Annotated in this window: 399 protein-coding genes, 7 tRNA genes, 3 rRNA genes, 8 pseudogenes and 3 riboswitches (2 of these 420 running past the window's edge); of the genes and pseudogenes, 173 read left to right on the top strand and 244 right to left on the bottom strand. The window is 70.3% G+C overall.

The genetic code is table 11. The features are described from left to right. Positions 1-641 carry the 3' portion of an HAD family hydrolase gene (locus ACQEVG_RS14215; RefSeq protein WP_432982353.1) on the top strand. Its footprint begins 55 nt before the window's first position, so the window shows 641 of its 696 coding nt (coding positions 56-696); its start codon lies beyond the left edge, outside the window; its stop codon occupies positions 639-641. Positions 642-691: 50 nt separating this feature from the next. Continuing rightward, positions 692-3,898 (top strand): carboxyl transferase domain-containing protein, encoded by a 3,207-nt coding sequence (locus tag ACQEVG_RS14210; RefSeq protein ID WP_432982350.1) that lies wholly within the window; start codon positions 692-694, stop codon positions 3,896-3,898. Positions 3,899-3,936: 38 nt separating this feature from the next. Here ACQEVG_RS14210 and ACQEVG_RS14205 read toward each other — a convergent pair whose 3' ends face one another. Then, positions 3,937-4,776 carry an SDR family NAD(P)-dependent oxidoreductase gene (locus ACQEVG_RS14205; protein ID WP_432982347.1) on the bottom strand — a complete coding sequence of 280 codons (840 nt, stop codon included), beginning with the start codon at positions 4,774-4,776 and terminating at the stop codon, positions 3,937-3,939. 95 nt (positions 4,777-4,871) lie between these two features. Between ACQEVG_RS14205 and ACQEVG_RS14200 the strand changes: the two genes are divergently transcribed. Next, positions 4,872-5,336, top strand: a complete 465-nt coding sequence (locus tag ACQEVG_RS14200) for a MarR family winged helix-turn-helix transcriptional regulator (RefSeq protein ID WP_432982344.1) — start codon at positions 4,872-4,874, stop codon at positions 5,334-5,336. Positions 5,337-5,538: 202 nt separating this feature from the next. Beyond that, complete coding sequence (gene pknB, locus ACQEVG_RS14195; RefSeq protein ID WP_432982341.1) at positions 5,539-7,440, top strand: Stk1 family PASTA domain-containing Ser/Thr kinase; 1,902 nt, start codon at positions 5,539-5,541, stop codon at positions 7,438-7,440. Positions 7,441-7,538: 98 nt separating this feature from the next. Here pknB and ACQEVG_RS14190 read toward each other — a convergent pair whose 3' ends face one another. The 9 genes from ACQEVG_RS14190 to ACQEVG_RS14150 form a co-directional block, all read right to left on the bottom strand. Beyond that, a complete protein-coding gene (locus ACQEVG_RS14190) occupies positions 7,539-8,330 on the bottom strand; it encodes a DUF429 domain-containing protein (RefSeq protein WP_432982338.1) in 792 nt (263 codons plus the stop codon). 90 nt (positions 8,331-8,420) lie between these two features. Next, positions 8,421-9,458 (bottom strand): phosphotransferase family protein, encoded by a 1,038-nt coding sequence (locus ACQEVG_RS14185; RefSeq protein ID WP_432982335.1) that lies wholly within the window; start codon positions 9,456-9,458, stop codon positions 8,421-8,423. After that, positions 9,451-10,233 carry an SDR family oxidoreductase gene (locus ACQEVG_RS14180; protein ID WP_432982332.1) on the bottom strand — a complete coding sequence of 261 codons (783 nt, stop codon included), beginning with the start codon at positions 10,231-10,233 and terminating at the stop codon, positions 9,451-9,453. Before ACQEVG_RS14180 ends, ACQEVG_RS14185 begins: the two co-directional genes overlap by 8 nt. 1 nt (position 10,234) lies before the next feature. Next, entirely contained in the window at positions 10,235-11,464 is a 1,230-nt protein-coding gene (locus ACQEVG_RS14175) for an acyl-CoA dehydrogenase family protein (protein WP_432982329.1), read from the bottom strand. After that, a complete protein-coding gene (locus tag ACQEVG_RS14170; protein ID WP_432982326.1) occupies positions 11,451-12,263 on the bottom strand; it encodes an enoyl-CoA hydratase-related protein in 813 nt (270 codons plus the stop codon). The genes ACQEVG_RS14175 and ACQEVG_RS14170 overlap by 14 nt, the downstream gene beginning before the upstream one ends. Then, entirely contained in the window at positions 12,260-13,078 is an 819-nt protein-coding gene (locus ACQEVG_RS14165; RefSeq protein ID WP_432982323.1) for an SDR family oxidoreductase, read from the bottom strand. Before ACQEVG_RS14165 ends, ACQEVG_RS14170 begins: the two co-directional genes overlap by 4 nt. Before the next feature lie 533 nt (positions 13,079-13,611). Beyond that, the gene (locus ACQEVG_RS14160; protein WP_432982320.1) at positions 13,612-14,304 is read right to left on the bottom strand and encodes a TetR/AcrR family transcriptional regulator; all 693 of its coding nucleotides are present in this window, start codon (positions 14,302-14,304) and stop codon (positions 13,612-13,614) included. Positions 14,305-14,410: 106 nt separating this feature from the next. Continuing rightward, positions 14,411-15,937: an AMP-binding protein gene (locus ACQEVG_RS14155; protein ID WP_432982317.1), complete on the bottom strand. Its 1,527-nt coding sequence runs from the start codon at positions 15,935-15,937 to the stop codon at positions 14,411-14,413. 349 nt (positions 15,938-16,286) lie between these two features. Beyond that, positions 16,287-16,916 carry an HAD family hydrolase gene (locus ACQEVG_RS14150; protein WP_432982314.1) on the bottom strand — a complete coding sequence of 210 codons (630 nt, stop codon included), beginning with the start codon at positions 16,914-16,916 and terminating at the stop codon, positions 16,287-16,289. A 268-nt stretch (positions 16,917-17,184) separates the two neighbouring features. Between ACQEVG_RS14150 and ACQEVG_RS14145 the strand changes: the two genes are divergently transcribed. The 3 genes from ACQEVG_RS14145 to ACQEVG_RS14135 all read left to right on the top strand — a co-directional run bounded on the left by ACQEVG_RS14145 (position 17,185) and on the right by ACQEVG_RS14135 (position 19,784). Continuing rightward, complete coding sequence (locus ACQEVG_RS14145) at positions 17,185-18,066, top strand: alpha/beta fold hydrolase (RefSeq protein ID WP_432982311.1); 882 nt, start codon at positions 17,185-17,187, stop codon at positions 18,064-18,066. A gap of 3 nt (positions 18,067-18,069) precedes the next feature. Further along, on the top strand, positions 18,070-18,888 hold the full coding sequence (locus ACQEVG_RS14140) for an SCO6745 family protein (RefSeq protein WP_432982308.1): 819 nt from the start codon (positions 18,070-18,072) through the stop codon (positions 18,886-18,888). 473 nt (positions 18,889-19,361) lie between these two features. Beyond that, positions 19,362-19,784: an RpiB/LacA/LacB family sugar-phosphate isomerase gene (locus ACQEVG_RS14135; protein WP_432982305.1), complete on the top strand. Its 423-nt coding sequence runs from the start codon at positions 19,362-19,364 to the stop codon at positions 19,782-19,784. Between the two features lie 14 nt (positions 19,785-19,798). On the opposite strand, the gene ACQEVG_RS14130 is transcribed toward ACQEVG_RS14135, so the two are convergent. The 6 genes from ACQEVG_RS14130 to ACQEVG_RS14105 form a co-directional block, all read right to left on the bottom strand. Beyond that, positions 19,799-20,668: an inositol monophosphatase family protein gene (locus tag ACQEVG_RS14130; protein WP_432982302.1), complete on the bottom strand. Its 870-nt coding sequence runs from the start codon at positions 20,666-20,668 to the stop codon at positions 19,799-19,801. A gap of 1 nt (position 20,669) precedes the next feature. Further along, the gene (locus tag ACQEVG_RS14125) at positions 20,670-21,785 is read right to left on the bottom strand and encodes an SIR2 family NAD-dependent protein deacylase (RefSeq protein WP_432982299.1); all 1,116 of its coding nucleotides are present in this window, start codon (positions 21,783-21,785) and stop codon (positions 20,670-20,672) included. Continuing rightward, on the bottom strand, positions 21,769-22,821 hold the full coding sequence (locus ACQEVG_RS14120) for a Gfo/Idh/MocA family protein (protein WP_432982296.1): 1,053 nt from the start codon (positions 22,819-22,821) through the stop codon (positions 21,769-21,771). The genes ACQEVG_RS14125 and ACQEVG_RS14120 overlap by 17 nt, the downstream gene beginning before the upstream one ends. Before the next feature lie 79 nt (positions 22,822-22,900). Beyond that, entirely contained in the window at positions 22,901-24,388 is a 1,488-nt protein-coding gene (locus ACQEVG_RS14115) for a trehalose-6-phosphate synthase (protein ID WP_432982293.1), read from the bottom strand. 269 nt (positions 24,389-24,657) lie between these two features. Next, positions 24,658-25,710 carry a macro domain-containing protein gene (locus tag ACQEVG_RS14110; protein ID WP_432982290.1) on the bottom strand — a complete coding sequence of 351 codons (1,053 nt, stop codon included), beginning with the start codon at positions 25,708-25,710 and terminating at the stop codon, positions 24,658-24,660. Between the two features lie 332 nt (positions 25,711-26,042). Then, entirely contained in the window at positions 26,043-26,465 is a 423-nt protein-coding gene (locus tag ACQEVG_RS14105; protein WP_432982287.1) for a secondary thiamine-phosphate synthase enzyme YjbQ, read from the bottom strand. Positions 26,466-26,557: 92 nt separating this feature from the next. On the opposite strand from ACQEVG_RS14105, the gene ACQEVG_RS14100 reads away from it, so the two are divergent. From ACQEVG_RS14100 to ACQEVG_RS14085, 4 genes and pseudogenes are all read left to right on the top strand, one after another. After that, positions 26,558-26,641, top strand: coding sequence for a putative leader peptide (locus tag ACQEVG_RS14100; RefSeq protein WP_356832488.1), 84 nt, complete (start codon positions 26,558-26,560; stop codon positions 26,639-26,641). Between the two features lie 125 nt (positions 26,642-26,766). Continuing rightward, positions 26,767-27,099: pseudogene (locus ACQEVG_RS14095) on the top strand (ABC transporter permease); the annotation flags it as partial. Between the two features lie 20 nt (positions 27,100-27,119). After that, positions 27,120-27,383: pseudogene (locus ACQEVG_RS14090) on the top strand (ATP-binding cassette domain-containing protein); the annotation flags it as partial. An 8-nt stretch (positions 27,384-27,391) separates the two neighbouring features. Continuing rightward, positions 27,392-27,697: pseudogene (locus ACQEVG_RS14085) on the top strand (ABC transporter substrate-binding protein); the annotation flags it as partial. 6 nt (positions 27,698-27,703) lie between these two features. Here ACQEVG_RS14085 and ACQEVG_RS14080 read toward each other — a convergent pair. Then, entirely contained in the window at positions 27,704-28,609 is a 906-nt protein-coding gene (locus tag ACQEVG_RS14080; protein ID WP_432982284.1) for a LysR family transcriptional regulator, read from the bottom strand. Positions 28,610-28,682: 73 nt separating this feature from the next. On the opposite strand from ACQEVG_RS14080, the gene ACQEVG_RS14075 reads away from it, so the two are divergent. The 4 genes from ACQEVG_RS14075 to ACQEVG_RS14060 all read left to right on the top strand — a co-directional run bounded on the left by ACQEVG_RS14075 (position 28,683) and on the right by ACQEVG_RS14060 (position 34,057). After that, on the top strand, positions 28,683-29,846 hold the full coding sequence (locus ACQEVG_RS14075) for an NAD(P)/FAD-dependent oxidoreductase (RefSeq protein ID WP_432982281.1): 1,164 nt from the start codon (positions 28,683-28,685) through the stop codon (positions 29,844-29,846). Positions 29,847-29,878: 32 nt separating this feature from the next. Next, the gene (hglS, locus tag ACQEVG_RS14070; RefSeq protein ID WP_432982278.1) at positions 29,879-31,219 is read left to right on the top strand and encodes a 2-oxoadipate dioxygenase/decarboxylase; all 1,341 of its coding nucleotides are present in this window, start codon (positions 29,879-29,881) and stop codon (positions 31,217-31,219) included. After that, positions 31,216-32,754, top strand: coding sequence for an L-piperidine-6-carboxylate dehydrogenase (gene amaB / locus ACQEVG_RS14065; RefSeq protein WP_432982275.1), 1,539 nt, complete (start codon positions 31,216-31,218; stop codon positions 32,752-32,754). Before hglS ends, amaB begins: the two co-directional genes overlap by 4 nt. A 130-nt stretch (positions 32,755-32,884) precedes the next feature. Next, positions 32,885-34,057: an NAD(P)-binding domain-containing protein gene (locus tag ACQEVG_RS14060; RefSeq protein WP_432982272.1), complete on the top strand. Its 1,173-nt coding sequence runs from the start codon at positions 32,885-32,887 to the stop codon at positions 34,055-34,057. A 6-nt stretch (positions 34,058-34,063) separates the two neighbouring features. Here the strand turns inward: ACQEVG_RS14060 and mltG (ACQEVG_RS14055) are convergent, their stop codons facing one another. The 3 genes from mltG (ACQEVG_RS14055) to ACQEVG_RS14045 form a co-directional block, all read right to left on the bottom strand. Continuing rightward, the gene (gene mltG / locus ACQEVG_RS14055; protein ID WP_432982269.1) at positions 34,064-34,900 is read right to left on the bottom strand and encodes an endolytic transglycosylase MltG; all 837 of its coding nucleotides are present in this window, start codon (positions 34,898-34,900) and stop codon (positions 34,064-34,066) included. A gap of 88 nt (positions 34,901-34,988) precedes the next feature. Continuing rightward, positions 34,989-35,582, bottom strand: a complete 594-nt coding sequence (locus tag ACQEVG_RS14050; protein WP_432982266.1) for a hypothetical protein — start codon at positions 35,580-35,582, stop codon at positions 34,989-34,991. Positions 35,583-35,621: 39 nt separating this feature from the next. Continuing rightward, entirely contained in the window at positions 35,622-37,433 is a 1,812-nt protein-coding gene (locus ACQEVG_RS14045) for an ABC transporter ATP-binding protein (protein WP_432982263.1), read from the bottom strand. Between the two features lie 111 nt (positions 37,434-37,544). On the opposite strand from ACQEVG_RS14045, the gene ACQEVG_RS14040 reads away from it, so the two are divergent. Beyond that, positions 37,545-38,006 (top strand): MarR family winged helix-turn-helix transcriptional regulator, encoded by a 462-nt coding sequence (locus tag ACQEVG_RS14040; protein ID WP_360870827.1) that lies wholly within the window; start codon positions 37,545-37,547, stop codon positions 38,004-38,006. A 22-nt stretch (positions 38,007-38,028) separates the two neighbouring features. Then, entirely contained in the window at positions 38,029-40,965 is a 2,937-nt protein-coding gene (locus tag ACQEVG_RS14035; protein WP_432982259.1) for an FAD-binding and (Fe-S)-binding domain-containing protein, read from the top strand. On the opposite strand, the gene ACQEVG_RS14030 is transcribed toward ACQEVG_RS14035, so the two are convergent. From ACQEVG_RS14030 to ACQEVG_RS14020, 3 genes are all read right to left on the bottom strand, one after another. Then, positions 40,962-41,231, bottom strand: coding sequence for a hypothetical protein (locus ACQEVG_RS14030; protein ID WP_432982256.1), 270 nt, complete (start codon positions 41,229-41,231; stop codon positions 40,962-40,964). The two genes, ACQEVG_RS14035 and ACQEVG_RS14030, sit on opposite strands and share 4 nt — an antisense overlap. Before the next feature lie 159 nt (positions 41,232-41,390). Beyond that, positions 41,391-42,446, bottom strand: coding sequence for an asparaginase (locus ACQEVG_RS14025; RefSeq protein WP_432982253.1), 1,056 nt, complete (start codon positions 42,444-42,446; stop codon positions 41,391-41,393). Positions 42,447-42,449: 3 nt separating this feature from the next. After that, positions 42,450-42,701, bottom strand: a complete 252-nt coding sequence (locus ACQEVG_RS14020; RefSeq protein ID WP_432982250.1) for a hypothetical protein — start codon at positions 42,699-42,701, stop codon at positions 42,450-42,452. A gap of 162 nt (positions 42,702-42,863) precedes the next feature. On the opposite strand from ACQEVG_RS14020, the gene ACQEVG_RS14015 reads away from it, so the two are divergent. Then, complete coding sequence (locus ACQEVG_RS14015) at positions 42,864-43,805, top strand: LysR substrate-binding domain-containing protein (RefSeq protein WP_432982247.1); 942 nt, start codon at positions 42,864-42,866, stop codon at positions 43,803-43,805. A 133-nt stretch (positions 43,806-43,938) separates the two neighbouring features. Here ACQEVG_RS14015 and ACQEVG_RS14010 read toward each other — a convergent pair whose 3' ends face one another. Together ACQEVG_RS14010 and ACQEVG_RS14005 are read right to left on the bottom strand one after the other, a co-directional pair. Next, positions 43,939-44,862 carry a glutamate ABC transporter substrate-binding protein gene (locus ACQEVG_RS14010; protein ID WP_432982244.1) on the bottom strand — a complete coding sequence of 308 codons (924 nt, stop codon included), beginning with the start codon at positions 44,860-44,862 and terminating at the stop codon, positions 43,939-43,941. Between the two features lie 384 nt (positions 44,863-45,246). Beyond that, entirely contained in the window at positions 45,247-46,044 is a 798-nt protein-coding gene (locus ACQEVG_RS14005) for a hypothetical protein (protein ID WP_432982241.1), read from the bottom strand. Positions 46,045-46,479: 435 nt separating this feature from the next. Between ACQEVG_RS14005 and ACQEVG_RS14000 the strand changes: the two genes are divergently transcribed. Beyond that, the gene (locus ACQEVG_RS14000) at positions 46,480-47,412 is read left to right on the top strand and encodes a LysR family transcriptional regulator (RefSeq protein WP_432985348.1); all 933 of its coding nucleotides are present in this window, start codon (positions 46,480-46,482) and stop codon (positions 47,410-47,412) included. Here ACQEVG_RS14000 and ACQEVG_RS13995 read toward each other — a convergent pair. After that, a pseudogene (locus ACQEVG_RS13995) lies at positions 47,366-47,536 on the bottom strand (Rid family hydrolase); the annotation flags it as partial. The gene ACQEVG_RS14000 and the pseudogene ACQEVG_RS13995 overlap by 47 nt on opposite strands. Positions 47,537-48,110: 574 nt before the next feature. Between ACQEVG_RS13995 and ACQEVG_RS13990 the strand changes: the two are divergent. Further along, positions 48,111-49,589: a Gfo/Idh/MocA family protein gene (locus tag ACQEVG_RS13990; RefSeq protein ID WP_432982238.1), complete on the top strand. Its 1,479-nt coding sequence runs from the start codon at positions 48,111-48,113 to the stop codon at positions 49,587-49,589. 98 nt (positions 49,590-49,687) lie between these two features. Here ACQEVG_RS13990 and ACQEVG_RS13985 read toward each other — a convergent pair whose 3' ends face one another. Continuing rightward, entirely contained in the window at positions 49,688-51,280 is a 1,593-nt protein-coding gene (locus ACQEVG_RS13985) for a peptide-N4-asparagine amidase (RefSeq protein WP_432982235.1), read from the bottom strand. Between the two features lie 158 nt (positions 51,281-51,438). On the opposite strand from ACQEVG_RS13985, the gene ACQEVG_RS13980 reads away from it, so the two are divergent. From ACQEVG_RS13980 to ACQEVG_RS13965, 4 genes are all read left to right on the top strand, one after another. Beyond that, positions 51,439-53,247 (top strand): ABC transporter transmembrane domain-containing protein, encoded by a 1,809-nt coding sequence (locus tag ACQEVG_RS13980; protein WP_432982232.1) that lies wholly within the window; start codon positions 51,439-51,441, stop codon positions 53,245-53,247. Beyond that, the gene (locus tag ACQEVG_RS13975; protein WP_432982229.1) at positions 53,244-55,025 is read left to right on the top strand and encodes an ABC transporter ATP-binding protein; all 1,782 of its coding nucleotides are present in this window, start codon (positions 53,244-53,246) and stop codon (positions 55,023-55,025) included. Before ACQEVG_RS13980 ends, ACQEVG_RS13975 begins: the two co-directional genes overlap by 4 nt. 154 nt (positions 55,026-55,179) lie before the next feature. Then, entirely contained in the window at positions 55,180-55,800 is a 621-nt protein-coding gene (locus ACQEVG_RS13970) for an RNA polymerase sigma factor (protein WP_432982226.1), read from the top strand. Continuing rightward, positions 55,790-56,437 (top strand): hypothetical protein, encoded by a 648-nt coding sequence (locus ACQEVG_RS13965; RefSeq protein WP_432982223.1) that lies wholly within the window; start codon positions 55,790-55,792, stop codon positions 56,435-56,437. Before ACQEVG_RS13970 ends, ACQEVG_RS13965 begins: the two co-directional genes overlap by 11 nt. Positions 56,438-56,465: 28 nt before the next feature. Here ACQEVG_RS13965 and ACQEVG_RS13960 read toward each other — a convergent pair whose 3' ends face one another. After that, complete coding sequence (locus tag ACQEVG_RS13960; RefSeq protein WP_432982220.1) at positions 56,466-57,257, bottom strand: metal-dependent hydrolase; 792 nt, start codon at positions 57,255-57,257, stop codon at positions 56,466-56,468. Positions 57,258-57,377: 120 nt separating this feature from the next. Between ACQEVG_RS13960 and ACQEVG_RS13955 the strand changes: the two genes are divergently transcribed. The 4 genes from ACQEVG_RS13955 to ACQEVG_RS13940 all read left to right on the top strand — a co-directional run bounded on the left by ACQEVG_RS13955 (position 57,378) and on the right by ACQEVG_RS13940 (position 62,998). Then, positions 57,378-59,891: a DEAD/DEAH box helicase gene (locus ACQEVG_RS13955; RefSeq protein WP_432982217.1), complete on the top strand. Its 2,514-nt coding sequence runs from the start codon at positions 57,378-57,380 to the stop codon at positions 59,889-59,891. A 25-nt stretch (positions 59,892-59,916) separates the two neighbouring features. After that, positions 59,917-60,789, top strand: coding sequence for an acyl-CoA thioesterase (locus ACQEVG_RS13950; RefSeq protein ID WP_432982214.1), 873 nt, complete (start codon positions 59,917-59,919; stop codon positions 60,787-60,789). A gap of 123 nt (positions 60,790-60,912) precedes the next feature. Then, the gene (locus ACQEVG_RS13945; RefSeq protein ID WP_432982211.1) at positions 60,913-62,433 is read left to right on the top strand and encodes a glycosyltransferase family 39 protein; all 1,521 of its coding nucleotides are present in this window, start codon (positions 60,913-60,915) and stop codon (positions 62,431-62,433) included. A 76-nt stretch (positions 62,434-62,509) separates the two neighbouring features. Beyond that, positions 62,510-62,998 carry a glutathione peroxidase gene (locus tag ACQEVG_RS13940; RefSeq protein ID WP_432982208.1) on the top strand — a complete coding sequence of 163 codons (489 nt, stop codon included), beginning with the start codon at positions 62,510-62,512 and terminating at the stop codon, positions 62,996-62,998. A gap of 70 nt (positions 62,999-63,068) precedes the next feature. On the opposite strand, the gene ACQEVG_RS13935 is transcribed toward ACQEVG_RS13940, so the two are convergent. Then, positions 63,069-64,295: an acyl-CoA dehydrogenase family protein gene (locus tag ACQEVG_RS13935; RefSeq protein ID WP_432982205.1), complete on the bottom strand. Its 1,227-nt coding sequence runs from the start codon at positions 64,293-64,295 to the stop codon at positions 63,069-63,071. A gap of 168 nt (positions 64,296-64,463) precedes the next feature. On the opposite strand from ACQEVG_RS13935, the gene ACQEVG_RS13930 reads away from it, so the two are divergent. Then, a complete protein-coding gene (locus tag ACQEVG_RS13930) occupies positions 64,464-65,111 on the top strand; it encodes a TetR family transcriptional regulator (RefSeq protein ID WP_432982202.1) in 648 nt (215 codons plus the stop codon). 202 nt (positions 65,112-65,313) lie between these two features. Here the strand turns inward: ACQEVG_RS13930 and def are convergent, their stop codons facing one another. After that, positions 65,314-65,883, bottom strand: coding sequence for a peptide deformylase (gene def / locus ACQEVG_RS13925; RefSeq protein WP_432982199.1), 570 nt, complete (start codon positions 65,881-65,883; stop codon positions 65,314-65,316). Positions 65,884-65,998: 115 nt separating this feature from the next. Here def and ACQEVG_RS13920 point away from each other — a divergent pair, with 115 nt between their 5' ends. The 5 genes from ACQEVG_RS13920 (at position 65,999) to ACQEVG_RS13900 (ending at position 70,534) form a co-directional block, all read left to right on the top strand. Continuing rightward, positions 65,999-67,237 carry a Mur ligase family protein gene (locus tag ACQEVG_RS13920; RefSeq protein WP_360870779.1) on the top strand — a complete coding sequence of 413 codons (1,239 nt, stop codon included), beginning with the start codon at positions 65,999-66,001 and terminating at the stop codon, positions 67,235-67,237. Positions 67,238-67,257: 20 nt separating this feature from the next. Next, complete coding sequence (locus tag ACQEVG_RS13915; protein ID WP_432982195.1) at positions 67,258-67,986, top strand: type 1 glutamine amidotransferase; 729 nt, start codon at positions 67,258-67,260, stop codon at positions 67,984-67,986. Positions 67,987-68,171: 185 nt separating this feature from the next. Next, on the top strand, positions 68,172-69,197 hold the full coding sequence (locus ACQEVG_RS13910) for a 6-phosphofructokinase (RefSeq protein WP_432982192.1): 1,026 nt from the start codon (positions 68,172-68,174) through the stop codon (positions 69,195-69,197). 164 nt (positions 69,198-69,361) lie between these two features. Further along, entirely contained in the window at positions 69,362-70,312 is a 951-nt protein-coding gene (locus ACQEVG_RS13905; protein ID WP_432982189.1) for a cytochrome c oxidase assembly protein, read from the top strand. Between the two features lie 63 nt (positions 70,313-70,375). Next, positions 70,376-70,534 carry a hypothetical protein gene (locus ACQEVG_RS13900; protein ID WP_432982186.1) on the top strand — a complete coding sequence of 53 codons (159 nt, stop codon included), beginning with the start codon at positions 70,376-70,378 and terminating at the stop codon, positions 70,532-70,534. Between the two features lie 187 nt (positions 70,535-70,721). Here ACQEVG_RS13900 and ACQEVG_RS13895 read toward each other — a convergent pair whose 3' ends face one another. Continuing rightward, positions 70,722-71,114 carry an SSI family serine proteinase inhibitor gene (locus tag ACQEVG_RS13895; RefSeq protein ID WP_432982183.1) on the bottom strand — a complete coding sequence of 131 codons (393 nt, stop codon included), beginning with the start codon at positions 71,112-71,114 and terminating at the stop codon, positions 70,722-70,724. Positions 71,115-71,267: 153 nt separating this feature from the next. Next, positions 71,268-71,810, bottom strand: coding sequence for an ATP-binding protein (locus tag ACQEVG_RS13890; protein ID WP_432982180.1), 543 nt, complete (start codon positions 71,808-71,810; stop codon positions 71,268-71,270). A 272-nt stretch (positions 71,811-72,082) separates the two neighbouring features. Here ACQEVG_RS13890 and ACQEVG_RS13885 point away from each other — a divergent pair, with 272 nt between their 5' ends. Further along, positions 72,083-72,790, top strand: coding sequence for a lysophospholipid acyltransferase family protein (locus ACQEVG_RS13885; RefSeq protein WP_432982177.1), 708 nt, complete (start codon positions 72,083-72,085; stop codon positions 72,788-72,790). Positions 72,791-72,925: 135 nt separating this feature from the next. Here ACQEVG_RS13885 and ACQEVG_RS13880 read toward each other — a convergent pair whose 3' ends face one another. The 8 genes from ACQEVG_RS13880 to ACQEVG_RS13845 form a co-directional block, all read right to left on the bottom strand. Then, positions 72,926-74,488 carry an alpha/beta hydrolase gene (locus ACQEVG_RS13880; protein WP_432985345.1) on the bottom strand — a complete coding sequence of 521 codons (1,563 nt, stop codon included), beginning with the start codon at positions 74,486-74,488 and terminating at the stop codon, positions 72,926-72,928. A gap of 172 nt (positions 74,489-74,660) precedes the next feature. After that, entirely contained in the window at positions 74,661-75,401 is a 741-nt protein-coding gene (locus tag ACQEVG_RS13875; RefSeq protein WP_432982174.1) for an urease accessory protein UreD, read from the bottom strand. Next, positions 75,398-76,075 carry an urease accessory protein UreG gene (gene ureG, locus ACQEVG_RS13870; protein ID WP_432982171.1) on the bottom strand — a complete coding sequence of 226 codons (678 nt, stop codon included), beginning with the start codon at positions 76,073-76,075 and terminating at the stop codon, positions 75,398-75,400. Before ureG ends, ACQEVG_RS13875 begins: the two co-directional genes overlap by 4 nt. 19 nt (positions 76,076-76,094) lie before the next feature. Beyond that, the gene (locus ACQEVG_RS13865; protein WP_432982168.1) at positions 76,095-76,850 is read right to left on the bottom strand and encodes an urease accessory protein UreF; all 756 of its coding nucleotides are present in this window, start codon (positions 76,848-76,850) and stop codon (positions 76,095-76,097) included. 3 nt (positions 76,851-76,853) lie between these two features. Further along, a complete protein-coding gene (locus ACQEVG_RS13860; protein WP_432982165.1) occupies positions 76,854-78,575 on the bottom strand; it encodes an urease subunit alpha in 1,722 nt (573 codons plus the stop codon). Next, positions 78,568-78,897 carry an urease subunit beta gene (locus ACQEVG_RS13855; RefSeq protein ID WP_432982162.1) on the bottom strand — a complete coding sequence of 110 codons (330 nt, stop codon included), beginning with the start codon at positions 78,895-78,897 and terminating at the stop codon, positions 78,568-78,570. The genes ACQEVG_RS13860 and ACQEVG_RS13855 overlap by 8 nt, the downstream gene beginning before the upstream one ends. A 13-nt stretch (positions 78,898-78,910) precedes the next feature. Further along, positions 78,911-79,213, bottom strand: coding sequence for an urease subunit gamma (locus ACQEVG_RS13850; RefSeq protein WP_399662332.1), 303 nt, complete (start codon positions 79,211-79,213; stop codon positions 78,911-78,913). A gap of 226 nt (positions 79,214-79,439) precedes the next feature. Continuing rightward, positions 79,440-79,721, bottom strand: coding sequence for a type II toxin-antitoxin system Phd/YefM family antitoxin (locus ACQEVG_RS13845; RefSeq protein WP_432982158.1), 282 nt, complete (start codon positions 79,719-79,721; stop codon positions 79,440-79,442). Between the two features lie 132 nt (positions 79,722-79,853). Here ACQEVG_RS13845 and ACQEVG_RS13840 point away from each other — a divergent pair, with 132 nt between their 5' ends. From ACQEVG_RS13840 to ACQEVG_RS13825, 4 genes are all read left to right on the top strand, one after another. After that, complete coding sequence (locus ACQEVG_RS13840) at positions 79,854-80,309, top strand: lamin tail domain-containing protein (RefSeq protein WP_432982155.1); 456 nt, start codon at positions 79,854-79,856, stop codon at positions 80,307-80,309. A gap of 180 nt (positions 80,310-80,489) precedes the next feature. Further along, positions 80,490-81,125, top strand: a complete 636-nt coding sequence (locus ACQEVG_RS13835; protein WP_432982152.1) for an ATP-dependent Clp protease proteolytic subunit — start codon at positions 80,490-80,492, stop codon at positions 81,123-81,125. Positions 81,126-81,132: 7 nt separating this feature from the next. Next, complete coding sequence (locus ACQEVG_RS13830; protein ID WP_432982149.1) at positions 81,133-81,453, top strand: hypothetical protein; 321 nt, start codon at positions 81,133-81,135, stop codon at positions 81,451-81,453. 337 nt (positions 81,454-81,790) lie between these two features. After that, a riboswitch (cyclic di-AMP (ydaO/yuaA leader) is annotated at positions 81,791-81,953 on the top strand. Between the two features lie 3 nt (positions 81,954-81,956). Next, a complete protein-coding gene (locus ACQEVG_RS13825; RefSeq protein ID WP_432982146.1) occupies positions 81,957-82,433 on the top strand; it encodes a C40 family peptidase in 477 nt (158 codons plus the stop codon). Positions 82,434-82,548: 115 nt separating this feature from the next. On the opposite strand, the gene ACQEVG_RS13820 is transcribed toward ACQEVG_RS13825, so the two are convergent. Next, complete coding sequence (locus ACQEVG_RS13820) at positions 82,549-83,178, bottom strand: LysE family translocator (RefSeq protein ID WP_432982143.1); 630 nt, start codon at positions 83,176-83,178, stop codon at positions 82,549-82,551. A 104-nt stretch (positions 83,179-83,282) separates the two neighbouring features. On the opposite strand from ACQEVG_RS13820, the gene ACQEVG_RS13815 reads away from it, so the two are divergent. After that, positions 83,283-84,194, top strand: coding sequence for a LysR family transcriptional regulator (locus tag ACQEVG_RS13815; protein ID WP_432982140.1), 912 nt, complete (start codon positions 83,283-83,285; stop codon positions 84,192-84,194). 133 nt (positions 84,195-84,327) lie between these two features. On the opposite strand, the gene ACQEVG_RS13810 is transcribed toward ACQEVG_RS13815, so the two are convergent. Continuing rightward, positions 84,328-84,759, bottom strand: a complete 432-nt coding sequence (locus tag ACQEVG_RS13810; RefSeq protein ID WP_432982137.1) for an ATP-binding protein — start codon at positions 84,757-84,759, stop codon at positions 84,328-84,330. Positions 84,760-84,982: 223 nt separating this feature from the next. On the opposite strand from ACQEVG_RS13810, the gene ACQEVG_RS13805 reads away from it, so the two are divergent. Together ACQEVG_RS13805 and ACQEVG_RS13800 are read left to right on the top strand one after the other, a co-directional pair. Next, positions 84,983-85,840, top strand: a complete 858-nt coding sequence (locus ACQEVG_RS13805; protein WP_432982134.1) for a helix-turn-helix domain-containing protein — start codon at positions 84,983-84,985, stop codon at positions 85,838-85,840. Between the two features lie 12 nt (positions 85,841-85,852). Beyond that, a complete protein-coding gene (locus tag ACQEVG_RS13800; RefSeq protein WP_432982131.1) occupies positions 85,853-86,059 on the top strand; it encodes a DUF397 domain-containing protein in 207 nt (68 codons plus the stop codon). 25 nt (positions 86,060-86,084) lie between these two features. On the opposite strand, the gene ACQEVG_RS13795 is transcribed toward ACQEVG_RS13800, so the two are convergent. Then, entirely contained in the window at positions 86,085-87,230 is a 1,146-nt protein-coding gene (locus ACQEVG_RS13795; RefSeq protein WP_432982128.1) for an 8-amino-7-oxononanoate synthase, read from the bottom strand. A 145-nt stretch (positions 87,231-87,375) separates the two neighbouring features. Between ACQEVG_RS13795 and bioB the strand changes: the two genes are divergently transcribed. The 5 genes from bioB to ACQEVG_RS13770 all read left to right on the top strand — a co-directional run bounded on the left by bioB (position 87,376) and on the right by ACQEVG_RS13770 (position 91,775). Beyond that, complete coding sequence (gene bioB, locus ACQEVG_RS13790; RefSeq protein ID WP_432982125.1) at positions 87,376-88,548, top strand: biotin synthase BioB; 1,173 nt, start codon at positions 87,376-87,378, stop codon at positions 88,546-88,548. Further along, positions 88,541-89,848, top strand: a complete 1,308-nt coding sequence (locus ACQEVG_RS13785) for an adenosylmethionine--8-amino-7-oxononanoate transaminase (protein ID WP_432982122.1) — start codon at positions 88,541-88,543, stop codon at positions 89,846-89,848. Before bioB ends, ACQEVG_RS13785 begins: the two co-directional genes overlap by 8 nt. Before the next feature lie 137 nt (positions 89,849-89,985). Continuing rightward, positions 89,986-90,699, top strand: a complete 714-nt coding sequence (gene bioD / locus ACQEVG_RS13780) for a dethiobiotin synthase (protein WP_432982119.1) — start codon at positions 89,986-89,988, stop codon at positions 90,697-90,699. A 4-nt stretch (positions 90,700-90,703) separates the two neighbouring features. Then, a complete protein-coding gene (locus ACQEVG_RS13775; protein WP_432982116.1) occupies positions 90,704-91,042 on the top strand; it encodes a VOC family protein in 339 nt (112 codons plus the stop codon). A 49-nt stretch (positions 91,043-91,091) separates the two neighbouring features. Then, on the top strand, positions 91,092-91,775 hold the full coding sequence (locus tag ACQEVG_RS13770) for a class I SAM-dependent methyltransferase (protein ID WP_432982113.1): 684 nt from the start codon (positions 91,092-91,094) through the stop codon (positions 91,773-91,775). A 131-nt stretch (positions 91,776-91,906) separates the two neighbouring features. On the opposite strand, the gene ACQEVG_RS13765 is transcribed toward ACQEVG_RS13770, so the two are convergent. Next, positions 91,907-92,278 (bottom strand): fic family toxin-antitoxin system, toxin component, encoded by a 372-nt coding sequence (locus tag ACQEVG_RS13765; RefSeq protein ID WP_432982110.1) that lies wholly within the window; start codon positions 92,276-92,278, stop codon positions 91,907-91,909. Further along, positions 92,275-92,550 (bottom strand): antitoxin, encoded by a 276-nt coding sequence (locus tag ACQEVG_RS13760; RefSeq protein WP_432982107.1) that lies wholly within the window; start codon positions 92,548-92,550, stop codon positions 92,275-92,277. Before ACQEVG_RS13760 ends, ACQEVG_RS13765 begins: the two co-directional genes overlap by 4 nt. Positions 92,551-92,732: 182 nt before the next feature. Here ACQEVG_RS13760 and ACQEVG_RS13755 point away from each other — a divergent pair, with 182 nt between their 5' ends. From ACQEVG_RS13755 to ACQEVG_RS13735, 5 genes are all read left to right on the top strand, one after another. Continuing rightward, the gene (locus tag ACQEVG_RS13755) at positions 92,733-93,515 is read left to right on the top strand and encodes an ABC transporter ATP-binding protein (RefSeq protein ID WP_432982104.1); all 783 of its coding nucleotides are present in this window, start codon (positions 92,733-92,735) and stop codon (positions 93,513-93,515) included. Positions 93,516-93,522: 7 nt separating this feature from the next. After that, positions 93,523-96,087 carry an FtsX-like permease family protein gene (locus ACQEVG_RS13750; protein ID WP_432982101.1) on the top strand — a complete coding sequence of 855 codons (2,565 nt, stop codon included), beginning with the start codon at positions 93,523-93,525 and terminating at the stop codon, positions 96,085-96,087. A 26-nt stretch (positions 96,088-96,113) separates the two neighbouring features. Further along, entirely contained in the window at positions 96,114-96,536 is a 423-nt protein-coding gene (locus ACQEVG_RS13745) for a GNAT family N-acetyltransferase (RefSeq protein WP_432982098.1), read from the top strand. Positions 96,537-96,734: 198 nt separating this feature from the next. Then, positions 96,735-98,081 (top strand): hemolysin family protein, encoded by a 1,347-nt coding sequence (locus ACQEVG_RS13740; RefSeq protein WP_432982095.1) that lies wholly within the window; start codon positions 96,735-96,737, stop codon positions 98,079-98,081. Continuing rightward, positions 98,078-99,103, top strand: coding sequence for a hemolysin family protein (locus tag ACQEVG_RS13735; RefSeq protein ID WP_432982092.1), 1,026 nt, complete (start codon positions 98,078-98,080; stop codon positions 99,101-99,103). The genes ACQEVG_RS13740 and ACQEVG_RS13735 overlap by 4 nt, the downstream gene beginning before the upstream one ends. Positions 99,104-99,120: 17 nt before the next feature. On the opposite strand, the gene ACQEVG_RS13730 is transcribed toward ACQEVG_RS13735, so the two are convergent. Continuing rightward, complete coding sequence (locus ACQEVG_RS13730; protein ID WP_432982089.1) at positions 99,121-99,393, bottom strand: holin; 273 nt, start codon at positions 99,391-99,393, stop codon at positions 99,121-99,123. A 50-nt stretch (positions 99,394-99,443) separates the two neighbouring features. Then, entirely contained in the window at positions 99,444-100,448 is a 1,005-nt protein-coding gene (locus ACQEVG_RS13725; protein WP_432982086.1) for a maleylpyruvate isomerase family mycothiol-dependent enzyme, read from the bottom strand. Between the two features lie 59 nt (positions 100,449-100,507). Between ACQEVG_RS13725 and ACQEVG_RS13720 the strand changes: the two genes are divergently transcribed. The 3 genes from ACQEVG_RS13720 (at position 100,508) to mug (ending at position 103,381) form a co-directional block, all read left to right on the top strand. After that, positions 100,508-101,287, top strand: coding sequence for an SGNH/GDSL hydrolase family protein (locus ACQEVG_RS13720; protein WP_432982083.1), 780 nt, complete (start codon positions 100,508-100,510; stop codon positions 101,285-101,287). A 109-nt stretch (positions 101,288-101,396) separates the two neighbouring features. Continuing rightward, positions 101,397-102,839, top strand: coding sequence for an adenylosuccinate lyase (gene purB / locus ACQEVG_RS13715; protein ID WP_432982080.1), 1,443 nt, complete (start codon positions 101,397-101,399; stop codon positions 102,837-102,839). Beyond that, entirely contained in the window at positions 102,836-103,381 is a 546-nt protein-coding gene (gene mug, locus ACQEVG_RS13710; protein WP_432985342.1) for a G/U mismatch-specific DNA glycosylase, read from the top strand. Before purB ends, mug begins: the two co-directional genes overlap by 4 nt. Before the next feature lie 20 nt (positions 103,382-103,401). Here the strand turns inward: mug and ACQEVG_RS13705 are convergent, their stop codons facing one another. Further along, entirely contained in the window at positions 103,402-104,583 is a 1,182-nt protein-coding gene (locus ACQEVG_RS13705) for an FAD-dependent oxidoreductase (RefSeq protein WP_432982077.1), read from the bottom strand. A 74-nt stretch (positions 104,584-104,657) separates the two neighbouring features. On the opposite strand from ACQEVG_RS13705, the gene ACQEVG_RS13700 reads away from it, so the two are divergent. Next, positions 104,658-105,230, top strand: coding sequence for a TetR/AcrR family transcriptional regulator (locus tag ACQEVG_RS13700; RefSeq protein ID WP_432982074.1), 573 nt, complete (start codon positions 104,658-104,660; stop codon positions 105,228-105,230). A 209-nt stretch (positions 105,231-105,439) separates the two neighbouring features. Here ACQEVG_RS13700 and ACQEVG_RS13695 read toward each other — a convergent pair whose 3' ends face one another. Genes ACQEVG_RS13695 through ACQEVG_RS13685 form a run of 3 tightly spaced genes read right to left on the bottom strand, consistent with a single transcriptional unit; the run spans position 105,440 to position 107,583 of the window. Then, positions 105,440-105,862 carry a hypothetical protein gene (locus ACQEVG_RS13695; RefSeq protein ID WP_432982071.1) on the bottom strand — a complete coding sequence of 141 codons (423 nt, stop codon included), beginning with the start codon at positions 105,860-105,862 and terminating at the stop codon, positions 105,440-105,442. Positions 105,863-105,903: 41 nt separating this feature from the next. Further along, entirely contained in the window at positions 105,904-106,647 is a 744-nt protein-coding gene (locus tag ACQEVG_RS13690; RefSeq protein WP_432982068.1) for an ABC transporter permease, read from the bottom strand. Between the two features lie 3 nt (positions 106,648-106,650). Continuing rightward, entirely contained in the window at positions 106,651-107,583 is a 933-nt protein-coding gene (locus ACQEVG_RS13685; RefSeq protein WP_432982065.1) for an ABC transporter ATP-binding protein, read from the bottom strand. A 108-nt stretch (positions 107,584-107,691) separates the two neighbouring features. On the opposite strand from ACQEVG_RS13685, the pseudogene ACQEVG_RS13680 reads away from it, so the two are divergent. The 3 genes and pseudogenes from ACQEVG_RS13680 (at position 107,692) to ACQEVG_RS13670 (ending at position 110,774) form a co-directional block, all read left to right on the top strand. Next, positions 107,692-108,863: pseudogene (locus ACQEVG_RS13680) on the top strand (sensor histidine kinase). Positions 108,864-108,867: 4 nt separating this feature from the next. Beyond that, complete coding sequence (locus ACQEVG_RS13675) at positions 108,868-109,518, top strand: response regulator transcription factor (protein WP_432982062.1); 651 nt, start codon at positions 108,868-108,870, stop codon at positions 109,516-109,518. 101 nt (positions 109,519-109,619) lie between these two features. Beyond that, entirely contained in the window at positions 109,620-110,774 is a 1,155-nt protein-coding gene (locus ACQEVG_RS13670) for an ROK family transcriptional regulator (RefSeq protein WP_432982059.1), read from the top strand. Positions 110,775-110,815: 41 nt separating this feature from the next. On the opposite strand, the gene ACQEVG_RS13665 is transcribed toward ACQEVG_RS13670, so the two are convergent. Then, positions 110,816-111,586: a GntR family transcriptional regulator gene (locus ACQEVG_RS13665; protein WP_432982056.1), complete on the bottom strand. Its 771-nt coding sequence runs from the start codon at positions 111,584-111,586 to the stop codon at positions 110,816-110,818. 452 nt (positions 111,587-112,038) lie between these two features. Between ACQEVG_RS13665 and ACQEVG_RS13660 the strand changes: the two genes are divergently transcribed. Further along, entirely contained in the window at positions 112,039-112,869 is an 831-nt protein-coding gene (locus ACQEVG_RS13660) for an alpha/beta fold hydrolase (RefSeq protein WP_432982053.1), read from the top strand. An 84-nt stretch (positions 112,870-112,953) separates the two neighbouring features. Here ACQEVG_RS13660 and ACQEVG_RS13655 read toward each other — a convergent pair. Beyond that, positions 112,954-113,757 (bottom strand): annotated as a pseudogene (locus tag ACQEVG_RS13655) (DMT family transporter); the annotation flags it as partial. Positions 113,758-113,804: 47 nt separating this feature from the next. On the opposite strand from ACQEVG_RS13655, the gene ACQEVG_RS13650 reads away from it, so the two are divergent. From ACQEVG_RS13650 to ACQEVG_RS13630, 5 genes are all read left to right on the top strand, one after another. Then, positions 113,805-115,241, top strand: coding sequence for a PLP-dependent aminotransferase family protein (locus ACQEVG_RS13650; RefSeq protein WP_432982050.1), 1,437 nt, complete (start codon positions 113,805-113,807; stop codon positions 115,239-115,241). Positions 115,242-115,340: 99 nt separating this feature from the next. Then, positions 115,341-116,918 (top strand): alkaline phosphatase D family protein, encoded by a 1,578-nt coding sequence (locus tag ACQEVG_RS13645; protein WP_432982047.1) that lies wholly within the window; start codon positions 115,341-115,343, stop codon positions 116,916-116,918. A gap of 72 nt (positions 116,919-116,990) precedes the next feature. After that, complete coding sequence (locus tag ACQEVG_RS13640) at positions 116,991-118,457, top strand: SWIM zinc finger domain-containing protein (protein ID WP_432982044.1); 1,467 nt, start codon at positions 116,991-116,993, stop codon at positions 118,455-118,457. Beyond that, positions 118,454-121,156 (top strand): DUF6493 family protein, encoded by a 2,703-nt coding sequence (locus ACQEVG_RS13635; protein ID WP_432982041.1) that lies wholly within the window; start codon positions 118,454-118,456, stop codon positions 121,154-121,156. Before ACQEVG_RS13640 ends, ACQEVG_RS13635 begins: the two co-directional genes overlap by 4 nt. Before the next feature lie 118 nt (positions 121,157-121,274). Beyond that, positions 121,275-122,666, top strand: a complete 1,392-nt coding sequence (locus ACQEVG_RS13630) for a GNAT family N-acetyltransferase (protein ID WP_432982038.1) — start codon at positions 121,275-121,277, stop codon at positions 122,664-122,666. Here the strand turns inward: ACQEVG_RS13630 and ACQEVG_RS13625 are convergent. After that, complete coding sequence (locus ACQEVG_RS13625) at positions 122,602-123,801, bottom strand: trans-sulfuration enzyme family protein (RefSeq protein ID WP_432982035.1); 1,200 nt, start codon at positions 123,799-123,801, stop codon at positions 122,602-122,604. The two genes, ACQEVG_RS13630 and ACQEVG_RS13625, sit on opposite strands and share 65 nt — an antisense overlap. A gap of 59 nt (positions 123,802-123,860) precedes the next feature. Between ACQEVG_RS13625 and ACQEVG_RS13620 the strand changes: the two genes are divergently transcribed. Both ACQEVG_RS13620 and ACQEVG_RS13615 read left to right on the top strand, forming a co-directional pair. Continuing rightward, complete coding sequence (locus ACQEVG_RS13620; RefSeq protein ID WP_432982032.1) at positions 123,861-124,343, top strand: Lrp/AsnC family transcriptional regulator; 483 nt, start codon at positions 123,861-123,863, stop codon at positions 124,341-124,343. A gap of 63 nt (positions 124,344-124,406) precedes the next feature. Further along, positions 124,407-126,089 (top strand): DUF885 domain-containing protein, encoded by a 1,683-nt coding sequence (locus tag ACQEVG_RS13615; RefSeq protein WP_432982029.1) that lies wholly within the window; start codon positions 124,407-124,409, stop codon positions 126,087-126,089. 123 nt (positions 126,090-126,212) lie between these two features. On the opposite strand, the gene ACQEVG_RS13610 is transcribed toward ACQEVG_RS13615, so the two are convergent. Continuing rightward, positions 126,213-126,695, bottom strand: coding sequence for a rhodanese-like domain-containing protein (locus tag ACQEVG_RS13610; RefSeq protein ID WP_432982026.1), 483 nt, complete (start codon positions 126,693-126,695; stop codon positions 126,213-126,215). 94 nt (positions 126,696-126,789) lie between these two features. Between ACQEVG_RS13610 and ACQEVG_RS13605 the strand changes: the two genes are divergently transcribed. Continuing rightward, the gene (locus tag ACQEVG_RS13605) at positions 126,790-127,236 is read left to right on the top strand and encodes an Lrp/AsnC family transcriptional regulator (protein WP_432982023.1); all 447 of its coding nucleotides are present in this window, start codon (positions 126,790-126,792) and stop codon (positions 127,234-127,236) included. Here the strand turns inward: ACQEVG_RS13605 and ACQEVG_RS13600 are convergent. The 3 genes from ACQEVG_RS13600 to ACQEVG_RS13590 all read right to left on the bottom strand — a co-directional run bounded on the left by ACQEVG_RS13600 (position 127,226) and on the right by ACQEVG_RS13590 (position 132,189). Then, complete coding sequence (locus ACQEVG_RS13600) at positions 127,226-130,291, bottom strand: AAA family ATPase (protein WP_432982020.1); 3,066 nt, start codon at positions 130,289-130,291, stop codon at positions 127,226-127,228. The genes ACQEVG_RS13605 and ACQEVG_RS13600 overlap by 11 nt on opposite strands. After that, positions 130,288-131,484, bottom strand: coding sequence for an exonuclease SbcCD subunit D (locus ACQEVG_RS13595; protein ID WP_432982017.1), 1,197 nt, complete (start codon positions 131,482-131,484; stop codon positions 130,288-130,290). The genes ACQEVG_RS13600 and ACQEVG_RS13595 overlap by 4 nt, the downstream gene beginning before the upstream one ends. 78 nt (positions 131,485-131,562) lie before the next feature. Further along, positions 131,563-132,189 (bottom strand): YigZ family protein, encoded by a 627-nt coding sequence (locus ACQEVG_RS13590; RefSeq protein WP_432982014.1) that lies wholly within the window; start codon positions 132,187-132,189, stop codon positions 131,563-131,565. Positions 132,190-132,450: 261 nt separating this feature from the next. Between ACQEVG_RS13590 and ACQEVG_RS13585 the strand changes: the two genes are divergently transcribed. Both ACQEVG_RS13585 and ACQEVG_RS13580 read left to right on the top strand, forming a co-directional pair. Then, positions 132,451-135,141 carry an FG-GAP-like repeat-containing protein gene (locus ACQEVG_RS13585; RefSeq protein ID WP_432982011.1) on the top strand — a complete coding sequence of 897 codons (2,691 nt, stop codon included), beginning with the start codon at positions 132,451-132,453 and terminating at the stop codon, positions 135,139-135,141. Positions 135,142-135,617: 476 nt separating this feature from the next. Beyond that, on the top strand, positions 135,618-137,612 hold the full coding sequence (locus ACQEVG_RS13580; protein ID WP_432982008.1) for an ATP-binding cassette domain-containing protein: 1,995 nt from the start codon (positions 135,618-135,620) through the stop codon (positions 137,610-137,612). A 72-nt stretch (positions 137,613-137,684) separates the two neighbouring features. On the opposite strand, the gene ACQEVG_RS13575 is transcribed toward ACQEVG_RS13580, so the two are convergent. Beyond that, positions 137,685-138,458 (bottom strand): LysR substrate-binding domain-containing protein, encoded by a 774-nt coding sequence (locus tag ACQEVG_RS13575; RefSeq protein WP_432982004.1) that lies wholly within the window; start codon positions 138,456-138,458, stop codon positions 137,685-137,687. 58 nt (positions 138,459-138,516) lie between these two features. Between ACQEVG_RS13575 and ACQEVG_RS13570 the strand changes: the two genes are divergently transcribed. The 3 genes from ACQEVG_RS13570 to ACQEVG_RS13560 all read left to right on the top strand — a co-directional run bounded on the left by ACQEVG_RS13570 (position 138,517) and on the right by ACQEVG_RS13560 (position 140,494). Continuing rightward, on the top strand, positions 138,517-138,921 hold the full coding sequence (locus ACQEVG_RS13570; protein ID WP_432982001.1) for a DUF5997 family protein: 405 nt from the start codon (positions 138,517-138,519) through the stop codon (positions 138,919-138,921). 189 nt (positions 138,922-139,110) lie between these two features. Then, positions 139,111-139,518, top strand: coding sequence for a CoA-binding protein (locus tag ACQEVG_RS13565; protein WP_432981998.1), 408 nt, complete (start codon positions 139,111-139,113; stop codon positions 139,516-139,518). A 112-nt stretch (positions 139,519-139,630) separates the two neighbouring features. Then, a complete protein-coding gene (locus tag ACQEVG_RS13560) occupies positions 139,631-140,494 on the top strand; it encodes an alpha/beta fold hydrolase (RefSeq protein ID WP_432981995.1) in 864 nt (287 codons plus the stop codon). Between the two features lie 27 nt (positions 140,495-140,521). Here ACQEVG_RS13560 and fxsT read toward each other — a convergent pair whose 3' ends face one another. From fxsT to ACQEVG_RS13535, 5 genes are all read right to left on the bottom strand, one after another. Next, positions 140,522-144,496: an FxSxx-COOH system tetratricopeptide repeat protein gene (gene fxsT / locus ACQEVG_RS13555; RefSeq protein WP_432981992.1), complete on the bottom strand. Its 3,975-nt coding sequence runs from the start codon at positions 144,494-144,496 to the stop codon at positions 140,522-140,524. After that, positions 144,493-145,875 carry a TIR-like protein FxsC gene (locus ACQEVG_RS13550; RefSeq protein WP_432985339.1) on the bottom strand — a complete coding sequence of 461 codons (1,383 nt, stop codon included), beginning with the start codon at positions 145,873-145,875 and terminating at the stop codon, positions 144,493-144,495. The genes fxsT and ACQEVG_RS13550 overlap by 4 nt, the downstream gene beginning before the upstream one ends. Positions 145,876-145,977: 102 nt before the next feature. Beyond that, positions 145,978-148,404, bottom strand: coding sequence for an FxsB family cyclophane-forming radical SAM/SPASM peptide maturase (locus ACQEVG_RS13545; RefSeq protein ID WP_432981989.1), 2,427 nt, complete (start codon positions 148,402-148,404; stop codon positions 145,978-145,980). 455 nt (positions 148,405-148,859) lie between these two features. Further along, on the bottom strand, positions 148,860-149,423 hold the full coding sequence (locus ACQEVG_RS13540; protein WP_432981986.1) for a YbaK/EbsC family protein: 564 nt from the start codon (positions 149,421-149,423) through the stop codon (positions 148,860-148,862). 88 nt (positions 149,424-149,511) lie between these two features. Beyond that, positions 149,512-150,084: a helix-turn-helix domain-containing protein gene (locus tag ACQEVG_RS13535; RefSeq protein ID WP_432981983.1), complete on the bottom strand. Its 573-nt coding sequence runs from the start codon at positions 150,082-150,084 to the stop codon at positions 149,512-149,514. Positions 150,085-150,177: 93 nt separating this feature from the next. Between ACQEVG_RS13535 and ACQEVG_RS13530 the strand changes: the two genes are divergently transcribed. Next, a complete protein-coding gene (locus tag ACQEVG_RS13530; protein ID WP_432981980.1) occupies positions 150,178-151,044 on the top strand; it encodes an EamA family transporter in 867 nt (288 codons plus the stop codon). 5 nt (positions 151,045-151,049) lie between these two features. Here the strand turns inward: ACQEVG_RS13530 and ACQEVG_RS13525 are convergent, their stop codons facing one another. Both ACQEVG_RS13525 and ACQEVG_RS13520 read right to left on the bottom strand, forming a co-directional pair. After that, entirely contained in the window at positions 151,050-151,796 is a 747-nt protein-coding gene (locus ACQEVG_RS13525; protein WP_432981977.1) for an acyltransferase, read from the bottom strand. 355 nt (positions 151,797-152,151) lie between these two features. After that, positions 152,152-154,986 (bottom strand): LuxR C-terminal-related transcriptional regulator, encoded by a 2,835-nt coding sequence (locus ACQEVG_RS13520; RefSeq protein ID WP_432981974.1) that lies wholly within the window; start codon positions 154,984-154,986, stop codon positions 152,152-152,154. A gap of 138 nt (positions 154,987-155,124) precedes the next feature. On the opposite strand from ACQEVG_RS13520, the gene ACQEVG_RS13515 reads away from it, so the two are divergent. Next, entirely contained in the window at positions 155,125-155,622 is a 498-nt protein-coding gene (locus tag ACQEVG_RS13515; protein WP_432981971.1) for an ATP-binding protein, read from the top strand. Between the two features lie 80 nt (positions 155,623-155,702). On the opposite strand, the gene ACQEVG_RS13510 is transcribed toward ACQEVG_RS13515, so the two are convergent. The 3 genes from ACQEVG_RS13510 to ACQEVG_RS13500 all read right to left on the bottom strand — a co-directional run bounded on the left by ACQEVG_RS13510 (position 155,703) and on the right by ACQEVG_RS13500 (position 157,510). Further along, positions 155,703-156,236, bottom strand: a complete 534-nt coding sequence (locus ACQEVG_RS13510; protein ID WP_432981968.1) for a gamma carbonic anhydrase family protein — start codon at positions 156,234-156,236, stop codon at positions 155,703-155,705. 50 nt (positions 156,237-156,286) lie between these two features. After that, positions 156,287-156,946 carry a DedA family protein gene (locus ACQEVG_RS13505; RefSeq protein ID WP_432981965.1) on the bottom strand — a complete coding sequence of 220 codons (660 nt, stop codon included), beginning with the start codon at positions 156,944-156,946 and terminating at the stop codon, positions 156,287-156,289. Positions 156,947-157,072: 126 nt separating this feature from the next. After that, positions 157,073-157,510 carry a DUF4442 domain-containing protein gene (locus ACQEVG_RS13500; RefSeq protein ID WP_432985336.1) on the bottom strand — a complete coding sequence of 146 codons (438 nt, stop codon included), beginning with the start codon at positions 157,508-157,510 and terminating at the stop codon, positions 157,073-157,075. 108 nt (positions 157,511-157,618) lie between these two features. Here ACQEVG_RS13500 and ACQEVG_RS13495 point away from each other — a divergent pair, with 108 nt between their 5' ends. After that, positions 157,619-158,629, top strand: coding sequence for a hypothetical protein (locus ACQEVG_RS13495; RefSeq protein WP_432981962.1), 1,011 nt, complete (start codon positions 157,619-157,621; stop codon positions 158,627-158,629). 41 nt (positions 158,630-158,670) lie between these two features. Next, entirely contained in the window at positions 158,671-159,969 is a 1,299-nt protein-coding gene (locus tag ACQEVG_RS13490; RefSeq protein WP_432981959.1) for an MFS transporter, read from the top strand. Here ACQEVG_RS13490 and ACQEVG_RS13485 read toward each other — a convergent pair. Both ACQEVG_RS13485 and tuf read right to left on the bottom strand, forming a co-directional pair. Continuing rightward, entirely contained in the window at positions 159,931-160,776 is an 846-nt protein-coding gene (locus tag ACQEVG_RS13485) for a spermidine synthase (RefSeq protein WP_432981956.1), read from the bottom strand. The genes ACQEVG_RS13490 and ACQEVG_RS13485 overlap by 39 nt on opposite strands. A gap of 135 nt (positions 160,777-160,911) precedes the next feature. Beyond that, on the bottom strand, positions 160,912-162,093 hold the full coding sequence (gene tuf / locus ACQEVG_RS13480; RefSeq protein WP_432981953.1) for an elongation factor Tu: 1,182 nt from the start codon (positions 162,091-162,093) through the stop codon (positions 160,912-160,914). 358 nt (positions 162,094-162,451) lie between these two features. Between tuf and ACQEVG_RS13475 the strand changes: the two genes are divergently transcribed. From ACQEVG_RS13475 to ACQEVG_RS13460, 4 genes are all read left to right on the top strand, one after another. Further along, positions 162,452-163,153, top strand: a complete 702-nt coding sequence (locus tag ACQEVG_RS13475; protein WP_432981950.1) for a TVP38/TMEM64 family protein — start codon at positions 162,452-162,454, stop codon at positions 163,151-163,153. Positions 163,154-163,334: 181 nt separating this feature from the next. Next, positions 163,335-164,210, top strand: a complete 876-nt coding sequence (locus ACQEVG_RS13470; RefSeq protein WP_432981947.1) for an undecaprenyl-diphosphate phosphatase — start codon at positions 163,335-163,337, stop codon at positions 164,208-164,210. Positions 164,211-164,264: 54 nt separating this feature from the next. Then, positions 164,265-164,438, top strand: coding sequence for a hypothetical protein (locus tag ACQEVG_RS13465; protein WP_432981944.1), 174 nt, complete (start codon positions 164,265-164,267; stop codon positions 164,436-164,438). Positions 164,439-164,518: 80 nt separating this feature from the next. After that, on the top strand, positions 164,519-165,676 hold the full coding sequence (locus ACQEVG_RS13460; protein WP_432981941.1) for a methyltransferase: 1,158 nt from the start codon (positions 164,519-164,521) through the stop codon (positions 165,674-165,676). 13 nt (positions 165,677-165,689) lie between these two features. Here ACQEVG_RS13460 and ACQEVG_RS13455 read toward each other — a convergent pair whose 3' ends face one another. After that, positions 165,690-166,310 (bottom strand): flavin reductase family protein, encoded by a 621-nt coding sequence (locus ACQEVG_RS13455; protein WP_432981938.1) that lies wholly within the window; start codon positions 166,308-166,310, stop codon positions 165,690-165,692. Positions 166,311-166,545: 235 nt separating this feature from the next. Here ACQEVG_RS13455 and ACQEVG_RS13450 point away from each other — a divergent pair, with 235 nt between their 5' ends. Beyond that, entirely contained in the window at positions 166,546-168,363 is a 1,818-nt protein-coding gene (locus ACQEVG_RS13450) for a glycoside hydrolase family 15 protein (protein ID WP_432981935.1), read from the top strand. On the opposite strand, the gene ACQEVG_RS13445 is transcribed toward ACQEVG_RS13450, so the two are convergent. The 4 genes from ACQEVG_RS13445 to galE all read right to left on the bottom strand — a co-directional run bounded on the left by ACQEVG_RS13445 (position 168,341) and on the right by galE (position 176,084). Then, positions 168,341-169,102: a class I SAM-dependent methyltransferase gene (locus tag ACQEVG_RS13445; protein WP_432981932.1), complete on the bottom strand. Its 762-nt coding sequence runs from the start codon at positions 169,100-169,102 to the stop codon at positions 168,341-168,343. The genes ACQEVG_RS13450 and ACQEVG_RS13445 overlap by 23 nt on opposite strands. Further along, the gene (locus ACQEVG_RS13440) at positions 169,099-170,379 is read right to left on the bottom strand and encodes an MFS transporter (RefSeq protein ID WP_432981929.1); all 1,281 of its coding nucleotides are present in this window, start codon (positions 170,377-170,379) and stop codon (positions 169,099-169,101) included. The genes ACQEVG_RS13445 and ACQEVG_RS13440 overlap by 4 nt, the downstream gene beginning before the upstream one ends. Next, positions 170,380-174,876: an aminotransferase class I/II-fold pyridoxal phosphate-dependent enzyme gene (locus ACQEVG_RS13435; RefSeq protein WP_432985333.1), complete on the bottom strand. Its 4,497-nt coding sequence runs from the start codon at positions 174,874-174,876 to the stop codon at positions 170,380-170,382. A gap of 179 nt (positions 174,877-175,055) precedes the next feature. Continuing rightward, positions 175,056-176,084: a UDP-glucose 4-epimerase GalE gene (gene galE / locus ACQEVG_RS13430; RefSeq protein ID WP_432981926.1), complete on the bottom strand. Its 1,029-nt coding sequence runs from the start codon at positions 176,082-176,084 to the stop codon at positions 175,056-175,058. A gap of 406 nt (positions 176,085-176,490) precedes the next feature. On the opposite strand from galE, the gene ACQEVG_RS13425 reads away from it, so the two are divergent. The 4 genes from ACQEVG_RS13425 to lnt all read left to right on the top strand — a co-directional run bounded on the left by ACQEVG_RS13425 (position 176,491) and on the right by lnt (position 179,667). Further along, positions 176,491-177,225, top strand: coding sequence for a TetR/AcrR family transcriptional regulator (locus ACQEVG_RS13425; protein WP_432981923.1), 735 nt, complete (start codon positions 176,491-176,493; stop codon positions 177,223-177,225). A 21-nt stretch (positions 177,226-177,246) separates the two neighbouring features. Beyond that, entirely contained in the window at positions 177,247-177,369 is a 123-nt protein-coding gene (locus ACQEVG_RS13420; RefSeq protein ID WP_432981920.1) for a hypothetical protein, read from the top strand. A gap of 51 nt (positions 177,370-177,420) precedes the next feature. Continuing rightward, positions 177,421-177,879, top strand: a complete 459-nt coding sequence (locus ACQEVG_RS13415) for a nuclear transport factor 2 family protein (RefSeq protein ID WP_432981917.1) — start codon at positions 177,421-177,423, stop codon at positions 177,877-177,879. Positions 177,880-178,026: 147 nt separating this feature from the next. Beyond that, a complete protein-coding gene (lnt, locus tag ACQEVG_RS13410; RefSeq protein WP_432981914.1) occupies positions 178,027-179,667 on the top strand; it encodes an apolipoprotein N-acyltransferase in 1,641 nt (546 codons plus the stop codon). Here lnt and ACQEVG_RS13405 read toward each other — a convergent pair. Next, complete coding sequence (locus ACQEVG_RS13405) at positions 179,591-180,496, bottom strand: Gfo/Idh/MocA family protein (protein ID WP_432981911.1); 906 nt, start codon at positions 180,494-180,496, stop codon at positions 179,591-179,593. The two genes, lnt and ACQEVG_RS13405, sit on opposite strands and share 77 nt — an antisense overlap. Before the next feature lie 131 nt (positions 180,497-180,627). On the opposite strand from ACQEVG_RS13405, the gene ACQEVG_RS13400 reads away from it, so the two are divergent. Then, complete coding sequence (locus ACQEVG_RS13400) at positions 180,628-181,146, top strand: DinB family protein (protein ID WP_432981908.1); 519 nt, start codon at positions 180,628-180,630, stop codon at positions 181,144-181,146. A 118-nt stretch (positions 181,147-181,264) separates the two neighbouring features. Further along, positions 181,265-181,681, top strand: coding sequence for a hypothetical protein (locus ACQEVG_RS13395; RefSeq protein ID WP_432981905.1), 417 nt, complete (start codon positions 181,265-181,267; stop codon positions 181,679-181,681). 2 nt (positions 181,682-181,683) lie between these two features. On the opposite strand, the gene ACQEVG_RS13390 is transcribed toward ACQEVG_RS13395, so the two are convergent. The 8 genes from ACQEVG_RS13390 to ACQEVG_RS13355 form a co-directional block, all read right to left on the bottom strand. Next, the gene (locus ACQEVG_RS13390) at positions 181,684-182,154 is read right to left on the bottom strand and encodes a hypothetical protein (RefSeq protein WP_432981902.1); all 471 of its coding nucleotides are present in this window, start codon (positions 182,152-182,154) and stop codon (positions 181,684-181,686) included. Between the two features lie 179 nt (positions 182,155-182,333). Next, entirely contained in the window at positions 182,334-183,017 is a 684-nt protein-coding gene (locus tag ACQEVG_RS13385; RefSeq protein ID WP_432981899.1) for a uracil-DNA glycosylase, read from the bottom strand. A gap of 67 nt (positions 183,018-183,084) precedes the next feature. Further along, positions 183,085-184,665, bottom strand: coding sequence for an ABC transporter substrate-binding protein (locus tag ACQEVG_RS13380; protein ID WP_432981896.1), 1,581 nt, complete (start codon positions 184,663-184,665; stop codon positions 183,085-183,087). Positions 184,666-184,780: 115 nt separating this feature from the next. Continuing rightward, positions 184,781-185,542, bottom strand: coding sequence for an SDR family oxidoreductase (locus ACQEVG_RS13375; RefSeq protein ID WP_432981893.1), 762 nt, complete (start codon positions 185,540-185,542; stop codon positions 184,781-184,783). Positions 185,543-185,559: 17 nt separating this feature from the next. After that, positions 185,560-186,321: a 3-oxoacyl-ACP reductase FabG gene (gene fabG, locus ACQEVG_RS13370; protein ID WP_432981890.1), complete on the bottom strand. Its 762-nt coding sequence runs from the start codon at positions 186,319-186,321 to the stop codon at positions 185,560-185,562. A gap of 141 nt (positions 186,322-186,462) precedes the next feature. Continuing rightward, the gene (locus ACQEVG_RS13365; protein WP_432981887.1) at positions 186,463-186,846 is read right to left on the bottom strand and encodes a DUF3037 domain-containing protein; all 384 of its coding nucleotides are present in this window, start codon (positions 186,844-186,846) and stop codon (positions 186,463-186,465) included. Continuing rightward, positions 186,843-187,658, bottom strand: a complete 816-nt coding sequence (locus ACQEVG_RS13360; protein WP_432981884.1) for a HipA family kinase — start codon at positions 187,656-187,658, stop codon at positions 186,843-186,845. The genes ACQEVG_RS13365 and ACQEVG_RS13360 overlap by 4 nt, the downstream gene beginning before the upstream one ends. A gap of 227 nt (positions 187,659-187,885) precedes the next feature. After that, on the bottom strand, positions 187,886-188,305 hold the full coding sequence (locus ACQEVG_RS13355; RefSeq protein WP_432981881.1) for a TOBE domain-containing protein: 420 nt from the start codon (positions 188,303-188,305) through the stop codon (positions 187,886-187,888). A gap of 279 nt (positions 188,306-188,584) precedes the next feature. Here ACQEVG_RS13355 and ACQEVG_RS13350 point away from each other — a divergent pair, with 279 nt between their 5' ends. From ACQEVG_RS13350 to ACQEVG_RS13340, 3 genes are all read left to right on the top strand, one after another. Further along, a complete protein-coding gene (locus ACQEVG_RS13350; RefSeq protein WP_432981878.1) occupies positions 188,585-188,980 on the top strand; it encodes a TOBE domain-containing protein in 396 nt (131 codons plus the stop codon). Positions 188,981-189,064: 84 nt separating this feature from the next. After that, complete coding sequence (gene modA, locus ACQEVG_RS13345; RefSeq protein WP_432981875.1) at positions 189,065-189,871, top strand: molybdate ABC transporter substrate-binding protein; 807 nt, start codon at positions 189,065-189,067, stop codon at positions 189,869-189,871. A gap of 90 nt (positions 189,872-189,961) precedes the next feature. Further along, positions 189,962-191,902, top strand: coding sequence for an ABC transporter permease (locus tag ACQEVG_RS13340; RefSeq protein WP_432981872.1), 1,941 nt, complete (start codon positions 189,962-189,964; stop codon positions 191,900-191,902). Between the two features lie 77 nt (positions 191,903-191,979). On the opposite strand, the gene ACQEVG_RS13335 is transcribed toward ACQEVG_RS13340, so the two are convergent. Continuing rightward, positions 191,980-195,990 (bottom strand): molybdopterin-dependent oxidoreductase, encoded by a 4,011-nt coding sequence (locus ACQEVG_RS13335; RefSeq protein WP_432985330.1) that lies wholly within the window; start codon positions 195,988-195,990, stop codon positions 191,980-191,982. Between the two features lie 682 nt (positions 195,991-196,672). Between ACQEVG_RS13335 and ACQEVG_RS13330 the strand changes: the two genes are divergently transcribed. Then, the gene (locus ACQEVG_RS13330; protein ID WP_432981869.1) at positions 196,673-197,149 is read left to right on the top strand and encodes a Rieske (2Fe-2S) protein; all 477 of its coding nucleotides are present in this window, start codon (positions 196,673-196,675) and stop codon (positions 197,147-197,149) included. Here the strand turns inward: ACQEVG_RS13330 and ACQEVG_RS13325 are convergent. Next, on the bottom strand, positions 197,136-197,786 hold the full coding sequence (locus ACQEVG_RS13325; protein WP_432981866.1) for an isochorismatase family protein: 651 nt from the start codon (positions 197,784-197,786) through the stop codon (positions 197,136-197,138). The two genes, ACQEVG_RS13330 and ACQEVG_RS13325, sit on opposite strands and share 14 nt — an antisense overlap. Before the next feature lie 125 nt (positions 197,787-197,911). On the opposite strand from ACQEVG_RS13325, the gene ACQEVG_RS13320 reads away from it, so the two are divergent. After that, on the top strand, positions 197,912-198,379 hold the full coding sequence (locus ACQEVG_RS13320; protein ID WP_432981863.1) for a pyridoxamine 5'-phosphate oxidase family protein: 468 nt from the start codon (positions 197,912-197,914) through the stop codon (positions 198,377-198,379). A 57-nt stretch (positions 198,380-198,436) separates the two neighbouring features. Here the strand turns inward: ACQEVG_RS13320 and ACQEVG_RS13315 are convergent, their stop codons facing one another. Beyond that, positions 198,437-199,366 carry a LysR family transcriptional regulator gene (locus tag ACQEVG_RS13315; RefSeq protein WP_432981860.1) on the bottom strand — a complete coding sequence of 310 codons (930 nt, stop codon included), beginning with the start codon at positions 199,364-199,366 and terminating at the stop codon, positions 198,437-198,439. 38 nt (positions 199,367-199,404) lie between these two features. Here ACQEVG_RS13315 and ACQEVG_RS13310 point away from each other — a divergent pair, with 38 nt between their 5' ends. Next, positions 199,405-200,418, top strand: a complete 1,014-nt coding sequence (locus ACQEVG_RS13310) for a DMT family transporter (protein WP_432981857.1) — start codon at positions 199,405-199,407, stop codon at positions 200,416-200,418. On the opposite strand, the gene ACQEVG_RS13305 is transcribed toward ACQEVG_RS13310, so the two are convergent. Continuing rightward, positions 200,409-201,740: an aminotransferase class I/II-fold pyridoxal phosphate-dependent enzyme gene (locus ACQEVG_RS13305; RefSeq protein ID WP_432981854.1), complete on the bottom strand. Its 1,332-nt coding sequence runs from the start codon at positions 201,738-201,740 to the stop codon at positions 200,409-200,411. The two genes, ACQEVG_RS13310 and ACQEVG_RS13305, sit on opposite strands and share 10 nt — an antisense overlap. A gap of 35 nt (positions 201,741-201,775) precedes the next feature. Here ACQEVG_RS13305 and ACQEVG_RS13300 point away from each other — a divergent pair, with 35 nt between their 5' ends. Then, positions 201,776-202,432, top strand: a complete 657-nt coding sequence (locus tag ACQEVG_RS13300; protein ID WP_432981851.1) for a pyridoxamine 5'-phosphate oxidase family protein — start codon at positions 201,776-201,778, stop codon at positions 202,430-202,432. Positions 202,433-202,507: 75 nt separating this feature from the next. Here ACQEVG_RS13300 and ACQEVG_RS13295 read toward each other — a convergent pair whose 3' ends face one another. The 3 genes from ACQEVG_RS13295 to ACQEVG_RS13285 all read right to left on the bottom strand — a co-directional run bounded on the left by ACQEVG_RS13295 (position 202,508) and on the right by ACQEVG_RS13285 (position 205,232). Continuing rightward, a complete protein-coding gene (locus tag ACQEVG_RS13295; RefSeq protein WP_432981848.1) occupies positions 202,508-203,443 on the bottom strand; it encodes a DMT family transporter in 936 nt (311 codons plus the stop codon). Positions 203,444-203,605: 162 nt separating this feature from the next. Continuing rightward, the gene (locus ACQEVG_RS13290) at positions 203,606-204,643 is read right to left on the bottom strand and encodes an EamA family transporter (RefSeq protein ID WP_432981845.1); all 1,038 of its coding nucleotides are present in this window, start codon (positions 204,641-204,643) and stop codon (positions 203,606-203,608) included. A 31-nt stretch (positions 204,644-204,674) separates the two neighbouring features. After that, positions 204,675-205,232, bottom strand: coding sequence for a Clp protease N-terminal domain-containing protein (locus tag ACQEVG_RS13285; RefSeq protein ID WP_432981842.1), 558 nt, complete (start codon positions 205,230-205,232; stop codon positions 204,675-204,677). A gap of 243 nt (positions 205,233-205,475) precedes the next feature. Between ACQEVG_RS13285 and ACQEVG_RS13280 the strand changes: the two genes are divergently transcribed. Then, the gene (locus tag ACQEVG_RS13280) at positions 205,476-205,904 is read left to right on the top strand and encodes a type II toxin-antitoxin system Rv0910 family toxin (RefSeq protein WP_432981839.1); all 429 of its coding nucleotides are present in this window, start codon (positions 205,476-205,478) and stop codon (positions 205,902-205,904) included. 101 nt (positions 205,905-206,005) lie between these two features. Here ACQEVG_RS13280 and ACQEVG_RS13275 read toward each other — a convergent pair whose 3' ends face one another. Beyond that, a complete protein-coding gene (locus tag ACQEVG_RS13275; RefSeq protein ID WP_432981836.1) occupies positions 206,006-206,596 on the bottom strand; it encodes a PadR family transcriptional regulator in 591 nt (196 codons plus the stop codon). A 138-nt stretch (positions 206,597-206,734) separates the two neighbouring features. On the opposite strand from ACQEVG_RS13275, the gene ACQEVG_RS13270 reads away from it, so the two are divergent. Next, on the top strand, positions 206,735-207,556 hold the full coding sequence (locus ACQEVG_RS13270) for a PhzF family phenazine biosynthesis protein (protein WP_432981832.1): 822 nt from the start codon (positions 206,735-206,737) through the stop codon (positions 207,554-207,556). Between the two features lie 89 nt (positions 207,557-207,645). Here the strand turns inward: ACQEVG_RS13270 and ACQEVG_RS13265 are convergent, their stop codons facing one another. Next, entirely contained in the window at positions 207,646-208,398 is a 753-nt protein-coding gene (locus ACQEVG_RS13265) for a CPBP family intramembrane glutamic endopeptidase (RefSeq protein WP_432981829.1), read from the bottom strand. Positions 208,399-208,609: 211 nt separating this feature from the next. On the opposite strand from ACQEVG_RS13265, the gene ACQEVG_RS13260 reads away from it, so the two are divergent. Beyond that, positions 208,610-210,397: a substrate-binding domain-containing protein gene (locus ACQEVG_RS13260; protein WP_432981826.1), complete on the top strand. Its 1,788-nt coding sequence runs from the start codon at positions 208,610-208,612 to the stop codon at positions 210,395-210,397. A gap of 3 nt (positions 210,398-210,400) precedes the next feature. On the opposite strand, the gene ACQEVG_RS13255 is transcribed toward ACQEVG_RS13260, so the two are convergent. Continuing rightward, on the bottom strand, positions 210,401-211,945 hold the full coding sequence (locus ACQEVG_RS13255; RefSeq protein WP_432981823.1) for a glutamate-cysteine ligase family protein: 1,545 nt from the start codon (positions 211,943-211,945) through the stop codon (positions 210,401-210,403). A 485-nt stretch (positions 211,946-212,430) separates the two neighbouring features. On the opposite strand from ACQEVG_RS13255, the gene ACQEVG_RS13250 reads away from it, so the two are divergent. Together ACQEVG_RS13250 and ACQEVG_RS13245 are read left to right on the top strand one after the other, a co-directional pair. Beyond that, complete coding sequence (locus ACQEVG_RS13250) at positions 212,431-213,018, top strand: hypothetical protein (RefSeq protein ID WP_432981820.1); 588 nt, start codon at positions 212,431-212,433, stop codon at positions 213,016-213,018. A 321-nt stretch (positions 213,019-213,339) separates the two neighbouring features. After that, on the top strand, positions 213,340-213,537 hold the full coding sequence (locus ACQEVG_RS13245; protein WP_360883233.1) for a DUF5999 family protein: 198 nt from the start codon (positions 213,340-213,342) through the stop codon (positions 213,535-213,537). 86 nt (positions 213,538-213,623) lie between these two features. Here the strand turns inward: ACQEVG_RS13245 and gcvP are convergent, their stop codons facing one another. Next, positions 213,624-216,509 (bottom strand): aminomethyl-transferring glycine dehydrogenase, encoded by a 2,886-nt coding sequence (gene gcvP, locus ACQEVG_RS13240; RefSeq protein WP_432981817.1) that lies wholly within the window; start codon positions 216,507-216,509, stop codon positions 213,624-213,626. 176 nt (positions 216,510-216,685) lie between these two features. Continuing rightward, positions 216,686-216,783: riboswitch (glycine riboswitch) on the bottom strand. A gap of 102 nt (positions 216,784-216,885) precedes the next feature. Between gcvP and ACQEVG_RS13235 the strand changes: the two genes are divergently transcribed. Beyond that, complete coding sequence (locus ACQEVG_RS13235) at positions 216,886-217,317, top strand: PRC-barrel domain-containing protein (protein WP_432985327.1); 432 nt, start codon at positions 216,886-216,888, stop codon at positions 217,315-217,317. A 29-nt stretch (positions 217,318-217,346) separates the two neighbouring features. Here the strand turns inward: ACQEVG_RS13235 and ACQEVG_RS13230 are convergent. The 13 genes and pseudogenes from ACQEVG_RS13230 to ACQEVG_RS13170 all read right to left on the bottom strand — a co-directional run. Further along, positions 217,347-218,708 (bottom strand): annotated as a pseudogene (locus ACQEVG_RS13230) (DNA polymerase IV); the annotation flags it as partial. 61 nt (positions 218,709-218,769) lie between these two features. Further along, positions 218,770-219,366, bottom strand: coding sequence for a MerR family transcriptional regulator (locus ACQEVG_RS13225; RefSeq protein ID WP_432981814.1), 597 nt, complete (start codon positions 219,364-219,366; stop codon positions 218,770-218,772). 167 nt (positions 219,367-219,533) lie between these two features. Continuing rightward, on the bottom strand, positions 219,534-220,007 hold the full coding sequence (locus tag ACQEVG_RS13220; protein WP_006123076.1) for a bifunctional nuclease family protein: 474 nt from the start codon (positions 220,005-220,007) through the stop codon (positions 219,534-219,536). 53 nt (positions 220,008-220,060) lie between these two features. Next, positions 220,061-220,804 (bottom strand): transcriptional regulator FtsR, encoded by a 744-nt coding sequence (gene ftsR, locus ACQEVG_RS13215; RefSeq protein ID WP_432981809.1) that lies wholly within the window; start codon positions 220,802-220,804, stop codon positions 220,061-220,063. A gap of 43 nt (positions 220,805-220,847) precedes the next feature. Beyond that, positions 220,848-221,729, bottom strand: a complete 882-nt coding sequence (locus ACQEVG_RS13210; RefSeq protein ID WP_432985324.1) for an FHA domain-containing protein — start codon at positions 221,727-221,729, stop codon at positions 220,848-220,850. Between the two features lie 148 nt (positions 221,730-221,877). After that, positions 221,878-222,711 carry a DUF881 domain-containing protein gene (locus ACQEVG_RS13205; RefSeq protein ID WP_432981806.1) on the bottom strand — a complete coding sequence of 278 codons (834 nt, stop codon included), beginning with the start codon at positions 222,709-222,711 and terminating at the stop codon, positions 221,878-221,880. 20 nt (positions 222,712-222,731) lie between these two features. Then, positions 222,732-223,064, bottom strand: a complete 333-nt coding sequence (locus ACQEVG_RS13200) for a small basic family protein (RefSeq protein WP_003970459.1) — start codon at positions 223,062-223,064, stop codon at positions 222,732-222,734. Beyond that, a complete protein-coding gene (locus tag ACQEVG_RS13195) occupies positions 223,061-223,990 on the bottom strand; it encodes a DUF881 domain-containing protein (protein ID WP_432981802.1) in 930 nt (309 codons plus the stop codon). The genes ACQEVG_RS13200 and ACQEVG_RS13195 overlap by 4 nt, the downstream gene beginning before the upstream one ends. 97 nt (positions 223,991-224,087) lie before the next feature. Beyond that, positions 224,088-226,583 carry a sugar phosphate nucleotidyltransferase gene (locus tag ACQEVG_RS13190; RefSeq protein ID WP_432981799.1) on the bottom strand — a complete coding sequence of 832 codons (2,496 nt, stop codon included), beginning with the start codon at positions 226,581-226,583 and terminating at the stop codon, positions 224,088-224,090. A gap of 111 nt (positions 226,584-226,694) precedes the next feature. Then, positions 226,695-227,303, bottom strand: coding sequence for a CDP-alcohol phosphatidyltransferase family protein (locus ACQEVG_RS13185; RefSeq protein ID WP_432981796.1), 609 nt, complete (start codon positions 227,301-227,303; stop codon positions 226,695-226,697). A 142-nt stretch (positions 227,304-227,445) separates the two neighbouring features. Then, positions 227,446-227,562 (bottom strand): 5S ribosomal RNA (gene rrf / locus ACQEVG_RS13180). An 81-nt stretch (positions 227,563-227,643) separates the two neighbouring features. Beyond that, positions 227,644-230,767: ribosomal RNA gene (locus tag ACQEVG_RS13175) — 23S ribosomal RNA — on the bottom strand. Between the two features lie 304 nt (positions 230,768-231,071). Beyond that, positions 231,072-232,597, bottom strand: a 16S ribosomal RNA gene (locus ACQEVG_RS13170). Together the 16S, 23S and 5S rRNA genes form the textbook arrangement of a ribosomal RNA operon. A 574-nt stretch (positions 232,598-233,171) precedes the next feature. Here ACQEVG_RS13170 and ACQEVG_RS13165 point away from each other — a divergent pair. Continuing rightward, positions 233,172-233,627, top strand: a complete 456-nt coding sequence (locus ACQEVG_RS13165) for a PTS sugar transporter subunit IIA (RefSeq protein WP_432981793.1) — start codon at positions 233,172-233,174, stop codon at positions 233,625-233,627. A gap of 76 nt (positions 233,628-233,703) precedes the next feature. After that, on the top strand, positions 233,704-235,374 hold the full coding sequence (gene ptsP / locus ACQEVG_RS13160) for a phosphoenolpyruvate--protein phosphotransferase (protein ID WP_432981790.1): 1,671 nt from the start codon (positions 233,704-233,706) through the stop codon (positions 235,372-235,374). Positions 235,375-235,445: 71 nt separating this feature from the next. Here ptsP and ACQEVG_RS13155 read toward each other — a convergent pair whose 3' ends face one another. Beyond that, positions 235,446-236,414 (bottom strand): hypothetical protein, encoded by a 969-nt coding sequence (locus ACQEVG_RS13155; protein WP_432981787.1) that lies wholly within the window; start codon positions 236,412-236,414, stop codon positions 235,446-235,448. Positions 236,415-236,655: 241 nt separating this feature from the next. Further along, entirely contained in the window at positions 236,656-238,644 is a 1,989-nt protein-coding gene (locus tag ACQEVG_RS13150) for an acetoacetate--CoA ligase (RefSeq protein ID WP_432981784.1), read from the bottom strand. Between the two features lie 217 nt (positions 238,645-238,861). On the opposite strand from ACQEVG_RS13150, the gene ACQEVG_RS13145 reads away from it, so the two are divergent. Next, a complete protein-coding gene (locus ACQEVG_RS13145) occupies positions 238,862-241,222 on the top strand; it encodes a glycoside hydrolase family 31 protein (protein ID WP_432981781.1) in 2,361 nt (786 codons plus the stop codon). Between the two features lie 99 nt (positions 241,223-241,321). Continuing rightward, complete coding sequence (locus ACQEVG_RS13140; RefSeq protein WP_432985321.1) at positions 241,322-242,416, top strand: M20 family metallopeptidase; 1,095 nt, start codon at positions 241,322-241,324, stop codon at positions 242,414-242,416. A 156-nt stretch (positions 242,417-242,572) separates the two neighbouring features. Here ACQEVG_RS13140 and ACQEVG_RS13135 read toward each other — a convergent pair whose 3' ends face one another. Next, positions 242,573-243,076: an NUDIX domain-containing protein gene (locus tag ACQEVG_RS13135; protein WP_432981778.1), complete on the bottom strand. Its 504-nt coding sequence runs from the start codon at positions 243,074-243,076 to the stop codon at positions 242,573-242,575. A 60-nt stretch (positions 243,077-243,136) separates the two neighbouring features. Between ACQEVG_RS13135 and ACQEVG_RS13130 the strand changes: the two genes are divergently transcribed. The 5 genes from ACQEVG_RS13130 (at position 243,137) to glpK (ending at position 248,242) form a co-directional block, all read left to right on the top strand. Beyond that, positions 243,137-243,973, top strand: coding sequence for a M15 family metallopeptidase (locus ACQEVG_RS13130; RefSeq protein WP_432981775.1), 837 nt, complete (start codon positions 243,137-243,139; stop codon positions 243,971-243,973). 57 nt (positions 243,974-244,030) lie between these two features. Then, complete coding sequence (locus ACQEVG_RS13125) at positions 244,031-244,462, top strand: Zn-ribbon domain-containing OB-fold protein (protein WP_432985318.1); 432 nt, start codon at positions 244,031-244,033, stop codon at positions 244,460-244,462. After that, complete coding sequence (locus ACQEVG_RS13120; RefSeq protein WP_432981772.1) at positions 244,459-245,649, top strand: lipid-transfer protein; 1,191 nt, start codon at positions 244,459-244,461, stop codon at positions 245,647-245,649. Before ACQEVG_RS13125 ends, ACQEVG_RS13120 begins: the two co-directional genes overlap by 4 nt. Positions 245,650-245,938: 289 nt before the next feature. Beyond that, a complete protein-coding gene (locus tag ACQEVG_RS13115) occupies positions 245,939-246,700 on the top strand; it encodes an MIP/aquaporin family protein (RefSeq protein ID WP_432981769.1) in 762 nt (253 codons plus the stop codon). Positions 246,701-246,730: 30 nt separating this feature from the next. After that, the gene (gene glpK / locus ACQEVG_RS13110) at positions 246,731-248,242 is read left to right on the top strand and encodes a glycerol kinase GlpK (protein ID WP_432981766.1); all 1,512 of its coding nucleotides are present in this window, start codon (positions 246,731-246,733) and stop codon (positions 248,240-248,242) included. Positions 248,243-248,343: 101 nt separating this feature from the next. On the opposite strand, the gene ACQEVG_RS13105 is transcribed toward glpK, so the two are convergent. From ACQEVG_RS13105 to ACQEVG_RS13090, 4 genes are read right to left on the bottom strand one after another with little or no spacing between them, the layout of a single operon-like run. Further along, positions 248,344-248,949 carry a GTP-binding protein gene (locus tag ACQEVG_RS13105; protein ID WP_432981763.1) on the bottom strand — a complete coding sequence of 202 codons (606 nt, stop codon included), beginning with the start codon at positions 248,947-248,949 and terminating at the stop codon, positions 248,344-248,346. After that, positions 248,930-249,334 carry a DUF742 domain-containing protein gene (locus ACQEVG_RS13100; protein WP_432981760.1) on the bottom strand — a complete coding sequence of 135 codons (405 nt, stop codon included), beginning with the start codon at positions 249,332-249,334 and terminating at the stop codon, positions 248,930-248,932. The genes ACQEVG_RS13105 and ACQEVG_RS13100 overlap by 20 nt, the downstream gene beginning before the upstream one ends. Before the next feature lie 9 nt (positions 249,335-249,343). Next, positions 249,344-249,799, bottom strand: coding sequence for a roadblock/LC7 domain-containing protein (locus ACQEVG_RS13095; protein ID WP_432981757.1), 456 nt, complete (start codon positions 249,797-249,799; stop codon positions 249,344-249,346). Then, positions 249,796-252,603, bottom strand: a complete 2,808-nt coding sequence (locus tag ACQEVG_RS13090; RefSeq protein ID WP_432981754.1) for a sensor histidine kinase — start codon at positions 252,601-252,603, stop codon at positions 249,796-249,798. The genes ACQEVG_RS13095 and ACQEVG_RS13090 overlap by 4 nt, the downstream gene beginning before the upstream one ends. 409 nt (positions 252,604-253,012) lie before the next feature. On the opposite strand from ACQEVG_RS13090, the gene ACQEVG_RS13085 reads away from it, so the two are divergent. After that, on the top strand, positions 253,013-253,459 hold the full coding sequence (locus ACQEVG_RS13085; protein ID WP_432981751.1) for a hypothetical protein: 447 nt from the start codon (positions 253,013-253,015) through the stop codon (positions 253,457-253,459). Positions 253,460-253,608: 149 nt separating this feature from the next. On the opposite strand, the gene ACQEVG_RS13080 is transcribed toward ACQEVG_RS13085, so the two are convergent. The 9 genes from ACQEVG_RS13080 to ACQEVG_RS13040 all read right to left on the bottom strand — a co-directional run bounded on the left by ACQEVG_RS13080 (position 253,609) and on the right by ACQEVG_RS13040 (position 270,430). Next, the gene (locus tag ACQEVG_RS13080; RefSeq protein WP_432981748.1) at positions 253,609-258,432 is read right to left on the bottom strand and encodes a hypothetical protein; all 4,824 of its coding nucleotides are present in this window, start codon (positions 258,430-258,432) and stop codon (positions 253,609-253,611) included. A gap of 48 nt (positions 258,433-258,480) precedes the next feature. Continuing rightward, the gene (locus ACQEVG_RS13075; protein WP_432981745.1) at positions 258,481-259,380 is read right to left on the bottom strand and encodes a hypothetical protein; all 900 of its coding nucleotides are present in this window, start codon (positions 259,378-259,380) and stop codon (positions 258,481-258,483) included. 259 nt (positions 259,381-259,639) lie between these two features. Next, the gene (locus tag ACQEVG_RS13070) at positions 259,640-261,175 is read right to left on the bottom strand and encodes a hypothetical protein (RefSeq protein ID WP_432981742.1); all 1,536 of its coding nucleotides are present in this window, start codon (positions 261,173-261,175) and stop codon (positions 259,640-259,642) included. A 141-nt stretch (positions 261,176-261,316) separates the two neighbouring features. Next, positions 261,317-264,925 (bottom strand): hydantoinase B/oxoprolinase family protein, encoded by a 3,609-nt coding sequence (locus ACQEVG_RS13065; protein WP_432981739.1) that lies wholly within the window; start codon positions 264,923-264,925, stop codon positions 261,317-261,319. Next, positions 264,922-265,830 carry an SGNH/GDSL hydrolase family protein gene (locus ACQEVG_RS13060; protein ID WP_432985315.1) on the bottom strand — a complete coding sequence of 303 codons (909 nt, stop codon included), beginning with the start codon at positions 265,828-265,830 and terminating at the stop codon, positions 264,922-264,924. The genes ACQEVG_RS13065 and ACQEVG_RS13060 overlap by 4 nt, the downstream gene beginning before the upstream one ends. 137 nt (positions 265,831-265,967) lie before the next feature. Continuing rightward, a complete protein-coding gene (locus ACQEVG_RS13055) occupies positions 265,968-267,128 on the bottom strand; it encodes a glycosyltransferase (RefSeq protein WP_432981736.1) in 1,161 nt (386 codons plus the stop codon). Beyond that, entirely contained in the window at positions 267,125-268,255 is a 1,131-nt protein-coding gene (locus ACQEVG_RS13050) for a glycosyltransferase family 4 protein (RefSeq protein ID WP_432981733.1), read from the bottom strand. Before ACQEVG_RS13050 ends, ACQEVG_RS13055 begins: the two co-directional genes overlap by 4 nt. A 118-nt stretch (positions 268,256-268,373) precedes the next feature. After that, positions 268,374-269,792, bottom strand: coding sequence for a HEAT repeat domain-containing protein (locus ACQEVG_RS13045; protein ID WP_432981730.1), 1,419 nt, complete (start codon positions 269,790-269,792; stop codon positions 268,374-268,376). Between the two features lie 245 nt (positions 269,793-270,037). Beyond that, positions 270,038-270,430: an ankyrin repeat domain-containing protein gene (locus ACQEVG_RS13040; protein WP_432981727.1), complete on the bottom strand. Its 393-nt coding sequence runs from the start codon at positions 270,428-270,430 to the stop codon at positions 270,038-270,040. A gap of 308 nt (positions 270,431-270,738) precedes the next feature. Here ACQEVG_RS13040 and ACQEVG_RS13035 point away from each other — a divergent pair, with 308 nt between their 5' ends. After that, entirely contained in the window at positions 270,739-270,933 is a 195-nt protein-coding gene (locus ACQEVG_RS13035) for a hypothetical protein (protein WP_432981724.1), read from the top strand. A gap of 73 nt (positions 270,934-271,006) precedes the next feature. After that, on the top strand, positions 271,007-272,587 hold the full coding sequence (locus ACQEVG_RS13030; RefSeq protein ID WP_432981721.1) for a hypothetical protein: 1,581 nt from the start codon (positions 271,007-271,009) through the stop codon (positions 272,585-272,587). Positions 272,588-272,660: 73 nt separating this feature from the next. Here ACQEVG_RS13030 and ACQEVG_RS13025 read toward each other — a convergent pair whose 3' ends face one another. Continuing rightward, positions 272,661-274,160: a PLP-dependent aminotransferase family protein gene (locus ACQEVG_RS13025; RefSeq protein ID WP_432981718.1), complete on the bottom strand. Its 1,500-nt coding sequence runs from the start codon at positions 274,158-274,160 to the stop codon at positions 272,661-272,663. Between the two features lie 98 nt (positions 274,161-274,258). Between ACQEVG_RS13025 and ACQEVG_RS13020 the strand changes: the two genes are divergently transcribed. The 4 genes from ACQEVG_RS13020 to ACQEVG_RS13005 all read left to right on the top strand — a co-directional run bounded on the left by ACQEVG_RS13020 (position 274,259) and on the right by ACQEVG_RS13005 (position 277,709). Beyond that, positions 274,259-274,918, top strand: a complete 660-nt coding sequence (locus ACQEVG_RS13020; RefSeq protein ID WP_432981715.1) for a YczE/YyaS/YitT family protein — start codon at positions 274,259-274,261, stop codon at positions 274,916-274,918. Next, positions 274,915-275,679: a glycerophosphodiester phosphodiesterase gene (locus ACQEVG_RS13015; RefSeq protein ID WP_432981712.1), complete on the top strand. Its 765-nt coding sequence runs from the start codon at positions 274,915-274,917 to the stop codon at positions 275,677-275,679. Before ACQEVG_RS13020 ends, ACQEVG_RS13015 begins: the two co-directional genes overlap by 4 nt. A gap of 43 nt (positions 275,680-275,722) precedes the next feature. Next, positions 275,723-277,069 carry an MFS transporter gene (locus ACQEVG_RS13010; protein WP_432981709.1) on the top strand — a complete coding sequence of 449 codons (1,347 nt, stop codon included), beginning with the start codon at positions 275,723-275,725 and terminating at the stop codon, positions 277,067-277,069. Positions 277,070-277,334: 265 nt separating this feature from the next. Further along, on the top strand, positions 277,335-277,709 hold the full coding sequence (locus ACQEVG_RS13005; protein WP_003959706.1) for an RNA polymerase-binding protein RbpA: 375 nt from the start codon (positions 277,335-277,337) through the stop codon (positions 277,707-277,709). A gap of 121 nt (positions 277,710-277,830) precedes the next feature. On the opposite strand, the gene fxsA is transcribed toward ACQEVG_RS13005, so the two are convergent. The 4 genes from fxsA to ACQEVG_RS12985 form a co-directional block, all read right to left on the bottom strand. After that, positions 277,831-278,436 carry an FxsA family membrane protein gene (fxsA, locus tag ACQEVG_RS13000; RefSeq protein ID WP_432981705.1) on the bottom strand — a complete coding sequence of 202 codons (606 nt, stop codon included), beginning with the start codon at positions 278,434-278,436 and terminating at the stop codon, positions 277,831-277,833. 98 nt (positions 278,437-278,534) lie between these two features. Next, on the bottom strand, positions 278,535-279,305 hold the full coding sequence (locus tag ACQEVG_RS12995) for a polyprenol monophosphomannose synthase (protein WP_432981702.1): 771 nt from the start codon (positions 279,303-279,305) through the stop codon (positions 278,535-278,537). Between the two features lie 528 nt (positions 279,306-279,833). Beyond that, entirely contained in the window at positions 279,834-281,474 is a 1,641-nt protein-coding gene (locus ACQEVG_RS12990) for an amidohydrolase (protein ID WP_432981699.1), read from the bottom strand. A gap of 10 nt (positions 281,475-281,484) precedes the next feature. Then, entirely contained in the window at positions 281,485-281,925 is a 441-nt protein-coding gene (locus ACQEVG_RS12985) for an Lrp/AsnC family transcriptional regulator (protein WP_360883610.1), read from the bottom strand. Between the two features lie 203 nt (positions 281,926-282,128). Between ACQEVG_RS12985 and ACQEVG_RS12980 the strand changes: the two genes are divergently transcribed. Then, on the top strand, positions 282,129-282,536 hold the full coding sequence (locus tag ACQEVG_RS12980; RefSeq protein ID WP_432981696.1) for a hypothetical protein: 408 nt from the start codon (positions 282,129-282,131) through the stop codon (positions 282,534-282,536). A gap of 327 nt (positions 282,537-282,863) precedes the next feature. On the opposite strand, the gene ACQEVG_RS12975 is transcribed toward ACQEVG_RS12980, so the two are convergent. Beyond that, positions 282,864-284,036: an acyl-CoA dehydrogenase family protein gene (locus tag ACQEVG_RS12975; RefSeq protein WP_432981693.1), complete on the bottom strand. Its 1,173-nt coding sequence runs from the start codon at positions 284,034-284,036 to the stop codon at positions 282,864-282,866. A gap of 344 nt (positions 284,037-284,380) precedes the next feature. Here ACQEVG_RS12975 and ACQEVG_RS12970 point away from each other — a divergent pair, with 344 nt between their 5' ends. Next, positions 284,381-285,649, top strand: a complete 1,269-nt coding sequence (locus ACQEVG_RS12970) for a glycoside hydrolase family 18 protein (protein WP_432981690.1) — start codon at positions 284,381-284,383, stop codon at positions 285,647-285,649. Between the two features lie 74 nt (positions 285,650-285,723). Here the strand turns inward: ACQEVG_RS12970 and ACQEVG_RS12965 are convergent, their stop codons facing one another. From ACQEVG_RS12965 to ACQEVG_RS12955, 3 genes are all read right to left on the bottom strand, one after another. Continuing rightward, the gene (locus ACQEVG_RS12965; protein WP_432981687.1) at positions 285,724-286,398 is read right to left on the bottom strand and encodes a TetR/AcrR family transcriptional regulator; all 675 of its coding nucleotides are present in this window, start codon (positions 286,396-286,398) and stop codon (positions 285,724-285,726) included. 116 nt (positions 286,399-286,514) lie between these two features. Next, positions 286,515-286,664 carry an SCO1431 family membrane protein gene (locus tag ACQEVG_RS12960; RefSeq protein WP_432981684.1) on the bottom strand — a complete coding sequence of 50 codons (150 nt, stop codon included), beginning with the start codon at positions 286,662-286,664 and terminating at the stop codon, positions 286,515-286,517. A gap of 119 nt (positions 286,665-286,783) precedes the next feature. Then, entirely contained in the window at positions 286,784-288,166 is a 1,383-nt protein-coding gene (locus tag ACQEVG_RS12955) for a peptidase C39 family protein (RefSeq protein WP_432981681.1), read from the bottom strand. A gap of 170 nt (positions 288,167-288,336) precedes the next feature. On the opposite strand from ACQEVG_RS12955, the gene ACQEVG_RS12950 reads away from it, so the two are divergent. Further along, on the top strand, positions 288,337-288,969 hold the full coding sequence (locus ACQEVG_RS12950) for a uridine kinase family protein (RefSeq protein ID WP_432981678.1): 633 nt from the start codon (positions 288,337-288,339) through the stop codon (positions 288,967-288,969). 366 nt (positions 288,970-289,335) lie between these two features. After that, positions 289,336-291,228, top strand: coding sequence for an AAA family ATPase (locus tag ACQEVG_RS12945; RefSeq protein ID WP_432981675.1), 1,893 nt, complete (start codon positions 289,336-289,338; stop codon positions 291,226-291,228). Between the two features lies 1 nt (position 291,229). Here ACQEVG_RS12945 and ACQEVG_RS12940 read toward each other — a convergent pair whose 3' ends face one another. The 10 genes from ACQEVG_RS12940 to ribD all read right to left on the bottom strand — a co-directional run bounded on the left by ACQEVG_RS12940 (position 291,230) and on the right by ribD (position 299,648). Continuing rightward, positions 291,230-292,312 (bottom strand): hemolysin family protein, encoded by a 1,083-nt coding sequence (locus tag ACQEVG_RS12940; protein ID WP_432981672.1) that lies wholly within the window; start codon positions 292,310-292,312, stop codon positions 291,230-291,232. Further along, a complete protein-coding gene (locus ACQEVG_RS12935; RefSeq protein ID WP_432981669.1) occupies positions 292,309-293,649 on the bottom strand; it encodes a hemolysin family protein in 1,341 nt (446 codons plus the stop codon). The genes ACQEVG_RS12940 and ACQEVG_RS12935 overlap by 4 nt, the downstream gene beginning before the upstream one ends. A 157-nt stretch (positions 293,650-293,806) precedes the next feature. Continuing rightward, the gene (locus tag ACQEVG_RS12930; protein WP_432981666.1) at positions 293,807-294,277 is read right to left on the bottom strand and encodes a PH domain-containing protein; all 471 of its coding nucleotides are present in this window, start codon (positions 294,275-294,277) and stop codon (positions 293,807-293,809) included. A gap of 3 nt (positions 294,278-294,280) precedes the next feature. Further along, on the bottom strand, positions 294,281-295,129 hold the full coding sequence (gene hisG / locus ACQEVG_RS12925; RefSeq protein ID WP_432981663.1) for an ATP phosphoribosyltransferase: 849 nt from the start codon (positions 295,127-295,129) through the stop codon (positions 294,281-294,283). 61 nt (positions 295,130-295,190) lie between these two features. Continuing rightward, complete coding sequence (locus ACQEVG_RS12920) at positions 295,191-295,463, bottom strand: phosphoribosyl-ATP diphosphatase (RefSeq protein ID WP_142215995.1); 273 nt, start codon at positions 295,461-295,463, stop codon at positions 295,191-295,193. A gap of 35 nt (positions 295,464-295,498) precedes the next feature. Continuing rightward, positions 295,499-295,984: a 6,7-dimethyl-8-ribityllumazine synthase gene (gene ribH, locus ACQEVG_RS12915; protein WP_404726534.1), complete on the bottom strand. Its 486-nt coding sequence runs from the start codon at positions 295,982-295,984 to the stop codon at positions 295,499-295,501. A gap of 24 nt (positions 295,985-296,008) precedes the next feature. Next, positions 296,009-297,298, bottom strand: coding sequence for a bifunctional 3,4-dihydroxy-2-butanone-4-phosphate synthase/GTP cyclohydrolase II (locus ACQEVG_RS12910; RefSeq protein WP_432981658.1), 1,290 nt, complete (start codon positions 297,296-297,298; stop codon positions 296,009-296,011). Then, on the bottom strand, positions 297,295-297,948 hold the full coding sequence (locus ACQEVG_RS12905; RefSeq protein WP_432981655.1) for a nicotinamide mononucleotide transporter family protein: 654 nt from the start codon (positions 297,946-297,948) through the stop codon (positions 297,295-297,297). Before ACQEVG_RS12905 ends, ACQEVG_RS12910 begins: the two co-directional genes overlap by 4 nt. Beyond that, entirely contained in the window at positions 297,945-298,553 is a 609-nt protein-coding gene (locus ACQEVG_RS12900; RefSeq protein WP_432981652.1) for a riboflavin synthase, read from the bottom strand. Before ACQEVG_RS12900 ends, ACQEVG_RS12905 begins: the two co-directional genes overlap by 4 nt. After that, positions 298,554-299,648, bottom strand: a complete 1,095-nt coding sequence (ribD, locus tag ACQEVG_RS12895) for a bifunctional diaminohydroxyphosphoribosylaminopyrimidine deaminase/5-amino-6-(5-phosphoribosylamino)uracil reductase RibD (protein WP_432981649.1) — start codon at positions 299,646-299,648, stop codon at positions 298,554-298,556. A 139-nt stretch (positions 299,649-299,787) separates the two neighbouring features. Then, positions 299,788-299,918: riboswitch (FMN riboswitch) on the bottom strand. Positions 299,919-300,010: 92 nt separating this feature from the next. Between ribD and ACQEVG_RS12890 the strand changes: the two genes are divergently transcribed. Further along, a complete protein-coding gene (locus ACQEVG_RS12890) occupies positions 300,011-300,769 on the top strand; it encodes an SDR family oxidoreductase (protein ID WP_432985312.1) in 759 nt (252 codons plus the stop codon). Between the two features lie 89 nt (positions 300,770-300,858). Here ACQEVG_RS12890 and ACQEVG_RS12885 read toward each other — a convergent pair whose 3' ends face one another. Continuing rightward, on the bottom strand, positions 300,859-302,037 hold the full coding sequence (locus ACQEVG_RS12885; RefSeq protein ID WP_432981646.1) for an ROK family transcriptional regulator: 1,179 nt from the start codon (positions 302,035-302,037) through the stop codon (positions 300,859-300,861). An 88-nt stretch (positions 302,038-302,125) separates the two neighbouring features. Between ACQEVG_RS12885 and ACQEVG_RS12880 the strand changes: the two genes are divergently transcribed. Both ACQEVG_RS12880 and ACQEVG_RS12875 read left to right on the top strand, forming a co-directional pair. Beyond that, on the top strand, positions 302,126-303,337 hold the full coding sequence (locus ACQEVG_RS12880; protein WP_432981643.1) for an MFS transporter: 1,212 nt from the start codon (positions 302,126-302,128) through the stop codon (positions 303,335-303,337). A 324-nt stretch (positions 303,338-303,661) separates the two neighbouring features. After that, positions 303,662-304,366 carry a DUF5995 family protein gene (locus ACQEVG_RS12875; RefSeq protein WP_432981640.1) on the top strand — a complete coding sequence of 235 codons (705 nt, stop codon included), beginning with the start codon at positions 303,662-303,664 and terminating at the stop codon, positions 304,364-304,366. Between the two features lie 85 nt (positions 304,367-304,451). Here ACQEVG_RS12875 and ACQEVG_RS12870 read toward each other — a convergent pair whose 3' ends face one another. Further along, the gene (locus ACQEVG_RS12870; protein ID WP_432981637.1) at positions 304,452-306,146 is read right to left on the bottom strand and encodes a flavin monoamine oxidase family protein; all 1,695 of its coding nucleotides are present in this window, start codon (positions 306,144-306,146) and stop codon (positions 304,452-304,454) included. 48 nt (positions 306,147-306,194) lie between these two features. After that, on the bottom strand, positions 306,195-306,992 hold the full coding sequence (locus tag ACQEVG_RS12865; protein ID WP_432981634.1) for a carbon-nitrogen hydrolase family protein: 798 nt from the start codon (positions 306,990-306,992) through the stop codon (positions 306,195-306,197). 288 nt (positions 306,993-307,280) lie between these two features. Here ACQEVG_RS12865 and ACQEVG_RS12860 point away from each other — a divergent pair, with 288 nt between their 5' ends. Then, a complete protein-coding gene (locus tag ACQEVG_RS12860) occupies positions 307,281-307,835 on the top strand; it encodes a Repetin (RefSeq protein WP_432981631.1) in 555 nt (184 codons plus the stop codon). A 19-nt stretch (positions 307,836-307,854) separates the two neighbouring features. On the opposite strand, the gene ACQEVG_RS12855 is transcribed toward ACQEVG_RS12860, so the two are convergent. The 5 genes from ACQEVG_RS12855 to ACQEVG_RS12835 all read right to left on the bottom strand — a co-directional run bounded on the left by ACQEVG_RS12855 (position 307,855) and on the right by ACQEVG_RS12835 (position 313,159). Then, entirely contained in the window at positions 307,855-308,310 is a 456-nt protein-coding gene (locus tag ACQEVG_RS12855) for an Lrp/AsnC family transcriptional regulator (RefSeq protein WP_432981628.1), read from the bottom strand. Positions 308,311-308,320: 10 nt separating this feature from the next. Beyond that, positions 308,321-309,787 (bottom strand): amino acid permease, encoded by a 1,467-nt coding sequence (locus ACQEVG_RS12850; RefSeq protein WP_432981625.1) that lies wholly within the window; start codon positions 309,785-309,787, stop codon positions 308,321-308,323. Positions 309,788-310,030: 243 nt separating this feature from the next. After that, positions 310,031-310,399, bottom strand: coding sequence for a DUF742 domain-containing protein (locus ACQEVG_RS12845; protein WP_432981622.1), 369 nt, complete (start codon positions 310,397-310,399; stop codon positions 310,031-310,033). Then, on the bottom strand, positions 310,396-310,824 hold the full coding sequence (locus ACQEVG_RS12840; RefSeq protein WP_432981619.1) for a roadblock/LC7 domain-containing protein: 429 nt from the start codon (positions 310,822-310,824) through the stop codon (positions 310,396-310,398). Before ACQEVG_RS12840 ends, ACQEVG_RS12845 begins: the two co-directional genes overlap by 4 nt. After that, entirely contained in the window at positions 310,817-313,159 is a 2,343-nt protein-coding gene (locus ACQEVG_RS12835) for a sensor histidine kinase (RefSeq protein WP_432981616.1), read from the bottom strand. Before ACQEVG_RS12835 ends, ACQEVG_RS12840 begins: the two co-directional genes overlap by 8 nt. 260 nt (positions 313,160-313,419) lie before the next feature. Between ACQEVG_RS12835 and ACQEVG_RS12830 the strand changes: the two genes are divergently transcribed. Both ACQEVG_RS12830 and ACQEVG_RS12825 read left to right on the top strand, forming a co-directional pair. Beyond that, positions 313,420-314,481, top strand: coding sequence for a GDSL-type esterase/lipase family protein (locus ACQEVG_RS12830; protein ID WP_432981613.1), 1,062 nt, complete (start codon positions 313,420-313,422; stop codon positions 314,479-314,481). Between the two features lie 33 nt (positions 314,482-314,514). Further along, a complete protein-coding gene (locus tag ACQEVG_RS12825; protein WP_432981610.1) occupies positions 314,515-314,916 on the top strand; it encodes an ATP-binding protein in 402 nt (133 codons plus the stop codon). Between the two features lie 147 nt (positions 314,917-315,063). Here the strand turns inward: ACQEVG_RS12825 and ACQEVG_RS12820 are convergent, their stop codons facing one another. The 4 genes from ACQEVG_RS12820 to rpe form a co-directional block, all read right to left on the bottom strand. Then, on the bottom strand, positions 315,064-315,939 hold the full coding sequence (locus ACQEVG_RS12820; protein WP_432981607.1) for an RNA polymerase sigma factor SigF: 876 nt from the start codon (positions 315,937-315,939) through the stop codon (positions 315,064-315,066). A gap of 181 nt (positions 315,940-316,120) precedes the next feature. After that, complete coding sequence (locus ACQEVG_RS12815; protein ID WP_432981604.1) at positions 316,121-317,563, bottom strand: GuaB1 family IMP dehydrogenase-related protein; 1,443 nt, start codon at positions 317,561-317,563, stop codon at positions 316,121-316,123. Positions 317,564-317,789: 226 nt separating this feature from the next. Continuing rightward, a complete protein-coding gene (locus ACQEVG_RS12810) occupies positions 317,790-318,824 on the bottom strand; it encodes a sugar-binding transcriptional regulator (RefSeq protein ID WP_432981601.1) in 1,035 nt (344 codons plus the stop codon). Positions 318,825-318,899: 75 nt separating this feature from the next. Beyond that, a complete protein-coding gene (gene rpe, locus ACQEVG_RS12805) occupies positions 318,900-319,586 on the bottom strand; it encodes a ribulose-phosphate 3-epimerase (protein WP_432981598.1) in 687 nt (228 codons plus the stop codon). A 394-nt stretch (positions 319,587-319,980) separates the two neighbouring features. On the opposite strand from rpe, the gene ACQEVG_RS12800 reads away from it, so the two are divergent. Beyond that, positions 319,981-321,207, top strand: a complete 1,227-nt coding sequence (locus ACQEVG_RS12800) for a branched-chain amino acid ABC transporter substrate-binding protein (RefSeq protein ID WP_432981595.1) — start codon at positions 319,981-319,983, stop codon at positions 321,205-321,207. Positions 321,208-321,355: 148 nt separating this feature from the next. Here the strand turns inward: ACQEVG_RS12800 and ACQEVG_RS12795 are convergent, their stop codons facing one another. Then, the gene (locus tag ACQEVG_RS12795; protein ID WP_432981592.1) at positions 321,356-322,054 is read right to left on the bottom strand and encodes an alpha/beta fold hydrolase; all 699 of its coding nucleotides are present in this window, start codon (positions 322,052-322,054) and stop codon (positions 321,356-321,358) included. A gap of 281 nt (positions 322,055-322,335) precedes the next feature. On the opposite strand from ACQEVG_RS12795, the gene ACQEVG_RS12790 reads away from it, so the two are divergent. The 21 genes from ACQEVG_RS12790 to ACQEVG_RS12690 all read left to right on the top strand — a co-directional run bounded on the left by ACQEVG_RS12790 (position 322,336) and on the right by ACQEVG_RS12690 (position 348,545). Further along, positions 322,336-323,118 carry a LuxR C-terminal-related transcriptional regulator gene (locus ACQEVG_RS12790; RefSeq protein ID WP_432981589.1) on the top strand — a complete coding sequence of 261 codons (783 nt, stop codon included), beginning with the start codon at positions 322,336-322,338 and terminating at the stop codon, positions 323,116-323,118. A gap of 33 nt (positions 323,119-323,151) precedes the next feature. Next, positions 323,152-325,095, top strand: a complete 1,944-nt coding sequence (locus ACQEVG_RS12785) for an ATP-binding protein (RefSeq protein ID WP_432981586.1) — start codon at positions 323,152-323,154, stop codon at positions 325,093-325,095. Further along, entirely contained in the window at positions 325,092-327,827 is a 2,736-nt protein-coding gene (locus tag ACQEVG_RS12780) for an eCIS core domain-containing protein (RefSeq protein ID WP_432981583.1), read from the top strand. The genes ACQEVG_RS12785 and ACQEVG_RS12780 overlap by 4 nt, the downstream gene beginning before the upstream one ends. Then, on the top strand, positions 327,824-328,738 hold the full coding sequence (locus tag ACQEVG_RS12775; RefSeq protein ID WP_432981580.1) for a Pvc16 family protein: 915 nt from the start codon (positions 327,824-327,826) through the stop codon (positions 328,736-328,738). The genes ACQEVG_RS12780 and ACQEVG_RS12775 overlap by 4 nt, the downstream gene beginning before the upstream one ends. Positions 328,739-328,781: 43 nt before the next feature. Then, a complete protein-coding gene (locus ACQEVG_RS12770) occupies positions 328,782-330,731 on the top strand; it encodes a phage tail sheath family protein (protein WP_432981577.1) in 1,950 nt (649 codons plus the stop codon). A gap of 54 nt (positions 330,732-330,785) precedes the next feature. Continuing rightward, a complete protein-coding gene (locus ACQEVG_RS12765) occupies positions 330,786-331,223 on the top strand; it encodes a phage tail protein (RefSeq protein ID WP_432981574.1) in 438 nt (145 codons plus the stop codon). Between the two features lies 1 nt (position 331,224). Beyond that, the gene (locus tag ACQEVG_RS12760) at positions 331,225-331,629 is read left to right on the top strand and encodes a hypothetical protein (RefSeq protein WP_432981571.1); all 405 of its coding nucleotides are present in this window, start codon (positions 331,225-331,227) and stop codon (positions 331,627-331,629) included. Then, on the top strand, positions 331,626-331,769 hold the full coding sequence (locus tag ACQEVG_RS12755; RefSeq protein ID WP_432981568.1) for a DUF6760 family protein: 144 nt from the start codon (positions 331,626-331,628) through the stop codon (positions 331,767-331,769). The genes ACQEVG_RS12760 and ACQEVG_RS12755 overlap by 4 nt, the downstream gene beginning before the upstream one ends. A 15-nt stretch (positions 331,770-331,784) precedes the next feature. After that, positions 331,785-332,561, top strand: coding sequence for a hypothetical protein (locus ACQEVG_RS12750; protein ID WP_432981565.1), 777 nt, complete (start codon positions 331,785-331,787; stop codon positions 332,559-332,561). Beyond that, complete coding sequence (locus ACQEVG_RS12745) at positions 332,558-333,256, top strand: peptigoglycan-binding protein LysM (RefSeq protein WP_432981562.1); 699 nt, start codon at positions 332,558-332,560, stop codon at positions 333,254-333,256. Before ACQEVG_RS12750 ends, ACQEVG_RS12745 begins: the two co-directional genes overlap by 4 nt. Next, the gene (locus tag ACQEVG_RS12740) at positions 333,253-334,479 is read left to right on the top strand and encodes a phage late control D family protein (protein ID WP_432981559.1); all 1,227 of its coding nucleotides are present in this window, start codon (positions 333,253-333,255) and stop codon (positions 334,477-334,479) included. Before ACQEVG_RS12745 ends, ACQEVG_RS12740 begins: the two co-directional genes overlap by 4 nt. A 12-nt stretch (positions 334,480-334,491) precedes the next feature. After that, entirely contained in the window at positions 334,492-335,148 is a 657-nt protein-coding gene (locus tag ACQEVG_RS12735; protein WP_432981556.1) for a phage baseplate assembly protein V, read from the top strand. 93 nt (positions 335,149-335,241) lie between these two features. Continuing rightward, entirely contained in the window at positions 335,242-335,520 is a 279-nt protein-coding gene (locus ACQEVG_RS12730) for a PAAR domain-containing protein (RefSeq protein ID WP_432981553.1), read from the top strand. A gap of 1 nt (position 335,521) precedes the next feature. Further along, positions 335,522-335,965, top strand: coding sequence for a GPW/gp25 family protein (locus ACQEVG_RS12725; protein ID WP_432981550.1), 444 nt, complete (start codon positions 335,522-335,524; stop codon positions 335,963-335,965). Further along, positions 335,962-340,302, top strand: coding sequence for a baseplate J/gp47 family protein (locus ACQEVG_RS12720; RefSeq protein WP_432981547.1), 4,341 nt, complete (start codon positions 335,962-335,964; stop codon positions 340,300-340,302). Before ACQEVG_RS12725 ends, ACQEVG_RS12720 begins: the two co-directional genes overlap by 4 nt. Position 340,303: 1 nt before the next feature. Then, positions 340,304-342,349: a baseplate J/gp47 family protein gene (locus tag ACQEVG_RS12715; protein ID WP_432981544.1), complete on the top strand. Its 2,046-nt coding sequence runs from the start codon at positions 340,304-340,306 to the stop codon at positions 342,347-342,349. Then, positions 342,346-343,101 (top strand): hypothetical protein, encoded by a 756-nt coding sequence (locus ACQEVG_RS12710; protein WP_432981541.1) that lies wholly within the window; start codon positions 342,346-342,348, stop codon positions 343,099-343,101. Before ACQEVG_RS12715 ends, ACQEVG_RS12710 begins: the two co-directional genes overlap by 4 nt. 2 nt (positions 343,102-343,103) lie before the next feature. After that, positions 343,104-344,048 (top strand): hypothetical protein, encoded by a 945-nt coding sequence (locus ACQEVG_RS12705; protein ID WP_432981538.1) that lies wholly within the window; start codon positions 343,104-343,106, stop codon positions 344,046-344,048. Then, the gene (locus ACQEVG_RS12700; RefSeq protein ID WP_432981535.1) at positions 344,045-345,376 is read left to right on the top strand and encodes a phage tail protein; all 1,332 of its coding nucleotides are present in this window, start codon (positions 344,045-344,047) and stop codon (positions 345,374-345,376) included. Before ACQEVG_RS12705 ends, ACQEVG_RS12700 begins: the two co-directional genes overlap by 4 nt. Further along, the gene (locus ACQEVG_RS12695; protein ID WP_432981532.1) at positions 345,373-347,310 is read left to right on the top strand and encodes a hypothetical protein; all 1,938 of its coding nucleotides are present in this window, start codon (positions 345,373-345,375) and stop codon (positions 347,308-347,310) included. Before ACQEVG_RS12700 ends, ACQEVG_RS12695 begins: the two co-directional genes overlap by 4 nt. A 32-nt stretch (positions 347,311-347,342) precedes the next feature. Then, complete coding sequence (locus tag ACQEVG_RS12690) at positions 347,343-348,545, top strand: hypothetical protein (RefSeq protein WP_432981529.1); 1,203 nt, start codon at positions 347,343-347,345, stop codon at positions 348,543-348,545. A gap of 154 nt (positions 348,546-348,699) precedes the next feature. Here ACQEVG_RS12690 and katG read toward each other — a convergent pair whose 3' ends face one another. Then, the gene (gene katG, locus ACQEVG_RS12685) at positions 348,700-350,931 is read right to left on the bottom strand and encodes a catalase/peroxidase HPI (protein ID WP_432981526.1); all 2,232 of its coding nucleotides are present in this window, start codon (positions 350,929-350,931) and stop codon (positions 348,700-348,702) included. Between the two features lie 434 nt (positions 350,932-351,365). Between katG and ACQEVG_RS12680 the strand changes: the two genes are divergently transcribed. Beyond that, positions 351,366-351,776, top strand: a complete 411-nt coding sequence (locus ACQEVG_RS12680) for a Fur family transcriptional regulator (RefSeq protein ID WP_432981523.1) — start codon at positions 351,366-351,368, stop codon at positions 351,774-351,776. A gap of 59 nt (positions 351,777-351,835) precedes the next feature. Here the strand turns inward: ACQEVG_RS12680 and ACQEVG_RS12675 are convergent, their stop codons facing one another. Together ACQEVG_RS12675 and fmt are read right to left on the bottom strand one after the other, a co-directional pair. Continuing rightward, on the bottom strand, positions 351,836-353,269 hold the full coding sequence (locus ACQEVG_RS12675; RefSeq protein WP_432981520.1) for an RsmB/NOP family class I SAM-dependent RNA methyltransferase: 1,434 nt from the start codon (positions 353,267-353,269) through the stop codon (positions 351,836-351,838). Positions 353,270-353,303: 34 nt separating this feature from the next. After that, positions 353,304-354,248: a methionyl-tRNA formyltransferase gene (gene fmt / locus ACQEVG_RS12670; RefSeq protein WP_432981517.1), complete on the bottom strand. Its 945-nt coding sequence runs from the start codon at positions 354,246-354,248 to the stop codon at positions 353,304-353,306. A 249-nt stretch (positions 354,249-354,497) separates the two neighbouring features. On the opposite strand from fmt, the gene ACQEVG_RS12665 reads away from it, so the two are divergent. Continuing rightward, positions 354,498-355,034, top strand: coding sequence for a hypothetical protein (locus ACQEVG_RS12665; protein WP_432981514.1), 537 nt, complete (start codon positions 354,498-354,500; stop codon positions 355,032-355,034). A 236-nt stretch (positions 355,035-355,270) separates the two neighbouring features. Here the strand turns inward: ACQEVG_RS12665 and ACQEVG_RS12660 are convergent, their stop codons facing one another. From ACQEVG_RS12660 to pyrR, 14 genes are all read right to left on the bottom strand, one after another. Then, a complete protein-coding gene (locus ACQEVG_RS12660; RefSeq protein WP_432981511.1) occupies positions 355,271-357,415 on the bottom strand; it encodes a primosomal protein N' in 2,145 nt (714 codons plus the stop codon). 126 nt (positions 357,416-357,541) lie between these two features. Beyond that, positions 357,542-358,750, bottom strand: coding sequence for a methionine adenosyltransferase (metK, locus tag ACQEVG_RS12655; RefSeq protein WP_432981508.1), 1,209 nt, complete (start codon positions 358,748-358,750; stop codon positions 357,542-357,544). Between the two features lie 253 nt (positions 358,751-359,003). Beyond that, positions 359,004-360,206, bottom strand: coding sequence for a bifunctional phosphopantothenoylcysteine decarboxylase/phosphopantothenate--cysteine ligase CoaBC (coaBC, locus tag ACQEVG_RS12650; protein WP_432981505.1), 1,203 nt, complete (start codon positions 360,204-360,206; stop codon positions 359,004-359,006). A 91-nt stretch (positions 360,207-360,297) separates the two neighbouring features. Then, entirely contained in the window at positions 360,298-360,570 is a 273-nt protein-coding gene (gene rpoZ / locus ACQEVG_RS12645) for a DNA-directed RNA polymerase subunit omega (protein ID WP_005319902.1), read from the bottom strand. Positions 360,571-360,623: 53 nt separating this feature from the next. Further along, positions 360,624-361,196: a guanylate kinase gene (gene gmk, locus ACQEVG_RS12640; RefSeq protein ID WP_432981502.1), complete on the bottom strand. Its 573-nt coding sequence runs from the start codon at positions 361,194-361,196 to the stop codon at positions 360,624-360,626. Positions 361,197-361,234: 38 nt separating this feature from the next. Then, positions 361,235-361,558: an integration host factor gene (locus ACQEVG_RS12635; protein WP_005319887.1), complete on the bottom strand. Its 324-nt coding sequence runs from the start codon at positions 361,556-361,558 to the stop codon at positions 361,235-361,237. A gap of 290 nt (positions 361,559-361,848) precedes the next feature. Continuing rightward, positions 361,849-362,697, bottom strand: a complete 849-nt coding sequence (pyrF, locus tag ACQEVG_RS12630) for an orotidine-5'-phosphate decarboxylase (protein WP_432981499.1) — start codon at positions 362,695-362,697, stop codon at positions 361,849-361,851. Between the two features lie 92 nt (positions 362,698-362,789). Next, entirely contained in the window at positions 362,790-363,899 is a 1,110-nt protein-coding gene (locus tag ACQEVG_RS12625; RefSeq protein WP_432981496.1) for a quinone-dependent dihydroorotate dehydrogenase, read from the bottom strand. A 55-nt stretch (positions 363,900-363,954) separates the two neighbouring features. Continuing rightward, positions 363,955-367,263, bottom strand: coding sequence for a carbamoyl-phosphate synthase large subunit (carB, locus tag ACQEVG_RS12620; protein ID WP_432981493.1), 3,309 nt, complete (start codon positions 367,261-367,263; stop codon positions 363,955-363,957). After that, a complete protein-coding gene (gene carA, locus ACQEVG_RS12615; protein WP_432981489.1) occupies positions 367,256-368,392 on the bottom strand; it encodes a glutamine-hydrolyzing carbamoyl-phosphate synthase small subunit in 1,137 nt (378 codons plus the stop codon). The genes carB and carA overlap by 8 nt, the downstream gene beginning before the upstream one ends. Beyond that, a complete protein-coding gene (locus ACQEVG_RS12610; RefSeq protein ID WP_432981486.1) occupies positions 368,389-368,952 on the bottom strand; it encodes a hypothetical protein in 564 nt (187 codons plus the stop codon). Before ACQEVG_RS12610 ends, carA begins: the two co-directional genes overlap by 4 nt. Beyond that, a complete protein-coding gene (locus ACQEVG_RS12605; protein WP_432981483.1) occupies positions 368,949-370,235 on the bottom strand; it encodes a dihydroorotase in 1,287 nt (428 codons plus the stop codon). Before ACQEVG_RS12605 ends, ACQEVG_RS12610 begins: the two co-directional genes overlap by 4 nt. A 2-nt stretch (positions 370,236-370,237) precedes the next feature. Continuing rightward, positions 370,238-371,218, bottom strand: coding sequence for an aspartate carbamoyltransferase catalytic subunit (locus ACQEVG_RS12600; protein WP_432981480.1), 981 nt, complete (start codon positions 371,216-371,218; stop codon positions 370,238-370,240). 144 nt (positions 371,219-371,362) lie between these two features. Beyond that, a complete protein-coding gene (pyrR, locus tag ACQEVG_RS12595; protein ID WP_432981477.1) occupies positions 371,363-371,941 on the bottom strand; it encodes a bifunctional pyr operon transcriptional regulator/uracil phosphoribosyltransferase PyrR in 579 nt (192 codons plus the stop codon). A gap of 221 nt (positions 371,942-372,162) precedes the next feature. On the opposite strand from pyrR, the gene bldD reads away from it, so the two are divergent. Then, positions 372,163-372,663 carry a transcriptional regulator BldD gene (gene bldD, locus ACQEVG_RS12590; RefSeq protein ID WP_266489365.1) on the top strand — a complete coding sequence of 167 codons (501 nt, stop codon included), beginning with the start codon at positions 372,163-372,165 and terminating at the stop codon, positions 372,661-372,663. A gap of 190 nt (positions 372,664-372,853) precedes the next feature. Here bldD and nusB read toward each other — a convergent pair whose 3' ends face one another. The 16 genes and pseudogenes from nusB to rpsD all read right to left on the bottom strand — a co-directional run bounded on the left by nusB (position 372,854) and on the right by rpsD (position 387,509). Continuing rightward, a complete protein-coding gene (gene nusB / locus ACQEVG_RS12585; protein WP_355836572.1) occupies positions 372,854-373,282 on the bottom strand; it encodes a transcription antitermination factor NusB in 429 nt (142 codons plus the stop codon). A 2-nt stretch (positions 373,283-373,284) separates the two neighbouring features. Further along, positions 373,285-373,851 carry an elongation factor P gene (gene efp, locus ACQEVG_RS12580; RefSeq protein WP_360882253.1) on the bottom strand — a complete coding sequence of 189 codons (567 nt, stop codon included), beginning with the start codon at positions 373,849-373,851 and terminating at the stop codon, positions 373,285-373,287. 60 nt (positions 373,852-373,911) lie between these two features. After that, the gene (locus ACQEVG_RS12575; RefSeq protein ID WP_432981472.1) at positions 373,912-375,018 is read right to left on the bottom strand and encodes an aminopeptidase P family protein; all 1,107 of its coding nucleotides are present in this window, start codon (positions 375,016-375,018) and stop codon (positions 373,912-373,914) included. A 69-nt stretch (positions 375,019-375,087) separates the two neighbouring features. Further along, positions 375,088-375,963: pseudogene (locus ACQEVG_RS12570) on the bottom strand (AAA family ATPase); the annotation flags it as partial. Between the two features lie 429 nt (positions 375,964-376,392). Further along, positions 376,393-376,833, bottom strand: a complete 441-nt coding sequence (gene aroQ / locus ACQEVG_RS12565) for a type II 3-dehydroquinate dehydratase (RefSeq protein ID WP_432981469.1) — start codon at positions 376,831-376,833, stop codon at positions 376,393-376,395. Beyond that, complete coding sequence (gene aroB / locus ACQEVG_RS12560; protein WP_432981466.1) at positions 376,830-377,945, bottom strand: 3-dehydroquinate synthase; 1,116 nt, start codon at positions 377,943-377,945, stop codon at positions 376,830-376,832. The genes aroQ and aroB overlap by 4 nt, the downstream gene beginning before the upstream one ends. After that, on the bottom strand, positions 377,942-378,460 hold the full coding sequence (locus tag ACQEVG_RS12555) for a shikimate kinase (protein ID WP_432981463.1): 519 nt from the start codon (positions 378,458-378,460) through the stop codon (positions 377,942-377,944). Before ACQEVG_RS12555 ends, aroB begins: the two co-directional genes overlap by 4 nt. Beyond that, a complete protein-coding gene (aroC, locus tag ACQEVG_RS12550) occupies positions 378,457-379,641 on the bottom strand; it encodes a chorismate synthase (RefSeq protein ID WP_432981460.1) in 1,185 nt (394 codons plus the stop codon). The genes ACQEVG_RS12555 and aroC overlap by 4 nt, the downstream gene beginning before the upstream one ends. Positions 379,642-379,773: 132 nt before the next feature. Beyond that, positions 379,774-380,049 carry a hypothetical protein gene (locus ACQEVG_RS12545; RefSeq protein ID WP_432981457.1) on the bottom strand — a complete coding sequence of 92 codons (276 nt, stop codon included), beginning with the start codon at positions 380,047-380,049 and terminating at the stop codon, positions 379,774-379,776. Positions 380,050-380,086: 37 nt separating this feature from the next. Beyond that, entirely contained in the window at positions 380,087-380,917 is an 831-nt protein-coding gene (locus ACQEVG_RS12540; protein WP_432981454.1) for a shikimate dehydrogenase, read from the bottom strand. Continuing rightward, positions 380,914-382,575: an endolytic transglycosylase MltG gene (gene mltG, locus ACQEVG_RS12535; RefSeq protein WP_432981451.1), complete on the bottom strand. Its 1,662-nt coding sequence runs from the start codon at positions 382,573-382,575 to the stop codon at positions 380,914-380,916. The genes ACQEVG_RS12540 and mltG (ACQEVG_RS12535) overlap by 4 nt, the downstream gene beginning before the upstream one ends. Positions 382,576-382,692: 117 nt before the next feature. Further along, positions 382,693-383,145, bottom strand: coding sequence for a Holliday junction resolvase RuvX (gene ruvX / locus ACQEVG_RS12530; protein ID WP_432981448.1), 453 nt, complete (start codon positions 383,143-383,145; stop codon positions 382,693-382,695). A 94-nt stretch (positions 383,146-383,239) separates the two neighbouring features. Then, positions 383,240-385,909 carry an alanine--tRNA ligase gene (gene alaS / locus ACQEVG_RS12525; protein WP_432981445.1) on the bottom strand — a complete coding sequence of 890 codons (2,670 nt, stop codon included), beginning with the start codon at positions 385,907-385,909 and terminating at the stop codon, positions 383,240-383,242. After that, a complete protein-coding gene (locus tag ACQEVG_RS12520; protein WP_432981442.1) occupies positions 385,909-386,259 on the bottom strand; it encodes a DUF6167 family protein in 351 nt (116 codons plus the stop codon). Before ACQEVG_RS12520 ends, alaS begins: the two co-directional genes overlap by 1 nt. Positions 386,260-386,264: 5 nt before the next feature. Further along, positions 386,265-386,696, bottom strand: coding sequence for a DUF948 domain-containing protein (locus tag ACQEVG_RS12515; protein WP_432981439.1), 432 nt, complete (start codon positions 386,694-386,696; stop codon positions 386,265-386,267). A 198-nt stretch (positions 386,697-386,894) separates the two neighbouring features. Next, entirely contained in the window at positions 386,895-387,509 is a 615-nt protein-coding gene (rpsD, locus tag ACQEVG_RS12510; protein ID WP_360882279.1) for a 30S ribosomal protein S4, read from the bottom strand. 188 nt (positions 387,510-387,697) lie between these two features. On the opposite strand from rpsD, the gene ACQEVG_RS12505 reads away from it, so the two are divergent. After that, a complete protein-coding gene (locus ACQEVG_RS12505; RefSeq protein WP_432985309.1) occupies positions 387,698-388,411 on the top strand; it encodes a DUF2470 domain-containing protein in 714 nt (237 codons plus the stop codon). 24 nt (positions 388,412-388,435) lie between these two features. Here the strand turns inward: ACQEVG_RS12505 and ACQEVG_RS12500 are convergent, their stop codons facing one another. From ACQEVG_RS12500 to ACQEVG_RS12485, 4 genes are all read right to left on the bottom strand, one after another. Continuing rightward, complete coding sequence (locus ACQEVG_RS12500) at positions 388,436-389,785, bottom strand: replication-associated recombination protein A (RefSeq protein ID WP_432981435.1); 1,350 nt, start codon at positions 389,783-389,785, stop codon at positions 388,436-388,438. A 45-nt stretch (positions 389,786-389,830) separates the two neighbouring features. Further along, the gene (locus ACQEVG_RS12495) at positions 389,831-390,463 is read right to left on the bottom strand and encodes a vitamin K epoxide reductase family protein (RefSeq protein ID WP_432981432.1); all 633 of its coding nucleotides are present in this window, start codon (positions 390,461-390,463) and stop codon (positions 389,831-389,833) included. A gap of 218 nt (positions 390,464-390,681) precedes the next feature. After that, positions 390,682-391,944 carry a histidine--tRNA ligase gene (hisS, locus tag ACQEVG_RS12490; protein WP_432981429.1) on the bottom strand — a complete coding sequence of 421 codons (1,263 nt, stop codon included), beginning with the start codon at positions 391,942-391,944 and terminating at the stop codon, positions 390,682-390,684. An 11-nt stretch (positions 391,945-391,955) separates the two neighbouring features. Then, positions 391,956-392,663 carry an MBL fold metallo-hydrolase gene (locus ACQEVG_RS12485; RefSeq protein WP_432981426.1) on the bottom strand — a complete coding sequence of 236 codons (708 nt, stop codon included), beginning with the start codon at positions 392,661-392,663 and terminating at the stop codon, positions 391,956-391,958. 165 nt (positions 392,664-392,828) lie between these two features. On the opposite strand from ACQEVG_RS12485, the gene ACQEVG_RS12480 reads away from it, so the two are divergent. Continuing rightward, positions 392,829-393,614: a peptidylprolyl isomerase gene (locus ACQEVG_RS12480; protein WP_432981423.1), complete on the top strand. Its 786-nt coding sequence runs from the start codon at positions 392,829-392,831 to the stop codon at positions 393,612-393,614. A gap of 174 nt (positions 393,615-393,788) precedes the next feature. Beyond that, complete coding sequence (locus ACQEVG_RS12475) at positions 393,789-395,018, top strand: DUF349 domain-containing protein (protein WP_432981420.1); 1,230 nt, start codon at positions 393,789-393,791, stop codon at positions 395,016-395,018. Between the two features lie 153 nt (positions 395,019-395,171). Here ACQEVG_RS12475 and ACQEVG_RS12470 read toward each other — a convergent pair whose 3' ends face one another. The 15 genes from ACQEVG_RS12470 to pgsA form a co-directional block, all read right to left on the bottom strand. After that, positions 395,172-397,724, bottom strand: a complete 2,553-nt coding sequence (locus ACQEVG_RS12470; RefSeq protein ID WP_432981417.1) for a RelA/SpoT family protein — start codon at positions 397,722-397,724, stop codon at positions 395,172-395,174. Between the two features lie 402 nt (positions 397,725-398,126). Further along, complete coding sequence (locus ACQEVG_RS12465; RefSeq protein WP_432981414.1) at positions 398,127-398,669, bottom strand: adenine phosphoribosyltransferase; 543 nt, start codon at positions 398,667-398,669, stop codon at positions 398,127-398,129. Further along, positions 398,666-399,763: a protein translocase subunit SecF gene (secF, locus tag ACQEVG_RS12460; RefSeq protein WP_432981411.1), complete on the bottom strand. Its 1,098-nt coding sequence runs from the start codon at positions 399,761-399,763 to the stop codon at positions 398,666-398,668. The genes ACQEVG_RS12465 and secF overlap by 4 nt, the downstream gene beginning before the upstream one ends. A 1-nt stretch (position 399,764) precedes the next feature. Next, on the bottom strand, positions 399,765-401,516 hold the full coding sequence (secD, locus tag ACQEVG_RS12455) for a protein translocase subunit SecD (RefSeq protein ID WP_432981408.1): 1,752 nt from the start codon (positions 401,514-401,516) through the stop codon (positions 399,765-399,767). Between the two features lie 146 nt (positions 401,517-401,662). Next, a complete protein-coding gene (yajC, locus tag ACQEVG_RS12450) occupies positions 401,663-402,172 on the bottom strand; it encodes a preprotein translocase subunit YajC (protein ID WP_432981405.1) in 510 nt (169 codons plus the stop codon). 165 nt (positions 402,173-402,337) lie between these two features. Continuing rightward, positions 402,338-403,420 (bottom strand): Holliday junction branch migration DNA helicase RuvB, encoded by a 1,083-nt coding sequence (ruvB, locus tag ACQEVG_RS12445; RefSeq protein ID WP_432981402.1) that lies wholly within the window; start codon positions 403,418-403,420, stop codon positions 402,338-402,340. Between the two features lie 52 nt (positions 403,421-403,472). Beyond that, entirely contained in the window at positions 403,473-404,090 is a 618-nt protein-coding gene (gene ruvA, locus ACQEVG_RS12440) for a Holliday junction branch migration protein RuvA (RefSeq protein WP_432981399.1), read from the bottom strand. Then, positions 404,087-404,617, bottom strand: coding sequence for a crossover junction endodeoxyribonuclease RuvC (gene ruvC, locus ACQEVG_RS12435; protein ID WP_432981396.1), 531 nt, complete (start codon positions 404,615-404,617; stop codon positions 404,087-404,089). Before ruvC ends, ruvA begins: the two co-directional genes overlap by 4 nt. A 158-nt stretch (positions 404,618-404,775) precedes the next feature. Further along, a complete protein-coding gene (locus ACQEVG_RS12430; RefSeq protein ID WP_313947447.1) occupies positions 404,776-405,528 on the bottom strand; it encodes a YebC/PmpR family DNA-binding transcriptional regulator in 753 nt (250 codons plus the stop codon). Positions 405,529-405,591: 63 nt separating this feature from the next. Next, positions 405,592-406,191 carry a pyridoxal 5'-phosphate synthase glutaminase subunit PdxT gene (pdxT, locus tag ACQEVG_RS12425; RefSeq protein ID WP_432981392.1) on the bottom strand — a complete coding sequence of 200 codons (600 nt, stop codon included), beginning with the start codon at positions 406,189-406,191 and terminating at the stop codon, positions 405,592-405,594. Next, complete coding sequence (gene pdxS / locus ACQEVG_RS12420) at positions 406,191-407,105, bottom strand: pyridoxal 5'-phosphate synthase lyase subunit PdxS (protein WP_360884024.1); 915 nt, start codon at positions 407,103-407,105, stop codon at positions 406,191-406,193. The genes pdxT and pdxS overlap by 1 nt, the downstream gene beginning before the upstream one ends. A 113-nt stretch (positions 407,106-407,218) precedes the next feature. After that, positions 407,219-407,764, bottom strand: coding sequence for a hypothetical protein (locus tag ACQEVG_RS12415; RefSeq protein ID WP_432981389.1), 546 nt, complete (start codon positions 407,762-407,764; stop codon positions 407,219-407,221). Between the two features lie 293 nt (positions 407,765-408,057). After that, entirely contained in the window at positions 408,058-409,218 is a 1,161-nt protein-coding gene (locus tag ACQEVG_RS12410) for a glycosyltransferase family 4 protein (protein ID WP_432981386.1), read from the bottom strand. Next, a complete protein-coding gene (locus ACQEVG_RS12405; RefSeq protein WP_432981383.1) occupies positions 409,215-410,126 on the bottom strand; it encodes a phosphatidylinositol mannoside acyltransferase in 912 nt (303 codons plus the stop codon). The genes ACQEVG_RS12410 and ACQEVG_RS12405 overlap by 4 nt, the downstream gene beginning before the upstream one ends. Further along, positions 410,126-410,845 (bottom strand): phosphatidylinositol phosphate synthase, encoded by a 720-nt coding sequence (gene pgsA, locus ACQEVG_RS12400; protein WP_432981380.1) that lies wholly within the window; start codon positions 410,843-410,845, stop codon positions 410,126-410,128. Before pgsA ends, ACQEVG_RS12405 begins: the two co-directional genes overlap by 1 nt. A 209-nt stretch (positions 410,846-411,054) precedes the next feature. Here pgsA and ACQEVG_RS12395 point away from each other — a divergent pair, with 209 nt between their 5' ends. Together ACQEVG_RS12395 and ACQEVG_RS12390 are read left to right on the top strand one after the other, a co-directional pair. Next, positions 411,055-413,262 carry an elongation factor G-like protein EF-G2 gene (locus ACQEVG_RS12395; protein ID WP_432981377.1) on the top strand — a complete coding sequence of 736 codons (2,208 nt, stop codon included), beginning with the start codon at positions 411,055-411,057 and terminating at the stop codon, positions 413,260-413,262. Between the two features lie 211 nt (positions 413,263-413,473). Beyond that, entirely contained in the window at positions 413,474-415,129 is a 1,656-nt protein-coding gene (locus tag ACQEVG_RS12390; RefSeq protein ID WP_432985306.1) for a hypothetical protein, read from the top strand. Between the two features lie 45 nt (positions 415,130-415,174). Here ACQEVG_RS12390 and ACQEVG_RS12385 read toward each other — a convergent pair whose 3' ends face one another. The 4 genes from ACQEVG_RS12385 to ACQEVG_RS12370 form a co-directional block, all read right to left on the bottom strand. Next, positions 415,175-415,732, bottom strand: coding sequence for an HIT family protein (locus ACQEVG_RS12385; RefSeq protein ID WP_432981374.1), 558 nt, complete (start codon positions 415,730-415,732; stop codon positions 415,175-415,177). Positions 415,733-415,822: 90 nt separating this feature from the next. After that, entirely contained in the window at positions 415,823-417,799 is a 1,977-nt protein-coding gene (thrS, locus tag ACQEVG_RS12380) for a threonine--tRNA ligase (RefSeq protein WP_432981371.1), read from the bottom strand. A gap of 186 nt (positions 417,800-417,985) precedes the next feature. Next, positions 417,986-419,206 carry a hypothetical protein gene (locus ACQEVG_RS12375; RefSeq protein WP_432981368.1) on the bottom strand — a complete coding sequence of 407 codons (1,221 nt, stop codon included), beginning with the start codon at positions 419,204-419,206 and terminating at the stop codon, positions 417,986-417,988. After that, positions 419,206-419,772 carry a DUF4365 domain-containing protein gene (locus ACQEVG_RS12370; RefSeq protein WP_432981365.1) on the bottom strand — a complete coding sequence of 189 codons (567 nt, stop codon included), beginning with the start codon at positions 419,770-419,772 and terminating at the stop codon, positions 419,206-419,208. The genes ACQEVG_RS12375 and ACQEVG_RS12370 overlap by 1 nt, the downstream gene beginning before the upstream one ends. 172 nt (positions 419,773-419,944) lie before the next feature. On the opposite strand from ACQEVG_RS12370, the gene ACQEVG_RS12365 reads away from it, so the two are divergent. Then, positions 419,945-420,670 carry an exonuclease domain-containing protein gene (locus tag ACQEVG_RS12365; RefSeq protein WP_432981362.1) on the top strand — a complete coding sequence of 242 codons (726 nt, stop codon included), beginning with the start codon at positions 419,945-419,947 and terminating at the stop codon, positions 420,668-420,670. A gap of 69 nt (positions 420,671-420,739) precedes the next feature. Here the strand turns inward: ACQEVG_RS12365 and ACQEVG_RS12360 are convergent, their stop codons facing one another. After that, a complete protein-coding gene (locus ACQEVG_RS12360; protein WP_432981359.1) occupies positions 420,740-422,410 on the bottom strand; it encodes a fibronectin type III domain-containing protein in 1,671 nt (556 codons plus the stop codon). A 347-nt stretch (positions 422,411-422,757) separates the two neighbouring features. Here ACQEVG_RS12360 and ACQEVG_RS12355 point away from each other — a divergent pair, with 347 nt between their 5' ends. Next, positions 422,758-425,067 (top strand): glycosyl hydrolase family 18 protein, encoded by a 2,310-nt coding sequence (locus ACQEVG_RS12355; RefSeq protein ID WP_432981356.1) that lies wholly within the window; start codon positions 422,758-422,760, stop codon positions 425,065-425,067. Between the two features lie 68 nt (positions 425,068-425,135). On the opposite strand, the gene ACQEVG_RS12350 is transcribed toward ACQEVG_RS12355, so the two are convergent. Continuing rightward, positions 425,136-425,207: transfer RNA gene (locus ACQEVG_RS12350), tRNA-Val, on the bottom strand. A gap of 39 nt (positions 425,208-425,246) precedes the next feature. Further along, entirely contained in the window at positions 425,247-425,693 is a 447-nt protein-coding gene (locus ACQEVG_RS12345) for an SRPBCC family protein (protein WP_432985303.1), read from the bottom strand. Between the two features lie 93 nt (positions 425,694-425,786). On the opposite strand from ACQEVG_RS12345, the gene ACQEVG_RS12340 reads away from it, so the two are divergent. Further along, a complete protein-coding gene (locus tag ACQEVG_RS12340) occupies positions 425,787-428,279 on the top strand; it encodes an SCO7613 C-terminal domain-containing membrane protein (RefSeq protein WP_432981353.1) in 2,493 nt (830 codons plus the stop codon). Between the two features lie 59 nt (positions 428,280-428,338). On the opposite strand, the gene ACQEVG_RS12335 is transcribed toward ACQEVG_RS12340, so the two are convergent. Together ACQEVG_RS12335 and ACQEVG_RS12330 are read right to left on the bottom strand one after the other, a co-directional pair. Then, positions 428,339-428,410: transfer RNA gene (locus ACQEVG_RS12335), tRNA-Val, on the bottom strand. A 54-nt stretch (positions 428,411-428,464) separates the two neighbouring features. Continuing rightward, positions 428,465-428,923 carry a TIGR02611 family protein gene (locus ACQEVG_RS12330; RefSeq protein WP_432981350.1) on the bottom strand — a complete coding sequence of 153 codons (459 nt, stop codon included), beginning with the start codon at positions 428,921-428,923 and terminating at the stop codon, positions 428,465-428,467. 190 nt (positions 428,924-429,113) lie between these two features. Here ACQEVG_RS12330 and ACQEVG_RS12325 point away from each other — a divergent pair, with 190 nt between their 5' ends. Both ACQEVG_RS12325 and ACQEVG_RS12320 read left to right on the top strand, forming a co-directional pair. After that, positions 429,114-429,527 carry an SsgA family sporulation/cell division regulator gene (locus tag ACQEVG_RS12325; protein WP_003959770.1) on the top strand — a complete coding sequence of 138 codons (414 nt, stop codon included), beginning with the start codon at positions 429,114-429,116 and terminating at the stop codon, positions 429,525-429,527. 223 nt (positions 429,528-429,750) lie between these two features. After that, a complete protein-coding gene (locus ACQEVG_RS12320) occupies positions 429,751-430,308 on the top strand; it encodes a CGNR zinc finger domain-containing protein (protein WP_432981347.1) in 558 nt (185 codons plus the stop codon). 3 nt (positions 430,309-430,311) lie between these two features. Here ACQEVG_RS12320 and ACQEVG_RS12315 read toward each other — a convergent pair whose 3' ends face one another. After that, the gene (locus ACQEVG_RS12315) at positions 430,312-430,464 is read right to left on the bottom strand and encodes a hypothetical protein (protein ID WP_186357054.1); all 153 of its coding nucleotides are present in this window, start codon (positions 430,462-430,464) and stop codon (positions 430,312-430,314) included. A gap of 70 nt (positions 430,465-430,534) precedes the next feature. Next, positions 430,535-430,978, bottom strand: a complete 444-nt coding sequence (locus tag ACQEVG_RS12310; protein ID WP_432981343.1) for a hypothetical protein — start codon at positions 430,976-430,978, stop codon at positions 430,535-430,537. Positions 430,979-431,139: 161 nt separating this feature from the next. Here ACQEVG_RS12310 and ACQEVG_RS12305 point away from each other — a divergent pair, with 161 nt between their 5' ends. Next, on the top strand, positions 431,140-431,652 hold the full coding sequence (locus tag ACQEVG_RS12305; protein ID WP_432981340.1) for a DsbA family protein: 513 nt from the start codon (positions 431,140-431,142) through the stop codon (positions 431,650-431,652). A gap of 24 nt (positions 431,653-431,676) precedes the next feature. Here the strand turns inward: ACQEVG_RS12305 and ACQEVG_RS12300 are convergent, their stop codons facing one another. From ACQEVG_RS12300 to ACQEVG_RS12290, 3 genes are all read right to left on the bottom strand, one after another. Further along, the gene (locus tag ACQEVG_RS12300) at positions 431,677-432,516 is read right to left on the bottom strand and encodes a GNAT family N-acetyltransferase (protein ID WP_432981337.1); all 840 of its coding nucleotides are present in this window, start codon (positions 432,514-432,516) and stop codon (positions 431,677-431,679) included. 63 nt (positions 432,517-432,579) lie between these two features. Then, on the bottom strand, positions 432,580-433,413 hold the full coding sequence (locus ACQEVG_RS12295; RefSeq protein ID WP_432981334.1) for an aminotransferase class IV: 834 nt from the start codon (positions 433,411-433,413) through the stop codon (positions 432,580-432,582). Then, a complete protein-coding gene (locus ACQEVG_RS12290; protein ID WP_432981331.1) occupies positions 433,414-434,469 on the bottom strand; it encodes a chorismate-binding protein in 1,056 nt (351 codons plus the stop codon). A gap of 156 nt (positions 434,470-434,625) precedes the next feature. On the opposite strand from ACQEVG_RS12290, the gene ACQEVG_RS12285 reads away from it, so the two are divergent. The 5 genes from ACQEVG_RS12285 to ACQEVG_RS12265 all read left to right on the top strand — a co-directional run bounded on the left by ACQEVG_RS12285 (position 434,626) and on the right by ACQEVG_RS12265 (position 435,070). Continuing rightward, a tRNA-Gly gene (locus tag ACQEVG_RS12285) sits at positions 434,626-434,698 on the top strand. 35 nt (positions 434,699-434,733) lie between these two features. Next, a tRNA-Cys gene (locus ACQEVG_RS12280) sits at positions 434,734-434,807 on the top strand. A gap of 1 nt (position 434,808) precedes the next feature. Continuing rightward, a tRNA-Val gene (locus tag ACQEVG_RS12275) sits at positions 434,809-434,880 on the top strand. A 19-nt stretch (positions 434,881-434,899) separates the two neighbouring features. Next, positions 434,900-434,971: transfer RNA gene (locus tag ACQEVG_RS12270), tRNA-Val, on the top strand. 24 nt (positions 434,972-434,995) lie between these two features. Further along, positions 434,996-435,070, top strand: a tRNA-Val gene (locus tag ACQEVG_RS12265). Between the two features lie 56 nt (positions 435,071-435,126). Here the strand turns inward: ACQEVG_RS12265 and ACQEVG_RS12260 are convergent. From ACQEVG_RS12260 to ACQEVG_RS12245, 4 genes are all read right to left on the bottom strand, one after another. Then, on the bottom strand, positions 435,127-435,408 hold the full coding sequence (locus tag ACQEVG_RS12260) for a zf-TFIIB domain-containing protein (protein ID WP_432981328.1): 282 nt from the start codon (positions 435,406-435,408) through the stop codon (positions 435,127-435,129). Positions 435,409-435,476: 68 nt separating this feature from the next. Next, a complete protein-coding gene (locus tag ACQEVG_RS12255) occupies positions 435,477-436,442 on the bottom strand; it encodes a phosphotransferase family protein (RefSeq protein WP_432981325.1) in 966 nt (321 codons plus the stop codon). A gap of 225 nt (positions 436,443-436,667) precedes the next feature. Further along, on the bottom strand, positions 436,668-436,874 hold the full coding sequence (locus tag ACQEVG_RS12250; protein ID WP_432981322.1) for a hypothetical protein: 207 nt from the start codon (positions 436,872-436,874) through the stop codon (positions 436,668-436,670). A gap of 190 nt (positions 436,875-437,064) precedes the next feature. Then, the gene (locus ACQEVG_RS12245; protein ID WP_432981319.1) at positions 437,065-437,346 is read right to left on the bottom strand and encodes a hypothetical protein; all 282 of its coding nucleotides are present in this window, start codon (positions 437,344-437,346) and stop codon (positions 437,065-437,067) included. Between the two features lie 230 nt (positions 437,347-437,576). Here ACQEVG_RS12245 and ACQEVG_RS12240 point away from each other — a divergent pair, with 230 nt between their 5' ends. Next, complete coding sequence (locus ACQEVG_RS12240; protein ID WP_432981316.1) at positions 437,577-438,758, top strand: serine/threonine-protein kinase; 1,182 nt, start codon at positions 437,577-437,579, stop codon at positions 438,756-438,758. 40 nt (positions 438,759-438,798) lie between these two features. On the opposite strand, the gene ACQEVG_RS12235 is transcribed toward ACQEVG_RS12240, so the two are convergent. The 9 genes from ACQEVG_RS12235 to ACQEVG_RS12195 all read right to left on the bottom strand — a co-directional run bounded on the left by ACQEVG_RS12235 (position 438,799) and on the right by ACQEVG_RS12195 (position 450,801). Beyond that, positions 438,799-439,617, bottom strand: coding sequence for a TrmH family RNA methyltransferase (locus ACQEVG_RS12235; protein WP_432981313.1), 819 nt, complete (start codon positions 439,615-439,617; stop codon positions 438,799-438,801). Positions 439,618-439,742: 125 nt separating this feature from the next. Further along, positions 439,743-440,996 carry a uroporphyrinogen-III C-methyltransferase gene (gene cobA, locus ACQEVG_RS12230; RefSeq protein ID WP_432981310.1) on the bottom strand — a complete coding sequence of 418 codons (1,254 nt, stop codon included), beginning with the start codon at positions 440,994-440,996 and terminating at the stop codon, positions 439,743-439,745. A gap of 135 nt (positions 440,997-441,131) precedes the next feature. Further along, positions 441,132-444,434 carry a nicotinate-nucleotide--dimethylbenzimidazole phosphoribosyltransferase gene (gene cobT / locus ACQEVG_RS12225; RefSeq protein WP_432981307.1) on the bottom strand — a complete coding sequence of 1,101 codons (3,303 nt, stop codon included), beginning with the start codon at positions 444,432-444,434 and terminating at the stop codon, positions 441,132-441,134. A gap of 333 nt (positions 444,435-444,767) precedes the next feature. Next, positions 444,768-446,006: a precorrin-6y C5,15-methyltransferase (decarboxylating) subunit CbiE gene (cbiE, locus tag ACQEVG_RS12220; RefSeq protein WP_432981304.1), complete on the bottom strand. Its 1,239-nt coding sequence runs from the start codon at positions 446,004-446,006 to the stop codon at positions 444,768-444,770. Positions 446,007-446,301: 295 nt separating this feature from the next. Beyond that, positions 446,302-446,949, bottom strand: a complete 648-nt coding sequence (locus ACQEVG_RS12215) for a GNAT family N-acetyltransferase (protein WP_432981301.1) — start codon at positions 446,947-446,949, stop codon at positions 446,302-446,304. A 159-nt stretch (positions 446,950-447,108) separates the two neighbouring features. Beyond that, entirely contained in the window at positions 447,109-447,966 is an 858-nt protein-coding gene (locus tag ACQEVG_RS12210; protein WP_432981298.1) for a MetQ/NlpA family ABC transporter substrate-binding protein, read from the bottom strand. Positions 447,967-448,042: 76 nt separating this feature from the next. Then, on the bottom strand, positions 448,043-448,714 hold the full coding sequence (locus ACQEVG_RS12205; protein WP_432981295.1) for a methionine ABC transporter permease: 672 nt from the start codon (positions 448,712-448,714) through the stop codon (positions 448,043-448,045). Beyond that, positions 448,711-449,781, bottom strand: coding sequence for a methionine ABC transporter ATP-binding protein (locus ACQEVG_RS12200; protein ID WP_432981292.1), 1,071 nt, complete (start codon positions 449,779-449,781; stop codon positions 448,711-448,713). Before ACQEVG_RS12200 ends, ACQEVG_RS12205 begins: the two co-directional genes overlap by 4 nt. 372 nt (positions 449,782-450,153) lie before the next feature. Next, positions 450,154-450,801 (bottom strand): HAD family hydrolase, encoded by a 648-nt coding sequence (locus ACQEVG_RS12195; RefSeq protein ID WP_432981289.1) that lies wholly within the window; start codon positions 450,799-450,801, stop codon positions 450,154-450,156. 71 nt (positions 450,802-450,872) lie between these two features. Here ACQEVG_RS12195 and ACQEVG_RS12190 point away from each other — a divergent pair, with 71 nt between their 5' ends. Together ACQEVG_RS12190 and ACQEVG_RS12185 are read left to right on the top strand one after the other, a co-directional pair. Further along, a complete protein-coding gene (locus ACQEVG_RS12190) occupies positions 450,873-451,232 on the top strand; it encodes a hypothetical protein (RefSeq protein WP_432981286.1) in 360 nt (119 codons plus the stop codon). Positions 451,233-451,234: 2 nt separating this feature from the next. After that, positions 451,235-451,699 carry a hypothetical protein gene (locus ACQEVG_RS12185; protein ID WP_432981283.1) on the top strand — a complete coding sequence of 155 codons (465 nt, stop codon included), beginning with the start codon at positions 451,235-451,237 and terminating at the stop codon, positions 451,697-451,699. Here ACQEVG_RS12185 and ACQEVG_RS12180 read toward each other — a convergent pair. From ACQEVG_RS12180 to ACQEVG_RS12170, 3 genes are all read right to left on the bottom strand, one after another. Beyond that, positions 451,696-452,199, bottom strand: coding sequence for a GNAT family N-acetyltransferase (locus ACQEVG_RS12180; protein ID WP_432981280.1), 504 nt, complete (start codon positions 452,197-452,199; stop codon positions 451,696-451,698). The genes ACQEVG_RS12185 and ACQEVG_RS12180 overlap by 4 nt on opposite strands. A 36-nt stretch (positions 452,200-452,235) precedes the next feature. Continuing rightward, on the bottom strand, positions 452,236-452,787 hold the full coding sequence (locus ACQEVG_RS12175; RefSeq protein ID WP_432981277.1) for an RNA polymerase sigma factor: 552 nt from the start codon (positions 452,785-452,787) through the stop codon (positions 452,236-452,238). Between the two features lie 84 nt (positions 452,788-452,871). Further along, on the bottom strand, positions 452,872-454,026 hold the full coding sequence (locus ACQEVG_RS12170; RefSeq protein WP_432981274.1) for a glycerophosphodiester phosphodiesterase: 1,155 nt from the start codon (positions 454,024-454,026) through the stop codon (positions 452,872-452,874). Between the two features lie 289 nt (positions 454,027-454,315). On the opposite strand from ACQEVG_RS12170, the gene ACQEVG_RS12165 reads away from it, so the two are divergent. Then, positions 454,316-454,936 carry a lysophospholipid acyltransferase family protein gene (locus ACQEVG_RS12165; protein ID WP_432981271.1) on the top strand — a complete coding sequence of 207 codons (621 nt, stop codon included), beginning with the start codon at positions 454,316-454,318 and terminating at the stop codon, positions 454,934-454,936. A gap of 155 nt (positions 454,937-455,091) precedes the next feature. Here the strand turns inward: ACQEVG_RS12165 and ACQEVG_RS12160 are convergent, their stop codons facing one another. From ACQEVG_RS12160 to ACQEVG_RS12140, 5 genes are all read right to left on the bottom strand, one after another. Next, positions 455,092-456,639: an MFS transporter gene (locus tag ACQEVG_RS12160; RefSeq protein WP_432981268.1), complete on the bottom strand. Its 1,548-nt coding sequence runs from the start codon at positions 456,637-456,639 to the stop codon at positions 455,092-455,094. After that, complete coding sequence (locus ACQEVG_RS12155; protein ID WP_432981265.1) at positions 456,636-457,187, bottom strand: TetR/AcrR family transcriptional regulator; 552 nt, start codon at positions 457,185-457,187, stop codon at positions 456,636-456,638. The genes ACQEVG_RS12160 and ACQEVG_RS12155 overlap by 4 nt, the downstream gene beginning before the upstream one ends. A 137-nt stretch (positions 457,188-457,324) precedes the next feature. Continuing rightward, entirely contained in the window at positions 457,325-458,158 is an 834-nt protein-coding gene (locus tag ACQEVG_RS12150) for an alpha/beta fold hydrolase (RefSeq protein WP_432981262.1), read from the bottom strand. Positions 458,159-458,330: 172 nt separating this feature from the next. Then, a complete protein-coding gene (argH, locus tag ACQEVG_RS12145; protein WP_432981259.1) occupies positions 458,331-459,758 on the bottom strand; it encodes an argininosuccinate lyase in 1,428 nt (475 codons plus the stop codon). Positions 459,759-459,872: 114 nt separating this feature from the next. Continuing rightward, positions 459,873-461,066, bottom strand: a complete 1,194-nt coding sequence (locus ACQEVG_RS12140; protein ID WP_432981256.1) for an argininosuccinate synthase — start codon at positions 461,064-461,066, stop codon at positions 459,873-459,875. A gap of 126 nt (positions 461,067-461,192) precedes the next feature. Here ACQEVG_RS12140 and ACQEVG_RS12135 point away from each other — a divergent pair, with 126 nt between their 5' ends. Further along, a protein-coding gene (locus tag ACQEVG_RS12135) for a pyridoxamine 5'-phosphate oxidase family protein (protein WP_432981253.1) crosses the window boundary here: on the top strand, positions 461,193-461,373 show its 5' portion. Its footprint extends 407 nt past the window's final position; only the first 181 of its 588 coding nucleotides appear in the window; it begins with the start codon at positions 461,193-461,195; its stop codon lies beyond the right edge, outside the window.

Here is a 461,373-nt window from a genome sequence, read left to right as displayed (position 1 = left end):
ACAGCGAGCCGAACTACTACGAGGCAGGGCGCAGGCTGCTGGCCCAGCACGGCGTGACCGACTTCAGCTGGGAGAACCACACCCGGTTCATCGGCATCGGGACGCGGGAGACCCTGGAGGTGCTGCGCGAGGAGTACGGGATCGGGGCTCCGGTCGACGAACTGCTGGCCGGGAAGAACCGGCACTATCTGGAGCTGGCGCGCGCAGCGACGGACGTCTTCCCCGAGATGAGGAAGTTCGTGGAGCTGCTGCACTCGCACGACGTGCCGATGGCGGTGGCCTCCGGCTCCTCCCGCGCCGCCATCGAGGCGGTGCTGGCAGGCACCGGCCTGGACGCGTTCATCTCCACGGCCGTCTCCGCCGAGGAGGTCGCGCACGGGAAGCCGGAGCCCGATGTCTTCCTGGAGGCCGCGCGTCGGCTTGGCGCCCCTCCCGCCGACTGCGTGGTACTGGAGGACGCGCCGCCCGGGGCGGCGGCAGCGCGCGCCGCCGGTATGCGCTGCATCGCCGTCCCGTATGTCCCCGCGACGGCCGGCGATCCCGCGTTCCAGGCGGCGGGGCTGCTCTTCGCCGGCGGGCAGCAGGAATTCACGGCGCGGGCCGCCTTCGACTGGCTCACCCCGTCCACTCCGTCTTCCTGATGCGGCCGTAGCCTGTTCGGCCACCGGTCCGGTTTTCTCAGGAGGGGCACATGGGTTCTGCCGCCGTACTCGTCGCCAATCGCGGGGAGGTCGCCGTACGCGTGCTGCGGGCCGCCGCCGAGGCCGGAATGCGCACCGCTGCCGTGTACGCCGAGGACGACGCCACGTCACCTCATGTCCAACTGGCTGACGAGGCACTGCCGTTGCCCGGATCGGGGCCCGCCGCCTATCTGGACGGCGACGCGGTGCTGGCCGCGGCGCGGCGGGCGCAGTGCGCGCTGCTGCATCCCGGCTACGGGTTCCTCAGCGAGGACGCCGGCTTCGCGGCGCGCTGCGCCGAGGCCGGAATCGGCTTCGTGGGTCCTTCCCCCGAGGTGCTGGGGCTGTTCGGCGACAAGGCGCGGGCCCGGGAGCTGGCCGAGCGGGTCGGTGTGCCGGTACTCGCCGGGACGCGGGGGGCGACCGACCTGGACGAGGCGCGGGCGTTCCTGGCGGGGCTCGGTCCTGGCGGGGCGGTGATGGTGAAGGCCGTCGGCGGGGGCGGCGGGCGCGGCATGCGCGCGGTGCGTACGGCCGACGAGCTGGCACCGGCGTGGGAACGCTGCCGGTCGGAGGCCCAGCAGTCGTTCGGGCGGGGCGAGTTGTATGTCGAGCGGTTGCTGGAGGGCGCGCGCCATGTCGAGGTGCAGATCCTCGGTGACGCCACCGGAGCGGTGACCCACCTGTGGGAGCGGGACTGCAGCGCCCAGCGACGCCATCAGAAGCTGATCGAGATCGCCCCGGCGCCCGCGCTGCCCGAACGGTTGCGGACCCGGCTGCTCGACGCGGCCTTGCGGATGGCGCGCACGGCCGGGGTCACCGGGCTCACCACCTTCGAATTCCTTCTCGCGGGTGAGGAGTTCCACTTCATCGAGGCCAACCCGCGGCTCCAGGTGGAGCACACCGTCACCGAGGAGGTGACGGGCGTCGACCTGGTCCGGATACAACTGCGCCTGGCGCAGGGCGAGACGCTCGAGTCGCTGGGGCTCGCCGAGCCACCGCCGCCGCGCGGATTCGCGGTGCAGGCACGGGTGTACGCCGAGGAGCCCGGGACGCTGACCCGCTTCGAGGTGCCGACGGGCCCCGGCATACGGGTGGACACGGCGGCGCGCACGGGGCTGACGACGGGCACCCGGTACGACCCGCTGCTTGCGAAGGTGATCGCGCGGGTTTCGGCGGGTGCCGGTTTCACGGCGGCGTGCGAGCGGACGGCACGGGCACTCGGCGAGTTCGCCGTGGAGGGCGTACGGACCGGGATTCCGCTGCTCCGGACGGTGCTTGGCCATCCGGACTTCGCGGCGGGCGGCACGGACACCGGCTTCGTCGAGCGGCGGCTCGCCGACGTCCAGGACGTCGCGAACGCCGACGTCCTCGGCACGGTGGACGCCGACGTCCAGGGCCTCGCGGAAGCCGGCACGTCGACGGTGACCGCGCCGATGAGCGGGACCGTCGTGAGCGTCGCCGTCGCCGCCGGGGAAGAGGTGCGCGCCGGGCAGCAACTGCTGGTCCTCGAAGCGATGAAGATGGAGCACGTCATCGCGGCGGGCGTCGCCGGGACCGTACGGGCCGTGCCGGCGGCGGTCGGCGACACGGCGGCAGAGGGACAGCCCCTGGTGCTGCTCGACCCCGCCGGGAGCGAGCCCGCCGGGGACGGGCCGGCCGAGGAAGTCGTCGACCTCGACGCCGTACGGCCGGATCTCGCCGAGGCGCTGCGCCGCCATGCGATCGGACTCGACGAGAACCGGCCCGACGCGGTCACCAAGCGCCGTCGCATTGGCCGCCGCACGGCCCGCGAGAACATCGACGCACTGTGCGACCCGGGCAGCTTCACGGAGTTCGGGGCGCTCGCCATCGCCGCCCAGCGCCGCCGCCGCTCGCTGGAGGACCTGATCGTGATGACGCCGGCAGACGGCATGGTCACCGGAACCGGGACGATCGACGGGACGCCGTGCGTGGCGATGTCGTACGACTACACGGTGCTCGCGGGCACCCAGGGGCACCAGAACCACCGCAAGACCGACCGGATGCTGCAGCTCGCCGAGCGGCGACGGCTGCCGGTGGTGCTGTTCGCGGAGGGCGGCGGCGGGCGGCCCGGCGACACCGACACCACGGCGGTCGCGGGCCTGGATCTCATGACGTTTCACCAGATGGGACGGCTCAGCGGTCTGGTGCCGCTGGTGGGCATCGCCTCCGGTCGCTGTTTCGCGGGCAATGCCGCGCTGCTGGGCTGCTGCGATGTGGTGATCGCGACGCCGGAGGCGACGATCGGCATGGGCGGTCCGGCGATGATCGAGGGCGGCGGCCTCGGGGTGCACCGGCCCGAGGAGGTCGGCCCGCTCTCGGTCCAGGTCCCGAACGGCGTGGTGGACATCGCGGTCGCCGACGAGCCGGAGGCGGTACGGGTGGCGCGCCAGTACCTCTCGTACTTCCAGGGCCCGCAGGAGAGTTGGGACTCCCCCGACCCGCGCGCGCTGCGCCACGCCGTCCCCGAGAACCGACGTCGTGCCTACGACATCCGGGCCGCCGTCGACGCGCTCGCGGACACCGGTTCGGTGCTGGAGCTGCGCCGCGGTTTCGGGACGGGCATCGTCACCGCGCTCGTCCGCATCGAGGGCCGGCCGATGGGCCTGATCGCCAACAACCCCGGCCATCTGGGCGGCGCGATCGACAGCGACGCTGCCGACAAGGCCGCCCGCTTCCTGCAGCTGTGCGACGCCCATGGCCTTCCGGTCGTCTCACTCTGTGACACACCCGGTTTCATGGTCGGCCCGGATGCCGAAAGGACCGCGACCGTACGGCACTTCTCCCGGCTCTTCGTGACGGGCGCCCATCTCGCCGTACCGCTGGTCTGTCTCATCCTGCGGAAGGCGTACGGACTCGGTGCGATGGCCATGATGGGCGGTTCGACCCGGGCGCCGCTGGCCACCGCGGCCTGGCCGAGCGGCGAGCTCGGCGGCATGGGCCTGGAGGGCGCGGTCCGGCTCGGCTACCGCGGCGAACTCGCCGCGATCGAGGACCCCGAAGAGCGGCAGCGGGCCTTCGAGGCGCGCGTCGCCGAGCTGTACGAACACGGCAAGGCGGTCAACGCGGCGGCGGCGCTGGAGATCGACGCGGTGATCGACCCGGCGGACTCGCGGCGCTGGATCCTTGCGGTGCTGGACGGCTGGTCGCCACGGGAGGACGGGGCGACGCGGCGCCGGTATGTCGACACCTGGTAGCCACCGACACCTGGTGGGAGGCGCCCCGCCGGGGAACGTCAGCCGACCCAGCCGTTGGTGAGGCCGAGCACCGCCGATCCGTCCAGGTCGGTGAGCTTGGTGCCGGTGAAGCCGCGGGCCCAGTCGGACGTCTGGATACGGAACGCGGGCCGGTCCGCCGTAAGCGCCTCCAGTACGGACTCGGCGGCCTCGGCCGGGCTCTGCGCGCCGCTGAGGAACTGCGAGACGGTGCGGTCCAGGTAGGCTTGCAGCGCATCCGCGTACGGTCCCGCGGCTGCGACCTCGGCCTCCAGGTCGACACCGATATTGCTGACGAACTCGGTGGCCACGGCGCCGGGTTCGACGACGGAGACGGTCACGCCCAGCTTGGCCGCCACCGGCGCCAGGCTCTCCATGTAGCCCTCGACGGCGAACTTCGCGGCGCAGTAGGCCTCGTTGAACGGCTGCCCGACGACCCCACCGACACTGGTGACGGTGATCAGCCGGCCACCGGAGGCGCGCAGATGCGGCAGCGCGGCCTTGGAGACATGAAGCACCCCGAAGAAATTGACCTCCATGACCTGGCGCACATCGGCCACGGTCTCGTTCTCGAGCGTGCCGAGGTGTCCGGCGCCCGCGTTGTTGATCACGGCGTCGAGGCGGCCGTGGTCGTTGATGACACCGTCGATCGCGGCGGCGACAGAGGCCGGATCGGTGACGTCCAGCTGCCGGATGTCGAGCTCGACCCCCGCGTCCGCGGCCGCCTTGCGCAGCGCGTCGGCGCGGCTGGTGTCGCGCAGGGTCGCCACGCTCCGCCAGCCGGCCTTCGCCGCGCCGACAGCGGCGGCCAGGCCGATGCCCGAGGAAGTGCCGGTGATCAGAACAACCTTGGAAGACATGATGTGCCCTTCGTCGATCACACCGAGAATTTCGGTGCGTGTACACACACGATAACCATTCTGTGCGTGCACACGCAATGGGTAGGATCGGATCCATGACAAAAAGGAAGCTCACCCAGGCCGAGATGCCCGTGGCCGACCACGCCTTCTACGGGCTGGTCTGGGCCGGAACCGTCCTCACGGAACGCGTGGACCGCGCCCTGAGCAAGGCCCACGATCTGCCCGTCTCCTGGTTCGAGGTGATGCTCTGGCTCGCCTCCAGCCCCGACCCGGTGCCCGCATCCGTACTCGGCAACAGCACGATGCTCAGCCGCAGCCAGGTCTCCCGTGTCGTCGACGCCCTCCAGAGCCGCGGGCTTGTCACCCGCACCCCGTCCCCGCGCGATGCGCGCTCCGTAGAGGTGGCGCTCACGCCGGAGGGCCACCGGTTGTTCGAGGAGGCCGACGCCACGCGCCGCGCCTGCCTGGCGCCGGTCTTCACCGACCTGCTCGATGCGGAGGATCTCGAAGCGCTCAGCAAGGTGTGGCACAAGCTCAAGGCCAACAAGGAGGAGATGTGACCCCGGCTACGAGGAGCAGCCGCCCTTCGCCTCCTGGGAACCGAAGTCGCCTGACCGGCGGCCGGTCAGTATGATCACCTCTTCGACACACGGACGCGTGTGCGGATCGTCGATGACTCACGGACTCGCCTGTTGACGGCCGGTCCTCGGCGGGTCCGGTGTCGCTGCGCCGGGGGGCGCGGCTGGGGGAGGGACGAAGGCGATGGGCGTCGGGGACGGCGGGCAGGCGTACGCGGGGGTGCCGATCAGTGCGGTGGGACAGGGACGGTATGTCCTGAAGGCTCCGCTCGGCGAGGGTGGCATGGCATCCGTGCACCGCGCCCACGACTCGGTGCTGGGCCGCACCGTCGCGGTGAAGACCCTGCATTCCGAACTGGCCCGTGATCCGTCCTTCCGCGAGCGTTTCCGCCGCGAGGCCCAGGCCGTCGCCGGGCTCAGTCACGCCAATATCGTGGCGGTCCACGACAGTGGCGAGGACGCGGGTGAAGCGGGCATCGTGCAGTACATCGTCATGGAGTACGTCCCGGGCCGCTCGCTGCGCGAGCTGATCCGGGAGAGTGCCGCCGCGGACGGTGCGATGCCGCTGAGCACGGCACTGGCGATGACCGCCGCCGTCCTGGACGCGCTGGCCTGCAGCCACGAACGCGGGCTGATTCACCGGGACATCAAGCCCGCCAACGTGATGGTGACCGACGACGGCACCGTCAAGGTGATGGACTTCGGCATTGCCCGCGCGCTGCAGTCCGACGCCACCGCGATGACCCGGACGGGCACCGTACTGGGCACACCGCAGTACCTCTCCCCCGAGCAGGCGCTGGGCAATCCCGCCGACGCCCGGTCGGACCTCTACTCGGTCGGCTGCATGCTCTACGAACTGGCCACCGGCACACTGCCGTTCGACGGCGAGTCCACGATGAGCGTGCTCTACCAGCATGTGCAGCAAGCCCCGCCGATCCCGTCCTCGGTCAATCCGTCACTGCCCCCGGCCGTGGACGCGGTTGTCGCCCGCGCCCTGAGCAAGGACCCCGAGCAGCGGTACCCGAGCGCCCAGGCCATGGCGGACGACATACGCAACATCGCGGCCGGCGAGACACCCACCCGGCAGCTGCCGCCGCATGTGCCCCCCACGCGGCGGCTGCCCCCGCATGTGCCCCCCACCCTCACGGCCGACAGCATCTCCGTCACCTTCGGCCGGCCCGGCCCCGCCGCAGTTCGCCTGTCACCGTTGGCGCATGGCCTGCGGGCGTCCCACATCTGGGCAGTGGTAGCCGTGGTCGTGGGCATGGGGCTCGCGGCCGCGTTCGGCACGAAGTATCTGATTTCGAGTACCTCGTACACCCCGGATCCCCGGGCCACCGGAGCCTTCATTCTCTGCGACCCGATCCCTTCCTGGGACGACGAGTTCACACCCCCGAGCTTCACCGGTATGTCACCGGCGGAGGCGAAGACGTGTGCCGAGATCGCCGGGCTGAAGCTTGCGCAGAAAACCACCACGGGAAAGAAGTACGACAAGGACACCGTGGTGAAGCAGGAGCCGAGATCCGGGTCGGTCGAGTCCGGCAGCACCGTCACCGTCTGGGTGTCGACGGGCGGTGACCCCCGGGCCAAGGGCGACCTCGCCGACTGCGAGGTGGAGGAGACCCACGGCAAGGTCTCCAACCCGACGTTCACAGGCAGGAGCGCGGCCAAGGCACGCGTCTGCGCGGACATCGCCCATCTGAAGCTGAAGGAAGCCGGGACCATCCAGGACAAGCGCACGCCTGCCGGACAGGTCGCGAAGCAGGAGCCCGGATGGGAACAGATACCGACGGGCAGCACGGTCAAGATCTGGATCTCGACCGGCGGAGATCCCCGCGCCACGGGCAAGCTGGCCAACTGCGATACGTACGCGACCAGCGACGAGCCCTACGCACCGTCCCTGGAGCACATGACCCTCGCCGACGCACGCGCGTGCGCGAACATCGCGCATGTGAAACTGGAAGAGCACAGCCGCCCGGACGACCTTTGGCCGACGGGAGAAGTCGTGGAGCAGGAACCGCAGAGCGGTACCCGCGTCGATCCGGGCAGCACCGTCAAGGTCTGGATCTCATCGGGCAAGTCCTGAACCGCAACGTCATCGACGGAAGCCGAGACGCACCTGACGGTCCGGGTTGTCGCGGTCGGTGTCCGCCAAACCCCGTTGGGGCAACCCCAATTCAGCCGTCAGTGGCGGAGGGCCGCCAGATCCGTACCGGGCAGGTGGATCCAGCCCTCCTGCCCAGCGGCCGCGCGCTCGTCCGCAGAACGCGGCCACAGAGTGTCCCCGACCAGGACGGCGCGAGCAACCAGGGCACAGACCAACGCGTCGAGATGGTCGTGGCTGTCGACACACTGCCCGCGCACCGCCTCGGGGAGGGCCAACCCCAAGCCCGCCTCGACCGAGCCGACGATGTGCTCTCGGACGGCACGCGCTTCGGGCGTGGCGCTCTTGTAGCTACCAGGAAGGCGGATCCCCCACCGCCGCAGTGCGGCAGCAGGGTAGACCTCGGCAATTGGTCCCGACCCGTCCCGGGGCACAGGGGCACCGATCGCCGCGAGGGCGTCCAGCAGATAAGCCGCTCGCAGCGCCACGACACCCAGAAGATCGGTGGACACCGACAGCGGAGGCCGCATCGAAGTCGCCTTCCATGTGAGGTCGTCGGTGAACCTGAATCGCAGCGCATCCAGACCGGGCCTCCCGTCCGCACGCTCCTCGAACCTGACGGGAGGCGGCAGCCGCAGGCCCCGGTGGTGGGCCAGGACCGTTGCCACGAAGTTCGACGGCCAGCCAAGAGGGCAGTCGAGGCCGGTCTTGTCGGCCGCCCGGACAACGGCCAGCAAATCCTCATCTCCCTCGGGCACGACGAACTCCGCCGCCAAGCCGTCCACGCCGCCCCAAACCACCCGGCACACAGCCGTACGCCGTGCACTCGCAGCAAGGTCGACCCCGACCGTCACCGCCTGTCGTTGCCTCATGCCGCGATCCTTCCGCAGGACGCCCGTTGGCCACCGCGCCCCCGCGCCACAAACAGGTGCCATGCCCAGAACCCTCGGGCGGCCCCCTCCTCAGATCCCGGCTTCGTCAGCGATTCGACACGCGCTGTCCACGAGCGCATCAATGCGTTCCACGGTGGGTGTGCCCGTCGCGCTCTTGTTCTTCGGTTCATCGATCGCTCGCCTCATCACGCCCTCACCAATCACAGCCACCTTCCACAGGCCCAGCACATGCCAGAATTTCAGTGCCGCCGGGTCCCGGCCTGTTTCGGTCAGGTACACCTGAGCGAGCTCGGCACGGTCCGGGAAGCCGTCGAGGACGGAGGCGGCGAAATCGCCCCCGGTCTTCTCCTCTCCCGGTTCCGGCCAGTACGCCAGCAGGCTGCCCATGTCCGCCAACGGATCCCCCAGCGTCGACAACTCCCAGTCGAGCGCCGCGGTCACCTCCCCGCTGTCGTAAGAGGTGATGACGTTGCGCAGATGGAAATCGCCGTGTACGAGCGTCAGTTCGCTTTGCTCCGGGACCGCGGCGACAAGGCGTCGGGTGAGGTCCTCGAGGGCGGGCAGCTCGCGGGTCCTGGACTTCTCCCACTGGCCCGTCCACCGCTTGAGCTGACGCTGCGCATACGGCTTGTGGCTGGCCAGTGCGGTCAGCCCGGTCGCCTCGAGATCGACCGCGTGGATCTTCGCCAGCGTCCGCGGCAAGGACATGCCGATCGCCCGGCGGCGCTCCGGCGTCAACGACTGCGCGATCGGCATCGTGTCGACGACCTGGCCGTCCACGAACTCCATGAGCAGCAGCGGGACGTCGGTCACGGCGGGATCAGCGGTCAGTCCGAGCACCCGCGGGGTCGGGACGGCGGTGCCCTCCAGCGCGGTCAGAATCCGCGCCTCGCGAGCCACGTCGTGCGCCGACGCCAACAGGCGACCCAGCGGTGGCCGCCGCAGCACCCACCTGCGGCCGTCCTGGTCCCGTACCAAGTAAGTCAGATTCGACTGACCGAGCCCGATCCGGTCGAAGGTCAGTGGCCCGGCGAAGTCGACGCCGAGGGTCTCGAGCCAGCGGCTCACCGCCCCGGCGTCGACTCCGCCGATGTCCGCGCTAGACACCGATGCCGGCTCCTTGCCTGAACGGGAGCGCGTCACCGAGGAGTTGCCCGCCGTCGATCACCATGGTCTCGCCGGTGATCCAACTCGCGGCGTCCGAGACGAGAAAGGCGACCGCGGAGGCGATGTCGGCAGGCTCCCCTATGCGCCCGAGCGCCATCGAGGCAGACAGGGCCTGCTCGTGCTCCTTCCACAGCGCCTCGGCCAGCTTCGTGCGCACCACACCCGGTGCCACCGCGTTGACGCGAACCTTCGGCGAGAGTTCCAGGGCCAGCTGCTTGGTGAGATGGATGAGTGCGGCCTTCGAGGCGTTGTACAACCCGATGTTCGCCTCGATGGCCATGCCGCCGACCGACGCGGTGTTGACGACCGCCCCGCCGTGCTCGCCCATCCAGGCCCGCGTGGCCAGCCCCGTCCACAGGACGGGAGCCCACAGGTTCACGTCGAAGGTCTTGGCGAACCGACCGTGGTCCTGGTCGATGACCGGCCCGAAGGCCGGGTTGGTCCCCGCATTGTTGACGAGGATGTCCAGGCTTCCGAAGCGCTCAAGCGTCAGATCCACACAGCGCTGAGCCGCCTCTTCGTCGACGGCGTGCGCACCGACGCCGACCGCCGTGCCCTTGACCTGGGCCGCGGCGGCGTCCGCCGCCTCCTGGGACCGGGCGGTGAGGACGACGTTTGCGCCGGCCGCGGCGATCGCCTGGGCGATCGCCAGCCCGATACCGCGCGAGGCGCCGGTGACGACGGCGGTGCGACCGCTGAGATCGAGTCCTGCCATCTCAACTCACCGCTGCCGTGGCCGCGTCGCGGTACTGCCGCAGTTCCTGCTTGGCGATGGCCCTCTTGTGGACCTCGTCGGGACCGTCCGCCAGCCGCAACGTCCGCAGACCCGCATACATCATCGCCAACGGGAAGTCGTCGGTCACTCCTGCTCCCCCGTGCACCTGGATCGCGCGGTCGACGATCTTCAACGCGATGTTCGGGGCGGCCACCTTGATGGCCGCGATCTCGGTGCGCGCTTCCTTGTTCCCGACCGTGTCCATCAGATACGCGGCCTTGAGCGTGAGGAGGCGGATCATCTCGATGTCAATCCGTGCTTCCGCTATCCAGTCCTGGACATTGGACCGTTCGGCAACCGGACTGCCGAATGTCACCCGTGACTGCGCGCGCCGGCACATCAGCTCAAGCGCCCGCTCGGCCGCGCCGATCGCCCGCATGCAGTGGTGGATACGACCGGGCCCGAGCCGGGCCTGGCTGATCGCGAAACCCTCACCCTCGCCCTTGAGTACGTCCTTGGCCGGCACCCGTACGTCGGTGAAATCGATTTCGGCATGCCCCTCACGGTCCTGGTAGCCGAACACCGGCAGCCCGCGCATCACCGTGATCCCGGGGGCGTCGATCGGGACGACCATCATCGACTGCTGCCGGTGCGGGGCAGCGGTGGGATCCGTCTTCCCCATGACGATGAGCACCTTGCAGTTGCGGTGCAGGGCATTGGACGCGAACCACTTACGGCCGTTGAGCACGTACTCGTCACCGTCGCGCTCCATCCGCAGCTCGATGTTGGTGGCGTCCGAACTGGCGACACGCGGCTCGGTCATCGCGAAGGCCGAGGCCATCGTCCCGTCGAGCAGGGGCTCCAGATACTTCTCCTTGTGCTCGTCGCTGCCGAACAGCGTGAATACCTCCATGTTGCCGGTGTCGGGAGCGTTGCAGTTGCACGCCTCGGAGGCGATGTGACTGCGCCCCATGATCTCCGCCAGCGGCGCGTACTCGAAATTCGTCAGCCCGGGGCCCCACTCGGGGTGCGGGTGGAAGAGGTTCCACAGTCCGCGCCGCCGCGCCTCCGCCTTGAGTTCCTCGATGATCGGCGGATGGAAGTGCGGGTCACCCGATGCGACCATCTGCTCGTGGTACACCGCCTCCGCGGGGTAGATGTGTGAATCCATGAACTCGAGCAGATCCGCCTGGTACTTCTTGGCGCGGTCCGACGTCTCAAACAGGGACATCTGAACTCCTGACAGGTAGGGAGGGAAAACTCGGTGAGCGCTTGTCGAGGTGACTGGCCACGCCTTCGACGAAATCGGCCCCGTGGAAGGCCTGGAGCATGACGCCTTCCGCGCGGGTCACGGAATCGGCGTAGGTGCCGTCCGCATCGTTGCGCAGTTGGCTCTTGATGGTGGCCATGGAGGCCGGGGAGCAGCGGGTCGCCAGATCGGCGGCGTACGCGACAGCGGCGTCGACGACACTGCCGGTGGGGACCAGGTGGTCGAGGAGTCCGATACGGAGTGCCTCCTCGGCGTCCACCATGCGACTCGACAGCAGCAGGTCCGTTGCCCGGCTGTGCCCCACCAGCCGGGGCAGCAGCCAGGAGATCCCGTACTCGGCGATCAGCCCGCGCTGCGCGAATGCCGTGATGAACCGGGCCGAGGGCGAGCCGAAGCGGATGTCGCAGTAGAGCGCCTCCACCATGCCCAGGCCCGCGGCCACCCCGTTGACCGCACCAATCAGCGGTTTGCGCAAGGAAAGCGGCACATCACGCGGCCGGCGCCGCGCCCTGTCCGCCTCGGAGACCTCGGCGGCCGCCTGCAGCCGCTGGAGGTCGGCGCCGGCGCAGAATCCGCGTCCCGCGCCGGTGACCACGACGGCGCGTACGTCCGGGTCGTCCTCGGCGGCGTCGAGCAGTGTGAAGTAGCGGTTTTCGAGCTCGTCGGTCCAGGCGTTCAGCTTGGCGGGCCGGTTGAACGTGAGCACCAGCACGGGCCCGCGGTGTTCGGCGAGGACGAGTTCGTCGGGCGCGCCGGTCATGACTGCGCCAGCAGGGAGTTCTGGTAGCGGCGCATCCCGCGCAGCCACCGGTCGTAGTCCGAGCCCTTGTGCCGGTACATGTCCAGAACCTCTTCGTGCGGCAGGATCAGGAAGCGCTCGTCCTCGATCGCGGCCAGGACGGCGTTGGCGACCTCGGCCGGCTCGAGGACGTCACCCGCGGACGTGACGGCCTGCGTGGCGGCACTCCCCAGGGCGTCCCCGGAGTCCTTCCCCAGGGACAGCATGTTGGTGTTCACCCCCATCGGGCACAGACAGCTGACACGGACCCCGCGATCGCCATAAGTGACACTCAGCCATTCGGCGAAGCCGACGGCCGCGTGCTTGGTGACGGCGTACGTGGCGGAGCCGATCTGGGTGAGCAGCCCGGCCGCCGAGGCGGTGCTGACGAAGTAGCCCTCGCCGCGCTCGAGCCACCGCGGCACCAGCAGCGTCGCCGCACGGATGTGGGCGCGCAGATTCACGTCGATCGAGAGGTCCCAGTCCTGCTCATTCGCATCCAGACCGGGTGCCCCGGCGATGCCCGCGTTCGCGAAGTAGAGGTCGACCGGACCGAACGCGCTTTCCGCCAGAGCGATCAACTGCTCGATCTGCGGAGTGTCCGACACGTCCGCGCCGGCGCTCACGGTGCTTCCCGGATGGTCGGCGTTGACTGAAGCCGATACCGCCCGCGCGGTGTCCGCGTCGAGGTCGGCGACGACGACCCGGGCACCCTCGCGAGCGAGCCGTGCGACCAGCGCGCCACCGATGCCGCCTCCGCCACCGGTGACGATGGCAACTCTTTGTGCAACGTTCACAGCGAACCTCTCCGTGACGGGCCGTGCGGGCCGGGCCACCCCCGAGATGAGGTGACCGTGGTCTCCCCCTGTATAATTGAATCCGACGTCAAGTTCAACTGTCTGGGTGCATCACCGCCCGGAGCAGGCCGGCTCGCCCCGCTGGACTGCGGACAAAGAATCAAGGCGGGCATCGCTGCCCTTTCGCCTGTCCCAGGCGTACGAGCAGCTCACCGAACACGGCTCGACCCGGGCCCGGCGGCCGTGTCGTCGCACCTGCTGACGTTCGACGGCTGCGCAGCCTCGACGACCGCTGCGGCCAGGTGCCGTTCCCGCCCCTGACCTGTCGGCTTACCCATCCGCCTGCGCGCGACGTCACATCCGTGCAGGAGAGGAGAAGGTGAGTGGATCCCGGCGACACCAGGGTGTCGTGAGTGAGGTGGCCGAGCATGAAGGCTCACGCAACCTGATCCGTCGCCGCTGCGGGCACCGGAGTCCAGGTCGTCGAACGGTCGTAGACAGCGGGCTGCGCCCCGGCCGGCGCTACTGCCGGATCAGCGGTGGTCGGGGAACCGCAGGGCGTTCGCCCAGAGCCGGGTGACCGTGGAGACGAGCTCCTCGAAGTCCACCGGCGTACCTTCCTCTTGCCCTTCGCCGCGCACGAAGGCGCTGTAGGCCATGACGCTGACCATGCCCGACAGCGCACGGGAGGCCATCATCGGATCGACGTCACGGTCTGCGACACCCCGCGCCTGAAGGTCGGCGATGCCGCGGGCGTTGCGGTGGATGAACGCGTCCGTGCGCCGGCTTCGGAACCCACGGAACTCCGGCTCCACTTGTGCGACCTGCTCAAGCAGTGCCATCAGCTTCGCGTTCCGTTTATATGCCTCGAGATACGCGCGATTGCTCGCCTCGAGTACCGCATACGGATCGTCGGTACCCTGCACCCGGCCCATGCCGGGGTGCAGCATGTCCTCCTGCGCCTCCAGCAGGACGGCGGCAAGCACCTCTTCCTTGTTGGCGAAGTAGGTGTAGAAGGACCCCGCCGCGCATTGGGCCTCTTTGGCGATGTCGACCAGGCGGGTGTCGAGGTAACCGTCCCGCTCGAACACCTTCCGCGCGGCCTTCACCAAAGCGGCGCGTGTCCGCGCTCCGCGCTTTGTCGTCGGCAGCTCACGAAGCGACGAGAGGGGCGCCATCGGCGGTGCCTTCTCGCTGTAATTCTCCTCGGGCGCAGTGGTATCCATCGCCGAAAGAGTACTTGAATCCGACGCCAGAGTCATGAATTGGCCAGGTCGCCGGTACTCGCTGACAGCAGCACTCGGTTGTGTGGTCTCGTCCGTCAACGGATCTTCAGTTCCGGCGGGCGGGTACGTCGCCGAGCGCGGGGTCGCGGATCAGCTCCGTACGGTCGATGGAGCGCTTGAGGATCTTCCCGCTCGGGCCCTTGGGCAGCGCGTCGACGAACCGGATGATGCGGGGGACCTTGTAGGCGGACAGTCGCTCTCGTGTCCAGTTCGATACCTCGGCGGCACCGAGCTCCGAACCGGGCCGGGCGGCGACGAGCGCGGCGACCTCCTCGCCGTAGTGGTCGTCGGGAACGCCGATCACTGCTGCCTCGACGATGTCCGGGTGCTCGTAGAGAACTTCCTCGACCTCACTCGGGTAGACGTTGTAGCCGCCACGGATGATCAAGTCCTTGATCCGGTCGACGATGCGCAGGTCGCCGTCCGTGTCGATCTCGCCCAGGTCGCCGGTCCGGAACCAGCCGTCGGGCGAGATCACCGCGGCGGTGTCAGCGGGGCGGTTGAAGTAGCCGCGCATCACCGTCGGTCCCTTGATGTGGACCTCGCCGACGGTACCCGGCGGGCACTCGTTGCCGTCGATGTCACGGACCTGGACCTGCAGCCGCGGTACCGCCCGGCCGGTGTACCCGGTCTTGCCGCCGCGGTCGACGTCGTTGAAGGTGCCGAACGCGGTGGTCTCGGTGAGCCCATAGCCTTCGAGGATGGTGCAGCCGAACCGGGCCTCGAAGGCCCGCGCGATCTCCCCGGGGAGCGACGCGCCGCCGGAGACGGCGATACGGAGTTGGGCGAAGTCCGCCGGGTTCGCATCGCCCGCCGCGTGCAGCATCGCGTTCCACATGGTCGGCACGCCGGCCATGATGGTGAGCCGGTCGCGGCGCAGCATCTCCAGCATCGACGCCGGGTCGAATCGGGCCAGCAACGACATCGAGCCGCCCGCTGTCAAGGTCGCCATCATGACCGACGCCTGGCCGAACACATGGAACAGCGGGAGTCCGGTGCCGGTACGGTCGGCGCTCGATCCGCGGCTGCACTCGGCGCCGATCTCCCCGGCGGACAACAGGTTCCCTACCGTGAGCTGGGCACCCTTCGGCCGCCCTGTCGTACCCGAGGTGTACAGGATGGCCGCGGTCTCGTCGCGGTCCCGGTCGACGACGGGGGCGGGGGCGGCATCGGTGACCGTCGCGCCGGGGGACAGCGTCCAGCAGGGCACCTTGAGCGTCGTACCCGCCTCCGCGACGGCGGGGCCGAGGGCGTGCCATGCGATCGCCAACGCACACCCGGCGTCGTCGAGGACGTACTCGGCTTCGGCCCGGGTGGACATCGTGTTGACCGGCACCACGACACAGCCCGCGGCCTGGATCCCGAGGTAGGCCACCACGAACTCGGGCACCGACGGCGCCGCCAGCAGCACCCGGTCCCCCGGGGACAGGCCCGCGGCGGCCAGGGCGTCCGCGTACCGAACGCTTGTGTCGCGCAGTCGCCGGTAGGTCCATTGTTCCGCGCCGCCGCGCAGCGCGATGTTGTCGGGAGTTGCAGCCGCGTGGCGGCAGACCGGGTCGAGAACACTGGCCATGGGCGGTGCCTTCCGAGGATGTGAGCAGGTGATGCAGTGCGGGTCTCCCCCTCGGCCCCTCAGTAGAAATGAATCCGACCTCGACTTCAAGTCATTCGACGTCGGAAATGCCGGCAGGTGCGTATCAGCCAGGCGTCTCGCCGTGGACGACGGCGACGCCACGTCCGGCCGGCGGCGGGACGTGAAGGAGGGTGCAGGCGTCCGGCCGCCTGGTCGGGCAGAGCTGATACCGAAGTGCATGAGCACCGCACTGGGCGGGCGGGAGCACCGCCGCTCGGCCCGCGGGCGGTGTCGATCCCGGGTATGGCCGGTCCCCCGTCGATCGACCTCCCGTCGTTCGGTCGATCGGTCAGGGGGTGATCTTGAAGCGTTCGACGAGTTGGCGGCGGGTGTCGGCGGCACTGGTGTGAAGCACACCCCCGATTCCGATCCGCGCCGCTCCGTCGAGGTTCTGCCGCAGATCGTCGATCATGACTGCCTCCTCGGGTGAGACGCCGAGTCGTTCACATGCGATCGCGTAAATCCGCCGGGAAGGCTTGCGGATCCCGACCTCGGCGGAGATGACGACCGCGTCGGCCACAGCGGCGAGGTCGACGCCATCGTAGGTTCCGGTCCCGAAAGAATTGGACACCAGCGCAACGGGATACCCGGCGGCGCGAAGATCACCGAGCAGGGCGAGCATGTCCTGGTCGATCGACATTCCGGCTTGCATCCGTGCCGTGAGCCCCTCGGCGGGTACGTCGGCGCCGTGGGCACGGAGACGTTCGGCGAATCCCCGCTCGAAGGCTCCGGCGTCGATACGGCCGCACTCATGGTCTGCCAGGAGGGTGCGCGATTGCTGGTCCCGGCTGAGGAGGTCCAGCGGCAGGCGCGGGTCGCCGCCGAGTGAGGCGCCGAAGTCGGTGAACGCTTGCAACACACTGGAGGTGATGACCCCGCCGAAGTCCACGAGAACCGCGGTTCGGGCCTCTTCCACCACGCTCGACACAGTATCCACACCCTCTCTCGCGGCCGGCTTCCCACCGGGCTCGAATCCCGAGCTCCGTGAGCCGGAGTCGACGTGCGCCACGGCCGCAGGGTGACGGGAGCCGGCCTCGCGATCGTTTATAGTTGAATTCGACGTCAAGTTCAACAGCGCGGGAGGCGGCTCGCGGCTGCCGTTGCGGGAAACTGCGCGCGTTCTCGACCTTGACAATCCCCTTCCACAGCTTGAAGCTGACCGACCAGTCGGTATGAAGGGGCGGATCGTGACCGAGCTGAGCATCTCCACCGCTGCGGGCGTGTTCGACGCCACCGTGGCGGGTCCGCCCGAGGGCCGCCCGGTGCTGCTGCTCCACGGCTTCCCGCAGACGCGGCTGGTGTGGCAACGGCAGATCGCGGACTTGGCCGCGCACGGCTACCGGGTGGTGGCACCCGACCAGCGTGGGTACTCCCCCGGGGCCCGCCCCGAGCGGCCCGCGGACTACCGCATGAACGTCCTGGTCGACGATGTGGTCGCGATCACTGAGGAACTGGGCTGGGGGTCGTGCGACCTGGTCGGCCATGACTGGGGAGGCGCGGTGGCGTGGTGGACCGCCGATGCCCACCCCGACCGCGTACGTACTCTGACAGTGGTCTCGACCCCGCACCCCGGCGCTCTGGCCACCACTCTGCGTACCGACAAGGACCAGCGCGAACGATCGCAGTACATGATCGCCTGGCGTGAAACGCCAGCGACCGAGGAGCGCATGCTGGCAGACGATGCAGAGGCGCTTCGCGCCACTTACGCCGGAAAGGTCCCGCAGGCCAGTGCTGAGGCCTACGTGCGTCACTTCTCCCGGCCGGGTGCTCTCGCCGCGGCGCTGAACTGGTACCGGGCCGGTCGCCCCGACGGCGCGATCGGCGTCATCGAGATGCCCACGCTGTACGTCTGGAGCACGCAGGACAGCGCGTTCGGCCCGGCGGCCGCGCGGGAGACCGGGCAGTGGGTCAACGGGCCGTACCGGTTCGAGACCCTCCAGGGCGTCAGCCACTGGGTCCCCGAGGAGGCGCCCGAAACGCTGAGCCGCCTGCTGCTCGAACATCTGCGGGCGCACGGCGAGTCCGGAACCACAGCGAATACCCCCTCTGCCGACTCTCAGAAGAGGTGACCCATGAAGACAGCGCGAACAGCCTGGCGCCGACTCGAGCCCGTACATAGCATGATCTACTTCGCCCCCGCGGGAAGGCGACGGTACGCGGACCTCGGACTGAGCGGGCGCGCCGGGTACTTCGCCTCCCGGAGCGCCGCCTTCGGCCGGGCATCCGCCGAGCTGGTCATCTCCACCTTCTACAACTTCAACCCCGGTCTCGTACGGAGAGCGGTCGACGGGGTCTGGGACGCGGTGACGCCGCAGCAGGTGCTGGACGCGCGGCACGCCGCCGCGAGCGAGGCCCTTCGACGGGCCGGCATCCACGAACTCCCCGCCTTCGACGAGGTCCTGGCGCTGACCCGCAGGGCCGCCGACGCGGCCTGCGAACACGCGCAGGGCCGCCCGCTGTTCGCCGCGCATGCCGCGCTGCCCTGGCCCGAGGAACCGGTACTGCAGCTGTGGCACGCTCAGACGCTGCTCCGGGAGTTCCGTGGAGACGGCCATGTCGCGTGCTTGCTGAGCGAGGGCGTGGGGGGCTTGGAGGCCCTGGTTCTGCACGCTGCCACCGGTGAGGTTCCCGTCGACTTCCTCAAGGGAAGCCGCGCATGGCCCGAGGAGGAGTGGGCCGACACCGAGGAGCGCCTGCGCACGCGAGGTCTCCTCGACGGCGACTCCCTGAGCCCGGAAGGCGTACGCCTGCGCCGGCACATCGAGGACCGCACCGACCGCCTGGCCCTTCCCGCCTACGCCGCCCTGGGTGACGCCGACTGTGAACGTCTCGCCGAACTAGCGAGCCCCTTCGGCCGCGCCGTCGTCGAAGCCGGCCTCCTCAAAGGCTGATCTCCGTCAAGGCCCGCCCGCTCCCTGTCCTGGCGGCTCCCACGCAGGGGCACGAGCTCTCCACGGTGCATGCGTCAATCACCAGACCCCTGTTCAGCCGGGCGGGGCACCACAGAAATCGCTCAACAGGGTGCTCGCATACGATCACTTTCATGATCCCGGATCTCCGGTTGCACGGCACCTTTATCGACAAATGATCAGATGTACCGTCCTCAGGACATCTACCGCCCTCAGCGCGACAAAGGCAGGCCGGCCAGGAGCAGGAGGGGTACCGGCCTGGGTTTCGACTCCGCCTTTGGTGGGCTGATCAATATGCCCCGAACTGCCCTGGCATCGGAACTCAACACACACCACCCCGGTATTTTCTGTCAATTTTTTCATCCTGCATTCCAACACTCGACGCCGCTCACGGATGACGGTATCCTCTGTGCACACAAAAGGAATGAATCGAAACGGTGGGGAGGGTTCTGCGAATGCTCTACATGGCTGGCGATCACTATGCCGCAGATTTCCTGAGGGACATCGAGCAGTATTTGACGTTACGCGGAATCGAGTATCAGCGACTTCCTTTCGATGGAACGGCGCCACTCCAGGAGATCATCCCCGCACTCGTCCAGCGGGTGCGCAGCACTTCATCGGGAAGCGGGATCCTGGCATGCGGGACCGGCATCGGTGTGACCATCGGCGCGAACAGATTCCCCAAAATCAGGGCAGCGCTGTGTGTACAGCCGCAACAGGCGAAGTTCGCCAGGGTGTACGACGACGCGAATGTCCTGTGCCTGGGATCGTGGACCACGACAAATCCCGAGGAAGTACTCGACGCGTGGTTCGGGAATGAGTTCGACGGAGACGCGGACCGTCGGCTGATGATTGAAGAATTTGACGCCTGGTCCTGAGGGGTTTACAGAAATCACCCATCAGTCGGAAGTGGGACTGCTTCCAGCAGGCGCAGATCGCCGATGACGGCGGCCGGAAGCTCGGGGGCTTCTGTCATCAGAAGCTCAATAGGAAACGGTACCAAAGGGTGCCCGCTGAGGTCGGCCACCGAAATCCCTGATGCCAGCGCGATACACATACCCGGTGCACCGTCCCAGATCTTCTGGTGTTCCCTCAAAAAAAGCTGGAACGGTGCGATGCCGGGGATGGCTACACAGGTACGCAAGATATCCAACGTCTGTGACCGTGTATGCGTCTCCACGGTGCACCCCAACGTGCGCAGCGCGTTTTCCCATGGGCGTCCGACGGTTCCGCTCGAGCGAGTGGCTGAGACAATACCCATGGTGTTCTTCTCGGGGGAACGAGCCGGAACTCCGTTCACCGTGACCGCGGCACCCGGCTCGTCCACGCGCACAACCACAGGCGTTCGGTCCGGTCCGAGCTCTGGTGCCACAATGAGTGCGGCCGTCGGCCGGAGGTCCTCCAGCACGCAGACGGCGGCGCAGAACTCGGTCGCGTCCGGCTTCAAGAACTCCCGCGTGCCATCGATCGGATCCACGACCCATACCCGGCCCCGCAGATCCGGCCACGAGGACGGATCCACCTCGCATGCGGTCTTTTCCTCCGCGATGATGGCATCCCGGCGCCGATTTCCGCCGCCGGCCGTCACACGGCCGACGATGAAATCCTGGACGGCTAGGTCGGCTTCAGTCAGTAGGGTCCCGTCCTCCTTGTAGTCCCACGCCACTGATTGCAGACGACGCCGATATCGGCCCAGGAGCGACAACAGCCCTGTCTCAAGATCGTCGAAAACCGCGGAAACGTTGGCGTCGGGCCCAGTCATGTCAACCGTCCCCTTCTTCCTTGCCGGCGCGAGCCGCCTCCTCCGCCTGATTGATGATGCGAAGCAGTCCCCGCAAGGTCATTCCGTCGGCCGCCAGAGGTTCCACAGGGATGTCGATCGAACGCTTCGCCTTGATTCTCACGGCCAACCGGACGGCCGCACTCACGTCGAAATCTGGAAACAGAGAGACAACGGACGCGTCAAGTGCCCCGCGTTCCTCCACGCGACCACCGAGTCCCACAATGATGTCACGCAGCCAGACGGGGATCCGGAACCGCTCGATCACATCGTCCAGGAACTGTAGGAGCGCAGCGGTCTTGTCCACGTGTCCGGCGCGGTGGGGGCCTTCCAGGTCGAACACCCTCAGCCGATAGCGCTGCTCAAGAAACCGTTTTTCAGGGAGTTCCATGCCGAACCCCACGAAGTACCGGTTCGGAACATCTTCATTGAGACTCAGTCGGGAGTGATGCAGGACATTGAGCACATCCCAGTCGCCCAACGAATAGCCAAGGAAAAGCACCGGATGGCGAGCGAACAACTCATGCAGCCCTTTGGCAACATGACTGTACGTCGTTGCGAACGAGAGGTAGTCCTCTTCGGATATGACCAGCAGATCACGACACCTGTCCACGCATCCGTGAACTTTCAGCACCCAGGGCTCGACAGGCTGCTCCGGGATGTAGAGCCACTGCGACTGTTCGCTCAGCGAGAGAATTCGTGGATCGGTACCGGTACCGTCCCGAATGGCGCGTTCCAAGAGCGTGTCGTAGTTACTGGTGGCGAACAGCTTCACGGGCAGTTCAGCAATCTTTCGGTGCAACGCACCGGGACGCCCGGCTCTCCCCACTGATTCCGCCAGCATCTCGTTGAATGTACGATTTCCCAGCACTTGACGGCAGCAGTCCGCCACGCGCAGCGCACTGTAGTCGTTCCGGAGCTGAGCTCTGGACTTCATCGTGCGCTGTAACTCCGGCCAGGAGGGGAGACCGGAGGGGATGGAGACGCCTGCGCCTGCGAAGACTATGCACTTGCCATGCTCCAGTTCGGCAGCAAGCACGGAGAGATCGGGGTCGTCCCTGTAGAGCAGATCAACGCTCGAACTACTGGTCGGCGCCACTGATACGCACCTCCTCCAAGACCCTAGCCGTCCAAGCGGCAACCGACATGCTGTCGTGGAACGCCGCCTTCCGATCTTTGAGGATCGCGTTGAGCCAGAGTTGCTGGGCGGCGATGGGCGAGGGTGGCAATATCGAGTAGCCGGGTTGCAGTTGGGTGTCGGAGTTGAGCGAAGAGTCGGGCCGTACGGTAACGGCCCCGGCCGGGCTCAGCGTGGCGGTGCCTCGACGTCCTGCCACGACGCACAGTTCCTCGGACGGGAACTGGTTCCAACCGAGCTCAACACTGCACAGGAAAGGCGGATCAGCCTGATCACCGTGCGGGTCTCGTGCTTCCAGCAACAGGAGACAGGACTTCTCGAAGGCGGCACTCGACTTGTGCACGGCCTTCAACCTGCACGAGCCGAACAGGTCATGGATCACGGCCAGAGCGTAGGGTCCGAGGTCGCCGGCACATCCCGATCCTCCCGCGTACTCGGGGCGCAGCACCGAGTCGGTCTTGCCGTCGTCCTCCCCGAAGAAGTTGCGTATGTCCTGGTGGTAGTCCTCGGGACCGGGCACGCTCACCCTGATCCGGAAGAACGCCAACCGCCCCAGTGCGCGCTTCGTAATAATCTTCTTCAGCTGTCCCACGCCGGGCAGATGCCCGATCAGCGGAAGTGCCAGGATGTTGCGTCGGGACTCTTCGGTCGCTTTCACCAGCTCTTCCGCCTCGGCGGCGCTCAGCGCCACGGGTTTCTGCAGGAGGACATGCTTTCCGGCACGTATGGCGGCAAGGGCCGACTCGGTGTGGGCGGAAGGCCAACTGGCAACGATGATGGCGTCCACAGTCGGGTCGGCGAGGATTTCCCTCGATGAGGCGATCCTGGCACTGGTCAGACGGTACCGCTCGCGCAGCAGATTCGATCGATTCTCATCGAGGTCACACAAAGAGACAACTTCGGCCGGCGCTCCCGATGGATCGGATGCCTGAATTCCGGGCAGGTGCGCGAAGGCGGATATCCCGCCACACCCGATGATCCCGATGCGAACTGTCATTTCACCTCCTCGAGCCCCCTCGATGCGAATATTTGCCAAACTTACAGCATGCGAGGGGTGTGCATTACTGGTTGCTGGATTACTCGATGCCCGACCACGCGCCGTTGGGGATCGCCTGCAACTGCTCCTCTATCCATATGCGCGGGTCCCGGCCAAGTGTTCGACGTTTGATCTCGGCGCTGCGGATGCTCCGGCTCTGGGCAGGCATGCGATAAGCCTGCGCAATGGACTCGGCAGTCTGCCGTATGTCGAACGGGTTTACGGTGAGGGTCAGGTCGCCGATCTCCTCATGGATGCCCGCATTCTCCGAGAGGATCACCACCGGATCATTCCGGGAGATGATCGCGCCTTCCTTGGCGACGATGTTCAGCCCATCGAAGATCGGATTTATCAGAAACGCGTCCGCCACGCTGAGAAGGGCTAAGGCAAGTGCCCGGTCGGGCGCCATGGGGTCGTCTGCGATGAACAGACGCACGGGGCCGTCGTTCGCATTGCCACACTGCGCCTCATTGATCCGGTCCGCAATCCGACGGCAATCACGAAGGTAGTCCAGGTAATCGTCGCGCCATGCCCGAGTCGGAGTGAGTACTGCGGGGAACCAGACTTTCCGTGCGTCCTCGGGATTGGCTCGCAGGAACTCTTCGATGGCCAGCAGTCCGCGCAACGGGTTCTTCCACAAGTCCGCCCTGTCCACGCGGCCCAGCGTCCATCGTCCGGCTGCCATCCGGCGCAGTTCGTCCTGCCAGGTTCGAAAGGCCCGAGTCCGGGTGCCCAGCAGAACGTCTTCCGCATCGACCGCGGCCGGCGAGGTGATGACCCGCGTCTCGCGGCCTTGCCCGGGGGAGCGCACGCCGTCCGGCTGTACATCGACGCCTGGGAGGAATCGCTCACAGCAGGCGAGGAAGGCGTCTGCCCACCGCTTGCTGTGGAATCCCACGACGTCGTACTCAAGCATCGCCTGCAGCATTTCGGTGCGTACCGCGACAGGGAGCGCGCCGAAGACGTCCGGTTGACACCAGCACACGTGATGAAAGTAGAGCAGCGGAGGCAGACCTCCGGGCTTGGTCCTGCGCAGCTCCTGCGCGAGGAGCAGGAGGTGGTAGTCCTGTACGAGTACCGGACTCTGTTCCGAAAATGCGGCTACCGTCTGAGCGAATCTGGCATTGACGTCCCGAAACGAGTTCCAGGAGGTCAGCAGCCCCGCAGTCCAGTTCGGCTCACAGCTCAGCCGGAACAGATAGTGGAACAGCATGGCGAGCTGGCCGACGGACACAGTCTCGTAGTGCTGTTTGTGCTGATCGGCAGGAAGGTTGATCGGCAGCATTCTGACATTGTCTGCAACCCCTGAGCATAATTTCCCTGAAGGGTGTTCGAATGCTATTCGCCTGTCGCCTTCCGTGCGTGCCGCGAAAATCCACCGTCCGCCGATTTCCTTGAGTCCGGGAAAGACCACGGGGACAAGTCCGTTCGGTCCGGTCGCCGTGAAGTCGCTGTCACCGTTACCGGCGGCCTTCTCGAAAGCGATCGGTCCACGATTCGAGCACACGGTTACCCCTGGCCGCTCCATTTCAGTCCCCCCGATTGACTGAGGTACGTCCACCGAGTCCAATCGTCCCCCGCGTCGCCAGTGTTGTCCAGAGCGCAGTACGCCCAGGTTCACGGTGTCTCAATAGCTCATTTGCACTCCCTTGCGGGTCGAAGCGCCCGGACGTCGTTGCGAAATCTTCCGTGGTGCTGCCGTGCGCCTCGACTGATCATTCAGCCGTACATGTGTCCAATGATCTTTCAGGGAGGTGCTTCCTGTGGAGCCGCAGTTCGGCTTGGAGCCGTCGCCAGTTATCCGGTGGCTGGATTCCTCGAATTCACGTGCGGATCCAAGGCTGCTCGGCAGGCTGCGACCTGCACGTCCGTGTACGCGAGCAGATAGACGGCCCGCACCCCGGAGTCGGGATGGGCTCGGAAATAGTCCACGACCGCCTCCGCCAGCGCTTCGGCCGTCTTCTTCGGATCACTGTTGCCGTCCCCCGTTCCGAGCAGAGGAAGTACGACGGACCGAAGATCCTCACCCGCGTTGTTCAACCGCTCGATTGCGATGAGCACGTTGCGTACGCATCGTCCGAGGTCCATGACCTGCCGGAAGCCCGAGGCCGGTTCACCTTCCACCGCAGCGACATGCGCGATCCGCCGCACCTGATGGCTGTCTGTCAGTTCCCCTGCTCCGGTTACCAGCACCTGACCTGCCGCTACCTGGTGCTGACCGTTCATGCACTCGGCCAGTTCCAGAGCGATGGTGTCGTGGACCAGGTGGCCCAGGGCGTTCCGTCGGCCACCGTGATAGCGGATGGTTGCCGAGATCGTGTGCTCGGTCACCCGGGACATTTCCATGCGGGTGTTCTCCGGGTTCACCCACAGATCCGTCCCGAGCACATTGGCCAGGTCTCCGGTGATCATTCCCAGGCGGTGCCTGCGGTCGGCCGGCAAGGAGAACTCGTACCGGGTGGTCCGGGTCAGCGGTACGGCGGTTTGTGCCGGCATTGCTCCGGCCGTCAACTGCCTGCGGAGCCGGGCGTTCTCCCGGACCGCGGCTTTGAGTTCCCCCGCGAGCTGGTCACGCGAACGTGTTCTCGCCAGCCATGTGAAGGACGCGGCCATGAAGAAGGCGGCGAACCCCGCCGCCCCTCCGAGCCCGAACCCCATCGACCGCCCCTCCGAGAACGAATCCGGAAAGGTGGAGAAGAGAAACAACGCGCCTGCCAGGGAGTACAACAGTATGGAGGGCAGTTGCAGCGCGTGCTGTCGGTCGGCTCGCTCCGGGCCGGAGGCCCAGATCTGCAGCGCAACACCGGCCCCGATCAGCACTGCGGTCACACCAAGCAAGAGCGAACTCACGGCCTGCCCCTCCCCTGGCACCCTCCGAAGCCTCAGCGTAGGCGCTGCCTCGTTTGCGTGGGGACAAACCGGCATGTTCTTCGGGCGCCCGCATTGACGACCCCTGGCCCCCTCTCCTCGCAGAGCCAAGTGCCCAACTTCGGCAGGTCATCGGATCGGTGGCGCCCAACACCTCCCAGTCGTCGGCCCAGCCGATGATGTGGCCCCGGACGGCGGCGGCAAGCATGTCCTCCCACTGACGCGCCGGGGACGACGTAGCGGGCTTCATCCGCGACAGCCGCCGCACGCCGAGCAGGCACAGGCCGGAGCCGTCGAAGGGCGTTGGATCACGGTCAGCCCAGAAAGCTCAGTCGAACTTGGCGGTTGACGTTATCGATATTTGTGTCCACCAGGCAGACCGACTGCCAGGTGCCGAGCTCAAGACGGCCGCCGATGACCGGCAGGGTGGCGTGCGGCGGGACGAGGGCGGGTAGGACGTGGTCCCTGCCGTGGCCCGGGCTGCCGTGGCGGTGCTGCCAGCGGTCGTCGGCCGGGAGCATTGTGTGCAGGGTGGCGAGCAGATCGTCGTCGCTGCCCGCGCCGGTCTCGATCACGGCGATGCCGGCAGTCGCGTGCGGGACGAAGATGTTGAGCAGGCCGTCCCTGCCGCCCGCGGTGTCCCTGAGGAACTGTTCGCAGGCCTGTGTCAGATCGGTCACCGTCTCGGTGGCGCCGGTGGTGACGGTCAGGGTCATGGTGGTGAATGGTCCGGGCATGGGTCCATCTTCTCGTTCATTCCGCAAGATCGCGCGTCCGAGGTACGAGACGCCATTGACCCGATCCGGAACGGGTCGCTACGTTCTGCCGCATGTTGCGTACAGCTCTGCTCACCACGCGCGGTCATATCGACCTGCTGCGGGTGGCCTCCGCCGCGTGTTGTCGCGGCTGCTGACGCCCTTTCACGCGCTTTCCACGCGCCCGCTGCCTCCTTCTGCCTCACCTCGCTGAACCCGTTCCGCGGACGTCGTCACGCCGTGCACGGGCGCTGAGGCACATCCCCCCGCCTGTGGAGCCTCCATGACCGTCGGCCATGCCCCGCCGGATATATCGCCAATTTCCCAGTACCTTCCCTCGCCCGAGCTGGAGCCGGTCACCCCGCTCTCCGCCCCCGGCCGCCGCCGTCTCGCCGTACCGCGCTGGCTGCGCCGCACCGTGGGCCCGCTGCTGCTGCTCGCCCTGTGGCACGTGCTGAGCGCGACCGGCGTGCTGCACCGGGACACGCTTGCTTCCCCCGGCACCATCGCCCGCGCCGCCGGGGATCTCATCGCCGACGGCACCCTTCCCGCGGCCATGGGCATCTCGCTCCAACGCGTCGCCGTCGGGCTGCTGCTGGGCGGAGTCATCGGCAGTCTCGAAAGGCTGTTGCTGCAATGGCGACCGACGTTCACCGGAAAGTAAGTCGCGAGGCGGCCGTACGGGTCGAGGGGCTGACCCGCGCCTTCGACGGCCGGCCCGTCATCGGCGACCTCGAACTGACCCTTCGCCCGGGCGAGTTCACTGCGCTGCTGGGCCGCAGCGGCTGCGGCAAGTCGACACTCCTTCGCGTACTGGCCGGGCTCGACCGGGAGATCCAGGGCACCGTTCTCGTACCCAGACGGCGTGCCGTCGCGTTCCAGGCGCCGAGGATGATGCCTACGTGCAACGGCTGCGGCGGGCGCAGGACTGGGTGTTCAAGCACCCCAAGAAGTGGGCGAAGGTCTGGGCGAAGGCCACCGGACTGCCGTACGAGGTCGCCCTGGACGCGGTGAAGCGTACGTACGGCAAGCGGGTGCCGGTGGCGTTGGACAAGCCCGCGATCGCCTCCGAGCAGACGATCGCCGACACCTTCGCCGCCCTGAAGCTCATTCCGCGCCCCTTCGTCTTCGCCGACTACGTGGACACACGCTTCAACAAGGCGCTGCCGCCCTCCACTTCCGCGCCGCGCAGCTATGGAAAGGGGTCTTCCTGACGTCGTTCAGGAACTCGCCGTCGGCGCCTGCCGCAGCGCCTCGATCAGCACCTCCACCGACGGGCGCCCGCGCGAGGCCGCGCGTACCGCCACCACCACATGGCGTTCGACCACGTCGTCGAGCGGCACGGCCACGATCCCCTCGGAACGCAGCCGCAGCATCAGCCCGGTCAGCGGTGCCACTCCGAGTCCCGCTCCGACCATGGCCAGCGAGGTCGCGGTGTCGGTCACCTCGTGGGCGACCCGCGGTTCGAATCCGGCCCGGCGGCAGGCCGTGCGTACGGCACGGCCGTAGTACGTGTGCGGCGCCGGCAGGATCCAGTCCCGCTCGGCCAGTCCGGTCAGCCGCCAGGACGTCCCGGCGGGCGGTGCCCCGGCCGTCGGCACGGCCACCGCGAAGCGCTCGGAGTGGAGCCGTACCAGATCGGCGGCGGCGTCCCGGGCGAGCGGGGCGTCGGGGTAGTCGAGACCGAGCGCCAGGTCGACCCGCCCGGCGGATACCTCGGCATGGGCCTGGTCGACATCCACCTCCTGGCTCACCACGCGCACACCCGGGTGGTGCTCGCCGAGCCATCGCAGCGCGGGCGGCAGGAACGCCGCGGCCGCCGTACCGAACACCCCGAGCCGCAGCCGTGCCGCGATCTCCGTGCGGGTGCGCTCGATCGCGGCCGCCGCCTCGGCCTGGGCCCGCAGGATGCGCCCCGCGTGCACGACGAGGGTGTGCCCGGCGTCGGTGAGCTCGACCCGGCGTCCCACCCGCCTGATCAGCTGGGCGCCCGCCGTGCGCTCCAGCTGGGCGAGCTGCTGGGAGATCGCGCCGGGGGTGTAGCCGAGCGCCGCGGCGGCGGCCGTCATGGTGCCGCAGCGGGCGAGTTCGACCAGCGCGCGCAGATGCGCTCCACCCAGTTCCATAGAGAGGATCTAAAAGATCGACTGCTGAAACTGTCAATGGACGCGAAGAGTCGGACGCGTCCACCATGCAGTCATGGGTCACAGCGCTGAGGACGCCGCAGAGGTCGTCATCATCGGCGGTGGCGTCGTGGGAGCCAGCATCGCCTTCCATCTCGCCGAAGCCGGGGTACGCGACGTCCTGGTCCTGGAGCGCGACGAACCCGCCTCCGGATCGTCGGGCAAGCCGATCGGCGGGATCCGCGCCCAGTTCTCGGACCCGCTCAACATCGAACTGGGACAGCGCAGTCTGCAGGCCTGGCGGGCGTTCACCACCCGCCCCGGGGCCGATATCGGCATCGCGAGCGTCGGCTATCTGTTCCTCCTCGGCACCGAGGCGGAGGTGGCGACGTTCCAGCAGGCCGTCGGCGTGCAGAACGAGCTCGGCGTCCGCAGCAGGATCCTCACCCCCCGCGAGGCGCACAAGCTGTGCCCCTATGTGGATCCGCACTCCATCGCCGCCGCTGCCCACTCCCCCGACGACGGCTATGCGCTGCCGAAGGCGGCCGTGCACGGCTATCTGCGCGGGGCCGGGCGTCTCGGCGCGAGAATCCGTACGCACTGCACCGTCACCGGCATCGATGTCGACGGCACCCGGGTGCGGGCGGTGCGTACGACATCGGGCTCGGTGCGCACCTCTACGGTGGTCTGCGCCGCCGGTCCCTGGTCCGCGGCGGTCGGTGCGATGGCCGGCGTGGAGCTGCCCGTCACCCCGCTGCGCCGCCAGATCGCGCTGACCGGCCCACTGACCCCCGCGCCGCCGCGGATCCCCTTCACCCTCGACTTCGACTCGACGCTCTATTTCCACAACGACAGCGCGGGCGGTCTGGTCCTCGGCCTGTCCGACCCGCGCCAGGAGCCGGGGTTCGGGCGGGAGTTCAGCCGGGAGTGGCTGGAGCCGTTCCGCGAGGCGGCGCGCAGGAGGGCCCCGGCGCTCGCCGGTCTGGAGGCGAGGAGCGGCTGGGCGGGGCTGTACGAGATGACTCCGGACCGCAATGCGCTGATCGGCCGCTCGGGCGACGTCGACGGCTTCCTGTATGCCACCGGATTCTCCGGGCACGGATTTCTGCAGGCGCCCGCGGTCGGCGAGATCGTCCGCGATCTGTACCTCGACACGACGCCCGTCATCGATGTCGGACCCCTGTCGGCGGCCCGTTTCCAGGGCCGAGCGACCGTCCGCCCCGAGGCGCACATCATCTGAGCCCCGCACGATCGAACCGGAAGGAGGACGGAATGCTCCCCACCTGGCGACTGCGGGCCGCGTTCGCCCGTCGGCTCTCGGACATGTACGGGGCGGAAGTCCCCGCGTACACCACGCTTCTGGAGGTGTCGGCGCAGGTCAACGACGTGGTGGTCGGCAAGGACGGCGACGCGGGACGGCTCGGCGGCATCGAGCGGGTCACCGCGGAGCGGCACGGCGCCATCCGCCTCGGCACACCGCGCGAGATGCGCCAGGCCGCCCAGATCTTCGCGGCGCTCGGCATGCAGCCGGTGGGCTTCTACGATCTGCGCGAGGCCGCGGCGAGCTCCGTGCCGGTCGTGTCCACCGCGTTCCGGCCCATCGACGCCGAGGAGCTGGAGCGCAACCCCTTCCGGGTCTTCACCTCCATGCTCACCACCGCCGACCGTCGGTTCTTCGACGCCGGCCTGGAGGCCCGCCTCGAGTCGTTCCTGGGCCGGCGCGAGCTCTTCCCGCCCGAGCTGCTGGAGCTGGCCGCGCGCGCCGAGCGGGAGCAGGGGCTCGACGAGCCGTCCGCGGAGCGCTTCCTCGCCCTGGCGGTGGCCGCCTTCGAGCTGTCCCCCGAGCCGGTCGACCGCGCCTGGTACGCCGAGCTGGAGCGGATCTCGGCCGTCGCCGCCGATATCGGTGGGGTGCGCAGCACTCATATCAACCACCTCACACCGCGGGTGCTCGACATCGACGAGCTCTACCGGCGCATGGGCGAGCGCGGCATCACGATGATCGACCGGATCCAAGGGCCACCGCGCTGGGACGGGCCCGATGTGCTGCTGCGCCAGACCTCGTTCCGCGCACTGGCCGAACCACGCCGCTTCCGCGAGCCGGACGGCAGCGTCGTCGAAGGCTCTCTGCGGGTGCGCTTCGGCGAGGTCGAGGCACGCGGCATCGCGCTCACCCGCGCGGGCCGTGCCCGCTACGACGAACTGATCGGCGAACCCGCCGAGGTGTGGGCCGAGCGCTTCCCGCGCACCGAACGCGAACTCGCCGTCCAGGAGCAGGCGTTCTTCCGCTATGAACCGGCCGACGACGGTCCACGGGACGGCCGCACCCCGCCACAGGATCTCGCAGGCCTCATCGACGGGCGCTGGCTGAACGCCAACCCCATCGTCTACGAGGACTTTCTGCCCCGGTCGGCCGCGGGGATCTTCCAGTCGAACCTCACCGACGAAGGCACCAGGGACACCACCGCCCGGGGCGCCCACTACGACCAGCAGTGGCTCTCCGGCGTACTGGAGCGCCCCGTACACGACCCCTTCGATCTCTATGCCGCTCAGCAGGACAGCTCACTTCAGCAGGCCCGCCGGGCCATCGGACTCCCCAAGGACACGCCGTGACCAGCAACAGCACCACGCTCCCCGACACTGATTCGCTGCGCGCCCGGGCCAGGGAGAGCCTGCTCGGCTGCGGCGCGGGGCTGCCCGCACAGGGCGGCGATGTCATCGCCCGTACGCCGTTGACCGGCGACACTCTCTTCACCCTGCCCGCCACGTCCGACGAACAGGCGGACGCGGCGATCGCGGCGGCGGACGCGGCGTTCCGGCAGTGGCGCCCGGTCCCGGCGCCGCAGCGCGGGGCGCTGGTCAAGCGTCTTGGCGAGCTGCTGACCGAGCACAAGGAGCAGCTCGCCGACCTGGTCACCATCGAGGTGGGCAAGATCCGCTCCGAGGCACTGGGCGAAGTACAGGAAATGATCGACATCTGCGAGTTCGCGGTCGGGCTCTCGCGGCAGCTGTACGGACGGACCATGGCCTCCGAGCGCCCCGGCCACCGGCTCTCGGAGAACTGGCACCCGCTGGGCGTGGTCGGCGTGATCTCCGCCTTCAACTTCCCGGTCGCCGTCTGGTCGTGGAACACCGCGATCGCGCTGGTCTGCGGTGACACGGTCGTCTGGAAGCCCTCGGAGCTCACCCCGTTGACCGCTCTGGCCTGTGCCGCGCTGCTCGCCCGCGCGGCCGCCGACACCGGTGCACCCGACGGAGTGCACCGGCTGCTGCTGGGCGCCCGCGAAACGGGCGAGCGACTGGTCGACGACGAGCGCGTGGCGCTGGTGAGCGCGACGGGATCGGTACGGATGGGGCGCGAGGTCGCCCCGCGGGTGGCCGCCCGCTTCGGCCGCTGTCTGCTCGAACTGGGAGGAAACAACGCGGCGATCGTCACCCGCTCCGCCGATCTCGACCTCGCCGTGCGCGGGATCGTCTTCTCCGCGGCGGGCACCGCCGGCCAGCGCTGCACCAGTCTGCGCCGGTTGATCGTGCACGAGGACGTGGCGGACCAGCTGGTGGAGAAGATCGTCCACGCATACGGCCAGCTGCCGCTCGGCGACCCGTTCGACGGGGCCACCCTGGTGGGCCCGCTGATCTCGGCGAGCGCGCACCGGGGCATGACCGAGGCGCTGACGGCGGCCGAGGCCGACGGCGGAAAGATCCTCACCGGCGGCGAGCGGAAGCTGGCGGAGCAGGCGCCCGAGGCTGTGTACGTACGGCCCGCGGTGGTGCGGATGCCGGCGCAGACGGACATCGTCCGCCGGGAGACCTTCGCCCCGATCCTCTATGTGCTGACCTACCGGACCCTGGAGGAGGCTGTCGCGCTGCAGAACGGGGTTCCGCAGGGCCTGTCCTCCAGCATCTTCACGCAGGACCAGCGGGAGGCGGAGCGCTTCCTGGCCGCCGACGGCTCGGACTGCGGCATCGCGAACGTCAACATCGGCACCTCGGGTGCCGAGATCGGCGGGGCGTTCGGTGGCGAGAAGGAGACCGGTGGCGGTCGCGAGTCGGGCTCGGACGCCTGGAAGGCGTATATGCGCCGGGCGACGAACACTGTGAACTACTCGGACAGTCTGCCGTTGGCGCAGGGAGTGAACTTCCTCTGAGGCCCCCTTCCTCCGAACCCTCCGAACCCTCCGGATGGGCGCGACCCCTCGGGTGGGCGCGATCCCTCCGCGTGGGCGCGGTCCCTCCGGGGGCGGGAAGATCCACGAACCCCTCACGGTTGGTAGAAACGTGAACAACTTCGGGGTCCGAGACGTGGACGTGGTCGTCATCGGCGCCGGACAGGCTGGGCTGTCCGGCGCCTACCATCTGCGGCGTGCCGGACTGGTGCCGGACCGCGACTTCGTGGTCCTCGACCACGCCCCGCGGCCGGGCGGCGCCTGGCAGTTCCGCTGGCCCTCACTCACGTACGGCAAGGTGCACGGCATGCACGCGCTGCCGGGCATGGAACTCACCGGCGCGGACGGCACCCGGGCCTCGTCCGAGGTGATCCGCGAGTACTTCACGGCGTACGAGGAGCGCTTCGATCTGCGCGTCCACCGGCCCGTCGACGTCCGCGCGGTGCGCGAGGGCGAGGGCGGGCAGCTGCTCGTCGAGACCTCGGCCGGGAACTGGTCGGCGTGGGCCCTGATCAACGCGACCGGCACCTGGGACCGCCCGTTCTGGCCGCGCTATCCCGGTCAGGAGGCCTTCGGCGGGCGCCAGCTGCACACCGTGAACTACCCGGGGCCCGAGGAGTTCGCCGGACAACGGGTGATCGTGGTGGGCGGCGGGGCCTCCGGGACCCAGCATCTGATGGAGATCGCCGAGGTGGCGGCGGACACCACCTGGGTGACGCGACGGCCGCCCGTCTTCCGCGAGGGGCAGTTCGACGAGGACGCGGGGCGGGAGGCGGTGGCCATGGTCGAGGATCGGGTACGCCGTGGACTGCCGCCGCTGAGCGTGGTCTCGGTGACCGGGCTGCCCCTCAACGACGCCGTGCGGCGCGCCCGCGCGTCGGGCGTTCTGGACCGGCTGCCGATGTTCGACCGGATCACGCCGACGGGCGTGGCCTGGGACGGCGGGCGGACCGTGGAGGCGGATGTGATCCTCTGGGCGACCGGCTTCCGCGCGGCGATCGACCATCTCACGCCGCTGAGGCTGCGTGAGCCGGGCGGCGGCATCCAGATCGACGGGACCCGCGCCGTACGGGACGCCCGTGTCCATCTCGTGGGTTACGGGCCTTCGGCCTCGACGATCGGCGCCAACCGGGCCGGGCGGGCGGCCGCCCGCGAGATCACACGGCTGCTGGGGGCACCGGGGCGGCCGGAAGTGCCGAAGCCGTCCGAACTGCCGGAGCACTCCGAGCCGCCGGAGCCGCCGGAACTGCCGGAGCTCCCGGAGCCCGCGCCGGCTCTGGCCTGAGGCCGGTCAGCCGCTGCTGCCCTTGCGCTCGGCGTTGAACTCGTCCACGTTGCGCTGATGCTCCCGATAGCTGGCGGTGAAGCGGGTGTCCCCCGGCGCCACGGTGACGAAGTAGAGCCAGTTCCCCGGTGTCGGGCTGACGGCCGCGTGCAGCGCCTGCTCCCCCGGGTTGTCGATGGGGGTCGGCGGCAGGCCCAGGCGCTGATAACTGTTGTACGGGCTGTCGATCTTGGTGTCGGCGGCCGTGGTGTCCAGCGTGCTGCGGTTCAGCGCGTAGTTCAGCGTCGAGTCCATCTGCAGCGGCATCCCCTTCGCGATCCGGTTGTGGATGACCCGGGCGACCTTCCCCATGTCCTGGGGCGTGTCGGCCTCGGCCTGCACGATGCTCGCGATGTTCACCGTCTGATAGGCCGTCATCCTGCTGCGCTGCGCGCCACCTGTGAGGCGATCGGACCCCAACCGCGTGTTGGCGGTGTTGACCATATAGCTGAGCAGGCTCGTCGGCGTGGTCTTGGCGTCGATGGGATACGTGGCCGGGAAGAGGTACCCCTCGGGGTTGCCCTTGGCTTCGGCGGGCAGCCCCAGCTTCGCTGTGCCGGCGGCCTTCGCGGTGGTGCCGGGCGGCTGGTCGAGGGCCTTGTCGACGGCAGCGTATACCTGTGAGGCGCGCCAGCCCTCGGGGACGAGCAGCGTCCGCTTCCCCTGGGCGGCCTGCTTCAGCAGCAGCGGCACCAGCACCGCGGCGCCCAGCGCAACGATCGCGCCCAGGGTCAGGACCAGCCGGCCGCGGCGGCTCAGCCGGAGCCTGCGGCCGGGCGCCGCCGACGGTGGTTCGTTCCTCATACGGGCACGCTAACCCGTGGCGCGCACCGTTCCCGACACCCGGCCCGGCGCGACCCGGCCCCGCAGCCCCCGGCCGTACGACCGTCCCCTACGGCGCGAAAGGCGCTAGCGCGGCGAACTCCGGCACGACCTGGACCGCTCCGGCGAGCGCGTCGAGGGTGCGCCGCACCCGGCTCAGCGGATGGTCGGGGAACTGCGCGTCCCACTGGACGTGGTCGGCGGCATGGAAGGGCAGACCGCCCTGAACATCGGGTGCGTAAGGGTGGGGCCGGAAGTACTTGTCATGGCCGACCTGGGTCATCACCATGGCCTCCCGCATCCCCGTCATGCCGCGCTCGGGCGCCTGGATCTTGACCACGGTGCTGCAGTTCGCACGCGGCACGGTGAAACTGCCGATGAACGCCTGGCCGCTGGGCTGTCCCGGCAGCGGCAGTTTCAGTATCTGCTTCAGCGCCGGCAGCTGTCCCAGCGACTTGACCGAGGCCTCGATCAGGCCGCCGCCCGCGTCGGCGGTCAGCCGGGTGAGCGCGGCACGCAGCGCGGGACCGTCGTCGAGCGAGGCGGGCAGGTCCGGCGGCAGCCCGAAGAAGTGGAGCGACAGCACATCGCCCTCGTCATTGGCCCATACGTCGTGGTCGACGGGCCGGTACCCGGGCAGTTCAACGCCAAGAAGAGCTCTCATGCGCGGTGATCATGCCGTACCCGTAAGGACGCCGGTCCGTCAGGGGGCAACAGCAGGAGCCAACTGCGCGTCCCTGCGGACCAGTTCGGCATAGCGGCCGTCCCGGTCGAGCAGTTCCTCGTGACTGCCGCGCTCGGCTATGCGCCCCGCGTCCAGGACCACGATCTGGTCGGCGTCCCGGACCGTGGAGAGCCGGTGGGCGATGGTCATGGTGGTCCGGCCCGCCGAGAGCGCGTCGATGGCCTGCTGCACCGCGTACTCGGTGCGGGTGTCCAGCGCGCTGGTCGCCTCGTCGAGGATGAGGACGGGCGGGTCGCGCAGAATCGTCCTGGCGATGGCGAGGCGCTGCTTCTCACCGCCGGAGAACCGGTAGCCACGCTCGCCGACCAGGGTGTCGTAGCCGTCGGGCAGGGACGCGATGTGGTCGTGGATCTGGGCGGCGCGCGCCGCCGCCTCAATTTCCGCGTCGGTCGCGTCCGGTTTCGCGAAGCGCAGATTCTCCGCGACCGAGGCATGGAAGAGATATGTCTCCTGGGAGACGACGCCCACGGCGCGGGCGAGGGTCTCGAAGTCGAGCTCGCGTACGTCGACTCCGTCGAGTGTGACTCTGCCGCCCGTGACGTCGTACAGCCTGGGCACCAGATAGCTGAGCGTGGACTTGCCGGAGCCGGTGGGCCCGACGACGGCGAGGCTGCCGCCCGCCGGCACGGTCACCTCGATTCTGTCGAGGGTCGGCCGCGTCTGTTTGTCCTCGTAGCTGAAATCGACGTCCTCGAACCGGACCTCGCCGCGGATCTTCTCCAGCCGGACCGGCTTCTCGGGTTCGGTGATGTCCACCGGCAGGTCGAGATACTCGAAGATCCGCTGGAAGAGCGCGAGCGAGGTCTGCATCTGCACTCCGGTGGAGAGCAGGCTCACGGCCGGGCGGAACAGGCCCTGCTGGAGCGAGACGAAGGCGACGAGCGTGCCGATCGATATCGCGGGTCCGCCGGACTGGAGCGCGAGGCCCGCGGCCCAGTAGATCAGGGCGGGCATGGCGGCCATGACGATGCCGATGGTCGACATCCGCCACCGCCCGGCCATGCTGGAGCGCACTTCGAGGTCGACGAGCCGCTCGGACTCCTCGGCGAAGGACTTGGTGAGCGAGTCCGCCCGGCCCATGGTGCGGCCGAGCAGGATGCCGCTGACGGAGAGCGACTCGGTGACCGTGGCGGCCATGGCAGCCATCTGCTTCTGGCGGTGCGTGGTGATCTTCTTGCGCTCGCGGCCGACCCGCCGGCTGATCCAGACGAATACCGGCAGCAGGAGCAGCGAGACGGCGGTGAGCCGCCAGTCCAGCGCGAGCATCGCGACGACGGTGGCGACCACGGCCGTGAGGTTGGAGACCAGGGAGGTCGCCGTGGAGGTGACGGTCGCCTGCATGCCGCCGATGTCGTTGGCGATGCGCGACTGGACCTCTCCGGTGCGGGTCCTGGTGAAGAAGGCGAGCGGCATGCGCTGCAACTGGGCGTAGACCGCGGTGCGCAGGTCGTGCATGACGCGCTGGCCGACGGTGGTCGAGATCAGCGTCTGGAGCACGCCGAAGACGCTGGTCATCACCGCCGTGAGGATCATGCCGAGGGCGAGCAGGCTGAGGAGCCCGGTGCGGCCCTGCGGGATCGCGGTGTCGAGGATCTCGCGCAGCAGGAACGGCGAGGCGACCGAGACGAGCGACGCGGCGCCGACGAGCAGGCCGACGACGGCGAGGCGGCCGCGGTAGGGACGGAAGAGCCGGAGGATGCGCCGCACCTGGGCGGGCGGCTGCTCCGGGTCCTTGGCCGGGGGTGTCCAGGTGATCGGTTCGGGGTGCATGGGCTCCTTCGGTGGGTCGCGGGCGACGATGGGTCGCGCAGCAAAGATTTTAAGAGCATAGCTCACTGTTACCTATACTCACAATGAATCCGGTCCTGATATTGTTCCGGTATGGAGCCAGGATCCCTCACCGCACCCGACGCCGACGGCCTGCTGGCCGAGCAGCTGCTGCGGCTGACCCGACGGCTCCACCGCAGCCAGAAGCGGCAGCTGGAGTCGGCCGACATCGCGATCACCCCCGCGCAGTCCCGTCTGCTGCGCACCCTCGCGCACTACGACCAGCCGCCGCGCATGGCCGATCTCGCGGCCCGCCTGGAGGTGGTCCCCCGCGCCGTGACCAGCCTCGTCGACGGCCTGGAGGCGAGTGGCTGCGTCCGCCGCGCGCCCGACCCGACCAACCGCAGGGTCATCCGGATCGAGCTGACCGACACCGGCCGCGCCACGCTCAGAGCACTGCGCAGCGCGCGCCGCGCAGCCGCAGAGGACATCCTGGCTCCATTGACCGCCGACCAGCGCGAGGTGCTCGGCGGGCTGCTGTCCACCCTGGTCGATGGGCCGGGACCACGCTGCTGACGCCGCCGAGGGGGCTCGCGAGATGCCGCTGTTTGAGCCGAAGCCGGAAGCCCTCCGCCCGGACCGTCCGCGGACGGCGTCGCCCGACCGGGTCCCCGAGCGTCGGGCCCCGGGCACGCCTCAGCCGCTGCGCGGCGAGCTGATCGCCCTCCTCGGCGCGGACAAGGTGTACTGGAAGATCTCCGACCTCGTGCGGTACGCGTCGGACGCCAGCCCCTACCGCTTCGTCCCCCAGGTCGTGGTGGTCCCCGAAGACATCGACGACGTCTCGGCCGTCCTCTCCTACGCACACGGCAAGGGCCGTGACGTCGTCTTTCGGGCGGCGGGGACCTCACTCAACGGCCAGGCGCAGGGCGAGGACATCCTGGTCGACGTCCGCCGCCACTGGGCCGGCATCGAGGTTCTCGACGACGGAGCGCGGGCGCGTGTCCGCCCTGGGACGACCGTCATGCGGGCGAATGCCACGCTCGCCCGCCACGGCCGGGTGCTGGGCCCCGACCCGGCCAGCGCCATCGCCTGCACCATCGGCGGGGTCGTCGCGAACAACGCCTCCGGGATGACGGCCGGGACCAGCCGTAATTCGTATCGCACCGTCTCCTCCCTCACCTTCGTGCTGCCGTCGGGCACCGTCGTCGACACCGGCGAGCCGGACGCCGACGAACAGCTCGCGCACGCCGAACCACGGCTGTGCGAGGGCCTGTTGGCCATCAAGTCGGAGATCGAGTCGGACCCGGAACTGACCGCCCGCATCCGCGCCAAGTACGAGATCAAGAACACCAATGGCTACCGGCTCGACGCCTTCCTCGACGGCGCGACGCCCGTCCAGATCCTGCGCGGTCTGATGGTGGGGTCAGAGGGCAGCTTCGGCTTCATCTCCGAGGTCGTCTTCGACACCGTTCCGCTGGACCGACTGGTCTCCACCGCGCTGCTGTTCTTCCCCAGCCTCCCCGCCGCCGCTGCCGCCGTCCCGCTCTTCAACGACGCGGGTGCCACCGCCGTCGAGCTCATGGACGGCAACACCCTGCGCGCCTCGGTCAGCGTCGAGGGTGTGCCCGCGGACTGGGCGGGGCTGCCGAAGGAGACCGCGGCGCTCCTGGTGGAGTTCCGCGCACCCGACGAGCAGAGTCGGCAGGCGTACGAAAGAGCGGCGGCCGAGGCGCTGGCCACGCTGGAACTGGTCGCTCCGGTCGCCTCGGTGACCAACGAGTTCACCAGGGACGCCGGGACCATCTCCGGCTACTGGAAGGCCCGCAAGGCGTTCGTCACGGCTGTCGGCGGTGCCCGCCCCTCCGGGACGACGCTGATCACAGAGGACTTCGCGGTACCGCCCGCCCGCCTTGCGGACGCCTGCGAGGCCCTTCTGGAGCTGCAGACCCGGCACGGCTTCGACGCCGCCGTCGCCGGGCACGCGGCGCACGGCAATCTGCACTTCCTGCTCGCCTTCGACGCCGCCCGGCAGGACGACGTCGACCGCTATGCCGCCTTCATGGACGCCTTCTGCAGGCTGACGGTGGAGCGTTTCGACGGCTCACTGAAGGCCGAGCACGCCACCGGCCGCAATATCGCGCCCTTCCTGGAACTGGAGTGGGGCCCGAAGGCGACCGAGCTGATGTGGCGTACGAAGCGGGTCATCGACCCCGACGGCGTGCTGGCTCCCCGGATCGTCCTCGACCGCGACCCCAAGGCCCATCTGCGCGGGCTGAAGACCATCCCCGAGGTCGAGCCGATCGCCGACCCCTGTATCGAGTGCGGCTTCTGCGAACCGACCTGCCCCAGCAAGGACGTGACGACGACGCCCCGTCAACGGATCGTGCTGCGCCGGGAGATGATGCGCCAGAGCGACGGATCAGCGGTACAGGACGCCCTCCTCGCGTCGTACGGCTATGACGCCGTCGACACCTGTGCGGGCGACTCGACCTGCAAGCTCGCCTGTCCCGTGGGGATCGACACCGGAGCCGTGATGAAGGACTTCCGGCACCGGCGCCACTCGCCGCGCGAGGAGCGCATCGCCGAACTCACCGCGAAGAACTTCCGCGCGGTCGAGACGTCGGCGCGGCTGGCACTCGCCGCGGCGGACCGGATCGGCGACCGGTTCCTCCAGTCCGTGACGGGCCTGGTCCGCAGGGCCGTACGGCCCGATCTGGTACCGGAGTGGCTGCCACAGATCCCCGGGGCGGCCGCCGGTGCCCTGCCCCGTACGAACCGCGTCGACGCGGCCGCCGTCTACTACCCGGCCTGTGTGAACCGCATCTTCGGCGGTCCCGACGACCGGACGGGCCCCTCCCTCCCGCAGGCCGTCGTGGTGCTGTCCGGCCGCGCGGGAAAGCCCGTATGGGTCCCGCAGGACGTGGCGGGCACCTGTTGCGCCACCATCTGGCACTCCAAGGGGTACGAAGCGGGCAACCGCCTCATGGCCAACCGCATCGTCGAGGCGGCCTGGGGCTGGACGGCGGGCGGGCGGCTGCCGCTGGTCGTGGACGCGTCGTCCTGCACGCTCGGCATCGCCCGTGAGGTGGTGCCGTATCTCACCGACGACAACAGGGAGTTGCACGCGGAGCTGACCGTCGTCGACTCCCTCGTCTGGGCAGCCGACGAACTCCTCCCCCGCCTCAACGTGCGGCGCAGAACGGGATCCGCGGTGGTCCATCCCACCTGCTCGATGCGGCACCTCGGCGACGAGGACAGGCTGACCGCGCTCGCCAGGGCGTGCGCGGACGAGGTCGTGGTCCCCGACGACGCGGGCTGCTGTGCCTTCGCGGGCGACCGCGGAATGCTCCACAAGGAGCTCACGGACTCGGCGACGGCCCGCGAGGCGGCCGAGGTAACCGCGCGCCATTTCGACGCGCATCTCAGCGCCAACCGGATGTGCGAGATCGCCATGGACCGGGCGACGGGCCGCAGCTACCACTCCGTACTGCTTGAGCTGGAGCGGGCGACCCACCGCGCCCCACGCAGCTAGCGGTGGTTTGTCGATGCCGGTCGCCCCGCCCGCTGCGGCGGCGTAGTCGACGATCTGGAGTCGACTCCCTCGCCGCCTAGGGCGTGTGGGGTGTTCTCGCGCATGAGGGCCACCTCGTCGACCGAGATGCCGACGTCCTCTCCGGTGACGAAGTGGCCGGCGAGCCGGTTGACCGCGGCTGCCCACCGCCGACCGGACGGCGGCTGTACTACGAGGAACTGATGGGAGAGGAGAGCTTCGCGTCCGATCTCCTCCCAAACTGCCACCGCGCCGGGACTCCACCATGCCCGAGCACCGAAATCGCGTCGCCCACCCGACCAGGTGACGATCAGCGACGCCTCATCACACCAACGGAAACGGCGAGGCTGGTTAGCGGTATACGCCTGTACCTTGCGCTGTGTTCTCATGGCGTCGGCCATCTGCTCCTATGCTTCAGAAGCTGGCGGTACGGCGGGAAGGTCGAGGGTCAGTGCACCGGCGGCTCTTAGACTGCCGATCATGGTCATGCCGCTCAGTAAGGGCCTGTTGGCGAATTCGGCGAGGGCGCCCCGGTCGACTCCGCACAGCGCCAGAGCCGCTGCGGCCACCGGCATCCTCGCACGGTCTGCTCCGTCGGCGATTTTCACCCCGACCGCGCGGCCATCCGGCAGGGCGGCCACTTGGACCCCTTCGAACCCGTCCTTGGCCAGCAGGCCCGGGACGGCTCGCATCAGCCGTGCGACATCCCGCCAACTCCCGGAAGCCATCTCCGGGTACTCGCGTATGGCGTCGGCGACACTGGCCTCCATGGTGCCCGGCGCCGCAGAGGCGATCCGAGCCACAGCTCGGGTGAGGCCGCGCAAGGAGACGGAGAAGAGTGGTGCTCCACACCTATCGACCGTCACCTGCGCGATAACCTCACCCGTCAGATCCTCCACCGCATCGGCGATCGACTGCTGCAGCAGATGCCCGGAGTCGAGGTAATTGTCGAGCGGCCAGCCCCGTACCTGAGCCGTCATCAGCATGGCGGCATGCATGCCGGAACCGTTCTGCGCGAGCCGGGACAAGCCGTGCCCACCACGGACCCACGCTTCACGCACCGCGGGATCGCACGGCCAGTCGGGCGTATTGCCGAGGTCGGCTTCGATCAGCCCGGCAATCGCCAAGAGGCGCAGGACGCCGACCAGATGGCGCTCCTCGCCTGAGTGACTGGCCGCAGCCAGCGCCAGCAATTCGCCATCCAGGGGCAGCCCGGCGCGCAGCAAGCCCACGACCTGGACCGGCCGGAGTGCGGAGCATGGGCAGAACGCCGCCTCGATGTCGCCGGCTTGGAACTGCACGCCGCCGTCGGCGGACAGGACGACAACCGAGCCGTAATGGACCCCCTCGATGAGGTGTCCGCGCACCACATGGGCGAGCGGGGCATGGCGGGGCTCACGAATAGCTGCCGCCTTTGCCGGCGCACGCTCCGGGTAGCCAACTTCCCCGTCGGTCTGCGCCACCCGTCAGGCCCCGAACTCGCTGTCCGCGGCTACCGCGGCGCTGGGTATGGTGTCCACCCGGCGGCGGGCCAAGAAGCAGCCGCCGACCGGGGCCGCCACGGCCGGCGGCAGGCACAGCACCGTGGTGCTGTATGCCCCCTTGTCGGCGTACATCAACAGCTGGTTTTGGGCGTCGGTGGCCCAGGGCAGTTGGTAGCGGGCTCGGGTGACCCGGCAGTCCTCGCAGTGGGTCCACAAGAGTAACGAGCAGACCATGATCAGGCTCCAGGCGCCGAGGGGTCTGGAGCCGCTGGTCGCCCGACAAGCGCGTAGGTTTCCGTAGCCACACCGCCACTGTGCCGATGCTCCTGCCATTGTTCCAGTGGATGTTTTTGAGTGTTAATCGTTAGAGAATCCGACGATCGTTTGGCGGGATGCGTGTTCGATCTCCACCGGCTCCGCCTTCTGCGGGAGCTCAAGCACCGTGGCACGCTCGCCGCGGTCGCCTCCGCGTTGTCGTACAGCCCTTCCTCGGTCTCCCAGCAGCTCTCGCTGCTGGAGTCGGAGGTTGGGGTCCCGCTCCTTGAGCCCGTGGGCCGACGCGTGCGTCTGACCCCTCAGGCTGAGATCCTGGTCGCTCACACCGAAGCCGTGCTGGAGCGGCTGGAACAAGCCGAAGCCGACATTGCCGGCTCACTGGGCGAGCTGACCGGCACCCTGCGCATCGCGTCTTTTCAAACTGCTGCGCTGGCTCTCGTCCCGCCGGCACTGATGCTGCTCCGCGGTGCCCACCCTCGCCTGCGTATCCAGGTCACCCAGATGGAGCGCGAAGGCGCGCTATCGGCTCTGCTCGCCCACGATGTCGACCTGGTCATCGATGTGGAATACCCGGGCGATCCCAGCCCCCGACCCGTCGAACTCGAGCGGGAGGTCCTCGGCCAAGACACCCTGCACCTGGTCCACCCGGACGTTACACACGCGACTAGGCCACAGGAGATGCTGCGTGTGCTGGCCAGTCACCCATGGGTCATGGAACCCGATGGCACGGCCGCCCGCCGCTGGGCGATGACCGTGTGCCGTGGCGCCGGATTCGAACCCGACGTGCGCTACGAGTCGGCCGACCTCCTTCTCCACCTGCGGCTCGTGGAACAAGGACATGCCGCCGCCCTGCTCCCAGACCTCGTATGGCTTGGCCGTCGGCCAACTATCCCCTTGCGGCCGGTGCCCTTCGGTCAGAAAACGCGCACACTGGTCACCGCTGTGCGCCGCGGCAGCAGTCGGCACCCCGCCATCCAGACCGTTCGGCAAGCTCTCGTAACGGCGGTTGACAGAGAGTCAGAGACCACACTCCGCCGCCCTCCTGGCGACCTGAGTCAGTGATCCGTCGCCGGATGGTTGAGTCCTCCTGGAAGTGATAACCAGGCGCGGCTCTCTTTCCCGGCTGCGTACGCTTGTTCATCCGTACGCAGCCGGGGTCACGCGTAGGGGGCGAGTGGGTCGGCGCCTCGCCGTGTCAGTAGTGCTCGACCACTGGCGCCCCGCCGTACTTCGAGCCGGAGAGGCCCAGCGTCGCCGCGTACGCCCTCTTGTGGTCGCCGTTCTCGTCGTGCGCCTCGAGCGCGTCCGTCACGGCTTCACGCAGCGCCTCGTCGTCCTTGTTCATGCCGATGCCGTAGGGCTCCTCGGTGAACGGGATGCCGACGACCTTCAGCTTGTCCGGGCGCTGGGCGGCGTAGCCCATGAGGATGGCGTCGTCCGTGGTGACGGCGTCGATCTTCTTGTCGAGCAGTTGCTGGACGCACTCCGTGTCCTTGTTCGTCTCCACCGTCGTGGTGTTGTAGTCGGGCTTCTGGATCTCCCGGAGGGCGGTCGAGCCCTTGACCGCGCAGACCGTCTTGCCCTCCAAGGAGTACGGTCCCCCGATCGTGCTGTCGTTCTTGCGGACCAGGAGGTCGGCGCCTGCCCTGTAGTACGGGCCGGCGAAGCCCACCTTCTTCTTGCGTTCGTCGTTGATCGTGTACGTGCCGACGTACAGGTCCACCTGGCCGCTGGAGATGGCGGCCTCACGGTTCTTCGTGTCGACCGTCTTGAACTCGATCTTGCCGGGCGAGAACCCGAGATCCGCCGCGACCATCTTGGCGATCTCGATGTCGAAGCCGGACCGCCTGCCGTCCTTCTCCTCGAAGCCGAGAAACGGCTGGTCGCTATGGGCGCCGATGACGAGCTTGCCGGCCTTACGGGCCTTGCGCAGGGTTGGGGAGTCGATCTTGACGTCCTTGGCGACCGTGTACGTGGGCAGCCGCGGGTGGGTTCCGTTCGAGCTGCTGGTGGGCTCGTCACTGGAGGCATTGCCGGACTCGCCGCTGCAGGCGGTGGCGGTGAGGGCGACCGCGAGCGCAGCGATCGCCGCGAAGGCGGCGGACTTGGAGGGCTTCATATGCAGCGTCCTTTATTTTCTCAACAGGTTGAGCAGCCTGCGCCCCGATGCCGATCCCGCCGAGCAGGGCCCGCGCCGCAGTCATGTCGATCGGTGCCTGACAGTCAGGCCCGGTCAAGCTCCTTGCCGGCGGGCCGTCGTGGAGACCGTCGCCGATGCCGGCTACCAGGGACTGGGCGCCGAGCTGTATGGCTCAGCGCAGCATGTGTTCGCTTGGGGGGTTCGATCAGTTGCCAGGCGGCGGCTGTGCCATTTCGCCGGCCTTCTGCATGGGCGGCGTTGACGACATCCCGGAGCCCTGCAACCTCGCGGATCAGACGGCTGACTTCCAGCTGGCGGCAGAGCTCCGCCTGTGAGGGCAGGGTGGGTTTCCGCCGAACCCTGTCAGGCTGTCTGACAGGGTTCGCGCGAGGAATCCTCCTTGGCATGCGGACGTGCTGTCAAAGGGGGATTCGCCGCGTGTAGCGGGAAGTTGGGGAGCGCTCCACGCCCTCGCCGCACTGGGGCAGGGGAGCCTGGATCTCCTGCACTCCAGGTGCGGAAGGTGGCCAGCCCCCACTGCTGATCGACGACCAGTTCCAAGGCGTGATCAGCAAAGGTGGGCAGCAGCCGCCGTATCCGCGCTCTCAGCGCCCGCAGTGTCATGGGAAGGCATAGCGTTCCCAGGAGCAGTCTCAGATGGTGGCAGCAGACGGGAGCCTGCGCTCTGGCGAGCACGTCGAACAGGAGGCGCTGGCTTGCGGTGCCCCTCGCATACGCGGGACGCGGCGGCGTGGGCGGGCAGCGTCTCAGGTCGGCATGGATGCGCCAGGCCAGCTCAGCGGCCGGGGCTCGCCGATCGATGACATCGAACGCCCCGGCGGCGAATGCGACGACGGCATCAAGTCCCTCGTGCCGCAACACGGCAACGGGGGCGATCAATGACGCGGCCCGGACGAGCCTGGCCATGCCGTCAACCTCTGTCGTGGGCAGATCGAGCAGCATCATCGCTGGTCTTCGTTCCAGCAGGGAGGCACAAGCCGACTCACTTCCCCACCGCACAGCTCCGCTGAGGGCAAGGCCGGCACGATCCAACCGCGGAGCCAGCGTCGAACCCCAGGGCTCATCCACCGACAGCAGGATCGGCTGCTTTTCCTGAACCGGAAGATCAGGATAAGTCCGCCGTACTGACTGCTTTTGCATCGCTTGTTCCTTTGTCGTGCTGCTTTGGGCTCGTCGCCGCTGCGGAGGCGCAGTGGGGTGTGTCTTGGAGGACCGAGAACAGTGAAGAGCAGGTTTCAAGCAGCTCCCGCAAGAGCCGGGAGGAGAGCAACCAGCGCGCGGCTGGGCAGGCCGGGCGCAGCGAGCAGGACATGGTGATCGCGCTGAGGATTCAGGGACGGACGAACTGCAGGGTCACAGCCGGATGTTCGTCCCTGGCACCGCCAGGATCTGTCAGTGCGCCCGATCAGGAAACACGGCACGGAGCAGCCTTGTGAGCGTGATCCGCGGCAGGTAGTGCACGGAGCGGTGGTCGGCTCTGCAGCACGCGACCACTGTGCCGACAGATAGCCCCTTGTTCTAGTGCATGTTTTCGAGCAATATTCATTGAGAAAAACGACTGTTCTCGAGGTCTTGATGTTTGATCTACACCGGCTCCGCCTTCTGCGAGAGCTCAAACACCGCGGCACGCTTGCCGCGGTCGCCTCCGCTCTGTCGTACAGCCCTTCCACGATCTCCCAGCAGCTCGCGCTCTTGGAATCGGAAGCTGGGGTCCCTCTCCTGGAGCCCGTCGGCCGACGCGTCCGCCTGACTCCGCAGGCCGAGATCCTCGTCGCCCACACCGAAGCCCTGCTCGAGCGGCTCGAACAGGCGGAAGCCGACATCGCCACCTCCTTGACCGACCTCGTCGGCACCATGCGCATCGCCTCCTTCCAAACTGCTGCGCTGGCTCTCGTCCCGACGGCGCTGACGCTTCTCCGCAACGCCCATCCGTTCCTGCGCGTCCATGTCACCCAGATGGAGCGGGAAAGCGCTGTACCGGCGTTGCTCGCGCGCGATTTCGACCTGGTCATTGACGTGGAATACCCGGGCGATCCCAGCCCTCGTCCCGCTGAACTCGAGCAAGAGGACCTGTGCGAAGACTCCCTGCACCTGGCTCGACCGGGCAACGCCGACTCGAGTGCGCCTCAGCAGGCGCTGCGCGCGCTGGCTGACCACCCGTGGATCATGGAACCGGAGGGGACGGTCGCCCGCCGCTGGTCGATGGCCCTGTGCCGTGATGCGGGATTTGAACCCGATGTGCGCTACGAGTCGACCGACCACTACCTTCACCTGCGGCTCGTTGAGCAGGGGCATGCCGCCGCCCTCCTGCCCGCCCTCGTGTGGCTGGGCTGTCCGCCAGCCGTGGCCTTGCACCCGCTGCCAGCAGGCCAGCAGGCGCGCAGACTGTTCACCGCCGTACGCCGCGGCAGCCGCCAGCACCCCGCCATCCAGGCCGTTCGGCAAGCGCTCCGGCAAGCGGTCAGACAGACGTCCCGTGTGGCAGACGACAGCCCGCCATCCTCATAGGGGTCGCGAACACGTGGGGATCGGCGAGACCGCACATCAGCATCGTGGCGGCCGGCCGGACCTCGCCGAAATACCGGCGCAGGACCGGCCAGCAGGGCTCGAGGTCGGCCCGGTCGGGCAGCAGAAGAGCAGTGGGTTCTCGTTCCAGGTGTCGATCCACGCGGTGATGTCACGCAGGACCGAGCCCACGGCGATCATTCGTACTCGTCGTCCGGGTCCAGGTCCGGCTCAATGCCTGAGAGTTGTTCGGCCAGAGCCTTCAGATCGGTGGCACCATCGTTGTCGTCGGGATGTTCGGGCGGCGTTGTCGTCACGGTGCATCCTGTTCTCCTCCGGACTGCCAGTCCAATGCACTGTGCCAGGCTGCGGCCCAGGCGTAGAAGGTTCCACCAGCCGGTCATCGAGCAGCCGGCCCAGGCAACCGGGCCGGGCCCACTCGGCCATTGTGGCACTGCTCAGCCTGGCCGGATGCGTCTAGTCGTCCTACGGCCCCCGTACGGCGTGGCCCCCTGCCATGGCCCTCGCCGCTTCACGGCCGTGCCTCGGGCCGGACACGGCCGTGAAGAAGAGTCCATGGGTTCGGACCAAGAGTCCAAACGCCGCCCTTGCGCATCAGTAGCACCAACTACCAAGGTCCCTACCGAAGTTCATGAACATGCCGCGCAACGTCAGCTCAACGACGGCTTCCTGGAGGCTCGATGAACGACGCAGCACAGCAGAACCCCGGTACGGCCGACGGCGACGACGGCTCGGTGAGCCGTCGTTCGGTCCTGCGGACCACGGCCGGAGTGGCGGGCGCGGGGCTGGGCCTCGGCGCGCTGGGCACGGGCGCCGCCTCGGCCACGGAGAGCGGCGCGGCGGGCGGCGCGGCGGGCGGCGCGGCGGGCGGCGCACCGGGCGAGGACTTAGCCGCAGCCACCCCGCCCCGCCTGGGGCCCACCATGGCCGGCGTCCCCTTCGAGCGGCGCAGCACCGTACGCGTCGGCATCATCGGCCTCGGCAATCGCGGCGACAGCATGATCGACCTCTTTCTCGCCCTCCCCGGGGTCCAGGTCGTCGCCCTCTGCGACTCGGTCAAGGCGAAGTCGGAGAGCGCCGCCGCCAAGGTGGTCAAGGCCGGTCAAGCCGCGCCCGCCGTCTACACCAACGGCGAGGACGACTACGCGAATCTGTGCAAGCGGGGCGACGTCGACTTCGTCTATGTGGCCACGCCATGGGACTTCCACTTCGAGATGGCCAAGGCCGCCATGGTGAATGGCAAGCACGTCGGCGTGGAGTGTCCGATCGCCATGCGCCTGGACGAGTTGTGGGCGCTCGTCGACCTCTCCGAGCGCACCAGACGCCACTGCATGCAGCTGGAGAACTGTTGCTACGGCAAGAACGAGATGCGCGTGCTGCGCATGGCGCACGCCGGCAAGTTCGGCGATCTGCTGCACGGCGCGGGCGCGTACAACCACGATCTGCGCGGCCTGATGTTCGACCCGGAATACTACGAGGGCCCCTGGCGCCGGCTGTGGCACACCCGGCTGCGCGGCGACCTCTACCCGAACCACGGCTTCGGTCCCGTCTCCAATTACATGGACATCAACCGCGGTGACCGGGTCGTGAGAATCTCCAGCTTCGGCACCCCGGCCCTCGGTCTGTCCGAGTACCGCAAGGCACACATGCCGCCGGGCGACCCGAGCTGGAAGGAGACGTACATCGAGAGCGACCGCACCATCAGCCTGGTCCAGACGGCGAAGGGTCGGGTCATCCGCCTGGAACACGATGTGTCGACTCCACACCCCTACAGCCGGATCAACAGCCTGGGCGGCACCAAGGGTGTCTTCGAGGACTACCCGGAGCGGATCTACCTGGAGCCCGACCACACGAATGACCAGTGGGGCGATTTCGCCGCCTACGCGGAGTGGGACCACTGGCTGTGGAAGGAGCACTCCAACCCGCCCGGCGGGCACGGCGGCATGGACTACATCATGGTCTTCCGGCTGATGCAGTGCATGCAGCTGGGGCTGGTGCCCGACTTCGATGTGTACGACGCGGCGGCCTGGACGGCTCCGGTGCCACTCAGCCATGCGTCGATCAGGGCGAAGGGCGCCCCGCAGCAGATACCGGACTTCACCCGCGGCGAGTGGAGGAAGTCCCGCAGCGGCGTGGACTCGGCCAAGCCCGCCGTCTGACAGGGCAGTCGGGGCCCGGCTCGCGCCTGCCGGGCCCCGCGCCTCCACCTGCACATCTCGACCCGGGCACCCCTCAACCGGGCCCCGCACACCTCGGTTCAGCAGCGCCGCCGGTCCTCGGTCACCACTCCCTGGACCGTTTGCAGACTGCGGTCGTAGCAGCCCTCGGAGCCCCGCAGCCGGTAGCGCTCCGCCGTCGTGCCGACCGCGTGCCGCTGATCGCGCGGCACATTCGCCGTGTAGGTCGCATCGCCGCTGTATGTATCGTCCAGCCGTGCCCACGTCGGCCGCTTCCTGCCGTGGGCGACGACGGTGTCGGCCCTGTCCCCCAGGGTGAGGACGGTACGCAGCCGGGCCCCCGCACCCAGTGTGGTGACGCCGTCCATCGTGTAGGTCCGGTGGGTGGCCGTGAGCCGCCGCCCGCTGCTCACCCTCTCGTCGTCGCGCCAGCTCCCCTTCAGCGCGTCGAGGTTCTCGCCCTCGGTCCAGCGGTGGACCGAGGTGTTCGCGAGGGTGCGGCTCACGGTCGTCGTGACCCGGCCGTGCGAGGTGTTGAGATAGCCGGTGACGGTGAGCCGATGGGCGCCTTTTGTGTCGAGCCGGTGCTCGGAACCGGGCGTATACGTCACCGAGTTGACGGGTGTGCTCTCCTCGTGGCGGGTCAGCGCCCCCGTGACCACCGTGCTGGCTTCGTCCTGCCACACCAGCACATTGGTGGGCGTGCTCCAGCCGGTCTGGCCGGTCGGCACTCCGGCGACGGAGACCTCGACCCGGTGCGGGCGGCCGTCGTTGAGCCGGCCGGCGAAGGGGGTCAGGTCGTACTCGATAGGCTTGATGTCGAAGGCCCGCGGCCCCGGAATCACGTACCAGAGGAAGGGGTTGGACCAGCCGCCCGTCCATACCGTCGGGAACGGCGCGGCGATTCCGGCGAGCTCTCCGTCGACCTTGATCTGCGCTTCGCGGTAGGGGCCGCCGGTGGCCCTGCAGGAGTACGGGGCGGCGTCCGGGACGGTCAGGTACCAGTACTCCTCGCAGCCGCCGCCCGATCCGGTCGCGTACACCTCGGCGAGAATCCGTTCCGAGTTGCGCGGTGTGGTCAGCGAAGTGCCCGCCGGCGCAAGCACCTTGTCGGGCGTCCCGGCAGGTCTGGCCGTGCCGTTCGCCGCGTAGAAGGTCAGCGTCACCTTGACGTCGAAGATGCCGGTGTACGTCTCATTGACGACATTGCCGATGAGCATCTCGACCGGCTGGGCGCTGCGCAGCGTGTCGCTGTAGCGCGTGACGTCCTTCTCCACCGACCAGGCGATGCCGTCCGGTGAGGGCTGCGGGGTCGAGGTGAGCAGGATCTCGACGCCGCCGACGGTGAGATGGCCGAGCCGGTCGTACTGCCGCCCCTTGACGCTCCCATCGAGCCGGAGCACCACCTTGCTCCAGCTCTCACCGCACTCCTTCGGCGGCGTATAACTCCCCTTGTACGGGGTGAAGTCGCGGAACTCCGCCTCGGCGAGCGTCACTTGACAGGACTCCGCATCCGGGCGCGAGACGGGCGGCGCCGCGGTGACGGGATCGTGCCAGTCGTTGCCGAACTCCGCCGGAGGTGTGTCGGCGGCTGAGGCGGGCCCGGCGCCGAGCAGCGAACCGGCGGCCAGCCCCAACCCGACGAGCATGGACATGATCTGTCGTCGTCTCATGGGTCAGGAGTGAAGCGTGCGACGGGTCCGCAGCGCCAGGGCGAGTTGTTCGATCTTGGCGTGTTGTGTGTGCTGCCGCACAAAAATCGATTGCGGAGCGCGGCTGCAAAAGGCGAACCTTGCACGGTTTGCGCCGTCCTTTCGAGCCTTGGAACGTCATGCAGATTCGCGATCTTCCGTATCCCGACCCCGGTGTGCCCGACGCCAGGTCCGGACCGCGGTTCCTGCTCTGGCTCGGGCGCAACCAGCTCGGCGGACAGCTCACGTCACTGGCCTGGGGCCTGCTGCACTTCTGCGGTGTGTCCGGGCTGCCGCTGGGCGTGGGCCAAGCCGTGCAGGCAGTCGTGGACCGTTCCGGCTCCCGCCTCGCACTCGCCGGCGCGCTGATCGTCGGGTGCGGCGTGGCGATCACCGTGGGCGACACGATGCTGCACCGCACCGCCGTCACCAATTGGATCACCGCCGCGGCGCGTGTCCAGCAGCTGCTGGCGGGCAAGGCGGCGGAGCTCGGCTCGGCGCTGACCCGACGGGTCGCGGCCGGCGAGGTGGTCGCGGTCTCCACGGGCGATGTGGAGAAGATCGGCTGGTTCGTCGAAGCGGTCTCGCGCTTCGCCGCGGCCGCCGTCACGGTGGTCCTGGTCTGCGTCGGCCTGGTTCTGTACGAGCCGGAGCTGGGCGTGGTGGTCGCCATCGGCGTCCCCGCGCTGGCCCTGGCCGTACTGCCGCTGCTCCCGCGCGCCACCCGGCGGGCCGACATCCAGCGCGAGAAGGCCGGCAAGGCCACCGAACTGGCCGCGGACACCGTCGCGGGCCTGCGGGTCCTGCGCGGCATCGGCGGCGAGGAACTGTTCCTCGGCCGCTACCGGCAGGCTTCCCAGGAGGTGCGCAGGGCGGCGGTCCGCAGCGCCCGCATGTGGTCGCTGATCTCGGCGATCCAGGTGCTGATGCCGGGCCTGCTGCTGATCACGGTGGTCTGGCACGGAGCCGGGCTCGCCCGGGCCGGCCGGATCGGGATCGGCGAACTGGTCACCGCCTTCAGCGCGGTGACGCTGCTCATGTATCCCTTGCGGCACTTCGAGGAGATCGCCATGGCGTACTCCTTCTCGCGGCCCTCCGCCAAGCGTGCCGCGCGGGTACTGGCACTGCGCCGCACGACGGAGCCCTCCGACGTGGAGTACGGGCGTCCGAGCGGCGATCTGTACGACCCCGCCACCGGCGTCGTCGCCTCCGCGGGCCGGTTCACCGCCGTGGTGTGCGGCGACCCGGACGCGGCGGGACTGCTGGCCGAACGGCTCGGCGGACACCCGGCCGCCGACGTGGAAGGCGCCGCGTCCGTGCTGCTCGGCGGGGTGCCGCTGGACGAGCTGGCGCTGGACGAGGCGCGTGCCGCCGTCCTCGTACAGGACAAGGACCCGGTGCTGCTCTCCGGCACCCTGCGGGCGCTGCTCGACGTGCCCTCCTCCGGGAAGGTGTCCGCCGAGGACGCGCTGGCGGCCGCGCAGTGCGCCGATGTGCTGGACGCCCTCGCGCAGGCGTCCACGGACGCCGACGGCGACCCGATGCGGACACGGATCACCGAGCGCGGCCGTTCGCTGTCCGGCGGGCAGCGACAGCGGCTCGCACTGGCCCGTTCGCTGGTCACCGACCCCGAGGTGCTCGTGCTGGACGAGCCCACGTCCGCCGTGGACTCGCACACGGAGGCGCGGATCTCCGAGGGTGTGAAGGGTCTGCGGGCCGGTCGCACCACGGTCGTGTTCACCTCCTCACCGCTGCTGCTCGACCACGCGGACAGGGTGGTTTTCGTGCACGACGGCAAGGTCGCGGCGGTCGGCGTCCACCGCGAACTGCTGGACGGCACCGCCGGTTACCGCGCGGTCGTCACCCGCGAGACCGAGGAAGAGCAGCTGGGTGGCATCACGGTTATCGACGAACTGGACGCCCTGGAAGAGATCGAGGAGTCGGCATGATCGGCGTGGCGCCACCGGCGTACGACCCGGCGGCCCCGGAGACGGCGGCAACCCTGCCCGTCGGCACTCCGGCAACCGTGCGGGCGTACGTCAGCGAACTGCTGCGGCGGCACCGCAGGGCCTTTGTGCTGCTGGTCTTCGTCAACGCCGTCGCGGTGATCTCCTCGATGGCCGGCCCCTATCTGCTGGGCGGGCTCGTCGAGGACCTGGCGGACGGGGCGCGCGAGCTCCATCTGGAGCGCGCCGCCGCGCTGTTCGCGCTCGCGCTGGTCGTCCAGACCGTGTTCGTACGGCTGATGCGGCTGCGCGGCGCGATGCTCGGCGAAGAGATGCTGGCCGACCTGCGCGAGGACTTCCTCGTGCGGTCGGTCGGGCTGCCGCCGGGTGTCCTTGAGCGCGCCGGCACGGGGGACCTGCTCTCCCGTATCACCACCGACATCGACCGGCTGGCCAATGCGATGCGCGAGGCCGTGCCGCAGCTGGCGATCGGCGTGGTCTGGGCCGGCCTGCTGATCGGCGCGCTCACGGTGACCGCGCCGCCGCTGGCGCTCGCCGTGCTCGTCGCCGTTCCGGTGCTGGTGATCGGCTGTCGCTGGTACTTCCGGCGGGCACCGTCCGCGTACCGCTCGGAGGCAGCCGGTTATGCGGCGGTCGCCGCCGTGCTGGCGGAGACCGTGGACGCCGGGCGGACCGTGGAGGCGCACCGCCTCGGCGGACGCCGGGTGGCGCTGTCCGAGCGGCGGATCAAGGAGTGGACCGCGTGGGAGCGTTACACGCTCTATCTCCGTTCGGTCCTGTTCCCCGTCATCAACGTGACGCATGTGACGATCCTCTGCTCGGTGCTGCTGATCGGTGGCGTCTTCGTGCTTCAGGACTGGATCAGCGTCGGGCAGCTCACGACCGGCGCCCTGCTGGCGCAGATGCTGGTCGACCCGGTCAATCTGATCCTGCGCTGGTACGACGAGCTCCAGGTCGCCCAGGTGTCGATCGCCCGGCTCGTCGGCGTACGCGAGATCGAACCGGACGCCGGTGACGCGCACATCGCGCCGGACGGCCGCGATGTGCGTGCGGACGAGGTGCACTTCGGCTACCGCGAGGGCGTGGACGTGCTGCACCGGGTCTCGCTCGCCGTCGCGCCGGGCACCCGGCTCGCGCTGGTCGGCCCCTCCGGCGCCGGCAAGTCGACGCTGGGCCGGCTGCTCGCGGGCATCTACTCCCCTCGGGCGGGCCGCATCACGCTCGGCGCGGCCGAGTTGTCCAGGATGCCGGCGGAGCGCGTACGTGAGCATGTCGCCCTGGTCAACCAGGAGCACCACGTCTTCGTGGGCTCGCTGCGCGACAACCTGCTGCTGGCCCGTACGGGCGCGTCCGACGCGGAGCTGTGGGCAGCGCTCGCGGCGGTCGACGCGGACTCCTGGTCGCGGGGGCTGGACGGCGGCCTCGACACCGAGGTCGGCTCGGGCGGCCTCGCGCTGACCCCTGCCCAGGCCCAGCAGATCGCCCTGGGCCGTCTGGTCCTGGCGGACCCGCACACGCTGGTCCTGGACGAGGCGACCTCGCTCCTGGACCCGCGGGCGGCCCGCCATCTGGAGCGTTCGCTCTCCCGGGTCCTGGACGGCCGCACGGTGGTCGCCATCGCCCACCGCCTGCACACCGCGCACGACGCGGATGTGATCGCGGTGGTGGAGGAGGGCCGGATCAGCGAACTGGGCAGCCACGACGAACTGGTCGCGGCCGGCGGGGCGTACGCGGCGCTGTGGCGGTCCTGGCACGGGTGAGAACAGGGTGTGAGGACCCGCTGGTGACATGGCTCCATCAGCGGGCCCTCTGCACCCACCCCCGCGGTGGTCCCGGGCCGTGGCGGATAGGTGGCCGGTCGTCCCTTCTCGACCCACGTTGTACGCAGCGGCCCTCGCATCGGATTGCGCGGCGATGCAATCCCTGGGCGGGGTGGTGACGTATGTATGCGATGTGGAGCTGTTCTCGCGCGCGGACCGGGCCGACGACGCCTCTCTCCTCGCCGGACTCGCCATCGGCGACGAGGCGGCGTCCACCGCGTTCGTACGCCGCTTCCAGGCGGCGGTGTACGGTCTCGCGCTGTCCGTGACGCGCGAGCCGGGCCTCGCCGAGGACGTCAGCCAGGAGGTGTTCGTACGGGCCTGGCGCGCCGCCGGAAGCTATGACCCGCGGCGGGCGTCCGTGCTCACCTGGCTGCTGACCATCACACGCAACGCGGCCATCGACTCGGTGCGGCCCCGGCGGCCCACCCCCGTCGTGTCGGACACATTGGAGCTGCTGATCGGTGCGACGCTCCAGGCCGAGGGACCGGAACAGCTCGCACTCCTCGCCCTGGAGAGCAGACGCGCCGTGCAACGGCTCCGGTCGCTCCCCGCCGAGCAGGCGCGGGCCGTTGTGCTCGCCGTCATCGGCGGGTGCACCGCCGCCGAGGTCGGGCGGCACGAGGACATCCCGCTCGGCACCGCCAAGAGCCGCATCCGGGCCGGCCTGCGCAGGCTGCGGGACTCGCTGAAGGAGGACAGCCGTGACCGATAGGCACCTCGGCGAGGAGCAACTGGTCGCCCTGGCACTCGGCGATGCTCCGGACGAGCAGGCGGCGCTGCTGGAGCATCTGCGCGCCTGCCCGTCGTGCCGGGCGGCGTACCAGGAGATCTCGGGGGCCGTGGACGCCGTGCTGCCCGCCGCGCCGGCCGTCGCTCCCTCGGCCGGCTTCGACGCCCGGGTCCTTGAACGGCTGGATGTGAAGAAGCCTGTTGCGCACCGGTCGCGCCGGGTCCCCCTGCTGCTCGCGGCAGCGGCGGCGGCCGTCGGGATAGGCATCGGCTCCGCCGTGACGGCGACCGTCGTCGACCGGGGTCCGGCGGCCGTCGTCGCGAGCGAACAGGGCGCGCGGCTCGTCACCCGCGCCGGGTCCACGGTGGGCACGGTCGAACCGAGCCAGGTGGGCGACGAGCGGGTCGTCGTCATGCAGATCAGCGACGCACCGCCCGGCAGGCACTACTCCTGCCGGCTGGTGCTGAAGGACGGCACGGTCCGTGATGGCGGTGCCTGGTGGGTGCCGGCCTCCGGACGCGCGACCTGGATCGCGTACGGCTCGGCGAGCACCGTCGACCGGGTGGAGCTGGTCGCCGACAACGGCAGTGTGTGGTCCCACGCCGATCTGACCGACTGACCTCCCCGCTGCTAGATGTACCCGAGTGCTAGATGTACCCGAGCGCGGCCGCGCCGCCCGCCCCGCCCAGCAGCATGAACACCGGCATCAGCACCTTCAGCTCCACCCAGCTGCCCGCCCTGAACCGCATCGGCTTCGGCGGGCCCACCGGGTACCAGCGCTTGCGGCCCACCGGGATCGGCCACAGGATCGGGCAGCCCGAGACGGTCAGCGCATCGCCGATGTCGTGCACCAGCGCGCCCAGCACGATCGGCAGGCCAAGCCACAGATACTCCTGGCCGGGGGCGGTGAACAGCCAGTCCGCGCCATTGCCCGGCTTGTCCAGTACGCCCGCCAGGATCCACGCGCTCGTCGCGCCCAGCAGCCACACCAGTACATCGCTGGAGACTCGCGCGGCCCGCCACAGCAGGCCTTCCACGGCGAGCACCAGATGGATGAAGAGGATCGCGAGAACCGCCCACCGGCCGCCGGTGATCGCGAGCGCCGAGGTGCCCGCGCCGATCAGGACCGCCCACAGCCAGGTGTGGGTGAGCGTGCGATGGCCGCCGGTCCTGCGCTTGTCGCCCTGTTTCTTCGTCGCCTTGTAGACCGCGTACGACAGCTTGTCGACGACCTCGCACAGTCCGCGCGAGATCGGCCCGAAGGCCCGCGAGATCGTCGCCGCCTTGTGGTCGAGGTCCGGCGCGAGCGCCGCCCCCGCGCAGATCAGCGCTCCGACGACGAGGACCGGCCACGGCATCGGGTGGCCGGCGGCAGCGGTCGCCGCGCCCACCCCCAGCCAGGCAGCCGCCCCGGACAGAGAGTGCGCCGGTCCCATCATGTGCGTTCCCGCCCCATTGCTCTTGTGGTGAAGCCCAGTTGACAGGGCAGCGTATCGCCCGTGATCTTGCCGTTGCCGTCCGGTTCCCTGATCCGGGGTGAAGCCAGGCAAGATGGGGGCGTGACCCTTATCGATCAGCTGCCGCCGGACGCCGACCCAGATGCCCTCTTCGAAGCCTTCTCCTCATGGGCCGAAGGCCAGGGCATCACGCTCTACCCGGCTCAGGAGGAGGCGCTGATCGAGGTGGTCTCCGGGGCCAATGTGATCCTTTCGACGCCCACCGGCTCGGGAAAGAGCCTGGTCGCGGCGGGCGCGCACTTCACGGCTCTGGCCAATGACCAGGTCACGTTCTACACCGCGCCGATCAAGGCGCTGGTCTCGGAGAAGTTCTTCGACCTCTGCAAGCTCTTCGGCACGGAGAACGTCGGGATGCTCACCGGCGACGCGTCCGTCAACGCCGACGCCCCCGTCATCTGCTGCACCGCCGAGGTGCTGGCCTCCATCGCCCTGCGCGACGGCAAGCACGCCGACATCGGCCAGGTCGTGATGGACGAGTTCCACTTCTACGCGGAGCCGGACCGCGGCTGGGCCTGGCAGATCCCGCTCCTGGAGCTGCCGCAGGCGCAGTTCATCCTGATGTCGGCGACGCTCGGCGACGTCTCCATGTTCGAGAAGGACCTCACCCGCCGCACCGGCCGCGAGACGTCGGTCGTGCGGTCCGCGACCCGGCCCGTCCCGCTCTCGTACGAGTACGTCACGACGCCCATCACGGAGACCCTGACCGAGCTGCTCGAAACCAGGCAGGCGCCGGTCTACATCGTGCACTTCACGCAGGCCCAGGCGGTCGAGCGCGCGCAGTCGCTGATGAGCATCAACATGTGCACGCGCGAGGAGAAGGACAAGATCGCCGAACTGATCGGCAACTTCCGCTTCACCACCAAGTTCGGGCAGAACCTGTCCCGTTACGTACGCCATGGCATCGGCGTGCACCACGCCGGCATGCTGCCCAAGTACCGCCGCCTGGTCGAAAAGCTGGCGCAGGCAGGCCTGTTGAAGGTCATCTGCGGTACCGACACGCTCGGCGTCGGCGTCAACGTCCCCATCCGCACGGTGCTGTTCACCGCTCTCACCAAGTACGACGGCAATCGCGTACGTACTCTCCGCGCCCGCGAGTTCCATCAGATCGCCGGTCGCGCCGGGCGGGCCGGATTCGACACCGCCGGTTTTGTGGTCGCCCAGGCCCCCGAGCACGTCATCGAGAACGAGAAAGCGCTCGCGAAGGCCGGCGACGACCCGAAGAAGCGCCGCAAGGTGGTCAGGAAGAAGGCTCCCGAGGGCTTCGTCGCCTGGTCGGACACCACGTTCGAGAAGCTGATCGGCTCCGAGCCGGAGCCGCTGACCTCACGCTTCAGGGTCACCAACATCATGCTGCTCTCGGTGATCGCCCGGCCCGGGAACGCCTTCGAGGCGATGCGCCGCCTCCTGGAGGACAACCACGAGCCGCGCAAGGCGCAGCTGCGCCACATCCGCCGGGCCATCGCCATCTACCGCTCGCTGCTCGACGGCGGGGTGGTTGAGCAGTTGGACAGGCCCGACGCCGAGGGCCGCACCATCCGGCTCACCGTCGACCTCCAGCAGGACTTCGCGCTCAACCAGCCGCTGTCGACATTCGCGCTCGCCGCCTTCGACCTGCTCGACCCGGAGTCCCCGTCCTACGCCCTGGACATGGTCTCCGTGGTCGAGTCGACGCTCGACGACCCCCGTCAGATCCTCGCCGCCATGCAGAACAAGGCGCGCGGTGAGGCGGTCGGCCAGATGAAGGCGGACGGCATCGAGTACGAGGAGCGCATGGAGCGGCTCCAGGACATCTCGTACCCCAAGCCGCTGGAAGAGCTGCTCTGGCACGCGTACAACGTCTACAAGAAGTCGCACCCGTGGGTCGGTGACCACCCGGTCTCGCCGAAGTCCGTCATCCGTGACATGTACGAACGGGCCCTCACCTTCACGGAGTTCACCTCCTGGTACGAACTCGCGCGCACCGAGGGCATCGTGCTGCGCTATCTCGCGAGCGCGTACAAGGCGCTTGACCACACCATCCCCGACGACCTCAAGACCGAGGACCTTCAGGACCTGATCGCCTGGCTCGGCGAGATGGTGCGCCAGGTCGACTCCAGCCTGCTCGACGAGTGGGAGCAGCTGGCCAACCCGGAGATCGAGACCGCCGAGCAGGCCCAAGAGAAGGCCGACGAGGTCAAGCCGGTCACCGCGAACGCCCGCGCCTTCCGTGTGCTCGTACGCAACGCCATGTTCCGCCGGGTCGAACTGGCCGCGCTGGACCACGTCCGCGAGCTCGGCGAGCTGGACGCCGAGTCCGGCTGGGACGAGGACGCCTGGGGCGAGGCGATGGACACGTACTGGGACGAGTACGAGGACCTGGGCACCGGACCCGACGCACGCGGCCCCAAGCTGCTGCTGATCGAGGAGGATCCGGAGCACGGTCTGTGGCGCGTCCGCCAGATCTTCGCCGACCCGAACGGCGACCATGACTGGGGCATCAGCGCGGAGGTCGATCTGGCGGCCTCCGACGAGGAAGGCCGGGCCGTCGTGCGCGTCACATCCGTCGGCCAGCTCTGACACCGGGAACACAGGAGACCATCCGATGACGAATCCGGCCGAGCGCCTGGTCGATCTGCTCGACCTGGAGCAGATCGAGGTCAACATCTTCCGCGGCCTCAGCCCGAACGAGTCCCTGCAGCGGGTCTTCGGCGGGCAGGTGGCGGGCCAGGCGCTGGTCGCGGCCGGGCGCACCACCGACGGCGAGCGGCCGGTCCACTCGCTGCACGCCTACTTCCTGCGGGCGGGAATCCCCGGCGTGCCGATCGTCTACCAGGTGGAACGCGTCAGGGACGGCCGCTCGTTCACCACCCGCCGGGTCACCGCGGTCCAGCAGGGCAAGACCATCTTCAATCTGACCGCCTCCTTCCACCGGCCGGAGGAGGGCAGCATCGAGCATCAGCTGCCGCCGCGGCTGGAGTTCCCGGGCCCCGAGACCCTTCCGTCGGTCACCACGGAGATCCGCGAGCATCTGGGCGAACTCCCCGAGGCGCTGGAGCGGATGGCCCGCCGCCAGCCCTTCGACATCCGTTATGCCGAACGGCTGCGCTGGACACCCGAGGAGATCAAGGAGGCGGACCCGCGCAGCGCCGTGTGGATGCGCGCGGTGGGCCCGCTCGGCGACGACCCACTGGTGCACACCTGCGCGCTGACGTACGCGAGCGACATGACGCTGCTCGACGCGGTCCGCATTCCGGTCGAGCCGCTGTGGGGCAGGCGCGGCTTCGACATGGCGTCGCTGGACCACGCGATGTGGTTCCACCGGCCTTTCCGCGCCGACGAGTGGTTTCTGTACGACCAGGAGTCGCCGATCTCGACGGGCGGACGTGGGCTGGCACGTGGCCGCATCTACGACCGCGAGGGCAGGCTGCTGGTTTCGGTGGTGCAGGAGGGGCTGTTCCGCAGGCTGGGCGACTGACGAGCCGGACAGGACCTGAGTGCCCGAACAGGGGAAATCCGCCATATCCGGTATGTCGCAAACTGTTTGACGGGCCGGAGTCCCTAGGGTCGTCGCGCTACCGCCGCGACGTAAGGCTCCCACATGGCACTCCTCCCCCGCCCGACAACCCTCGACCGGTCGGTCCCCGCCCAGGACTCCGGGCTGTCGCAGACAGCCGAAGCGCCGCCGGAATCCCGCGGGGTGCTGCGCAGCGTCTGGCTGTGGCCCGTCGTCGCCACGTTGGCGTGCACGGTGTACCGCATCAGCACCCCGGTGATGTGGGAGGACGAGCTCACCACCTGGGACGTGGCCTCCCGTGACCTCGGGCAGCTGCTGGACACGGTCCAGCGGGTGGACGCGGTGCTCGGTACGTACTATCTGCTCCTGCATGGGTGGATGACGGTCTTCGGGGACTCCGCGACCGCGCTGCGGCTGCCCTCGGCTCTGGCCATGGCCGGTGCCGCCGGATGCGCGGCGCTGTGCGGGCAGCGGCTGTTCGGGCGCCGCGCCGGGCTGGCCGGGGGCCTGCTGTTCGCGTTGATCCCGGTGGTGAGCAGGTACGCCCACGAGGCTCGACCGTATGCGCTGGTCGTCTGTGCCGTGTCGTTGTCCACGCTGTTGCTGCTGCGGGCGCTGGAGCGGCCGGGGAGCAAGCGGCGCTGGGCCGCGTACGCCTTGGGTGTGACGGCGGTCGGCCTGTTCCATCTGCTGGCGCTGACCGTGCTGCTCGGGCACATGGTGACGGCTGCCCTGCGGGCGCGGGCCGAGCGGCGGGTTCTGTGGAGCTTCGGCCTTGCCGCCGCGGTGGGTGTGGTCGGTGCGGTTCCCGTGGCGCTGCTGGGCAGGGCGCAGACCGGCCGGCAGATCTCCTGGATCCCCCAGCCGGACGGGTGGAGCCTGCTCTCGGTCTGGCCCCAGGTGTTTGCGTCGGCGATGCTGGCCGGGGCGGTGATCGCACTGGCGGCCACCGGCTGGGGCGAGCGCCGCGGTGCCGCGCTGTGCTGCACCGCGATGGCGGTGCTGCCGCCGCTGGTCCTGTGGGCGGTATCGCACGGGGAGGTGTCGTACTTCTACCACCGGTACCTGCTGTTCACCCTGCCGGCGTGGGTGATGCTCGCCGGGGCGGGCCTGGTCGCCGCACGGAGCCGGGCGGCCGTATCGGCGGTGCTGGTGGTGCTCGCGGTGCTGACCCTGCACGAGCAGCAGACGCTGCGGAAGCCGTTCGCGCACTTCAACAGCGGCCTGGACTATCGGGGCGCCGCGCGGACCATCGAGAAGTACTACCGGCCCGGTGATGCGGTGGTCTACGACCGCGGGGACGACTCCTGGCGGATGCTCGATGCGGGGGTCCGCTTCTATCTGCCGGACGATCAGCGGTTGCATGACGTCTTCCTGGACGAGTCGTCCGCCGACCGGGACGACCTGCGGCCCACGGAGTGCCAGGACGCGGGTGCCTGTCTGCGCGGCGACAAGCGGGTCTGGCTCGTCGTGTCGGGCAACTGGGGGGATCCGTTCAGGGAACTGCCCGACGACCAGGAGCAGGCGCTGCGTGCGCGGTACACGGAGTACGGCTCCGAGCATGTGACAGGCATCACCGTGACACTCCTCGAACTCAAGGCATAACCAGCTTCGGAGCGCGTTTGAGTGTCTGCGGCCTTTGTCAGACTGGACCGCATCGTTATCACCAGAAGGAGACCCGATGAGTCTGTCCGACATCCCGCTGCGCACCCTGACGGGCGAGTCCGCGTCGCTTGCCGACTTCGACGGCAAGGCGGTGCTGCTGGTGAATGTCGCCTCTCGATGCGGCCTGACGCCGCAGTACGAAGGTCTGGAGCGGCTTCAGAAGAGCTACGGTGACCGCGGCTTCACGGTGCTGGGCGTGCCCTGCAACCAGTTCGCCGGCCAGGAGCCGGGCAACGCGGAGGAGATCCAGTCCTTCTGCTCGGCGACGTACGGCGTGACCTTCCCGATGCTGGAGAAGACGGATGTGAACGGGGACGGCCGGCACCCGCTGTACGCGGAGCTGACGAAGGTCGCGGACGCGGACGGCGAGGCCGGCGACGTCCAGTGGAACTTCGAGAAGTTCCTGATCGGCAAGGACGGCCAGGTCGTGGCGCGGATCCGCCCGCGCACGGAGCCGGAGGCCCCGGAGGTCGTCGCCGCGATCGAGGCGCTGCTCGGCGCCTGACGGTCCGGAGTCCTCGGTCGCCGGACGGGGGTTGATCGCATCTCCGTCCGGCGGCCGAGGACAAGCCGGCCTAACGGATCGGCATGCCCGACAGCGTCCGCGCGATCACCAGCCGCTGGATCTCGCTCGTACCCTCAAAGATCGTGTAGATCGCGGCGTCGCGGTGCATGCGCTCCACGGGGTATTCACGGGTGAATCCGTTGCCGCCCAGGATCTGGATGGCCTGCGCCGTGACCTTCTTCGCGGTCTCGGAGGCGTACAGCTTGGACATCGAGCCCTCGGCGGAGGTGAAGGGCTTGCCCGTCACCGCCATCCAGGAGGCGCGCCACACCAGCAGCCGTGCCGCGTCGATCTGGGTACGCATGTCGGCGAGTTGGAACGCGATCCCCTGATTGTCGACGATCGGACGGCCGAACTGGCTGCGGGTCATGGCGTAGTCGAGTGCGACTTCGTACGCGGCGCGGGCGGTGCCCACCGCCATCGCGCCGACCGCCGGGCGGGAGGCCTCGAAGGTGGCCATGGCCGCGTTCTTCACCCTCTCGCCGCCGGACTTGGCCCTCTCACGCGCGCGGACCAGGCGCTCGTCCAGCTTCTCCTTGCCGCCGAGCAGGCAGGAGCCGGGGACGCGTGCGTTCTCCAGCACCACCTCGGCGGTGTGCGAGGCGCGGATGCCGTGCTTCTTGAACTTCTGGCCCTGCGAGAGGCCAGGGGTGTTCGGCGGGACGATGAAGGAGGCGTGGCCCTTGGAACCGAGCTCCGGGTCGACGACCGCGACCACGACATGGACGTTGGCGATACCGCCGTTGGTCGCCCAGGTCTTGGTGCCGTTGAGCACCCACTCGTCCTTCGCCTCGTCGTACACCGCGCGGGTGCGCATCGCACCGACGTCGGAACCCGCGTCCGGCTCGGAGGAGCAGAAGGCCGCGACCTTCACGTCGTCCACGTCACCGTACATCTGTGGAATCCAGGTGCCGATCTGCTCCTCGGTACCGTTCGCGAGGACGCCGACCGCCGCAAGTCCCGTGCCGACAATGGAGAGTCCGATGCCGGCGTCGCCCCAGAACAGCTCCTCCATCGCCATCGGGATGCCGAGGCCGGTCGGGTCGAAGAACTGCTGGGCGTAGAAGTCGAGGGAGTAGATTCCCACCTTGGCCGCTTCCTGGATGACCGGCCAGGGTGTCTCCTCACGCTCGTCCCACTCGGCGGCGGCCGGACGCATCACGTCCTTGGCGAATCCGTTGAGCCAGTCACGGATCTGCTTCTGGTCGTCGTTGAGTTCGAGCGTGAACTCGGCCATTTTCCCCTCCAGTACTGCGGTGACCTCTTGCGTGTTACTTGCGGTAACCGCAGTCTGTTACCGGCAAGTAGCGCATGTCAACCGGCCACCGCCCGATCACCTTCTCCGGCTGGCAGGGTGTTACGTTGCGCAGGCGTCACGCAATCGCACGGGCGGGGAGAAACGAAAATGGAGACCACACAGCAGGCGGCGGGCCAACAACGGTCGGCCGACCAGCGGCGCCGGGAGCTACTCGAAGCCGCGGACCGAGTGGTGCTCCGGGACGGGCCGCAGGCGTCGATGAACGCGATCGCCGCGGAGGCGGGCATCACCAAGCCCATCCTGTACCGGCACTTCGGCGACAAGAGCGGCCTGTACCGGGCGCTGGCCAAGCGCCACACCGATGCGCTGCTGCACGCGCTGCGGGAAGCGGTCGACGCGCCCTCCGAGCGCCGCGAGCGGGTCGAGGCGACGCTGGACACGTATCTCGCGGCGATCGAAGCCAGGCCGCAGGTCTACCGCTTCCTGATGCATCCGGCCGAGGACAACCAGCCCTCGGAGGCGGGGTTCGACGTCGGCCTGCACTCGGCGCCGCTGCTGCGACGGCTCGGCGAAGAGCTGGCGAAGGTCATCTACGACCGGGTCGACCTCGGGCCGGACAGCGAGCAGTTGGCCCGGGTGTGGGGTCATGGCATCGTCGGCATGATGCACGCGGCCGGGGACTGGTGGCTGGGCGAACGCCCGTGCTCCCGCGCGGAGTTGGTGCGCTGCCTGGCGGACCTGCTGTGGGGCCGCCTGGCCGCGGCGGGCGACCGCGCGGGCGGCCCGACGTTCTGACGGTGCCGGGCGCCACGCCTGCGGCGGGCCGGTAACCGGTGCTCTGCCCCGGACCCTCCCCCTCCGCCCTACGGGCGTGGGGGCCCACCCAATCGCCGGCGGGGCTTGGATGATTTCCCGCCCGGCGGGCGGGAAATCCAGCCCGTCCGGCGATTGAGGACAACGCCCGAAGGCCGTACGGAGGCTGGGGGCTTGTCCCCGGTTACGGGAAGCGGCGGGGTGGGGGAAGCTCCCCCCGTGACCACGGCGCGCGGCGCACCGCGCGACGCGCTCTCGCCCGGCGCCAGCCCGTGAGCCGGTCCGTATAGACCACCCCCTCCAAGTGGTCGCACTCATGCTGCAGGCACCGCGCGAAGAAGCCCGTGCCCTCCACCCGCACCGACTCGCCCTCCGCCGTCACCCCCTCCACCACCGCGTGATCGAAGCGCTCCGTACCCGCTTCCAGGCCCGGCAGCGACAGACAGCCCTCCGGCCCCCGCACCGTGACCCCGTCCGCCTCCACCAGACGCGGATTGACGATGTGTCCGAGATGACGGACGTCATCGTCGTCCGGGCAGTCGTACACGAACACCCGCAGCGGCACCCCCACCTGGTTCGCCGCCAGGCCCACCCCCTGCGCCGCGTACATCGTCGCGAACATGTCCTCGATGAGCGTCTTCAGCGCGGGAGAGAAGTCCGTGACGGTCTCGCACGGGGCGTGCAGCACAGGATCTCCGAGCAGGCTCATGCCCCTCACGAGTCCGGAACTGCCTGGGATCGGCCGGTTTCGCATGGCCGTAAGCGTACGGTCCGCCGTGACCTCCACGTTTTCCGCCGGTGCCGACGTACGGGCGCAGGAGTGGACCTCGATAGGCTGGGCCGGACCGATGCAAGGAGGATCAAGGACGATGTCAGGCAACTCGGAGCCACTGACGCCGCGCGCCAAGCTCGCCGTGACGGCAGGCAAGGCCGCAGCGGCGGTGTCGCGCGCCGCCGGACGCGGCAGCGGTTCGGTGATCGGCGGCCGGGTCGCGCTCAAGCTCGACCCCGATCTGCTGGGGCGGCTGGCGCAGCACCTGGACGTCGTCCTCGTGTCGGCGACCAACGGCAAGACCACCACCACCCGGCTGATCGCCGAGGCGCTGCGGGCCAGCGGCCCGGTCGTCTCCAACGCGCTCGGCGCCAATATGCCCGCCGGCATCACCTCCGCGCTGGCCGGCGGCTCCGACGCCAAGTTCGGTGTGATCGAGGTCGACGAGAAGTACCTCGCCGGCGTCGCCCGCGATGTGACGCCCAAGGCGATCGCGCTGCTCAATCTCTCGCGCGACCAGTTGGACCGCGCCGCCGAGACCCGGATGCTGGCCGAAAAGTGGCGCGAGGGCCTCTCCGGTACGAAGGCCATGGTCATCGCCAACGCCGACGACCCGCTGATCGTGTGGGCCGCCTCCTCCTCGCCCAATGTGGTGTGGGTCGCCGCGGGCCAGGAGTGGAAGGACGACGCCTGGTCCTGCCCGTCCTGCGGCGGTGTGATGCAGCGCCCCGGCGACGACTGGTTCTGCGGCGAGTGCGGTTTCCGGCGCCCTGCCCCCAGCTGGGTGCTGAGCGGTGACCACGTCCTCGATCCGCACGGCTCGGCCTGGCCGATCCACCTCCAGTTGCCCGGCCGCGCCAACAAGGCGAACGCCGCCACCTCCGCCGCCGTCGCCGCCTGCTTCGGAGTGCCGCCGCAGGTCGCCCTGGAGCGCATGTACCAGGTCCAGGCCGTCGCCGGCCGCTATGACGTGGTCAGCTTCCTCGGCCGTGAGCTGCGCCTGCTGCTCGCGAAGAACCCGGCCGGCTGGCTCGAAACGTTCTCCCTGATCGACCCGCCGCCGACGCCCGTCATCCTCTCGGTCAACGCGCGCGGCGCCGACGGCACAGACACCTCCTGGCTCTGGGACGTCGACTACACCCGGCTCGCCGGTCACCCGATCTTCGTCATCGGCGACCGCAAGCTGGACCTCGCCGTCCGCCTGGAGGTCGCGGGTCTGGACTTCCGGGTGTGCGAGAACGCCGACGAGGCGGTGCAGCTGGCCCCGCCCGGCCGGATCGAGGTCATCGCCAACTACACCGCCTTCCAGGACCTGCGCCGCCGCGTCGGCAACTGACCCGCAGAGGATTGACGAGTATGAGCGACAGCAGCCTGCGTCTGGTCTGGGTCTACCCGGACCTGCTCAGCACCTACGGCGACCAGGGCAACGCGCTGGTCGTGGAGCGCCGCGCCCGGCAGCGCCGCCTGGACGTGATGCGTATCGACGTACGCAGCGACCAGCCGGTCCCCACCTCCGGCGACATCTATCTGATCGGCGGCGGCGAGGACCGGCCGCAGCGGCTCGCGGCCGAGCGGCTGCGCCGCGACGGCGGACTGAGCCGGGCCGCGTCCAACGGCGCGATCATCTTCTCCGTCTGCGCCGGATACCAGATCCTCGGCCATGAGTTCATCAACGATCTCGGCGAGCGCGAGCCGGGTCTCGGTCTGATCGACGTGGTCTCCACGCGCGGTGAGGGCGAGCGCTGCGTCGGTGACGTACTGGCGGACATCGACCCGCAGTTGGGCCTGCCGCAGCTGACCGGCTTCGAGAACCACCAGGGCATCACACACCTCGGCCCGACGGCCCGCCCGTTCGCGCGCACCATCCTCGGCCGCGGCAACGGCACGGGCGACGGCACCGAGGGCGCGTACAACGACACCGTCTTCGGCACGTACATGCACGGTCCCGTGATGGCGCGCAACCCGCAGATCGCGGACCTGCTGCTGAAGCTGGCCCTCGATGTGAACGCGCTGCCGCCGACGGACGACCGGTGGTACGAGGCGCTGCGCGCCGAGCGCATCGCGTCGGCGACGCAGCCCGCCTGACCGGGAGCCTTCGCGCGGGAACCTGCTGCCGGGTCCGCCTGGCAGGAGCACGACCGGCAGGAGGCTGCCGTCCATCAGTCGGACGCCCGGTTCGGCCCCGTCACCCATCGCCGGTAGGGTGGCGGGGATCCAACCGGACGACGTGGTCCGGAAGTCGGCCCACGTTTGCAAAGGTATTTCGGGCTATGCGCATTGGTGTGCTCACCTCCGGCGGCGACTGCCCCGGTCTGAACGCCGTCATCCGTTCCGTCGTGCACCGCGCCGTCGTCGATCACGGCGACGAGGTCATCGGCTTCCACGACGGCTGGAAGGGCCTTCTGGAGTGCGACTACCGCAAGCTCGATCTTGACGCGGTGGGCGGCATCCTGGCTCGCGGCGGCACGATTCTCGGCTCTTCCCGGGTCCAGCCCGCGCATCTGCGCGACGGCGTGGAGCGGGCCAAGGGGCATGTCGCCGAGCTCGGTCTCGACGCGATCATCCCGATCGGCGGCGAAGGCACTCTCAAGGCCGCCAACCTTCTCTCCGAGGGCGGGCTGCCGATCGTCGGCGTGCCGAAGACCATCGACAACGACATCGCGTCGACCGATGTCACCTTCGGTTTCGACACCGCTGTCGGTGTCGCGACCGAAGCGCTCGACCGGCTGAAGACCACCGCCGAGTCGCACCAGCGTGTGCTGATCGTCGAGGTCATGGGGCGGCACACCGGATGGATCGCGCTGCACTCGGGCATGGCGGCGGGCGCCCACGCCATCGTCGTACCGGAGCGGCCCTTCGACATCGGCGAGCTGACCCAGCGGGTCGGCGAGCGCTTCTCGGCGGGCAAGAAGTTCGCGATCGTCGTGGTCGCGGAGGGCGCCAAGCCGCGCGAGGGCTCGATGAAGTTCAACGAGGGCGGCAAGGACATCTACGGGCACGAGCGCTTCGCGGGCGTGGCCCAGCAGCTCTCCGTCGAGCTTGAGCAGCGGCTCGGCAAGGAGGCCCGCGCGGTGATTCTCGGCCATGTGCAGCGCGGCGGTACCCCGACCGCGTACGACCGGGTGCTCGCCACCCGCTTCGGCTGGCACGCCGTGGAGGCCGCGCACCGCGGTGAGTTCGGCATGATGACGGCGCTGCGCGGCACGGACATCACGATGGTGCCGCTGGCCCAGGCGGTGGAGACACTGAAGACCGTCCCGGCCGAGCGCTACGCCGAGGCCGAGTGCGTGCTCTGAGGCTGCGCGAGCCGGGGTTGCCTGCTCTGCAAGGCAACACCCTCAGATCGGTCCATATCTGAATGAACTGCCCCCGGTCGCAGGTGCGATCGGGGGCAGTTCTACTCTGGTGCGGACAAGCGGACATCTCAGCACGAACCAGCAGCGGAAACAGGAGCCGGCGGATGGATCACAGCGGGCACGGCATGACGATGGATCTGCCGCCGTTCACGCTGGGGCGGGGGCTCGAGTTCTCACCGGACCCGTTCTTCCTGGTCGGCTCTCTGCTGGCGCTCGGCCTCTACGGCTGGGGCGTACTGCGGCTGCGCAGGCGCGGCGACGCCTGGCCGGTCGGCCGCACCGTCGCCTTCGCGCTCGGCGTGCTGAGCGTGGCACTGGTGATGTGCACCAAGCTCAATGACTACGGCATGGTCATGTTCAGCGTGCACATGGTGCAGCACATGGTGATCAGCATGCTCTCGCCGATCGTGCTGCTGCTCGGCGCGCCGGTGACGCTGGCGCTGCGCGCGCTGCCGGTCGCCGGCCGCGGCCGCAAGGGGCCGCGCGAGCTGCTGCTGGGGCTGCTGCACAGCCGCTATATGCGTGTGGTCACGCACCCCGTCTTCACGATCCCGCTGTTCATCGCGAGCCTGTACGCGCTCTACTTCACGCCGCTCTTCGACTTCCTCATGGAGTCGAAGACCGGGCATGTGGCGATGATGGTGCACTTCCTCGCGGTGGGTCTGGTCTTCTTCTGGCCGATCATGGGCGTGGATCCGGGCCCGCAGCGGCCGGGATATGTGATCCGGATGCTGGAGCTCTTCGCGGGCATGCCGTTCCACGCCTTCTTCGGGATCGCGCTGATGATGGCGACCGAGCCGATGATCAAGGCGTACGAGAATCCGCCGGCCTCGCTCGGCATCGACGCCCTTGCCGACCAGACCGCGGCGGGCGGTATCGCCTGGGCGTTCAGCGAGATCCCGTCCGTGCTGGTGCTGATCGCGCTGGTCTTCCAGTGGTACCGCTCCGAGCAGCGGCAGGCCAGGCGCATGGACCGGGCCGCGGACCGGGACGGCGACAAGGATCTCGAGGCGTACAACGCGTATCTCGCCTCGCTCCAGGCGCGCGGGCAGTAGCGCGCAGCCCTCCTCACGGGTGACCATGAGGGCGACGGCCGGGGCCGTCGGAGGAGGGCGCGCATGTCCGGATCCACGAAGGCGATGGGAGTGCTCACCGTCGGGACCCTGGTGGTCGTGACGGCCTATACGGCGGCACTCGGCAGCAATGGCTGGCTCTGGTTCGGCTGGGTGGTGCTCGGCCTGGTGACGATCGGGGTGGTGTCCTCACGCAGCAACTAGGTCCTGTCCGGTCGATCAGGCCGGATCAGTGAGCGGGGTCTGGTGCGTGCAGATGCAAGGCGGAGGAAGGAGCCCACGCGGAGCGTAGGCGACTGACGACAACGCAGCAGATGTGCGTGCCAGGGCACGCGAGCCCGGCAAGATCGGCCGGACAGGACCTGACCGCGCGACCAGCGACCGAGCGCGGTCAGAACCGGAATACCTCACCGGTTGCCGCGTCCAGCGCGCACGCGTTGGCGTATGTCTTGTGCCAGGCCGTCATGCGGCCGCGCCAGGTGCCGGTGGCGCCGGCCGTGACCGGGTCGAACTCCTCGGTGCACGCGTGCGGATCGCCGGGCAGCCTGTCCAGATCACCGCGCGCCGCCGCGAGCGCGCCGCACGCGGCGGCGGCATAGGGGTGCGCCCCGCCGGGCTTGGGCGGGCAGTGCAGCAGCAACCCGCGCACCCAGGTGTTCTCGCTCCCGGACACGGTGAGGAACAGGCCTCGGGGTGCCGGCGCGTCGCCGACGGCGTGTGCGGGGACGGCGGTCGCAGCAAGAGACATCAGGGCTGCTGCGGCGAGGACGGCGCTGCGGTGCATCCAGGGCTCCTGGGTGTGGGGGGTGTGTCTCGACGCAGGGCCGGACAGAGGCCAGAGCACCTGCTCACTGTCGGCGTCGGCAAGAGGCCACGCGGGCGGGTAGCGCGTACGGGCGAGGCGAATCGCCCGTACGGCTCCGCAGTCAGCAAGCAGTCAGCCGCTTGCGACGGCCGCGCCCACACGATCGACGGACCGAGCCTCCAGCGGCACGGCCGGGACGCCGTCGCCCTGGAGCACGGGGCTCGCCGGCAGGGGCTTGAACTCAGGCACGGGCGACATCGGGGCCGGCGCTGCCCGACGGACACGCTGGACCTCCTTCACCCGGCGGCTGAACCAGATCACCTTGCCCGTGGCGGTGCCGCAGGTGCCCCAGCTGTCGCTGAGAATCGCGACGGTGGCGAGTCCGCCCTTGGAGGGGCTGGAACTGGTCAGCCGAGGCATCCGGCGGTCCTTGTCCGCCACGGACGCGATCAGGTGCCGACCCGTCCAGCGCAGTTCCACCACGCAGGCCTTGTCGCCCTTCACATGGTGGACGACATTGCCGACGAGTTCGTCGACCGCCCGGCAGACCGGTGTGATGTGGTCTTCCAGGCTCCAGTACCGAAGATGCGCGGCGAGAATGCGCCGGATCTGAGGAATCCGCTCTGTCGATGCCTGCACTTCCAAGGTGTAGCGGCAGGCGGCCGTGACATGCATGACCGTTACTCCTCACCGCGACCTGGTCACCCCTTCGGCTGCTTGACCCCCGAGTGCGAAGAGTGAGCAAGTGTCGCTTCTGGGTCACCACCCAGACTGACCTCGGGCGCCCAAGACCGCAACACATCGCCCGTCCGGCGCAAGCAGGCTGTCCGGTACCAGGCGGTTACGCGGGGCGATGGCTGCACCTAAACTGACCGTTCTTGCGACGCTACTGACCTGGCACAACGCAGTCCTGACGCCTATCCGGACCAAGTGAGGAGCACCCTCAATTGTTCTATTACGTGCTCAAATACGTCATTCTGGGGCCGCTGTTGCGGTTGCTGTTCCGGCCCAGGATCGAGGGACTCGAGCACATTCCGGCAGAGGGGCCGGCGATCGTCGCCGGAAACCATCTGTCCTTCTCGGACCACTTCCTGATGCCGGCGATCATCAAGCGCCGCATCACCTTCCTGGCGAAGGCCGAGTACTTCACCGGGCCGGGTCTCAAGGGCCGGCTGACGGCGGCGTTCTTCCACAGCGCCGGGCAGATCCCGGTGGACCGCTCCGGCAAGGAGGCCGGTCAGGCGGCGATCCGTGAGGGCCTCGGCGTGCTGTCCAAGGGCGAGCTGCTGGGGATCTATCCCGAGGGCACCCGGTCGCACGACGGCAGGCTCTACAAGGGCAAGGTCGGCGTCGCCGTGATGGCGCTCAGGGCGCAGGTGCCGGTGGTGCCGTGCGCGATGGTGGGGACCTTTGAGATCCAGCCACCGGGACAGGTCCTGCCGAAGATCAAGCGGGTGACGGTGCGGTTCGGCGAGCCGATGGACTTCTCGCGGTACGCGGGAATGGAGAACCACAAGGCGGCGATCCGCGCGGTCACCGACGAGATCATGTACGCGATCCTGGAGCTGTCCGGACAGGAGTACGTGGACCGCTACGCCGCCGACGTCAAGGCGGAGCTGGAGCAGCCGAAGAAGTTCCCACGGCGCAGAAGCTGAGAGCGGATCCGCGCCCGGGTATGCGGAGGAGGGCGCATGGTGGGGCGACGCGAGGGGCGGCGACGACCTGAGCTCCCTAGCCGAAAGGAGGGGCGGCCGGAACCGGCCGCCCCTCCCCCGTGCTGCCGGTATGCCTTACGGCTTCGGCGTGGCGTGCGGAGTGCACGTCACATCGCTGCCGTCCAGCTTGCCGCTGAGCAGGTAGGCCTCCACCCGCTGGTTGATGCACGGGTTGACCAGGCCGGTCACCCCGTGCGAGCCGGCGTCCTTCTCGATGATCAGACGCGAGCCCTTGAGCCGCTTGTGCAGCTCGACGGCGCCTTCGAACGGCGTGGCGGCGTCACGGGTCGACTGCACGATGAGCACCTGCGGCAGGCCCTTGCCCGTCTTCACCCTGACCGGGGTCTGCTGCTTGGACGACCAGGTGGCACACGGCAGGTTCATCCAGGCGTTGGCCCAGGTCATGAACGGGTGATCCTTGTGCAGCCTGGTGTTGTCCCGGTCCCACTTCTTCCAGCTGGTGGGCCACTTGGCGTCCGCGCACTCGACGGCCGTGTAGACGGCGTTGCCGTTCTCCGACGCGATGTTGCCCGCGGTGTCCGACAGGTCGGGCGCCGCGGCGTCGACCAGCGCCTGGGTGTCACCCGCGACGTACTTGCTCCAGGCCTGGGCGGTGGGCGCCCAGGAGGAGTCGTAGTACGGCGCGCTCTGGAAGAAGCTGATGAGCTCCGCCGGTCCGACTACTCCGCCGAGCGGGCTCTTCTTGGCGGTGGCCCGCAGCTTCAGCCACTGCTGCTCGACCTTCTCGGGGGTATCCCCGATGTGGTAGGTCGCGTCGTTCTTGGCGACCCAGTCCTTCCAGTCGTTCCAGCGCATCTGGAAGGCCACGTCCTGGTCGAGGTTGGCCTCGTACCAGATCTTCTCCCGCGACGGGTTGACCACGCTGTCGACGATCATCCGGCGCACATGGCCCGGGTAGAGCGTCGCGTACACCGCGCCGATGTACGTGCCGTAGGAGACGCCCAGGAAGTTGAGCTTCTTCTCACCGAGGGCGGCCCGGATGACATCCAGGTCGCGCACGGTGTTCGGCGTGGTCATGTACGGCAGCATCCAGCCGCTGCGCTCGGCGCACCCGTCCGCGTACTCGGCGGCGAGCTTGCGCTGGGCGCGCTTGTCGGCCTCGCTGTCGGGCACCGGGTCGGCCTTCGGGACCTTGACGAACTCCTGCGGGTCGACGCATGAGATCGGGCTCGAGTGGCCGACACCACGCGGGTCGAAGCCCACGAAGTCGTACGCCTTCGAAGTGTTGACCCAGAGCGGGTTCTTGTTCGTGACCCGGGTCGGGAAGCGCATGCCCGAGCCGCCGGGGCCGCCCGGGTTGTAGACCAGGGCACCCTGGCGGTCGGCCGCGGTGCCCGTGTTTCCTATGCGGTCGACGGCGATCTTGATCTGCTTGCCGTTGGGCCGCGCGTAGTCGAGCGGAACGCTCACATAGCCGCACTGGATGGGCTTGGCGAATCCCCAGTCCGCCGGACAGTCCGCCCAGTCGATCCCCTTCTTGGCAGCGCGCTCGGCGGCCAGCTGAGCGCCGCGAGCCTCGGAGTAGCCGCGATGGCGGCTCTCGGCGTTGGCCGCCGGAGCCGCCATCGCGCCTGCAATGAGCGTGCCCGCGATCAGAGTGCCGGCCGAGCCGAGCACTGCTGTGCGTCTCACGTAGAACTCCCCCTATCTGTTGTCGAGTTCTCCCGGGGATCCTTTCGTCTGCGGGCATGCCGAGAACAGGTCGTACTGGTGTTTCTTTACCGAACCAATAACCGGTGACTCAAGTCCCGCTGAGCGGTGCAGCATTGCGGGCGCGTCCGGGCCTCGCTCAGCCGGGAAGTTCGGCGCGCAGCACCTCGTCCAGTACGCACCGCAATTGGCGGGCGTCGGGTGCGACGGCCGTGACCAGGAAGGCCGGACCGGCGAGCGGAGTGAGAACCGCGGCCTCGCCGAACAGTCGCGATTCTGCCGGTTTGTCATCCAGTGCCGGGTTGACCACAAGGAGTTGGCCGACGGCACGGTGCCCGCCGAGGACGGCGCCGCCGTCCCAGCCGCCGGGCGCGCCCGGGCCGTAGCCGAGCTCCTGGTCGAGCAGCGGACGCCCCGCGCGGCGGACCGTGAGGCGGGTGGCAAGGGTGCCGGGCTGCTCGCCGTACCGGCCGAGGATCTGCTCCTCGCGCAGCACCAGCCGTGCCGTGGCGGCCAGCTCGACCCGCGTACGCATCCGCAGGTCACTTCCGTACGCGGAGATGAGCTGTTCCGGCAGCCAGCGCAGCTCGGCGTCCTCGCCGACGGTCAGCCGCACGTCGTAGCGGGCCTGTTCGGGTGTGCGTCCGGGCAGCGCGATGGTGGCGGCCGCGGAGTCGACATGGAGCCGGGCGCCCCGACCCACCTCGGCCTCGATGGCGAGCCGGTCGCCGCCGAGCGGGGCGCTCATCGCGCCGACGACGGTGACCCGGGTGTACGGGCCGGTGGCGCGGGTACGGCGCAGCGCCAGCGGTCCGTCGCTCGTCAGCTCCGGCAGTCCTTCGCGGGTGGCGACGATACGGGCGGTGGCCTGGATGCTCATGCGGTCCAGTCGGCGAGCCGGTCGCGCACCCACGCGGCCACCGGGCCCACGCCCCCCTCGCCCTTCAGCGAGGTGAAGACGACGGGGAGTTCACCGCGCTGCTCCTTGGCGTCGCGCGCCATCCGCCCGAGGTCGGAGCCGACGTACGGCGCGAGGTCCGTCTTGTTGACGACGAGCAGATCGGCGGTGGTGACGCCGGGGCCGCCCTTGCGCGGGATGTCGTCGCCGCCCGCGACGTCGATGACGAAGATCTGGGCGTCGACGAGCCCCTTGGAGAACGTGGCGGTGAGATTGTCGCCGCCGGACTCGACGAGGATCAGATCGAGCGGGCCAACGCTCTCCTCCAGCTCCTCCACGGCTTCGAGGTTGGCGGAGATGTCGTCGCGGATCGCGGTGTGCGGGCAGGCGCCGGTCTCCACGGCATGGATGCGTTCCGGAGGCAGCACGGCGTTGCGGAGCAGGAACTCGGCGTCCTCGCGGGTGTAGATGTCGTTGGTGACGACGGCGATGGACAGCCGGTCGCGCAGCGCGCCACAGAGCGCGGCGACGGTGGCCGTCTTGCCGGAGCCGACGGGTCCGCCGAGGCCGATGCGCAGGGCACGCCGGGTGCCGTCGGGGCGGGTCGCGTCGGCACCGACTGCGGCCGGTCCGTCGTGGGAGTGGTCGAGGTGCATGGTGCGGCTCCTGGATGTCTTACGAGGCGAAGAGGCGTACGGGCCAGGTCGCGTGCTGCTCGGCCGTGATGTCGAGCAGCGGCGCCGACGCGGCGGGCAGGGCGTCGATGCCCTCGGCCGCGGCTGCCGCGGCGCGGGCGGCGACCTCGTCCATGTCGGGGGCGAGGCGGGCCAGGACGGCGGTGGCCTGGAAGGGGTCGAGGCTGAGCAGACGTACCGCCGCGGTGGCCGGACCGCTGACCGTCTCGTATGCGACGCAGTGCGCGGCGTCCGTCGGCCGAAGGCCCGCGGCACGGGCGGCGAGCCCGAGGACGATCGGCTGGTGCGTGCCGCGCGGGAAAGCCGCGGCGAGCCCGTCGAGTTCGGCGCACGGCCATGCCGCCCGGGCGGCGCGCATCATCTGCCGCCCGAGCTTGCGGGCGGTGGCCCGCAGAGCCGGTGAGGGGGTTCGGGCGTCCGCGGCCTCGTCGAGTGCCCTCGGATCGAGGCCCAGGGCAGCCGCGGCGGCGAGCCCGGCCGAGGTGAGACCGGTGGTGTGCAGCCGTCCCCGGCAGAAGGCGGCCAGATCCCGGGCGTCGCGAAGCCGTCCGGCCTTGACCGCCGCTTCGGCCCCACCGGAGTGGGCGTGCCCGCCGGCGGGGAACCGGCCGTCGGCGAGGACGAGCAGGGCCGCGCGCGCTCCTGGCGCGGAGCGGCCCGCGGCGGGACCGCCCTCGTCGGCGGGCAGGCCGAAGCCTCCCGCCGACGGGCCGTACTCAGTCGTTGCGTCGTTCATGGCTCAGAAGAGGAAGTAGCGCTGAGCCATGGGCAGTTCGGCGGCGGGCGCGGGCTCGACCGCCTCGCCGTCGATCGTCACCGTGAACGTGTCGGCGTCGACCTCGACGCGCGGCAGTGCGTCGTTCTCCCGCATGTCCGCCTTGGTGATGCGCCGCGTGCTGGTGATCGGCACGAACTTCTTGGCCAGGCCCAGGCGTTCGGGCAGATCGTCCTCGATTGCCGCCTGGGCGACGAAGTTGAACGAGCTCAGCGACGCTGCCCGCCCCAGCGCGCCGAACATCGGGCGGGGCATCACCGGCTGCGGGGTCGGGATGGAGGCGTTGGCGTCGCCCATCTGCGCATACGCGATCTGCCCGCCCTTGATGACGAGCTGCGGCCTGACCCCGAAGAAGGCGGGCTCCCACAGCACCAGGTCGGCGAGCTTGCCGGTCTCGACCGAGCCGATCTCGCTGTCCAGGCCCTGTGCGATCGCCGGGTTGATCGTGTATTTGGCGACATAGCGACGTGCGCGGTGGTTGTCGGCGTGGCCGTCCCCGGGCAGTGCGCCCCGGCGCTTCTTCATCACGTGCGCGGTCTGCCACGTGCGCATCACCACCTCGCCGACGCGCCCCATGGCCTGGGAGTCGGAGGAGATGATCGAGATGGCGCCGAGGTCGTGCAGGATGTCCTCGGCCGCGATCGTGGAGGGCCGTATCCGGGACTCCGCGAAGGCCAGGTCCTCGGGCACCGCCGGGTTCAGGTGATGGCAGACCATCAGCATGTCGAGGTGTTCGTCGATCGTGTTGACGGTGTGCGGCCGGGTCGGATTGGTGGAGCTGGGCAGCACATGGGGCTGGGAGACCACGGTGATGATGTCCGGTGCATGCCCGCCGCCCGCGCCCTCGGTGTGGTACGCGTGGATCGTGCGGCCCGCGATGGCGGCCAGCGTGTCCCCGACGAACCCCGCTTCGTTGAGGGTGTCCGTGTGGATGGCGAGCTGCGCGCCGGTCTCGTCGCAGACGCTCAGACAGGCGTCGATGACGGCGGGGGTCGCGCCCCAGTCCTCGTGGATCTTGAACCCGAGCGCCCCGCCGCGCAGTTGGGAGTGCATGGCTTCGCGGGACATCGTGTTGCCCTTGCCGAGCAGCCCGATATTGACGGGCAGGGAGTCCATCGCCCCGAACATCCGGGCAAGGTGCCACGGCCCAGGGGTGATGGTGGTGGCCTTGGTTCCCTCGGCCGGTCCGGTGCCGCCGCCCACGAGCGTGGTGACGCCCGTGGCGAGGGCCTGGTCGATGATCGTCGGCGAGATGAAGTGGACGTGCGCGTCGATGGCACCGGCGGTGACGATCTTCCCGTTGCCGGCGATGATCTCGGTCTCGGGGCCGATGACGAGGTCGGGATGTACGCCGTCCATCGTGTCGGGGTTTCCGGCCTTGCCGATGCCGGTGATCCGGCCGTCGCGGATACCGATGTCGGCCTTGACGATGCCCCAGTGGTCGACGATGACGACACCGGTGATGACGGTGTCGGGTGCGCCTTCGGCCCGCGTCGTACGGGACTGGCCCATCGACTCGCGGATCACCTTGCCGCCGCCGAACACGGCCTCGTCGCCCGCGAGTCCGGGCCCGCCGGAGCGGTCCGACTCGATCTCGATCAGCAGATCGGTGTCGGCGAGCCGGATCCGGTCGCCGGTGGTGGGCCCGAAGAGATCCGCGTACACGGCACGGTTGAGCTCAGGCACGTTCGTCTCCCGTCGCGTCGAGGGCACCTCTGGTCTCGCCGCGCAGTCCGGGGACGATCCGACGGCCTGCGAGGGGTACGAGTTCGACCTCTACCGGGATGCCGGGCTCGAAGCGCACGGCGGTGCCCGCGGCGATGTTCAGCCGTAGGCCCCGGGCGGCCTCGCGGTCGAAGTCCAGACCGGGGTTGGCCTCGGCGAAGTGGTAGTGGGAGCCGACCTGGACGGGCCGGTCGGCGGCGTTGACGACGGCGAGGCGGGTGACCTCGCGGCCCTGGTTGAGGGGCACGGGCCCATCGGCGAAGATGATTTCTCCGGGGATCATCGGCGCGGCCCCCTCAGACGATCGGGTCGTGGACGGTGACGAGCTTGGTGCCGTCCGGGAAGGTCGCCTCGACCTGGACGTCGTGGATCATCTCGGGGATGCCCTCCATGACGTCGGCGCGGGTGAGGACCTTACGGCCCGATGCCATGAGTTCGGCGACGGTGCGTCCGTCCCTGGCGCCCTCCAGGATGTGCGAGGTGATCAGGGCGACGGACTCGGGGTGGTTCAGCTTGACCCCGCGCGCACGGCGCTTCTCCGCCACGTCGGCGGCCACATGGATGAGCAGGCGTTCCTGCTCGTGCGGGGAGAGTTGCACGTGTCCACCTCACTGTCTTTTGGCCCAGTCCCGTCTGGGCGCAGCGGGACACCGGCTCATGTCAACACTCTGTTGACCTGCGCACGGACGTCTCGCGACCAGGGGTTGAACGGTAGGACGAAAGTTTTTCCGGCGCGTTAACTGATCTTGGGATCGCGCAGGACATCGGCGCCCGGCGAGCAGCCCGCACCGCGACGATCGGGGACCGGGTCGTATACGTGGCGGTTCAGCCGCGGCGGTCGGGGCGCCGGTGCTCGGCCGTCAGACCGAAGCGGGCGCGCTCACCGGAAGCGGATCCGACCTGGCCCAGCTTGGAGACCGAGCTGATGACCTGCTCCTCGGGCGCTTCCTGATCCCTCTCCAGGCGCTCCAGGTCAGCGGCGGACACCAGCGCCACGAGCGGCTTCCCGTGCCGGGTCACGACCACCCGCTCCCCGCCGTAGACAACACGGTTGATCAGCTCGGCGAGCTCTGCGCGGGCTTGCGTCACCGGAATCTCGTAGGCCATGCCCCCAGCTTAATCCGCGGCCATGACGTCCTGGTTTCGCAGATTCCGTCCCGGATCATGTGGGTCGTCACTAGTCTGGGCCTCTCGCTGGGCCCAATTGGGGGGTGCCCGGCCTGAAATCGAGGAACGCTCATGCTCCGCACCCGCACCATGGCCGCTGCCGCTGCCGCGGCATCGGCCGCCGGTCTCGCCCTGCTGCCCATGCCGGCACAGGCCGCGGCCGGCTCCGTTCATCTGTACAAGATCTACTACGACAGCCCGGGTTCGGACCGGGGCTCGAACGCGAGCCTCAACGCCGAATATGTGCAGATACGCAACACCACCTCGACGGCCGTCAGCCTGAAGGGCTGGACGCTCGTCGACGCGTCGAACCACAGGTACGTCTTCGGCGCATACACGCTGGGCAGAGGGAAGACGGTGACGGTGCACACGGGCAAGGGGACGAACAACGCGGCGCATCGCTATCAGGGGCGTGCCTGGTACGTGTGGAACAACGACAAGGACACGGCCACGCTGAGGAAGTCGACGGGCGCCAGGGTCGACACCTGCTCGTACAACTCCACCAGGGCCGACTACAAATTGTGCTGACCGCCTGACCTCCGCCCCCGCTGCCTGGGCAGCGGGGGCGTTGTCATGCCACGGCGCCGGTGGTGCAGCCGGCGCACGTTCGCCCTCAGCGAGCATCCGTTCCTGCATCCGGCCATTGATCTGTACGTCCTGTACATTTTTTACAGGCCAGCGCACGAGGAGCACGAGGAGAGGTACGTCATGAACCGCCCTGCCGCCCGCCATGTCCTGCCCGAGTTCACCGAGCGCACCAGCGCGGGATCCCGCACTCTCGACCCCTACTCGAAGCTGCTCGACGAGCGGATCATCTTCCTGGGCACCGTCGTCGACGACACCGCCGCGAACGATGTGATCGCACAGTTCCTGCATCTCGAATACGCCGCTCCCGACCGCGACATCTCCCTCTACATCAACTCCCCCGGCGGCTCGCTGAGCGCCATGTCCGCGATCTACGACACGATGCAGGTGGTCACCTGCGACGTGGCGACGACCTGCCTCGGGCAGGCCGCGTCGACCGCAGCCCTGCTGCTCGCCGCCGGCGCCCCCGGCAAGCGGATGGCACTGCCCGGCTCGCGGATCGTCGTCCAGCAGCCCGCGTTCGAGGAGCCGTTGCAGGGTCAGCCCTCCGATCTGGAGATCCAGGCCCAGGAATTGCTCCGACTGCGCGCCCAACTCGCTCGGATGCTCGTGCGCCACACCGGCCAGACCTCGCAGCGGATCGCCGCCGACCTGGAGCGCGACACGATCTTCGACGCCGTCGAGGCCAAGGCGTACGGGCTGGTGGACCATGTGCTCAAGAACCGCAAGACGTCACTGTCGTCCCGCGGTTCGAGGTGAGCGCCCGATGCTGCCTCCCGAGCTGCCTCCCGAGCTGCCGCCGCTGCCCGCGCTGACCCGCGCCGAGGGCGAGTTCATCGACAGCTACCTCGAAGTGCTCGATCTGCTGGGGCGGATCAACCCGGCGCGCGCCACGCACACCTATGGAGCGCTCCGCGCGGCACAGGCCCTGGCCGGCCGGGCCAACGCGCTCAAGGACGCCCTGACGCTGATGCATATGCGCGGCGAGAGCGAGATCCATGCGACGACGCTGGCCGAGGCGCTCAGAGCCCTCGACGGTGAACGCCGGGCGCACCGGGTGACGATGCCGCCCGCAGCGCTGAGTTGACGAATTCACCGCATCCGCCTACGGCCATCAGGGTACTGGTCACCCTCCCCCATTCGACGTAATCACTGTCTCCCGAAGCCCTACGGACAACTTGCGCACCGCGGCTACCGATTTGGCGGAATGACTTATTCCACCGCTGGTGCAAGGGTCCTCAGGCGTCCCCTGCCACCCCTCGAAACTTCCCTGTCCACCCGAACAGGTGAGTGGTGGTAAAGCTCACAAACTGCCGTTTCAGTTCGGAAATCCGGCATGAGTTGGGTCAAGATCCCTGGGACGACAAGCCCCCGCCACCGCGGCGGGGCGGTCCGGGCGGACGCCGAGTCCTGCCGCCGCTCCGGATGACTGGTCGACAGGAGTGCATCGGCAGGAGTGGAGGACCCAGCACGACGGGGCAGCCGGGAAGCCGGCAGTCCCTTGGGGTGAAGCCGCAGCCGCGGCCGGGCATCTTCGTCCGTCCGAACCCGACAGGTCACCCTTCACAGGCGGCTGACGAAGGGTTGCGCATGACTGCGCAGATTCATGTCCCGTTTCTGATGGGCCGGGCGGGCGCCGTATCGGCCCTCACCCTCGCCGCCGTCGGCGGCTCGCTGCTGGCGCCGGGAGGAGCCACAGAGGCATACGCAGCTACGACCCACGCGAGCAAGGCACTGCAGGTTGCCGCCTCGAAGAAGGGCGCGCCGTACAAGTACGGCGCCTCGGGTCCCCGCCGGTTCGACTGCTCAGGGCTGACGCTCTATTCGTACAAGAAGGCGGGCAAGAAGCTCCCACGCACGGCCCAGCAGCAGTACAACAAGACCCGCCACATCTCGGCCTCCTCCCGGCAGCAGGGAGACCTGGTCTTCTTCCACTCCGGCAGCAGCGTCTACCACGTGGGGATCTACGCCGGCCGCAACAAGATCTGGCACTCGCCGAAGACCGGATCCTGGGTGAAACTGGAGAAGATCTGGAGCAAGAAGGTCTGGTACGGCCGGGTGCGCTGACGCCCGTTGACTGATGGTGCGCCGATCGCCGCTCATCACCGGCGGTCGGCGCACGGGGACCGCACCGGAACCGCGTCCGGGTCCGGGTCCGGCGCCCGGCGCCCAGCGCCCGGCGTCAGTGCGCCGGCGGCTCCGCCAGCAGAGTCACACCGAGCGCGGTGAGCGCCCCGCCGGTGACGCCTTCCACGGCCCGTGTGGTGCGCGGCCGGCGCAGCCACTGCCCCAGGCGGTCCACCAGCAGCGCCACCGCGGGGAACCAGAGCAGAGCCAGTACGACGACGATCGTGGCGAGCAGCAGAGTCCGCGGCAGCACCGGCGCACCGTCCGGCACGAACTGCGGGAGCAGGCTGAGGAACAGGACCGGGGCCTTCGGATTGAGGACGTTCGTGAGGAACCCCTGCCGCAGACTCCGGCCCATGCCGCCGGCCGCTTCGCCCGCCGGATCCGGCACGGCGAGCGCCGGACGCAGCGCCGAGCGCACCGCCCGTACACCCAGGTAGAGCACATAGGCCCCGCCCGCGATCTGGAGCGTGCGGTACAGCACCGGGACCGCGACCAGGACGGCGGCGAGTCCCGCGACGGCCAGCGCGGTGTGCACGAGCAGCCCCCCGGCCACGCCGGCAGCGCAGGCCACGCCCGCGCGCCGGGAGGCGAGCGCATTGCGTACGACGACGGTGAAGTCCGCGCCCGGCATGGCGACCATGCCCGCGGCGACCCCGGTAAAGGCGACCAGTTGTGCGTCCATGCCGACCATCGTGGCCCGTCGCAGGCTTTAACGTGTACTTGCAACCTTCTGGGTCTGCCTAAAGCGATGCTTAAGCCTGGCAGGAGCCGGCAGGAGGGAGTGGCATGTACGACCCGACACGGCTGGCGGCCCTGGTGGCGGTCGCCGAGGCCGGTTCGATCACCCGCGCCGCCGCTCGCCTCGGCTACACCGCGCCCGCGCTCTCCCAGCAGCTGGCCAAGCTGGAGCGCGAGGCCGGCGCGGTACTGCTGGTGCGGCACCATCGCGGGGCGCGGCTGACCGCCGCGGGCGAGCTGCTGGCAGGGCGTGCCCGCCGGGTGCTGGACGAGATGGACCGGGCGCGTCATGAGCTGTCCCGGCTGTCCGAACTCTCCGGAGGGCGGCTGCGGGTCGGCACCTTCACGACCGTCGGCGTCCACCTGCTGCCCCCGGTGCTGAGCGCGTTCCGCAGGGCGCATCCCGATGTGGAACTCACCGTCGCGGAGTACGAACCACCGGCCGGGGTCCTGGCGGTCGCGGCCGGCGAGGTGGATCTGGCGCTCACGCATGCGTACGAACCGGCCGAGCCTGCGCCGCCGCCCGCCGGTGTGATCCTGGAGCCCCTGCTGGTCGAGGAGTTGGTCCTGGTGACGGCCCCCGGGCATGCGCTGGCGGGCGGCTCGGGCCGGCTGCCGGTGGCCGATCTTGCCGGGCAGCCGCTGATCAGCAGCGCTCCCTCGCACCCGCCCCGCAAAGGTGTGGAGTCAGCCCTGGCACGGGCCGGGGCAACTCCGGCCGTGGTGTGCGAGTCACCCGGCTATGCCCTGGTGTGCGCGCTGGTCAGCGCGGGGCTCGGGGTGGCGGTGGTGCCCGAGATGGTCGCCGCGATGGCCGCGACACCGCTGGGCGTACGTCAGTTGGAGTCGGCGGGGTTCCGGCGGACGATCTCGGTGGCGCACCGTGGCGAGGAGTCGGGCCCGGCGGCCGAGTCACTGCGGGCTCTGCTGCGCGGCGCGTTCGGCCGCGCGGGAAGCTGACGGCCGGGCCGAGAGGGCCGGGCCGGCCGTGCGCCCCACCCTGCGTCCTCGATCGGCGGAGCCGGGAGCGCCGCGTCGGCACCCGATCAGGCCATCGGGCTCGCTGCCGGTCCTCGACCGGCCAACGCCGTGATCAGCTCTGCACGGGCACGGTCCACGGCAGGGCGATCCAAACGGTCTTGCCGCCGTCCGCAGTCGGAGTGACGGAGAGGTGTCCCCCGCACTCCGCGGTCAGGCTGCGGATGATGACCATGCCGCGGCCGTTGTCCTGGCGGACGGCGGCAGGCAGCCGCTGCGGCCAGCGCGGGTGGCTGTCGGTCACGCCGATGCGCAGTTCCTCGTCGCGCTCCAGACGGAGGTCAACGGTGAAGGTCGGCGACTGGCCGAAGGTGTGCTGGACGGCGTTGGTGGCGAGTTCGGAGACGATCAGCCGGACGGTGTCGACGACGTCGGTCTCATCCGGCAGGCCCCATTCGGAAACGACGTGGGTGGCGTACCGCCGGGCCGCGGAGACCGAGGCGGGATCGCTCGGCAGAGTGACGGATGCTTCTTGGTGATCTGCCATGGCGAAGCTGTCCCTTTCCCACCGGGGCCGGGCTCCGACTCATAGCGGAATTGCGAGGACGGCCACGGATTGTGCTTCGCGCCAGAGTGCCACTGAACACGCCGTCGGTGGTGAGGATCCACCAGGATATGCATATATCTGTCGCTCAAAGCGGTGAACTCTGCTACGCGAGACCGTATTTGGACGCACCTCTCGCTTTGATCGACGCGGAAGGGAGCACGAGATGCGGCACGTCCCCGCGGTGCGCCGCCGCAAGCTCGGCGAGGAGCTGCGGAAGTTGCGCCTGGACGCCGGTCTCACCAGCAGGGACGCCGGCGGGCCGGCCGGCTGGCACCAGTCGAAGGTGAGCCGGATCGAGACCGGCGCCAGCGGGGTCAAGGCCGCGGATGTGACCCTGCTGCTGAATGTGTACGAAGTCGCCGACCCTCAACTGCGTGTGCTGCTCGAAACCTTGGCGGACGCGGCCGACGGCGCGGGCAGCGGCTGGTGGCACGCATACCGCGGGCTGATCCCGCCCGAGTACCGGGACTTCATTTCTCTGGAGGCCCAGGCCTGCGCGGCGCGCACGCTGGAGACCTCGGTCGTGCCCGGACTGCTGCAGACGCCGGACTACGCGCGTGCGGTGACCCGTGCGGCCCTGGAGGAGTTGTCCGCGGCGACCGTCAACTCGCTGGTGGACGTGCGGATCACGCGTCAGTCGGTGCTGTGGGGCGACAAGCCCCTGGAACTGAGCGCGGTGCTCGACGAGGCGGCGCTACGTCGCGAGGTGGGCGGCGGCCGGGTGATGCGGGAGCAACTGCGGTCGCTGGCAGAGACGGCACAACTGCCCCATGTGCACCTCCAGGTACTGCCGTTCTCGGTCGGCGGCTATGCGGGGCTCACGAGCCCTTTCGTTAACTTCTCATTTCCGAACACTTCTGATCTGGATGTGGTTGTTCTCGACCATTTGACGAGTAGCCTCTACCTCGAGCGGAAAGAAGACCTTGAGGTGTACGGCGCCGCCTTCCAGATCATGCAGGCGCGCGCCCTGTCACCAGCGGACTCATTGGATCTCATCGCCCGGATCAGTGACAGCGCATAGGGAGGCACCCCCATGTCCGATTGCCTCACGCACGACGCATTACGGTGGCGGCGCAGCAGCCGCAGCACGGGGATGAACAACTGCGTCGAGGCGGCCCGGCTGCCCGACGACTCGCTCGCGGTACGCGACTCCAAGAACATCCGGCGGCAGGCCCTGCGTTTCTCGCCGGGAGCCTGGAGCAGCTTCCTGACGGCCATCCACGAGGAGACCGTCAACTGACCACCGACTGACCGTCGATGGACCGTCATCCGGTCGGCGCGGCCCCGGTGATCGTGGCGATCGCCTGGTCGATCTGCCGATCGGTGAGGTCCGCACGCGCGGTGAGCCTGATCCGGGAGATGCCGTCCGGCACCGACGGCGGGCGGAAGCAGCCGACGACAAGTCCGGCGTCCCGGCAGTCCGCGGCCCACCGCAGGGCGGCCTCCGGCGACGGCGCCCGTACGGACACCACGGCGGCGTCGGGTCGTGCCGCGGTAAGACCCGCCTCTGTGAGACGGCGGTGCAGCGTCGCCGCGACGGTACGGGCACGGTCGGCCAGCGCGGGCTCGCGGCGCAGCAGCCGCACGCTCGCCAGCGCGGCTCCCGCGGCGGCGGGAGCCAAGCCCGTGTCGAAGATGAAGGTGCGCGCGGTGTTGACCAGGTGCTCGATCACCCGGGCAGGGCCCAGTACCGCTCCACCCTGGCTCCCCAGCGACTTGGAGAGGGTGAGCGTGGCGACGACGCCGGCGGCGCCCGCGATGCCGGCGGCGTTCAGCGCTCCGCGGCCGCCGTCGCCCAGCACGCCAAGACCGTGCGCGTCATCGACAAGCAGGGCCGCGCCGTGCTCGCCGCAGGCCTGAGCGAGGCCCGCCAGCGGCGCGGCGTCGCCGTCCACCGAGAAGACCGAGTCGGTGACCGCGAGAGCCCGCCGGCCGGGGTGCGCGTCGAGCGTCTTGCGTACCGCTTCCACGTCGGTGTGCGGCACGATCGCGGTCTCGGCCCGCGAGAGCCGGCAGCCGTCGACGATGGAGGCATGGTTGCCCGCGTCGGAGACGATCAGTGAGCCGCGGCCGCTGAGCGCGGTCACCGCGGCGAGATTCGCGGCATAGCCGGAGGACAGCACCAGGGCGGCCTCAAAGCCGCAGAACGCTGCGAGTTCCCGCTCGAGCTCGGCATGCAGCGCGGTGCTGCCCGTGACCAGCCGGGAGCCGGTGGCCCCGGCTCCCCAGCGGCGGGCCGCTTCGGCAGCGGCGCCGGTGATCTCGGGACGGCGGGTGAGGCCCAGATAGTCGTTGCTGGCGAGATCCAGCAGTTCGGACTCGGCGGTGCGCGGCCGGAGCGTACGCACGAGGCCCGCGCGCTCACGGCGGCGCGACTCGTCGTCGATCCAGTCGAAAGGATCCTGGGGCATGGTGGTCCGGTCCTTTTGTAGGCAGCGCACAGACCCTAACCGGGGTCACTCGAGGAACGGATGTGGCCATGCACACACCTCAAACACGGTCTCTTGTGTGGTTCCTCCTTGGCCGCGGCGTGTGCCGTACGTCAGGATCGGCGCCATGGACCTGCTGAACACGCTGGTGGAGAAGGGGCTGCGGCGCGAGCTGCCGACCCGTGAAGAAGCGCTCGCCGTGCTGGCGACCTCCGACGACGAACTGCTCGAAGTGGTTGCCGCGGCCGGCAAGGTCCGCCGCCAGTGGTTCGGGCGGCGGGTGAAACTGAACTATCTCGTCAATCTGAAGTCGGGGCTGTGCCCCGAGGACTGCTCGTACTGCTCCCAGCGGCTCGGCTCCAAGGCCGAGATCCTCAAGTACACCTGGCTGAAGCCCGACGAGGCGTCGCAGGCGGCCGCCGCGGGTGTCGCGGGCGGGGCGAAGCGGGTCTGTCTGGTCGCCAGCGGTCGCGGTCCCACCGACCGGGACGTCGACCGGGTCTCCAAGACGATCGAGGCGATCAAGGAGCAGAACGAGGGCGTCGAGGTCTGTGCCTGTCTCGGGCTGCTCTCGGGCGGACAGGCGGATCGGCTGCGGGCCGCGGGCGCGGATGCGTACAACCACAACCTCAATACGTCCGAGGGGACATACGGGGACATCACCACCACCCACACCTATGCGGACCGGGTGGACACCGTGCACCAGGCGCAGGCCGCGGGGCTTTCCGCCTGCTCCGGGCTGATCGCGGGCATGGGTGAGAGCGACGAGGACCTGGTCGACGTCGTCTTCTCGCTGCGCGAGCTCGACCCCGACTCGGTGCCGGTCAACTTCCTGATCCCCTTCGAGGGCACCCCGCTGGCCAAGGAGTGGAACCTCACCCCGCAGCGCTGTCTGCGGATTCTGGCGATGGTCCGGTTCGTCTGCCCGGATGTGGAGGTGCGGATCGCGGGCGGTCGCGAGGTGCATCTGCGCTCGATGCAGCCGCTCGCGCTGAACCTCGCCAACTCGATCTTCCTCGGCGACTATCTGACGAGCGAGGGCCAGGCGGGCAAGGCCGACCTCGACATGATCGCGGACGCGGGCTTCGAGGTGGAGGGCACGGACACGACGACGCTGCCGGAGCACCGCGCGGACGCGCTCGCGGGTGGCTGCGGTTCGCACTCCGGCTCCGGCGGATGCGGTCCGTGCGGCGACGGTGAGACGGTCGCCGAGCCCGTTGCCGAGGTACCCGCGGCGCGTACGGATCTGGTCGCCGTGCGCCGCCGTGGCGCGGGCACGGATCTCGCGCCCAATGCCTGAGTCCGCACAGGAGTCCGGCTACAGCCCGGGCGAGCTGCTGGCTCTGGACCGGGCGCACGTCTGGCATCCGTACGGCCCGATGCCGGGCCGTACCGATCCGCTGATCGTTCAGTCCGCGGCCGGCGTACGGCTGCGGCTCGCCGAACCGGTTCACGGGCAGCGCGAGTTGATCGACGGCATGTCGTCCTGGTGGTCGGCGATCCACGGCTACAACCACCCTGTCCTCAACGAGGCGGCGCGCGGCCAGCTGGAGCGGATGAGCCATGTGATGTTCGGCGGGCTCACGCACGAGCCCGCCGTGCGGCTCGCCGCCCGGCTGGTCGAGATCACGCCCGAGCCGCTGCGGCATGTCTTCCTCTGCGACTCGGGCTCCGTCTCGGTCGAGGTCGCGGTGAAGATGTGCCTGCAGTACTGGCGCTCGGTGGGGAGGCCGGCCAAGCAGCGGCTGCTGACCTGGCGCGGCGGCTACCACGGGGACACCTGGCAGCCGATGTCGGTGTGCGACCCCCAGGGCGGCATGCACGAGCTGTGGTCGGGGGTGCTGCCGCGGCAGATCTTCGCGGACGCGCCGCCGGTGGGCTTCGAGGAGTCGTACGCACAGCAGCTGCGCGATCTTGTCGCACGGCACGCGGACGAGCTGGCCGCGGTGATCGTGGAGCCGGTGGTGCAGGGTGCGGGCGGGATGCGGTTCCATTCCCCCGCGTATCTGCGGGTGCTGCGGGAGGCGTGCGACGAGCACGGGGTACTGCTGGTGTTCGACGAGATCGCGACGGGGTTCGGCCGTACGGGCACGCTGTTCGCGGCGGAGCACGCGGGGGTCTCTCCGGATGTGATGTGCCTGGGCAAGGCGCTGACCGGCGGCTATCTCACCATGGCGGCGACGCTGTGCACGGCGGAGGTCGCCGACGGCATCTCGCGCGGCGCGGTCCCGGTGCTGGCGCACGGCCCCACGTTCATGGGCAATCCGCTGGCCGCGGCGGTGGCATGCGCCTCGATCGATCTGCTGCTCGCGCAGGACTGGCAGCAGGAGGTCAAACGCCTGGAGACCGGCCTGCGAGAGGGGCTGGCCGCGGCGGAGGGGCTGCCGGGGGTGAAGGACGTACGCGTGCTGGGGGCGATCGGCGTCGTACAGCTGGACCACGAGGTGAACATGGCGTCGGCCACGGAGGCGGCGGTGCGGGCGGGGGTGTGGGTGCGGCCGTTCCGGGACCTGGTGTATGTGATGCCGCCGTATGTGACGGGGGACGAGGACCTTGCCCGGGTCTGCCGGGCGGTATGCGCGGCGGCGTCCGCGGGCTGACCGGGACCGGGGCTCCGCCCCGGACGGGCTTGACTCAAGCCCCGTCGGCGATTGAGGCGCGGGGGTCCGGGGGCGGATCCCCCGGTTACGGGAAGCGCGGCAGGGCGTGCAGGTGAACAGAAAGGCAGAGCGCAGCAATGGCAGTCATCGTCGTCACCGGGACCGGGACCGAGATCGGTAAAACCGTCGTCACCGCCGCCATCGCCGCGCTCGCGCGAGGGCGAGGCTCGTCCGTGGCCGTGGTGAAACCCGCGCAGACCGGGGTCGCCCCCGGGGACGCGGGCGACGTGGACGAGGTCGTGCGGCTCGCCGGACACGTCAACGGGGTTGAGATCGCGCGGTATCCCGAGCCTCTCGCTCCCGCGACCGCCGCGCTGCGCGCCGGGATGGACGCCGTCCGGCCGCGGGACGTCGTCGAGGCCGTCGAGAAGCTGGCCACGGAGCATGACCTTGTACTGGTCGAGGGGGCCGGCGGCCTGCTCGTACGGTTCGACGAGGAGGGGGCGACGCTCGCCGATGTCGCGGGACTCCTCCGCGCGCCCGTGCTCGTCGTCGTGCCCGCCGGGCTGGGGACGCTCAATTCCACCACGCTCACCGCGGAGGCCCTGCGCGCGCGGAGGTTGGAACAGCTCGGCGTGGTCGTCGGGAGCTGGCCCGCCGCGCCGGATCTGGCCGCGCGATGCAATCTCGTGGACCTGCCCGAGGCAGCAGGGGCGCCGCTTCTCGGAGCCGTGCCGGAAGGGGCCCCAGCGCTGGCTCCCGCCGACTTCCGGGCGCGGGCCGCCAGTTGGCTCGCGCCCGCGCTCGGCGGCGACTGGGACGCCGAGGCGTTCACCGCCTCCGTACGCTGAGCCCGTGCAAGCCCGAATCGACGAGATCGTCTTCGACTGCCACGACCCCGCCCGGCTGGTGCGCTTCTGGGCCGCCCTGCTCGGCGGGGACCCCGTAGACCGCAGCGCCGACTGGTCGTACATCGATCCGCCCGGATTCGTGCGCGTCGCCTTCCAACGCGTGCCCGAGGGCAAGGCGGTCAAGAACCGGCTCCATCTCGATCTCGACGCGGGCGATGTCGACCGGGCCGCCGACGAGGCGGTCGGTCTCGGCGCCGTACGGATGGGACCGGCCATCACCGACGACCACGGACGGTTCCAGGTCCTGACGGATCCCGAGGGGAACGAGTTCTGCTTCGTCTGACCAGGGGGACAATGACGGTGGAGTGCACCGCCGCCCCGAGGAGGTCGCAATGCCCCTGCGCCGCACCAAAGTGCCCCGGGACGCCGTGCACCATCCGCTCTTCGCCCGCTTCTACGCCAGAATCAGCGTGGTGGCGGACAAGAACGCCAAGATCGCCGACCACCGCAAGGAGTTGCTGTCCGGACTCTCCGGCCGGGTGATCGAGATCGGCGCGGGCAACGGACTGAACTTCGCCCACTACCCGTCGGCCGTCTCCGAGGTCGTCGCGATTGAACCGGAGCGCAGCCTGCGGCATCTGGCCACGCAGGCCGCCCGCCGCGCGGACGTCCCGGTGGACGTGGTGCCGGGCGCGGCGGAGGCACTGCCGGTCAAGAGCGAGGCCTTCGACGCCGCCGTGGCCTCGCTCGTGCTGTGTTCCGTACGGGATCTGCCGCGAGCGCTCGGCGAGCTCAGACGGGTCCTGCGGCCCGGCGGAGAACTGCGGTTCTTCGAGCACGGGCTGGCCGAAAGCAGAGGCATGGCGAGGACCCAGCGGGCGCTGGACCGCACGGTCTGGCCGCTGCTCTTCGGCGGCTGCCACACCGCGCGGGACACCATCGCCGCGATCGAGTCCGCGGGCTTCGAGCTCGGTTCGTACCGCAGGCTCCAGGTGCCGGAGGGCGGTGTGCGACTGCCCTCGTCCCCCTGTGTACTGGGCGTGGCCCGCCGCCCCTTCGTCACGGACCCCCACTAGCCGGCAAATGGCCGCGGCGGCGGACTACCTCTTCTTGTCCAGTTCGTCGGGCGGGGTGGTGGGCCATGCACCGCAAGCTGGCCGGCACACCGCCCGGACGGAGGGCTTCCAGTGATCCCGTACAACAGGAATCACTCGCTCCACTGCCGCAGCTCCGCGGCGATGGTCCGCACGTCCGCCTTGCCCTCCTTGACCAGCCGGGCGAGGTCCCGTACCTGCACGGGCGAGGTGACGACCTTCAGTCCGCTGGCGACCAGGTAGCCGTACGCGACAGCGGAAGCGAACATCGCGTTCGAGTGCTCGAGCGCGGGCACATGGAGCAGCAGCTGAAGCAGGGAGGCGGCCCGAGCGTGCGGGTCGCTGTAGACGGGGATGCCGAATATCTCGGCGTCATGACGGCTGACGGCGGCGACGAGCGCGCCCCAGTCGGTGACCTGCGGATCGCCGGGGGTCTTGTGCTCGGCGACCATGAGCAGCCAGGCGAGGTCGATCTGAAGACTCAACGGGTGCCTTCGCGTCCGCCGACCGTATGCGCGCCGCCGCCGCCCGTGCCCTCGTCCGTGCCGAGCTCGCCGAACTCCTCGGCGAACACGGACTCGTACTGCTTCATGAAGTCCGACGCCGCCTCGACGAAGGTGCGTCCCACCTCGCCCGCGTCCTGCTTGACGAGCTCCTCGATGTAGCGGTTCACGCTCATCCCGCGCTGCATGGCCCGCTGGCGCGCGGCCTCCGCGGTTGTCTCGTCCACTCTCACGTTCAGCTGAGTCTTGGCCACATTTCAAGCTAGCGCGTCGGTGCTAGCATCGGCAAGAGGACCCGGAGCGTGCCCGCCAACCATCCCGTGCCCCTTACATCAACCGTGAGGACCGGACCTACGAGGGATACCGACGTGCGCGAGCCCGATCTACCCTCGCATCCTGTACGGGAGAGGGAGCGGCCACGACCCGGGAGGCGGCCTTGTCCACACCTGCCACAGCACCCACCCACGACCAGTCGGCGGACGCGCCCCTCGCCGCCCGGGCACGGGGCCTGACCAAGGCGTACGGCAGCGGGGAGACGATCGTGCGCGCCCTGGACGCCGTCGACGTCGACATCGCGCGCGGCCGGTTCACCGCGGTCATGGGTCCCTCCGGGTCCGGCAAGTCGACCCTGATGCACTGCCTCGCCGGTCTCGACACCGTCTCCGCCGGTCAGGTCTGGCTCGGCGACACGGAGATCACCTCTCTGAAGGAGCGCGAGCTCACCCGGCTGCGCCGGGACCGGATCGGCTTTATGTTCCAGGCGTTCAATCTGCTGCCCACCCTGACCGCCGCCGAGAACATCACGCTCCCCATGGACATCGCCGGGCGCAAGCCGGACCGCGAGTGGGTGGAGCAGGTCATCGACACGCTAGGGCTGCGCGACCGGCTGGGGCACCGGCCCGCCCAGCTCTCCGGCGGGCAGCAGCAGCGCGTCGCCTGCGCCCGCGCGCTGGCCTCCCGTCCCGAGCTGATCTTCGCGGACGAGCCGACCGGAAATCTCGACTCGCGCGCGGGCGCCGAGGTGCTCGCCTTCCTGCGCGAAGCCGTCGACCGGCTGGCGCAGACGGTGGTCATGGTGACCCACGACCCGGGCGCGGCCGCCCACTCCGATCTGGTGCTCTTCCTCGCGGACGGACGCATCGTCGATGTCATGCAGGAACCGACGGCAGAGGCGGTGCTGGAACGCATGAAGCGCTTCGACGCCCTGCGAAAGAGCTGAGGCCACGGTGCTCAGAGCGACACTGCGGAGCTTCTTCGCGCACAAGGGCAGGCTTCTGCTGTCGGCACTGGCTGTCCTGCTGTCGGTCGCCTTCGTCAGCGGCAGTCTGATCTTCTCGGACACCGTTTCCCGTACCTTCGACCGGCTCTTCGCCTCCACATCGGCGGATGTGACCGTCGCGCCCAAGGAGGGCCTCGACGAGCGCCTGCCGACGGGAGTGGTACGGACCGTCCCGGCCTCACTCGCCGGCCGGATCGGCCCGGTCGACGGCGTCAAGGCCACCCATGTCGACGCGGCCGTGGAGAACATCACCGTCGTCGACGCGGCCAACAAGGCGGTCGGGCCGACGACCGGCGCACCCACCATCGCCACCAACTGGTATGTCACCGAACGCAGTCCGGTGAAGCTGACCAGCGGGCACGCGCCGCACGGCCCCGGCGAGGCGCTGCTCGACAAGGACACGGCCGACAAGAAGAAGCTGCACATCGGGGACACGCTGACCGTTCTCGCGCAGCCCGGCTCCTTCAAGGTCGAGATCGTCGGCATCGCCACCTTCACCACCACCAACCCCGGCGCCGCGCTGGTCTTCCTGGACACTCCGACCGCTCAGACCAAGCTGCTGGGCCGGGCGGGGGTTGCCACCTCGATCTCGGTGGACGCCGCGGACGGGGTCACCGACGCGACGCTCAAGCAGCGGATCGCGGCCGAGCTGGGTGATGCGTACGAACTCAAGACCGCGGGCGAACAGGCCAAGTCGGCGGCCGCCCAGCTGGGCGGGTTCCTCGATGTCATCAAGTGGGTGATGCTCGGCTTCGCGGGCGTCGCGGTCCTGGTCGGCATCTTCCTGATCGTCAACACCTTCTCGATGCTGATCGCCCAGCGCACCCGCGAGCTGGGACTGCTGCGGGCGCTCGGCGCGGACCGCCGCCAGGTGCGGCGCTCGGTGCTCACCGAGGCACTGCTGCTGGGTTTTGTCGGCTCGACGCTCGGACTGGCCGCGGGAATCGGGCTTGCGGCCGGACTGATCGAGCTGATGGGTCTCCTCGGCATGAATCTCAGCGCCGCCGAGATGGTGGTGAAGGTCGCGACCCCGGTGTCCGCGTATGCGGTGGGGCTCGGTGTCACGTTCGTGGCCGCCTATCTGCCGGCCCGGCGGGCGGCCAAGGTCTCCCCCATGGCCGCGCTCGCCGATGCCGAAGTCGCGGGCGTGGGGCGGCCGTTGACGGTTCGGGCGATCGCCGGGTCCGTGATCGCGGCGGCGGGCGCGGGCGCCCTCGCCGGCTGCGCGGTGAGCGAGAAGACCGCGACCGCCGGCTCGCTGCTGGGTCTCGGCGTGGTGCTGACGCTGATCGCGACGGTGGTGGCGGGGCCGCTGCTGGTGCGGCCGGTGATCCGGGTGCTGGGCGGGGCGTTCCCCAAACTGTTCGGCTCGGTCGGCCGGATGAGCCAGCGCAACGCGCTGCGCAATCCGCGGCGCACCGGCGCCACCGCGGCCGCGCTGATGGTGGGCCTGGCGCTGGTCGGCGGGCTCTCGATCGCCAGCGCCTCGATGACCAAGTCCTTCGACCACCAGATCGACAAGACGCTGGGCGCCGACTTCGTCGTACAGAACAGCAACTTCCAGCCCTTCCCGCAGGAGATCACCGAGAAGGTGAAGGACGTCGCCAGCGCGGGCACCGTCGTACGGCAGCGCTTCGCGCCGCTCGCGCTGAATCTGCCCGACGGGAAGCGGGTGGAGTCGACCGCCGCCGGCTATGACCCGCAACTGGACGAGGCCGCGCACATCACCTACGCGAGCGGGAACACCGCGGCCGCGCTGGCGCCCGGCAGCATCGCGATGGACCGCGGATACGCCGAGGAGCACAAGGTGCGCGTCGGGTCGGTCCTGCCTGCCGAGTTCGCGGGCGGAGGCAGGGCCCGGCTGACGGTCGCAGCGCTCACGGACATGGACCAGAGTGGCGGGCCGGGGATGGAGGGCGGCCTGTTCATGGGGCTCGGCACGGTGGAGAAGTATCTGCCGGGCGGGCAGGACGCGGCGCTGTACGTCAACGCCGCGGGCGGCAGTGACGCCAAGGAGCTGCGCAAGGACCTGGAGAGGGCACTGGACCCCTATCCGCAGGTACAGGTGCGGGACCAGGCCGACTACAAGGAGCTGATCCGCCAGCAGATCTCCGTGATGCTCTATCTGGTGTACGCGCTGCTGGGCCTGGCCATCGTGATCGCCGTCCTGGGGGTGGTCAACACCCTTGCCCTGTCGGTCGTGGAGCGGACCCGGGAGATCGGTCTGCTGCGGGCGATCGGTCTCTCCCGGGTTCAGCTGCGGCGCATGATCCGGCTGGAATCCGTCGTGATCGCGGTCTTCGGTGCGCTGCTGGGTCTGGCCCTGGGCATGGTGTGGGGTGTGGCGGTGCAGCAGGTGCTTGCGCTGGAGGGGCTGACGGCGTTCGCCATTCCGTGGGGGACGGTGATCGCGGTCGTGGTGGGCTCGGTCGTCGTGGGCCTTGCGGCCGCGGTGCTCCCGGCACTGCGCGCCTCGCGGATGAATGTGCTGGCGGCCATCGCGCACGAGTAGCCGCGCGCCCGAATAGGCTTCGGGCCATGATCGACCTGCAGATACGCACCGCCGTGGCCGAGGAGGCCGAGACCGTTCTCCGCTTCTGGAAGGAGGCGGCTGAGGGCACGAGCATCACGGACGACGTGGCCGGGGTCAGGAGCCTCATCGAGCGCGATCCCGAGGCGCTGATCCTGGCCGAGTCCCAGGACCGGGTGGTGGGCTCGGTGATCGCCGGATACGACGGGTGGCGCTGCTCGCTCTACCGGCTCGCCGTCCTGCCGTCGCATCGACGGCAGGGTATTTCGACGGCACTGCTCCAGGCCGCCGAGAAGCGCTTCATGGCGGTGGGCGGCAGGCGCGGAGACGCGATGGTGCTGGAGGTCAATGAGCAGGCCCAGCGGGCGTGGGCCTCGGCCGGGTACCACCGCGAGGACCACTGGCGGCGCTGGGTGAAGCCGTTCACCTAAGAGGCGCCTTTGCCTGTCCTTTACCATGGGTGGACAGTTCGGCCCCCCCTGCTCTTCGCCGCCAGGTGTCCGAGGGTTGTCCCCGGGAAGACACAGTCCCTATGAAAGGTGTGAGCGTCCGCCCATGGGCGAGCCTCCCAGTAGCAGACATCGAGCGTTCCTCCTGCCCCTGCCCGATCATGGGACGGAGGTGAACCGATGACCGAAGTGCTCCTCCTCTGTGTGGCAGTGCTGCTCGCGCTCGCCTGCGGCGGCTTCGTCGCGGCGGAGTTCTCCCTCACGACCGTCGAGCGCGGCCAACTCGAGCGGGCCGCCGAGCGCGGCGAGCGCGGGGCGGCCAGCGCCCTCAAGGCCGTGCGCAGTCTCACCTTCCAGCTCTCCGGCGCCCAGCTCGGCATCACCGTCACCAACCTGGTCGTCGGCATGCTCTCCGAGCCGTCCATCGCCAAGCTGATCCGCGGCCCCCTGCAGGCGCTCGGCGTCTCGCCTTCGGTGGCGTCGTCAGCCGCCCTGGTCATCGGCACCGCGCTGTCCACGATCGTGCTGATGGTCGTCGGCGAGCTGGTCCCGAAGAACTGGGCCATCTCGTCCCCGCTCGCCGTGGCCAAGGTGGTGGCCCCACCGCAGCGGGTCTTCACCGCCGCCTTCAAGCCCTTCATCAGCCACCTCAACAACACGGCCAACCGCATTCTGCGGCGGCTCGGCATGGAACCGACCGAGGAGCTCGCCTCCGCCCGCAGCCCGAAGGAACTGGTCGCCCTGGCCCGCCACTCCGCCAAGGAGGGCGCGCTGGAAGCGGACACCGCCGAGCTGTTCGTACGCACCCTCAAACTGGCCGAGCTGACCGCCGAGAACGTGATGACCCCCAGGGTCCAGGTCACGGCCCTCGACGTGCAGGCCACCGCCGAGGACGTCGCCAATGCCACCCGCGCGACCGGCCTGTCCCGCTTCCCCGTCTACCGGAGCAGCCTGGACACCGTCATCGGCATAGCGCACATCAAGGACGTCCTCGCGATCCCGGCCGAACGCCGTAGGCGTCACCCGGTCTCCGAGCTGCTGCGCGAGCCACTGCTCGTACCGGCGCCACTGACCGTGGACCGTCTCCTCGACCGGCTCTCCGGGAAGAACACGATGGCCATCGTCGTCGACGAGTACGGCGGTACGGCCGGTCTCGTGACGCTGGAGGACATCGTGGAGGAGGTCGTCGGCGAGGTGCGCGACGAGCACGATCCGCACGAGACGCCGGACCTGGCTCCGGCGGGCGAGGACGCCGACGGGCGCACTCTCTGGTCGGCGGACGGCGCGGCCCGGACCGACCAGCTGGAGCGCATCGGACTCCGGGTGCCGGAAGGACCGTACGAGACACTCGCCGGCCTGCTCGCCACCGAGCTCGGGCGGATCCCCGCCGAGGGCGACCGGATCGAACTCGCGGGCTGGCGGCTCGATGTCGTGGACGCCTCCGGGCGGCGTGCGGCGCGGGTGCTGCTGCATGCGCCCCCGCCGTCCGACGACGACACCGACGACACAAAGAAGGCCGGACGATGACCGCGATCCAACTCCTCATCGGCCTCCTTACGCTGGTGGTCAACGCCTTCTTCGTCGGCGCGGAGTTCGCCCTGATCTCTGTACGCCGCAGCCAGATCGAGCCGGAGGCGGAGGCCGGGAACCGGCAGGCGCGCAGCGTCCTGTGGGGCCTGGAGAATGTCTCCGCGCTGCTGGCGGCCGCGCAGCTCGGCATCACGCTGTGCACCCTGGTGCTGGGCATCGTCGCCGAGCCCGCCATCGCGCATCTGCTGGAGCCGGTGTTCAACGCCGTAGGCGTGCCGCACGGCCTGATCCACCCGATCTCGTTCGTGATCGCGCTGGCCGTGGCGACGTATCTGCACATGCTGCTCGGCGAGATGGTCCCGAAGAACATCGCGCTGGCCGAACCCACGCGCACCGCGCTGATGCTGGGCCCGCCGCTGGTCGCGCTGGCTCGGGGGCTGCGGCCGGTGATCTTCACGGTCAACGCCCTCGCCAACGGCCTGCTGAAGCTGCTGCGGGTGGAGGCGAAGGGCGAAGTGGAGGCGACGTTCTCGGACGACGAGCTGGCCCGGATGGTGCGCGACGCGGACAACGCGGGGCTGCTCGACGGCCGGTCCGCCGAGCGGCTGCGCGACGCCCTGGAGCTGGGCCGCCGGCCGGTGCGGGATGTGGTGATGCCGGTCGAGCGCGTGGTGTACGCGCGCACCGAAACGACGCCCGCGCAGCTGGAGCTGCTGGCTGCCGAGTCCGGGTTCTCCCGCTTCCCGGTGGTGGACTCGGGCCGCCGGATCCTCGGGTATCTGCATGTGAAGGACGCGCTGGACGCCACCGGGCGGGATATGCCGTTCCCGGTCACGGCGTTGCGCCCGATCGCACGGGTGCGGGCGGAGACACCGCTCGACGATGTGCTCACGGCGATGCGGCGCAGCCGTACGCACCTCGCGGCGGTGCTGGACGAGGACGGCACACCGGTCGGCCTTGTGACGATGGAGGACGTGCTGCGCGAACTGGTGGGCATGCCCGGTCGGGAGGCTCGCTGACGGGACGGCGGGCCCGGCTAGCTCGTCGGCCGGCCCGGCCGGCTCACCGTGCTTGCGCCGGCGGACCGTTCCGTGGTCTCGGTGAGACCCGGGCCGGGCCGTCCGGATGTTGCCGTGCCGATCGCTGTGAGTACGGCGAGAAGGGCGGCCAGGCCCGCGGTGGCGAGTGCGGCCTGCCATTCGACGTCGAAGAGATTCGTCGCACCGGCTGTCAGCACGGCGACCAGGGACTGGGCGAAGGTGCGCACGGCGCGCTCCGCGGTGGCTTTCCAGAAGTCTGCGGTGAACATGTACTGGACATACTGCGGAACGCGCCGTAGCGACAGCCCCGGCGGCAGAACTAGAACGCGGTGGCCGCCAGCCAGGCGTCGAGAACGGCGCGGTCCCCGCTGATGCCGAGGCGCGCGTCGTCCGCCCGGAGGCGTCCGTACACGAGCAGCAGCAGATCGCCCGCCGTCGCCTCGACGGCCGCGGACGCCTCCCGCTCGCTCTTGGTCCAGGAGAAGCCGTCCTCGCCGAAGCCGATCGTCCAGGCGGCGCCGGTGTCCATGGCCGTCAGCCGGACCGAGCCCCGGGCGAGGGCGGCGACCGGCCCGGCGATCCAGGTGTAGTACGGCAGGTTCTCCAGGAACTCCTCGATGCCGTCGGCGGCCGTGCCCGCCGCGATACGCGGATCGAAACCGAGAGCCAGTTCGGCGTCGGCGAGATGGACGACGGCCTCGAAGAGCAGCCGCCTCGGGAAGAAGCGCACCCGCTGGTCGGCGCCGTGGGACCACATCGGGGTTTCCGGGTCGACACTGCGCAGGGTGCGCAGCGTGACCTGGGCGCTGTGGGCCAGCCACTGCGGATACGCCGCCGGGTCCCCGGGGAGTTCGAGCGGGACGTCCCGCGACCAGACGCGCTCGGCGGCCCGGGTCCGTACGAGATGTTCCATCCAGCGGTGCGTGGTGCCGTGGTGCCTGACGAGGTCGGCGAAGGTCCAGCCGGGGCAGCTCGGCACGGGCGTGGCCGGATCCACGTCCCGTACCGTCTCGACAAATCGCTTCTCCAGCTGCTCGATGACGTCGCAGTACCGCTCGTGCTGGTCGTCGTCGAGGCCGAAGCCCTCGGGAAGGCGCAGCAGATCGTCCCGCCAGGCTCCCTCGGGCCGGCGCGCGGCGGCCCGGCGCACCAGCAGGGAGAGGGTCCGTCGGTCGGCGGGCGGAAGCCGGTCGAGGAGATAACCGGTCGTCTCCAGCCATTTCACCGCGGTGTCGGGGTCGAGAACATCGTCGTCGCAGGTGTCGATCGTGGTCACCAGATCGGCCAGTGCCTCGGCCAGGGCGTTCAGCAGTGCGTCACTCACAGAGCTCCCCTCCCGGTACGGAACCGAGGGACCTTACCGCGCGGTAGGATCTCTCCGCCATGGAGATGAATGCCAGTTACACCAGTTTTGTCGCGGTCGGTGATTCCTTCACCGAAGGCATGTCCGATCTGTTGCCGGACGGTTCGTATCGCGGCTGGGCCGATCTGCTCGCGGGCCGGCTGGCCGCCCGTTCGCCGGGCTTCCGTTACGCGAATCTCGCCGTACGCGGCAAGCTCATCGGCCAGATCGTCGACGAGCAGGTGGCTGCGGCGGCCGCCATGCAGGCCGATGTGGTCACGCTGGTGGGCGGGCTCAATGACACGCTCCGGCCCACGTGCGACATGGGGCGGGTGCGCGGGCTCCTGGAGGAGGCCGTGGAGAAGCTGCGACCGTCCTGCCGGCAGCTCGTCCTGATGCGCAGCCCGGGCCGCAACGGGCCGGTGATGGAACGATTCCGCCCCCGCATGGAGGAGCTGTTCGGATTCGTCGACGAACTGGGCGCCCGGCACGACGCCCTGGTCGTCGACCTCTACGGCTCCGAGGTGCTCGCCGATCAGCGGATGTGGGACGTGGACCGGCTGCATCTGACGGCCGACGGGCACCGGCGGGTCGCCGAGGCCGTCTGGCAGAGGCTCGGCCTGGCCGCCGAGGACGACTGGCAGGCGCTGCTGCCGGCCGCGATGCGCCCGGGCTGGGCGGCGCGGCGGGTCGGCGATCTGCGGTTCGCGCGCACGCATCTGGGACCGTGGATAGGGCGCCGCCTGACGGGCCGCTCGTCGGGCGACGGCCGGCCGGCCAAGCGGCCCGAACTGCTCCCGTACGAGCCGCCGGCGGTCTAGGGACGGCACCGGCTCCGGGGGTCCGGCCCCGTGCATCGCCGCTCTCGTAGCAACGTACAACCCGGACCGCGGCGCTGGCCTGCAGAAACCGCCAGTAGAATCTCGATACGTGACTGCCGTTCCTGCGAAGCCTCGCATCCCCAATGTCCTGGCCGGCCGCTACGCCTCCGCGGAGCTCGCCGTCCTCTGGTCCCCCGAGCAGAAGGTGAAGCTGGAGCGTCAGCTCTGGCTCGCGGTGCTGCGCGCTCAGAAGGACCTCGGCATCGAGGTGCCCGAGGCCGCGATCGCCGACTACGAGCGGGTGCTCGACCAGGTCGACCTCGCCTCCATCGCCGAGCGTGAGAAGGTCACCCGCCACGATGTGAAGGCGCGGATCGAGGAGTTCAACGCGCTCGCGGGCCATGAGCAGGTCCACAAGGGCATGACATCCCGCGATCTGACCGAGAACGTCGAGCAGCTGCAGATCCGGCGCTCGCTGGAGCTGATGCGGGACCGCACGGTCGCGGTGCTCGCCCGGCTGGGCAAGCTCTCGGGTGAGTACGCCGAGCTGGTCATGGCCGGCCGCTCGCACAACGTCGCCGCGCAGGCCACCACGCTGGGCAAGCGTTTCGCGACCGCGGCCGACGAGCTGCTGGTGGCGTACGGACGGCTCGAGGACCTGCTGGGCCGCTACCCGCTGCGCGGCATCAAGGGCCCGGTCGGCACCGCGCAGGACATGCTCGACCTGCTGGGCGGTGACACGTCGAAGCTCGCCGAGCTGGAGCAGCGCATCGCCGGGCACCTGGGCTTTGCGAACGCCTTCACCTCGGTCGGCCAGGTCTACCCCCGCTCCCTCGACTACGACGTGGTCTCGGCGCTGGTGCAGCTGGCCGCGGCGCCGTCCTCCCTCGCCAAGACGATCCGGCTGATGGCCGGGCACGAGCTGGTCACCGAGGGCTTCAAGCCGGGCCAGGTCGGCTCCTCCGCGATGCCGCACAAGATGAACACCCGCTCCTGCGAGCGCGTCAACGGCCTGATGGTCATCCTGCGCGGCTACGCGTCGATGACGGGCGAGCTGGCGGGCGACCAGTGGAACGAGGGCGACGTCTCCTGCTCGGTGGTGCGCCGCGTTGCGCTGCCGGACGCGTTCTTCGCGTTCGACGGCCTGCTGGAGACCTTCCTCACGGTGCTCGACGAGTTCGGCGCGTTCCCCGCTGTCGTCGCCCGTGAGCTGGACCGGTACCTCCCCTTCCTCGCCACGACCAAGGTGCTGATGGGCGCCGTACGGGCCGGGGTCGGCCGCGAACTCGCGCACGAGGCCATCAAGGAGAACGCGGTGGCCGCGGCGCTTGCGATGCGTGAGCAGGGTGCCGAGCGCAATGAGCTGCTCGACAAGCTCGCCGCGGACGAGCGGATTCCGCTGGACCGTGCGCAGTTGGACGCGCTGATGGCCGACAAGCTGTCCTTCACGGGCGCGGCGGGCGACCAGGTCGCGTCGGTCGTCTCGCGCGTCGAGGAGATCGCCAAACAGCAACCGGAGGCCGCGGGCTACACCCCGGGGTCGATCCTCTGACCCCCGAAGAGCTCGAGGCCGCCCGCGACCGCATCGTTCCGGATGTGGTCGCGGGCGGTCTTTCCGTGCTCTTCTGCGGCATCAACCCCGGTCTGATGACGGCGGCGACGGGCCATCACTTCGCCCGCCCCGGCAACCGGTTCTGGCCGGTCCTGCATCTGTCGGGCTTCACACCGCGTCAGTTCAAGCCCGCGGAGCAGCAGAAGCTGCTGGGCCTGCGGCTGGGCATCACCAATGTGGTGGCGCGGGCGACGGCGCGCGCCGATGAGCTGAGCGACGAGGAGTTCCGCGAGGGCGGACGGCTGCTGACGGCGAAGGTGGAGCGGCTGCACCCGCGGTGGCTGGCGGTCGTGGGCATCACCGCGTACCGCACGGCCTTCGGCGAGAAGAAGGCGAAGATCGGGCCGCAGCAGCGCACGGTCGGGGATTCGCGGATCTGGGCGCTGCCCAATCCCAGCGGGCTCAATGCGCACTGGACCGCACAGACGATGGCGGAGGAGTTCGCCCGGCTGCGCGCCGCGGCGCGGGACGACGCCTTCTGACCTCCCCGCGCCTGGCCCTGCTACCCGGGGAGGCGGAAGCCGTTGAACAGGTCGTCCATGCCGCGCAGGGCCAGGCGGGCAGGGGTGGCACGGACCGCGAGGTCGCGGGCCGCCACCGCGAGCGGGTTACGGAGGGCGCCCAGGCGGCCGACCCGGCGGGCGCGGGCGCGCACGGCGTCGGTGCGGTCGCGGCGGGCGGCGGTGTATGCGGCGAGGGCGGCCGGGGTGGAGTCTGAGCTGTCACCGCTGTCACCGGCGGGCAGCAGGTGGGCGAGGACCACCGCGTCCTCGATGGCTTGGCAGCCGCCCTGGCCGAGGTTGGGGGCCATGGCGTGGGCGGCGTCGCCGAGCCAGGCGATCCGGCCGTGGTGCATGCGTGGGAGCGGGGCGGCCAGATCGTAGAGGTCGTTCCGGAGGACGTCGGCGGGGTCGAGGCGGCCGACGCGGTCCAGCAGGGCCGGAATCGGGTCGTGCCACGAGCCGAAGCGATGGCGGAGTTCGGCGCGGTGGTCGGCCGACCGGGTGCCGGCCGGGACGACCGCGGTGGCGTAGAGGTACAACCGGCCGTCGGAGAGCGGGGCCACGCCGAACCGCTCCCCCCGTCCCCAGGTCTCGCTCATGGCTGGTATCCGGAGGTCCGGGGCGTCCACGATGGTCCGCCAGGCGGTCTCGCCGATGTAGCGCAGGCCGGGGTGGGCGGGGAAGTACGCGCGGCGCAGCGGGCTGTGGATGCCGTCGGCGGCGACGACCAGATCGGCGGGAAGGTCCGGGCCGACTGCCGTACGGATGGTCGGGCGGCCCGCGGCGTCGTCGACGGCGGTCACGGCGGTGCCGTAGCGGAGGGCCTCCGGCGGCAGGGCGGCGGCCAGAACGGCGGCCAGGGCCGGGCGGGGGACGGCGATCGGGGGCATGCCGTAGCGGGCTGCCATGTCGGCGGTGTCGGTCCGGGTGAGCCACTGGCCGTCGGAGCGGCGGAGGCCCATCGTTGTGGGTACGGCGCTGCCGGCGGCGTGGGCGGCGTCGATGTCGACGGTGTCGAGCGCGCGCAGGGCGTTGGGGGCGAGGCCGATGCCGGCGCCGGTGGTGGGGGGTTCGGGGGCGCGTTCGCAGACGGTGACGTGCCAGCCGCGGCGGTGCAGTGCGATGGCGGCCGTGAGGCCGCCTATTCCGGCCCCGACCACCACCGCGTGACGTTTCGGCATGGAACACCTCTCCGTTCGGTTCAGGCATCCTCTACAGGTGTAGAGCCCTCACTCTACAACTGTAGAGTGAGGGCATGTCCAGCCCCGACCGCCGCACCCTCATCGCGGACACCGCGATCGCCACCGTGGCCGCGGCCGGCCTGCGGGGGCTTACGCACCGCGCGATCGACACCGCGGCGGGGCTGCCCGCGGGCAGTACGTCGTACTACTTCCGCACGCGTACGGCGCTGATTGGCGCATGCTATGCGCGCATCGCGGAACTGGACCTGGACGACATCGAGTTGAGGCAGCCGGTCTCGCGGAAGGAGGCCGCAGCCTCGCTCGGGGCGCTGCTGCACCGCTGGCTGACCACGGGCCGCGAGCGCCAACTCGCCCGCTACGAGCTCAGCCTTGAGGCTGCGCGCACACCGGAGTTGGAGTCGGCCCTCCATCGGGCGGGCCTGGCGGCCCGCGCCCGCGCGGCCGCCATTCTCACGGCGCTGGGCGCCGCCCGGCCCCGGGAGGCCGCCGAGCTGCTGGTCGCCTGGACCGAAGGCCTGCTCTTCGACCGCCTCGCCGGCGGGATGGCCCGCACCCGGCCCGCGCCCGACCTGGCGGAACTCACGGCGGTCGCCCGCCGGATGCTTGACGCTGCCCTGGCCGGCTAGGAGTTGCCGTCAAAGTGCACGCCCATATGAGGAGCGATGCGAGGGTGACGGCTGCTTGGCAGGACCGGGCGGCCTTGTCGTACCTGGTGGCGATGCCTCGCCACTGCTTGAGGGGTTGAAGCACCGTTCCACGACGTTGCGGCGCTTGTAGACCTGCTTGCCCAAGGCCGGCGGGCGACGCCGAGGCTGCCCATTTTGACGACAGCTGGCTAGGGCGGGTCTGCGTCGGTGACCACGGCCAGCAGCTGATGCCCGGACAGCCCGACCGCTATCCAGCGGCCCTCGATCCGCCACAGGTGCAGCCAGTCCAGCACCACCCCGAGCCGCCGCCACGGCTCCGGCACCTCCTCGTCGTCCGCCTCGGTTCGCAGCTGTGCACTGGCGAGACTGAAGAGGTCCGGCTCACCCCAGCGCTCCGTGAGCGCATCCAGCAGAGCCTCGTGCTCGGCTCCCCGCTGCTCCGCCGCGGCGTCCGCGTCCCCGTCACGGTCGGCGACCTCGCCGCACTGTCCGTTCAGCACCGCTATGTGAAAGCCGGGGCCTTCAGTGCCGACGTCCGACGGGCCGGGCTCCGCGGGGAACCCCCGGGAACGCAGCAAATCGATCGTGTCGAGGTGCCGTGCCGTGGTCATGCACCCCAGTAAACCCGCCCCCACTGACATTTGGCTGCCCGTCAGGCATCCCGGCGGCGTACGGCCCACCATCCGGCCAGCAGCGCCGCCGCGGCCCAGACGGCGGTCACGGCGAGCCCGGCCCATGGGCCGAGCGCCCCCTCGGGGTGCTGGCGCAGGACCAGTTGCCCGGCACGGTCCGGCAAGTAGTCGGCGACGCCGCCGGCTACGTCACCCACGACGAACGAGACGATCAGGATGAACGGGATGAGCACGCTCAGCACGGCCACTCCGCTGCGCAGCACAGCGGCCAGGCCCGCGGCGAACAACGCCATGAGGGCGAGATAGACGCCGCTGCCGACGGTGGCGCGCAACGCACCTGGATCCCCGAGCCCGATGGCGTACTCACCCATGAACGCCTGTCCCGACAGGAAGGTCACCATGGTGGTCACCAGTCCCACGGCGAGCGCGAGCGCGCCCACGACCGCCATCTTGGCGGCGTAGAAGAGTCGCCTGTTCGGCACTGCGGCAAGCGAGATCCGCACGGCGCCATGCAGATACTCCGAGGAGACGGCCGTCGCGCCGAAGCTGATCGCCGCGATCTGGCCGAACATCAGCGCGTAGAAGGCGAAGTGCACCGGATCGAAAGCGGCACCGTCGAGCTTCGCCTGTCCCTGACCGATGGTGGCGTCGACCAGGACGGTGATGCCGACGGTGGCGACGAAGACCGCGATCAGCGAACCGGCGCCGGCCCGCAACGACTTGATCTTGATCCATTCGGAGTTCAGCACTGCGGTGACGGACATGGGTCAGGCCTCCTGGGAAATCGTCCGCGCGCCGGCCGCGAACTCCGTCTGTCCGGCCGTGAGATCGAGATAGGCCTGCTCCAAGGAGGCCTGTTCATCGGCGAGTTCGAGGATCGGAATGCCCTCACGGGCGGCGAGCTCGCCGATGTCCGCGGCCTTCGCTCCGTCGACGGTCCAGCGGCCGTCGTCGCCCCGCCGCGCCGTGTGGCCTGCGCGGCCGAGGACGGCCACCAGCCGGCCGGGGTCGGTGCTGCGCAGCCGGACGCGGGGCCTGCTGCGAGCATCGAGGAAGTCCCGCAGCGGGGTGTCGGCCAGGAGTCGGCCGCGCCCGAGGACCACCAGATGGTCCGCGAAGGAGGCGGTCTCGTTCATCAGATGACTGGAGACGAGGACCGCCCTGCCCTCCCGCGCAAGACCGCGCATCAATTCCCTGATCCAGATGATCCCTTCGGGGTCCAGGCCGTTCGAGGGTTCGTCGAGGATCAGCACCGCGGGGTCTCCGAGCAGGGCCGCCGCTATCCCGAGGCGCTGGCGCATGCCGAGCGAGAACGTCTTGATCCGCCGGCCGGCGACCTCCGCGATGCCCGCCTGCTCCAGGACCTCCTCCACGCGTCGCGCCGGGATGCGGTTGCTCACGGCGAGGGCGAGCAGGTGGTTGCGCGCGGTCCGCGACCCGTGCGCGGCCTGGGCGTCGAGCAGCGCGCCGACCCGGCGCAGCGGCTCGTCGAAGTCGGTGTAGCGGTGCCCGCCGATCGCGGCGGTGCCGGCGGTGGGCCGGTCCAGGCCGAGGACCAGGCGCATGGTGGTGGACTTGCCCGCGCCGTTGGGGCCGAGGAAGCCGGTCACCTGCCCGGGCCGCACGTTGAACGTGAGGCGCTCCACGGCACGCACCGTGCCGTAGTCCTTGGTGAGCTCTTGGACGTCGATGCTGGTCATGGGCTCAACCTTCGCGGTCGCACCGGCTTCGGGGCCTCCCCCGGCCGTGGGTACCGGCTCCCCCGCGCGGGGGAGCCGTGACGATCACCGCGCTGGCACGATGGGCGGATGCCCCCTCTCGTCCGCCGACTGGCCCGGTCGGTCACGTACACCCGCTGGCTGCATCTCTGCATCCCCATCGCGTTCGTGGCCATCTGGCTGTTCATCGACATGGCGCGGTTCTATGTGCCGGCCCTGCTGGCGGTTCCGATCGGGCTGATTCCCGCGGTGCGGCTCGAGGAGGGTGCGCAGGCACAGCTGCTGCTGACGCCGCACGAGCGGGGTCGACCGGACCCGACCATCGCGGTCGCGCCGGCAGCCACATGGCGCGACCGCTGGCGGACCGTGCTGTGGATCGAGGCGCGGCTGCTGCTGTCGGGCGTGGCCACGCTGGCGAGTGTGTGGCTGCCCATCCTCACCGTGGACCTGATCGCACGGGCGGCCGGACGCAGTCCCAGCAATGTCGCGCCGCTGAATCGTGGGAGCCGCACTGGTGGTACGGACCGCTCGCGGTGGTGCCGATCGCCGTGCTGCTCATCTGCTGCGTGGTCCTCGGTGACTTCGTCACCTTCCTTGCCCGCGCGCTGCTCGGCCCGTCGAACCAGGAGCGGCTCTCCGCGCTGGAGGAGCGCACCGAGCAGCTGCTCGAGCGCAATCGCATCGCGCGGGAGATCCATGACTCCATCGGGCACGCGCTGACCGTGGCCGTCGTCCAGGCGGGTGCCGCGCGGGCGGCCCGTGACCCGCAGTTCACCGACCGGGCGCTGGCCGCCATCGAGGAGACGGGCCGGGCCGCGCTGGAGGATCTGGAGCGGGTCCTGATGGTGTTGCGGGACTCGGGACAGCGGGCGGCACAGCGCCCCTCGCTCGACGAGGCGGACCGGTTGCTGGAGTCGGCGCGCGCCGCCGGTTCGGGTGTGGCGGCGGACGTGTCGGGACCCCTGGAGCTGGTGCCGGGGCCGCTCTCCCGGGAGGGCTATCGCATCCTTCAGGAGTCCCTCACCAATGTGCTGCGCCACAACGGCCCGGTGCCGGTCCGGGTGCGGATAGCCGTTTCGGAGGCGTGGCTGGACATCGAGGTCACCAATCCGCTCTCCGGCCCGGCGTCGGCCGGGGGCGCCGGAAGTGGTCTGCGCGGCATCCGCGAGCGCGCGGCGCTGCTCGGCGGGAAGGCGTACACCGGCCCGTTCGAGGGCGCCTGGCGGGTGTGGGCGAGCCTCCCGCTGGACGGCCTACGCTGATCCGATGCCGGTATCCGTTCTTCTTGTCGACGACGAACCTCTGGTGCGCGCGGGGCTGCGCGCCGTGCTGGAGGCGCAGCCCGACATCGAGGTGGTGGGCGAGGCCGCTGACGGCGCTGCGGTGGTTCCACTGGTCCGCCAACTGCGGCCCGACGTGGTCGCGATGGACGTGCGGATGCCGTTGCTCGACGGCATCGAGGCCACCCGGATCGTGCTCCGTACGGTCCCTCAGCCGCCGAAGATCCTGGTCGTGACGACCTTTGAGAACGATGAGTACGTGTACGAGGCGCTGCGCGCCGGGGCCGACGGGTTTCTGCTCAAGCGCGCCCGGCCGGCTGAGATCGTGCACGCGGTGCGGCTGGTCGCCGAGGGCGAGTCGCTTCTGTTCCCCGCCGCGGTCCGCTCCCTGGCCGCCGAGTACGGGAACCGCGCCGCCCGAGCCGCGATGGAGCGGGCCGCGCTCACCGAGCGCGAGGCGGCGGTACTGCGGCTGATGGCTCGGGGACTGTCCAACGCGGAGATCGCCGCCGAGCTGATCGTCGGCGCGGAGACGGTGAAGTCCCATGTCAGCGCGGTGCTTGCCAAGTTGGGTGCCCGCGACCGCACCCAGGCGGTCATCGCCGCCTACGAGTCCGGTTTCGTGGCCCCTGCCTGAGTCCGGCTCCGTCCGGCAGACGGTCACTGCCGTCGGTCGCCGCCGCCGGTGGCCAGCGAGTACGATCCGGCACACACGCGCTCGAGCTGGAGGGACACACCGTGGGGCTGACCGGCGGAGACCCGTCTCTGCTGCGGCGGATCAACTCCGCGGTGGTACTCCATGCACTCCGGGGCGCGGACTCCCCCACGCTCACGGATCTGACGCGAATCACCGGTCTGTCCCGGCCGACCGTCGAGGGTGTGATCGAAGGGCTCATCGAGAACGGACTGGTCGTCGAGAGCGTCCCCGAGGAGGGCGGCACGCGCCGCCAGGGACGCCCGGCCCGCCGGTTCCGATTCCGGGCCGAGGCCGGCCATCTGCTGGGTGTCGAGATCGGGCCGCACCGGGTCGCCGCGCTGTTGTCGGACCTGGACGGGCGCATCATCGGCGCCGGATCCAAGGATGTGTCGGAGACGGCCCCCGCGGACGAGCGGCTCGAGCGGGTCCGGCTGCTCGTCGCCGATGTACTGCGCCGGGCGGGTGTCGCGCGCAGCAGCCTGCGGGCCGTCGGAATCGGCTCGCCGGGGATCGTCGAGGCCGATGGAACCGTGCGGCTCGGGACCGCGCTGCCGGGCTGGACCGGGCTCGCGCTCGGCGACCGGCTGCGCAGGTCGTTCCGCTGTCCCGTGCTGGTCGAGAACGACGCCAACGCCGCCGCGGTCGCCGAGCACTGGAAGGGCGCCGCGGCCGGGTCCGACGACATCGTGTTTGTGCTGGCAGGGCTCAGCCCGGGCGCGGGTTCGCTGATCGGCGGCCGGCTGCACCGCGGCTTCGGCGGCGCGGCGGGCGAGATCGGCGCGCTGCACCTGCTGGGCCGCGAGGCAACCCCCGAGAGGCTGCTGTCGACGACGGACGAGCCGCTGCACCCGCTGGACGAGCAGGCGGTCGCGGTCGTCTTCGCCCACGCCAGGGAGGGCGACCCGCGCGCGCAGGCCGCGGTCGAGCGGTTCATCCAGCGCCTGGTGCACGATGTGGCGGCACTGGTGCTGGCGCTCGACCCGGAACTCGTGGTGATCGGCGGCTGGGCCGCGGGACTCGACGGCGTACTCGATCCGCTGCGCGACGAGCTGTCCCGGTACTGTCTGCGTCCGCCGCGCGTTGCGCTGTCGCTGCTCGGCGAGGCGGCCGTGGCCACCGGTGCGCTGCGCCTGGCACTGGACCATGTCGAGGAGCAGCTCTTCGCCGTCGAGGGGACGGTGACGGCCCGCCGCTGAGCAGGGCTCGGTGCGACGGGCCGTACGGCCAACCAGACGGCTCAGGAAGCGCGGCGCTCCTGGTCGTCGTGGCTGATCTCCAGATCGCCCGAGTCCCCGAAGGTGAGCCGGCAGGTGTCGGCACGGTAGGTGGCGACCGAGACGGCCACTGTCCTGCCCCCGGAGAAGTACCGCGTGGTGACGATCAGGACGGGCGCGCCCGGCAGCCGGTCGAGTTCCTTGGCGTCGTCGGCCCGCGCCGAGCCCAGCTCCACCGCGCGGTCCTGGCCCTCGAGCTCGAGCCGCTGGAGCTCACGCAGTACGGCGCGGGCGCGGGCGGGCCCGGACGGCGCGTCGATGGCCGACAGCTCGGGCAGGGACGAGGCCGGGATGTACAGCAGCTCGGCCGCGACCGACTGGCCGTGGTTGACGCGCAGCCTGCGGACGGAGTGCGTCTCTTCGTCGGCGTCACCGTCGGTGTCGAGCAGCCGCGCGACCGCCGTCGGCGGCACCATGGTGGTGCAGTCGACAGACTGCCAGGCGTCCTGTCCGGTGCCCGGCCAGGCCTGCTGGGTGGTGGAGACGTCGACGCCCATGCGCGGCGGGGCGACGGTCGTGCCCACGCCGCGGCGGCGCTGCAACCTGCCCTCGAGCTCGAGCTGTTCGAGCGCCTGACGGAGCGTGGCGCGAGCGACTCCGAAGCGAGCGGCCAGATCTCGCTCGTTGGGCAGGATCTCCCCCACCGCGAAGTCGGAGTCGAGCGCTTCGCCGATCACGGTCTTGAGGTGCCAGTACTTGGGCTCCGGCACCGTTTCCAGCTGCGTGGTCCCCACCCTGATCCTCCGCAATCGCCTTGTCAGCGGCGGCTATTCCGCGCCCTTGTTTATTAAAGGTTCCTGCACTAACCACTGCGACCATAGGGCGGCACCCCCCCTTGGTCAAGACCAATCCTCCGTCGGTCACACAGCGAAACCAAGCGGTTTCGCAGAGCGTTCACGAGCCGTTCGCGCCGCCGTGAAACACAGGTAGCACAAGACCCCGCGTCCTCGTGGGACACGGGGTCTGACGTGCGACGGAAGTGGCCGGATAGGGGCCCGCCCCACCTCGGCCAGCGAGGCGGGTTCGGCGGGGTTGCGCAACACCCACACGCAGTGCAGGGCGGGTGCGGCACGCGGCACACGCCCGAACGGCGCCCCCCACTTGAACTGGAAGCTACTGAGCGGTAATTGTTACTGACAAGCCGTCTAAAGCGTATTCACGTGGGCGACACCAGGGAGCAGCAAGCATGGCCGCGACGATTTCGTTCTCCATCAAGTCCCCCGAGGGCAGCCGCACACTGTCCGTCAACTACGAACGTGCGGGCAAGGGTGAGCCACTGCTGCTTCTGCATGGCATCGGGCACCACTGGCAGGCCTGGGAGCCGGTCCTGGGGATCCTGGCCGCCGAGCGCGATGTCATCGCCATCGACCTGCCCGGCTTCGGGACGTCCCCGGCGCTTCCCCAGGGAGTCTCGTACGACCTCGCGACCGTGGGCTCGGCCCTCGGCGCGTTCTGCGAGGCGCTGGAGATCGAGAGCCCCCATGTCGCGGGGAACTCCCTCGGCGGGCTGCTCGCCCTGGAGTTGGGCCGGGAGAAGCTCGTACGGTCGGTGACGGCGCTGTCGCCCGCCGGGTTCTGGTCGCCGGGCGAGCGGCAGTACGCCTTCGGGATGCTGCTCACCATGCGGCGCGCGGCGCAGGCGATGCCGCTGCCGCTGATCGAGGGGCTGTCCCGGTCGGCAGCCGGGCGGGCGGCGCTGACCAGTACCATTTACGCACGGCCCGGACGGCGTTCACCCGAAGCGGCCGTCGCGGAGACCCTCGCACTGCGCGCTGCCACCGGTTTCCACCAGACGCTCGCCGCCGGCCGCGACATCGTCTTCGCCGACGACATCCCCGATGTGCCCGTCACCATCGGCTGGGGTATGCAGGACCGGCTGCTGCTGCGGCGCCAGGGCATCCGGGCCAAGCGCGCCATCCCGGGGGCGCGGCTGGTGCGGCTTCCCGGCTGCGGCCATGTCCCCATGAACGACGACCCCGCGCTCGTCGCGCGCGTCATCCTGGACGGCAGCCGCTGAGCGCCTGCTGAACACGCCCGAGCCGAGCGCCGCGCCCGCCCCGACCAGGACACCGCCCACCGCCTGGGGCGGACCGAACGTCCCCGTCCCGACGACGGGGGCGGTCAGCGCGGCGGCGACGGGGATGAGGCCGGTGAAGAGCGTGGCGCGTTCGGCGCCGATCCGCTGCAGGCCCATGTACCAGGTGACGAAGCCGACGACGGTGACGACGGCCGCCTGCCACAGCAGTGCGAGCGTCTCCGCCTGGGTGGGCGTGCGCACAAAGCCCGCGCCGTCGAGGACCAGACCGATGAGCGTGGACTCGACGGCCGCGACACCGCAGACGGTGGCGGTGAGCAGCCTGGGGCCGAGCGGGCGCAGCACCGGCGTGGCCAGCACGGCGAAGCCGACCTCGCCGGCCAGCGCGCCGAGTGACCAGGCGATGCCGACCGCGTCGGTACGCCCCCACCCCTGGACGGTGAAGGCCCCGGCCGCCACCAGCAGGGCTCCGTACAGCACCGGGCGAGCGGGCCGGCGAGCGTCCAGAAGCGGTACGAGCACGGCGACGATGACGGGCGCGCAGCCCACGAAGACGCCCGGAACGGCAGGCTCCGAGGTGCGTTCCGCGGCCAGGATCGCCAGATTGAAGCCGACCATGCCGACCGCGGCGAGCAGGGCGAGCCGTCCCCACTGCCGGCCGCGAAGGGTGCGCAGCCGGGCCTGCGCTGCCGTCCGGCCGCCGAGCAGCGGCAGCAGGAGCAGACCGGCGACGGCGTAACGCAGGGCCTGGCCGCCCGCGTAGGGGTAGTCGCCCAGGACGCTGTTGGCGGTGAAGGAGGCGCCGACGAGGGAGTAGGCGAAAGCGACGAGGAGGATTCCGCGCAGTGCGCTCGCGTTCACATGGTTCATGCGGCCGACGCTAGGGACCGGAGCGGTACCCTTTAAGGTCCACTTTCATGACATCATCGGGGACCAATCCGACGGTCGGCGAGCCGTCCTGGAACGCTGCCTGGGAACTGCTGCTGCCCGCGGCGGCCGCACCCGCCCGGCAGCGCGGCCGAGCACTCCAGTCGGCCCTGCGTGATGCGGTGCGAGCGGGACGACTGGCCGCGGGCACCCGATTGCCGTCCACCCGTGAACTCGCCGCCGATCTGGGTGTCTCCCGCGGCCTGGTCACCGAGGCGTACGAGCAGCTGACGGCCGAAGGGTATCTGCGCAGCGACCGTGGCTCGGGCACCTGGGTCGGGGACGCGGCGCGCGGCGCTGTGCGCGGGGCGCGGGACCTGGCGCCCCGCGCCCCCGGAGCGCTGGTGGACTTCCGCCCCGGGACGCCCGATCTCTCGCTCTTCCCCCGCGCCGCGTGGGCCGCCGCGCACAAGTCCGTGCTCACCCGGCTGCCGCACCAGGCGCTCGGCTATCCCGATCCGCGAGGACTCCCCCAACTGCGCACCGCTCTGGCCGCGTTGCTCACCAGGCGCCGCGGTGTGGCCGCCGATCCCGAACGCCTGGTGGTGTGTTCCGGCGTCGCCCAGGCGATGACGCTGCTCGGCTTCGTACTGCACGGGCACGGCCTGCGGACCGTGGGCACGGAGGACCCGGGAAGCCCCGAGCACGCACCGCTGTTCGCGGCGGCCGGGCTGAGCATGACGGAGCTGCCGCTCGACGACGAAGGACTGGCGACCGGGCCGCTGTCGGCGTCGGGCGTGCGTGCGGTGGTGACCACTCCGGCCCACCAGTTCCCGACCGGAATCGCCTACTCCGCGCAGCGTCGCGCCGAACTCCTCGGCTGGGCCAGGGCCGTGGACGGTCTGATCGTCGAGGACGACTACGACGGGGACTTCCGCTACGACCGGGCCCCGGTCGGCGCCCTCCAGGGCCTCGACCCGGAGCGTGTCGCGTACACGGGATCGGTCAGCAAGTCGCTCGCTCCGGGGCTGCGGCTCGGCTGGCTGGTCGTACCGTCGCGCCTCGTCGACGAGGTCGTGGAGCGCAAGCGCACCATGGACCTCGGCAATCCCATCCTCGACCAGGCGGTTCTCGCCGACTTCATCGACCGCGGCGGCTACGACCGGCAGTTGCGCCGCTGCCAGCGCGCCTACCGGGAGCGACGGGACACGCTCGTCGGCGCGCTTGCGGAGCGATTCCCCGGGGCGGAGGTCAGCGGCATCGCGGCCGGTCTGCACATCATTGCGCGGCTGCCCGGGCGGTACGGCCCCGAGGCGCGCTTCCTGGAGCGCGCCGCCGGGGCCGGCGTGGCGGTGCGCCCGCTGGCCGACTACCGGGTGGCACACTCCGCGGACTCCGGCGTGCGGCTGGTCCTCGGGTATGCCCATCTGGCGCCGTCCGACATCACGCACGGGGTGCGGCTGATGGCTCGGGCCGCGGTGAACTGACTCAGTCCTCGGAGTTCACGTGGGGTTCGCGCATCGGCCGCGGCGGGGCGCTAGGCATGGCTCGGCACACCCGCCCGACCTGCCCCTGGAGGCGCAGCGATGTCGCAGAGCCCGCGGATATCGTCCCCCGACCGCCGTTCCGTACTGCGTGGCGCAGTCGCCGCCTCGGCGGCGCTGGCCCTGCCCACCCTGGCGACGGCGCCCGCCCTGGCGCTGTCCGGCCGCCCGGGCGCCGCCTGGGGTGTGCAGACCGGCGATGTCACCGCCTCGTCCGGCCTGGTCTGGGTGCGCTCCGACCGGCCCGCGCGGATGATCGTGGAGACCTCCGCGACCGATTCCTTCCGTCGCGCGCACCGCTGGCACGGCCCACTGCTCGGATCCGACACGGACTTCACCGGTACGACGCCGCTGCGCGGGCTGCCTGCCGGGGAGCAGGTGCACTACCGGGTCACGCTGGCCGACCCCGACGACCCGCGGCGCACCGGTGAGCCGGTGTACGGGACGTTCCGTACGGCTCCTGCGAAGCGCTGCGAGGGCGTGCGCTTTCTCTGGTCGGGCGATATCGCGGGCCAGGGGTGGGGCATCAACCCGGACATCGGCGGCTACCGCGCCTACGAGGAGATGCGGCGCCTCGACCCGGACTTCTTCGTGTGCAGCGGTGACACGGTCTACGCGGACGGCGTGATCCAGCCCAGCGTGACGCTCCCGGACGGCCGGATCTGGCGGAACATCACCACGGAGGAGAAGTCCCACGTCGCCCAGACGCTGGCCGACTTCCGCGGCAACTTCCGCTACAACCTGCTCGACGAGAACGTACAGCGCTTCAACGCGCAGGTGCCGACGGTGGTGCAGTGGGACGACCACGAGGTGCGCAACAACTGGTACCCGGGACAGATCCTCGACGACCCTCGCTACACCGAGAAGAACGTGGACGTGCTCGCCGAGCGCTCGGTGCGCGCCTTCGGCGAGTACTTCCCGATCTCGACCCTCCACGCGCCCGGGCGCGAGGGCCGCGTCCACCGGGTGGTGCGCTACGGGCCGCTGCTCGACGTCTTCGTACTCGACATGCGTTCCTACCGGAACGCCAACTCTCCCGGCCGGCAGGCCGACGACACGCAGGGCATTCTCGGCGCCGAGCAGCTCGCCTGGCTGAAGCACGAGCTGTCCCGGTCGCGCGCGGTATGGAAGGTGATCGCCTCCGACATGCCGCTGGGGCTGGTCGTCCCCGACGGCGCGGCGAACTTCGAGGCGGTGGCGCAGGGCGATCCCGGCGCGCCCCTCGGACGCGAGCTGCAGATCGCCGAGCTGCTGCGGTACATCAAGCACAGCCGGATCACGGGCACGCTCTGGCTCACGGCTGATGTGCACTACACCTCGGCGCAGCACTACGCCCCGGAGCGGGCGGCGTTCAAGGACTTCGCACCGTTCTGGGAGTTCGTCTCGGGTCCGCTGGCCGCCGGCGGCTTCCCGGCCAATGCGCTCGACTCGACCTTCGGCCCCGAACGCGTCTTCGTCCGGGCACCGGAGCGGGCCAATGTCTCGCCGATGGAGTCCCCGCAGTACTTCGGCGAGGTCGACATCGACGGCGGCAGCGGCGAGTTGACGGTGCGGCTGCGGGCCGAGGGCGGAACTGTGCTGTTCAGCAAGGCACTTCAGCCGGGCCGCGTCGGTCAGTGACCTCATCTCCCCGGGCCTGAACTCTCCTTGCGGCCGAGGCCATTGTCAGTGGCGGGTTCTAGCGTCGTTTCCATGACGCGATCAGTGCAGGCACTGGCCTACGCCCGACCGTCCGCCCTCGCATCCGCTGAGGGCGGACGGCTCCTCGGTCTGGAGACATCCGGCGGGCTCACACCGACGGGCGCCCAGGCGCATCCCCACTTCTTCTCCGGCTTCCTGACGTCGCCGCAGACAGCGGCGCGGGGGCTGCTGGCTGTCGCGGACGTCGCGGCCGCCCGCTACGTCGACCGGACTCGGCGCCCGCTGCTCGACCCGGTGGTGACGGGGAACGGCGACCGGCTGCGGTTCGAGTCGTTCTCCGGCTGCTGCGGGGTGTATGCCCGCCTCGATGTGCTGCGCGAGGGGCTGGACGGCGCGGAGACCGGACACGGCACGACCAACGTGGATGTCAACAACCCGCTGCGCGAGGCCCTTTCGCGGATGACCGGCGACCAGCCGCTCCATCTGCGGGTCGGTCCCCAGGAGCTGGCGGTGACCACACTGGACGGCGCCGTGGTGGAGAAGAAGGTTCCGCTGCCGGACCGCTGGCTGCGAGGGTTCGCCGAGGCTCAGGTGGCGAGCGTCGCCTTCGATCTGCGGGCCGAGCTGCCCGCCGCCGAGGCGGTGCGCTTCCTGCGGTCGTTGCCCCGTGGGTCCGGCGGTGCGTCCCGCGGTGCGATGTGGGTGGTGCCGGCCGGGAAGACGCTGCGGCCGACCACCCGGCCGGCGGCGGGGGCGGTGTGCCTCCCGGGGCCGGAGCGGCTGGCCGCCCTGCAGCGGGTACTGCGGCAGGCAACGGCGCTTCGGGTGTACGGGCCCGCGGCCGACGGATCGGCGACCGCGAGCGCCTGGGAGGTGGTGCTGCCGGGGATGCGGCTCACGCTCACCCTCTCGCCCGAGGCATCACGCGGATTCTCCGGCGAGGGCGGGGTACTGGAGGCGCTGGCCACCGAAGAGGCCGCCCAGGACGCGGAGTTGATCTCCGTGCTGCTGGCGTGGGAGCCGCGGATCGACCCGGCCGAGCTATCCGCTCAGTCCGGCCTGACGGTCGAGCGGGTACGGGCGGCGCTGACCCGGCTCGGCACGGCGGGCCGGGTGGGCTACGACATCGCGGACGCGGCGTACTTCCACCGGGAGCTGCCCTACGACGCGGACCGCGCCGAGCGGCACAATCCGCGGCTCGTTACGGCCCGCGCGCTGGTTGCGGCCGGGTCGGTGGAGCTCGCCGGGGACCTGGCGTCCGTCTCCTCCGGTGAGCGCAGATACCAGGTGCGGGAGTCGGGCGGTGTGCTCAGCTGCACCTGCCAGTGGTGGTCGGACTACCAAGGACGGCGGGGCCCCTGCAAACACGCGCTGGCGGTCCGTATGGCGCGGCGCGGGGCCGCGGCGACCGGGACGGTGGCCGCGACCGGGACGACCGGTGCGACCGGGACGGTGGCCGCGACCGGGACGACCGGTGCGATCGGGACGACCGCCCCCACCGCCGGAGGCGCGCGATGAAGGAGCTGCTCGCCGCCGTCCGAGAAGGGCGTTCCAGCGAGGTCCCGGGGCTGTTGAAGCCACTGACACCGGCCGAACGCAAGACGTGCCTCGTCGAGTTGAAGGCACTGCGGGCCGAGCTGCGCGGCTGGGGCTGGGACCGCTGGCAGGAGCGATTCAAGGTCAACAGGGCCTTGCTGCCCGCTGGCGCCGGCTGCCACACGGGCGCGGCGGCAGCGGCCGCCTGGATCGGTGCCCGGGATCTGCGCGACGGCGGCCGGCCTCTGCACGGAATGCTGATCGACCTGCTCTCTGACCGCGCCCCCGAGTGGCTCGGCGACCTCGCCCACCGGCTCGCCGCGCGCTCCTCGACCGCGGAGGAGGACTACCCGCTGATCGATGAACTGGCGCGGCTCGCGAAGTGCGGGATTCCCACCACGGACGGCGTGGTGTACGGATGGGCTGAGGCGGTCACCTCGGCCCGGGGCAAGGGACTCGGCAGGCTGGGCGAGGACCCTCATGTACGGACCCTGGTACCGCGGCTGTTCGAGACACCTCAACTGGCCCGCCCGCTCACCTGGTTCACCGACCCCGAAGCACCGAACCACTGGCCGACGGCGCTCACCGCTCTGGCCACGGCCGGGGTGCTCGACCGGACGGTGCTGGTGGACGCCTGCGTCGCCCGGCTGCTGCGCGGCGGACGGCCCGGTGAGATGCGGTTCTTTCTGATCCTGCTGCGCCGGCTCGAGCTGACCCCCGCGGAGGAGAGCGCCAGGGTCGCCGACTGGGCCGGCATGGCGGCCGACGGGATGTCCACGGTCGCCGCGCACGCCCAGGGCGTACTGGCCCGGCTCGCCGAGAGCGGCGAGCTCTCCGCCTCCGCCCTCGCCGCAGCGTCGAGTGCCGTTCTCTTCCGTACCGAGAAGAAGCTGGTGCGGGCCCAACTGGTGCTGCTGGGCAAGGTGTTGCGACGGAATGCGGGCACCGTCGGTGAGCTGCTGCCGGCGCTCGCCGATGCCTTCGGTCACCAGGACGTGGGCGTTCAGGAGCGGGCGCTGAAGCTGGTGGGCCGGCATCTGCCCACCGCCGACGACAGCCTGCGCAAGGAACTGGCCGCGGCCGCGGCCCTGTTGAGCCCGGCGCACCGGAAGGCGGCCGTGGAGATCTTCGGCGCCCTGCCGGACGACGGGGTGCCGGGTGAATACGTGGAGATCCTGCCGGCCGCTCCTGAGCCCCGGAGGCTCGCGCCCGCCGCGGACTCGGTGGCCGAGCTCGTCGAGGACGTGGTGGTCCAGCTGCGGGCCGACGACGATGTGAGTGAGTTCGAGCGCACCCTGGACGGGCTCGTCCGCCTCGTCCACCGCGAGCCTGCGGCGCTGGCCGACGCGCTGCGCGCCGCCCTGGCCGATCGCTGGTGGCTCGACGACACCTATCGCTGGGACCGGGACCAGCGCTTCTACGGCCATCCGTACGGCTTGGAGGTGGTGACCGCCGCCCTGCTGGAGCGGGTGTCCGTCAAGACGCTGCACAACGCTCGCGTGCGCGGGACCGCATCGGACAGCTGCGCCCACACGGGTCTCGACGGCATCTTCAACGCGCGGATGTGGGAGGCCGCGTTCCGGGTGCGCACCCGGCCGCTGCCGTTCCTGCTCGCGACCCCCACATGGCACACCGGCACACTGGACGCCGACGAACTGGTCAACCGGCTGCGGGAGTACCGGCGGCTCGACCTGCCGCCTGGCCCGGTGGACTTCGCCCAGGCGCTGCTGCGCGTGCCGCGGGGCGCCGACGGCAGCGCGGCCCACGCCGCAGCCCAACTGGGCACCACGGAGGGCGACCGGCTCGCGGCGTGGCTGACCGGGGACGGGCCGGTCGTCCCCGCGCTCCGGACCGGGACCGGGACCGAGGCCGAAGTCCCGGAGCCGGCCACGCCCGGGCGGTGGCAGCCCGGCAGGTACACGCGGCGCAGGCTCGACGAGACCAAGGGACGGCTCGCGATCCAGCGGGAGTTCCCCCGCTCGTTCCACTGGCTGGGCCGCGCGCAGAGCAGCTCCTACCGCGGCTGCTACCACTGGGCGGCCGGGCGGACGCACTGGGTGGCCGCGCTGCCGCACGAGCGGGAGGCGCACGCCACCTGGATGCTGCCGGGGCTGACTGCGTGCGCGCTGGAGGATCTGCCGGGTGCGACCTGGGGTCTGCCGCCGCTGGCCGAGGCAGACGGTCCCGCCGGTGCGGGCGGCCCCGGGGAACCGGCAGAGCCCGCGGGGCCGGCGCTGCATCGGGCCCTCGCCACCGGTCTCGGTGCTCGTAGCCGCGAGGACCGCCTTGCGGCGGTGGACGCCCTGCTCGTTCTGGCCGCGCGTGGCCGGCTGGACGCCTCACGCCTCGGCCGTGATCTGGCCGAGCTGGTCGGCCAGGGCACGGTGAAGCCCAACCGGCTGGCCGAGTCGGCCCGTACGGCCGCGGCGACCGGTGCGTACGCCACGACCTGGTCCGTACTGGCCGGGGCGCTGCCCGGCCTGCTGAGCGCGGACCAACCTCCCCGCGGACTCGGGGAGATACTCGCCGTCGCGGCCGAATGCGTCGAGACATGTGGCACAGCCGCCGCGGTTTCGGGCAGCCCGGACGGGATACCCGGTCTTGCCGACCTGGCGGGACGACGGGGTTCTTCCCAGCTCGTCGCGCAGGCGTCCCGGCTGCTGACCGCATTGGATCACTGAGCCGAACACTCCACGCCAGAAACGGCGAAAAACAGCCGATAGCGGTCCAGAACCATGCTTAACCCATCAGTCACAAAGCGTTCGTGATCACGCAACACCGTTCGGACACAGTGATGGCATGACAGATGTGACTTCTGCGAAGAGTGCCCGCCGTCCACACCACTGGCGGCGGGATCTGGTCGAGTTGGCGGCCTTGTTCACCGCTGTGGCGGTCGCCGACGCCGTCGCGAACATGATCGGGCACGCGCCGGACGGCCCGTTCCTGCTCGTCGTCTCGGCCGTGGCCCTCGTCGCCACGGCCGCGTTCCACACATGGTGGGCACGACGCCACAGTCATGCCCCTCCGAAGCACGCCACGGATACCGGCGGCGCCGAAGCTCACGGCGCTGCCGCGACCGAACCCGAGGAGGAGCTGTACGAGACCATGCTCTGGCGGATGCGTACGACCGTACGGGACAGGCCCGGCAGCCTGGCCGCGCTGTGCATCGCACTCGCCCGGCACCGGGTCGACATCCTCACCCTCCAGACGCACCCGCTCGCCGAGGGCACGGTGGACGAGTTCCTGCTGCGCGCCCCCGCGACGCTGCAGGCCCATGAGCTCACCCGGGAGGTCTCGACAGCGGGCGGCAGCAACACCTGGATCGAGCGCGCCGACACCCACGATCTCGTCGACACCCCGACCCGGGTGCTCGGCCTCGCCACCCGTACCGCGCTCGACGCGGCCGAACTGCCCCTCGCGCTACGCCAGTTGCTCGGCCGCTGCACGATCCACTCGGTGCCCGCGGTCACCCTCAGCGGCCAACCCTCGGGCGAAACCCCGCCCGTGGAGGGCGTGCTCGAGGACACCGTGATGCGGCTGCGCGATCCGAACGGCGGTGCCATCACCGTCGAGCGGCCCTATCTCCCCTTCACCCCCACGGAGTTCGCCAGGGCCCGGGCCCTGGTCGAGCTGGATGCCCGGCTCGGCCCCCGCATCCCCCGCAGCCAGGACGTTCTCACCCTCCCCGAGGGCAACGAGATCACCGTGCGCCGTGTCGACCAGGGTGACGTCGAGGCGGCCAAGGCGATGCACGAACGCTGCTCCGACCGCACCTTGAGCATGCGCTACCACGGTCCGGTCGCTGACGCCGGCCGCTACCTCAACCACCTGCTCAGCCCGCGCTACGGCCGCACTCTGGCCGTGCAGACGGCCTCCGGCCGGCTCGTCGCCCTCGGCCATCTGCTGTGGGACGGCGACGAGACCGAGGTCGCGCTGCTCGTCGAGGACGCCTGGCAGCGCCGCGGCATCGGCGCGGAACTGCTCGGCCGACTGGTCGCCCTCGCCGTCGAGGCCGGCTGCGAGAGCGTGTACGCCGTCACGCAGTCCTCGAACACCGCGATGGTCGCGGCCATGCGCGGCCTCGGTCTGCCGCTCGACTACCAGATCGAGGAGGGCACGCTGGTGGTCACCGCCCGACTGGACGCGACCGCCGCGCGTCCGCGTTCCCGCTTCGAACAGGCTGAGCGCTGAGGGCCTCGGCCAGATCGCGCCACAGATCCTCGACGTCCTCAAGACCGACCGACAGCCTCAGCAGCCGGTCGCTGACGCCCGCCGAGCGCCGGTCTCCCTCAGCCACAATGCGGTGGCTGATGGAGGCCGGGTGCTGGATCAGCGTGTCGACGCTGCCGAGGCTGACCGCGGGAGTGATCAGCCGTACGCCCGCGATCACCCGGCGCGCGTCGCCGTACACCTCGAAGGAGACCATCGCGCCGCCCACCTGCGGATAGTGGACGCGGGCGACTCGCGGGTCGGCGGCCAGCCGGCAGGCCAGATCGGCGGCGGTGGTGGACGCGGCCCTGATCCGCACCGGCAGCGTGGACAGTCCGCGAAGAAGCAGATATCCGGCCATGGGGTGCAAAATGCCACCGGTGGCGAAGCGGACCTGCCGCAGCAGGCGGGCGAACTCCTCGTCGCAGGCCACCACGCCGCCCATGACATCGCCGTGCCCGCCCAGATACTTCGTGGCGCTGTGCAGCACGATCCGCGCGCCGTGCTCCACCGGCCGCTGGAGCACGGGCGTGGCGAAGGTGTTGTCGACGAGCAGCGGGACGGAGCCGCACGCGTGCCGCAGCGCCCGGAGATCGACCTCCGCCAGGGTCGGATTGGCGGGCGTCTCCACCATCACCAGGCCGGTGTCGGGCCGGATCGCCGCCGCGATGCCCGCCGGGTCCGTCCAGGTCACCTCGTTCCCCAGCAGCCCCGCGGTGAGCAGATGGTCACTGCATCCGTACAGCGGCCGCACGGCCACCACATGCCGCAGCCCCATGCTCGCCCGTACCAGCAGTACGGCGGTGAGTGCTGCCATCCCGCTGGCGAAGGCCACCGCGCTCTCGGTGCCTTCGAGCCGGGCCAGCGCGGTCTCGAAGCGGGCCGTGGTCGGGTTGTCCAGCCGGGCGTAGACGGGCGGCCCCTCAAGGCGCGCGCCGGTGGCCGCGAACTCGTCGATCCGCTCGGCCTCGCCTGCGGCGTCGTACGAGGGGTAGGTGGTGGAAAGGTCCAGCGGCGGGGCGTGCAGACCGAGCTGCGCGAGGTCCTCGCGTCCGGCGTGGACTGCTTCGGTGGCCAGCGCCCGGGGGGTGTGGGCGGTGAAGGCGGCGTTTTCCATGGCGGCACTGTGAACACTTACCGGAAGGTTTTGGCCTGAGCCCGTGCTACGTTCGGCGAATGGCTGAAACTGTCGCTCTCGACCCGGTGGATCTTCACATACTCCGCCTGCTGCAGAACGATGCCCGGACCACCTACCGCGATCTTGCGGCCGAGGTCGGAGTGGCTCCCTCCACCTGTCTGGACCGGGTGGCGAGGCTGCGCCGCTCCGGTGTGATCCTCGGGCACCGGCTGGCACTGGACCCGGCCCGGCTCGGGCGCGGGCTGCAGGCGCTGCTCTCGGTCCAGGTGCGTCCGCACCGACGTGAACTGATCGGCCCGTTCGTGGAGCGCATCCGCGCGCTGCCCGAGTCGCGGGCGCTGTTCCATCTCACCGGGCCGGACGACTACTTGGTGCAGGTGGCCGTGGCGGACACGGCGGATCTGCAGCGCCTGGTCGTGGACGAGTTCACCTCGCGGCCCGAAGTCGCCCGTGTCGAGACCCGGTTGATCTTCCAGCAGTGGGACTGCGGCCCGCTGCTGCCGCCCGCCGCGCAGGGGTGACTGACAGGCCGCTGAGATCCGATGATGGTGACGCGGGGGCCCCACTCGTATGAGGATGTGCGCATGCCAGTCACCCTCAGCAGCGCGCTGCCGCGCCAGGTCGCCGACGCGTACGTCGACGCACTCATCGAACTTGATCCGACCATCGGCACGTTTCTCGGGATCAAGGAGAGCTCGGGCCTCCTTCCCGACTACTCCCCCGCAGGTCAGGAGCGATTCGCCGAACTCGCCCGGGAGACGCTCGCCCGGCTCGACGACGCCGAGAAGCTACCGGGCGCCGAGAGCGCCGCGGAGCGGCGCTGCGGCCGGTTGCTACGGGAGCGTCTGACGGCCGAACTCGCTGTTCACGAGGCGGATGAAGGGCTGCGCACGGTGAGCAATCTGCGCTCGCCCGTACATACCGTGCGCGAGGTGTTCACCGTGACGCCGACGGAGACCGATGAGGACTGGGCGGCCATCGCGCAGCGGCTTCGTGCGGTGCCGCATGCGCTTGAGGGTTACCGGGCCTCACTGGCACTGGGACTTGAGCGCAAGTTGTTCGGCGGCCCACGTGCCACACAGACGAATATCAGCCAAATGACAGAGTGGCTCGGCACCGGCCGCAGCTGGTTCGAGGATTTCGTCGCGGACGGCCCCCTCACGCTCCGCGCAGAACTCGACGAAGCGGCTCGCGCGGCGACCGATGCCCTGGCCGACCTGCGCGACTGGATGCGCGATGTCTACGCGCCGGCCGTCGCGGACGCGCCCGACACCGTCGGCCGCGAGCGTTATGCCCGCTGGTCACGCTTCTTCAACGGCACGGACCTCGATCTCGACGAGGCGTACGCGTACGGCTGGTCCGAATACCACCGGCTGCTGGCCGAGATGAAGACCGAGGCGGACAAGATCCTTCCCGGCGCGGAGCCCTGGGAGGCACTCGCGCATCTCGACGTGCACGGCGAGCACATCGAGGGCGTCGAGGAGGTGCGGGTCTGGCTGCAGAAGCTGATGGACGAGGCGATCGAGGCGCTGGACGGCACGCACTTCGAACTCGCCGAGCGGGTACGGAAGGTGGAGTCCCGGATCGCTCCGCCCGGCGGTGCGGCGGCGCCGTACTACACCGGTCCCTCGGAGGACTTCACCAGGCCGGGCCGGACCTGGCTGCCGACGATGGGCGCGACCCGCTTCCCGGTGTACGACCTGGTGTCGACCTGGTACCACGAGGGTGTGCCCGGCCACCATCTGCAGATCGCGCAGTGGGCGCATGTCGCCGATCAGCTTTCCCGCTACCAGGCGACGGTCGGCGGCGTCAGCGCCAACGCCGAGGGCTGGGCGCTGTATGCGGAGCGGCTGATGGACGAGCTGGGCTTTCTGCCCGACCCGGAGCGCAGGCTCGGTTATCTGGACGCGCAGATGATGCGGGCGTGTCGGGTGATCGTCGACATCGGCATGCATCTGGAGCTGGAGATTCCGGCGGACTCGCCGTTCCATCCGGGCGAGCGCTGGACTCCGGAGCTGGCGCAGGAGTTCTTCGGCAGGCACAGCGGGCGGCCCGCGGAGTTCGTGGAGAGCGAGCTGACGCGGTATCTGTCGATGCCGGCCCAGGCGATCGGCTACAAGCTCGGTGAACGGGCCTGGCTGCTGGGCCGCGAGAACGCCCGCCGGGCGCACGGCGATGCGTTCGACGCGAAGGCCTGGCACATGGCTGCGCTCTCGCAGGGTTCGATGGGTCTGGACGATCTGGTCGACGAGCTCTCCAAGCTCTGACGTGTGAAGCCCTGACATACGGGCCGGTGGCCGGGCTCGCCCGAGATGGCATGAGCCCGGCTGCCGTTGCCGCCAAAAACCCGCTCCCGTGGAACATCGGCGGGACCGACGACGGCTCGTGGGTCAGCAGCCGCAGTCGTCCGCCGTGAGCGGCGCGGTCAGCGGGTCGGCAGCGCGCTTGCGTGTGCCCTCCCAGGTCTCGAACTCGAAGCCCTCACGCGCCCAGTACTCGAACCCGCCGAGCATTTCCTTGACCTGGTAGCCGAGTTCGGCGAGGGCCAGCGCGGCGCGTGTGGCACCGTTGCAGCCCGGGCCCCAGCAGTACGTGACGACCGGAACCGACCTGTCCAGCAGCTGCTCGGCCCCCTCGGCGATCAGCGCGGTCGGCAGGTGGATCGCACCGGGAACGTGCCCCTGGTCCCAGGACTCGGTGGACCGGGAGTCGAGGACGACGAATCCGGGGTCGCCGCCGGCCGCCAGCGCCGATGCGACATCGGAGACATCGGCGTGAAAGGCCAGAGAGGCGCGGAAGTGGGCGGCCGCGGCGGCGGGCGGAGCCGGCGGAACGCGGAGGACAGGGTTCGTGGTGAGCTGCGTCGTCGTCATGACGGAAAATCTACGGTCGGTGATGGTGCGGCTGAAGTGAGATTCCCCGGCACTTGTCTTGATCCGCCGGGGATTACCCTGCTATCTCTCGGACATGACCCGATATTCACCGGACGCCACCGACTGGCGCATCCTCCATGCCCTCCAGCACCAGGGCCGGGCCTCCTTCGCCGAGCTGGCGAGGGCCGTCTCCATGTCCGCGAGCGCGGTCACGGAGCGGGTGCGGCGAATGGAGGAGGCGGGCGTCATATCGGGGTACACCGCGGTGGTCGACCGGGAGCGGCTGGGCCTGCCGGTCCTCGCGTTCGTTCGGCTGCGCTATCCCCACGGCAACTACAAGCCGTTCCACGATCTGCTGGACACGACGCCCGAGATTCTTGAGGCACACCATGTGACCGGCGACGACTGCTTCGTACTGAAGGTCGCCACCCGGTCCATGAGCCATCTCGAAGAGGTCGCGGGCAGGATCGGCGCGCTCGGCTCAGTGACGACGAGCGTCGTCTACTCCTCACCACTGCCGCGCCGACCGATCAGCCGCTGAGCGGGGCCGAGCGGAGCCGCACCACCGAACCGCGCCGCTCCTTGACGACCTCCAGCTGTGCCGGGATTCGGCGGCGCAGATCGGCGACATGGCTGACGATGCCGACGCTGCGGTCCCGTTCACGCAGCGAGTCGAGTACGTCGAGCACCTCGTCCAGGGTCTGGTCGTCCAGGCTGCCGAAGCCCTCGTCGATGAAGAGGGTGTCCAGCCGTACGCCCCCGGCCTCGTCGGTGACGACATCGGCGAGGCCGAGCGCGAGGGCGAGCGAGGCGAAGAAGGTCTCGCCGCCGGAGAGCGTCGAGGTGTCGCGCTCACTGCCGGTCCAGGCGTCCACGACATGCAGCCCGAGCCCGGAGCGCTTGCCGCCGGCCCGGGCGTCGGAGTGCACGAGGGTGTAGCGGCCGGAGGACATGCGCTGCAGCCGCGCGGTGGCGGCGGCCGCGACCTGTTCGAGCCGGGCCGCGAGAACGTACGACTCGAGCCGCATCCTGCGTTCGTTGTCCGCGGAGGTGCCGGCCGTGAGCCCGGCCAGCCGGGCGACCCGATCGTACTCCTCGCGCAGCGGGCCGAGTCCGCGCACTTCCGCGACGGCCTGGCGGGACAGCCGGGCCAGTTCCGCGCACCGGTCGCGGGCCGCAGCGAGCACGGACGCGGCGTGGCGCAGGAGGCGCTCGGCCTCGTCGTGGGCAGCCGTGGCCGCCTCGGGCTCGGCGGGCGGATGCTCGGCGGCACTGCGGGTCTCCGCCTCGGCGAGCCGGTCGGCGACGGCGGCGGCCTCGGTCTGCCAGGCGTCGATACGGTGCTGCAGTGCGCGCTGCGCCGCATCGCCGACCAGCGCGGCGGCCGCGGCACGCGGCGTGTCGAACCCTGCCCGGAACGCCGCGTCGGCCAGCCGGTCGTCGGCCTCCTTCAGCCGCTGCGCGCTGACGTCGAAGGCCCGTACCGCGTCGACGGCCTCGCCGAGCAGCCGCACCCGCCGCTCCAACAGCCCGGCACGCTCGGCCACACTGCCCGCGCCGCACCTGGCCAGGGCCAACTCGCCTTCGAGCGCGGCCTGTTCCCGCTCGAGTGCTTCCCGCCGCGAGGTACGGGCGGCTACCCGCCGCTCGGCCTGCTGCTGCGCGACAAGCCGCTCCTGGTGCTCACGCTCGGCCTGATCCAGGGCCTCACGGGCGGCGTGCATTCCGGAGGCGATGCGGTGGGCCTGCGAGTGCTCGAACTCCAGCTCTTGGACGACGGCGGCCAGTTCGCGCACCTCGGGATCGCGAGACTCGGCTGCCGTATCGCCCTCCGGCGCGCCGGTCTCGGCGCCCCGATCGGCCCGCGCCTCTTTTCCCGCCGTCGTGAACGCCTCCCGCACCACTGCCAGTTCGCGTTCCGCCGCCCCCCTGTTCGCGTCCGCGCGCGTGTAGTCCGCGTACGCCGCGTCCTCCGCCGCGCGGTCCACATGACCGGCCTCCGCGCGGGCGGGGTCGGGATGCTCCGGCGAGCCGCAGACCGCGCACGGATCGCCCGGCACCAGCCCGGCAGCCAACTCCGCCGCGATGCCCCGCAGTCGGCGTTCCTTGAGGTCGAGCCAGCTTTCGCGGGTCGCGTTGGCGCGCTCACGGGCCGCGCGCAGCAGCTCCTCGGCCTGCTCGGTGCGGGCGGCCAGCTCGTCCCGTTTGCGGGCCGCGCGCAGTCTGCGGCGGGCGGGGTCGAGCCGGCCGGCGAGGTGTTCCGCGCGGGTGGCGGCATCCTGCGCCGTTGCGATCCGGTCCTGGTGAGTGCGGCGTACGGTCGCCCAGTTCGCCAGCCAGCCCGCCGCGTCCTGGAGGATGTCGTCGTCCGCCCGCGCCTGACGTTCGAGGTCGGCGCGTTCGAGGGTGATCTCCGCGCTGCGTCGTTCCGCCCGCCGCGCGGCGTCAAGGCCGCCCAGATCCTGGCGGAGCCCCCGCTCCAGGGCTGCCAGTTGGTCCGCCCCGGCCTCGGCGAGCTCCGGCGACAGCCCGGCCCGCGTCCGCTCGCGGTCCGCGCTCGCGACCCGGTGGTCCCGCTCGGCGTCGTCCCGCAGCCTCAGCGCGGGTTCGACGAGCTCCGCCTTGCGGGCCCGTTCCAGGGTGGCCTGCAGCTGCTCCCGCTCGGCACGCCGCGTCTCCAGTGCGGCATGCCGTCGCCTGGCGTCCTCGTAGCGCTCCTGGAGCCTGGCGAGTTCCCGTTCGGCTTCCAGCGCATGGCGGGCTGCGGCCTGCCGGCTCTCCGCCGCGGCCAGCGCGCACCCGGCGATGTCCAGCCTCTCTCGCGCGCCCGCGCGGGCGACAGCCGCCCATTCCAGGACGGCCGCGGCGAGCCCGGGATCGCCCGGCTGCCGGCGCGGTGGCGACCAGTCGCCCGCCGCCGCGCCCGCGGCCTGCTCCGTCCGGTGGGCGATCGCGAGCAGCCGCTCGTCACCGGCCCGCACCTGTTGCTCGGCTGCGCGCCGCTGCTCGGCGAGGCGCTCCTCGACCGCGGCGAACCGCCGGGTGTCGAAGAGCCGCCCGAGCAGCTTGCCCCGCGCCTCCGCATCCGCACGCAGGAAGCGCGCGAAGTCGCCCTGCGGCAACAGCACCACCTGGCAGAACTGGTCCCGGCTCATCCCGACGAGCTGGGTGATCTCGTCGCCGATCTCCTGGTGGGATCGGCTCAGCGCCTTCCACTCCCCCGTCTCGGAGTCGTACTCCCGCAGCCAGCTCTGCGCCTTCTCGGTGGTGAAGCCGGTGCCCTTCTTTTTGGGGCGCGGCTGCGCGGGCCGCCGGGTGATCTCCAACCGCCGTCCGCCCACGGTCAGTTCGAGGCACACCTCGGTGTATGTCCCGGCGGCGGCATGGTCGCTGCGCAGCGAAGCCCCGGGGCTCTGCCGCGCGCCCGGCACCGCTCCGTACAGCGCGAAGCAGACGGCGTCGAGAACAGACGTCTTGCCGGCTCCCGTCGGACCGTGGAGGAGAAAGATCCCGGCGGCGCAGAGCGCGTCGAAGTCGACCTCCTGGCCGGAGCCGAAGGGGCCGAAAGCGGCGACGCTCAGCTTGTGCAGTCTCACCCGGCCACCTCGCGCACGCTCATCTCGACCCGTACGGAGTCGAACGCGCCGCGCAGCACCGTGCGCTCGCGGTCATCGGGCCCGCTGCCGCCGCGCACATGGGCCACGAAGTCCTCGGCGATCTGCTGGTCGTCGCGCCCCTTCAGCCGCTGCGCGTACGAGGCGACCGAGTCGCCGTCGGAGCGCTCGGGCTCGAAGACGAGGCTCAGGGCGTACGGGAAGCGCTCGGCCAGACGCGCCATCGGCTCGGCCGGGCGCACCGGGTCGGTGAGGGTCGCTTCGACGAACGACTGCTCGTGCGCCTCCAGCGCCGGGTCCTCCAGCAGTTCCTCCAGCGTCCCGCGCAGCCGGGCGAGGGGCCGCGGCACGGGACAGTCGATGCGCTCGGCGTCGATCTCGCCCTGCGCGCCGAGGTCGATGAGCCACATCGACTTGCGGTGCTGCGACTCCGAGAAGGAGTACGCGAGGGGCGAGCCCGAGTAGCGCACCCTCCCCCGTAGCCCTTCGGGCACGTGGGGACCCCCAGTGATGGTCTGGCAGCCGTGCAGATGGCCGAGGGCGACATAGTCGACGCCGTGGAAGACCCCTGCGGGCACGGCGGACACGCCTCCGACGGTGATGTCCCGCTCGCTGTCGCTCTCCTGGCCGCCCGCAACGAAGGCATGGGCGAGGACGACGGACCGGGTGCCCGGCTCCTGCTTCGCGAGGTCGTCCCGTACCCGCTCCATCGCCGCGCCGATCACGGCCTCATGATGTGCCTTCTCCGCCTTGAACTCGTCCTTCACCAGGGCGGGTTCGAGATAGGGCAGCCCATAGCAGGCGACCGGGCCGTGGGCGTCGCTGAGCAGCACGGGGGTGGCGCACCCGGCCGGGTCGGTGCGCAGATGTATTCCGGCGCGCTCGATCAGCCCGGCCGCCACGCCGAGCCGCCGCGCCGAGTCATGGTTGCCGGAGATCATCACGGTCGGCACGCCCGCGGCGGCGAGCCGGTGCAGTGCCTCGTCGAACAACTCCACGGCCGTGAGCGGCGGCACCGCCCGGTCGTACACATCTCCTGCGACCAGCACCGCGTCCACGTCGCGCTCGCGCACCGTCGCCACCAGGTGGTCGAGGAACGCGGCCTGGGCGTCGAGCATGCTCACCCGGTGGAGCGACCGGCCCAGGTGCCAGTCCGACGTATGCAGGAATCTCATGATCCCCGAGAGTATCGGTGGGGTCGGACATCACGGGCGGCTTCAGGCGTCTCCACACCGTCAGGCGTCCCCAATCCGTCAGGCGTCTCCATACGCTTCACCGCCCAGCTCCAGCCCCGCCGTGCCCGCCGTGGCATCGGCCAGCCAGCCGCGGAAGGCGTCCACATCGGCGTCGGGCAGACCGATCTCGATGGTCACGGCCTCCCCGTACCGCACCTCACGCACATCCCGTCCGGTGGCCCGCAGATCGTTCTCCAGCTTGCCCGCCCGCTGGTGGTCGACGGTGACGGTGGCAAGCCGGAAGCGCTGTCTTGTGAGGGTGCCGAACGCGTCCAGGGCTTCGCCGACCACTCCGCCGTACGCCCTGATCAGCCCGCCCGCGCCGAGTTTCACACCGCCGTAGTAGCGGGTGACCACGGCTACGACATAACGGACTTCACGCCGCATGAGCATCTGCAGCATGGGCACTCCGGCCGTGCCGCCCGGCTCGCCGTCGTCGCTCGCTTTCTGTACGGCCGCGTCGGCGCCGATGACGTACGCGAAGCAGTTGTGCGTGGCGGTCGGGTGCTTCTTGCGGATGCGTGCGACGAAGGCCTGCGCCTCCTCCTCCGTTGCGGCGGGCGCGAGCGCGCAGAGGAAGCGCGATCTGTTGATCTCGGTCTCGTGCACACCCTCGCGGGCGACCGTCCGGTACTGCTCCTGCATCCGGCCACCCTATGCGCCGCACAGAGCGGAAGTGCGCGGAGGGAAAGGCACGGAGGGGAATGCGCGCCTGCCCACAGCGCACGAAGCCCGACAGTGCTCACCTGTGATCCACAGCACATCTCACACGGACCCGTGATGTTTCGGCGACGGCCGGCGCTGGGTAGTACGGGTCGCCCATGTGACGGGCGTGCCGCAAAGGAACTTTCGGGAAAGGTGGGGCACTTGAGCCCGCGTACGTCGCATGCGTACAGACCACTGAGCATGAAGCGCCGAGTCTGGCTGACCGTGGGCGCCGTCGTCCTCGGCGGAGCGGGGGTGGTCACCATAGCCACGGCCAACCCGTCCGACCCCCCGAAGAAGCAGCACCAGGAGGAGCGGGCGGCGAAACTCCGCACGCTCCAGATCACCAAGGGCGGGTCGAACGACAGGGAGCTGCCGACCACCGACACCGAGCCATTCTCCCTCGTCGGCATCGGCTGGGACAGCGCCGCCGCCGGGGTCGAGGGCACGGCCCAGGTGCGCACCCGTGAAGCAGAGACCGGCAAGTGGTCCGGCTGGCAAGCGCTCGAGCTGGACGCGGACCGGCCGGACGCCCCCGAGGGCAGAACGGCCCAGGGCGCGTCCGAGCCGCTGTGGGTGGGCCCGTCGACCGCGGTGCAGGTTCGGGTGAAATCAGGCAAGTCCCTCCCCAAGGGCCTCAAGCTGCACATGGTCGACCCTGGCGTCAGCAAGGCCGAGGCCAAGAACCCGGCAGCTCCGCTCATGGACAGCGCCGCGTTCGCCGCGGACGAGAGCCCGTCCGCCTCCCCGAGCGAACCCGGCGTCCCGACGGACTCGCCGTCGCCGGCCGATTCCGTGACTCCGTCCGACTCGGCCTCGCCGACGAGCGTCCCGACCGAAACGGCGGCACCGTCTGCGTCGGCGACGACTCCGTCGCCGACCGCGACTCCGACCCCGACCCCCACGAAGCCGACGCCACTGCCATCGACGGTGAAGCAGCCGCCGATCATCAACCGGGCGCAGTGGGGCGCGGACGAGTCGATGGTCGACGACCCCGCCGAGTACATCGAGAAGGTGCAGGCGGTCTTCATCCACCACACCGTCGGCTCGAACAACTACAGCTGCGCGGAGTCGGCCGCCCTGGTCCGCGGCATCATGACGTACCACGTCAAGACCGAGGGCTGGAACGACCTCGGCTACAACTTCCTGGTCGACAAGTGCGGCCAGATCTTCGAGGGCCGCGCCGGCGGCATCGACCTGCCGGTCAAGGGCGCCCACACATACGGCTTCAACAGCTACTCCACCGGCATCGCCCTCCTCGGTGACTTCGAGGGCGATACCGCCACGGGCAAGCCGGCGGGTAAGCCGACCACTGCCGCGCTGCAGTCGGCCGGCCGGGTCGCCGCCTGGAAGCTCGGCCAGTACGGCGGCAACCCGAAGGGCACGGTGACACTGACCGCCCAGGGCAACACCGGTAAGTGGACCGAGGGCCAGCAGGCCACGATGAGTGTGATCTCGGGTCACCGTGACGCCTACGCGACCGCGTGCCCGGGCAAGAACCTCTACGCCAAGCTGTCCTCGATCCGCGACTTCGCCGCCGGCCCCGGCCGCAACTCCGCCATCCCGACAGCCGACTTCAACCGGGACGGCATCACCGATCTGGTCGCGGGCCTGCCGCGGGTCGCGAGCGGCGACGGCTCGGTCACGGTCCTGCCCGGCACGCTGAACGGCCCGACCGACGCCGGCCGGCGCACCCTCAACCAGGAGAGCCCGGGTGTGCCCGGCCGGTCCGAGAGCGGTGACGCCTTCGGAACCTCCTCCGCGTACGGGGACGTCAACGGCGACGGCTACGCCGACCTGGTCATCGGCGTCCCCGGCGAGAACGAACTGGCCAGCCAGGTCGACACGGGCTCCGTCAGTGTCATGTACGGTCCGGCGTTCACCAGCGGCAAGGCGTACTGGACCGATGCCGCCGTGCGTACGAACGGCGAGAAGCTGGGCACGACGGTCGCCGCGGGTGACTTCAACGCCGACGGCAAGGCGGACGTCTTCTCCGTCGCTCCCGGTGTGCCGGGCCGCTGGTGGGCGTACGACTCCACCACCGGCGCCGCCAGGTCCGGCCTGCTGAACACCACCGCCTACACGGGCCCCGTCGCCTACGCCGCGGCCGCCACCGGCGACTTCAACAAGGACGGTTACGCCGACGTCGCTGTCAACTTCCGTGACCCCAGCGGGATTTCCCGACTCCTGTGGCTGAAGGGCTCCGCTTCAGGCCTGCAGCGTGTCGGCATCCTCGACGCACGAGGCGGGCGCAGCCTGGCCGCGGGCGACATCAACGGCGACGGCTACACCGACCTCGCTGTGGGCCAGCCTTCGGCCACCGAGTCCGGCACGACCGCCAAGGGCGGCGCGGTGACCGTCGTCCTCGGCTCGTCCACCGGTCTGACCTCCACCGGCCGGATCACGCTCCACCAGGACTCGGCGAGCGTCCCCGAAGCCGGCGAGACCGGCGACGACATGGGTGCGTCCGTATCCGTCGGCGATCTCAATCTCGACGGATACGCGGACGTCCTCACGGGCGTGCCGGGCGAGGACATCACGCGCAGTGGGTCCACTCGCGCGGACGCGGGCATGGTGATCCTGCTGCGCGGCTCGGCAGCCGGCCCGACGGGCACCGGTTCCTTCGCGTACACGCAGGACACCACCGGCATCCCCGGCGACGCCGAGGCCGGTGACCGTCTCGGTTCGTCCGTCTCGCTCACCGATCTGTCCGGCTACGGCCGGGCCGATCTGGCCATCGGCGCGGACGGTGAGGACGCGAACAACGGCACCATCCTGCAGCTCGACAACAGCGCCAGCAGCGGGGTCGTCGCCACCTCGGGCATCTACTACGGCACCACGGCCCTGGGTGCTCCCAACGGTGTCCGCATCGGAGGGGTGCTGACACCGTAAACCGCCCGACCTCGGTCGATCCGCTCGACCCCGCTCGACCCCGGCCGGCCGCGCGGCCCAGGCTCCCTCCAGGGGCCCGGGCCGCGCGGCCGGCCGGCTCGTTGTGCATATCCACGCGCCCCAGGGCGGTTGGCCCTCGTCGGCACCGATGGGAGCGACAGCCGAGGCAATCCCTGAAAGAGGCACTTGCTCCTGCGTCACAATCGAACCTTCGCCCGAAGATTCATCCGTCCGGCGCCGTGACGGGGTGTTGATCAGGCACGTTCTCCGGGCACCCTCATCCCCACTGTCCCTTGAGGAGACGTCGTGGATCCCCTGCCTTGGTATGCCATCGACCTTTGTGTGTCCGACAGTTCCCGGCTCCGAGACGAGTTGGCGTCACTCAGGTTGACGCCGCCCGCCTCGTGGTTACAGCGGCCCGGCCACGGACGGGTCGCACACATCACCTCTCCGGTCCCGGGCGGGGGGGATGCGGCGTGAAGAGGTTCTTCGGGCAGGTACGGATGACCGAGCCCACGGTCTCGGAGGCGGAGCGGGAGCTGTTCGGAGGGCCGCTGCGATACGACACGGGGTGGTCCGAACATGAGCGCGCCTGGCTGGACTTGACGATGCTCACCGCGATCCGGGTCATGCCGCGGCTGGTGGGCGGGACATTGCGCCGGGCCTGGCAGGCGGACCGGCCGTCGCTGCTGGGGGTGGGGGTGAGCGAGATCGGGCAGGGCATCGTGGCCGCGGTGAGCCTGCTCGCAGTCAACACGGTGATGCACGCCCTGCTCGGGGCCGGCACACCGGTCGACCGGCTGCACAACGCCCTGCCCGGCCTGATCACCGTCGCCGTCGTCGCGGTGGTCAACGCCGGCCTCGCGGGCTGGTCCACCTCCCGTGCCGGACGCCTGGAACCACTGGTGGAGCGACTGGCCACCACCGAATACCTGGCAGCGGCCACCGCGGTGGAACTGGAGGCGATCGAGGACCCGGAGTTCCGCCGTCTGATCGACGTGGCGCAGTACGGGGCCGCCTCCGCCCGGCGCATGATCGGGGCCTGCGTCGCCGCGCTCAACGGCACGATCGCCCTGATCGCCACCGCCGGAGTCCTCACTGTCCTGCACCCGGCGCTGCTGCCGATGCTGCTGCTGATCGCCGCCCCGCGCGGGTGGGGCGCGATGCGGGTGGCGCAGGAGCGGTACGTGTCGGTGATGACCTGGGTCGAGCACATGCGGGCCAGCCGACTGATCGGCAACCTCCTCACCGAGCGCACCGCGGCTCAGGAGGTGCGGATCCATGCGGTCGGCTCGTTCCTGCTGGACCGCTACCGCGACATGGCCGAGAGCGCCGAGGCCGAGCAGAAGCGGCTCGCCAACGACAAGGCGGTGACCGAACTGGTGGCCGCGGCGCTCTCGGGCTTCGCCATGGCCTGCACCTATGGGGTGATGGGCTGGCTCATCGTGGCCGGCCATATGGAACTTGCGGTGGCCGGCACCGCGGTGATCGCTGTCCGGTCGGGCTCGGCGAGCCTGGGGGCGCTGGTGATGAACATCAACCAGCTCCACGAAGAGTCTCTGTACGTCCAGGACCACGACCGATTCCTCACCGAGGCGGCGCAGCGCGCCATCCCCCAGGGAGGTGCGAGCGTGCCCATACGGATGGACGGGGTGACCTTGGACAAGGTCAGCTATCAGTACCCAGACCGGGACGAGCCCGCGCTGGACGAGGTGTCGCTGACCGTACCGATGGGCTCCGTGATCGCGGTGGTCGGCGAGAACGGCTCGGGCAAGAGCACCCTGATGAAGATCCTCGCCGGACTGCTGCTGCCGCAGAGCGGCGGCGTGCGCTGGGGTGGCGTGGACGTGACCGATCTGGACCGGTCCCACCTCTTCGAACGGGTCACCCTGCTCACGCAGGACTTTCAGCGCTGGCCGGTGACCGCCGCGATGAACATCCAGATCGGACGTCCCCATCAAGCCGCCTCCCACGAGGAACTGAAGCCCTCGGTCGGCTATGCCGGGGCGACGCCGGTCATGGCGAAACTGCCCCACGGGCTGAAGACGTTGCTGGCCCGGATGTTCCGCGGTGCATCGGAGATCAGCGGCGGGGAGTGGCAGAAGATCGGCCTGGCCCGCACCCACTGGCGCACCGAGACCTGCCCGGCCGACACCATTCTGATCGTCGACGAGCCGACCTCCGCGCTGGACCCCGAGGCTGAGATCGAGGCTTTCGACCGCATCCGGCGCCTCGCCGGCCCCCGGCGCGCCGTCGTCCTGGTCACCCACCGCATGTCCGGCGTGCGCTACGCCGACACCATCTACGTGCTGAACCAGGGCCGCCTGGCCGAACACGGCAGCCACGACGAACTGATCGCGGCGAACGGGCGCTATGCCGCGATGTTCCACACCCAGGCCGCTCAGTACGCCCCGGCGGCCCGCCCCGGCATTCCTCGTCCCAGCACACCGACCGTCCCGGAGCGCTCATGATCCAGCCCGGGTGAACGCCGCCCGGACCCCACGGTTGCGGGACGCCGAGGCTACGGATGCGGGACGCCGAGGCTACGACCTGCGGCGAGGTTTGCCGCGCTTGGCGCCCTTGGGGCCGCCGGAACCGCTCCGTGGGCTCTTGCCGGTCGACTTGCCGGCCGCGGGCTTGTGCCGTGCGCCGCCTGTGTCGGGGCGCTTGCGCTTCGGCTGAGCCGGCGCCGGTGCCGCGGCCGGGGAGCGCCCCCGAGAGCTGTTGACCGTCCGCCCGCGGACGATCCCGATGAAATCCTCCACCAGGTCGGTGGTCTCGTCCTCGGGCCACGACAGCGCGACGCGCGACTCGGGGGCGTCCGAGACCGGCCGATACGTGAGGTCCTTGCGGTGGTGCAAGCGGGCAAGTGACTGCGGGACGACGAGTAGCCCCACTCCTGCCGCCACCAGTTCGACGGCGTCCGCCGTCGTGGCGGGGCGCTCGTTCGCGGGCCGTCCCGGCCGATGCTCCCAGTCAAGGGTTTCGTCGAGGGGATGCAGCACGATGTCGTCGGCCAGATCCTCGGCGGACACCTCGTCGACCGCGGCCACGACATGGTCTTTCGGGACCACGACGACTGTCGTCTCGGTGTAGAGGGGGATTGCGCTGAGGTCCGTCCTGTCGATCGGCAACCGCACGAAACCCGCGTCGGCGCCGCCGCCCCGCAACACGTCGGGTGCCTCGGCGGCGGTCACCGCGATGAGGGTCAGTGGGACGTCAGGCAGCCGCTCGTTCCAGATCCGCACCCACTTCGTGGGCGTCACTCCCGGGACATACGCGAGCCGGAACGAAGGGGATACTTCCGAGCCTGTCACCGCGCCAGGCTACCGGTCATGGTCAGAGGTAGCGCACACGCTCGATACTCTTGACGCCATGACGTCGCACAAGACCACCCAGACGATGAAGCCCGCCACCGCGGCAAAGAAGCTGGGTGTGTACCTCGAGGCCACCCCCGCCGAGTTCCAGGAAGGTGTCGTCTCGCGCGACGAGCTGAGTGCCCTGCAGGCCGATCCGCCCGAGTGGCTGGTGGAACTGCGACGCAACGGCCCGCATCCCCGGCCGGTGGTCGCGGCGAAGCTGGGCGTCTCCATCGCAGGTCTGGCGCGTGGCGGAGTCACGGACGCCCTCACCACGGAGCAGATCGACGCGCTGAAGCGAGACCTTCCCGAGTGGCTGCAGAAGGAACGCGCCACCCAGGCCGAGGTCCGGAAAGCAGCCGTGCGGATCAAGGAGAAGAACGCGGAGCGAGCCGATCAACCCCGCCGGCCGCGTTCCTGAGCTCCAGCCCCTCCGGCCGCGTTCCTGAGCTCCAGCCCCTCCGGCCGCGTTCCTGACCGCCAGCCCCTCCGGCCGCGTTCCCGCCTCTCCCGACCCCTGGAAGTCCCCGCGCTCCGACCGGGAATCACGGCCCGGTAGACACTGTTGGCAGCCTCAGCAGCCCTTTCAGGAAGCCAGAGGAGGCCGACCGTGTACGGCGACCCAGCAACGATCCGCAAGATCCTCACCGAGCTCGGCGACACCTGGGCGGTCGTGGGCCTGTCGTCGAACCAGCACCGAGCGGCATACGGCGTCGCCGACGTCCTCCAGCGCTACGGCAAGCGCATCGTCCCGGTCCATCCGAAGGCCGAAACGGTCCACGGCGAGCACGGCTATGCGACGCTCGCCGACATCCCCTTCCCCGTCGATGTCGTCGACGTCTTCGTCAACTCCGGCCTGGCGGGGCAGGTCGCCGACGAAGCCGCCGCCATCGGCGCCAAGGCCCTCTGGTTCCAGCTCGGCGTGATCGACGACGAGGCGTACGAGCGCTCCCGCGCGGCCGGTCTCGACATGGTGATGGACCGCTGCCCGGCGATCGAGATCCCCCGGCTGGGCTGACCCGAGGACCGGCCAAGTGCGCTTCCGCAGCGCCCCCAGGTCGTGCGGCTATGTACCGCGCCCTCGGGGTGCGCCCATACTTGCGCGTATCGGTCGGAGGGGGAGGCACCAGTTGGGGCAGCTGATTCACACCCGGGACGGTCGGACTCTCGCAGTGGAGCGGCACGGGAACCCGCATGGCAGACCGGTCTTCCTGTTGCACGGCACCCCTGGCAGCCGGCTGGGACCGGCTCCCCGCAGTGCGGTGCTGTACCGGCTGGGAGTGCACCTGATCACCTTCGACCGTCCCGGCTACGGCGCGTCCGACCGATTACCGGGACGGCCCGTGGCCCATGCCGCGGCCGATGTCGAAACCATCGCCGACGAGCTCGGCATCACCGAGTTCGCTGTCGTCGGCAGGTCCGGCGGCGCCCCTCACGCACTCGCCTGCGCCGCACTGCTGCCGGAGCGCACCGTCCGGACGGCGGCCCTCGTCGGCCTCGCTCCGCGGGACGCACAGGGCCTCGACTGGTTCGAGGGCATGACCGAGTCCAATGTCCGCGAGTACATCAACGCGGCGGCCGGGCACCGCCAGCTGACGGCCGCGCTGGAATTCCGTACGGTGACGATCCGGGCCGACCCGATGGCCTCGGTCGCCGCCATGCGCCGCGGGCTGCCCGAGTCGGACCGCGAGATCGTCGCCGATGCGGGCATCCGGGCCATGCTGGTGCGCAACTTCGCCGAGGGGCTGCGCAGTTCGGCCGGCGGCTGGATCGACGATGTGATGTCGTTCAGCACCGACTGGGGGTTCCGGCCCGAGGACATCAGCGCCAAGGTGCTGCTCTGGCACGGCGAGGACGATGTCTTCGCCCCGGTGCAGCACACCCGGTGGCTGGCCGAGCGGATTCCCGGTGCGAAGCTGGTGATCGAGCGCGGGGCAGCGCACTTCGGAGCGCTGCGGGTGCTCACGCAGGTACTGAGCTGGGCCACCCGGTGAGCCGCCCGCCGCTTCCTTCCGGCCGGGTCAGACCGGTTGCGGTTCGAGGTCCCGGTTGATGCGCCGCCATGCCCGGGCCGCCTCCGTGATCGGATGCTCGACGCCCAGCTGTTTGGCGGCCGACTCCAGAATCTCGGCGCGCAACCGCTTCCCGTCCTCCTCCCGGCCTGCCGCACGCAGTGTGATCGCGAGATTGGACCGGCACGCCAGCACGTCCGGATGAGCCGGCCCGTAGCGCTGCAACAGGCCTTCGAGAGCGGTCCGTTCCCACATCTCCGCGCGGTCCTGCTGCCCCAGGTCGCCATAGGCGTTGGCGAGGTTGATCGCGGTGCACAGAGTGAAGGGATGGCGCGGCCCGAGTGTCCGTTCCAGCGCCGTGCGGACTCCTTCGCCCGCCTCCGCCGCCTGCGCCGCGTCGCCCAGGCCACGCTGATAGATGGTCACGTTGTTCCGGCAGGCCAGGGTGAAGGGGTGGTCCTCGCCCAGCGTGTCCCGGTACCCCTGAAGGATCTGGCAGGCGAGGTCCAGGGCCGCCTGTTTGTCGCCGACCGCCGAGTAGTCGGCGGCCAGATTGAGGCCGCATGCCAGGGCGTCGGGCACCTTCGTTCCGTATCGCTCCCGGTAGCGGTTGTACGTCTCCTCCGTGATGCGTTTCGCCTCGTGCGGGTGGCCCGCCTTGCGCAGGGAGACCGCGAGACTCTTGGCCGTACGCAGCACCTCGGGCACATCCGCGTTCAGCACCCGCTCGAATGCGGCCACCACCTCGCGCAGGACCTGCACCGAGGACCGGTACTCGCCGGTCTCCCTGAGGTCACGGGCGAGGTGTCCCTTGGTGGTCAGGGTGAACGGGTGATCCTCCCCGAGCAGGGCGCTGCGGCGCTCCACCGTTTCCTCGTCCAGTCGGCGCGCTCGCTCGCTGTCGCCGGTCAACCGGTAGTCGATCGCCAGGTTGTTGGCGGCGATGAGCGTACGCGGATGATTCTCGCCGAAGATCTGCCGCAGTCCGTGGTAGATCCGCAGGTCGCGTTCGAGCGCCTCGTCGAACCTCCCCAGGGCGCGCAGGTCGGCGGCGAGGCTGCCCGTGGTGATCAGAATGCTGGGGTGGTCGTCGTTCGGATGGTCCTCGTGGAGCACCTGGATCTGCCGTTCGAGGGTGTCCTCGTCCATCTCGCGGGCCTCTTGGTACTTGCCCTGTGCGCGCAGCGCGTTGGCCAGCTCGAAGCGGATGTTCAGGGTCTGGAGATCGTTCTCTCCCAGGTCACGGGTCCAGGTCTGGTTCAGCTGCGAGCCCAGGACTCGTGCGCTCTCCAGTTCACCGCGCTTGAGCAGATAGCGGACGCGGTCCACCATCAACTGTCGTACGTTCTCCTCGTCGCAGTCCGCGATGCCGGACGCGCCCAAGTGGGGCCAGATCAGCTCGAAACTCGGCCAGCTCTTGGGGTCGTTGACCGGGTTGTCGCTGTCCACTCCTTCCGCGGGCCTGGCCTCCGCGAGAATGCGGTGCACCTCGTGCATGGCCTTCTCCCGCTCGTCCGGGGAGAGTTCGGCCCGTACCGCGGCCTGAACGAGCCGGTGGACCTGGATGCTGCTGTCCGCCGGGTCCACCTTGGCCAGGGCGAATCTGTTCAGCGTCTGGATGACCTTGCCCAGCATGTACCGTTCCCGCAGGTCGGGGTCGTAGGGAAGGAGCGACTGGAACATGGAGTCGCTGCCGATCAGACGCATCGAAATCGGCTCGGCGGAGAAGAACGAGCACATTTCAAGCAGCCGTACCGCGGCCCTCGACTCCTCGCGCAGCCGATTGATGGAGATCTTCCAGGTCGCGCCGATCTGCTGCGAGTAGTCCTCGGGCGTGCCCAGCGAGAGAACCTTGGTGCTCTGCTCCTTCAGCTGCTCCACATACGAGTCCACGGGTGTGGCCGTCTCCGCGAGCCAGGCGCCCGCCACCTCCACCGCGAGCGGGAGGTCACCCACGGCCTCGGCCACCAGGTCGGCGTCCCGGGCAGGCAGCTTCGACACCCGGCGACGCAGATGCTCCACACTCTCCGGGCGGGTGAAGACCTCCACCTCCATCGCCTCCAGCCGGGTCGACACCGGCTTGTTGCGGCAGGTGGCGAGAACGTGGCCGTACACATCGTTGGGGATGGGAGCGGTGTCGTCGGGCAGCAGATTCAGCGCCTGATCAAGATCATCCACATTGTCGAAGATCAATAACCATCGCGAGTACGGAACACCGCGCCGCAACGCCTGCATCGCCGCCTGGGCCGCCTCGGCGAACACATCACCGGCGCGCAGATCCAGCTCGGCCGCCAGATCCGCCAGGGACGACACCACCTGGTCGGGCTGTTCCGCCTCCACCCACCAGACCAGGTCGTAGTCGGACCGGAACCGGTGCGCGTACTCCCGGGCCACCTGCGTCTTGCCGACGCCGCCGAGTCCGTACAGCACCTGGGGGAAGCGCTGGGCGGAGTGGGTGTCGCCGCGCAACTGGTCCCGCAGCCGGTCGAGTACGGAGGTGCGGCCGGTGAACCAGGCATGGCGGGGCCGTACGTTCCAGACCTTGGGAACGGCACCGGGGTAACGCGCCCCACCGGTCGCAGCCACCGGGGAGGCGGCCGACTCCCCACGGTCCAGCGCGGACAGCAGCGCGGCCGCGGCGTCGGCCTCGTCGAGGCGCACCAGGTCGACAATACCGCGGCTGGAGATGGGCAGGCTCAGCCGTACGTCGCCGACGCGCACCGGGACCAGCTGGCGCCGGGTGCCGGAGGGGTCGAGGCTCATGAACGACTCCCACAGGTTCCCGGCCCTGCGGGAACTGAGGAATGCCTGCGAGACGACGGGGACCACCCGGTAGGCCCCGCCCGCGGCGAGTTCCGTTTCGATCCTGGTGAGTTGGGCCGTACGGACGTCGACCGGAAGCACCTGGAAGCCGGCGCGGGTGAGCACCGACTCCAGCCAGTCGGCCCACATCTGATCCTCTGCCACATAGGTCAGCACCACATTCGACGGCGGAGCCGGCCGTCGCCGGGTATAGGCCATCACATGCGTGAGCCGTTCCGCCTCGTCGATCGGCGGCAGTGTGCTCACCTGGCCGTCGGTGAGCACGGAGGTGAGCCGTTCGCAGGCGGTGAGCATCGAACTCGAGATGTTCGGCGCGTCTCCGAAGGTCGCCAGGATCTCCTCATAGGCGTAGAACGGGCGGTACGGAATCTCCACCGACCCCCAGTAGTTGGTCAGTTCCTCCCCGCTCAGACCGGCAGGAAGTCCGGGGAAGCGTTCGCGCGCCAGCGCACGTCCGGCGTCGGCCTTCTCCTTCTCGCCGTCGTCGATCCGCATCGGCACGGGCAGGATGCGGATGCGCTTGTCGCGGAACCGCTCCTCGATGTCGCGTGCCACGGCCGAGGCACCGTCGATGCTCTGGTCGCTGAGCGTGAAGCAGACCACCAGGACCTGCGGCATCTGGACCGTGCAGATATCGGCGATGTCACTGAGTCCGGTCCTGCTGTCGATCAAGGTGTAGTCGTAGTGCCGTCGCATGTCGCCGCGCATCGCGTCGAAGAACTGCCCGCCGCCGAAACGCTCGTAGAAGTCGTCCCAGTCCATCCTTCCGACGGTCGACGAATAGTCGCGGTTGCGTCGGCCGGCGGAGAGGAAGTCAAGGCTGCCGCCGTGCGGAAAGGCCCAGTTGAGCGAGGTGGCATGCGGCCTGACGCGGGCGTAGTCGCGGTGCCAGTCCGGTTCGCGTACCGCGGCGCGCCGGGCCTCCTCCTGGTATTCGGTGATCAGGTTGATCAGCCCCGGGGTGGCCTCCAGATCGGAAAGGTCGAGGAACGGATGGAAGAAGCGGTGCAGTCCGGGTGCTTCGAGATCCCAGTCGACGGCCAGCACCCGGTGGCCGTTGGCCGCCAGAATCCAGGCGACATTGGCCAGCGCCATGGTGCGACCCGTGCCGCCCTTGTATGAATAAAAGGTGACAATGGTCCCTTCGCGATTATCTGTCACAACGAGCCCTCCCCCTTGTCGGCGTTGCCCTTTGTCTGGTCCGCGTCACGGGTGGTGGATGCTGGGTCTCCGGAGGCGGGAATGCCGGAGGCCGGGCCTCCTGAGGCTGGAACTCCGGAGGCCGGGACGCCTGCGCCATAGCCGATCCCCGACGGAAGCACTCGCGGAATCGAAGCGCTGGGCCCCTCCGGCGGATAGGTGCGCGCATGGGCCGCATAGTGCTTCTCTGCGGCCTTGACCGCGCCCGGCAGTTCCTGGCTGAAGACCTCCAGTGTGGGGAGACCGCCGCACGGCGACCGATGGCCGCCGCTCTCCTCCGCCCTCGGGGCCAGTGACTCATCGACGGCCGTGCGCAACTCGTCCTCCCGCAGCTGGGATTCGGGGTCCTCGCGGTTCCAGGGGATCATGACGCTGATCCACGGCCGGCTCTCGGCACAGAGCCGACGTAGCAGCTCTCTGCGGTGCGGGGCTTCGAGCGCCCAGCGGTCGAGCAGCAGCAGTCCCGGTGCCTTGGGCGAGCCGGAAGCCAGCAGGCGCTCGGCATCGGCCTCGAACTCCCCGACGCGCACCCGGTAGTCAAGGTTCCGGACGAGGTCGACGGCGTGGTCGGCGAGCGGCCTGGACGATTTCGGGTGGTACGGATTCCAGTCGCGCGGGCGTGGGCCGTAGCAGTCGGCGCCACGGCCCTGCGGTAAATCGGACTGGGAACAGGCGAGTACGGAGACATCGATCTCCCGCGCGGGGCCGGGCGGCCCGAACGCGCTGGGCATCGCGCCGTAGTCCTGGTGCGGGTCGCCTTCCGCGATGCGGGTCTGCTCCGCCACGCTGACTATCCGCTTCGCCAGCAGATAGACCGCGCGCTCGTACTGGTCCCGCAGATATCTGAGCTTGATCAGCCCGTAGAACCCCTCGTCGGCGTAGTCGTCGCCGAAGGTGGCGTGGTTGAACTGCAGCCGCTCGGCAGGCTGCGGCAGCTGCTTCGCGGGCACCGGCACCCAGAGCGCGGGGACTATCCCGCTCACCGTGCTGCCGTTGCCGCGCGCCTGGTGGTGCACCGCTCGGGTGGAGAAGACAAACCATTCCCGGCCGCACTGCTCACTCAGGAAATAGCGCGGCGAGTAGAGCGGCACAAAGACCCTGCAGCGCGCCAGCGCCTCGGAGAGCCGTTCCTGCCAGCCGTCCCCGGGCTGCATCTGCTGATCCATGAATCCGGCCGGCACTCCGGCCGGCAGGGAGGTCAGCTGCAGCACATGGGCGCACAGATCGCGGTAGAACCTCTCCACCCAGATGTTCGGGTCTTTGTCCTTGGGATGATTCTTGGGCGTATGCGCATAGCTGAGGAAAAAGTATGGTTCTGGCCCATCTCCCCCCGCCTCCATGGATCCAAGCACCAACGTCTCCCCCGGTTCAGTTGGATGGAGCCTCAGTGTAGGAAACGTCGATTACTCGGCGGAACAGCGCGAACACGCCTGATAATTGAGCTAGATCGAATTCCGGGCCTGCCAGTCGGCGCGATGCTGTGCGGCCGCGCCCGTGGCCTCGGACAACGCCGCAGACGAGACGGGCTCCGCCGACCATCCGTGCGCCGTGCTCGCCATCCCCGCCACGAACCGTTCGCCCAGGTCCGTCAGCGCGCCGGACCCGGCCAGCACCTCGATCGCCTCGGTGGTCTGCTGACGCCAGCGCGCGAACTGCGCCTCCGCCGTCCGCGCCGCTTCCCCCTCCGCGTCCAGCCGCCGCACCCGCCAGAAGTCCGTCACCGCGATATGCGCGTACGTGCCCTGGATCAGACCGGCCAGCGGTCGCGGATCCTTGCGCCAGGGCGCGTAGAACGTCCGGCTGTCCGCGGGGTCGTAGAGGTCGTACCTGTCCAGGACCGCCCCCAGCTTCACATGCTGGAACTCATGGACGATCAGCAGCGCCAGCTGATCGGGCGAGTCGGGCCTCGCCGCGCCGATCGCCCCGAAGGCCTCCTTCGACGCGGCACTGACCTCGCCGTCGTCCGGAGCGTGCAGCGGCGTGATGACCCGCAGACCGGCGGTCAAGCCGGGGGCGTAGACCGGCAGTTGACGTCCGATCAGCGACCAGGCCGCTGTCAGGTCCTGTGCCCACCCCTTGGCCTCCCCGTCGGACAGTCGCCCGGCGACCGGCCACTGATGGCAGTCGCGCAGCGGGTCGGTGTCCTCCAACGCCACGGCCCAGTCGGGCAGTTCCACGACGCGTACCGGCTGCCAGTGCGAGGTGAGCCCGTCCATCCCTTCGTCCCAGCCGATCCGCAGCACCCGGCCCGCGGCCCGTACGGTGAAGTCATCGGCGTCCGCGGTCACTTCGGCGTGGTCGGCGTCGGCGGAGAGGGCTACGGCGCCCAGGCCGGGCAGCCTCAGCCGTCCGTCACGCACCGGAACGACGACGGTGCCCGCCTTCCGCGCCCGCAACGCGCCGGCGGCGGCGAGTTCCGCGAGCCCCGGGGTGATGCTCGCCGGTGCGCGGCCCTCCAGGATGCGCAGCGCCCAGGGCCGCGTATAGGGATGGCCCACCACCGCGTCCAGTGCTTCGGGGTGCTCCCCGTCCAGCTCGCTCAGCAGCTCCCAGGCCGCGGCCGCAATGCTGTCGTCCCGCGCAACACGATCACTCACCGCGCGAAGCAGGTCACGGTTGAGTTCGAGCTGGGCCGCCGCCATCCGCGTCACGGTTTCCGCGCTGCCGAACCCCGCTGCCAGCTCGTCGAGTTCAGCCAGTTCCTCCGGCGGAACCGAGGCCACGGGCCGGGGGGCTGCGGACCGGGGGGCTGCGGACGTTTCGCTGTCTCGGATATTCGTGATCAGTTCCATCAGGTCCTGGCAGAACACGGAAGGGTTGTCGAAGCCGCTGCCGGTCCGGTAGCGGTGGGCATAGAGGCCGCCGCCGCAGGAGGTGACCACCGGGCAGCTTCGGCACTGTTCGCTCAGCTCCTCGACTCCCCCCCGGCGGGCGAGCATTCCGGGGTGCTCGAGCACTTCGTCCAGGGAGTTCGAGATGACATCCATGCCGGTGACCGGTGCGCCGTCGTAGGCGGTTTTGAGTGAATCGGCCTGCTCGAACGAGCCGTCGGTCTCGATCACCACGAGATCGGCGGGCGCCAGCCCCATCGACTCGGTCAGGCTGCTCCGGCCGTGCAGTGTGCGCAGTACGGAGTCGAAGGTACGTACCGGGACCGGCCGTCCCGTACCGTTCCAGCGGCGGTAGATGACATCGAGCCAGTCCGCATAGGGCGTGGCCGATCCGGCGGGCCGGGGCGGCGGCACGTCCCAGGTCGCATGGGGCAGCAGAAAATCGATGCGTGGAGGATCAAGAGCGAGCAGTGCGTCGTACACCGCGATGGGATCGTTCTCGACGTCGATGGTGCACAGCAGTCCCGCGAACAACGGCCGGTACTGGGGCCGGTTGAGCAGCTCCACCGCCCGCAGCACCTGCGGGTGGCTGCTCCTTCCGTCGGCGTAGCGGCGATGACGGTCGTTCGCCGCCTTGTCACCGTCGAGCGAGACACCGACTTTGATGTCCAGCTCGGCAAAGAGATCACAGAAGCGTTCGTCGAGCAGGACGCCATTGGTGTGGATGCGAAGATCCAACGCGCACACGCCGGTTAACGCGCGGTTCAGCTCCGCCGCGGCTTTTCGGAGTCGAATCGGCCCCGCCAGCAATGGTTCTCCGCCATGCAATACGACGTGGACCATGGAAAGACCATGATTCTTGGCGTGCTCGGCAATACGGTCCGCCGTCTTTTCCATGATCTTTTCCGACATTGCCCTGGGCCGGCCACGCCAGCTCGAATCCGCGTGCTCATAGATGTAACAGTGATCGCACGCGAGATCGCAGCGACTGTGCACCTTCAGCACAAACTGACTCAGTGATGGCAGTGGCCGGTCCATGGCCGAGGTCTGTCCGGTCACTCAGACCGACGACTGAAAGGCAGCAACAACCAACGGACTCGGCCGATCACTGGTCGACAGCAGACGACTGACCGACGCGGGCAGGTCCCCACCAGCCTGAGCGGCAGGCCGTTTGGCCAATGGCACCCTACGGGTAGCCTGACCACGGGGTGCCGGCCCAGGCCTGCCGACAGCGGAGACAAGAGCAGTGTCCATTGAGCGCCTTTCGGTTGTACGGACGACTCATGGCAGCGGAGCTGCAGCCACGACTCTCCCTATGATGAACGAATCCAGCGATTCGGACATTTCGTCACGACATACGCCTCCCCCGCGTCAACGGGAAAACTGCCGCAAAAGTTCTGGGAGTACCCAGTCAGGCCATACTTTCGAGAGGCCATCCGGGTGACACATACCCTATTTTGCCGCCGCGTGTCCGCGCCACATTCAAGGTGCGGTCAAGCCGCCGAAATTCCAAGTCCTTCCAGGACGACGGCGCCCGGCAGCCCCGCGAAGGCCTTGCCGGGCACGATGAGCTTCCCCCGCCGTCGCCCGCTCCCGATCAGCACCCACTCCGTGTCGACCACCCGCGAGTCGATCAACAGCGGCCAGTCGGCGGGCAGCCCGATGGGTGTGATGCCGCCGTACTCCATGCCGGTCTCACCGGTCGCGGTGTCCATCGACGCGAACGAGGCCTTGCGCGCGGCCAGTTGCTTACGGACGACGCCATTGACGTCGACGCGTGTGCTGGACAGCACGAGGCATGCGGCGAGCGTGGACTCGCCGCCCCGCTTGCCCGCCACGACGACGCAGTTCGCCGACTGCTCGAGCAGTTCCAGCCCGTAGTGCTCCACGAAGACCGCGGTGTCCGCGATCTCCGGATCGGTGTCGACGTGGATCAGCTGCCCGACAGGGATGTCGCCGCTCCAGGCGCGCACGGCGTCGGCGACCGGTCGCACGAGCAGGTCGAGGCAGTCGGCCGCAGGCCGGGCATCCGTGAAGCGTCCGATGGGTGCGCGCATGCGTGTCACGCTAACAGCGCCGTGGCAATGGACGGTTGACTGTCTCGGCGTACGGGCGGCGGCACGGAGGATCAGCGCGCGGGCGGGATCAGCGTACGGGCGGGATGGAGACCGCCATCGTCATCTCGACCGTCTCCTCGCCGTCGTTGCGATAGGCGTGCGCGACATTCGCCTCGAAGGTCGCCGAGGTCCCGGCCGACAGGGCGTGCGACTCACCGTCGACGACGAGGGTGAGCTCGCCCGTGGTGACATGAAGGAGCTCGATCGTGCCGTCGGGGTGCGGGTCGGACTCGCTCCGGTCGCCGGGCATCAGCCGCCACGACCACAGTTCGAGGGGCCCGCGGCGCTCGGTGCCGACCAGCAGCGTGGTGAAGCTGCCGGTCGAGGTGGACCACATACGTACGGCCTGCTCGGGGGGTACGACACGGACCTGTGGACCCTGCTCGTAGTCGAGGAGCGTGGTGATGCTGACGCCGAGGGCGTCGGCGAGCTTCACCGTGATCCCGACGCTCGGATTCGTACGCGCCTGCTCGATCTGGATGATCATGCCGCGGCTGACCCCGGAGCGGGCGGCGAGAGCGTCGAGCGTGAGCCCCCGTTCGCCGCGCCAGCGCTTGAGATTGCGGGCGAGCGACTGCGTGAGCTGATCGAGGTCCGACACGTTCCGTCCAATATTCTGGATGACAGAGTCCAATACAGTGCACTACGGTGTGGTGCACTCAAACGTTCACTGCACTGTACTGCGAGGCCCGCCATGACCGCACTGTTCGCCCTGGCCACCAGCTTCCTGTGGGGGCTGGCCGACTTCGGCGGCGGACTGCTGACGCGACGCATGCCGGCCCTCACGGTCGTCGTCGCCTCGCAGTCGATCGCGGTGGTCGTCCTCGGCTCGATCGTCGTGGCCACCGGCAGCCGGCAGGAAGCAGGACCCCAGCTCTGGTACGCCGTCGCGGCGGGCGTCGTCGGCCCGGTGGCAATGCTCTCCTTCTACAAGGCGCTCGCCCTCGGCCCCATGGGTGTCGTCTCACCGCTGGGCTCACTGGGCGTCGCCGTGCCCATCGGCGTCGGCCTGCTCATCGGCGAGCGGCCCGGGCTGCTCCAGTTCGCGGGCATCGCGGTGGCCGTCGCCGGCATCGTTCTCGCGGGCGGGCCCGAGCTGCGGGGCGCGCCCGTGCAGCGACAGGCGATCCTCCTGACCCTCCTCGCCGCCTTCGGCTTCGGCGCGGTCATGACCCTGATCGCGGAGGCCTCGACGACCATCACCGGGCTCTTCCTCGCGCTCTTCGTGCAGCGCGTCACCAATGTGGCGGTCGGCGGCGCAGCGCTGTACGTCTCGGTGCGGCGCGGCGCGCGGGCGCTGCCCGAGGACGGCGGGATGCGGGTCATCCGCTCCTCGCTCCCGGCGCTCGCCTTCGTCGGCCTCGCGGATGTCGCGGCCAACGGCACATACTCGATCGCCGCACAGCACGGTCCGGTCACCGTCGCCGCCGTACTCGCCAACCTCTACCCGGTGGTGACGGTGCTTGCCGCGCTCGTGCTCCTCAAGGAGCGGCTGCGCCTGGTCCAGGCGACGGGCGCGGGGCTCGCCCTCGTGGGCACAGTGCTCCTCGCCAGCGGCTAGGGGCCCTAGGAGGCCGCGTCCGGGTCCAACTCCGCCAGCGCCAGCAGCTGTTCGGGCGTGACGCCCTCGGGAATCGGCACGGGGGCCGGCGTACGCAGCGGAGGCTGCCAGCCGCGGAGCGGATCCCAGCTCCGTACGACGCGCGCGGGGGCGCCGGCCACCACCGAGTGGTCGGGGACCTCTCCCCGTACGACAGCGCCCGCGGCGACCACCACATTGCGGCCCAGTCGCGCGCCGGGCAGGATCACCGCGCCTGTGCCCAGCCAGCAGCCGGGGCCGATCTCCACCGGCTCCGTGCGCGGCCACTGCTTGCCGACCGGCTCGTGCGGATCGTCGTAGCTGTGGTTGGTGGAGGTGATGTAGACATACGGACCGCAGTACGTGTCCGAGCCGATGGTCACCCTGGTGTCGGCGATGACATGGCTGCCGCGGCCGAGGACGACACCGTTGCCCAGCGTCAGAATGGGCTCGGCCCCCAGGTCCAGGCCCGGCATCATTCCGGCAGTGAGCGTGACCTGCTCGGCGATGATGCAGTGCTCGCCGAGCTCGATCCATGCCTCGCCGAAGACCGTGCCCTGCGGAAAGGCGAGCCGGGTGCCGGAGCCGAGGCTGCGGAAGCGCAACCGTCCGGGGTGCTCGGCGGTGACGGCGCCCGCCTCCTGCACCCAGCGCCAGCCTCGGTGAACCGCGCGCGCGAGGACTCGTCGCCGCCAGCCGGCGAGCAATGAGAACGTGTTTCTGTTCTTCGGCACCCGCACACGGTAGTCGGCCCGACCTGGCCCGATCGCTCAGGCGGCCTGTGATGTTCACCCCACGCCGCTCCGACCACCGGCCGTCGGCCAGGCTCTGAACGGGGAGTGGGCCCCCCAGAGTTGCTGCCCCCGGGGGCCGGACTCCTCGCGCCTCAGCGAGCGGCAGCCACAGAGGTGGGGGTGTGGCGCGACACTCGCCCGGCCCTCCGGCTCCCCGGGCACAGCACCGACGCGGGCACTCGGGCTGCCGTGGCGGGATACGGCAACGGTGCGTTCCGCTTTCGGTCCCTGGAAGCTATGACCACATACCGAGACACGCCTATCCGTGCAGAGGATCTACGGATACGTAAAAAATTCACGTGGGACGGTTTGTCCGGGTCCGGTTGTGGGACTGCCGGGACTGCGCTTCGAGCTTGCGCCTGGCCCGGGAGACATGCTGTTCCACGGTGCGCGGGGACAGGTGCAGGGTGGCCGCGATCTCCCGGTTGGTGAGTCCCGCCGATGCCAGGTCGATGACCTCCTGCTCGCGCGGGGAGAGCTGGTCACCGTAGCTGGGGCGGCCGCGGGGGCGCTGTTCGGCCGCGGGCTGGTGGGCACGGAGTGTCGCCCGTACGCGTGCGGCGTCCCACCCCGCGCCCAGGTCGCTGAGCTGCTGGACGCAGTTGGCGAGTTCCTCCACGGCCCCGGCCGCGGCCTCGCCGTCCTCCCCGGACTCCAGCACACACCGGGCGGCCGCCTCGGTGGTGAGGATGGCGGCGTACGGCCGGGGCATCTCGGCATACGCGGCGGCCGCCTCGCGGAAGTGCGGCACGGCCTTGGCCGGTTCGTCCCCCGTCTCCAGCAGGACGCCACGACACCAGTGGAGTGCGGCCGTGGCCGCCGGCGCCACATCTCCCATCAGCCCGCTCTGGAACTCGGTGATCATCTCCTCCGCCGTCCGGCGGCGGCCCGCGCGCGCGGTGGCCTCGACTGCCCAGGGCGCGAGTTCCGCCGCCCACACCCAGACACCCTTGTCGCGCAACCTGTCCCAGGCGTCCGCCGCCTCGGAGGCCGCTGCGTCGAAGTCTCCTCGGGCCAGAGCGGTACGGACCAGCGCTCCGGCGGCCGCGGCCACGTGCGGCAGCGGGGAGCCGACGGGCAGCGGATGCCCGTCGCCCGACAGCCAGGCCGCCATCTGCTGCCATTCGCCCTGGGCCAGGGCGAGGTTGCCGAGCACGATCCTGGCGTCGGCGGCGGGCCCGGGCATGATGCCGGTCTCGGCGACGAAGGCCCGTGCCCGGCCGGACAGACCGGCCCACCGGCCGGTGATCCAGTCGAGCAGCAGGACGCTGCCCCGCCCGTCCTGTTCGACATAGGAGGCTCCGCTGCGGGTCGCCAGATCGAGCCCTTCCTCCAGCAGTTCCGCGACGCGCTGCAGATGTCCCAGCCACAGGGCGGCGTCCGCCCCGTTCACAAGGCCCCGGGCCACGTGCGGCAGCCAGTCGGTCTGGTCGGTGTCGGTACGCAGCCGGTCGAGGACGTCCCATGCCGACGGGTCCCCGATCTCCAGCATGACGGCGACGCAATTGCCCGCGACAGCCGTGCGCACCTCGGCGTCGTCGCTGCGGGCCGCCACCTCCTTGACCCTCTCCAGCCAGTGCAGATTGCGTTCCAGCGGAACCGCGGACATCACGGGCATGGCGAGTGCCGACATCGCACGCGCGGCCAGAGCGGGCCGTTCGGCCAGCTCGTCGACGGCCTGCTCGAGCTCCACCCAGCCCTGCAGTCCCTTGCCCGCCTGGTTGTACAGGACGAGCCCGAGGTCGAGCCGGATCTGACCGCGTACGGCAGGAGGCAGCGACTGATCGTCAAGGATTTGCCGCAGCACTTGCACGGTCTGGTCGGTGTGCAGCCCCAGCACCGCGCTGTGGGCCAGCAGCGGCGCGAGGCGGGCGCGCACCTCGCGCGGGACGGCGGGGTGGGACAGAGCCTGTTCCAGCAGGTCCATCGCCGTCTGGTGCTCGCCGGCTTCGGTGCACTGCAGTGCGGCCCGCTCGACGGCCTTCAGCCAGGCGCGGAACCGGCCGCCGCGGTGCCGGTGTGCGGCAAGCCGCGCCCAGGGCACCGGCTGCCGGTGCGCGAGGACGGCGGCCGCGCGGCGGTGCATGTCCTGACGGAGCGGTCCGGGCAGCTCCTGGTACACGGCGGTGCCCGCGAGCGGCGAGGGGAAGGCGTACACATCCCGGCCGGTCTCCTGCAGTACGGCTCCGCGCAGCGCGGCGACGAGGGCCTCGCGGCCGGTCTCGGCGGGCAGCGCGGCCACCGCGTACAGATCTTCGGCGGTGCTCGGCTCGTCGAGCACCGCCGCCGCGTGGACGACGGCCCGGTGCTCCTGCGGCAGAGCGGCAAGGCGGCCGAGTACCAGCTCGGCCAGTCGTACGGGGGTCCCCGTGGCGTCGACGTCCCTTGCGGTGTACCGCTCCTTGGGGCCGCACACGTCCTCCAGCTGGCGCACCAGGTCGACGACGACCTGTGGCACTCCGGCGGAGCGTTCATGGATACGGGCGACAAGATCCGGTGGGCAGGACTCGGCGCCGAGCTGTTCCTCGATCAGCTGCCGGACCTGCTCTGCGTCCAGCGCTTCGAGTCGTATGCGCAGCAGGGAGAGCCGGGCCGGATAGGTTATGGCGCGGCCCAGCACAAGACCGGGCTGGGCCAGCTCCTCGGGGCGGTAGGAAAGCACGGCGGCAAGCCCGGCGGGCGGGCGCTCGAGGAGACCCCGCAGCAGCTCCTGGCTGCCCGGTCCGGCGCGGTGGACGTCTTCGGCGATCAGCAGCACCGGGCCACCGGAGTCCAGCAGGGCATCGAGATCCTCGGCCAGGCCGACGGTGTCCGGGTGGACGCGCGGGGGCAGCGGGGGCGGCTCGCTGCGTACGCGCCCGGCGGTGCGGCCGTTGCCCGCGTCGGTACGGGCCGTCTCACTGCGGGCAGCGTGGACCGGGTGGTGCGCCAGTGCGACGCCTGAGGCGGTGAAGGTCAGCACGATGCGCGGCCTGGGACCGGTCTCCGCAGCCTCGATCAGCCGGTCGACGAGCCGGCTCTTGCCGGTTCCGGCCGGACCCTCGATCAGCAGCAGCGCCGGCTCGCGCGTGGGATGAGCGAGCGTCTGTTTCAGCCAGCGCTCCCAGGCTTGGTCACTGAGCGTACTCACCGCCTCACCCTCCTCGACATTTCCGGGCATTTCATTTCTTTAGGTATCCGTACTTCAGTCTCCCCAATTGCGCCGACAAGGCGTGACCCCGAGCGTAGAGCAGGGCTCGGGCGCCCACCTGAGCAATAAGGAGCCGTCGTGATCGCATCAGAGGAGTCATCCCACAGTCCGTTGTCCGGCCGCGTGCCGCATGGCGGAATCTCGGGTCTGGCCCAGTGTGCGATGTCGGCGACGCCGGAAGCCGCGCGCACGCTGAGACACTTCGCCCGTGCTGTGGCACGTCGGTGGCGCCTGGAGAAGGACTGCCACGACGCGCTCGCCGTGATAGTCACCGAGCTGGTCAGCAACGTGGTGCTGCACAGCGGCAGCCCGTGGGTGGCCGTGGCCATAAAGGTCACGGGTAACACCCTGACGACGGAGGTCAGGGACGGCGGTCGGTGGAAGCACCGCCCGGTGCGGCGGCAGGAACCGCTGGACGCCCATGCCGACTGCGGCCATGGCCTCTCGATCGTCGACGCCTACGCGACCCGGATCACGACGCTCCGCCAGGAGGCGGGCAGTGTGGTGGCGGCGGAGATCGTGATGTCTCAGCGCACGGGAGGCGCGCGGGGCACGGGGGCGCGCCCGACGCACTGAAGGCGGATGCCCGGGGGCTATGCAGGCAACTCGCGGCATTGCCTGGTCAAAACCCTGGCCGGTCGGCCTGCGGACCCGGCTCAGCCGGTCTCGGTAGCCTCGCGATGGCCCTTGGCCAGCACCAGATACATCGCCGCGTTGAGCTTGATGCCCTCGCGCTCCTCCTCGGTCAGCTCGCGCCTGACCTTGGCGGGTACGCCCGCGACCAGCGAGCCCGGCGGCACACGCATCCCCTGCGGCACGAGGGCCTGCGCCGCGACCAGCGAACCCGCGCCGATGTGTGCGCCGTTGAGGACGGTGGCACCCATGCCGATCAGTACGTCGTCCTCGATGGTGCAGCCGTGGATCACCGCATTGTGACCGACCGACACACGCTCACCGACGGTGACGGGGAAGCCCGGGTCGACATGCACCGTGCAGTTGTCCTGGATGTTGGTTTCGGCGCCGAGAAAGATCGGGCCGCAGTCGGCACGCACCACCGTGTGGTACCAGACGCTGGCGCCCGCGGCCATGGTGACGTCGCCGATCACGACGGACGTGGGAGCGGTGAAGGCGTCGGGCGAAATGCTCGGCTCCTTGCCACCCACTGACGCGATCAGTGCCTCTGCTGCCATCGCCTTGTCCTTCTTCTCTGTCCAGCGTCGGGGCGTACGGGCGGGGCCGCTCAGTCGGCGGCGGACACGGTCTCCGGCTCGGCCACCGGAGCGGCCTGCGCCTGCGCGCCCGCCTTCTTGGCACGGCTCTTGAGCACCAGCATCGAGGTCAGCCCGATCAGCACGGCGAGGACGAGACCCAGCCAGGAGAACCGCTTGAGCCACGCCTCGGCGACGACGCCGACGGAGTAGATGACAGCGGTGGTGCCGCCCGCCCAGAGGATCCCGCCGAGGACATTGGCGATGAGGAACTTCCAGTACGGCATGCGCAGGACGCCCGCGAGCGGCCCGGCGAAGATGCGCAGCAGGGCGACGAACCGGCCGAAGAAGACGGCCCACATGCCCCACTTCTCGAAGGAGCGCTCGGCCATGGCGATCTGTGCCTCACCGAAGTGCTTGGGGAACTTCCCGCCGAGCCAGGCCAGCAGCGGCCGTCCGCCCTTGCGCCCGATGGCGTACCCGATCGAGTCGCCGATGATCGCGCCGGCCGAGGCGCATGCGCCGAGGATGTACGGATTGACCTCGCCGTGCTGCGAGGCGAGCAGGGCGGAGCTGACGAGGACGATCTCACCCGGCAGCGGGATACCGAGGCTCTCAAGGCCGATGACCACCCCCACCAGGAGGTAGATACTGACCGCGGGAACGGTCTCGAGCCACTCCTGGACGTGCAATGCCGGATCCTCCCGTGATCACACGGGGCCTGGCCGCCCCGGCGCGTGACCGTGTCGGTGCGCGCCGGGGCAGCCTACCTGGTGACCCGCGGCACCCGCCTGAGGAGTGGCCCACCTCGGCGGATCTCAGGCGTTGGGGCGCAGGGTCCAGATGATCGTCATCACACCGGTCACCGCGCCGTCCGCGCGCTGGATGGCGATCTCGACCGGGAATTCCGGCCGCTCGCCCGCGTCCAGCTCGGCGACCACGTCGGCGATCGGGCGGCCGAGGGTGGCGGTCGCCGTGACCTCGCCCATCGCCAGCTTCTTGTAGCCGATTTCGGCCTTGACGGCGAGCGGCACGGCACGCGTCATCTGGTCGGCGAATGCGGCGATGACGATCGCGCCGCTCGCCGACTCGGCGAGCGTGAACATTGCTCCGGCGTGCGGCCCGCCGACATGGTTGTGGAAGTCGGGCTGGTCCGGCAGTCGCAGGACAGCACGCTCTGCGGTGGTCTCCAGGAACTCCAGCTTGAGGGTCCGGGCCATGGGGACCGTGGCGGCGAGCATCTCGCCGACGGACATCTGATCAGCGCTCATGGGCCAGATGTTACCCACCAGTAGCACTCTTGGCCACCCCCGTGCAGGGGCGGACGTGGCACCCGTGACACGGCACCTCTATCGTTACTCGCCATGTGGCCAGGACAGCAGCCGCCCGGGGGCGAGCAGAACCCGCAGGACCAGAACCCGTACCAGCAGCCGGGGTACCAGCAGCCGAACCCGTACCAGCAGCCGGGGTACCAGCAGCCCAACCCGTACCAGCAGCCGACTGTGCCGCAGTACGCCGTGCCCGGGCAGCCGCCCGGTGGGCCCCAACCGCCGCAGAACGACAAGAGGAAGACGACCATCGTCGCGATCGTCGCGGCAACGGCGGTCGTCGCGGCCGCGGTGGTCACCGGCGTCTTCGTGCTGAAGGACGACGACACGGGCGGCACCTCGGACGCGGGCAGCAAGGGCAGCGCCTCGAAGACGCCGGCGCCGGACAAGTCGAGCCAGGCGCCCGCATCGCCGACCGAGAACCCGCGCGGCGGCGACGACGCCAAGCCGGTCATCGCGGGCTGGAAGGTCGTCACCAACCCCAAGCACGGTACGCAGTTCGACGTCCCGCCCGACTGGGAGGTGGCCGGCTCGGGCGTGATCACCGCCTTCGAGGACGAGAAGAAGGGCGACGGCTCGGCGGTCGTCGTCATGTCGGCCCCGGCCCACTACAAGTCCAAGTGGTGCACGTTCGACAGCAACCAGGACGGCAAGCTGGAGGATTGGGGCCTGAGCACCACCGGCACCAAGGGCGGCAAGGGCGCCAAGGACACTGCGACGGCCGCCTACAACGAGGCCGGCAACTGGGTCTGGGCGGGCTATGCGCAGACTGAGCCCAAGGGCACGATCAAGGTCACCAAGGCGCAGCCGTACGTCACCAAGTCCGGGCTCAGCGGCAGCGTCGCGACCGCGACCGCCCTCGGCACCAAGAAGACGAACAAGTGCAGCACCGACGGCAAGTCGATCGCTTTCAGCTTCAAGAACGGCAAGGGTGACTTCGCGAGCTGGGTCCTCTACGCCAACACCGGCATCAAGGACGAGCTCCCGAACGCGACCATCCAGCAGATCCTCAGCACGGTGCGACTGGCGGGAACGCCCGCGGGTTAATCCGCTTGGCGCGGTGGCGCGGCAGCGGGGATAGTCCGCAGGTGACCACTCCCGCCGCCGCCTTCCGCCGCCGTGCGCGCCGACCCGACTGGGCAGGCCGCAACTACACCCTGCTGACCGCCGCTGCGACAGTCACCAACCTGGGCACTCACGGTGCGCTGATCGCGGCGGCGTTCGCGGTTCTGCAGTCGGGCGGGGACGGCGGCGACGTGGGTCTGGTCGCGGCCGCCCGCACCCTCCCCCTCGTACTGTTCCTGCTGATCGGCGGGGCGGTCGCCGACCGGCTGCCCCGGCACCGGGTGATGGTCGCCGCCAACGCTCTCAACTGCCTTTCGCAGGCGGCCTTCGCGGTGCTCGTCCTGGCCGGTGATCCGCAGCTGTGGCAGATGATGCTGCTGACCGCCTTGTGCGGCACCGGCCACGCGTTCTTCAATCCGGCCGCCGAGGGCATGCTGATGTCCAGCGTCAGTGGTGAACAGGCGAGCCGGGCCTTCGCGCTCTTCCGGATGGCCGTGCATGGCGCGGCCATCGGCGGGGCCGCGCTCGGCGGCGCACTGATCGCCGCGATCGGGCCCGGGTGGGTGCTGGCCGTGGACGCCGCGGCCTTCGCCGTCGCGGGCGCGCTGCGCGCCTTCCTCGACGTCAGCCACGTCCGCGCGCGCGAGCCCGGCGGCGGACTGCTCTCCGATCTGCGGGACGGCTGGAAGGAGTTCAGCAGCAGGCCGTGGCTGTGGGCCGTCGTCGCCCAGTTCTCGGTGGTCGTCGCGGTGGTCGGCGCGGCCGAGTCCGTGTACGGACCGCTGGTCGCCCGGGACGAGCTGGGCGGCGCGGGCCCCTGGGGCATGGCGCTCGCCGCGTTCGGTGTGGGCACCCTCGGCGGGGCGCTGCTGATGACGCGCTGGCAGCCGCGGCGGATGCTGCTCGCCGGGACGCTGTGCGTCTTCCCGCTGGCCACGCCCTCGGCGGCGCTCGCCGTGCCACTGCCGGTGGCGGGGCTCGCGGCGGTGATGCTGCTGAGCGGTGTGGCGATCGAGGTTTTCGGCGTTGCGTGGATGACGGCGCTGCATCAGGAGATCCCGCAGGACATGCTCTCCCGGGTCTCCGCGTACGACTGGTTCGGCTCGGTGGCGATGCTGCCGCTGGCGACCGCGCTCGCCGGTCCGGCGGAGAGCCTGCTCGGGAGACGCGAGTCGCTCTGGGGGTGCGCGGCCCTGGTGATCGTGGTCACCGCGGCCGTGCTGTACGTCCCGGACGTACGGAACCTGACGCGCCGCACCAAGCAGGTCGCGGCCGCGAAGCCGTCAGCCGATGCTGAACGTGCCGTCGGGCGGCTCGGGTGACTCCACGGCGTCCGTGTCCTGGACCGCCGTCGCATCCCCGATGAGGCGCGCCAGCGCCCGGCCGTGCTCCACCCGCGCCGGGAAGGCGTCGGAGGAGGTGCGGCGGGCCAGGGCCGCGGTGTCGATGGGGACGTGCGAGGCGACCAGCAGCGCGTTGCCGAAACGCCGACCACGCAGTACGGACGGTTCGGCGATCAGCGCAAGCTCCTCGAACACCGCGGCGAACGTGGCGAGTTGGGAGCGGAGGAACGCGAAGGGCGCACCGTCGGCGAGGTTGGCGACATAGATCCCGTCGGGGCGCAGAACGCGTTCCGCCGTGCGTGCGTACTCGACCGAGGTGAGATGCGCGGGCACCCGCGAGCCGCCGAAGACATCGGCGATCAGTACGTCCACCGAGGCCGCGGAGGCCGCTTCCACCCAGGCGCGGGCATCCGCTCCGTGCACCTCGATGCCTGATCCCGCGGGCAGCGGCAGCTGCTCGGCGACCAGCGCCAGCAGCCCGCGGTCGGCCTCCACGACATCCTGGCGCGAGCCCGGCCGGGTCGCGGCCACATAGCGGGGCAGGGTCAGCGCCCCGCCGCCCAGGTGCAGCAGCTCGAGCGGGTCGCCCTCGTCCGCGGCGCAGTCCACGACATGGGCGAGGCGCTGCGCGTACTCGAACTCGAGATGAGTGGGCGCGTCCAGGTCCACATACGACTGGGGCGCGCCGTTCACCGTCAGCAGCCAGGCCCGCTCGCGGTCGATGTCGGGCAACAGCTTGGCGATGCCGCCGTCGACCTCACGGATGACGGGTATCTGCTCGTTCACCGTCTCATTGTGCCCACAGCGCGGCGACGGCCTCGGCCTGCACGGCTGCCTGGGCCGGGCCCGCGCGGGCAGCGCGGCACCTCTTGCGCACGGCCGAGAGCCTGCCTCCCGCAGGGGCAGGAGACAGGCCCAGGATCACACCAGTTCGGTCACCGTCCCGGCGCCGACCGTGCGGCCGCCCTCGCGGATCGCGAAGCCGAGACCAGGCTCGAGCGCGATGTCACGTCCCAGCTCGACGGTCATGGTCACCGTGTCGCCGGGCCGCGCGACCGCCCTCTCACCGAGGTCGATGTCCCCGACGACGTCCGCGGTACGGATGTAGAACTGCGGCCGGTAGCCGCTGGAGACCGGCGTGGTGCGGCCGCCCTCGCGGCCCGACAGGACGTACACCTGCGCGGTGAAGCGCCGGCTCGGTACGACGCTGTCGGGCGCCGCCACCACATGGCCGCGGCGGATCGCGTCGCGCGCCATGCCACGCAGCAGCAGCGCGACATTGTCACCGGCCTCGGCGGACTCCATCGGCTTGCCGAAGGTCTCCAGGCCGGTGACCGTGCTGGTCTGCGGACCGGTGTCCGCGCCGAGCAGCTGCACGCGGTCGCCGACGCGGACGCTGCCGCGCTCGATGGCGCCGGTGACGACCGTGCCCCGCCCGGTGATGGTGAGGACGTTCTCCACCGGAAGCAGAAACGGCGCGTCCGTGTACCTGACGGGCATCGGCACATACGTGTCGACGGCGTCGAGCAGCGCCTCGATGGCGGCGGTCCAGCGTGGCTCGCCCTCCAGCGCCCTGAGCCCGGAGACCCGGACGACGGGCGCCGCGTCTCCGCCGTACCCATGGGCCGTCAGCAGTTCGCGGACCTCCAGCTCCACCAGGTCGGTGAGCTCGTCGTCACCCGCGTCCGCCTTGTTGAGGGCGACCACGATGTGGTCGACGCCCACCTGGCGGGCGAGCAGGACGTGCTCGGCGGTCTGCGGCATGACACCGTCGAGCGCGGAGACGACAAGGATCGCTCCGTCCAGCTGGGCCGCGCCGGTGACCATGTTCTTGACGTAGTCGGCATGGCCCGGCATGTCCACATGGGCGTAGTGCCGGGTGTCGGTCTCGTACTCGACGTGCGCGATGTTGATGGTGATGCCGCGCTGCGCCTCCTCGGGCGCCCGGTCGATCCGGTCGAACGAGACGTAGGAGGTACCGCTGCCGCGCTCGCTGAGGACCTTGGTGATGGCTGCGGTGAGTGTGGTCTTGCCGTGGTCGACATGGCCCATGGTGCCGATGTTGAGGTGCGGCTTGGTGCGCACGTATGTCGTCTTGGGCATGGCTGTTCCCCTCGGAACTCGAAGCGTGTTGGGACCCCTGGGCCTTGCCGACCCTCCCCCTGTGGGGCCGCCGGACGATCCGGGAAGGGTCAGCTTCGGGCGCCGCCGAGGGGCGCTGCGGCAGCGGCTGCGGCCGCTGCGGGGAATGCGGCAGCCTTCGGCGCGTCCGCGACTGCGGACGGCGCTGCGAGAAAGGCGTACCGGAACATGCCGTTGATGATCGCCCACGGCCGTGGCGGCGTCGAATGGTTTTCCGCGGACGGGAGTTCAGCCCTGGCGGAGCCCGACACAGGTCATGGCGCGGGTCATCGCGCTCTCGTTACGGCGATCACATCCCCTTGTCGGTTAGTCTCCCCGGATGCTCGCCCCCGTCCCCAGGCCGACTTCGGGCCTCGCCGTGCGCTGTACCCGGGCGCTGTTCTCGCCGTGGTCGCGGCTGTCGCTGCTTGTGGCCATGCTGGTCGCGGCGGCGGTGACGGTGGTCATGTACGAGCCGCAGCGGCTGCTCTCGGCGGGCTGGCCGCAGCTGAGCGGCGCGGCGGCCGTCGTGCTGTTCGGCGTCGCATACGGGGCGTGCACCGCGGCCTTCGTACCCCGGCCGCTGCTCAATCTGGCGGCGGGTGCGCTGTTCGGCTCGCAGGCCGGACTTGTCTCCGCGCTCGCCGGGACGGTGCTGGGCGCGGGCATCTCCTTCGCGCTCGGCCGGCTGCTGGGGCAGGACGCGCTGCGGCCGCTGCTGCGGGGTCGCTGGCTGAAGGCGGCCGACACCCAGCTGAGCAGGCACGGCTTCCGCTCGATGCTGGCGCTGCGGCTCTTCCCCGGCGTGCCGTTCGCCGCGGCCAACTACTGTGCTGCCGTCTCCCGCATGGGCTATGTGCCCTTTCTGCTGGCGACGGGCATCGGCTCGATCCCGAACACGGCGGCGTATGTGGTCGCGGGCAGCCGGGCCGGCTCTCCGACGTCCCCGGCGTTTCTGATCGCGATGGGTTTCATCGTGCTGACGGGGATCGCCGCGGCCGCGATCGCCTGGTGCAAGCGGCACCGGCTGCGGGGCCACTGAGCAGACAGGGCCGTGGAGTTGGGGCACCCGGAGCTACGGCAGCGGGTACCTGCGGACGGGCCCCTGGGGGGCTGAGGTTTCCCCGTCATCCAAGGACGCTACGCTTCCACCCAACTGGCGCATGATCGGGAACGCTACGCGCCGTCAGACCGTGCAGATCTCTTGGGTGGCGTAGTTTTCCATGTCTTGGTTCGAATCATTCATCCTCGGGCTGGTCCAGGGGCTGACCGAATTCCTGCCCATCTCCTCCAGCGCGCATCTGCGGCTGACGGCCGCCTTCGCGAGCTGGGAGGACCCGGGCGCGGCCTTCACGGCGATCACTCAGATCGGCACGGAGACGGCCGTGCTGATCTACTTCCGCAAGGACATCGCCCGGATCATCTCCGCCTGGTTCCGTTCCCTCACGAACAAAGAGATGCGCGGCGACCACGACGCCCAGATGGGCTGGCTCGTCATCGTGGGCTCGATCCCGATCGGTGTGCTCGGCGTCACGTTCAAGGACCAGATCGAGGGCCCCTTCCGTGATCTGCGGCTGATCGCGACGACCCTCATCGTCATGGGCATCGTCCTCGGCATCGCGGACCGCCTTGCCGCCCGCGACGAGACCGGCGCCAGACACCGCGCCATCAAGGAGCGCAAGACGCTCCAGGAGCTCGGCGTCCGGGACGGTCTGATCTACGGCTTGTGCCAGGCGATGGCCCTGATTCCCGGCGTCTCCCGCTCGGGTGCCACCATCAGCGGCGGTCTGCTGATGGGCTACACCCGTGAGGCGGCGGCGCGCTACTCGTTCCTGCTGGCGATCCCGGCCGTTCTCGCCTCAGGCGTCTTCGAGCTCAAGGACGCGGGCCAGAGCGGCCATGTGGCGTGGCCCCAGACGATCTTCGCGACGATCATCGCCTTCGTGGTGGGCTACGCGGTGATCGCCTGGTTCATGAAGTTCATCACTACGAAGAGTTTCATGCCGTTCGTGATCTATCGCATCCTGCTGGGAATCGCGCTGTTCATCCTGGTCGGAACGGATGCCCTGAGCCCGCACGCGGGTGAGTCGGGGGGCTGACGCCCGCCGCAGCGGGGCAGACGGCCGTGGCGCCAAGGCCGTAGCCTGTCCCCCATGTCCCCCTTTCCCCGCGCGACAGAAGCCGCGTTGTCCGCCGCCGAGCTGAATGCCCGGATCCGTGAGCTGTGGGCGGACGGCGAGCTGCCCGACGACCGGCGCCCGGAGTACGAGGCGCTGGTGGTGGAGTGGGCCGCGGCGGCACTCGAGGACGTCGAGCGCGCGGCCTGATCCCTATCCCGGTGCCCCAGGGGTACCCGCCATCCATGGGTGCGCGACGGCGCGGAGCGCTCGGCTAGCCTGAGTGCACAATGAACCGTTTGACGACGTCATGGGGCGCCTTCGACCTCGCCCGCTTCCCCGAGGACCCTCGCGACACGCTCCGCGCCTGGGACGCCGCCGATGAGTACCTGCTGCGGCAGCTCAAGGGAATCGACGATGCAGGGCCCACCGATCTGACCGGCACGGTGGCCGTCGTCGGCGACCGGTGGGGCGCCCTTGCCACCTCGCTGGGCGCGCACCACCCCGTGCAGATCGCCGACTCCTTTCTGGGCCGGCAGGCGACCCGGGCGAATCTGGCACGCAACGGCATCGCCGCGGACGCGGTGCGGCTGCTCTCGGCCAGAGACATGCCGCCGGAGCGGATCGACGTACTGCTGATCCGGGTGCCCAAGAGCCTCGCGCTCCTTGAGGACCAGCTGCACCGCCTCGCACCCGCCGTGCACGCGGACACCGTCGTCATCGGCACCGGCATGGTCACCGAGATCCACACCTCCACGCTGAAGCTCTTCGAGCGGATCCTGGGTCCGACCAGGACCTCGCTGGCTGTGAAGAAGGCGCGGCTGATCTTCTGCACGCCCGACCCCGAGGTCGCCCCGGGTCCGAGCCCCTGGCCCCTTCGGTACGCGTTGCCCGCCGACGTGGGCGTGCTCGCGGGCCGGACCGTCACCAATCACGCCGGGATCTTCTGCGCCGAGCGGCTCGACATCGGCACGCGCTTCTTCCTGCGCAGCCTGCCCGAGCGCCACGGCCCGGACCGGGTGGTGGACCTGGGCTGCGGCAACGGCGTGATCGGCACGGCGGCCGCGCTCACCAACCCTGAGGCGTCGGTGACGTTCATCGACGAGTCGTTCTCGGCGGTGGCCTCGGCCGAGGCCACCTATCGCGAGAACGTCACCTCGGATGCCGAGGCGGAGTTCGTGGTGGGCGACGGACTGTCCGGCGTGCCGGACGGGAGCGTCGACCTGGTGCTGAACAATCCGCCCTTCCACTCGCACCGGGCGACGACGGACACGACGGCCCGCCGGATGTTCGGCGAGTCGCGCCGCGCCCTGCGACCAGGCGGCGAGCTGTGGGTGGTCGGCAACCGGCACCTCGGGTACCACGTGCGGCTGCGCCGCCTCTTCGGCAACTGCGAAGTCGTCGCCGCCGACCCGAAGTTCGTGGTCCTGCGGGCCGTCAGGAAGTAGCTCCCGGACGTTCCTACCGGCCCAGGCCGTCTCCGTCCGGCCACTGCTCGTAGGGAATACGGGAGATCTCGCGTACGCCTCCGAGCGTGACCCATTCGTCCTTGCCGAGGCGGGCGAGCGGCGCCAGCTTCGTCACCTCGGGGTGCCCGTCCTCCATGACGTCCTCGCTGACCGCAGCGTGCACAACGCGGCCGAAGACGACGGTCGAGTCGCCGAGACGTACGGTGCTGTGCAGTTGGCACTCCAAGGCCACCGGCGATGCCGCGACCCGCGGCGGCTTCACTCGCAGGCTCGCCTCACGCGCGAGGCCCACCGCGTCGAACTCGCTGATGCCGCGCGGGAAATCGGTGGCGGTGGCGTTGATCTGCTCGAAGAGCGGCTCCGGCGCCAGGTTGACCACGAAGTCGCCCGTGTCCTCGATATTGCGCAGCGAGTCCTTCCGGCCGACCGAAGTGAACTGCACGACCGGCGGCGTCACGCACGAGACCGTGAAAAAGGAGTGCGGGGCGAGATTGTCCGTGTCCCCGGCCGATGTGGTGGAGACCCAGGCGATCGGCCGGGGCACCACCACCGCGGTCAGCAGCCGGTAGAAGGAGCCCCGGTCCATGGCTTCGGGATCAAAGTCAACGCGCATGGGAGCCAGTATCCCCGCAGGTGGCCGCGCGTCGTAACGCGGCGGCACCGTCCGGCCCCCGGGTTCCGTGCAAGTTGCGGCCGAACTGGTGACGGCGCACGCTGGAACTGTGGGACGAGAGCGCCGCCCTCCCGCGAGGTGCCCGAGGTGCGGCGCGCTGAAGGGGACTTGGATCGACCTGCGCACCACATTGCCGAGACCGCTTCGGGAAAACATACGGCGGTGACATTTCATCATGGCCGGAATGATTGAGGATTACGCGGTCATCGGCGATCTGGAGACTGCGGCCCTGGTGAGCAGAGACGGGTCGATCGACTGGCTGTGCCTTCCCCGATTCGATTCTCCGGCCTGCTTCGCCTCACTTCTCGGGAAGGCCGAAAACGGCTGCTGGCGGATCTCCCCGGCGGACCGGCGTCCGTGCAATCGCCGGGAGTACCGTGGCGACACTCTCGTGCTGGATTCATTCTGGGAATCGGTGTCCGGTGCGGTGAAGGTCACCGATTTCATGCCGCCGCGTGCCCAATTCCCGTACATCGTGCGCATCGTCGAGGGCCTGGCAGGTTCGGTGGCCATGAGCGGGGAGCTGAGGCCGCGTTTCAATCATGGACGCATCGTTCCCTGGATGCGCTCCACCGGCACGTTCACGGTCGCCGTTGCCGGACCCGACTCGGTGTGGCTGAGTACCGACCAGCGCGTCGAGGTCCGCTCGACCGATGAGTGCACCTCCTTCGACTTCACCCTCTCGGCAGGTCAGCGCATTGCCTTCCTGCTGACCTGGACACCGTCGCATCTGCCCGTCCCACTCTCGGTCGATCCGAAGACCGCACTCGTGGACACCGTGGAATTCTGGGAGCGTTGGGCGGCGAAGTGCCGCTACCGCGGGCCCTGGCGGGAGGCGGTGATGCGCTCACTGATCACTTTGAAGGCGCTCACCTATGCCCCGACGGGCGGCATCGTCGCGGCTGTCACGACGTCCCTGCCCGAATGCATCGGCGGCGAGCGGAACTGGGACTACCGGTTCTGCTGGCTTCGCGATTCCACGCTCACTCTGTCCTGCCTCCTGCGCAGCGGTTTCCGGGAGGAGGCCGTGGCGTGGCGGGACTGGCTGCTGCGTGCGATCGCCGGCGAACCGGCGGACCTGCAGACGCTGTACGGCGTGGCCGGACAGCGTCTGCTGCCCGAAGCACCCGCCAGGTGGCTGCCCGGCTACGAGGGATCGGAACCGGTGCGTTTCGGGAATGCGGCGGTGGACCAGTTCCAGTTGGACGTCTACGGCGAGGTGCTCGACACGCTGTTTGTGGCCCTGCGTTCCGGCGTTGCCATGGAAGGCCATGTCTGGAGCCTGGTCGACTCGTTCATGAGCTACCTCGAACGGCACTGGCGCGAGCCGGACCAGGGCCTGTGGGAAGTGCGCGGGCCCAGGCGGCACTTCGTCCACTCCAAGATTATGTGCTGGGTGGCCGCCGACCGCGCCCTGCGGATCGCGCACATGGCCGGGCGCAACACATCGGTGGCACGCTGGCGGGCGATGCGCCAACAGGTGTACGAGCAGGTGTGCCGCGACGGCTGGGACGACGACCACGGGTCCTTCGTCCAGTACTACGGGGCCGACACGCTCGATTCGTCCGCGTTGCTGATCCCCAGGCTCGGCTTTCTGCCGGCTCGCGACCCCCGGGTGCTCAGCACCGTTGAGGCAATGGGGACACTGGATCATCGCGGCTTTCAGCGCCGTTACGCGGACACCGGCGACGGAGTGCACACCGTGGACGGCATGAGGGGTTCGGAAGGCGCGTTCCTCGCGTGCTCCCTGTGGCTCGCCGATGCGCTGGCCATCACCGGCCGATCGCACGATGCCCGCGCGGTGTTCGAGAGGGTCCTCGACGTCCGCAACGATGTGGGGCTGCTGTCCGAACAGTGGGATCCGGTTTCGGGCCGTCAGCTCGGAAACACACCACAGGCGTTCACCCACCTGGCGCTGGTCAATACGGCCTTCGCCCTGCAGGAAGCGGCCGCCGGACGGAAGCCGTCCGTTACGGGGCTCCGGAGCGTCTGACCGCCGTCAGCAGCACCATTCCGGTGTCGCCGTAGTCGGGCAGCGTGGGGTCGGAGTCGACTCTGGTGATCACGAGCCGTTCGGTGTGCGGTGTGAACGCCTCGCGGATCGCGGACCCGTCCACCGGACAGCCGGGCCACGGCGGCGCGTTGCCGATGCGGTAGGTGGGCATGTTCTCCATGAAGGCGGCGACGAGATGTCCGCCGGGCCTGACCGTCCCGATGAAGGTGCGGCAGAATTCCGCGAACTCCTCCATGTCCTCGGTGACGCTCTCGGCGACGAAGTTCATCGATGCCAGATCGTAGGAGCGCAGTGGCAGGGTCCGGACGTCCCCGTGCGTCACTCGGACCCGGGAGAGCGCCTCGGGGAGCGTCGCGGGCAGGGCCGTGTTGAGCTCACGGCAGAGTGCGTAGAACGCCTGCCAGCTCTCGTCGGGCCCGTCGTGGAGCTGACCGGTCAGATAGGCGACGTTTGCCCTGCTGAACTCCACCGCGTCGACGCACCTGCTGGCGGCCGCGGCGAGCATGAGCGGGTAGAGGTTGGGGCCGGCGCCGAATTCCAGGGAGCGGCCGGCGCTGCCCGGTGCGAACTGCCGGTAGAAGGCGGAATGGTGCCGGATGACGGCCGCGTCACTCGGGTGGATCTCACGGTAGTTCTCGGCGAGGTAGTCCAGGACCGGCCAGCGGTCCCAGTCCGTGTCCAGGTTGCGAATGGGTTGGTGGTTCGCGGGCCGGTTCACGCGGTGTCCGTCTCCGGGCCGCGGTTGCGGCCCTGCTCCACAGCACGTACTCCGGGCAGATACAGGAAGGCCAGGGTGACCGCGGCGCCGATGACACCGGCGCCGATGAATGTCCTGCGTACCCCCAGGGCCGCCGCGACGGGGGCGGCTAGGGCATAGGAGAGCGGCAGCAGCGCGAGTGAGACGAACCAGTCGACGCTGGAGACCCTGCCGAGCAACTCGGCAGGCACCAGCCGCTGCTTCGCCGTCGCCCAGGCGATGATTCCGGCCGTCTCCAGGCCGTTGACCACCGCGCAGGTCACGGCGAGCTGCCAGCTGCTGGTGGCGAGGCCGTACCCGGCGACCCCCAGCGTGGCGAAGGTCCAGGTCCAGTACATGAAGGTGATGAACCGGCGGGGCAGTCCGACCTGCCCGACGATCACCGCCGCGAGGACGGCACTCACACCGCCGCTGGTGAGCACCAGCCCCAGCTCCGCCGCCGAGCCGTGCAGCACGTTCTTGACCATGAACGGCAGCAGCACCTCGGTCGGGCCGAGGAAGAGCAGATACGCGAAGGTGGCCGAGACGAAGGTGCCCCAGAGCCAGGTGTTGGCCCGGACATAGCTCAGACCTGCGCGCAGGTCCTTCCAGAGCGAGTCCCGCTCCTGGTCGTCCTTCGGCGGCAGTGGCCGCAGCCGGGCCAGGCACGCGGCGGAGACGATGAAGGTGAGAGCGTCGAACCCGAAGGCCCAGCCGGGCCCGACCCCCGCGACGAGCCCGCCGCCGAGGGCGGTCCCACCGATCTGCACGGCTGCCGGGCGGACGAACTGGTCGAGTGCGTTGGCCTCCACCAGCTCGGCCTTGGGGACGAGAGTGGGCACGGTGGCCTCGAATGCCGGCGGGAAGAACCCGGACGCGGCGCCGTACACCGCGACCACACAGATCACGTGCCACAGTCGCAGGGTGCCGGTCAGCGCGAGCAGCGCGAGCACTGCCAGACACAGCCCGCGGACCAGGTCACTGGCCAGCATCACCTTGCGACGGTCGAAGCGGTCACTGACAACACCGCCGACCAGCACCAGCGCGATCTGCGGGACGGCCAGGGCCACACCGACGACGGACATCGCGCTCGGGGTGCCGGACAGCGTGTAGACCTGCCATGCGAGCGCGACGAGCAGCACTCCGTCGCCCAGCAGCGAGACACTCATCCCGATCCACAGGATCCTGAAGTCGCGGTGGGCCAGCGGTGTGAGCAGGCGCACCCGGCGGGCGCGACCCGTAGTGTCGATGACCCGCATTCAGGTCCTCTGCTGCAGTGGGAACTGTTCTGACAGGGCGGACAGCGTGTCGTTGAGTTGGTCGACGTCCTCGTCGGTGTTCGTGACGGTGATCTGGATGCGGAACCCGACGCGGTCGTGCGGGACCACCGGGTAGGCCGCGAGCGTGACGTAGATCCCGCGGTCCCAGAGGAACGTCGCGACCGCCTCGAGGTCCGCACTGTTGGCGAGGGGGATCTCGATGATGGGCAGCCCGTTGGAGTTCGGGGTCCGGATGCCGAGGCGGTCCAGGTGGTCGAGGACGCGCATCGTCTTGCGGTGCAGTTCGGCGCGGATGGCGTCGCCGCGCCGGTCGTTGAGGTCGAGGCCGGCGAGCGCGGTGGCGAGTGAAGCGGTCGGGGAGGGGCCGGAGTAGAGGTAGGGCGCGGCTGCCACCTTGAGGTGGTCCTTGAGCCATGTCGGAAGGGCGAGGAACGCCAGCAGGGAGGAGTACGCCTTGGAGAATCCGCCCACCAGCACGATGCCGTCGTAGGTCTCGCCGAGATGACGGACGATGCTGTTGCCACGGGTCCCGTACGGGGAGGACTCGTCGGCCCGGCGTTCGCCGACGATCCCGAAGCCGTGGGCGTCGTCGATGTACAGCACGGCGCCGTGTTCCCGGCAGACGTCCGCGAGTTCCGCCAGGTTGGGCATGTTCCCGGTCATGCTGTCGACGCCGTCCATGCACACCAGTCGGGAGGCGTTGGACGGCATGTCGCGCAGCATGGCCTTGAGTTCGTCGGGCCGGTCGGCGTGGAAGCGCCGCACCGTGGCGCCTTGTCCGCGGGCGACCAGGCACCCGTCGTAGACCGTGCGGTGTGCTCGTGCTTCGACGAGGACGTGTCCCTCCCCGGCGAGCACCGGGATCACGGAGGCGTGGATCAGGGTGATGGTCGGGAGGAGCAAGGTGTCCGGCGCGTCGAGAAGCGCGGTGAGCCGCTCCTCGATCTCCGGATAGAGCCGGGGGCTGCCGACCAGCCGCGACCAGCTCGGTTGGGTGCCCCAACGCCGTATCTGCGGTTCGACCGCGTCCATGATCTCGGCGTCCATGTCGAAACCCAGGTAGCTGGACGACGCGAAGTCGATGAGCCAGTGATCGCCGCTGCGAATGTGCCGGCCGCGGACCTCGTCAAGAATCGCATCGCACATCGGGCTGGACTGCCGCAGGCGTTCGAGATCGCCCCAGCGTGGATCGCGTCGTGCACCGTCGCCGACTCGCAGTGGACTGGCCACGTTGTCCTCCTTCTCCGCGCCTGCCTCGTTGGTCCCCGATGGCTGCGGTCCCGAAAGGGCGATGCTCTGGCTCCCACGGCTCTGGCCCACACGACTCTGGCCAACACGGGCCCGTTCAGGCTGCACGGCGCCGCGAATCAGGCGTGGCATCTGGTGCTCGTGGACGCTGCGCAGGAGTTGTTCCCCCTGGTCCGCTGTCATCGGTCGGGCGAAGAGGTATCCCTGTCCGAGCCGGCAGCCCATGGCAACCAACTGGTCCCGCTGGTCCACCTCTTCAATGCCTTCGGCGATGACCTGAAGGCCGAGTGTGTCGGCGATGCGCACAATACCCTCAACAAGGGCAATCTGTTGCTCATCAACACAAATATCGTCGATGAAGGATTTATCGACCTTGAGCACGTCGATCGGGAATTCCCGGAGGTAACTGAGCGACGAGAAGCCGGTGCCGAAGTCGTCGATCGCCATTCCCACGCCGAGATCCTTCACGGTCCCCATGACGGCCCGGATCTGATCGTCGCGGTGCATCAGGACGGTCTCCGTCAGCTCCAGCACCAGCGAACCGGGCGCCAGGCCGGACGTGTCGAGGACGTGGCGCACCTGGTCGAGGAAGCCCGGGTCCCGGAACTGGCGCGCGGACACGTTCACGTTGACCTTCAGCGCCTCCGGCCGTGGCACCAACCGCTGCCAGTGGGCGACGTGGGCGGCGGCGTGCTCCAGTACCCAGGCGCCGAGCGGCATGATGTACCCGGTCTCCTCGGCGAGTGCGATGAACTGCCCGGGGGGCACCTGGCCGCGCTTGTTCTGCGGCCAGCGGACCAGCGCTTCGAAGCCGGATATCTCGCCAGAGGCAAGCTCCACGATGGGCTGATAGCGCAGGTCGAACGACTCGGCGGCGATCGCGCTCTCGAGACTTGCCTGGAGTTCGCGCCGCTCCAGCATTCCGGTGTGCAGACTCGCCTGATAACTGCGCCACTGCCGCTTCCCGGCCGTCTTCGCCGCGTACAGGGCCAGATCCGCGTGACCCAGGAGGTCTTCCGCAGTGGCGCTGTCGCGGGCGGTGGCTATGCCGACGCTGGCCGAGATGCTGATCAATGCGCCCGTGAGCCGGAACGGCTGCATGAGGTCATGCACGATCTGCCCGGCGAGCACTTCCGCGTCCGCCGGTTCCTTCGCACCCTCCATGAGCACCCCGAACTCGTCGCCCCCCAGACGCGCCGCGGTGTCACTGGCCCGCAGCGTCCCGGACAACCGCCGTGCCACCGCGACCAGTAGTTCGTCCCCGACCGAGTGCCCCCTCGTGTCGTTGACCACCTTGAAGTCGTCGAGATCGACGAACAGTACGCAGGTGAGGGTGGAAGCCCGATGTCCGCGCAGCAGCGCGCGCTCGATCCGCTCCAGCAGGAGCACCCGGTTCGGCAGACCGGTCAGCGAGTCATGGAATGCCCGATGGGTGAGTTCGCGCTCCAACTGACGCTGCGCGGTCACGTCCCGCAGCGTCAGGACCAGTCCGTGCACGGTCTGGTCGTGCCGCAGATTGCTGCATCTGACCTCCACATCGATGCGCGCGTCCCCCTGTTGCAGCACCTGCCAGTCGTCGCGGCTGTCCTGGTCGCCGTCGGAGCGCATCCGCGTCAGGGTCTGCATCGCGCGGTCGCGGTCCTGGGGCGCGACGAGTTCGCTGAGCCCCGCTCCGCTCAGGGACGCGCGGCCGAACATCCCCTCGGCGGACGGGCTGGCGTACCTGACGGTGTTGTCGTCGTCGAGGATGAGGATCACGTCCGAGGCGTTGTGCACGAGGGTGCGGAAGTACGCCTCGCTGTTGCGGCGGTTGATCTCCTGACTGAGGACGACGCGTTCCACCGCCAGGGCGGTCTGCGAGGCCAGCGCCTCGCACGAGTCCCACCGTTCTCGCAGGCTCTTTTCGCTACCCGCCAGGACCAGAGCGCCGATGAGCGGGCGACCGGTCGGACGGTCCCTCAGAGCCAATGGACACAACAGCGCACTCGGCAGGCTCCCCAACTCGGCGGCGGCGGACGCTCCCAGGTCAGCGACGCGCACGACCTGAGTCTCACCGGTCAGCAGCCCGGGCAGCCACTCGCCGGCTGTCTCGTCCGTCCAGCTGACCTGCCAGTTCCACGCGCGCGACGGTGTGCGCACGGCCTTCATCCTGGTGACGCCGAAGTCGGCCGTCAGCAGCACGGCACTGTGTCGCTCGCCTGCTCCGAACAACAACTCCGCCGCCTCCTGCACCGAGGCCGCGATCTCCTTCAGACTGGCCGCCGCCACCAGCGACGCGGCCGCCAAACGCAGGCCCCGTTCGCGGTTCACGGCCTTCAGGTGAACCACCACCAGGCCCGAAAGACGGGCGAGCACGAGCAGGAACAGGATGCCCGAGAACACCGCGATCACGCCTGCGTCGTACAGGTCGCCGCGCCGCGCCTCGTAGAGCAGCAGCACCGGTGCGACAAGCGAGGCGAGGGCCAGCGCGATGAGCCGGAGGGGGAGGATCCCAGGTTCGCGCTGGGGCACCGGTTCGGTCAGTTTCACCATGGAGGGATGCAGCGCCGCCAGCCCCCAGGCGGTGAAGAAGACCACCCAGCCCAGGTCCATCGGGGTGCCGACCTGCCAGGCCCCATTGAGCTGCAGCAGTCCGTACAGGACGTCGGAGACGAGGATGCCGATCGTGCCGACAGCGAGGAACTGGACGCAGCGGGTATGCACACTGCCGGGCGTGATCAGCCGCGCGAGCATCGCCAGCATCAGAACGTCACCGAGCGGATAGGCGATCGAGATCGTTCGTTGAATCCATGTGGTGTCGGTGGCCTGGGCGTTGGGCGTGATGAGGAAGACCCAGGCGAGCAGCGCAAGACCGGATGTGAGGATCAACGCGTCCACCAGGCTCGCGAGGTCCCGCCCCGTGGTGCGGTAGCGGATGAAGCCCAAAAGCCCGGCGGCGAACAGCGGATAGGTCGCCAGATAGAAGACGTCGGCAAGCGAGGGAAATGGATTCTGCTGGTCGAAGAACGTGTTGAGCACGTTGTACGTCGTATCGCCCGCCGTGAAGGTGAAGTTGGCGGCGGCCAGCACCAGCCAGGGCCAGCGGTGCGCCGGCCGATGCATCCGCATGCCCAGGAGAATGGCGCAGACGCCGGCGAGCCCGATCACGGCCCAGCTGACTGTATGGAGTCCCGGCACCGTCAGATAAACGACAGTGGGCGGGACCACGAGTACGACGTAGCCGACCATCAGGCGGTGCACCCGAATCAATGGAAACCGCCTCCTTCCACCACCGGGCACGGAGGACAGCCCCCGTCATCGGTTCGGCGAAGTCGGCCCGCCATCAGCTCCCTTCGATGATATGTCCGGTATGCCACAGCGGCGACCGGAAGGAATCATGCTGCTCCGGGGCGGGCGCCGCGTGGGTTTCAGCCCGCGCAGCCGGTGGGGTTGAGGCGGTGGAAGCACCAGGTGTCGCGGCACAGCGCGGCGAAATCGCGGGCCGCGCGCCGACCGCGTTCACGGGTCGTCGCGCCGGGGTCCGCCACACGTTCCGCGACATCGCCCGGTTGGGGGTCCACAACCTCGTACGGAGTGGTCCTGCCGGACACTTCGCCGAATGCCATCAGGAGTTCGAAGACCGACGTACCCGAGCCGACGCCCAGGTTGAACACCCGTAGGCCCGTGCTGTCGTCGAGGTGCTCCAGAGCGATGCGGTGGGCCTCCGCGACATCCATGACATGGATGCCGTCACGGACGCCCGAGGTGGCCGCGGCGGATTTGCCTCCGCCGATCGCCACGATCCGCTCGCGGCCGCCTACGCCCATCCCGGCCACGGAGGGCCTCAGGTGGGCAGGCTCCCCTGGCGGGGCTCCTCCCAGCAGACCACTGGGGTGCGTCCCGACGGGGTTCACGTAGCGCAACGACAGCACCGTGTACTCCGGGCGGAGACGGCACACATCAGCAAGCATCTGTTCGCAGGTCCACTTCGAAGCCGCGTAGGGGTTGCTGGGCCGGTCCGGGTCCTGTTCGGTCGGCGGGCCCTTGTCGATGTCCCCGTGAATGGAGCTCGACGAGGAGAACACCAACTGGTGTACCCCGTGCTCCTGCATGGCCGCCAGCAGCGCGGTGGTCCCGCCGATGTTGACGTCGTAGTACTCGATGGGTATCAGCGCGGATTCCCCGGCTGCCTTCTTCCCGGCGAAGTGCACCACCGCGTCCACGTGGTGGCGGTCGAACACCGACGACAGAGTTCGCCGGTCCCGCAGGTCCACTTCGTAGACGGCGCCCAGGAAGCGGCCCGCCACTCGCTGGATCCGTGAGACGACCTGCGGCGAGCTGTTGGAGTAGTCGTCGACCACGATGACCTCGTAGCCGTGGCCGAGCAGTTCGACGCAGGTATGGCTGCCGATGAAGCCGGCGCCACCGGTCACCATGATCGTTGAGTGGGTGGGCATGTGCTTTCTCCTTCGGGATCCGTAGAGCCGGAAGTCCTTCGGACAGCCTGTCGGCTCACCGGAGAACGAAAGTGCCCCGGCACGGCTGGCGGGAGTGAGCCGACCGGGTGAATACCGGTCCATCGGCAGTGCTCAGCTCCAGGCAGGCGCGCGCGAGTCGCCGGATCTCGGCCTGGCGAGCCGTTTCCTCCGGTTCGCCGGCCCGGACCAGACGGTCGTTGCCGCCGTCGGCATCCGATGCGAAGTACTCCATGAAACACGCCCTGGAGATGGCGCGAGGTGGCAAAATACCCGCAATACCCCGCTGACGTACGTTTACGCCGTATATGTACACCTTGAGCCAGTCTGGACGTAGAGTCAAGGAATCGGTACCACGCTGTGAGATCGAGCCGCTGGAGGGCTGCTGATGGCGAAAGGGGACGGACCGAGCCCGGGCAGACGCGCCGCGGACCGCGGCCGTTACGGCAAGCTGAGCCGGGAGCGCGTCCTGGCCGCAGCCCTGGAACTCGTCGACCGTGAGGGGCTTTCGGCGCTGAGCATGCGCAGGGTGGGATCCGAGCTCGGCGTGGAGGCCATGGCCCTGTACCGGTACGCCCCCAGCAAGGACGCCCTCCTGGACGGCCTGGTCGAGGCGCTGTATCTCGAGCTGCAGGACTTCCTCGCCAACGGCGGCGAGGAGGCGCCGGGCGGCGCCGCGGGCGGCCCCGAATGGCGCACCGAGCTGCACCGCATCGCCGGGGCGACCTACCAGGTCGCCCTGGCCCACCCCCAGGTGGTGCCGCTGCTGGCCACCCGCATGCTGGCCGTCCCGCTGGCCCGCCGCCCGCTGGCGATCCTCCAGGACCATGAACGCGTGCTGACCCTCCTCGAACAGGCAGGCCTGGACACGAGCCAGGCCGCCGACGCATTCCGGGCCTACACCAGCTGGGTGCTCGGCTACATCTTCGTGGAGCTGCGGGCCATGGTCGACAACCCCGACGAACCCGATCCGGCGTTCCGGCTCGGACTGCACCGGATGCCCGCGCAGGAGCTTCCCAGACTCCGGGAGATCGCCCCCACCCTGGCCGAGCACGGCGGGCCGCAGGGACTGGCCGCCGGGCTGGACGCACTGCTCGACTGCTTCGCGCAGACCGCCTCCTGACCTCGCCGTCGGAGGCGGTGCGTGCGTGCGCGGACCGCGCGCCCGGCCCCAGAACTCGAACAAGACCTCGGCGCGCTCGACGCGCCCGGCTTCACGGACGCCGAACTGGCGGAGATCGACCGTTTGCTGACCCGTAGCGGGTGACTGGCGTGCAGGGCTCTTGGCCTGGGGCGCTCACTGCCCGAAACTGACCCGATGACGCAGCGCGTGGATCTCGCGACGGTGATGGACCGGCTGGCCATCGACGAGTTGGTCACCAGTTACGCGGTGGCGGTGGACGATGACGACTGGGGTGCGTACCGGGCGCTGTTCGCGCGTGAGGGTCGCGCGGACTACCGCAGCTCGGGCGGGATCGAGGGCCCGGCCGCCGAGGTCGCCGACTGGCTGGCGGAGACGATGCGGCTGTTTCCGGTACGCCAGCACCTGATCGTCAACCGGCGGCTGCACATCCAGGACCTGGGCGGCTACCCCGGCGACCGGGCCGAGGTGCAGGCGGACTACCTGAACCCGATGCGGCTGGAGTCGGGTGACGGCTTCGTCTCGGGCGGCCGATACGCCTTCAGTCTGCTGCGCACGGACGCGGGCTGGCGGCTGCGCACGGTGGTGATTCACGAGAAGTGGCGGCGGGCCTCCGGAGCGCTCGACGGCAGCTGACGCACGCGGTGCGCGTTCCCCGGGTGCGCTGTCCGCCGGCGTAGCCACGGGTGCGCGGCCAGGCCCACTGTTGGTGCGGTGTCCCCTCACGCACACTGGAGGGGACACTGCTCGCTGGCCCTTCGAGACAGGACGGGGAGGCGCTGCATGCGGATTCTGGCCGGTCGGCCGAAGCTGCGGGAGACGCGGGGGCGACGCGAGCGGTGGGAGCCCACACAGTGGGTGCGGTCGTCCCCACGGAGGCGGGGCGTGGCCGCGGTGGCGGCTGGTGCACTGCCCGCGCTGGCCTTTCCCGAGCCGTCGCTGTGGTGGTTCGCGTATGTCGCGCTGGTGCCGTGGATGCTGCTCGTGCGGTCCGCGCCGACGGGCCGCCGGGCGGCGGTCGAGGGCTGGCTGGGCGGCATCGGCTTCATGATCGCCGTGCATCACTGGCTGATCCCCAGCCTGCATGTGTTCATCGTGGTGCTCGCCGCGCTGCTGGGGCTGCTGTGGGCGCCCTGGGGCTGGCTGGTCAGGTCGCAGCTTTCCGGGACGCCGTCACCGGCGCGGGTCGCCGTGGCTCTCGCGGTGGTGCCGTCCGGCTGGCTGATGATCGAGCTGGTCCGGTCCTGGGAGGGCCTGGGCGGCCCCTGGGGTCTGCTGGGGGCGAGCCAGTGGGACTTCTCCCCGGCCCTGCGGGTCGCGTCGGCCGGCGGCGTATGGCTGGTGAGTCTGCTGGTGCTGGCGGTGAACACGGCGGTCACCGTGCTGGTGGCGATGCCGCACGCCCGTAGGGCCGCGGTGGGCGGCGGCGTCCTCTGTGCCCTCACCACGACCGCGGTCTGGATCTGGGTGCCGCAGCCCGAGCAGTCGGGCCGGGCGCGCGTCGCGGTGGTCCAGCCGGGCGTTGTCGACGGCATGGAAAGCGCCGAGCGGCGCTTCGACCGCGGCGAGCAGCTGACCCGCGAACTGGCCGGAAGGAACATCGATCTGGTGGTCTGGGGCGAGAGCAGCGTCGGCGCGGATCTGCGCGAGCGCCCCGACCTCGCCGCCCGTGTCGCCGTGCTCTCGCGCGCGGTGGGCGCCGAGGTGCTGGTCAATGTGGACGCCCGGCGCGAGGACGGTTCGGGCCGGGCCGGGATCTTCAAGAGCTCCGTCCTGGTGGGCCCCCAGGGTCCGACCGGCGACAGCTACGACAAGATGCGACTGGTCCCCTTCGGCGAGTACATACCGGCCCGTTCACTGCTGGGCTGGGCGACCTCGGTAGGCAAGGCCGCGGGCGAGGACCGGCTGCGCGGCACCCGGCCGGTGGTGATGGTGCTGCCCGGCGACGGCGGGCTGCGGCTCGGGCCCCTGGTCTGCTTCGAGTCGGCGTTCCCCGACATGAGCCGACGGCTGACCCGGGACGGCGCGCAGCTGCTCATCGCCCAGTCGGCGACCTCGTCGTTCCAGGGGAGTTGGGCGCCGGAGCAGCATGCCTCGCTGGCGGCGCTGCGGGCCGCCGAGAGCGGCCGGCCCATGGTGCACGCGACGCTCACCGGCGTCAGCGCGGTGTACGGGCCGGACGGCAGCCGGATCGGCCGCGCGCTGGGCACGGACAGCAGTACCGCCGCCGTCTACGACGTGCCGCTGGCCCGCGGCACGACGCTGTACGTCAGGTTCGGCGACTGGCCCGTGTACGGGTCGCTCGCCGTCCTCGCGGCGCTCTGCGCGGCCGAGGGCACGCGCTCCCTCAGGCGGCCTGCTCCAGGGCCCGCAGCACCACCCGTTCGCACAGTTCATGAGTCCTCAGCGCGTCCTGTGCGCTGAGGAACTTCCCGGCGCGCACGGCATCGACGAAGGCCAGCACGCACTGCTCGATGCCGCGCTGGCGGGCGACCGGCACCCAGTCGCCGCGCCGCCGCAGGGTCGGTTGCCCCTTGTGGTCCACGACTTCGGCGAGGTTGCGTACCTCACGCTTGGTGTCCTGCCCCGAGACCTCGAGGATCTCCTCGGTGGAGCCGCTCATCCGGTTCATCGTCCCGATGGCGGTGAAACCGTCGCCGGACAGCTGCAGCACGACATGGTGCATGAGGCCGTCGACGATCCGGGCCCGCACGTCGGTGTGGTCGACCGGTCCGGGGACGAGGAAGCGCAGGGTGTCGACGACATGGATGAAGTCGTCGAGCACGAGCGTGCGCGGGTGCTCGGCCAGGCCGACGCGGTTCTTCTGCATCAGGATCAGCTCGCGCGGGTGCTCCAGGCACTGGGCGTAGCCGGGCGCGAAACGGCGGTTGAAGCCGACGGCGAGGCTGGTGCCGCGCTCCTCGGAGAGTCGCACCAGCCGCTCGGAGTCGGCCAGTTCGTACGCCAGTGGCTTGTCGACATACGTCGCCACACCCGCCTCGAGGAGCCGGGTGACGACCTCGGCGTGCACGGAGGTGGGGGCGTGGACGAAGGCCGCGTCCAGGTTCTGGGCCAGCAGCGAGTCGAGGCCGGCGTGGCACCGCTCGGCCGGGATGTGATGGATCCCCGCGATCCTGGCCAGTGTTGCGGGGGTGCGGGTCTGCAGATGCAGCTCGACCCCCGGCAGGGTGGTGAGTACGGGCAGGTAGGCCTTCTGTGCGATGTCGCCGAGCCCGATGCAGCCGACCTTCACCGGTGCCTCCCTAACGCCGTGTCACTCGCCCGTGCTGTGCCTGGTCAGCATACGTGCGCCGGGGCGGCAGGCCGCTGCGCGGGAATGCTCGGCGAATAAGCCCTGGCGGCGCTCCGCCCCCGTGTTCGAGGATGGCCGCCATGACCACATCCGAACGCACCGAACCCTCCACCACCGCGGGCGAGCGCGAGATGCTGGAAGGCTGGCTGGAGTACCACCGCGAGACTCTTGAGTCGAAGTGCGCGGGGCTGAGCGACGAGCAGCTGCGCGAGCTGTCCGTGCCGCCTTCCGAGATCTCGCTGCTCGGCCTCGTACGGCACATGGCGGAGGTCGAGCGGCACTGGTTCCGTAAGATCCTCGCCGGCGAGGACATCGGGTGGCGCTACTCCAACGAGGACAGGGACGGGGACTGGCACTTCGGCGAGCGGGACACCTATGCCGAGGCGCATACCGCCTGGCAGGCGGAGATCACCCGGGCGCGTGAGCTGGCCGCGGCCCGCCGGCTCGACGACATCGGGGTGGGCAAGCACCACGCCGGGAAGACCTTCAATCTCCGCTGGATCCTGACGCACATGATCGAGGAGTACGCACGCCACAACGGCCATGCCGACCTCGTCCGCGAGCGGATCGACGGAGCGAAGGGCATCTGACGGTCACGGCGTCACCCGTGCGGGCCATTGTGTGCCCGTATGACTGTCAATGGACCCCGCGCACACCAGAGTTGCGCGGGTGCACCAAACAAGAACCACTACGAAGGTCCTGGTAGGGATGGCCGCCTGGGCAGCCGCGACCGGGTGTGTGACCGTGCAGGCACGGCCCGCTCCCCCGCAGCCTCCCAGCGGCCGCCCTGCCGAGGTCGTGGAGCCGCAGATCGTGCAGGGCCCGGCTCACGAGGTCCTGAAGCCTCCCGCCGTGGACACCGTGAACGCCGTGGACGAGACCACCGCTCACCCGCCGCAGCCCATCGCCGAGCCCCTGACGCGCGAGGGGGCGGAGCCCCGGCCACCGAAGCCGAGAGCCGTCGAGCGGCCCGCCCCGCCACGCCGGCCGCCAACGCCCCCCGCGCCACCGGCGCCGGTCGTCGGGCCGGACATCTGCGCCCTCGGCGAGAGCTACGGCCACTGGCGTCCCGACAGCCCCGAGGCCCGGATCTGCCCGCAGGTCTACCCCAGGAACCGGAGTTGACCTCACTCGCTCCGCAAGGTCCACTCCAGCCGGTCGATCGCGGCACGGATGCCGTTTCCGTATCCGTCGTCCCCCAGGACGTCCGTCGCCGCGCGCGCCCGGTCGAGGTGGACCCGCGCGGCCTCGGGGCGCTGCAGCTTCACATAGTCGGCGGCGAGATTGAGATGGAGCGAGGGATAGAAAGCCCGCACGGCGAGCGCCGCCCGCTGCTGGGCCAGCCGTTCCTGGCTCAGCCCGTCCGCCGCGGCGAGCGCCCGCAGATCCCAGGCGAGCTCATCGCCGGGATCGTCCTGGGTGTCCGCCAGGTAGTGCGCGAGTGTGCAGCGGTGGAGCGGATCGCCCGCCTCGCCGATCTCCGACCAGAGAGCGCCGAAGCGATTGCGGGCCTCCTCGCGGTCACCGCCGTGCAGCAGCATGACCGCTTGGCCGATCCGGGTCATCACGGCGTCCTCCGACGCCTCCTGCTGCTCCATAACGGCGGTCTCCCACGTCCGAGCGGCACACAGCGGTCCGCGGCGTCAGCCGCTGATGTCGACGCCACGGAACACGACGCTATCCGCCGCCTCTGACAATGCCGCACAGGCTCGGGCAGGGGCCCGAGCCTGTCAGCCAGGTGCGCGAACGCCCGGCCTGCGGGACTCGGCCGGGGTCCTCAGCCGAGGTCGGGGATGCGCCAGTCGATGGGCTCGTGCCCCTGGGCCGCGACCGCCTCGTTGATCTGCGTGAAGGGGTGCGAGCCGAAGAACCTCTTCGCCGAGAGCGGCGAGGGGTGCGCGCCCTTCACGACCACATGCCGCGTCTCGTCGATCAGGGGCAGCTTCTTCTGCGCGTAGTTGCCCCACAGGACGAACACCGCCGGGTCGGGCCGCGAGGCCACGGCGCTGATCACCGCGTCCGTCACCTTCTCCCACCCCATGCCCTTGTGGGAGTTGGCCTCGCCCGCCCGCACCGTCAGCACCGCGTTGAGCAGCAGCACACCCTGCTTCGCCCACGGCATCAGATAGCCGTTGTCCGGGATCGGGTGGCCGAGCTCGGCCTGCATCTCCTTGTAGATGTTCCGCAGGGACGGCGGGGTCTTGACGCCCGGCCGCACGGAGAAGCAGAGGCCGTGCCCCTGCCCCTCTCCGTGGTACGGGTCCTGGCCGAGGACGAGGACCTTCACCTGCTCGTACGGCGTGGCGTCGAGCGCGGCGAAGACCTCCTCGCGCGGCGGGTAGACCGGCCCCTTGGCCCGCTCCTCCTCGACGAACTCGGTGAGCTCCTTGAAGTAGGGCTTCTGCAGCTCTTCGCCGAGGACGCCGCGCCAGGACTCGGGCAGCATGTCGGTGTCGGTCACGTCAACAACCTCCGGAATGGGACCAGTTCTCGAGAAGAGAACCTACCGGCGGGCACTGACAATCGGACTACCAGCTGGCCTTCCGGTACAGCTCCCACATCTGCATGACGGTCTGCGGGTCGAGGGCGAGTTCGCCGCCGCCGATCTCCTCGCTGGAGGCGACGTACAGCTTGCCCTGCCACAGCGGCAGCAGCCGTACATCGTCGACGAGGATCTCCTGCGCCCGCTCGAACTGCTTGGTGACCGCTCCGCGGTCGCTCTCGCGCCGGGACGCGGGCAGCAGCTGGTCGGTGATCTCGGGGCTGTCGTACGGAATGTTGAGCACGTTCTTCTGGCCGACGAACGGCGCCACGAAGTTGTCCGGGTCCGGGAAGTCGGGGAACCAGCCGCGGCCGAAGACGGGGTACTCGCCTGCCTTGTAGCCCTTCTGGAAGTCTTTCTCGGGCCGGCCCTGCACCGTGATCTTGAACAGCCCGGTGGCGTCGAGCTGCCGCTTGATCTCGGCGAACTCGGGCGTGGAGGCGGAGCCGTAACGGTCCGAGGAGTACCAGAACGTCAGCGCCACCGGCTTGCTGATGCCCGCTTCCCTGAGGATCTTGCGGGCCTTGGTCACATTCGGCTCGCCGTACCGGTCGAAGAACTCGGTGGTGTGACCGGAAATGCCCTTGGGAACCATGGAGTACAGCGGCTCGGCCGTGCCCTGGTAGACCTTGCCGACCAGCGCGCCGCGGTCGACGACCTGGGCGATCGCACGCCGCACGGCGAGCTTGCCCGCCATGGGGTCCTTGGTGTTGAAGACGAGGTAGCGGATGTCGGCGCCGACCGTCTCGACAAGCTGGAGACCGTCGTACTCCGGCTGCTTCGACTGGAAGTTCACGACCTCCTTCGCGGTCAGACCACGGTAGATCGCGTCGATCTGCTTCTTCTTCAGGGCTTCGACCATAGTGTCGGAGTCCCCGAAGTAACGTATCGTGACGGCCTTGTTTTTGCGCTTCGCGAACCCCTGGTACTTGGAGTTCTCGACCAGCTCAGCCTTCTTGCCCTTGTCGTACGAATCCAGGACATAGGGGCCCGAACCAGTCAGCTTGCCGTCCTCGCGAAGCTTGTCCGACGGGTACTCGTCCGGCGGGACGAGCGACATGGCGGGCGTGGCCAGGATGAACGGGAACGTGGCGTCCGGCGTCTTGAGGCTGAACTTCACAATGCGGTCGCCGGTCGTCTCGACCGTGTCGAGCGAGCCGAGCAGACCGTTGGGGCCACCCTTCACATCGATCGTCTGGATCCGCTCGATGGAGTGCTTGACCGCCGCGGCATCGAGCTTGTCGCCGTTGGAGAAGGTCAGCCCCGGCTTCAGCTCGCATTCGAAGAGCTTGTTGCTGGCGTCCGTGAACCGGCAGGACTTCGCGGCGTCGGGCTGCGGCGCGGTGCTGCCGGACGGGAAGCTCAGCAGCGTCTGGAAAACATTCCGCATCAATTCCCACGAGCCGTCCCAGGCGGCGGCCGGATCGAGGGTCGTGGGCTCGCTCATCGTACCGACCGAAATCTTCTGCTCACTCTGGGTGTCCTCGTCCGAGAACACGCCGCAACCGGCCAGCAGAGATATGGACGCTAGGGCTGCAGCGGCCTGCAGACTGGTCCGGTAGAACACGTGCACGCTCCTCGTTCAGCCATGGGTCGGCCGACCATACCGCAGCGCCCTGCCGGACAAAATGGAGGCCCGGCAGGGCACTTGACACATTTAGGAAGAAAACGCCCCAGGGTGCTCAATGCACTCCGGCATTGAGGAAGATACCCCCATCAACGACCAGCGTCTGCCCCGTGATCCAGTCCGATTGGCCGGAGGTGAGAAATGCGGCTGCTCCACCGATGTCCTCGGGCACGCCGAGCCTGCCCAGCGGATAGGCCGAGGCCGCCTCGGCCTCCCGGCCCTCGTACAGCGCCTGGGCGAATTTGGTCTTGATCACCGCGGGGGCGATCGCGTTGACCCGGACGACCGGCGCGAACTCGTGCGCCAGCTGCAGGGTCAGATTGACCATGGCCGCCTTGCTCATGCCGTAGGCGCCGATGAAGGGCGAGGGAGCGATACCGGCGACGGAGGCGATATTCACGATCGCGCCGCCGTTCTCCTTCTGCCAGGCCTTCCAGGTCTGCTGGGCGAAGCCGAGCGCCGAGATCACATTGGTCTCGTAGACCTTGCGCGCCACATTCAGGTCGAGCTCGGCCATCGGGCCGAAGACCGGGTTGGTGCCGGCGTTGTTGATCAGGAAGTCGACCCGGCCGAACGCCTCCATGGTGCGCGCCACGGCCGCCGCCTGGTGGGCCTCGTCGTGGGCCTTGCCCGCGACGCCGATCACCCGGTCCGCGCCGAGCGTCTCGACGGCCTCCTTGAGGGCGTCCTCACCACGGCCGGTGATGCACACCCGGTCGCCGCGGGCGACGAGCGCCTCCGCGATGCCGTAGCCGATGCCCCGGCTCGCGCCCGTGACCAGCGCGACCTTCCCGCTGTCCTGCACTTCTGCAGCCATGTCCGTCGTCTCCCGATTCAGTTGAGCGGTCCGCCGGCCACGTACATGACCTGGCCGGAGACAAAGCCGGCCGCGTCACCCGTGAAGAAGGCGATGGCGTTGGCGATGTCCTCGGGGTACCCGACGCGCTGGACCGGGATCTGGGTGGCGGCCGCGGCCTGGAACTCCTCGAAGCCCATACCGACACGGGCGGCGGTCTGACCCGTCATCTCGGTGACGATGAAACCGGGGGCGACGGCGTTGGCGGTGATGCCGAACTTGCCGAGCTCCTTGGCGAGGGTCTTGGTGAAGCCCTGCAGACCGGCCTTGACGGCGGAGTAGTTGGCCTGGCCACGGTTGCCGAGGGCGGAGCTGGAGGAGAGCGAGACGATACGGCCGAATCCGGCGTCCACCATGTGCTTCTGACAGGCCTTGGCCATCAGGAACGCGCCCTTGAGGTGCACGTTCATCACGGTGTCCCAGTCGGACTCGCTCATCTTGAAGAGCAGGTTGTCGCGCAGCACGCCCGCGTTGTTGACGAGGATCGTCGGAGCGCCGAGCTCGGCGGCGACGCGCGCGACGGCGGCCTCCACCTGGGCGCTGTCGGACACGTCGCAGCCGACCGCGATGGCCTTGCCGCCGGCCGTGGTGATCTTCTCGACGGTGTCCTTGCAGGCCGCCTCGTCGAGATCGAGTACGGCTACGGCGCGGCCCTCGGCCGCCAGCCGCAGAGCGGTGGCGGCGCCAATGCCGCGCGCCGCCCCGGTCACGACAGCGACACGCTGCTCGGTGGTGGACATGCTGGTTCTCCTCGCCCTTGGATGCAGCTCAGCCCGTACGTCCCACGTCCGGGGGTGAGCGACCGCTTAGTACCTTCAGCAGACGAGACGCTAGAAGCCCTGGCACTCGGTGTCAACGGCCCACCGGGTGCCCCCGGTCACTTACTTCACCAGCAGGGCGAGCAACCGCTCCACCTCGGCCCCCGGATCGGCCGTGAGACCGGTGTGCACCGGACCCGGCTGCACGACTGTCGAGCGCGGTGCGATCAGCCAGCGGAAGCGGCGGCCCGCGTCGTCGCGCGCCGCCTGCCCCGCGTCCTCGCCGCCGCGGCAGACACCCTCGACGGCCCGCAGTGCGGCCCGTACACCCGTCACATCGGCGTGCGGGTCCAGCGCCTTGAGCTTCGCCTCGTCCAGATGCGTACGGGCGGCGACAAACGATTTGGCGCGGCAGTAGACCACCACGCCGGCGTTGAAGCACTCGCCGCGCTCGACGCGCGGTACCACGCGCAGCAGCGCGTACTCGAAGACATGGCGCTCGCTCACCTGGCGTCGCCCCTTCCGGTCAGCCAGCCCGGGGCCCCCGAGGGCCTGTCCTTGCTGGGCGCGCCCAGGGTGATGCGCCTGTGGATGCCGGCCGCACGCGGCCACAGGGCCTCGACATAGGCGCGGCGCAGGGCGTCCGTGTTCGCGAAGCCCGGCTCGTCGACCAGCCACTCGTCGGGGACGTCGGCGGCGACCTCGGTCAGCAGCTCCTCGGTGACGAGCGGCGCGAGCTCGGCGGCCGCGGCCGCGATGTCCGGCTCGAAGGGAGCGAGGGCGTGGTCCGAGGCGTCGTACGGCTTGGCGGCGGAGGCCGCGGCCCCCGGCCAGTTGTGGTGCCAGATCATGGTGGCCCCGTGGTCGATGAGCCACAGGTCGCCGTGCCACACCAGCATGTTGGGGTTGCGCCAGGAGCGGTCGACGTTGTTGATCAGTGCGTCGAACCAGACGACCTTTCCGGCCTCGGCCGAGTCCACCTCGTAGGCGAGCGGGTCGAAGCCGATCGAACCGGGCAGGAAGTCCATCCCGAGGTTCAGCCCGCCGCTCGCCTTCAGCAGCTCCTGGACCTCCTGGTCGGGCTCGGCGAGACCGATGACCGGGTCGAGCTGGATGGTGACCAGTTCGGGCACCCGCAGCCCGAGCCGCCGCGCGAGCTGTCCGCAGATGACCTCGGCGACCAGGGTCTTGCGGCCCTGTCCCGCGCCGGTGAACTTCATGACGTACGTGCCGAGATCGTCGGCCTCTACAATTCCAGGCAGTGATCCGCCCTCCCGTAGGGGAGTGACGTAGCGGGTCGCGGTTACCTCTGTGAGCATTTTCCCAGGTTATCGGGCCCAACGTCCGGGCTTCACGAGCAACGATGCGGGCCGAAGCCCACTCCTCCGCCTCAACCCGGCATGAACCGTGGGGAGAATCCGGGGAGTTTCGGCTCCGAAACCTCACTCTCCTGCTGCCCAGCGGACGTTCGATGGCGCGCCCACGGCAGCGTTCCCAGCGGCCGCCGCCAGGCACTGGCCTGGCGGCGGAGGGGGCCGTCGCAGGGTCAGACGTTGGCGAGCGAGATCTCCGTGGACTTGATGAGCACGACGACCGAGGATCCCGAGGCGAGACCGAGGTCGGCGACCGCGTCCTTGGTGATCGCCGCGGTGAGGCCGCCGCCCTCGACGTCGACCTTGACGCTCGCCATGGCGCCACCCGCCGCCACGTCGCTCACCGTTCCGGGGATCTGATTGCGGATGCTCAGCCCGTCGACGGGGCCAGTGGCCAGAGCCACTTCGGTGGACTTGACGAGGGCGCGTACGGCGGAACCCTCGGCGATCCCCAGTCCCTTGACGGCCTCAGCGGTAATGGCGGCTGTGATGTCCTGCCCCCCGTCGAGGCGGACCTTGACGGTCGCCATGGCCTCTCCGGAGGTGACAGATGTGACGGTGCCGGGGATCTGGTTGCGAATGCTCAGGCCCATGAAGAAACACCTCGACTACTGGACGGAATGTCGGTTATATCCTGCAGCGCCTCCTGCACCCTACCTACACCCATAGCAGCCGTTCAGCCACGCATCGCAAGCGCCAGGGCGTCTCTGTGTCTGGCCTGGCAAACCGGAGGAGACCTGGCTGCCGCCCGATCACACAACAGGATGCCCTGCGCGGCGCAGTTGCTCGTTCCTCCAATCGCCATAGCACCTGCCATGGAGAATCGACTGATCAATTGCAAATGAGAGGAGAAACGCCATACGGTGTCGCACATGCAGTCCTACACCATCGGACAGGCGGCACGCCTGCTCGGCGTCAGTCCCGACACCGCGCGCCGCTGGGCGGATGCCGGCCGGGTCGCGACCCATCGCGACGACGGCGGCCGCCGTCTCATCGACGGCCGTGATCTGGCCGACTTCTCGGTCGAGGTCGCCCAGGGCGGCACCGGCGAGGAGGAGGTCTCGTACACCTCGGCCCGCAACGCCTTTCCCGGCATCGTCACCGCCGTCAAGCTTGGCGACGTCGCCGCCCAGGTGGAGATTCAGGCGGGTCCGCACCGGCTGGTCTCCCTGCTGACCCGGGAGGCCGTGGAGGAACTGGGTCTGGAGGTCGGCATGCAGGCCACCGCCCGCGTGAAGTCGACCAGCGTGCACATCGACCGCACCTGAGCAGCTGACACACACCTTCGTTCGCAGTGGCGTCGTCCGTCCCCGATGCGGCCTGTTCCTACCGCTTCACCAAGGAGTCCCGTCATGTCGTACGCCTTCACCCGGCGCCGTACCGCTGCCGTCGCCCTGACCGCGGCCCTGCTCGTGCCGCTGGCCGCCTGCGGCAGCGACGACGCGAAGAAGGACAGCGGCAGCGGCGCCAAGGCCACGGGGTCCGGAACGCCGAAGGCCGATCTGACCGTGCTGGCCGCCTCCTCGCTGACCGACGTCTTCAAGACGGCCGGTGCCGCGTACGAGAAGTCCCACTCGGGCACGAAGATCACCTTCTCCTTCGCCGGGTCGCAGGAGCTCGCCGCCCAGGTCAAGCAGGGCGCACCGGCCGACGCGCTGGTTACCGCCGACACCAAGAGCATGGACGGCGTGAAGGCGGACACCGGCACCCCGGCCGTCATCGCCAAGAACCGGCTCGTCATAGCGACCGTCGAGGGCAACCCGCACAAGGTCGACGAGCTCAAGGACCTCGCGGACACCAAGCTGAAGGTCGTCCTCCCCGCCCCCGAGGTGCCGGCCGGCAAGTACAGCAAGAAGATCCTCGACGCCCAGAAGATCACGGTGAAGCCCGTCTCGCAGGAGCCGAACGTCCGCGCCGTCCTCAGCAAGGTCGAGCTCGGCGAGGCCGACGCCGGTCTCGTCTACAAGACGGACGCCGAAACGGCCCCCGACAAGGTCGACGCGATCGAGATCCCCGACGCGCAGAACGCCGTCGCCTCCTACCCGGCCGCCACTCTGAAGACGTCCAAGAACGCCGAGGCCGCCGCGGCGTTCGTCGCGTGGCTGTCCACGCCCGAGGCGCAGAAGATCCTCCAGGACGCGGGCTTCCAGCAGCCGTAGTTCCGGCGACTGCTGTGAGGGGGCTGCCCGTTCCGGGGCACGGGCAGCCCCCTTTCACTCATCCATCACCCCGAGTCCCAGGGATCTGTGATGAAACGAATCCGCAGCCGCGCACCGGGCCCCCGCACGCCGATCACCCTGGCGATCCCCGCGCTGCTCGCCGTCGCGTTTCTGATGCTGCCGCTCATCGGGATCCTTGTCCGCACCGAGTGGGGCCAACTCGCGGACCATCTCACCGCTCCGGGTACCACCGGGGCGCTGCGGCTGTCGCTGCTCGTCTCGTTCTGGGCACTCGGCCTGTCTGTGGTCCTCGGCGTGCCGCTGGCGTGGCTGCTGGCCCGCGTGCCGTTCCCGGGGAAGGCGCTCGTCCGCTCCCTCGTCCTGCTGCCGATGGTGCTCCCGCCCACCGTCGGTGGTGTCGCGCTGCTGCTCGCCTTCGGGCGCCGAGGACTGCTCGGTCCCTGGCTGGAGGACACCTTCGGCATCACCCTGCCCTTCCACACCTCCGGAGCTGTCGTCGCCGCGACCTTCGTCGCCATGCCGTTCCTCGTGATCAGCCTCGAAGGCGCCCTGGGCGGACTCCGTCCCCGGTACGAGGAGACCGCCGCGTCTCTCGGGGCCTCTCCCCTACGGGTGTTCTTCACCGTCACGATGCCCATGGTCGCGCCCGGCCTCATCGCCGGGACGGCCCTCACCTGGGCCAGGGCACTCGGTGAGTTCGGTGCGACCATCACCTTCGCGGGCAACCTACCCGGCACCACCCAGACGCTGCCCCTGCAGGTGTACCTGCTGCTCCAGGACGAGCCGGAGGCAGCGACATCGGTCTCTCTGCTGCTGCTCGCCATCGCGATGCTGGTGCTCATCGCGCTGCGCGGTCGCTGGGCCGGTACGCCCGCCGTCCGCTTGCGCGAGTCCAGGCCCCCGGTGGACGAAGCCGAACCAGGCGTGGCCCCGGCCCCCGAGCCCGCCGAGGCACAGCGCGCGGCTCCGCAGGAGCGATGGTCCCTGCACGCCGAGGTCACCGGCTTCAATCGGCTCACCCTGGACGCCGAACCCGGCACCACCATCGCCGTCGTCGGCCCCAACGGCGCCGGCAAGACCACCCTGCTGCGCGCACTCCTGGGCCTCACCCCACGCGCCCACGCCGAACTCCGGCTCGGCGGCCACGATGTCTCCCCGCTCCCTCCGCACCGCAGGGGCGTGGCCTGGGTCCCGCAGGACGGCGCCCTCTTCCCTCACATGAGCGCGCTGGCCAACACCGCGTACGGGCTTCGCGCTCGCGGCGTCCCGCGCGCCGAGGCCCGTCGCAGCGCCCGGGAATGGCTGGACCGGCTCGGCGTCGGACACCTCGCCCATCGCAAACCGGCTCAGGTCTCCGGCGGGCAGGCCCAAAGGGTCGCCCTCGCCCGGGCGCTGGCAGCACGCCCCCGGCTCCTCCTGCTCGACGAGCCTCTTGCTGCACTCGACCAGACCACCCGCGCCCAGGTCCGGCACACCCTCCGCCGTCATCTCGACGGCTTCGGCGGCGTATGCCTGATCGTCACTCACGACCCCGTCGAAGCCATCGCGCTCGCCGACCGGGTCCTCGTCCTCGACGACGGACGTGCCCTGCAGGACGCCCCGCCCAGCGACGTGACCCGCCACCCCCGCTCCCCGTGGGTCGCCCGCATGCTCGGCCGCAACGCCTGGCCCGGCACCTCCACCACCGAAGGCATCCAACTCACCGGCGGTGGCACTCTCATCGTCGCTGACCCACTCCCGGTCGGTATTGGCGCCCTCGCGATCATCGCCCCGGAAGCCGTCGCCGTGCACCGCGACAAGCCCACCGGCAGCCCCCGCAACGTCTGGTCCGGCACCGTACGGGAGATCACCACCAGCGGGAGCCGGCTACGTGTCCTGATCACGTCGGAGCAGGCGCCGGACCTCGTCGCCGAGATCACCCCGCAGGCCGTCGCCGAACTCGGCCTCGTCGATGGAACTCCCGTCTGGACCAGCGTCAAAGCGACCGAAGCAACCGTAGTCGCCCTCTGAGCCGATCCCGTCGCGCGCGAACCGGGCGGAGACCAGCGAGCCGGAACCGGCGCGCACTCCTGTTTCACCAACGCGCATCAATAGACGTCGCGGACATACCGCTTGTCGGCGGCGAGCTGCTTGATGTACAGAGCCGCTCCGTCCTCGTCGAGACCGCCGTGGGTGACGGCGATGTCGCGCAGCGCCTGGTCGACGTCCTTGGCCATCCTCGCGGCATCGCCGCAGACGTAGAAGTGTGCGCCGTCCTGGAGCCAGGACCAGAGCTGGGGACCGTGTTCGCGCATCCGGTCCTGGACGTAGATCTTGGCGCGCTGATCGCGCGAGAAGGCGGTGTCGAGGCGGGTGAGGGTGCCGTCGGCGAGGAAGGCGGTCAGCTCGTCCTCGTAGTAGAAGTCGGTGGCGCGGTGCTGTTCGCCGAAGAAGAGCCAGCTGAGGGCTCGGTGGCCACGGGCCCGGCGTTCCTGGAGGAAGCCGATGAAGGGAGCCACTCCGGTCCCGGGGCCGACCATCACCATCGGCGTGTCGGCGTCTGCCGGAGGCCGGAAGTGCGGGGAGCGCTGGACGAAGACCGGAACCGGGGTGTCAGCCGCGGCGTCGGCGAGGAACGGCGAGCACACGCCCTTGCGGGGGTGGCCGTTCAGGTTCTCGTACCGGACGACGGAGACCGTCAGTGACACCTGGTGGGGGTCGATGAGCGGGCTGGATGATATCGAGTACAGGCGGGGCTGCAGGCGCTTGAGGACACCGGCCCACTCCTGCGGTGTGGCGCGCACGGGGTGCTCGGTGATGACGTCGACGGCCTGACGCCCCCAGGACCACCGGGCGAGCTCGCCCTTGTTGTCGGGGCGCAGCAGCTTCTTCAAGTCGCGGTCGCCGGAGCGCTCGGTGATGAATCCCAGCAGAGCCGGGGTGAGCCGGGTGATGTCCAGGTGCTGGTGCAGGGCGTCGGTCAGGGGAATCTCGCCGATGCCGGTGACGTCGACAGCGGCGGCAGGGTCGAGACCGGTCACGGCCAGCCATTCGGTGACGAGGTCGGGGCAGTTGACGGGGTGCACGCCGAGAGCGTCGCCGGCGTCGTAGACAAGCGGAGTCTCGCTGTCGCGAGTGTCGAACGTGAAACGGCGGACCTCCTTGCCCGCGCCGGACAGGCTGAGGAGCCGGTTGCCGGTCAGCCGGGCGGCGGCCGGGGCCGGCTTGGCGCTGCGGACTGGTACGGCAGCCGGGGCAGGGGCTGCACCGGTCGCCGGCTGGGCGGTGAGATTGGCGAGCACCTGGTCGAGCCACGCACGGGCCGAGGGCTCGTAGTCCGGTTCGCAGTCGGTGCGCGGGGCCAGGCGTACGGCTCCGAGCTCGTCCAGACGCGCGTCCAGGCGTCGGCCGTGGCCGCAGAAGTCGTTGTACGAGGAGTCCCCGAAGGCCAGGACCGCGTACCGCCTGCCGTCCATGCGCGGGATGTCGGCAGCGGTCAGGGCGTCCCAGAATCCGGATCCGTTGTCGGGTGCGTCGCCGTCACCGAAGGTGCTGGTGATCAACAGCAGATCGGCGGCGGGAGGGAGAGACCGGAGGTCCGCGTCGTCCATGCCGACGAGCGCAGCACGGTGTCCAGTTGCGGTGAGTCGGTCGGCGGTGGCCGCCGCGAACTCCTCCGCATTGCCCGTCTGCGAGGCCCACAGCACTACCACCTGACGGTCTTGGGAAGTGGCGTGGGCCGTCGGTGCCCCTGTGGTCTGCGGGGCACGCGAGTACATGCCGGCGAGCACACCGTTCACCCACCGCGCGTGTTCCTCGCGGAACGGCGCACCGGGCGGCAGCACGGGAACACCGGGCGCGCCGGATTCAAGTCCGGCGAGGAAGCCGACCAGGTATTGGCGTTCATGCTCGGCGAGAACAGGCGGTGGCGTGTCCCCCAGCCCGAAGACCGAGGCCGTGCTGGGCTGGACGGCGGTCGGCACGAGCGCGGCCGGCTCCTCGGCGGGGGCGGCAACGGGCGCCGGAGCCACAGCCACCGGAGTGGCGACCTTCGCCAGCGTCACCGCGCACACCTTGAACTCCGGCTGGAAAGAGATCGGGTCCACGGCGTCGCTCGTCACGGCGTTGATACTCAGGTACTCGCCGAACAGGTCGTTCCAGTGGAACGGCGCGAAGCAGCACCCCGGCCGCACCCGGTCCGTCACCACGGCCGGCAGCACGGCCCGGCCGCGCCGGGACGCCACCTCCACCGAGTCGCCCTCCCCGATCCCCAGCCGTTCGGCGTCCTCCGGATGGAGCTCGACAAACGGCGCCGGATTGAGCTTGTTGAGCTTGGCCACCTTGCCGGTCTTGGTGAGGGTGTGCCACTGGTGCTGGAGCCGGCCGGTGTTGAGGACGAACGGAAAGTCGTCGTCGGGCATCTCCGCGGCCGGAATGTGCGGACGGGCGAAGAAGACGGCCCGTCCGCTCGCCGTCGGGAATACCGGACCGCCGTCCTCGGCCAGATAGCGGATCGGGTTGCGGTCCGGGCCGTCGACGGACGCGGCGGGCCACTGCACGGGCGTGGCGCGCAGCCTCTCGTACGTCACACCGCGCAGGTCGTAGCCGGTCTTCGGGTTCGCGGCGCGCTTGATCTCCTCGAAGATCTCCTCGGCGCTGTCGTAGGAGAAGGCGTGCTCGTATCCCATCTCGCAGGCGATACGCGCGATGATCTGCCAGTCCGCGAGCGCCTGCCCCGGCGGGTCCACGGCCGGCTGAGCGAGGGTGAGACTGCGCTCGCTGTTGATCATTACGCCCTCGGTCTCGGTCCACAGGGCACCGGGCAGTGCGACGTCGGCGTAGGCGTTGGTCTCGGTGTCGGCGAACACATCCTGGGTGATGACGAGTTCGGCCGTCTCCAGCGCCTCGATGACGGTCTTGCGGTTGGCGACCGAGGCGACAGGGTTGGTGCAGATGATCCAGCATGCCTTGATCTCGCCCTCGGCCATGCGCTGGAACATCTCGACGGTGCCCTTGCCGGATCCGTCCTTGCGTACGGTGCCGGGCTCGAGGCCCCACAACTCCTCGACGAAGGCGCGGTCCTCGTCGACCAGCACCGACCGCTGTCCGGGCAGTCCGGGGCCCATGTAGCCCATCTCGCGGCCGCCCATGGCGTTGGGCTGGCCGGTGAGCGAGAACGGGCCGCTGCCCGGGCGGCATATCGCGCCGGTCGCCAGGTGCAGATTGATCAGGGCGTTGGTGTTCCAGGTGCCATGGGTGGACTGGTTGAGCCCCATGGTCCAGCAGCTCATCCACTCCCCGGCTTCGCCGATCCACTCCGCCGCCCGGCGAATGTCAACCTCCGGGATTCCCGTGATCTCGGCGACGGTCGCAGGCGGGTAGTCGGCCAGGAATTCAGGCATCGCCTCCCATCCATCGGTGTGCTCCGTCATGAAGCCGGCGTTCGTGTGACCGTTCTCGTACAGGAGGTGCAGCAGGCCGTTGAGCAGCGCGAGGTCCGTTCCGGGCTTGATCTGCAGGAAGAGACCGGCCTTGTCCGCGGTGGCACTGCGCCGCGGGTCGACGACGATCAGCTTCGCTCCCGCCTTCACTCGCTCCATCAGTCGCAGGAACAGGATCGGATGGCAGTCGGCCATGTTGGAGCCGATGACGAAGAAGACGTCCGCCTTCTCGAAGTCCTGGTAGGAGCCGGGCGGGCCGTCGGCACCTAGAGAGAGCTTGTAGCCGCTGCCCGCGCTCGCCATGCACAGCCGGGAGTTGGACTCGATCTGGTTGGTGCGCACGAAGCCCTTGGCCAGCTTGTTCGCCAGGTACTGCGCCTCCAGGCTCATCTGCCCGGACACGTAGAACGCGAAGGCGTCGGGCCCATGCTCGTCGATGATGGTCCGCAGTCTCTGCGCCGTGCTGGTGATCGCCTCGTCCACACTCGCGGGTATGGGCTCAGCCCCGCGATCGTTGCGCACGAGTGCGGTGGTCAGCCGGCCGGGGGCAGCGAGCATGTCGGCCGTTGTCGCGCCCTTGGTGCACAGCCGGCCGAAGTTGGCCGGGTGTGCCTTGTCGCCCGATGCCTTGAGCACCTTGCGCCGGCCGTCGGCGCCGGACGCGATGTCGAGGACCATCCCGCAGCCCACACCGCAGTACGAGCAGACCGTCCGAACCCGGGCGCTACCGGTCCGCGACTCCTGTGTGGTCACCGGGTGGCCCCTCTGTGGATCGGATCGTCCCCCCGACGGTACGAAATGCCCGTTACGCCTATGTGACCCCGGCCGATCATGGGCGGTAACGCCCGTCACACACCCGCTGGACCAGCACTGTGAGATCGAGCAGAATCGTGCATGTGCCAGGAAAAACTGCCCGTGCTCTCGCAAGTACCATGCATTTGCGCCACGCGGGATGCATCTGTGGATCGGGAAGCCGAAGGACCGCAATCGCGTGCTCGGCCGGTTCGCCGCACTGGTGGCCGTCCGCGCCGCCCGCCACGGCCGCCCGCTGAGCCCCGACGACCCGCCTGGCCCGACCGAACTCGGAGCCGGCACTCCGGACAGCCGGCTGGCATCTGACGGAGTACGACGACGTCGAGGCCCACTTCCTGGCCCCGGCGGTCCTGGCCCGCTGACGGGCCGCACGGCTGGGGAGAATCCTCGTCGTTCGGGGAGGACCGGGCGAGCAGTCTCCTGCGCCACGAGATCCGCTTCCTAAGAATTCCCTGAGGACATGAGCTCTTTGCTCCGTCGGCGCGTACAACCCTAGGAACCGGCCACTGGAGGGTCGGCCAGGGACCGTGAGAGCAAGGGAGCCAGCATGACCGGATCGCAGGGACCGTCGCGGACCGTCACACGCCGCACCGTCGTCGCCGCGGTGGGCGGAGCCGGTCTGGCCGCCGTCGCCCTGACCGCGTGCGGCAGCTCGGACGACGGCGGGCAGTCGGTGGCGGACAAGTCACCAGGCGCAACCGGCGGTACAACAGGCGGCACAACGGGCGGCGGCGCAGCCGCAGGCAAGGAGGTCGCCAAGACCGCGGACATCCCCGAGGGCGGCGGCAAGGTCATCGGCGATGTCGTGGTCACACAGCCGAAGCCGGGCGAGTTCAAGGCGTTCTCGTCCAAGTGCACGCACCAGGGCTGCGCGGTGAAGGGCATCTCGGACGGCGTCATCAACTGCCCGTGTCACAACAGCCAGTTCAGTGTGGAGGACGGCAGCGTCAAGAAGGGGCCCGCGACCTCTCCGCTGCCGCCCGCCTCGATCACTGTCGACGGCGGATCGATCAGGCTCGCGTAGTACGGCGGGGCCGTTTCCAGACCGCCAGCACATCGTCGGTCGTGGCGATCGTCGCGACCAGGGCGAGCGTGTTGCGGACCATCGCGGGGGTGTAGTCGGCCGGCACCCCCGCGATGGCGTCATGCGGAACCACCGCCGTATAGCCGAGGTTGACCGCGTCGAAGACGGCGTTGGGGATGGCGACGTTCGCCGAGACCCCGGTGATGACGAGCGTGCGGCAGCCCAGGTTGCGCAGCAGCGCGTCGACGTCCGTGCCGGAGATGGGCGACAGACCGTGCAGCCGCCGTACGACGATGTCCTCGTCCCCGACCTCGATCGGTGGCGCGATCCGTACGGCGCTCGTGCCGCAGAGCTGCTGGACGGGGAGCCGGGCGGCCGCCGTGAAGAGGCGGGCGTTGTGGTTGGCGCCGCGTCCGTCGGGACGCCGCTCGGCCACCGCGTGCATGACCTGCACATCCGCCTCATGTGCGGCCGCGACCAGCCGGGCGGCCTTGTGCAGCGCGCCGGATGACCGTGCCTGCGCTGCGAGTTCGGGCAGCGCGCTGTCCGTGCCGACAACGCCCTGCTGGCACTCGACGGTGAGCAGCACCGTGGTGGCCGGGTCGAGCTGCGCCGCGAGCTGTTCGAAGGACGGCACGACGTCCCCTCTCGTCCGGAAGCACGGGCGAAGCGCCGGGCGCGTGACAGTAACCGCCATTGCGTGATGACGGAAGAGCCCCCATGATTCCTGACACACAGTCAGCTTCACGGAGGGGGCCGCGTATGGCCGTCACACAGCGCCGGGGCCGTCGCATCATGATGACGCCCGCCGAGCTGGACGAATTCCTGACCCAGCAGCGCACCTGCCGCGTGGCCACCGTCTCCTCGGACGGCCACCCGCATGTCAGCGCGCTGTGGTTCGCATGGGACGGCACGTCGCTGTGGCTGTACTCGATCACGCCCAGCCGCCGCTGGGCTCAGCTGCGGCGGGATCCACGGCTGGCGGTGGTGATCGATGCCGGGGAGGAGTACGGGGACCTGCGCGGCGTCGAGCTCTCCGGCATGGCGGTGTTCGTGGGCGAGTCACCGCGCACGGGGCAGCCGTGCCCGGAACTGGACGTGCCGGAGGCCCTGTTCGCGCGGAAGAACTTCGGCCTGGACGAGATGCCCCACGACGGCAGACATGCGTGGCTACGGCTGACGCCGGACGCGATTGCGTCGTGGGACTTCAGAAAACTGGCGTCCCTGTGACGCGCCGGATGGCGGCCCGGCTGCGGTCCCGGCCAGTTCTGTGAGGGCCGTGTGACGTCAGGCGGTCCGACCGGCCGGCGGGTTCGGCCCCTCCCGCCCCGCCGCCCGGCGCAGCGCCGCGGCCGACGCCCTGATCGACGGGCGGCGGTCGGCGTCCGTCCGCCACACCGCGTAGATGTGCCTGCGCATCAGCTGCCGTACCGGTACGAGCCGCACCCCCTCGGGCACCCACGCTCGTCCCAGCCTGGGTGTGACACACACGCCGAGCCCCGCCTCGATGAGCGCCAGCTGTGTGTGGTGCTCCTCCGCCATGTGCGCGATCCGCGGCTCGAAGCCCTTCGAACGCAGCGTGAACATGAGCCACTCGTAACAGAATTCGCCTTCCGGCCAGGACACCCAGTCGTCGTCGGCGAACTCCTCCAGATCCACCTCCGCCCGGCCCGCCAGCGGATGATCCGCCGGCATCGCGACATCGGGGATGTCGTCGAGCAGATGAGCCTGCGCGAGCCCGCCGGGCACGGGCAGCTTCTTGTTGCTCCAGTCGAGTACGACCGCGAGGTCGAGGTCGCCCCTGATCACTTCTCTGATCGCCTGCTCGGGCTCCAACTCGCGTGAACGGACGCGCAGTTCGGGGTGGTCGGCGCGCAAGGACGTCAGCGTCGCGGGCAGCAGTCCGCGGGCGGCGGTCGGAAAGGCTCCGATCCTGACCTCGCCGACGACCTGCCCACGCTGCGCCTCGATGTCCGACTGGGCGAGCTCGACCTGGGACAGGATGCGCGCGGCATGATCGGCGAGCAGCTGACCGGCGTCGGTGAGCCGGACCCCGCGTCCGTTCTTCGCCAGCAGCTGCTGGCCCACCTCCCGCTCCAGCTTCGCCATCTGCTGGGAGACGGCAGAGGTCGTCACATGCAGCCCGTCCGCCGCCCCGCTGACCGAGCCGTGGCGGGCCAGCGCATCCAGTGTCCGCAGGCGCTCCAGATTCAACATGTAAGCGATGCTAATCGAAGGGAGTAAATAATTCTCGCTTGTCCTACGAGATCGGACCGGCCAGGGTGGACGGCATGAGCACCGTCGCCCCCTCCCGGGCTTCCTCCTCGGCCGCCACCTCCCCCACCGCCGCGCCCTCCGATTCCGGACGCCGCCGGCTCGACTGGCGCATCCGCTTCGCGCTGCTTTCCACGGTGTGGGGCTTCAGCTTTCTGCTCATCAAGGTCGGCACAGGTGGCTTCGCCCCCTTTCAGGTCACCTTCGGCCGGCTCTTCTTCGGGACAGCGGTGCTCGCCGTCGTGATGCTGGTGCGGCGCGACCGGCTGCCGCGCGGGGTCCGCACCTGGATGCATCTCGCCGTGGCCGCGTTTCTGCTCAACGCGCTGCCGTTCTCGCTGTTCGCCCACTCCGAGCTGACGATCCCCTCCACGCTCGCCGGCATCTGCAACGCCACCTCGCCGCTGTGGGGCATGGTCCTGTCCCTGGTGGCGCTCTCGGAGGACCGGCCCACCCGCCGCCGGGTCGCCGGACTCGGCATCGGCTTCCTGGGCGTGCTGACCGTGCTCGGCGCCTGGCAGGGCTTCTCCGGACTCGACTTCGGCGGCACGGCGATGGCGCTGCTCGCCTCGCTGAGCTATCCCGTCGGCTGGATCTATGTCCGCCGCACCCTGGCCGGCAGCAGCCACTCCCACCTCTCGCTGACGGGGGCTCAGCTGCTGCTCGCCACGGTCCAACTTGCCGTGGTCACACCGCTGTTCACTGCCCTGCCGACGTCGTTCCCGCTGCTCCCGCTGCTGGCGGTGGTCGCGCTCGGCGCGCTGGGTACGGGGTTCGCGCTCCTCATGCAGTACGGCCTGGTCGCCGAGGTCGGCCCGACGACCGCGCAGATGGTCACGTACTTCATTCCGGTCATCGCCACGGCCGCGGGTGTCACGGTCCTGGACGAGCAGCTCGGCTGGAACACCCCGGTGGGCGCGCTGATCGTCCTGGCGGGCGCGGCCCTGACCCAGAGCAGGCCGAAGGCACCCGCGTTCACCGCCGCTCAGCCGTAGCTGCGCGCGGGCCCCGGCCCGGCCGCGGCCGCCACCGCGTCGGCGACCGGCCCGATGTCGTCCATCGTCAGGTCCGAGACGGTGAGCCGGACGCCCGGTGGCGCGGACATCCGGAACCGCGCCCCGGGCGCGACCGCAAACCCTGCGTGCAGCAGCCGCGCCACGGCGCCGGTCTCGTCGGCAACGGGCACCCAGACATTCATGCCGCTGCGGCCGTGCGCCTCGATACCGCGCTCGGCCAGTGCCCGTACAAGCGCGTCGCGCCGTTCTCCGTACGAGCGCGCCACCACCGGCGGATCCACCGCGCCCGAGATCCACAGCTGTACGACCGCGCGCTGCAGCAGCCTGCTGACCCAGCCGGGACCGAGACGCTGCCGCCCCATGACGCGGTCGACGGTGACGGCGTCACCGGTCAGTACGGCGACGCGCAGATCGGGGCCGTACGCCTTGGCCGTGGAGCGCACGAACGCCCAGCTGTCCGTGACCCCGGCCAGTGGGTGCAGCGGCAGATCGACGATGGCGTGTCCGTGGTCGTCCTCGATGAGCAAGGTCCGAGGGAACCGGGCGAGCACGGCACGCAGTTCACGCGCGCGTGCCTGGCTCACCGCGGCGCCGGTGGGGTTCTGCGCCCGGTCGGTGACGATGAATGCGCGGGCCCCGCCCGCGAGCGCCCTTTCCACTTCGCTCGCCAGCGGCCCGTCGTCGTCGAGCGCCACGGCCACGGGCTTCAGCCCCAGCGCGGGCACCAGGTCCAGCAGGCTGCCCCAGCCGGGGTCCTCGACGGCGACCGTGTCACCGGGCTTGAGATGCGCGGCGAGCACGCGCTCGATCGCGTCCAGCGATCCGGAGGTGACGGCGACCGGCCCGTCGGGCACGCCGTCGGCGTCCATTCCTGCGCGGGCGAGCCGGGCGAAGTCCGCGTCGACGGGAGCCTGGCCGTACAGACCGGGTTCTTGCGCATTGCGCCGGGCCGCTGCGGCGAGCGCGTCGTGCAGCGGCGGCAGCAGCGCGGGGTCGGGGTTCCCCTCGCCGAGGTCCCGTACGCCGGGCGGTGCCTCGACCCGGATGGTCCCGCGCGCGGTACTGGCCGGCCGCGGGCGCACCCGGCTGCCCTTGCGTCCGGCGGTGTCGATCACTCCACGCTCGCGCAGGGTCCGGTACGCGGACGCGACGGTGTTCGGGTTGACGCCCAGTTCGGTGGCCAACTCTCGCATGGGGGGCAGTAGCTGGCCCGGTTCCAGCTCACCGGCGCCGACCGCGCGCTCGACGCTGGCGGCAATCTCCGATGCGCGACGTCCAATAATCCGATACTCTCCTAGCACAAACGAGATTATGCACTAGTGCAATGGAGTACGCAATGCCGGACGCTTACGAGCCGACCGAACGCACCGTCCCCACACGTGCGAAGGAACGCGCCGCGTACGACCGCGAGCTGGTCCACTCCATACTCGACGAGGCGTACGTCTGCCACCTCGGCTTCGTCCGCGACGGCGCGCCGGTCGTCCTGCCGACGCTGTTCGCCCGCGTCGACGACCACCTGTACGTCCACGGCTCGACGGGCTCCCGCCCCCTGCGTATGGCGGCCGAACCGGACCCGGGCCTCGCGGTCTGCCTGACGGTCACCCACGTCGACGGTCTGGTCCTGGCGCGCTCGGCCTTCCACCACTCGATCAACTACCGTTCGGTCGTGGTTCACGGCACGGCTCACCAGGTCACCGACCCGACCGAAAAGCGCACGGCTCTCGACGCCCTGGTGGACCACGTGGTCCCGGGCCGCTCCCGCGACTCCCGCCCCGCCAACGCGAAGGAACTCGCGGCGACGGCGGTCCTGCGCCTGAACCTCACGGAGGTCTCGGCCAAGCTCCGCACCGGCGGCCCGAACGACGACCCCGAGGACGCGACGCTCCCGTACTGGACGGGAGTGGTCCCGCTGACGATCCACCAGGGGACCCCGGTCCCCGCGCTCGAGCTGGGCGCGTCGATCACAGTCCCGGAATATCTGCGGGCCGGCTGAGGGAGATCAATCCGGCGAGCAGCAAGGGGAGGTGGGGCAAGCCCGCCGCAGGCGGCCTTGCCCCGTACCCCGCCACTACCTCCGCGTCTCCGCCGCCGCCAACCCTCCAACGGCTCCCAGCAGCAGCAAAGTCCCCCCGACCGTCGCCCCGGTCACCCGCTCCCCCAGCGCCGTCACCGCGATCACCGCCGCGCTCACCGGCTCGAGCAGCATGATCACCGAGACCGTCGCGGCCCGCACCACCGCCGCTCCCGCGAAGTACAGGGCGTACGCCAGCGCCGTCGGCACCGCCGCCACATACGCCAGCAGCCAGACCACACGCCCCAGTTCCGCCGTGTGCGGCAGCAGCCCTTCGGCGAGAGCCATCGGCAGCAGTCCCACCGCGCCGATCGCGAACGCCCACGCCGTCGTGGCGAGCGCGTCGCCACCGCCGTCCCGCCCCAGCCACCGTGTCAGCAACGTGATCGCCGCGTACCCGGTCGCCGAAACCAGGGCGAGCGCGACGCCGAGCGGCCGTACCGTCCCGCCCTCACCGCCCAGTACGAGGACGAAGAGACCGGCCAGCGCCCCGGTGACGGCCACCACGCCGCCCCGCCCGAGCCGCTCCCCCATCAACAGGCGCGCGCCCACCGCGATGAGCACGGGCCCCGCGCCCAGCGTGACGACCGTGCCCACCGCAAGCCCGGTCGCCTGGACGGCGGCGAAGTACGCGCTCTGGAAGAGGGTGAGCCCGAGGCCCGTGGCGAGAATCCGCAGCAGCCGACGTCGCCGTGGCTCGGCCGAAACCGCGCCGGCCGTACGCCGCGCCCGCACCGCCAGCGCACCCAGCAGCAGCACAAGTCCCCCGGCGCAGCGCCAGAACGACAGCGCGAGAGGGCCGAGATCGCTCACTTCGAAGACCAGCGAGGCAGCCGCGCCCGCGGTCCCCCACGCGACTCCGGCGAAGATCAGATAGATGAGGCTCCGCCCGACGGACACACCGACGGCAGGAGCGCAGGAAAGATTCGACACGTGACTTCTCCGTGTGAAGAACGGGATGGATGATCGCTCGGCTCCGTCACGCGGGCAGCGACGAACCGCTCGGGAACACCCCGAGCCCGGTCTTCGTCAGAGAAGGGCCGCCCGCGCTAAGCGGCAGGCGGCGGAAGTACGGTCAAATGCATGATGGTCAACCTAAGGGGCGACTTGCGGTGCCGACAACTCTCCACCGGCCACGCCACCACCGGTGACGCCGTCCACGGTCACCCCGTCCTCGACGGCCGCGGACTGACCCGGCCCGCCCCCCGCCACGGGCCCCGACGCAGCCTTCGGCGCCTGTGACTGCGCGATGAACGCCCCGACCAGCACCACCGCACCACCCAGAATCTGCGGCGCCGACAGATGCTCCCGCAGCAGCACCCACGCCAGCACCGTCGCGATCACCGCCTCCAGGCACGCGACCACACCCGCCACCTGCGGCGAGAGCCTGCGCACCGAGACGACTCCGGTGACATACGCGAGCACCGTGGCGATCAGCACGATCCAGCCGAGCAGCAGCGCCGCCGGCACCTGGGTGCCGCCCATGTCCGCGCTCCCGCCGAGCAGCGAGAAGTCCATGCCCCACGGCCGCGCCAGCAGCGTCAGCACCACCGCGCCGATGAGGAGTCCGTACGCGATCACGCCCAGCGGATCCGCCGCGTCGTCGCCGTCCCCGCCGTGGTCGGACAGGACGAAGTAGCCGACCTGGCAGCACGCCGCGGCGAGCGCGAGCAGCACACCGAAGGCGTCGAAGCCGAGCCCCGACCACACTTCGACGACGCACGCGAGACCGGCGACCGCGAGTACCACTCCGAGAGCCGCGGCACGGGTGACCGGCCTGCGCTGCACGAAGCGGACCCAGCCGAGCACCAGCGCGGGGGCGAGATATTCGATGAGCAGCGCGACGCCGACGGGAATCCGGGAGATCGCCGCGAAGTAGCAGGCCTGCACGCCCGCGACGGCGAGCAGCCCGAAGCCGGCGAGCAGCGCGGGCCTGCGCCGTACCAGGTCACGGTGGCGCCAGGCCACGGGCAGCATGACCAGCGCGGAGCCCGCCACGCGCAGCCAGACCACATGCAACGGGTCGAGACCCGCCTCGATCAGCGGCTTGGCCGCCACCCCTGATCCACCGAATGCGAAGGCCGAGCCCAGGGCGAGTCCCAGGCCGGCGCTCCTTCCCTGAGACGCGTGCATCGGCACATCATGTCAGCGCCGGTCAGGACCGTCACCCCTGTGACACATGTCGAGACAACGCGGCCAACCGCCCGGCCAGCAGTTCCACGTCAACTCCCGCCCGCCCGAGGACCTCCACGGCCCGGCATTCGCGGTCCGCGGCGATACCGGCGAGCAGATCGACGCCACCGGCCCGCGCCCCGCCGCGCAGCCCGGCGCGCTCGATGGCACTCTCCATCGCGACGACCGCCGACGGCGACCACCCCGGCACCTCCGCATGCCTGTCACGTACGGCGCTGCCCCGTACGCCAGGAACCGCGCCGGAGTGCTCCACCGAGCCCTGCCAGCGCAGCCCGTATCCGATGCTGCGCTGTACGAGATAGCCGAGCACCCGCGCCACCTGCGCCACGTCGCCGAGCGCGGTCCGCACCCCGGGGTCCGTCTCGATCAGCGAGTGCAGAAGATGTGCCGTGTCGATCTGGCGGTCACCGTCGCGCAGTGCCCTCCTGCGCGCAGCCGCGACCACCGACGCCAGCTCCACCGTGAGTTTGGCGTCGATCTCCGTGCGGGTTGCGGGCTGTTGAGGCACCCACGGGGTAGGGCTTTGCACGTCTTCCACCACATCAGCTTCCGGAGGCCCGGGCGTCCCCGCCGGGGCCCATTTGCGCATCCCACGGAGGTTGCGCACGTGCGACCGGTTTCTCCTCCTTGCGGATGAGATCGGGACAGTTCTCCCCGAGGCCCCCTCCCCCCGAGAGCCGTCGAGTAGAACTGACTGTTCATCAGTATTGAATGTTCGCGCAGGCCCGGCTACGTTCCGCGGCACCGAGACCCGACATGAAGGGGTGGTCGTATGGCCGAAGTCAGCGCCGAGGCCCGTATCGAGGCGCCGGCCGAGAAGGTCTGGGCCCAGCTCACGGACTTCACCAGCTACGGCCAGTGGAACGCCACCCACACCAGCTTCCCCAAGGGCGGACCGGCGACGCTGGAGCTCGGAACCACCTACGAGGAGAACATGAAGCTCATGGGCTTCCCCGCCGAAGTGGCCTGGACCGTGGACGAGTTCGAGTCGGGCCGGGTGCTGGGGATCAAGGGAAAGGGGCCGATGGGGGTCAGCGTCGGCAACCGCTACACCCTCACCCCGGACGGGGACGGCACGAAGGTGCGCATCGACGGGGAGTTCACCGGCGCCGCCGTGTCACTGATGGCCGGAAAGCTCAAGGACTCGGCGACCGCCGCGCTCAATGAGTCGCTGCGCAAGCTGGGTGGCCTCGTCGCCTGAGACCGCTGACACGGAAAGGGCCCCGCGCGGCTGCACGGGACCCTTCTCGCGCCACGACTCAGCATTCGTCGACAGCGTTCGTCGGCTCAGCGTTCGTCGACTCAGTGTTCGTCGGCGAGGATCAGATAGAGCTTCTTACGGGCTTCGTTGATCACGGCGACAGCCTTCTGCCGCTGCTCGGCGCTGCCGGTCTTCCAGACCTGGCCGAAGGCTTCCATCAGACCGAAACCGGCCTGCCGGATCTCATTGACCGTGTCCCAGTCGACTCCGCGCCCGACCTCTTCCCACGGGGCCTCGGGCCCCGATTCGGCCTCGGTGCGCCCCGAGTCGGTGAGCGTGAACAGCTTCTTGCCGCCCTCGCTCGCGCTGGTTATCAGACCTTCGTCCTCGAGCAACTGGAGCGTCGGATACACCGAGCCCGGGCTGGGCCGCCAGGCCCCTCCACTGCGCTCCCCGATCTCCTGGATCATCTCGTAACCGTGCATCGGACGGTCCTTCAGCAGCGCCAGGATCGAGGCGCGCACATCACCGCGCCGCGCCCTTCCCCGACCGCCGCCACGACCGCGTCCGCCACCGAAGGGCCCGCCGAACGGCGGTCCGAACGGACCGAATGCCCCCCGGCGCCCCTCGAAGTCGCCCCGACCCTGATGGCCGGGCCCGCAGTGCCCATGCCCCTGTCCATGTGAACGCATCGCTACGCTCCTTCCATCGTTGATCTGTCGCGATGCGTCAACGATATATCGGAACCTGTCGCCTGACAACACCCAATCGGTCCAGCGAGCCCGAATTGGCCTTGGCCTGCGGCTTTGTGCCGGCCCTACGGTCGCTCCATGCGGATTCGAATCGTCGACGCCTTCACCGACCGTCCCTTCAGCGGCAACCCCGCCGGAGTCCTGCTGCTGGACTCCGACCACTTCCCGGACGACTCCTGGCTCCAGCACGTGGCGACGGAGGTGAACCATGCGGAGACGGCCTTCGCCCACCCGCTCCCCGCCGGCGGCGCGGCCGACTGGGCGCTGCGCTGGTTCACCCCCGCCACCGAGGTCGACATGTGCGGCCACGCCACGCTGGCCAGCGCCCATGTCCTGCACACCACCGGCACCGCGAGCGGCACGGTGCGCTTCACCGCACGCTGCGGCATCCTGACCGCCACCGCCCACGAGGACGGCACCATCACCCTCGACTTCCCGACGTCCCCACTGACGGAGGTAGCGATCCCGGAAGGCATCAGCGAAGCGCTCGGCGCCGACGTGCTCTCGGCGCACGACACCGGCCCGCACATCGGCGATCTACTGGTCGAGCTCGCCGACGAGAAGGCCGTACGAGAGCTGACTCCGGACATCCGCGCTCTTGTGGACCACTCCGAGCGCGGCATCATCACCACGGCCGCCGCCGCCGATCCGGCCGGCGGCCACGACTTCGTATCGCGCTGCTTCTTCCCCCGGGTCGGCATCGACGAGGATCCGGTCACCGGCAGCGCGCACACGGCTCTCGCGCCGTTCTGGTCGGCCCGTCTCGGCCGCTCCGAACTGACCGGCCTGCAGGCCTCCGCCCGCTCCGGCCTGGTACGCACCTCCCTGCAGGGCGAGCGCACCCTGCTGACCGGTCACGCCGTGACCGTCATCGACGGCGAGCTGCTGACCGCACCCTGATCCGCACACACCAAGGGGCGTACGGCAACTGCCGTACGCCCCTTCAGCCCGCTCCCGTCGCTCTGCACTCGTTCTTCAGCCCGCCCCGCTCATGGCGTGGGCAGCCACTCCACCTTCCCGGCCAGCAGCGCATAGCCGACGAATGCCACGATGTCGAGCAGCGCATGCGCCGCCACCAGCGGCCCCACCCGCCCCCACCGCCGGTAGAGCAGCACAAAGACCACGCCCATCACCATGTTGCCGATGAGCCCGCCGATGCCCTGGTAGAGGTGGTACGAACCGCGCAGCACCGAGCTCGCCACCAGCGCCGCCATCGGCGTCCAGCCCAACTGCCCCAGCCTGCGCAGCAGATAGCCGACGACGATCACTTCCTCCACCACGGCGTTCTGGAGCGCCGAGAGGATCAGCACGGGGTACTTCCACCACACCTCGGGCAGCGCCTCCGGCACCACGGTGAGGTTGAACCCGGAAGCACGCGCCACCAGATAGAACGCGAGCCCGGCGCCGCCGATACCGGCCGCGACCAGCGCTCCACGCCCCAGATCACCCCATGGCCGGCTCCGGTCGAAACCGATCGACCGCAGCCCCACGCCCTCCCGCAGCAGCAGATGCGCGACGAGCAGCACAGGCACCAGGGCCGTCGCGATGTCGAACAGCTGCCAAGCGAGATCGAGCCAGGGCCGCCCGGGAGCGTACGACCCGTTCAGCGTCGCCGCCTGGTCCCTGAGCCCGCCCGGTTTCGTCAGCGACCCGACAAAGCTGATCAGCGCCGACACCGCGCTCGCACCCAGCGAGAGCGCGAGTACGAGCAGTGTCTCGGATCGCAAGATCCTTCGTGACATGCCCTCCTGGGGAAGAGAATCGGCCACGCGTCCCGCCTCCGCCTGCACACCTGCCTCCAGTTGAGTAATCCCGCCCTCATCCCCATCCTCGCCCCGCTAGGGTCTCGAATACAGGTGCGAAGATCGCGCGCGACAGGCCGGGGGACGAGCGCCATCGTGATGACGCGGTCCCCTTTTTCCTTGTTCGTCGTTCAAGGAGGGGCACCACCGCATGGGACGTCACAGCTTGCCCGACGACGAGGCGCCGGACGGCAGCAGGTCCGGTCCTCGTGTGCGCCGCCGCACGGTCGTCGTCGCCACGGTGCTCGTACTCGCAGTGGCTGCGGGGACGGGCGTCGCAGCGCGGAGCGGCCTTCTGTCCTTCGCGAAGTCGTGCGAGGGCTCGGCCGTACACCTGGACCTCGTCGCCTCGCCCGACATCGCCCCGTCCGTGCGCGAGATCGCCGACCGGGCCCGCAGGGAGAAAATCACCTCCGACGGCCAGTGCATGGACATCCGGGTCACCGCCCGCGAGAACCACCAGGTCGCGCGGGAGCTCGCCGAAGGCCGGGTCAAACCCGACTACGAGCTGTGGCTGCCCGACTCCGGGGTCTGGGCCGAGCGGGTCAAGGCACTCGGGGACGGCGTGCCCCTGACGCCGGCCGGCAATGTCGCGCTCTCCCCCGTCGTCCTGGCCGCGGTGCAGTCGGCGGGTACGACGCTCGGCTGGCCGGAGAAGACATACACCTGGGCAGAGTTGGCGGCGGCCGGTGGAGCGCAGGGCGCCGTGCGCCTCGGCGCCGCCGACCCCGCGCGCAGCACGACCGGGCTGCTGGCGCTCGCGAGCATCTCCCAGTCCGTGGCGACGGAGGGCCCGGACGCCGACACCAAGGTCGCGGCCACCGCCAAGCTGCTCTCGCAGCGGGTCTCCGCCGCGGACTCGCAGGTCGTACGCACCCTCGCGCCGGACGACTCCTCGAACGGCGATTCCCGGCGCAACCAGGCCGCGTTCCTCTCCGAGCAGGCCGCCTTCGCTCACAACTCCGCCGCCGACGGCGCGCGCGACCTCGAGCTCTTCTATCCCGAGGACGGCACACCGCAGCTGGACTATCCGTACAACCTGGTCGACGAGAGCGAGCTGAGCACCGACGAGGGGCGGGCCGCCACGCGCTTCCTGGTGCTGCTGGGTGAGGCGGAGTCCCAGCAGACTCTCAGGTCGCACGGCTTCCGTCTGGCCGGCGAGAAGGCCGCGGAGAGTTTTGTACACACGGCGGGCGGCCGCGACCCGCAGCCGTACGCCAACCAGGCCGCCGCCGGGGCCCCGTCGTCGGATGCCCTCCAGGAGACGCTCGGCATGTGGACCATCACCGTGCAGAGTGCCCGGCTGACCACGGTCGTCGATGTCTCGGGCTCGATGCAGTCGCCGGTGCCGGGCCGTGAACCCGACAGCCGGCTCGATGTCACCAAGGCCTCGCTGCTCCAGGCGCTCGACCAGTTCACGCCGGAGGACGAGATCGGACTGTGGGAGTTCGCCACCGGGCTCGACGGTGCGCACGACTACCGCAAGCTGGTGGCGACGGCCCGGCTCGGCGCCCGGGTGGACGGCGGTACCCAGCGGGCACGGCTCTCCAAGGCATTCAAGGCGCTCGCTGCCGTGCCGAACGGTTCGACCGGTCTGTACGACACGACGCTGGCGGCCTACAAGGAGGCCCGGGAGACCTACGTCAAGGGCAAGTTCAACGCCCTGGTCGTCCTCACCGACGGCTCGAACCAGGACCAGTTCAGCATCTCCCGCAGTGCGCTGATCTCCGAGCTCAGGACGCTCTCCGACACGGAGCGCCCGGTACCGCTGATCGCCATCGCGGTCGGGCCCGACGCGGACCGGAGGGAGGTCGACCAGATCGCCAGGGCAACGGGCGGCGCGGGCTACCAGGTCACCGACCCCGCCGAGATCCAGGCCGTGATCCTGAAGGCGATCATGGCGGTCGGGCAGACGGGACAACCCTCCGCCCAGAATTGAGTGTCAGAACTGAGCATCGGGGACGGCGCCCGAGCCCGGGGCCGAACCCGGGAAGCCCACCGGCCAGGTGTGCACCGGCTCCCCCTGATGCATCAGCTCGCTGTAGCGCCGGGTGGTGGCGGCCAGGGCGGCGTCCCGTTCCAGACCGGCCTCCAGGGCCCTGTGGAAGGTGTCGGCCTGCCACGAGGCCCCGTTCACCCGCCGCTTGCACCGCTCCTCGATGACGTTGAGGTAGTAGTCGCGGTCTGCGGGCTCGACGTGCCACGCGTCGAGCCCCGCTGCGGCCAGCGGCAGCAGTTCGTCCCGTACGAGCTTGACGGCGGGCACCCGAGAGATGCCGCCGGCCCGCCCCGGGCGCGGCCACTGGAGCTCGGCGTCGATGCCGTGACGACACGCGGTGTCGAAGTTGTCGGCCGCGGCGGCGAAGGGCAGCCTGCTCCACACCGGCCTGGCATCTTCGGCGAGAGCGCGCACCAGACCGTAGTAGAAGGCGGCGTTGGCGACCACATCGGTGACCGTGGGCCCGGCGGGCAGCACGCGGTTCTCCACCCGCAGATGGGGCACGCCGTCGACGACTCCGTACACCGGCCGGTTCCAGCGGTACACGGTGCCGTTGTGCAGAACGAGCTCCTGGAGCCCGGGGACGCCGCCGTCGTCGAGCACCCGCAGCGGGTCCTCCTCCTCGCCGCAGATCGGCAGCAGGGCCGGGAAGTAGCGCAGATTCTCCTCGAACAGGTCGTACGCGGAGTTCACCCACCGCTCGCCGAACCAGGTCCGCGGGCGCACGCCCTGGGCCTGGAGTTCCGGCGGCCGGGTGTCGGTGGCCTGCTGGAACAGCGGTGGCCTGGACTCTCGCCAGAGCTCCCTGCCGAACAGGAAGGGCGAGTTGGCGCCGACGGCGACCTGGACGGCGGCCACGGCCTGAGCGGCGTTCCACACGTCCGCGAACCGCGCGGGCGTCACCTGGAGGTGCAGCTGTACGGAGGTGCAGGCCGACTCAGGGGCAATCGACGCCGAGGTGCAGGTCAGCCGCTCCACACCGTCGATATCGAGCATGAACTCCTCGCCGCGGGCCGCGACAATCTGCTCGTTGAGCAGTGCGTACCTGTCGACGTCCGAAAGGTTCGCGGAGACCAGATCATGCTGGGCGAGCGTCGGAAGAATTCCGATCATCACGATCCCCGAGCCGATCTCGGCAGCTTTCCGGTGGGCATATCCGAGTCCGGTGCGCAACTCCTCTGCCAGCTGGTCGAGAACGCGCCCGCTCAGCCGGTGCGGAACGATATTTACTTCCAGGTTGAACATTCCGAGCTCGGTCTGGAAATCGCGGCTCGCGATACGTTCCAGAACCTCCGCATTCACCATCCGCGGCAGTCCGTCGGCGCCTGCGAGATTCAGCTCGATCTCAAGGCCCATGAGATTCCGGGGCCGGTCGAACCTCTTCTCGGCCAGCAGCCTCCCGAGTCCCGCGAGGCACTGCTGCAACTTCCTCCGGTACCTTTGCCGATCGGACAGGTCGAACCCGCCTGCCACGACCTTCTCCCCCATCGAAGCGTCCCTCCTCGAGTGGGCATCACGCAGCATCGGCCGCTCGCGTCACGGACGATAATGCCCACACGAGCTGATCTGTAACGCCCCACGGGCGGTCCGCTGCCGGTAGTGTGGTGACATTGGCCGAGTGGCACATTCACTCGGCATGATGCAGTGCGCAGTTACCATTGCCCGATGCCTGGTGAAAAATGCCGACGCGTTTCAGCCTACCGCGCCTCCGGTAAAATCCCAGGCCGGGGCCTTGCGGCCATGAAGAAATCGGCAGAAACTCCGCATCAGGGGGACCTGATATCGCATTACCGGAAATACGCACGAGCGCTAGCAGAAACACTGCGAGAACACGTGTCGTATAAACTTTGCTTACGAGGCAGAGAGTTGGCGCCCGGTGGCCTTTCCGGCCCCCTCTGGCCCCCAAACGCTGACAGTGCCGTCCGCACCTCCCCCTTGCATCAACGTGTCTCCGAAGTGAGAGGCGACCCATCATGCCGCTGCATGTCCCCCCGGCTCCCGCGCCCGCCCTGCGTTGCGTCCTCGCGGCACTCGGCTCTCCCACGGCCGTCCACGAGGCCCGCACCCCCGCTCTCCGGTCCGTCCAGGGACCTCTGAGCCCCGAACTGCCCCTCCCTGTCCATGTACTGGATCAGATCGTGCCGAGCAGCACCACCCCGTACACCCGCCTGACGGGCTGGCGCTTCCTGATCCGCAACGGCGAACGCGCCGTGGCAGCGGCGGAGACCGTGCTCACCCCCGACGGCTGGACCTTCTCGCACTTCTTCGAAGGCCCCTACCTCAGCTCCACCGAACGGGCGCTTCGCCAGGCCGAGTCGATGAGAACCCACTTCCAGCCACGGCTGCTGTCTATCCCCGAGCTCTACATGCTCACCCTCTGGCTGCACGGCGACACGGACGCCGATGCCTCGGCCGGCACCCCCCGGCCGACGGACGTACTGGTGCCGCTCGCGCCCGCGCCGCCGGGCATCGCCGCGCACCATCCGCACCGGGTCGCCGATCTGCTGCCGGTGATGACCCTGCGGCTCGCACCGGCCCGGCTGCTCGGCTCACCCGCCTGAGGGGCGCGCCCCTCGAACCTTCTTCGCGCCCGCCTCGAGCGCTGCTCGCGCCCCGTGACCCTCCGGTCGCGGGGCGCACTCCTGCCTCAGGTGGACTAGCCCGTAACGGCCACAGCGAACCACCCAGAAGGACAATGAAGTTGAGCTGAACCGTCCGCGCGGGTGATACGTCATTAACCAGTAAGTAGAGCTGCCGCGAAATCCCTGCGGATTGGCGCCCGTGGGGCAACACTGGGATCCGACCGACAGATACGGGGGGCGGCCATGAACACCTCATCGAGCCGCAGGACACTCACTACACCGCAGCGAAAGAACCCACCCATGTGCCAGCACCAGCCAGCCTGCCCGACATCCGACTCACCCGATCGGGAAGCGGCGCGCCTCATGGCGCACCACCCGGAGCAGGGCTGGAGCCTGCTGTGCAACGGCGTCCTGCTCTTCGAGGACACCGGCGAGCTGCTGCCGGACGGGCAGATCATCGCGCCGCACCGGCCGCGCGAGGTGATGACGGCCGCCTAGGTCCGTCACGTACGACAAGGGGCCGGCCCGGAGACTGAATCTCCGCACCGGCCCCCACGCATGCGCGCCGCCGTCGGCCGAGACTGTCAGCCCTCGTACTCGTCCATCGGCGGGCAGGAGCAGACGAGGTTACGGTCGCCGAACGCACCGTCGATCCGGCGCACCGGCGGCCAGTACTTGTCCGCGGCACTCACGCCTGCCGGGAAGACCGCCTCGTCGCGGCTGTAGGCATGTGCCCACTCACCGCCCAGCGCCGCCGCGGTGTGCGGGGCGTTGCTCAGCGGATTGTCCTGCGCGGGCCACTCGCCGGACGCGACCTTCTCGATCTCGCCGCGGATCGCGATCATCGCGTCACAGAAGCGGTCGATCTCGTTCAGGTCCTCGCTCTCGGTGGGCTCGATCATCAGCGTGCCGGCCACCGGGAAGGACATCGTCGGCGCGTGGAAGCCGTAGTCGATCAGACGCTTGGCGATGTCGTCGACGCTGACGCCGGCCGCCTTCGAAATCGGCCGGAGATCGACGATGCACTCGTGCGCGACCAGACCGGCCGGGCCGGTGTAGAGCACCGGGTAGTGCGGCTCCAGGCGCTTGGCGATGTAGTTGGCCGCGAGTACGGCGACCTGTGTCGCACGCTTGAGGCCCTCGCCACCCATGAGACGTACGTACGCCCAGGAGATCGGCAGGATACCCGCCGAGCCCCACGGTGCGGCCGAGATCGGTCCCACGCCCGTCTCGGGCCCCGCGGTCGGCTGGAGCGGGTGGTTCGGGAGGAACGGGGCGAGGTGCGCCCGTACGCCCACCGGACCGACGCCGGGGCCGCCGCCGCCGTGCGGGATGCAGAAGGTCTTGTGCAGGTTGAGATGTGAGACGTCGCCGCCGAACCTGCCGGGCCTGGCGAGGCCCACCAGCGCGTTGAGGTTGGCGCCGTCGACGTACACCTGGCCGCCGGCGTCGTGCACCTGGGCGCAGATGTCGGCGACGTGCTCCTCGAACACACCGTGCGTGGACGGGTAGGTGATCATCAGGACCGAGAGCTCGTCGCGGTACTGCTCGATCTTGGCGCGCAGGTCCTCGGCGTCGACCTCGCCGTCGTCGGCGGTCTTGACCACGACGACCTTCATACCGGCCATCACGGCGCTGGCGGCGTTGGTGCCGTGCGCCGAGGACGGGATGAGACAGACGGTGCGCTGGGTGTCGCCGTTGGCGCGGTGGTACGCGCGCACGGCGAGCAGGCCGGCGAGCTCGCCCTGCGAGCCGGCGTTGGGCTGGATGGACACCGCGTCGTACCCGGTGACCTCGGCCAGGCGTTCCTCCAGCTCATGGATGAGCGTGAGGTACCCCTCGGCCTGCTCGACCGGCGCAAAGGGATGGATCTGTCCGAACTCCGGCCAGGTGACCGGCTCCATCTCGGTGGTCGCGTTCAGCTTCATCGTGCAGGAGCCGAGCGGGATCATGCCGCGGTCCAGCGCGTAGTCCCGGTCGGCCAGCCTGCGCAGATAGCGCAGCATCGCCGTCTCGGAACGGTGCTGGTGGAAGACCGGATGCGTGAGGTAGTCGTCGGTCCGCAGCAGCGACTCGGGCAGCGGGTCCGCGGTCGCCGCGTCCAGCGTCTCGATGTCACCCTCGACGCCGAAGGCTGCCCATACGGCGGTCAGTTGCGTACGTCCCGTGGTCTCGTCGCAGGCGATGGAGACGGTGTCGGCGTCGACGAGATGGAGGTTGACCCCGCCCTCGCGGGCGGCGGCGACCACCTCGGCGCCCTTGGCGGGCACCCGGGCGGTCAGCGTGTCGAAGTACGACCCGTGCACGACCTCCACGCCACCGGCCCGCAGGCCCGCGGCGAGCAGGCTCGCGTACCGGTGGGTGCGCTGCGCGATCGAGCGCAGGCCCTCGGGGCCGTGGTAGACGGCGTACATCCCCGCCATGACGGCGAGCAGCACCTGGGCGGTGCAGATGTTGCTGGTGGCCTTCTCCCGGCGGATGTGCTGCTCACGGGTCTGCAGCGCGAGCCGGTACGCCTTGTTGCCGTCGGCGTCGACGGAGACACCCACCAGTCGGCCGGGCAGGCTGCGCGCGAACTTCTCGCGTACGGCCATGTAACCGGCGTGCGGGCCGCCGAAGCCCATCGGGACGCCGAAGCGCTGCGTGGTGCCCACGGCGATGTCGGCGCCCAGCTCGCCCGGCGAGGTGAGCAGGGTCAGCGCCAGCAGATCGGCGGCCACGGTGACGATCGCGCCGAGCTCGTGCGCCTGCTCGATGAGGGGCTTGATGTCGCGTACGGCACCGGACGCGCCCGGGTACTGGAGCAGCACACCGAAGACGCCGCGCTCGGCGATCTCGGCCGGGATGCCTTCGCTCAGGTCGGCGGTGACGACCTCGACGCCGGTCGGTTCGGCACGGGTCTCTATCACCGCGATGGTCTGCGGCAGGGCGTCGGCGTCGACCAGGAAGACGCCGTTCTTGACCTTGCCGACCCGGCGGGCGAGCGACATGGCCTCGGCGGCGGCGGTGCTCTCGTCGAGCAGTGAGGCGCCGGAGGTGGGCAGCCCGGTCAGGTCGGCGACCATCGTCTGGAAGTTGAGCAGCGCCTCGAGCCGGCCCTGGGAGATCTCCGGCTGGTAGGGCGTGTACGCGGTGTACCAGGCCGGGTTCTCCATGACGTTGCGCAGAATGACCGGCGGCGTGAAGGTGCCGTAGTAGCCGAGGCCGATCATCGGCGCGAGCACCTGATTGCGGTCGGCAAGAGTGCGCAGCTCGGCGAGGACGTCGGCCTCGGTGCGCGCGTCCGGGAGGTTCAGCGCCTCCGCGCTCTTGATCACATCAGGCACCGCGGCGGCGGTCAGCTCGTCGAGCGAGCCGTACCCGACGTGTGCCAGCATCTTGGCCTGGGCCCCGGCGTCCGGCCCGATGTGGCGCTGCTCGAAGGGGGTGCCGCGCTCAAGCTGGGAGAGCGGAATGCGGTTGGCGGTCATTAAGGAGGCCTCCTGGTCTGACGCGACCTACGAGGGGCATCCGGCGCGGATGCCCGGACGGCCTCCCCCTCTGTCATCTCAACCTGAGAGCTTCACCGGCGCGCACGAGGCGCCCCGGCTTTCACCGTCGGTGAGAGCGGTTGCCGTCCGACACCCGCCCTGCTTTCCAGAGTGACCTCGTCCGTGCGGTACGGGGGCCTGAGAGATTCCGGGGAGGATTTGCTCCTTCGGCGCCAGCCGGTACGTCACCGGTGGACTCTCCCGCACAGGGTCAGCAGCCGCTTGCCAGGGTACCAGCGCGCCCCCTCGTCGATCGCTCAAGTGGCCGACGCCCCCGATGTGCACTTTTGTAGTATTTAATCAGCAGTTGCGACCAATTGGAGGGACCGTGCAGACCGACATCGATCCGCGCAGCCTGATCGGCCGCAAGGCGTTCGACCGCAACGGCACCAAGATCGGGACTGTGGACGAGGTGTATCTGGACGACGCCACGGGTGTCCCCGAGTGGGCGGCTGTGCGCACCGGCCTGTTCAGCCGGGACGCCTTCGTCCCGCTGGAGCCGAGCAAGGTCGTCGACGACACCCTGCACGTCCCGTACGAGCGCTCGCTGATCAAGGACGCACCGGACTTCGGAGTCGGCCGTCATCTCTCCCCCGAGCAGGAGCTGCAGCTCTACCACCACTACGGCCTCGAGCTCTCCGCGCCGCCCGAGACGCCGGCACCCTCCTCAGGTCCCGCACCCCCCTCGGGTCCCCCGCCCTCCTCGGACGACACCTCCTTCGGCCGTGTGGCCGGCCAGGAGGACTGACCCGGCTCCGGCCCGGACGGGGGCAGCGGCACCAGCGGCAGCGGATCGGACAATTCCAGGTCCGGATCGTCCACCCGGAAGGTGCGTACGCGACCGGGCGGCGACCCAGGCTCCTCGAACCGCACGGTGACCCGGCCGACGCCGCTGCCCTGCACCCATCCCGCCCCGTATTCGGCGTGCCGTACGTCGTACCCGGCTGCCCAGCGCCGCTCCGAGGGCACCTCCGGCTCCGTCCCGGCCGCCTCCTCTGCCTCCTGCGCCCCCTGTTCGGCCTCCGCCGCCGCTTCCTCGGGAACGGCTTCAGCCTGCTCGTCGGCGGCGGCGGCCTGAGCGAACAGATCCTCCTGGGTGTAGTCCGCGAGCCCGCTCACGCCGACCCCGAGCAGCCGCACCCCGCCCGTGGTGTCCACGGCCTCCAGCAGCCGCCCCGCGGCCTCCCGCACCACCGCGGGGTCGTCCGTCGGCCCGCGCAGCGTCTCCGAGCGCGTCAGCGTCGAGAAGTCGTACCGCCGCACCTTCAGCACGATCGTCCGCCCCGAGTGCCCGGACGCCCGCAGCCGCCGCACGCACCGGTCAGCGAGCCTGTCCACCTCGGTCCGCACCCGCACCCGGTCGTGCAGATCCACGTCGAAGGTGTCCTCGACCGACACCGACTTCGTGTCCCGCTCGGCCACCACCGGCCGGTCGTCGTACCCCCTGGCCATCCGGAACAGCGAGGTCCCGTGCGCCTTGCCCAGCAGCCGTACGAGCTCGTCCTCGCCGGCCTCCGCCAGATCGGCGACCGTGGTCATACCGGCCCGCCGCAGATGTTCCCCGGTCGCCGGTCCGACGCCTGGCAGCGTGCGTACGGACATGGGCCCGAGCAGGTCTCGTTCCGTACCGGGCACTATGAGCACCAAGCCATCGGGTTTCGCCTGCTCGGAGGCGATTTTGGCGAGCATCTTGGATCCCGCGAGACCGACGGAACCGGTCAGCCCGGTGACCGCGCGGATGTCGGCCCGCAGCCGCTCGCCGGTCGCACGGGCCGACGAGGCGTCGTCCGCCGCGCCACCCGCCTCCAGGTCGACAAAGGCCTCGTCCAGGCTCAGCGGCTCCACCAGCGGCGAAAGACGCTGCAGCAGCCCCATCACCTGCTCGCTCACCGTGCGGTAGAGGGAGAAGCGCGGCACCAGATACGCGGCATTCGGCGCCAGACGTCTGGCCTGCGCCATCGGCATCGCCGAGTGCACCCCGAACCGCCTGGCCTCGTACGACGCGGTGGCGACGACTCCGCGCGGCCCGAGCCCGCCGACGACCACCGGCTTTCCGCGCAGACTCGGCTTCGCCGCCTGTTCGGCGGCGGCGAAGAAGGCATCCATGTCCAGATGCAGAATCGTCGGCGTCGTTCTCACAACTTTGATGTTGCCCTACGCCACTGACAATGGCGCCGGGAGCCGGCAGCGCTCGCAGCGCTCAGACGGCCCGGTCGCGTCTGCGCCTGGCCAGCTCGTCCGCGGGGTTGTTCCCGACCAGGGTCTCGCCGGTGTCGATCCGCTCGCCGTGCAGCTGCGACAGCGCCGCCTCGACATCCCGCCAGACCACCCCGACGGCGATTCCGAAGACTCCCTGCCCGCCCTGGAGCAGATCGACGACCTCGTCGGGCGAGGAGCACTCGTAGACCGTCGCGCCGTCGCTCATCAGCGTCATGCGCTCAAGGTCCATGAAGCCCCGCGCCCGCAGATGCTGCACCGCGGCACGGATGTTCTGGAGCGCGACACCGGTGTCCAGGAAACGTTTGACGATCTTGAGGACGACCACATCGCGGAAGCTGTAGAGCCGCTGGGTGCCCGATCCGTACGCGGGACGCACGCTGGGTTCGACAAGACCCGTGCGCGCCCAGTAGTCGAGCTGCCGATACGTGATGCCGGCCGCCGCACACGCGGTGGGGCCTCGGTAGCCGATCGTCTCCCTGGTGGAGTCGGCTGCGCTCTCGTGAAGCGGATACGGCCCGCTCTCCCCCAGACTCAGTCCGGGGGGACCCCCTGCCGCACCGTCGCCGCTGTTTCTCACGCCGACCTCCGTCCTTGACCTGCCATCTCGACGGTAGGCAGTCGCCCGGGGTGCGTCAACGATCGCCACACTCGGCACGCCGAGTGATAATCACCCTGAGAGTGGTTTGCCGTGCCCCCGCTCGGGGAACAGCTAGCCGGATGTGCCCATGCCGCCCGGTCGGGCGGTCACTGGCTGTTGGTGCCGAAGTCCTCGGGCGAGATCTGATCGAGGAACTCGCGGAACTTCTCCACCTCGTCCTCCTGCTCGTCCGGGATGGCGATTCCCGCGTCGTCGAGCACCCCGTCGCTGCCGTAGATCGGCGTACCCGTGCGCAGGGCAAGCGCTATGGCGTCGGACGGTCTGGCGCTCACCTCGACCCCGCTGGCGAAGACCAGCTCCGCGTAGAAGACGCCTTCTCGCAGGTCGGTGATGCGGACCTCGGTGAGCTCCTGGCCCACCGCCTCCAGCACATCCTTGAAAAGATCATGCGTCAGCGGTCTGGCCGGTGCCATGCCCTGCTGGGCGAAGGCGATCGCGGTTGCCTCCCCAGGACCGATCCAAATGGGGAGGTACCGATCGCCTCCCACTTCGCGCAGGAGCACGATCGGTTGGTTCGAGGGCATTTCGACCCGGACACCCACAACGTCGAGCTCGTTCACACAGCAACCCTAGGACGTGCCCGACCGGTTTGGGTAGTCGGGCTCCCCCATGATCAGTGCAGACGGACTCCGAGCGCCGTCTGCACAAGGGCCGCATGGAGCCGTACGGACAGGGCTGCGAGCTCCTTGGTGGTGGCCTCGGCATGTGCCCTGGTCTGCGGATTACGGTGCCGCCGCAAGGGCGCGACCAGCTGTTCCACCAGCCCGGCCTCGCGGTCGGCGGCGGCCTTCATCGCGCGCAGATGGCGTGGTTCGAGGCCGAATCGCCCAAGATCGGCGACAAGTCTGGCCACGGTCACCGACTCCGCGTCGTAACCGCCGTCCTCGTCCTCGGCCAGCAGGCCGTACGACTCCCACTCGTCGAGCTCGGCCTCGCTCACCTCGGCGGCCGCAATCAGCTCCGGCCTGCCCAATCGGGAGGCGGTTGGGCGCTCGGCGTCGGATTCGAAAGCGCCCTCGAGCAGTTCCCGCTGGGCGCCCTGCGGAGGCAGCAGCACCTGCTCGCCACGGCTCAGGGCGTCGAGATGCTCACGGATGACTTTCAGCGGAAGATAGTGGTCCCTCTGCATACGAAGTACCTGAGCCAACCGCTCCACGTCCTCGGGGCCGAACTTGCGGTACCCGGACGGCGTGCGCCGGGGCTCGACCAGCCCTTCGGCCTCCAGAAAACGGATCTTGGAGATCGTGACCTCGGGAAACTCGTCGCGCAGCTGACTGAGTACCGTACCGATGCTCATCAGCCTCTCGCCCGCGGTGGCGGTGCCGTGGCCGGCACCGCCCGTCGGTGTTCGCAGCATGAACCTTCCCTGGGGGTCCCCCCGGACGGGGTCTGGGGGAGGGTCAGATGCCCCGCTGGCTCGCGTAGAAGACCAGCCGGTACTTACCGATCTGGACCTCGTCACCGTTCGACAGGAGGACCGAGTCGATCCGCTCGCGGTTGACGTACGTACCGTTCAGGCTGCCGACGTCCGCGACGCTGAAACGGCCGTCCGCGCCCCTGCGGAACTCCACATGACGCCGCGAGACGGTCACGTCGTCGAGGAAGATGTCGCTCTGCGGATGACGGCCGGCCGTGGTCAGGTCGCCGTCCAGCAGGAAGCGGCTGCCCGAGTTCGGACCGCGGCGCACCACCAGGAGCGCCGAGCCGAGCGGCAGCGCGTCGACGGCCGCCTGGGCCTCCGGGGAGAGCGACGGAACCTGCGTCTGACCCGTCACCTCAGAGTCGTACGCCTCGAGGCCGGAAATGGAGATCGTCGAGGTCGTCTCCGACGGGCGCTCCGCCGGGGCTCCGGCCCGCAGCGGCGCGCCGCAGTTGGAGCAGAACCGGCTGGCCTCGGCGTTGCGGTGCCCGCACCTCGTACAAACCAAGGCCGACATGGACGGACCCTCCTGCTGCGGCTGCCCCGCGTGGGGATTGGTCGCATACGGGTCGGGGCTAAACCCTCCACCCGCACTTGAGGTTGATGGTTCCCCGAAACCTATGCGGCCGGTACCAGCAGGGTCAACAGACGACGCGCCCCGGCCGCCCGAATTGTCACCGCCCGGACCAGCGACCTCGTCCCGGAAGAGCGGCCGCTCCGCGCCCTGCTCCTCACCCTGGCCATGGCGCGGAGCGCGATGCCGGGCGTTGCCGCCGTCCTCGCGTGCGCTCTTGCCGAACAACTTCCCAAACAACTTCACGGGCGATTCCCCTTGACCGAAATAGACCCGCCCGTGGGGCAGGACGAACCCTCAATGATCACACCTGCCGACCCGGACATCCTCACAACGTCCGTAACCACCAGACAGTTTCCACCACGCCGCACGCTTGTCATGAGCCGACCCCCCGCAACTTCTTGCCCGGGTCTGCCGTACCCCAAGCGCTCCCGTCTCACTGCGCTGACGACCGAGCGTAGTCAGGCCGCTTCGCGGGTCGCAAGGCGTCCACGACGATCTTCTGCGAGCGCACCACCGTGGCGGTGGCCTGCTCCTTCTCCAGTGTCTGCACCACGCCGCCCGGGATGTTGAGGGCGGGCTCGAGGTCCTGCGGTTTGCCGATGACCTTGAAGCGGTAGGGAGCGGTGATCTTCTTTCCATCGACCTCGATGTCGCCGCCGGTACCCGTGAAGTACGTGTTCGCCACCACCCTGATGTCGTTCACCTGGATTGCTTCCGCGCCGGCGGCGCGCAGTTCCTGGATCGCGTCGAGCAGCATGTCCGACTCCACCGTGCCGGACGGATCCTCGACGGTGAGCGTGATCCCGGGGCCCTGCGCCGCGACCGTGCCGGCCAGGATGCCCAGCTGCTGCTCCTTCTGCACCGTCTGCTTGCGTGCCTCTTCCGCCTGGTCCGAGCTGTTCTCCAGCTCGGTGCGCTGGTTCTCCAGACGCTGCTTCTCGTCCTCCAGGCGCTTGGTGCGGTTGTCGAGCTCGTCGAGAATACGCACCAGGTCCTCCTGGCGGGCGCCGCGCAGCGCACTGTTGTCGCTGTTCGAGCGGACCTGGATGGCAAGCCCCAGGCCGAGGACGAACAGCAGCAAGGCGACGATGAGCTGGGCGCGCGTGACCCGCGGCGGCCACAGTACGGCGACCAGTCGCTGCCTGCCGGTCCGCTCAGCGGCAGCCGGCCGCTGAGCGGATTCTCGCGGGCCCGCGGGATCCGGCTGGGCAGCCGGTGGCACCGTCGCCTCCGGCTCCTCGCCCTGCGGCTTGTCTTCGCTGTTCATCGGCTCGCTGTTCATTCGCCTCACGCCCGGAACACATGCCGGCGGATCGCGGCAGCATTCGAGAAGATCCGGATGCCGAGCACGACCACCACACCCGTCGACAGCTGGGCGCCCACGCCCAACTTGTCGCCCAGGAACACGATCAGCGCTGCCACCACCACGTTCGACAGGAAGGAGACGACGAAGACCTTGTCGACGAAGATCCCGTCGAGCATGGCCCGCAAACCACCGAAGACCGCGTCCAGAGCCGCGACGACGGCGATCGGCAGATAGGGCTCGACCACCGCCGGCACCTCGGGTCGGACCAACAGTCCGACCACGACTCCGACGACGAGGCCCAGTACGGCGATCACGATGTGCCCTTCCCTGTGTCAGCCGTGCCCTGCCCGTTGCCCTTCCCGGCGTCGGCGGTCTTCGGCTCTGCTGTACGTACGATCAAGCTCGGCGCCGCCGGCAGACGCACCTTCGCCTCGGTGGAGATGCTGGTGCGGATACCGAAGTTCTCCTGCAACGCGTGCAGATACTGCCCGTCGGCACTGTCCTGGAACGCGGTGCTCAACTTCTTCCCGTCCCCCACCGCGAGCACCGTGTACGGCGGCACCAGCGGCTTGTTGTCGACCAGTATGGCGTCGCCCGCCGCGCGGATCGCCGACAGGGCGGTCAACCGCTGCCCATTGATCGCGACCGCCTCCGCGCCCGACTCCCACAGCCCATTGACGATCCGCTGCATATCGCGGTCGCGGACCCGGCCCGTGTCATTGAAGCCGCTGGTCTCGCGCGGTCCGCCGCCACCCTGTTCGGTGTCCTTCGCATCGTCGACGACAAGCTTCACGCCGGGGCCCACGACCTCGGTGGCACCGGAGAGCAGGGCGACCAGTTCCCCCTGGTCCCCGCCCAGCGTCTTGAGTGCCTTGCGCTGCCGGTCACCCACCTCGTCGCGGAGCTTGTCCACGCTCCGCTCCAGCGCATCGGCGTCCGCGGTCTCCGCGTCGATCCGGCCGATGAGCTCCTGGCGCTCCTTCGCCACGACCGGTGCCGATATCCGCGCCTGCGCGGCCCCCACGGTGACGACCAGAGCCGCCAGCACAAGACCTGCCGCGAGCCCGAGCTTGGCACGCAGCGGACGGGGAAGCCCGCCGCCCTCGGCCTCCCGGCGGGCGGTGGCCTCCGCGTAACCGTCGTCCAGGCTGTGCTCCATCACGTTCGTCAGCAGCGACATGGACGCATCGGGACGTGCGGGTGGAGAGCCGGTGCTCCGAACGGGGGGCTGCTGCGACATGCCGCACATCGTCGCACGTCGCGGGCGTTGCCGCCGAATGGCCCCACCGGTGTGCCGGAAGCCGCCCGCAGACAACTTCCGGCACACCGGTCACACGTCAGTGACCTGCGCTGTCCACGACGGCGGCCCACTCGTCGAGCAGAGCCTGGGCCGAAGCGTCGTCCGGTCCCTCTGCCCACAAATGAGTGACCGCCTCCGCGGGATCGGGCAGCACCATCACCCAGCGGCCGTCGGGCTCGACCACCCGCACGCCGTCGGTCGTGTCCACGTCCCTGTCCCCGGCCGCCTCGACGACCCGCCGCATGACGAGCCCCTTGACCGCCCAGGGCGTAGCAAGATCACGCTTCAGCACATGCGCGCGCGGGATCCGGGCGTCGATCTGGCTGAGCGTGAGCTGGGTACGGGCCACCAGCCCGACCAGCCGAACAAACGCCGCCGCGCCGTCGAAGACGCTGCTGAACTCCGGCACGATGAAGCCGCCCCGGCCGTCACCGCCGAAGATCGTCGTCTCCTCGCGCGCCACCCGGGTCAGATCGTCCGGCGACGTGGTCGTCCACTCCACCTGCGTGCCGTGGTACGCGGCCACCTGCTCGGCGATACGCGTGGTCGTCACGGGCAGCGCCACTCGCCCGCTGCGACGCTCGGCCGCGACCAGGTCGAGGAGCACCAGCAGCGCGCGATCGTCCTCGACGATCCGGCCCCGCTCGTCGACCAGGGAGAGCCGCTCGCCCACGGGGTCGAAGCGCACTCCGAAGGCCGCCCGCGCCGAGGCAACGATCTCGCCGAGCCGCACCAGACCGGACCGGCGTGTGTCGGCCGACTCGGTCGGTCTCGACTCGTCAAGCCCGGGGTTGATCGTGAGAGCGTCCACCCCGAGCCGTCCGAGCAGGCTGGGGAGCACAAGCCCGGCGCTGCCGTTTGACGCGTCGATGACGATCTTCATGCCCGACTCGGCGACCCCGGAGGTGTCGACGTTGCGCAGCAGAGATCCGGTGTACGAGTCGAACACGCTGGAGGGGAAGTGCAGATCCCCGATCTCGCCCGGGAACGCCCGCCGGTATTCCTGGCGCGCGTACACGCGGTCGAGCTTGCGCTGCCCGGCCTGCGAGAGATCCGCCCCGCGCTCGTCGAAGAACATGATGTCGACGGAGTCCGGCACACCGGGAGACGTACGGATCATGATGCCGCCGGCGCTGCCTCGTGCGGTCTGCTGCCGCGCGACGGGCAGCGGCACATTCTCCAGATCCCGTACGTCGATGGCGCTGGTCTGCAGCGCCGAGATGACGGCCCGCTTGAGCGCACGCGCGCCGCGGGAGTGGTCACGGGCCGTCGTGACCGTGGCCCCCTTCTTGAGGGTGGTGGCGTACGCGCCGGCCAGCCGCACCGCAAGCTCCGGCGTGATCTCGACATTGAGGATCCCGGTCACGCCGCGGGCGCCGAAGAGATGCGCCTGGCCCCGCGACTCCCAGATGACCGAGGTGTTGACGAAGGCGCCGGCCTCGATGGTCTTGAAGGGGTAGACCCGCACATTGCCCTGGATGATCGATTCTTCGCCCACGAGGCACTCGTCACCGATCACGGCGCCGTCCTCGATGCGCGCGGCCCGCATGATGTCGGTGTTCTTGCCGATCACACAGCCACGGAGATTGCAGTGCTCTCCGATGTAGACGTTGTCGTGGATGACGGCCTTGTGGAGAAAGGCGCCGCTCTTGACGACCACGTTGGAGCCGACGACGGTGTGCTCGCGGATCTCGGCACCGGCTTCGATCTTTGCGTAGTCCCCGATGTAGAGCGGACCTCGCAGCACGGCGTCCGGATGGACCTCCGCGCCTTCGGCGACCCACACACCAGGAGAGATCTCGAAGCCGTCGAGTTCGACATCGACCTTGCCCTCCAGGACATCGGCCTGGGCCTTCACATAGCTCTCGTGCGTGCCGACGTCCTCCCAGTAGCCCTCCGCGATATAGCCGTAGATCGGCTTGCCTTCCTTCATGAGCTGCGGGAAGACATCTCCGGACCAGTCCACCGGGACATCGGCCTCGACATAGTCGAATACCTCGGGCTCCATCACATAGATGCCCGTATTCACCGTGTCCGAGAAGACCTGGCCCCAGGTCGGCTTCTCCAGAAAGCGCTCGACCTTACCGTGTTCGTCCACGATGGTGATGCCGAATTCCAGCGGATTCGGCACCCTGGTCAGGCATACCGTGACCAGTGCGCCCTTCTCCTTGTGGAAGGAAATCAGATCGGTGAGGTCGAAGTCGGTGAGCGCATCACCGGAGATGACCAGAAATGCGTCGTCCTTCAGCGCTTCCTCGGCGTTCTTCACGCTCCCCGCTGTGCCGAGTGGCTTCTCCTCGTTGGCATAGGTGAGCTCCATCCCGAGCTCTTCGCCGTCTCCGAAGTAGTTTCTGACCAGTGAGGCGAGAAACTGCACGGTTACGACGGTCTCATTGAGTCCATGCCGCTTGAGCAGCCGCAGCACATGCTCCATGATCGGTCGGTTGGCCACCGGCAGGAGCGGCTTGGGCATGCTCGAAGTCATGGGGCGAAGTCGGGTTCCTTCGCCACCGGCCATCACGACGGCCTTCATGTCGGAAGCGTCCTCCTTGAAGAGACGACGGTCCAGCCGACTTCACCCGTCCAAAGAGGCCCTCTGGCGTCATGCGCGCCTGCAACTCCGCAGGGCGCCGCATCGACGAGGTCAATCGGCCGCTGCATCCGCCTTGACGAGTCGGCGGACCTGGACCACGTAGAGGATCCCTGCCCACCAATAGAGAGTTGTACCCCATCCCGCGAACGCCCATCCGAAAATAGCAGCCAGTGACCCAAGCCACCCACTTGAGTCACTGAGGAGGAGCAGCGGGAAGGCATACATCAGGTTGAAGGTGGCCGCCTTGCCCAGGAAGTTCACCTGCGGCGGCGGATAGCCGTGCCGACGGAGGATTCCCACCATCACCAGCAGCATCAGCTCCCGGGCCAATAGGGCCGCGGTGAGCCAGATGGGCAGAATCTCCCGCCAGGTCAGCCCGACAAGGGTGGAGAGGATGTACAGACGGTCGGCGGCGGGGTCCAGAAGCCGCCCGAGACGGCTGATCTGGTTCCAGCGCCGGGCAAGCTTGCCGTCGAGATAGTCACTGACGCCGCTCAGCATCAGCACGAGCAATGCCCAGCCATCGCTCTTGGGCCCCCCGAACTCGGGGCGGAGAATCAGCCACAGGAAGAGCGGCACACCGGCCAGGCGCGCCATGCTGAGGATGTTGGGGATGGTGAGTACCCGGTCCGTCTGAACGCGGGTCTCCTGGACCTCCACCCGAGGGCCTCCTGTGTGGAACGTGCCAACGATGCCTCCTGACCCTACCCTCAGCCATCGTCGGCGCATGCACAGGGGTAGAACCCGTCCTGAACGCAGAAAAGCCCCGCACCAGAAGGTGCGGGGCTTCCCCACAATAATTGTTCGGCGGCGTCCTACTCTCCCACAGGGTCCCCCCTGCAGTACCATCGGCGCTGAAAGGCTTAGCTTCCGGGTTCGGAATGTAACCGGGCGTTTCCCTAACGCAATGACCACCGAAACTCTATGAAAATAGTGAACTCCAGCCGGCCAAAAGGGCGAGTTCGTTACTTCAGAACATACACAGTGGACGCGAGCAACTGAGGACAAGCCCTCGGCCTATTAGTACCAGTCAGCTCCACCCCTTACAGGGCTTCCACATCTGGCCTATCAACCCAGTCGTCTACTGGGAGCCTTAACCCCTCAAAGGGGGTGGGAGTCCTCATCTCGAAGCAGGCTTCCCGCTTAGATGCTTTCAGCGGTTATCCTTTCCGAACGTAGCCAACCAGCCATGCCCTTGGCAGGACAACTGGCACACCAGAGGTTCGTCCGTCCCGGTCCTCTCGTACTAGGGACAGCCCTTCTCAAGACTCCTACGCGCACAGCGGATAGGGACCGAACTGTCTCACGACGTTCTAAACCCAGCTCGCGTACCGCTTTAATGGGCGAACAGCCCAACCCTTGGGACCGACTCCAGCCCCAGGATGCGACGAGCCGACATCGAGGTGCCAAACCATCCCGTCGATATGGACTCTTGGGGAAGATCAGCCTGTTATCCCCGGGGTACCTTTTATCCGTTGAGCGACGGCGCTTCCACAAGCCACCGCCGGATCACTAGTCCCGACTTTCGTCCCTGCTCGACCCGTCGGTCTCACAGTCAAGCTCCCTTGTGCACTTACACTCAACACCTGATTGCCAACCAGGCTGAGGGAACCTTTGGGCGCCTCCGTTACCCTTTGGGAGGCAACCGCCCCAGTTAAACTACCCATCAGACACTGTCCCTGATCCGGATCACGGACCCAGGTTAGACATCCAGCACGACCAGAGTGGTATTTCAACGACGACTCCACCTGAACTGGCGTCCAAGCTTCACAGTCTCCCACCTATCCTACACAAGCCGAACCGAACACCAATATCAAACTGTAGTAAAGGTCCCGGGGTCTTTCCGTCCTGCTGCGCGAAACGAGCATCTTTACTCGTAGTGCAATTTCACCGGGCCTATGGTTGAGACAGTCGAGAAGTCGTTACGCCATTCGTGCAGGTCGGAACTTACCCGACAAGGAATTTCGCTACCTTAGGATGGTTATAGTTACCACCGCCGTTTACTGGCGCTTAAGTTCTCAGCTTCGCCACACCGAAATGTGACTAACCGGTCCCCTTAACGTTCCAGCACCGGGCAGGCGTCAGTCCGTATACATCGCCTTACGGCTTCGCACGGACCTGTGTTTTTAGTAAACAGTCGCTTCTCGCTGGTCTCTGCGGCCACCCCCAGCTCACCGAGTAAACCGGATCACCAGTGATGGCCCCCCTTCTCCCGAAGTTACGGGGGCATTTTGCCGAGTTCCTTAACCATAGTTCACCCGAACGCCTCGGTATTCTCTACCTGACCACCTGAGTCGGTTTAGGGTACGGGCCGCCATGAAACTCGCTAGAGGCTTTTCTCGACAGCATAGGATCATCCACTTCACCACAATCGGCTCGGCATCAGGTCTCAGACTATGTGCAGGGCGGATTTGCCTACCCTGCGTCCTACACCCTTACCCCGGGACAACCACCGCCCGGGCTGGACTACCTTCCTGCGTCACCCCATCGCTTACCTACCACCACCTTGGACCGGCGGCTCCACCACTCCCCTTCACCCGAAGGCTCCAGGACGGCTTCACGGCCTTAGCATTAATGGGCTCGATACTGGGCGTTTCAAAGCGGGTACCGGAATATCAACCGGTTGTCCATCGACTACGCCTGTCGGCCTCGCCTTAGGTCCCGACTTACCCTGGGCAGATCAGCTTGACCCAGGAACCCTTAGTCAATCGGCGCACACGTTTCTCACGTGTGTATCGCTACTCATGCCTGCATTCTCACTCGTGAACCGTCCACAACTCGCTTCCGCGGCTGCTTCACCCGGCACACGACGCTCCCCTACCCATCCCAGCGGGCGTTGGCCCTCATGCTGGAATGACACGACTTCGGCGGTACGCTTGAGCCCCGCTACATTGTCGGCGCGGAATCACTTGACCAGTGAGCTATTACGCACTCTTTCAAGGGTGGCTGCTTCTAAGCCAACCTCCTGGTTGTCTCTGCGACTCCACATCCTTTCCCACTTAGCGTACGCTTAGGGGCCTTAGTCGATGCTCTGGGCTGTTTCCCTCTCGACCATGGAGCTTATCCCCCACAGTCTCACTGCCGCGCTCTCACTTACCGGCATTCGGAGTTTGGCTAAGGTCAGTAACCCGGTAGGGCCCATCGCCTATCCAGTGCTCTACCTCCGGCAAGAAACACACGACGCTGCACCTAAATGCATTTCGGGGAGAACCAGCTATCACGGAGTTTGATTGGCCTTTCACCCCTAACCACAGGTCATCCCCCAGGTTTTCAACCCTGGTGGGTTCGGTCCTCCACGAAGTCTTACCTCCGCTTCAACCTGCCCATGGCTAGATCACTCCGCTTCGGGTCTTGAGCGCGCTACTGTACCGCCCTGTTCGGACTCGCTTTCGCTACGGCTTCCCCACACGGGTTAACCTCGCAACACACCGCAAACTCGCAGGCTCATTCTTCAAAAGGCACGCAGTCACGACTGTTGCTCCGAAGAACAACAGCGACGCTCCCACGGCTTGTAGGCACACGGTTTCAGGTACTATTTCACTCCGCTCCCGCGGTACTTTTCACCATTCCCTCACGGTACTATCCGCTATCGGTCACCAGGGAATATTTAGGCTTAACGGGTGGTCCCGCCAGATTCACACGGGATTTCTCGGGCCCCGTGCTACTTGGGTGTCTCTCAAACGAGCCGCATAGATTTCAGCTACGGGGGTCTTACCCTCTACGCCGGACCTTTCGCATGTCCTTCGCCTACCTATACGGTTTCTGACTCGTCTCACAGCCGGCAGACCGTGAAAGAGAGATCCCACAACCCCGCATGCGCAACCCCTGCCGGGTATCACACGCATACGGTTTGGCCTCATCCGGTTTCGCTCGCCACTACTCCCGGAATCACGGTTGTTTTCTCTTCCTGAGGGTACTGAGATGTTTCACTTCCCCTCGTTCCCTCCACACTGCCTATGTGTTCAGCAGCGGGTGACAGCCCATGACGACTGCCGGGTTTCCCCATTCGGAAACCCCCGGATCAAAGCCTGGTTGACGGCTCCCCGGGGACTATCGTGGCCTCCCACGTCCTTCATCGGTTCCTGGTGCCAAGGCATCCACCGTGCGCCCTTAAAAACTTGGCCACAGATGCTCGCGTCCACTGTGCAGTTCTCAAGCAACGACCAGCCACCCACCACCCCCGCCCTGAGGCAGAGTTCACTGGGGCCGGCATCACGAAGATAGGGACCGCAGTCCGTACCCTCAGACACCCAACAGCGCGCCCGGCACGATCCCCTGACTCTCACGTTCCACGCCGAAGCAGTACTAGTGAAGCCCTGAAACCGTGCCGAATAGTCAACGTTCCACCCATGAGCAACCAGCACCGGACACTCGCCGGTGTTCTGGCCCCTGACCAGGCCCGAAGACCTGGTGAGAAGTGCTCCTTAGAAAGGAGGTGATCCAGCCGCACCTTCCGGTACGGCTACCTTGTTACGACTTCGTCCCAATCGCCAGTCCCACCTTCGACAGCTCCCTCCCACAAGGGGTTGGGCCACCGGCTTCGGGTGTTACCGACTTTCGTGACGTGACGGGCGGTGTGTACAAGGCCCGGGAACGTATTCACCGCAGCAATGCTGATCTGCGATTACTAGCAACTCCGACTTCATGGGGTCGAGTTGCAGACCCCAATCCGAACTGAGACCGGCTTTTTGAGATTCGCTCCGCCTCGCGGCATCGCAGCTCATTGTACCGGCCATTGTAGCACGTGTGCAGCCCAAGACATAAGGGGCATGATGACTTGACGTCGTCCCCACCTTCCTCCGAGTTGACCCCGGCAGTCTCCTGTGAGTCCCCATCACCCCGAAGGGCATGCTGGCAACACAGAACAAGGGTTGCGCTCGTTGCGGGACTTAACCCAACATCTCACGACACGAGCTGACGACAGCCATGCACCACCTGTATACCGACCACAAGGGGGGCACTATCTCTAATGCTTTCCGGTATATGTCAAGCCTTGGTAAGGTTCTTCGCGTTGCGTCGAATTAAGCCACATGCTCCGCTGCTTGTGCGGGCCCCCGTCAATTCCTTTGAGTTTTAGCCTTGCGGCCGTACTCCCCAGGCGGGGAACTTAATGCGTTAGCTGCGGCACCGACGACGTGGAATGTCGCCAACACCTAGTTCCCAACGTTTACGGCGTGGACTACCAGGGTATCTAATCCTGTTCGCTCCCCACGCTTTCGCTCCTCAGCGTCAGTAATGGCCCAGAGATCCGCCTTCGCCACCGGTGTTCCTCCTGATATCTGCGCATTTCACCGCTACACCAGGAATTCCGATCTCCCCTACCACACTCTAGCTAGCCCGTATCGACTGCAGACCCGGGGTTAAGCCCCGGGCTTTCACAACCGACGTGACAAGCCGCCTACGAGCTCTTTACGCCCAATAATTCCGGACAACGCTTGCGCCCTACGTATTACCGCGGCTGCTGGCACGTAGTTAGCCGGCGCTTCTTCTGCAGGTACCGTCACTTTCGCTTCTTCCCTGCTGAAAGAGGTTTACAACCCGAAGGCCGTCATCCCTCACGCGGCGTCGCTGCATCAGGCTTTCGCCCATTGTGCAATATTCCCCACTGCTGCCTCCCGTAGGAGTCTGGGCCGTGTCTCAGTCCCAGTGTGGCCGGTCGCCCTCTCAGGCCGGCTACCCGTCGTCGCCTTGGTAGGCCATCACCCCACCAACAAGCTGATAGGCCGCGGGCTCATCCTTCACCGCCGGAGCTTTCAACCCCCCGAGATGCCTCGGAAGGTGATATCCGGTATTAGACCCCGTTTCCAGGGCTTGTCCCAGAGTGAAGGGCAGATTGCCCACGTGTTACTCACCCGTTCGCCACTAATCCACCCCGAAGGGCTTCATCGTTCGACTTGCATGTGTTAAGCACGCCGCCAGCGTTCGTCCTGAGCCAGGATCAAACTCTCCATGAATGTTTTCCCGTCATCGGGATGAACACCACAAGAGCGGAACAACCAGTCGGAATAAGACCGGCCGTTCACAGCGTCCTCGCTGTGTCAATGCCTACCCGCCACACAGGCCGGTAGGACTTTCAAAGGAACCTCGAACCTGCCGAAACAGGCCGGGGTATCAACATATCTGGCGTTGACTTTTGGCACGCTGTTGAGTTCTCAAGGAACGGACGCTTCCTTCAGACCCTTTTCATCGGGCCCTCCGGGCGCTTCCCTTCGGTGTTTCCAAACTCTATCAGGCCTTTTCGCTCCTCCTGACCACCGCCCTGCGAGCATGCAGAGGTGTAGACCAGTTAGGATCTCGGCTTGATGGGCGCTGCCGACCCTCGACTCAATGTCGCGTTGGGGCCAGGCAGGGGTACGACAGTACCTGGCGCCGGGAGTTGAGGCAAATCGTTTCCGGTGCACCCCTAGGTCCGCCAACTGGTAACTGTCGTGCGGAACTGGGACATCTCATGATTTACCCTTCTGAACAGCGCGCCGTCCGGGTCTGACAGCGACGGCGACTCACGAAGCTCCACCCCTGGGAGGCTCCATGACCACGACCACAGTCACGTCCCCTCTTCCTGGACGTGCCATCGGACTCGCGGCCGTGCCGGACCCGGTGTTCTCCGGTGCGATGGTCGGTCCCGGCACCGCTATTGATCCCGTCCGTGAGGCGCAGGAGGCCGTCGCCCCCGTTGATGGCGTCATCGTTTCCCTGCACCCGCACGCCTTCGTCGTCGTCGACGGTCAAGGGCGCGGTGTGCTGACGCACCTCGGTATCGACACCGTTCAGCTCAATGGCCAGGGCTTCGAGCTTCTCGTCAACAAGGGCGACACGGTTCAGCGGGGACAGGCCGTGGTCCGCTGGAACCCGTCGGACGTCGAGATCGCCGGCAAGTCCCCCATCTGCCCGATCGTGGCACTCGAGGCCACGGCCGACTCCCTCTCCGGCGTCCGTGAGGACGGCGACGTGAAGGCCGGCGACGAGCTCTTCAGCTGGCAGTGACGCCGACGCCGCTGTGGCGGCGAGTGGGACATCCATCGCGGCGGCACGGGCCGTCGCTCAAAGGGAGACGGGTCAAATGGAGACAACGCTGCGAGGCGTCGGCGTAAGCCACGGTGTGGCGATCGGCGAGGTTCGGCACATGGGCACGGCGGTTCTGGAACCGCCGGCCAAGCAGATACCGCCACAGGATGCGAAGCGCGAACAGGGGCGCGCCCGTCAGGCCGTCGAGGCTGTGGCGGCGGATCTGATTGCTCGCGGCAATCTGGCGGGTGGCGAGGCACAGCACGTGCTCGAGGCGCAGGCCATGATGGCGCAGGACCCGGAGCTCATGGCCGACGTGGAGCGGCGCATCACCGTCGGCAGCACTGCCGAGCGTGCGGTGTACGACGCGTTCGCCGCGTACCGGGCGCTCCTGGCAAATGCGGGTGAGTATCTGGCCGGACGCGTCGCGGACCTGGACGACGTGCGGAACCGGATTGTGGCGCGGCTGCTGGGTGTGCCGATGCCGGGGGTGCCGGACAGTGACGAGCCGTATGTACTGATCGCACGGGATCTCGCACCGGCGGACACGGCGCTGCTCGACCCGACGCTGGTGCTCGGTTTTGTCACCGAGGAGGGTGGGCCGACCAGCCACAGCGCGATTCTGGCGCGGGCTCTCGGGGTCCCCGCGGTGGTTGCGCTGCCGGGTGCCTGCGAGCTGGCCGAGGGCACGTTGATCGCGGTCGACGGCAGCACCGGTGAGATCTTCGTCGGGCCGAGCGACGAGAAGCGCAGTGAGCTTGAGCGGGCCGCGGCGGAGCGCAAGGCCGCGCTGGCCGCCTCCAGTGGGCCGGGTGCGACCTCCGACGGGCACAAGGTGCCGCTGCTGGCCAATGTCGGCGGCCCCGGCGATGTGCCGGCCGCGGTCGAGGCCGGTGCCGAGGGTGTCGGGCTGTTCCGTACGGAGTTCCTGTTCCTCGACGACAGCAAGCAGGCGCCGTCGGAGGAGAAGCAGGTCGAGGCGTACCGCAAGGTGCTCGAGGCCTTCCCCGAGGGCCGGGTGGTCGTGCGGGTGCTGGATGCCGGCGCGGACAAGCCGCTCGACTTCCTGACTCCGGCCGACGAGCCGAACCCCGCGCTGGGTGTGCGCGGGCTGCGCACGCTGCTCGACCACCCCGATGTGCTCCGTACCCAGCTGACGGCGCTGTCCAAGGCCGTCGAGGGGCTTCCGGTGTACCTCGAGGTCATGGCCCCGATGGTGGCGGACCGTACGGACGCGAAGGCGTTCGCCGACGCGTGCCGTGAGGCCGGGCTGCAGGCGAAGTTCGGCGCGATGGTGGAGATCCCGTCCGCCGCTCTGCGGGCGCGTTCGATCCTGCAGGAGGTGGAGTTCCTGTCGCTGGGCACCAATGACCTCGCGCAGTACACCTTCGCCGCCGACCGTCAGGTGGGCGCGGTCTCCCGGCTGCAGGACCCTTGGCAGCCGGCGCTGCTGGATCTGGTGGCGCTGTCGGCCGAGGCCGCGAAGGCCGAGGGCAAGAGCTGTGGTGTGTGTGGTGAGGCTGCCTCCGATCCGCTGCTTGCCTGTGTGCTCACCGGTCTCGGTGTGACCTCGCTTTCGATGGGTGCGGCGTCGATTCCGTATGTGCGGGCGACGCTGGCGAAGTACTCGCTTGCCCAGTGCGAGCGGGCTGCCGCCGCGGCGCGTGCCACGGACACCGCCGAAGAGGCGCGGGTCGCCGCCCAGGCGGTGCTCTCCGGCGAGTAGCCGTTGCGCCGTGGGCAGTAGGTGATCGATGGGGGCTTCCCGCCGGGACGGTGGGAAGCCCCCATCGGCGTTCAGTGGTGGTTTTCCGGGTCGTCGGTGGTGATGTCGAAGCCCGCGCAGTACTCGACGCCGGGCTCGGGGGACAGTGGTTCGCCGGTGCCGGCGTCGGTGCAGTAGGCGCTGAACACCTCGCCCGCGGTGAGCGGGAGCAGTCGGCCCTGGTGGAGCCGCCAGCCGTGGAGGTGGTCCGGGGCTTCGTCGGTGGTCGTACGGAGAACCACTCCCCCGGCTGTCTCCAGTGCGATCCCTGTCGCGAGGACGGTGACGAACTCCGCCGCCTCCGACGCGTCCAGGCGGGCGGGCGCGTCCGTGGCTTCCTCCGCGTGGAGGACGGCGAGGAGCTGTTCGTCGGGGGCCGGGACGCTGCAGACGAGGTGGTGTCTGCCTCGTCCGGCCACTTCGAGCAGTCGCATCAGGATGCGCGATGCCCGGTCGAAGGCGGCGCGGCCGATGTCCTGGCCGCAGTCGGCGCACTCACCGAGGTCGGCGAGGAGCATCGTCGCGTACTCCCAAGTGGCCTGGCGGACTGCCTTGTTGATGAGCTGCGGCAGCAGGCCGTCGAGCGGCTGTCCCGTGTACCTCAGGCTGGCGCCGCGGCCGGCGATTTCGGCGGTGTAGTGGCTGCGGCTCGCGGCGGCGTCCGGGTCGAGGCCTGCTTCTGCGCAGTACTCGGCGAAGTCGTCGGGGTCGAAGAGGGCGACGGTGGTGTGGAGCTGGCCGGTGGCGAGGGTTTTGAGCAGGGCTTCGATCTGCCGGAGGTAGCTCGGGTGGTCGTCGAAGGTGAAGGTGCGGTACTGCCGCATCGCGGTGAAGTCCCGCTCGTCGGCCAGGATGCCTACGGTGCTGGGGACTTCGCGGCGGAGGGTGCGCCGCAGGGCCGCGTCGCTCCTGGGCCGCTGACGGCTGGACTGTTTGGACGGCTTGGAGTGCTTGACCGACCTGGGTCGCTTGGGCTGCCTGGGCTGCTTGATGTACGCCATTTCTCCCCCTGGGCGCTGTTGACTACTGGTGACTCACCGTAATCGACGGCACTGACAATGGGCTTTGGCGGGGCGGGTGCGCCCGCTGCGGGCCTGTTGCCCTACCGCCCCTTCCCGAACCGGGGCTCCGCCCCAGACCCGGTCCTCAAACGCCGGACGCGCTTGATTCGGGGGTCCGCCTCGGACCCCGCGCGCCGGCTTCGCGGCGCGGACCCAGGCCGGCCGGATGGGCTTGATTGCCTCAGTCGTCCGCCGGGCTTGAGGTTCGAGTGCGCGCCAGGTTCTCGTAGAAGCGCAGCAGTTCGAGGTTGTCCACCGAGCCGGGGTTGACCGCCTTGGACAGGGCCGTGCCTTGGAGGAGGCGCTTCACCGGGACCTCGATGCGTTTGCCGGTCAGTGTGTGCGGGACGCCCGGGACCTCGATGATGTCGTCCGGGACATGGCGCGGCGAGAGCTGCTCGCGGATCGTCTTCCTGATGCGGGTGCGCAGCGCGTCGTCGAGGGCGGCGCCTTCGACGAGGTGTACGAAGAGCGGCATCCAGTAGCCGCCGTCGGGCTCCTCCAGGCCGATGACCAGCGATTCGCGGATCTCGGGGAGGCGTTCGACGGCCTCGTAGATGTCGGCCGAGCCCATCCGTACGCCCTGGCGGTTGAGGGTGGAGTCGGAGCGGCCGTGGATGATCACGGAGCCTCGGTCGGTGATCGTGATCCAGTCGCCGTGCCGCCAGACGCCGGGGAACATCTCGAAGTAGCTGTCGCGGTAGCGGCTGCCGTCCGGGTCGTTCCAGAACCGGATCGGCATGGAGGGCATGGGGTTGGTGACGACCAGTTCGCCGACCTCCCCGATGAGCGGCTTGCCCTGGGGGTCCCAGGACTGGAGATCCGTGCCGAGACTGGCGGCCTGGAGTTCGCCGATGTGTACGGGCAGGGTGGGCACCGCGCCGGCGAAGCAACTGCACACGTCCGTGCCGCCGCTGACCGAGGCGATCCACAGGTCGTCCGCCACCTCGTCGTGGAGCCAGCGGAAGCCGTCGGGCGGGAGCGGGGAGCCGGTGGTTGCGACGCACTTGATCCGGGAGAGGTCGAAGTCCCGGGACGGGTGCACCTCGGCCTTGCGGCAGGCCATGACGTACGCCGCCGAGGTGCCGAAGAGGTTGGCCTTGGTGCGCTCGGCGATACGCCACTGGGCGCCGGTGTCGGGAAAGCCCGGGCTGCCGTCGTACAGGACGACCGTCGTGCCCGTGAGCAGGCCGGAGACGAGGAAGTTCCACATCATCCAGCCGGTCGAGGTGTACCAGAAGAAGCGGTCCTCGGGGCCGAGGTCGTTGTGCAGGCCGAGCTGCTTGAAGTGCTCCAGCAGAATGCCGCCCTGCGACTGGACGATGGCCTTGGGCAGGCCCGTGGTGCCGGAGGAGTAGAGGACCCACAGGGGATGGTCGAAGGGGACCTGTTCGAAGACGGGCTCCGTGTCACCGGAGGTGACCGCCGACCAGTCGTGTGCGCCCTCGGGGGCCTCGGTGCCGAGCAGCGGGATGTGGATCACCGCGCGCAGGGTGGGAAGTTCGCGGCGGAGCTCGGTTACGGTCTCGGTGCGGCCGTGCTCCTTGCCGCCGTAGCGGTAACCGTCGACGGTGAACAGGACGACGGGCTCGACCTGCTGGAAGCGGTCGAGGACGCTGCGGGCGCCGAAGTCGGGGGCGCAGGAGGTCCACACCGCGCCGACGGCCGCGGTGGCGAGCAGAGCGGTGACGGCCTGCGGGATGTTGGGCAGATAGCCGCTGACCCGGTCCCCCGGGCGTACGCCGAGAGCGCGCAGTTCGGCGGCGAGCGCGCCCACCTGGCGGCGGAGCTCGGACCAGCTGATCGGGGTCGGCTCATGTGTTTCGTCCACATGGAGCAGTGCCGGATCGTGGGGGCGGTCCTCGGCAGCTCGCAACGCGTGCTCGGCGTAGTTGAGGGTGGCGCCGGGGAACCACCGGGCCCCGGGCATGGCGGGATCGGCGAGGACGCGCTCGTACGGAGTGGAGAACCGGATGTCGAACCACTCGGCGACCGCCTGCCAGAAGGTCTCGAGCTCGTCGACGGACCAGCGGTGCAGCGCCGCGTAGCCGCCCTCGGCGGGGGCCCCGTGGCGCTCGGCGGCCCAGGCCTGGAAGCCGGTGATCCGGGCGGCGGCGATGCGCTCGGGGTCCGGCTGCCACAGGGGGGCAGGGTTCGCTGCTGAGGTCATGGGGCGGCTCCCGGGTGGCTCTACGCGGTGTCTGCGTGTGTCGCGCGCACGTGCGGGGTGTGCGCGTGACACGGCTGACAGGGACGATGCCATGTGATCGTCTTTCGCACCAGGGCTCCCCACCCATGGTCGGGCCCTGGAATATGTGGTCTCACCACGGGTGAACGGGAGTTGAACAGACCCCACGCAAGCTCCGCCGGATGGCAGGCTGAGCTGCATGAACGGTCGTGGTCTGGTGCGCTCGCTGAGGATCTTCGCAACGGTGCAGGGGGTACGCGCGGCACGCTCGGCCTGGCGGCAGCGGCGGACCGACGCCCGGGGGTTGCCGTCGAGAGGGGCGGAGCGGGCCAGAGTGCCGGGGCTGGTGAGCGGGGCCGAGCCGCTGCCGGGGGGCGGGATCGTCCGGTTCGCCCGTTCTGAGCTGCTTATCCAGGTCACGGCGGGCGGCGCGGTCTTCTGGGGCTGGGACGGCGCCGGGCCCAAGCCCTCGTACGCCCTCGCAGGCGCACCTCCGGAGCCGGACCCGCGGGCCGAGCTGGAACCCGACAAGGACGGCGGCTGGCGCGTCGTGTCGGAGCGGGTGACGGTGGAGGTGTCCCGGCACGGCGCCGTGGAGATCCGCACGCCCGGGGGTGTCGTGCTGCGCCGGGATCTGCCGCCGCGCTGGTGGGAGCCGGTGCGGGGCGGGTCGGCGCGGTGGGTGCAGCGGACCGAAGTGCCCGCGGACGCACGCTTCTTCGGGCTCGGCGGCCGGGCGTCCGGTCCCCGCCTGCGGGACGGCAGCTACCGGCTGTGGAACACCGACCCCCGCGGCGCCTTCGGCCCCGACGACGATCCGCTGTACATCACCATGCCGGTCCAGCTGGTGGTGGCCGACGCGGGCACCCATCTCGCCTTCCACGACAACTCCTGGGACGGGCGGGTCACCCTGCGGGAGGGCGAGGAGGGCGCCGGCTCCGGACACGACCGGCCCGGCACCAGCGAGGTGCGTATGGACGGCGGGCCGCTGCGCTGCTGGGTGGTGGTGGGCACGCCGGCGCGGGTGCTGCGTGGCTGGACCGGGCTGACGGGTCCGCCCGCGGTGCCACCGTCCTGGGCGCTCGGCCCGCAGCACGCGCGGTGGGGGTTCGGCAGCGAGCGGGAAGTGCGCCGGATCGTGGCCGGCTACCGGGGACGGGAGCTGCCGCTGTCCGCGGTCCATCTCGACATCGACCACTACGACGCGTTTCAGGTCTTCACCGTGGACCGGGAGCGCTTCCCCGACCTGCCCGGGATGGCGAAGGAGCTGCGCGAAGAGGGGGTGCGCCTGGTCTCGATCGTCGACCCGGCGGTGAAGGCGGAGCGCGGTAACGCGGTGTACGACAGTGGGACCGCGGCACGGGCGTTCGTGCGGGACACGGAGGGACGGGAGGTACGGGGCGTGGTGTGGCCGGGCGACTGCGTCTACCCGGACTTCACCGATCCGGCGGTGCGCCGGTGGTGGGGCGAGCAGTACGCGGAGCGGCTCGCGCAGGGTTTCTCCGGGGTGTGGCACGACATGAACGAGCCGGTGTCCTTCACCCCCTTCGGCGACATGACGCTGCCGCGGTCCGCCCGGCACGCGCTGGACGGCAAGGGCGGCGACCACCGGGAGGCGCACAATCTGTACGGCCTCGCGATGGCGCGTGCGGGGTACGAGGGGCTGCGGCGGCTGCGTCCCGAGCAACGGCCGTTCCTCTTCTCCCGCTCCGGCTGGGCGGGTATGCAGCGGTACGGGGGCACCTGGTCCGGCGATGTGTCCACCGGCTGGCCGGGGCTGCGCGCCTCGCTCTCGCTGGTGCTGGGGCTCGGGCTGTGCGGGGTGCCGTACTCCGGTCCCGATATCGGCGGCTTCGACGGCAGCCCGTCGCCCGAGCTGTTTCTGCGCTGGTTCCAGCTGGGGGCACAGCTGCCGCTGTTCCGTACGCATGCGGCGATCGACGCCGGGCGCAGGGAGCCGTGGGAATTCGGGCCCGAGGTGCTGGCCCATGCGAGGGCCGCGCTCGCCGAACGGGAGCGGCTGCTCCCCTACTTCGTCACGCTGGCGCACCTGGCCCGGCTGACCGGGGCGCCCTATGCGCGGCCGCTGTGGTGGGGCTCCCCACAGGACAGGGTGCTGCGCGACTGCGAGGACGCGTTTCTGCTCGGGGACGCGCTGCTGGTCGCGCCGGTGCTGGAGCCCGGCACGGACCGGCGGGCGGTGCGGCTGCCGCGGGGGCGGTGGTACGACACGGCGACGGAGCGGGCGTACGACGGCCCCGGGCAGGTGCTTGTGGACGCGCCCCTGTCACGTATCCCGGTGCTGGCACGGGGCGGTGCGGTGATTCCGGTGCGGGGCGCGGACGGCGCGATGGAACTGGAGGTCTGGGCACCCGCGGAGGGACGCAAGGGCGGCGGGCTGGTGGTCCCGGACGTCGGCGACGGCTGGGAGGCGGCGCAGGTGGAGCGGTACACGACGCGTCTGGTGGACGGCCGGGTCGTGGTGAAGCACAAGAAGCCCGAGGGCTCGGGGCCGCCTCGCTGGCGGGTGAGGGTGCGAGGGTTGGGGGCGGAGGGCTAGGGCGGCGGACCGGGCGCGGGCGTCCGCGGGGTGCGGGGTGCCGTGGCCCGGCTGACGAACATTCCGTCACGGCGTACCAAGTACGCTTGCGACGTGACGATGCACAAGACCGTCGATGTGAGTGTTGACGCGATGATTGAGGACCTCAGGACACTCGTCGAAATCGAGTCACCATCGCGCGATCTCGACGCCTTGACGGCATCGGCCAAAGCTGTCGCCGCTCTCATCGAGAGCCGCCTTGGCGGGCAGGCCAGCCTCGTTGAGAGCGAAGCCGGGCCGCACGTCCACTGGTCAGCCGGTGGCGATCCCAAGGTCCTGATCCTCGGTCACCATGACACGGTGTTTCCGCTCGGCACCCTTGAACGCCGCCCGTTCAGGGTCGAAGACGGGCATGCGACCGGCCCCGGGGTCTTTGACATGCTTGGCGGTCTGGTACAGGCCGTTCATGGCCTGGCGGCGCTCGATGACCGGGCAGGCGTCGAGATCCTGGTGACCGCCGACGAAGAGGTCGGCTCCCGCTCCTCTCGAGCTCTCATCGAAGAACGAGCCCTTGCTTGCGGCGCAGTACTTGTGTTCGAGGGCGCCGCAGACGGCGGAGCTCTGAAGACCGGCCGTAAAGGCTGTGGCACGTTCCAAGTCTCTGTCGCGGGCCGGGCGTCGCACGCAGGCCTTGAGCCCGCAGCCGGGGTCAACGCCCTGATCGAGGCAGCACACCAGGTACTGGATATCGCAGCGCTTGGTCGACCCGACATGGGCACGACTGTTACCCCGACCGTCGCGGCCGCAGGAACCCTGGACAACGTCGTTCCCGCGGAGGCGACTGTCATCGTCGACGTCCGGGTCGAGTCGGCCGGCGAGAAAGAACGAATCGAATCCGCGTTCGCGGCGCTGGTTCCACATCTCGATGAGGCGGAGATCGCGGTGCAGGGAGCCATCAGCCGCCCTCCGATGCCCGAGTCGGCGTCGGCCGAGCTCTATGCGGTGGCCAAGCAACTGCTTCCTGACCTCGAAGGCAAGGCAGTCGGCGGTGGAAGCGACGGCAACTTCACGGCCGCACTGGGGGTGCCAACACTTGATGGCCTTGGAGCAGTCGGGGGCGGTGCCCACGCCGACCACGAGTACCTGGTGATCGAAGCCATGGCCGAGCGGGCGAACCTTGTTGCTGGACTGGTCAACGCGATTCGGAACACATAGGAGCGCGAGAGCATGCGCGACCCGTGAGTCACGCGAGGTCGCGATCTGCCAGCACCAAGACTCGCTCATCGACTGCCGGCTACTGGCCCAAGCCTGGACCAGCCACCGCTGGGACACCCGACCCAGCCGATGCGCCTGACCCATCCGCGCGATCTCTCAGCCGTACCAACCCTCGAACCATCGCCTTGCCGCGATCGTGTGCAGCGGGAACGTCAACTCCGCCGGCGCGTGCAGCACATGCCAGCCCGTCGTCTCGTTCGTCGGGGACGGGGTCGGGAGTGCCGCAGCGTCCCGTTCCGGCAGCAGGCCGAACAGCAGCAAGTGGCCGTCCGGGGAGCTGAGGGCGTCCGCGAGGCGGACCTCGTCGGGTGACGCCTCGATGCCGGTCTCCTCCTTGAGCTCCCGGACGACCGCCTGCTGCCAGTCCTCGGCATGGTCGATGAAGCCGCCCGGCAGCGCGACGCCTCCGCGTCCGGGGTCAATCGTGCGGGTGATGACGACCAGTCCGGGTCGGTCCGCCGCCCGCGCGGGCAGTAGCGCGACGGCGACGGGCAGTGGATTGCGGTAGGCGGTGTCACCGCAGGCCGCGCAGGTGCGGGGCCAGTCCGTGACCGGGCCGTACGACGCTCCGCAGTTGCCGCAGTGGGAATCCTTGGGCACGCGCGGACTGTATCCGATCACCCTTTCCCGCGGGGCCGGGAACTGATAGACGGTGTGCACATGACAGGACTTGCTTCCGCATTCCGCACCCTCGTCGCGACGGCCGCCGCCCTGCTCGCCGTCACCGCGTCCACCGCCGCGGCCCCGGCCGCCCGGGCCCACTCGGAGCCCACGGCCCCCCGTGAGTTCGTGGCGCTGCGCAGCGTGGACCGGACGATCATTCAGGAGATGCGCTACACCACCCCGCACAACTTCGTGGGAGCGCGGATCGACGGCTATCGCCAGCCGCTCTGCATCCTCACGCTGCCTGCCGCGCAGGCACTGCACCGGGCGCAGCAGGCACTGCTGCGGCAGGGCTACTCGCTGAAGGTGTACGACTGTTACCGGCCCCAGCGGGCCGTCGACCACTTCGTACGGTGGGCCAAGGACCTCGATGACGAAGCCCTGAAGAAGGAGGTCTATCCACACGTCGACAAATCACGTCTGTTCGCGGACGGTTATATCGCCGAGAAGTCCGGGCACAGCCGTGGCAGCACGGTCGACCTCACCATCGTCAAGCTCCCGGCACTGCCGACCAGGCCGTACATCCCGGGGGAGCCCCTCATCCCCTGCTACGCGCCCAAGTCCGCGCGCTTTCCGGACAATTCCGTGGACATGGGGACCGGTTTCGACTGCTTCGACACGCTGTCACACACCGACGACCCCAGGATCCAGGGCGAGCAGCGCACCAACCGGCAGCTCCTCAAGAGCACGCTGAGCGCGCTCGGCTTCGTGAATCTGCCTGAGGAGTGGTGGCACTTCACCTACAAGCCGGAGCCGTTCCCGGGCACCTTCTTCGACTTCCCCGTCTCTTCGCGGTCGGTCGCCGGAAATCACCGATCCGTGGCACACTTCTGACGTATCGTCAGATCACTGTGCCGGGGAGGGACCTTGACGCGCACGCCGCAGCGGCCCGTGGTGGCCGGATGGTTCACACAGGACGGCGGTGAGGAGGACTTCCGGCTGCTCGGCACCCGCTGTACGGCCTGTTCGTCCGTCTTCTTCCCGCGCGAGGACTCCTTCTGCCGCAACCCGGCGTGCGGTGGCGGGGAGCTGGTGGAGCTGCCCCTGTCCAAGCGGGGACGGGTGTGGTCGTACACGGACGGGCGCTACCGTCCGCCCGCGCCGTACGTCTCCGATCCGGCCGCCGAGTGGGAGCCGTACACGCTCCTCGCCGTCGAGCTCGAGGCCGAGCGCATGGTGGTACTCGGGCAGGCCGTGCCCGGCCTGACGGTCGCCGGTCTCGCGGTCGGGATGGAGGTCGAGGTCGTCCCGGGCGTACTGAACGAGGACCCGGACGCCGTCTGGACGACCTGGCACTGGCGGCCCGTGGGGGTGGCCTCATGACCGGCGACGTGGCGGTCCTCGGGGCCGGAATGCACCCCTGGGGCAAATGGGGCCGCAGTTTCGTCCAGTACGGGACGGCGGCGGCCAGAGCCGCGCTCGCCGACGCGGGAATCGACTGGCGGCAGGTGCAGTCGGTGGTCGGCGCGGACACCGTGCGCTGCGGCTATCCGGGGTATGTGGCGGGGGCGACCTTCGCACAGGCACTGGGCTGGCAGGGGGCACGCGTCACCAGCGTCTACGCGGCCTGCGCCTCAGGAGCGCAGGCGATCAGCACCGCACGCGCGCAGATCCTGGCCGGCCTGGCCGACGTCGTCCTGGTGGTCGGCGCGGATTCGGCGCCCAAGGGCTTCTTCGCACCGGCCGGAGGCGAGCGGCCCGACGATCCCGACTGGCTGCGCTTCCGGCTGTTCGGCGCGACCAACCCCGCCTACTTCGGGCTCTACGCCCGCCGCCGCATGGCCCTGTACGGCGACTCCCCCGAGGACTTCGCGCTGGTCAAGGTGAAGAACGCGGCGGCCGGTGCGCTCAACCCCAACGCCCGTTACCGCACAAGGGTCTCGGCCGAGGACGTCGCCGCCTCCGCGGTCGTCGCCGATCCGCTGCGGCTGCTCGACATCTGCGCGACGTCCGACGGCGCGGCCGCACTGCTGCTGTCGAGCATGGACTTCGCGCGCCGGCGCGGGGCCGCCGCCCCGGTCCGTATCCGCGCGGTCTCCACCGTCACACCGACGTACCCGAAGGCCGTACTCGACCTCCCCGACATCGCGACCGACTCGGCAGCCGTCGTGGCGCCGTCACCGGACTCCTTCCGGGCCTCCATCGCCCGGGCCGCGTACGAGGAGGCCGGTCTCGGCCCCGAGGACCTCTCGCTCGCCGAGGTGTACGACCTCTCCACCGCGCTCGAGCTCGAGTGGTACGAGGACATCGGCCTGTGCGGGACCGGCGAGGGCGCCAAGCTGGTGCGCGAGGGCGCCACCGCGCTCGGCGGCCGCATCCCGGTGAACGTCAGCGGCGGCCTCGCCTCCTTCGGCGAGGCCGTGCCCGCACAGGCCCTCGCCCAGGTCTGCGAGCTGACCTGGCAGTTGCGCGGCACCGCGGGAGAGCGCCAGGTGCCGGGTGCCCGCACCGGAATCACCGCGAACCAGGGGCTTTTCGGCCATGGTTCGGCGATCGTGGCCATTCGCTGAAGAACCTTCGAGGCGTACTCCCGCTGCCTTACGTTCCCCGCTAGCGTGTCAAACGCATCGGCCGTGAACTGCACTTGATGTCAACGACCTTGACGACCCATCACGGCCGGTGAACACTGCCTCTTCGTCGGCATCGCCGCACACTTCGGCACGCTCACCATGCTCGTCACGGACACCGGGCAGGGCGCGGACTCCGCTGCCTCCGGCTCCGTAGCCATGGCATGCCATGGAGCAAGCACCCTGCACTGAGTACCGGGGCCGGGCCCCGGGCGAGGGCCTAGGAGCCGCCATGAGCAACGGAGACATTTTCGTAGGTGAGGTCATCGGCACCGCGATACTCATCCTCTTCGGCGCGGGCGTCTGTGCCGCCGTCACGCTCCATCACTCCAAGGCAAAGGCCGCGGGCTGGGTCGTCATCGCCTTCGGCTGGGGCTTCGGCGTGCTGGCGGGCGCGTACACCGCCGCACCGCTGTCGGGCGGGCATCTCAATCCGGCCGTGACACTGGGCGTCGCCGTCGACACCGGGGAGTGGAGCAAGGTCCCGCTCTACATCCTGGCGCAGATGGTCGGCGCGATCCTGGGCGCCGTACTGGCCTATCTCGTCTACTTCGCGCAGTTCCGCGCCAATGCGGACACGGCGAACGCGCAGCCCACGCTCGGGATCTTCTCGACCGGTCCGGAGATCCGTAATCCCGTGGCCAACCTGATCACCGAGATCATCGCTACGGTCGGCCTGGTGCTGCCGATTCTCGCCTTCGGCAAGAACGACGGCATCGGCATCGGCCAGATCCCCGGGCAGAACGCCGGGATCTACGGCTCGGGCATCTCCATCCTGCTGGTGTCGCTGCTGGTCGTGGGCATCGGTCTGTCGCTCGGCGGACCGACGGGTTACGCCATCAACCCGGCTCGTGACCTGGGACCACGCATCACCCACGCGCTGCTGCCGATCCCCAACAAGGGCACCTCCGACTGGGGTTACGCCTGGGTGCCGGTGGCCGGACCCGTGATCGGCGGGCTGCTGGCCGGTCTCATCTTCAACGCAGCCTTCTAGGCCTTCCGGCCTCATTGACAAGGGGACGTCATGACGGACAAGTTCGTCGCCGCAATCGACCAGGGCACCACGTCCAGCCGCTGCATCATCTTCAACCAGGACGGCGCGATCGTCGCCGTCGACCAGCGTGAGCACCGTCAGATCTTCCCCAAGCCGGGCTGGGTGGAGCACGACGCCACCGAGATCTGGTCCAAGGTGCAGGCGGTGGTGGCGGGTGCGATCGCCAAGGCGGGGCTGCGCGCCGACCAGCTCAGCGCGCTCGGCATCACCAACCAGCGGGAGACGACGGTTCTTTGGGACCGGTCGACCGGCAAGCCGGTGCACAACGCGATCGTCTGGCAGGACACCCGTACCTCCGCGCTCTGCAACGAGCTGGGGGGCACGGACGGGCAGGACCGTTTCCGCGACGCGACCGGGCTGCCGCTCGCCAGCTACTTCTCCGGCCCCAAGGCGGCCTGGCTGCTGGACAATGTGCCCGGACTGCGCAGCCGTGCCGAGCGCGGCGAGATCGCCTTCGGTACCATCGACTCCTGGCTGATCTGGAACCTCACCGGCGGCACGGAGGGCGGGGTCCATGTCACCGATGTGACCAACGCGTCGCGCACCATGCTGATGAATCTCCAGACCCTCGAGTGGGATCCGGCGATCCTCTCCGCGATGAACGTCCCGCAGGCAGTGCTCCCGGAGATCAGGTCGTCGGCGGAGGTGTACGGGACGGCGGTCGGCCAGCTCGCGGGTGTGCCGGTGGCCTCGGCGCTCGGCGACCAGCAGGCCGCGATCTTCGGACAGGCCTGCTACGACACGGGCACGGCCAAGAACACGTACGGCACCGGCAGCTTCCTCCTCCTGAACACCGGCAATCGGCCCGTGCCGTCCAAGAGCGGGCTGATCACCACCCTGGGCTACAAGATCGGTGACGAGAACCCGGTGTACTGCCTGGAGGGGTCGATCGCGATCACCGGCGCGCTGGTGCAGTGGTTCCGGGACCAGTTGGGCATCATCCGCAGCGCCGACGAGATCGAGACGCTGGCGGCGAGCGTGGACGACAACGGCGGGGCGTACATCGTGCCCGCCTTCTCCGGGCTCTTCGCCCCGTACTGGCGCTCCGACGCGCGCGGCGTCATCACCGGCCTGACCCGGTACGTCACCAAGGGGCATCTGGCGCGCGCGGTGCTGGAGGCCACCAGCTGGCAGACGCGTGAGGTCGTCGACGCGATGTACCAGGACTCCGGGGTACAGATCACCACGCTCAAGGTCGACGGTGGCATGACGGCGAACAACCTGCTGATGCAGCATCAGGCGGATGTGCTGGGGGTGCCGGTGATCCGGCCGAAGGTCTCCGAGACGACATGTCTGGGCGCCGCGTACGCGGCCGGGCTCGCCACCGGCGTCTGGTCGGACCTCGACGAGCTCAAGGCGCACTGGCGGCGCGATGTGGAGTGGTCGCCGCGGATGGAGGCGCAGATCCGGGAGCGCGAGTACCACAACTGGCGCAAGGCGGTGGAGCGGAGCTTCGGCTGGCACGAGGAGGACGGGGCGTGACCTCGTAACCCCCGGACTCGTAAAGCCTGCAACGACGGAAGGCTCACGGCCCGTACCCCAGTCGGTGGGGGTACGGGCCGTGTCTTGCTCTGTCCGCCGCGTCAGGTCGTGGCGTGCTCGCGCTGCCGGTCGGCGCGGGCCAGCGCATGCTCCACCACCGCGACCAGCACCTCCTTGGCGGACTCGCGCTCACGCGCGTCGCACATCAGCAGCGGCACCTCGGCGTCCAGGTCGAGGGCGGCCCGTACCGTCTCACCGGGGAAACGGCCCGCGCCTTCGAAGCAGTTGACGGCGACGGTGAACGGAATGGCACGGCGCTCGAAGTAGTCGATGGCCGCGAAGGAGTCCTCCAGACGGCGGGTGTCCGCGAGCACGACCGCGCCCAGCGCCCCCTGCGCCAGCTCGTCCCAGAGGAACCAGAAGCGGTCCTGCCCCGGTGTGCCGAAGAGATAGAGCACCAGGTCCTCGCGGAGTGTGATGCGCCCGAAGTCCATGGCCACCGTGGTGGTCGTCTTGCTCTCGACGCCCTCGATGTCGTCGACGGGCCGGCCCGCCTCACTCAACGCCTCCTCGGTGCGCAGCGGTCGTATCTCGCTGACCGCACCCACCAGGGTCGTCTTGCCGACCCCGAACCCGCCCGCGACCAGGATCTTCAGGGTCACCGGCTCGACAAGCGGCTTTCGGCGGCTAGAGCGCCCGAAGACCATTGATCACCTCGCGGAGAATGCTCACGTCCGGCAGTTCGGCCGGCGGAACGGGACGGGTTACATGGACCAGCGCGTCCTCGACGAGATCGCCGACGAGGACGCGCACCACTCCGACCGGAAGGTCCAGAGTGGCCGCGAGTTCGGCGATCGACTGAGGGGTGTCGCCGCACCGCTCGACGATCTCCACATGCTCCGGCGAGAGCGACTGGTCGCGGCCGGGGTCGTCGGCCGCGATCTCCGGCACCACCAGGGCGATCAGATCAAGGCGGTGGCGGGTCGCGCTGCTCGTCCGGCCACGGGTCATCGCGTACGGACGGACCACCGGGCCCGCGTCGGCGTCGAAGAAGTGGTGCTGTCTCTGAGCGTGCTGAGCCGAGTCACTCATGCCCCACACTCACCCTCCGGCGGTCTGACCGGTCCGTGGCGCGGTGGAGAGGTGGACTCCGACCCGCTTGACCATCAGCGTCATCTCGTACGCCACCAGGCCGACGTCGGAGTCCGCGTCGGCGAGGACGGCCAGACAGCTGCCGTCGCCCGCCGCCGTGACGAAGAGAAAGGCCTCGTCCAGCTCCACCACGGTCTGGCGGACCCGGCCTGCATCGAAGTGGCGGCCGACACCCTTGGCGAGGCTGTGGAATCCGGAGGCCACGGCGGCGAGATGCTCGCCGTCCTCGCGGGTGAGGTCACGGGAGGTGCCGGTGGCGAGGCCGTCGCCGGAGAGCACCAGTGCTTTGCGGATGGTGGCCACCCGGTCGACGAGTTCGTCGAGAAGCCAGTTGAGCTCGCCGGCTGCCTTGGCGGTCGGCGTGGCGCCCAGGGCGCCCGGTGCTGCGGCATGCGGTGCGGTCATCGACCGTCCCCCTCGAAAGTCGTTCCTGGTGCGGTCTCGCCGGGGCCGGCGGCCTGGTCGGTGGTCGCGGCCTCTTCGGCGTTCTGGCGGCGGCCGCGCTGCCAGCCTCGTTGCATGGAAGCCATGCGGTTGCGTACTTGTTCCGCGTCGCGCTCGATGTCCTGCGCCGCGGCCGGGGCCGGCGTCTCGTCGGCGGTGTCCTCCCTGAGCTGGGGGGCGAGGCTGGCCTGGCGGACTCGACGGGGCAGGCCGTCGAGCGGGGCAGGTTCGGATGGGGGTGGTGCCTGATCGGTCAACGGGGCCTTCTCGGGCGCGGGCGCGGGCGCGGGGGCCGCCGGGGCCGGTGCGGGCCAGGGCGCATGGCGTCGCGGCTCGGCACGTGGTTCCGGACGTGGCTCCGGTGCGGGCGCGAGCGTGGGCTCATCGGCGTGGGCCGGCCCGGGAGCCGGAGCCGGGTGGGTACGGCCGCGTTCGTCCACCCTGCGACCGTGGTCGGTGACCAGGGTCGGCGGCTTGCGGCGGGGCAGTTGCGCCGGTCCCGGCAGCCGCTCGGGCATCTGGTCCAACGCCTGCTGGTGCTGCTCGTCCGGGACCTGGCGCCGCCGGTCGCGGGCCCTGGCCCGGAAGATTCCGCCACGCTCGCTCTCGGTGTCCTCGATGTCGCCGATGGAGCCGTTCCCGCTGATCGCGTCGCCCCCGGCCATGGAGTCGACGCCGCCGAGCACCGCTCGTTCGTCGAAGCCCAACGCACCTACGGGCGGCTCCAGTTCGACGGGCCCGTCGAGCAGTGCGGATCCGCCGAGACCGGTGGGCACCTTGGCGAGGGCCGAGAGCTTGCCGTCACTGCCACGCCGTCCGGCAGCGCTCTCGCTCTTGCGGTCGAGGCGGAAGCCGGTGCCCTGGGTCTCGGGAGCCTCGGTGAGCAGGGCCGCCGGTATGAAGACGACCGCCGTGGTCCCTCCGTACGGCGAAGGCTGCAGCGATACGCGGACGTTCTGCCGCTGGGCGAGCCGGCTGACGACGAACAGGCCGAGCCGGTCGGTGTCCGAGAGCTCGAACTCGGGGGTCTCCGCGAGCCGCAGATTGGCATCGAGGAGCACCTCGGGGGCCATGCCGAGACCGCGGTCGTGAATTTCGAGGGTGAAGCCGTTGGCGACCCGCTCGCCGTGCACCTGGACACCGGTGTGCGGGGGCGAGAACACCGTGGCGTTCTCGAGGAGTTCGGCGATGAGGTGGGTGAGGTCGGCGACGGCCGGGCCGCCGACGCCGATGCGCGGCAGCCTGCGCACCTCGATGCGCTCGTAGTCCTCGACCTCGGCGACCGCGGCCCGTACGACGTCCATCAGCTGGATCGGCTTGCGCCACTGGCGGGACGGGGCGGCACCGGAGAGGATCACCAGGCCCTCGGCGTGCCGCCGCATACGGGTGGTGAGGTGGTCGAGGCGGAACAGGTCCGCGAGCTCCTCGGTGTCCTCCGTGCGGCGCTCCATCGTGTCGAGGAGCGTCAGCTGCCGGTGCAGCAACACCTGGTTGCGGCGGGCGAGGTTGACGAAGACCTCGGAGACTCCGCGCCGCATGTCGGCCTGCCTTACGGCTGCCTCGACCGCGGCGCGCTGAAGGGTGTTGAGCGCCTGGCCCGCCTGGCCGATCTCGTCCGAGTCGTAGTCGAGGCGCGGCGCCTCGGTCTCGACGTCGACATGCTCACCCGCGGCGAGCCGCCGCATCACGCTGGGCAGCCGTACGCCGGAGACCTCGTGGGCCTCCTTGCGCAGCCGGGAGAGGTCGCGTACGAGGTCGCGGCCGATGCGTACGGAGACGATCACCGAGACGAGGAGGGCGAGGAAGCCCAGCACCCCGGCGACTCCCGCCTTGACGAAGACGCTGTACGCGGCGGGCTTGAAGCGGTCCTGGTAGCGCAGGCCCGCGTCCCTGGCCTCGCGGTCGAGGTCGTCGATGACGGGGGTGGCGGCCGCCTGCCAGCGCGATGCCTCCGATGCGCCCGTCTTCTCCACCGGGCCTGCCGTGATGAAGCGTTCCTCGGCGTTGCGCAGGGGCGCGGTCTTGGGGCTGCGCCAGTACTGCCGGTAGATCTCGCGTTCGCCGGCGGGCAGGACTTCGAGATTGGTCTCGTAGTACAGCTCACGCTTGGCGATGAAGTCGGAGAGAGCGCGGATCTCGGCCGCCGTGACATTGCGCGTGACGAGGGAGGAGGCGATCAACGCGTCCTCACGGGAGAGCATTTCGAGGGCGCGGACGAGGCCGACGAGGGCTCGGCCCTGCCGTTCCATTTCCACGTCGTTGAGTGCGTGGAGCGTCAGCAGGAAGCTGTAGCAGGGGTCGACGAGCCGGTTGTAGTACTCCAGCGCCTGGGTGCGGGAGACGGTGCCCGTCTCCACCGAGCGGCGCAGGGCGCCAAGACCGTCGAGTGCTTCGAGAAGCGAGTTGAGTTCATGGGTGGTGTCGGAGCGCATGTCGTCGCGGACTCCGGACTTCCCCATATTCGTTTTGATCTTGGCGATGGCCTTGTCGGTCGCCTCGCGCTCGCGCCGCAGATTGGGCAGCGCGTCCGAGGCGCGGCGGTCCGCAAGGTAGATGAGTGTCTGGCGGCGTTCTTTCTGGATGACGCCGACGGTGTCCGCGACCGGATAACCGACTTCTTCCCCAACGGAAGTGACGTCGAGAAGCTGGTTCGCCTCCCGGCCGGTCAGTACGGTGGCGAAGCCCCACAGGGCGGTGAGGGAGACAAGCGGCACCAGCAACAACGCCACGATCTTCCGGCGGATGGACTTCCCGCGAAAGCGCATGGCCTCCCCCTGCTCAAACCCGCCCGGTGCGGGTGGCGTTCCTCCGTCAACAAACGGCGTGAGCCTACTACTGTCACACTGACAACTCGAAGGCACGTCCGGACTATTTTCGGCCGACGACAGCCGTGTTGATCATGGGTTGTCCTGGTATTCGGGGAGATAGCATTCCCAGCAGTCCCGGAGCGCACCTGGCGGCGCATCATCTTTCGGACCGTCCTAGATGGCTGGAATTCTTCGATCCGCGGGAATCATCCGACCCGGTCAATCGTCCTTGTGTACGGGGGCTGTGTACGTCGGCAGGGGCAACGGGGGTTCGCCGCATTCGATGCGGGGCCGCAGCGGCCGGAGTAAGGCAGCGGATTCCGGGCAGCCACCCTGAAGTCGGACAGAGGTGGGAGTGACAGGGTCCATGGACACGGACGAGCGTCGCAGCAGGGTGCAGGCGGCGGGTTATGCGGAAGTCCCGCGGCAGCTCTGGGTGGAGGAGCCGGCCGTGCGACGGCGGATGGCCGATCCGGTCCGTACGGCGGCCGTGCGGGCGGTGATCATCGCATCGCTGACGATGATTCAGGCGATGATCGCCTTCCTGTGCACGCTGGCGGGGTCGTGGCTGGCCTTCCCGATGGTGCTCAGCAGCGTGGCCAGCACGGTGGTGGCGACTTGGGCGGTGCTGGATGTGTGGGTGACCCGCCAGGTGTGGAACCAGCGCAATGGCGTGGTGTCCATGCCCAGCAGCACGGCACGGCAACTGCGCCGGGAGCGCCGCAGTGCGCGCAAGACGGCGCGAGCCGCGGAACGTGAGAGTGCGCGGATACGGCGAAGGGAACCGGGCAGGCGGTTGTCGGCGACAGGTTGACACCTTGGGCCTGCTCGGGCGCCCGGACCTGCGGGTGCCGGGGGGGTCCGCGGCGCGGGTTACGGCGCGCACGGGGCCGCGGGTGCGGGTCTGGGCCCCAAGACCCGCACCGCGGACGCCCGCACCCGAAACCCGTACCCCGGCGGCGGCTACCGCTTGAACATGCGCGTCGCGGTGATTTCTCCGTGGACCGTTTCGCCTGTCGGGTCCTGCTGCGGCAGACCCGGCCGCAAGTGTTCCTCGACGCTGATGTACTTCAGGCCCGCGCGCAGGTCCGCGTCATTGCGCAGACGGATGACCAGCGGAAATTCGGCGAGGGCCGTAGTGTCGAAGAGGCCGGTCGTATAGAGCAGTTGGACGCCCAGTGCATCCGAGACCGCCCGCTGGAGCTCCAGCAGATACGTCGCGTTGGCGCGGCCGATCGGATTGTCGAGGAAGAGAGTGCCGGCGTGCTGGTGCTTGTCCCGGCCGCGGTCGTTGCTGCGGAGCGCGGCCATCGTGCAGTACAGGGCGATCGCCGCGGTGAGCAACTGGCCGCCGGAGAAGACGTCGCCCATCTGCCCGACCGGGACCCGCTCCGCCCGCAGCACCGCGTCCGGCTTGAGGATCTCCACCGCGACGCCCTTCGGCTGCAGCGCCGCCTGAACGCCGCGCAGCAGCAGGGACATCCCGTCCCGGCGACCCTCCCCGTACGCCGCCGCGGAGTTCTTCTTCACGGCAGCCCGGGTCGCCTCGTCGATGACCTCCCCGAGCCGCTCGGCGAGCGTCGTCTGGTCCGGCTCCTCGAAGCGGATCCGCAGAAACTCCTGCCCCGACCACTCGCCGAGCCCCTCGGGCAGCCGGGACAGCCGCTGCGCCGAACGCAACGTCGTCAGCGCGGACTCCACCAGGCCACGCAGCCGGTCCACGATCGTGTCGCGGTTGCGCTCCAACTGCTGCAGCTCATCGGTCAGCACCCGCAGCCGAGGGGCGAAGGCCTCCGCCCATTTCGCGGCGTGCTCCGGCAGCGCCGCGGCGGGCAGCTCCCGGATCTGCTGGCGCGCGGGGGTGCGCACCTGCTCGTACCGGCTGGAGTTGGCGTGCCGTACGAGGATGTCGCTCGCTTCCCGCACGGCGGCCTCGGCGGCGGACAGATCGGTGGCGCAGCCGCGCAGTGAGCGACGGGCCTCGGCGGCCGAGTGCCGCGCCTCCTCCAGCGTGCCGGGGTAGGGCTCGGGCGCTTTTGGCCCCTCCTCGTCGTGGTGCTCCCGCAGCAGGTCCCGCAGGAGCGCGGCGGTCTCGTCGAAGCCGCCTGCCGCGTCCTCGGCAACCCGGTGCGCCTGGAGCAGCCCGGCGTGGGCGGCCCGGGCGGTCTCCAAAGCATCGGTCCGCGACGCCAGTTCCGTCGTGGCCGTACGCAGCAGGGCCTGCGCCTGCTCGGCGTTGGCCGGCACCTGATCCTCGGGGAGCTCCGTGTGCGACTCGCCGTCCGCAGGGGCCAGCCGCTCCGCCTCGCCGCGGAGCCGGCCAAGCTTCTCGCTCGCCTCCGAAGCACGCGACTCCAGCATCTGTACGAGCGACTCCGCGCGGGCGGCCGCCGCCTGGCGAGACGGCCCGTCGGCCCCGTCGGTGCCCTCCAGGAGCAGGGCGGCCCGGGTTCGGACCTTGTTGGTGAGCCGGTCGAGTTCGGCGAGGGCGGCGCTCTCGTCGCTCTCGGCTCGGGCCTGCTCGGCCCGCAGGTCCGCGCCGACTCCCACCTTCTCGTACAGCTGCGACGCGGCCCGGTACGCCTCGCGCAGGGCGGGCAGCGCGGCACGCGGCGCGTTCACGTCAACCTCGGGCAGTGTCTCGGGCGCACCGGCGATCTCGGCACGCTCGGCGCGCAGTGCGCGGGCGGTACGGCGGGCGTCGTCGCCTGCGCGCTGGGCGGCCCGGCGGTCCTCGTCGGCGGCCTTTGCCCGCTCCAGGCAGGTCGCGGCCCGGGCCTCGGACTCGGCCGCGTCGTCGGCCAGTTCACGCAGCTTCAGCTGCCAGCCCGCGCGCTCGCGGAGCCGGAAGGCCAGGCCCGCGAGCGCGTCGGCTGCCCGACGGGCGCGCTGGGCCGCGTCCTGTCGCTCGTCCCGGACCCGCGCGGCGTCGGCCGCGGCCTCGTCCGCCTCGGCGCGCACGGTACGGGCCTCGGCCAGCGCAGCCTGTGCTTCTTCGGCGGCTTCGCGCGCGGCCTGCGCACCCTGCGCGAGCTCGGCGAGCATGCCGGGCGGACAGTCCGCCCGCCACGAGCCGAGGCGGGCGGCGAGCGAACGGTCCCCGGCGAGCCGGGCCGCGAGCGTTCGGATCTCCTCGTCCCGCGCGGTGGCCCGGGCCCGCAGCGCGTGCCGCTCCTCGTCGGCGGCGTGCTCGTCGTGCATGGCCGGGTTCGGCGGTACGAGGAACACGTCCCCGTCGCCTGCGCCGCCCGTGCCGGGGCCGGGCACCGGCGCGAGCAGCGCGGCGGCCGTGCCGACGGCCACGGTGGAGCGGGGCAACAGCGCGGCCCCGGCAAGGATGTCGCGTGCGCGGGCGTGCGAGGCAGGATCGGTGATCACCACACCGTCGACGAGCTCGGGCCGCGCGGCCAGCACGGCGGCGTGGTCGGCCGGGTCGACGGCCTGCGCGAGGTAGCGCCAGCCGGGGAGGGCCGGGATGCCGTGCTCACCGAGATACTCGACGGTCGCGAGGACGTCGGGCCCCGGCGGCAGGAGGCCACCGTCGCCGAGCGCTCCGAGGATGCGGGCGTCGTCGGCGGCGGCGGTGCGCAGGTCGAACAGCTGACGCTCGGCGGAGGCGACGTGCTGGTCGAGCAACTCGCGCAGCTCGTCGGCGTACCGGTCCAACTCCTCGGCGGAGAGGGGCGCTTCAGCGGTGCGGAGGGGGGTGGCGGGCCGTGGGCCACCGTGCGCGGAGTCCTGCCCCTCGCCGGTACGAGCCTTTCGACCGCTCGCGACGACGGCGTCGCGCCCGTCGGCCGTGCCGCCTGCGAGGCTGCCGTCCGACGCATCGGCCGCCTCGGCGCCGTCCTCGCCCGTCGGGCGCTGCTGCGCATGGTCCTCCGACGACAGGCCGTCCGTCCCCGCGCCCCGGCGTGGCGAGGGCACCGACGCGTGCGCCGCCGGCGGCAGGCTCAGCAGTTCCGCCAGGCGTTCGTCCTGGGCGATCGAGTCCGCCGCGCGGCGCTCCGCCTCGTACGCGGTTTCCGCGGCCAGCGCCGCGTCCGACGCACGGGCCGCCGCCAGTTCCGCGCGAGCCTCCGCCGCGGCAGCGTCCTTCGCCCGGTCCGCCGTCGCGCGCGCGGCCTCGCGGGCCGCGTCCCATGCCGCGACCGACGTCTTCTCCGCGTCGCTCGCCGCCAGGGCGGCCCTCGCCGGGTCGGCGTCCGGCGCCGTGTCGTCCAGCCAGCCCGCCCGTACCGCCTCGGCCGTCTCCTGCTCGACCTCGCTCAGCCGCTGCCGCAGATGACCGATCTCGCTACGGGCACGCTGCGCCTCCGTGGCCGCGGCCGTCGCATCACGGTGAGCGGCCTCGCCCGCCTCCTGGAGGGCGGCGGAACGCTCCTCCTCCTCATTGGCCACCCGCTCGCCGTCCTGTGCCGCGGAGTGCAGCGCGCGGACCAGGTCGGCGGCAGCCTTGGCGCGGGCGGCGAGGGCCGGGGCCGCGTCCCGCTCGGCCTCGCGGATCGCCGCGGCGACACGTGCGGAGCGGTCCCCGGCGGCGCGGTGGCGCAGTACCGCCTCCGCGGCCTGCCAGGCGGAGTGCAGCGTGCGCGCGTCGGTCAGTTCGCGGCGTTGGGCACTCGCGCCCTTCTCCGCGACGGTCAGCGCCAACGAGGCATGCCGGTAGGCCAGTTCCGCGGCGATCAGCGAGGTGCGGCTGCGGGCCTGCTCGGCCTCGGTCACGGTATGCGCGGCGGCGGTGACCTGCTGGGCGAGCTCGGCCGTACGCCCCCGCTCCTCGACGGCGCGGGCCGAGAGACGGCGCGCGAGCGTACGCGTACGGCGCTCCGCGCCCGCGTGGATGTCCCGCGCCCTGGTCCGGGCCTCGGCCGCCTCCACGATCCGGCCGAGCAGATCGACCGAACCGGCCGTGAAGTCGCGCTCGGCGCTCAGTTCGGCGCGGCGGCCGAGCTTGTTGCCGAAGCTGCCGACGAGATCGGCGAGCCCGTCCGTGTCGCGCGTGTCGGTGACGGCGCGCAGCAGCAGATCGGTGAAGTCGGAGTCCTTCTTGACCGCGAAGAGCCCTGCCGCCTCGCCCTCGTCGGCGTTCATCTCCCGCTGGTAGCGGAAGAGTTCGGGGTCGAGGCCCACGTCGCCCAGGTGCTCGTTCCAGCGGTCGTGGATCTCCTCCCAGTACACATCGAGGTGCGGATACGCCTTGCCCGCCTCGGTGATGGCGTCCCGGAAGCCCTTCATCGTGCGGCGACGGCCCTGCGCGCCCGAGGCGCCCTCGACGGACGGGCGGACGGCCGTGGACTCGGCGACGGGCAGCGAGTCGAGGCTGAGCCCGGGGCCGGGCCGGAAGGAGTACCAGGCCTCGGCGAACTTCCGCGGGTCGTTGGACACCTGGCGCCCGCGCCACTCGCTGACCTTGCCGACCACGACCAGCTCGCCGGTGAGCGTGTGCTGCCACTCCAGGGCGACATGGCCGCAGTCGTCGGCGAGCAGGAACTTGCGCAGCACGCCGGAGCTGGCGCCGCCGAGGGTGTTGCGATGGCCCGGGAGCATCACCGAGAAGATCAGCTTCAGCAGTACGGACTTGCCGCCACCGTTCTCCAGGAAGAGCACGCCTGCGGGCGCGGGGCGGCGCGGCGGGCCGACCGGCTCCTCCTCGAAGAACTCCGCCTGGGTGGGGGCGGGGTGGGGCACCGGCTCGCCGACTCCGCGCAGGTCCAGCACGGTGTCGGCATAGCGCGCACCGGCGGGCCCGATGGAGTAGAGGCGTACCCGGGACAGCTCGTACATGGCGGCGGACTCTCGTAAGTGGCAGGTGTGGGTGACGGATACGGGGGATCAGGCGTGGAAGGGCAGGCCGGCGTCGGCAGCCAGTTCCAGGTCGTCGGCGTCGGGCGGCGGCACCAGGGTGGCGGTGCCGTCGCTGACCGGCACGACGCCGAGCTCCAGAAGCTCGGCCATGGCCGCGCTGCCGGCCATGTCGCGCACCTGCAACTGGTAGCGGGCGGTGGTGCGGTAAGCGCCTCCGGCGTCGTCGCCGGTCCGCTGGAGAAAGCCGGAGTCGGTGAGGAAGGCGACGGCCTTGCCGATGATGCCAGTGGTGGATCCGGCGAGGCGGCGCGCGTCCTTGGTGGCGCCGGTGGCGCTGCGCCGTGCGTAGATCCGCCAGGCGGCCTCCAGGCCGGGCGCCTCGGTGGCCGGATCGGTGTTCTCGCCCTGCTCGTCGGCACGCTCTTCGAGGCGGCGGCAGGCCTGGCGTACGAAGGCGTCGACGCCGTTGACCGTGATCCGGCCGATGTATCCGTCGTCGGCGAGGTCTTCGGGGCGGGGGAACGCCATGGCGGCGACAGCGAGATGGGCGAGGCCGTGCAGGAAGCGGTCCGCGGAGTCGGCGGATGCGCGGCGGGCGTAGTCGCCCATCCGGACGGCGAAGACGGAGTCCTCACCGGCGGTTACGGCCATGCCCGCGCGCGGGGAGACTTCGAGCACGACCAGCCCGAGGCCGGTGGCGACGGCGTCGGCGAGCCGGGCAAAGGCGGGTTCTTCGCGGTAGCGGCGCAGCAGTTCGGCGTACTCGGCGTCGCGCGCGGGGAGCAGCTTGGGCTGCAGGCCGAAGGAGACGAGGCGCGCGGCGTCGGCGGCGTCGGCGGGCGTGACGGGGGCGAGGGTGGCCGGGACCGACGCCTCGGAGACGTCCACCTCACGCCACGGGTGCTGGCCGGCGTGGTGGTCGGTCACTGGTGCTCCTCGCTGCGGAACTTCTTCGGTAGGGGAGGGTGGGCTGCGGGGCGGGGCCGGGCGCCTGCGGCGAGCCTCTCCCCTACCCCGCCCCTTCCCGTAACTGGGGGCAAGCCCCCAGACCCGCCCCCTACGCCCTTCGGGCGTGGGGGGACCCCCATTACAACCTTCGGTCGTGTCCTCAATCGCCGGACGGGCTGAATTTCAGCCCGTCCGGCGATTGAGGACCGGGGTACGGGGCGGAGCCCCGGCGGGATGCTCACGCCGCCTCCGTGCGCGCCGCCGCCATGCCCGCCGCGTCCAGCAGCGCCGTGCCCACGATCAGGTCCGCGCCGCCGAATTCCGGGTCGTGCAGTTCGGTGCCGTCGTCGACGGCGAACAGGAGGCGCTCCTCGCCCTGGCGGTAGGCCGTGCCGACCGGGGGACTTGCCGCGTGGATCGCCAGCAGGGCGACCAGATACGGCAGTTCGGGGTTGCGTCGGCGGGCCTCGGCCAGCAGGCCCGAGAGTCGGCGCGGCGCGTCATGTTCCAGGTCGAGCAGTTCCATCGCGCTCGCCAGCTGCTCCTCGCTGAAGCGGCTGTCGTCGGGCGTGGCGATCAGATCGGGCTCGGGCATCTCCGCGCCCAGATGCTCGCGCTCCACCGGCGGGGTCAGCAGCATCTCGACCAGGTCCCCGACCCGTACCGACGCGGGCGTGCGCAGCCCGGTGCCGCGGGCGAAGAACGCATCCGTGACACGGATCGCGCCCTCCACGGCGAGCGGCAGGAGCGGGGCGACCAGCTGCCCGTACAGATCGAGCCCGGTCCGCGCCGACGGTCCGGCGAAGGCTTGGCGGTCCTGTTCTGCGCGGAAGAGTGGGCCCGCCTCGAGGAGGCGGGACTGCAGCTGTGTGTGGCGGCGGATGCAGTCCTTGACTATGTCGACGAGCTCGGCCGCGCGCCGCTTGTGCTCGGGATCCTCCGCCTCGTCGCGTGCCTTGCGGATGTTCGTCAGGATGGCGTTCTCATGGCGGTAGCGGTCGGCGACATGGTCGAGCGCCTCGGCGATCATGTCGGGCACCGCGTTGAGCCAGTCGACGGCCCGGACATTGCGCCTGGTCGCCTCCAGCGTCCTGCGCAGCGTCTCCGCGTACTGCACGGTGCGGTACCTGGCCTGTTCCGCCGCGAGCTGCGCGTCGGCCAGCCGGCCCCGGTTGATCAGGACCTCCAGCTTCACCTCGGCCGCGATCTGTGCGCTGGTGACGTCCGTGTCGAGCGCGCCCACCAGGACGTTGACCGCTTCGTCCGTCGTACGGAGATAGACGCTTCCGCCGTAGCCCGGTACTTCCTCGATCAGCTTGAAGTCGTAGTCACGGCGGGTGTAGACGCCGTCCGGTCCGAATGTGCCGTACACCGCGCGGAAGCCGCGGTCCACGCTGCCCACATTGATCAGGTTCTCCAGGACCCAGCGGGCGACCCGCTCGTGCTCGGCGAGCGGGCGCTGCGGGGCCTGGGCGGCAACCCGCGGAAGCAGCCTCGCCACTATCTGGTCGTGGTCGGCACCGGTGTCGAAGTCCATGTTGAGCGTGACGAGGTCGATGGCCGCGAGGGCGACCTCCGCCATCGCGTACACCGTGTACTCCCCCGCGAGGTTCGCCTTGCGGGTGTCGAGGTCGTGCAGCGGGGCGGTGCACGCGAGCGCGCGCAGCCGCCGCGCGAGCCCTTCGTCGGCGGCCGGGCCCTGTGCGGGCCGCGGCCCCGCGCTGAGCTGGTGCGGAACGAATTCCGTCGAGGCAGTCGAGACAGGCGAGGTCACGCTGCACAGATTAGGTCCTCCCACTGACAACGGTCGAAACGGCGCAGAAGCGACCGCCCGGCTACGGTGCGTTCCACCGGCCCCGAGCGCGGCCGCCCCGTTCCGCGCCCGGCCCGCCGTCGACGCAGGGCCGCACTGCGGCTACGGCTCCGGCTCCCGAGTGCCGTACCCGCCGCCGCCCGGGGTCTTCATCACCAGCACGTCCCCGGGGCCGACGTCCACCGAGTCCACGCCGTGCAGCTGCGCCACACTCCCGTCGGCCCGCTCCACGAGGTTGTGGCCGAGCGCGCCCGTTTGCCCGCCCGCCATGCCGTACGGCGGCACGCGGCGGTGCCCGGTGAGCAGCGCCACCGTCATCGGCTCCAGGAAGCGGATTCTGCGCACCACTCCGCAGCCGCCGTTCCAGCGTCCCCGGCCGCCGCTGCCATCCCGTACCGCGAAGGCGTCCACGCGCACCGGATAGCGCCACTCCAGCACTTCGGGGTCGGTCAGGCGCGAGTTGGTCATATGGGTCTGCACGGCGTCCGCGCCGTCGAAGCCGTCGCCAGCGCCGGAGCCACTGGCCACCGTCTCGTAGTACTGCACACGGTCATTGCCGAAGGTCAGATTGTTCATCGTGCCCGAGCCCTCGGCCTGGACGCCGAGCGCGGCGTACAGCGCGCCGGTGACTGCCTGCGAGGTCTCCACATTGCCGGCGACGGTGGCCGCGGGGTATGCGGGCGCGAGCATCGAGCCGTCCGGCACGCGCACCTCCAGCGGCTCCAGGCTGCCGCTGTTGAGGGGGATGTCGTCGGTCACCAGCGTGCGGAACACGTACAGCACCGCCGCCATCACGACGGACGTGGGGGCGTTGAAGTTCCCCGGCTGCTGCGGCGATGTGCCGGTGAAGTCGATGACGGCGCTGCGCGCCTCGCGGTCCACGCGCAGGGCCACCTGGATGACGGCGCCGTTGTCGGTCTCGTAGCGGTACTCGCCGTCGCCGAGATCGGCGACGATCCGGCGCACCGACTCCTCGGCGTTGTCCCGCACATGCTGCATATAGGCCTGGACCACGTCGAGCCCGAACTCGTCGACCATGCGGCGCAGTTCGGCGATGCCCTTCTCGTTGGCGGCGATCTGGGCGCGCAGGTCGGCCAGATTGGTGTCGGGCGCGCGGGACGGATGGGCGGCGGTGGTCAGCAGTTCCCGCGTCTCGGCCTCGCGCAGTTGCCCGTCCCGCACGAGCAGCCAGTTGTCGAAGAGCACACCCTCTTGGTCGATGGTCCTGCTGAAGGCGGGCATGGAGCCGGGGGTGATGCCGCCGATCTCGGCGTGGTGCCCGCGCGAGGCCACCAGAAAGCGCAGCTCGTCCCCTTCGAACACGGGCGTCACGACGGTCACATCGGGCAGATGCGTGCCGCCGTGGTAGGGGTCGTTGATCGCGTACGCATCGCCCGGTCGCATGCTGCTCCCGTCCTGGTTGCGGCGCAGCACCTCTTTGATGGACTCGCCCATGGAGCCGAGATGTACGGGGATATGGGGCGCGTTGGCGATCAGGTTGCCGTGTTCGTCGAACAGGGCACAGGAGAAGTCGAGCCGTTCCTTGATGTTGACCGAGTGGGCGGTGTTCGCCAGCCGTACGCCCATCTGCTCGGCGATGGCCATGAAGAGGTTGGTGAAGACCTCCAGGAGGACCGGGTCGACGTCGGTGCCGACGGCGGTCCTGCCGGGGCGTGGGCGTACCCGCGTCAGCAGCAACTGCCCGTTCTCGTCGGCGGCGGCGCGCCAGCCGGGATCGACGACGGTGGTGGCATCGGCTTCGGCGATGATCGCGGGCCCTTCGACGCCGTCACCGGGACTCAGATCCCGGCGCCGGTACAGGGGCGTCTCACGCCGCTCGCCGTCCACGAACATCCGCACCATGGCGCGCGGAGCGAACTCGCCCTCCCTCTCGATCTCGTCGACGACGTACGCGCCCACCTCACCCGCGGTACCCACGGCTTCGACCGAGACGGCCTCGATGACAAGGGGCTTGTCCATGGTGAACGCGTAACGCGCGCGGTGGGTCGTCTCGAATTCCTCCTTCATGGCGGTGACGGTGTCCAGCTGCACGGGCAGGCTCGCGTCCGTTCCCGCATAGCGAAGCAGCACGCGCGCGTGCGTGCTGATCGCGTCGTCCGGGATGTTGTCGGCGCGCAGTTCGGCGCGGGTGCGGGCGGCGAGCTCGTCGCAGAGTTTGTGTACGCGCGTGACCGCCCTCTCGTCCAGTTCCGCCTCCACGGACTGCTCGCGCATGGCGGTCGCGTCCGCGAGACCGATGCCGTACGCGGAGAGCACCCCGGCAAGCGGCGGCACGAGCACGGTGTTGACGCCCAGGGCGTCGGCGACCGCGCAGGCGTGCTGGCCGCCCGCGCCGCCGAAGGAGGTGAGGGCGTAGCGGGTGACGTCGTGGCCGCGCTGTACGGAGATCTTCTTGACCGCGTTCGCCATGTTGAGGACGGCGATCTCCAGGAAACCGGCGGCGACTTCCTCGGGGGTGCGCTGGGTGCCGCTCTCCTTGCGCACCTCCTCGGCGAGCGCGGCGAAGCGCTCGCGGACGGTTTCGGCGTCCAGGGGCTGGTCGCCGTCGGGTCCGAAGACCGCGGGGAAGTGGTCGGGCTGGATGCGGCCGAGCATCACATTGGCGTCGGTGACGGTGAGGGGGCCGCCGCGGCGGTAGCAGGCGGGCCCGGGTACGGCGCCCGCCGAGTCGGGGCCGACGCGGTAGCGGCGGCCGTCGAAGTGGAGCACGGAGCCGCCACCGGCCGCGACGGTGTGGATGTTCATCATGGGCGCGCGCATGCGGACGCCGGCGACCTGCGTGCCCAGCTCGCGCTCGAACTCGCCCGCGTAGTGCGACACATCGGTGGAAGTGCCGCCCATGTCGAAGCCGATGACCCGGCCGAAGCCGGCCTGCTCGGAGGTGCGGGCCATGCCGACGACGCCGCCGGCCGGTCCCGACAGCACGGCGTCCTTCCCGCGGAAGTGGGCGGCTTCGCGCAGACCGCCGTTGGACTGCATGAACATCAGGCGGATGCCCTCGAGTTCGGCGGCGACCTCTTCGACGTACCGCCTCAGAATCGGTGACAGGTAGGCGTCCACGACCGTCGTGTCGCCGCGGGGTACGAGTTTGATCAGCGGGCTGACCTCGTGGGAGCAGCTGACCTGGGTGAACCCGAGGTCACGGGCGACTTCCGCGATCCGGCTCTCGTGAGCGGGGTGGCGGTAGCCGTGCAGCAGTACGACGGCGGCGCTGAGGAAGCCGTCGGCGCGGGCGGCCTTCAACTGCTCGGTGACGGCTGCCAGATCGAGCGGCCGGACGGTCTCGCCGTGCGCGTCGAGGCGTTCGGGTACCTCGATGACACGCTCGTACACCGCCTCCGGCAGCACGATCCGGCGGTCGAAGAGCCGGGGCCGGTTCTGGTAGGCGATGCGCAGGGCGTCCCGGAAGCCCTCGGTGATGACGAGAACGGTCGGCTCACCACGGCGCTCCAGCAGCGCGTTGGTGGCGACGGTCGTGCCCATCTTCACGCTGTCGACCCGCTCGGCCGGGATGGGCTCCTCCGGGCCGACGCCGAGCAGCAGCCGGATCCCGGCGACGGCCGCGTCCCGGTACCGCTCGGGGTTGTGCGAGAGCAGTTTCCGGCTCACGAGCCGTCCGTCGGGGCGTTTGCCCACGATGTCGGTGAAGGTGCCGCCACGGTCGATCCAGAACTCCCAGCGCCCGCTCATTCCCCCATTCTGGCAAGGGAAGCGTCCAGGGACACCGCGGCGAGCGCCGCCGAAAGGGCGTGTTCGGCGCTGCGGTCGAGCCGGGCGCTGGTGCCGCGCGCCCAGTGGCGCACTTCGGCGCCCGCCAACCGCAGCAGCTGCGGCAGCAGGTCGGTGCAGCGGCGCGCCACCCAGCCGGTGCCGGCGGTGGCGAGCCACAGCAGGGACGCGGAGCGGGTGGGCGCGGGCTGCTCGGGCTCGCACCCGGGCGCGGTCCCGTGGGCGAGGCCACGCTCGACCAGCAGCTCATGGAAGCGCCGGGCGATCATCCGGTGCCCCCGCTCCCCCGGGTGCAGCCGGTCGGCGCTCCACATGGCACGGTCGGCGACCCAGGCGGCGTCCGCGGCGTGCAGATGAACAGCGTCGTAGCGGGCGGACAGGGCGTGTACGACGGCGTTGACGGCCCGCTGCCGCCTGGCGAGGGGCCGGGCAAGCGGCAGGGGCAGCCCGAGCATGCCCCCGGGGTCGGGCAGACAGGCGGTCAGCAGTACGGTGCCGCGGGCCGTGAGCTGTGCGCAGACGTCGTCGAGCCGCCGGGTGAGCTCCTCGATGTCGAAGGTGCAGCGCAGGGTGTCGTTGACCCCGACGAGTACGGAGGCGATGTCGGGTTCGAAGGCCAGCGCCCCGGGCAGCTGCCGCTCGGCGACGTCCTCGGTGAGGGCACCGCTGACGGCGAGTTTGAGGAACTCGGCGGGCGCGTCGTCGCCCCCGATCCCCCCGGCGAGCAATGCGGCCCATCCGCGCCATCCGTCACCGACGCGATCGCCGACGCCTTCGGTGAGGGAGTCCCCGAGCGCGACGAAGCGCGGCGCGCGGGAGGGATCCCACGAACCCGCATCACCGTCACGGACAGCGAACCGCGCCACCCCGCACGCCTCGGCGAGGGCCGTTCCCCCGCCGAGGGGCGGTGGTCCCCCGTCGGGGACCACCCCCGTACGCCCAGGAGCCGCCTTCGCATCGGGCTCCGCGTCGCCCGGGTCGTCCACCGGCGCCGTCCCGGTCGTCACGCCCGTACCCCCGCTCCCTGGGTCCGTTCGCGCACCGGCGGGGCGTCGTGGGCCGACAGGAACGCGTCCACCGATCGCGGCCAGTCGAAGAGTTCGGCCCGCGCCCTTGCCGCGGCGCGGCGGTCGGGCTCCGGGCGGGCGAGCAGCTTCTCCACCGCGTCGGCGAAGTCCTCCGGCGTGTCCACGGCGGCCGCTCCGGCGTCGCCCACCACCTCGGGAAGTGCCGACGACGCGCTCGCCACGACCGGGGTGCCGCAGGCCAGCGCCTCCAGGGCCGAGAGGCCGAAGGTCTCCGCGGGCCCCGGTGCCAGGCACAGGTCCGCCGATGCCTGAAGGTCGGCCACCGCTTCGCGGTCGCCGACATGGCCGAGGAAGACCGCGGGCAGCCGTTCCGCGCGGGCCCTGCGGGTCAGCGCGGCCCGCAACGGGCCGTCGCCCGCGACCACCAGGGACGCCCGCACGCCGCGCCTGCGCAGTTCGGCAAGGGTGTCCAGGGCCATGCCCGGGCGCTTCTCCACCGACAGCCGGGAGCAGAGCAGAAGCAGGACCTCGGCCCCGGCGGCGTACTTCGCGCGCAGGACGGTGCTGCGGCGTCCCGGCCGGCACCGGCGCAGATCGACGCCGAGCGGCGCGCGCACCACATTGCGTGCCCCGATGCGTACGAACTCCCGCTCCGCCCACTCCGTCGTGCAGACGATCCTCGAATACGCCCACGCCGTACGGCGGTTGAGCCGGTCCGCGGCCCGGCCCGCGAGCGACTCGGACAGGCCCCACGTGCGCAGCACTCCGTCCGCCGTCTCGTGCGAGACCATCACCGACGGGATCCGCCGGCGCCGCGCCCACTCACCGGTCCACCGCAGCGTGGTGCGGTCGGAGACCTCCAGCCGGTCGGGCTCGAGGATCTCCAGGACCTCCCTCAGCCGCCGCCGGCCGGCCAGCACGCGATAGCCGCCGGTGCCGGGCAGCTCGGGTCCCGGCAGAGTGATCACCCGTCCCTGCGGCGTGAGCCGGTCGCTCTCCACGTCGCCGGGCGCGATCAGCACAGGCTCGTGGCCCGCGGCCAGATACCCCCTGCCCAGCTCGCACAGCGCCGTGCGCAGGCCACCGGAGGCCGGGGTGACGAAGTTCGCAAGACGTACGATCCGCAGCGCGCTCATGCAGCCACCTCCGCGGTACGCGCACCGAGCACCTCGGCGTAGTGGTCGAGGAGCAGGTCCCCGATCACGGCCCAGGTCCGGCCCTCGACCGCGGCCCGGCCTGCCCGGCCGTAGGCGGCCCGCAGCTCCGGGTCGGCCGCCAGCGTGGCGACGGCTGTCCGCATCGCGTCGTCGGACAGCGGCTCGACGAGCAGCCCGGTACGCCCGTGGTCGACCAGGTCGAGCGGCCCGCCCGCGGCGGGCGCGATGACCGGCACCCCGCTGGCCATGGCTTCCTGCACGGTCTGACAGAACGTCTCGTACGGACCGGTGTGGGCGAAGACGTCCAAGGAGGCGAAGATCCGGGCCAGCTCGTCGCCGGTCCGGCGGCCGAGGAAGACTGCCCCGGGCAGCACGGTGCGCAGCGAGGTCTCGCTGGGCCCGTCGCCGACGACCACGACCCGTACACCGGGCGTGGCGCACGCTTCGGCGAGCAGTTCGACATGCTTCTCGGGGGCGAGCCGACCCACATAGCCGACGATCAGCTCGCCATTGGGGGCGAGCTGACGCCGCAGTTCCTCGTCCCGCAGTTCGGGCCTGAAGCGCGCGGTGTCCACGCCGCGCGGCCAGAGCCGCACCCGTTCGACCCCGTGCTCCTCCAGATCGCGCAGGGCGGCGCTGGAGGGGGCGAGCGTACGGTCCGCGGCGCTGTGCACGGCGCGGATGCGCCGCCAGGCGGCGTTCTCGCCCGCGCCGACGTACGTACGGGCGTATCCGGCCAGGTCGGTCTGGTAGACGGCGAGGGCCGGCAGGCCGAGCTTGGCCGCGGCGGCCATGCCGCGCACACCGAGCACGAACGGACTGGCCAGGTGCACCAGCTCGGCTCGGTGCGCGGCGATCGCGGCAGCCACCCGGCGGCTGGGGAGAGCCACCCGTACCTGGGGATATCCGGGCAGCGGCAGGGAGGGGACGCGCACCACGGGGCAGGGCGCGCTCTGGTCGGAGCCGTCGGCGGCCCCGGCGACCGCCGGGGCTATGACGAGCGGGTCATGACCGCGCGCGGCGAGGTGCCGGGCGGTCTGCAGGGCGCAGTGCGCCACACCATTGACGTCGGGCGGGAAGGATTCGGTGACGATGACGACTCGCATACCCGTGTTGTCGTCTGGTCCGGGGTGGCTGCGCCAACGTGGATCTTTCCGCCTGTGGAACGTCCCATGAGCGTTTGTGGCGGGGCCCCCGTGACACCCCTGTACAACGTCCCGAATGTCATACGGCGGGCATGTCCGGCCCGATTCTGCTCCGTACCGCGGTCTGCACCTCGGCCTCCTCGGCCGGATCCGCGGCCAGTCGGCGCAGCCGCTCAGCGACGCGCACATCACCGGTCTCGGCGTGCAGCGCGGCGACCTCTCTGGTGGTCTCCTCGCAGTCCCACAGGCATTCGACGGCGAATCCGGTGGCGAAGGAGGCGTCGGTGGCCGCCAGCGCCCGGGCCGCGCGCCCGCGCAGCTGCGAGGAGGTGGTCTCCCGGTACACATGGCGCAGTACGGGTGCGGCGCAGCCGATGCCGAGCCGTCCGGCCCCGTCGACGAGCCTCCACAGCAGCGACGCGTCGGGGCCCTCTGCCCGTACGGTCTCGCGCAGCGCGCCGAGGACCAGCTTGGCGTCCTCGGCGGTGCCCCGGCACGCGAGCACACCCGCCGCCGACGCCCCGAGCGCATCGGGCCGGTGGACCCAGCCGCGGGCCCGGTCGACGGCCTCCTCGCCGCACATCCGCTCGAAGGCGGAGACAGCGGCGTCGGCGACGCCCCGGGAGCCGCCGGCCGCCGCGGCCTCGATCAGATCGAGGACGACGGGGTCACGCGACTCGGCGAGATAGTGCAGGGCGGCGCAGCGCGCGCCGTCGGAGCCGTCGCGTGCGGCCTCGACGATGGCGGGCCGGTCCTCGGGTCCCGCGACCGCGGACAGGCAGCGGGCCGCGGGCACATGCAGGGCGCTGCCGCGCTCCATGCCCTGGTCGGCCCAGTCGAAGACGGCCTGGACGCTCCAGCCGGGGCGGGGCCCGGTGGGTCGCATCTGGCGCTGCCAGCGGTCGAAGGAGCCTGCTTCCCGGGCCGCCCGCACCCGGGCGCCGATCACGTCCCGCCGGTCCTCCGCCCACAGCCGCCACGGCCGCGGTTCGAAGGCGTCGCGGACGGCGACGGCCAGTTCGGCGTCACCCTCCGGGGTGGCCGGGAAGCGGGCGAGGACCGGCGCGGCGAGGGCCCGCAGGCCGCCGTCGTCGTCGCGCAGGGCGAGTTCGTCGAGGGCCCAGGCCCAGTTGGCGCCGCTCGCGGCGTACCGCCGCAGCAGCGCGAGGGCGTCCTGCCTGCCGTAGGAGGCGAGATGCCCGAGCACCGCGAGCGAGAGGCCGGTCCTGGCCTCGTCGGTGTCGAGGCAGTCGTCGGTGTCGCAGAGGTGCCGCTCGATCTCCTCGAGACCGCCGTGGAGATCCAGGTAGAGGCGTGCGTAGTACAGGGAGCGGTTCTCGACCTGCCAGTCGTGACGGGGGTCGTTCAGTACGCAGTGGTTGAGGGCGGCGAGCGCTTCGGCGCGGGGCGCGGCGAGCGCGTGCAGCGTGCCGTCGCCGCGGCCCCTCTGCAGCAGGCCGAGCAGGGTGCCGCTCGGCGCTATGACTGGATCGAACATGGGGAAAGCCTCACATCAAGCTGTCGACGCAACCGGGGAGTGGAGATGCCTAGGCCGCGCAGCAACATGTAGGGCCGCCCGTCGTCTTCCGCTTGGTGTAGACCATCTTCCTCTGCCTCTCGTCGGTGGCCCCAGGGGAACTCCCGGATGAAGTCCGAGATAGGGCTCGACGTCATGATGACCCACCCATTTCGCCACCGCGACCACATTTACGGCGTCCTTCTCAGCGGCCTCTCAGCAACCGCTCAACGGCCGCCGAACAGCTCCAAGAGCTCTGTCTTCCCAAACATCCGCGCGGTATCCATCGCGGACGGTGTGCCCGCTTCCGGGTCGGCTCCGCCGGCCAGCAGTACGCGGATGACGGCGTCCTCGCCCTTGAAGACGGCGCCGGCGAGCGGAGTCTGGCCGCGGTCGTTGGCCCGGTCCGGCTCCGCACCGCGGGCGAGCAGCGCCTCCACGGCCGGGGCGTGCCCGTGGTAGGCGGCGAGCATGACGAGGGTGTCGCCGCGGTCGTTGGTGAGGTTCGCGGGAACACCGGCGTCGATGTACGCGGCGAGCGCCTCAGTCTCTCCCTGCCGCGCCAGGTCGAAAACCTTGGTCGCGAGTTCGATCACCTCGGGATCCGGAGCTTCGCCCATTGGGAGGGACCGCCTTTCACTGCGTTGACCTGGGGCGCACGGCAAAAGCAGCCGTACGAGTGAATCGAGGGTACTGCCCGTGCGGCACCATCACGCGGCGCGCCCGCGGCAGGGATCACCGCGAGCCCGGCGGGCGGGAGGCACTGTGCCGCGCAACCGCGCAGTGTGCCCCCCGAACGGGGACGCGCCGTCCTCCAGTGCAGTGAAAGACCGGGAAGTTCACCCATTTGCACCTTTTATCACATAGACACTTCCTGTGAGCATGGAAGTACTCATGGTGACTGTCCCCTCAACCAGGAGAACCTCTCATGATCCTCTCCATCTCAGGCGTCATCCTGCTCGGAATCATCGTCTTCCTCTTCTTCAGGAAGGACGGGCTCAAGGGGTCCCACGCAGTCGTCTGCGGGCTCTTCGGCTTCTTCGTCTCGGGCACCGCGATCGCCCCCAGCATCAAGGCAGGCAGCGCGAGCCTCGCCAGCCTCCTGGGCGGGATCAAGTTCTGACACCCGCGCTCCCGCGCAGTCCTTCGCAACACCCCAGCACCATCAGCATCATCAGCACCTTCAGGAGACCGATGTGGCCCGGCGACCACTCCCCCGCATTCTGCGCAGCGGCAGCTCACAGATCGCCCGGAGCCGCGAGATCGCGCGCACGGCCGCCGACAGCGCCACGGATGTCCTCCATCCGCTGATCACGGTCACCCGTGGCCTGCGGCAGCTGGCCGCCACGGCTCTGCACAAGTGGACCGCCATGCCCAAGGAACGGCGTGGTCCCACGCTGTTCCTGGTCGCGGCGATCGTCCTGGTGGTCGCGCTCATCCCGTTCGGGCCGCTGCTCGCCCTGATCTCGGTGATGGCCGCGGCGGCCTGGAAGGGCCGGGTGCGCACCCCCGCCAGGACCGGCCCCGACGAGGCCGAGACCGCGCGGCTGAAGGCACTGTACGAAGCGCTCGTGCCGTACTTCTCGGTCGCCGAGGACCCGGCTCCGCTGTTCGCCCACGGCGGGGAGTGGAGCGAGGCATTCAGCGACTACGAGTTCGACGGCAACGGCCGGCTGACCCGGCTTCGGGTGGCATACCCCGCGTACTTCACCGACGGGGAGGCCGAGGCCCGCACCCGTATCGAGCAGCTGCTGCACGCCAAGTCCGGGCGCGGCCGCGAGTACCTCTTCGACTGGGACGAGGAGGGCAACCAGCTCGTGATGAGCGTGCTGCCCGCCCTGTCCACCGCCATCGCCGCCCAGCGTTTCGTCACCGTCCCCGGCGAGACCGTGCTGGGCTTCACCGACGCTGGCGCGGTGCAGCGCACCGTGCCGGTGGCGGCGGGCGAGGAGACCCGCGACGCACCCCCTGTGGTGTGGCGCACCGGGCCCCGCTCCACCGAGCCGCATCTGCTGGCGGTCGGCGAGCCCGGCAGCGGCACCACGACCCTGCTTCGATCGATCGCTCTCCAGGCCCTGCAGCACGGGGACGTGCTGATCGTGGAGGGCAGCGGGACCGGCGAGTACGCCTGCCTGACGGGGCGCGCGGGCGTACTCGCCGTCGACTGCGGTCTCGCCGGGGCGCTGGCCAGCCTTGAGTGGGCGGCGCACGAGACCGAACGGCGGCTGATCGCCGCCAACCGTGCCAGGCAGGCCGGGCACCCCGCGCCCGACGACACCAAGCGGCCGCTGTGGATCCTGCTGGACCGGCCGAGCATCCTCGGCCATCTCGCGGCGGCCGACGGGCGCGCCGATCCGCAGCAGCTGCTGCAGGTGCCCCTGCAGCACGGCAGGGCCGCCCAGGTCACGGTGGTCGTGGCCGAGCAGTTCGACAGCGTCGAGTCGCTGACGGAGACGGTACGGACGCACACCCGCGCCCGCGTGGTGCTGGGCCCCGCCAGTTTTGAGCAGGTGGAGTCCGTACTGGGCAGGGAGCCGCACACCACGCCGACGCCCGACGTCCCGCCGGGCCGCGGATACGCCCGGCTCGGCACGGGTCCGGTGCTCAGGCTTCAGGTGCCCGCGACCCCGGACCCGTACGACGAGGCCACCAGCGAGGCGCACCGGCGGGCGGTGCTGGAGCTGCTGCCGGAGCGGCAGGAGCGGGTCGAGGCCGCAGCACCCGAGCCCACGCCCGCACCCGCCGCGGTGGCCGGTCCCGTGCCCGCCGAGGGCTGAGGCCAACCGTCGGGCCACAACCATCGGGGGCGCGCCCCAGCCCGCACCCGGCCGACAATGGCTGACGCCCCCGTCAGGCGACGAACGTCCGTGGCGCTTCCGTCCCGGTGCTCGCGCCCGTCTTGACAAGGCGCGCGGCCGCCGCGAGCCGTGCCGCCGCCTCGTCCGCGACCGGACCGCCGACCGTGAACGGCAGCCGTACATAGCCCTCGAAGGCCCCGTCGACTCCGAAGCGGGGCCCCGACGGCACCCGCACCCCCACCCGCTCGCCGACCTCGGCGAGCCGGGAGCCGGAGAGACCTCCCGTGCGCACCCAGAGCGTGAGCCCACCACTCGGCACGTCGAACTCCCAGTCGGGCAGCTCCCGGCGCACCGCCGTGACCAGCGCGTCACGGTTCTCGCGGGCCTGGGCCCGCCGGATGGCGACGGCCTCTTCCCACCCGCCGGTCTGCATCAGCCAGTTGACGGCGAGCTGTTCCAGGACCGGGGTGCCCAGGTCGGCGTACGCGCGCGCCGCGACCAGCGAGCGGATCACGTCCGGCGCCGCCCGCACCCAGCCGATGCGCATGCCCGCCCAGAACGCCTTGCTGGCCGAGCCGACCGTGAGGACCGTGCTGCCCGCCGGGTCGAAGGCGCAGACGGGCCGCGGCATCTCGATGTTCTCGTCCAGGTGGAGCTCGGACATGGTTTCGTCGACGACGAGGACCGTGCCGGCCGAACGCGCGGCGTCGACCAGGCGGCGGCGCTGGTCCTCGTCGGCCAGCGCGCCGGTCGGGTTGTGGAAGTCGGCCACCACATAGGCGAGCCGGGGCGCCGCGTCCCGCAGCACCTGCCGCCAGCGCGGCAGGTCCCAGCCGGTCAGCCCTTCGGCCATGGCCACCGGTACGAGCCGGGATCCGGCCTCGCGCATCAGCTGCAGGATGTTGGCGTAGGAGGGGGATTCGACGGCGATGCGCTCGCCGCGTCCCGCGAAAAGATGACAGATGGCGTCGATCGCGCCCATCGCGCCCGTGGTGACCATGATCTGCTCGGGCATGGTGGGGATGCCGCGCTCGGTGTAACGGTCGGCCAGCATCTGGCGCAGCGCGGGCAGACCGGCCGGGTAGTCGCCGTGCGTGTGGGCGTAGGGCGGCAGTTCTTCCAGTGCGCCCTGGACTCCCCGGGTGAGCCAGGGCTCGGGCGCGGGCAGGGCGGCACAGCCGAGGTCGATCATCGAGCCGAGCGACTCGGGCGGCAGGGGTTCCAGGCCGCGCGCGGGCAGCGGGTTCCCGGCCGGCACCGCGGTCCAACTGCCCGCTCCCCTGCGGGACTCCAGGAACCCTTCGGCGCGCAGCGCCTCGTACGCCGCCGCGACGGTCGTGCGACTGACGGACAGCGAGAGCGCGAGCTCGCGCTCGGCGGGCAGCCGGGCGGCGACGGGGACTCGCCCTTCGAGGACGAGCAGCCGGATGCCGTCGGCGAGGGCACGGTAGGCGGGGGGCTTGCGGGTGCCGGGCCCGGCCGGGCGCGGCTGCTGGGAGGTGAGCTGCCGGGCGAGCTGAGCAGCGCCCACCGCTGAGGTCCACTGAGTCATGGAAGTCAGTCCACCTTCCTCGAATTGGCCATGGTTGACGCTCGTTCTATAGCCACAGAGTGACATGCGTCAGTCCACTACTACCAGAGGGGGGCGTCATGGCGACCGCACGGTCCGCGCATCTCACCCGCAGGGTGCTGCAGCTCTACATCGGTCTGGCGCTGTACGGAGTGAGCTCCGCGCTCCTTGTGCGCGGCGGGCTCGGGCTCGAGCCGTGGGGAGTGCTGCATCAGGGTCTGGCCGAGCGGACGGGGCTGACGATCGGCGTCGTGTCGATCATCGTCGGCGCGGTCGTGCTGCTGCTGTGGATCCCGATCAGACAGCGCCCCGGGCTCGGCACGGTCTCCAACGTCTTCGCCATCGGCATCGCGATGGACGGCACGCTCGCGCTGGTCCCGGACGTGCACGGCCTCGGGACGCAGATTCCGGCAATGGTCGTGGGCATCGTGCTCAACGGCGTGGCGACGGGTCTGTACATCTCCGCGCGCTTCGGTCCCGGCCCGCGCGACGGCCTGATGACGGGTCTGCACCGGCTCACCGGCAGTTCGATCCGGCTGGTCCGTACGGCGATCGAAGTGGCCGTGGTCGCGACCGGCTTCGTGCTCGGCGGTTCGGTGGGTGTCGGCACGGTCGCCTACGCCCTGGCCATCGGGCCGCTGGCGCAGTTCTTCCTGCGCGTCTTCGCCATCCCGGATCAGCCCGGCGGCAGCACGGTCGTCGCCGGCGGGACACCTGAGCAGGCGATACTACGAGGGTGACCCGCGTACTCCACCGCTATCTGGACCATCCCTCGACGCTCGCCTTCGCCCATCGCGGCGGGGCCGCGGACGGGATCGAGAACACCGCGGCCGCTTTCCGGCGGGCCGCCGGTCTCGGCTACCGCTACTTCGAGACCGATGTGCACACCACGGCGGACGGCAAGCTGGTCGCCTTCCACGACACGACGCTGGACCGGGTCACGGACGCGCGCGGCAAGCTCGCGGAGCTGCCCTGGAGCGAGGTGCAGCAGGCCAGGGTCGGGGGCAAGGAGCCGCTCGCGCTCTTCGAGGACCTTCTCGACGAGTTCCCGGACGCCCGCTGGAACGTGGACATCAAGGCGGAGCCCGCGCTGGTCCCACTGGTCGATCTGATCCGCCGGGCGGGCGCCTGGGACCGGGTGTGCATCGGCTCGTTCTCGGAGGGCCGGGTGACGCGGGCGATGCGTCTGGCGGGCCCGAGGCTTGCCACCTCGTACGGCGTGCGCGGTGTGGTGGGTCTGCGGCTGCGCTCGTACGGCATCCCGGCGGCGCTGCGGATGGGCGCGGTCGCCGCGCAGGTCCCGGAGTCCCAGGGCGGCATCCGGGTGGTCGACGGGCGCTTTGTGCGCGCGGCGCACGCGCGGGGTCTGCAGGTCCATGTCTGGACCGTGAATGAAGCGGATCGGATGGCCGCACTCCTGGACCTGGGCGTGGATGGCATCATGACCGATCATCTGGAGACGTTGCGCACGGTATTGACCGACCGGGGAGTCTGGGTCTGAAACCCCGCGCGTCTGCACAACGGGACGAGCGAGGGGGCGCGGAGTGACGACCGACACCGCGGACCGGACGACCGGGACGACTGAGCGCAGACGCGAGCAACACGGCTGGTATTTCTACGACTTCGCCTGCTCGGTCTATTCGACGAGTGTGCTGACCGTCTTCCTGGGACCGTATCTGACCTCCGTGGCGAAGGCCGCGGCGGATGCCGAGGGCTTTGTGCATCCGCTGGGCATTCCGATACGCGCGGGCTCTGTCTTCGCGTACGCCGTGTCGGTCTCGGTGGTGCTCGCGGTGCTGGTGATGCCGCTGGCGGGCGCGGCGGCGGACCGTACGGGCCGCAAGAAACCACTGCTGGCCGCGGCGGCGTACGTGGGAGCGACCGCGACGACGGGGATGTTCTTCCTGGACGGCGAGCGGTATCTGCTCGGCGCGTTCCTGCTGATCGTCGCGAACGCGTCCCTGTCGGTGTCGATGGTGCTCTACAACGCGTATCTGCCGCAGATCGCGGAGCCGGACGAGCGTGACGCGGTGTCCTCACGGGGCTGGGCGTTCGGGTACACATCGGGCGCTCTGGTGCTGGTGCTCGATCTGATCCTGTACTCGGGCCACGATTCGTTCTCTCTCTCCGAAGGGGCGGCGGTACGGATCTGTCTGGCATCGGCCGGACTGTGGTGGGGCGCTTTCACCCTGGTGCCGCTGCGGCGTCTGCGAGACCGGCGGCTGCCGCCGAGCGGCGAGGGCGCGGTGGGCTCCGGCTGGCGACAGCTGCGGGCGACGCTGCGGGACATGCGCAGACATCCGCTGACACTGTCGTTCCTGCTGGCGTATCTGATCTACAACGACGGCGTCCAGACGGTGATCTCACAGGCGTCGATCTACGGCTCCGAGGAGCTGGACCTCGATCAGACGACACTGATCACAGCGGTGCTGCTGGTGCAGGTGCTCGCGGTGGTGGGCGCGCTGGGCATGGGGCGGCTGGCGAGGACCCATGGCGCCAAGCGCACCATCCTCGCGTCGCTCGCCGTCTGGACGCTGATCCTGGCGGTGGGATACTTCCTGCCGGCCGGGGCGCCGGTCTGGTTCTTCGCGCTGGCCGGCACGATCGGGCTGGTGCTGGGCGGCAGTCAGGCGCTGTCGAGGTCGCTGTTCTCACATTTGGTGCCGCGCGGCAAGGAGGCGGAGTACTTCTCGGCGTACGAGATGAGCGACCGCGGGCTGAGCTGGCTGGGGCCGCTGGTGTTCGGGCTCGCGTACCAGCTGACCGGCAGTTATCGCGATGCGATCATCTCTTTGGTGGTCTTCTTCGCGCTCGGTTTCGTGCTGCTTGCGCGGGTGCCGGTGAGGCGCGCGGTGGCCGCCGCGGGCAACCCCGTGCCGGAGCGGATTTAGACGTTGAAGTGAAAGGCCGGTAGTGTACGCCTTTGGCCTGCCAGACGGACCGTTACTGCGCGCTGAAGAAGTGAATTCACTGGGTGACACTTTCTGTCAGATGTGACAAACCGGGCACTGGTGGGTACCCAAACCCTGGATAAGCAGCGGCACGACGGGCGACGCATGACCCGGAACGGGAATCTTTACTGCCGACCGGACGTTGACCGGATGACGACGACAGCGACACCTGTCCTGTGGGCGACAAGCCCGGGAGGCACGATTCATGAGTGAGCGAGCTCTCCGCGGTACGCGCCTCGTGGTTACCAGCTACGAGACGGACCGCGGCATCGATCTGGCCCCGCGCCAGGCGGTGGAGTACGCATGCCAGAACGGACATCGATTTGAGATGCCGTTCTCGGTAGAGGCGGAGATTCCGCCGGAGTGGGAGTGCAAGGCGTGCGGCGCCCAGGCACTCCTGGTGGACGGGGACGGCCCCGAGGAGAAGAAGGGCAAGCCGGCGCGAACGCACTGGGACATGCTCATGGAGCGGCGCACCCGCGAGGAGCTGGAGGAGGTGCTGGCCGAGAGGCTGGCGGTCCTGCGCTCCGGCGCCATGAACATCGCCGTGCATCCGCGCGACAGCCGGAAGTCCGCCTGACCGCGTAACACCGCACGTACAGCGTCATAAGACAACGACACAACAGCCGCGGGCCGTCTCACAGCGAATGTGAGACGGCCCGCGGCTGTGTTCTGCGCGCTCTCCCCGGTCGGTCCCTCTCTCAGGGGGTCAGCGGCGGCCTGGGGCCCTCTTCCTCGTAGCTGCGCGGAGGAGGCGTCCCGTCCTGCCGGATGACCTCACCCTGCACGATCTTTCCGTCCGGCCGGCGAATGCGGGCCTGCTGGAAGGCGTCTCCCAGGCTGCCGGGGGTGGCGGCGCGCATGCGGCGCTCCAACGACCGTTCCGTGTACCGCCCGAGCGCCGCACGGACCGGCGGCAGCAGAAGCAGCAGACCCACCGCGTCGGAGATCAGGCCGGGCAGCATCAGGAGCAGTCCGCCGAGCATCAGGAAGCCGTTGCCCTTGCTGCTCTTGCCCGTGTTTCCGTTGCCCGTGCCGGAGCCGGCAGTCGGGCTCGGGCCGTTCTGCTGTTGCTGCAGGGTCTCGGTCAGGCTGCGGAAGGCCCGGCGGCCGGCCCGCTTGATGACGACGGCGCCCAGGACGGCGCCGCCTACGAGCAGGGCGAGGACGGTGAACCCGCCGGCCGCCCCTGCGACAAGGGTCAGCAGCCAGACCTCCAGCACCAGCCAGGCGGCGATGCCGAGCGGGAGGAGGTTGCGGGCGCGTGAGCGCTTGGGGGCTGTCGGGGTCGGTGCGCCGATCGTCATGCTCCCAGTGTGCCTGGACGCCCGCTGGACCGGCGTAAGCGGCCGATCAATAAGCGGCCGGTCGGCAAGGAGCGGGTCAGCGAACTGCTTGCGGCCGATCAGGGATACTGCTTGCGGCCGAGTAGACGACTCGCCCGGCCCCCCACTCCCCAGGCGGTGACCCGCCACAGCGCCTCCACGACGATGTCCCGGTTCATTTTGGAGTCGCCGAGTTCGCGCTCGACGAAGGTGATGGGGACTTCCACGACGTGGTATCCGGCGGCGACGGCACGGCGGGCGAGGTCGACCTGGAAGCAGTAGCCCTGGGAGGCCACTTCGGCAAGACCGAGGCCTTCGAGGGTCCCGGCCCGGAAGGCCCGGAAGCCGCCGGTGACGTCCCGGATGGGGACACCGAGCAGGAGCCGGGAGTAGGTGCTGCCGCCGCGGGAGAGGAACTCGCGGTGCTTGGGCCAGTTGACCACGCGGCCGCCGGGGACCCAGCGCGAGCCGAGCACCAGGTCCGCGCCCTTGAGGGCGGTCAGCAGCCGCGGCAGTTCCTCCGGCTGGTGGGAGCCGTCGGCATCCATTTCGACGAGTACGCCATAGCCGTGCTCGATTCCCCAGGCGAAGCCCGCGAGGTAGGCCGCGCCCAGGCCCTCCTTGCCCTTGCGGTGCAGTATGTGCACCTGCTGGTCCTGGGCGGCGATCTCATCGGCGATCTTGCCGGTGCCGTCGGGGCTGTTGTCGTCGGCGACGAGAATGTCCGCATCGGGCACCGCCGCGCGCACCCGGGAGACGATCGGCTTGATGTTCTCGGCCTCGTTGTAGGTCGGGATGATCACCAAGGCTCTGCCGAGCGGGCCGTACCGCCGCTGACCGCCGTCGTTCACTACTGCCCCTTAGAGTCCGTGCACAGAGCCCCACCATAGCGAGCGCACGGTGCGTGGATACGGCGGCACGGACCTGAGGCGTCGTGTGCCGGGTGAAGGGGTGCGGGCAAGGCTCCCCCCTGGCCACGGATCGGGACCCGGCGTCCTTCGGGCCGACCTGGGGCCCGCTGGCTGCGGGTCGACCGAGAGCCGTTGTCTACTGAACGCCGGGCCCCACCCGGGTCTCACCTGCCGACCGGCTGAAACCTTCCCTCGGCCCCCGAGGCGCGGGCGCTGAACCTGGCTCCCAGTGGCAGTGGGCCGGTGCGGCACACTGCCCCATGACCCAGCGGCGTTCGACGACTGCGTGGAGGTTTGCCGGTCGGACGTCCTGCGGTGGACTCGGCCGAACCTACCGGCCGGTGGGCGCTCTGTGTCAACAGTCGCCTGATCTGCGAGGTTTGCCCAAACCAGCAGGTCAGCAGGGAAGATCCGCAGGTCGCGGCCGAGCGCGGGGAGCAACGATCGGCCGTACGAAATATCCGCACGTCACTCGTTCGGCCGCGCAAAGACGGTTTGTCCGAAGACCACTGTCCGCAGGCAGACGGGCAGTTCGGCGCCGGGCGTGAGGTCGGGCAGGCCGGGAGTGCCGGAACGGGGGTCGGTGGACCAGCGGGCGACGCGGTCGTCGGGGGCCTGGACGACGAGTTCCCCGGTGCGCCACACGGCGTAGTCGGCGGGCGCACCCGGGACCAGGACGCCGGCGTCGTCGCGGCCGATGGCTCGCCAACCGCCGCGCGTATGGGCGGTGAAGGCGGCTCGCGCGGAGACCCGGTGCTCGGAGGTGCGGTGGAAGGCCGCGGCTCGAACGGTGCCCCAGGGGTCCAGCGGCGTCACCGGGCTGTCCGAGCCGAAGGCGAGAGGGACTCCGGCGCGCAGCAGCGCGGCATACGGGTTGAGAGTGCGGGCCCGGTCGACGCCGAGGCGCTGCGCGTACATCCCTTCGTCGCCGCCCCAGGCGGCGTCGAAGGCGGGCTGCACAGAGGCCGTGAGGCCGAACTCCGCGAAGGCCGCGATGGTTTCGGGGGTGAGCATCTCGGCGTGCTCGACGCGGTGCCTGGCGGCGCGGACGCGGGCGAGGCCGAGCGCGTCGGCGGCGGCCCGGACGCCGTCGACGACCGCGGTGAGCGCCGCGTCGCCGATGGCGTGGAAGCCGGCCTGCAGTCCGGCCTCGGTGCAGGCGGTGACATGGGCGGCGACCGCGGCCGCGTCGAGGTGGGCGCTGCCGGTGTGCGCCGCGTCCGCGTACGGGGTGTGCAGGCAGGCGGTATGCGAGCCGAGGGAGCCGTCGACGAAGAGGTCGCCGGCAGCGCCGATCGCGCCGAGTTCACGGATGCGCTGGGCGTCCTTCGCATTCGCGACCCGTTCGGCCCAGTAGCCGACGACCCGGGGGCCCGGCTCGGCCCCGGCCAGTGCCAGCAGGGACGTGAAGTCGTCCTCGTCGGAGATGTCGGGCCCGGCGCACTCATGGACGGTGCCGATGCCGAGCGATGCGGCCCGCCGGAGGGCTGCGCGCTGGGCGGCGGCGCGCTGGGCGGGGGTGATCGCGCCATGGGCGGCGGCGCGTACGGCATGGTGGGCGGCGCCGGTCAGCGGCGCCTCGGGGTGGTGGCCGTCGAGCCCGGTGACGCCGGGGACCCGGTCGAGCAGGGCGGTGGTGACCACGGCCGAGTGGACGTCGATCCTGGGTAGATAGAGAGGACGGCCGCCGCTCGCCTCGTCGAGTTCGGCGCGGGACGGGGGGCGCTGCTCGGGCCAGCGCGAGGCGTCCCAGCCGTGACCGAGGAGAACGGTGTCGCCGGGGTGTGCGGCGCTGTGCTCCCGTACGAGAGCGAGAGCATCGGCCAGGGTGCGGGCGCCGGACAGGTCGAGGCCGGTGAGGGCGAGGCCGGTCGCCGTGGTGTGCACATGTGCGTCGGTGAACGCCGGAGTGACCAGCGCCCCTTCGAGGTCGACCACCTCGTCGACCCCGGCGGCGAAGGCGTCGGCGGCGCCCTCGGAACCCACCCAGGCGACATGTCCTCGTTCGACGACCATCGCCGTGGCGAAGGGGTCGGCGGGGCTGTGGACTTCACCACCGCGCAGCAGCACGGTGCGGTGTTCGCTCTGAGGGGCGGCGCTCTCGGTCATGGGGACCAGCCTAGATACGCGGCGGGCGTGCCTCGTACGGGGTGGAGAGCACGACCGTCGTGCGCGTGGAGACCCCGGACAGCGAGCGGATGTGGGTGAGCAGGTGCTCCAGCTCCAGCGGGGTCGCGACACGCACCTTGAGGATGTAGTTCTCGTCGCCCGCGACGCTGTGGCAGGCCTCGATCTCGGGTACGTCGGCGAGACGCTCCGCGATGTCGTCGGGCGCGCTCGGGTCGAAGGGTTTGACGGAGATGAACGCCGTCAGCGGCAGCCCGACCGCCTCGGGGTCGACAACGGCGGCATAGCCGCGGATGACGCCACGCTGTTCCAGGCGGCGGACGCGCTGATGCACCGCCGAGGTGGACAGGCCGGTGGCCTTGCCCAGGTCGGTGTAGCTCATCCGCCCGTCCTTGACGAGCAATTCCACGATCTGTCTGTCCAGCTCCTCCATGCGGATCAACCTATTGCCCCAGGTCGCTTCCGGCACAGCCCACGGGGCCCACGGAGGCATCTGCGGCGGGCATGTGACGAATGCCACAGGCTCGCCGCACGGTCCGTCGTGACCGCACGGTTACCCGCCGGGCGGGTGGGGAATTGCTTGCTGTGGTCGAGGCCGCAAGTGCCTGGTCGGCCCACCCGAGGGGGAGATTCTCCATGCAGAGTGTCAAGAACACCGGACGTACCGAACCGGAGCCTGTTGATTCGGCCGAACAGGCTGAAGTCGACGAGCTCGACGCGTACGACACCCTTGAGATGTACCGGGTCAGCTGCCCGGACTGCGCACAACCCATCGCGCTCCTCGCGGACGAGGACGTCCTGCCGGAGCATGCGCTGTGCCCCACCCCGTGGAACCCGTTCGGGCTCACCGTGTGCGCCGGCACCGGCCGTGCCGCCGCGCAGGCCCGTCCCGCCGACGAGACGCTCGAGGTCCAGGAGCAGGACACCGCACTGCTGCTGACCCTCCCTCAGGGGCTCGACTGGCGGACGCAGCCCTTCTCGCACGTCGGCGGCCCGGGCTCGCGCCCGCTGCGGGTGCCGCATCTGCGGCGCCACGCCGCGTAGACCCCAGGTCCAGTGGCTTCCCTGCACCATGGCGGCGAGACTGCCATGGCGCAGGATCAGGCTGTCCGGGCCATCGGACACGGGCTGACCTCCCGGGCAAGGGAATTGACGGTACGTCAGAACCCTCCCCAAGACCAGCACGGAACGTCATGCCCGTACCCCGGCCCGCTGACCGGGCAGGGGGGAAGGCGGCGAACAGTTAGCCGGCTCGCCCGCGAAACCACCCACCGGACAGCAACCACCAACGCCCCCTGGCCCACGGCCACCACGAACCAGGAGGACTGAGCCCCCCTGGCCCAGGGTCACCACGAACCAGGAGGACTAACCTCAGCGAGTTTCGGGCCCCGCCAAGTGACGCGCGATGACCATCCGCTGAATCTGGTTGGTGCCCTCGACGATCTGGAGCACCTTGGCCTCCCGCATATAGCGCTCGACCGGGAAGTCCAGGGTGTAGCCGTACCCGCCGAGTACCTGGACGGCGTCGGTGGTGACGCTCATGGCCGTGTCCGTGCAGAACAGCTTGGCCATCGCGGCCTGCCGGGAGAACGGCCGGGCCGCATCACGCAGCCGGGCCGCGGCGAGGTAGAGCGCACGGCCCGCCTCGATCCGGGTGGCCATGTCGGCGAGCATGAAGCGCAGCCCCTGGAAGTCGGCGATGGGCCTGCCGAACTGCTCGCGCCCGGTGGCGTACGAGACGGCCTCGTCGAGGGCCGCCTGGGCAACGCCGATGGCGCAGGCCGCGATGCCGAGCCGCCCTGAGTCGAGGGCGGAGAGCGCGATCGCGAAGCCCTGGCCCTCGTCGCCGATCCGGCGGGAGTCGGGGACACGTACGCCGTCGAAGTGCAGTTGAGCGGTGGGCGAGCCCTTCATGCCCATCTTCTTCTCGGGCGCCGCGGCGTTCAGCCCCGGCACATCGCCGGGGACCAGGAAGGCAGTGATGCCGCGGGCGCCTTCCCCGCCGGTGCGGGCCATCACCGTGTAGAAGTCGGCGATCCCGCCGTGGGTGATCCAGGACTTGGTGCCGGTGATCACCCAGCTGTCGCCGTCGCGCACCGCCTTGGTGCGCAGCGATGCGGCGTCCGAGCCGGACGCGGGCTCGGAGAGGCAGTAGGCGCCGAGCAGGCCGCCGCCGAGCATGGCGGGCAGATGCTCTCCCTGCTGCTCCTTGGAGCCGTAGCCGGCGAGCGCATGGCAGGCGAGGGAGTGGACGCTGACACCGAGACCGACGGTGAGACGGGCCGCGGCGAGCTCTTCGAGTACCTGGAGATAGACCTCGTACGGCTGGTCTCCGCCGCCGTACTCGGAGTCGTACGGCAGGCCGAGCAGTCCGGACTCGGACAGGAGCGAGAACACCTCGCGCGGGAAGTGCCCGGAGTCCTCCTCCTCTGCCGCCCTGGGAGCGATCTCCCGCTGGATGATCTCGCGTACCAGGGCGATCAGATCCCTGGACTCCTCGGTGGGCAGTTGACGATCCACCGGCTGCGGGGCGCGGTCGGGCATTGCGGCGCTCTCCTCCCTGTCGGGCGCTGCGGCGGTCGCGCGCGAAGGGTGTGGGCGCGCCGCCGGTCTTACTGCCAGGCCGATGCTGCCCTTCCGGATCACGAAAGAGGCTCGACGGCGGCTGTGGCGCGTTGAGTATGCCCGATCAGCGGACTTACGTCACGGGTGGACCGTCCGACCCCCTTGTCCGGCCCGCGCGCGGGAAATTGGTCCGAACCATTGACCCGAATGGTCTAGTCCTTCTACCGTTTCCCCTCAGCGCATGGCCGCGTCCATGCCAAAGAAGCCCGACGGTCCACCGCAAGTCCCCCACTCGCTCTCCCCCTCCCCCACGAGGAGACCTGATGCTCGGACTCCACCGCCGCCCCCGCGCCCGGCTGAAGGCGCTCATCGCCGCCGGCTGTACCGCTGCCCTCGGCGCGACCCTGTTCACCGGCGCCCACTTCGCCTCCGCAGGCGAGTCCGGCTCCGCCACCAAGTCGACCGCGCAGGCCGCGGCCGCCCCGAAGGCCGGCAACAAGGTGATCGGCTACTTCACCGAATGGGGCGTCTACGACCGCAACTACCACGTCAAGAACATCCAGACCTCAGGGTCGGCGAACAAGCTCACCCACATCAACTACGCCTTCGGCAACGTCCAGGGCGGCAAGTGCACGGTCGGCGACTCCTTCGCCGACTACGAGAAGACCTACACCGCCGCACAGAGCGTCGACGGCGTCGCCGACACCTGGGACCAGCCGCTCCGAGGCAGCTTCAACCAGCTGCGCAAGCTGAAGAAGCTGCACCCGGGTCTCAAGGTGCTCTGGTCCTTCGGCGGCTGGACCTGGTCCGGCGGCTTCGGCCAGGCCGCGGCCAACCCCGCCGCCTTCGCCCAGTCCTGCTACAACCTGGTCGAGGACCCCCGCTGGAAGGATGTCTTCGACGGCATCGACATCGACTGGGAGTACCCCAACGCCTGCGGTGCCAGCTGCGACACCAGCGGGCGCGAGTCCTTCAAGAACCTGCTGTCCGCGCTGCGCTCGAAGTTCGGCAGCTCCAACCTGGTGACCGCGGCGATCACCGCGGACGCCTCGTCCGGCGGCAAGATCGAGAAGGCGAATTACGCGGGCGCTGCCCAGTACGTCGACTGGTACAACCCGATGACGTACGACTCCTTCGGCGCCTGGGCGGCGCAGGGGCCCACCGCTCCGCACTCGCCGCTCACCTCCTACACCGGCATTCCGCAGCAGGGCTTCAACACGGACGCGGCGATCAAGAAGCTCAAGGGCCTCGGCATCCCGTCCTCGAAACTGCTGCTCGGGATCGGCTTCTACGGACGCGGCTGGACGGGCGTGACACAGAAGGCGCCCGGCGGGACCGCGACGGGCGCCGCGCCCGGCAAGTACGAGGCCGGCATCGACGACTACAAGGAACTGAAGTCCAAGTGCCCGGCCAACGGGACTGTCGCCGGGACGGCGTACGCGCACTGCGGCAACCAGTGGTGGAGCTACGACACCCCGTCCACCATCGCCGGGAAGATGACCTACAAGAACCAGCAGGGTCTGGGCGGAACCTTCTTCTGGGAGCTCAGTGGTGACACCTCGAACGGAGAGCTGATCAAGGCCATCAACTAGCGGCCGAAGTCGGTGATGTGAGGGCGGGCGACCGGCGGGTCGCCCGCCCTCGACTCATGCATTCGACCGGCGCGTCAGGCCTCGACCGGCGCGCGCGCAGCATCGGCCAGGGCCGCGGGCAGCGGCTCGTTCGGCGGTTCCGGGCACTCCGGCTCGAATTCCGCGATCGTACGCACCGTGCCGCGCAGCAACCGCATCAGCAGCGCGCACACGGTCTCCCGCTTCAGCTCCTGGCTGCCCAGCCAGTCGAGAGTGATTCCCTCGACGCTGCTGAGCCAGCCGAGCAGCGCGAGCCGGGCGAGCATCGGGATGTCGCGCCTGCCGTACGCGCCGTCGGCGATGGTCGCGATCAACTCCTCGCGCACCGCGTCCCGTACGGACTGCACCTGGGTGTCGAAGCCGACGCCGCCCGTGACGATCGTGCGGAACGCCGCCTGGTGGCTCTGGGCGTAGCGGAGGTAGTCGTCGACCGTGCGGTACACGCGCTCAGCACGTGGCAGCTCGGTGTCCTGGGCGGCGCGCGAGACGAGTTCGGCCACCGAGTCCTCGATGATGGCGAGGTAGTAGCCGCGTTTGCTCTTGAAGTAGTAGTAGATCAGGCCCTTGGCGACCCCGGCGTGCTTGGCGATGTCGTCCATCGAGAGCGCGTCGTAGGAAGTGTCGGCGAACAACTTCCGTCCGGTTGCGATGAGTTCACCACGGCGTATCTGGGATCTTCCGGTCACACCACGCTGTTGACTATTATTCAAATTGAGCCCAAGTCTCCAACTGCCACAGGATCTCCGCAGTATGGCAGAGAGGCGGAGCCGCCTCGGTGGACGGCAGAAGGCCGTCCGGCCGGCCATGCTCCGGGAAGGCCGAGCTCTCAGAGAAGGCCGAGCTGGGTGACGAGCATGGCGAGGACGACGACGAGGGTCCAGCCGAGGATGTGCTCGAGCACGTTGGAGTCGTCGTCGGGGCCGCCCGTGCGGGTGCGGGGCTCGGCGCGGTGGGCGGTGGCAGCGGTCGAAGTCATGGTGTGTCTCGCAGTCGTCTGGCAGGTGTGGCGCGTCCCCCCGGACCCGTTCACAGTGCCAGCGACACCGGCCCGGGTCAGTGACTCACGTCACTGACCCGCAGGCGCGGGCCGCTGTCTCAGTGGATGCCGAAGGCCGCCAGCGCCTTGCGCTGGGCGGCCGTGGGCCGGGCCGGCCAGTAGAGATAACAGACGCCGCCTGTGCCGGACACCACTTTGCCCGCGGCGTTGTAGCGCTTGGTACGGAGCCAGATCTTCTCCCACTCGGCGCGCTTGTAGATACGGCGCACGGCCTCGTTGCTGAGCGATGCGGGATCGTTGGCGATCACATCGCCACCCGCTGTGAAACCGATCACGGTCATCAGATGGCCGGCGGTGCCGTACCCCGCCCCGGTCAGCTCCTCCCTGAGGAAGGACTGCGACGTTACGGCCGGGATACCGGCCCGGATCAGCGACTCCAGGTCGGGGAGCGAGGACAGCCGGGTGACGACCGCGTTCATGTCCGCGTAGGTGGCCGCGTAGGCGGCGTTGAAGGGCCAGTTTCCGCAGCCGCTGTACTGGTGGTCGAAGGTGAAGCGAGCCGCATGACAGACCTGCGGGTCTGCGAAGGCCGGGTTCACCCAGGCGAGGTCGGCCGCCGTGGGCCCATGCCCCCAGTACTCGATGATCATCTGCGAGGAGGTGGGGCTGCACCAGGCCTCGCCACCGTTGTCGTACTCCGGGTACTGGCCGACATGCGTGTTCTGCGAGTACCGCGGCACGCGCAGCTCGCGCGCGAGCCCCGGCGTCGATGCGGGCACGGTGAAGCGGTCCGGCACGTCGGACGCCATCGCGCCGAGCCGTCGGACCGTGGGCGTAAGGCTCGTTCCTGGCGTGCGGTAGAGGGTCAACCGCAGCTGGTACGAGTTCAGCCGAAGCCCGCTCGTCGCGTCGTCGATCGAGAAGGTGTCGGTCCAGATGCTTGCTCTGCCGTCGCTCTGGTCGTCGAGCGAGGTGCGCCGGATGTCCCCGTCGCCCGCCGCCCAGCGGCCCATCACGAACCAGGGGGTCGAGGTCGCGTCGGAGTAGCGGCCCCGCAGCTCGACCTGGAGCCAGGTGCCTGCAGGGGTGGACGCGTTCCAGGAGGCGACGACTTCTGTGGCGGGCACCCGGGAGAGGTGGACGGGCGAGGTCCAGGTGCCGTACTCCCAGGTCGCGCTCCGCCCGGTGTGCGGGTCGGTGTACTCGGTGCGGCCCAACGGAGCCGAAATGACGAGCCCGGGGCGGCTGCCCGCGACCGCGCGGGTGCCGGCGGCCGCGCCGGAGCGCCAGTCCGTGTACGAGGTCCAGAAGTGATTGTCGATGTGCGAGGCGGGCACGACGCGTCCAGCGGGCTCTGCGGCCGGTGCGGCGCCGGCCGGTGCCGCACCGGCCGGGACGGCGGAGGAGGAGAGCGCACCCGTACCCGCCGCGGCCGCGATCGCGGCGCCCAGCACGGTTCTGCGCGAAGTCGGTCTGGCCATGGGACCCCCAGTCAGGTGCGCGGCAGTGGGGCAACTATCGCCGGTCCCGGCGGACTTCTGCCAGCGTCAGGAGGCGCGTCGCGGCATCAATATTGGTCTCGTCCACTGGGGGTCCCGCCGTAGGGAGAGTGACCCACGACGGGGACGCGCGGCCCTCGTAGGCTGGCGGGATGGACGACCTCGATCAGCATGCCCGGGCCCTGCGCGCGCTCCCGCCCTCCTGCGGGCCGGTGCGGCTGCTCGCGGTCGACGGCCACGCCGGCTCGGGGAAGAGCACCTTCGCCGCCCGGCTCGCGGCGGCTGTCGGCAACGGCGTGCCGGTGCTGCACCTCGACGATCTGGCCAGTCACGCGGAGCCCTTCGCCTGGACGGACCGGATGCTTTCCGAGGTGATCGCGCCCCTCGCTCGGGGCAGCACCGCGCACTATCACCCGTACGACTGGAATCTGCGTCGCTTCACCTCCGTGCGCGCTCTCGAAGCGGCTCCCGTCGTGCTGATCGAAGGGGTCGGGGCAGGGCGACGCGTGTTGCGCCCGTATCTGGCGTGGCTGCTGTGGATGGAGAGAGAAGCCGAAGAGTCCTGGCAGCGGGGCCGCCGACGCGATGGAAGCGAACTGTCCACGTTCTGGGACGGCTGGACGGTGGCGGAGACACGCCATTTCGCCGCGGACCCATCTCGTCCGTTCGCGAATGCCCTGGTACGCGAGCGCCAGGAGGGGTACGAGTGGCTGCCGGGGCCTCCTGCGACAGCGCGACCGAACCAACTCATCACACAGAGTGACCGCTTTCCCCCGGCATCCTGAGCTCCATACTGAACAGTCGGCATTCCGCCTCAAGAGTGCCTGAAGTCTTCTTGACCGACGGGGCGCACAGGTCTTACGTTCTCAATGTGCGGCTTTTCGGAGCCGCCGCAGACGCGAAGCCCCCGGTTGTTCCCCCGTGACCGGGGGCTTCGTTCTGCCCTCACCCCCCACTTCAGCGGCGCGGCCACCTGCCCCCGCTCACCCTGGGTCACCGCCACCGGATCGCTCACGGCACCCTTCGTCGCAACCCCTTTGCGCAGGTACGATGCACCTCGGTGGGGTCAATTCCCGTCCACGGCAAGGCGTTTCTGTACGCTGCGGTCGGGCGTCCGCCCGGCGGGATCACGCACGTTTGTGGGGGATCTGATGGACATCGGCACGCAGGGCGCACCGGCCCCGGCCGACCTCGCCTGGGTGCGCGGCGTGGACGCCTACACGATGGGTGCGTATCCGCAGGCGGAGGAGGAGTTCCGGACCGCGGTGCGACTCGATCCCGGGATGGCCGACGGCTGGCTCGGGCTGCATGCGCTGCGCGTCGACACGACGACCGCGTTACTGCGCATGTACCGGGCCCGCGAGCGCTTCGGCGAGCAGCGCGCCCGGCACCGCCGCACCCTGAACTCCTGGTACTGGCTGGGCTGGTGGGTCCAGCCGGTCCTGGAGAGCCGGCGCGATCTTCTCCTCGCGCACGCCTCTCACTGGCTGGACGGCCGCCATGTGCCCGAGCTGGACCGGGCGCTCGCCGCACTGCCGCCGGTGGACGCCGACCACCAGGTGCGCTTTCTGCACGCCTGCCGGGCGTATCTCGTCAAGGACTGGGAACAGCTCGTACGCCACACCGAGCCGCTGGTCAACGATCCGCTGCTGGGCATCGAGGCCGGGCTGTTCGGCGGCATGGCCCGGGTGCGGCTGGAGATGTACGGGCAGGCCGAGCCGCTGCTCTCCGCGGCCCTGATGCGCTGTCGCAGCGAGCAGCCGCAGCGCAAGGAGCTGCGCTACTGGCTGGCGCGGGCGCACGAGGGCACCGGCCGCAGCGCGGCCGCCCTGCCGCTGTACCGGGCGGTGCACCGGATCGACCCGGCGTTCATGGACACCTCCGCGCGCCTCGCCGCGATCGCGGAGTACGACGGCATCGACGGGTACGACGATGCGGCAGGTCTCGCGGCCGTGTCCCTGGCCGGCGTCGGACAGGACGTGGCCGACGCGCAGGCCGAGGGCGACGGGCCGCTCGCGGCCGAGGCACGCGTCGGCGTCGATCCGCAGACCCAGCTGCCGGGCTCGGTGCCGAGCACCCCGCCCGAGGGCGTACGGCACAAGGCGGTGGTCCCCGCGCAGCCGGCTCCCCCGGCCTTCCCCGCGGGCCACACCGATCCGGTGCTGCTCGCCGAGGCACTCGCCCAGCTGGAGCGGATGGTCGGCCTGGAGCCGGTCAAACGGCAGGTCAAAGCCTTGTCGGCGCAGCTGAAGATGGCCCGGCTGCGGGCCGGCCAGGGCCTTCCGGTCCAGCCGCCGAAACGGCACTTTGTCTTCTCCGGCCCCTCAGGCACCGGCAAGACCACCGTGGCGCGCATTCTCGGCCGGGTCTTCTACGCACTCGGGCTGCTCGGCGGCGACCATCTGGTGGAGGCCCAACGGTCGGACCTGGTGGGCGAGTTCCTGGGCCAGACCGCGGTGAAGGCCAACGAGCTGATCGACTCGGCGCTCGGCGGGGTGCTGTTCGTAGACGAGGCGTACAGCCTCTCCAACTCCGGCTACACCAAGGGCGACGCGTACGGCGACGAGGCACTGCAGGTCCTCCTCAAACGCGCCGAGGACAACCGCGACCATCTGGTGGTCATCCTGGCCGGCTACCCGGAGGGCATGGACCGGCTCCTCGCCACCAACCCCGGACTGTCGTCGCGCTTCACCACCCGGGTCGACTTCCCCTCGTACCGTCCTCTCGAACTGACCGCGATCGGCGAGGTGCTGGCCGCCGAGAACGGCGATGTGTGGGACGACGAGGCCCGCGAGGAGCTGCGCTCCATCAGCGGGCATGTGGTCGACCAGAGCTGGATCGACGAGCTCGGCAACGGCCGCTTTCTGCGCACGCTGTACGAGAAGAGCTGCGCCTACCGCGATCTGCGGCTGTCCGGATACCCGGGTACGCCGACCCGTGAGGACCTTGCCACGCTGCGGCTGCCCGATCTGATGCAGGCGTACGGCGAGGTCCTGTCGGGCCGCGGTCCGGTGGACCGCGACCCGCAGGATCCTCCGGGCTGAGTCAGCCGACCAGGGCGGTATCCAGGGCCGCCTGCGGCGACCGGGGCACCGTCACCCGGTGGGACGGGTCGCGGACCTCGCCGACCAGCATCTCCAGCACGTCCTCCATGGCCACCAGACCCAGCACCCGGCCCGATGCGTCGGCGACCTGCGCGAGGTGCGTGGCCGCGCGGCGCATCACGGTGAGGGCGTCGTCCAGGGGGAGCTCGGCCCGCAGAGTCGCCATGGGACGCCAGATCTGCTGGGGCACCGCCCGTTCGCCGTGCTCCATGTCCAGTACGTCCTTGACGTGGAGGTAGCCCATATAGGGACCGCCGCCCTCGGCACAGACCGGAAAACGGGAGTAACCGGTGCGTACCGTCAGCTCCTCGATCTGCCGCGGGGTGACCGAAGGCGGCACCGTCACCAGCGTGGCGCGCGGGATCAGCACATCGGTCACCGGACGGCTGCCCAGCTCCAGGGCGTCCTCAAGACGCTCCTGCTCGGCGGGTTCGAGCAGCCCCGCCTGGCCCGAGTCCTCGACCAGGCGGCCGAGCTGCACGCTGGTGAAGGCCGCCTCGACCTCGTCCTTGGGCTCGACGCGGAAGGCCTTCAGCACCAGCCGGGCACAGGCTCCCAGCCCCACGGTGACCGGGCGGCACAGCCGGGCGAAGCCGACCAGGCCGGGGCCGAGCCAGAGCGCGGTCTTCTCGGGGGCGGCCATGGCGAGGTTCTTCGGGACCATCTCGCCGATGACGAGATGCAGGAAGACGACCACGGCCAGCGCGATGACGTAGCCCAGCGGATGGATCAGCCCTTCGGGCAGATGAGCCGCGTGGAAGACCGGCTCCAGCAGATGCGCCACGGTCGGTTCGGCCACCGCGCCGAGCGTCAGTGAGCAGATGGTGATGCCGAACTGCGCGGCAGCCATCATCTGCGGCAGATTCTCCAGGCCGTGCAGCACCTGCCGGGCCCGCGAGGAGCCCTGCGTGGCGAGTGGATCGATCTGGCTGCGGCGTACGGAGACGAGGGCGAACTCGGCCCCGACGAAGAAGCCGTTGGCGAGCACCAGCAGCACCGCGAACAGCAGTTGGATCACGCTCATCGCACTGCCTCCGGCGCGGCCGGGACGTCGGCGGTGCGCACCAGGCGCACCCGCTCGGCGCGGTAGCGCTCCACCTGGCGCACCGAGAGGCGCCAGCCGGGCAGTTCGGCCCGGTCGCCGGGCGCGGGGATGCGCCCCAGCAGATCGGCGACGAGCCCGGCCACGGTCTCGTACGGCCCGTCCGGTACATCAAGGCCTATCCGGCGCAGCGTGAGGACCCGGCAGCTGCCGTCGGCCTCCCAGGCGGGCCGGCCTTCCTCCGGAGCGGCGGGGGCGAGTTCGGGCCGGGCGTCGGCCTCGGCGTCGTGCTCGTCGCGTACCTCGCCGACGAGCTCCTCGACGATGTCCTCGAGCGTGACGACGCCGGCGGTGCCGCCGTACTCGTCGACCACCACGGCGATGGGCTGCTCGCTGCGCAGCCGTTCCAGGAGCTGCTGCACGGGCAGCGTCTCGGGCACCAGCAGCGGCGGCACGGCGACCCGGTCCACCGGGGTGCGCTGCCGCTCGTCGACGGGAACCGCGAGGGCGTCCTTGAGGTGCACCATCCCGACGATCTCGTCGATGCGCTCCCGGTAGACGGGAAAGCGCGAAAGGCCGGTGGCCCGGGTGAGGTTGAGTACGTCCGCGGCGGTGGCGTCGCTCTGCAGGGCGCTCATCTTCACCCGGGGGGTCATCACATGCTGTGCCGTGAGATGCCCGAGCGAGAGGGTACGCACGAACAGATCGGCTGTGTCCTGCTCCAGCGCGCCGGCCCGCGCCGAGTGGCGGGCCAGCGCCACCAGCTCCCCGGGGGTGCGGGCGGATGCCAGCTCATCGGCCGGTTCGACGCCGAGCAGCCGCACGAGCCGGTTGGCGACGGTGTTGAGCAGGGTGATGACCGGGCGGAACACCTTCGAGAACAGATGCTGCGGTCCGGCGACGAACCGGGCGACCTGCAACGGCCGGGAGACCGCCCAGTTCTTGGGCACGAGCTCGCCGATCACCATCTGGACGGCGGAGGCGAGCAGCATTCCGACCACCACGGCGATCCCGGAGACGGCCCCTTCGGGCAGGCCGGTCGCGGTCAGCGGCCCGTCGAACAGCCGGGCCAGCGCCGGTTCGGCGAGCATGCCGACGACGAGCGAGGTGATGGTGATGCCGAGCTGGGTGCCGGACAGCTGGAAGGACAGCTCCCGCAGGGAGGTGACGACACGGCGGGCGCGGCGGTCTCCCTCGGCGGCCGCGCGCTCGGCGTCCGCACGCTCCACGGTGACGAGGCCGAACTCGGCCGCCACGAAGAAGCCGTTGGCGAGGATCAGAAAGAAGGCTGCGGCGAGCAGCAACAGGGGGGCAATCATGCCGCCGCCTCCTGGGAGGGGGCGGCGCAGGTACTACCGGACGATCCGTCCATTGCTGGAAGGAATCACTCCTCGGGTCGCAGGTGGCCCCGCGGGCCGCGGGGGCCGGGTGGTGCGGGGCGGGGCGCGCTCGGCGCCACCGCCACCAGAATAACGTTCAGTCCTCGTCCGGGCGTGTCCCCCGGCTCTCCGCGAGCGCCCGCAGCGCGCGGGCGTCACGAATGGCGTGCTCCCTGGCGATGCCGGGCTGGATGCCCAGCACCGGCAGGCTGGTGCCGTCGCTGAGATCGAGGAAGACCCAGGGGTCACCCGGGCGGAGGTTTACCCGCAGGATCTCCGCCCACTCGAGACGGCGCATACGGGTGAGATTGACGATGGTCACACCCGACTCGTCGGCGACCACCTTGGGCCTGCTCAGCAGGGCCAGTACGGCGAAGAAGAGCAGCGCGGTGAAGACGAAGCTGCTCCGCTCCCCCGCACTGAGCTTCTCCAGCAGCAGGGCGATCGCGGTGATCACGGAGAACATCGCCGCGCCCACGGTCAGCAGGACGATCCGGGTACGGGTCGGCCTGAACGTGACCGGCAGCGCGGGGACTTCGGGCGCATCGGCAGGCATGGTGGCGGGCATCCCTCAGAGCCTGCAGGCGTGGATGGCCGTGGTGAGGATCGCCCGCGCGCCGAGGTCGTACAGATCGTCCATGATCCGCTGCGCCTCCTTGGCCGGGACCATGGCGCGCACGGCGACCCAGCCCTCGTTGTGCAGCGGCGAGATGGTCGGGGACTCCAGGCCCGGGGTGAGGGCGACGGCCTGCTCGAGGTGCTCGGCCCGGCAGTCGTAGTCCATCATCACGTAGCTGCGGGCGACCAGGACGCCCTGGAGGCGGCGCAGGAACTGCTGCATCTTCGGATCGTCGGACTCCGCGCCGACGCGGCGGATGACGACGGCCTCGGACTTCATGATCGGCTCGCCGATGACCTCCAGGCCGGCATTGCGCAGGCTGGTGCCGGTCTCCACGACGTCCGCGATGACCTGGGCGACGCCCAGCTGGATCGCCGTCTCGACCGCACCGTCGAGGTGCACGACGGAGGCGTCGATGCCCTCGTCGGCGAGGTGCTTGGCGACGATGCCCTCGTAGGAGGTGGCGATCGTCATTCCGCCGAAGTCGCCGACGCCTGCCGCCGTGCCGGGCTTGGTGGCGTAGCGGAAGGTGGAGCGGGCGAAGCCGAGCTCAAGGATCTCCTCGGCGTTGGCGCCGGAGTCCAGCAGCAGATCACGGCCGGTGATGCCGATGTCGAGCTTGCCGGAGCTGACGTAGATCGCGATGTCGCGCGGACGGAGATAGAAGAACTCGACCTCGTTCTCGGGGTCCACGAGCACCAGCTCCTTGGACTCCTTGCGCTGCTGGTAGCCGGCCTCATGGAGCATCGCCGACGCAGGCCCGGACAGTGAACCCTTGTTGGGGACGGCGATGCGCAGCATGAGACGGGCTTCCTTTGTTCGCGTGTACGTGTTCGCGGCTACGGAAATGGGGTGCGGGTGATCAGAGGTGGGCGTAGACGTCGTCGAGGGAGATTCCCCTGGCGACCATCATCACCTGGACGTGGTAGAGCAGCTGGGAGATCTCCTCGGCTGCGGCTTCCTTGCCCTCGTACTCGGCGGCCATCCAGACCTCGGCGGCCTCCTCGACGACCTTCTTGCCGATGGCATGCACTCCCTTGTCCACCAGCTCGGCGGTGCGGGAGGTGGCAGGGTCGCCGTTCTTCGCCTTGAGCTGCAGCTCGGCGAAGAGCTCTTCGAAGGTTTTGTTCGCCATGATGGTCCCCAGGGTAAGGGGTGCGGCCCCTGGACTCAGCGCCAGGGTTCGCTGACGGTGCGCAGCGTGGCGGCGGTGGAGAGTGCCGCCGTGACCGCCTCGTGTCCCTTGTCCTCGTTCGAGCCCTCCAGGCCCGCCCGGTCCAGCGCCTGCTCCTCGGTGTCGCAGGTCAGCACGCCGAAGCCGATCGGGACGCCGGTGTCCACGGAGACCTTGACGAGGCCCTCGGTGACGCCCTGGCACACATAGTCGAAGTGCGGGGTGCCGCCCCGGATGACGACGCCGAGCGCGACGATCGCGTCGTAGCCGCGGCCCGCGAGCACCTTGGCGACCACCGGGAGCTCGAAGCTGCCGGGGACCCGCAGCAGCGTCGGCTCGTCGATGCCCAGCTCGTGCAGTGCCCGCAGAGAACCGTCTACGAGGCCGTCCATGACCTTCTCGTGCCACTGGGCCGCGATGACCGCCACCCGCAGGTCACCGCAGTTGCGTACGGACAGTTCGGGTGCACCCTTGCCGCTCATGTCTCTCCCTTGCCGCTTACTGACTTACTGGTTGCCGCAGGCCGACGCGCTGGAGGCGTCGAGCCAGGGCAGGTCGTGTCCCATCCGGTCCCGCTTGGTGCGCAGATACCGGAGATTGTGTTCACCCGCCTGGACGGGCATCGGCTCGCGGCCGTGGACCGTGAGGCCGTGCCGGACGAGCGCGGTTTCCTTTTCGGGGTTGTTGGTCATCAGCCGGAGGCTGCGTACGCCGAGGTCCTCGAGGATCTGGGCGCCCGCCGCGTAGTCGCGGGCGTCGGCGGGCAGTCCGAGTTCGAGGTTGGCGTCGAGCGTGTCGCGCCCGCGCTCCTGGAGTTCGTACGCGCGCAGCTTGGACAGCAGGCCGATGCCGCGCCCCTCGTGGCCGCGCAGATAGACGACGACGCCGCGGCCGGTCTCGGTGATGTGCTCCATGGAGGCCTGCAGCTGGGGGCCGCAGTCGCAGCGCAGCGAGTGGAAGATGTCGCCGGTCAGGCACTCGGAGTGCACCCGGACGAGGACGTCCTCACCGTCGCCGATCTCGCCGTGGACGAGCGCGACATGTTCTATGCCGTCGACGGTGGAGCGGTATCCGTAGGCGGTGAACTGCCCGAAGGAGGTGGGCAGATTGACCGCGGCCTCGCGCTTGACGGTCGGCTCCGAGGAGCGGCGGTAGGCGATCAGGTCCTCGATGGAGATGATCGTCAGGCCGTGCTTGCGGGCGAACGGGATGAGCTCGGGCAGCCGCAGCATCACCCCGTCCTCGCCCGCGATCTCGACGATCGCACCGGCGGGACGCAGGCCTGCGAGGCGGGCGAGGTCGACGGCGGCCTCGGTGTGGCCGTTGCGCACCAGCACTCCGCCGGGCTTGGCACGCAGCGGGAAGACATGGCCCGGGCGTACGAAGTCGGAGGCCTGGGCCTCGCCGCCGGCGAGCAGTTGCAGGGTGGTCGCGCGGTCGGCGGCCGAGATGCCGGTGGTGACTCCGTACGCGGGGCCCGCGTCGACGGAGACCGTGAAGGCCGTCCGCATCGACTCGGTGTTGTGGGCGACCATCTGCGGCAGGTCGAGCCGGTCCAGCTCCTCGCCCTCCATGGGGGCGCAGATCAGACCGCGGCACTCACTCATCATGAAGGCGACGATCTCGGGCGTGGCCTTCTCGGCGGCGATGACGAGATCGCCCTCGTTCTCGCGGTCCTCGTCGTCGACGACCACGACCGGGCGCCCGGCGGCGATGTCGCGGATGGCATGCTCGACCGGGTCGAGGGCCAGATCCTCGACGTTGTCGGTGGAGTACCAAGTGGGCAGTGCGGTCATGCCGCCGCTCCTTCCAGGACGGGCTTGACGCTCTTGCGGGAGCGCAGCCACCAGTCGCGCATGCCCCACAGCACGAGCGCGAAATAGACCACGTAGACCAGTCCGGAGAAGGCCAGGTCACTGTTGAAGGCCAGCGGCACGCCGACAACGTCGACGAGCAGCCAGGCGAACCAGAACTCGACCAGACCACGCGCCTGGGCGACCATCGCGACGAGCGTCCCGATGAAGATGTACGCGTCGGCCCACGGGCTCCAGGACAGCGACGGGTAGAGCGTGAACAGGCCACCGACAGCGAGCGTGCCGAGAGCCGCACCGGCGACAAGCACGGCGCGCTCGCGCCAGGAGGCGAAGCGGACGGCGATGGTGCCGTCCTGGGCCTGCCGCTTGCCGCGGGTCCACTGCTGCCAGCCCCACACGGCGACGCCGATGACCAGGAGCTGCTTGCCGACTCCACCGCTGAGGTGGGCGGAGGCGTACGCGGCGACAAGGATGACACCGGAGGCGAACTGGGCGGGCCAGGTCCAAATGGAGCGCCGCCAGCCCAGCGCGAGCGCGATCAGGCCGACCATGTTGCCGATCATGTCGGACCACTTGATGGGCTGTTCGAAGGCCGTGAAGGCCACCGAGTTCAGCCAGGACAGGGCGCTCACTTGGCTGTCTCCCTGGCATCCGGGCCGAGCAGCCGCTCGACGTACTTGGCGATGACGTCGACCTCGAGGTTGACCGGGTCGCCGGGCTGTTTGATGCCCAGCGTGGTCAGCGCGAGGGTGGTCGGGATCAGGCTGATGGTGAAGTAGTCGGGGCCCGCGTCCACGACCGTGAGGCTGACGCCGTCGACCGTGATGGACCCCTTCTCGACGACATAGCGGGTGAGGTCGGCGGGGAGCGAGATCTTGACGATCTCCCAGTTCTCGGAGGGCTTGCGCTCAAGGACGGTGCCGACATTGTCGACATGTCCCTGGACGATGTGCCCGCCGAGCCGGTCGCCCACGGCCATCGGCCGCTCCAGGTTGACACGGGAGCCTTCCTGGAGCGCGCCGAGACTGGAGCGGTTCAGCGTCTCGGCCATCACATCGGCGGTGAACTCGCCGTCGCCGAAGTCGACGACGGTGAGGCAGACGCCGTTGACGGCGATGGAGTCGCCGTGCTTCGCGCCTTCGGTGACGAGGGGGCCGCGCAGTCGGAAGCGGGAGGAGTCGCCGAGGTTCTCGACGGCGGTGACCTCACCCAGCTCTTCAACGATTCCGGTGAACACTCAGCGCTCCTTGGGGGTTGTTGCGGGGACGGCGGCGATGCGGAGGTCGGGGCCGATGCGCACGGTCTCGGTCATCTCGAGCCGCAACGCTTCGGTGATGGTGGAGATTCCGGCGTCGGCGAGGGCGGCGGGGCCCGCGCCGAGCAGTACGGGGGCGAGATAGCCGACGAGCTTGTCGACGGCTCCCGCGGCGACGAAGGCCCCGGCGAGGGTCGGGCCGCCTTCGAGGAGTACGGAGCGGACACCGCGCCGGTACAGGTCCTCCAGCAGCGCCGGTACGGACAGGCCGCGCGCCGCGCGAGGCAGCCGTACGACCTGTACGGCGTCGGGCAGTTGGGGCTCGGCGTCCTCGGCGACCGCGATCAGCGTGGGCGCGGCGTCGTCGAGGACGCGGGCGCCGGGCTTCACGGCGGTGGCGTTGGTGTCGACGACGACCCGCAGCGGCTGAACGGCGCCCTCTATCCCGCGGACCGCGAGGTGCGGGTCGTCGGCGCGGGCCGTGCCGGACCCGACGATCACCGCGTCGGCCTCGGCGCGCAGCCGGTGGACGTCGGCACGCGACTCGGGCGAGGTGATCCAGCGGCTGGTGCGGTCCTGCGCGGCGACGCGTCCGTCGAGACTGGCGCCGTACTTCCACAGGACGTAGGGCCGGCCGAGGCGCACGGAGGTGAGCCAGGCGATGTTGCCCGCCTCGGCCTCCTCGGCGAGCAGGCCGGACTCGACCTGGACAGCGGCGGCGCGCAGGGTGTCGCCGCCGCCGGTGGCCTGCGGGTTCGGGTCGGCGACCGCATACACGACGCGGCTGATGCCGGCCTCGATCAGCGCCTGGGCGCAGGGGCCGGTGCGACCGGTGTGGTTGCACGGTTCGAGGGTGACGTACGCGGTGCCGCCGCCGGCGCGCTCGCCCGCCTCGCGCAGGGCGTGCACCTCGGCGTGCGGGCCGCCGGCCCGCTGGTGGTAGCCGGCGCCCACCTGGTCACCGGAGGCATCGAGGATGACGCACCCGACGACCGGGTTGGGGCTGGTGGAGCCGAGTCCGCGAGCGGCGAGCCTGATCGCTCGGCGCATGGCGTCGGTGTCGGCTGCGGTGGCCACCGGGTTCTCCTGCCTCTTCGGGCACGGACTCCGGGGCCTGTCGATGACGACAGAACGTACGGACAGTGACACCGAGGGCAACGCCGAATGTGGCCTGTCTCAAGGACAAGCCGACGGCGGCGTGCAAGGTGCCCGCCCGCCGCGCACTGCCTCCCATCCGGACTTTAACCGTCGGTCCAGGAATTTCACCTGGTCAACCGGCCACTGGATGCGGCCGGGTCGCGGACTGTAACCGCCGGTTCGGACTTTCACCGACCCCGGAGTGCGCTGCTTCTGGTACAGGGTCAGTGTGCCACGCCTGATCGTCTGCCATGCGGGTGAATTCGTGTGGGCTGCCTCACTGCGTCGGGTTGACTGTCGTGGTGAAGACAATCCTGGTGACCGGCGGCACGGGAACGCTCGGCCGGCCGGTGACGGACCGGCTCCGCTCTGCGGGGCACGAAGTGCGGGTGCTCAGCCGCCGCGCACAGCCGTACGGCGTTGATCTGCGCGAGGGTACGGGGCTCGACGCGGCGGTCCGGGGCGTGGACGCCGTTGTCCACTGCGCGAGCAGCCCTCGAGGCGGCGACGACAGCGCCGCCGGGCATCTGATCGAGGCCGCGCGGCGGGCGGGGGTGGCCCATCTGGTCTATATCTCGATCGTCGGTGTGAACCGGGTGCCGCTCGGCTACTACGGGACCAAGTGGCGGGTGGAGCGGATGCTGCAGGCGTCCGGCCTGGGCTGGACCGTGCTGCGGACGACCCAGTTCCACGATTTCGTGCTGGGGGTTCTGGCGTCGTCGGCGAAGCTGCCCGTCATACCGCTGCCCGCCGGGATGAGCGTGCAGCCGATCGACACGGCCGAAGTCGCCGGGCGGCTGGCGGAGCTGGCGGTGGGGGAACCCGCGGGGCAGGTCCCCGAGATGGGCGGCCCCCAGATCCGCTCGCTGCCGGATCTGGCCCGCGCCTATCTGGCGGCGACGGGCCGCAGGAGGCCGATCGTGCCGGTGCGGCTGGCGGGTAAGGCGTACACGGGGTTTCGCGCCGGACGGCACCTGACGCCGGAACGGGCCGTGGGCAGGCGGACGTTCGAGGAGTTCCTCGACGAACGCTTCGGCGGACCCGGGGACGGGAGGCGATGAGCGCGGACGGCTGCGGACGGCTTCGTTGGGGCCTCGGCTTCCTTGCCGCCGCGCGGCCTCCGCGACCGCGCCCACCGCAGTGACGCGGCTCAGCCTGCGCGGTTCGCAGGCGGGAAAAGCTCGTCCTGCGCAGCCTCGCGCGCGGTGATCAGGGCGCCGCTCAGAACCCCCGCGCCGCCCAGCGCTCCGGCACGTACCTCCGTACGCAGCGGGGAGAGCGGGGCCAGCCGGGACTCGACCCTGGCGGCCAGCTCCGCGCCGCCCGCGTGGCCGACCTCCCCGCCGAGGACCACGCAGCCCGGGTCGAGCACGGCGGCGACCGCGGCCGCGCCCAGCGCCAGGCGCCGGGCGAGGGCGTCCAGGAACTCGTGGTGCCCGGCTGCCACCGCGGCACGCACGAGCGCCACGGCCGCGGGCTCCTGGGTCCCGTCCGCCTCGATGCCGTGTTCCACGGCGAGCGCACAGATCGCGCCGGAACCGGCCATCGAGTGGAAGCCGCCCTCGCAGTCGAGCGCGGACGGCACGCCCCTCGTGCCGGGCACCGGCAGGAAGCCGATCTCCCCCGCGCCGCCGGACGCCCCCCGGCGGAGCCTGCCGTCCAGGAAGAGCGCTGCCCCGACCCCGTGTCCCAGCCACAGGAAGACGAAGGTGTCCCGGTCGCGGGCGACGCCGAGGCGCTTTTCGGCGACGGCCGCCAGATTGGTCTCGTTCTCGACGACGACCCGGGCCGGCAGCCGCTCCTGGAGCGCGGCGACGAGGCTGCGGTGCCAGGCGGGCAGGCCGCTGGTGTCGCGCAGTTCGCCGCTGACCGGGTCGATGAGTCCCGGCGCGCCGATGCCGACGCTGTGCAGCCGGGCCGCGCCCGCCTCCCGCGCGGTCCGCTCGACCAGCGCGACCGCCTGTTCGACGGCGAGCTCGGTACCGGTGTCGCTGCCGATGGGCAGTGCGGCCTCGGCGAGGGTGGTGCCGAGCAGATCGGCGACGACGACGGTCACACTCTGGGTCCGTACGTCGAGAGCGGCGAGATGCGCGCGGTCGGCAACGATCCCGTAGACCCGGGCGTTGGGGCCGCGCCGCTCGGCGCCCGCCTCGCCGACGATCTGGATCAGGCCGGAGCCCTGCAGCCGTTCCACCAGATCGGCGACGGTGGGACGGGAGAGTCCGGTCATGGTCTTCAACTGCCCTGCCGTCAACGGGCCTTCCTGCTGCAGCAGTTGGAGTGCGAGCCGGTCGTTGATGGCCCGGGCGGTGCTAGGGGATGCGGGCATGCCGGAATCCTTCCAGATGCCTGCCGCCACTATTTATCAGGCAGGGTTCCTGATAGTTTACTCAAAAGGTCGTCGGAGGGGCATCGGCATGGCGTACGAAGTCGTCTTCGGCGCTCGGCAGTTGAAGCGGGCGCGGTATGCCGTCGCTGCCGTTTTCTGTGTGCACGGCGCGGTCACCGGAAGCTTCGCCACGCGCATCCCCTGGATCCAGGACCATGCCGGGGTCAGCGCCGGACAGCTCGGTCTGGCGCTCGCCTTCCCCGCGCTGGGCGCGTCCGTGGCGATGCCGCTGGCCGGCGCGGTGAGCCACCGCTTCGGCGCGCGCAACGCCCTGCGCGGTCTGATCGCCCTGTCGACCCTCTCGCTGATCCTGCCGTCCCTCGCGCCGAATCAGCTCACGCTCTGCGGCGCGCTCTTCCTGTACGGGGCGACGGCGGGAATGTCGGACGTGGTGATGAACGCGCTGGGCGTCGAGGTCGAGAACCGGCTCAACCGCTCGATCATGTCCGGGCTGCACGGGATGTGGAGCGTCGGGGCGCTGATCGGCTCGGCGGGCGGCACGCTCGCCGCGCATCTGGGCAGCGACGCCCGCACCCACCATGCCATCGCGGCCGCGACGCTCACGGCGCTCGGGCTGATCGCCTGTCAGGGCGTACGGGACCTGCGCGGCGCCCCGGACGAGGCGCCGCCGCCGAGATTCGCACTGCCGCCGAAGTCGGCGCTGTTCATCGGCGCGGTCGGGTTCTGCGCGGTGTTCGCGGAGGGTGCGAGTCTGGACTGGTCGGCGGTCTATCTGCGCGATGTGCTGGACACATCGGCCGGGCTCGCGGCCGCTTCCACCACGGCCTTCGCGCTGACGATGGCGGTGGCGCGGCTGGTGGGCGACCGGATCGTGGACCGCTTCGGACCGGTACGCACGGTTCGGGTGGGCGGCGTACTGGCGACCGCGGGCGGTCTCCTGGTGGTCATGGCACCGCATCCGGCCGTGGCCGTGACCGGCTTCGCCTTCATCGGGATCGGTGTCGCGGTCGTCGTACCCCTGGCCTTCGCGGCGGCGGGACGCAGCGGCCCCCACCCGAGCCAGGCCATCGCGGGCGTCGCCACGATCACGTACACCTCGGGCCTGATCGCCCCGTCGGCAATCGGCGCGGTCGCGGACGCGACAAGCCTGGTGGTGTCGTTCGGCCTGGTGACGGCGCTTGCCTGCGGCTTGGTGGTCGGGGCGGGGGTACTGCGGTCGGGGGGCGGCGGGAGCGTGAAGCCGAGCGCGGCGGAGGCGGTTGCGGAGCCACGGGGCTGAGCCGCCCCTTCCCACAACTGGGCCCCGCCCCCGGATCAGCCCGCGATCGAGTCCAGCTGTTCCGACGCCGGGCGCAACGCCCCCAGGTCACCCACCGGCGGCGCCTCCAACCGCGGCCCAGCCGCCCTGGCATCGCCGTCACCCGCGTCCGCCGCCGCGTTGAACTCCCCGGCGCCGTCGGGGCCTTCCGGTCATCGAGCGCTCCATCAGATATATGAACGGGGTTCATGAACGAGACCGTGCGAGCGTAGGTCCACTCCCCCGTTCCGGGGAAGCCCCGGCCCGTCACCGCGCCATCGGGCGGTCGGCTGGGACGCTGCCTGAATGGCACAGACGGAACAGTTCGACACACGGGCCGACCACCGCCCGACCCCGGTCGGCTCCGTGGTGGAGCGCATGCGCTCGTTCCGCGCGAAGTGGCCGGCGACGGACGGGGTCGCCGTCTTCAACCGGGTCTATCTGGCGGTGACGGAGGAGATCGGCCGGCGCATCGGCGGTGGCGAATTCGCCGACCGGCGGGCCGCCGTCACGCTCGATGTCCTCTTCGCCCGGCGCTATCTCACGGCCGTGGACGCGGCGGCCGCCGGACACCGCCCGCCGGCCTGCTGGCGGCCGCTGTTCCAGTACCGGCGCCATCCCGGCGTACGGCCCCTGCAGTTCGCGCTCGCCGGGATCAACGCCCACATCGGGCACGATCTGGCGCTCGCCGTGGTGGACACCTGCTGCGCGCTGGGCTGCGAACCGGCCGATCTGGAGGGAGAGTTCGACCGCGTCGGCGACATCCTCACGCTCCTTGAGGAGCGCATCCGCGAGGATCTGATGCCGGGACCCGATCTGCTGGAGATCGCCGATCCGCTCACGCATCTGCTCGGCTCCTGGAGCCTTGAGCGGGCCCGCGACGGAGCCTGGTCGGCGGCGCGGCTGCTCTGGGGAGTGCGGAAACTCCCGGATCTGGCCGAGGAGTTCACGCAGCGCCTCGACGCCGGCGTCGGCCTCGTCGGGCGCTGCCTGCTCACACCCTGGCCGTGAACAGCCCCGACGCGCGGTCGGCGCCCGAGAAGGTGAACACCGTCCGGGGGCGGCCGGATCGCGGCCGGGCCCCGGACGGTTGGTCTCAGTCCTCCGGCAGCTCGACCGGTGCGATCTCGTCGTACAGATCACCGGGGCCGGGGTTGCTCGGGTCGGTCGTGCCGCCGAGGTGGGCCATCACACCCCACACCGCGTTCAGCGCGGTCTGCACGGCGCCCTCGGCCCAGCCCGCCGTCCAGGAGATGTCGTCACCCGCGAGGAAGATGCCGCGCTTGTCCTCGGGCAGCCGGTCCTGCATGAAGTGGGTGAAGAGCCGCCGCTGGTAACGGTAGTGACCGGGCAGGTTCGCCTTGAACGCGCCCATGAAGTACGGCTCGTTCTCCCAGGACACGGTGACCGGGTTGCCGATGATGTGGCTGCGGATGTCGACCTTCGGGTAGATCTCGCCGAGCGACTTGAGCATGACTTCCATCCGCTCGTTCGCGGACAGCGGCAGCCACTTGAGGCTGTCGTCGCACCAGGTGTACGAGAGGCAGATGACGGCCGGCTTGTCAGGGCCGTTGTCCAGCAGATAGGTGCCGCGCGTCATCCGGTCGGTCAGCGTCATCGACATGACGTCCCGGCCGGTCTGCTCGTCCTTGTCCAGCCAGAAGGGCCGGTCGACCGGGACGAAGAGCTTGGACGACTCCATGTAGTGGGTCCGCTCCATCGCCGTCCAGTGGTCGATGGGGAAGAGCGAGTCGTCACATGCAATCTTGGAGAGCAGCATCCAGGACTGCGCGGTGAAGACGGCCGCCTTGTAGGTGCGGATGTCGCCGGAGGCGTCGGTGACGGTGATCCGGTTGCCCGCGGTGCGGTGCAGCCGGGTCACGGCCGGTTTCGGCTCACCCTCGTGCAGGGAGGACAGCGAGGTGCCCTGCGCCCAGTGCACGATCTTCTCCGGCTCGCGCTCCCAGAGCCGCAGCGGCAGCTGCTGGCTGCCCTCGACGATGCCGCGGTGGTGGTCGTCCGCCTCGGAGTAGACGACGCGCAGGATCTCCAGGATGGAGTTGGGGAAGTCGGTGTCCCAGCCGCCGGTGCCGAAGCCGACCTGACCGAAGATCTCGCGGTGCCGGAAGGACTTGAAGGCCTCGGAGTCGCAGAGGAAGCCGTAGAACGTCTGGTTGTCGAGCTTCTCCACCAGCTTCGCCCAGATCTCGCGGATGCGCGGCACGTCGCGCTCGCGCATGGCGCGGTTCATGTCGGAGAAGTCCGCGCCCTCTTCGAGGCAGGCGTTCCACGCGTCCATCACATCGCGGTAGACCTGCGGCAGGTCGTCGATGGTCTCCGCGTAGTGCGACTCGCCCTTGAGGTCGACGACCGTCGACGGGGTGACGGGGGCGAGCGGGTTGGGGAAGGGCTCCGTGGTCAGGCCGACCAGGTCGATGTAGTGCTGCAGCGCGGTGGAGGAGGGCGGGAAGCGCATGGCGCCCATCTCGGCGCTCAGCTCGTCATCACAGCCGTCGAAGCGGACGGTGCGCAGCCGGCCGCCGATCTGGTCGGCCTCGTAGACGACGGGCTTGAGGCCCATCTTCATCAGCTCGTACGCGGCGACGATGCCGGAGAGTCCACCGCCGATGACCGCGACCTCGGTGCCGTGCTCGGTCGCCGGTATCTGCCCCAGGCCGGCCGGGTGGGCGAGGAAGTCGTCGTACGCGTACGGAAAGTCCGGACCGAACATGGTGATCGGCGGCTGCTCGTCATTGTGCTGGACAGCAGTGGTGGGCACCGTGGACGTCATGGGGTACGGACTCCTTGCGGGAAAGCGTGCGCGGCGAGCGGGGAGGGTTCAGATCAGGGACGTGTACAGACCGGGGCGGCGGTCACGCAGATACGGATTGGCCTGGCGCGAGGCGCTCAGCAGGGCGGGGTCCACCTCGCCGACGACCAGTTCCTCGCCGCGGCCGGCCCGGACGCGGGTCGTTCCGTCGGGGCTCGCCAGGCAGCTGAGACCGACGAACTCGAACTCCCCCTCCGGGCCCGTCCTGTTGACGTACGCGATGTACATCTGGTTCTCGAAGGCCCGCACCGGCACGAGGGACTCCGCGACGAACTGGAAGGGGTGCATCTGGGCGGTGGGCACCAGCAGCAGATCGGTGCCGGCGAGGGCATGCGCCCGTACGTTCTCCGGGAACTCCACGTCGTAGCAGATCAGCATGCCGACCCTGATCCCGTCGAGCTCCGCCTGGACGACGGGCTCCTCCCCCGGGGTGAACCACTGCTGCTCGAAGCAGCCGAAGAGATGGGTCTTGCGGTAGTTGGCGAGGCTCACTCCGTCGGGGCCGATCAGCTGCGCGGAGTTGAAGATCGTCTCGCCGTCCCGCTCGGGGTATCCGTACATCACCGCGATGCCGTGGCGGCGGGCGATCTCCGCGACGGCCCGGGGGCCGGGGCCGTCGGCGGGCTCGGCCAGCACCGGCACCTCGTCACCGATCGCGTACCCGGTCAGGAACATCTCGGGGCAGATCAGCAGCCGGGCGCCGGCGGCAGCGGCATTGCTCGCGGCATCGTCGAGCACCTTGAGGTTCTCGGCGACCGAGCCCGGCCGTCCGGAACTCTGGAGCAGTGCGGTGCGCAGCGGGGGCATGAGCAACCTCGGGGCGATGGGTGCGGGGTGAAGAAGACGTTAAAAACGGTACGGTCCGGACTCCCGCCCGGACAAGGCGGGACCGTTGCGCGTCGATGGTCGATCCATTGCGCGATGCACACCCGTGGCGGTGATTCGTTGCGTGCGCCGGGATCAGACCACGGTCGGAGACGAACGGGAGACTCCCCGCCGGGCGGCGGAGCACCGGTAAAGCCCCTGGCTCGATGTGCCGGGGAGCCGCCGCCGGAAGAGTGGTGGGCGTTGGATCACCTGCCGAAAGGGCCTGTCATGAGCCGCATCGCTCACCGCCGTACGAAGATCGCCGCCATCGGGGCGGCGCTGCTGATCACTGCCGGAGCCGCGGGCTCCGCCGTCGCCTCGGGGGATGGCGACGGCGGAGCCCGCGAGGCCGCCGCGCTGACGGGCTCCGCGAAGCTCTACCGGTCGCTCGGCGACGACATCACCTTCAGCTTCGAGGCCCATCTGGCCGCGAAGGACAACGACGACCCGACGAAGGCGACCGGCACCTTCCGCTTCAGCCACTATCTGAACGGCCGGGGCGCCTTCGCCGAGGCCAAGGTCGACTGCCTGCTGACCGGCGGCAAGGTGGCCGTGGTGAGCGGTGTCATCACCAAGTCCGACCTGGAAGGCGCGAAGGGCAAGCGGGTCGGCATCACCGTCCACGACGTCGGCAGGAACGACCGGCTGGGCTACAGCTGGGCCTCCACGGGCAGCCCGGTGGAGACCAAGGACCTGCCCACATGCGTGGGCTCGGCGCCGTTCGAGAAGGTCAAGGCCGGGACGGGCGACTTCAAGGTCGTGCCCTGGAACCCGGAGTTCTGACAGCCCGGGCTCCGCCGGCTCAGGCGGGCGCGCCCGACGAGAACCGCCGCAGCAGCGGCGAGAGCACCAGCACCGACTTGGTGCGCTCCACGAACGGCTCGCCCGCGATCCGCTCGAGGACCCGCTCGAAGTGGCGCATGTCCGAGGAGAAGACCTGGACGATCGCGTCCGCCTCACCGGTGACGGTGGAGGCGGACACGACTTCCGGATAGCGCTCCAGGCCGCGGCGGATGTCGTCGGGCGAGGTGTTGTGGCGGCAGTAGATCTCGACGTAGCCCTCGGTCTCCCAGCCGAGCGCCGCCGGGTCCACCCGAACGGTGAATCCGGTGATGGCACCTTCGGCGCGCAGCCGGTCGACCCGCCGCTTGACGGCGGGCGCGGAGAGGCCGACCTCGGAGCCGATGTCCGCATAGGAGCGGCGGGCGTCCTCGGCGAGGGCGTGGACGATGCGTTCGTCGAGATCGTTCAGTCGCACTGCGGGTGGATCACTTCTCTGCCGTGGCCAGTCGGGAGCGGCGCATGCCGTAACCGAAGTAGAACACGAGGCCGACGACCATCCAGCCTCCGAAGACCATCCAGGTGGTGCTCGGCATCGTGTACATCAGGTAGGCGCAGAAGAGGAAGCCGAGGATCGGGGTGACCGGGAAGAGCATCACCCTGAACGTGCGGTTCATGTCGGGGCGCTTGTAACGCAGGATCACCACGGCGACGTTGACCAGTGCGAAGGCGAAGAGCGTGCCGATGCTGGTGGCGTTGGCCAGTTCGCCCAGCGGGATGAAGGCGGCTAGGGCACCGCAGAAGATCGAGACGATGACGGTGTTGGCGCGCGGGGCACCGGTACGCGGGTTCACCTTGGCGAACAGCTTGGGGACCAGGCCGTCGCGGGACATGGCGAACAGGATGCGGGTCTGGCCGTAGAGCACGGCGAAGACCACGGAGGCGATGGCGACGACCGCGCCCGCGGCGAGCACCACGCCCCACAGGCTCTGGCCGGTGACGTCCTTCATGATCTGGGCGAGGGCCGCATCGGTGCCCTCGAAGTCCTGCCACGGCATGGCGCCGACGGCGACGAGCGCGACCAGGCAGTACAGCACGGTGACGATCAGCAGCGACAGCATGATCGCGCGCGGCAGGTCCCGCTTGGGGTTCTTCGCCTCCTCACCGGCGGTGGAGGCCGCGTCGAAGCCGATGTACGAGAAGAAGAGGCTGGCCGCGGCGGCGCTGATCCCGGTGACGCCCAGCGGGGCGAGCGGGGTGTAGTTGCCGGCCTTGATGCCCATGAAGCCGATGCCGATGAAGAGCAGCAGCGTCACGATCTTCACACCGACCATGATCGAGTTGACCCTGGCGCTCTCCTTGGCGCCGCCCATCAGGAAGACCATGGCGAGCAGCACGACGACCAGCGCCGGCAGGTTGATGAAGCCGCCCTCGCCGAGCGGAGCGGAGATCGCCGCGGGGATGGTCACACCGATGGTGCCGTCGAGCAGCTCGTTGAGGTATTCGCCCCAGCCGACGGCCACAGCCGCGACCGAGACGCCGTACTCCAGGATCAGACACCAGCCGCAGATCCAGGCGACGACCTCGCCCATGGTGGCGTACGAGTACGAGTACGAAGAGCCGGAGACCGGTATGGAACCGGCCAGTTCGGCATAGGAGAGCGCCGAGAACAGGGCGGTCAGGCCCGCAACGACGAACGAGATGGCGACGGCCGGGCCGGCCAGTGGCGTGGCCTCGCCGAGCACGACGAAGATGCCGGTGCCCAGGGTGGCGCCGATGCTGATCATCGTGAGCTGCCACATGGTGAGCGAGCGGCGGAGTGTGCCGCCCTCACCCTGGCCGCCCTCGGCGATCAGGGCCTCGACGGGCTTGCGCCGCATCAGCCGGGCGCCGAGACCCTGGCTCGGGGCGGGGGCCTGCTCGGTCGTGGGTGGGGCTTCGCCGTGGTCCAGCACTGCGGGGCTCCTTCATGGCTGAGGGTCGGCGACGGGTTGACCGGCTGCGGCCCACGGGCATGACGGATGTGCCCGTGCATGAGGGGGACCGCCGAGCAGGCGGTCTCCGCCACTCCTGGTACGGAGCCTGAGCCTATGAGCCGTCGGCTCGGCCCGTAATGCATCGTTGTTGCGCATTGGCGGACGATCATTGCGCGATGACGGGCGCCACGGGGAAACATTGCGCTCGGATGAAGGAGAGCCTCACAACTCCCGAAGGCGATCGACGATTTCGCGCAGCAGATCAGGGTCGTCGAAGCCCTCGTGGGTGACCGGGGCGCTGACCTTGACGAGGCCCGCGTCGACAAGATCGGCGAGCAGGACGCGTACCACGGTCAGCGGCAGGTCCGCGTCGGCGGCGACCTCGGCGACGGGGCGCGGCGCACGGCGCACCAGCTCGAGCAGCGACCTGCGGGCATGGTCGAGCCGCGGCTCGGGATCGACCGTGTCGAGGGCCGTGACCTGGGACAGCAGATCGATATGGTGCTCGGAGGCGGGACGGGTCCGGCCGCCGGTGACGGTGTACGGCCGTACCAGGGGCCCGGTCTCGTCCTCGTACCAGTGGTCGCTCACGGATCGGGCGTGGTGGCCTCGGCGGCCGACCGCGTCGGGACGGCCATATGCCGTCCCACTCGCTTGACCAGTAGCGCCATCTCGTGGGCGAGCTGTCCGACGTCGGTCTCGATGTCGGAGAGCACCGCGAGCCGGCTGCCGTCACCGGCCGGTGTGATGAAGAGGAAGGCGTTGTCGAGCATGACCATGGTCTGCCGTACGTTCCCGGCCTGGAAGCGGTCGCCCGTCTCCTTGGCGAGGCTGTGGAAGCCCGCACACACGGCGGACAGATGCTCGATGTCCCGGCGGACCATGCCCCGGGAGGCACAGTTGGCCAGGCCGTCCGCCGTCAGCAGCACCGCCTGGCGGACGTGGTCGGTTCTGGCCAGCAGATCGTCGAGGAGCCAGCCGAGGCCCGACTGGTCGCCGGTGTTTTCGTCAGCCATCGTCGGCCGTCCCTTCATCTGTCGTGCGGGGGCGCGGTGCGGAACCCGGCGACTCGGAGCCGACCGTATCGCCCTTGCGGCCGCGATCGAGGCCCCGTTGGAAAGCCCCGAAGATCGAGCGCATCTCTTCCGCGGACACCTCGCGCTCGGAGCCCTCCGGCTCGGTGGCGGGCGCATCGCGCAGCGGGGCGGCGAGCGAGGCCTGACGCACCCGGGTCGGCAGCCCCTGGACCGGCGGGCCCGTCCCGTCCGACGACGCCGGCCCCTGGACCGGCGAGCGCGTCCCGTCCGACGACGCCAGCCCGTGCACCGGTGGGCCCGTCCCGTCCGACGACGCCGGTGCGGGCTCATCGGCGGCGCGGTCGTGCACCGGCGGCACGGCCTCGAGCGCCCGCGCGGCGGGCACGGCCCGCACGGGCCGCGGCTTCTGTTCCGGTTCCTCGGCGGGCGGCTGGTCGACGGGGGCGAGGATCGTGTGCGGCAGCAGCACCACGGCCGTGATGCCGCCGTACGGGGACCTGGTGAGCGTGACCCCGATGCCGTGCCGCTCGGCGAGCCGGCCGACGACGTAGAGACCGAGGCGCTCGTCCTGCGCCGGGTCGAAGTCACCGGGACGGGCCAGCGTCCCGTGCGCCTGCTCCAGTTCGTCCGCGTCCATGCCGAGACCGCGGTCGTCGATCTCCAGCACAAAGCCGTTACGGGCCTGCCCGGTCCGCATGGTCACCTGGGTGTGGGGCGGGGAGAACACGGCAGCGTTCTCGACCAGTTCGGCGACGAGATGGACCACGTCGGCGACCGCCTCCGCGCTGATGCCGACCGGCGGCATCGGCGGCACCACGACACGGGTGTAGTCCTCGATCTCGCCGACCGCCGCCGCCACGATGTCGACGACGGGCACCGGCTTGCGCCACCGGCGGCCCGGCGTGGCACCGGAGAGGATGATGAGCCCCTCCGCGTGTCGGCGCATCCGGGTCGTCAGATGGTCGATCCGGAACAGGTCCTCCAGCGTGTCCGGATCGCTGGTACGCCGCTCCAGCGTGTCGACCAGCTTCGACTGGCGGTGGACCAGTGCCTGGTTGCGGCGGGCGATATTGAGCAGTACGGCAAAGACGCCCCGGCGCAGTGTCGCCTGCTTGACGGCGGCCTCGACGGCCGCCAGGCGAGCCGTGTTGAGGGCCTGTCCGACCTGGCCGATCTCGTCGATGCCGTGGTACTCGTCGCCGAAGTCCAGCGGCGGGGCGGCCGCGGCGGCGTCGACCTCCTCGCCCGCGCCGAGCCGCTCCATCACCTCCGGCAGCTGGCGGGTGGCCAGCAGTTCGGCGGCGTCGCGCAGCTCCTCCAGACGGCGCGAGACGCGCCGTCCCGCGACCACCGAGAACCGGATCGACAGACCGACCGCGATCAGTCCGACCACACCGACGACCGCCGCCTTGACCATCTCTCGGTAGGCGAAGGCCCGGCCGCGGTCGGCCGTGTTGAGCGCCGACTGCGTGCACAGCAGCATGTACCGCTGCACCGCGTGGTCCGTCGTGCTCCGCCAGGAGTCCGCGGCCATGGCCTTGCCCGCACCGGACGCGCCCGCCCGCAGCAGGGCGTCCTCGCCCGCGGTCAGCGACCGGTACTCCGCGCTCTGCTCGAAGTCCGTGAACAGCTGCCGGGAGTCGCCCGGGAGGTCGGCGACGTACGTACGGTGGAAGACCCGCCGGTCCTCGATGGTGGCGGTGAGTGTGTCGTACTGGCGGTCGCTGAGTTCCCCCGCGGCGCGCGCCCCGGCGACGAGTGCGTCCTCGTGCGAGACGAACTCCCTCACTCGCACCAGCTCGACGACGACCTGCGCCTCACGGGCCATCTGACCGGCCTGCAGCGCCGTGAGCGTGGACTGCACGTCGAAGGTCGGCTCGACCATTGCGGTGTACGCCTCGACGGCCCCGTCCCAGGAGATCGTGCGGGCCATCACCCTGTCCCGCAGGTCTTCGAGCCCGTCGACGGCGTCGGCCATCTCATCGAGAGACTGCCGCTGACGGTCGGACAGGTCCTGGCGCCGCTCCTGATTGCCGATCGCCTCGCGCATGGCGCGCACGGCCCGGTCCGTCGAACGCTGCTGCGCGGTGAGCGCGGCGACGGCGACCGGGCTCTCCTTGCGTCCCGCGCCCAGATACTGGGCGGAGATCCGTCGTTCGATCTGGATCTGGCCGACGGCCGTGTCGACCGGGGTGCCGAAACTCTCGTACACACCCTGTACGCGAATCAGGGCCCGCAGGTCCCCGGTCACCGACACCATGGCGAACGTCCACAGCGCCATCAGTGCGATGACGGGTACGACCGTCAGGGTCACGATCCGTCCACGGATCGTGGGTCGGCGCAGTCGCCGGCGCATGGTTTCCCCAGAGAGCAATAGGACAACTGATCAGCGAAGGTTACCGTCGGGTAGGGGCAGTCAAGCTACGGGAAGTGGCATGGACAGCGCAATATTCCTGCAGGTAACCAACCCAAGCCGGGGGGAACATCCCCCGGAGTCCCGGCCCGACTGCCCACCCGGAGGACAACCCGCTGACCCCCGGCCGCAGACCGACCGTCTTCGCGAGGTGAATCTCAGTGAACTGGCTCGACCCCAGCCCCTTTCTGCGCGGCGTGGCCTGGCTCGACGACGATGGGCGCCCGGTGCGCGCCGACCCGGCGGATCTGGCCCGGCTGCCATGGGACACCGCCGAGCGCGCTGCCCTGCCCATCGGCGTCCGGCTGGAGTTCACCGCCGAGGGCGCGCAGGGGGTCGAGCTCCGCTACCGGGCCTCGGTACCGGGCAGGACCGACGCTCTGCGGGAGCTCGCCCACTGCTTCGCCCTCTGGCAGGACGGGCGCCTGGTGTCCGAGACGATCGCCGGGCCGGCCGAGGAGGCTGTCGTCACCATCCCGCTCCCCACAGGGTCGAACGCGCCGTTCACGATCCATCCGCCGGAGACCCAGTCCGCCGTGATCCTGGGCCTGCGCGCCGTCGGCGGCTCCCTCGTGCCCGCACCCCGGCAACCTCGCTGGCTGGTCCACGGCGACTCCATCACCGAGGGCTGGTGGTCAACCCGCCCCGCCCACTCCTGGCCCGCCACCACCGGCCGGACACTCGGCCTGGACACGGTCAACCTCGGCTACGCGGGCACGGCCAGGGGCGAACTGCCCATCGCGGAGCAGCTCTCGGACCTGCGCGCCGATGTGATCACCCTCGCCTTCGGCACCAACTGCTGGACCGGCATTCCCTGCTCGGCCCCGCTCCTGTACGAGACGACACGCGCGTTCCTCGCTCTCGTACGGCAGGGGCATCCGGACACCCCGCTGCTCCTGGTCTCCCCGGTGCTGCGCCCCGACGCCGAGCAGAGTCCGAACCGGCTGGGCGCCACGCTCGCCGAGCTGCGTGCGGCCATGGAGCAGGCGGTACGAGACCGCATGGACGGCGGGTCCGGTGAGTGCGCAGGGTCCGGCGGGGCCCGCGGGTCCGGTGGTTCGAGCCGGCCCGGCGACAAGCGGCTCGCGCTGCTGCCGGGGCGGGATCTGATCGGCCCCGGACAGCTGGCCGACGGCGTGCACCCCAATGACGAGGGCCATGCCGCGATCGCGGCCGCGGTAGCCGAAGCGCTCCGTACGAACTTTCTTGAGGGCACCAGCTGATAAAAGTGCGACAAGTGGGGTATGCGAGCGGAGATGAACGCAGAACCGCATGTGGTGATCGACCACTCACCCCACAGGGACAGCGCGGGGGCCCGAGGAGCCACCGCGGAGTTCCTGGTGCAGCACTGCCCCTGGGCCGACCTGGACGCGGTGCTGCTGGTCGTCTCCGAACTGGTCGCCAATGCGGCACGGCACACCGCCGGCTGGTGGCGGCTGCATCTGACGGCGGGGCAGGACGCGCTGGTGGTGGAGATGGACGACTCCAGCCCGCTGCCGCCCGTACCGCGCGAGCCCGACTTCACCGGTGGCGGCGGATTCGGCTGGCACATGGTGCTCACACTCGCCGAGCGGGTCGAGGTCTGCCCGCTGCCGAACGGCAAGCGTGTACAGGCGACCTGGATGCGGCCACCGGTAGAGGCCGTACAGGCGGGCTGACCGAAGCCACCCAACCGGAGCTCACCCAAAGCTCATGAGCTCATGCTCATGCCGAATCATGAGCTCATGCCGAAGCGGCGCCCCGTCCCACAACTCATACAGAAGCGGCGCCCCGGCCGGCCGGGACGCCGCTTCTCCCGTGGGGGGTCACTCCACGACGAGCAGGCCCTCGCGCAGCCGCGAGGTGATGCGCGTCAGCAGCCGGGACACATGCATCTGCGAGACGCCCAGTTCCACGCCGATCTCCGACTGGGTCATCTCCTCGCCGAAGCGCATCCGCAGAATCCTCTTGTCCCGGTCGTCGAGCTCCTGGATGAGCGGCTTGAGCGCCTGGACGTTCTCCGCTATCTCCAGATCGGCGTCGGGCGCGCCCAGCCGGTCGGACAGCGGCACCGGCGCATGGTCGGAGGCGTCGTCGACGGGCATGTCGATCGAGCCGGCCGTATAGCCGTTGCTCGCCACCACGCCCTCGATGACCTCCTCCTCGTCCAGCCCGAGGTACTCGGCGAGCTCGGCCGTGCTCGGCGAGCGGTCCAGCCGCTGCGAGAGCTCGTCGGTCGCCTTGGCCAGATCTATCCTCAACTCCTGCAGCCTGCGCGGCACATGGACGGCCCAGCTCGTGTCGCGGAAGAACCGCTTGATCTCGCCGACTATGTACGGGACGGCGAACGTCGCGAACTCCACCTCGCGGCTCAGCTCGAACCGGTCGATCGCCTTTATCAGCCCGATGGTGCCGACCTGGACGATGTCCTCCATCTGCTCGGCCCGATTGCGGAACCGGCCTGCCGCGTACCTCACCAGGGCCAGGTTCAGTTCTATGAGCGTGTTCCGAACGTACTGGTGCTCATGCGTACCTTCCTCCAGCGAGGCCAGCCGCACGAAGAAGATCTTCGAGATCTGACGTGCGTCGCTCGGGGCCACTCCCCCAGGATTCGGTACATCCGGAAGATCCAGCTCCGCCATGTTCGGGCGCTGTGTTCCAGGCTGCGTGAGTTCGGTCGCGACCGTGCTCGCCGTGGACACTTCGTCCTCCCCTGCTCGTGGACAATGCAGGGCGCGTATACCCCGGCTCACTCAACACATGCCTGCGAATTCCGCGAGTTGACAGGAAACTTCGGCGGAGAGGGCGCGGGAAACGCCGCGTCCGGCCGCCGCGACGATCGCGACGGCCGGACGCGGGTGGTTCGTCCCCCCAGGTCCTGACCTAGTTCCAGCTGGCGTGCAGCGGCTTGCCCTCGGCGTAGCCGGCGGCGCTCTGGATGCCGACGATCGCCTTCTCGGCGAACTCCTCGAGAGAACCGGCGCCCGCATAGGTGCAGGAGGAGCGGACGCCCGCGATGATCGAGTCGATCAGGTCCTCGACGCCGGGACGGGCCGGGTCGAGGTACATGCGCGAGGTGGAGATGCCCTCCTCGAACAGCCCCTTGCGGGCTCGGTCGTACGCCGACTCCTCGCTCGTACGGTTCTTGACGGCGCGGGCCGACGCCATGCCGAACGACTCCTTGTACAGCCGGCCGTCGGCGTCCTGGTGCAGGTCACCCGGCGACTCGTACGTGCCCGCGAACCAGGAGCCGACCATGACGTTCGACGCACCGGCGGCGAGCGCCATGGCGACGTCACGCGGGTGGCGCACACCTCCGTCGGCCCAGACGTGCTTGCCGTACTTCTTCGCCTCGGCGGCGCACTCCAGCACGGCCGAGAACTGCGGGCGGCCCACGCCCGTCATCATGCGGGTGGTGCACATGGCACCGGGTCCCACACCGACCTTGATGATGTCCGCGCCGGCCTCGACGAGGTCGCGCACACCCTCGGCGGCGACGATGTTGCCCGCGACGACCGGCACCTGCGGGTCGAGCCCGCGGACCGCCTTGATCGCGCTGATCATCGACTCCTGGTGACCGTGCGCCGTGTCGACGACGAGGGTGTCGACACCGGCGTCGAGGAGCTGCTTGGCCTTGCCCGCCACATCGCCGTTGATTCCGACGGCGGCGGCGATGCGAAGCCGGCCCCGGTCGTCGACCGCGGGGCTGTAGAGGGTCGCGCGCAGCGCGCCCTTGCGGGTGAGGATGCCGGCGAGGCGGCCGTCCTTGTCCACGGCGGGGGCGTAGCGGCGGTTCGCGCCGTCGAGCTTGTTGAAGGCGTCGCGCGGGTCGATGTCCGCGTCGAGCAGCAGCAGGTCCTTCGACATGATCTCGGACAGCTGGGTGAAGCGGTCGACCCCGGACAGGTCGGCGTCGGTGACGACGCCGATCGGCCGCTGGTCGGCATCGACGACGACGCCCGCGTCGTGCGCCCGCTTCGGCAGCAGGAAGAGCGCGTCGGCGACGGTCTGGGTGGGCGCCAGCACGATGGGGGTGTCGAGCACCAGATGGCGCGTCTTCACCCAGGAGATGACATCGGTGACGACCTCGATCGGGATGTCCTGCGGGATGACGACGAGGCCACCGCGGCGGGCGAGCGTCTCGGCCATCCGACGGCCCGCGATGGCGGTCATGTTCGCTACGACCAGCGGGATGGTGGTACCGGTGCCGTCGGGCGAGGAGAGGTCCACGCCCTGGCGGGAGCCGACGGCGGAGCGGCTCGGCACCATGAATACGTCGTCATACGTGAGGTCGTACGGCGGCTTCAGGTCATTGAGGAAACGCACGTGCTGAACATCCCAGTCGATCGGAGTTGGCCCCCGGGCATTTCAGCCGGGGAAATCGCACGTACTTCATTCTCCCATGCCGGTATGAATGCGAGGCCCGGGAGAAAGCTCCAGCGCATGGGCGTGCCGTCGAGCAGATCCTCCAAAGAACCCGCCCCCGTGGCCGGGCTCACCGTCGACATCCGTCCCGCCCCGGCGTGGCCCGCCCGGGCCGGGACGGCCGCGCTCAGTCGTCCGGGTCGGCCCGGTCCAGGGCCGGCCGCGGGCCCGGCCGCGCCACAAGCAGCGCGTCCGCGGCCGCCGTGTCCGTCACCAGGCTGGTGACAAGACCGGAGCGCAGTACGGCCGCGATCGCCTCCGCCTTGCGCTGGCCGCCCGCGATCGCCACCACCTCGGGGATACGGCGCAGCCGGTCCGCCTCCACCGTGATGCACCGCTCGCCCAGGTCCCGCCCCACCCGCCGCCCCTCCGTGTCGAAGAGGTGCGCGGACATCTCGGCGGCGACGCCGAGCGAGGCGTAGTGCGCGCGCTCCTCGTCGGTGAGCATGTCGTGCACGGTCGAGATGCCCGGCTCCCAGGAGCCGATGGAGACGCAGGCGACCGTGACCTTGTCGAAGTACTCGAAGGCGCGTGCGATCCCGGTCTGGTTGCGCAGCGCCGCCGCGGTGGCCGGGTCGGGCAGCAGCATGGGCGCATAGATCGGGTGGGCCTCGCCGCCGGAGACCTGGGCGGCCCGGCGCACGGCCTCGACCGAGCCGCGCTCCGCGGTCCCGGCGTCGTACACACCCGTGAGCTGGACGACCGTGCACGGCGGCAGCCGGTCGAGCGCTGCGGCCATGTGGATGGTGGACCGGCCCCAGGCCAGCCCCAGCACATCCCCCTCGTTGACCAGCTCGCCCAGCAGATCGGCGGCCACCTCGCCGAGGTTCTCGGGGTCGGGCGACTCGTCGGCGCCCTCCGCCGGAGACTCGACGACGACGGCGTGCCGCAGTCCGTAGCGGGCGCGGAGCGCGTCGGAGCGCTCGGCGTCCAGCTCTGCGGGAACACGGATCTCGATCCGTACGAGATCACGCTCGAGCGCCGTCTCCAGGACCCGCGCGACCTTGAAGCGGCTTACGCCGAACTCCTCCGCGATCTGGATCTTGGATTTGCCCTCGAGATAGAAGCGGCGAGCCATGGCCGCCGCCTGCACCAGCTCCGCGGGTCCCATCCGCATGGCTGACCGGCCCGTCGACACCGCGATCTCCTCACTGCTGTACACACTCCGGATCCGTCATCCTGTCAGATCCGACGGTTCTTGATCAGCCCTGATGGGCTGAGTTCACTTGCTTGTGGCTCAGTGGTGGCAAGCCCAGGCCGCCGAGGCAATCACCTGCTCCGCCTTCGTACGCAGCGAGCGCACCGCCTGCGCCGGGTCCTGTGCTCCGTAGACCGCCGAGCCGGCGACGAACACATCCGCGCCCGCCTCCGCGCACCGCTCGATGGTCGACTCCGAGACGCCGCCGTCGACCTGGAGCCACAGCTCGAGGCCGTGCTTGGCGATGAGCTCCCTGGTACGGCGGATCTTCGGCAGCATGATGTCGAGAAATGCCTGGCCGCCGAAGCCCGGCTCCACAGTCATGATCAGCAGCATGTCGAGCTCGGGGAGCAGGTCCTCGTACGGCTCGATGGGCGTGGCGGGCTTGAGCGCCATCGAGGCACGGGCGCCCTTGGCCCGGATCTCGCGCGCCAGACGCACGGGCGCGGCCGCGGCCTCGACATGGAAGGTGACGGAGCCGGCCCCCGCTTCGACGTACTGCGGGGCCCATCGATCGGGGTCATCGATCATCAGATGGCAGTCCAGCGGCGTGTCCGTCGCCCTGCTGAGCGATTCCACGATCGGCACGCCCAGGGTGAGGTTGGGCACGAAGTGGTTGTCCATGACATCGACATGGAGCCAGTCGGCGCCTTCGACTGCCTTCGCCTCATCCGCCAGTCGGGAGAAGTCGGCGGAGAGGATGCTGGGACTGATCTGTACGGCCATGGGCCAAGCCTGCCATGTTCCGGGGCTCTTCCCCTCCCCGGTACAGCCTCCGGTACGGACCTGAGGCTCCCCGGATCAGCACAGTCCGCGCAATCCCGGCGTTTCGGCCCTCCGCGACGGGCATGGGGCCTCGTCGCCGGAGCCGGACGGGGCCGGACAGGGCCGCCGTACCCGCCCGACGGTCACTGACACGCGCCCGGCCGCATGGTCACCGCGGATCCGGCCTGATGAAGGGAAGTCCTCCGCCTGAGCGGCGCCATAACAAGAGAATCACATCGGTTCGTCCCCTCTGCTCGCGTCGGTGGACGCCATCTAGAGTCACGCCAGCCGACGCGCCAGAGGACCGATCTTCGGTCCCAGCGCGGTCAGCGCCTCGAAGGGGAAAGGACCGATCGTGCGCAACCGTTCTCTCATAGCTGTCACCGCCGCGCTCGCCGCCGGAGCACTCTCGCTCACGGCGTGCGGCTCCCGTGACACAGGCAAGGCCAACGACGCCTCCGGCGACGGCTCCACGGTCGTCACCATCGGTTTCGACGCGCCGTTGACCGGGGAGCTCTCCGCTCTCGGCCTCGGCATGAAGAACTCGGTCGACCTCGCCGTCAAGCAGGCCAACAAGAACAACGAGGTGCCGGGCGTCACCTTCAAGGTCCAGGCCCTGGACGACCAGGCACAGCCCTCCTCGGGCCAGCAGAACGCCACCAAGCTCGTCGCCGACAAGAGCGTCCTTGGAGTCGTCGGCCCGCTGAACTCCTCCGTGGCCCAGTCCATGCAGAAGGTCTTCGACGCCGCCCAGGTGGCCGAGGTCTCGGTGAACACCAACCCCGCCCTCACCCAGGGCGACAAGTGGGACACAGGCAATAAGGCCCGGCCGTTCAAGACGTACTTCCGGACCGCGACCACGGACGCCATCCAGGGCCCGTTCGCCGCCGAGTACCTGTACAACACGGCCAAGAAGAAGAAGGTCTTCGTCGTCGACGACAAGAAGACCTACGGCGCCGGCCTGGCCGCGACCTTCTCCGCCCACTTCAAGAAGCTCGGCGGCACGGTCGTGGGCACCGATCACGTCAACCCGGAGGCCAAGGACTTCGGCTCCGTGGCCACAGAGATCAAGAACTCGGGAGCGGACGTCGTCTACTACGGCGGTGAGTACCCGGTGGCCGGCCCGCTCAGCGCGCAGGTCAAGAAGTCGGGAGCCACGATCCCGCTCATCGGTGGCGACGCGATCTACAGCGACGAGTACCTCAAGCTCACCGGCGCCCGCGGCGACGGCGACCTGGCCACGTCCGTCGGCGCGCCCGTCGAGGGCCTGCCCTCCGCCAAGAAGTTCATCGAGGACTACAAGGCGGCCGGGTACAAGGAGGCGTACGGAGCCTACGGCGGCTTCTCCTACGACTCGGCCTGGGCGATCATCCAGGCGGTGAAGGTCGTGGCCAAGGACGGCAAGCTGCCCTCCGACGCCCGCGCCAAGGTCACCGAGGCCCTGCAGAAGGTCTCCTTCGACGGAGTCATGGGCAAGGTCTCCTTCGACGAGTACGGCGACGCCACCAACAAGCAGCTCACCGTCTACAAGGTCACGGGCGGTGCGTGGAAGCCGGAGACCACCGGCACGTTCGGAGGCTGACCGACGCGCTACGAGGCCGGGCTTCTCCCTTCCGTACGGAGGGACAGCCCGGCCTCTTTGTACGGAAGGACAGCCCGGCCTCGTACGGAGGGACAGCCCAGCCTCGCCGCTGCTCCGCTCTTGCCGCGCACGGCGCGCTCGGACTGCGTCACTCCCGGGCCGCGTCCAGCAAGATCCGCGCCAGTTCGCCAGGTTGCGAGAACATCGGCCAGTGGCCGGTGTCCATCTCGACGAGCCGCCAGTGCTCGCTGGTCAGCAGCTTGGCCACGTCGTCGCTCGGCTCCGCGCCGTCGAGCAGGCACTTGATGTACGTCGCCGGAAGCCCACCGAGTGGCCGCGCCAGCACGGCAGGCTCGGCCAGAGAGGCACCCGGGTGCGGCGTCGAGCCGCCCACGAATCGTGCGATCTGCTCGTCGGTGAGGCCCTGGCCGTCGCAGTCGGCCGCGGTGAGCGGTGCCCAGAATCCACCGTTCCCGGCGATCGAGGCCTCCAGCTTGGCCGGCCCCTCCCACCAGCCGGAGACGAACGACCCGCCGTCGGTCGGAACACTGGAGTCGACGAAGACCACGCGGGCCAGCCGGTCGCCGATCCGCTCGGCGGCCTGACCGACCGGGATGCCCGAGTAGCTGTGCCCGACCAGGACGACGTCGCGCAGATCCTGGCGTTCGACCTCGTCAACGATGTCCTGGACGTGGGTCTGCTGCCCGGCCGGCACGCCCTGTTTGTCAGCGAGGCCGGACAGCGTCAACGGGTGCGCGCCGTGGCCGGCCGCACGCAGCTGCGGCACCACCTCGTCCCACGCCCACGATCCGAGCCACGCGCCTGCAACGAGTACGAATTCCGTCATGGCGGCAACGTAGCGGAGCAGTCTGACAACCGCTCGGCCCGTCCCGCCATGGCTCATCATCGGGCAAATCCGGGATTTTTGGCAATATATGACAGATCCGAAACCACCTGACAGCCACGATACTTGCCGCATAACCTGACAGAGCATCAGTCGGGGGTGACCTCCCCGATCATGTCTTACGCGTGCCCGCTCCGTGTAAGGGGGAGACGGATGAACGAGGACCGCTGTTCCGCCCCGAGGCGCGTCCATGCCGACCCACTGACCCATGAGGCGGGTACGGCATGATCGATCTCATGCTCATCCTGCCGGTACGCGCCTACCGGGACGCCCTCGTCGCGGTCCTGGAGGCCGAGGCCGGGCTGCGCCTGGTCGGGCAGGCGTCCACCGCGGCGGAGGCCCTGGCCCGGCTGACCCCCCGCCAGCCGACCGTGGCCCTGCTCGACTTCGGTATAGCCGAAGTGCTTCCCCTGCTCTGCGCCCTGCGTCGCGCCGCTCCCGCCACCCACCTCGTCGGCATCGGGATCGGTCACGGCCGGCATCACGCCGAGGCGGTCGTCCGGGCTGCCGAGGCCGGGGTGGCCGGGTTCGTGGACGCCGATCAGCCGCTGCCCGACGTGGTCGCCGCGATCCGGCTGGCCGTACGCGGGGAGTCGTCCTGCAGCCCGCGGATCGCCGCTCTGCTGCTGCAGGCGATGCGCCGCCGCCCGGCGCCGCCGGTGATGTCGGCCGGCCCCCCCACGTCCGGGCCGACGCCACTTCCACCGGGCACGGCCGCCGCGCAGTTGACGCCCCGCGAGCGGGTGGTCGCCGAGCTGGCGGCCCGTGGGCTGACGAACCGGCAGATCTCCAGCCACCTCGTGGTCGGCGAGTCGACGGTGAAGACACACATCCATGCCATCCTCCGCAAGCTCCAACTGCGACGGCGGGAGGAGATCGTCTTCAGCTCCGACCTGGGTCCGGCCCTCGGTACGGCGGGACCGGACCCGCTCTCATCCGGTGGAGGTGGGGTGGAGACCGCCCCTCCATCCGATCCTCCACCTCCGCTCACCAGCCCCGGGGGATAGGCCGGTCGGGCCGTCCACCGGCACTGTCGAGGGGTGGCAGAGACGACACAGCTCGACCTCGACCCGCTGGCTCGCTGGTGCGGCGGCGTCCTGGACCGCGGCCTGGACGAGGCCGCCGGGTGGTCGGCGGACACGATGCCTCCGCTGCCCGGCCACCTCGCGGCCCCCCTGCTCCGGCACGGGTTCGACGCCTTCGACCTGACCGTGGTGGCGCTGGCGCTCGCCCCCGACCTCGACCCGGTCCTCGCCCTGGCCGTCTCCGCGCTGACCGGCTCCCCCGGGCCCCGGCGCCCGACGCTGTCCGTCGTCGCGGACCTCGTGGGTGCCACCGGGGCCGAGCGCGCCGCCGTCGCCGCCCGGCTCGGCCAGTGCGGGCCCCTGGCCCAGGTGGGCCTCGTCCACGTCGCGCCGCCGACCGACCACCCCGTCGTCAGCGAACCGCCGTGGGGTCCCTCGATGCAGAGCACCCTCGTCGGCAGCACCGCCCTGCTGCGGTGGACGTTCGGGGTGACACGGCTCGAACCCTCGACGTACCCGGCCGTCCGGGACGACCTCACCGCGCCGAGCACCCCCGCCGACAGCGCGGCGGCGGACGCGCTCATCGAGCGCCTGCGCGGGCCCGGACCCACCCTGACCACATTGCTGAGCGAGCGCCGGGCCGACGCGCTGGGCCTCGCCCTGCACGCCGCGGCGCGCTGCCGTCGTCCAGTCCTCACCGTCGCGGCGGCGGCGCTGGTGGAATTCCCCGCGGCCGCCCGGGTGGCCGCGGAAGCCCTGCTGCGGGAGGCCGTGGTGATCGTCACGGGCGACGCCCTGTCGGTGCCACCGGCGCGGTGGGAGACCCTGTCGTCGGTCGTCGTCGTGGGGCCGGTGCCGGTCGTGGACGACATCAGCCGGGACATCGTCTCCCTCGACGTCCGCGCGGCGTCGGGGGTGTCCGGGGGGCTCCACCTCGTGGACCAGCTGCGCTGCCGGGGGTTGAGCGTGGCCGCGACGGAGGCCGACCGGATGGGCCGCTGGGAGCACCTCGATCCGCAGGACGTCGGGCAGCTGGCCAGGACGATCGCGACGCGCTGCCGCTCACGCGCCCCCGCCGACCGGATCCCCGCGGTCACCGCGGACGACGTCACCACGGCCTCCCTGGGTGTCGTCGGGCGGGAACTGGCCGCGCTCGCCACGCCGCTCACCACCGCCCGCGACTGGTCCGAGCTGGTGCTGCCGAAGCCGTTGCGGACCCAACTGACCGAGCTGGTCGGGCAGGCGGCCAGTCGTTCGCACGTACTCGACGGGATCGGCTTCGCCGAACTGCCCGGCCAGCCAAGGGGCTTGACGGCGGTGTTCGCCGGCCCGAGCGGCACCGGGAAGACCCTGGCGGCGCGCCTCGTCGCGGGTGACCTCGGTCTGCCCCTGTTCCGGGTCGATCTGGCCCGTACCGTCTCGAAGTACATCGGGGAGACCGAGCGCAACCTCGATCTGATCTTCTCGGCCGCGGAACAGTCCGACGCCATACTCCTCTTCGACGAGGCCGAGTCCCTGTTCGGCAAGCGCAGCGAGGTGCAGGACGCCCGCGACCGCTACGCGAACCTGGAGATCGCCTTCCTCCTCCAGCGGATGGAGAGTTACGAGGGCGTCGCCCTGCTCGCCACGAACCTCCTCGGCCACCTTGACGAGGCGTTCGCCCGGCGCCTGTCGTTCTGCCTGCACTTCCCGTTCCCCGACGCGGCCCTGCGGGCCCGGATCTGGCGCGCTGTCTGGCCGGAGCGTGCCGTGCTCGCCGACGACGTCGACCTCGACGCGCTCGCGTACCGGCACCCGCTCGCCGGGGGCCACATCCGCAACATCGCCGTCGCCGCCGCGCACCTCGCCTGGGCCGCCGGAGGGCCGATCGACGCCGAATGTCTCGCCCGCGCCGTCGAGCGCGAGTACGAGAAGCTCGGCCTCGTTCCCGAACCTCGCAGCGCGGTGGAGAGCACATGACCACCGCCCCCGAGCACACCACCCGGGACGGCCGCCCGCCGGCACTGCTCGCCCTGCTGCGGAACGAGGGGCGTCGGCTGGACGCGGACGTGCGCGGCACCATGGAACGCTCGCTCGGTGCCCCGTTCGGCGACGTCGTGGTCCATGCGGGACCGGCGAGCGCGGCCGCCGCCGACCAGGCCCAGGCCGCGGCGTTCACCGTCGGGCGGCACGTCGTCATCGGCTCCGGCGGGTACGACCCGGACAGCCCGCGTGGCCGGATGCTTCTGGCGCACGAACTCGCGCACGTCGTCCAGCAGCGGCGCGGCGGAGGCGACCTCGATCTCGGTGAGGCGCTGCCCGGACCGGCGCTGCCCCGGCACGCCCACGGCCACGCCGAGGGGGCGGCGCGGACGGCCGCGGCGCAGAGCGCCCTCGGCATGGCGGCGCCCGTCTCCGGCGCCGCCGCGGTCGGGGTGGCCCGCCAGGACAAGGAGGAGGAGAAGGACTGGAAGTCCGCACTGTGGGCGAAGGCCAAGGAGAAGATCCGGGACAAGACCAAGGAAACCCTGGGTGTGGTCGAGGGCGTGGCCCTCGAGGCCGGGCAGATCGTGGACACCGTCGCCTGGGTGCCGTACGCGGCTCAGGCCGCCGTCGACAAGGCGATCGACACCGCAGGCACCCAGCTCGGTGCCTCGAAGGAAACGCTGACGGCCATCAAGGAGGCGGTGCCGGGGGCGCCTGCGCTCAACGCCATCAAGGCGAAGGCAGTGGCCAACGGCATGGTCGACCCCGTCACCGGCACGCCGATGGTCACCGGCAAGATCACGGAGGGCTTCGACGCGGCGGAGAAGGTGCTGGACGAGCACGTGTTCCGCGGCGTGAAGAAGGAGGAGGGCTTCTTCACCTACCGCGAAGTGGGTCAGCTGAAGGGGGCGATCGGGGCCCAGGTGGCGCTCAGCTTCGTCGGCGTGGAGGAGGTCCAGCTGGCCCTCAAAGCGGTCAGCGGGATCGGCGCCTTCAAGGCGATCGTCGACGCCGTCCAGCACAACGTCGACGGTTTCGCCTCCGACCGCCGCTTCTGGACGGCCGTGGCCGGGGCCCTCCTGCATGTCGTCGGGCTGCGATCGGCGTCCTCCGGGAAGAAGCTGCTCACCGTCGTCGTCGACGTCGGCATGACCGCACTCTCCGGCGCCTCCGAACTGGCCCAGCTGCGCGAGGACTACCTCAAGCCGGAGAGCGAGGAACGCGACAAGGCCCTGCGCAAGGACATCCAGGCGCTCATCCGCCTGGTCGCCGGAGCCGTACAGCAGGCGCTCAGTCACCACAGGTCCCTCAAGCAGGCCGGCGCGAAGGCGGATGCCGAGGGATCCGCCCCTCCCGCACGCGGCGGCGACGCGCCCGCGCCGGACCCCGCGACCACGACGAAGCCGGTGTCCCCCGCCGCGACCGGGGAGCCCCCGCCCGTCCCGGCGCCGCCGAAGACGGCGGGCACCGAGCCGCCCGCCGTGACCGGCGGCGTACCGCCCGCGCCGACCGCGGGGGCAGAACCGCATCCCGCTGCCGCGGGTGCGGGGACCGCGCCGGGAGCCGGCGCGAAAGCCGTGAAGAACCAGCTTGCGGAGGCCATCAGTTCCACGAAGGGTCTTCCCGAACAGAGCCCTGCCCCGTCCGCCGTACCTCAGGCGAAGACCGTGGCGGGGACGGGCCCCAAGCCCGCTGGTGCGAACGTGGAGCCGGTGTCGGCGCACAAGCCGAGTCCGTCGGCCACCGGTCAGAAGCCCCGGGCCAAGAGCGTCAAGGAGGCGCAGCTGTCCACCAAGGCCGCCCGTAAGCGGCTTGAGGCAGCGGTCGAGCGGAAGCGCGCCACCGACGAGGGAGTTGTCGACGCCAAGCGGGGCGTCGCCGACGCGCACAAGGAACTCGACGTCGCCCGCAAGGCGGCGGTCACAGCTGCCGGCGTCCACGCCGAGGCACCGAAGGGTGCCCGCCAGGAGCCGCGCAAGGCGTCCACCCGGGCCAAGGAACGGGTCAGGGACGCCGAAAAAGCCCTCAAGGCAGCCGAGAAGACACTGGCCAAGGCCCGCGCGGAGGCCAAGGACGCGACGGACCGTAATCGAGCGGCGAAGAGGAGGTTCCGTGTGCGCAATCAGGAGCTGGGGGACGCGCTCGCCGCGAAGGCGGCCCGGAGCGCCAAGGCCGCTGAGGCCGCGAAGGAGGCCGACAAGCCACGCCTTGGCCCGAACGACGTGTACGACCCGAAGAAGTTCCGCCGCCCCGACCTGCGCTCCTTCAAGGGAGTGACGCCGGCCCCCTTCGAAATCATCGGCGCGGACGGCCTGCGGAAAAACCCGGAGTCCAGAGTGACGGTCTTTCACGATCCCCTGGGATCACATGTCGCGCCCGTCAAGGGAGCGACCCCGCAGGAGCGGGGGCATGACCTGGAGCGCGCGGGACGGGACGATCTCACCGGCGGGAGCAAGATCCGGGTGAGCCACAACGCAGGCGACAAGACCAGGCACGGTGACATCGGGTCCTACGAAGTCAAGAACAAGGAATCCCTCTCGTCGGACGACCTGGACCAGCTCTGGCGCGACCTGAACAACCCTGCTCGCGGCCACTCGGCCTTGATCATCACACCGCGGTTGCACCCCGGTGACGACGTACTGCTGGCCAGGGTGGCGGCGATCTTCGAGAAGGTCACCGGAATCCGTCCCCACATCTCCGTGCGGGAACTGGAGCCGCCGAAATGATCGACGGAGCCGACCTCGTCCTGGGCCAGACGCTCGTGACCGCGCTGCCGCAGCTCGCCACGCGCATCGGGTTCCAGCCGCCCGACGACCTGTGGCGTCAGCGCGTGGGCGCGGGCACGGGTGTGTGGCTCAACTGTGCGCTCGTGGACCTCCGTGAGGACCGGCACCGGCGTTCCACGGGGATCCGGGTGGAGCGCGACCCGGTGCGCCGCGAGCGGCCCCCGTTACTGCTGCGCTGCCACTACCTGCTCAGCGCCTGGAACAGCGCCAAGGACTCCGCCGCGGTCGCTGCCACCGTCGCCGAGCACGCCCTCCTCGGGCAGGTCGTCGCCACGCTCGTCGAACGCGGCGCACTCACGCCCGCCGACGTCCTCACCCCGCCGGAACTCGCCACGCTCCCCACGGCGTGGCAGGAGGCCGCCCTCGACACCGACCTCCTGCCCCCGGAGGGCTTCCCGAAGATCGCCGAGTTCTGGGGGACGATGGGGCGCGCCGTCCCCTGGCGCCCTGCCGTCTGGCTCGTCGTCACCGTGCCGGTCGTGCTCGCGCCGGTGCCGGTCGACGGCGTGGTCACCACCCTGCTCACCTCAGTCGACCAAGGGGGCCCGGGCACCGCCCCCTCCCCCGCCCGGCAGACCCTCGCCGCGGTGGGCGGGCGGGTCATGGACGCCGGCGGTCCGCACGCGGGCAACCCCGTACCCGTACCCGAGGCCCTGGTCACGCTCACCGACCCGGGCGGGCGGCTGCGCGCCCGGGCGTTCAGCGGAGCCGACGGCGCGTTCGTCCTCGACAGCGTCCCGCCAGGTGACTACCTCGTCACGGCACGCGCGGCCGGCCACGCCGCCCTACCCCCCGTAGCAGTCGTGGTCCCCGCTTCCACCACCGAGCTCCTCCAACTGCAGTTCACCTGAAGCGGCTCAGGCCGCACCCCAGCCGCACCGAAGGGAAGCACGCATGGCGATCCAGGTCTCCTACCCCGGGGTCTACATCGAGGAGTACGCCCCCGCGGCGCCGATCGAGGGCGTTTCCACCAGCGTCGCGGCGTTCATTGGTATCGCCGAGAAGGGGCCGTCGAGCATTCCCACGCTCGTGACCAGCCTCGACACATTCACCGAGACGTTCGGCGGACCGGTCGGCGGCGCGACGCCCTACTACCTGCCGCTGGCGGTCGCCGGGTTCTTCCGCAACGGCGGCACCACCGCGTATGTGACGAGGATCAGCTCGGGTGCGGCGGCCAAGGCCGACCTCAAGGCCCGGGATACGGCGGCGGCGACGCTCGCCTCGGTCACCGCGATCGCGGACGGCACGGCGGGCGAGGGGGGTTCGGTCAGGGTCACGGACTCCAGCGCGTTGGCCGACGCCCTCGCGGCGGCGGGTGGCGGGGCCGGTGTGCCACTGCACCGCGCCGCGCCGGAGGTGATCACCGCCATCGACCCGACGGGGCGCCAGGCGTCCGTGGCGGACTCGAGCGGCTTCACCGCGGGGGACAGAGCCCTTCTGCTGAAGGGCACGGAGGAGGACACGGTCGAGGTGGCCGGGGTCGATCCCGGCGTCGTTCGGTTCACGACCCCGGTCGATCGGGACTTCGTGAACGGCAACATCACCACCGCCGCCCCCGACGTGGGTGACACCGTGCTGCGGCTGGACGTGCCCGCGGCGGTGAGCCTGCGCGCGGTGGTACCCGTCGGGTCGGTCGTCGTCCTGGCCGACGCGACTCGCAGTGAATGGGGCACCGTGGCTGCGGTGGGGGCCGACTCCGTCACTCTGGCCAAGCCCCTCACCGGAAAGCTCGAACTGGCCACGGCGACCCTGGCGACCGCCGAGTTCGAGCTGGCAATCACCGACCCGCAGCGGGTGACCCGTACGTACCGCGGCCTGTCGACGTCGCCCATCCACCCCCGCTGGTGGGGCAGCGCGGTGACCGATCCCTACGCGCGCGTCATCCGCGCCGACGGCGTCTTCCCCGCCGGCGACCCCCGGCCCGCGGCCGGTACGTTCTCGGTCGCCGGGTCCACTCAGGACGACCCGGCCACCTCGTGGGGCGAGGTCGCCGGCGGGATCGAGGATCACCTCCGGCTCCTCGAACCGATCGACGAGATCAGCATTGTCGCGGTGCCCGGCTGCACGGACATCACCGCCCAACAGGCCGTCGTCGCACACTGCGAGCGGATGTTCGACCGCTTCGCCGTCCTTGACGCCGCGCTGGGCAGCGATCTCATCACCGTGCGGACCCAGCGTGCGGCCCTCACCGGCAGTCTCGACAAGGGCTTCGCCGCGCTCTACCACCCCTGGATCACGATCCAGGACCCGGCCCGCAACCAGGTCGTCCCGCACCCCCCGTCCGGCCATGTCGTCGGCGTCTACGCCAAGACCGACCAGACCCGCGGAGTGCACAAGGCACCCGCCAATGTCGGCATCAACGGAGCCGTCGGCGTCGAGCGGCGCCTCACGGACGCCGACCAGGGGCTGATCAACCTGGACGGCGTGAACGCGATCCGGGTGCTGCCCGGGCGCGGCCAGCCCGTCGTCTGGGGGGCCCGCACCACCGCCGGGGACCGCAACTGGCAGTACGTCAACATCCGCCGGCTCTTCCTGTTCCTCGAGGAGTCCATCCAGGAGGGCCTGCGCGGCGCGGTTTTCGAGCCGAACGACCTCGGCCTGTGGGAGCGGCTCAAGCGGACCCTCACCGAGTTCCTCACCCGGGTATGGCGGGACGGCGCGCTCTTCGGGGCCACCGCCAAGGACGCCTTCTTCGTACGGATCGACGAGAACCTCAACCCGCCGTCGACGCGCAAGCTCGGCCGGCTGTTCGTCGAGATCGGGGTCCAGCCGGTCTATCCGGCCGAGTTCATCGTCGTCCGGATCGGCATCTGGGACGGAGGGGCGGAGGTCGCCGAGTCCTGAGCACCAACCCCGCATGCCCTCACGGCCGCCCGCCCACACGACAAGGAGAACACCATGGCCACCGGCGACGTCCCCGATCCCTTTGTGAACTTCAACTACCTGGTCGAGATCGACAACATCGCGCGCGGCGCCTTCCACGAGGTGAGCGGCCTCGACTCGACCGTCGACGTGGTCGAACACCGCGAGGGCGGCGCAAACACCACTCCCCGCAAACTGGCCGGGCAGACCAAGCACGCGAACATCGTCCTGCGTTGGGGCATGACGATCGACAACCAGCTCTGGGACTGGCACAAGACCGTTGTGGACGGCACGATCGACCGCCGCAACGGCTCGGTCATCCTCCTCGACCGCCGCGGCCAGGAGGTGGCCCGGTGGAACTTCGTCCGCGCCTGGCCGACCAAGTACACCGCGCCCTCGCTCAGCGCCGAGGCCAGCGACGTGGCCATCGAGAGCATCGAGCTCGTCCACGAGGGCCTGGAGCGGGTGAGCTGACATGATCCAGGTCGAGCACGAGTTCCTCCTGCCGATCGGGCTGCTCGGTGACGACGGCGCGCTGCACCGGGAGGGCACGATGCGGCTCGCGACAGCCGCGGACGAGATCCTCCCCCTCCAGGACCCCCGGGTCCAGCGCAACCCGGCCTATCTCACCGTCATCCTCCTCAGCCGCGTCGTCACCCGGCTCGACGGCGTCGAGCGGATCACCCCCAGGACCATCGAGTCCCTCTTCGCCGCCGACCTCGCCCACCTGCAGGACCTCTACAACCGCGTCAACGACGTCAGCGACGCCGAAGACCAGGGCGACCGGGCCGCCACCACGCCGTGCCCCTCCTGCGGCGAGGCGGTCACCCACGGCCATGAGCGCCTGGGGGGACCCGTGCCTATCCCGTCGGCCAGTTGAGGGGAGAGATCGCCTTTCTCGCCTACCACCTGCACTGGCCACTCGCCGAACTGATGAGCCTGCCGCACCGAGAGCGGCGGGCCTGGGTCGGCGAGGTGTCCTCGATCAACGCCACGCTCAACGCGGTCCAAGGAGCATGACGCAAGGAGCATGAGATGTCCCCGACCCCTCCGCCCGGCCGTCACGACGCCGCCGACCGCTTCGCGCGCTTCGCGGCGGCCGTCCGTGCGCGGACCGACCGGATGCAGGGCACGCGCGCGGCGTGGCGGCCCGGCCGCCACCACGCCCGCCGGTACACCGGCCCGCGTACGGTCGACCGGGTCCTGCGCCGGCCGATCCGGACCGCGCCGCACCACCACTGGCACCGTGCGCCGGGGGCACCCTGGGACCTGCGCCTCACCCTGCTGACCGCTCCGTCGGCCGGGGCGCCGCCGTCGCGGAACGCGTGGCGACCGGCGGCCGCCCGCGACGGCGACCGGGCAGCCGCCGCCCGTTCCGGTACGCCCGCCCGGCCCTGGCCGCTCCGCCTCGGCCCCGTACACCGGCCGACGGCACGGACGGTACGACGGGAAACCGTGCTTCGGCGGGTGACGGCCACCGGGGTCCCGGCCACGGTGCCCGCGCCCGGTGCGATGCCGCTGCGACGGCCGCAGGCGGGCGGACCGACTCCGGCGCCGCTGGTACACCGGCGGCCCACCCCGCCCGGTCCCGGCCCAGGGGCCGACCGGGTGCCGACCGCGACCGCTGCCTCCCACCACCCGGTCGCGCCCGGCGCGGCGGGCCCGGCGCGCGGACCGTTCGACCAGCCCCCGCTGGGCAGGACCGCCCCGGCGCTGACCGCCACGGACATGCCGGTCGTGGTCGACCACGTCGTCCGCGAGATCGACCGCCGCCTGGTCGCGGCCCGAGAACGCAAGGGGTGGTTCGCGTGAGCGGGCTCGCGCGCGCCAGCCTGACGAACACCGTCACTGGCCGGCGAACGGAGGTGCAGTTCAACCCGGAGGAGTACACCCTCAACCGGGAGACGAGCTTCGCCCAGCTCGCGGTGCCGGGGCTGTCGGCGCCGGTGGTGCAGTTCCTCCACGGCAACGCGCAGACGCTCGACATGGAACTGCTCGTCGACACCACCGAGGCCGGCCCCGCGGGACCGCCCGGCAGCGACGTCCGGCGACTCGTCCACGACGTCACCGCGCTCATGGACATCGACCCGACCCTCCATGCGCCTCCGCCCGTGATCTTCACCTGGGGGCAGCTGACCTTCACCTGCGTCGTCACCAAGGCCGCCCAGCGGTACGTGCTCTTCCGGGCTGACGGCACCCCGCTGCGGGCCCGGGTGACCGTCACGCTCAGCGAGTACCGCAACGTCGATCTCGAGGCGAAGGAGATCAAGCGACAGACCGTCGACTACACAAAGGTCCACGTGGTCACCGAAGGCGACAGCCTGCACCTCATCGCGCACCGCGAGTACGCCGACCCCACCGCGTGGCGGCCGATCGCGCTCCACAACGGCATCACAGACCCGCGTCGCCTCACCGTCGGCGCGAACCTGTCGATCCCCCGGCTGCCCTACACCGACCCCGCGACGGGCGTTGTGCACACGGCGCGACCGGCCAAGGAGGCGGCATGACCATCGCCCCGGGCTATGCACCCGAGCTGCGGCTGCTGCTCGCCGGGCGTCCGGTACCGGCAGCGCTGCGCGGCTCGGTCACGTCGGTGAGCGCCACCTGCGGGTTCGGGGACGCCGACCGGCTGGAAGTGGCGCTCGCCAACGAGGCGTTGCGCTGGCTCGACCACGACCTGCTGCGCCTCGACACCCCGGTCGAGCTGTGGCTGGGCTACGCCCCCGCGGAACCGGCCCGGGTCTTCGCCGGGGAGGTCGTCGGCAACCAGGCCGCGTTCCCCGGCACCGGGATGCCGACGCTCACCGTCGTGGCGCAGGACCGCCGTACCCGGTTGGCCGCCGCGTCACCGTCGCGCTGGTTCGGCGTGCCGATCCCGCACTTCGGGGTGATGCCGCTGCCCGACGTGGCCGTCGCACCCGTCCTCGCCCTCGAACACGGCCTGCTGCCCGTCATCGATCCGCTCGGTGCGCTGCTCGCCGCGGCGCTGGGCGCGGTCGAGGCGATGGCCTCGGTCGACGACCCGACGCTGCGCCAGCGCGTCGTACGCAAGCAAGCGGGCGCCACCTCGCTCGACTTCCTCAAGCAGATCGCCGCCGAGAACGCGTGGGAGATCGTCATCGACCACGCGGCCGACCCGGCCGGGCTCGTCCTGTCGCTGATGTCCCCCGCCGCCCACCTCGCCCCCGACGTGACCCTGCGCTACGGGCACTCGCTCATCGACTTCACCCCGCGGCTGAGCACGGTCGGCCAGGTCGCGTCCATCTCGGCCCGGGTCTGGCAGCCCTCGATCCGGCTCAAACTCACCATCTCCGTCGGCTACGACTGGGACCGCCAGGCGCTGGACATCTCGGTGACACCGGGCTTCGGCCTGCCGGTCGGCGGCAAGGCCAAGCAGGTCTTGCTGCTGGACGAGCCGATCTCGCCCGCGAACGCGGCCCGGGTCGTCCTAGGCAAGCTGCTCCCCAAGCTCAACCGGCGCCTCACCGCGAGCGGGACCTGCGTCGGGGACGCACGGATCCGCGCCGGACACGTACTGCGCGTCGAAGGTGTGGGCGAGACCTACGGCGGGCTGTGGCGCGTCACCTCCGTCACGCAGACCATCGACGCCGGCGGGTGGCGTACGTCGTTCGAGGCACGCAAGGAGATCTGGTTCGGGTCCATCCCCGGGCCGTCACAGGGTGCCGTCCGGGTGCAGGGTGGCCTGCTGTCGCTACCGGCCGGTGGATGAGAGGAGGAGCGGATGGGACTGCTGGACTCGTGGGGTGACACCCGGCACGACGTGCCGGAGACCGACAGCCGCCGGCGGGGCGTGGTGCGCGCCGAGGTCATCGACAACCTGGATCTGATGGGCACGGGGCGGGTGCAGTTGAAGTTCCCGACCATCCCGGACATCGAGCCCTGGGCCGCCGTGTGTGCCCCCTTCGCGGGAAACGGCTACGGCCTGTGGTGCATGCCCCAGGTCGGCGACATCGTCATCGTCGCCTTCGAGAACGGCGACCTGGACTGGCCCGTCGTCGTCGGCAGCGTCTGGGACTCGCGCAACCGTCCGCCGACCACTCTGCCCATCGACGCGGTCAGCAAGAGGGTGCTCAAGACTCCCGGCGGTCACGAACTCGTCCTCGACGACCTCGAAGCGAAGATCACCATCGCCCACCTCGCCGGGCACAGCGTGACCATCGACGCGACCGGCATCACCCTCGAACTCACCGGCGGCGCCGGCTCGTTGAAGCTCGCGCTGCCCGGCAACGCCACCCTCAGCGGCAAGGTCTCCGCGACGGTCAGCGGCGCGCGGACGTCGGTCGGAGCCGACACGGCGCTGGAGCTGCGCGGCGCCACCGCCAGCCTTCAGGCGTCGGCGACCTGCCAGGTCAAGGGGGGCCTGGTGACGATCAACTGATGCCGGACAGAGCAGAAAGAACCGAAAGTCCCGAAAGACCGGAACAGCGAAACACCGAACACCGGAACATCCGCACAGGAGAGGAGCGGTGCCTTGCCACCAGCAGCCCGCGTCGGTGATCCCACCGCCCACCCCGGAAGCGTCACCGGGCCCGGGGTCGCCACAGTGCTCATCGGCGGCATGCCGGCCGCCGTCCTGGGCGACATGCACGCCTGCGCCTTCCCGCCGCCGGCGAGCCACCCGCCCACCCCGTTCACGGTGGGCAGCGGCACGGTGCTCATCAGCGGCCGGCCCGCGCTGCGGCTGGGTGACGTGGCCGGCTGCGGCGCCCCGATCGCATCCGGCGCGCCGACCGTGATCGTGGGGGGCTGAGATGGCGATCGAGGCGGCGGGAACCCCGGACGCCGACCCGTGGGCGGACATCCGGATCCTGGGCCGCGGCTGGCCGGTCCCGGCGGCGGTGTCGCCGGGCGGGGAACTGGCGGAGGTGTCCGGCGCGGAGAAGGTACGCCAGTCGGTCCTGCTGATCCTGGGAACCCGGCGCGGCGAGCGGGTCGCGCGCCCCGACTTCGGCGCGGGGCTGGAGGACTTCCTCTTCGAACCGCTCGGCCCCACGACGGCGGCGCTCGTCAGGCACCGCGTCGAGACCGCGCTGGTGCTGTGGGAACCGCGCATCGACGCCACGGAGGTGGCCGTCGAGGTCGGCGACCGGCGTCGCGGACGGCTCGACATCCGGGTCGAATACCGGATCCGGTCCACGAACACCCACTACAACCTCGTCTACCCGTTCTTCCTCCACGAGGGCGGTCCCGTATGAACCCCGGTCTGCCGCCCGCCCGTCGTCCCGCCGCCGCCGAGCCGCTCCCCCCGGCCTCGGACCTGCTGCTGCGCCGCGACCGTGACGCGCTCCTCGCCCAGCTGCTCGCCGTCCGGACCGCCTGGGCGCCGGACTGGCAACCCTCCGCGGGCGGGCCGGGACACGGGCTCGCCGACATCGTCGCCGGGTTCCTGGAACAGCTCGAACAGCGGCTCGCCCAGGTGCCCGCCCACCGGCTGTCCGTGCTGCTCGACATGCTCGGGGTCTCACTGCTGCCCGCGCAGGGCGCCCGGAGTCACGTACTGCTGACCGCGATCCCGGGGACCCGGGGCGCGCGCGTGCCCGCCGGGACGCGGATCGGCGCGAGCGTTCCCGGGCGGGACGCTCCCGTGGTCTTCGAGACCCAGCAGGACGTCGCCATCTCACCCGCGACCGTGGTCGAGGTGCACAGCGTGGTGCCCGGGGCGGACGCCGAGGACGACCACTCTGCGGACGTACTGGCGCACCGGCCCTTCACCCTGTTCGGCGCCCCGACGGCGGTGGAGCGGGACCTGCACATCGGCCACGACGAGCTGCTGGCCTTCGACGGCCGCGCCGTCGTGGAAGTCGAGCTCGGCGTCGACACCCCGGCGCCCGAGCCGATGCCCCTGGAGTGGTCGTGGTGGGACGGGACCGGCTGGCGCCCGTTCGCCGCGTTCGTCGCCTCGGCCCTTCAGGCCGGTGACGACGACTCCGTCGACGGCACGGCGGGCCTGACCCGGTCCGGGACGGTGCGGCTGGTGGCCCCGTGCGCCGCCTCGGTTCCGCTGGAGCTGGACGGGCGTACGACGCACTGGATCCGCGGTCGGCTCACTGCCCCGCTCGCCATCCCGTCCGGCCATCGGCCGCCCGTCCTGTCCCGGGTGCGGCTGCGCGTCGTCAACGAGCACCGCCGGCTGCGCGCGCACCGGTCGCGTACGGCCGCCGACGGCGCCTCGGTCACACTCTGGTGGGCAGAGCCGCCGGTGCCCGCGAAGCTGCTGCTGCACATCGCCGACGTGACCGCCGGAACCCGCGCGACGGTGCCCCTCACGGGCGGCGCGTCCGTGACGCTGCCCACCGCTGTGACGGGGCACTCCGTACGCGTCGGCGTCAGCCCGGACCCCGCGCGTACGTCCGACCCGACGGTGCCGGTGCCCGCCGACGCCCCGCGGCGGGTGGCGTTCGACAGCGCCGAGGAGCTGACCGCGGCGTTCGCGGCGGAGCCCGGCACGGCCCTCGACCTCACCGTCACCGCGGGCCTCGATCTCGACAAGGCGATCGCCGACCAGCGGGCCGCCGACCTGTCCAGGACGTTCGCGCCACTGGGGCCGGCGCCGGTCCGGGGAACCGCCTTCCTGTTCGCGTGCGCCTCAGCGACCCGCCGCCCCGGCACCCGGGTCACGCTCGTTCTTGACCGGCCGGTGACCGCGGCCGAGGAGGCGGACGGGCTGAGCGGACAGCAGTCGGGCACGTTCCAGGAGGCGAAGAAGCAGATCGACGCTCTCGTCGCCAAACTCCGCAGTGCCGCGACGCCGCTCGCCGCGCTTGCCTCCGCCGCCGGGTCGCTCGGCGCGCCGCTGCCGCCGTTACTGGCCTCGGACCCTGCCGCCTGGTACGCCGACGTCCGAGACCGCGTGCAGCAGGCGCTCGGCCGGCTGCGCACCGCGGCGTCGAGCACGCACGGCGTGTTCGGCCAGGCCGACCAGGCTCGCACCCAGCTGGCGGCGGCAATCGCCGCCGCCGACGCCAAGCCGGGGGCGCGGGACGCCCACACCACGCTCGATCCCACGCCGCGCCTGACCGCGCGGGTGCTCCTCGACCTCGCCGGCGCCACCCAGCCGTTGTCGGCAGGGGCCGGCAATCTGGCCGGTCCCGTCGCGGCGCTGGCCTCGGCCGTCGCGAGCGGCAGCGACGCCGACGTACGCGCGGCCGAGACGACGCTCTCGGCCGCGCTGGCCGCAGTGCTCGCCGCCGCCACGCCGTTCCTGCCCGCCGCAACGCTGCCCGCGTTCTTCGCGGGCGACCCGAACGCCTTTGTCGCCGACGTGAGCGCCCGCTTCGCCACGGCCAGGCAGGCGGTGGACTCCGCCACCGTCGCCATCACGGCGGTGGCCAAGACTCTGGACGAGATGACGCCCGACGTCCTCATCAAGAAGGTCATCGGCACCTCCAGCCCGCAGTTGACGCCCCCCGAGGTCGCCTGGGAGTACCACGACGGCCGACGCTGGCGCCCCCTGGGCGCCGAGGGTGACCCCCAGGTGCTCGCCCTGCGGGCGTCCGGGTCGGTGCGCTTCACGGTGCCCGACGACATCGCGGCCGTGGACGTCGACGGCGACCAACGCCGGTGGCTGCGGACCAGGCTCGCCGCCGGCAGCTTCTCGCACCTGCGGCTCGTCAGCTGGACCGACAAGTCCGGCGTGCTCAACTTCCTGCCCGTGGTCGAGCCCCGCGCACCACTGCTCGACCGGGTCCAGGTCTTCTACACGCACCGGTCGGCGCCGGCCGACCCCGGAGCCGTCGTCGCCCAGGACGACCACACCTGGCGTGACCTCACCTCCGAGGTGACATGGCCCGCGCCGGGGGCGGCACCGTTCCAGCCGATGCCCGAGACCGGTCCGACGCTCTACCTCGGCCTGGACGGTGAACTGCCCGCCGACCGCGTCGGTATCTGGCTGCGGCCGACGGACCCCTCGCCGTGGTCCACCCCGCACCGTCCGGCCTGGGAGGGGTACGACGGCCGCGAATGGGTCCGCCTCGCGACGGACGACGGCACCGACGGGTTACGCCGGACCGGTGTCGTCGGTCTCGTCTGGCCCGGCACCTCAGGTGTCCCGGGCGCCACCGTCACCGGTGCTCTGGGCCGTACGGTCACCCTGCTGGGCCGGGGCAGCGCGACGCGCTTCGCCCCCGGGGACCGCCTCGTCCTGGAGGACCCGCAGGGCCAGGAGCCCGTCGTCGTGGCGTCGGTCCGGGACGAGACGGTGACCGCGCGGGCGCCGCTGTCCCGCCCCTTCGCCGGCGGGCAGCTGCGACCGGCGCCGCCGGCCCGGTTCGGGCGGCCGCGCACATGGATCCGGGCGGTCTTCGACCGCACCCTCCCGGCCCCGCGCGTCGGTCTCATCGGCCTCGCCGCCCACGCCGTCGAGGTGGCCCAGGCCGAGCTGGTACGGGACGAGCTCCTCGGGTCCGGCAACGGCTCGCCCCGGCAGGTGCTCGTGTCGCGGCGGTCCCCCGTCGCCGGCGACGCCGAGCTGGAGGTCCGCGAACTCGACGGTGACCGCGCCGACCTGGACGCCGACGTCCTGGCCCGCTCGCTGGCCGCCGACGGCGTCGACCCGGCCCGGGTGCGCGTGGTGCGCGACGCCCGGACGGGCCGGGTCACCGAGGTCTGGGTGCCCTGGACGGCCGTGTCCTCGCTCGGCTCGGCCGGGGCACGGGAGCGCGTCTACGTGGTCGACCATGCCCTGGGGCGCTTCCTGTTCGGCGGCTCCGGCGGCTCTGACGGCTCCGGCAGTGGCTTCGGCGGCCGGGCGCTGCCCGAAGGCCGCGACAACGTACGGCTGCGGTCGTACCGCACCTGCGAGGGGGCGCTCGGCAACGTCGGCGCCGACACGATCACCCAGCTGCTCAGCGCCGCCGGCATCAGCGAGGTCCGCAACCCCGAACCAGCCGTCGGCGGCTCGGACGTCGAGTCCCTCACCGCCGTCCTGCGCCGTGGGCCGGGGATCCTGCGCCACCGCCGCCTGGCGCTCACCGAGGCGGACGTCGAGGCGATCGCCATGGCGGCCGGCCCCGCCGTCGTAAGGTCCCGGGCGGTCGGGGCAGCCGACCGGTGGGGCCGCCCGGCGCCCGGCGCGGTCCGCGTCCTCGTCGTCCCCCGGGACGGCACGCCCCAGCCCCAGCCCGACCCGGCCCTGCTGGCTGCCGTACGCGACGCCGTCGCCGCCGCGTCTCCGGTGGCCGCCGCCGGGCGGGTCACCGTCGAGGGCCCACGGTATGCGCCGGTGGGGGTGTCGGCGACGGTCATCCCCCTGCGCGGCGACGACGCCGGGCCGGTGCGGGAAGGCGCCGTCGCGGCGGTCGAGGAGTTCCTCCACCCGCTGCGGGGCGGACCGGACGGCCTCGGCTGGGAGTTCGGGCGCGGTGCGCACGTGTCGGACGTGGCGCGGCTGCTGGAGTCGTTGCCCGGTGTGGACGCCGTAACGGATCTCGTGCTCACGCGCGATGACGTGCCGGTGGGTACGACGGCGTCGGTCGGTGTCGACCAAGTGCTGTGTGCGGGGCGGGTTGTTGTGCGTGTGGGAGCGGGGAGCTGACATGCCACTGTTTCCACCACTGATCGACACCCTTCGGTGGGCAGACCTGGTACGCGCGGGCCGGGCCCAGCTGCCGCTGGTTGCCCCCGGCTGGACCGACCAGAACCCGAGCGACCCCGGGATCGCCCTGCTGGAGCTGCTGACCTGGCTCGTCGAGGCCGACGGCTACCGCGCCGGTGCCGTCACCGACCGCGAGCGGCACCTCCTCCTCGCCCTCATCGGGGATGCCACCGCACCGGCACGGCCGGCCACCTGCCTGCTGCGGTTCACCGTCGGCCCCCCGGGCCCGGCCCGGATCCCCGCGGGCCTCGTGCTGACAGGGCGGCGGGACGACAGCACGGTGCCGCTGACCCTCCTGGACGACGTCATCGTCTCCGGCGCGGCCATCACGGCGCTGGCCTCCGCGGAGCCCGGCGCGGCAGAGGCGGAGTACCGCTCGGGCGGCACGGACCTGACCGACATGGCGGCGGCCGGGTTGCCGGTGCCACCGTTCGGGCCCGAGCCGTCCGTGGGCTGCGCGTTCCTCGTCGGGCTCGAACCGGCGGACGGCGCCGCCCTGCCGACAGGCACCGAGCTCGACCTGTGGGCGGTCACCGAGCCGGGCACGGGCCCGCCCGAGGCGGCCGCCGCACCGGGGCCGCACCACTCGGCGCGTACCGAGTGGGAGGTCTGGGACGGCGCCGCATGGGTGGCCGTCGGCGCCGCAGGGACACAGGAGGACACCGCCGCCCTGACCCGGAGCGGTCGGGTCCGGCTCACCCTGCCGGTGCCGGCGCCCCGATCGGTGCTCGGTGACCCGGTGGCGGGGGCGCTGGCCGGCAGGTTGTGCTCATGGGTGCGGTGCCGCCTGGTGGCGGGGATCCACGACGCGGGCCCCTCTCTGGCGGCGATCCATGTGAACGCCGGTGCGGCGCTCGCCGCCATGCCGTTCGCGAGCGTGCTGGGTACCGCAGCCGGAGTGCCGGACGAGGCGTTCACGCTGCCGGCGGCCTCCTGCGGGCCCGCGCCCACGCTGGGATGCCTCGATCCGGACGGAACCCGGCACGCCGTCCGTCTCGTCCGCGACCAGGCCGAGGCGGGGCCGCGCGAGCTGGCGGCCCACCTTGAAGACGATGCGGTCACCGTACGGTTCGGGGACGGCCGGACCGGGCGGCTGCTCACGCCGGGCGCACGGGTGACCGCCGCAGGCACCTGGACCACGGCCGCCGGGGTCGGGGAGCTGCGCCCGCCAATGGCCGTCGACATCCCTCAGGAGGACCGGCCGCCAGGCCTGACCGGCGCCGAGTTGCTGACCGGGCTCGAAGCCGGCTCTCCCGCCGAGACGATCGACACGGCCGCCGCGCGCGTCGAGCGCCGGATGTGGGTCCACGACCGGCTCACCGACGCACTGCGCCGCGCCGGTGCGACCAGCCTGGACGAGCTGCCCCTGGAGGCCGTACGCGAACTGGACGTTCCCGAACGCGCGGTGACCGGGCCCGACTTCGAGCGGCTCGCGCTCGCCACCCCGGGCACGCTGCTGCGCCGGGCACGCGCCCTGCCCGAGACCGACGCTCGGCTGCCCGGCCTGGTGGCCGACGGCTGCGTCACCGTCGTCATCGTGCCGCACCTGCCGCCCGAGCGGCCCGAGCCGAGCCCCGGCCTGCTCGCGCGGGTCAGGGCCCGGCTGGAGGCCGCCCGCACACTCGGCACCCAAGTCTTCGTCACCGGCCCGCAGTACGTTTCCGTCGCGGTGTCGGCGCGCCTCGTGCCACTGCCCGACGCCCGGGCGGAGGACGTCGTCGCCGCCGCCTCCGCCGCGGTCGAGCGCTTCCTCCACCCCATCTCCGGCGGGCCGGCGGGCCGCGGCTGGCCCTTCGGCCGCGCCGTCCGCCGTACGGAGCTGCTCCAACTCCTCGACTCGGTACCGGGCGTCGACCACGTCGGGGAACTCACCCTGACCCGCGAACCCGGCACCGGCGACTGCGGCGACATCACCATCTGCCCGTTTCAGCTCGTGCTCGCCGGAACGCTCAACCTCACCACCGTCACCCCGGGGAGGACGACATGACCCACGAGCCCCGGCTCCAATACGTCGACGGCGCTTGGGTGTTGGCCCACGACCTGCGTGACGGGCCGCGGCCGGCGGAGCGCCGGCTCGCGCGGCATCACATCGCCGCGCACCGGACCTGGGGCTGCGCGGCGGGCCTGACGGTGCGCGCCCGGCGTGGCCGGGTCGTCGTCGCCCCGGGCTGCGCGGTGGACAGGTGCGGCCGGTTCGGAGTTCTCCACCGCGAGGTGTCGCAGCCGGTCCCGCGCGGCCAGGAGGTGGTGGTCGTGCTGGCCCTCCGCGCCGGCGGGCCCGCCGCGGACGTGCGTATCCGCCGCCCGGCGGAGGTGCGGGACCTCGACGTGCCGCTGGCGGTCGTCGACGCCGACGGCGGCGTGCGGGACGGGGACGGCGTACGCCGGTGGACCCGGCGGCCGGGGCCGACGCGACAGCTGGGGGGCCTCGTCCCGCGCGGTTCCCCCGTTGACGGGGTGGCGTCGGCCTGGTCGGCCCGGGTGGACCTCGGCGTCCACCGGCTGGACGGCGCCCCGGCGGTGGTCGCCGGGTTCGCCGACCGCCCGTCGGGGGCGGCGACGAGCTCGACGGTGGAGGTCCGGGACGGCGACCGGACCGGCTTCACCCTCGCCGTCCGGCAGTACGTGGCGACCGGCACCGCCCCACCGGCCGCCCGCGTGCACGCGGCCCCGGCCGCCCTCGCCTGGCTGGCCCTGCTGCCCGCCGCACGACCACGATTCACCGATCCGCAGGAGTGACCATGACGATGCCGAGGGCGCCGCTGCCGGGCACCGACCGCCCGGTGTTCTTTCCCGGCCAACTGCTCACCGCCGACGACCTCACCGCCCAACAGGAAGCCGACACCGGGCTGCGCCGCCTTCACCACCGGACGCTGCACGGCTGGGGCATCGCGCAGGGCCTCGCGGTCACCGGCGCCCCCGGGGCCGTCGGCATCGGTCTCCTCCCGGGGTATGCCATCGACGTCCTTGGCCGCGAGCTCGTCCTCCCCGAGGCGCTGACCGTGCCGGTACCGCCGACCGCCGCCGGGCCCGACGGAAAACCCGTCCCGTACGCCCTCGTACTGCGCTGGACCGAGGACGACGAGGCGGTCGTGGTCGACCGCCCGGGAGCCTGCGGCGCCGAGGGAGCCGTCCGCCGCTCGGACCTGCCCACCGTCGCCTGGCGCGACCCGGCCGCTGTCCGGGCGGGGCACGACATCGTGCTCGCCGAGATCCTCGTGTTCGGCTGCCGCCTCGCCGCCGCTCCCGATCCCGCGGCACGCCGGATGCTCAGCCCGCCGCCCACGCCGTACGGGGCGTCCGGCCGAACCCGGCCGGGACGGACCGGGTGGCGGGTCCGGGCCGGCACCGGTGACGAGGCGTGGGCGGTGTGGACGGAGGTCGACACCGCGGAGGCGGGCTTCGGCGACGTACCCGTGTACCTCGCGCGGGTCGCGGGCGAGCGGCTGCTGCCCGCCGACGCCTCCCCGACCGGGCTCGACACGCTGGTCGACGGCACGCCGTTCGTGGAGGCGCCCGAGACCGGGCGGTTCCACCTCGTCGTACCGCTCGTGCCGGGCACCGCGGTCGGCGAGCACGGCGAACTCGCGGTGAACCCCACCGACGTCGTCGCGAGTCCCGGCTTCGGCTCGCTGCTTTCGTCGGCGCTGGGGTGGCACGTCGAGTGGATCGGACTTCAGACATGAGCGCGGCCCGCTGGCTCGCCCACGGTGACTGGGCCACCGCGACGCTCGTCGGGACCGCCGTCGATGCCGAAGACCTGGTGCTGGCCGGCTCCGGCGCGGCCCGCGTGCGGCACGGGACCGCCGTCGTCCCGGCCGGGCTGCCGGATCCGGCGCAGGTCGACTCCACCACCGCGGACCGCTGGCGGCGCGTGCTCGTACGTCTCTCGGCCCCCCTGCCGGCCGGGTGCTGGCTTCGGGTGTGGACCCGTACGGCCTCCTCGTCGGCGCCCCCGCCCTCGCCACCGCGCGACGGGGACGCCGACGACGACCGGTCCGCCGTTCCCACGCCCGCCGACCGATGGCGGGCCGCCCCGGTCGGGGCTGTCGATGTGCGCGTCCTGTGTCGGCCGGAGGCCGCGCTGTGGCTCGCCGTCGAGCTGGGCGGGGACGGCGCGGGCACCCCCCGGGTGGCCGACATCCGGGTCGAGACCGACGACCTCGGCCCGGTGACTCAGCTGCCCCGGGTCTATCGGCAGCTGTCCCGGGAGGCGGACGAGGCCGACGACGGCGACGGGCTGCTCGGCCGGTACGCCGGGCTGCTGGGGTCGCGGCTGCGCGAGACCGGTTCGCTCCTCGAGGAACTGCCGGCCCTGCTCAACCCGGCCGTGGCACCCGACCGGGCCGACGCGCCCTGGCTGGAACGCCTGGCCGCCTGGGTCGCCGTCGACCCGGCGCGGCTGCCGACCGCGCCGCGGGACCGGCGGGAGTCCGTCGCGACGGCCGTCGAACGCCACGGCCGACGCGGCACCCTGAGCGGCCTGCTCGACGCGATCCGCCGGGAGACCGGCGTACCGGTCGAGGTCGTCGAGCCTCTGCGGGACGCCGCGGTGTGGCGGCTGGACGGGGCCGAGGCGACGAGCGCCCTCGGGCTGACGACCGGGCTGGTGCCCGCCGACCCGGGCCCCCCGGTGCTCGACCGCACTGCCCTGCTGGACGCCTCGGCCCTCGTCCGGCCCGAGGAGGCCGGGCGGCCCGTCCACGCGCACCGGGCCCACCGCGTCTGTGTACACGTGCCGGACGGCACGCCGGACCAGGTGCGGGCCGTCGACGCGGTCGTCCAGCGCGAGCGCCCGGCGCACGTCCTCGCCCGCACCCGCGCGACCCGTCCGTGGACCGCGGTTCCGTCCGTGGTGGGCCGGGACCACCTGCCGAACAGCGGTCCGCCGGGCCTCGCCGACGACGTGTCGTACGACGTCCACGTCGACGGCCCCGGGCAGCGGCTCGGCACCGTACGCCTGCCCGCCACGAATCCCTCCCTTGCCGCCACTGCGAAAGGACACCCGAGATGACCGCGCCGACCCCGGTCCAGGCATCGGCCCCGACCTCCCACCCCGACGGTCCGTGCGGCTGCAGCGACCGCTCCGACGACTGCTGTGATCCGCTCACCTCGCTGCGGCGCAACAGGTTCTTCCCGCGCAAACTCATGGAGGTCGGGCACTGGCAGGCCGAGCAGGACTACCACCGCCTGGCCCGCGAGCTGACGACCCGGCTCGGCCTCGGCAGCGGTGTGCTCTGCGGGCTGGAGCCGGAACTGACCGACACCGGCACGGTGGTCATCGGGGCCGGGGTCGCCGTCGACGGGAAGGGGCGGCTCGTCATCGTCCCCCAGGACGTCGAGATCGACCCCGCCCGCCTGACCGACTGCCTCGGCCGGCCCACCGACTCGACGGTCGACTACGGATCCGTCACCGTCGCGCTCTGCCACCACGAGTGCGGGGCCGATCCGGTACGCGTGCCTCCGTTGGACTGCGGGGAGGAGGCGGTGTGCGTACCGTCCATGGTCAGGGAGGCGTACGCGGTCTCCGTGACTCGTGACCCGGCGCCGGTGGCCGGGCCCCCGGAGAGGTTGTGCGAGGCGCTGTGCGATCCCGGGGACACCGACCGGCGGCTGCTGCTCGACGAGTTGGCCCCGCGGAGCTGTGCCTGCGACGAGGAGTGCGTTGCGCTGGCCACCGTGTGGTTCGGCGACGGGCACCGGTCGCTGGACACCGGTGTACGGACGGTCATCCGGTCCAACCGGGAACTGCTCGACCTCATCCTGTGTCTGGCCGAGCGGCTGGACGCGTGCTGCCGGCCGCCGCAGGCCCGGCCGCCGAGAGTGGTCGCCCTGTGGCCCTGGCCGGACGCCGACGGTCAGGCGCGCGAGGCTTTCCTCGAAGAGCCCCGGCTGGAGTGGGGCTTCGACGCCGACATGGCCGAGCAGGGCCTGGACTACCCCGAGCCCTGGCTCGGCGTCTGGGCGCTCGACCGGCGCGGCGCCCGGCGGCTGACCGTACAGCGGGCCACCGGCGCGCTGACCCACGTCAGCCCGCCCAGCGGCGGGGACGCCGCCGCCTGGTCGGTGGAGGTGAACGAGGACGTCGTACGGGAGGACACCGCGTTCGTCGTCATGGCCCGCTCGACGGCCGGCGGCCCGATCCGGGCCAACTCCGACGAACAGCTCGCCCTCGACGCCGAACTCGCCTCGACCGGCCTGAGCGTCGACGCGCGGGACCGGCTGTGGGCGCTGCCGCTCGGCGGGGACTTTGACCCCGCGCTGGCGGATCTCGTGGACGAGGCCGTGCTCGGCCCGCCGCCGTGGCTGCCCACCGGCGACGGCGCCCCCGGCGGCGAGCTGCACATCGTCCTGCGGCCCGCGAGGCGGGTCGAGCCGCCTCCGCGACTGCTGGCGGTCTGGCCGCCCGGTAGGGCGGTACTCGACCAGACGACGCCCGAACGGCTCGATCTGCTCAAGCGCTACCTCAGGCGGCCCCGAATCGAGATCGTCGTCTCCCGGCCCCTGGCGCCCGAGGCCGTGGCCGACCCCGAGGGGTGGCTGCGGGCCTGGCGGATGGGGCGGGACGGGGAGTTCGTGCATGGGGTGGTGCGCCTGCCGCTCGACGCAGGGCAGGAGGAGGTGTCGGACGACGGCTCGGCCCGCTACGTCTTCCCCGTCCACGAGCGGCAGAACGAATTCCGCGACCTCGAGGTGCTTGTCCAGCTGCGGGCGACTCCGCCCCTCGTCGGCGGCTCGCCAGTGGGGAGCGGCGCTCCGCGGGACCTGCTGGACGCCGACTTCCCGGGCACCGCGCTGGACTCGCAGACGCTGATCAGCGTCTGGAAGGCCGACTCGCTGCCCCAGCCGGTCCCCGGACTGGGAGCGCGCTCGACCGGGGACGAGACGCTGTACGACGGCACCGCCGGCGGCCTGGCGCACTGGGCGTTCCGGGTCGTCCTGTCATGACCGGCCCGACACCTCACGAGGGGATGACCATCATGCGAGCGTTTCCCGGCACGGTGCCACTGGGCCTGGGCGAGTCCGGGCTCACCGACGACTGCGGCGGCGACTGCGGCCACACCCGCGGCGGTGACCGCGGGTGCGGGTGTGGCCCGGCCGCCGCGGCGGAGCGACCACGGTGGTTCACCGGGCAGTTGGTCGGCCCCGCGGATCTGGAGAGCCTCCAGCAGTGGGTCATCGGCCGCGGCCGTCGGCACAACCGGATGCTGCACGGCTGGGGTGTCGCGTGCGGTCTGAGCGTCACCCCGACCACGGCCCCGGGCGGCGAGGAGACCGTCCCCTGGTCGCTGACGGTCGGCGCCGGGTACGCGCTGTCGGCTTGCGGCGACGAGGTGACCGTGCCCTCACCGGTACGCATCGACATCCGCGAGCCCCGGCCGGACGCCGCCGACACGTGCGCCACCCCGGTCGACCCGTGGTGCGCCCCCGTACGGCAGCGCCGCGACCCGCAGCGCACGTACTACCTCGCGGTCCGCTACGCGGAGCGCGGCACCCGCCCCGTTCGCACGAGCGGCTGCGGATGCGGTTGCGACGACGAACCGTGCGAGTACAGCCGGGTGCTCGAAGGGTTCGTGCCGGCGATCCTCGACGAACTGCCGGACTGCTACGACGCCTTCAGCGAGCCGCCCCCCTCACAGGACGACATCGGGCCCACCCTCACGGACCGCGACCTCGACCAGCGTGAGGCCGTCGGCTGCTCCTCGCGGATCAGGGAGACGGGCACCCGGCCATGCCCGGACTGCTGCTCGCCCTGGATCGTGCTGGCGGACCTCCGGGTCGACACTCTCGGCACGGTCACCGTCGACCCGCTGGCGCACCGCCGGTTCCTCTTCGCCTTCGGCCGGGCGGCCTTCAGCTGCGGCAGCTCCGACCTCCGGCCCGACCGCCGTTCGCTGAGCGGCGCCGAGCGGGAGGTGCTCAGGTCGTCCTTCTCCGCGCAGGCGGCAGAACGCGCCGAGCGGAGCAACGCCGCCGACATCCTTGCCGCGCCCGCGGTCACCCTGCGCGGCGCGCAGCGCGTCAGGGGCCTGCGCGAGCTGATCGGCGACCGAACCGTGCTCGAGCTCGCCGAGGCCGATGTCTCGGTCCTGGCGGCAGCGGCCGAGGGAGCAGGCATCGAGCCCGCAGCCCTGGAGCGCGTGCACGAGCTCGCCAGGCTTGTCATGCGGATGGTCACCTGACTGCTACTCACCCTGTCCCGCCCGGGAATTCGGCCGATCTCCCGGGGATACCCGGCAGCAAGTCACTCGGCGTTCGGCGGATCACGGCGCCGGCATGTTTCCGCGTACTGAGGACGTCCAGGTCGGCCGGCGCCGACCGACCTGGACGTCATGATCAGACGAGGTCGAACCGGTCGAGGTTCATCACCTTGTCCCAGGCCGCGACGAAGTCGTTCACGAACTTCCCCTTCGCGTCGTCGCTCGCGTAGACCTCCGCGAGCGCGCGCAGCTCGGAGTTCGACCCGAAGACGAGGTCGGCACGGCTGCCGGTCCACTTGACCTCGCCCGTGGCGGCGTCGCGACCCTCGAACGCGTTCGCGTCCTCGGACGTCGCCTTCCACGTCGTGCCCAGGTCGAGCAGGTTGACGAAGAAGTCGTTGGTCAGGGACCCGGGGGTCGTGGTGAAGGCGCCGAGCGGCGACTGCTGGTAGTTCGCGCCCAGCACGCGCAGGCCACCGACGAGGACCGTCAGCTCGGGGGCGCTCAGAGTCAGCAGGTTCGCCCGGTCGAGCAGCAGATACTCGGCCGGCAGCCGGTTGCCCTTCCCGAGGTAGTTGCGGAACCCGTCGGCGGTCGGCTCGAGCGCGGCGAACGACTCCACGTCGGTCTGCTCCTGCGACGCGTCCACGCGGCCCGGCGTGAAGGGGACCTCGACGTCGAAGCCGGCGTCCTTGGCGGCCTGCTCGACGGCGGCGGCACCGGCGAGCACGATCAGGTCGGCCAGCGAGATCTGCTTGCCGCCGGTCTGGGCCGCGTTGAAGGCCTGCTGGATCCCCTCCAGGGTGCGCAGCACCGTCGCCAGCTGGTCGGGGTCGTTGACCTCCCACCCGCTCTGCGGCTGGAGGCGGATGCGCGCACCGTTGGCGCCGCCGCGCTTGTCGCTGCCGCGGAAGGACGAAGCCGACGCCCACGCGGTGGACACGAGCTGGGACACCGACAGGTCCTGGCTGAGGATCTGACTCTTGAGGGAGGCGATGTCCTCGGCGCCGACGAGCTCGTGCGTCACGGCGGGGAGGGGGTCCTGCCACAGCAGCGTCTCGGCCGGCACCTCAGGGCCGAGGTAGCGCACGATCGGGCCCATGTCACGGTGCGTCAGCTTGAACCACGCGCGGGCGAAGGCGTCCGCGAACTCGGCGGGGTTCTCCAGGAAGCGCCGCGAGATCTGCTCGTAGGCCGGGTCGAACCGGAGCGAGAGGTCGGTCGTCAGCATCGTCGGAGCGTGGCTCTTCGACGCGTCGTGGGCGTCGGGGACGGTACCCGCCCCGGCACCGTCCTTCGGCCGCCACTGGTGCGCGCCGGCGGGGCTCTTGAACAGCTCCCACTCGTTGCCGAACAGGATCTCGAAGAAGCTGTTGTCCCACGTGATCGGGGTGTTCGTCCAGATGCCCTCGAGACCGCTGGTGATCGTGTCGCCACCCTTGCCGGTGCCGTGGGCGTTCTTCCAGCCGAGGCCCTGCTCCTCGATCGAGGCGGCCTCGGGGTCGGCGCCCACGCTGTCCGCAGGGCCCGCACCGTGGGTCTTGCCGAAGGTGTGACCGCCCGCGATCAGGGCGACCGTCTCCTCGTCGTTCATCGCCATCCGGCGGAACGTCTCACGGATGTCGCGGGCCGCGGCCAGCGGGTCCGGGTTGCCGTTCGGGCCCTCCGGGTTGACGTAGATGAGGCCCATCTGGACCGCGCCGAGGGGGTTCTCCAGCTCCCGGTCGCCGGTGTAGCGCTCGTCGCCGAGCCAGGTGGTCTCGGGACCCCAGTAGACGTCCTCGTCGGGCTCCCAGACGTCCGCACGACCGCCGCCGAAGCCGAAGGTCTCGAAGCCCATCGACTCCAGGGCGACGTTGCCGGCGAGGATCATGAGGTCGGCCCACGAGAGGCTCTGGCCGTACTTCTTCTTGACCGGCCACAGCAGGCGGCGGGCCTTGTCGAGGTTCCCGTTGTCCGGCCAGCTGTTGAGAGGGGCGAAGCGCTGCTGACCGGCCCCGCCGCCGCCGCGGCCGTCGCTGATCCGGTAGGTGCCCGCGCTGTGCCACGCCATCCGGATCATGAACGGGCCGTAGTGGCCGAAGTCGGCGGGCCACCAGTCCTGCGAGGTCGTCAGCACCTCCGCGATGTCCTGCTTCACTGCCGGGAGGTCAAGGGTCTTGAACGCCTGCGCGTAGTCGAACTCCTCGCCGAGGGGGTTGGCCACGGCGGGGTTCTTGGCGAGGATCTTCACATTGAGCCGCTCCGGCCACCACTGGCGGTTTCCGCCGCCCTGAGTCGGGTGCGCGGCGCGCCCGTGCGCGACCGGGCAGCCACCTGCGCCCTCCGCTTTCGCGTCTGTGACGATTGCATCATGGTTCTCAGACATGGGAATCCTTCCGGACTGGGCGGATCACGTTGCTCAGGAAGTGCGGGCGGCGGAGCAGTCGGGGCACAGGGGCCTCACACACGACGTGAAGGGAGATATGGCCCACGCGAGCGCGCCCCGAGGCGATCGCCTCGACGCCGAGGTGGTCACAGTCCCTGACGGTGCCAAGGCGGTCACAGTCCCTGACGGTCCCGAGCAGCGCGGCGCGGGCGGCCGTCACCCGCAGGCCGGCACCGCGAGCTGCTCGGCGGTGGTCCCGTCACGTCTCTGTCTCCTGTCGTACTGGAGTCTTCCTGTCCCTTGGCTATTGCCGGAACCGATCCTACGATGGACAGAGTCCAAGTCAATAAGCGCGCCAAACCCATATCCAGTAGGAACCCGGATGTACCCCGGTAAACTTCGGGAACCCACCAAACCTGAATAGGTGAACCGATATGAGTGACCTGCTGAAGCGACTTCGAGGGCGTGGCTGGCGGATGACCTCCCAGCGGCGTGTCGTTGCGGAGGTCCTCGACGGCGACCACGTGCATCTCACGGCCGACGAGGTGCACGCCCGCGCGGCAGAGCGGCTGCCCGAGATCTCCCGGGCGACCGTCTACAACGCCCTGGGCGAGCTGGTCTCCCTCGGTGAGGTCATAGAGGTCACCACCAACGGCCGCGCCAAGCGCTACGACCCCAACGCACACCACCCGCACCAGCACCTGGTGTGCTCCCACTGCGGCACCATCCGCGATGTCCACCCGACCGGCAATCCGCTGGCCGACCTCCCGGCGGAGGAACGGCTCGGCTTCACGGTGTCCGAGGTCGAGATCACCTACCACGGGCTGTGCCCATCCTGCGCCTAGGTCCTGTCCGGCCTGATCAGCCTGACAGGAGCTAAGGGTCCGCACGCGCCCGAGTCGCCTCAGGCTGTGCGGCGCAGCAGGGCCAAGTACATCGCGTCCGTGCCGTGCAGATGCGGCCACAGCTGCACGTCCGGCCCGTCGCCGAGCGCGGGAACGCCCGGCATCAGCGGCCTCGCGTCCAACCACTCCGCCTCCACGGGCGGGCCGCCGCGGCCCTTCAGGACGTCGTCCACGACCACCCGGGTCTCGGCGAGATGCGGCGAGCAGGTCGCGTACCCGACCACTCCCCCGACCCGTACGGCGTTCAACGCCTCGCGCAGCAGCCCCCGTTGGAGCGGAGCGAAACCCTCCAGGTCCTCGGGACGCCGGCGCCAGCGGGCCTCAGGACGCCGGCGCAGCGCGCCCAGACCCGAGCACGGGACGTCGACGAGCACCCGGTCGAAGGAGCCGGGACGCCACGGCGGCCGGGTGCCGTCCGCGGCGATGACCTGGTACGGGCCGGGGTTGCCCGCCAGCGCCCGCTCGACCAGCCGGGCGCGGTGCGGCTGCTTCTCGGAGGCCAGCAGCGACGCGCCCCGCTCCGCGGCGAGCGCGGCGAGCAGCGCGGCCTTGCCGCCGGGGCCCGCGCAGCCGTCCAGCCAGCGCTCGTCGGAACCCTCCAGCGGAGCATTCGCCAGGGCGATCGCGACGAGCTGGCTGCCCTCGTCCTGCACACCGGCCCGTCCCTCCCGTACGGCCTCGATCGCGCCGGGCTCGCCGCCCTCGGCCAGCCGCACCGCATACGGCGACCAGCGCCCCGGCAGCCCGGACTCCTCGCCCAGAACATCGAACAGCTCGTCGGTCGTTGAACGTCCCGGCCGGGCGACGAGCGTGACCTCGGGCCGCTCGTTGTCGGCATCCAGCAGGTCCTCGATCCCCGCGCGCCCACCGCCCAGGGAGTCCCACAGCGCGGAGACGACCCACCGCGGATGCGAGTGCACGATGGCCAGATGCTCCTCGGCGTCGTCGTCGTACGGCGGTGCCACCCGCTCCAGCCAGGTATCCAGATCGTCCTGCGCGATCTTGCGCAGCACCGCGTTGACGAACTTCGCCCGTCCGTCGCCGAGCACCACCCGCGCCAGCTCCACACTCGCCGACACCGCGGCATGCGTCGGGATACGCGTCCCGAGCAGCTGGTGCGCGCCGAGCGCGAGCACATCGAGCACCGGCGGGTCGACCTCACGCAGCGGCCGGTCGACGCACGCCGCGATGATCGCGTCGTACGTGCCCTGGCGGCGCAACGTCCCGTACACCAGCTCGGTGGCGAGCGCCGCGTCCCGCGCGTCGAAGTCGTCCTTCTCCCGTGCCTTCTTCAGCAGGGGCGGCAGAACGAGATTGGCGTACGCATCCCGCTCGTCGACGGCCCGCAGCGCCTCGAAGGCAAGCATCCGCACAGGATCCTTCTTGGGGCGGCGGTGCGGCTTGTGGGGACGGCGACGTGCCTGCTCGTTCAAAGGTGCTCCGCGTTTCCGAATGGGACGAACCCTCTCAGCGTACGTCCGGCGCGCCCACCCTCTCGCCCGGGGCGATCCGCACCCCGCGCGCCCAGTCGGCGGCGCGCATTGGCTTCTTGCCCTGCGGCTGGACCCAGAGCAGCTCGACGGCATGCGATCCGGTGCCGACGTACACATTGTTCTTGCCGACGGAGAGCACGCCGGGCGCGAGATCCGTGCGGTCGGGGAGCAGCTGTACGGAGATGAGTTTGAGCCGCTCCCCGCGGAAGACCGTCCACGCACCGGGCGCGGGGGTGCAGCCGCGGACGACGCGGTCGATGCGGAGCGCCGGGGCGTGCCAGTCGACGTGGGCGTCCTCGACAGTGATCTTCGGTGCGACCGAGACGCCCTCGGACGGCTGCGGAACGGCCTTGAGCGTGCTGTCCTCGATGCCGTCCATGGTCGCGGCCAGCAGCCCGGAGCCGGCGAAGGCGAGCCGGGTGAGCAGGTCGCCCGCGGTGTCCGTGGGCCGTACATGCTCGGTGATCACCCCGTACACGGGGCCGGAGTCGAGGCCTTCCTCGATCTGGAAGGTCGCGGCGCCCGTCATCTCGTCCCCGGCGAGGATCGCGTGCTGCACCGGAGCGGCGCCGCGCCAGGCGGGCAGCAGCGAGAAGTGCAGATTGACCCAGCCGCGGGCGGGCACGTCGAGGGCGACCTTGGGCAGCAGCGCGCCGTAGGCGACGACCGGGCAGCAGTCCGGCGCGATCTCGCGCAGCCGGGCCAGGAACGCCTCGTCGCCCGGCTTGACCGGCTTGAGCACCTCGATCCCGGCCTCCTCGGCACGCTGGGCGACCGGGCTGGCCACCAGATGCCGACCGCGTCCGGCGGGCGCGTCGGGCCGGGTGACGACGGCGGCCACTTCATGCCGGTCGGAGGCGATCAGGGCGTCCAGGGCGGGTACGGCGACCTCGGGGGTGCCTGCGAAGACGAGCTTCATCGGTGGCTGACTGCCTGTCTGTCTCGGGTCGGTGGCGGGCAACGCACCAGTCTATGGGCCGAGGGGACGGTCCACCGGCCGGGGCAACAGAGGGGCGCACGGATGACCGCGCGCCCCTGGCATATGCGCATACGCCCCAGGAGCGTGACCACATGGCCGGGTGGAGCGTTGGTCAAGAGAGATTGACCGAAGCGGGCCGCCCCGGTTGCGGCCCGGACCCTTTTCAACGCCGGTTCGAGAGGCTTGTCAATGGCCGACCACGCAACCCACGACGCCCAAGCGCGGGCAAGCCTGCACCTGTTGGTGCGCGACATCGAGCGGGTCCGCCGACAGGTGGACGCACTGCGCACGCTCACCGCCCAGTTGGGGAACGTCTACCGCCCGCGCCGCTCCGGCCCGTCCACGGGCTTCGTCGTCTACGGCAGGGCCCCGGCCCCGACCGTCCGTCTCGCGCAGGAGCTGCGGGACAGCGTCGAGACACTGGTGACGGCGGCGGTGGACTTCGACCGTTCGCTGGGCTTCTCGTGGGACGCGGTGGGCTCGGCGCTCGGGGTCACCAAACAGGCGGTGCACCGCCGTTACGGCGCGCGGCGGGGCGCCCAGCAGTCGGGCTCCGCGGATGTGGACCGGGGCCCGGAGACATCGACGACCCGCACGCTGCCGGTGGTCCCGGGCCTGCCCGCCGTCCCGGCCGCCCGCACGATGTCGCCGCAGCCGACGATCACCAGCCAATCCCTCCGCGAGGAGGCCCGCCCGAGCGCCTTCCCCGGCCCGCGCAACGGCTGAGCTTCCCCCGGCTGCCCCTGCCCTTTGACGGGTGGGGGCAGCCGCCATTCGTAGTCACCGGGTTCGTGGTGGGCGTGGGCCAGGGGGCGTTGGCGGTTGCTGTCCGGTGGGTGGCTTCTCGGGCGAACCGCCACGGGATGACCTCGCACCCGCCTTGCGTGCGCGCGGCGGGCGTCGCACCGCGCGCAGCCGCCCGCCCAAAGCCGGACGGCGCACCGCGAGCCGCGGCGCGGCCGTCAGCCGATGTCGGGCGGATCGATTCTGATCCGCACCGGATCCACGCCCCCCCGGGCCATCCTCGCCGCCTGCGCCGACTTCAGGGCCGCCGCCAGCGCCGCCCCGCTGCCCGGCGGCACCCTCAGCAGCGCCCGCTCCCAGGTCTCGCCCACCGGGGGATCGCCCGGCCGCCGAGGCCTGCCCGGGTCCGTGACCGGCAGCGGCACGGGCCCCAGCACCTCCACGTCGCCCGGCAGTTGGGCCGTCGCCACAAACGCGGCGATCGTCTCCGCCCGCCCCGTCACCGACGCCATCCGCGAGACCGGCGGGAACCCGAGCTGCGCCCGCTCCGCCAGCTCGCGCTGCGCGTGCCCGACCGGGTCCCAGCGCACGAGCGCCTGCACGGGCCGCAGCGTCGGCTCGGCGACGATCACCACGGTGCCGCCCTCGCTCTGACCCCGTACCAGCGCCGCGGCGTCCATCCAGCGGCGCAGCGCGTCCTCTCCCGATCGCAGATCGGGGCGTCCGAGCATCGCCCAGCCGTCGAGCAGCAGCGCCGCCGCGTATCCGCCCTCGGCGAGCGGCTCCGCCCCGGGCGTGCTCACCACCAGCGCGGGCCGCCCCGGCACGGAGTCCAGCACATGGTCCCGGCCGGACGTCCGGACCTGGACCGCGGGGAAGGCCCGGCCGAGCTCCTCCGCCGTACGCCGTGAACCCACGACCTGGGCGCGCAGTCGCGTACTCCCGCACTCCACGCAGTGCCAGTCCGGCGCCCCACGACCGCACCAACCGCACTTCAGGTCGCGCTCGTCGGGCGCCTCCAGCGGACCCGCACAGTGCCGGCACCGCGCGGGCGCACGGCACCGCTCGCACGCGAGCCTGGGCACATAGCCCCGCCTGGGCACCTGGACCAGCACGGGTCCGCTCTTCAGCCCGTCCCGCACGGTCTGCCAGGCGAGACTCGGCAGCCTGGCCGCCCGTGCGGCCTCGTCGCGGGCCAGGTCCTGGTCCCCGACCGTACGCACCAGGGGCGCGGCGCCGCGGACCTGCTCGCGGTCGGCGATCAGCGGCAGCGCCCAGCCGCTCTCCACCAGCTGGGCCGCTTCGACCGTGCAGCTCGTACTCCCCAGCAGGAAGCCGCATTTGTCGTGCGCGGCCCTGAGCTCAAGCACCTCGCGGACGTGCGGGAACGGCGCGTTCTCATCGCTGTGGCTGGAATCGCCGTCGTCCCAGACCGCGACCAGCCCGAGGTCCTGTACGGGGGCGAACATCGCGGCCCTGGTCCCGACGACGGCCCGCACCGACCCGCGTCGCACGGCGAGCCACTGCCGGTACCGCTTCTCGGGCCCGGACTCCGCCGTCAGCAGGGCATGCCGGCCCTCTCCCAGCAGCGCGGTGAGCGCGGAGTCGACCCGGGCAGCCCGCCGCCCGTCGGGCACGACGACCAGCGCGCCGCGCCCCGAGGCAAGCGTCGCGGCGACGGCCCGCGCCAGTTCGTCCGGCCAGTGCGGCCCGGGCAGCGCGGTCCACACGGCTCGCGGCGCGCCCCCGCCCGCCAGCGCCTCCAGAAACGCCGCCCCCCGTCCGTACCGCCCCCAGCTCGCGACCTCGGGCGCGGCGGGCGGCGGCAGTGGCTCCGGCGACGGCTTGGCCTCGGCCCGTCCGTTCCTCGGCGGGATGGCGAGCTGCAACACGTCCGCCAGGCTGCCCGCATACCGATCGGCCACGGCGCGCGCGAGAGCCAGCATCTCCGGGCTGAGCACCGGCTCGGGCGAGACGACATACGCGAGCGCGGCGAGCGCTCCCCCGTAGTCACTCTCGGCCCGGCGCTCGATGAGAAACCCGTCGATCAGGCCGCCCCCTTCACGCCGCCCCTCGCGCACCCGATGCGCCCCGGCCCCGAACCGCACGCGCACCCGCACCCCGGGCTGGGCGTCCGCGTCGAGCTCCTCGGGCACGGCGTAGTCGAAGTACTGATCGAGATGGAGCACGCCCTTGTTGACCATCACCCGGGCCACGGGCAGCTCCTTGGCCAGCGCGGCCCCGCGCCAGGTCCGCGGCTTGGCCTTCGGCACCTGGGCCTTGCGCACTGTCTCCCGAATGAGCGCAAGCTGCTCGGGCCCACCGGCGGCGGGCTCTTCGGGCTGCTTGTTGTCGCTGCTCACAGCCAAATTCCTACCAGACGTCACTGACAGTCCCACCGGCCCGGATGACGCCCGGGGGCCTGCCTGCGGACGCAGGACGGCCCCGGACCTGCCGGTCCGGGGCCGTCGCCTGAGCGTCGTGGACTACTACAGCCCAGCAGCCTTGCGCAGCGCCTCCACGCGGTCCGTGCGCTCCCACGTGAAGTCCGCCAGCTCGCGGCCGAAGTGGCCGTACGCCGCCGTCTGTGCGTAGATCGGGCGCAGCAGCTCCAGGTCGCGGATGATCGCGGCTGGGCGCAGGTCGAAGACCTCGGAGATGGCCTGCTCGATCTTCTCGACGTCGATCGTCTCGGTGCCGAAGGTCTCGACGAACAGGCCGACCGGCTCGGCCTTGCCGATCGCGTAGGCGACCTGGACCTCGCAGCGGGCCGCGAGGCCTGCCGCGACGATGTTCTTGGCGACCCAGCGCATCGCGTAGGCGGCGCTGCGGTCCACCTTGGACGGGTCCTTGCCGGAGAACGCGCCACCGCCGTGACGGGCCATGCCGCCGTAGGTGTCGATGATGATCTTGCGGCCGGTCAGGCCGGCGTCACCCATCGGGCCACCGATCTCGAAGCGGCCGGTCGGGTTGACCAGCAGCCGGTAGCCGTCGGTGTCCAGCTTGATGCCGTCGTCGACGAGCTGCTTGAGCACGTGCTCGACGACGAACTCGCGGATGTCCGGGGCGAGCAGCGAGTCCAGGTCGATGTCGGAGGCGTGCTGCGAGGAGACGACCACGGTGTCCAGGCGCACCGCCTTGTCGCCGTCGTACTCGATGGTGACCTGGGTCTTGCCGTCGGGGCGCAGGTACGGGATGGTCCCGTTCTTGCGGACCTCCGAGAGGCGGCGGGAGAGCCGGTGCGCCACGTAGATCGGCAGCGGCATCAGCTCGGGCGTCTCGTCGCAGGCGTAGCCGAACATCAGGCCCTGGTCGCCGGCACCCTGCTTGTCGAGCTCGTCCTCGTCGCCCTCGACACGCTTCTCGTACGCGGTGTCGACACCCTGCGCGATGTCCGGCGACTGCGCGCCGATGGAGACCGAGACGCCACAGGACGCGCCGTCGAAGCCCTTCTTCGAAGAGTCGTAGCCGATCTCGAGGATCTTGTTGCGCACGAGCGTCGGGATGTCGGCGTACGCCTTGGTGGTCACCTCGCCGGCGACGTGCACCAGACCCGTGGTGATCAAGGTCTCCACGGCGACCCGGGACGTCGGGTCCTCCCGCAGAAGGGCGTCGAGAATCGTGTCGCTGATCTGGTCAGCGATCTTGTCGGGGTGACCCTCGGTCACAGACTCCGAGGTGAACAGTCGACGGGACACAATGCTCCCTGGGGTTGCAGCGGCTGCTGGCTGATCATTGGCGGACCGGCCGGGGGCTGCGCCCCGCGACGTTCCACGGCCAGCTTATCTGCCGCCCTCCGTCAGCGGTCCACCCGTCTCGCTCCGTGGGAGCCCCGTGACCTGTGCTCCGGGGCAGGACAGACGCGGAATCCTGGAACGAGAGCCCTCACCCTTGCGTAGTTATGTCGCATTTCACAGGGTTTTGTCCGGCCACTGAGGCGAAATCAAGAATTCACCCGAGCCGTGGGCCGGTCAGGTCCCAGACCGTGTCCGCGAGGGACTCCTTCGGCCCGTACGGCACCGGCGTCTCGCCGCCGTCCGCGGCGAGCACCACTGCCTCGTTCTCCTCGGAGCCGAAGGTCTTGCGCTCCCCCACCTCGTTGACGACCAGCAGGTCGCATCCCTTGCGGCGCAGCTTCTCGCGGCCGTTGGCGAGTACGTCGTCCGTCTCGGCGGCGAATCCGACGATCACCTGGCCGGGGCGGGCCCGCTCGGTGGAGATCTCGGCGAGGATGTCCGGGTTGCGGACCAGCTCGACGGGGGCCGGCTCCTGACCGTCCTTCTTCTTGATCTTGCCGGTGGCGTACGCGGCGGGGCGGAAGTCCGCGACAGCCGCGGCCATCACCACGGCGTCGGCGTCCGCCGCGGCCTTGAGCACGGCCTCGCGCAGCTGGACGGCCGTGCCCACGTGGACGACGTCGACGCCCGCCGGGTCCGGCAGTCCGGTGTTGGCCTCGATGAGCGTGACGCGGGCGCCGCGGGCCGCGGCGGTGCGGGCCAGCGCGTACCCCTGCTTGCCGGAAGAACGGTTACCCATGTAGCGCACCGGGTCCAGCGGCTCGCGCGTGCCGCCCGCGCTGACGACCACATGCCGGCCCGCGAGGTCCGGGGCGGCCACGCCTCGGGCGAGTACCCGGCGGCAGACCTCGAAGATCTCGCCGGGGTCGGGCAGCCGCCCCTTGCCGGTGTCGACGCCGGTGAGCCGTCCGACCGCGGGATCGATGACGACGGCCCCGCGGCGGCGCAGGGTCGCGACGTTCTCCTGGGTGGCGGGGTGCTCCCACATCTCGGTGTGCATCGCGGGGGCGAAGACGACCGGACAGCGGGCCGTGAGGAGCGTGTTGGTGAGCAGGTCGTCGGCGAGGCCATGGGCCGCCTTGGCGAGCATGTCGGCGGTCGCGGGCGCGACGACCACCAGATCCGCGCCCTGCCCGATCCGTACATGCGGAACCTCGTGCACATCGGACCAGACCTCGGTCGAGACGGGGTGGCCGGAGAGCGCCGACCAGGTCGCGGCGCCGACGAAGTGCAGCGCCGACTCGGTCGGCACCACGCGTACGTCGTGCCCGGACTCGGTCAGCCTGCGCAGCAGCTCGCACGCCTTGTACGCGGCGATGCCCCCGCTGACCCCCAGAACGACCTTCGGCTTGTCCACCGGATCTCCCAGCACTCGACTCGGTACCTATGACACACCACAGGCCCGGCAGTCTCGCCGCCGGGCCTGGGATGAAGTGCTGATGTGCGCCTTACTGAGCCGGGCCCTCAATGGCCTCGGAGGTCAGCAGACCCGCATTGATCTCGCGCAGGGCGATCGAGAGCGGCTTCTCGTGCACGTGGGTGTCAACGAGCGGACCGACGTACTCGAGCAGGCCCTCGCCGAGCTGCGAGTAGTACGCATTGATCTGCCGCGCACGCTTGGCGGCGTAGATCACGAGGCTGTACTTCGAGTCAGTGGCCTCGAGCAGCTCGTCGATCGGCGGGTTGATGATGCCCTCGGGCGCGGTGATGGAAGAGGACACGCTCTACCTTCCGAAGATGGGAAAAAGATCAAACAGTGTTGGGGAGCTGAGGCTCAGTCCCCAGGAGACACCGCCATCAAGGCTAGCAGCTCACGCGCCACGTCCTCGACGGAGGTGTTGACCAGGGTGATGTCGAACTCCGACTCGGCGGCCAGCTCGACCTTGGCGGCCTCCAGTCGGCGCTGGATGACCTCCGGGGACTCGGTGCCGCGGCCGGTGAGCCGGCGGACCAGTTCCTCCCAGCTCGGCGGAGCCAGGAAGACGAGCTGGGAGTCCGGCATGGACTCCTTGACCTGCCGGGCACCCTGGAGGTCGATCTCCAGCAGCACGGGCTCGCCCGCCTCCAGGTGCTCGAGGACCGCACGCCGCGGCGTGCCGTAGCGGTTGCCCGCGAACTCGGCCCACTCCAGCAGCTCGCCATTGGCGATCAGCTTGTCGAACTCCTCGTCGGAGACGAAGAAGTAGTGAACGCCGTGGCGCTCACCGGGGCGCGGCTTTCGTGTGGTCGCCGACACCGAGAGCCACACCCCGGGATGGGCCTTGCGCATATGGGCGACGACCGTGCTCTTGCCGACCCCTGAGGGGCCGGAGAGCACGGTCAGCCGCTGACGTACCTCTGCTGCCATGCAGCGATTATCCAGGTTCTCAGGAGTGCCCGAGAACGTCAGGCGGCACCGCCGCCGAACTCGCGCTCCAGAGAGGCGATCTGGTTCGAGCCGAGACCGCGCACACGACGGCTCTCGGAGATGCCGAGCCTCTCCATGATCTGCTTGGCGCGGACCTTGCCCACGCCCGGCAGGGACTCAAGGAGAGCGGAGACCTTCATCTTGCCGATGACGTCGTTCTCCTGGCCCTGCTTGATGACCTCGTGGAGCGAGGCGCCGGAGTGCTTGAGTCGATTCTTGACCTCGGCCCGCTCCCGGCGAGCCGCGGCGGCCTTTTCGAGCGCGGCTGCGCGCTGTTCAGGGGTAAGGGGCGGAAGAGCCACGCCTACGTCACCTCGGATGTCGAACTTGTCGGATACGGACCGGTGAGGAACCTAGTCGCCCCACACCTGGCGAGCAACGAGCAACGCACTGCACGTTCGCTCTTCGACGGAGACTAGCGGCCATGGCCGCTCCAGTCAGCGAGAACAGACGAAAAGTCCTGGTCAGCATAGACCGACCAGGACATTTAGGGCATAACGACTGGGATTTCGGCCAAGAATCTCTCAATGCGGTCGTTGGATAGGTTTTCGAGGACCCTCTTCGGCACGGCGAGGACCCCCTGGCGGGGGTGTCAGGCGCCCGAAACCGCCGATCGGACCTCGTCCGCGTACCGCGCGGCGGCCTCGCGCAGCGCCGTCGCGTCCGGGCCGTACTTCAGCACGCCTCGGCTGACGTTCGGAACGACGTTCCGCATGGCTGCGCCGAAGACACCCGGCAGATCGGCCGGCGTCGCGCCCTGCGCGCCGATGCCGGGGGCCAGCAGTGGGCCGTTGATGTCCAGGTCGAACGACGACAGGTCGCCGAGCGTCGCGCCGACGACCGCGCCGAAGGAGCCCATGGGGGTCTCGCCCGCGTTCTCGTCGGCGAGGTGGCCGAGCATCGTGGCGCCGATGGTGCGGCCGTCCTCGCGCACCGCCCGCTGGACCTCGGCACCCTCCGGGTTGGAGGTGAGGGCCAGCACGAACAGACCGGCCCCGCTCTCGCGCGCCAGGTCGACCGCGGGCCTGAGCGAGCCGTAGCCGAGGTACGGCGAGACCGTCAGCGCGTCCGAGAACAGCGGCGAGTCCTTGCGCAGGAAGGTCTCGGCGTACGCCGCCATGGTGGAGCCGATGTCGCCGCGCTTGGCGTCCATGACGACCAGCGCGCCCGCGTCCCGCAGGTCGACCACGGCCCGCTCCAGGACGGCGATGCCGCGCGAGCCGAAGCGCTCGAAGAAGGCGCTCTGCGGCTTGACGACGGCGACGTGGCCGGCCAGGGCGTCGACGACCGTACGCGTGAAGGTCTCAAGACCCTGGATGTCGTCGTTCAGGCCCCAGGCGGAGAGCAGGGACGCGTGCGGGTCGATGCCGACGCAGAGCGGACCGCGGGTGTCCATGGCGCGGCGCAGGCGCGCGCCGAAGGTCTCGGTGGTGTCGGTCATGGCAGTTCCTCCGTGGATGATCGCGCACGCGCGCGGCGAAGCGGCTGCGCGGCGGGCGTCCGGCGGCAGCCGCCGGACGCCTCCGAGTGCTCTCACGCGTGGTTCTTCGGGGCGGCCGCCCCCACCGCCTCGGCGAGGCTGGCGTACGGGCTGGCCGCGAGCCGCGCGGCCAGCCCCTTGTGAATGGCACGTGCATAGAACGGGCCCTCGTAGATGAAGGCGCTGTAGCCCTGGACGAGCGTGGCGCCCGCCAGGATGCGCTGCCAGGCGTCCTCGGCGTTCTCGACGCCCCCGACGCCCACCAGCGTGATCCGGTCGCCCACGCGCGCGTACAGCCTGCGCAGGACCGCCAGCGAGCGGTCCTTGACCGGCGCGCCGGACAGTCCGCCGGTCTCCTTGACCAGCTCCGGGTCGGACTTCAGGCCGAGTCCGTCGCGGGCGATGGTGGTGTTGGTGGCGATGATGCCGTCCAGGCCGAGTTCGAGGGCCAGGTCGGCCACCGCGTCGACGTCCTCGTCCGCCAGGTCGGGGGCGATCTTGACGAGCAGCGGGACGCGACGGTCCGCCACGCTGCGGTCGGCCGCCTCGCGCACGGCGGTGAGCAGCGGGCGCAGCGACTCGGTCGCCTGGAGATTGCGCAGGCCGGGCGTGTTCGGCGAGGAGACGTTCACGACGAGGTAGTCGGCGTGGCGGGCGAGCCGCTCGGTCGACTTCACATAGTCGTCGGCGGCGTCGGCCTCCGGCACGACCTTGGTCTTGCCGATGTTGACGCCCACGACGGTCCTGAAGACCGGCACGCGCGCGTGCAGACGCTCGGCGACGGCGGCGGAGCCCTCGTTGTTGAAGCCCATGCGGTTGATCAGCGCACGGTCCGGTACGAGGCGGAAGAGGCGCTGCTTGGGGTTGCCGGGCTGCGGCTCGCCGGTGACCGTGCCGATCTCGATGTGGTCGAAGCCGAGCATCGACATGCCGTCGATGGCGACGGCGTTCTTGTCGAAGCCGGCGGCGAGCCCGAAGGGGCCGTGCATCCGCAGGCCGAGCGCCTCCGTGCGCAGTTCCTTGTAGCGGGGCGCGAGGACGGCCGCGACGAGGGTGCGCAGTACGGGGATGCGGGCCGCGAGCCGGATCCAGCGGAAGGCCAGATAGTGGGCCTGCTCCGGGTCCATCCGCTTGAAGACGAGGTGGAAGAAGAGCTTGTACATAGACGTGTCCTCAGAAAGAGGGGGACACCGTTTCCGGTGTCCCCCTCTCCGATTGCTAGGCGCGGGCCGCGGTCAGGTGTTCGGCGTGTTCCTGGAGTGAACGGACGCCCACATCACCGCGGTTGAGCGCGTCGATGCCCTGGACGGCCGCGGCGAGCGCCTGCACCGTCGTCAGGCACGGCACGGAGCGGGCCACCGCCGCCGTACGGATCTCGTAGCCGTCGAGGCGGCCACCCGTTCCGTACGGGGTGTTGACGATGAGGTCCACATCGCCGTCGTGGATCAGCTGGACGATGGTCCGCTCACCGTTCGGGCCCTGGCCCTCACTCTGCTTGCGCACGATCGTGGCGTTGATGCCGTTGCGCTTGAGCACCTCGGCCGTGCCGGACGTGGCGAGCAGCTCGAAGCCGTGCGCGACCAGCTCGCGCGCCGGGAAGATCATCGAGCGCTTGTCGCGGTTGGCGACGGAGATGAACGCGCGGCCCTTGGTGGGCAGCGGGCCGTACGCACCCGCCTGCGACTTGGCGTACGCCGTCCCGAAGACCGAGTCGATACCCATGACCTCGCCGGTGGAGCGCATCTCCGGGCCGAGCACGGTGTCCACACCGCGCCCGTGGATGTCGCGGAAGCGCGACCACGGCATCACGGCCTCCTTGACGGAGATCGGCGCGTCCATCGGGAGCGTGCCGCCGTCGCCGTTCGCGGGCAGCAGACCCTCGGCGCGCAGCTCGGCGATGGTCGCGCCCAGCGAGATACGGGCGGCAGCCTTCGCGAGCGGCACGGCGGTCGCCTTCGAGGTGAAGGGGACGGTCCGGGAGGCACGCGGGTTGGCTTCGAGGACGTACAGGATGTCGCCCGCCATCGCGAACTGGATGTTGATCAGTCCGCGGACGCCCACACCCTTCGCGATGGCCTCCGTAGAGGTCCGCAGCCGCTTGATGTCGAAGCCACCGAGGGTGATCGGCGGCAGCGCGCACGCCGAGTCGCCGGAGTGGATGCCGGCCTCCTCGATGTGCTCCATGACGCCGCCGAGGTAGAGCTCGGTGCCGTCGTACAGGGCGTCCACGTCGATCTCGATCGCGTCGTCGAGGAAGCGGTCGACCAGGACCGGCCGGGTGGGGCTGATCTCGGTGGACTCGGCGATGTACGCCTCAAGACGCGCCTCGTCGTACACGATCTCCATGCCGCGCCCGCCGAGCACGTATGAGGGGCGTACGAGGACGGGGTAGCCGATCTCGTCGGCGATGGTCTTTGCCCCGGCGAAGGTGGTCGCGGTGCCGTGCTTGGGGGCCGGGAGCCCGGCGTCGGCGAGCACCTGGCCGAAGGCGCCGCGGTCCTCGGCGGCGTGGATGGCTTCGGGCGGGGTGCCGACGACCGGCACGCCGTTGTCCTTGAGCGCCTGGGCGAGACCCAGCGGGGTCTGTCCGCCGAGCTGCACGACCACACCGGCGATGGGGCCCGCCAGCGACTCGGCGTGCACGATCTCCAGTACGTCCTCCAGCGTGAGCGGCTCGAAGTAGAGCCGGTCGGAGGTGTCGTAGTCGGTGGAGACGGTCTCCGGGTTGCAGTTGACCATCACGGTCTCGTAGCCCGCGTCGCTGAGCGCGAAGGAGGCGTGGACGCAGGAGTAGTCGAACTCGATGCCCTGGCCGATGCGGTTCGGGCCGGAGCCGAGGATGATCACGGCCGGCTTCTCGCGCGGCGCGACCTCGCTCTCCTCGTCGTACGAGGAGTAGAAGTACGGGGTCTTCGCGGCGAATTCGGCGGCGCAGGTGTCGACCGTCTTGTAGACCGGGCGGATGCCCAGCGCATGCCGCACCTCGCGCACGACGTCCTCGCGCAGCCCGCGGATCTCGGCGATCTGGGCGTCGGAGAAGCCGTGGCGCTTGGCTTCCGCGAGCAGCTCGGGGTCGAGCTTCTCGGCGGCGGCGAGCTCGTCAGCGTGTTCCTTGATGAGGAAGAGCTGGTCGACGAACCACGGGTCGATCTTCGTCGCCTCGAAGACCTCCTCGGGCGTGGCGCCCGCGCGGATGGCCTGCATGACGGTGTTGATCCGGCCGTCGGTGGGGACCTTGGCGGTCAGCAGCAGCTCCGACTTGTCGCCGGGCTCTCCGGTGAAGGAGAACTGCGAGCCCTTCTTCTCCAGCGAGCGCAGCGCCTTCTGCAACGCCTCGGTGAAGTTCCGGCCGATCGCCATGGCCTCGCCCACCGACTTCATGGTGGTGGTGAGGGTGGCGTCGGCGGAGGGGAACTTCTCGAAGGCGAACCGCGGCACCTTGACCACGACGTAGTCGAGCGTGGGCTCGAAGGATGCCGGGGTCTTCTCGGTGATGTCGTTGGGGATCTCGTCGAGGGTGTAGCCGACGGCGAGCCGGGCGGCGATCTTCGCGATCGGGAAGCCGGTCGCCTTCGACGCGAGCGCCGAGGAGCGCGAGACGCGCGGGTTCATCTCGATGACGATGATCCGGCCGTCGTCGGGGTTGACGGCGAACTGGATGTTGCAGCCGCCCGTGTCCACGCCGACCTCGCGGATGATCGCGATGCCGACGTCACGCAGCCGCTGGTACTCACGGTCGGTCAGCGTCATCGCCGGGGCGACGGTGATCGAGTCGCCGGTGTGTACGCCCATCGGGTCGAAGTTCTCGATGGAGCAGACGACCACGACGTTGTCGTGCTTGTCGCGCATCAGCTCCAGCTCGTACTCCTTCCAGCCGAGGATGGACTCCTCGAGGAGCACCTCGGTGGTCGGCGAGAGCGTGAGGCCCTGGCCGGCGATGCGGCGCAGCTCGTCCTCGTTGTGCGCGAAGCCGGAGCCCGCACCGCCCATGGTGAAGGAGGGCCGTACGACCACGGGGTAGCCGCCGAGCGTCTCGACGCCCCCCAGGACGTCGTCCATGGAGTGGCAGATGACCGAGCGGGCGGACTCGCCGTGACCGATCTTGGCGTTGACGGCCTCGACGACGCCCTTGAACAGGTCGCGGTCCTCGCCCTTGTTGATCGCCTCGACATTGGCGCCGATGAGCTCGACACCGTACTTGTCCAGCACACCCTGCTCGTGCATGGAGATCGCGGTGTTGAGCGCGGTCTGGCCGCCGAGGGTGGGCAGCAGCGCGTCGGGGCGCTCCTTGGCGATGATCTTCTCGACGAACTCCGGGGTGATCGGCTCGACGTAGGTGGCGTCGGCGATCTCCGGGTCGGTCATGATCGTCGCCGGGTTAGAGTTCACCAGGATGACGCGCAGGCCCTCGGACTTGAGGACACGGCAGGCCTGGGTGCCGGAGTAGTCGAACTCGGCTGCCTGACCGATGACGATCGGGCCGGAGCCGATGACCAGGACGGACTGGATATCGGAGCGCTTAGGCACGCTGGCCCTCCATCAGGGTTACGAAGCGGTCGAAGAGGTACGCGGCGTCGTGCGGGCCCGCGGCCGCCTCGGGGTGGTACTGGACGCTGAAGGCCGGCTGGTCGAGCAGCTGAAGGCCCTCCACCACGTTGTCGTTGAGACAGACGTGGGAGACCTCGGCGCGGCCGTAAGGGGTGTCGGAGACCTTGTCGAGCGGTGCGTCGACGGCGAACCCGTGGTTGTGCGCGGTGACCTCGACCTTGCCGGTGGAGCGGTCCTGCACGGGCTGGTTGATGCCGCGGTGGCCGTACTTCAGCTTGTATGTGCCGAAGCCGAGCGAGCGGCCGAGCAACTGGTTGCCGAAGCAGATGCCGAAGAGCGGGGTCCTGCGCTCCAGGACGCCCTTGACCACGGTCAGATCGGCGGTGGCTGGGTCGCCGGGGCCGTTGGAGAGGAAGACGCCGTCGGGGTTGACCGCGTACACCTCGTCGACCGTGGCGGTGGCGGGCAGGACGTGCACCTCGATGCCTCGCTCGGCCATCCGGTGCGGGGTCATGCCCTTGATGCCGAGGTCTATGGCGGCCACGGTGAACTTCTTCTCACCGATCGCGGGGACGACGTACGCCTCGGCGGTGGCGACCTCGGCGGAGAGGTTCGCGCCCTTCATCTGGGGGGCCTCCTGCACCCGGGCGAGCAGGGTGGCCTCGTCGGCGAGCGCCTCGCCGGAGAAGATGCCCACGCGCATCGCACCGCGCTCGCGCAGGTGCCTCGTCAGCGCGCGGGTGTCGATGCCGCTGATACCGACGACGCCCTGGGCGACGAGCTCGTCGTCGAGCGTGCGCTGCGAGCGCCAGTTGGACGGGACGCGGGCGGGGTCCCGTACGACGTACCCGGCGACCCAGATCCTCTGGGACTCGTCGTCCTCGTCGTTGACGCCGGTGTTGCCGATGTGCGGGGCGGTCATCACGACGACCTGGCGGTGGTAGGACGGGTCGGTGAGCGTCTCCTGGTAGCCGGTCATGCCGGTGTTGAACACCGCCTCGCCGAAGGTCTCCCCCACGGCCCCGTAGGCGCGGCCGCGGAAGGTGCGGCCGTCCTCCAGGACGAGTACGGCGGGAGCTTTGGCGGCTCCCCGAGTGGAGGTCGTCATCGTGCCGTGCCTTCCGTCGTGTTGATCATGCTGTTGATGGTGTCGACCCAGGCGGCCTGTTCGGCCGCGTGGTCGGAGCGGAAGCCGGAGTCGATCAGCCTGTCGCCGTGCGCCCAGGTGACGATCAGAAGCCCGCCCTCGGTGAGGACCTTGCCCGCGATGCCCTTGTCCAGCCTGGCCTCGCGCAGCGCCTCTCTCGGGACGAAGAAGTCGCTCGCCCCGGGGCGTACGACCTCGAGACCCGCGTCCGTGAGGCTCAGCTCGACCCGGCTGCGTACGCCCAGGCCGTGGGCCACGATCCGGTCCAGCCACTGCCCCGCGGTAGTGGAGCCGTGGTAGCGCCCGGTCAGCTTCAGTGTCGGCTCGCCCGGCGCTTCAGGCGCGGTAGGCAGCTCCGGGAGGTCGGACTGGAGGCTGCCGCGCCACTTCCATCCCTGGCGCATCAGCCAGTAGACGAAGGCGATGAAGAGCAGCAGTCCGACCACCCAGCCGATGCGTCCGGCCCAGTTGGTCACCTCCGCCGACTTCTCCTCGGCGGCCAGGATGATGTCAGTTGTCACGCGAGCTTCCCGTCGACGACCGTGGCACGGCCCCGCAGGAAGGTATGGGTGACGCGACCCGGCAGCTCACGGCCCTCGTAAGGGGTGTTGCGGCTGCGGGATGCGAAGCCCGCGGGGTCCACGAGTCCACGGTATGCCGGATCGACGAGCGTGAGGTTCGCGGGCTCACCTGCCGAGACGGGGCGGCCGTGGCCCTCGAGGCGGCCGATCTGCGCCGGGCGGAAGGACATCCGGTCCGCCACACCCGCCCAGTCGATCAAGCCGGTGTCGACCATCGTCTGCTGGACGACGGAGAGCGCGGTCTCCAGGCCCACCATGCCCATGGCCGCCGCGGCCCACTCGCAGTCCTTGTCCTCGTGCGGGTGCGGGGCGTGGTCGGTGGCGACGCAGTCGATGGTGCCGTCGGCAAGGGCCTCACGCAGGGCCAGCACGTCGGCCTCGGTGCGCAGCGGCGGGTTGACCTTGTAGACGGGGTTGTACGTACGCACCAGCTCGTCGGTGAGGAGCAGGTGGTGCGGGGTCACCTCGGCGGTGACGTTCCAGCCCTTGGACTTGGCCCAGCGGACGAGCTCGACCGAGCCCGCGGTGGAGAGGTGGCAGATGTGGACGCGGGAGCCGACGTGGGCGGCGAGGAGGACGTCGCGGGCGATGATCGACTCCTCGGCGACGGCCGGCCAGCCGCCCAGGCCCAGCTCGGCGGAGACGACGCCCTCGTTCATCTGGGCGCCCGCGGTGAGGCGGGGCTCCTGGGCGTGCTGGGCGACGACACCGTCGAAGGCCTTCACATACTCCAGGGCGCGACGCATGATCACGGCGTCGTCGACGCACTTGCCGTCGTCGGAGAAGACCTTCACCCCCGCGGCGGAGTCGTGCATCGCACCGAGTTCGGCGAGCTGCTTGCCCTCCAGGCCGACGGTGACGGCGCCGATGGGCTGCACGTCGCAGTAGCCGGACTCCTTGCCGAGGCGGTAGACCTGCTCGACGACACCGGCGGTGTCGGCGACCGGGAAGGTGTTGGCCATGGCGTGCACGGCGGTGAAGCCGCCCACGGCAGCCGCCTTGGTGCCGGTGAGGACGGTCTCGGAGTCCTCGCGGCCGGGCTCACGGAGGTGGGTGTGCAGGTCGACCAGGCCGGGGAGGAGGATCTGGCCCCCGGCCTCGATCACCGTCGCGTCCTCGGCGGGAAGGCCCGTACCCACCTGGGCGATGGTCTCGCCGTCGATCAGGACGTCCTGGACCTCGCCGCCCAGCACCTTCGCACCACGGATCAGGATCTTGCTCATCGTTACTTGCTCTCCTCGGTACGGGTGTGGCTGACGGCGGGCTCGTTGCCGCCCAGAAGCAGATACAGGACGGCCATGCGGGTCGAGACGCCGTTGGCGACCTGCTCGACGGCCGTGCAGCGGTCGGAGTCGGCGACCTCGGCGGTGATCTCCATGCCTCGGTTCATCGGGCCTGGGTGCATGACGATGGCGTGCTCGGGCATCCGGGCCATGCGGTCGCCGTCCAGGCCGTAGCGGCGCGAGTACTCGCGCTCGGTCGGGAAGAAGGCGGCGTTCATCCGCTCGCGCTGCACTCGCAGCATCATCACCGCGTCGGACTTCGGCAGCACCTCGTCGAGGTCGTACGACACCTCGCACGGCCAGTTCTCGACGCCGATCGGCACCAGCGTCGGCGGGGCGACCAGGGTGACTTCGGCGCCGAGGGTGTTCAGCAGCAGGACGTTGGAGCGGGCCACCCGGCTGTGCAGGATGTCGCCGACGATGGTGATCCGGCGGCCCGCGAGGTCACGCCCTGTCCCGGCGTCCGCTCCCACCAGGCGGCGGCGCATGGTGAAGGCGTCGAGCAGCGCCTGGGTGGGGTGCTCGTGGGTGCCGTCCCCCGCGTTGACGACCGCGCCGTCGATCCAGCCGGAGGTGGCGAGCCGGTAGGGGGCTCCGGAGGCGCCGTGCCGGATGACGACGGCGTCCGCGCCCATCGCCTCCAGGGTCAGCGCGGTGTCCTTGAGCGACTCGCCCTTGGAGACCGACGACCCCTTGGCGGAGAAGTTGATGACATCTGCGGAGAGCCGCTTGGCGGCGGCTTCGAAAGAGATCCGGGTCCGTGTCGAGTCCTCGAAGAAGAGGTTGACGACGGTACGGCCGCGCAGGGTCGGCAGTTTCTTGATCGGCCGGTCGGCGACCCGGGCCATCTCCTCTGCGGTGTCGAGGATCAGCACGGCGTCGTCGCGGGTGAGGTCGGCGGCCGAGATGAGGTGGCGCTTCATCTGGGTGTTCTCCAGGTCTGTGGAGGTCGGGGGTCCGGGGCCCGCGGCGGCGGCCGCTGGTGTGGCAGCTCCGGAAGGCCCGGCAGGCATGCGGACGGGCAGGCTCGGTCGTACGGCGGATCACCGGTCGTACGAGGGGCGGTGCTACTGCTCGCCCGCAGGGGCGGTCTCCCTCACACCGAGCAGCACGGTGTCGCGACCGTCCTCCTCGGCGAGCTGGACCTTGACCGTCTCCCGCAGCGACGTGGGGAGGTTCTTGCCGACATAGTCGGCGCGGATCGGGAGTTCGCGGTGGCCGCGGTCGACGAGGACCGCGAGCTGCACGGCGCGGGGCCGGCCGATGTCGCCGAGCGCGTCGAGTGCGGCGCGGATCGTGCGGCCGGAGAAGAGCACGTCGTCGACCAGGACGACCAGCCGGCCGTCGACGCCGTCACCGGGGATCTCGGTGCGGCCCAGCGCGCGGGGGGCCCGCATGCGCAGGTCGTCGCGGTACATGGTGATGTCGAGCGAGCCGACCGGGATCTTGCGGCCGGTGATCTCTTCGAGCTTGTCGGCCAGCCGGCGGGCGAGGAAGACTCCGCGGGTCGGAATGCCGAGAAGCACCACGTCGTCGGCGCCCTTGGCGCGTTCGACGATCTCGTGGGCGATGCGGGTCAGTACCCGCGCGATGTCGGGCGCCTCCAGAACGGGGCGTGCCACATCAGGGCTGTGCTGTGCGTCCATATGAAACGGACCTCCTTCTCCGCCTCACGGGACGGACCTTAAAGGACGTCTAAATTGCGCCACCTACGGTACCAGGGCCTTGCCGGGGCGCCGGTCGCGGCCCTGAAGAGACCGGTCCGGACCATTTCGGCTTGACGCAGCCAAGTAACGCTGCGTAACCTCACAGTGAGTTACCAGCCGCGCGGCGGAGCCGCACGTTGTCCCAGCGTCCGGGGAGCTATATGTCCAGCGAATACGCAAAACAGCTCGGGGCCAAGCTCCGCGCCATCCGCACCCAGCAGGGGCTTTCCCTCCACGGCGTGGAAGAGAAGTCCCAGGGCCGCTGGAAGGCCGTTGTGGTCGGCTCGTACGAGCGTGGCGACCGCGCAGTGACCGTGCAGCGCCTCGCCGAGCTTGCGGACTTCTACGGTGTCCCGGTGCAGGAGCTGCTTCCTGGCACCACGCCCGGCGGGGCCGCCGAGCCGCCGCCGAAGCTCGTTCTCGACCTGGAGCGGCTTGCCCATGTGCCGCAGGAGAAGGCGGGCCCGCTGCAGCGTTATGCCGCCACGATCCAGTCCCAGCGCGGGGACTACAACGGCAAGGTGCTGTCGATCCGCCAGGACGACCTGCGCACGCTTGCCGTGATCTACGACCAGTCGCCTTCGGTCCTGACCGAGCAGCTCATCAGCTGGGGTGTGCTGGACGCGGACGCGCGGCGCGCGGTCACCCACGAAGAGGGCTGACGCCAGTCCAGGAGAAACGTCACGTCGGAGGGCGGACCCGCTGTGTGCGGGTCCGCCCTCCGATGCGTTGGCAGGCCTCTGAGGGCTTCGCCCCGTACCCCTTGTGTGCTCAAACGCCGGACGGGCCGAAGCTCGGCCCGCCCGGCGTTTGAGGGCAAGAAGAGGTCGGGGCGGAACCCCGACAAAGCCGCTAGTCGCGGCGCAGACTCGGCTTGAGGTCCTTGAAGCGGCCGAGCAAGCCGTTCACGAACGACGGGGACTCGTCGGTGGAGAACTCCTTGGCGAGCTGCACCGCCTCGTCGATCACCACCGCGTCCGGGGTCTCGTCCACCCACACCAGCTCGTACGCGCCGAGCCGGATGATGTTGCGGTCGACGACCGGCATCCGGTCCAGGGTCCAGCCGACCGCGTAGGTGGCGATGAGGTCGTCGATCCGGTCCGCGTACTGCGCGTACCCCTCGACGAGCTCCATCGTGTACTCGCCGACCGGCGGCTGCCGGTCGTCGGTCCGTGAGTGCCGCACCCAGTCCGCGAGGACCGTCTGCACGGACGCCCCGCGCTGGTCGGCCTCGAAGAGGATCTGGAAGGCACGCTTACGGGCCTTGTTCCGGGCAGCCACGGTTAGCTGTTCACCCGGCCGAGGTACTCGCCGGAGCGGGTGTCGACCTTGATCTTCTCACCGGTGGTGATGAAGAGCGGGACACCGATCTCGAAGCCGGTCTCCAGCGTGGCGGGCTTGGTGCCACCCGTGGAGCGGTCGCCCTGGACACCGGGGTCGGTGTGCTGGATGGTCAGCTCGACGGCGGCGGGCAGCTCGACGTAGAGCACCTCGCCCTCGTGCTGGGCGACGCTGGCGGTGAAGCCCTCGATCAGGAAGTTGGCGGCGTTGCCGACGGCCTTGCGGTCGATGTGCAGCTGGTCGTAGGTCTGCATGTCCATGAAGACGAAGTACTCGCCGTCCATGTACGAGAACTGCATGTCGCGGCGGTCAACGGTGGCCGTCTCGACCTTCACGCCGGCGTTGAACGTCTTGTCGACGACCTTGCCGGAGAGCACGTTCTTGAGCTTGGTGCGCACAAAGGCGGGGCCCTTGCCGGGCTTGACGTGCTGGAACTCGACGACGGACCAGAGCTGGCCTCCGTCGAGCTTGAGCACCATGCCGTTCTTGAGGTCGTTCGTGGAAGCCACGGTTGCGGAATCTCCTGGACTGACGCTGGTGGACGACCGAGGAAGCGCGCTGCAGCAAAGCTAGAGCGCGAGCAGCTCCTTGGTCGTGATGGTGAGTAGCTCGGGTCCGCCGTCCGCCTCCTGGCGCACGACGAGCGTGTCATCGATCCGGACCCCGCCCCGTCCCGGGAGGTGGACCCCCGGTTCGACGGTGACCGGCACGCAAGCGTCCAGTTTACCCATGGCCGCAGGCGCCAGCTGCGGGTCCTCGTCGATTTCGAGCCCGACGCCGTGCCCGGTGAGCGGAGCGAGGCCCTCACCATGGCCCGCCGCGTCCAGGACATGGCGGGCCGCACGGTCCACGTCGCGATACGCGGCGCCCGGTGCGAGAGACTGGCGGCCGGCCCGCTGAGCGGCGAAGACAAGGTCGTACAGCTCGATCTGCCAGTCCGCCGGAGTCGTCCCGATGACGAACGTACGCCCGATCTCGCACCGGTAGCCGCGGTAGTTCGCGCCGACGCAGACCGAGAGGAAGTCACCCTCCTCGACGCGGCGGTCGGTGGGACGGTGCCCGCTGCGGCCCGAGTTGGGCCCGGTGGCGACCGAGGTCGCGAAGGCAGGTCCGTCGGCCCCGTGGTCGACGAGCCGCCGCTCCAGCTCCAGGGCGAGATGCCGCTCGGTGCGGCCGACCAGGATCGACTCCAGCAACTCGCCGAGGGCCTGGTCGGTGATCTCCGCCGCGATCCGCAGGCAGGCGATCTCTTCCTCGTCCTTGACGATCCGCTGCTGCTCCACGGCGAGACCGAGGTCGGCGAGGCGCAGCCGGGGCGCGACGGAGTCGATCGCCCGGTGCCTGGCGACCGTCAGATGGTGCTCCTCGACGGCGAGCGAATCCACGCCCGCGGTGCGCGCCAGCTCGACGGCCGCGACCGCGGGATCACCGGCCGAGGTGGACAGCACGGTCAGCCGCAGCTGTTCGTCCAGCCGGCCGTCCGCGGGATCGCCGGTGGGCGTACGGGGGCAGAGCAGGGTGTCCTCGCCGGAGCCGAGCAGCAGGACGGCGCCGGCCGGCGCCCCGCCTGCCAGATAGCGCACATTGGCGGGACGGGAGATCAGGACTCCGGCGCTGCCGGTGGCTGCGCACCGGTCGCGCAGTCGGCTGCGGCGGACCCCAAACACCTCGGACATGTTCCGAGCCTACGAGCGCAGGCGCGGCCCGGCCCGGTCAGCGCGTCCGACCGGGGGTGGGCACGCGGGCTACCAGCTCGGCGGGCTGGCGATGGACCGGGCAAGCACCTCGTCCAGCACGCGTGCCGTGGTCTCCACGTCGTACTTCGAGTTGTCGATGATGGGCAGTCCCGATCCGTACCAGCCGGCCATCCGGCCGTGAATGCTGGCGACTTCCTCGTCCGAGAGACGGCGGTTGCCGCTGCGCTCGGCATTGCGCTCCAGCACGATCTCAAGGCCGGGGAGCAGGACGACGGGCAGCAGTCCGGGGCCGACATGGCGCTTCCAGCCGCCGAGGCCGACGACCGGGCGGTCGGGGAAGACGGCGTCGTCGAGGATGCAGGAGATGCCGTTGGCCAGGAAGTTGCGGGCGGCGAAGCCGCAGGTGCGGCGGGCCAGGCGGTACTGGGCCTCGGAGTGGTCGTTCCAGCCCGACTGGGGGTCGGCGAAGCCGGAACAGACCCATTCGCGTACGTCGTCGAGGCTGATGTGCGCGGTGGGGACCCGGCGGCCGGCGGCCCAGTGCCTGGCGACGGTGGTCTTGCCCGCGCCGGCCGGGCCGATGAGCAGGACGGCGAGGGTGGCCGCGCCGGTGCCGCTGTCGGCCGGTGGCGGGGCGGGTATGGGAACCGGTCCGCCGGGCGGCAGCGGGATGTGCCCGGTCGTTTCGCGGGAGGGCGGCACGGAGGCGTGCCGGGGGGCGGGATCGGTCCAGCCGGGGGCGGTGTGCCCGCCATGGGGCTGCGGCGCAGGCGGCTGCCCCTGCGGATGCGGGGGCCCGGCCGGCGTGCCAGGCGGGGGTCCGGCGGGAGCCGCAGGGCGTGGAGGCCCGGCGGGCGGCCGGCCCTGCGGCGTAGGCGGCTGCCCCTGCGGATGCGGGGGCCCGCCTGGCGCGCCAGGCGGGGGTCCGGCGGGAGCCGCGGGGCGTGGAGGCCCGGCGGGCGGCCGGCCCTGCGGCGTAGGCGGCTGCCCCTGCGGATGCGGGGGCCCGGCCGGCGTGCCAGGCGGGGGTCCGGCGGGAGCCGCGGGGCGTGGAGGCCCGGCGGGCGGCCGGCCCTGCGGGTGCGAAGGCCCGGCGGGCGGCTGAGGCGGCGGGGGGCCTGCGGGTGCTCCCGGCGGTGGCCCGGGGTGCTGGGCGCTGTGTGTCCATCCGGTCTGTCCGTGCCCCGGTCCCTGGGGCGGCGGCAGCGGAGCCCCCACTGCGTGCTGCATCCGGTGCCACTCCGTCTCGTACGACTGACGCTGGTCAGGCGGCTGTTCGGCCGCCTTGCTACCGAACCGTACCTCCCCCGGCCGCCACGTGGGGAACGGCCGGGGACGGCTCAAAGTGCCCTGTCAGTCCGTCAATTCTTCGGCCAGGGCGCGCAGCGCGAGCCGGTACGAGCCGATGCCGAAGCCCGCGATCGTGCCGCTGGCGATCGACGCGACGACCGATGTGTGCCGAAATGCCTCCCGTGTGTACGGATTCGAGATGTGCACCTCGATCAGCGGCGCGGTCCGCTGGGCGGCCGCATCACGCATTCCGTACGAATAGTGCGTGAAGGCACCGGGGTTGAGAACGACCGGAATTGAGCCGTCCGCGGCCTCGTGCAGCCAGCGGATCATCTCGCCCTCGTCGTTCGTCTCCCGTACGTCGACCTCGAAGCCGAGCTCCTTGCCGAGCGCCTGGCACGTCTCCACCAGACCGGCGTAGGAGGTCGCGCCGTAGACGTCGGGCTCCCGGGAGCCGAGCCGCCCCAGGTTGGGGCCGTTGAGGACCAGTACCTGACGGGTCATGCGGACACCTCTCCGAACGCGGCCAGCAGGACGGCCGGATCCGGGCCCTCGAGCACGGTCGGCTTGGCGAGTCCGTCGAGCACGATGAACCGGAGCAGGTTGCCGCGCGACTTCTTGTCGACCTTCATGGTCTCCAGAAGCTTGGGCCACTGGTCGCCGCGGTAGGTGAGCGGCAGTCCGACCGACTCGAGGACCGAACGGTGCCGGTCGGCGGTCGCGTCGTCCAACCGCCCCGCGAGACGGCCGAGTTCGGCGGCGAAGACCATGCCGACCGAGACCGCCGCGCCATGGCGCCACTTGTAGCGCTCGTTCTTCTCGATCGCGTGGGCGAGGGTGTGGCCGTAGTTGAGGATCTCGCGAAGCCCGGATTCCTTCAGGTCGTTGGAGACGACCTCCGCCTTGACCCGGATGGAGCGCTCGATCAGCTCGGCCGTGTGCGGCCCGGCCGGTGTGCGGGCGCCCTCGGGGTCCGCCTCGACCAGGTCGAGGATGGCCGGATCGGCGATGAAGCCCGCCTTGATGATCTCGGCCATGCCACTGACGTAGTCGTGGACGGGGAGCGAGTCCAGCGCGCCGAGGTCGCACAGCACCCCGGCCGGCGGGTGGAAGGCCCCGACAAGGTTCTTGCCCTCGGCGGTGTTGATGCCCGTCTTGCCGCCGACGGCCGCGTCGACCATGGCGAGCACCGTGGTCGGCACGGCGATCCAGCGCACTCCACGCAGCCAGGTCGCGGCGACGAACCCGGCCAGATCGGTGGTGGCCCCGCCGCCGACGCCGACGATGACATCGCTGCGGGTGAAGCCGGTCTGGCCGAGGGCCTTCCAGCAGTACGCGGCGACCTCGACGGTCTTGGCCTCCTCAGCATTGGGCACCTGGATGGCCACGGCCTCGTACCCCTGGTCGGCGAGGTCCTGGCGGACCGCCTCGCCGGTCTCGGCAAGCGCCTCGGGGTGAATGACCGCCACACGTCCCCTACCTCCGGCGGGGGGACCCCCAGCCCGGCCGATGAGCCCGGGCAGCTCGCCGAGGAGCTGTCGGCCGACCAGCACCTCGTACGGGTCGGAGCCTTCCGTACCGCCGACCTGGATACGGGTCACAGCCTGGTCCGTCATGCCTGCTTCTCCAGCTTCAGGGCGTCGAGGACTGCTTGCGCGACCTCTTCGGGGGTGCGGTCGTCCGTGGCGACGACAACGCGGGCGACTTCGGTGTACAGCGGGCGGCGTGCGTCCATCAGCTCGCGCCACTGGCGCCGCGGATTGACGGCGAGCAGCGGGCGCGCCTGGTTGAGGCCGACCCGCCTGACCGCCTCCTCCACGTCCAGCGAGAGATAGACGACGGGCAGCCCGGTCAGCAGCTTGCGGGTCGAGTCGTCGAGGATCGCGCCACCGCCGAGGGCGAGCACGCCCGGGTGCTCGGCGACCGCGGCCTGTACGGCCTGCCGCTCGAGCTCACGGAAGTACGGCTCGCCCTCGTCGACGAAGATGTCCGAGATCTCCCGGCCCTGGGCCGCGACGATGTCGGCGTCGGTGTCCCGGTAGGGCACGTCGAGCCGCTGCGCGAGCAGCTCGCCCACGGTGGACTTGCCCGAGCCCATGGGCCCGACCAGGACGATCAGCGGGACGTTCACCGGATGTGGAGGTTGTCGAGGTAGGACTGGACGTTGCGGCGGGTCTCGGTCACGCTGTCGCCGCCGAACTTCTCCGCGACCGCGTCCGCCAGCACCAGCGCGACCATCGCCTCCGCGACGATCCCCGCGGCCGGGACCGCGCACACGTCGGAGCGCTGGTGGTGGGCCTGAGCCACCTCGCCGGTGGCCACATCCACCGTGGCGAGAGCACGCGGCACCGTCGCGATCGGCTTCATCGCCGCCCGTACGCGCAGCAGCTCACCCGTCGACATACCGCCCTCGGTGCCGCCGGAACGGCCGGACGCGCGCCGGATGCCGTCCTCGCCCGGAACGATCTCGTCGTGCGCCTTCGAACCCGGCACCCGCGCCAGCTCGAACCCGTCCCCGACCTCGACACCCTTGATCGCCTGGATGCCCATCAGGGCGGCGGCGAGTCGCGCGTCCAGACGACGGTCCCAGTGCACATGAGAGCCCAGCCCCACCGGTACGCCGTACGCGAGGACCTCCACCACACCACCCAGGGTGTCGCCGTCCTTGTGCGCCTGGTCGATCTCCGCGATCATCGCCTTCGACGCGTCCGCGTCCAGGCAGCGCACCGGATCCTCGTCCAGCTGCTCGACATCGGCAGGGGTCGGGTACACACCGTACGGAGCCTTCGCCGACGCCAGCTCGATGACGTGGGAGACGATCTCGATCCCTGCGGTCTCCTTCAGGTACGAGCGGGCCACCGCGCCGAGTGCGACCCGCGCCGCCGTCTCGCGGGCGCTCGCCCGCTCCAGGATCGGCCGGGCCTCGTCCAGCGCGTACTTCTGCATGCCTGCCAGGTCCGCATGCCCGGGACGCGGCCGGGTCAGCGGCGCGTTACGCGCCAGCTGAGCGAGCTCGTCGGGATCGACCGGGTCCGCGGCCATGACCTTCTCCCACTTCGGCCACTCCGTGTTGCCCACCATGACCGCCACCGGCGAGCCCATCGTCAGCCCATGCCGTACCCCGCCCAGGAAGGTGACCTCGTCGCGCTCGAACTTCATCCGTGCGCCGCGCCCATAGCCCAGGCGCCGCCGGGCGAGGTGGTCCGCCACCATCTCCGTGGTGATGGGCACACCGGCGGGAAGACCCTCCAGCGTCGCCACCAATGCGGGTCCGTGCGACTCCCCCGCCGTCAGCCAACGCAACCTGCTCAACGGTGCTCCTCCTGCTCGCGCCTGGAACTGCGACGGCGCGACCGGGTGCGCGGCCCTGGCCCGCCACCCCCGATCCTCCCACGTCCGGCGCCATGAACCGGTCTACGGTCCAGCAACCGGACGCCCGTGCGGTCAGTCCCCGTCGGCGTCGGGACGCCTCGGGGGCGCGTACGAGCCGAGACAGTCGGCACCGCGGCCCTGTCCGTACTGGGCGGCGGCATGGATGGGACGGCCCGCACGGACCGCCCTGCAGTACTGGATACGGCGCCAGACCTGCACGGCACCGAGGGACACGAGCCATGCCGCGATCAACGAGAGCACGGTCCACTCGACCCAGTCCGGCAGCAAGGACAGAATCGCGCGGACGACACTTCCGCCCGTCGACGCCTGCGGCTGCCCGTACTCCACGTCTGTCCCCCCACCTTCGTTTCGGATCCAGCGGATCCTAACGAGCCGCGAGCGCCCGCTCCCCGGCGGCCCGCATGGCCGCCAGCGGGGCGGGGGCGCGGCCCGTCATCTGCTCGACCTGGAGTACGGCCTGGTGAACCAGGAGATCGAGACCGCCGACGACGGCTCCGCCCCGTGCCGGCCACGCGGCGGCCAAGGCCGTCGGCCACGGCTCGTACAGCACGTCGAACAGCGTCCCCGGCCGCTCGGGCACCTCGGCCGCGAGGTCGTCGGTGGCGCCGGCCGGGGTGGTGGCGATGACCAGTGGCGCCGACAGCGCCGCGTCCGCCTCGGCCCAGTCGGCGATATGCACCTCGACGCCGAGCCGCCGGCCCCAGCCGCGCATCTCGTCGGCCCGGGCGGCGCTGCGGACATACGCGGTGACCGGTCCCGTACAGATCCGCGAGAGCGCGGCGAGCGCGGACGAGGCCGTCGCTCCCGCGCCCAGCACGGCGGCCGAGTCGACCTTGTCGACTCCGCGCTCGCGCAGTGCGGCGATCATCCCGGGGATATCGGTGTTGTCGCCGATGCGGCGGCCGTCATCGGTGAAGACGACGGTGTTGACGGCCTCCACCGAGGCCGCGGTGTCGCTGATGCCGTCGAGCAACGGCAGGATCGCGCGCTTGAGCGGCATGGTCAGCGAGAGACCGGCCCAGGAGCTGTCGAGCCCGTCCAGGAATCCGGGGAGCGCGGCCTCGTCCACCTCGAACCGGTCGTACGACCAGTGGGCGAGGCCGAGTTCCGCGTAAGCCGCGCGGTGCAGCACCGGGGAGAGCGAGTGGGCGATGGGCGATCCGAGAACCGCCGCCCGCCGCGTCGGAGTGCTCACTGGCCGTTCTTTCCCTGCTGTGCTTCGTACTTCTTGCGGTTGCGCTCGTGCTCCTCGTTGGTGACCGCGAAGAGCGTCTTGTCCGCGGTGACCGACACGAAGTAGTACCACGGGCCGGGCTCGGGCTTCAGAGCCGAGCTGAAGGCGACCTGACCCGGGTTCCCGATCGGTCCCGGCGGCAGCCCCTTGATGTCGTACGTGTTGTACGGATCCTTGATCTTCCGCAGATTGTCGACGGCACCGAGGTCGAGCTTGCTGTCGCCCTTGATGTAGTTGATCGTCGAGTCGAACTCGAGCCGCCCGACCGTCTCGGCGTTGTTCGGCTTGAGCCGGTTGTAGACGACCCGCGAAACCTTCTCGAAGTCCTGTTTGTACTTGCCCTCGGCCTGTACGAGGCTGGCGACGGTGATCACCTGGAGCGGCGACTTCAGGCCCAGCCTGGCGGCCTCGGCCTTGAGGTCCGTCTTGCCGAACTCCTCGTTGGCGCGGGCCACCATCTTCCGCAGCACGGCCTCCGGCTTCATGCCCTTGGCGACGGGATAGCTCGCCGGGAACAGGAAGCCTTCGAGCGGATCCTTGATGTCCGGGTTGTCGTCGGCCCAGGACGGCAGGCCGAGCTTCTTGGCGTTGGCCTCGGCGGCAGCCTTGGTGGTGCCGGCCTTGACCTCGAGGCGCTTGTCGATCTGTTCGTAGACCCAGAGGTTTCGTTTGCCCTCGGGAATGATCAGGTTGTTGCGGCTGACCGGGTCGAGCATCAACGCGAAGGCGCTCGCTCCGGACATCTGCTTCTTCAGGAGGTAGACGCCCGCCTGGACCGACTTGCCCTTGGGATCGCTGTTCGCGGCCGCCACGAAGGCACCTGCGCTCTTGACGACACCGGCCTCCTTGAGGATGGCACCGATCTCGCTCAGGCCCGCGCCTTTGGGGATCTCGACCTGCGCCGAGCCGGATCCCTTGCCCGCGTAGTCCTCGGGCGCACCGAACTGGCCCTGCCAGAACTGGTAGCCGAAGTAGCCGACGCCGCCCAGGCCGCCGGTCAGGACGAGCGCGACGACCAGGCACGCGCAGCCGTTCTTGTTCTTCTTCTTGGTCTTGCCGCGGCGCTCACGGCCGCCGCCCCGGCGCGACTCGCTCGGGTCGTCGTCGTATTCGCCGTCGTCGTCACGGCCGTCGTCGCCGGTGAAGAAGGGGTGGGTCTCCTCCTGCGGCGCCTCGGCCCCCCAGTCGGGCTCCGGCTCCGGCGCGCGCCGGCCCGGGGGCTGCGGCGGCGGGTAGGCATCGGGCGTGGCGTAGTAGTCGGCTTCCTGCTGGCTGCCGTAGCCGGGCTGCTGGCCGCCGTAGGGGTCGGCGGGGTTCGCTCCGTACGGCATGGCGGCGTGCTGGCCGGTGTCCCAGCCGCCGTCGTACTGCTGCTGGGGGTACTGCTGCTGGGGGTACTGCTGCGGCTGCGGGGCGTACTGCTGCTGATCGTCGTACTGCTGCTGGTACGGATCCTGGGTGCCGTACTGCTGCGGCTGCTGCGGGTACTGCTGCTGCGGCTGGCCGCCGTACGGACTCTGGCCGGCTGCGGCCTGCTGTCCTCCCCATCCCTGGTCCCCGTACAAAGGGTCCTCGGGATGCCACGGTTCGGAGCCAGGGCTCCGGCCATACTCAGTCATCGATCCCCTAGCGGCCGCGAGGCAGGTATCGCACGGTCCCGCCTCTTTGCTGTGCGGCAGCTGTTCGAACACCGCCGCATCGCGCGGAACGTTACCGTATCGCGATCAGACAACCTGTTAGACGCCCTCGCCGGGTGCCTCACCAGACGCCCGTTCGGACTCCAGAGCGTTCTGGAGGATAACCACAGCGGCAGCCTGGTCGATGACGGAACGGCCCTTTTTGGACTTAACTCCCGAGGCGCGCAGCCCCTGACTGGCCGTCACTGTGGTCATCCTCTCGTCGACCAGTCGGACCGGCGTGGGGGCGATGGTTTGGGCGAACTCCTGGGCGAAACCGCGGATCTTCACCGCGGCCGGGCCCTCCCCGCCGCTGAGCGAGCGGGGCAGGCCGACCACGACCTCAATCGGTTCGTACTCCTCGACGAGCTGCTTCAGCCGCCGGTGGGCGGCCGGGACATCGCGTCCCGGCACGGTCTCCACCGGAGTGGCGAGGACCCCGTCGGGGTCGCACGAGGCGACCCCGATACGGGCGTCCCCGACATCCAGCGCCAGGCGTCGGCCCCTGCGCATCAGGCACCTTCCTGACTGTTCGCTTCTCCGACCGGGCAGCGCAGAGGTACGGCCGTCGTCGCCGACTGCGGCCCGGCGACTGCGCGGTCGTCGCTCACGAGATCTCGCTGACGAGACGCTCGACGGCGGCCACGGCGTCACCGATGCCGTCCGCGTTCTGGCCGCCGCCCTGGGCGACGTCCGGCTTGCCGCCACCGCCGCCGCCGAGGGTCTTGGCGGCGGTACGTACCAGGTCACCGGCCTTGAGACCGCGCTCGCGGGCGGCCTCGTTGGTGGCGATGACGGTCATCGGGCGGCCGTTCACCACGGTGAACAGGGCCACGACGGCCGGGCGGTCGCCCGGGATGCGGCCGCGTACATCGAGCACCAGCTTGCGCAGGTCGTCGGCGGAGGTGCCGTCCGGCACCTGACCGGTGACCAGGGCCACGCCCCGTACGTCCTGGGCGCCCGAGGCGAGACCGGCGGCGGCGGCGAGCACCTTCTCCGCGCGGAACTTCTCGATCTCCTTCTCGGCGTCCTTCAGCTTGGCGAGCATGCCCGAGATCTTCTCGGGGAGCTCGTCGGGACGGCCCTTGACCAGCTCTTGGAGCTGGGCGACGACCGTGTGCTCCCGGGCGAGGAAGTTGTAGGCGTCGACGCCGACGAGGGCTTCGATCCGGCGCACACCGGAGCCGATCGAGGACTCGCCGAGCAGCTTCACCAGACCCAGCTGGGCGGTGTTGTGGACGTGCGTGCCGCCGCACAGCTCCTTGGAGAAGTCGCCGATGGTGACGACGCGCACCCGCTCGCCGTACTTCTCGCCGAACTCGGCGATGGCGCCCTGCTTCTTGGCCTCGTCGATGCTCATGATCTCGGCCTGGACGTCGAGTTCACGGGCGAGCACTTCGTTGATCTTCTGCTCGACGTCGGTGAGGACCGTGCCGGGGACGGCGGCGGGCGAGCCGAAGTCGAAGCGGAAGCGGCCCGGCGAGTTCTCCGAACCGGCCTGGGCGGCGGTCGGGCCGAGGGCGTCGCGCAGCGCCTGGTGCGTGAGGTGCGTGGCGCTGTGGGCTCGGGCGATGGCGCGGCGGCGCTTGATGTCGATGGCGGCGTAGGCGGAGGCCCCGACCGTCACCTCGCCGACCTGTACCGAGCCCTTGTGCACGAAGACGCCGGGGACCGGCTGCTGGACGTCCCGGATCTCGATGACGGCGCCCGTGTCGAGCTTGATGCGGCCCTGGTCGGCGAGTTGGCCGCCGCCCTCGGCGTAGAAGGGGGTGCGGTCGAGTACGACCTCGACCTCGTCGCCCTCGGTGGCGGCGGGCGACGGGACTCCGTCGACCAGCAGGCCGACGACTGTCCCCTCGCCCTCGGTGAAGTTGTAGCCGGTGAACTGGGTGGAACCGGCGGCGTCGGCGACCTCGCGGTAGGCGGACAGATCGGCGTGACCGGTCTTCTTGGCCTTGGCGTCGGCCTTGGCGCGCTCCCGCTGCTCCTTCATCAGACGACGGAAGCCGTCCTCGTCCACCGAGAGGCCCTGCTCGGCGGCCATCTCCAGGGTGAGGTCGATCGGGAAGCCCCAGGTGTCGTGGAGCAGGAAGGCCTTGTCGCCGGCCAGGACCGAGCCGCCGGCGGCCTTGGTCTCGGTGACGGCGGTGTCGAGGATGTTGGTGCCGCCCTTGAGGGCCTTGAGGAAGGCGGCCTCCTCGGCGAGGGCGACGCTCTCGATCCGCTTGCGGTCGGTGATCAGCTCCGGGTACTGCTGGCCCATCGTCTTGATCACGACATCGATGAGGTCGGCGACGACCGGGCCGGTGGCGCCCATCAGCCGCATATTGCGGATGGCGCGGCGCATGATGCGGCGCAGCACATAGCCGCGGCCCTCGTTGCCGGGGGTGACGCCGTCGCCGATGAGCATCACGGAGGTACGGATGTGGTCGGCGACCACGCGCAGCGAGACGTCGGTGTCGTGCTTGTCGCCGTAGCGCACGCCCGTCAGCTCGGTGGCCTTGTCCATGACGACGCGCAGGGTGTCGGTCTCGTACATGTTCTGTACGCCCTGCAGGATCATGGCGAGGCGCTCGAGGCCGAGACCGGTGTCGATGTTCTTCGACGGCAGGTCGCCGAGGATCGGGAAGTCCTCCTTGCCCTCGCCGGCGCCGCGCTCGTACTGCATGAAGACGAGGTTCCAGATCTCCACGTAGCGCTCGTCGTTGACGGCCGGGCCGCCCTCGACGCCGAACTCCGGGCCCCGGTCGTAGTTGATCTCCGAGCAGGGGCCACAGGGGCCGGGGACGCCCATGGACCAGAAGTTGTCCTTCTTGCCCAGGCGCTGGATGCGCTCGGCCGGGACGCCGATCTTGTCGCGCCAGATCGACTCGGCCTCGTCGTCGTCGAGGTAGACGGTGATCCAGAGACGCTCGGGGTCGAGACCGTAACCACCGTCCGCCACGGAGCCGGTGAGCAGCTCCCAGGCGTACTTGATGGCGCCTTCCTTGAAGTAGTCGCCGAAGGAGAAGTTGCCGCACATCTGGAAGAACGTGCCGTGCCGGGTGGTCTTGCCGACCTCTTCGATGTCCGGCGTACGTACGCACTTCTGCACGCTGGTGGCGCGCGGGGCGGGCGGCTTGGCCTCACCCAGGAAGTACGGCTTGAAGGGCACCATGCCCGCGTTGACCAGCAGCAGAGTCGGGTCGTCCGCGATGAGCGACGCCGAAGGGACGACGGTGTGACCGCGCTCCTCGAAGAAGCTCAGCCAGCGGCGGCGAATTTCAGCCGACTCCATCAGTGGTCCTCATTCCGGTTGTTCGAGTTGTAGGAGTGCCTGTTGTAGGAGTGCTTGTTGTCGGAGGGCTCGGCGGGATCGATCGCTGCCATGCGTCGCTGCCTGGGCAGTTCGGGGTCGCGCGATGCCTCCAGGCCGAGCGCTTCGCCCAGTTCGGCCTCGCGCTGGACCATGCCGGCCCTGACGTCGAGTGCGAAGTCCTTGAGCCGGTGACCCGCGTCGATCGCCTTGTTCGCCGCCTGCGCGGCGAGGCTCTCGGGGGTCAGCTGCCTGAGCTTGCGGTTGACCTTGGTGGTGGCCCAGACGCCGGCTGCGGCGCCTGCGGTGAACCAGAACGTACGGCGGAACATCGCGCCTAGCCTCTCCGCTTCTTTCGCCGGGCGGCCGGCACCGTGCGGCCGACGATCACCGTTCGACGGGACTGTGCGGCAGGCTCGTCGTCGCTCTTGCGGCTCATGGCCCGGCGTACGCCGTATCCGAACGCAGCGACCTTGACCAGCGGGCCGCCGAAGGTCGAGGCGACCGTCGTGGAGAGCGCGGAGGCGTTGGACGTGACCTCCTGGACGTCCGTCGCGATGGCGTCGACCCGGTCGAGCTGGGTCTGTGCGGAGCGCACCGTCGCGGAGGCGTCGGCGAGCAGCGGCACTGCCTGCTCGGTCACGTCCGCCACGAGTTTGGTAGTCGCCCGGAGCGTCTGGGCCAGCCTCACCAGCACCACGGCGAGGAAGGAGACCAGGATCGCCCAGAAGACGGCCACCAGGATCCCGGCAACCTCTCCACCGGTCACTCTGCACCGCTCTCTGCTCGTCGATGGATACCTCGAAAATCGTCCTCCGACCCTATCGCGCCCAGGGTCGCACCCCATACCGCATTGCCGCTGCACCGGTCCGTACGCCCGGCGGCCCCGGAAACGCGAGAGCCCGCCGCTCGCCCACCGGGAAGGGCGGGGAAGCGGCGGGCTGAAGCGCTGAGCGCTACGCCTGGATCAGCGGGCGTAGTACTCGACGACCAGCTGCTCGTCGCAGATGACCGGAACTTCCTTGCGGTTCGGGTCACGGTCCAGGCGGAACGCCAGGGCCTTCAGGTTGACCTGCAGGTAGCGCGGGGTCTCGCCGTCGGCGGCGAAGCCACCCTCGCGCGCGACCTGGAACAGGGCCTTGTCGCGGGAGCGCTCGCGGACCATCACGACGTCGTCGGGACGGACGCGGAAGGACGGCTTGTCGACCTTGCCGCCGTTGACCTCGATGTGGCCGTGGACGACCATCTGACGGGCCTGGTAGATGGTGCGGGCGATGCCCGAACGCAGGACCAGGGCGTCGAGGCGGCGCTCGAGCTCGATGACCAGCGCCTCGCCCGTCTTGCCCTCGGCCTTACGGGCGCGGTCGTAGGCGCGCGCCATCTGGCGCTCGCTGATGTCGTACTGGGCGCGCAGACGCTGCTTCTCGAGCAGACGGACCTTGTAGTCCGAGTTCTGCTTGCGACCGCGGCCGTGCTCGCCCGGCGGGTAGGGGCGGGCTTCGAAGTACTTGACGGCCTTCGGCGTCAGCGCGATACCGAGCGCGCGAGACTTCTTGACCTTGGGACGCGACTGGTTAGGCACGTTCTCCAGACCTCCGTTGTAGGTTAGGTTAGGCTCACCTTACTCAAGGAGATCGCATGTCTCGCCCTGGGAACACCAAGCGCATCACGGACAGCACAATGAACGTCGACGCATCTGAAGGCGTCGAGGCGACGGAGGTCCGATCAGCTCATGGTCAGCCGCGTCCCAGCGGGCTTGAAATCGCGCGGATGCCGTCAGCAGCCGAGCGCACACGAACTCTCGTACAGAGTACATGCTCCGCGGTGCTGCTCATCGCCGGGGTCGAGGCCGCACGCCCCGAGCAGCTGGCGCCGCAGGCGCGGGCCGTGGGCACGGACGGCGAGGTCTTCCTGCTGTTTCCGGCCGATTCACCGGCCGTACGCGCCGCCACACACGCCCAGGACGACGAGCTCTCCGCTGTGCTGGAGATCACCGATGTCGCGCCGGTCTCGGTCCCCCATCGTATCCGCGGCCGCGCCTGGGTCTCCGGCTGGCTCACCTGCGTGCCGGGCCTCGCGGAGCCCGGCGGCATGATGCTGCGGCTCGAGGTGGGCGATCTGTACGTCGACGATCTGTGGGGTGCCTCGGGCGTCGAGGCGGAGGACTTCGCGCGCGCGTCCGTCGACCCTCTCGTCGCGCACGAGACGGAGCTGCTGCAGCATCTGGACTCCGCGCACAGCGACCAGGTGCAGCGGCTCGGCGAACTGCTCGGCGAGCGGGCGGACGGGAAGTGCGCGAACGACCGGCGAGCGGTGCCGCTGGCGCTGGACCGGTTCGGGCTGCGGGTGCGGTTCGTCGGCGAGCGCTGCTTCGACGCGCGCTTCGACTTCCCCACACCGGTGCGCGACGTCACCGAACTGCGCCGGGCCATGCGCACGCTCTTCGAGGCCGCCTCGCAGCCATCCGGCCCGACCGGCGATTGAGAAGAACCGGAAGTCGGGGCCCGGCTACTCCCCGCGCAACCGCTCGCGGACCTTCTGCACCACGTCCGCGTAACGCGCCTCCGCGCCGTATCGCGTCGGTTCGTAGTACCGCTTGCCCTGCACCGCGTCCGGGGCGTACTGCTGCGCGGCGATCCCGCCCGGCACATCGTGCGGATAGACATAGCCCTGGGCATGGCCGAGCTTGGCCGCGCCCTTGTAGTGGCCGTCGCGCAGATGCGGCGGGACCGCCCCGGCGAGCCCGGCCCGCACATCGGCGAGAGCCGCTCCGATCGCCGTCGTGGCGGCATTCGACTTCGGGGCCAGCGCCAGCGCGATGGTGGCGTGGCTGAGGGTGAGCGCGGCCTCGGGGAAGCCGATCATGGCCACGGCCTGGGCGGCGGCGACCGCGGTCGGCAGGGCCGTCGGGTCGGCGAGGCCGATGTCCTCGCTCGCCGAGATCATCAGCCGCCGGGCAATGAAACGCGGGTCTTCCCCGGCCTCGATCATCCGGGCCAGATAGTGCAGTGCCGCGTCCACGTCGGAGCCGCGGATGGACTTGATCAGGGCGCTCGCCACGTCGTAGTGCTGATCGCCGTCCCGGTCGTACTTCACCGCCGCGCGGTCGACCGTCTCCTCCAGGGTCTGGAGGCTGATCTCCTTCTCGCCCTTGTCGAGCGCGGCGCCGGCGGCCGCCTCCAGCGCGGTCAGCGCCCGGCGGGCGTCGCCGCCCGCGATCCGCAGCAGATGCGCCTCGGAGTCCTCGGGAAGTGCGACCGCGCCGCCCAGGCCGCGCTCCTCGGTGAGCGCCCGGTGCAGCAGGCCGCTCAGATCCTCGTCGGTGAGCGATTCCAGCGTGAGCAGCAGGGAGCGGGAGAGCAGCGGAGAGATGATCGAGAAGTACGGATTCTCGGTGGTGGCGGCGATCAGCGTCACCCACCGGTTCTCCACGGCGGGCAGCAGGGAATCCTGCTGGGCCTTGGAGAAGCGGTGGATCTCGTCGAGGAAGAGGACGGTCTCCTTGCCGAAGCCACCCGCGGCCCGGCGGGCGCCGTCGATGACCGCCCGTACTTCCTTGACGCCCGCTGTGATCGCGGAGAGCTCGACAAAGCGTTTGTTGGTCGCCTTGGAGACGACATACGCGAGGGTCGTCTTGCCGATGCCCGGCGGGCCCCAGAGGATCACCGAGGACGCTCCGGCCGGCCCGCCGCCGCCCTCGCCCACCAGTCGGCGCAGCGGCGATCCGGGCTTCAACAGATGCTGCTGACCGACGACTTCGTCGAGGGTGCGCGGGCGCATCCGTACGGCCAGAGGGCTGCTGGACGGATCCTTCTCCTGGCGTTCTTCCGCTGCGGCGGTAAAGAGGTCGGGCTCCACGCTGTGCAGCCTATGCCAGGGGTCTGACAGTGCCCCGTGGCCGGGTCAGCCGGTCCAGAAGTCCCACCAGCGGGTCAGGATCAGCATCCCGATGATCCCGATCCACAGCACCGGCGGCATCCAGTGGAACTCCAGGAGCCCCTTCCGCAGACCCTCAGGGACCCGGATGATCCGGTGCTCGATGTTGTGCACGGTGACGTAGCAGAACATGACGATCGTGGCGACCCACGCCAGCGAGCACCAGAGGCACAGCGAGTTGATCTCGTACAGCGACTGGTACTGCAGCCACGTGCAGAAACCCACCCCGAACAGACACCCGGCATGGAGACCCAGCCAGTACCAGCGCCGGTACCGCGCCCCCGCCAGCAGCGCCACCCCGATCGCGATCACCATCGAGTACGCCACCAGCCCCAGCATCGGATTCGGAAACCCGAACGCCGACGCCTGCTCACTTTTCATGATGTTCCCGCAGGAAACGACCGGATTCAGACTGCACCCCGGCGTGAAACCGGGGTCCTCCAGCAGCTTGAACTTGTCGATCGTGATCACCCACGAAGCCAGCAGACCCGCCGCCCCCGTGATCACAAGCAGCCAGGCGAAGGGCCGGCTGCCGCCGATCGTGCCCTTGGAGCCGTTGTCCTGCTCGGAGGACACGTCGTCTACCGCTGCAGTCGTCATATCGCCGTTCCGTCGCTGAGTTGGCTGCTGGAGCACGGTCATTCTGCCGCACCGGTACCCGTGTCCACCGTTCGATGGACATAAGGAAGTACGTACGGTCGTACCGCGGGACTCAGCGTGAGCGGTCAACGGCTCGGGAGCCCCAGGGAAGGGCGAGGCGGGGGAAAGCCCGCGGCCCGGGTGCGCCAAGCGCACCCGGGCCGGTCAGGGCTGTGCCGTCAGGCCAGGCGTGAGCGCAGTGTGTCGAGCACCGCGTCCAGCGCCACCGGCGACTGCTCGCCGGACTCCATGTCCTTCAGCTGGACCACGCCCTCCGCCAGATCACGCTCACCCGCGACGAGCGTGAACCGCGCACCCGAACGGTTCGCGCTCTTCATCGCACCCTTCAGGCCCTTCCCCCCGTACGAGAAGTCCGCCGCCACGCCCGCCCTGCGCAGCTCGGTCACCACGCCGAACAGCACGCGCCGCGCCTCCTCGCCCAGCGGCACCGCGAACACGCTCGTGCTGGCGCGGAGTTCGAGCTCGATGCCCTCCGCCTCCAGTGCCAGGACCGTACGGTCCACGCCCAGTGCCCAGCCGACCGACGGCAGCGCCGGGCCGCCGATCATCTCGGAGAGGCCGTCGTAACGGCCGCCGCCACCCACCGCGGACTGGGAACCGAGGCCGTCGTGGACGAACTCGAAGGTCGTGCGGGTGTAGTAGTCGAGCCCGCGCACCAGCTTCTCGTCGTCCTCGTACCCAACCCCCGCCGCGCTCAGCAGCTCGCGCACCTCCTCGTGGTACGCCTTGCACGCGTCGCACAGGTAGTCGCGCAGCATGGGCGCGCCCACCAGCTGCTTCTGGACCTCCGGGCGCTTGTCGTCGAGTACCCGCAGCGGGTTGATGTCGACGCGACGGCGGGTGTCCTCGTCCAGGTCGAGCCCGCGCAGGAAGCCCTGCAGCGCGTCCCGGTAGACGGGACGGCACTCCTTGTCGCCCAGCGAGTTCAGCAGGATGCGGAACTGGCGCAGGCCGAGCGAGCGGTACGCCTGGTCGGCCAGGATGATCAGCTCGGCGTCGAGCGCCGGGTCCTCCGCGCCGATCGCCTCGGCGCCGACCTGCGAGAAGTGCCTGTAGCGGCCCTTCTGCGGGCGCTCGTAGCGGTAGTACGAGCCCGAGTACCAGAGCTTGACCGGCAGATTGCCGATCCGGTGCAGATTGGCCTCCAGCGCCGCACGCAGCACCGACGCGGTGCCTTCGGGGCGCAGCGCGAGCTTGTCGCCGCCCTTGGTCTCGAAGGCGTACATCTCCTTGGTCACGATGTCGGTGGACTCACCGACACCGCGCGCGAACAGTTCGACGTCCTCGAAGCCGGGCGTCTCGATATAGCCGTAGCCGGAGTTCTTCAGCGGCGCGGAGATCGCCTCGCGCACCGCCAGATACTTCGCGGAGTCCGGCGGGATCAGGTCGTACGTGCCCTTGGGGGCCTGAAAGGTGCTCACGGAATCTCTCGTCACATTCCTCGTCGGGGAGCTTCGGCGCTCCCGAGGCCGGCGGCCACGTCCCGCAGATACGGGTTGGTGGCACGCTCGCGGCCGATGGTCGTCTGGGAGCCGTGGCCGGACAGCACCACGGTCGAGTCGTCGAGGGGCAGGCACACGCGCGCCAGCGACTCGAGCATCTCTTCCATGTCGCCACCGGGCAGGTCCGTGCGTCCGATGGAGCCGGCGAAGAGCAGATCGCCCGAGAAGAAGACCGACGGGATCTCATCGGTCTCGGGCATCCGGAACGTCACCGACCCCTTGGTATGGCCGGGCGCATGCGCGACCGACAAGTCGAGACCGGCGAGGCGCAGCCCGCTGCCGTCGGCCAGTTCCTTGACGTCGTCCGGCTCTCCCACGGTCAGCTCGCCCATCAGCGGCATCCCGATCGACCGGCCGAGCGCCTTCTCGGGGTCGCTCATCATGTACCGGTCCGCGGGGTGGATCCACGCAGGCACGTCGTGGGCTCCGCACACCGGGACGACGGAGGCGACATGATCGATGTGGCCATGGGTGAGGATGACGGCGACGGGCTTGAGCCGATGCTTCTTGAGCGCTTCCTCGACGCCTTCCGTGGCCTGGTGGCCCGGGTCGATGATCACGCACTCCTCGCCTGCGGCCGGGGCGACCAGATAACAGTTGGTCCCCCAGGCCCCGGCGGGGAACCCGGCAATAAGCACGATCGTCCTCGGTGTGTGTGGTTGTCGAGAGGGGTGTTGCTGTGTCGAAATGCAGCAGATCAGAGCCTACCGGCGCAGCTCGTCCCACAGCCAACCCGTATACGGTACGGGGCAAACTCGACCCGTCGGCATCACCCGGCGTACGACGTACAAGGAGAAGACTCGGTGGTCAGCAGCGATCAGCGACGGCGGCAGCTCGCCAGGGAGAAGTTCCAGCGCCAGCAGGAGCGCCGGGTACAGGCCCGGAAGAAGAAGCAGCGGTACACGGTCGTCGCGGCCGTACTCGCCGTGGTGCTCGCCGCGGGCGCAGCCGCCTATGCCTCGATCGGGCTGTCCGACGGGGACACCAAGGCGAATGACTCCGCGGGAGACAAGCAGTCCCCCAGTGCCACCCCCTCGAAGACCGGGAGTCCCGAGCCGGCGATGTCGATCGACAAGACGGCGAAGTACTCGATGTCGCTCAAGACGAACCGGGGCGAGATCAAGATCGCGATGGACGCGGCGAAGACCCCGCACACCGTGAACTCCTTCAAGTCCCTCGCGGACAAGGGCTACTTCAACGGCACGAAGTGCCACCGGCTGACCACGGATGGCATCTTCGTGCTGCAGTGCGGCGACCCGAAGGGCGACGGCACCGGCGGCCCCGGCTACACGATCCCGGACGAGAATCTGACCGCGCTGGGCAAGGCGGGCGCCGACGGCACCGTGACGTTCCCGGCCGGGACGGTGGCGATGGCCAATACCGGCCAGCCGCACTCCGGCGGCAGTCAGTTCTTCCTTGTCTACAAGGAGACAAAGCTGCCGCCGAGCTACTCGCCGTTCGGAAAGATGGACGCCGCGGGCCTGAAGGTCGTGCAGGACGTGGCGAAGGCCGGCGTCGCCGGCGGAGCGAAGGACGGGGCCCCGAAGACGGCTGTCACCATTGAGAAGGCGGCCGTCCCCAAGGTGTGAGCCGGGGAATTTCGGCCGCGCTGAGTGCGGACAGCCGGGCGGCCGGTCGCCTAGATTGGCGTTGTGCAGCGCGGCCGGCTTCGCGTTGCGGGAGGACGGGCGAGGCCCGTCCAGGAAACTGTGGACGATGCCCGGGGGCGAACCCCTTCGCAGGCATCAGGTGGAGGAGGCGCTGTGAGCAGCGACCCGTGGGGCCGTGTCGACGAGACAGGCACCGTGTACGTGCGTACTGCCGATGGTGAAAAGGTCGTCGGATCGTGGCAGGCCGGCACTCCAGAGGAGGCGCTGGCCTACTTCGAGCGCAAGTACGAGGGCTTGGTGGTCGAGATCGGCCTCCTCGAGCGGCGGGTGAAGACCACCGATCTCTCGGCCAAGGACGCCCAGACCGCCATCGACCATCTGCGACAGCAGGTGGACGAGCATCACGCCGTGGGTGATCTCGAGGCGCTGGGCAAGCGGCTCGACGCGCTTGTCGCGTCGGTCGAGAAGCGCCGCGAGGAGCGCAAGGTCCAGAAGGCGAAGCAGAACGACGAGGCGCGGCACGCCAAGGAGGCGCTGGTCAACGAGGCCGAGGAGCTGGCGCAGAGCGAGCAGTGGCGCGCGGCCGGCGAGCGGCTGCGCGCGCTGGTGGACACCTGGAAGGGCCTTCCGCGGCTCGACCGGAAGTCCGACGACGAGCTCTGGCACCGCTTCTCGCACGCCCGCTCGGCGTTCTCCAAGCGCCGCAAGGCGCACTTCGCCTCGCTGGACGCGCAGCGCGAGGAGGCCCGTAAGACCAAGGAAAAGCTGGTCGCCGAGGCCGAGTCGCTCTCCGGCTCCACCGACTGGGGCGTCACGGCCGCCCGCTACCGCGAGCTGATGGCGGAGTGGAAGGCCGCGGGCCGTGCACAGCGCGAGGCCGAGGACGATCTGTGGAACCGTTTCCGCGGCGCCCAGGACGTCTTCTTCGCCGCCCGCAGCGAGGTCTTCGCGGAGCGGGACGCCGAGCAGGGCGAGAACCTCAAGCTCAAGGAGGAGCTCGCCACGGAGGCCGAGAAGCTGGTGCCGGTGACCGATCTGAAGGCCGCACGTGCCGCCTTCCGGTCGATCAACGAGCGCTGGGAGGCCATCGGCCATGTGCCGCGGGACGCCCGTCCCAAGGTCGAGGGCCGGATGCACGCGGTGGAGCGGGCGCTGCAGGAGTCCGAGGAGAACGAGTGGCGCCGGACGAACCCTGAGGCGCGTGCGCGTGCCGCGGGTCTGACCGGTCAGCTGCAGGCGGCCGTGGACAAGCTGCGCGGCCAGATCGACGCGGCGCGCGCGGCGGGCAACAACGCGAAGGCCGACAAGCTCGCGAAGGAGCTGGAGGGGCGGCAGGCGCTGCTCGACCAGGCGCTGAAGGGCCTGGAGGAGTTCGGCGGCTAAGCGCTGCCGCGCGGTTCACGGAAAGGGCCTCCCGAACCGTCTGGTTCGGGAGGCCCTTTGCGCAGACTGGGGGCTCCGCCCTCAGACCCGCCCCCCTACGCCCTGCGGGCATGGGAGCCCCAGGTCCTCAAACGCCGGACGGGCTGGATTTGACTACGGGCGGCGCGCCGAGGTCACGCGGTATACGTCGTACACGCCCTCCACGCCGCGTACCGCCTTCAGCACGTGCCCGAGGTGCTTCGGGTCGCCCATCTCGAAGGTGAAGCGCGAGGTGGCCACCCGGTCACGGGAGGTCTGGACGGCCGCCGAGAGGATGTTGACGTGCTGGTCCGACAGCACGCGTGTGACGTCCGAGAGGAGCCGCGACCGGTCGAGCGCCTCGACCTGGATGGCGACCAGGAAGACCGAGGACTGGGTGGGGGCCCACTCGACCTCCAGGATGCGCTCGGGCTCCCGGGACAGTGACTCGACGTTGACACAGTCGCTGCGGTGCACCGATACGCCGCTGCCGCGCGTGACGAAGCCGATGATGGGGTCGCCGGGGACGGGCGTACAACAGCGGGCGAGCTTGACCCACACATCTTCGACGCCCTTGACGACCACGCCGGGATCGGCGCTGGAGCGGCGCTTGGAGCGGCCGCGCGAGGGCGGTGCGCTCTCGGCGATGTCCTCGTTGGCGGCCTCCTCGCCGCCGAGGGCCTGCACCAGCTTCTGTACGACGCCCTGCGCGGCGACATGGCCCTCGCCGATCGCCGCGTACAGGGACGAGATGTCGGGGTAGCGCATCTCGTGCGCGAGCGTGACGAGCGAGTCGCCGGTGAGGATGCGCTGGATCGGCAGGTTCTGTTTGCGCATGGCCCGCGCGATGGCGTCCTTGCCCTGCTCGATCGCCTCTTCGCGGCGCTCCTTGGAGAACCAGGCGCGGATCTTGTTGCGCGCCCGGGGGGACTTGACGAAGCCGAGCCAGTCGCGGGACGGGCCCGCGCCCTCGGCCTTGGAGGTGAAGACCTCCACCAGGTCGCCGTTGTCGAGGGTCGATTCGAGCGGCACCAGCCGCCCGTTGACCCGCGCCCCTATGGTGCGGTGGCCGACTTCCGTGTGGACGGCGTACGCGAAGTCGACGGGGGTGGCGCCCGCGGGCAGCGCTATGACGTCGCCCTTGGGTGTGAAGACGAAGACCTCGTTGCGGGAGAGGTCGAAGCGCAGCGACTCGAGGAATTCGCTGGGGTCCTCGGTCTCCTTCTGCCAGTCGAGCAGCTGGCGCAGCCACGCCATGTCATTGATGTGGTCGTCCTTGCCGGCCTTCTTCGGTACGTCGGTACGCACCTTGGAGGCACCGGCGGAGGGCTCCTGCTTGTACTTCCAGTGCGCGGCGATGCCGTACTCGGCGCGGCGGTGCATGTCGAACGTGCGGATCTGCAGCTCGACCGGCTTGCCGTTGGGACCGATCACCGTCGTGTGCAGCGACTGGTACATGTTGAACTTGGGCATCGCGATGTAGTCCTTGAACCGGCCGGGGACCGGATTCCATCGCGCATGGACCGTGCCGAGTGCCGCGTAGCAGTCGCGGACGGTGTCGACGAGGACGCGGATGCCCACCAGGTCGTAGATCTCCGCGAAGTCACGGCCGCGGACGATCATCTTCTGGTAGACGCTGTAGTAGTGCTTCGGCCGTCCGGTGACGGTGGCCTTGATACGGGCGGCGCGCAGATCGGACTGGACCTCGTCGGTCACTATGGCCAGGTACTCGTCGCGCTTGGGCGCCCGCTCGGCGACGAGCCGCACGATCTCGTCGTACATCTTGGGGTAGAGGATCGCGAAGGCGAGGTCCTCCAGCTCCCACTTGATGGTGTTCATGCCCAGCCGGTGCGCCAGCGGGGCGTAGATCTCAAGGGTCTCGCGGGCCTTCTTCTCCTGCTTCTCCCGCTTGAGATAGCGCATGGTGCGCATGTTGTGCAGCCGGTCGGCGAGCTTGATGACCAGGACGCGCGGGTCCTTGGCCATGGCGACGACCATCTTGCGCACGGTCTCGGCCTGCGCGGCCTCGCCGAACTTGACCTTGTCGAGCTTGGTGACGCCGTCGACGAGCAGCGCCACCTGGTCGCCGAAGTCGCGGCGCAGCGTGTCCAGGCCGTACTCGGTGTCCTCGACGGTGTCGTGCAGCAGTCCGGCCATCAGGGTCGCCGGGTCCATGCCGAGCTCGGCGAGGATGGTCGTGACGGCGAGCGGGTGCGTGATGTACGGGTCGCCGCTCTTGCGCTTCTGACCGCGGTGCCAGCGCTCGGCGACCTGGTAGGCGCGCTCGATCTGACGCAGCGTGGAGGTTTCGATCTTGGGGTCGTTGCTGCGCACTATCCGCAGCAGCGGCTCCAGGACGGGGTTGTACGGCGACGAGCGCTGGACGCCGAGGCGGGCGAGGCGGGCGCGTACCCGGTTCGACGAGCCGCCGGTCCGGGGGACGGCGGCGGGCGTGGGCCGGGGAGCGTCCGGTACGGGGGCCGGGGTGGTGGGCTTGGGGGCGGACGCGGAGGCCGCACCGTTCGCACTCCCCCGGCCTTCGGCCGGAGGGACCCCCGTCTCACTGCGCCCGGGCTCTGCCGGCTTCGGCCCATCGGCCGGCTTCTTCTCGGGCGTGACAGGGGCTGCCGCGGCCTTTTCGGCCTGCTGGCCGGGCTGCGCGGCGGCGGGACGGGCCTCGTCTGGCAAGAGCGCTCCTCGTGCGGTTCCGGGTCCCCCAGTCAGGTCCGGAGAAGCCATGGTATCGACCTCGGAGTTCCGGTGCTCTTGAGGCTGCCGCTACGGACATGACAGAAGAGGGCACCCGAAGCGCTTCGGGTGCCCTCTCGTCCCCTGGCGCGGTGGCCTCACGGCGGCGGGAAGCGAGTCGGCGGACGGGCCCTGTCCGCCGGTGCCACGAGCCGGTCAGCCGACCGGCCCGGCCCACCGCTGCAGGGTCAGGACCCCTTGACCTCGACGCAGACGCCCGAAGACGACCGGAAGAGGATTCGAGCTTCGTGATCAAGGGGTAGCTGGATCACCGGGCATCCGGCAGAGCGAAGGGCGCCCCGGGAAGATCCCGGGGCGCCCTTCGTCGATCGGCTCATGGGCTCAGAGCGTGATCAGAGCCTCCAGCGGAGCCCCCCGCAGGGCCGGCTCCAGACGGGCACGGCCGCCGAGGAAGCCGAGTTCCATCAGGACACAGACGCCCGCGACCTCGGCTCCGGCGCGACGGATCAGCTCGACCGAGGCCTCCGCGGTGCCGCCGGTGGCCAGCACGTCGTCTATGACCATGACGCGGTCGCCCGCCCCCAGGTCCTCGGCGTGCACCTCGATCTCGGCGGTGCCGTACTCCAGCTCGTACGCCTGCGAGAGCGTCGCTCCGGGGAGCTTGCCCGCCTTGCGTACGGGGATGAAGCCGAGACCGGCCCGGACCGAGACGGGTGCGCCCAGGATGAAGCCGCGCGCCTCCAGTCCGACGACCTTCGTGGCCTCGTGACGCGTACACAGCCCGGCGAGCGCGTCGGTGAGGAGCGTGAAGGCCTCCGGGTCCGCGAGCAGGGGCGTGATGTCCTTGAACATCACCCCCGGCTTCGGATGGTCGGGGACGTCACGGATGCGGCTGAGCAGCAGCTCCCGGGTGGTGGGGGTCACCGGCGCCGGCCCGAAGTACGGCCGTGGCCCCGGCCCCGCGGGCCGACGACGGCGCCGGCCGACGCGGCGTCGTCGTGCACCTCGTCCTGCGGCTCACCGGACTCGTCAGCCGACTCGCCCTTGGCGGCCGCGGCCGCGCGCTTGGCGAGCACCCGCTTCTTCAGCGCCTTCATCTGCGGCTCGCGCTCCTTGAGGTCGGCGACGAGCGGCGTGGCGATGAAGATCGAGGAGTACGCACCGGCCGCGAGGCCGACGAACAGCGACAGCGAGATGTCGTTGAGCATGCCCGCGCCGAGGACGCCGCCACCGATGAAGAGCAGGCCTGCCACCGGCAGCAGCGCGACGACGGTGGTGTTGATGGAACGCACCAGCGTGCCGTTGAGGCTGCGGTTGGCGATCTCGCTGTAGGTGTAGCGGGTCTGCTTGGTGATGCCCTTCGAGCCCTCCTTGAGACCGTCGAAGACGACGACGGTGTCGTAGAGGGAGTAACCGAGGATGGTCAGCAGACCGATCACGGTGCCCGGCGTGACCTCGAAACCGACCAGCGCGTACACACCGATGGTGATCGTGAGGTCGTGGATCAGCGCGATCAGAGCGGCGATGGCCATCCGCCACTCGAAGGCGATCGCGAGATAGATCACTACCAGGAGCATGAAGACCGCGAGACCGGTCCATGCCTTGTTGGCGATCTGCTCACCCCAGCTGGGGCCGACGATCTCGGCGTTCATCTTCTCTACCGGGATGTCCAGCTTGTCGGCGAGGGTCTTGTTGACGCTGTTCGCCTGGGCCTGGTCGAGCTCGCTGACCTGGATCCGCAGGCTGCCGTTGCCGAGCTTCTGGACGATCGCCACATGGCCCGACGCCTCTTCGGCGTACGCCTCGGCCTTGCTGACCGAGACGCTGGTGCTCGGGGTGTTGAAGACCGCACCGCCCTTGAACTCGATGCCGAGGTTGAGCCCCCGCACCGCCAGGCCGACGATCGCCGTGATGGTGATCAGGATCGAGATCCCGTACCAGATCTTCCGCTTGGCAACGAAGTCGTAGCCGACTTCGCCGCGGTAGAGACGGGCGCCGAGAGTGCCAAGTCGCGACATCTCACGCCTCCTTCGGGTCGGTGGGGGCGGAGGAGACGCGGCGGGAGCGGCGCAGTGGGGGCTTGGCGCCGAGCCGCTTCGGGTCGAGGCCGGACCACGGGTGACCGTCCGCGAAGAACTTCCTGCGGGCCAGCAGCGTCATGACCGGCTTGGTGAACAGGAAGACCACGACCACGTCGAGCACGGTGGTCAGACCGAGGGTGAACGCGAAGCCCTGGACCTTGCCGACGGTGACGATGAACAGCACCGCGGCGGCCAGGAACGACACGAAGTCGGAGACCAGGATGGTGCGCCGGGCACGCGGCCAGGCGCGCTCAACGGCCGGACGCAGCGTACGGCCCTCACGGATCTCGTCGCGGATTCTCTCGAAGTACACGATGAACGAGTCCGCGGTGATGCCGATCGCGACGATCGCACCACAGACCGCGGGCAGGTTCAGCGCGAAACCGATGCCCGGGCCGAGCAGAGCCATGATCGTGTAGGTCAGGATCGCGGAGACGATGAGGCTGAGGATCGCGATCACGGCCAGGCCGCGGTAGTAGGCCACCAGATAGATGATGACCAGCGCGAGGCCGATCGCGCCCGCGATGAGGCCCGCCTTGAGCTGTTCGCCGCCGAGGGCGGCGGTGACGGTGGTGACGCTCTGCTCCTGGAAGGAGAGCGGCAGCGCGCCGTACGACAGGATGTTGCCCAGGTCCTGGGCGGACTGCTGGGTGAAGCTGCCGGAGATCTCGGCGTTCGAGCTCAGGGTCGTACGCACCGAGGGCGCCGAGACGACCTCGCCGTCGAGCACGATGGCGAACTGGTTCATCGGCGGCTGCTGCTGCGACAGCCGGCCGGTGATCTTCTCGAACTTCTTCGAGCCACCGCTGGTGAAGTCCATCTGCACGATCCACTGACCGGTGCGCTGGTCGATGGTCGCCTTGGCGTCGTCGACGTCCTTGCCGTTGACCTCGGCCGGGCCCAGTACGTACTTCTCCCACTGGCCCGCGGAGTTCTTGCCACAGGCGACGGCCGGGTCGCTCGGCTTGACGTTCTCGCCGGCCGCGACGCGCGAAGTCTTGTTCGTGCAGTCCAGCGCCAGGAACTGCTTCTGCAGCTTGTCCGCGCCCGCGGAGGCGGACGGGTTCGGCTTCGGGGTCGTGGAGGGATTGCCCGAAGCGGAGCCCGACGGGGTCGGCGTCGGGGCCTTCAGGGCGTCGCTCACCGCGCGGCCCTGCGTGGTCGGCGTGGCCGTGGGCGTACCGGACGACCCCGGGTTGGCCGTCTGCTTGTCCTTCGCCTTGTCCTTGGGCTTGCCGGAGGCCGAGGCGCTCGGGGTGGGCTGCGGGGACGTGGGGGTGCCCGCCGCGACGGTCAGCACCGGCCGGAAGTAGAGCTGGGCGGTGGTACCGACCTGCTCACGGGCCTGCTGGGAATTCGTCCCCTTGGGGATGTTGACGATGATGTTCCGGTCGCCCTGGGTCTGAACCTCGGACTCGGACACTCCCAGACCATTGACCCGGCGCTCGATGATGGCGACCGCGGTGTTCATATTGGTCTCGTTGATGGCGTTCGGTTTGCCGGGCTCGTTCTTGGCCTCGAGCGTGATGGTCGTACCGCCCGCCAGATCGATACCCAGGCGCGGCGTGAGCTGACCTGCCCAGAACATCCCGCCGGTGAGCGCGATCATGGCGATCAGGATCAGAACCAGGGCACGCCCCGGCTTGCCCTGAGCCCCCGCGGGCCTTCGGCCCCTGTTCGGTGCTGCCACCTTCTCGTTTCTCCCTGTCCAACCGCCCCGCGCCGGGTGTGCGCAGGGGCGGCCACGAAGTGTTGTGGGGACCTGCCCCCGCAGAAGTCAACACGACCGGGGGACCGCCGGGCACCGATAGGCGCCCCTGCGGTCCCCGATTATGGCTACTTCGCGTCGGTCTCGCCGTTGGCCTTGCCGTCCTTGGGCTCCGCGTCGTCGTCCTTCGCCTTCGGCTCGACGTCGTCCTTGGGCTCCGCGTCGTCGGCCTCGGGCTTCTTGCCCAGGTCGATCTTGGCGTCGTCCGCGGAGTCGGAGTCGGTGGCCTCGGTCGTGGCCTCCGTCAGCGAGGATGCGTCGTCCGGCACAATGCCGCCGTCGACCTTGAGGCCGCCGTCGTCGTGCACGATGCGGTTGTACTCCTCGTCGTCGAGGACCGCGCCGATGGCGTTCTTCGCGTAAAAAGCGTGGACGCCGGGGGCGACCTCAAGGAGGACCGTGTCGTCGTGAAGCTCCTTGACGGTGGCGTACATGCCCCCGATCGTCCGGACGCCGGTGCCGGGCTGCATCTGGTTACGCATCTGCACGGCCTGCTGCTGCTTCTTCTTGGCCGACCGGGTCATCAGGAACATGGCCCCGATGAGCACAATGAAGGGGAGGAGGGTCACGAGACTCACGGGACGGAACTTCCTTCGCACGACCGCTCTGAAGAGGCGGCCTTATCTACGGGGGTGGGTTGCCGACCTGGAAGGGCGGCATCGGCGGAGTCTAAGCGAGTCCGCATCAATGGAACAACGCCCAGCATCCCACCGAGGTTCCGGGCCCGGCGAGTACCCGCGCCGTCACGCCCCGAACAGGCCCTGTTGTCCGCTTGCGCCCGGGGCCTGCTGCGGGGGAACGAGTCCGAGGTGGGCCCAGGCGGCCGGGGTGGCGACCCGCCCGCGCGGGGTACGGGCCAGCAGTCCCTCCCGTACCAGGAAGGGCTCGGCCACCTCCTCGACCGTCTCTCGCTCCTCCCCCACGGCCACGGCCAGGGTGGACAGGCCCACCGGGCCGCCGCCGAACAGCTTGAGCAGCGCCTGGAGCACGGCGCGGTCCAGGCGGTCCAGGCCGCGGGCGTCCACCTCGTACACCTTCAGGGCCGCGGCCGCCACCTCGCGGGTGATCAGGCCATCCACCTTGACCTGCGCGTAGTCGCGGACGCGGCGCAGCAGCCGGTTGGCGATACGGGGTGTACCGCGGGATCGGCCGGCGATCTCGGCGGCGCCATCGGCCTCTATCTCGACGTCGAGGAGCTGGGCGGAGCGGTGGATCACACGCTCCAGCTCGGCGGGGTCGTAGAACTCCATGTGTGCGGTGAAGCCGAAGCGGTCACGCAGCGGGGGCGGCAGCAGTCCGGCCCGGGTGGTGGCGCCGACCAGCGTGAACGGAGGCAGTTCGAGCGGGATGGCGGTGGCGCCGGGGCCCTTGCCGACGATCACGTCGACCCGGAAGTCCTCCATGGCCATGTACAGCATTTCCTCGGCGGGCCGGGACATCCGGTGGATCTCGTCCAGGAAGAGAACCTCGCCCTCCTGGAGCGACGAAAGGATCGCGGCCAGATCGCCGGCGTGCTGGATGGCGGGGCCCGAGGTGATCCGGATCGGGGCCTTCATCTCGACCGCGATGATCATGGAGAGGGTGGTCTTGCCGAGGCCTGGGGCGCCGGAGAGCAGGACATGGTCGGCGGTGGCACCGCGCGCGAGCGCCGCTTTCAGGACAAGGTCCAGCTGCTCGCGGACGCGTTCCTGGCCGACGAACTCCTCCAGCGACTTCGGCCGCAGCGCCGCCTCGACGGCCTGGTCCTCGCCGTCGGCGGACGAGCCGACGAGCCGGCCGTCGGCTGCGGGGTCGTCGGTCGTGGGTGCGGTGTCGTCCCAGTTCACAGTGGATTGCCTCGCGGGTTCGGCGGGTTTCGGCGGATCGGGTGCTGCGGGGTCAGCGGGTGCGGTTCAGGCTCTGCAGGGCGGCCTTCAGCAACTGGCCCACATTGGGGGCGCCCCCCGCCGCCTCGGCCTGGGGGGCGACCGCGCCGACCGCCTCGTCGGCCTCGCGGGTCGCATAGCCGAGGCCGATCAGTGCCGCATGCAGCTGGTCCCGCCAGGATGTGGAGACCGCGGTGCCGATGCCCTGTCTGCCGATGTGCGCGCCGACCGGCTCGCCGAGTCGGTCCTTCAGTTCCAGGAGCAGCTTCTGCGCACCCTTCTTGCCGATGCCGGGCACCGCGGTCAGCGCCTTCTCGTCGCCGGTGGCGACGGCGACGCGCAGCGCGTCCGGCGCATGGACCGCGAGCATCGCCTGAGCGAGCCGCGGGCCGACCCCGCTCGCGGTCTGCAGCAGCTCGAAGACCTGCCGCTCGTCGTCGTCCACGAAGCCGTACAGCGTCAGCGAGTCCTCCCGCACCACCAACGAGGTGGCCAGCTTGGCCTCCTGACCGATCCTCAGCTCCGACAGCGTGTTCGGCGTGCACTGGACGGCCAGGCCGACACCGCCGACCTCGATCACGGCCGTGGTGGGGGCGAGGGCGGCGACCGGGCCGCTCACAAAGGCGATCATGACGTGCGGCCTTTCGCTGCATGCAGGGCGACGGCCTGCTGGAGCCGGTTCTGGGCGGGGGCCCGCCAGATGTGACAGATGGCGAGCGCGAGGGCGTCCGCCGCGTCGGCGGGCCTGGGCGGCGCGTCGAGCCGCAGCAGCCTCGTCACCATCGCCCCGACCTGGGCCTTTTCGGCCCGGCCGCTGCCGGTGACCGCGGCCTTGACCTCGCTGGGGGTGTGCAGGGCGACGGGGATCCCGCGGCGGGAGGCGCACAGCATGGCGATGGCACTGGCCTGGGCGGTGCCCATGACCGTACGGACATTGTGCTGGCTGAACACCCGCTCCACGGCGACGAATTGGGGCCGGTGCTCGTCCAGCCACTGCTCGATGCCCTGCTCGATCGCGACGAGCCGGGTGCCGAGTTCCGCGTCGGCCGGAGTTCGTACGACACCGACGCCGAGCATCGTCAGAGGGCGGTCGGCGACGCCTTCGACCACACCGACGCCGCACCGGGTCAGCCCTGGGTCCACACCCAACACCCGCACCCCGCCCCTCCTTCGATCGCCTGTTTGTGCAGGCTATCCGGTGCCACTGACAAAGCGATCGGGCCGACGGACGAAGGGGCGTGCAAAGCACTCGATGAGGGGTGGTGGTCGGGCCGACGGGTGGGCGTGTCCCGCGTCGGCCCGTTCACGCATCCAGGTCAGGCGTCGACCTTCTCCATGACCTCGTCCGAGACGTCGAAGTTGGCGAAGACGTTCTGCACGTCGTCGCTGTCCTCGAGCGCGTCGATCAGCTTGAAGATCTTGCGAGCGCCCTCTTCCTCCAGCTCGACCTGCATGGTCGGCACGAAGTTGGCCTCGGCCGAGTCGTAGTCGATGCCGGCCTCCTGGAGCGCGGTGCGCACCGCGACCAGGTCGGTGGCCTCGCTGAGCACCTCGAAGGACTCACCGAGGTCGTTGACTTCTTCGGCGCCCGCGTCCAGCACCGCGCCCAGGACGTCGTCCTCGGACAGCTCGCCCTTGGGGACGATCACCACGCCCTTGCGGTTGAAGAGGTAGGAGACGGAGCCCGGGTCGGCCATCGAGCCGCCGTTGCGGGTCATCGCGACACGTACGTCGGAGGCCGCGCGGTTGCGGTTGTCGGTGAGGCACTCGATGAGCACCGCGACGCCGTTCGGACCGTAACCCTCGTACATGATCGTCTCGTAGTCGGCGCCGCCCGCCTCGAGACCGGCGCCGCGCTTGACCGCGGAGTCGATGTTCTTGTTCGGGACCGAGCTCTTCTTCGCCTTCTGGATGGCGTCGAAGAGGGTCGGGTTACCGTCCACATCGGCGCCGCCGGTGCGGGCGGCGACCTCGATGTTCTTGATCAGCTTCGCGAAGAGCTTGCCGCGCTTGGCGTCGATCACGGCCTTCTTGTGCTTCGTCGTAGCCCATTTAGAGTGGCCGGACATCTGCCTGTCTCCTTCGCGTAACCCATTCCTGCTGCGTTCGCCAGAGATCCTACCGGGATGACGTCACCCGGCCGCGCGCACCATGTCCACAAAGAGGCCGTGCATCCGGTGATCGCCGGTGAGTTCGGGGTGGAACGAGGTGGCGAGGGCATTGCCCTGCCGTACTGCGACGATGTGGCCGTCGTGCTCGGCGAGCACCTCGACCTGGGCGCCGACCGACTCGACCCAGGGGGCGCGGATGAAGACACCCTCGACCGGTCCTTCGGCCACGCCGGTCACCTTCACGGCGGCCTCGAAGGACTCGTTCTGCCGGCCGAAGGCATTGCGGCGGACGATCATGTCGATACCGCCGAACGTCTCCTGTCCCGAGCGCGGGTCGAGGATCTTGTCGGCGAGCATGATCAGGCCGGCGCAGGTGCCGTAGACGGGCAGGCCCGCGGCGATCCGCTCGCGCAGCGGCTGCATCATGTCGAACAGCACCGCGAGCTTGGACATGGTGGTGGACTCGCCGCCGGGGATCACCAGGCCGTCGACCTCGGCGAGCTCGTCGGGGCGCCTCACCGGCCTGGCCACGGCGTCGGCCGCGGCCAGGGCGATCAGGTGCTCCCGTACGTCGCCCTGCAGAGCCAGAACTCCGACCACAGGGGAGCCGGGAGTGGTCATTACCAGCCTCGGTTCGCGTAGCGCTCGGTCTCGGGGAGGGTGTCGCAGTTGATGCCGACCATGGCCTCGCCGAGGTTGCGGGAGGCGTCCGCGATGATCTTGGGGTCGTCGTAGAACGTGGTGGCCTTCACGATGGCCGCGGCGCGCTTGGCGGGGTCGCCCGACTTGAAGATGCCGGAGCCGACGAAGACGCCCTCGGCGCCGAGCTGGCGCATGAGCGCGGCGTCGGCGGGGGTGGCCACACCACCGGCGGAGAACAGCACGACCGGCAGCTTGCCGAGCTCGGAGACCTCCTTGACCAGCTCGTACGGGGCGCGGAGCTCCTTGGCTGCGGCGTACAGCTCATTGTTGTCGAAGCCGCGCAGCTTGGCGATCTCGTTCTTGATCTGGCGCAGGTGGCGGACGGCCTCGACGACGTTGCCGGTGCCCGCCTCGCCCTTCGAGCGGATCATGGCCGCGCCCTCGGCGATACGGCGCAGCGCCTCACCCAGGTTGGTGGCGCCACAGACGAAGGGGGTCGTGAACGCCCACTTGTCGCTGTGGTTGACCTCGTCGGCCGGGGTCAGCACCTCGGACTCGTCGATGTAGTCGACGCCGAGGGACTGCAGGACCTGGGCCTCGACGAAGTGGCCGATGCGGGACTTGGCCATGACCGGGATGGATACGGCCTCGATGATCTCTTCGATCATGTTCGGGTCGGACATCCGGGCCACGCCGCCGTCCTTGCGGATGTCGGCGGGGACCCGCTCCAGGGCCATGACCGCGACAGCGCCGGCGTCCTCGGCTATCTTCGCCTGCTCGGCGTTGACCACGTCCATGATCACGCCGCCCTTGAGCTGCTCGGCCATGCCGCGCTTCACGCGCGCGGTGCCGGTCTCAGGGGACAGCGGGGTGGTGGGGAGCGTGCTGGACACGGATGGACCTCACTCGAAGAAGACGTTGTGTTGCCACGGCATTGGAACATGAGTGGACCAGTCCACAGCAAGGGCCAATGAATAGCCGGTGGATCGTTTTGGCCGCCTGGGCTCTAACTCCCGGGGCGGTCGGCCAGCGCGGCCGGCGGCTCGTCGTCCATTTCGAAGGCCAGCGGGAACGGGGCGTGCCCGGCCAGCCGGAACCAGCGGACGCTTCGGTGGCGACGCAGTGCGCGCGCCGCACGCACGGCGTCGTTGTGGAAGCGGCGGGCCATCGGGACCCGGCGCACGGCCTGCGCGAGTTCGCTGGCGGCGTCCTCGCCGCCCGGGACCTCGCGTACGGCCTCGACCTGCGCGGCCTCGCCGAACACGGCCCGCAGCGCCGCGCTGAGCTCGCTCTCCGCGACTTCGCGGTGCTCCTCCTCCGCCTGCCGCGCGGCGTGCGCGGCCTCGTACAGCACGATCGACGCGGCCGGATCGAGAACGCCGGAGGTGGCGAGTTCCTGGGTGACCGAGGCGCGGCGCAGGAGTTGCGCGTCAAGGGCGGCGCGGGCGGCGTCGATGCGCGAGTGCAGCCGGTCGAGGCGCCCTGCGGTCCAGCTCAGATACAGGCCGATCGCGATGACGGCGACGGCGATCCAGATGAGGGTTACGGTCACGGGCGGCAAGGCTACCGGTGCGCCTGCGGCCGGCTTTGCCCCCACCCCGCCCTCCCCCTACGGCCTGGCGGCCGTGGGAGGTACCCCCACCCCGAACTGGGGGCAAGCCCCAGACCCCTGCCGCGCCGGCTTCGCGGCGCGAACTGGGGGCTCCGCCCCCTGCCCCCCGTATGCGACCTTCGGCCGCATGTCCTCAATCGCCGGACGGGCTGATTTCAGCCCCGTGGGGGTCCCCCGGACGAAGGGGTCCGGGCCAGCGCCCCCGGGTACGGGAAGGGGCGGGGTGAGGAAAGTCAGTCCCGCGCCAGGCCGAACCTGGAGCGGAAGCCCGGCCTCTCGTCCGCCGCCACCGACGCCGCGCCGTCCGTCACCGTCTCGTACACCGACAGAATGTCCGCCCCCACCGTCGCCCAGTCGAAGCGCCTCACATGCGCGCTGCCCCGCTCCCGCAGCTCCGCCCGCCGCTCCGGGTCGCCCAGCAGCCGTACCGCCGCCGACGCCAGCGCGTCCGCGTCCTCGTTCGCGAACAGCTCGCCCGCCGCGCCCTGGTCCAGTACCTGCGCGAACGCGTCCAGGTCCGAAGCGAGCACCGGCGCGCCCGCCGACATCGCCTCGACGAGGATGATGCCGAAGCTCTCGCCCCCGGTGTTGGGCGCGACGTACACATCCACGCTGCGCAGCAGCCGCGCCTTGTCCTCGTCGCTGATCATCCCGAGGAATTCGACCCGCTCGCGCATGTCGGCGGGCAGGGTAGCGACCGCCTCCTCCTCGTCGCCTCGCCCCGCCACCAGCAGCCGTACCTCCGGGCAGGCGGCGACGATCTTCGGGAACGCCGCCATCAGCACCGGCAGGCCCTTGCGGGGCTCGTCGATGCGCCCTATGAAGCCGATCGTGTTGCCCTGCCACTCCGCCTTCGGCTCGGCCTTGTCGAAGAAGCCGACATCGACGCCGTTCGGGATGACGACGGCGTCACCGCCGAGATGCTCGACGAGCGTGCGGCGGGCGTACTCGCTGACCGCGATCCGCGCGTTGATCTTCTCCAGCGCCGGCTGCAGGATCGGGTACGCGGCGATCATGGCGCGCGAGCGCGGGTTGGAGGTGTGGAACGTCGCGACGATCGGGCCCTGCGCGGCCCAGCAGCTCAGCAGCCCCAGCGACGGCGAGGTCGGCTCATGGATGTGGATCACGTCGAAGGTGCCGTCGTGCAGCCAGCGCCGCACCCGCGCGGCCGACAGGAAACCGAAGTTCAGCCGGGCGACCGAGCCGTTGTACGGGACGGGAACAGCCCGCCCCGCCGAGACGACGTACGGCGGCAGCGGCGTCTCGTCGTCCGCCGGCGCCAGCACCGAGACCTCGTGCCCGAGCCGGATCAGATGCTCTGCCAGGTCCCTGATATGGAATTGGACGCCGCCGGGCACGTCCCACGAGTACGGGCAGACGATGCCGATTCTCACGCCCGCTCCCCCTGCTCCTCCCGCGGTTCAAGATCCGCGAGCCACAGTCGCTGCAACATGTGCCAGTCCTCCGGGTGTTCGGCGATTCCCGTGGCGTAGGCATCGGCCAGCGCCTGTGTCATGGAGGACGTCTTGTCGGCCCGGGTACCTGTCTCGGGCACCTCTACGGGCGGGTGGATCTGCCCCTGCATGAGCGGTTCCGCGCCGTACCAGAGCGTCACCGGCAGCAGCAGCGCGCCAGTCTGCTGAGCCAGCAGCGCGGGACCGGCCGGCATCCGCGCCGTCTCCCCGAAGTACTTCACCTCCACGCCGGAGGCCGACAGATCACGGTCGGCGACCAGACAGACCAGACCGCCGGAGCGCAGCCGCCGGGCCAGCGTGCCGAAGGCCTCGCCGCCCGAGTGCGGCAGCACCTCCATGCCCAGGCTCTCGCGGTAGGCCACGAAGCGGTCGTAGAGCGTCTCGGGCTTGAGCCGCTCGGCGACCGTGGTGAAGGGAATGCCCAGGGTCCGGGTGGCCCACACGCCCGCAAGGTCCCAGTTCGCCAGGTGCGGCAGCGCGAGAATCACACCGCGCCCCGAAGCCAGTCCGTCCTTCAGAAGGTGCGCGTCCTTGATCTCCACACTGTTCCCGACGCGCTCGGCGCTCCACGTGGGCAGCCGGAACGACTCCATCCAGTACCGCATGTACGAGCGCATGCCGGCCTTGGACAACTCGGCGAGGCGCTCGGGGCCGGCATCCGGCACCACCCTGGCGAGGTTGGACTCAAGCCGCAGCACGCTCTTGCCCCGCCGCTTCCACGCGATGTCCGCGATGGTCCGGCCGAGGGCCGCGGCCGCCGGCTCGGGCAGCTTCTTGACCGTGCTCCAGCCCAGCCCGTACAGCGTGTCGGTCAGCCGGTCCCGCATCACGTCGCCTCAGCCTCGTTCCCCTGCCCCGCGGCGGCATCCGCCTCGGCGGACTCCCGCCGTACCGTCACGACCCGCTGCCCCAGTGTCACCGCGCTGCCGACGGCGACGATCCACAGTGCGATCGGGAGCAGGATGTCGATTCCCGGCACCCCGAACGCGTGCAGTCCGGCGAGCCCGGCGGCGACCAGCGAGATCACCAGTCGCTCCGCCCGCTCGACCAGTCCGTTGACCGCTACCGGCAGGCCGATCGCCTCGCCACGTGCCTTGGTGTACGAGACGACCTGGCCGCTGGCCAGACAGAAGATGGTGACGGCACACAACACATTGTCGTCCCCCTGGCCCGCGTACCAGAGCGCGAAGCCGCCGAAAATCGCGCCGTCGGCGACCCGGTCGAGCGTGGAGTCGAGAAATGCCCCCCAGCGGCTCGAAATCCCCGCCTGCCGCGCCATATTTCCGTCGACGAGGTCGGAGAAGACGAACAGCGTGATGACGATCGTCCCCCAGAAGAACTCTCCTCGGGGGAAGAAGACCAGCGCACCCGCCATCACTCCGGCCGTACCGATGAGGGTGACCGCGTCGGGGCTCACCCCACGGCGGAGCAGAAATGCGGCGAACGGTGTGAGGACACGCGTAAAGAATGCACGCGCGTACTTGTTCAGCATGGCCTTCCCGAGGGTCGGTGGGCCGCATGGCCCCATGGCCACCGGCTGGCCCATCGTAGCCAGGCCCGAAGCTCTCTACCGACGGGTACCCGCCTCCCGTGGTCGCGTACGACGTATGGACGCACCGTGACGGGAGTGGAAAGCTCGAAAGACCACCGCGGGCATCGCCGGAGCTGCCCCCGGATGTCTCCGGGACTCCCTCACGGCTCCCCGCGCCCGCGGCTCCCTCTCCTCACCGGGCAATCGATCGGGAGGCATGAATCATGGGCGACAAGGCGAATGCACACCCCGGAGCCGCCGGCAGGGCTACTACGGCCGACCAGCCCTCATCCGTACGGAACGTGGTGCTGGTCGGCCACAGCGGTTCGGGAAAGACGACATTGATCGAGGCGCTCGCGCTCACTGCGGGAGCGGTCAACCGGGCCGGCCGCGTCGAGGACGGCGCGACAGTCTCCGACTACGACGAGATCGAGCACCGTCAGCAACGTTCCGTCCAGCTGTCCCTGGTCCCCGTCGAATGGGGCGGGTACAAGATCAACCTGTTGGACACCCCCGGATACGCCGACTTCGTCGGGGAGCTCAGGGCCGGTCTGCGAGCCGCGGACGCGGCCCTTTTCGTTGTCTCGGCGGCGCAGGAGGCCGACGCCGTGGCGGGCGCGACCCGCACGGTGTGGGAGGAGTGCGCGGCGGTCGGCATGCCGCGCGCCATCGTGGTCACCCATCTGGAGACCGCGCGCACCGACTTCGAGGAGCTGACCCGGGTCTGCGGGAACATCTTCGGCGGCGACGACCCCGACGCCGTACTGCCGCTGTATCTGCCGCAGTACGGTGCGCAGCATCCCGACGGCCACGCGCCGGTCACCGGCCTGGTGGGGCTGCTCAGCCAGAAGATCTTCGACTACTCGTCGGGCGAGCGCAAGGAGACCCCGCCAGACCCGGCCCAGGCGTCGCTGATCGAGGAGGCCCGCAACCGGCTGATCGAGGGGATCATCGCCGAGAGCGAGGACGAGACCCTCATGGACCGCTATCTCAGCGGTGCGGAGATCGATCTCAAGACACTGATCGGGGATCTGGAGAAGGCCGTCGCGCGCGGCATCTTCCATCCGGTGCTGGCTGCCGCCCCCGCGGCCGAGGGCGGCAAGCAGGGCCTCGGCACGGTCGAACTGCTCGAGCTGATCACCGGCGGCTTCCCGACCCCACTGGAACCGGCCGCCCCGGCCGTCACCACACCGCAGGGCGCAGCGCGCCCGCAGATCAGCTGCGACCCCGACGGTCCGCTGGTGGCCGAGGTGGTCAAGACCGCCTCCGACCCCTACGTGGGCCGGATCTCGCTCGTACGTGTCTTCTCCGGCACCCTGCGCCCCGACGAGACGGTGCATGTCTCGGGACACGGACTGGCCGACCGCGGGCACGAGGACCATGACGTCGACGAGCGGATCGGCGCGCTCTCCGCGCCCTTCGGCAAGCAGCAGCGGCCACTGGGCCAGGTCATCGCGGGAGATCTCGCCTGTGTCGCCAAGCTGGCCCGCGCCGAGACCGGGGACACGCTCTCGGCGAAGGACAACCCGCTGCTGATGGAGCCGTGGACGATGCCCGATCCGCTGCTGCCGCTGGCCATCCAGGCGCACAGCAAGGCGGACGAGGACAAGCTCTCCCAGGGGCTTTCGCGGCTGGTCGCCGAGGATCCGACGATGCGTCTCGAACAGAACCAGGCAACACACCAGGTGGTGCTCTGGTGCCTGGGCGAGGCACATGCCGACGTCGCGCTGGAGCGGCTGCGCAGCCGGTACGGCGTCCAGGTCGACGTCGTACCGCACAAGGTGTCGCTGCGGGAGACCTTCGGCGAGAAGTCGGCCGGGCGCGGACGGCACGTGAAGCAGTCCGGCGGACACGGACAGTACGCGATCTGCGAGATCGAGGTCGAGCCGCTGCCGCCGGGGTCCGGGCTCGAGTTCGTCGACAAGGTGGTGGGCGGCGCGGTGCCACGGCAGTTCATCCCCTCCGTGGAGAAGGGTGTGCGCGCCCAGGCGGCGCGCGGCGTGGCGGCCGGGTACCCGCTCGTCGACGTACGCGTCACGCTGCTGGACGGCAAGGCGCACTCGGTGGACTCCTCCGACGCGGCCTTCCAGACCGCGGGCGCACTGGCGCTGCGCGAGGCGGCGGCCGATGCGCGCATCCATCTGCTGGAGCCGGTGGCCGAGATTCAGGTGCTGGTTTCGGACGATTATGTGGGGCCGGTGATGAGCGATCTGTCCGGACGGCGGGGCCGCGTGGTCGGCACCGAGCAGGCAGGCGGGTCCCGCACGCTCGTACGGGCCGAGGTGCCGGAGATCGAGATCGGGCGCTATGCCGTCGATCTGCGGTCGATCTCACACGGCACGGGGCAGTTCAGCCGGTCGTACGCCCGGCATGAGGCGATGCCTCCGCAGGTGGCCGACAAGGTCCGCGAACGGGCGGAGAACGGCTCGTAGTTGACGGTACGTTGACGATGCCGCCCGCCCGATCGCCGTGCGGCGGGCGGCATTGCGTGCTCGTCCGACGGGGGCGGCGGGTGGCATTGCTTTCTCGTCTGACGTGGGCGGTGCACCCCCGATACGCTGTGGTGCCCAGCTCAGAAGGTGTGCGGGGCGCGGTAGTTGGGAACAGGCCGCAGTGCGGAAGCTTGCGGCGATGGGGGCGGTAGTGGCGAACGACGGTTTCGATTTCACTCCCGGGGCACAGGTCCCGCTCCAGGGCTCGGCCGGACAGACGGCGGCGACGCATGCGCTCGCCTCCGCCGCGTACCGCGACAGCCCGGTCAGCGAACTGCTCAAGGCCAACAGCGAGTGGCACACGTCCGAGGTGAAACGGGGCAAGTTCTCGCTGTTCGAGCCGAATCTGGGCGAGGCCTTCTCACGGGCCGTCCAGGTGCGGATGCTCGGCGGCGCCCGTAACGCGCTGATCCAGTCCTTCGGCACCGAGCCGCAGGCGGTGGTCGAGCACTGCCTTGCCGCGACCCGGATCCGCAAGGAACGCGACAGCCGGCTCACGGCCGTGATGGCGATATTCGGGCTGCTCTTCCTGCCCGGGCTGCTGCTGTGGATGGGTGTCTTCCAGCTCCGCCGGACGATAGCGGGCGCACAGAACAAGCGCGCCGGAGCCCTCGGCACTCTGCTGCTGATCGCCATCGGCGTACTTGCCGTGATCTTCCTGGTCCGGCTGCCCTTCGGTGGTTTGTGGGCGTACTACGTACGGGGCATGATCATCGCCCCGGTCGTCGGCTGGCTGCTGGCCAAGCGGATCTGCGAGAACACGGCCAAGGACATGCGCGCCCGCTGGGACAGCCTGCTCGCAGGCGGCGGCATCGGCGCGAAGGTCCCCGAGGCGGTGCCCGGCCACCCCAACGAGACCGCGCGCGAGCAGCTGCGGCAGGGACTTCAGAAGCTCACCGCCGAGCAGCAGTCCAACGCCGTCTTCTACGCGGGCCCCAAGGGGATACTCGGCATGGGCACCCGCTGGGGAAGCTGGCAGATGGCCGAGGAGCTGACCTCCAAGGAGCCGGGCAAGGAGATCAATCAGTTCCGCAGCTGGGACGTGATACGGGCGGTCCACGACAAGCTGAAGATGCTGGAGCGCGGCCCGCTGAACTCCGGCGGCTTCCCCACCCCGTCCGTCAAGCACTGGATCGTGGCACCGGTCGGTGAGAACGCCAAGGAGGTGACCCGTCCCGAGGGCCAGGACGTGGAGACCTTCCAGGTCAAGGGCCACGAGATACAGCGGATCTGCAATCACCAGCAGTTCGGCGGCGGCAACCGCCACTATCTGGGCGTCCAGTTCACCCTCTGGGACGGCCAGTTGGTGATCACCATGATGATCACCGTCACCGTGCTCCACGAGACGCTCCGCGTCGAGGTGACCGGGCATGCGCTCGGCCCGGTGCACTCGCTGTTCACCACCAAGCCCGCGCCCAAGACCGTCACGGTGAACAAGACGGTGAGGTTCTGGGAGACCGTCGACCGGCAGCTGCCGCTGGTGGAGACCCCCGAGGTGGTCCGGCTCGCGGTGCGCGCGCCCTTCACCTGGTACCCGCCGCTCCTGGACTACCTGGGCGGCAAGCTGGTGCTCCCCGAGCCCTTCGGGCTGCGCCACGCCTGGGCGGACAAGCCGTGGCGGCACCGGTTCATGGCGGACGACGCGATGCGCGCGGCCACGCCGGTGCTGCGCGTGACGCACGCGGCGGCCATGAAGGTGCTCGAGGAGAACGGCGTGGACACCGAGCGCTTCGGGAACCGCTCCATGGTGGTCAGCAGCTTCGTCCAGGACCCGACGCCGCGCCAGGCCGACCTCTACGACGCATAGCCGTGACGCCTGGCCCGTATGCCGTGCGGGCCAGGCCTCCGCCGCCTATGCGGGCCAGGCATCCGCCAGCATTTTGCGCGTGTCGGCGAGAAGCTGCGGAAGCACCTTTGTGTGCCCGATGACCGGCATGAAGTTGGTGTCTCCGCCCCACCTCGGCACGACGTGCTGGTGCAGATGCGCCGCGATGCCCGCTCCGGCGACCGAGCCCTGGTTCATGCCGATGTTGAAACCGTGCGCACCTGCCGCCTTGCGCAGCGCGGTCATGGCCTGCTTGGTGAAGGCCGCGAGCTCGGCCGTCTCCGCGTCGTCCAGCTCGGTGAAGTCGGCGACATGACGGTAGGGCACCACCATCAGATGCCCGCCGTTGTACGGATAGAGGTTGAGCACCGCGTAGACGCGTGAGCCGCGTGCGATGACCAGGCCGTCCTCGTCCGACTTGGTGGGGATGGAGCAGAAGGGACAGCCGTCTTCGGCCCCCGGCCCGGTCGGCTTGTTCTCGCCCTGGATGTACGCCATGCGGTGGGGCGTCCACAGGCGCTGGAACGCGTCCTGCGTCCCGACTCCGATCTGCTGCTCCGGCTCAAGCGTCATGTTGTGCAGCATATGACTTCGCCCGTACGCGGCGTGTCGTCGGGGTTGCCCCCGGCGGGCTGATGCCGCCGGGGGCCGATCCCCGCGTTCGCGGGGCCTGCGTCACACCTGAACGCGGCGCTCCACCACGTCGACGAGCTTGGCCAACGCTTCGTCACGCGGAATGCCGTTCTCCTGCGAACCGTCGCGGTAGCGGAACGAGACCGTGCCCGCGTTCATGTCGTCGTCGCCGACGATGATCATGAACGGGACCTTCAGCTTCTGCTGGGTCCTGATCTTCTTCTGCATCCGGTCCGAGGAGGCGTCCACCTCGATCCGCAGGCCCTTCTTCTTCGCCTCGGCGGCGAACTCCTGCAGATACGGAACATGCGCGTCGCCGACCGGGATACCGACCGCCTGCACCGGCGCGAGCCACGCCGGGAACGCCCCCGCGTAGTGCTCCAGCAGCACCGCGAAGAAGCGCTCGATGGAGCCGAACAACGCGCGGTGGATCATGACCGGCCGCTGCTTGGAGCCGTCGGGCCCGGTGTACTCCAGGTCGAACCGCTCCGGCAGGTTGAAGTCCAGCTGGACGGTCGACATCTGCCAGGTGCGGCCGATGGCATCCTTCGCCTGAACCGAGATCTTCGGGCCGTAGAAGGCCGCGCCGCCCGGGTCCGGGACCAGCGGGAGGCCCTGCTTCTCGGCGACCTTGCGCAGCGTCTCGGTCGCCTCCTCCCAGACCTCGTCGGCGCCGACGAACTTCTCCGGGTCCTTGGTGGAGAGCTCCAGGTAGAAGTCGGTCAGACCGTAGTCGCGCAGCAGATTCAGCACAAAGGTGAGCGTCGAGTCGAGCTCGTCCGCCATCTGCTCCTTCGTGCAGTAGATGTGCGCGTCGTCCTGGGTGAAGCCGCGGGCCCGGGTCAGGCCGTGCACGACGCCCGACTTCTCGTACCGGTACACGGTCCCGAACTCGAACAGCCGCAGCGGCAGTTCACGGTACGAACGCCCGCGCGCGTCGAAGATCAGGTTGTGCATTGGGCAGTTCATGGGCTTGAGGTAGTAGTCCGTGCCCTCGTCGAGCTGCATGGGCGGGTACATGCCCTCGGCGTACCAGTCGAGGTGGCCCGAGGTCTCGAAGAGCTTCCCCTTGGTGGCGTGCGGGGTGTAGACGAACTCGTACCCCTCTTCCTCGTGCCGCTTGCGGGAGTAGTCCTCCATGACCCGGCGCACCACACCACCCTTGGGGTGGAAGACGGCGAGTCCGGACCCGATCTGGTCCGGAATGGAGAAGAGGTCCAGCTCATTGCCGAGCTTGCGGTGGTCGCGCTTCTCGGCCTCGGCGAGGAAGTCGAGATGGGCCTTGAGCTCGTCCTTCGAGGGCCAGGCGGTGCCGTAGATGCGCTGCAGCATGGGGTTCTTCTCGCTGCCGCGCCAGTACGCGGCGGCGTTGCGCATCAGCTTGAACGCCGGGATGTTGCGGGTGGTGGGCAGGTGCGGACCGCGGCAGAGGTCCTTCCAGGACAGCTCGCCGGTCTTGGGGTCGAGGTTGTCGTAGATGGTCAGCTCACCGCCGCCCACCTCGACGTCCGCGCCGTCGTCGCTGGAGGCCGAGCCCTTGATGCCGATGAGCTCCAGCTTGTACGGCTCGTTCGCGAGCTCCTCGCGGGCGGCCTCGTCGGTGACCACGCGACGCGAGAAGCGCTGGCCGCGCTTCTGGATCTCCTGCATCTTCTTCTCGATGGCCTTGAGATCCTCCGGGGTGAAGGGCTTCTCGACCTCGAAGTCGTAATAGAAGCCGTCCCGGACGGGCGGGCCGATGCCGAGCTTGGCCTCCGGGAACAGCTCCTGAACGGCCTGCGCCATCACATGCGCGGTGGAGTGCCGGAGAATGTTGAGCCCGTCCTCGGAGGCGATCTCGACGGGCTCGACCTCCTGGCCGTCCTTGACCTCGTACGCGAGATCCTTCAGCTCTCCGGCGACGCGGGCGGCGACGATGGTGCGCTCACCGGCGAAGAGCTCGGCCGCCGTAGTGCCCGTCGTCACCACGCGCTCTTCCCGCTCGGAATCGCGTTGGATGATCACACGGACGTCTGACACCGGTCTCTCCTGACTGAAGGGGGCGGCGCGGTCGTATTGCGCGCGCGATAGGAATCGTACCGATCCGGCGGGGTGCGTTGCGAAACGGTTGTTGCCCCTCCCCGTCCCTTCCCTTGACCGGGGCTCCGCCCCGGACCCTCGGACCCGCTACCGCGCGGACTCGGGGGTTCGGGGCGGAGCCCCGGTTCACTCCCCCTGGCACGCCTCCTCGAAGAAGTCCAGGTTCTCCTGGAGCGACTTCATCAACCGGTCCCGCTCGGACTCGTCCACCTGCACCGGCACCACATTCGACGCGTCCGTCAGCCGCCGGAAGCCCCCGCGGCTCTCCAGGCGGCCCACCACCCGGATCGGCAGGCCGACCAGGTGGGCGTGGCCCGCCGTGCGGTAGGAGTCCTCGTCCAGGGCCACCCGGACGTGGGGCACCTCGGCGCCCGCCAGTACCCGCAGTCGCACCGACCCCTCGCCGCGCGGTCCCGAGCGGCGCAGGCGGACCACCGTGCCCGTGATCCGTACCGGTACGGACGGCTCGTCCTGCAGATAGCGCGCGCCCGCCTCGCGCAGCGCCGGCAGGTCACCGGGCGAGAACTCCACGGGTTCGTTCCGCGGCGCGCACCCCTGCGGCACCCCCTCCGCCGGCGACCATTCCAGCGCGATCCGCGCCCCCTCGGCGCCGCGCACCAGCGCGATGATCGCCTCCGTCAGCTCGCGGCTCACCCCCGCCTCGACCGCCGCGTCGAACGCCTCCATTCCGCCCGTCGCCCGCTGGTAGTCGGCGGCCTCGCGCGCCGCCTGCAAGGCGTGGTAGAGCCGGACCACAACCGCCCGGCCACTTTGCACCGGCACGAACGCGGTCAGGCTGCGTCCGCCCGGGGCAGGCCCCACCAGGACTCCTTCCAGCGAAGCCTGCGCCTGCCGCCGGTGCCGCGCGCCGTAATACCCCGCGCGCGCCCGCGTCGCCAGCGCCGCCGCCATCAGCATCTGCCGCGCTGCCGCGCGCAGTTGCTCCTGGACGGTCCAGGCCGCCGCCCCCGATGGTCCTTGCGGCACATCCCGCCACCACCGGATCTCGTCACTCGGGACGGTCAGTCCGACCAGCACCTCACGGGCCGACGGCACGGCACTGCGCGCCAGCGCGGTGAGCGCCTCGCCAAGCAGGTCCTCGCAGTCGGGAAACGACCGGCTCTCCGGCACCAGCAGACTCGTACCCCCTGCCGCATGCCCCGGCGGCGTCCACCGCGTATAGCGCCCCGGCGCTCCCCCGCGCCGCCGCCAGCCGTGCCGGTCGAGCAGCGCGCCGAGCACGAGAGGGTCCACCGTCGCCGGATCCGGTTCGCCGCCCTCGTACCAGGGTCCCGGCAGATCGCCCGTCGGATGGGGCCGTACTGACTCGTCGAAAGGACGGTGCATCAAGGTCTGCCTCCCACCCCGACCCGGGTCATGATCTCGCAGAGCGCCCGGTCGTCGAAGATCCGTGAGGTCGGGATCCGCACAGTGGTCCTGCGCCTGCCCGTCACCGGGTGGCCTGCCAGGTTGGTCCAGTAGCAGCAGTGCCGAAGATCGAGCCGGTCGTGGCTGGCACGCAGCCACCCGTCCTGGGTCCGGGGGACGAGCATCACGACCAGGATCTTGTGTACGGACACCGGGGTGCGGGCCAGCTTCACCAGGTGCTCGTTGTCGAGGGTGAAGGAGAAGGCCGGACCCGGCGGGTGCGGGGGGAGCTGGTACGTGCACTTGAGCTGCACCTTGATGGTCACCTCGTCGTCGACGGTGTGACCGGCCGAGCTGTGGCTGACATGCCAGTCGATTCCGTTGTCCGGAAACGGCTGTGACAGCGAGCAGCCCGCCGCGGCTGCGACCGCGTGCAGATAGCCCACCTGGAGTGTCTCCATGCAGGCGGTGGTGGCGAGTGCGCCTCGCAGCGGTGCTGTCCGCTGGGGCAGCAGCCCCCCAGATTCGGGCTGCGCGAGCGCCATGGCTCCTCGTGCCTTCCGGGCTGTGCCGATCGATGTCCCCTCGACGGGCCGTCAACTGTCATACCCGTCATCTGTGTTGTCACCGCCCTGCGTACAGCGCAAACGGCCCGGGTATCACCGTTTCGGGCAGGGGGACAACGCCATCTGCCAGGCTCATGCGAGGAGTTCGGGGATGACGCTCTGGTATGACGGCCCGCTGGCCGCATTTGACACGGAGACCACCGGAGTCGACGTCGAGGAGGACCGCATCGTTTCGGCCGCCGTCGTCGTCCAGGACACGGCGGGCGGCCGCCCGCGCGTCACACGCTGGCTGATCAATCCGGGGGTGCCCGTGCCGCCGGGGGCCATCGAGGTGCACGGGCTCACCGACGACCATCTGCAGCGCAACGGCCGCTGGCCCGCGCCGGTGATGGAGGAGATAGCCAGGGCGCTGGCCGAGCAGTGCGCGGCCGCCCGTCCGCTCGTCGTGATGAACGCGCCCTTCGATCTGACCATCCTCGACCGCGAACTGCGCCGGCACCGCGCCGCGTCGCTCGGGCGCTATCTGGCGAACGCGCCGCTGTGCGTGCTGGATCCGAGGGTCCTGGACAAGCACCTGGATCGCTACCGGAAGGGCCGCCGCACGCTCACCGATCTGTGCGCGCAGTACGCGGTGGAGCTGGACGAAGCGCATGACGCGGCCGCGGACGCGGTGGCCGCGCTGGAGGTGACCCGGGCGGTGGGGCGCCGTTTCGCCTCGCGGATGGAGCGGCTGTCGCCCGCGGAGCTGCACACGCTGCAGGCGGTCTGGCATGCGGCGCAGGCACGTGGCCTGCAGGCGTGGTTCGCCCGCAGCGGCACTCCCGAGACGGTGGACCCGGCCTGGCCGCTGCGGCCCGAACTGCCCGCCGCGGCCTGACTCCGGGTGGCGCCCCGCTGCGGGGCGCCACCCGGACGGACCGTCGGACGGCCGCCGGTCCGGTGGGCGTCAGCCGGTGAATCCCGCGGTGATGGAGGTGAACTGCCAGTTGCTCTGGCTGATGCCGGAGCAGTTGCTCACCACTCCGCCGCCGGGGCAGGGCCGGTCACGGTTGACCGACCAGTAGGCGAGGCGGGCGATGTGGTGGGAGTTGGCCCAGTCCTTGATCTGGGTCCAGGTCGCCGGGCTGGTGAGTTCCTGCTGGTCGCTGAGGCCGTTCATGCCCGAGATGCCGATATGGGCGTAGGCGGTGGCGTCCGACCAGCCGAAGGTGCTCTTCAGCTTGGTCTTCAGCCCTTCGGTGGCGTTCACGGTGTTGCCGTACATGTCGGCGCCGCCGCCGAAGTCGAAGGGCATGATGGTGAAGACGTCGATGTCCGCCTGGAGCGCGCCTGCCCGCTCGATGAGCCGGTTGCCCCACCAGGTCGGCCCGGTGGTGCTCGTGCCGAAGGTGAGGATCGTCCTCAGGCCCGGGTTGTTCTGCTTGACGATCTTCAGTGCGCCGAGAATCCGGTCCTGGACGACCTCGTTCTCGAACTCGTCGCTGTTCTCGATGTCGACGTCGATCGCCTTCAGCCCATAGGCGTTGATCACCTTTTGATAGGCGCCGGCCAGGGCCTCGGGTGTGGAGCAGTTCGGGCCGAGCTTGTTGCCGCTCCAGCCGCCGATGGACGGGACGATGTCACCGCCCGCGCCGCGGATCGCGTTGATGGTGGACTGATCGGTACCGCCGGCGAGCGGACGCGTGCCGTCCCAGGCGGGGTTGCAGCCACCGGAGGAGAGGATGAAGGCCATGGTGAACCACTTGATGCCGGTGGCGCTCATCACCGAGGTGGCACTGGGCGGGTCGCCCCAGCCCAGATAGAGGTACGGGGCCGCCTGCTTGAAGCCGGTGCCGCCGCCACCGCCCGCGTCGGTCGTCACACTGACGGCGGACGAGGCCGGGGAGAGATTTCCGGCCGCGTCACGGGCGCGGACGGTGAAGCTGTACGAGGTGTCGGCCGCAAGGCCGCTGACGGTGGCGCTGGTGCCGGTCACCGTGGTCACATGGGTGGATCCGCGGTACACGTCGTAGCCGGTGACGCCGACATTGTCGGACGACGCGTTCCAGGCCAGCGAGACACTGGAGGACGTCTTGCCGGTGGAGCGCAGATTCGTCGGTGTCGTGGGTGCCTGGGTGTCGCCGCCGCCTCCGCCGCCGGGACCGTCGAGGCTGATGTCGTCGGCGTAGTACGTACCTTGCGCGTACCAGCCGTTGAGGTAGATCTCGGCGGTGGTCTGGGCCGCGCCGGTGGTGAAGGAGACCGACAGCTGGGTGTAGGCGGTGGCGGACGGCGTCCAGGTCGACGGCCCGCCGGTCACGCCGAGGTACACATAGTTGCCGCGCACCCAACCGGACAGCGTGTAGGCGGTGTTGGGCTGCACGGCGACGCTCTGGGTGCACTTGGCGTTGTCGCTCGCGCTCGCGGCGCCGGCCAGTGCCTTCGTACCGCTGTGTACGGGGCTGCTCACCACCGAGCCGAGTCCGCCGGTGCAGGACCAGCCGGACAGGGAGCCTGTCTCGAAGCCTGGATTGCCGAGCAGGTTGGCGGCCTGGGCCGTGCCGGGCACGGCGAGAGAGGCGGCTGCGGCGAGCAGTGCCGCACCGAGGCCGGCCAGTAGTCGATTTCGTATACGCACGTGACCTCCCAGTGAGGGGCGGGTGCGGGTCGACGGACCTGACGCGGCGCCACGATTGGTCTGGACCTGCGAGGCGGATTAGAGCGGAGCGCCGCACCCCCGTCAAGAGAAGTGACGGGACAACCGCCACCGCCCGCCGGGAAGTTGGCGCCACCAGGTCAAGAGAAGGCAAAATCACCGGGGATTGGTCTAGGCCTTTCCGGGGGCCGGAACGCGGCGAATCTCTTCCCGGCAGGTCATTGGTACAGCGCTCCCGCCCGCGGGGGCGTTGACGCGGTCGTGACACTTAAGTTTCTTGAGAGGCAGAGACACGGGACGTCCCTCCCCACCCCACACCTAGGAGAGCCGTGTCCACTGCAATCGGATCAAGATCCCTGCCGCCGCCCCGCCGCCGGCTCCTCGCCGTACTCACCGCACTCGTGCTCGCACTTGCCGGGCTCACCGGGCTGGCAGGCACCCCCGCACAGGCCGCGGGCCCGCTCACCGCCTCGTTCACCAGTGCCGACAGCGGCTCCTGGTGGAAGGGCACCTACATCGTCAAGAACGGCACCGGGACCCCGGTCACCGGCTGGACCCTCGAATTCGATCTGCCGCCCGGAGTGACGATCAGCCAGCACTACAACGGGACAGCGACGGTCAGCGGCTCGCACGTGACCGTGACGCCCGCCCACTACAACACCACCGTCCCGGCGAACGGCACCACCGAGCCGTACAGCTACTGGTTCGTCGCCTCCGGACCGATCACCGCCCCGACCGGCTGCCTGGTCAACGGCGACAAGTGCGACGGAAGCCCCGCCAGACCGCCGTCCGCACCCGGCGGCCTGGCCGTCACCGACACCACGGCCCGCACGGTGAGCCTGCAGTGGAACGCCGCGGCTCCCGGCGACTTCCCCGTCGCCTCTTACGAGGTGCTGCGCGGCACCACCGTGGTCGCCGCCACCGCAACCACCTCGGCCACCGTCCGTGAACTGGCCCCGGCCACGGCCTACAGCTTCACCGTCCGCGCCAAGGACACCCGAGGCAACCTCGGACCGGTCGGCGCCGCGGTCACCGCGACCACCGTCGACCCGGCGAGCGACACCGTCCCGCCCACCGCCCCCGGCAATCTGCGCAGCACCGCGGTGACTTCCAGCACCGTCGCCCTGGCGTGGAACGCCGCCACCGACAACAGCCGGGTCGCCGCGTACGACGTCTACCGGGGCACGACCCTGGTCGCGGGCGTCCCGGCGACCTCCCTCAGCACGACGATCACCGGACTGGCCCCGGCCACCCGGTACGACTTCACCGTCAGGGCCCGGGACGCGGCCGACAACGCGTCCCCTGCGAGCAACACCCTGACCGTCACCACCGCCGACCCGGTCGGCGACGGCGGACACGCGACCGTCGGATACTTCGTCCAGTGGGGCATCTACGGCCGCCAGTACTTCGTCAGGAACCTCGACACCTCCGGAGCCGCGGCCAACCTCGATGTCGTCAACTACGCCTTCGGCAACATCGATCCGGTCAACCTCACCTGCCTGAGCGGTGTCACCAAGGGCGTCTCGGGCAATCCGCAGGACCCCAATGAGGGCGACGGGGCCGGTGACGCCGAGGCGGACTACGGCCGTGCCTTCGCCGCGTCGCAGTCGGTGGACGGGGTGGCCGACGACGGCTGGGGCAAGCTGCGCGGCAACTTCAACCAGCTGAAGAAGCTCAAGGCCAAACACCCGCACCTCAAGGTCGTCATCTCACTGGGCGGCTGGACCTACTCGAAGTACTTCTCCGACGTCGCCGCCACCGACGCTTCTCGGAAGAAGTTCGTGAAGTCCTGCATCGACCTGTACATCAAGGGAGACCTGCCCGCGTACAACGGCGCCGGCGGAGCGGGCGTCGCCGCGGGGATCTTCGACGGCATCGACCTGGACTGGGAGTGGCCCGGCTCGCCCGACGGCCACCCCGGCAACCACTGGAGCACCGCGGACAAGGCCAACAACACCGCCCTGATCGCGGAGTTCCGCAAGCAGCTCGACGCCCTGGGCGGCGAGCACAAGCTGCTGACCGCCTTCACCCCGGCCGACCCGAAGAAGATCGACGCGGGCTGGGACCTGTCGAAGATCTTCGGCGATCTGGACATCGCCAATGTCCAGGGCTATGACTTCCACGGCGCGGGCAGCGACAACTCCTGGGAGCCGAACCGCACCGGCCACCAGGCCAACCTCTACCCCGACGCCCAGTCTCCGTACGCCAACGACTTCAGCATCGACGGCGCGGTGAAGGCGTACGCCACCGCCGGAGTGAGTCCGCGGAAGCTGACCATCGGCTTCCCCTTCTACGGCCGCGGCTGGAAGGAGGTCGCCGCCGGCGGCGTCAACGGCGAATGGCAGAGCGCCAATGGCGCGGCCCCCGGCCAGTTCGCGGAGGAGGCCGGTACGCGCGGGTACCAGAACCTCGTCACCAGCGTCCCGAATCTCACGGTCGTCCACGACACCCAGTCGGTGGCCACCTACGGCTACCAGGGCGCGGGAGGCCAGTGGTGGTCCTTCGACGACACCTGGTCGATCGGCCAGAAGGCGGCGTACATCAAGTCGAAGGGGCTGCTGGGCGGGATGATCTGGGAGATGTCCGGCGACACCCCGGGCGGAACCCTGCTCAGTGCCCTGCACAGCGGGCTGCAGTAACACCACCAACACCGGCGCCCGAAAAGCGTCGAGGCCGGTCCGTCAGCTGACGGACCGGCCTCTCCCGGTGGGCGATACTGGGTTCGAACCAGTGACCTCTTCGGTGTGAACGAAGCGCTCTCCCACTGAGCTAATCGCCCGGGAACGCACTGAACCATACAGGTCCCCGCGGGTTTCCTTCAAACTCTGTCCAGGTACGCGGTCAGCCCGCGCCGGCCCCCGCGCATCATCGCCGTGTGGTTCGCGCGGAACACCGGACGGCACGGCAGCGCCAGCCGCCTCATCAGCGGCTTGCACACCTCCACCTCCTGTTCGTACAGCGCCCGGGTGCCGGCGCCGCGCGCCGTCAGCGTCCACCGGGCCCAGCCCTCCAGGTCCCCTTCCAGCCCGACTTCGAGCACACCCTGCGCCGGGTCGCGCCGCTGGGCGCGGGCGGTGACGAGCAGTTCGTACGGGAGGAAGGAACGGAAGCGCGCCAGACCGCTGTCGTCGTCGATCGGGGTCACTTCGCGCACCTGCGGCCACCAGCGGGGGTAGTCGTCGGCCCGCTCCAGTACGGCGTACACGGCGTCGGGGCGGGCGGTCAGGTCCCAGACGCTGCGGAAGCGGTAGCGACACCAGTCCATGCTCCAAGTCTGCGCCCGCGGGGGCGTACTCATGCGCGAACTGAGTATCCGCACCCATGCCGTGGGGTGTGGCGGGGGCCACACTCTCGCAGCATGGAGAACGTTCCGCCACCCGCCGAGGAGCTGGCGATCCTCGACCGCGAGCTGGTCCAACTGGATGCCCGCAGGGCACAGTTGCTGGCCCGCCGAACATGGCTGCTCGCCGTGCTTCAGCCGCCCGCCGCGCCGGCTCCGGCCGCCCGGCCCTTCGCGGCGCCGCCCTTCGCCGCCTCGCCGCGCGCGGCATCGCCGTCGGAGGCCTCGCCGCCGGGCGTGCAGAATCTGCTGCTCACTCTCGGCGGGATTCTGCTGACCATCGCGGCGATCGCGTTCACGCTGGTCAGCTGGGGCCACATGGGTATCGGCGGGCGCTCGCTGGTGCTCGGCGCGGTGACGGTCGCGGCGCTCGCGGCGCCGGTCGCGCTGCTGCGCCGTGGGCTCGCGTCGACGGCGGAGTCGCTGGCCGGTCTCGGTCTGGTGCTCATGGTGCTCGACGCGTACGCCCTGCATGTGGTGGCGCTGCCCGACACCGGCGGCCTCGCGTACTCGGCCGTGGCATCGGCCGTGCTCGCCGTGCTCTGGGCGGCGTACGGGCTGTCGCTGGACGGGCTGCGGATTCCGCTGCCGGTGGCCGTGCTGACCGCCCAACTCCCGCTTCCGCTCTGGGCACTGACCGCTTCCGCGGGCGCGCCGCCGCTCGCATGGGCACTGCTGGCCACCGCCGCGCTCGATGTCGCGGCCGCGCTGTGGGCGAAGACCGCGGGTGTCCGGGGCATCGCCACCACCGGTGCCGCGGTGACGGGCGGCTGGGCGCTGCTGATCGGCGGCGTGCAGTCGGTGACGGCGGATTCAGCGCTGGACGCGGTCGCCCCGGCCGTGCTGCTGGTCGCGGCCGCGGGGGTGGCCCTGTGCGCGGCCTTGCGGTCGCCCTCGGCCGCTGCTCCGTCGTCCGCGGCGGCCGGTTTCGCGACGATCGCGGGCATCGGCGGCGTGGCCCGTGCGGCGGTCCCGGAGGGCTGGTCGGTTCTCGGGTATCTGCTGTGCGCGGTGGGCCTGTTGGGGCTGGTACGGGTGGGCGTGCCGCGGCGTCTGCAGCCCGGCCTGATCAGCGCGGCGGGGGTGGTCCACGCCATCGCGGCGCTGTGGACGCTGCCACTGGTCGCGCTCACGCTGGCGGGCCCGCTGACCGGCCTGGACGACATCTGGTCGGGCACGCCGGCGGACGCCCGCGGGGCGCTGGGCGCACAGCTCCCGGAGTCGGGCCTGACGGCGGCCCCGCTGGTGCTGCTGATACTGGCGGCGGCCCTGACGGCCGCCTCCCGCCGACCGCTCACCGAGCCGCCGAGCGCGTCCGGGCCGGGCCCCGAGCACTCCGCCCGGCCCGGTGGGGCTCCGCGTGTCGGCGGGTCCCCGGCTCCGCGCCGCGATCGGCGGGCCGCCGGCCTCACCGCGGCCCTCGCTCTCGCGTGGGCGGGACTGTTCGTCGTGCCGCCCGCCCTGGATCTCGGCTACACGGCCACCGTGACCGTCCACCTGCTCCTGACCGCCGCCGCGCTCCTGCTCACCGTGCGCCCCGTGCGGGACACCGCGGTCGTCGCCCTCGCCTGCGCTCTCAGCGGCGCCGTGAGCGTCGCCGTGCTCTCTCTGGCGACGCGACCGGCGACGTTCAGCGTCCTGGGCACCCTGACCGTCGCGCTCGCCGTGAGCGCGGCCGTATCGCGTGCCGGGCGGACTGTGCAGGCGATCCTCGCCTGCGCCGCCACCGGCTTCATGACGGCCCTCGTCGGCGCTCTCGCCGCTGCCGCCGGGCTCCCGCCCCATCAGGTCGCGCCGGCGATCCTCGCCGTGCCCGCCGCGGTCGCGCTGATCGCCGCCCGGCTGGGCCGCCATCCCGTGGCCCTCCCGATGGAGTGCACCGGCGCCGGCGCGGGGCTCCTCGCGGTCGCCCTGGCCTCCGGGGACCGTCCCACCCTCGCCCTGGTGCTCGCGCTCGGCGGCGTGATCGCCGCGGGCACCGCGGTGCGGGCCGAGCGCCGCCCGGCCGCCGGATACGTCGCGGCGGTGCTGTTCGTGCTGGCCACCTGGGTACGGCTGGCCGCGTCGGACGTGTCGGTCCCCGAGGCGTACACCCTGCCTGTCACCGTCCCCGCACTCGCCGTCGGCCTGCTGCGCCGCCGTCGCGACCCGCAGGCTTCGTCCTGGACGGCGTACGGCCCCGGTCTCGCCGCGACGCTGCTGCCCAGCCTCGTCGCGGCCTGGGGCGACGAGCACTGGCTGCGTCCGCTGCTGCTCGGCGTCGCGGCCCTGGGCGTCACGCTGGCCGGTGCCCGGCTGCGCCTCCAGGCGCTCCTGGTGCTCGGCGGCTCGGTGCTCGCTCTCGACGCCCTGCACGAGCTCGCTCCGTACGTCGTCCAGGTCGTCGGCGCTCTCCCCCGCTGGCTGCCGCCCGCGCTCGCCGGGCTGCTGCTGCTCGCCGTCGGCGCGACCTACGAGCAGCGGCTGCGCGACGCGCGCAGGCTGCGGGACGCGCTCGGCCGGATGCACTGAGCCGGCCAACGCCGAAGGCCCCGGAGACTCAATAGAGTCTCCGGGGCCTTCGGTCCGGGTGGGCGATACTGGGTTCGAACCAGTGACCTCTTCGGTGTGAACGAAGCGCTCTCCCACTGAGCTAATCGCCCCGGCGCACCGCACACGTTACCCCATGTCAGCGGGTGCCTCTGACCGTTTTCGGGTCACTCCTTGATCTTCCACGGCATCACCACGCCGAACTTCCAGACGTAGATTCCGACCAGCACCGCGATGATCACCAGACCGATCGTGGTGAGGATGATGTTCCTCCGGCGCACCCTGGGATCGAGCGCCCGCTGCGCCGCCTCGGTCACTTTGCGCTTGGTCCAGCGGAGCACCAGCTGCGCCCAGACGAACTCGGTCGCCCAGATCGCCATGCCGCCGAAGATCACCAGCCAGCCGGGACCCGGCAGCGGCAGCATCACGATGCCGGCGCCGACGACCGCGAGTCCGATAACGAATACCCCGACCTGCCAGCTCAGATGCAGTGGCCGGGACCTCTTGATGAAGTGGGGCGCCTTTGAGCCGAGCTCCGGCTCCTTCGCCACCGTCACGTCCCCCGTCGCGGGGTCTGGGGCCGTCGCTGCGACGGACTCCCCCCGCTCGTCACTCTCCGCGTTCATAAAGCCAAACCTACCGGATTCCAGCCAGTCACCGGAATGGCCGTATAACACAAAGTGATGCACCGCCGTACGAGCGACATGAAGGATCACAAAACGGTCAGAGGGGTTTACAACGGCACCGTAGGTGGCATGTCGATTTCGCCGACGTGCGAATCCCCGAGCGCACACTGAGCGAAAGGCCCTGGCGCTTATGAACACCACGGTCAGCTGCGAGCTGCACCTGCGCCTCGTTGTATCGAGCGAGTCTTCACTGCCTGTACCCGCGGGCCTGCGGTATGACACGGCCGATCCCTATGCCGTGCACGCCACCTTCCACACCGGAGCCGAGGAGACGGTCGAGTGGGTCTTCGCCCGCGACCTTCTCGCCGAGGGTCTGCACCGGCCCACCGGCACGGGCGACGTCAGAGTCTGGCCTTCCCGCAGTCACGGCCAAGGCGTCGTCTGCATCGCGCTGAGCTCCCCGGAGGGCGAAGCCCTGCTCGAGGCCCCGGCGCGGGCCCTGGAGTCGTTCCTGAAGCGGACCGACGCCGCGGTGCCACCCGGCACCGAGCATCGTCACTTCGATCTCGACACAGAGCTCTCGCACATCCTGGCCGAGAGCTGAGCCAGGCAGAGAGCTGCACGGCGCCGTCCGACTCGGGGAGACGGCGCCGCGCGGACAACCACATACGGCAGACACCGGCGCCGTCACCGCGGAATCCACCGCGGTGACCGGCGCCGGTCGCTCTGGGCGGCCGCGGTGGGGGCAAAGGACACCACGAGGCAAAATCTGAGTAGAGTCTGCGCAATTCGTGGGCACCGGCCCGCAGCAGGCCAGGGAGCGAATCGTGATGATCCCCCACGACACCAGGATCGCCCTCGACACCGTCGTCGATCTGGTGAACACCGCACCGGAGAGCGAGCAGGCCGAGGGGCTCACCGACGTTGCCGCGCTGTACGCATTCGTACGCAGTCACTTCATCAGCGGTGTGGGCGAGCTGACCCAGCGGGACCTGAAGGCCGTGCAGGGCGTACGGACGCAGTTCGCGGAGATCTTCGCGGCGCCCGACAGCCGTACCGCGGCCGCTCTGGTCAATGAGCTGGTGGCGGCCGCGGGGACCACCCCCCAGCTCACCGACCACGACGGCTACGACTGGCATGTGCACTACTTCGCGCCGGGCGCCTCCATCGCCGACCATCTCGCCGCGGACTGCGGGATGGCGCTGGCGTTCATCGTCGTGACGGGCGAGCAGGAGCGGCTGCGACGCTGCGAGGCGCCGGACTGCGGGCGCGCGTTCGTCGATCTCTCCCGCAATCGCTCGCGCCGCTACTGCGACAGCCGCACCTGCGGCAACCGCCTGCATGTCGCCGCGTACCGCGCGCGCCGCAAGGAAGCGGCCGGCTGACCTTCACAGCAGGAACAGATCGTGCACCGCTGCCATCAGCAGCAGGAAGCCGATCACCGCGAGGAAGATCATCAGGGGTGGCTGGGAGAGCGCGAAGAGGCAGCCACGCGGCTCTTCGGTCGGTGCGGGGGCCTCGCCCCGGGAGGTATCGAGCATCTCGGGGTGATGATGACGCAGCCCGGCCCGTGGTGATCGAACAACACGCCCCGCGAGTGCGGGAGTTCATTCAAATTCCGTGCTTCTTGAGGATCGCCTCGATGTCGCTGAAATCATCGCCGGAGCCGGCGGCCTTCGGCTTCACCGCCGGCTGCGCGGCCGGCCGGCTGCCCGGCCCCAGGGAGCGCGCGGAGGCCGCGGTGGCGACCGCCTCGCGCTGTGCCGCCTGCGCTGCCTTGCGCTCCTTGCGGGTCCCGCCGCGGCGCCGCTCCACGGCGCGGGTCGTCATGAAGAGCAGCCACGCGCCGCCCAGCAGGCCGAAACCGAGCCATGCGGACGGACTGAAGGCCGTGTCGACGGCCCACTCGACCGCGCCGGTCAGCACCAGGCCGACGGGGACGAGGGAGTAGGCGAGTATCCGGGCAGCAGTGAGGAAACGCTTGCGGTACGCCGTGACGGCGGCGATGCCCAGGCCCGCCGCGGACACTGCGGAACATATGGTCTCGGCAAGCATCCGGTCCTCCAGGCTGGCTCGGGCATGAGCGTCCCTTCCATCGTGCACCTGCGGTCCGTGTCCGGGCCACGGTCCCGTGCGACCTCAGGGAGATCTCCGGGACGGCTCTCCTCCCCAGGTCCCGGTTGGGCCCTGCGGGAGCGGGCTGGGAGACTGTCCTCATGAGCGACTCGACCACCGCCGGCCCCGTCGTACTCGACGTCTGGTGCGAGCTCCAGTGCACCGACTGCCGCAAGGCCCTGGGGGATCTGCGGGCCCTGCGTGAGCGCTACGGCGACCGGCTGGAACTGCGGCTGCGCCACTTCCCCCTCGACAAGCACAAGCACGCCTTCGCTGCCGCGCAAGCCGCGGAGGAGGCGCTCGAACAGGGCAAGGGCTGGCCGTACGTCGAAGCGGTGCTCGGACGTGTCGAGGAGCTGGACCGCCGGGGCGTGCCGCTGCTGCTCGACGTCGCGCGTGAACTGGGCCTGGACGCCGAGGAGTTCGACACCGCCCTGATCGACGGGCGGCACATCCTGATCGTCGACGCCGACCAGGCCGAGGGCAAGGCGATCGGCGTGACGGGCACTCCGACGTATGTCATCGACGGCGAACGACTGGACGGTGGCAAGAGCCAGGAGGGGCTGCGGGCGCGTATCGAGGAGATCGCGGACCGGCTGCTCGCCAACGCCTGATCCGGCGCCTGATCCGGACACGACCTAGAGCAGCTGCTTGAAGGAGTTGACGGTCGTCGTCCGGTAGCCGAGCGACTCGTAGAGCCCGATCGCCGGAGCGTTGCCCGCGAAAACATGCAGTCCCAGCAGCGGCAGCCCGGCGTCCAGGGCGACGCGCTCGGCAAGCAGCATCAGGGACCGCCCGTGGCCCTGCGCGCGCCGGCTCTCGACGACCTCGACGTCGTACACGTACGCCCCTTGTTCGCCGGGCCGCACCTCGCGTCGTCCGACGAGGAGATGTCCGACGGCCGCGCCCTCGTGGACCAAGACGCTGAGCCAGGTCCCTTGCGTGGCAAGGCCCTCCGGCAGGAGATCGCGGTGATCGGCCTGCGCCTTGGCGCGCGCCCGGTCTCGCGGGACCCCGCGATCGGCCCAGCTCTGCGCATAGGTCTCGATTCCCGAGGCGAGCCACCGCTGGAACTCTGCCTCACTCATCGGCCGGCCCTGGACGTCGGGCGGCAGGGCGGGCGGCCGACCGGTGAGCTCCTTGAGCATGTTGCGGCTGCGCTCGGTGTAGCCGAGGACGGTCACAAGACGCGTGGCGGCGGTGGCGTCCGGCGGTACGGACACCTGTACCTGCGTGCAGCCCCAGCCGCGCAGCACTTCCTCGGCGGCGAGCGCGGCGACGGTCCCCCGCCCGCGCCGCCGGTCCCGCTCGTCGATGCTCAGCGACCGGATGGTGCCGGCCGCGGTGCCGAGGGCGGGGTGGGTGGCGATCTCGATCGTGCCGACGGGACGACTGTTCACACAGACCTCATAGGTGCGTGACTGCGCGCCGTCCGCCTCGTGCTGAAGCGGCGCGGTCGGCCGCAGGGTCGTGGTCATCACGGGTGTTCTACCCGCCCCCACGGCCGCCCGTCACGCGGTTTTGCCTGTCCGTCCGGGGATTCAGTACAAAGCCTTCGGGTCCTGGTCCGCAGCCGCGCGCTCCTCGAAGATCCGCATGGCCTCGGCGGTCACCGGCCCCGGCGCGCCGGCGAGCTCGCGCCCGTCGATCCGCCCGACCGCCTGGACGTCGCGGAGGGTGGACGTCAGGAAGATCTCCTCGGCCCGGTCCAGCACGTCGAAGGGCAGATCGGTCTCCTTGGCTCCCGTCCACTCGACGGTGAGGGCGCGGGTGATGCCCGCGAGGCAGCCGGAGGAGACGGGCGGGGTGTGCAGTTCGCCGTCGAGCACAACGAAGACATTGGAGCCGGTGCCCTCGCAGAGCCGTCCGACGGTGTTGGCGAAGAGCGCTTCGGACGCACCCTGCTCGCTCGCCCTGGCGAGTGCGACGACATTCTCCCCGTACGACGTCGTCTTCAGCCCCGCCAGCGCTCCGCGCTCGTTGCGGGTCCAGGGGACGGTGACGACGGCGGTGGTGTCGGGGCGGCGCTTGCTCGCGCCGAGCGCCACAACGAGGGTCGGCCCTTCGTCGCCGCGGTCGGAGCCGAGCGGCGAGGTGCCGCCGGTGTAGGTGATGCGCAGCCGGCCGAGCTCCATGGGGTTGGCTTCCAGCACGGCGGTGCAGGCGCGGCCGACCTCGTTCAGGTCAGGCGCCGGCAGACCGAGGCCGAGTGCGGAGCGGGTCAGCCGGTCGAGGTGCTGGGTGAGGGCGAAGGGCTGCCCGTGCACCGCCTTGATGGTCTCGAAGACGCCGTCGCCCACGGTCAGTCCGTGATCGAACACGGACACCCGGGCGTCCTTGGCGTCCGTGAGTGCGCCGTTGACCCAGAGCTTCATCTAGCCGGTCCTTCCGCTTGCCGCATACGCCCCCGACGCTACCGCGAGCAGCCGGGAGGCCTTCAGCTCGGTCTCCTCCCATTCGCGCTGGGGGTCGGAGCCCCAGGTGATCCCGGCGCCGGTGCCGAAGCGGAGCACCGGTGCCGCGGGGTGGGTGCGGTCGATCCAGAACGTGCGTATGCCGACGGCGAGCTCACCGGTGCCGCGGTCGGCGTCCACCCAGCCGATGCCTCCGCAGTACGGTCCGCGGGGCGCCGTCTCCAGCGCGGCGATGATCTTCAGCGCACTGGACTTGGGCGCTCCGGTCACCGAGCCGGGCGGGAAGGTGGCCGCGAGCAGCTCCGGCCAGCCGGCCCCCAGACCCAGCTCGCCGCGGACCGTCGAGACGAGATGCACCAGGCCGGGATGGGCCTCGACCGCGCACAGCGCGGGGACGGAGACCGTGCCGGTGGCGCAGACCCGCCCCAGGTCGTTGCGGACGAGGTCCACGATCATCACGTTCTCCGCGTGGTCCTTCTCCAGCAGGTCCTCGGCGGTACGACCGGTGCCCTTGATCGGCCCGGACTCGACCGTGGTCCCACTGCGCCGCAGATACAGCTCGGGCGATGCGGTGGCAATCTCCACGCCGTGGGCGGGCAGCCTGATCGTTCCGGCGTACGGAGCCGGGTTGCCGCGCGCCAGCAGAGCGGTCAGGGCATCTACGTCGGCGGCGTCCGGGTCGGGCAGCGGTGCGGAGAGAATTCGGCAGAGGTTCGCCTGATAGACCTCCCCGGCTGCTATGTGCTCGCGGATGCGCCGTACACCGGCGGTGTACGCGTCCCGGTCCAGCGAGGAGTTCCAGTCCTCCGCCGCGGGGCCCCGCCAGCGCCCCGGCATGGGCTCGGGCACCGGCTCCGTACGGACATCGCGGAAGCGGGCGCAGGTCAGACGGCCCTCGAAGTCCGCGGCAACGGCCCAGAAGCCCTCGGAGTCGAGTGCTTCCGGGTCCCTGGTCACATCGCGGAGGCCCGTGGCGAGAAGGTGGCCGAAGCGGGCCAAAGGAGCAGTGTCGTGCACGTCTGTGAGTCTATGGCCGGTGCCGATGAGCTGCCGATGAGCTGCTGCCGTGTGAACACACCTCAGCACGCTGCGGAAACGCGTTTTTGTGCTGGCCCGGGAATCCGCTAGAGTTCAACACGTCGCCGGGACGTGCAAGCGGTCCGGAACCGACAAGCGGACGTGGCTCAGTTGGTAGAGCATCACCTTGCCAAGGTGAGGGTCGCGAGTTCGAATCTCGTCGTCCGCTCGATGAGGGGGATCTTCCCGAACCCTCACACTCCGGGTGGAGTGGCCGAGAGGCGAGGCAACGGCCTGCAAAGCCGTCTACACGGGTTCAAATCCCGTCTCCACCTCCAAGGACGATTAGCTCAGCGGGAGAGCGCTTCCCTGACACGGAAGAGGTCACTGGTTCAATCCCAGTATCGTCCACTGGATCCGCATGGATCACGCGCGATTAGCTCAGCGGGAGAGCGCTTCCCTGACACGGAAGAGGTCACTGGTTCAATCCCAGTATCGCGCACGCAGTACCACGCAAGATCGTCCCGCGCGATTAGCTCAGCGGGAGAGCGCTTCCCTGACACGGAAGAGGTCACTGGTTCAATCCCAGTATCGCGCACCAGCCAGAACCCCCCGGCCGCCTCGGCGCCCGGGGGGTTCTGTCGTTGCGGGGGCGGCTCAGGAGGAGAAGAGCATCCGGCCGAAGCTCTTGTGGCGGTAGTGCCCGCCGTGATGTCCGCCGTGGTGCGGCGCGCCCCAGGCGGGGGCGGGGGCGGCAGGGTAGGCCTGCGGGGCGGGCGGCGCGGGCGGGGCCTGCTGGGTCCACTGCGACTCGAGGCGGGTGAGGGACTCGAGCTCGCCGTAGTCGAGGAATATCCCCCGGCAGCCGCTGCACTGCTCGATCTGGACGCCGTTGCGGTTGTACGTGTGCATCGCTGCGTGACACTTGGGACACTGCATGGTCTGCTCAGCTCCTCGCCGTTCGGTCGACGTCGCCGGGATGCATGCCCGGTGACGAGGAGTTCAGACTACGACGAGGACTCGAAGTCCAACTCAGCAGGGAGTGTGGCAATTCGGGCACAGGATTCGATCATCGCCTGATCGACCTCGTCCGGATCGCGTTGCTCCGCTGCCGCCTTTGCCAGGGCCAGGGCGGCGGTCTGGACGGTCAGTGCACGGGCCGGGACGTCGAGTTGGGGCCAGGGGTCGCCGTCGGCGGGGACCGCCGGGCCCTGTGCGGCGGTGTACGCCCCGAGGAACCGCTGCCAGATCTCCGGGGGCAGCAGGCCCGCGGCGTACCAGGCGGCGGGGCGGGCCAGGTCCCAGGCGGGGTCGCCGAGGCCGAGGTCGTCGACGTCGATCAGCAGCCAGCGGCCGCCGCGCGCGGGGTGGCGGACGAGCTGGCCGAGGTGGAGGTCGCCGTGGCAGAGCGTGGTGCTGCGGGGCAACGGGGCCTCGCCGCGGGCCCAGGCGGGTAGCCGCTCCCAGGCCCGTTCGACGGTCGCGGCCGCGGGGCGGTCCCCGGCCGCCGCGCGCATCCGCGCCCGGGCCCGGGCCGCCTTGGCGGGGCCGCGCATGGGCGGGAGGGGACCGGGAAGGCGGTCGGTGTCGACCCGGTGGAGCCGGGCCAGCAGGACCGCGGCGTCCTCCCAGGGGGCGACGTCGGGATGGGCAGGGTCCACGGGGACGCCGTACGGCCAGGCCGAGACGGGTCGGCCGTGCAGGTCCGCGGCGGGGAGCGGGACGGGCGCGAGCAGAATGCCGGTGAGGCTCGGGTGGGCCGCGACGGCGAGGCGGGTGGCCAGGGCCGCGGTGTCGGTGTCGGCGGCGTGCGCCTTGACGACGACTCCCCCGCTGCGTACGACGGTTCCGTCCACCCGGTCCGCGAGCACTGCCGGGCGACCGCACACACAGCGGCCTGCGGCGCGGGGCGCGGGTAGGTGAGCAGCGTCGTGCGCGAGGTCGCTCAGCGAACGTACGACGGATGCGGTCACGGTCTCCCCCGGGTGCGGTACGGCCCGGCGTGACGGCGCCGGCCCTTGGGCCGAGCCTACGCGCGGCCACGTGGTGCCGTTGCGCAACGAAGGGCAAACAGCGCGATGGCCGGTCAGCTCCCCAGCTGACCGGCCAAACGCTGTCGTCCGCCGCACCCCCGTCCCCACGGGGTTGTTGGCCGGATGTCCCCGACCCGGACCGCTCTTCCGGGTCCGGGGCGCCGCTCAGCGCCCCAGCATCACGCCCACGGACGACGCCTGTGTGACAACTGCCTCCCAGCCGCCGAAGGCGACCACGAGCAGTGCCGCGAGAGGAAGCACCATGACCGTCGCCACCAACGGGTGACGCCTGCCGGACGGGCGGCCGCCGAACGCGGCGAAAGCCTTGCGTCCCTGCGTGCGGATGATCGTCCGCGATGCCGTGTCCGCCATGGTCCCTCTCCTGATTCGTATGTGGCAGCGGCGGGTGTCTGACCTCGGGGGACGAGTGCTGCACCCGCCGCTTGACCTCAACACTAGGGATTCGGCAGGGCCCGGTCGTCATGCCCGCGTACCGATTGCCGGGCCTCCCGGAGGATGAGCCGCGGCCCGGCGACGTACTCCCCTGGGTGGAGACGGGGTCCTAGGCCTTGGGGTCTTCCCGGAGGGGGCGCTCCGAGGAGTCCTCCCTGGGCACCGGCTGCTCGACCGGAGCCGGCACCCGGGTGGCCATGAATCGGGCCGTCCGCACCACCGAGCCTCCCCCGACTGCCGCTGGGAGGCGCCCCCAGGTGACTTCGCTCACTTCCACCACCCCTGTGCGCACGGCCGTCTCGACCCTGCGACCCGCCCTGCTTGCCACCACTTCCTCCGTACGAGTCGTGTCTCCCGCCTCCACGGCCGTCTCCACGCGGTCACCCTTCATCGATCCAATCCCCCTTCTGCGACGGTCCGTTGAGATCTCGCACCGGCCAGGGCGCCTGGATCCACTGCCCCCTGACCACTCTTCAAATTTCCCACCCGGCACTGACAATCGATCGGGCCGCGAGGGCGCGGCCTATGAGCACACCGGGTCGGGGGTACGTAAGCTGTGCCACGTCAAACGGGCGACCGCGGCAGCGGGGTGGGGCCACCCACCGTAAGTAGGGGACGGACATGGCGATGATGCGGCTCCGGCGCGAGGACCCGCGTGTCGTCGGCTCGTTCAGGCTGCACCGACGGCTCGGCGCGGGTGGCATGGGCGTTGTCTATCTGGGCTCCGACCGACGCGGCCAGCGCGTCGCCCTGAAGGTGATCCGGCCGGATCTGGCGGAGGACCAGGAGTTCAGGTCGCGGTTCGCGCGCGAGGTCTCGGCGGCACGGCGGATCCGCGGCGGCTGTACGGCGCGGCTCGTGGCCGCCGATCTGGAGGCGGACCGCCCGTGGTTCGCCACTCAGTACGTTCCCGGGCCTTCTCTGCACGACAAGGTGGCCGAGGACGGCACGCTCCGGGCCGCCGAGGTGGCCGCGATCGGCGCGGCGCTGTCGGAGGGCCTGGTGGCGGTGCACGAGGCCGGTGTCGTACACCGGGACCTCAAGCCGTCGAACATCCTGCTGTCGCCGAAGGGCCCGCGGATCATCGACTTCGGCATCGCCTGGGCGACCGGCGCGAGCACGCTCACGCATGTCGGCACGGCGGTGGGTTCCCCCGGCTTCCTCGCGCCGGAGCAGGTGCGCGGCGCGGCGGTCACACCCGCCACCGACGTCTTCGCGCTGGGTGCCACGCTCGCGTACGCGGCGACCGCCGACTCGCCCTTCGGGCACGGCAGTTCGGAGGTCATGCTGTACCGGGTGGTGCACGAGGAGCCGCAGCTGCACGGGGTTCCGGACGCGTTGGCTCCGCTGGTACGCGCCTGTCTGGCGAAGGATCCCGAGGAACGCCCCAGCACCCTGCAGCTGTCGATGCGGCTGAAGGAGATCGCGGCCAGGGAGGCCCAGGGTCTTTCGGAGGGACGCCCGCCGGCCCAGCGGGAGCGGATCGGGCAGGACCGGCCGGCCTCGCGCTATTCGGAGCGGACGCAACGCTCCGAGCGGAGCGACCGGACAGAGCGCCTGGAGCGGCGTACGGGTGGCACCCCGGCGCCGCGCACGCAGCCGCCGCGCACCGGCGGATCGCGGCCCCAGCCGCCCCGCAACACGGCCCGTACGAACGGTCGTCAGGGCACCAGGCCCGGCGTACGCACCACATCTGCCGGGCGGCGGCCCGCCAACCCGCGGCTGCTGCGGCAGCGCATCGTCGTCTTCGTCGTGGTGACGCTGATCGTGGCGCTCGGCATCGCCGCGGCCCAGCAGCTGTAGCGGCCGCAGCTGCTTCGGCGGCTCAGGCTGCTTCGGTGACTCAGGCCTCGGGGCGGCCCGTCGCCACCGCGTAGAACGCGACCGCGGCGGCCGCGCCCACATTGAGCGAGTCGACTCCGTGCGCCATCGGGATGCGCACCCACTCGTCGGCGGCGACCAGCGCCTGCCTGGAGAGCCCGTCGCCCTCCGCGCCGAGCATCAGCGCCACGCGGTCGAGCCGGTGGGGCGCCGCCTCGTCGATGGCGGCGGCCTTCTCGTCGGGGGTGAGGGCGAGGAGCTTGAAGCCCGCTTCCCGTACGGATTCGAGGCCTTTGGGCCAGGATTCGAGACGGGCGTACGGAACGGAGAAGACCGCGCCCATGGAGACCTTCACGGAGCGGCGGTAGAGCGGGTCCGCGCAGTCCGGCGAGAGCAGCACCGCGTCCATGCCGAGGGCCGCGGCGCTACGGAAGATCGCACCGATGTTGGTGTGGTCGTTGACCGACTCCATGACGACCACACGGCGGGCCGTCAGCAGCAGTTCGTCGGCCGTCGGCAGGGGCTTGCGCTGCATGGAAGCGAGCGCGCCGCGATGCACGTGGTAGCCGGTGACGCGTTCGGCGAGCTCGGGGCTCACCGCGTACACGGGAGCCGGGAGCTCGTCGATGACGTCCCGCATGACGTCGACCCACTTGGCGGAGAGCAGCATCGACCGCATCTCGTAACCGGCGTCCTTGGCGCGGCGGATGACCTTCTCGCCCTCGGCGATGAACAGGCCTTCGGCGGGCTCGCGCCTGCGCCGGAGCTCTACATCGGTCAGGCCGGTGTAGTCGCGCAGGCGCGGGTCGTCGGGGTCCTCGACGGTGATGAGATCGGCCACAGGGTGATACTGCCTTCTCCTGGGTGTGGTGCCAACGGCTGGGGGCGGGTGGGTTACTGCCGGTTACGCGATGCGGTGCGTGCTGCGCGGTGCACGTGCGCCCCGGCGGCTCACACCTGGCGCCGTTACGCCTTGCGCGGTCCGACGGTGACGACCTCGCCGATGACGATGACCGCCGGCGGGCGTACGTCCTCGGTCCGCACCCGCTCCGCGACGGTCGCGAGCGTGGCGTCGACGCGGCGCTGGGAGGCGGTGGTGCCCTCCTGGACCAGGGCCACGGGGGTGTCGGGGCGCTTTCCGTGGGCGACCAGTGCCTGCGCGATGGCGCCGATCTTGTCGACCCCCATCAGCACGACGAGCGTGCCGCGGAGCTTGGCGAGGGACGCCCAGTCGACGAGCGAGCGCTCGTCGTCGGGGGCGACATGGCCGCTGACCACCGTGAACTCATGGGCGACGCCACGGTGGGTGACCGGGATGCCGACCGCGCCGGGGACGCTGATGGAGCTGGAGATGCCCGGGACGACGGTGCACGGGATGCCGGCCTCGGCGAGGGCCTCGGCCTCTTCCATGCCGCGGCCGAAGACGAAGGGGTCGCCGCCCTTGAGCCGTACCACCGCCTTGCCCGCCTTCGCGTGCTCGATCAGGGCGTTGTTGATCGCCTCCTGGGCCATGAAGCGGCCGTACGGGATCTTCGCGGCGTCGATCACCTCGACGTGGGGCGGGAGTTCGTCGAGCAGGTCGCGCGGGCCGAGGCGGTCGGCGATGACGACGTCCGCCTCGGCGAGGAGGCGGCGGCCGCGGACGGTGATCAGGTCCGGGTCGCCGGGTCCGCCGCCGACAAGGGCGACGCCGGGGGTCCTGGTGCGGTGGTGGGGAGCGGCGAGGGAGCCGTCCCGCAGTCCCTCGACGATGGCGTCGCGCACGGCGGCGGAGCGGCGGGGGTCGCGGCCGGTGAGCACCGCCACGGTCACGCCTTCGGAGCGGCCGGTGGCCGGGGTCCATGCGGTGGCTGCGCTCGCGTCGTCGGAGCGTACGCACCAGGTGCGGGTGCGCTCGGCCTCCGCGGAGGCACGGGCGTTGGCCTCGGCGTCGGAGGTGGCGATGAGGGCGTACCAGGCGTCCGTGAGGTCACCCTCGGCGTACGGGCGCTGCTCCCAGCGGATCTCGCCGGCCGTGGCCATGGCCTCGACGGACGGCGTCGCGGACGGCGACACCAGGACGATGTCGGCCCCGGCCGCGATGAGCGCGGGGAGCCGGCGCTGGGCGACCTGCCCACCGCCGAGTACCACGACGCGGCGCCCGGTGAGGCGCAGTCCTACGGGGTAGGCGGGGTGCTCGTCGTGGTCGACGTGCGCAGCGGGGTCAGCGTGCTCGGCCATGGCGGTACTGGCTCCTCGGGCGGGGCAGTGCGGTCTACGGGGCCGCTGCGGCGGTGAAGCGGCTGGTGGGGCGGGGGTTGGACCTCCGCGACCACCTTACGGGCCGGGGGGTGAGGTTTTCCCACCCCTCCCCGCCTACTTCTCCGTCACGCCCGCCGAGTCGAACGTCGCCACCTCGTGCATCGCCCTTGCCGCACTCTGTACCACTGGCAGCGCCAGCAGCGCTCCCGTCCCCTCGCCCAGGCGCAGGTCCAGGTCCACCAGCGGGCGCAGGCCCAGCTTGTTGAGGGCCGCCACATGGCCAGGCTCCGCGCTGCGGTGGCCTGCGATGCAGGCCGCCAGGGCCTCCGGCGCGATCGCCCGGGCGACCAGCGCGGCCGCGCCCGCCGAGACGCCGTCCAGCACCACCGGCGTACGCAGCGACGCGCCGCCCAGGATGAAGCCGACCAGTGCCGCGTGCTCCAGGCCGCCGACCGCCGACAGGACGCCGATCGGGTCCGCGGGATCCGGCGCGTGCAGCTCCAGCGCACGCCGTACCACGTCGACCTTGCGCGCGTGCATCTCGTCGTTGATGCCCGTACCACGGCCGGTGATCTCGCTCGGGTCGATGCCCGTGTACACCGAGATCAGCGCCGCGGAGATCGTTGTGTTCGCGATGCCCATCTCACCGGTGAGGAGCGCCTTGTTGCCCGCCGCCACCAGATCGCGCGCCGTCTCGATGCCGACCTCGACCGCCGAGAGGACGTCTTCGCGGCTCAGCGCGGGGCCGGTCGTGCAGTCCGCCGTGCCCGCCCGCACCTTGCGCGGCAGCAGTCCCGGCGTGGCGGGCAGGTCCGCGGCGACGCCCACGTCGATCACGCAGACCTCCGCACCCACCTGGTTGGCGAACGCGTTGCAGACCGCGCCCCCGCCCAGGAAGTTGGCCACCATCTGGGCCGTGACCTCCTGCGGCCAGGCCGTGACCCCCTGCGCGTGCACTCCGTGGTCACCCGCGAAGATCGCGACCGCCGCGGGCTCCGGGATAGGCGGCGGGCACATCCGCGACAACCCGCTCAGCTGCGCCGAGATGATCTCCAGCATGCCGAGCGCGCCCGCCGGCTTGGTCATCCGCTTCTGCCGCTCCCACGCCTCGCCGAGCGCTTTCGCGTCCAGCGGGCGGATGTTGGAGACGGTCTCCTGGAGCAGATCGTGCGGCTCCTCGCCGGGCAGCGCGCGCCGTCCGTACGTCTCCTCGTGCACGACCCACGACAGCGGACGGCGCTTGGACCAGCCCGCCTGCATCAGCTCCGGCTCTTCGGGGAATTCGTCGACGTACCCCACGCACAGATACGCCACGGCCTCCAGGTGCTCCGGCAGACCGAGCGCGCGCACCATCTCGCGCTCGTCGAAGAAGCTGACCCAGCCGACGCCGAGACCTTCGGCACGCGCGGCGAGCCAGAGGTTCTCGACGGCGAGGGCGGAGGAGTACGGGGCCATCTGCGGCTGTGTGTGCCGGCCCAGCGTGTGCCGGCCGCCGCGCGTCGGGTCGGCGGTGACCACGATGTTCACCGGGGTGTCGAGGATCGCCTCGATCTTCAGTTCCTTGAACTGCTTGGCCCGGCCCTTCGGCAGCGACTTCGCGTACGCGTCGCGCTGACGCTGGGCGAGCTCGTGCATCGTCCGCCGGGTCTCGGCGGAGCGGATGACGACGAAGTCCCAGGGCTGCGAGTGGCCGACGCTGGGGGCTGTGTGCGCGGCCTCCAGGACGCGCAGCAGCACCTCGTGCGGGATGGGATCGCTGCGGAAGCCGTTGCGGATGTCCCGGCGCTCGCGCATGACGCGGAGTACGGCTTCGCGCTCGGCGTCGTCGTAGCCGGGTGCGGGCGCGCCACCGAGGGCGGTGCCGGCGGGCGCGGCTTCGGGCTTGGTCACCGCCTCGGGCACTGCCACCGCCTCGGGCTTGGTCACAGCCTCGGGCACTGCCACCTCCTCGGCCACTGCCACCGTCTCCGGCACTGCCGCGGGAACCGGCTCCGGCTTGGGGGCGGGCACGGCTTCTTCGGCCACGACGACCTCTTCGGCGATCTCGGCCACCTCTTCCGCCACGACGGGCTCAGCCTCGGGAACCGGCTGGACCGGCGGCTCGGCAGCGGTCTTCTCTGTCACCGGCCCCGGCTCACCCGCGCGGGGCGCGGGCACGAGCACCTCGGCCTGCGGCGCGGGCTCTTCCGTGGCGGCCGCGACCGCCGCTTCCTCCACGACCGCGACCTCCTCGACCAGCGGCGCGGCCTCGGGCTCCGGCTCAGGCCCCTGGTCGGCGGACTCGGGGGCGACCGGAGGTTCAGGAGCGACCACAGGAACGTCAGTCACCGGTGTGGCCGGCGGGACCACCGGGACCGGCGTGGTGGCCTCGACGGGCGCGGGCTCCGGCTCCGGCTCCGGGACGACCGTTTCCGGCGTGGCTTCCGCTGCGGCCGGAGGAGGCGTGTGGGGCGGCTGAGGCTGAGGGTCCCAGGGAACCCCGGCCTGCGGCGGAATCTCACCCAGCTGCGGCCCCGGCAGCACGGCAGCCGTCTCCTCGCGCGGGATGTCGAGGTACTCCGGACCTGAGGTGGGCGGACCCGGGTCGGGTACGGGCGTGGCATGCGCCGGCGTCCCCGCGGGGCCGCGGTCGGCGAGCGAACGGACCACGCCGCCCGAGGACGCGTCGGGTACCGGCGGTCCCATGTGCAAAGGGCGTCGCGCGGGCGGTGGTGTCGGCGTGGCCGAGGTGGGCGGGATGCGTACGCCGTTGAGGTCGACGGAGCCGGAGTCACGGCCCCCCGCCTCGTGCGCGCCGGCCTCGTGCATCCCGTAGGCGGCTACGGCCGGCTGGGCCGCCGCGGCGACGGGCTCGGCCACGGGCTGCTCGACGGGGGCGAACTGCTCCTCCGCGAAGGCCGGCGCGACGGGCTCCGGCACCGGCGCGGCAGCGGCAAAATCCGGAGCCGGGAACTCCGGGCCCGCGGGCGGCTGGGCCGCGCCATGCGCCTCGGCCTCGGGCGCCCGGTACTGCGGGACGAACTGCTCCTGCGGGACGAAGTGCTCCTGCCCCGGCGTCTGCGCCACAGCTTCGGCGACCGCCGTCACCGGCTGGGCGACATGCCGCTCCGGAACCGGCATCGCGACCGGAGCCTGCCCCGTCCCCGCCGGAGCCACCGGCGCGTGAGCCACCTGCATCTGCGCGACCGGCGCCTGGGCGACCGGGGCGTGCGCCACGGGGCCCTGCACGGGTTGCACCACGTGTGGGTCGCTCCACGCTCCCTGCGCGCCGGGCATCAGCAGCAGATCGTCCTCTTCGGAACCGTTCTCGGAGGAGTCGAGGAAGGTGTACGCACCGGAAGCGGGGACGCCCGGCTGCTCCACCATGCCTGCGTTCTCCGGCAGCCCCTCGCCCGGGATCTGGCCGGTGTCAGTCATGCGTACCCCTCGCCCATCGCTTGTGCTCCTTCGCCCATCGCCCGGGACGCCCGATCGCGGCACACGCAACGCCCGCCAACAAGAACGAGCGTGTGCGCCGCGCGGCACGATGACCCACGGGCACCATGCATTCTCGCGCCCGTTCGTTACCACGGCAGGGAGATCCGCCACGGTTCGCTGTGGGCTGCGCCACGTTGCGCTTCCCCCGGTTCCGACGTACCACAAACAGGAGCCAAAGCGCCCCCTTTTTCCGGACATTGACGAACGAAGCGACGAACGACCGGGTGCAGTACAACGATCGGCCAGCCTACCCCGCGCCGTGCGGCGGCAGGGTCAGGGGGCGCTCTCAAGACGGCGGCCGGAGAGCAGGAAGACGACCGAGCGCTCCCGCTCCGTCCACGCCGCGGTGTCCAGTTCGACGGACTGCAGCAGCGCGCACTCGACCTCGTACCCGCCCGCCGCCAGTGCCGCGCCGATCGCCTCCGCCTCGTCGCGGGTCGACGCATGGGTGACGATGCGTTGCGGCCGCCGGTCGGCGCACGCGGTCACCACATGCGCTCCCCCGCCCCCGATCCGTACGACATCGGGCTCGGGCAGCCGCTCGAGCACATGCGGCGCACGCCCCCGCACGACTTGGAGCTGGACGCCCGAGCGCCGCGCGGTGGCTTCGGTGCGGGCGCAGGCCGCAGCGTCCGCGTCGACGGCGATGACCGCGGCGCCGAACCGGGCGGCCTCCGCCGCGAGCGCCCCGCTGCCGGAGCCGATGTCCCAGACCAGGTCGCCGATGCGCGGCCCGAGGCGGGCCAGTTGGGCGGCGCGCAGCTGCAGCGACTCGCCCTCGCCCAGCTCTTCTCCCTGCGAGGGCCCTTCTCCGTACGACCGGGAGGGCAGCGCCCAGCCTCGTACCGCGGGCGGATAGCCGGGTTCACGGCCCGAGATCCAGCCCGAGCCCGGCACCGCCGCGGTGCCCGTGCCACCGATGACGATGACGACATTGGGGTCGCGCCAGGCGTGGTCGGCCGCCTTGTCCGAGGTGAGGACGGTGACCTGCTCGCGGTCGGTGCCGAGCTCCTCGCAGATGACGAAGGTCCGGTGCACGCCTTCGAGCAGCAGGGCGAGCTCCGCGGGACCGGCGCCCGGGGATGTGAGGACGGCGACCTTGGGGTGTGCCCGGCACACATTGACGGCGCGGCGCAGCGTACGGCGCTGGGCGACGACGATCTGGGCGTCGTCCCAGGGCATGCCTGCCCGGGCGAAGGCGGTGGCGACGGACGAGACCGCGGGCACGACCTCGACCTCCAGGCCGTGCTCCGGCGCGCGCAGGGTGCGTACGACGCCGAAGAAGCCCGGGTCGCCGTCGGCGAGGACAACGGCGCTGCCACGGTGGCTCGCGATCCGCCGCGCGGCCAGGTCGACGCTGCCGAGCCGGATGCGCTCGGCGCCCCGGGGCACCTCGGGCAGCGCCAGATGGTGGGCGGCTCCGGCCACCAGGGTGGCGGCCGACAGCGCGGACCGGGCCGCCTCGGTGAGGGGCGAACCGTCCCAGCCGATCACCGTGACCCGGTCGGCCATCGTCGTCAGTCTCCTGGTGTTGTCGCAGGTCGGGCAGCCCGCACGGGTGCGGGCAGGGTGAGGTTACCTTCCAAGGATGCCTGCTGAATCAGACCGGCCGGATCCGGGCGGTCGCCGGTTTGTCCCCGTGGCTGAAGCCGGCCCGTCCCCTGGCTGAAGCCGGCCGGTCCGATGAGTGAACGGCGTCGGTCCCGTGGGTGAGGCCGGTCGGTCCCGTGGGTGAGGCCGGTCGGTCCCGCGGGTGAAGCCGGTCGGTCCCGTGGGTGAGGCCGGTCGGTCCCGCGGGTGAGGCCGGTCAGTTCCAGTCGGTGAACGAGGCGTAGCCCGCGTCCGCCATCTGTTCGGCGACGCCTTCGAGGTCCTCGGGCAGCAGGCTCCAGACGATCAGGTCGGTGCGGATGTCGGCCCAGCCACCGTCCTCGGTCTGCGTGCGCGCTATCCAGGCGTTGCGCAGGACTCCCTCGCTGATGCAGCCGATCTTCTGGGCGACCTGCTGGGAGGCGGTGTTGTCGGCCGCCGTGCGCAGCTCCAGGCGCTCGAACTTCTGGACGCGGAACAGCCACTGGGCGACGGCCAGCACCGATTCGGTGGCGTAGCCTTCGCCGCGCGCCCAGGGGGCGGTGACATACGCGACCTCGGTGGCGAGCGTGCGCCAGTTGGTGTGCTTCAGATGGATGACGCCGACGAGGCGCTGGGTGAGGAACTCCGTGATGGCGAGCACGATCCCGCGGCCTTCGGTGCGCTCTGCAGGAGCGATCCTGCGGACCCACTCCTCGGCGTCGGCCCCGGTGTACGGGTGCGGCACCGAGGTCCAGGCGGTGACCTGTTCGTCGTTCATCATCTCGGTGTGCGCCGGGATGTCGGCCTCTTCGAAGGGGCGCAGCACCAACCGCTCCGTGCTGATGGACACGTCCGGGAAGGTGGTAGTCATGCGCAGCTCCATGCCGAAGACCGTCGAAAGGGTCGTAGCCGTAAAGGCACAGCATGCAGCATCGGGTCGGGGATGTGCATGGCCGGGTGCGCATGCAAAGAGGCCCCACGCACCTTACGGGATGCGCGGGGCCTCTTCGGGCGGTCTCGCTCAAGGCCCTTGCGGCAGGCCTTACTTGACGGCGCCGAAGGCCGGGACGATGGAACCGGCGTACTTGTCCTCGATGAACTTCTTCACCTCGGGGGAGTTGAGGAGCTGCGCAAGCTTCTGCACGCGCGCGTCCTTCTCGTTGCCCTCCTTGACGGCGAGGAAGTTGGCGTACGGGTTGCCTTCGGCCTTCTCCAGCGCCAGGGCGTCCTCGGCGGGCTTGAGCTCGGCCTCGATGGCGTAGTTGCCGTTGATGACCGCGGCATCCACGTCGCCCAGGGCGCGCGGCAGCGTGGCGGCCTCCAGCTCCTTGAACTTCAGCCCCTTGCTGTCCTTGATGTCGGAGAGCTTGGCGTCGGTGCCCGCGCCGTCCTTGAGGGTGATAAGGCCGTTGTCGGCGAGCAGCTTGAGCGCGCGGCCCTCGTTGGTGGTGTCGTTCGGGACGGCAATGGTCTGGCCGGACTTGATCTCCCCCAGGCCCTTGAACTTCTTGGAGTAGAGGCCGAGCGGCTCCAGGTGGACGTTGACGACCGGGACGATGTGCGTCTTGTTCTTCTTGTTGAAGTCGTCCAGGTACGGCTTGTGCTGGAAGAAGTTGGCGTCGACCTGGCCGCTCTCGGTGGCGGTGTTCGGCAGGACGTAGTCCGTGAACTCCTTGACCTCGAGCCCCAGTCCGGCCTTCTTCGCCAGGTTGTCCTTGATGTAGCCCAGGATGTCGGCGTGCGGCGTCGGGGACGCGGCGACGACGAGCGGCTTGGACTCGTCGGCCTTGCCGGAGCCGGACTTGGCCGCCGGGTCGGACGCGGTGCCGCAGGCGGTGAGGCCGAGGGCGAGCGCGGCGGTGGCGGCTGCGGCCGCGGTGAGCTTGATGTTCTTACGCACGAAGAGTGCCTCTTTCTGGTGTTGCGGTGGTGTCGCCCGGACAAGGAGTGCGGGCTTGTTGGGGTGAAGCGGGGGGTCAGGAAGCGGTACGGCCGCGGCGCGCCAGGAGGCGTACGACTGAGTCGCCGAGCAGCTGTACGACGGTGACGAGGGCGATCAGGATGGCGACCGTGATCAGCATGAACTGGGTCTCGAAGCGCTGGAATCCGTAGGTCACGGCCTTGGAGCCAAGCCCCTCGCCGCCGACCGCGCCTGCCATCGCCGAATAGCCGACGAGCACGATCACCGTGGTGGTGACGGCGGACACGAGCGAGGGCAGGGCCTGCGGCAGCAGCACCTTGCGCACGATCGTCGGGATGGAGCCGCCCATCGACTGGACGGCTTCGACGAGACCGTGGTCGACCTCGCGGATGGCCGTCTCGACGAGCCGCGCGAAGAACGGGATGGCGCCGACGGCGAGCGGCACGATCATCGCGCTGGGGCCGATGAAGGTGCCGACGACCAGTGTGGTGAAGGGGATCAGCGCGATCAGCAGGATGATGAACGGCAGCGAGCGGCCGATGTTCACGATCACGCCGACGACCTTGTTCACCGGGGTGTTCTGCAGCAGTCCGCCCTTGTCGGTGAGGACGAGCAGCACACCGAGCGGCAGTCCGCCCGCGACGGTGACGAGGGTGGACCACAGCACCATGTAGAGGGTGTCGACGGTGCCCTGGCTCAGCAGCGGCTGCATCTCGGACCAGGTCACTTGGCACCTTCCTTGACCAGCACGCCGCTCTGCGCGGGGAGAGTGACCGGCTCGGCGGGCTCGTCGGGGTCCACGACATCGACCTGGAGGCCCTGCTCGCGCAGGAAGCCGACCGGGACGACGTTCTCCTCGTAGCGTCCGGGCAGTTCGATGCGCATCCGGCCGATCTGCTTGCCGCCGACGGTGTCCATCGCGGCGCCCAGGATCGAGATGTCGATGTTGTACGTACGCGAGAGCTGGGAGATCACCGGCTGGGTGGCGGCCTCGCCGCGGAAGGTGACGTCGATGACCGTGCGGTCCGGACCCGAGGCCTCGCCGCCGACCGGGAAGAGCTCCTGCGCCAGCTCGGAGCCCGGGGTCGCGAGCAGTTCGCTCACAGTGCCGGATTCGATGATCTTTCCCTTCTTCATCAGGGCCGCCGAGTCGCAGATCGTCTTGACGACGTCCATCTCGTGCGTGATGAGCAGAACGGTCAGTCCGAGCTGCCGGTTGAGGTCGCGCAGCAGCTGCAGGATCGACCGGGTGGTCTCGGGGTCGAGGGCGGACGTCGCCTCGTCGGAGAGCAGCACCTTGGGGTCGCCGGCGAGCGCCCGGGCGATGCCGACGCGCTGCTTCTGGCCGCCGGAGAGCTGTGCGGGGTAGGCCTTCGCCTTGTCGGCCAGGCCCACCAGGTCGAGCAGTTCCAGCGCCTTGCGGGAGCGCTCGGCGCCGGAGCTGCCGAGGATCTCCAGGGGCAGTTCGACGTTGTCCTTGACGGTGCGCGAGGACAGCAGGTTGAAGTGCTGGAAGACCATGCCGATACGGCTGCGTGCCTCGCGCAGTTCCTTGGTGGCGCGGCGGCCGCGTCCGGCGAGCGCGGTGAGGTCCTGGCCGGCCACGGTCACGGTGCCGGAGGTGGGGCGTTCGAGCAGGTTGACGCAGCGGATGAGCGACGATTTGCCGGCGCCGCTCTGGCCGATGACGCCGAAGACCTCGCCCTCACGGACGTGCAGGTCGACGCCGTCCAGCGCGGTGACCTCGCGGCCTCGCGACGCATAGACCTTGGTAAGGCCCGTAGTGGTGATCACAGGGGGTTTCCGTCACTGTCGAGTGCGCGGCGCGGTGTCCGCCGGGCACGGGGCATTCGGGTGCCGACGCGCACGGATGATTCGGCTGGTGGCCGGGGCAACGCGTGCGCGGGCAGGCTCCGTCAGACTCGTTCAAGGAGTTGAGTCGGATTCGGCGCGGCTGTCGGTCTCGCTTCGGGGCGCGAGACTCGGGCAGGGGCCCTCAGAAGGCGCACATTCGACACATACAACGAGCACCGGGCGTCGTGATCGCCTCGGTCGCAAGGGTGCGGCTGCTCATCGTGGTCATGGCGGCAAGTAAAACAGACGGGGGTAGGGAGCGAGGGGGGTCGTCCGAATACCGGACGGCTTTGCTTCAGTATGCGGACAGCGTCAGTCGGCCGCCGTGATCTCCACTCCCCCGTGTGTGGCCTGCGCGGACACGGCCGAGAGGTCGGTCACGACCACATCGGCGAGCAGTTCGGAACGCTCGTGCGTTGTGGCCAAGGCCACGGTCCGCATGCCCGCGGCGCGACCCGCCGTCAGCCCGGCCGGGGCATCCTCGAAGACGACGCAGCGCGCCGGGTCGACGCCGAGCCGACGGGCCCCGAGCAGATACGGCTCCGGGTCCGGCTTGCCACGCGTGATGTCGTCGGCGGCGATCAGGACCTTGGGCCGGATGCCGACCTCTTCGAGCCTGGCCTCGGCGAGCCGCCGGGTCGCGGAGGTGACCACGGCCCAGCGGTCGGCGGGCAGCCGGTCGAGCAGCTCGGCGGTGCCGGGCAGCAGCACGACGCCCCCGACCACGTCGTCGACCTCCAGCTGTTCGATACGGGCGACGGCCCCCGGCACCACATCGGCGGGCAGCAGATCGGCGGCTATCTCGGCAGCGGGGCGGCCGTGCAGCTCGACGCGGGCGAAGTCCTCCGCGGTGATTCCGTACTCACTCGCCCACCGGGTCCAGCAGCGGTGGACGGACTCGATCGAAGAGACGAGGGTTCCGTCGTTGTCGAACAGCAGGGCTTCGGCGCGGATCTTCATGGTCGTCGACCCTACGTGGGCGCACGGGGCCGCGCGCATCGGGCCTTTTGGCCCGTAATAGTCTCGGGGCCATGCTTGACGCCCTGACGGTCGCGGTCGCCGTGACCGCGCTCGCCCTCGCCCTCTGGTGCGGCTTCGCCGCCTACCGTGACCAGCCCACCAAGGACTGGCACTTCATCGGCATGGCCGTGGTGTCGGTGCTGGCGCTGGCTCAGCTGGTGGTCGGGCTCGTGCAGCTGGTGCGCGGCGAGAAGGCGCACGAGGGCACCGCGATCTTCATCGCATATCTGATCGGCTCGTTCGCCGCGGTCCCCGCCGCCGGTTTTCTGTCGCTGGGCGAGCGGACCCGCTGGGGATCGGCGACGGTCGCGGCGGGCGCCGTGGTGCTCGCCGTGCTCGAAGTACGGCTCTACGACATCTGGGGAGGCTGACGATGGCCGAGCCCGCCACCGCGGCGAAGCAGCAGCGGACCAAGCTCGTCAAGGGGCCGGGGCTGCTGCTGGTCTGGCTGTACGGAGTGATGTCGGTGGGCGCTGTTTCGCGCTCGGTCTACCAGATCCTGACCGACTACGGCTCGGCGCCGCTGGCCCATACGCTCTCCGCCGTCGCGGCCGTCGTCTACGCGTTCATCACGTACACCCTTGTGCGCGGCGGTGAAAAGGCCCGCAGGGCGGCGCTGGTGTGCTGCGCCGCCGAGCTCGCGGGCGTACTGATCGTCGGGACCTGGACGGTCCTCGAGCCGTCCGCGTTCCCGGACTCGACGGTCTGGTCGGGATACGGGATGGGCTACATCTTCATCCCGGTGCTGCTGCCGATCACTGGAATGCTCTGGCTGCGCCGGTCACGTACGAACGTGGCGCAGCCCGCGGTCGACCAGGGCGGCCCGGACAGGGCCTAGGCACTGGCCACGTACGCGCCCGCCGCCGCCTCCTTCTCCAGCGTGACCAGGGTCAGCCGCGGGCCGACCTGCTCGCTGGACACCTGCACATAGCCGCGGCTGCGGTACAGGCGCAGATTGCCCTCGCTGCGATGGCCCGTGAAGAGCTGGAACCGCTTGGCCGACGGCTCGCCCGCGAAGCGCTCCTCGATCGCGTCGAGCAGCCGACCACCCAGGCCGTGGCCCTGCATCCGCGGATGCACGATCAGCTTGGAGATCCGCGCCGTGCCCCCCGCGTCGACTCTGCCGCGTACGGAGGCGACGACCTCGCCGCCGAGCCGGGCCACCAGGGCGTGACCTTGCGCTATTTCGGCCTTCAGATCGTCCAGTGACTGGGTGAGTGGCTCCATTCCGTAGTCGCCGTAGAGCTCGGCCTCGCTCTGGAAGCACAGGTACTGCAACTTGAGGATGTGCTCCGCGTCCTGTGCCCCTGCCGCTGAGATGGTCACGCTCATGCCCATGTGCGCATGCCTCCCGCTCACCTGTCCGCCGGTTGTCTATCGCTCCTTTCCCCCGTGTTCAGGAGCCGCAACCTCTGCCGCCAGCATTCTGCGCAGGCATCCCAGGCAACGGGAACGCATCGGCCCCAGACTGCCCTGTGAGATTCCCAACTTCCCTGCGATTTCCCGGTAGGTCGGGTCGTCCGGGGACAACATCGCAGCCAGCAGCCGGGGGCAGTTCCCCGGGGTGCGGGCGACGGCGGCCCGCAGGGTGCGGCGGCGTTCCGATCTCAGTGCGGCCCGTTCGGGGCTGCCCGCGGGGTCCGCGGAGGGTTCGGGGCCGTACGGGAGTTCCCTGGCCGCCGTCCGCCGGGCGCGGCGCGCTTCGGCGCGCACGGCCCGCTTGACCCACCGGGCGGCGTCGGGCGGCGGGCCGTACTCGTCGAGCCGTTCCAGAAGCCGTACCCAGACGGCCTGTTCGAGGTCGCCCGCCTCCATCGCGGCGGCCGGGGCCTCGGCCGTCGCCTCGGCGCTCACCAACGGGCGCAGCGCGCTGACCACATGGGCGGGGCCGGCCAGCTGGGCGGAGGGGTCTTCGAGAAGCGTCATGCCCGGCGGGACGTGCCGTCGCGCGGCGGTGGTTGCCCCGCGACGGCACAGTCACCCTTACGGGCGGATCGGCCTCGTGTGCTGTCAGCCGCGGAAGTCGGCGGCGGCCAGCAGCCCGGTGTCTGAGTTGTCGGTGAAGATGCCGTCGATGCCGGTCTCGAAGTAGACCTTGAACGCGCCGAAGGCGTCGCCGTACGCGTTCGGGTCACCGCCGCGCCGGAAGTCGGCGGGCAGGAAGGTGTTCTCGTTCCGCATCGTGTACGGGTGCAGGATCAGGCCCTGCGCATGCGCGTCCCGCACCAGCGTCGTCGGCGTGCCGAGCTTGCCGCTCGCGTCCTTCGGGATGATCAGGTCGAGCGTCGGGCCGATGCCCTTCGCGTACGACGCGATCCACTTCAGACCCTCGGGCTTGACGAGATCGGCGACCGTGCGCGGGTCGCCCGCCTCGGTGAAGTCCCAGGGCCGCGAGCCCGCGCCGGAGAGCAGCACCACGCCGGGCGGGTCCACAAGATCGGCCAGCCGCTGGATGCTGCTCGGCTCGAACGACTGCAGGAAGACGGCGGAGTCGGCGCGGTGGCGTCCGTAGCGGCGCAGCAGCTTGGCGAGGCGCTCCTCGAGACCGAGGCCGAGCGCGCGGAAGTACGAGGGGTGCTTGGTCTCGACATGCAGCCAGACGGGACGGCCGCGCCTGCGGCCCTCCTTCTCGGCCCAGCGCAGTACTTCCTCGAAGGAGGGGACCGTCCAGCGGCCGTCGTAGAGGGTGTTCTCCTGACGGTTGGCCGGGATCCGTTCCTTGGCGCGCAGCGTCTTCAGCTCGGCGAGCGTGAAGTCCTCGGTGAACCAGCCGGTGAGGCTGACGCCGTCGACGGTCTTGGTGGTCTTGCGGGAGGCGAACTCCGGGAGGGCCGCGACATCCGTCGTGCCCGTGATGTCGTTCTCGTGACGGCATACGAGATGGCCGTCCTTGGTGGGCACCAGGTCCTGCTCGATGACGTGCGCGCCCATGTCGAGGGCCAACTGGTAGGAGCCGAGGGTGTGCTCGGGCCGGTAGCCGCTGGCGCCGCGGTGGGCGATGACCGTCGGGGTCGGCAGATCCCGGTACGAGCCGTGGCCGCCGTGGCGTTCGGCGGCTGCGGCCGGCGCCGCGCTCGTGCCGCCGACGCCGAGGGCCGCCGTGCCGAGCACCGCCGCGCCCAGTACCGTCCGACGCCCCGGACGTTTGTTCGCACCCTGTGTCATCGCGGTTCCTCCGTGTGATGTCCCGCACCTGTCAAGCGACGCCCGATCGTAGGCAGATCCCCCTTACCTGCGGCAGACCCTGGGCGAACGCGGCGAAAACACACGTCAACACTGCGTATCCGCTCCGTGAACCCGATGTGCGATCAGGTGTGACCCGCGAGTATCGTCCTCACCTGCAGAGACTTCGCCGCCGCTACTGTCCGCCCCCACGACCCCGTTCATGACACCGGAGGACCCGTTGTCCCGCTTGTCGCTCATCAAGGCCGTGCTAGGACCGATCCTGCGCCTGATGTTCCGTCCCCGTGTGGAGGGCGCCGGGAACATTCCCGGAACGGGTCCGGTGATCCTCGCCGGAAACCATCTGACGTTCATCGACTCGATGATCCTCCCGCTGGTCTGCGACCGTCCGGTCCACTTCATCGGCAAGGACGAGTACGTCACGGGCAAGGGCATCAAGGGCCGGGCGATGGCCTGGTTCTTCACCGGCTCCGGAATGATCCCGGTGGACCGCGACGGCGCGAACGGCGGGGTGGCGGCGCTGATGACGGGCCGCCGGGTGCTGGAGGAGGGCAGGATCTTCGGCATCTACCCGGAGGGCACACGCTCCCCCGACGGCCGCCTGTACCGGGGGCGTACGGGCATCGCCCGGCTGACCCTGATGACGGGCGCGCCGGTGGTCCCGTTCGCGGTGATCGGCACGGACAAGCTCCAGCCGGGCGGCGCGGGTCTGCCGCGCCCGGGCCGGGTGACGATCCGCTTCGGCGAGCCGATGGAGTTCTCGCGCTACGACGGTATGGACCGGGACCGCTATGTGCTGCGGGCGGTGACGGACTCGGTGATGACCGAGGTGATGGAGCTGTCGGGGCAGGAGTACGTGGACATGTACGCCACCAAGGCGAAGGCGGCCTGACAGCCGCGGGGGCGACTTGAAGGGCGGGCCCCGACCGGGGCCCGCCCTTTGTTGTGCGGTACGGACGCGGCGCACGCGAGGCAGGAGGCGACCGGCACACACGCCTGGCCGCGCGGACCGGCATCCGCCGCGGGGCGCAAAGGCGCCTCAGGGCATCACGGGTGTTCGAGGCCCTCCTCCAGACGCTGGCCCCGCAGCAGGAACCACGCCGCCGCCGCGGTCGCCAGCAGCACCGCCGCGCCGACCCCGGCCGCGAGCCGCAGTCCGTCCGTGAACGCCTCCTGCGCGGCGGCGATCAGATCCGCGCCCCGCTGCTGCGGCAGCGTCGCCGCCGCCTCGACCGCGCCGCCCAGCGACTCATGGGCCGCGGACGCCGTACCGGCAGGGACACCCGCCGGCGTCGCGAACCCGCGGTACACGCCGGTGACGATGGACCCGAGCACCGCGATGCCGAGCGCCGCGCCCAGTTCGTACGCCGTCTCCGAGACCGCGGACGCCGCGCCCGCCTGCTCCTTCGGCACGCTGGACAGAATGACGTCCGCGGTGACGGTGAAGGAGAATCCCGCGCCGACGCCGACGACCAGCAGGGCCGCTCCGAGCAGCGGATAGCCGGTGGACTGGCTGACCAGGGTCAGTGCGGCGAGGGCGAGGCCCACGGCGGCGAGGCCTCCGGCCACCACGGACCGTACGGAGAACCGGCGTGCCACCGTACCGGCGGCCAGACCCGTCGCCACCGCGCCGATCGCGGCGGGCAGTTCGGCCAGACCGGCCTCGAACGGCTCCCGTCCCTGGACCAGTTGCAGGAACTGGGAGAGGAAGAAGACCAGGCCGGACAGGCCGAGGATGGTGAGCAGATCGGCGAGCACGGCGCCGGAGAACCCACGGTGCCGGAACAGCCGCATGTCCAGCAGCGGTACCGGCAGCGTCAACTGCCTGCGTACGAAGCCGTGGAGCGCGCCGAAACCGATCATCGCAGCGCCGGCGGCCTCCCAGCTCGCGCCGTGCGTCGCCGCCTCCTTGACGGCGTAGACCACGCCGACCATGCCGATGAGGGACAGTACGACGCTGTTCAGGTCCCAGGGCCCGGCCACCGGATTCTTCGACTCGGGCAGCAGCTTGACGCCGACCAGCACCAGGACGGCCATCACCGGCAGGTTGATCAGGAAGACCGAGCCCCACCAGAAGTGTTCGAGCAGGAAGCCGCCGACGACCGGCCCGACGGCCGCTCCGGCCGAGGCCATCGCACCCCAGATGCCGATGGCGACGCTGCGCTCCTTGGGGTCGTGGAAGATATTGCGGATCAGGGCGAGGGTGGACGGCATCAGGGTCGCGCCGGCGACGCCGAGGAGCGCCCTGGCGAGAATCATCATCTCGGGGCTGGTGGCGTACGCGTTGAGGACGGAGACCGCGCCGAACGCGACCGCGCCGAGCAGCAGCAGCTTCTTGCGGCCTATTCGGTCGCCGAGGCTGCCCATGGAGACGAGCAGGCCCGCGATGACGAATGAGTAGACGTCACCGATCCACAGCAGCTGGGTGCCCGAGGGTTTGAGGTCCTCGCTGAGGAAAGGGGTCGCGAGCCCGAGGACGGTGGCGTCGACGGCCACCAGCAGGACGGCCAGGACGAGTACCGCGAGCGCGAGCCAGCGCCCGGGACGGTACAGGGTTTCGTCCGTCCCGCTCGTGCGCTGGACGGTGCTGCTCATTTCTCCACACTCCGTTGTGCTCCGCCGAGCAGCAGCTCGGCGATCATGTACTGGAAGTCGTTCTTGGCGACCCGGCCGTCCATGACGGCCCAGGCGCAGGTGCCGATGAGCCCGTAGAGAGCCTCGGTCAGCCATGCGGGCGAAAGGTCGATTCGGAACTCGCCCTGTTCCTGGCCACGCCGGAAGAGCGCGGACACCCGGGCGTCGAGCCCGGCCCAGCCCTCGTTGACCTGGTCGCCCTCGAAGAGCTGGTTCTCGGTGACGAGAAAGGCGAGCAGATCGGCGGCCGGCTGCATCTCCGCGATGAGCCGCCGCAGCGCGTCACCGGCCCCGCCCTCGTCGAGCCGCGCCCGGTCGAGGGCGCGCTGGAACTCCTGAATGCCGAGCTGCTCCAGCGCCCTGACGAGCACGTCACGCCCGGCGAAGTGCCGGTGCAGCGTGGCTCGTCCGATCCCGGCGGCGCGCGCGACCTCGTCCATGGTAGCGGTCGACTTGCGGGCGAGGAGGGCGGCGGCGGTGTGGAGCACCTGTTCACGATCCATGGCCATGAGACGACCGTACCTCAGATGAGACATGCTTGTCTCACTCGGGGTATGAATGTCTCATGGCTGGTACCGGACGCAGCAAGAAGCCGCCTGACCGGCCAATGGGCTCCTCCGGTCAGACGGCTGAAGTCGGCGCGGGATCAGCCGACGGGCAGGCAGTCGGGCCGGAAGCCCGGGTCGGCGGGACCGGACCGCGCCAGGGCGTTCAGCACCCACTGGGCGACGACCAGATCCTTGGGGGCCTGGTCGTGCTCCGAAGTGTTGAGGGGACAGGCGTCCTGGAGCAGCACATTGGTGACGTAGCGGCCAGAACCCTTGAGATAGGAGCTTGTGTACGGAACCACGACCTCGTCGTACCGAGTGGCGATCTGCGTGTAGTCGGGGCCGGCCGGCGCCTCAGGGTCGGCGTTGAGCTTCGTCAGCAGCTCGGATCCGGCCGTCTGGTCCACACAGGCAGGGCAGACGGTGGCACCGGCAGCGAGCGCCAGCGGGTTGCTGGTGCCGTGATTGGACGGCACGATGCCCACCAGGTCGTCCACCTTCGTCGCGCCACCGAGGAACTTCACGTAGTAGCGCGGCATCATGCCGCCCTGGCTGTGGCCGACGAGGTCGACCTTCTTGGCACCCGTTCTGCTGCGTACGGTGTCGACGAAGTCGCGCAACCGCGCCGCCGAGTCGGGGATCGGGGCGGTGGCCGCCTCGCCGTAGTCGAACGCGAAGACGCAGTAGCCCTCGGCGGCCAGGCTCGGCGACAGCGTGGCCCAGTTCTCCGCCATCGTCTTGAAGGTGCCGTTGACCAGGACGACGGGCTGCGGGTGCGCCAGGTCCGGCTTGCAGGACCAGTCGTTCGCGCCGGGTGGGGCGACGGCAGGCGCCGCGGCCGATGCGGTTCCGGAGGCGGCGAGCCCCGCCGCTCCGAGTACAGCCACCGCGGCGGCCGAGATCAACGGGCGGATGAGGTTGCGTAGACGCATGGCGTGGGTGCCTTTCCGTGCACCGGTCGCGACGCGGGTGTTCGGCAATGCCGACCGGGATACGGAATATTCGCTTCCACATTACTGACGCGTCAAGACATGCGTCGTCGGAAAATGTCACACCGGCCAGGGCGTATGCCCTGGCCGGTGCGTTTGCGGCTCGGCTCGACCGTCAGCGCTTGGCGTCCGCCCACGTCCGCTGCACGGCCAGGTCGGCTTTCACCTCGGCGAGTTGGACGGCCACCGCCGAGGGCGCCGTGCCACCGCGACCGTTCCGCGAGGCCAGCGCGCCGGGCACATTGAGGACCGAACGGACATCTGGCGTCAGATAGGACGAAATCTTGGCGAATTGCGCGTCCGTCAGCTCGTCGAGCTCGATGCCCTGCTGCTCGCAGACCTTGACGCACTCACCCGCGACCTCGTGCGCCACCCGGAACGGCACGCCCTGCTTGACCAGCCACTCGGCGATGTCCGTCGCCAGCGAGAAACCGGCCGGGGCCAGCTCCTCCATCCGTTCGCGGTTGACCGTGAGCGTCGCCATCATGCCCGTGAACGCCGGGAGCAGGACTTCCAGCTGATCGCAGGAGTCGAAGACCGGCTCCTTGTCCTCCTGGAGGTCGCGGTTGTACGCGAGGGGCAGGGCCTTCAGGGTGGCGAGCAGCCCGGTGAGGTTGCCGATCAGGCGGCCCGATTTGCCGCGCGCCAGTTCCGCGATGTCCGGGTTCTTCTTCTGCGGCATGATCGACGAGCCCGTCGAGAACGCATCGTGCAGGGTCACGAAGGAGAACTCCTTCGTGTTCCAGATGATGACCTCCTCCGCGATCCGGGAGAGATTCACGCCGATCATCGCGGTGATGAAGGCGAACTCCGCGACGAAGTCACGGGAGGCCGTGCCGTCGATGGAGTTGCCGACGCTGCCGTGCTCGAAGCCCAGGTCCGCCGCGACCGCCTCCGGGTCGAGTCCGAGCGAGGATCCCGCCAGCGCGCCCGAGCCGTACGGGGAGACCGCGGTCCGCGAGTCCCACTGACGCAGCCGCTCCGCGTCCCGCGACAGTGACTGGACATGGGCCAGCACATGGTGGGCGAAGAGCACCGGCTGTGCGTGCTGGAGGTGAGTACGGCCCGGCATCGCCACGTCCGGGTGCGCCTCGGCGAGGCCCACCAGCGCTTCCTGGAGCTCGGCGATCAGGCCGCCGATGATCCGCGCGTGGTCCCGCAGATACATCCGGAAGAGCGTCGCGACCTGGTCGTTGCGCGAGCGTCCCGCCCGCAGCTTGCCGCCGAGGTCGGGGCCCAGCCGCTCCAGCAGACCCCGCTCCAGCGCGGTGTGCACATCCTCGTCGGCGATCGTGCCGACGAACTCTCCGGACGCCACATCCGCTTCGAGCCGGTCGAGCCCCGCCAGCATGCGCTCCAGCTCGTCGGCGGTCAGCAGCCCGGCCTTGTGCAGCACGCGCGCGTGGGCACGCGAACCGGCGATGTCGTACGGCGCGAGCCGCCAGTCGAAGTGCACCGAGGCGGACAGCTTGGCCAGCGCCTCGGCCGGACCGTCGGCGAACCGGCCGCCCCAGAGCCGTACGTCACCGTTGTTGCTGCTCACAGCTGAAGCTCCTCAAGAGGGTGGTTGTGCGACCGCCTCCCCTCCCCCTGGGCCTGGCGGGCCCGGGGGACCCCCGGCAGAGGTACGGGGAGGCGGCTTCGTACGCGTATGGAATCAGGCCAGGTCGCGCCGTGCGGCGATCTTCGACGACAGCGCGAAGATGTCGATGAAGCCCTGCGCCTTCGACTGGTCGAACGTGTCGCCCGAGTCGTACGTGGCGAGGTTGAAGTCGTACAGCGACTCGTCCGACCTCCGGCCGGTGACGACGGCGCGGCCGCCGTGCAGGGTCATCCGGATGTCACCCGTGACGTGCTGGTTGGCCTCGTTGATGAAGCCGTCCAGGGCCCGCTTGAGCGGCGAGAACCACAGGCCGTCGTAGACCAGCTCGCTCCACCGCTGCCCGACCTGCCGCTTGTACCGCGCCAGCTCGCGCTCGACCGTGACGTTCTCCAGCTCCTGGTGGGCGGTGATCAGCGCGATCGCGCCCGGTGCCTCGTAGACCTCACGGGACTTGATGCCGACAAGACGGTCCTCGACCATGTCGATCCGGCCGATGCCCTGCGCGCCGGCCCGCTCGTTGAGCTGCTGGATCGCCTGCAGAACGGAGACGGGCTTGCCGTCGATGGCGACCGGGACGCCCTCCTTGAAGGAGATGACGACCTCGTCGGGCTCGCGCGGCAGGGCCGGGTTCGAGGTGTACTCGTAGATGTCCTCGATCGGCGCGTTCCAGATGTCCTCCAGGAAACCGGTCTCGACGGCCCGGCCGAAGACGTTCTGGTCGATGGAGTACGGCGACTTCTTGGTGGTCGCGATCGGGAGCTGCTTCTCCTCGCAGAAGGCGATCGCCTTGTCCCGGGTCATCGCGTAGTCACGGACCGGGGCGATGCACTTCAGGTCGGGCGCGAGGGCGACGATGCCCGCCTCGAACCGCACCTGGTCGTTGCCCTTGCCGGTGCAGCCGTGGGCGACCGTGGTCGCGCCGTGCTTCTTGGCGGCGGCGACGAGGTGCTTGACGATCGTCGGCCGGGAGAGCGCGGAGACCAGCGGGTAGCGGTCCATGTAGAGAGCGTTGGCCTTGATCGCCGGGAGGCAGTACTCGTCGGCGAACTCGTCCTTCGCGTCCGCGACCTCGGCCTCGACCGCACCGCAGGCGAGCGCGCGCTTGCGGATGACGTCCAGGTCCTCGCCGCCCTGGCCGACGTCCACGGCAACGGCGATGACCTCGGCGCCCGTCTCCTCGGCGATCCAGCCGATGGCGACGGAGGTGTCCAGACCGCCCGAGTAGGCGAGTACGACGCGCTCGGTCACGGGTTTCTCCTTACGGTGCATTCGGTGGTGAGTATAACTATGCAGACCTCCGTATGTTTTGTCAATGCGGTCCGGAAGCCCGAGACGGCCGGACACGGTGATCGATCACCGCGGACAATCACCCTCATGGGACAGCGCTATGAACGAATAGAAGGCCGGATCCGCAACTTCATCGAGCAGCAGCCCGTGTTCTTCACGGCCACCGCCCCGCTCACCGGGGACGGCCACATCAACCTCTCCCCCAAGGGCCGCAGCGGCACCCTCGTCGTCATCGACGAGCTGACCCTCGCCTATCTCGACTTCGGCG

Source organism: Streptomyces sp. CA-135486, assembly GCF_050936555.1.
Classification (GTDB): Bacteria; Actinomycetota; Actinomycetes; order Streptomycetales; family Streptomycetaceae; genus Streptomyces.
This window is presented reverse-complemented; position numbering and strand designations above follow the sequence as displayed.

Coding starts and splice junctions, on each gene's coding strand:
- ACQEVG_RS14210 (WP_432982350.1), top strand. CDS start 692: ATGGGTTCTGCCGCCGTACTCGTCGCCAATCGCGGGGAGGTCGCCGTA.
- ACQEVG_RS14205 (WP_432982347.1), bottom strand. CDS start 4,776: ATGTCTTCCAAGGTTGTTCTGATCACCGGCACTTCCTCGGGCATCGGC.
- ACQEVG_RS14200 (WP_432982344.1), top strand. CDS start 4,872: ATGACAAAAAGGAAGCTCACCCAGGCCGAGATGCCCGTGGCCGACCAC.
- pknB (WP_432982341.1), top strand. CDS start 5,539: ATGGGCGTCGGGGACGGCGGGCAGGCGTACGCGGGGGTGCCGATCAGT.
- ACQEVG_RS14190 (WP_432982338.1), bottom strand. CDS start 8,330: ATGAGGCAACGACAGGCGGTGACGGTCGGGGTCGACCTTGCTGCGAGT.
- ACQEVG_RS14180 (WP_432982332.1), bottom strand. CDS start 10,233: ATGGCAGGACTCGATCTCAGCGGTCGCACCGCCGTCGTCACCGGCGCC.
- ACQEVG_RS14175 (WP_432982329.1), bottom strand. CDS start 11,464: ATGTCCCTGTTTGAGACGTCGGACCGCGCCAAGAAGTACCAGGCGGAT.
- ACQEVG_RS14170 (WP_432982326.1), bottom strand. CDS start 12,263: ATGACCGGCGCGCCCGACGAACTCGTCCTCGCCGAACACCGCGGGCCC.
- ACQEVG_RS14160 (WP_432982320.1), bottom strand. CDS start 14,304: ATGGATACCACTGCGCCCGAGGAGAATTACAGCGAGAAGGCACCGCCG.
- ACQEVG_RS14155 (WP_432982317.1), bottom strand. CDS start 15,937: ATGGCCAGTGTTCTCGACCCGGTCTGCCGCCACGCGGCTGCAACTCCC.
- ACQEVG_RS14140 (WP_432982308.1), top strand. CDS start 18,070: ATGAAGACAGCGCGAACAGCCTGGCGCCGACTCGAGCCCGTACATAGC.
- ACQEVG_RS14135 (WP_432982305.1), top strand. CDS start 19,362: ATGCTCTACATGGCTGGCGATCACTATGCCGCAGATTTCCTGAGGGAC.
- ACQEVG_RS14130 (WP_432982302.1), bottom strand. CDS start 20,668: ATGACTGGGCCCGACGCCAACGTTTCCGCGGTTTTCGACGATCTTGAG.
- ACQEVG_RS14120 (WP_432982296.1), bottom strand. CDS start 22,821: ATGACAGTTCGCATCGGGATCATCGGGTGTGGCGGGATATCCGCCTTC.
- ACQEVG_RS14115 (WP_432982293.1), bottom strand. CDS start 24,388: ATGGAGCGGCCAGGGGTAACCGTGTGCTCGAATCGTGGACCGATCGCT.
- ACQEVG_RS14105 (WP_432982287.1), bottom strand. CDS start 26,465: ATGCCCGGACCATTCACCACCATGACCCTGACCGTCACCACCGGCGCC.
- ACQEVG_RS14100 (WP_356832488.1), top strand. CDS start 26,558: ATGTTGCGTACAGCTCTGCTCACCACGCGCGGTCATATCGACCTGCTG.
- ACQEVG_RS14080 (WP_432982284.1), bottom strand. CDS start 28,609: ATGGAACTGGGTGGAGCGCATCTGCGCGCGCTGGTCGAACTCGCCCGC.
- ACQEVG_RS14075 (WP_432982281.1), top strand. CDS start 28,683: ATGGGTCACAGCGCTGAGGACGCCGCAGAGGTCGTCATCATCGGCGGT.
- hglS (WP_432982278.1), top strand. CDS start 29,879: ATGCTCCCCACCTGGCGACTGCGGGCCGCGTTCGCCCGTCGGCTCTCG.
- mltG (WP_432982269.1), bottom strand. CDS start 34,900: ATGAGGAACGAACCACCGTCGGCGGCGCCCGGCCGCAGGCTCCGGCTG.
- ACQEVG_RS14050 (WP_432982266.1), bottom strand. CDS start 35,582: ATGAGAGCTCTTCTTGGCGTTGAACTGCCCGGGTACCGGCCCGTCGAC.
- ACQEVG_RS14045 (WP_432982263.1), bottom strand. CDS start 37,433: ATGCACCCCGAACCGATCACCTGGACACCCCCGGCCAAGGACCCGGAG.
- ACQEVG_RS14040 (WP_360870827.1), top strand. CDS start 37,545: ATGGAGCCAGGATCCCTCACCGCACCCGACGCCGACGGCCTGCTGGCC.
- ACQEVG_RS14035 (WP_432982259.1), top strand. CDS start 38,029: ATGCCGCTGTTTGAGCCGAAGCCGGAAGCCCTCCGCCCGGACCGTCCG.
- ACQEVG_RS14020 (WP_432982250.1), bottom strand. CDS start 42,701: ATGGTCTGCTCGTTACTCTTGTGGACCCACTGCGAGGACTGCCGGGTC.
- ACQEVG_RS14010 (WP_432982244.1), bottom strand. CDS start 44,862: ATGAAGCCCTCCAAGTCCGCCGCCTTCGCGGCGATCGCTGCGCTCGCG.
- ACQEVG_RS14005 (WP_432982241.1), bottom strand. CDS start 46,044: ATGCAAAAGCAGTCAGTACGGCGGACTTATCCTGATCTTCCGGTTCAG.
- ACQEVG_RS14000 (WP_432985348.1), top strand. CDS start 46,480: ATGTTTGATCTACACCGGCTCCGCCTTCTGCGAGAGCTCAAACACCGC.
- ACQEVG_RS13990 (WP_432982238.1), top strand. CDS start 48,111: ATGAACGACGCAGCACAGCAGAACCCCGGTACGGCCGACGGCGACGAC.
- ACQEVG_RS13985 (WP_432982235.1), bottom strand. CDS start 51,280: ATGAGACGACGACAGATCATGTCCATGCTCGTCGGGTTGGGGCTGGCC.
- ACQEVG_RS13980 (WP_432982232.1), top strand. CDS start 51,439: ATGCAGATTCGCGATCTTCCGTATCCCGACCCCGGTGTGCCCGACGCC.
- ACQEVG_RS13975 (WP_432982229.1), top strand. CDS start 53,244: ATGATCGGCGTGGCGCCACCGGCGTACGACCCGGCGGCCCCGGAGACG.
- ACQEVG_RS13970 (WP_432982226.1), top strand. CDS start 55,180: ATGCAATCCCTGGGCGGGGTGGTGACGTATGTATGCGATGTGGAGCTG.
- ACQEVG_RS13960 (WP_432982220.1), bottom strand. CDS start 57,257: ATGATGGGACCGGCGCACTCTCTGTCCGGGGCGGCTGCCTGGCTGGGG.
- ACQEVG_RS13950 (WP_432982214.1), top strand. CDS start 59,917: ATGACGAATCCGGCCGAGCGCCTGGTCGATCTGCTCGACCTGGAGCAG.
- ACQEVG_RS13945 (WP_432982211.1), top strand. CDS start 60,913: ATGGCACTCCTCCCCCGCCCGACAACCCTCGACCGGTCGGTCCCCGCC.
- ACQEVG_RS13940 (WP_432982208.1), top strand. CDS start 62,510: ATGAGTCTGTCCGACATCCCGCTGCGCACCCTGACGGGCGAGTCCGCG.
- ACQEVG_RS13935 (WP_432982205.1), bottom strand. CDS start 64,295: ATGGCCGAGTTCACGCTCGAACTCAACGACGACCAGAAGCAGATCCGT.
- ACQEVG_RS13930 (WP_432982202.1), top strand. CDS start 64,464: ATGGAGACCACACAGCAGGCGGCGGGCCAACAACGGTCGGCCGACCAG.
- def (WP_432982199.1), bottom strand. CDS start 65,883: ATGCGAAACCGGCCGATCCCAGGCAGTTCCGGACTCGTGAGGGGCATG.
- ACQEVG_RS13920 (WP_360870779.1), top strand. CDS start 65,999: ATGTCAGGCAACTCGGAGCCACTGACGCCGCGCGCCAAGCTCGCCGTG.
- ACQEVG_RS13915 (WP_432982195.1), top strand. CDS start 67,258: ATGAGCGACAGCAGCCTGCGTCTGGTCTGGGTCTACCCGGACCTGCTC.
- ACQEVG_RS13910 (WP_432982192.1), top strand. CDS start 68,172: ATGCGCATTGGTGTGCTCACCTCCGGCGGCGACTGCCCCGGTCTGAAC.
- ACQEVG_RS13905 (WP_432982189.1), top strand. CDS start 69,362: ATGGATCACAGCGGGCACGGCATGACGATGGATCTGCCGCCGTTCACG.
- ACQEVG_RS13900 (WP_432982186.1), top strand. CDS start 70,376: ATGTCCGGATCCACGAAGGCGATGGGAGTGCTCACCGTCGGGACCCTG.
- ACQEVG_RS13895 (WP_432982183.1), bottom strand. CDS start 71,114: ATGCACCGCAGCGCCGTCCTCGCCGCAGCAGCCCTGATGTCTCTTGCT.
- ACQEVG_RS13890 (WP_432982180.1), bottom strand. CDS start 71,810: ATGCATGTCACGGCCGCCTGCCGCTACACCTTGGAAGTGCAGGCATCG.
- ACQEVG_RS13875 (WP_432982174.1), bottom strand. CDS start 75,401: ATGAGCATCCAGGCCACCGCCCGTATCGTCGCCACCCGCGAAGGACTG.
- ureG (WP_432982171.1), bottom strand. CDS start 76,075: ATGCACCTCGACCACTCCCACGACGGACCGGCCGCAGTCGGTGCCGAC.
- ACQEVG_RS13865 (WP_432982168.1), bottom strand. CDS start 76,850: ATGAACGACGCAACGACTGAGTACGGCCCGTCGGCGGGAGGCTTCGGC.
- ACQEVG_RS13855 (WP_432982162.1), bottom strand. CDS start 78,897: ATGATCCCCGGAGAAATCATCTTCGCCGATGGGCCCGTGCCCCTCAAC.
- ACQEVG_RS13845 (WP_432982158.1), bottom strand. CDS start 79,721: ATGGCCTACGAGATTCCGGTGACGCAAGCCCGCGCAGAGCTCGCCGAG.
- ACQEVG_RS13840 (WP_432982155.1), top strand. CDS start 79,854: ATGCTCCGCACCCGCACCATGGCCGCTGCCGCTGCCGCGGCATCGGCC.
- ACQEVG_RS13835 (WP_432982152.1), top strand. CDS start 80,490: ATGAACCGCCCTGCCGCCCGCCATGTCCTGCCCGAGTTCACCGAGCGC.
- ACQEVG_RS13830 (WP_432982149.1), top strand. CDS start 81,133: ATGCTGCCTCCCGAGCTGCCTCCCGAGCTGCCGCCGCTGCCCGCGCTG.
- ACQEVG_RS13825 (WP_432982146.1), top strand. CDS start 81,957: ATGACTGCGCAGATTCATGTCCCGTTTCTGATGGGCCGGGCGGGCGCC.
- ACQEVG_RS13820 (WP_432982143.1), bottom strand. CDS start 83,178: ATGGACGCACAACTGGTCGCCTTTACCGGGGTCGCCGCGGGCATGGTC.
- ACQEVG_RS13815 (WP_432982140.1), top strand. CDS start 83,283: ATGTACGACCCGACACGGCTGGCGGCCCTGGTGGCGGTCGCCGAGGCC.
- ACQEVG_RS13810 (WP_432982137.1), bottom strand. CDS start 84,759: ATGGCAGATCACCAAGAAGCATCCGTCACTCTGCCGAGCGATCCCGCC.
- ACQEVG_RS13805 (WP_432982134.1), top strand. CDS start 84,983: ATGCGGCACGTCCCCGCGGTGCGCCGCCGCAAGCTCGGCGAGGAGCTG.
- ACQEVG_RS13800 (WP_432982131.1), top strand. CDS start 85,853: ATGTCCGATTGCCTCACGCACGACGCATTACGGTGGCGGCGCAGCAGC.
- ACQEVG_RS13795 (WP_432982128.1), bottom strand. CDS start 87,230: ATGCCCCAGGATCCTTTCGACTGGATCGACGACGAGTCGCGCCGCCGT.
- bioB (WP_432982125.1), top strand. CDS start 87,376: ATGGACCTGCTGAACACGCTGGTGGAGAAGGGGCTGCGGCGCGAGCTG.
- ACQEVG_RS13785 (WP_432982122.1), top strand. CDS start 88,541: ATGCCTGAGTCCGCACAGGAGTCCGGCTACAGCCCGGGCGAGCTGCTG.
- bioD (WP_432982119.1), top strand. CDS start 89,986: ATGGCAGTCATCGTCGTCACCGGGACCGGGACCGAGATCGGTAAAACC.
- ACQEVG_RS13770 (WP_432982113.1), top strand. CDS start 91,092: ATGCCCCTGCGCCGCACCAAAGTGCCCCGGGACGCCGTGCACCATCCG.
- ACQEVG_RS13745 (WP_432982098.1), top strand. CDS start 96,114: ATGATCGACCTGCAGATACGCACCGCCGTGGCCGAGGAGGCCGAGACC.
- ACQEVG_RS13740 (WP_432982095.1), top strand. CDS start 96,735: ATGACCGAAGTGCTCCTCCTCTGTGTGGCAGTGCTGCTCGCGCTCGCC.
- ACQEVG_RS13735 (WP_432982092.1), top strand. CDS start 98,078: ATGACCGCGATCCAACTCCTCATCGGCCTCCTTACGCTGGTGGTCAAC.
- ACQEVG_RS13730 (WP_432982089.1), bottom strand. CDS start 99,393: ATGTTCACCGCAGACTTCTGGAAAGCCACCGCGGAGCGCGCCGTGCGC.
- ACQEVG_RS13720 (WP_432982083.1), top strand. CDS start 100,508: ATGGAGATGAATGCCAGTTACACCAGTTTTGTCGCGGTCGGTGATTCC.
- ACQEVG_RS13705 (WP_432982077.1), bottom strand. CDS start 104,583: ATGCCGAAACGTCACGCGGTGGTGGTCGGGGCCGGAATAGGCGGCCTC.
- ACQEVG_RS13700 (WP_432982074.1), top strand. CDS start 104,658: ATGTCCAGCCCCGACCGCCGCACCCTCATCGCGGACACCGCGATCGCC.
- ACQEVG_RS13695 (WP_432982071.1), bottom strand. CDS start 105,862: ATGACCACGGCACGGCACCTCGACACGATCGATTTGCTGCGTTCCCGG.
- ACQEVG_RS13690 (WP_432982068.1), bottom strand. CDS start 106,647: ATGTCCGTCACCGCAGTGCTGAACTCCGAATGGATCAAGATCAAGTCG.
- ACQEVG_RS13685 (WP_432982065.1), bottom strand. CDS start 107,583: ATGACCAGCATCGACGTCCAAGAGCTCACCAAGGACTACGGCACGGTG.
- ACQEVG_RS13675 (WP_432982062.1), top strand. CDS start 108,868: ATGCCGGTATCCGTTCTTCTTGTCGACGACGAACCTCTGGTGCGCGCG.
- ACQEVG_RS13660 (WP_432982053.1), top strand. CDS start 112,039: ATGGCCGCGACGATTTCGTTCTCCATCAAGTCCCCCGAGGGCAGCCGC.
- ACQEVG_RS13650 (WP_432982050.1), top strand. CDS start 113,805: ATGACATCATCGGGGACCAATCCGACGGTCGGCGAGCCGTCCTGGAAC.
- ACQEVG_RS13645 (WP_432982047.1), top strand. CDS start 115,341: ATGTCGCAGAGCCCGCGGATATCGTCCCCCGACCGCCGTTCCGTACTG.
- ACQEVG_RS13640 (WP_432982044.1), top strand. CDS start 116,991: ATGACGCGATCAGTGCAGGCACTGGCCTACGCCCGACCGTCCGCCCTC.
- ACQEVG_RS13635 (WP_432982041.1), top strand. CDS start 118,454: ATGAAGGAGCTGCTCGCCGCCGTCCGAGAAGGGCGTTCCAGCGAGGTC.
- ACQEVG_RS13630 (WP_432982038.1), top strand. CDS start 121,275: ATGACAGATGTGACTTCTGCGAAGAGTGCCCGCCGTCCACACCACTGG.
- ACQEVG_RS13625 (WP_432982035.1), bottom strand. CDS start 123,801: ATGGAAAACGCCGCCTTCACCGCCCACACCCCCCGGGCGCTGGCCACC.
- ACQEVG_RS13620 (WP_432982032.1), top strand. CDS start 123,861: ATGGCTGAAACTGTCGCTCTCGACCCGGTGGATCTTCACATACTCCGC.
- ACQEVG_RS13615 (WP_432982029.1), top strand. CDS start 124,407: ATGCCAGTCACCCTCAGCAGCGCGCTGCCGCGCCAGGTCGCCGACGCG.
- ACQEVG_RS13610 (WP_432982026.1), bottom strand. CDS start 126,695: ATGACGACGACGCAGCTCACCACGAACCCTGTCCTCCGCGTTCCGCCG.
- ACQEVG_RS13605 (WP_432982023.1), top strand. CDS start 126,790: ATGACCCGATATTCACCGGACGCCACCGACTGGCGCATCCTCCATGCC.
- ACQEVG_RS13595 (WP_432982017.1), bottom strand. CDS start 131,484: ATGAGATTCCTGCATACGTCGGACTGGCACCTGGGCCGGTCGCTCCAC.
- ACQEVG_RS13590 (WP_432982014.1), bottom strand. CDS start 132,189: ATGCAGGAGCAGTACCGGACGGTCGCCCGCGAGGGTGTGCACGAGACC.
- ACQEVG_RS13585 (WP_432982011.1), top strand. CDS start 132,451: ATGAAGCGCCGAGTCTGGCTGACCGTGGGCGCCGTCGTCCTCGGCGGA.
- ACQEVG_RS13570 (WP_432982001.1), top strand. CDS start 138,517: ATGACGTCGCACAAGACCACCCAGACGATGAAGCCCGCCACCGCGGCA.
- ACQEVG_RS13550 (WP_432985339.1), bottom strand. CDS start 145,875: ATGGAGGCGGGGGGAGATGGGCCAGAACCATACTTTTTCCTCAGCTAT.
- ACQEVG_RS13545 (WP_432981989.1), bottom strand. CDS start 148,404: ATGGACCGGCCACTGCCATCACTGAGTCAGTTTGTGCTGAAGGTGCAC.
- ACQEVG_RS13540 (WP_432981986.1), bottom strand. CDS start 149,423: ATGCGCGCACCCATCGGACGCTTCACGGATGCCCGGCCTGCGGCCGAC.
- ACQEVG_RS13530 (WP_432981980.1), top strand. CDS start 150,178: ATGACCGCACTGTTCGCCCTGGCCACCAGCTTCCTGTGGGGGCTGGCC.
- ACQEVG_RS13510 (WP_432981968.1), bottom strand. CDS start 156,236: ATGGCAGCAGAGGCACTGATCGCGTCAGTGGGTGGCAAGGAGCCGAGC.
- ACQEVG_RS13500 (WP_432985336.1), bottom strand. CDS start 157,510: ATGTCCGTCGGCGAGATGCTCGCCGCCACGGTCCCCATGGCCCGGACC.
- ACQEVG_RS13495 (WP_432981962.1), top strand. CDS start 157,619: ATGTGGCCAGGACAGCAGCCGCCCGGGGGCGAGCAGAACCCGCAGGAC.
- tuf (WP_432981953.1), bottom strand. CDS start 162,093: ATGCCCAAGACGACATACGTGCGCACCAAGCCGCACCTCAACATCGGC.
- ACQEVG_RS13475 (WP_432981950.1), top strand. CDS start 162,452: ATGCTCGCCCCCGTCCCCAGGCCGACTTCGGGCCTCGCCGTGCGCTGT.
- ACQEVG_RS13470 (WP_432981947.1), top strand. CDS start 163,335: ATGTCTTGGTTCGAATCATTCATCCTCGGGCTGGTCCAGGGGCTGACC.
- ACQEVG_RS13465 (WP_432981944.1), top strand. CDS start 164,265: ATGTCCCCCTTTCCCCGCGCGACAGAAGCCGCGTTGTCCGCCGCCGAG.
- ACQEVG_RS13460 (WP_432981941.1), top strand. CDS start 164,519: ATGAACCGTTTGACGACGTCATGGGGCGCCTTCGACCTCGCCCGCTTC.
- ACQEVG_RS13455 (WP_432981938.1), bottom strand. CDS start 166,310: ATGCGCGTTGACTTTGATCCCGAAGCCATGGACCGGGGCTCCTTCTAC.
- ACQEVG_RS13450 (WP_432981935.1), top strand. CDS start 166,546: ATGGCCGGAATGATTGAGGATTACGCGGTCATCGGCGATCTGGAGACT.
- ACQEVG_RS13440 (WP_432981929.1), bottom strand. CDS start 170,379: ATGCGGGTCATCGACACTACGGGTCGCGCCCGCCGGGTGCGCCTGCTC.
- ACQEVG_RS13435 (WP_432985333.1), bottom strand. CDS start 174,876: ATGGTCGGCTACGTCGTACTCGTGGTCCCGCCCACTGTCGTTTATCTG.
- galE (WP_432981926.1), bottom strand. CDS start 176,084: ATGCCCACCCACTCAACGATCATGGTGACCGGTGGCGCCGGCTTCATC.
- ACQEVG_RS13425 (WP_432981923.1), top strand. CDS start 176,491: ATGGCGAAAGGGGACGGACCGAGCCCGGGCAGACGCGCCGCGGACCGC.
- ACQEVG_RS13415 (WP_432981917.1), top strand. CDS start 177,421: ATGACGCAGCGCGTGGATCTCGCGACGGTGATGGACCGGCTGGCCATC.
- lnt (WP_432981914.1), top strand. CDS start 178,027: ATGCGGATTCTGGCCGGTCGGCCGAAGCTGCGGGAGACGCGGGGGCGA.
- ACQEVG_RS13400 (WP_432981908.1), top strand. CDS start 180,628: ATGGCCGCCATGACCACATCCGAACGCACCGAACCCTCCACCACCGCG.
- ACQEVG_RS13395 (WP_432981905.1), top strand. CDS start 181,265: ATGGCCGCCTGGGCAGCCGCGACCGGGTGTGTGACCGTGCAGGCACGG.
- ACQEVG_RS13390 (WP_432981902.1), bottom strand. CDS start 182,154: ATGGAGCAGCAGGAGGCGTCGGAGGACGCCGTGATGACCCGGATCGGC.
- ACQEVG_RS13375 (WP_432981893.1), bottom strand. CDS start 185,542: ATGGCTGCAGAAGTGCAGGACAGCGGGAAGGTCGCGCTGGTCACGGGC.
- fabG (WP_432981890.1), bottom strand. CDS start 186,321: ATGTCCACCACCGAGCAGCGTGTCGCTGTCGTGACCGGGGCGGCGCGC.
- ACQEVG_RS13360 (WP_432981884.1), bottom strand. CDS start 187,658: ATGCTCACAGAGGTAACCGCGACCCGCTACGTCACTCCCCTACGGGAG.
- ACQEVG_RS13355 (WP_432981881.1), bottom strand. CDS start 188,305: ATGGGCCTGAGCATTCGCAACCAGATCCCCGGCACCGTCACATCTGTC.
- ACQEVG_RS13350 (WP_432981878.1), top strand. CDS start 188,585: ATGCAGTCCTACACCATCGGACAGGCGGCACGCCTGCTCGGCGTCAGT.
- modA (WP_432981875.1), top strand. CDS start 189,065: ATGTCGTACGCCTTCACCCGGCGCCGTACCGCTGCCGTCGCCCTGACC.
- ACQEVG_RS13340 (WP_432981872.1), top strand. CDS start 189,962: ATGAAACGAATCCGCAGCCGCGCACCGGGCCCCCGCACGCCGATCACC.
- ACQEVG_RS13335 (WP_432985330.1), bottom strand. CDS start 195,990: ATGGTCCTCGACATCGCGTCCGGCGCCGACGGCCGGCGCAAGGTGCTC.
- ACQEVG_RS13330 (WP_432981869.1), top strand. CDS start 196,673: ATGACCGGATCGCAGGGACCGTCGCGGACCGTCACACGCCGCACCGTC.
- ACQEVG_RS13320 (WP_432981863.1), top strand. CDS start 197,912: ATGGCCGTCACACAGCGCCGGGGCCGTCGCATCATGATGACGCCCGCC.
- ACQEVG_RS13315 (WP_432981860.1), bottom strand. CDS start 199,366: ATGTTGAATCTGGAGCGCCTGCGGACACTGGATGCGCTGGCCCGCCAC.
- ACQEVG_RS13300 (WP_432981851.1), top strand. CDS start 201,776: ATGCCGGACGCTTACGAGCCGACCGAACGCACCGTCCCCACACGTGCG.
- ACQEVG_RS13290 (WP_432981845.1), bottom strand. CDS start 204,643: ATGCACGCGTCTCAGGGAAGGAGCGCCGGCCTGGGACTCGCCCTGGGC.
- ACQEVG_RS13280 (WP_432981839.1), top strand. CDS start 205,476: ATGGCCGAAGTCAGCGCCGAGGCCCGTATCGAGGCGCCGGCCGAGAAG.
- ACQEVG_RS13275 (WP_432981836.1), bottom strand. CDS start 206,596: ATGCGTTCACATGGACAGGGGCATGGGCACTGCGGGCCCGGCCATCAG.
- ACQEVG_RS13270 (WP_432981832.1), top strand. CDS start 206,735: ATGCGGATTCGAATCGTCGACGCCTTCACCGACCGTCCCTTCAGCGGC.
- ACQEVG_RS13265 (WP_432981829.1), bottom strand. CDS start 208,398: ATGTCACGAAGGATCTTGCGATCCGAGACACTGCTCGTACTCGCGCTC.
- ACQEVG_RS13260 (WP_432981826.1), top strand. CDS start 208,610: ATGGGACGTCACAGCTTGCCCGACGACGAGGCGCCGGACGGCAGCAGG.
- ACQEVG_RS13255 (WP_432981823.1), bottom strand. CDS start 211,945: ATGGGGGAGAAGGTCGTGGCAGGCGGGTTCGACCTGTCCGATCGGCAA.
- ACQEVG_RS13250 (WP_432981820.1), top strand. CDS start 212,431: ATGCCGCTGCATGTCCCCCCGGCTCCCGCGCCCGCCCTGCGTTGCGTC.
- ACQEVG_RS13245 (WP_360883233.1), top strand. CDS start 213,340: ATGTGCCAGCACCAGCCAGCCTGCCCGACATCCGACTCACCCGATCGG.
- gcvP (WP_432981817.1), bottom strand. CDS start 216,509: ATGACCGCCAACCGCATTCCGCTCTCCCAGCTTGAGCGCGGCACCCCC.
- ftsR (WP_432981809.1), bottom strand. CDS start 220,804: ATGCTGCGAACACCGACGGGCGGTGCCGGCCACGGCACCGCCACCGCG.
- ACQEVG_RS13205 (WP_432981806.1), bottom strand. CDS start 222,711: ATGAACAGCGAAGACAAGCCGCAGGGCGAGGAGCCGGAGGCGACGGTG.
- ACQEVG_RS13195 (WP_432981802.1), bottom strand. CDS start 223,990: ATGTCGCAGCAGCCCCCCGTTCGGAGCACCGGCTCTCCACCCGCACGT.
- ACQEVG_RS13190 (WP_432981799.1), bottom strand. CDS start 226,583: ATGAAGGCCGTCGTGATGGCCGGTGGCGAAGGAACCCGACTTCGCCCC.
- ACQEVG_RS13165 (WP_432981793.1), top strand. CDS start 233,172: ATGACCACGACCACAGTCACGTCCCCTCTTCCTGGACGTGCCATCGGA.
- ptsP (WP_432981790.1), top strand. CDS start 233,704: ATGGAGACAACGCTGCGAGGCGTCGGCGTAAGCCACGGTGTGGCGATC.
- ACQEVG_RS13155 (WP_432981787.1), bottom strand. CDS start 236,414: ATGGCGTACATCAAGCAGCCCAGGCAGCCCAAGCGACCCAGGTCGGTC.
- ACQEVG_RS13150 (WP_432981784.1), bottom strand. CDS start 238,644: ATGACCTCAGCAGCGAACCCTGCCCCCCTGTGGCAGCCGGACCCCGAG.
- ACQEVG_RS13145 (WP_432981781.1), top strand. CDS start 238,862: ATGAACGGTCGTGGTCTGGTGCGCTCGCTGAGGATCTTCGCAACGGTG.
- ACQEVG_RS13140 (WP_432985321.1), top strand. CDS start 241,322: ATGCACAAGACCGTCGATGTGAGTGTTGACGCGATGATTGAGGACCTC.
- ACQEVG_RS13130 (WP_432981775.1), top strand. CDS start 243,137: ATGACAGGACTTGCTTCCGCATTCCGCACCCTCGTCGCGACGGCCGCC.
- ACQEVG_RS13120 (WP_432981772.1), top strand. CDS start 244,459: ATGACCGGCGACGTGGCGGTCCTCGGGGCCGGAATGCACCCCTGGGGC.
- ACQEVG_RS13115 (WP_432981769.1), top strand. CDS start 245,939: ATGAGCAACGGAGACATTTTCGTAGGTGAGGTCATCGGCACCGCGATA.
- glpK (WP_432981766.1), top strand. CDS start 246,731: ATGACGGACAAGTTCGTCGCCGCAATCGACCAGGGCACCACGTCCAGC.
- ACQEVG_RS13105 (WP_432981763.1), bottom strand. CDS start 248,949: ATGGTCTTCGGGCGCTCTAGCCGCCGAAAGCCGCTTGTCGAGCCGGTG.
- ACQEVG_RS13100 (WP_432981760.1), bottom strand. CDS start 249,334: ATGAGTGACTCGGCTCAGCACGCTCAGAGACAGCACCACTTCTTCGAC.
- ACQEVG_RS13095 (WP_432981757.1), bottom strand. CDS start 249,799: ATGACCGCACCGCATGCCGCAGCACCGGGCGCCCTGGGCGCCACGCCG.
- ACQEVG_RS13090 (WP_432981754.1), bottom strand. CDS start 252,603: ATGCGCTTTCGCGGGAAGTCCATCCGCCGGAAGATCGTGGCGTTGTTG.
- ACQEVG_RS13085 (WP_432981751.1), top strand. CDS start 253,013: ATGGACACGGACGAGCGTCGCAGCAGGGTGCAGGCGGCGGGTTATGCG.
- ACQEVG_RS13080 (WP_432981748.1), bottom strand. CDS start 258,432: ATGTACGAGCTGTCCCGGGTACGCCTCTACTCCATCGGGCCCGCCGGT.
- ACQEVG_RS13065 (WP_432981739.1), bottom strand. CDS start 264,925: ATGAGCGGGCGCTGGGAGTTCTGGATCGACCGTGGCGGCACCTTCACC.
- ACQEVG_RS13055 (WP_432981736.1), bottom strand. CDS start 267,128: ATGAGCGCGCTGCGGATCGTACGTCTTGCGAACTTCGTCACCCCGGCC.
- ACQEVG_RS13050 (WP_432981733.1), bottom strand. CDS start 268,255: ATGCGAGTCGTCATCGTCACCGAATCCTTCCCGCCCGACGTCAATGGT.
- ACQEVG_RS13045 (WP_432981730.1), bottom strand. CDS start 269,792: ATGTTCGATCCAGTCATAGCGCCGAGCGGCACCCTGCTCGGCCTGCTG.
- ACQEVG_RS13040 (WP_432981727.1), bottom strand. CDS start 270,430: ATGGGCGAAGCTCCGGATCCCGAGGTGATCGAACTCGCGACCAAGGTT.
- ACQEVG_RS13035 (WP_432981724.1), top strand. CDS start 270,739: ATGATCCTCTCCATCTCAGGCGTCATCCTGCTCGGAATCATCGTCTTC.
- ACQEVG_RS13025 (WP_432981718.1), bottom strand. CDS start 274,160: ATGACTCAGTGGACCTCAGCGGTGGGCGCTGCTCAGCTCGCCCGGCAG.
- ACQEVG_RS13020 (WP_432981715.1), top strand. CDS start 274,259: ATGGCGACCGCACGGTCCGCGCATCTCACCCGCAGGGTGCTGCAGCTC.
- ACQEVG_RS13005 (WP_003959706.1), top strand. CDS start 277,335: ATGAGTGAGCGAGCTCTCCGCGGTACGCGCCTCGTGGTTACCAGCTAC.
- fxsA (WP_432981705.1), bottom strand. CDS start 278,436: ATGACGATCGGCGCACCGACCCCGACAGCCCCCAAGCGCTCACGCGCC.
- ACQEVG_RS12990 (WP_432981699.1), bottom strand. CDS start 281,474: ATGACCGAGAGCGCCGCCCCTCAGAGCGAACACCGCACCGTGCTGCTG.
- ACQEVG_RS12985 (WP_360883610.1), bottom strand. CDS start 281,925: ATGGAGGAGCTGGACAGACAGATCGTGGAATTGCTCGTCAAGGACGGG.
- ACQEVG_RS12980 (WP_432981696.1), top strand. CDS start 282,129: ATGCAGAGTGTCAAGAACACCGGACGTACCGAACCGGAGCCTGTTGAT.
- ACQEVG_RS12975 (WP_432981693.1), bottom strand. CDS start 284,036: ATGCCCGACCGCGCCCCGCAGCCGGTGGATCGTCAACTGCCCACCGAG.
- ACQEVG_RS12970 (WP_432981690.1), top strand. CDS start 284,381: ATGCTCGGACTCCACCGCCGCCCCCGCGCCCGGCTGAAGGCGCTCATC.
- ACQEVG_RS12960 (WP_432981684.1), bottom strand. CDS start 286,664: ATGACTTCGACCGCTGCCACCGCCCACCGCGCCGAGCCCCGCACCCGC.
- ACQEVG_RS12955 (WP_432981681.1), bottom strand. CDS start 288,166: ATGGCCAGACCGACTTCGCGCAGAACCGTGCTGGGCGCCGCGATCGCG.
- ACQEVG_RS12950 (WP_432981678.1), top strand. CDS start 288,337: ATGGACGACCTCGATCAGCATGCCCGGGCCCTGCGCGCGCTCCCGCCC.
- ACQEVG_RS12945 (WP_432981675.1), top strand. CDS start 289,336: ATGGACATCGGCACGCAGGGCGCACCGGCCCCGGCCGACCTCGCCTGG.
- ACQEVG_RS12940 (WP_432981672.1), bottom strand. CDS start 292,312: ATGAGCGTGATCCAACTGCTGTTCGCGGTGCTGCTGGTGCTCGCCAAC.
- ACQEVG_RS12935 (WP_432981669.1), bottom strand. CDS start 293,649: ATGATTGCCCCCCTGTTGCTGCTCGCCGCAGCCTTCTTTCTGATCCTC.
- ACQEVG_RS12930 (WP_432981666.1), bottom strand. CDS start 294,277: ATGCCCGCCACCATGCCTGCCGATGCGCCCGAAGTCCCCGCGCTGCCG.
- hisG (WP_432981663.1), bottom strand. CDS start 295,129: ATGCTGCGCATCGCCGTCCCCAACAAGGGTTCACTGTCCGGGCCTGCG.
- ACQEVG_RS12920 (WP_142215995.1), bottom strand. CDS start 295,463: ATGGCGAACAAAACCTTCGAAGAGCTCTTCGCCGAGCTGCAGCTCAAG.
- ribH (WP_404726534.1), bottom strand. CDS start 295,984: ATGAGCGGCAAGGGTGCACCCGAACTGTCCGTACGCAACTGCGGTGAC.
- ACQEVG_RS12910 (WP_432981658.1), bottom strand. CDS start 297,298: ATGACCGCACTGCCCACTTGGTACTCCACCGACAACGTCGAGGATCTG.
- ACQEVG_RS12885 (WP_432981646.1), bottom strand. CDS start 302,037: ATGCCCGCATCCCCTAGCACCGCCCGGGCCATCAACGACCGGCTCGCA.
- ACQEVG_RS12880 (WP_432981643.1), top strand. CDS start 302,126: ATGGCGTACGAAGTCGTCTTCGGCGCTCGGCAGTTGAAGCGGGCGCGG.
- ACQEVG_RS12875 (WP_432981640.1), top strand. CDS start 303,662: ATGGCACAGACGGAACAGTTCGACACACGGGCCGACCACCGCCCGACC.
- ACQEVG_RS12870 (WP_432981637.1), bottom strand. CDS start 306,146: ATGACGTCCACGGTGCCCACCACTGCTGTCCAGCACAATGACGAGCAG.
- ACQEVG_RS12865 (WP_432981634.1), bottom strand. CDS start 306,992: ATGCCCCCGCTGCGCACCGCACTGCTCCAGAGTTCCGGACGGCCGGGC.
- ACQEVG_RS12860 (WP_432981631.1), top strand. CDS start 307,281: ATGAGCCGCATCGCTCACCGCCGTACGAAGATCGCCGCCATCGGGGCG.
- ACQEVG_RS12840 (WP_432981619.1), bottom strand. CDS start 310,824: ATGGCTGACGAAAACACCGGCGACCAGTCGGGCCTCGGCTGGCTCCTC.
- ACQEVG_RS12825 (WP_432981610.1), top strand. CDS start 314,515: ATGAACGCAGAACCGCATGTGGTGATCGACCACTCACCCCACAGGGAC.
- rpe (WP_432981598.1), bottom strand. CDS start 319,586: ATGGCCGTACAGATCAGTCCCAGCATCCTCTCCGCCGACTTCTCCCGA.
- ACQEVG_RS12795 (WP_432981592.1), bottom strand. CDS start 322,054: ATGACGGAATTCGTACTCGTTGCAGGCGCGTGGCTCGGATCGTGGGCG.
- ACQEVG_RS12790 (WP_432981589.1), top strand. CDS start 322,336: ATGATCGATCTCATGCTCATCCTGCCGGTACGCGCCTACCGGGACGCC.
- ACQEVG_RS12780 (WP_432981583.1), top strand. CDS start 325,092: ATGACCACCGCCCCCGAGCACACCACCCGGGACGGCCGCCCGCCGGCA.
- ACQEVG_RS12775 (WP_432981580.1), top strand. CDS start 327,824: ATGATCGACGGAGCCGACCTCGTCCTGGGCCAGACGCTCGTGACCGCG.
- ACQEVG_RS12770 (WP_432981577.1), top strand. CDS start 328,782: ATGGCGATCCAGGTCTCCTACCCCGGGGTCTACATCGAGGAGTACGCC.
- ACQEVG_RS12765 (WP_432981574.1), top strand. CDS start 330,786: ATGGCCACCGGCGACGTCCCCGATCCCTTTGTGAACTTCAACTACCTG.
- ACQEVG_RS12760 (WP_432981571.1), top strand. CDS start 331,225: ATGATCCAGGTCGAGCACGAGTTCCTCCTGCCGATCGGGCTGCTCGGT.
- ACQEVG_RS12750 (WP_432981565.1), top strand. CDS start 331,785: ATGTCCCCGACCCCTCCGCCCGGCCGTCACGACGCCGCCGACCGCTTC.
- ACQEVG_RS12740 (WP_432981559.1), top strand. CDS start 333,253: ATGACCATCGCCCCGGGCTATGCACCCGAGCTGCGGCTGCTGCTCGCC.
- ACQEVG_RS12735 (WP_432981556.1), top strand. CDS start 334,492: ATGGGACTGCTGGACTCGTGGGGTGACACCCGGCACGACGTGCCGGAG.
- ACQEVG_RS12725 (WP_432981550.1), top strand. CDS start 335,522: ATGGCGATCGAGGCGGCGGGAACCCCGGACGCCGACCCGTGGGCGGAC.
- ACQEVG_RS12720 (WP_432981547.1), top strand. CDS start 335,962: ATGAACCCCGGTCTGCCGCCCGCCCGTCGTCCCGCCGCCGCCGAGCCG.
- ACQEVG_RS12715 (WP_432981544.1), top strand. CDS start 340,304: ATGCCACTGTTTCCACCACTGATCGACACCCTTCGGTGGGCAGACCTG.
- ACQEVG_RS12710 (WP_432981541.1), top strand. CDS start 342,346: ATGACCCACGAGCCCCGGCTCCAATACGTCGACGGCGCTTGGGTGTTG.
- ACQEVG_RS12705 (WP_432981538.1), top strand. CDS start 343,104: ATGACGATGCCGAGGGCGCCGCTGCCGGGCACCGACCGCCCGGTGTTC.
- ACQEVG_RS12700 (WP_432981535.1), top strand. CDS start 344,045: ATGAGCGCGGCCCGCTGGCTCGCCCACGGTGACTGGGCCACCGCGACG.
- ACQEVG_RS12695 (WP_432981532.1), top strand. CDS start 345,373: ATGACCGCGCCGACCCCGGTCCAGGCATCGGCCCCGACCTCCCACCCC.
- ACQEVG_RS12690 (WP_432981529.1), top strand. CDS start 347,343: ATGCGAGCGTTTCCCGGCACGGTGCCACTGGGCCTGGGCGAGTCCGGG.
- katG (WP_432981526.1), bottom strand. CDS start 350,931: ATGTCTGAGAACCATGATGCAATCGTCACAGACGCGAAAGCGGAGGGC.
- ACQEVG_RS12680 (WP_432981523.1), top strand. CDS start 351,366: ATGAGTGACCTGCTGAAGCGACTTCGAGGGCGTGGCTGGCGGATGACC.
- fmt (WP_432981517.1), bottom strand. CDS start 354,248: ATGAAGCTCGTCTTCGCAGGCACCCCCGAGGTCGCCGTACCCGCCCTG.
- ACQEVG_RS12665 (WP_432981514.1), top strand. CDS start 354,498: ATGGCCGACCACGCAACCCACGACGCCCAAGCGCGGGCAAGCCTGCAC.
- gmk (WP_432981502.1), bottom strand. CDS start 361,196: ATGGCAGCAGAGGTACGTCAGCGGCTGACCGTGCTCTCCGGCCCCTCA.
- pyrF (WP_432981499.1), bottom strand. CDS start 362,697: ATGACCGACACCACCGAGACCTTCGGCGCGCGCCTGCGCCGCGCCATG.
- ACQEVG_RS12625 (WP_432981496.1), bottom strand. CDS start 363,899: ATGTACAAGCTCTTCTTCCACCTCGTCTTCAAGCGGATGGACCCGGAG.
- carA (WP_432981489.1), bottom strand. CDS start 368,392: ATGACGACCTCCACTCGGGGAGCCGCCAAAGCTCCCGCCGTACTCGTC.
- ACQEVG_RS12605 (WP_432981483.1), bottom strand. CDS start 370,235: ATGAGCAAGATCCTGATCCGTGGTGCGAAGGTGCTGGGCGGCGAGGTC.
- ACQEVG_RS12600 (WP_432981480.1), bottom strand. CDS start 371,218: ATGAAGCGCCACCTCATCTCGGCCGCCGACCTCACCCGCGACGACGCC.
- pyrR (WP_432981477.1), bottom strand. CDS start 371,941: ATGGACGCACAGCACAGCCCTGATGTGGCACGCCCCGTTCTGGAGGCG.
- bldD (WP_266489365.1), top strand. CDS start 372,163: ATGTCCAGCGAATACGCAAAACAGCTCGGGGCCAAGCTCCGCGCCATC.
- ACQEVG_RS12575 (WP_432981472.1), bottom strand. CDS start 375,018: ATGTCCGAGGTGTTTGGGGTCCGCCGCAGCCGACTGCGCGACCGGTGC.
- aroQ (WP_432981469.1), bottom strand. CDS start 376,833: ATGACCCGTCAGGTACTGGTCCTCAACGGCCCCAACCTGGGGCGGCTC.
- aroB (WP_432981466.1), bottom strand. CDS start 377,945: ATGACGGACCAGGCTGTGACCCGTATCCAGGTCGGCGGTACGGAAGGC.
- mltG (WP_432981451.1), bottom strand. CDS start 382,575: ATGACTGAGTATGGCCGGAGCCCTGGCTCCGAACCGTGGCATCCCGAG.
- ruvX (WP_432981448.1), bottom strand. CDS start 383,145: ATGCGCAGGGGCCGACGCCTGGCGCTGGATGTCGGGGACGCCCGTATC.
- alaS (WP_432981445.1), bottom strand. CDS start 385,909: ATGGAGTCGGCTGAAATTCGCCGCCGCTGGCTGAGCTTCTTCGAGGAG.
- ACQEVG_RS12520 (WP_432981442.1), bottom strand. CDS start 386,259: ATGTTCCGCCGTACGTTCTGGTTCACCGCAGGCGCCGCAGCCGGCGTC.
- ACQEVG_RS12505 (WP_432985309.1), top strand. CDS start 387,698: ATGCCGTCAGCAGCCGAGCGCACACGAACTCTCGTACAGAGTACATGC.
- ACQEVG_RS12495 (WP_432981432.1), bottom strand. CDS start 390,463: ATGACGACTGCAGCGGTAGACGACGTGTCCTCCGAGCAGGACAACGGC.
- secF (WP_432981411.1), bottom strand. CDS start 399,763: ATGTCGCGACTTGGCACTCTCGGCGCCCGTCTCTACCGCGGCGAAGTC.
- ruvA (WP_432981399.1), bottom strand. CDS start 404,090: ATGATCGCCTTTGTGAGCGGCCCGGTCGCCGCCCTCGCCCCCACCACG.
- ACQEVG_RS12430 (WP_313947447.1), bottom strand. CDS start 405,528: ATGTCCGGCCACTCTAAATGGGCTACGACGAAGCACAAGAAGGCCGTG.
- pdxT (WP_432981392.1), bottom strand. CDS start 406,191: ATGACCACTCCCGGCTCCCCTGTGGTCGGAGTTCTGGCTCTGCAGGGC.
- ACQEVG_RS12405 (WP_432981383.1), bottom strand. CDS start 410,126: ATGCGGGACCGGCTGACCGACACGCTGTACGGGCTGGGCTGGAGCACG.
- pgsA (WP_432981380.1), bottom strand. CDS start 410,845: ATGGGCCAGCCGGTGGCCATGGGGCCATGCGGCCCACCGACCCTCGGG.
- ACQEVG_RS12395 (WP_432981377.1), top strand. CDS start 411,055: ATGGGCGACAAGGCGAATGCACACCCCGGAGCCGCCGGCAGGGCTACT.
- ACQEVG_RS12385 (WP_432981374.1), bottom strand. CDS start 415,732: ATGCTGCACAACATGACGCTTGAGCCGGAGCAGCAGATCGGAGTCGGG.
- ACQEVG_RS12375 (WP_432981368.1), bottom strand. CDS start 419,206: ATGCACCGTCCTTTCGACGAGTCAGTACGGCCCCATCCGACGGGCGAT.
- ACQEVG_RS12370 (WP_432981365.1), bottom strand. CDS start 419,772: ATGGCGCTCGCGCAGCCCGAATCTGGGGGGCTGCTGCCCCAGCGGACA.
- ACQEVG_RS12365 (WP_432981362.1), top strand. CDS start 419,945: ATGACGCTCTGGTATGACGGCCCGCTGGCCGCATTTGACACGGAGACC.
- ACQEVG_RS12345 (WP_432985303.1), bottom strand. CDS start 425,693: ATGGACTGGTGTCGCTACCGCTTCCGCAGCGTCTGGGACCTGACCGCC.
- ACQEVG_RS12340 (WP_432981353.1), top strand. CDS start 425,787: ATGGAGAACGTTCCGCCACCCGCCGAGGAGCTGGCGATCCTCGACCGC.
- ACQEVG_RS12330 (WP_432981350.1), bottom strand. CDS start 428,923: ATGAACGCGGAGAGTGACGAGCGGGGGGAGTCCGTCGCAGCGACGGCC.
- ACQEVG_RS12325 (WP_003959770.1), top strand. CDS start 429,114: ATGAACACCACGGTCAGCTGCGAGCTGCACCTGCGCCTCGTTGTATCG.
- ACQEVG_RS12315 (WP_186357054.1), bottom strand. CDS start 430,464: ATGCTCGATACCTCCCGGGGCGAGGCCCCCGCACCGACCGAAGAGCCG.
- ACQEVG_RS12310 (WP_432981343.1), bottom strand. CDS start 430,978: ATGCTTGCCGAGACCATATGTTCCGCAGTGTCCGCGGCGGGCCTGGGC.
- ACQEVG_RS12305 (WP_432981340.1), top strand. CDS start 431,140: ATGAGCGACTCGACCACCGCCGGCCCCGTCGTACTCGACGTCTGGTGC.
- ACQEVG_RS12300 (WP_432981337.1), bottom strand. CDS start 432,516: ATGACCACGACCCTGCGGCCGACCGCGCCGCTTCAGCACGAGGCGGAC.
- ACQEVG_RS12295 (WP_432981334.1), bottom strand. CDS start 433,413: ATGAAGCTCTGGGTCAACGGCGCACTCACGGACGCCAAGGACGCCCGG.
- ACQEVG_RS12260 (WP_432981328.1), bottom strand. CDS start 435,408: ATGCAGTGTCCCAAGTGTCACGCAGCGATGCACACGTACAACCGCAAC.
- ACQEVG_RS12250 (WP_432981322.1), bottom strand. CDS start 436,874: ATGGCGGACACGGCATCGCGGACGATCATCCGCACGCAGGGACGCAAG.
- ACQEVG_RS12245 (WP_432981319.1), bottom strand. CDS start 437,346: ATGAAGGGTGACCGCGTGGAGACGGCCGTGGAGGCGGGAGACACGACT.
- ACQEVG_RS12240 (WP_432981316.1), top strand. CDS start 437,577: ATGGCGATGATGCGGCTCCGGCGCGAGGACCCGCGTGTCGTCGGCTCG.
- cobA (WP_432981310.1), bottom strand. CDS start 440,996: ATGGCCGAGCACGCTGACCCCGCTGCGCACGTCGACCACGACGAGCAC.
- cobT (WP_432981307.1), bottom strand. CDS start 444,434: ATGACTGACACCGGCCAGATCCCGGGCGAGGGGCTGCCGGAGAACGCA.
- cbiE (WP_432981304.1), bottom strand. CDS start 446,006: ATGGCCGACCGGGTCACGGTGATCGGCTGGGACGGTTCGCCCCTCACC.
- ACQEVG_RS12215 (WP_432981301.1), bottom strand. CDS start 446,949: ATGGAGCTGCGCATGACTACCACCTTCCCGGACGTGTCCATCAGCACG.
- ACQEVG_RS12195 (WP_432981289.1), bottom strand. CDS start 450,801: ATGAAGATCCGCGCCGAAGCCCTGCTGTTCGACAACGACGGAACCCTC.
- ACQEVG_RS12190 (WP_432981286.1), top strand. CDS start 450,873: ATGCTTGACGCCCTGACGGTCGCGGTCGCCGTGACCGCGCTCGCCCTC.
- ACQEVG_RS12185 (WP_432981283.1), top strand. CDS start 451,235: ATGGCCGAGCCCGCCACCGCGGCGAAGCAGCAGCGGACCAAGCTCGTC.
- ACQEVG_RS12180 (WP_432981280.1), bottom strand. CDS start 452,199: ATGGGCATGAGCGTGACCATCTCAGCGGCAGGGGCACAGGACGCGGAG.
- ACQEVG_RS12175 (WP_432981277.1), bottom strand. CDS start 452,787: ATGACGCTTCTCGAAGACCCCTCCGCCCAGCTGGCCGGCCCCGCCCAT.
- ACQEVG_RS12170 (WP_432981274.1), bottom strand. CDS start 454,026: ATGACACAGGGTGCGAACAAACGTCCGGGGCGTCGGACGGTACTGGGC.
- ACQEVG_RS12165 (WP_432981271.1), top strand. CDS start 454,316: ATGTTCCGTCCCCGTGTGGAGGGCGCCGGGAACATTCCCGGAACGGGT.
- ACQEVG_RS12160 (WP_432981268.1), bottom strand. CDS start 456,639: ATGAGCAGCACCGTCCAGCGCACGAGCGGGACGGACGAAACCCTGTAC.
- ACQEVG_RS12155 (WP_432981265.1), bottom strand. CDS start 457,187: ATGGCCATGGATCGTGAACAGGTGCTCCACACCGCCGCCGCCCTCCTC.
- ACQEVG_RS12150 (WP_432981262.1), bottom strand. CDS start 458,158: ATGCGTCTACGCAACCTCATCCGCCCGTTGATCTCGGCCGCCGCGGTG.